The following is a 461373-nucleotide window of genomic DNA, read 5'->3' on the forward strand; positions in this document are numbered from 1 at the left end:
CACCAATAAGTATAGGCTATGATTTCATCACTGGCGACACCTGTTATACCAAATGCACCAATGGCCACAAAAATCAAATGGGGCGGCAATTCAAAATGAAGCCCTGAAAGAATATCTCCCAAAGAAAAGCTATAGGGGCTGAAGTTGACAGCGATCACTGAGGCAAGAGTGAAGAGTGTAAACGCAAAAACCAACAAAATGGAAGTTCGCTCTACTACATAATAGTAGTTTTTAAAAATTAAAAGGCTGGTAATCAATCCTAAAATAAATACCAACAAGTAAGGAGAGAGGTAAGGAAAAAGCATATTGAGTGCGATGGCGGCTCCACCTATCATTCCTCCGACCTGAACAATTTTAAAAAGTGTCAATACAAAGGTGCCCCAGATAGCCCAGTTCTTAGGGCCTGGTAAGCTGGCAAATGAAACCATAAGCGGTTTACCTGTGATGATGGCATTTTTCCCAAATTCCAGTTGGATAGCAACTTTCACCAGACAACTCACTAGAATTACCCAAAAGGTGATGAAACCACCTTCTGCCCCAAGAACGGTAGTTGCTATTAGTTCTCCTGAGCCTACAATGGATGCGGAAAGTATAAATCCAGGGCCTAGAAATTTTATTTTTTCAAAAAGTAGGCTAGGTGGGTCTTTTATTTCGGGAGATGTCATCAACTAAAAATAGGAAAATTATTCCTAGAAAGTTTCCTGGTCAAAGTCCTCGCTTTTCGTGATCAACTCCTCAAAGAAATTCGAATCAGAAAAGACGAAATGGAAGATGATTTAGCTCCCCATAGGTTGTACCGGATGATTGTGAAAAAAGTATATATACTACAAATTCATTCATGAGATAAAAATAAAAAAGGCTTCCATTTCTGAAAGCCTTTGTAGTCCCGAATGTTCGGGAGGAGTTGAACCTGCCTGCGGCAGGCAGGCCCGTGTCCGCCGCGCCTGTGCGCCTTGGCGTAGCGGATATGAAACCTTTGCTCATATTATGTGATGAGGAAGAAGAAACTGTTTTATCCAGTCTCTACCTTTTCCTGTTTTTAATTCTTTCTCTCTCAGCATTGCTTCTTTTTTGGATTTGAAAAACTCAACATGAATTACTATCCAAGGTCTGTATCTAGTTGTAAATCCTTTGGTAGATTTAGTGTTGTGATAATGGAATCTAGTAATCAAATCGGAGCTCATCCCAGTGTATGTTTTGCCAGAGGATTTTGAAAAAAGTATATATACTACAAATTCATTCATGAGATAAAAATAAAAAAGCCTTCCATTTCTGAAAGCCTTTGTAGTCCCGAATTTTCGGGAGGAGTTGAACCTGCCTGCGGCAGGCAGGCCCGTGTCCGCCGCGCCTGTGCGCCTTGGCGTAGCGGATATGAATCCTTTGCTCATATTATGTGATGCGGAAGAAGAAACTGTTTTATCCAGTCTCTACCTTTTCCTGTTTTTAATTCTTTCTCTCTCAGCATTGCTTCTTTTTTGGATTTGAAAAACTCAACATGAATTACTATCCAAGGTCTGTATCTAGTTGTAAATCCTTTGGTAGATTTAGTGTTGTGATAATGGAATCTAGGAATTAAAACGGAGCTCATCCCAGTGTATGTTTTGCCAGAGGATTTTGAAAAAAGTATATATACTACAAATTCATTCATGAGATAAAAATAAAAAAGGCTTCCATTTCTGAAAGCCTTTGTAGTCCCGAATGTTCGGGAGGAGTTGAACCTGCCTGCGGCAGGCAGGTCCCCGCGCCTGTGCCCTTGGCGTAGCGGATATGAATCCTTTGCTCATATTATGTGATGCGGAAGAAGAAACTGTTTTATCCAGTCTCTACCTTTTCCTGTTTTTAATTCTTTCTCTCTCAGCATTGCTTCTTTTTTGGCCCCTGTCCGCCGCGCCTGTGCGCCTTGGCGTAGCGGATATGAATCCTTTGCTCATATTATGTGATGCGGAAGAAGAAACTGTTTTATCCAGTCTCTACCTTTTCCTATTTTTAATTCTTTCTCTCTCAGCATTGCTTCTTTTTTGGATTTGAAAAACTCAACATGAATTACTATCCAAGGTCTGTATCTAGTTGTAAATCCTTTGGTAGATTTAGTGTTGTGATAATGGAATCTAGTAATCAAATCGGAGCTCATCCCAGTGTATGTTTTGCCAGAGGATTTTAAAAAGTATATATACTACAAATTCATTCATGAGATAAAAATAAAAAAGGCTTCCATTTCTGAAAGCCTTTGTAGCGAGGACGGGAGTTGAACCCGTGTCCGCCGCGGCGGATATGAATCCTTTGCTCATATTATGTGATGCGGAAGAAGAAACTGTTTTATCCAGTCTCTACCTTTTCCTGTTTTTAATTCTTTCTCTCTCAGCATTGCTTCTTTTTTGGATTTGAAAAACTCAACATGAATTACTATCCAAGGTCTGTATCTAGTTGTAAATCCTTTGGTAGATTTAGTGTTGTGATAATGGAATCTAGTAATCAAATCGGAGCTCATCCCAGTGTATGTTTTGCCAGAGGATTTTGAAAAAGTATATATACTACAAATTCATTCATGAGATAAAAATAAAAAAGGCTTCCATTTCTGAAAGCCTTTGTAGCGAGGACGGGAGTTGAACCCGTGTCCGCCGCGGCGGATATGAATCCTTTGCTCATATTATGTGATGCGGAAGAAGAAACTGTTTTATCCAGTCTCTACCTTTTCCTGTTTTTAATTCTTTCTCTCTCAGCATTGCTTCTTTTTTGGATTTGAAAAACTCAACATGAATTACTATCCAAGGTCTGTATCTAGTTGTAAATCCTTTGGTAGATTTAGTGTTGTGATAATGGAATCTAGTAATCAAATCGGAGCTCATCCCAGTGTATGTTTTGCCAGAGGATTTTGAAAAAAGTATATATACTACAAATTCATTCATGAGATAAAAATAAAAAAGGCTTCCATTTCTGAAAGCCTTTGTAGCGAGGACGGGAGTTGAACCCGTGACCTCAGGGTTATGAATCCTGCGCTCTAACCAACTGAGCTACCTCGCCAGGTATTTTTTAATTGGTCTAATTTCAATATTTAGGTTTTTTAAATACCTGATAAACTTTTTCAGGCATTGATATTTGAAATTAATGGCTATATTAAACCGCCGACGAAGATCAAATATCCGAGGCTTAAATGTGAATTTTATTTAAACCCGAAAACCTCCCTTCCGAATGGGAATGCAAATATGAGGTCTTGTACTGTGAAATGCAAGTTAAAGTTCTTTAAAAAAGTAAATTTTTCGCAAAGAAAAAGAAGATGTCATGGTCAAAAATAAGTTTGTTGCTGATTATCAAATCAATGCCTCCAAAAAAATAGTTTTCCAATATTTAAGTACTGCTAGTGGTTTAGAAGAGTGGTTTGCTGATGATGTCCGGATTAATGAGGATAAAAATTATATTTTCAATTTCGATAACGAGGATCACTATGCTAAACTTGCTTCCATTCGGACCAATTCCCATGTGAAATTTGAATTCTATGACCCCAATGCTCCTGAAAGTTCGGACCATTCTTACATTGAATTTAAATTAGAAGAGAATGAATTGACCCAAACGTTGTTTTTGAAAGTGATCGATTATTCCGATGGATATGATGATGAGGAACTCACTGCAATCTGGGAAGGTTTAATTGGCACATTGAAAGAAATAATTGGTGGGTAATGTGAATACAAATCACCATTTTTGAACTTCATTTCTAAAAGGACGTAAATCCACTTGGAAGTAAGTTGTCGCATGAAAAAACTTGATAAGCTAATTCTGGGGTCTTTTATAGGCCCATTTTTATTAACATTTTTAGTAGTGGATTTCATCCTGTTGACTGTCAACATGTTGAAATACTTCGATGAGATCTTTGGGAAAGGTCTGGGTTTTTTGATCTATATGGAGCTGATCTCCTATTTCTTGATTAGTATTTCTCCCATGGCGCTGCCACTTGCGGTACTTCTTTCCAGTTTAATGACTTTTGGAAACCTTGGGGAACATTTTGAGTTAACGGCTATCAAAAGTAGTGGGATCTCACTGGTCCGGGCATTGAGGCCAATCGGTGTATTTGTAGTGGTCCTGGCATTTGCAGCCTACTTATCCAATAACCACCTGGTTCCTAAAGTAAACTTAAAAACCTTTAGCCTTTTATACGATATCCGAATGAAGTCTCCTGCATTGGATATCAAAGAGGGGGTATTCTATGATGGGATACCAGGGTATAGTATCAAAGTGAATAGAAAGCTGGATGATGTACGGTTAAGGGACATTATCATTTACAATCATAACCAAGGACAAGGAAACTTGAGTGTTACATTGGCCGATTCTGGAAGGATGGAGCCTTTTTTCAATGATAACTACATGAGGTTGACCCTGTATAATGGGACAAACTATAAAGAAGACCGGGCAACCAGGGGAATTTCTGAAAAACCTGTAGGCTTTAACAGGGCAACTTTTCAAGAGAATGTGATCATTTTCAACCTGGATGCTTTTCAAATGAGTAGAACTCCGGAAGATCTTTGGTCTACCAATAGAGCCATTAAAGACATTTCAGGAATCAAAAAGGATTGGATTCCATCAATACATTGGTGAATGATAAAGTGTATCAGAATTACCAATCCGCAGAGGCTACTTTTCCTTTTTTTACCAGGGATAGAAAACTGGAACCTTTACCTCACATCAAAGAACGAAGGGCATTGGATGATTCTCTTCGTCAAATTAAAATGAAGAAGGAACAGGCAATTGCAGATTCTTTGGGAAGGTTAAAGGAAAAACAAGATAGCTTAAAAAGGGCTGAGGTATTGGACAGTAGGGAAGATGATTCTGTGGAAGATGGAAGGCAATTGAGGGGAGGGGTTACGAATTCTACCAGTAAATCTTTGCCGAATGACTCTTTGTTTTTACAAAAAAGATTGATCAACAGGGAAAGTTTAGAAGAGAAAGAGGAATCTGATACCTCATCCATTCCTATTAACCCGATCGTGATTAGCCCCCAAAAAAGAACGCATAGCTCCATTAACCGAGGAGGAAAAGGCTAGAATTGATTCCCTTATTTATGGAAAAGGGTATATCACCAATGCCATGACCATGGCCATGAACAATTCCAGGAACCTTAAGAATTCTTTCAATATTAAGAAGGCTCAAATTGATACGGATGAGCGTGAGTTTAGGAGGTACGAAATTGCTTGGTACCAAAAATATACCCAGGCCTTTGCATGCTTTGTGATGTTCCTAATTGGAGCTCCTTTAGGAGCCATTATAAAAAAAGGAGGATTGGGAATGCCTGTGTTGCTTTCCATCATCTTCTTTATTTTATATTACATGCTGACGATCTCAGGAGAAAAATGGGCCAAAGAAGGAATCGTAGATCCTTTGTTTGGAACCTGGTTTTCTAATTTATGCCTGCTGCCATTTGGTTTGTTCTTTTTGAAGCAGGCTAGAAAAGATGCTCGATTATTTGAGCCGGATTTTTATCAGAATAGTTGGAAAAAGCTCAAAGAACGGTTGAAAGTTCTTCGTGCAAAATCTGTCTGACCTTTTATTATTTGAATATTAGCCTTACCTTTGTGGTTGTTTTATAAAATTTAGCTAAACATGTATTTAAATTCAGAGAAGAAACAAGAGTTGTTTAAGAATCATGGACGGTTAAAATCTGAAAAAGACACAGGATCTCCTGAGTCTCAGATTGCCCTCTTTACACACAGAATCAAGCATTTGACAGAGCATTTGAAGTCAAATAAGAAGGATCACTCTTCCAGACTTGGTCTATTGAAGTTAGTAGGTAAGAGAAGATCTCTTCTTGACTATCTTCATAAAAAAGAAATCGAGCGTTACAGAGCTATCATCGCCGATTTAGGAATTAGAAAATAACCCTTTTGTAAGGTTCTCTAGATGGAGAACCTTACTTTTTCTTTTTTAGGGTAGTACACTTTTATTTTTATATTTTGACGCTTTCATACTAACACGCATTTATGTTACCAAACTTGATCACCAAATCCATCAAACTAGAAGATGGAAGAGAAATAATTATTGAGACAGGTGCATTAGCTAAACAAGCTGATGGTTCTGTTGTAGTGAAGATGGGAAAAGCTATGCTTTTGGCTACTGTAGTATCCAAGAAAGAAGCAGGCGAAGGGGTGGATTTTTTACCTATGTCCGTAGACTACCAAGAGAAATTTGCTTCCTCAGGAAAGATTCCAGGAGGATTTTTGAAGAGAGAAGGAAGACTTTCCGATTACGAAATTTTGATTAGCCGAATCGTAGATAGAGCTATTCGTCCGATTTTTCCAGATGATTACCATGCTGATACTCAGATTGCCATCACGTTAGTCAGTGGGGATGAAGAGGTACTTCCAGATGCTTTGGCTGGATTGGCAGCGTCTGCTGCTTTAGCAGTATCTGACATTCCATTCAATGGTCCAATTTCTGAAGTTCGAGTGGCTAAAATCGATGGGAAATTAAAAATTAACTCCCAACTCCAACTGAGTTGGAATCAGCTTCTTTAGAATTTATTGTAGCAGGTTCTTTGGATTACATCCTGATGGTGGAAGGAGAAGCCAATGAAATTCAAGAGGAGGAAATGCTTGAAGCCATGCAATTCGCCCATGAAGAAATCAAGAGACATTGCCAGGCACAGATTGAACTGACCAAGATGGTTGGTAAAGAAGTAAAAGAGAATACAACCACGAAAAATCTGATCCAGCCCTTTTCGATAAGATGAAGGCTGAATTATATGATAAATTATATGCTTCTGTAAGCAAGCAAATTGCCAATAAGTCTGAGCGTTCTGCTTTGATCAAAGAAATCAAAGATGAGTTCGTCGCAAGTCTAGGCGAGGAGCATGAATATGAAGCGAGTCTGATCGGCCCTTATTTCAGCAAAATTCATAAAGAAGCGGCAAGAAATTTGACCTTGGACGAGAAGAAAAGATTGGATGGTAGAAAATTGAACGAAGTGAGACCTATTTGGTCTGTTGTGGATTATTTACCTTCTGCTCATGGATCCGCGGTATTTACCAGAGGTGAAACTCAGTCTCTTACTACCTGTACCTTAGGTACTAAGATGGATGAGATGATGGTTGATGGGGCCACTATTTCAGGATATAACAAATTCTACCTTCATTATAACTTCCCAGGATTCTCTACAGGTGAGGTAAAACCGAATAGGGGACCAGGTAGAAGAGAGGTAGGCCATGGTAACCTGGCTATGAGAGCTTTGAAAAAGTACTTCCTCCTGAAGATAAGAACCCATACACGATTAGAATCGTATCTGATATATTGGAGTCCAATGGTTCTTCATCCATGGCAACTGTATGTGCAGGATCCTTGGCTTTGATGGATGCAGGTATTCAAATTAAATCAGCTGTTACCGGGATAGCAATGGGGATGATCTCTGATGCAAAAACAGGTAAATATTCTATCTTATCTGATATTTTGGGAGATGAGGATCACCTAGGCGATATGGATTTCAAAGTAACTGGAACTTCCAAGGGAATTACTGCTTGTCAGATGGACTTGAAAGTAGAAGGTCTTGATTATTCTGTATTGAAAGAAGCCTTATTGCAGGCCAAAGAAGGAAGACTTCATATTTTGGATGAAATCACCAAAACATTGGCTGAACCTAAAGCTGAATTGAAGCCACATACTCCTAGATCATTTATGATGATGATTCCTAAAGAATTGATCGGTGCTGTCATTGGTCCAGGTGGTAAAGTGATTCAGGAAATCCAAAAAGATACTTCTACTACTATTGTAATTGAGGAAGTGGATAACCAAGGGAAAATCAGTATTTACTCGGCTAATCAGAATAACATGGATGCTGCAATCAGCAGAATCAAATCCATCGTTGCTCAACCGGAAATCGGAGAGACCTATACAGGAAAAGTAAAAAATATTCAACCATTTGGAGCATTTGTGGAATTTATGCCGGGTAAAGATGGTTTACTACATATCTCCGAGATTAAATGGGAACGTGTAGAGAATATGGATGGTGTTCTTGAGCCAGGAGAAGAAATAATGGTTAAATTGATCGATATCGATAAAAAGACGGGTAAATTCAAGCTTTCGAGAAAGGCTTTATTGCCAAAACCGGAAAAACCTTCTTCAAAAGAACAAGGTTAATCGAGTAATTGATTATTTTGACAATATATATTAAATATAAATTCACAAATCATAATTCTGAATGAGGCAGCTAAAAATTAGCAAACAGATTACCAACAGAGAAAGCCAGTCACTGGATAAATATCTTCAGGAGATCGGTAAGGTAGACCTGTTAACAGCAGATGAAGAGGTAGTTCTGGCCAAAAGAATCAGAGAAGGTGACCAATTGGCATTGGAGAAATTGACGAAAGCCAACCTTCGATTTGTCGTTTCAGTAGCTAAGCAATACCAAAATCAAGGTCTTTCCCTAGGTGATTTGATCAATGAAGGAAACTTAGGTTTGATTAAAGCTGCTCAGAGATTCGATGAAACCCGTGGTTTTAAGTTTATTTCCTACGCTGTTTGGTGGATTAGACAATCAATCCTTCAAGCATTGGCAGAACAGTCTAGAATTGTTCGTTTGCCTTTGAACAGAGTTGGTTCTTTGAATAAAATCAGCAAGACCTTTAGCGAATTAGAACAGAGGTTTGAAAGAGAGCCTTCTCCAGAAGAATTAGCTGAAGTACTTGAAGTAACTGCTAGTGAAGTAGTGGATACGATGAAAATCTCTGGCCGTCACGTTTCAATGGATGCTCCATTTGTCCAAGGGGAAGAAAACAGCCTGTTGGATGTATTGGAAAATGATGGGGACGAAAAGCCGGATGATGGATTGATGAATGACTCTCTTAGAAAAGAGGTTCAAAGAGCACTTTCTACTTTAACCCAACGTGAGGCCGATGTGATCACCCTTTATTTTGGACTCAATGGGGAACATGCAATGACCTTGGAAGAAATTGGTGAAAAATTCAATCTAACCAGGGAAAGAGTAAGGCAGATTAAAGAGAAAGCCATCAGAAGATTGAGACATACTTCTAGAAGTAAGACGTTGAAGCCCTACTTGGGATAAAAGTCAAGCATATCAAGAGGGGCTTTTAAGCCCCTTTTTTGTTATAAAGATGTGAGGTTTTTTTGCTGTTTTTGAACGTAAAACTCCTCAGACAATCTTTTTCCTTTTAAGGAATTTTAAGAGGTGCTGTTATTGTTTACCTAAGAATATTGATAAAATTTAACCGATTTAATACAAGCTATTAATGAGTCAAGAAATTGAAAAGGTTCGTGTTTTGATCATTGGATCCGGACCAGCAGGTTATACTGCGGCGATTTATGCTTCTAGAGCAGGTCTTTCTCCAGTTCTTTATACTGGAGGACAACCAGGTGGTCAATTAACTATTACAAATGATGTGGAAAATTACCCAGGCTATCCTGATGGGGTAATGGGCCCACAAATGATGGAAGATTTCCGTAAACAGGCTGAAAGATTTGGTACTAGTGTTCGTTATGGCTTAGTAACCAACGTGGATTTCTCGGTAAGCCCAAAAGTAGTTACCGTTGATGAACAAGTAACGATCCATGCTGAAACTGTCATCATTTCCACAGGTGCTTCAGCGAAGTGGTTGGGCTTGGAAAGCGAAACAAGATTGAATGGAAAAGGTGTTTCTGCTTGTGCCGTTTGTGTGGGTTCTTCTTTAGAAATCAAGAAGTTGCCATAGTAGGAGCAGGGGACACCGCCTGTGAAGAAGCCACTTATTTGGCCAATATTTGTAGTAAAGTGTACATGTTGGTAAGAAAAGATGAAATGAGGGCATCTCAAATCATGCAAAAACGTGTAATGAATAACCCTAAGATTGAGGTGTTGTGGAATACCGAGACTGATGAGATTTTAGGGGAAGAAGAAGTAAATGGAGTAAGAATTTTTAACAATAAAACCGGAGAAAAATCTGAAATAGCGATTTCTGGCTTCTTTGTTGCTATTGGACATCAACCAAACACCGAGATTTTCAAGGAGTTTATCCATATGGATAATTCAGGTTATATAACCACCATTCCGGGCAGTTCTAAGACGAACATTGAAGGTGTATTCGCTTGCGGTGATGCACAGGACAATGTGTATAGACAAGCTGTAACAGCAGCAGGAACTGGATGTATGGCAGCCTTGGATGCGGAGCGGTATTTGGCCGAAATCGAGAATCCATAAACCCAATACATGAGGTCTTTCATTCTAAAAATAGTTTTAGGAATTTGTTTGAGCATTGGTTTCTTTGAAGCTAATGCTCAAGTTTTTCCTAAGATTATTAAGAAAAACAATAATACAACTACCAATGCTTCAGGTTCTCAAGAGCGTAGAAATATCGAACTTAGAAGTTTTGACCAGGATTCCTACCTGAGGACCCTTTCTTCCTTGACTGACTCGATTATATTCGAAAATAATGTCAACCTTGGAAAAGTACGGTCCATCGTAAGCGAGGATCCTAATGTAATGATTTGGGCACCCACCAATCAATTGGTAAAGATCTCAGAGCAAATTCAAATTGACAGTATTTGGATCACTGCCTATGAATACTATTCCAATTGGGATAGTAAGAAAATTGATATTTATAATTTCGATCCGAAGACTTTTCAGGATTCAGTCAATATTAGGTTGTATGACCCTTTCTTTGGCTATGAATGGAAAATGCCTCTAAGCAAAACTCCTGTGACCTCTACCTTTGGCTCCAGATGGGGTAGATGGCACTATGGTACTGACTTGGACTTAGTAACAGGAGATCCTGTTTATAGTGGTTTTGATGGAATCGTAAGGGTTCGGTCCTATGATCGCTATGGATATGGTTATTATCTGGTGATTCGACATAAAAACGGACTGGAAACTTTATATGGTCATTTGTCCAAATTCTTGGTGGATGTAGGACAAGAAGTAAAAGCCGGGGATATCATTGCCAAAGGAGGAAGTACCGGAAGAAGTACTGGTTCCCATTTACATTATGAATTGAGGTATCGAGGACTGCCCTTCGATCCTCAGGATGTATATGAATTTGATGAGGAGAAAATCATAGGACCCAATTATTTAATCACCCCCAATACCTTTTCCCATGTGGTAAAAGCCAGAACTGCTGCCTATCATAGAGTAAGAAAAGGAGAAACCTTAGGAGCTATCGCCAGAAGATACGGGGTTTCAATCAATACATTAACCAGACTAAACGGAATTTCTACCCGAAGTATTCTCCGTATTGGACAAAACCTTAGGGTTAGATAATAATGAAGTAAACCATGACAAAACTTGATGTTTTAGTGATTGCAGCTCATCCCGATGATGCTGAATTGGGCTGTTCAGGAACCATTTTATCTCAAGTAGCAAAAGGATATAAGGTAGGAATAGTAGACTTGACCCAAGGTGAAATGGGAACCAGAGGTACGCCCGAACTTCGTCTACAGGAAGCAGAAGCCGCTGGCAAAATACTGAAATTATCCGCTCGTGAAAATTTGGGCTTCAAGGATATTTACTTTACCAACGATGAAGCACATCAACATCGTTTGATTGAAGTCATCCGAAAATATCAACCTGAAATAGTTTTGGCTAACGCCATTTCGGATAGACATCCAGACCATGGGAAAGGGGCGGATTTAGCTACCAAAGCTTGCTTTATGAGCGGCCTAAGAAAAATAGAAACCAGTTTTGAAGGGAAAAGCCAAGAAGCTTGGAGACCAAAATTTGTTTACCATTACATTCAGAATAATTATATCAAGCCAGACTTTATAGTGAATATCACTCCTTATTGGGAGGACAAAGTGGCGAGTATCAAAGCATATAAGTCTCAGTTTTTTGATCCCAATAGCCAGGAGCCGGCAAGTTTTATTTCCGATCCTGAATTTCTTCCATTCATAGAATCTAGGGCAAGAGAATTTGGCCATAGGATTTTAAAGACCTATGGAGAAGGTTTTACGGTAGAAAGATTTATTGGAGTGGATGATTTATTTGATTTGAAATAAGAATTAGGGAGCTAATATAGATAGCTCCCATGCTCCATTTTTCTCCTCGTAACAAACCCTGTCATGTAACCTGCTAGGTCTGCCTTGCCAAAATTCCACGTAAGAAGGTATAAGTCTATAACCTCCCCAATGCAAAGGCCTTGAAATTGGGGTGTTTTCAAATTTTTGCTCCATCTCTTTTAACCTTTGCTCTAATTCCTCTTTCGACTTTAATTTCTGACTTTGAGGAGAAGTCCATGCCCCGATTTGCGAACCTTTTGGCCTGGAAAAGAAATATTCATCAGACAATTTTGAGGAAACCTTTTCTATTTCCCCTTTTATTCTAACTTGCCTTTCAAGTTCAGGCCAAAAGAATGTGAGGGAAGCAACTGGGTTTTTTGCAAGCTCTCTTCCTTTTTGGCTTTGGTAATTTGTAAAGAAGACAAAACCTGAATCAACTTCCTTTAAAAGTACAATTCTACCATTTGGAAAGCCATCTTCCCCAATAGTAGATAAGGTCATGGCATTAATTTCTATAACTTTTGATGCCAGCGCTTCTTGAAACCATATATTAAATTGGTCTATAGGATTAGCGCATAAATCATTGATATTCAATGTTTTTAAGCTGTAGTCCTTACGTATTGCTGAAATATTCATCTTAATTTTAATTTCAATAAAAATTTTGCGATAAATGTACTATGGCTATTGATTTTAAAAAATTATGATCTATATTTTTCTTTTAATTATACCAACTAGTAAATGAATCAAAATGAGAAAATAACACCAAAGGCAGGAGATTTACTACTTTCTGAGCCATTTTTGCAAGATGAGAATTTTGTCAGATCAGTTGTGTTGCTTTGTGAACACAATGAGGAAGGGAGCTTTGGATTGGTAATAAACAAGGTTTCTATACTTAAACTGGCAGAATTGGTTGAGGATCTGGATTTTTTGGATTCTGATGTATTTGTTGGGGGGCCGGTAGAACAAAATACACTTCATTACATATACCTTGGAGAAAAGGAGTTAGATAGGAGTATACAGATTGGAAAGGATCTATGGTGGGGAGGAGATTATGGTCAATTAGTAGAAAAATTGAAAACAGGATTGATTGATCCTGAAAGAGTTAGGTTTTTTATTGGTTACAGTGGTTGGGGCTTGAATCAATTAGAAGAAGAATTAGAAGATAAAACTTGGATTGTCTGTAAGGAAGAAGTCGATTATCAGACATTTGAATATACTCCAGATGAGCTTTGGAGAAAGCTTTTGAAAAATATGGGAGGAGAGTTTAAGGTAATCGCAAATTATCCGCTGGACCCAAGATTAAATTAGGCAAAATCCTTACTTTTGCCCATATTGCCTTGAAATAGTAGCGTTTTTATGACTGAGAAAAGTAACGATTTGTCCGGCAAGGACAAGGTGACCCAAACCTCCAAAAATGAAGAGGTAAAGGGTATTGAAAAAGAAACAAAAGTAGAATCTACAGAAGAGACTTCTGAAGAGCCAGTTGCTGCTGAAGAAGAGACTGGCGAAGAGGTGAAAGCTGAAGAAAAACTACAGAAACTATCCCCTCCGCTACGGCTGAGCCAGTAAGTGAACCAGCTTCTGAAACCACGGATGCCGAAGAGAAAGTGGAAGAGACTACAAAAGTAGAGGATGCTGCCTCAGAAGACGAGGACGAAGAGGACCAGGAGGAAGAAGAACATGAAGAGGAAATAGACCTTTCTTCACTTTCCAAAATTCAATTAGTTAAGCTAATCAAAGAAAAGTCTCAACAAGGTAATGTGTTGAAACTGGATAAATTGGTGCATGAGATCAAAGCTGCCTTTGATGAATTTATCCATAAGGAAAGAGATGAGGCCTTGGCAAAATTTAAAGAGGAGGGAGGAACTGAGGATGATTTTGACTTTAGACCAAGCGAGGAAGAAAAGGAATTCAATAAATATTATTATGAGTTTAAAAAGCAGGTAAATACCATCCGAAAAGATGCTGAAAAGCAAAAAGAGGAAAATTTAGCTGCTAAAAATGAATTGCTGAATAAGTTGAGAGAGCATGTAGATGGAGAGGAGACTACTCTAAGCATGGCCTCTATCAAAGCGATCCAAGAAGAATGGAAGTCTATTGGCCCTGTTCCAGCTTCTCAAAATAGAAGTCTATGGGCAAGCTATAATGCCTTGATGGATCGTTTTTACGATAACCGAAGCATTTATTTTGAATTAAAAGAGCTTGACCGTAAAAAGAACCTGGAAAGTAAGATTGAACTTTGCGAAAAAGCGGAAGCTCTGAAGGATGTGAAGGACTTGAAAGATGCCATCAAATCCTTAAATGAACTGCATGAGGAATTCAAGCATATAGGTCCTGTTCCGAGAGATGAACAAGAAGATCTTTGGCAACGTTTCAAGGCCGCATCTGATGCAGTCTATGACAGAAGAAAGGAATATTACGAAGGTCAAAAAGAAGTTTTCCAAAAGAATCAAGTCGAGAAAGAAGCCTTAATAAAGAAATTGGAGGCATTCACTGATTTCAAAGCGGAGCGAATTAAGGATTGGAATACCAAGACAAAAGAGATTTTGGAAATTCAGAAATCCTGGGAAAAAATCGGTCCGGTTCCCAAAGAATCAGGAAAAGAAATCAATAAGTCTTTCTGGAGTTCATTTAAGCAATTCTTTCATAACAAGAACCTTTTCTTTAAGGAACTTGATGAAATCAGAGCAACCAATCAAGCCAAAGCGGAGGAGTTAATTACAAAAGCTGAGGCATTGATGAATAATACAGATTGGCAAAATACAGCCAATCAATTGGTCAAATTACAGCAAGATTGGAAGAAGTTGGGACCTACTCCTGAGAAGAGCAGAGATGCCCTGTATAAGAAGTTTAAGACGGCTTGTGATACCTTCTTTGATAATAGAAGAAATGCCAATAAACAGAATAATGCGGAGTTTGAAGCCAATTTGCTGAAGAAGCAAGAAGTGATCAAGGAAATTGAAGCTGCAAAAGATGCTTCTGAAGATAATCTGACTGCCCTAGTTGGTAAGTTCAACGAACTTGGATTTGTTCCTAGAAAAAACATGAAGGAAATTCAAGCACAATTCAAAGCCGCAGTTGATGTGTATTTGGAGAAGTTGGATCCAGATTTTGACAGGGAAGATTTCTTATTCAGATTAAACTTGAACAAGATTCAATCCGATCCTAATGCTTCAAAGACCCTCAATAAAAAGGAACACGGAATTCGTAAGCAGATTGCCGATCTTGAAAACAACATTGTTTTATGGAAAAATAATCTTGAGTTTTTCGCGGCTTCTAAAACTGCGGATAAGTTGAAAGATCAATTTGACGTGAAGATCCAAAAAGCGGAAGAAGAAATCGACAAATTAAAGAAAAAGCTTTCCATCATTAGGGAGTTTTAAATTTTTCTCTCTCATAATTAAGGAGATAGAAAAAATCTTTTAACAGGGTTTGGAGCGAAATATAGCATGGCCTATATTTGCAGCACGTTAAAGGAACAAGCCTCCTTAGCTCAGCTGGTAGAGCAACTGACTTGTAATCAGTAGGTCATTGGTTCGATCCCGATAGGAGGCTCTGAAACGACAAAAACCACTCGATAATCCGAGTGGTTTTTTGTTTTATATTGGCCAAATGACTGCATTATTTTTTGTTTATATCCTATATTCAGGTTCTAAGGATCGTTATTACATTGGGCAGACTGAAAATTTAGAAGAGCGACTTTTTCAACAAAATTCTGGTTATTTCAAAAAATCACATACTCATGGAATAAAGGATTGGAAAGTAGTCCATAAAATTTCTAGTTTATCAAGGAAACAAGCAGTGAACATCGAATTGCATATTAAAAGAGCAAGAAAAAGGAAATATTTAGAAGACCATCAAAAGTATCCGGAAATCAGCCAAAAGTTGGTAGAGTATTATTCTGATTCAACTCAGTAGGTCATTGCCCCGATAGCTATCGCGGGCGATCCCGATAGGAGGCTCTGAAGCGACAAAAACCACTCGATAATCCGAGTGGTTTTTTTGTTTTATATTGGCCAAATGACTGCATTTTTTTTTGTTTATATCCTATATTCAGATTCAAAGGATCGTTATTACATTGGGCAGACTGAAAATTTAGAAGAGCGACTTTTTCAACACAATTCTGGTTATTTCAAAAATCACATACTCATGGAATAAAGGATTGGAAAGTAGTCCATAAAATTTCTTGTTCATCAAGGAAACAAGCAGTGAACATTGAATTGCATATTAAAAGAGCAAGAAAAAGGAAATATTTAGAAGACCTTCAAAAGTATCCGGAAATCAGCCAAAAGTTGGTAGAGTATTATTCTGATTCAACTCAGTAGGTCATTGCCCCGATAGCTATCGCGGGCGATCCCGATAGTAGGCTCTGAAACGACAAAAACCACTCGATAACTCGAGTGGTTTTTTTGTTTTAAGGGTCGGGGGGGGGAGATAAGGGAACAGGGCAGGGGATTGGCAATGCATTTATTTTTCTATCTATCTCCATCAATAAATTCCAGAAGGCTTAATGGAACCTATTTCTAAGTATTTTTCCTTCCATTGGATGATTTTATTTTTTCGGTAGTCGCATTCATGCAATAATCCTATAATTTGTACACGCATTAAGAGTTTGTATATTTCGATGTCTTACATACCCCTTTACAGTTGATGAATTTCTTTACCAAATCGGCTTTATTTGCCATTTCTTCCATCCTAGTTTTTTCAGCTTGTGAACCCGAGAGATCTCCATTTGATGTTTCTCCGTCTGAATCCATGGATCCAAAACGTCTGGAGCCTCCATTTCCTGAAGTAGCGCTTCCTGAAGGAATAGATTTAGAGTCCCCTACTTGGAAAGGGATAGATCTTACACCTACTGCTCCTGTTGTCCCGGTGTCTGCCAATGAGGAGAAGAAATCATTTGTGCTGAAACCGGGATTTCATATGGACCCGGTTTTATCAGAGCCACAAATCAGGGAACCTGCCGCGATCCAATTTGATGGAAACGGAAGAATGTATGTGCTGGAACTTCGCACGTATATGCAGGACATCGATGCCAATGGTGAATTGATGCCTACTTCCCGAATTTCCAGATGGGAGGACAAGGACAATGATGGAGTATATGAAACAGGTGTGGTATTCTTGGATAGCTTGGTTTTCCCAAGATATGTGGTTCCATTCGGTCCCAATGCAATCTTATCCATGGAGTCCAATGAAGATCATGTATACAAGTTTACAGATGTAGACGGAGACGGTAAGGCGGATAAGAAAGAGCTTTTGCCTCAGGATTGGGCCGATCAGGGAATGTAGAGCATCAAACCAGCTTTCTTACCTGGGCATTGGACAATTGGATGTACAGTACCTATAATTCAAAAAGAATTCGATGGACACCTGATGGGGTGATCCAGGAACCAAGCGGAAATCCTTGGGGACAATGGGGGGTGACCCAGGATAACTATGGGAAACTATGGTTTCAAGATGGAGCAGGAGGAGTACCGCAAGGTTTTCAGTTTCCTATTGCCTATGGAAACTTTAGTGTGAAAGGCCAGTGGAAAGACGGATTTCGTATTCCTTATAGCCTAATCAAGTTGGCTGACTTCCAACCAGGAATGAAAGAGGCAAATCCTGACGGGTCTTTGAACAATGTGACTGGAGCCGCAGGCAGTGATGTTTACAGAGGCGATAGACTCCCAAAAGAATTGGTGGGACAATATTTCTATGGAGAGCCAGTAGGTAGGATTGTCAGACAGGTGAATTCTGAAAATGTAGAGGGCTTGACTTATATTCAAAATAGTTACATAGATTCAAAATCAGAGTTTATCCAATCTACTGATCCTTTATTCAGACCAGTGGATATGGCCACGGCACCTGATGGGACCTTGTACATTGTTGACATGTACAGGGGGATTATTCAAGAAGGAAACTGGACGCAGGAAGGAAGCTACCTGAGGACTAAAATCCAACAGTATCAAATGGATGATGTGATTGGAAATGGTAGAATCTGGCGTTTATCCTATGAGGGCATGCCTAGAAATACGGAAAAGCCAAGAATGTATGAAGAAACCTCTGCGGAATTGGTAAGACACCTGGAAAATCCAAATGGATGGTGGAGAGATCAGGCCCAACAAATCATGATTTTGAACCAGGATAAATCCATTGTGGGAGATTTGGAGAATATGGCCAAAACATCCGATAGTGAATTGGCTAGGATCCATGCACTTTGGACCTTAGAAGGTCTTAATTCCTTGGACTTAAGTTTGGTAAGAGCACTGATGAAGGACCCGAACCCAAACATCCAGATTCAAGCATTGAAAGCCAGTGAGACGCTCTATAAGTATGGAGAAAAGAGTTTGGCTTCTGATTACAAAGAAATGGCAAAATCATCTGATCCAAATGTGGTGATTCAAGCCTTGTTTAGTGCTTATATTTTGAAAATTGACCAAGTGGAAGACTTGATGAAGTCTACCTTAGCTTCTAATCAAGCTCAAGGGGTGCAATTGGTTTCTACCCAAATTCTTGAAAAAATAGAAGAAGCTAAAAAGGCTGCATCAATAAAATATGCTCCGGAGGAATTGGCCTTGTTTACAAAAGGAAAATCCATATTTGATAGTTATTGCTCCACTTGCCATGGCCCCAAAGGGTTAGGGTCTCCTGCTGGAGATGGATTGATTGCTCCTGCATTTTCTGGTTCACAGCGAATCCAAGGTCATCCTGAATATGCGGTTAAGACTCTTTTGCATGGCCTCACAGGTGATTTGGAAGGAAAAGAATATGAAGGGGTCATGATTGCCATGAATATGAATGATGACGAGTACATCGCATCTGTGTTATCTTATATTAGAAATGATTTCGGTAATGAAGGTAGTTTTATTACCCCTGAATATGTGGCTCAAATTCGAGAGGAGACCAAAGACAGAGATGCTAATTACAGTTTTGACGAATTGATCCATGAGGTACCAAAAGCGCTGGCTCCGCAGGATAATTGGATAGCTACGGCAAGTAGCACGGCACTACAAGGCGTAGGTTCTACCAGAGACCCATCTTATGCATTTGGTTATAAAGGTTGGAAAACAGAAGAATCCCAAAAACCAGGAATGTGGTACCAAGTCGAGTTACCGGATGAGCATCAGCTTGCTGAAATTCAATTTAGTGCGGGTAAAGAAGAGTTTCCGATTGGATATACGGTTTCTATTTCAAAAGATGGGAATAGCTGGACTGAAGTTGCCAAAGAAAGCGGTCAGCCTGGTTTGAACAATGCGAGATGGAAATCTTCAGAAAACGTAAGGTTTGTAAAAATTGAAAGCACTGAAACTGGAGAGAAACCTTGGTCTATGCGAAGATTGATTTTATATGCCAGATAATTTTATAGAGAGGCTTCAACAAAAGCCTCTCTTTTTTTGTCCACAAAACTTAATTTGGGAAAGCCAGAAAGGCTACTTGCAAAGCCCCTAATTTTTCATATCCAGCTTCATTCATATGAATGGGATCCCGGTAAAATTGATCCTGATTATAAAGGTTGTATCCCCCAAGGTAAACTGATCCAGATAGGGAATCCCATGCAATTCACAGATTTGCTTTTGAATTTCTACATACTTAACCATTCCGTTTTCATCAAAAGGATCATAGCCACCTCGATTGTTAAATGCTTTGCTTGATGTGAAAGAATAAATCGTGGCATTCGGATTCAATTCATAGATTTTTTGGATGCAATAATTGATGCCTCCAGCCTGTGTGACAAGTTTTTCCTCATCGAAATCATCAAATTCTGTATAGTCTGTGTAGCTTCCAATTGCTCTGTTATTCTTATAATCATTGGTTGATGCCCATAGAATATAGATGTCAAAAACGCCTGCTTCATCAATTTGTTGCTTAAGTGATTTCCCTTGTAAAGATGAAAAACCAGCTCCTCCTACACCATAATTGGTCACAGACATACCTAAACGTTCTTTCCAAAGGTCTTTTGCAACTTCACTTGGAGGGATTACAGAAACTGATCCGCCAAAAACAGCAACAGACTTTCCGTAATTGAGGGAATTCTTGATGGGAAGATCTTCTTGGTATTGTTGGGCTGAGAGATGAAGAGAGATTAATAGAAAAAGAAAAACTAGGGGAGATGCTACAGTTTTCATGAGTTAAGTTTTGTGTTATCCAAAAGAAAAAGATAAACCAAACTAAAATAATTTTATCTACTATATGATGAATCAAGTATTTTTTTCTTATTGTATTAATTATAAACAATAACCCATACAACCATGAAAATTAGAGTTACTTTATTAAGCAGTTTGGTAATTCTGCTAATGATGAGTTTCGCTTTTGCACCTTCCATGTTAAGTCCCAAGTATTACGAAGGGAAATGGGAAGTATTAATTAAAGATACTCCTCAAGGGAGTGCAACTATTCCCATGCGATTTGAAACTGTAGATGATGTCACTTCTGGATATTTTACTGAGGAAGGTGTAGCTGAAGAGAAAAAGATGTCTTCTGTAAAAATTACAGATGATGCGTTGTATGCTGCCTTCAATATAAGTGGCTATGATGTAACACTAAGCTTGAAAAAGTCGATGAAGAAACCGCCAAAGGGGATTTGATGGGGATGTTTGATGCCATCGGAACGAAAGTAAAGTAATCAGCAAAAAAAGTGGCAATACTCATTGCCACCCTTTCATTAATCTTGTTACCCAATTTAAATCTATCTAAGATTTAACTCTTGAAGGTGAAGTCAGGCATTTGCATGATCTTTCCACCTTGCATAGCGGATTCATGCGCCAAAATTCCAACGCAAGTAATATTTGCTGATTCACGGGCATCTGGATAAGGTGCCCGTTTTTCTGTTAATGCGTTTAAGAATTCATTTACTAAATGGGGGTGAGATCCACCATGTCCTGATCCTTGGATAAATGACAAGTGTTGATTATCATCACTATCATAAACTCCAGCAGTTGTAAATGGAGCGATTTCTTCAGGAAGTAGATGCGCATAATCAGGGATTTTCACTCTTTCAGGACTTTCTCCAGTGTGAATAACGGAGTCCTCATGTTCGATTAAGGTCCATTCAAATGACTTTTCAGAACCATATACATCAAAGCTTTCTCTGTATTGTCTTGCAGTATTGAATAGGGATCTAGTTACCTCTGCGGCTAAATCTGAATCTTTAAACTTAATATGACAGGTTTCAATAGCGAAAGGAGAACCATATTTTGGAATCAAGTTTTCATCAATTCTACCTGAACCCAAACAAGAAACATACTCAGCCTGAGCTTTTGGTAACGCCAATACTGGTCCCACACAGTGCGTCGCATAGTGCATAGGAGGGAGGCCTTCCCAATAGCCTGGCCAACCTGCCATTTCCTGTTGGTGAGAAGCTCTAAGGAATTGAATTCTCCCTAATTCTCCTTTTTCATACATTTCTTTGACAAAAAGGAATTCACGGCTATAAATCACCGTCTCCATCATCATATAAGTCAAGCCTGTTCTTTCTGTTTCTTCAACAATAGCTTTACAATCCTCAACTGAAGTGGCCATAGGAACAGTACAAGCGACATGCTTTCCTGCTCTAAGTGCCTTTAGGGATTGTTCCGCATGATTTTGAATTGGAGTATTTATATGTACTGCATCGATCTCAGGGTCTTTGAGTAGTTCATCATAGTCCGTATACACCTTCTCTATACCGAAAGCTTTCCCGATTTCTTCGGCCTTTTCTTTATTTCGTTGGCAGATGGCATACATATTTGCTAATGGATGCTTTTGGTAAATAGGTATGAATTCAGCTCCGAATCCTAGCCCTATGATGGCAATATTGATAGGTTTCTTACTCATGTTTTTTACTGTTAATTAAAAAGGTTAATTGATATTTGGATTTTGTCAATGACTATAAAATCTTAAAGTCGTTTATTTGGCCCACTCTTTAAGGAATTTCAATCCCTCGCTAGCAAAACTGTCTTGACTAGGAGCCAAGGGCTTCCAGATACACACCGCACCAGCGAGTTCTTTTACTTCAGGAGTAAAACTTTCTATAGAAATCACACCTTGGTAATTGACTGCTTCCAAACCACGTTTATAGGCTGCCCATGGGGTTTGGCCTGTTCCAGGGGTTCCACGATAATTCTCAGAAACCTGGAAATGGATCAATTTGTCACCTGCCAATTTGATAGCTGCTTCAGGATCAGGTTCCTCTATATTCATGTGAAACCCATCAAGAATTACTTTTGCTTCAGGTTCATTGATATCAGTAATCAACTGCATCAATTCATCACATGTATTGATTAAATCGGTTTCAAATCGATTTAAAGTTTCCAAGGCTATTTCTAATCCAAATTTTCGTGCATTGGCACAAACAATTCTCAAATTAGTCACCGCTCGTTCCCATTCGATTTTTTTCTGTTCAGGTGAAACCAATCGGGCTTTTCCTACCGCAGAATACATGGGGCCTGCCACAAATTTGCAGTTTAAGTCTGCGGCAATTTCAAAACAGCTGTTTAAGTAATCAAAACTGGTTTTGTGGAAGCTGGGATTTTCATTTGTCAGATCCCGGCTTGTTCCGAATGCTCCACAAATCACGGCTTCTAATCCTGTATCTTGAAGAGCCTCTTTTACTTCTTGTACATCAATCAAAGTTGGATCTTCTACAGGTATCTCTACTGCATCGTACCCAAACTCCTTGATCTTAGGAAAGAGTTTTAAAGTCTCTTTATTAAAAGGGGAGGTCCAGAGCCAAGTGCTCACCCCAAATTTTACGTTTAAACTCATGTTCCTATTCTACTTTAATTATTCCGTTCATAAGTCTCCAGTGACCTGGTACTGTACATACAAATGGATATTCTCCTGGTTCATTTGGAACATTGAATACGATGTATTCCTTGCCATTTGGATCCACTAGTTTAGAAGCAACAATGATATCTGGAGAATCTGGAATAAAGTCTTTTTCAATGCCATTTGGATCTCTCGCCAATTGATCTGCAGCAGCTCCAATTGCGTCCATGGTACCTGGCTTGCCTATTACCAAATTGTGTTGCATAAAATCAGGGTTTTCAAATTCGATGGTGACTTGTGTTCCCGCTTTCACAGTAATCAAGGTTTTGTCAAACTTCATTTCATGAGGAACTACAGAAACTTTGACTACGTTACCATTTGCAGCAACCGCAGGTTTTGAAGCTACCTCTTCAGCTTCCATTTGTACTCCGGAACCAGGAACAGTTAAGGCCAAACTAGACTTGTTACTCAATCTACCTGCAAACCACCAGTTTCCTTCATACTTTCCGACTCTGTTTCTGCTATCATCCTGGCCCACACGAACTCTTGAAGGAGTTAAGGAAGTAGTGAATAACCCCTTGGTTTTACCTTTAGCTACTTCTTCTCCATCTACTTTTAAATTCATACTTCCATCCTCAACCAATGTGGCATCTACAGTAAATTGCTCTTCAGGAAGGTTCTTTCTACTGCTAATAATTTCAACCTTTCCTTCTTGGGCTACAGCAAAGTGTAAGCGGTCTTTGTAGATATACAAGCTATATCCATTTTCACCATTTCCTTGAGCTACCAAAATGCCATTTAATGGAACATCTCCTTTGGAAAGAATCATTCGGATGGCGATCTCTTTACCTTTTGGATCTGGTGGGAATAAAATAGCATTGCGTTGATCCAATGTATATTGTTCGCTTACCAAACTTCTGGAAATTCGATCTGCTAAACTCATTTCCTCATCAGGCATATCATGCATGGCCATTCCTGGATCACGATCTGCAAAAGCAGTAGGATGTGAAAGAACTGCCGCAAATAATGCTTGGGGAATGTAATCATCTTCCTGATTCTCCATATTGTCTGCAGCTGTCAATAATTTACCAGCGGCCTCTTCAGAAAAAGGCATATCTGCTATGGCCAAGAAAGCATATTTTCTGGTATGTAAATCCGGATCATTGATCAAGTCTGAAGCTAGAATGGAAGACAGTGCGTCTGGGTTTCTTGGAATGACACGAAGTGCATTTTTTCTAACTGCAGCTGAAGGATGTCTTAAAGCTTTTTCTACTATTTTTTGAGCGTCTGCATTGGTGCCTTCTAATTCCCCAAGTCCTTTCAAAGCCCATAGAGCATTAATTGCAGCCCCATTGATTCCAATAGCATCTACTTCTTGTGAATTAATCAGCTTGTATAAACCTGGAATAACTTCTTTGTTTTGAGATTCAACGATCAATCGTTGTGCAGTTAATCTCCAGAAAAGGTTTTCACTTTCTAGTGCCTCCAACAATTCATCTGCACTAGCATCTTTCAAATCGAAAGTTTTAGAAGGCTCTCCTCCTTTGTAAGTAACTCGATAAATCCGACCATGCTGTCTATCCCTAAGTGGGTTGATATAGGCATTACCTTCTCCATTTTCAAATCCACGAGGGGTAGGGTTGTGCTGGATGATGAAGTTATACCAATCGGCTACCCAAAGCGATCCATCAGGACCTACTTCCGCATGAACAGGGCTAAACCATTCATCTGAACTAGCCAAGATATTGAAACCGTTTTTCTCTTTGTAACCTGAACCATCTGAATTGATCAAAGCTCTGTGGAGTACACGTCCTGTTGGTTCAGCAACGAAAGCTAAACTATTCCAATAATCTCTAGGGAAACTACGTGCCGTATAGAAATTATGTCCTGCTGCTGCAGTATATCCTCCATGATAATCAACCTGTCTTAAAAATGGCTCAAGGTTTGGCATATCATAGTGGGAGTCAATTCCATGAACAGTATTGGCAGAACCTTGATAAATCGGTCTTTTCAAATAGTTGTTGGCCATGGAGAAATACACGGAGTGCTGGCCATTGGCTGTGGAAATAAAGGTTTCAAAATCTTCCGTGAAACCAAGTCCCCAAGTGTTATTGGAAGTATGTCCTAAATATTCCAGGTTTTCACCGTCGAAATCGAATCGATATACGCCTTGACTAAAGGAATGAGAAACGCCACTTACCTCACCACGGAATCCAGAGTATCCTAATACTCCCCAAACTTTATTGTCAAACCCATATTTTAAATTGGAAGGTCCAGCATGGGTATCACTTTTTCCCCAACCAGTAATGATGGTTTCTCTCACATCAGCCACATCATCACCATCCGTATCTTTCAAGAAAACAAAGTCAGGAGCCATGGATATCAACATGCCTCCATTTACAGCAGTAATTGAAGTTGGAATATTCAATCCTTCTGCAAAAACAGTTACTTTATCAGCTTTGCCATCACCATCAGTATCTTCTAAAATTTTGATTTTATCGTCTCCACCCTCTTTTCTGATTTCATTGGGGTAATCGGTGGTTTCAATGACAAATAATCTACCTCTTTCATCCCAAGTGAATGCAATAGGATTGATGATCATAGGTTCGGAAGCAAAAAGCTCCAATTCAAATCCAACAGGTACCTGCACCAATTTCATGGATTCTTCTGGAGATAAAGGCAATTGGAACCTTGGGGCGGGATCTCTTCTTTCATAATTAGGAATCTCCGCGTCCTCAAACTGTGGGGTAGGAATATTATAAGCTGTTAAAAGCTCGTTTACTTTATCTCCTACAGCCCAAAGGATTCCATTGGCAACAAGTTGCTGAAACTCTTCTTTCTCCCAAGTCTTTTCATTATGACCATAGGCAGTATAAAAAACTCTACCTTTTCCTTCTTCTCGAGTCCAAGTATAAGGTTCTTTGTGATCTCCTTCTACTCGTTCCATTAGTACATGCATATCAGGGTTCAACTGACTATGAACATAAGTTTCATCCCATGTTTCAAATTCATTGATGCCATCCATAATTGGATGATCCTTATCAATGATATCTACCGTAAAATCTCCAGTACCATGGGTACTAAACTGACCTCCTACTGCAGAAATGTACCAGGGCGAATTTTGGAAGCAGAAAGATGCCGAGTGAATCGGAATCAAAGCTTTGCCACCTTGAACAAAGTCCTTTAAGGCAGTTTCCTGCTCCGTAGTAATTTCATTATGATTGGCATAAATCAACAAACCATCGTAATTACTCAACTTGGTTTCATTCAAGTCGTTTACATCAGTGGTGTACGTCAGATTTATACCTTTTTGAAAGAGAGGTGTTTCAATATACATCATCAGCTTTTCAGAGTTGTGATGTTCGCTCTCATGGCCTAATACGAGAATTTCAACACGTCTAGGCTCAGTGGAAGACAAGAATGTCTCGCCAGATTTTTGTCCGCAACTTATAAGAAGCGAAACGACCAAAGTGGTCACTAACCAAGAAAGTTTCATGGGGGGGATTTTAATGGATATTCTCATAAAATGGGTTTATGTATCAATTGCAAACCAATATTCTATATAAATTTCCCAAATTTCTCACTGTATTGATTTGATTTATGACTGAATTTTGCCCTATTTGTAAATAAATCACTTCAAAATACAGCATAACTCAGCTAAAATTTATGAAGAATCCACTCAAAAAATCGCGTATTCCAGACTCAAAAGTCTTTGTAGTCCAAGAATTAATTGCGCCTTATTTTGATAAAAACTGGCATTTTCATCCTGAGTACCAGTTGGTAGTCATATTGAAAGGAAGAGGTACTCGATACATAGGAGATCATATTAAACCGTTTAAAGAAGGAGATATGGTCATGACAGGACCAAATCTTCCGCATGTTTGGCGCTCGGACAACGCTTATTTTGACCCGGCAAACGAGTTGGATACTCATTTGATTGTGGCCTATTTTCCTGAAAACTTTCTGGGTGAAGGGATTTTTGAAAAGGAGGAATTTGAGGATATAGGTAGGTTAATGAAAGCTTCCGCAAGAGGTTTGGAAATCACTGGGAAAACTAACCAAGAAATTACTTCCAAAATGAAGAAACTGGTTCAGTTGAAAGGTTCGAGCCAATTGATTCAATTGTTGGAAATATTGAATCATCTCTCACATTCTAAAGATATCAGTCCCATTACCAATGCGGAGTATATCAATTTGAATAAGGAGTCCGAAAAGGATCGGATGGGAGAGGTGTACGAGTATGTCATGAAAAACTACAAAGAGAAAATCATGTTGGAAGAAGTAGCTGCTCTGGCCAATTTATCAGTGAGTGCATTCAGTAGGTTTTTAAATCCCGAGCCAATAAATCCTTCTCAGATTTTATCAGTGACGTACGAATCAGCCATGCCTGCAAACTCCTTCATGAAGAAGGAATCAATATTTCTGAAGTCTGCTATGAAAGTGGATTCAATACCCTTTCCAATTTCAATAAACAGTTCAAGGAAAGAATTGGCAAAACTCCTCTTGCATACCGAAAGGAATATTTGGATAGTTTTGAATAGAAGTCAATATGTTATTTGGAGTGATCATAGTTCAGTTGGCCGTGTTCTTAAAAGTTAGAAATCTAAAATCATAAATCTGAAATACTGTGGAAAGTATTCAGTTAACTCACTGAAGAAATGTTAATTAATAGGTAAACAGTTCCCCTCTAAAATGGGGTTGGTAGGGGATTATAGAATAAGTTATTGAACCGTTTCAATAATCAGTAATTTTAAATCCTATTTCCTAAATCATAAATCACAATTTATTACTTCTATTGATTAAAAAATTCCAAGACCTGATCCATGTAGGATAAACTGACAGGTACGGACTTTTCCCCAAAATGCAATACATGTTTTTCCACTTTATCGACCTTCTTGCTGTTGACCAAAAATGAACGGTGGGAACGAATAAAAAAGGAGGGAAGCAGATGCTCTACCTCTGCCAAAGTCATTCTACTCATGGCTTTTTCGTTTTCCAGCTGGAAAGTCACATAGTTGCCATTCGCTTCACAAAACAATAGTTCCTCAAATACCAACCGAATTTGGCCTTCTCCGGTTTTGATGAAGGTAAACTCGGGTTCTTTTCCAGGCTGTAATTCCAGCCATTCCTGTGCTTTTTGACAGGCTTTGATAAAGCGTGAAAGGTTGAAGGGTTTTAATAAATAATCCAATGCGTCCAACTCAAACCCTTTCACTGCAAAATCTGAATAGGCGGTAGTAAATACCACCAGGGTTTCCTTGGGAAGTAATTCGGCAAAATCTATCCCGGATATATCCGGCATGTTGATGTCCAGAAAAATCAAATCAATGGAATTGGTTTTCATATATTCCAATGCCTGAATTGCATCCAAAAAGACTTCTTCCAAATGAAGAAAAGGGACTTTGGAAGCATGTGCTTTTATCACTTCCAAAGCCATCTTTTCATCATCTATCGCAATTGCTTTAATCATATTATAATAGTTGAACAGATAAGTGAACGAAATGCTCTGTGTCGTTCGCTACGATGGTCAAGTTATGTTTTTGTGGGTAAAAATGTTCTAAACGGCTTTTGACATTCTCCAAACCAATGCCTGATTCGTCCTTGGGATCTTCTGTGGCTTTTTTGGGATGCATACTGTTGACCACATCCAGATGAACAGACCCCTGAAGGCAACGCAAGTTAATTTTGATCCAAGATTTGCTTTTGGTACTGATGCCATGTTTAAAGGCGTTTTCCACAAAAGGAATCAACAGCATGGGAGAGATGTCCCCGTGACAATGCTCCTCATTGATCTGAATGGTTACATCCAAGTGATCCTCTTTGGCAAAACGTAGCATTTGCAGGTCCAAGTAGTTTCTTAAGTAATCTATTTCTCTGGAAAGAGGGATTCTGTCCATTTGATTTTCATGCAGCATGAAGCGCATCATATCTCCCAGCTTCTGAATCCCATCGGAAGTTTTCTCTGCATTTTCCATCAATGCGGATCCATAGAGTGTATTCAAGGCATTGAATAGAAAATGTGGGTTGATTTGGGAGCGTAGGAAACTCAAGTTGGCGGAACTTTGATTGACCTGTACTGAAAGAGTATCTATTTTACCGATATAATCCTCATATTTTCTGAAAACCAAATTGGAAAGCGGAAAGACAACAAAGAATAGTAGGAGTACCATCCCAACTCCCAAAAGCATGATTTCTGGAACGTTCTCATCCACGGAAATCAAAAAGAACACAAAAGCGATGATGCTGATCAGTCCCCAAAGAAACCAACGATAGGCCTTGATCTTGCCTGCTTCTTTGTTTCGGTAAAGCAGAAAATAATTGTAGAAGATGAAAAAGCTAATCCCAGGAATAATCACCATGGTAATGATCAAGATGACTTCATTTACAAAAATCCGTGCAACGAATAAAAATATGCCTACAAAGAGAAAGATCATAAACAAGCGTACTCCATTGTACAATTGAAAATCTTTGAACACCGGTGGCAAGAACATCTTTTTCAGGAGATTCGAGGTGACTAGGTAAACAATATATAACAGTAGGGTACTGAAATAGAAGCGGAAGTAACCTTCAGCACCCACATGGTTAATCCCGGCACATGCTCCCGATAATGCTCCCATGACTGCCGCAGTCAGCAGACTGTAAAGAATAAATTGAAGGATATTTTTATCCTTTAAATACTTGGGAATAATCACTAAATGCATCACATAGAAACCGATGTAAATGATGATAGGCTGAATGACAATCCCAAAAATTTCTCCATGGGGTAATGATTGGAGGATACTGCAATCATTAAGTTGGTCAGTACAATAATCAAAAACACCAAGGTGGTAATCCACCATTCTATGGAGCGAAAGTCAAATTGTTTTGATTTCATAAGGTATTGTAAATAAATAGGTTGAACTACTTTGTTTTAACTGGATTTGAATTAGAACTTACGATAGTCTCTTGCCTATTTTCTGAAATGCCGGTACATGATTTAATCATCAGCAAATTGTAAATAAATGCCAGAATAATCAGCAAATAAAAGACTTTCTTGGTGTTCATGAATTCTCTTTCTAATTGATAGTTCAAGAATACATGGACTAAAAAGCCTTTACAAAAGAATGTGACGGAATGGGGATAATGAGGGACGGAAATGGAAAAAGTGATCAGGAAGCAGTGGTCAGTGTTCAGTTGACAGAATGAACTCTTTTAACGTCTTTGCCAGGAGGAACGACAAAGCAATCTCGTAAAATTGTAGAGCCTATAGTTTTCCGAAAAAGTGATTAAGGCTCCCTAGCCGGTAAGAAGGCAAGTTTAAATGAAATGGAAGCAACTCCCCCTTGTCAAGGGGGCTAGGGGGATTCCAGTAGTAGGTTTGTGATCTGTCTTTAGTAACCAAATTCTTCCAATTTATCGTCATTGCGAGCAAAACGAAGCAATCCCGACATTCAATTATCAGTGGGCATAATTTTTTTAATAGGTAATGAAAATAAATTGAGATTTCCACGTCGGCTTGATGCCTCCCTGCCTACCGGAAGGCAGGCTCGCAATGACATCAAAACGGGTTTCCAATCAAGTCAATTCCCCACATCCAAGGCAATACAAAGTAGACCATCAAGGTGACCAAAACAATGGAGATGATGTTCAGCCAAAAACCAGCACTCGCCATATCTTTCATCTGTAAATAACCCGAACCGAACACTACCGCATTAGGAGGGGTGGCAACAGGTAACATAAAGGCGCAGGAAGCAGCCAGAGTGGCGCCCACCATTAATCCAAAGGGATGTAAATCGAGCTTGAAAGCCACAGAAGCTAATATTGGCAGCAACATGGAGGCAGTGGCTACATTGGAGGTGACTTCGGTGAGGAAGTTGACCGAAGCAATGATGATGAATAATAAGAAGAAGAAAGAAATTCCTTCAATTAAAGTAAATCGTTGACCGATCCATTCTGCTAATCCTGTTTCTTTGAATCCGGCCGCCAAAGCCAATCCACCACCAAATAAGATCAAGACGCCCCATGGAATACGTTCGGCGGTTTTCCAGTCCAAAATTCGATCTTCTCCAGAGGAGGAAGGAAGGATAAACAATAAAACCACCCCTATCAAAACAATGATGGTATCGTCTATGCCTGGAAGCAACTTGACTAACACAAAACTTCTTAAAATCCAGGCCAAACAGACCGTTCCAAATACGATCATCACGGATTTTTCTTCATAACTGATCTTTCTCAAAGCTTTTAGTTGAGAGCCGATGATGTTTTTGCCATCAGGAAGGCTGAAACTTTTAGGGAGGGGATTGGCGGAACTTACCAGGTAATACCAGCAAATCATCAATAAAACAGCTACCAAAGGCAATCCAAATGCCATCCATTCATTGAATCCGATGGAATAGCCGTATAAATCATTGATTACCGCAGCCATAATGGCATTGGTTGGGGTCCCGATAAGGGTTGCCAAACCACCAATTGAAGCACTATAGGCGATTCCCAGCATGATGTTTTTCCCAATCGATCTGCGATGGAGGTGTTGGATTCACCCAATTGACTTTTAAACTGATTGACCACGGCCAAACCAATGGGAAGCATCATCAAAGAAGTTGCAGAATTGGAAATCCACATGGATAAAATACCCGTGGCCAGGATAAATCCCAAAACAATGCGGCGTAAATCAGTACCTAATAAATGGATGATATTCAATGCAATCCTGCGGTGCAAATTCCATTTTTCGATTCCAGTGGCCAACAAAAATCCTCCCATATATAACAGGACTGTGGGATGCATGTAATTTTCGGATACGTCTGCTATCGGAAGTATTTTCAACAATGGCATCAAGATCAAAGGTAGAAAGGCAGTAGCTGCAATAGGCAAAGCTTCCGAAATCCACCAAATGGCCATCCATGCAGCGAGGGCCAACATGGATTGAGCAGCAGGATTTAAGCCATTAAAAACTGCCAAAAAATTAATTAAAACGAAAGCTAAAGGCCCCAAGTACAGCCCCAATGATTTGATCTTGATTTCCATAAAGCTTCAAAGCTAAAACTTTTCAACACATATTTTTTGACAGGGTAAAAAATGAAATCTCAAAATTCCGAATTAGTCGCTTAAGCAACACCCATTCGTTTCTTGATTTCCGCTTCTATTAATGCAGAAAGTTTACGAATGGTATCCTGTTCAAAAAGTCTTGAATGGATACTTCCAGGTTGAGTCTTTTGCTCAAAAGAGAAACGATCCGTATCGCAGATAGGGAATTTCCACCCAATGGAATAAAGGAATCTGTCACATCAATACTGTCCAATTTTAATACCGAACACCAAGTTCCATGCACAAGCTCCTCAATTTTATTTTTGGGTTTTGTAATAGCTTTGTTCTTTGTAGGAGTACTTTTAGTCTGACTTCTTAATAATGCCTGTTTATCTACTTTTCCATTGGAGGTGAGAGGGAAGGAGTCAACTTGGATAAAAGTAGATGGAATCATGTTCGTTGGAAGAAAAGACTTTAGGTAATCCATCAATTCAGTTTTGTCTACCTGAGAAGAAGCTTTGAAGTAGGCCCTGATTTCTTTTGAATGAAATGTCTGTTCCTGCATGCCGATTTCATGCATGAGTTTTGCAATCTCCTCGGTACTGAGCTCATCATTTAACTCATCTATGGTCTCCTCTCGCTTTTTATGACCAACACGCACATCCCAGCTATAAGGAAATGCATAGTTGTGGTATCCTTTTTTCCGCTTGTGAACAAAAATCCCCAAATCATTTATGATGCAATTGGTGCTTCGGCCAGTATCCTTTGGTCTTCTCCACCCAATTTTCTCTTCCAGATAAGCATACATTTCCGAAAGGCTTACATCACTGAATCTATAAAAATCAACAAAGGAGACCTTGGTAAATACTTCGTCTGTTTCAAACATCGATACATCCAAATACTCACTCACAGCATCTTTGCTTCGGTGATAGGATTTTCGAGTCTCTAGGATGATTTGATCTATATCCGCTGGATCAAAGTGATCTTTTAAGAAAAGTTCTTCAGTCAACCTTGTTTCAAAAAACTGTCCTCTTGAAAGACCTGTCACAATCACTGGAATATTTTTTTCGAGGGCCAGTTTAGTGCTGAGGGTGTAAACGGTTTTAAAACAGCCATTACACACGTTTTGATGTCTTTCTAAACTGTCTCTGAAAATGGCGTTCATGGCATCTGTACTACCATATAGATGATCAACCCCGAGTTTATTTACTGTATTATTGATATTCTCTTTGGCATTTTCAGAGATAAACCCATTGTCAAGTGTCCAAGCCAGCACATGAAGTCCAAGTTCTACCAATTTAGCCAACGCATAACTACTGTCTTTTCCTCCACTTAATAGCATCAGACAATCGTATTCTTTTTCTTTGTTTTCTCCCAAACTTAAAATCTCCGATTTCAGGTTATCCATGGATTTAAAGTAGGAGGCCACATTTTTCTGATATTCTTCAAAGGATTCACACAAATTGCAGACTCCTTCTTCATTAAAGGAAGCATCTGGATAATTAGATGGAATCCCACAATTCTTACAGTAAAAATCAGGTGCCTGGTATAAATTCTCATTTGAATCAGCGACGACGATATGTGCTTCCTCTATTTTTGGGAATTTGGAAATCAATATCTCCAATTCAGCTGATTCTATCCTAACACCATTCAATTTTATCTGTTCATCTATCCTACCATCATATTCGAGTATACCCGAGGCATTCAAACGAACCAAATCACCGGTCTTATAGATCATTTCATCTAATTGAAATGGATTCTTTATAAAGGATTCGGCTGTGCGATGGGGATTGTTAAAATATCCTAGGGCAAGTACTTCACCTCCTAGAAATAAGGTTCCCTGAACGCCCTGCGGAACCGGGTTTAATTTCTCATCCAAAATGTAATAGTTACATCCCGGGATAGGTTTTCCTATGGGAACTGAAGGTGCTGTTTCTTTCGGATTATATTTGTGGACAATACAGCCTACTGTTGCTTCTGTAGGACCATATTCATTAAATATTTCTGCTCCTACAGGTAGTAGTTTTTGGAAGCTGGAAGCGAGTTTAGTTTCAAGATTCTCTCCTCCAAAAATCACCGTATTGAGCGTCGAACCTTTTAAGAAAGTTTCCTGGATTATTCTCGCATGGGAGGGGGTAAGTTTAATGGTGTTTAGATTTCGTTCTTAATAACCTCCAAAATAGATACGTCAGGACCAATTTTCTTTTCTGGATAAATATGAATGGATCCTCCAGAAATCAATGGTAGAAATAGGGATGTAATGGTCAAATCAAAACCTATGGAAGTAAAGAAAGGCATATGTACTTCCTGACCTCTGCTGTATAATTTTTTTGCCTCTGTTAAATAATTTGCCAAAGAACTGACCGAGACTTCAACACCTTTTGGTTTTCCTGTAGATCCGGAAGTGAAAAGAATATACCCGGTTCGATTTGGATCATGTGATAAGTCTATAACTTGATTCTTAAGTTCATAAGAAAGAAGATCATCTAGCTTGATATCCATTACTGAATAGGATTCAAATTCTAGCGAAGTACTAATTAGCAACCTAGGTTTCAAATCTGCCAAAATTCCTTCCATTCTTCTTTGCGGAAGATCCACGGGCATAGGGACAAATGTGGCTCCAAGCTTTAAAATAGAAAGGACAGAGATGATATATTCGAAGGATCTTTCTTTGTGTACAACCACTATATCCTGTTTTTTAACTCCTTGGATATTAAGTATTTCTACCTCCTTATTTACCAATGATCTTAGTTCTTGGTAAGAAAGGGTTTTATCTCCCAATAGTAAGGCTGGGGCATTTGAATTCCATTCAAAAACAGGTTTAATAAGCTCATCAAAAGTGATGGAATTGCCCTTTTGGCTTATACTCTTTTGGATAAGCTCCTTTTCCTCCTTATCTGAAACAAGTTTTACCTCTGCGATTTTTGATTGGTCATCTGTGACAAAAGCCCGAATCATTTTTCCAAAGTGGAAGGGGAGAAGTTCTATTTGTTTTGGGGTAAAATAGGCTTCATTGATATCGAAGTAATAATCAAGGTTTGATTGATCATTAAAATCAAATGCCTGAAAACGAATTCGATGACCTGCGTCCATATGCCCTGGAAAATGCCATTTTGTGCTGGTCGGAATTTCTCCAAAATCACCAAAATAAAGGGGGATATAATTTACTACTGTTTGAATTCCTCTAATGCTTTCTAAAGTTTGGGCACCAGGATAGCCATTTTTAAAAAAGTCGAATTGCTCTTGCCTCACTTTCCCAAAAAGGCTTAGGAAGGATTCTTCCATGTCTACCTGAATATCAAGGGGCAATACCTCAATGAGCAGGCCTGTGGTGTTTTTGAATTTACCGAGGTTGCGGTTGGGGAAAGGACTTCCCAGCCGTAAGGCAGATTCACCTGAAATCCTGGAGATAAAGGCTGCAAAAATTGTAGACCAAATCGTGAATTTTGTCAGGTCAGGATTGAAGGATCTATAGGCTTCTGTAGTTAGCTTTTCCTCTAAAAGCCCTTTTATTTCTGTACTTATTGGGATTTTTACCCTTCTCGCCTTGGTTCGGGTTTCAGATTTAAGATTTCCATAGAGGGATAACTCCTTAACAGGAATTTGTCCCTTTGACTTCCAATATTCAGCAGCTGGGGTATTTTTGTTTTCTCGTTTTTGCTGCTCAAACTCCCTATATTCTTTAAAGCTGACTTGATTTCCGGAATCATTTTCAATGTTCTTTATTTCCGAATCATAGCCCTTCCCTAATGCCTCAAACAAAACTTTAAAGGTCGTTGCATCAGCTAGTATGTGGTGAATATTCAAATACCAAATAAAAATTCCCTCTTCAACTTTTAGTAGGATGGAATCGAAGCATTTCTCAGTAAGGTCTATTGGAGTATGAATCCGAGATTCGATGAAAGCATCAAGCGACGCATTGGGAATTTTCTCAAACGGAAGATTAAATTCTAATTGGGGTAATACAATTTGTTCAACAACTGAATCCTTATTTTCATGAAAAACTGTTCTCAGACAATCATGATTTGCAATTAGGCGTTTAAATGCTAATTGAAAAGTAGAGGGATCTATTTCACCATTTATTTCAAATGTATGGGGAAGGTAGTTTGAATTGGAGCTAGGATCGAGCTTCTGACTAGCCCAAATACTTTGCTGACTTCCAGTTAGGCTGGAAATAGAGTTTGTTGATACTTGCAATCTTTATCTATTTTTCTGCTGCTGGGCAATATATTCTGTAATGGAAAGGACTGAATTAAAATTTTCAATCACCATATCCTGAGGGGGTACTTTAATTTCATACCTCTCTTCCAAATGAGCAATGAGTTTCATAATCGTAATGCTATCAATCAAACCACTGCTCAATAGTTCTTCTTCTTGGTTGACAAGGACATCGATTTCCTCATGTATATAATTTGTAATTTCTTCTACCATTACTTTGGATTTAAGGCTGTGAGGTTCCTTTTGACCATATATTCAGGTCTTGGATCTGAAACTTCTTTTATATTATCAGTTGGGTTGAACGTGAACATTAATAGCTTTCTGTCAATTACTCCCATGTTTTGATAAGAGCTATGGAGTAAATTACAATGGAAAATATGAATGTCTCCTGCATTTCCGGTAAATGGAATTATGGGACTGTATTTTTTAACCATTTCCGATAAGGTACTTTGAGTAATCATATATTTCAAATTCTCATCATGTACTCCATCTGGATTATTTAGGTACGATTCCACTTCTCCTTCTTTTTGAGAAGAGGGTATCGCTAATATGGGGCCATTCGCTACCTCTACGTCGGATAGCAAAATTGCAACGGTCAGAGCATTAGGAGCAATCATTCCATCCTCTTTCCAAAATTTAAAATCTTGATGCCAGCTCCAAACACCTGATTCTAGGCTACTTTTAGTGTTAAGTTTTGACTGAAATAAGTAAAAATCTGTATTCAAAAGCTGCTCAATGATTTTTGGTAATGAGGAATTCTCAAGTAGTGCAAGAATAGAAGAATCGAACTTTTCAGGCGCAAAAATGGTACGGATTTTTCCAGAGGATTTTTCTCTGAAAAATTCAGGTCCGTCCAGTTGTTCAATTTTTTCAATTGCCTGTATGATCTGATCCAATTCTTTTCCCTTCAGCCAATTACTTATCTGTAAATAGCCTTGTTGATGATATGTATTGATTTGCTCTTGACTAAGCATAATTTCTATCACTTCTCTGTTTTAATTAGAAAACTGTTTTTCCAATTTCCGATAATGAACTTTTCCGTTGACTGAGTGGGGTAGGGATTGTACTTCAAAGAAGTGTTTTGGAATACTTGTCTTCGGGAGAAGTTTTATTAATCTCTTTCTCAATAAATTATGGTCAAACGGCTTCTCCTTTGGTACGATTGCCGCACATAATTCTCTCATGCCATTTGATTTACATGTGAAAACAGCTACATCCTTTACTTCAGGGCATTGAATTAAAACCTGTTCAATAGCTCCAAGTTCAATCCTATAGCCACTAATCTTCACCTGACGATCCATTCTCCCTACAAATACCAACTCTTTATTTTGGTTTAAATAAACATAGTCGCCAGTTCGATAATAGTTAACTTCTCTTCCTTGATTTCTGTCGATATAAAAAGACTTTTGGGTTAAAGCATCATTATTCCAATAGCCTGACATCATGGTAACAGAATGAACTAGAAATTCTCCTTGTTCACCGGGAGCAACTTGCTGGTCTTCCGAATTCAAAATGAGATAGCTGGTATTCTCCCAAACCTGACCTATAGGTACTTCTTTATCAATTTCTATAGGCTTTGAAATAGTAAAATATGTACATTGATTTACTTCGGCAGGCCCATAAACATTTGAAATCTTCGAGTTTGGAACTTTTTTAGTAGTAACTCGTTTAATTTGATGGACGGAAAGGATTCTCCTCCATATTTTATCCATCTCACCGAAGGAAAATCTAAATCAAATCCTCCCTCAATCAATGAAATGAAGAGGGAAGGGACAGAATACAAAATGGTAATTCCATTTGCTCTAACCGCCTCACAAAAACTCCCAAGCATGACTAATTCGCTGGTATTGAAAAGATAGGTAGTACAACCGGCAAACATGGCTGAAAAGTATCCAAAGGTACTTTGATCAAAATGTAAAGAAGCGACATTTCCAATGATATCATTTTCAGAAACTTCATATAGCAAGGTAGATTGCCTGGCATAAGCCATTCCGCTTGCATGGGTATGGACAATTCCTTTAGGTTCTCCGGTAGAGCCCGAAGTGTACAGGATATATGCAAGGTCGCTAGGTTCTATATCTAAATCCAGAGGGGAATTACTTACTTGTTGAAAGATGGTATCCCAAGAAACGCCTTGATTTGACCCTACCACTAGTAAATTTTGGGTATCAATCTGATCTATGATGCGTTGGTGAGAGGGGATGGTGAGAACTATTTTGATATCACAATCTGCAATAATTGCATTAAGCCTTTCGCTAGGTTGGCTTGGGTCCAAAGCCACTAAAACAGCTCCCGCTTTTAAGATGCCATAGATTGCATAGGCCGTAAACACATTTTTCTCAATAAGAATCCCAACACGGTCTCCTTTTTTTACATGGTTTTCTACAAGCCAATTTGCTAGTTGGTTGCTTCTCGATTCTAATTCCTGATAGGTGATCTGGGATTCAGCGCTTTTAAAAGCTATTTTGTTTGGAGTCTCTTTTGCTCCAATTGCGATGAGTTCACTTAACAATTGACTAGTAGAATTCATAGTAATCCATCCAATTTAGCAATAATATTCCTTTGAATATCTGATGTACCAGAGTATATCAATCCTCCCAATCCATCTCGAAGATCACGTTCTACTTCATATTCTGTAACCACTCCTTTCGCCCCAAAAATTTAATGAAATCCAGACTGGATTCTACAAAAGCTTCACTGATGTATAGTTTTGCCATGGCAGCTTCTCGAATTAATGGCAAATCATTTTTATCCAAATAAGCGACCTTGTAAAGATGCATTTTTGAGGTTTCAAGTCTGAGCCTCATATTGGCAATTCGGTTGGAAATGGATTGATATTTACCAATGCTTTGCCCAAACGATTTGCGTTCGTTGGCGTAGGCAATTGATAATTCTAATTGCTTTTCCATTCTTCCTATCTGACTTGCAAAAATATAGCCCCGTTCTGATTCCATTGCTGAACTAAAGAGGCTTAAACCTGAGCCTTCTCTTCCCAATCGGTTTTCATCCGGAACAAAACAGTTTTTTAAATAGAGATTCCCCATCGGTGTGGTTCTCATTCCTACCTTATCCCGAACCTCACTACTAGTGAAGCCCTCCATGGTTTTGTCCACAATGAAAGCCGTAATACCCCACTTGCCTAACTTACCATTGGTGGTAGCAAAAACAACTGCTATTTCACAAATAGGGGCCAAGGTGATGTAATGCTTTTCCCCATTAAGGATATATCCGCCCTCCACTTTCTCAGCAGTCATTTCCAGGGCATAGGTATCGGAACCAGAGCCCTCTTCGGTTATTCCAAAAGCTCCAATCGTACCTAAGATCAATCTCGTCAAATACTTTTGCTTTTGTTCCTCTGTTCCAAAAGCATTGATTGCTACCTGGGTGCTCCAAATTTGGGAATTGAGAGAAAAGGGTAAACCATTGTCTTTACTCCCATAGCCTAGTCCTTCGAGCATCAACACCGTGGTAAGAGGATCAAAACCACCTCCTCCGTATTCCTTTTTAAAAGGCCAACCCAACACTCCGAAATCGGCACATTTCTTCCACTCTTCCTCCGGAAATATATTATTACGATCTTTTTGAGAAATATCTTTATTCAGATTTTTCTCTGAGAAAGCCTTGGCTTTCTCCCGTAATTCTATTTGTTCTTTGCTCCAGTTAAAATCCATTTAATTAAAATGTGAATTTCACAAAACCTCTAAAATTGAATGGAGTACCAGGAGTAAAATGAATTTCACTAACCGGACTTGGTTCGAGGTTTCCATTTGCAAGTCTTATTCTAGATTCTGTATCAAATTGAGTTTCTTTCCAATCTGTATTAAGCAGGTTTTCTATGAAAAAACCAAAAGTGATGGCATTAAAAGTATAGCTGGCATTCATATCCAATACGGTATACCCTTCTGCGACAACACTATTGTCTTCATTAGCAGGGCGATCCTGTAAATACCTGGCTCGTAAGGCACCTGCAAAACCATCCTTTTCAAAACTCAATCCTCCTGTGGTAGTAATTCTTGGTGCCAATGGGATGAAATTATTTCCTTCAGGGTCATCTATGCTTCTCGCATAAGAGTAGGTAAAATCCCCATCTAAGTAGATCCACTTGTTTGCTTGCCAACGTAATCCCAAGTCTATTCCCCTTCTTGCGGTTCTTCCACTTGCTTCCACTATGCCGGCATCACCTACATAAACAAATTCCTGTTCAAGCCTTAAATACCAAAGAGCCCCATTTACGATCAATCTTGGCCATAACTTAAAGTTACCTCCTAAATCAGCCCCAAATGCTCTGGGAAGTATGGATTCATTATTAGGCCTTTCCAATACCAAACGAGTGTCGTTTGAGTGAAAGCCAATGCCAGATTTTAAAAATACTTGTACGTCTTCATTGACGGTGTAAATGAAGTTAAGTTTCGGACTTACTACGGCAGCTGATAAAGATTGTGGATCATATTCAGGGGTGAGATCATCTTGGTATAAATAATTAAAATAATCAACTCTAACTCCTGGATTGATCCGTAGCTTTTTCAAGTAAAGATCAAAATTTACATAACTGTAATAATTCGACTCAGTGATGTCACCTCTTTGAGTGACAAACCGAACACTATCTCTGTTTTTTGTTCCGGCTAATTCATTATCACGGATATCATCATTTCTAAGTCCTACACCAACTTGAAGTGCATATTCACCCCCATTGAATGTATTGCTATAAGTAAGCTGACTTTCTGCTCCAAAAATCGCCCGGTTTTCGCGCTGTCGGATTTGATCACCATTTACAGAATCTTCCAAGAAGAATGTAAAGTTTGAAAATAGCTCAAAATCATAAGTAGAATAGTAGGCGTTGTTCTTAATAAATAATCGGTCATTAATTAGCTTGGTATGATTGAGAGCAATGTTTGTTCTACTCGTATAACCTCCCTCTGTATCATCTAAAGCTCCAAAATTGGTGATCTGTCCACTTTGTACCGCACGAACCGGTATCTGACCTGAAGCATCCCACTTACTGGTAAAATGTGATGCAATTAAGCTGATATCACTTCCGTCTTCCAATGTTAGACCATATCGCCCCATTAGGTTTAATCGGTTGAAATTCTGACTGGACTCAAATGGACCATCACTTGCCAAGTATTCTGCCGCGACATAGGCATTGTTTTTTTTGTCATTGATTAGGTTAAAAAGCCCAACCGTACGGACACTATTGAAGCTTCCTCCTTGTACCGAAACAGAACTTTTATCCAAACCTCTTTTGGTTTGGAAGTTTACATAGCCTGCAGTAGCAAAATTCCCTTTATCGGCATTATAGGGGCCTTTGTCAAAATCTACTCGCTCCACTGTTTCCGGTATTAAGAAGTGTAGATCTGAATATCCTTGCCCGTGCGCATGAGAAACCATGTTGACCGGCATTCCATCGACCGTGATATTTATATCAGTTCCATGGTCAATATCAAATCCACGCAAGAAAATTTGTTCAGCTTTACCACCTCCGGCATGTTGTCCTATAAATAACCCAGGTACTTTTCTCAATATATCCTGAGATGTGTTTACCGGATTTGTTTTAAGATCAATTCGGGAAAGGGTATTAACTGGATTCACTTCTTGACTAAAGACTACCTCTCCAAGTTCAATAGCTGTTTCATCCATCCGCACAGTAACCTCTCTTGAAAGATTACTTACTACTATTATCTGAGGTTCGTATCCTATATGACTTACTTGGAGGGAATCTCCATCTTTAACTCCCGGGAGCACAAAATAACCAGACTCGTTGGTGTGAGCGTGATGTTCAGAAGAAATATGGATAATATAGGCTCCGATTATTGGGGAACTTGCTCGGTCTAAAACTCGGCCCTTTAGTGCTTGTGCATTTACAATAGTTTCTGTAAAAATGAATAGAACGATGGAGGAGAGTACTGTTTTAAACATAGATATACTTTTAGGGTTAACTCAAAAAAACCTTTCGAAAGGGGTTAAGAAATAGTTTCTGAAACCTTACTTCATTATTGGAGATTTTGTTTTAAAAAAATTAATAATTAGTTCAACAAAATTGAAAACCTATTGAGAAACATTGATTAGATGTGGAATCATTCCATAGGGATTTTTTTCATCAGAACTGTATGACTCAATATTCATTTTGGTTCCTAGGTTTAATTCATTGGCATATTTGGCAAATAAATTTGCCACTACCTGATCCTCCAATGCCCATCCGGTAGAATCAAAAACACTAATCCCTGACTGATACTTTTCTTTTAATGCTTCGTTATGGATTAGTTCAATCCACGAAGGACCAATTTCAGTTGGATTCAATTGCTGGCATTCACCTTCCACAATGGCTTGATCAAGAAAATCCGGACAAACAAAAGATTTCTCCAACAGTGACTTGGGGAGTTCAAACTTTCCTGGAAAATCTGCTCCCACAGCATTAATATGAAGGTGAGGCTTAGAATTAAACTCTGTAAAAAGTGGCCCTTTTTCTGGAGCTATGGAAGTAGCAGTACACAGAATATCCGATTTTTCCAAGATTTCAGATAGATTAGAGAGTTTAGGTGAGATTTGGAGATTGATAGGAGCCAATCGATCTTCTAAGCTATCCATACAGTTTTGATCGGTATCATAAACTAAAATTTCTTCGATAGGGAACAATCTAGATATCGCGTGAATCTGTGTTATTGACTGAGCTCCACATCCAATAATGCCAAGGATCTTTGAATTTTGCTTTGCCATCATTTTACTGGCAACTGCACTGGAGGCACCAGTACGTAAGGCGGTAAGTAATACACCATCTACTAAAAAATTCAAATGACCCGTGTGAGCATCATAGGAAGAAATGGTAGATAATATTGTAGGCAGTTTAAAAATATCTGGATTTTCAGGATGATAGCCCACTACTTTAATCAGTACTTCTTCACCTTTCTTCATGATCGGCATCCATTCTACTAAACCTAAAAAGGGTTTTTTATAGTTAAACCCTGAGCGGATGGGTACCTCAGTTTCTTCTTTACTAAAATTTATAAGCGCTTTTTCTAATTCTGAAATTAGGTCATCCATTACCCGGTCTAACCCAATTTTTGTAATAATCTTATTGACAGCATTACTGTCCAGGATGATACTTTCTTGATTTTTCTTCATTATTTAAATTAACCAATACCCAATATACTATTTTGAAATAAGGTGTCAATTCATTTTTTTGTCTATCAAAGTATAAGTTTCATAACTTTTGAATTAATAATTTGTTTAACCCAAATAATCCTTAATTCTCTTCGATACATGTCCACAACCAAATTAATCAGAACAAGTTTTTTATTCTTTCTATTATTTACACTTGCTGCTAGAGTAGAGGCCCATAAACCCAATCAAAATTTTATTTATCTCAGTATTTATGAAGGTAAAATGGATTGTAGGGTTGAGCTGAGGAAAAGTGATATCGCAAAAGTATTTGGTTTTGACATAGGACCAGGAGTAGTTCCTGATGAGAATGACCCAAAAGTTCAAAGAATGCGGGAATACATTCAAAGTCACCTAAGGTTTACATCTTCTCAAGGGAACCATGCTATGGTTTTCACAGACTTAGGTCTGTTGGAATTAAATGATGGGGATGACTACCTATTGTTTAATTTTTCGATGGAAAATATGAATCCTGTTCCTTCTCACCTAGAGGTTTATGATCAGATTTTTGTAGAAGAGTTGAGCAACCATGAATCATTGCTTCATATTGAGCGAAACTGGAAAACGGGTGTGTTGGCCAATGAATCCTTGCCTTCATTAATCTTCGGCACTTCCTCCCCGAATCAAACTCTTGACATTGAGGAAGGATCAGTGCTAACTGGTTTTTTGGCAATGGTGAAATCCGGGATTTACCATATTTGGATCGGATTGGACCATATTCTGTTTTTGATAGCCCTACTGATTCCCTCGGTGATTGTATATAGACCAAAAAATGCTCCTAAAAAGAAATGGTTTGGGATCACTTACAATGATTTTGATCCTCAGCCAAGTTTTAAGACTGCTTTTATATCGGTAGTAAAAATCATTACAATTTTTACTCTTGCCCATTCTGTGACATTAAGTTTAGCAGCTCTAGAATTGATCAACCTACCTTCAAGGTTAGTGGAATCCATTATTGCCATTTCCATTGCCATGGCGGCTTTTCATAATATCGTCCCGTTTTTAAATAAAAGGGAGTGGCTTATTATTTTAGTATTTGGTCTCTTTCATGGATTTGGATTTGCTTCGGTTTTGGCGGAGCAATCTAGAGGAGGGAGTACCTAGTCTATTCATTGGTTGGATTCAACCTGGGTGTAGAGATTGGTCAGTTGGGGATTATTGTGATTGCATTTCCTCTGCTTTTCTTACTTAGTAGATTGAAACAATACTATATCATCGTTGTCGGTTTCTCCCTACTATTGATGGCCATATCGGCTTATTGGATCATCGAAAGAGCCTTTGGATATGATTTGAAACTTCATACCTGGTTGCTCGAAAAAGGAATCCTTTAGTAGATTAGAGTATGGAAGGAAATTCGGATGATCTTCTTGATCAGTGGCTTAATTTTAACAATCAGGAGCAGGGATCTGAAAATTTAGCAGAGGAACAAATTCCAAAAGCTAGCCCATCAGATCACTATCCACTTTCTGTAGCTCAACAGCGCCTTTGGTTCGTCTATCAAAAGAATCCTGAAAGTCCTGTATATAATTATTCAGAGATCTGGAATTTTCATGGACCCTCTTTTGATCAGGGAGTTTTTAATAAAGCCTTGGAATGTTTAGTTGCCAAGCATCAGATTTTAGCAAGCAATTATGTTGTATTCCAAGAGGAGCCTGTGATGGTTTTTCGACGGGAAAAAAGTTTTGATCTTCATTTAGCAAAGGATAATCAAGAGGAATCGGATGCCAGAAACTGGCTTACAAATCTGGCTAGTGAAGCTTTTAGGCTAGAAACAGATCCTTTGATTCGAGTGGGAGTTTGTCATCTCAATGAACAATATTTGATAGGCATTACCTTCCATCACATTATTATAGATGCCTGGTCCATGGGCATATTGAGGGAAGATTTTGCTGATTTCTATGTTGAGATTTCCAATAATAATCAACAATCAAACTTCTCGTTACCTGAAAATGATCTTCAATACCAGGATTATACGTCCTGGCAAAAAGATTTGCCTGAATCAGCGTCCAAATCCAAGTCAATTCCTACGCCTTCGGACTCATTTTTAGATCTGCCGCTTGACTTTCCTAGGCCGGCCAGTCCAAGTTATCAAGGCAGTATCATCCGGTTTTCACTGCCAAAAAATTTCACTGATAAAGTAGGGAAGCTTATCAAAGATTTTCAAACCACAGACTTTAATCTTTTCCTTGCATGTTTTCAGATTTTGCTTGGTAGGTATGCAAAAAGTGAAGAGGTAACTGTTGGAATCCCTGTTTTCAATCGAGATAAAGAAGAGTTTAAATCCATGGTTGGGTACTTTGTAGATACCCAGGTTATTGAAGCAAATCTGGAAAAAAAGAAATTGTTTTCCGAGCTGCTTAAAGAAATCAAGAATGATGTTTTAGAGGCCATATCTTGCCAAAAACCGAACTATGAGGAACTGGTCAGTAATTCACAAACAGCAAAAGATCAAAGCTATAATCCTTTATTTCAAGCCATGTTTGTGGGACATTCCCCAGGAGAGAATCCATTTCAAAACCATGGGCTTCCGGTAGATTTTGAAGTGTTGGATTTAGAGGTCTCCAAATTTGATCTGACGCTACATCATTTTGGTCAAAAAGCTGGTGCATATCAAATTGGAATAGAAATTAGTAAGGATTTATTCAGTCCTGTTTTTGCAGAGCGCTTGTGCCAACATTTTACTACGCTATTGGAGGGGTTTGCAAGAATCCTAATCTGGAGATTGAATCTTATTCCCTTATTTCTGAAGAAGAGAACCAATTTCTGGTTTCTGGACTAAGTCATGGTTTTTTGCCAGAAGCTAATGGAACTGTGCTCACTGAGATCCTTGATAATTTAATCCAAAAAAGGATCAGATTGCCGTGGTTTGCGGCTCTGAACGACTAAGTTATGGAGCGCTTGACCAAAGAAGCCAGCTAATTGTTAATGAGCTTAAGGAGAAATCCGCTGATCCAAACTATCCCATAGGAATCTTTATGGAAAGGTCGGTAGATTTCTTGGTCTCTATTCTTGCCATTGTAAGATTTGGTGGGGTCTATTTGCCTTTGGATCCGGATTACCCAGACCAAAGAACGCTCCAATACCTAAAGGAATCCGGAGCAAATTTTGTCCTGACTCACCGTAATTGTATTGATTCAAAAGAGTCTGTCAAAGACAATTTTAAAATAATAAATATAGATTTAATTGAATGTAATCAAGAAGCTGAAAATCAGTTAAATAAAAATTTTAAATCTAATAAGAATGCCTACCTGATATTCACTTCCGGGAGTACCAATAAACCCAAAGGTGTTTTGGTAAGCCATAGCAATTTATATTCTTCTGTGGCGGCTAGAAAGTCGTATTACCAGGAATCGCCCACCTCATTTTTGTTGGCCTCCTCTTTTTCTTTTGACAGCTCAGTTGCCGGAATATTTTGGTCTTTATGCACAGGAGGTAAACTCATCATTACGCAACAAAATGAGACCTTGGACACTGCTGCACTTTCTGCAATCATAACTCGAGAAGATGTAAGCCATACCTTGATGCTGCCGTCGCTGTATCAAGCCTTGCTGCAGGGAAATGACAGAACTTGGTACGCCCTGAAGGGAGTGATTCTGGCTGGAGAGGAGTTTCCAAATGAATTGATAAAAACGCACTTTGATAAGCATCCTTCAACGCGGCTTTTTAATGAATATGGTCCAACGGAGGGAACGGTTTGGTGTTCAGTCCAGGAACTACATGCTGGAGATTCTTTCCATAGGGTTCCTATAGGTTTGGCAACATCGAATACCCTGGCTTATGTACTGGATTCAAATCAGAAATTAAGTCCCATCGGTATCCCGGGAGAGCTTTGCATTGCAGGGGCGGGGCTTACGAATGGGTATTTATCCGAGGAAGATACTGCAGCTAAGTTTCTGAAAAACCCATATTCCGAGGAATGGAATAGGATTTATAGGACTGGAGACTTGGTTCGAATACAGAAGGATGGATTATTGGAATATCTTGGAAGAGAGGATAATCAAGTTAAAATCCGAGGACATCGAGTGGAATTGACTGAGATTCAAGATTTAGCTCTTCGTGACCCAAAGGTTAAATCTGCATTAGCAATTGTTGGGGAGCATCTGATACCCAAATAATCGTGGCCATTAAATCGGATGCCAATATAAATGAGGGGGAATTGGATGCTTTTTCCGTCAAAATTTGCCACGATACATGGTGCCCGATATAATTCTCATTTTGAAGGAATTTCCTTTGCTTCCAAATGGAAAAGTGGATTCGAATGCATTAAAGGACATTGCCCTAGCTAAACCAAAAGCGTCAACTGTTTCTTCAAAAGTGCCATCTACGTATTTGGAACGGCAGGTTGCTGGAATTTGGGCTGATGTCATGGGAGAGGAGGAAGTTCCTGTCAATAAAGATTTTTACGAGATGGGTGGAAATTCACTCCAAAGTATTCGAATCATCGCAAGATGCAGGGACATTGGGATAAAGGTTACTCCAGCTCAATTTTTACGCTATTCCACAGTGGAATCGCTGGTTAAGTCTATCCATCATGAAGCCTATCAGAGACCCGAAAACACGCTTGAACTGGAGGTTTTAAAGGTTTGGGAATCCTATCTCAAACAAAAATTGATTGGGGTGAAGGACAGTTTCCAAAAAAATGGAGGATCCGATTTTGAGTGGAAGCAGGTGGAAAATGAGTTAAATTCCGTTTTTACATTTAAGGATCAATCCAGATTAATGACTCAATTCAAGATATTTCAAAGAAAATTCTTGCTAATTATCATTTAGTTGAATTTGAGTCAAAAAATATTAGAAGGGTCATTCCTATTAAAACAACCGGTCAAGAATCGCCTCTTTTCTGTATTCATAGCGAATTCTATTATGAAACAGTGTATAGCCAATTGACTAGACATATGCCTGCCGAGTATCCGGTTTACGGTATATTATCGGTTAGTCCTGAATTGATCAAGAATTCTGTCCCAAGGAATATTGAAGAGATCGCCAGTTTGTGTTTAGAAGAAATTCGACTGATTCAACCCATAGGTCCTTACCGAATTTTATCCTATTCTATCGGGAATGTAGTTGCCTTCGAGATTGCTAAACAAATGCTAGAGGCAGGGGAGCGGATAAATCTGATCATGATTGATCCACCGCTGTTTTTTGATAAATCCAGAACATTTGGAAAAGGAGGTTATAAAAAGCTTTTTACCTATTTGGACTACTGGAAGAATCCGGGGCAATTGCTGGAAAAAGTTCGTAAAAAGGTAAGAAAAGATCCTAAACCACCTGTATTGATTCAAGATACAGGCTTATTGAAAAAGTATTTACGCTCTTATAAGCCTGAAAAAATAGCCTGTGATACCTTACTTATAACTACACCCAGGGAATTTAAACATACGTATGAATGGGATCCCTTATTGAATATCGTGGATCGTGAGAAAATTCAAGGGCCACATCTTAAGTTAATGCGAGAACCTTATGCGGGTCAACTAAATGAGGCAATTGTAAGGAATCTCAAAAAATGGGATGAAGAAAAGAAAACGATGGGTTCATGAAAGTTGATTTATGGCTTGCCAAACTGGATGAGGTGCCCGAAGAGGATGGGAGGGATCTTGCAAGAGAAGAACTGGAACGTGCAGATCGTTTTGTTCGGCCAGAGTTAAAAGTGCGGTTCCTGAAACGAAGAATTATTTTGAGAAAATTACTATCCGAATATCTTGAAATAAAGCCTAATGAAATAGTTATAAAGCAAACGATTCTTGGAAAGCCATATGTAGAAAACCCTAAAACTCAGCTCTTTTTTAATATATCGCATTCCAAAGACTGCGTGTTGTATGGTTTCTCGCATGAATCAGAAATTGGTGTAGATATAGAATTTTTAGATGAGGAGATTGAAGCTGAAGAGCTCATCTCTAACATCTTTTTTGCTCTTCTGAGGAAATCTCATTGATTCAAAATTCCAAAGGCAAATTAAAATCGGAAGCTTTTTTCAGGTTATGGTGTATCAAGGAGGCATACATCAAACTAGTTGGGAAAGGGCTGACTTTTCCACTGGATCAAGTGTTGGTAAAAGATACCATGGAGAAACCAATGCTGGAGATTCGGGCAGTTATGAATGATCAAACATTCGAATCGTTGAGCTGTATTTATAGCAATTGGCTTCCCAATTTTGGAATTGGGGTGGTGGTACAGGGAAATTCCCTGGAATTAGAATATAAGCAGTATAGAGGCTAATGGAATAGGTCTTTCAATTGCTATTTAACATAATATAAATTATATAACTTAAGTCAAGAATTGCTCTAGTTAAGTACTATTAGGAATCGCAAATTATATCAGATCTGGTTCCAGATAATTTTAATGAACTATTAAAACGCTCTATTTTTCAATATTCCGTACCATATAGCCTAATGTTTTTCAAATATGCGATTCTCAGGTCTTTTATTGTTGTCTTATTTAGGTATTTAAATATCAGTAGATGAAAAGATGAAAAATTCTTTGACTCTTATGGGCGTATTATAATTAAAACTTATTAGTCTGACTTTTATCTACGTTCACTCTGAAAATACCTAGCTGTTAGGCGAAAAAACTTAATGACTAATTGGATTCTAAAATTTATTCAAAATAAAGAAACCACGAACTCTTTAAACCCCTCTTAGTATTTTAAACTTCTATGGCTTAAGAAATTCTACTTAACATAATATTGATCTATTGAATAAAAGCAGATTTAATATTCAATTCCAACCTGCAGCGAGTATTAAGCCGTTCTCAATTCCAATTCCTGAAAGCAAGGTGTTACCATCACTGTTTTTCCAGGCAAGTTCATAATTGGCCTCTTCAAAGCTTATCTCTAACGAATAGGAGTTTTGCTTACTGTTTTGATCTGTATAAGTAATTTCAAAATTGCCTACAAAAGGTTTGTCCACATCGTAGGTTGATACCCTTTTCCCATATCCCCTACCAAAAGTTTTAACCCCATTCTTGGTAAAGTTCCAAACTGCACGAATTTCACTTTCTGTTACGCTATAAATGACAGACCCTATTTGCTTGTTTAAATTTTCTATCAACTTCATATGATTTATGTGAATAATTTTAAAGTAAGAAGATAAAGTCCTAAATATCTAAGAATCAGTGTTTATTATTTCATATTCATAGTTTCCAAATGGTTTTTCAAATCACTTTTCTTCCAGATTCCTACTCAATTCCTTTGGAATCAAGCCAGCTCTGAGCATCACCCCGGAACTGTAAAATATTACAACGAATACCAGCCATTTAAGAACATCCAATGGCGAGGATTTGACCATTAATGCTACGATTATAACAATTATGATTCTCGGTATTGCCATGGCAATGGCTGCTTTTTGGATGCGGGAGGCATCAGTAATGCACAGGAGCCCATTTTTATGGTATTAGTAAGATAAGGTAACATCCCCAAGGAAAAACCAATGCCTTGCAAGGACCATACAAAACCTATCCCATCATTATCTTATCTTGCGAAAATTTTCAAAGTAAGATCATTTATCATGAGGCGAAAAATCCCAGAATCAACGCTACCAAAACTCAATCGTTCACAATTAATTACTCCTGAAGGCTTTCAAAAATTAAAGGAAGAACATGATCATTTGTGGCGAGTTGAACGTCCAGACGTTACCGCTAAGGTAGCATGGGCCGCAAGTTTGGGAGATCGTTCAGAAAATGCCGATTACCATTACAACAAGAAACGGCTTCGAGAAATTGATAATCGCCTACGTTACTTGCGTAAGTGTATTGATGACTTTAAAGTCATTGACTACCACCCTAACCAAGAAGGAAAAGTGAATTTTGGTGCTTGGGTAGAAATTAAAAACGAAAAGAAAGGTCTTCAAAATCGTTTCCGTATTGTAGGTTACGAAGAGTTAATAGGTAATAAAAATTATATTTCTATGGACTCCCCAATGGCAAAATCGCTTCTTGGTAAAACTGTTGGAGATGAGGTGATAGTTCAAACCAAAATGGGTGATTTTGTGTGGAAAATTCTTAAAATAGAGTACCAAAAGTAGTAAGACCTAAATAGATCTCAGGTACATACCTTGAGCACTTGTTGCTTAATAATCAATTGGTTAACTTAAATAAAAATCAATTGGTTATGAATACGCTGATTTTCACTCAACCGGCTGATGACATCATTGACTTTTACCCAAGATTTAAAGAGGTATATGAGTCCAGATTGTTATCAATCGGTAAACGCATTACTTACGACTTGCAATTCAATAGTGCTTTTGGTACAAGGATGTTAGGAACAGCTATTACCTTAATTACCTCCTCGAATCGAATTGTCAAACGTATCATTGAATTTGCTGAGCATCTTGCAACACATGAGGAAGAGTTCATTCGGTTTAATGTCCTCTTTATGTACCATCAATCTGGAGAGCAGTCTATCCGCATATTTACTCGAGCGATGAAACTCCTTGATCATCATAGTCATTGGCGTAGCATGCCTAGGAGAACCGGGAAAATGGTATTAGTTGACCGTATAGTTTTGATGTCTTGTGAAAGTGCAATAAACTTCGTAGATGATCCTCCAAAACTGGCACTTCAACGATATCACCAAGAAGCCCGTCAACTTCGGACTTCGGCAGCCAAGGCATTCCACTTTGATTATGAGCATTTCTCCAATAATCACCCCCATACCTGGTCTTTCTCTACGGGTGATCCTCTAAGAGGCGGAATAATTATGAATCCATTTGAAGTTTCATTCAGAGATCTGGCATATCAACTTTCTCCTGAAGGAGTAATTAAAAAATTCCAGGCAGACCACCTGAAGAGTATGGACCTGGTGTTCCAATAGAAGGAACCATTCATATTTATGACTATCAAGATAATCGGTTGAATCCAATAACCATTCCAGTAGGTGCCTTTCGAAATGTGATTGAACCATAGAATTAATAAATCTAAATAAGCCTTATTTGATAATCATAACTAGATGTAATTGCTTTGCATTAGGTAATAGTTAAAATACACCTATTTTTCTTCGTTTTAGTAAACTGGCTTACTACTCATTCCTTTTTTCTGATTGTTAGTTCAGAATTATTCCAAATCACTTTTTCTCTAAATCTATACTCAATTCCTTTTGAACCAATCCAGCTCTTAGCATTACTGCTGAAGTATACAGGATTACCACAATTACCACCCATTTGAGAATATCTAAAGGCAAGGACTTTACGACTAAGGCAGCAATCAGCACTGCTAGGATCCCCGGAATCGCCATGGCAATGGCTGCTTTTTTATTGTAAGCGTCTTCACGGATAAATCGGATGGAAGCAGGTGGCATCAGAAATGCGCAGGAACCCATCATAATGGGAAAGGCAACTTGGGGAGACATCCCCAAAGCAAAAACCAAAGCCATACAGGGGGCATACAACCCAATTCCCGCGGTCATCAAAGCACCCAAGAAAAAGTTACCGATAATTGCGATCGCTAATTTGCCTCCCCGAAGACCAATGGCATCTCCCCCACCCTGAATCCAATCCAAGTTTCTTGCAATCATAAACACTGCTGTAATCAACAAAGCAATCCCCATAGTCAATCGAATCTTACGTTCCGAAAGTTTGGAGACCACACCTGCTCCAATAATGGCTCCTAAGGCTGCAGATACTAGCATGAATATGAGCGTCCAAGCATCTACTTCTATAATAGTAATGAAGATCAAGGCCTGAAAGAGCACAGGAAGGGTATTGGCCACATTCAAAGTCCCTGGCATTACCTTATCTTCTGTTTGTTTGGTGAATTTCAACAAGGCTGTCTGTGGGGCAAAAGCACCTATGCCCAGCACATCAAAAAAGTTAACCACAAATCCAATAATGGAAGTCTTGGTCCAGCTTACGGGTTCTAACTGATTTTTATGTTTTAAAAAATCCCTTACCAATGCAATGCAAAACCAGCAAGTTAATATGGCAAGGGCAATCCAAATGAATGTGATCATTGTCAGTAAGTTAGAAGTGATTTCATACGGCAGCAATAGTTTAATTCAAACTATGAGATTTGAAAAAGATACTACATTTTCCTCTAATTCAGGGATATAGATTTATGATGTTCAATAAAAAAAGTTAATATTCCTCTTACAAAGAGTTTTGGTATTCTAACAACCCAAAGAATTTTCCTATGCCCTATTTTGACTATTTAAGCCATAAAATGAGGATCCTACCTGTGAAATTCATTCTCATGCTTTTTATGATGCTTTATTCCTCTGGAATTTTTGCTCAACAGCCCTCTTCTCCTTTGGTAGCTTCTTTTGAAACCTACCGGAAAATGAAGGAGGAAACGACCTTTAAGTTAGATTGGATTTCCTTAGGCCCCACAGTTAATTCGGCTCGGGCAGATATCGTTCAGGTAGATGAAACGAATCCAGGTACCATGTACGTGGGCTTTGGTTCGGGTGGTATATGGAAAACCACCAATCACGGAGTTACATGGAATTCCATTTTTGATGAGCAATCCTCTATTGGTATTGGGGATATGGAATTAGCTCCCTCGGATCCCAATATCATCTATTTGGGTACAGGAGAAAATCTTAAAAAGCCAAGAAACTTCACCCTGCCCGGAACGGGGATGTTTCGTTCGGATGATGCCGGCGAGACCTGGGAACATATCGGTTTGGAGGATTCTTGGGCCATTTCTGAGATAGAAATTCATCCTACCAATCCGGACATCGTATTTGTTGCAGTCTTGGGACATCTATGGACCAAGAATGAAAACCGGGGGCTCTACCGGACCATGGATGGAGGGAAATCTTGGGAGCAAGTGCTGTACAAGGATGAGTTGACCGGAGCCAATGAGGTGCAATTCTCCCCTTCTGATCCTCAAATCATGTATGCATCCCTGTGGGAAGTGTATCCGGGAATTAGTGGAGAAAATAGTGGGGTGTATCGTAGTAAGGACGGTGGTACCACTTGGGAGCTTTGTACCAATGGATTACCCAGAGGTCCAAAAATTGGTCGTATCGGTCTTACAGTTTCCAATTCCAATCCTGATAAAGCCTATGCACTGATTGACAATTTGAACAATGCACGGAATGAAGCCGCAGAATTATATAAGACTATTGATGGAGGGCTAACATGGACGAAAACCCATTCAGGACCTTTCAAAATCTTTCCTGGAATCGGTTGGTATTTCACCGATGTGTATGTGAATCCTGAAAATGACGAAGAAGTTTTTTGCTTGGGAGTGCGTCTGGCGCATAGTATGGATGGCGGTAAGACGTTTTCCTACATCGGAGGTCAAGTAAGCAGGATGAATCCAAGTTTGGCTCAAGGACTCCACTTGGATCAATGTGAATTATGGATTAACCCAACGAATCCCAATCATCTGGCCTTGGGAAATGATGGAGGGTTTTATGTGAGCTATGACAAGGGATTGACTTGGGTTCATTATAACAATATTCCAACGGGTGAATTTTATGATATTACGATTGATCAGGCCAATTATACCATTTTTGGAGGTACTCAGGATGACGCCACAGTGTATGGTCCTGCAAAAGAACTTAACAGTCGATTCCCTGACCCTTGGAAGTATGTTTGGATTGATCCTTGGGATGGAGGGGATGGCTGTGTAACTCAAATTGACCCGGTAGATCCTTCCATTATCTATTATAGCAGGCAACATGGTGATGCCATGCGTTTGGATAAATCAATTGATGAAGCAGTATCCATCATGCCTAGGCTTCCTGAGGATATAAATGATACCTTGGTATTTAATTATATGACCCCTTATTTTCTATCGAAATATGATCATCAAACCTTGTATCATGGTGGAAATTATTTGATGAAAAGCACAGATCGTGGAGATACTTGGGATGCGATAAGCCCGAACTTTGCTGTTTCTTCCGATCCTGGAAAACAATCTTTTGCTACAGGTGATATTGCCCAATCACCTATCAAAAAAGAAGTGCTGTATGCTGGTACTGACCATGGGGCTTTTTGGGTATCAAAAGATGAAGGTGCCACTTGGGAAGAAAATTCCGTCGGAATTGCCAATAACTACATTCGAAGCATCTCCCCTTCCCATCATCAAGTTTCTCGGGTTTATATGGCGATGACCGGAATCAATTACGATGATTTGAAAGCCTATGTTTATACTTCTGAAGATGATGGAAAAACCTGGAAAAGTATCGCATCTGGTCTTCCGGATGAGCCAGTTAATGTGATCAAAGAAGACCCTAAAAATGAAAATATTCTGTATTTGGGTGGATTGCGAGGAGTCTATGTTTCTATTGACCACGGACAAAACTGGTCTTATTTGGGAGAAGGGATGCCTGCGGCAGCAGTGGCAGATTTGGAATTTCATGAGCCAACTATGGATTTGGTTGTGGCCACACATGGACGAGGTATTTATAAAACCAACCTTCAAGCCATACATGAAATGCTCAGTCAAAATCTTTCAACTTCTACGGACCATTTCTTTGAGATCCATCCTACTCCTAGACCTTGGTTCAATTCCTCCAGTGGAGATCCTGATTATCGAACAGTTGAAAAAGCTACTTTTTCTTTCTGGCTCAATCAACCAAAACAGGTGACTATTTCAATTTTCGATGAGTCAAATAATCAAATATGGGAGGAAGATTTGACTGGAAGTAAAGGATTTAACCAATTTAGATGGGATTTGGTCGTGAAAAAGCAAACTAGTGATGCTCCTTACTTTGTTCACTACGAAAGGTTTATTCAAGCTGGAAAATATACGGTGAAGCTTTCTTCAGGAGATCAAATTTTAGAACAGACATTTGAGGTGGTAGAGCCAACATCCCCTTACTTGGTACAAGAGATTATTCAAAAATGATCGTATTACTATAAGGTATAATCAATCAATAGGTTCAAATTCAATAAACCTTGGCAAAACTAATTGCCAGGGTTTATGAATCTTTCAAAATTAAAACCTTTCTTTCCAACGAATAGGTTCGAAATTTAGGTAAATGGGTTTAAGAGAATGGAGAAAATCGCCATTTGAACCCTCGAAACCAACCATTATATCCCCAGGATTTGCTTCCCAAGTAAATTTTACATGTTGCTCGTTATAATTAGAAGTTTCAAATGCATTATTCTTATTCGTTTCAATACGAAATTCTCCTACAAATAAATTCGCCAAGAACTCTCCTAACCATCCTTTAAAAGACGTGATATATTCTGTAGGACTTAATTCAAATTTTGTTTGCTCATGTCCCTCATTCCCGCCATGTTTGAATACTTGTATTGATTCCTCTTGACTATCTATTTTGGGACTTTTTTTCTATAAAAGGTAGTTATGCAATTTACTATGTTCCCTTTTCGAATTTGAAAAGCAATTAATCTCATATTTCTAGGAATATCACTACGATTAACATCTTGAAAAATAGTTCCGCCAGCTGCTCCAGACATAAAATTTCCTGGTACTTTTCTTAATATATATTGCATTTCAGGAATCCCATAGTCATAACTTTCAAGAATAAGTTCTTCATACTTTAAGTTGGGATTGCTGGCTACTTCATTAATAAAATCCTTTAAACTAGAAATGTCTGCTCTAAGTTGTTTATGTTTCCTATCAAGATCTTTATCTGAATAATTATAATTATCAAATGTTCTTTTAAAATCAAGGGTTGTATTTAATACTTCTTGTAATTCCTTTAATTTTTCAGCCCAGCCTGGATTTGGATAGCTTTTTAAGAATTTTGATGTATTATTTTTTACATTTTCAAATTGTTGTTTAAACTGAGTAAGAAGACCGCTATCATGATAGGATTTTAGTTCAAAATCCAATGTGGTTGGAATAGTGGGTTCTCTACTTGAGAAACTTAAAGCAAAGTCTACAATTTCTTTTGAAAACTGTTCTGGGTTAATGAACTTAGGCAAAGTTAAATCACTCCCAAACCCGTTTATTGAGGAGTTAATACTATATTGAACATTAGAATTTTTTAAAGCATTACTTATTTTCATAGAAAAAGACCCATCAATTTCCACTCCTCCAGCAACTCCGCTTGCATCTAAAGATGCTTCTACTTCTTCTTTTTCTTCTTGGCTTTGAGCATAAAAAGTGAATGTGACAAAAAACTCTCCACCTTTGGTTACACTGCTTACATAAGAGTCCCCATATTTAGCAATAAAATTATTTGCCTCATTTCCTTTTTCTAGGTTTATAAGTTTTTCCTCCGGTATAATTAAGTTACCATTACTTACATACTTTTTGGCATTTTTACCATATATCAAAACAGTCACCGTATTTGTTGTTAATTTCAACGAATGTACATATCGCGATTTTGCCTCTGCAGAATACACTGAATAGCCCACCTTAAGAGATGCATCTATTTCGAGGGAAGTTTGTAAGTCTTCCATTGTAGTAACTACTTCTATTTTTGAAGTACTGCTTCCATTTGCCTCTTTTGGCGTGCTATCTGACTCAACAATTTTATCATCTGATTTTGTATAATTGAATCGATTAAATCCTGAATATATTTCTATTTCCATAATGTTTTATTTATTTTTTTTGAGGGGCATTAGATTTAAATTTTAAAGTCATTTTGGTTTTATCTAATTCATTTAATCTCATATATACACTTCTAAATAAATTATTATTTGTGTACCCATGAAGTTGAAACACATGCTCGGCCCTAGAATCATAGTTTGTTTGATCAAATTCCCTTTTAATTCGGCCCAATTTGGATTTTCAAAACTGTCTATTTGACCATTTAAGGCTCTGTCTAATTCTTCTGTGCCGTAAATTATTTTAACCTGTTTGAAATCATTCATACTGTTTTTTGTTTAAAATTTATAAAAATTGAATTCATGTAATGAAATGGACAAAATGCTTGGATATAAAGCAGAGAGATAGGATAAAGGGGATATTTGGAAGTGAAATTTTTAAAAAATAAAATCCATTGTAAAAAAATATCTTCAGATCTATCTGATTTTAAGATACGGATTTATTTTAAATGAACCCTTATTTCTATTGTTTCAGTTGTAAAAAAATGTCTTTTGTGTAGTTTTTTTTACTTTTTGACTTAGTTTGAGTTGAATGCTCGTAGGATTTAAAAAAAACAGTTGTCCATTGAAAGGACTGTTTTTAAATGAAAAATTACTTTATCCAAGGATTTCAAGCCCTACCATGGTAAAATCATCTTTGAATGTTTCCTGGCCACTATATTTGAGTCCAAATGATTTTATTTTACCCAATAAATCGTCAATGGGACTATGGGAGTTGTTAATCAAAAATGTAATAAAATCCTCCTTGTCCAACATGATATCTTCACTATTCCATACTTCAAGAATTGCATCTGTATATAAAATCAACTTATCTCCTATTTCCAGCTGAATTTCTGATTCTTTATAGTTTACTGAATCACTGCTAAATGCTCCCACGAGTGGGCTTTCAGAAATTAAAGGAAACAATTGTCGGGTAGCAGGTCTAAGAACGTAACCTTCCGGATGACCAGCTTGGGTGAAGGTTAACTTTTTCGTGTTAGAATCATAGACAGCGTAAAACATGGTAATAAAGGAGCCTCTGGGCATTTTATTATATAATTTCTTATTGGTAGCTGCTACCACTTTTGATGATGAGGAAGTTTGAATAGCCGCATTTTTAAAAGCAAATGAGGTCATAAAGGTCAATAAGGCTGCCTGAATTCCATGGCCGGTAACATCTGCAATCAAAATACCATAGACACCCTTTTCAATTTCAATGATATCATAAAAGTCACCGCCAATCTGGTCCATGGGTTCAAAAACAGAAGCAAATTTTAGTGTTTCATTCTCCGGTAATGTTGCAGGAAGAATAAAGTTCTGTACTCTCCTAGCCTCCTCCAATTCAAAGTTGATTCTTTCCTGAAATAGGGCTAAATCCTTATTTGCTGCTTTAAGGTTTTTTTGTGTTTCCCTCAGTTCAGTAATATCTGACTGTACTCCTACATAGTGAGTCGTTACACCCTTTTTATCTTTAAGTGGGGTGATAGACAGTCGGTTCCAAAAAGGTGTTCCATCCTTTTTATAGTTGAGTAATTCTACGGTAGTCCGTTCCCCTTTTTTGATTGCATGTCGAATGGCTTCAACTGGTGCTTGGTCTGTATCTTTTCCTTGCAGGAATCGGCAATTCTTCCCAATAACATCTTTTTTTGAATATCCTGTTAATCGTTCAAATCCTTCATTTACAAAGACCAAAGGTCTGTCAGGTTGGTCCATAGAGCTAATGGTAATTCCTTCATTTGCCGTATTTGTTGCTTTGATCAGCAAATCTTCAAATTCCTTAAAAGAATCTATTTCTTTAGCACTCTTTCCCATTTATAAACCTAGATATATCTATTTTCTTTATTGATCAACTTCCTAATTCTAAACTAGTAATCCCTTTGTTCAAACCAAAACTGTCTTAGTTTAAGGTCAAACTATTTTGAATAAACTGTTTAGAGTTTGATAATTAGTTAGTGATTGCTTTTTGCTTATTAAATAAGGGACTATCCCCTAGAAATCCACCTAACTTATCCAGAGCTCTATTAAGAAACCTTCTTTAACTTAATTTTCCCTTCTTCTGTCCAAACAATCAACATGGCATCGCCTTGATCTGTGCTGATGGTTTTTGAGTAGGCCCCCTTTGCCAAGACTTTCGCACTGGTACTTTTAGGGCCAAGAAACATGATGTTTTCCCCTTCAGACCAAGTGATGTAATCCCCTTTATTTCCAGCGTCAATACTAGGGGATCTTCCCGTACCAATCTTCATTTCTTTTTCCTTTGGTTTGGCTATAAATATCTGCCCATCACGCTGCCAAACAGTCGCAATATTGTCCTGATTGGTCACTCGAAAACCTCCCCCATCCATGGGGCAGCCATTTAGTTTCCAAGTATCTTGACCTAGTTTTATTGGACTGTCAAAACTATTTCCATGATCTTTTGAAATGGCTAAATGTAAGTCTCTTGAACCCTTTAGGTTATTGCGAAACATGATATACAATTGATCATTTTTATCCGCCTGAATAGTGGGCATACAACATTCACAAACGGATCCATCGGGCGAGGAATAAACCAATTGGCTATTACTCCAGCTTTTTCCTCCATCTGTGGATTTCGCTATATATATTTTTCCTTCTGGTGCCTTTCTTTTGGAATTCTTGGCCCTAAACGCCTGGTAAGATTCCATGTCTTTTGCTTTGATGGCTTTTCCATCCTTATCCAAAACTACCCAATACATGTTTCCATCTTCTCCAGGATATTGCCTAATGGATTCTCCTCCTTCAGGCATTTCCCCTAGCTCAGCCATGATTTCTTTTTACTGAGCTGTTTTGGGATGCTGTTATTTTAGGAGGCTTCAAGTTCTGTTTTGCCTTTGCTGTGATCCATTTCAGGCATAACCGATCTAGTGTCTATCCAGGTAGCAAAAGATTTCCTTGAGTATCTGCGGTGATATCTGCAAGGCTTTCTCCCGCAGATCCCTTGATATTATTGACTTGGAAGGGACCTTCCCAAGTACCATTCCCCTTATTTTTTCTATAGGCAACCAAATCTCCTTTTTTCGTCGGTGCTACAATTGAATAATAGTCAGTACCCATCGCCAACTTAGGTCCACATGACATACCAAGAAACATATTTTCCAAGGTTCCTACTTTGTCTGTGCTAAAAGTGTTGCCCTCATCCGAAGAAAATGCAAAATAGATGTCTTTTCCATTTCCATAAGTGATTCCAAGATTTCCATCAGGGTCTTTAGACATAGCGGGTTGATCTCCTTCTTCAGCTAGCGTAACAATGGGTTCGTCTTCTGGGCTCTTGCAAGAAATCAATAGACAGAATAATATAAATGGTAATGTAAGTTTGTAGTGATTCCAATTCATGGGAATTAAGTTATCAATATTTATTAATTATTGGATGTCGGAGCGACAAATACCTCTATTTGTGAATTCCTTTTTTCGAACTTAAGTGATGTCTTGAATTCCTTTCGGACCTCAGGAATGTGGAGTAGCTTTTGGGGCCCTGATAAAACGGATTAAGTCCTTATTTCTAAGACTGAATCATGTTGACCATCCATTGATTTTTATAAGTTTGAAAAATAGAAATATCTTAGCCCCTGCTTTTGCCCCCAACCTATGCTACAAGCCGTTCTTTCTGAGATTAGTACTACTTCGTGGATACTTAGTTTTTTAGCCGCTTTTGTAATTGGAATGTCTAAAGCCGGCATCAAAGGAATTGCCATTATCAATGTGACTTTTATGGCCATTGCCTTTGAAACCAAACAATCCACGGGGATTGTATTGCCTCTCCTGGTAGTTGCGGATGTCTTTGCTGTCATCTATTACAATCGGCATACGCAATGGAGCTACATAGCTAAGTTCCTTCCTTGGATGATTTTAGGAATATTTCTAGGAAGCTGGGTGGGAATGGATCTCCCTGAGAAGGCTTTTAAATATGGGATGGTACTACTCATTTTCCTGATCTTGGCTATTATTATTTGGTGGGATCAAAAAAGAGAAAACAGTGCCTACCCACTGGGCTTTTGCGAGTGGAATAGGGACTTTAGCAGGATTTACCACGATGGTGGGTAATTTGGCTGGACCAATTTCCAATATCTACTTCCTAGCCATGAGACTGCCTAAAAACCACTTTATTGGTACGGCTGCCTGGTTGTTCCTGATTATTAATGTATTCAAATTACCCTTTCACTTTTTCGTTTGGGAAACCATTTCCAAAGAAACCCTGGTACTGGATTTAAAGTTGATTCCAGGCATTATCCTGGGTTTTATTCTTGGAATCAACATCGTCAAAAGGATCAATGAGGCATTTTTTGGAAAATGATCCTAGTATTGACTGCTTTAGGGGCAATAATCATCCTATTTAAATAGATAGCCGATCAAACTCTTTTTTAAATGGAATTACCTCTGAATTAAAGGAGTTGGTTGGTAGCTATTTTTCAAAGCGCTTAAAAAACGAATGTTCATTCCAAGTTGGCCTGGCTTCCGAAGTATTAATAAGATAACTATTCATAAACTGAAGTTCTACATAGGTTTTGGCTCCCTCGAAATTAAAACTTTCTCCAAGTTCGTCAGAAGGTTTATGATAAATCTGGCTCATCATATGGGAGATAGCTGAGTCCAATCCAGTCGGAGAATCTTCCGTCTGAATACCGAATTTCATCCGTAAAGCTGGAATTCCTGCTTTTACAAAACTGTAATTATCACTTCGTACGAAACGAACTTCCTCAGGCAAATGATCCTCATCTATTTTTAAACCCAACAAACTTGTAGATCGCTCCACTATTTTCATGATGCTGCTTTGTTCCGCCCCTAACGGTTCTACCGAAACCAAGGGACCGACCATCGTCGGCATATCAGTATTAACATTGGCGACAATACTTTCTGAAGGGACTACCGGATTTTCTGCCAGGTACATTGATCCCAACAAGCCCATTTCTTCTGCAGTTACTGCAGCGAATATGACAGATCGCTTAGGTTTAGAAGGTAACTCGCTGTAAAGTCGAGCAATCTCCAACATTGCGCTGATCCCAGATGCATTATCATGTGCTCCATTGTAAATCGAATCACCATTTACTGGTGTTCCAACTCCTACATGGTCCAAGTGTGCAGTATGAATGACATATTCATTTTTTAATTCAGTTCCTTCCAAAACTCCAACAACATTGGAACTTTCAAATTCTGAAAAATTATTCACTACTTTTCCTTTTAAGGAAATGTTGTTTTTAGGCTGAGTGACTTCACCTTGAAGGTATTTTTCCAAAATAAGATCTACATCATTAGCTGTGATTTTTCGGATAAACTCCCAATCAAAATAACCTCCGAATTTCATGTTTCCATAATTAGATCTTCCTGCATATTCCCCATCAGGCATTTTTACACTGACAATACCACCTTTTGAATAGCGATCATAATTTCCCTTAAAACTACCTCTCCCTTCTGGGAAAGTGGTAAAAATGATTCCTAAAGCGCCCTTCTCACTTAAGGTCTGAATTTTAGTGTTGGAATTGCTGAAATGTGCTCTTTCTGTTGCTGGTAATGCATCAGGTCCTCCATTATACACAAGGACTATTTTATCTTTTACTTCTAGGTTTTCAAAATCATTATAACCAAACTGTGTCGCATCTATTCCATACCCAGCTATCACCAATTCTCCTTCAAATTCTATTTCGGGTGAACTTGAGTTTCCAAGGAAAAAGTACTCCACTCCTACTTGGGCAGTATCCTGATTATTCAGGATAAGGTATGAGGAGCTTTCATCAATGATGGATTTTCTGAAAGTCATAGGTTGCAAATAGCTATTACCATCTTTGTTTCCCAATGGCTTGATGCCCATGGATTGATATTGATCTTCCACATACATCATGGCTATGTCATACTCCGGGGTTCCTGGTAATCTTCCTCGCAAACTATCATCTGCCAGGATAGCGATATGGCGTTTGATCAAGTCTGGATCTGCATTATCTGCATATGAAAGCAATGCCTGGTCATCTAGGATAGCAGGTTTACAATGAACAAGTATTGTAATTAGTAAAAGAAAAATAAGGGAGTTTTTCATAGTAAGAGGATATACAGCTAATCTTCAATTTTACAGTCTCTTAAGATAATGCAAAAAGTCAAATGATTTCATAAGGTGAGGTATTGGAAACCCTTAAAAAGAAAGGCGTAATTTGAAATTACGCCTACCCTACATTCTTTTTGATCATGGAAGATATTTATAAAATATCCTAAAAATGAAACTCTTTGTCCATCACAAAAATTTTAACTGTATCCTTGATCACTCCATCATTGGCCATCGCAGCTGGACCCTCAGTTTCAAGGATTTTCATGTAGGTATCCAAATTTTCAACATCACTAAACAATGCTACTTGATTTCCCTCTTGGATAGAGATATGAATGGGACTTACACAGGTTAGGCGCTTAAACAATTCGCCATGAGTTCGAAAACCTTCTTTCCACTTTGCGGAATCTTCCACTTTTGCGGTAATAATTACTTATTTCATGATTTTGTAGTTTGATCCTATGTTAAGTTATCAAAAAACATTCATTACAGAGTATGTTTTATTCTGATAACCAGTAATTTATATTATTGTGGCTAGTCGCCCTCTTCGGAATGGCTCTATTGTTTAGATTTATTTTTTGAAAGGACTCAATTCAAATCAAAGATCGAGAAATCTATATTTTGAGATTTCATTTAAAATACATTGCTAATCCTTGATTTTAGCGAGTAGGAATCTTTAAAATTTTATTATTTTAAATTCACATTGTTCTCTATTTCAACCCATATTCTTTATCTACTCCCATGAAACAAAAGTTTCCTATTTCTATTCAGTATTTAATTTTAGCCTTTTGTTTTCTCTTTTCCTGTAAGGAGGATTTAGTGCTGAAGGAGTTTCAAATTGAACCTGGATTTTCCTTAGATAGAGTTGCTGCTGAACCTTTAATTAAGGACCCAGTAGATTTGGAGTTTAATGAATTAGGAGATGCTTTGGTACTAGAAATGCCGGGATATCCTTTTGAAGATCAGCAAAGTAGAATCTTGGTCTTAAAAGATAGGAACAAAGATGGAGTTTATGATGATAGAATTGTTTTCATAGAAAACTTGCAGCTAGCCAACTCATTTATGCCCTATAAAAAAGGCGTTTTAGTGGCAGCTCCCCCTATTTATTATTTGTACGTGATGAAAATCAAGATTATATCCCTGAAAAAGTGGATACCTTGATGGGTGGATTTTCTACTGGAAATTTACAACACAATTACAATGCCCTGACTTTTGGGCTAGATAACTGGATTTATGCAGCCAATGGTGGAAATGATGGAAAGCCATTTTGGTGGGGTGAACCAGAAAGTCAGTTGGATTTACGAGGTCAGGATTTCCGATTTAATCTGGAAACAAAAACCTTGGAACGCTTGGGTGAATCTTCTGGCGGATTCGGACTCGCAATGGATGATTTTGGACGGGTATTTGAAACGCATAACCTGGAACATATCTCTCAGCTTGTCTTTCCAGACCGATATAAAAATGGTCATCAAATCTTGAAAAATCATACCCTTCAAAATATTTCAAATCATGAAGAAAATGGCTTAGCTCGTATTTTTCCAATTGGAGAGCAAGAATCCCGTGTGAATCACCCTGAGCAATCTGGTTATTTTTCTGGAGCTTGTGGGATAACCTATTATGGAGGAGGCTCTCTAGGGATTGAATACGAAAATACCATATGGGTCGCAGATGTTGTTTTAAATCTAATTCATGTAGATAAAATACAATCCAATGGTTCTGCTTTTTTAGCTTCTAGAGTCTTGGAAAATCGTGATTTCCTTGCAAGTTCCGACCGTTCCTTTCGTCCTGTAAATATGAATTTAGGGCCGGATGGCAGCATGTATGTGGTTGATATGTATCGTAAAGTGATAGAACATCCTGAATGGATTCCAGATGAAATTGAAAAAACATTGGATCTGGAGGCTGGAAAAGATCAGGGTCGAATTTATAAAATCACTAAAAAAGGCGTAAATAATCCTTTTGATTTGGATCAATTTAAGAGCCAAAAAGGATTAGTAAATAGTTTAAATCATTCCAATCAATGGGTTAGAAAAACTGCACACCGTCTATTGATCGATCAAGTCCTCACAGATGAAACAATTAAGGAATTAACCAGGAACTTGGTAACTGGAAATGATTTCGCCAAACTTCATGCTTTATGGATTTTAGGTACAAAGAAAAAATTAAAAGAAGAAGCTTTGCTGCGGGCACTTCAGGATCCGTCTCGAGATATCCGAGAAAATGCTTTACTAATTGCAGAACAAGAGTTAGATGCTCATCCAGATATCCTTGCAACAGTCTTAGCTAGTCTAAGTGATCCTGATAACCGTGTTCGCATGCAAGCAGCGCTCTCTATTTCTACCTTGGGTAATGAAAGATTATCTGAGCTCAAACAGGAGGTTTTGGTTGGAATTCAAAAGGCCATTACTTTACCTTATGACGACTGGAATATTGCAGCATATACTTTAGCTACCGGACCATTGGCACCAGAATTACTTTCTAATCTTTTAGTAAATACATCTATACAAATTCCTGAGCAGTTTCTTAGTTCACTTGCTTTAAATGCTGGAAAAGACGGGAATGATGCCAAATCTATTCTTCAAGCTTTGAATAATTCGGATGTCCAAATGAGTGTCAAACAACAAATAATCAGACAGTTTTCCTTTGGTCTGGATGAGAAAAGTGGAAGCGCTCTTGAACCCTATATTTTGGCATTAGAACAATCTGGTGACCCAGGTTTGATTTCAGAATTAGCCCAATTGCGAAGTAAACTTCATTTGAACACTTCTCCTGAATTCTTACAATTAAGCCAAGCGGCATTGAGGAAAGTAAATGATAAATCCATGTCTGAAAGTTTTAGGCTCCAACAATTGTCTTTAATAGAACTACTTCCCTATGAAGTCAAATCAGATGTGCTATTTCAATGTTTAAGTAATACTGAACCCCTCAAACTTCAGGAGAATGCATTACGCCAATTATCTAAATACAATGAACAGGAAATCGGGAAGAAAATCGTAGATATTTGGAACGAGTTAAGCCCCCAAACCAGAAGGTATGCCAGTGACCTTCTGCTCTATGTTGAAACCCATCATGATGCTTTATTGACTGGATTGGAAAATGGACAAATTAATATAGGCGAAATGAATTTTGATTTAGAGCGGAGAAGAACATTGCTTTGGTGGACAGACAATGAAGAAACAAAGCGTAGGGCTGAAAAATTATTTACTGATTCTGGTGTTACAAATCGGAAAGAGGCAATTGATCAAATGAAGCCTGCTTTGGCGCTAAATGGGTCTGTTTTAGATGGAGCAAACGTGTTTGAAAATATCTGTTCAAACTGCCATATCTTTGGAAAAACCGGTAATGAAGTAGGTCCTACACTGACTGAGATAGGACGAAAAAGCAAAGAAACCAACCTGCATGATATACTTGATCCCAATGCGGGTGTGGATACCAAATATATCAACCATAGGCTTGAGACTAATGATGGTGTGGTTCACCTTGGAATAGTTTCTAATGAAACTGATGAGAATATCACTATCAAAAAGCCAGGGGGAGAAAGTGTTACTATTTACAAATCGAATATTAAAGAATTTCGTTCTTTGGGAACTTCTCTGATGATGGAAGGTCTTGAAAATAGCATCACCCACCAAGAAATGGCTGACTTGTTAGCGTTTTTACAAAGTGGAGTTGAATGAAGTTTAAGGGACTCCTTTACAAAAGGAGGAAATTAATCTAGCAGTGGCAAAGGTCAACTTTTTGAAAGTGCTCAAATTATGAAACTGCTCTTTGGTCATTTCCACACTTTCTTGTAGGTCCTTGAAAAACATATTTTCCATTTTAAGCCCAAATTCTGAACCGTAGATCACAGACATCAATTCGAAATTCAAATCAAAACTTCTAATATCCATATTTGCAGTTCCGATGATACTAATCTTTTGATCTGCTACGACTGTCTTTGCATGAATGAACCCTTTTTTATAATGAAAGATTCGAACTCCTGCCTCTAATAATTCAGCAAAGTAGAATTTGGAAGCTGCTCCAACGATTGCAGAATCTGATTTTTCAGGTAACAATATCCTGACATCTACTCCGCTTAAAGCTGCTTGTTTTAGGGAGTTTAGAATTCCTTCATTTGGAATAAAATAGGGGTTTGTAATATACAGACTTCTGCGAGCTATGGTAAATGACTTAAAATAAGTCATCATAATATTTGATTGGGGATACACGGGACCTCCAGACATGAGTTGTGCGAGACCCTTGGTTCCTACCCCATCGATTTGTTCACTTTCAGGAAATAATTCCTTTTGAAACTCGATCTTTTTTTCTTGAGCCATATTCCAACTCACGATAAAATGCCTTTGCAAGCTGTGAACAAGAGGTCCAGAAAATTTCACATGAGTGTCCCGCCAATAAAGACCCGTATCTATGGAGTTATCATATCGATCTGAAATATTAATTCCTCCTAGAAAGCCAATCTTCCCATCGATGATAATCACTTTTCTATGATCTCGATGATTTAATCTATTCGCAAATTGCCGCAATTTTACTTTGATATTGGGGTAAATTGCAACCCCGTTTTCCTTTAATTCTTTTACTATATTTTTATGAATTCCTCTACTGGCATAATCATCATAGAGTACTTTGATTGACAATCCTGCCTTTGATTTATTAATTAAAATTTCTTTGATTTGATTACCTCGAATATCATTTTCCCAGGCATAATATTCCATATGGATAAAATGCTCTGCCTGCTCTAAAGACTTTAATACTTCTGGAAATTTTTCCTCTCCATTTACCAATAATTCAAATGAATTTTCGCTGAGGAACTCTCCCATCATATTAAGTTGAAACTTGACTAATCCCTTATAATGGCCAAATTCCTCCTTATACTTTTCTAACAAATGATTTGTGTTATTGGGAATCACTTGAAAATAATCTCGATCTAAATCTTTTTGTACAGAAACTGCACGATGGTTATGCCGCTTATGTCTATAATTGATGCCCACAGAATAATAAAAAATCATTCCCAGTATGGGTAACACGATAACCAGCAACAAATAAGCTAGTGTTTTTGAGGTTGAATGGGTGTCAAGTAAAATTCTGAAAATTGTAAAGATCAATGCGAATAAGTATACCAAAGAAAAAATATGATTGATCGTAAAAAACTGGCTTATATTCATTGAACTTTAGATTTATAATGAAAATCGGGAAACTGCATGCAGCTTTATTAATGTACTTCTATTAGAGAGTTTTTCATTTTAAATACTAATCATCTCATTTTGCCGACTCAGGGTCATTTTCAGAGTTTATAATATCCTTGGGAATGGATACAAATAGTGCGACTAAAGGTTTTGTTCTGTCATTGTATTGTATCATTACTTTGAGGATTCCAGCAAATGGCATAAATAGAATCATTCCAGAAATACCCCAAATTAATCCACCCAAAATCACGGATAGAAATATTACGAATGCATTTAGATTAATTTTATTTCCAATGATAATAGGCTTAAAAACATAACTTTTTAATGCGTTCCCTACTAAGATACTGCCTAAAGCCAAAGCTGGAAGTGTCAAATCATCACTGGAAATAATCGCGAAGATCACTACGATAATCATCCCTATGGGATTTCCGATATAAGGAATTAGAGTTAATAGCGAAACAAGGAGTGCAAAAAACAATGCATACTTTAATCCAATTGCAAGGAATAAAATCAGTAACAGAATGGTCAAAATGAAGGTGATGGAGAATAGACCAAATAGAAAATTACTTATCACATCTGAAATTTCAGTTACTTGCTTTTTCTTAACACTAAACGTTTCACTTCCTTTTGTCTTTAGCTTCAAATAATAAAGGTAATTGTCTCGATAATAGAGTATAAAGAATAGATAAAGCCCTACAAGAAAAATTTCTCCAAATGACTTACCCAAGGATTTCAACACATTAGAAATGGTTTCGGAATGATTAGAGATCCAAATATGTATCAGATTTTGGTCTATGAGCGGTAAATGAATCCCATAGTCCTCAAGTAAGAGGATGCTTTGTTGAATGGATTCAATCAGAAGTATGTTGAAATCAGGGATTCCTTTGATAATAGAGACGATCTCTATATAAAAGAAATAGAAAAGCATTAAAATAATCAGAAGTATGAGGATCACATAAACGAGGGAAGAAATCATCCTATTGATCCTATATCTATTTTCGATTTTGTTCAACATGCGGAAGGAAGCCAGTGCAATCAACAAACTCCAAGCAAGTGGAATCAAAAATGATTTTGCTAGGATGAGAATTAAAACAATTAATACAAAACAGATTAATAGAGCCGTGACACCAAAAAGTCTTGAATTATTAATCGAGCTAGATTGCATTTATTGAATTTTAAAATCAAAATAACATTTTGTTTCAATATTTCATATTTAGCAAGAACCCTATCTTCCTTTGGTTTATATAGGATTATAGTTAACTAATTTTAGTAGAAAGCTCCAGTCCTCCCCATTTTTATCTTCAGTTTTCAACTTTAAGTCTTCTAACTTGGCTGAATACCGATCCCTAACCACTGAATACTGGTTTAACATTTACTCAACACCTTAATTCTGTTCCCATTTCGCATCCATCAACACCCAGGTATTAGGGTCAAGAATAACTTCTTCGGGAGCGGTTTCCAATGGAATTTCAATGGTATTTTTCATCTCTTTGATCCAAATGGTTTTCAACTCAGTTTTGTCTTTCGACTTTATAGCCAGTTCAATAGGCATTTCGAACTTACTTCCATCGTTTTGAACTTGGTTTAAAGTGATTTGCACTAGTTTTTTACCTGTATCATATGACCAATTACCTTCCACACTTAAAGCTCCAGGTTGATATAACCATTGCTCAAAAAAGCAGTCCAGATCTTTTCCAGAGGCCTTTTCCATTTCCCTCCTGAAATCTGAAGTTGTTGCGTTTCCATTTTGATACTTGGCATAATAAGCTTGGATGCCTTTCCAGAAGTTCTCCGTTCCGATGACTCCCCTTAGCATGTGTAATATCCAACTTCCTTTTTGGTAGGTATGGGAACTCACCACCTTGCTCATATCACTCAGGTTATCATGGACGATTCTATAATCAGGATTTTTTCATGAAAAGCGTCAACCGTCTTTTTACTATTGGCCAGTCCTTCCAAAAAATCATCTCTTCCATACGCATGCTCTCTGAACAACAAAGTAAAATAAGTAGCAAAACCCTCACTCAACCAAACATCGTCCCAGTCGTATTCCGTTACTGCATTTCCAAACCATTGGTGAGCAATCTCATGAATGATCACATTTCTCCAGCGAGTATTTCTATCCCCTACTACCGAATTTTCGCTATATAAAATGGCTGATGCTGCTTCCATTCCACCGCTGACACTGTTGGATTGGATATTGGCAAGTTTCTCATAGGAAAAGGGACCTATATAATCGCTATAGAATTCAAGTACTTGTTTTGTGGGAACCGCGAAGTCATAAAAGCCCTTTTCCCGATCTTGATAGTAAACCCAAGTCTGAATTGACTTGTGGTCAAATTGCTCTACTTCCTGCATAGCAAAACGGGCAACTCCCAAAACATACAACCAAGAAGCGATCGGAACAGATTGTTTCCAATGGGTCAATCGGTTTCCGTTACCCAGATCTGTTTCTTCTATCTTTAATCCATTTGATACCACCTGGTAATGTGAGGGAGCAGTAACAATAAATTCACAAGTAGCTTTGTCATAGGGATGGTCTACCATAGCTAGCCAATTTCTTCCTTTATCGGGCCAATTGTCACTGAAAAAGGTTCGATCGCCATATTTGTTTTTGGCAATTTTTAACCCGGAAGCTGGTATTCCTGAATAAACAATTTGGTATTGCTTTTCTTGATCTTTTTTGGAGCTAGATGGAAGTTTGATTTTTAATTCTTCTCCATTGTGTGTAAATGCAAGTTCCTGTCCTTCAGATTGAATGGATGAAACGGTCATTCCTTTATTTTCCAATGCGATGGAAGCTTTAACCAAGTCTAAACGAAGGCTATCCACCCCTTCTCCCAGATATCGAACATCAAGGATCAATTCACAGGTAATTTCATCGGTATCATCAGATAATTTGATGTTAAACTGGTAGTTCAGGACATCTACTTTAGGATTCTTGGGATATGAGTCCGTCCTGGCGAATAAGTTGTTAGAAAATAAAATTAATAACAGGATTAAGTGATTCTTCATGGTAGTGGATATAGGTAAAAAAGAAGTTCATTATTTTAGAGTAGAGAGGTCTATTTCAGGCCTGAATTCTATCAATCCTTTTTCTCGGATGGTGTACTCCACATCTTCCAATTTGGATGGGACGAAACTACTCAGGTTTTCTACGCCATCTTCGGTTACCAGGGCCACATCTTCAATGCGTATATATAAACGCTCTTCATGTAACCAGATCATGGGATCTATAGTGAATACCATTCCGGCTTCCAGCGGTCTTCCTCGTACCCTGCCTACATCATGTACTGCCATTCCCACCGGATGCTGGAAATGCCCCCTGAATTTCAACCCCTCTTGTACAGCTTTCAAATGACTTTCCTTGACAAAGGTCTTATCCTCTAAATAGGCTTTCATATCAGAAGCAGCATGATCCAATACCTCATCAGCCGTTACACCAGGCTTGATGTACCGGAATAAGGCATCCCGATAGGCGACAATGAAATTATATAGTTCTTTTTGCTCCTCATCGAAGGTTCCATTCACAGGCCAGATTCTGGTGACATCACTGGTATAAAATTCATAATCCGGAGCATAGTCCATTAAAACCAAATCCCCATCTTTCAATTGATCAGTTTTATGGAAATAGTGTCCCATATAGGCATTGGTTCCTCCTCCTATGATGGAAGGATAACCATCTCCTTGGGAGCCATAGAGGTAAAAAATATACTTGGCAGCTGCATCTAACTGGTATTCATAAACGCCTGGATTAGTAGATCTCATGGCTTCCATGATTGCCAAGCCTGCGATATGAGTCGCTTTTTTGATGACGGCAATTTCCTCTTCACTTTTAATTAATCGCATCTCATCCAGAATCGGTGTCAGATCCTGGATTTCATATTGAGGATATCGGTCTTTGAGTTTGGAAATAAATCTTGCTTCTCGGGTAGGCGCACCATCCCAAGGATCGGAAGCATTTCTTGCCTGCCCGAAAAGGATCTCATCCCTACTGTCATTTCCTGTTTCTGCCGGACTAAACTCCGTAAATAGAATGGGGCCCGGAGGTTTGATTAGGCCTGCACCTACCAGGTCAGCGGCTAAAAATTCGATACCTTTTACTTGGTCAATCCCTGTGAGTTCCTTTACTAATTCTGCATCTTCGGCAGAAAGGACTTTTCCCTGACTTCTTTCCATTCCCTCATCTCTATGAGGGAGGTACAGAATAGCTCTTTTACTTCTTCCATTGAGTAGTAAATAAGAACGTGCAGTTTCCACTCCTGTGAGGTAAAAAAAGGTATTGGATTCTCGAAAGACGCTGAAGCCAGGAATTCCGCTGGCACCCTGGATAACTGCTATCGCATTGTTTCCAATCTTCTCATACACCGTATTTCTTCTTTTGCAAATTCCCCCTTGGAGAATTCAGCTTGAAAATGTGGATCATCTTGGGGGTATGTGGAGAATGAAATAGAAAAAAGTAAAAGTAGAATGGCTTGAAATTTTTTCATATGGTTGGTGGTTTAAATAGGAATATAGTAAGAATCTATCATTTCAATTCTGAGATAGGCTTAGTTCGTTCCCCCTATTGAATGAAGAAGTATTCGAATGCAAGCTCACAGGCAAGAGGTAGAATTTAGGATGTGTGATTTAAGGTTTCTGATTTACCAATTGCCGACATCTGAATATTTATTCAAAAAAGTAATTGCTTAATGTTTCAGATTTCTGATTTTAGAATTCATCCTTTCCAAAACACTAGACACACCCAACTGATCACTATTTACAGCTCACTTCTTTCAGATTTCAGTTGCAAATACATCCAATTGACTTAATTTTGAAATTCAATTTCGATCTATGACTGAAGAATCCGCATCACTCAATTTTCTAGAACAACTCATTGAAGACGATTTAGCTGCTGGCTTTCCAAAGGAGAAGCTTCGTTTTCGTTTCCCTCCTGAGCCTAACGGTTATTTACATATTGGTCATGCCGCTTCCATTTGCCTGAATTTTGGGCTCGGTGAACTGCATAATGCACCTGTAAATCTTCGTTTTGACGATACCAACCCTGCCAAAGAAGAGCAGGAATACGTGGATGCCATCAAATACGATATTCAATGGTTGGGCTTCAAATGGGCAACAGAATGCTATTCTTCGGATTATTTTCAGCAATTATATGATTGGGCTGTCCAATTAATCAAAGAAGGTAAAGCCTATGTAGATGGTCAGTCTGCGGAAGCCATGGCTGAGCAAAAGGGCACACCAACAACGCCTGGAGTGGCAGGTCCTTATCGAGACAATTCGGTGGAAGAAAACCTAGCCATGTTCGAACGGATGAAAGCCGGAGAATTTGAGCAAGGTAGTTATGTGCTCCGTGCAAAAATTGATATGGCTTCTCCTAATATGCTCATGCGGGATCCGATCTTGTATAGAATTGTGAAAAAAGCGCACCATAGGACCGGATCAGATTGGTGTATCTACCCTATGTATGATTGGACTCATGGTGAATCTGATTACATAGAACAGATATCGCATTCTTTATGTACCCTGGAGTTTAAAATGCACCGGGAATTATACGATTGGTTTTTAGATCAAATTGTAGATCCGAAAAAGTTAAGGCCAAAGCAACGGGAATTTGCCAGAAGAAACCTGAGTTACACGGTAATGAGCAAGCGGAAATTGCTCGAACTGGTTCAGTCCAAAACTGTTTCTGGATGGGATGATCCTCGTATGCCTACCATTTCTGGATTGAGAAGAAGGGGCTATACCCCAGAATCCATCACACATTTCAGTGAACTTTCTGGTATATCAAAGCGTGATTCTGTAACGGATGTTTCTTTATTGGAATATTGTATCCGAGAACATCTAAATAAAACGGCTACACGTGTGATGGCGGTGTTGGATCCAATAAAACTGGTTATAACTAACTATCCTGAAGGGCAAACAGAAATGCTCCAGGCAGAAAACAATCCAGAAGATCCAAATTCTGGAACTCACCAAGTGCCTTTTTCAAGAGAACTGTATATAGAACGCGAAGATTTTAAGGAAAATGCTGGAAGTAAGTATTTCCGTTTAACATTGGGAAATGAGGTTCGTCTTAAAAGTGCGTACATCATTAAAGGCGAGTCTGTGGTAAAAGATGCTGCTGGAACTATTACGGAAATCCACTGTACTGCTGATTTGGATTCTCGATCTGGAAGTGGTACCGAAGCGAGCACCAGAAAGGTAAAAGGAACCTTGCATTGGGTATCGATTCAACATGCCATTAAAGCAGAAGTTCGTGAATACGATCGTTTGTTTTTGGATGAAGCCCCAGATAGTCATGAAGACAAGAATTTTATGGAGTTTGTCAATCCTAACTCCTTAAACGTAATCAAAGAAGCTTATCTGGAACCGTACTTGCAAGATGCCAGCTTAAGTGATAAGTTCCAATTCCAACGTTTGGGCTATTTTACACTTGATAAAGACAGTACGGAAGAGCAATTGGTATTTAATAAAACAGTGGGGTTGAGAGATTCTTGGGCCAAGCAAAATGCTGTTCCGTCATCTCAACCAACCCAACCGGCCAAACAACCTAACCCCAATGCTGGTCAAGGACAAGGTCAACGTTCGGCCATTAATGAAATTCAGAAAATTGCGAAAAAATACACCAATCTCTCCGGCGATAAACTGGCTGCTGCCAGAGCAGATATCGCTAAACTTGCTGAGCAGGTAACATATGAAGAATTGGAACCTTTGTTTGGGACTGCCGCAAAAAAAGTGGGAACCCGCATCGGAGCGATGATTACATTAGGAGTTCTGCTCAACAAAGGTCAAGAAAGAAATAAGGAAATTGATGCCTTTATTGCTGCGGGGCTTGCAGATGGAAATGAGCAATTGGTAGAGGAAGCTAAGGCTATAGGCAATGGAAGCAATCAGTAATCCGTCTACAAAACTTCATTAGAAAATGCTCGCTGTTTTTTTCAGCGAGCATTTTTATTGAAAAGCAGTTGAATGGATACCCTCCTCCATCGAACTACTTATTGAATATCAATTCTTCTAATTATGGGACTTAAGTAAAAAGTCTTTTCAATTCATCCCGCTTCATCCGGGCAATGGGTACCTGGCTCCCATCATCCATCAAAAAATACCCACCTTCGGTCTTCACATATTTTCGAACATGTTTCATATTGACCAAATGTGATTGGTGCGTACGATAAAAACGTTGGTCTTTCAATAACTTTTCAAAATGCCCCAGATTTCCAGAAAGTAATACCGGGGGTTCGTTTTCCATGAAAACTTTGGTATAGTTTGCCTCTGCTTGTAAACGGATAATGTCACTCACCCTGGCAAAAATTACTTCCTCCTGAGTAGCTAGTGCAATTCTCCGGTCTTGGTCATGACTTAAGTTATAGGATAACAGGTCAATTTTTTCTTGTTGCCCTATTTGTTCCTCCAACTTCTCTACTGCATGGATCAATTCCTTCGGGTCAACTGGTTTCAGCAAATAATCCAGTGCGCTATACTTGATGGCTCTTAGGGCATAGGAATCATAAGCCGTAACAAAGATGATTTTAAAGTCAATACCTCCTGCTTCATTTAGAAAATCAAACCCACTTCCCCCTGGCATTTCAATATCCAAGAACACCACGTCTGGTTTCGTTAACTGGATTTTATCCAAAGCCTCTTTTGCAGAAGCTGCTTGATCTATAAACCCTATTCCTGGACAATGCTGTTCCAGCAAGCGTGTTAGTAATTCACGATTGCCTTCCTCATCATCGATCAATAATGCATGGTATTTCATTATTCAAGAGGTAGCTTTATTCGAACTTGGACTCCAACCCCGTCTTCTCTGTTTTTGATATCGACAGATGCCTCGCCCGCGTATAATTTATTTAGATTTCGGATTCTTTCCTCACTTAAATGCAATCCTGAAGAACCAGTAGTTGGTTTTGATAAGCCTGGTCCATTATCCAAAATATCTATAAGGAGCAATTGATCTTTTTGCTGAATATCGATTTGAATAACTCCATTTTTACCCATTCCCGCAACTCCATGTTTTACTGCATTTTCTACATAGGGTTGAAGTAGCATCACAGGGACCAATTGATGGAGTGATACCTGTTCAGAAATTTGGATTCGACTTGTAAATGAGAAGCGAAGTTGCTCCAGTTCCAGGTAGAGTTGAATAAGGTTTAATTCCTGCTCCAATTCATGAAACTGGCTGTTTGAAGCAGATAAGACTTCCCGTAAGAGCCTGGACAATTTTGTGATGTAAGTATTCGCAGCTTCATTTTTTTGCTGACTCACTAAGTTTTGAATGGAACTCAAAGCATTAAACAGAAAATGTGGATTCAGTTGCGCCCGAATTGCTTTTAATTCTGCTTCCGTCAATTGCTTAGCCCATTCGAGTTGCTTTTTTGTTTCTCTTGTTTGTTTCTGTAGGCAATGAATAAAATACCTCCTATCAAGATTACAACTAGGATTGAACCACCGATTAGTGTAGGAGTCTCCAGCCACCATGGCTTTAGGATCGTAAATGGATAGCTAAGTGATAGTTCTTCAGGCGCACCTTCAAATGGTTGGACATAAAAGGTATAATCACCGGGAGAAAGATCTTCATATAGAAAAAGGGCAAATGGATTTTCAGGGTCATATCCTTGTAGACTTTCATGAAAACCAATTAGCTGGACCTTTGCATCTTCAGTTAATTGATCTACCACAAAGTAAAGACCATTATCCTTATAGGGGAAGGATGGATTAACCGGTAACCCCCTCTCATTCAGCTCATCCACATACTCTACATCTGACCAATTGTATTGGGAAGAATCGGGATAAGATGAAAAGATGTTTTGAAACTGATAGGCGACAAAGTTGCTAAAGTATTCAGCAGGATAAAGATCAGATAGTTCCAAAGAGGAATACCCGACTTTCCATGTGATGGCCAGCGTATCTCCCGCTTGTTCATCAATGAATACATAGCTCTGCTCAGATCCTGGAGAAGAACTCATACTGAACCCATTCATTTTTACTTCTGGCCTATTGATGTACTGAAGTTTATTATTGACGACTAAAGCGATGTCGGTGGATTGTATAGAATCCGTATTGATGCCAAGTGAACTACCTTCAGGAATAATCAAATTGATGGGTAAGTGGGTTTCAGGCTCAAAGCCTTCACATAGGCTATCAATTGGATAGTTTATTTGATCCTTGTAAACCCGGATTCCTACTTTAAGTTTTCCTTTTTCTACAAAGTGTACCTGTGCTTGTAAACTGAAAGCATGGAGTAATAAATAGATGCTAAAGAGTAATTTTTTCATTTTTGGATAGTGTTTTATCCACATAGACAACTTCTTGGAAGCTGAACTTCTGTGAAAATATGGTTTTTATTTTAATTTGGATTTGAGTAATAATTCCTGCCCGTAGATGGATTGCTGGATAGGAATTGAAAGGGAAGCATATAGATCTAAATAATCATCAGGAGTCAATTGATCAGAGAGTAGGCAAAAATTCGGGAGTAAGGCGGCTATCATTTGCTCTTTATGCCTTTCTACATACGCTTTTAAAAGTGCTTTCCGGTCAACTTCCGTGATCTGATTTAATTTTTTAGCAATAATTCCAGCGGTAGAATGGTCTCCTGATTCCTTCGATTGATCATAGATCTCTTTTAATTCATCCCAATGTTTCAGGAGCACTTTGTCCTCTTCCAGGTAAGATTTGAGGATAATATCGGATGAGGAACCGACCACCCGTATGCTATCAAAATGAGCTGTTTCTCCTACAATCAAGAGGTTAGAATTCTCCAGCATAAATTCAGTCAGCTTTCTATTCGTACCATCTTCTGTCAGGTAAATTATCTGAACAAAATAGGGGAACTCAGCTTTTCCAGAGAAATGAAAATCACCGTTAAAGGCAGGGATTTTTTCAAATCTTGGTGCAGAAGGTGTATCAAAATGCAGCACTGACAATGAATCTGCCTGAAGGCCCTTAACCTTCCCATTCACCTGAAATCCAGATTGTCCATAGCTGATAGCTCCGATTAATAGAAGTAGGATTGTTGCCAACAATAATTTGAAAGACTTCATCTTTTTTTCTTCAAATCTGGCTGATCCCATCGGCACATGTATTAATGAATGTAGATTACTCTGGTGTGGATGTATATTCGGACATACGCTTTAGGATTGGTAATAGAATGGGGCTAGATCTTAGGGTTTTCTTATATTTAACTGAACATCAGTAATTTGTGGTGAATTAATCCAAAGGATGAAATCGAATTCACATTTTCAGGGAAAAGTAATTTGGATTACCGGAGCATCCTCTGGGATTGGGGAAGAGATGTGTTATCAATTTTCGAAGCTGGGGGCCCAATTGATTATTTCAGCTAGAAATGTGGGGAAATTAAAGAGGGTCAATGCCCAACTGCCTAGAAATCCTGGTTCGGCAAAAGTTCTTCCTCTTGATTTAGAAAACCTGTCTGAACTCCCAGAAAAGGTTCAAAAGGCTCTGTCCTATTTTGGACGAGTGGATATTCTTGTGAACAATGCTGGTATAGCAGTCCGGGATTTTGTAAGAAATACTGCTTTGGAAATTGATCAAAAACTAATGAATATCAATTATTTGGGTCCTATTACCTTAAGTAAATTATTATTACCCCAATTTAAAGAACAAGGCCATGGACAGATAGTGGTAATCAGTAGTTTATCCGGGAAATATGGCGTTCCAAAATTAGCTGCATATGCTGCACCAAAACATGCGTTACATGGATTTTATGAATCCTTAAGAAGTGAGTTAGTAGATTCTGGTATTGGAATTACGTTGATTATTCCTGGAATTATTCAGACAGATATCACGGCTCATGCTGTATTAGGGCAAGGTGAAAATTATGGAAAAGTGGAAACAGCTTTTAAAAATGCCTATCCAGTAGAAAAGGCAGTCAAAAAAATGATTACTGCAATTCAACAAGGCAAGGAGGAATTTTATGTGGGAGGTGCAGAAGGTTTTACGCTTTGGCTTAATCGCTTTTCACCTTGGTTGCTACGTAGGTTTATTAGAAATCATCCGTTGAAAAAATTAAGGACTTTCAAAAGGAAGTTAGGGATAGGAAAATGATTTCATGAAAATCAATTCAAAAGCATCGTGATTCTTGTTCATTCAGAACCACGATGCTAATTGATAAGCTTATTTTATAAAAGAGGTTTCAAGAACATTTTTATATCCATATGGCCTAAAAATATATGGGATATAAAAACATTGGGTGATAGCCAATAGGACGCCGATTTGGTCGCTGGTACCGCTAGTCGTGCCCGTAGCAAGCAATATAAATAGGATAGGTAACATTCCTAAAAACAAATAAAGCAAGGTTCTGTTCTTTTTAGTCCATGGAATAAATGTTTCTTTTCCCTCTGTCCTAAAAACCATGATGATCAATAAAAGGGCAAGGATGGCAAGAGGTAATACAATGGTAGTGATGGATACATGAACATTCATGGTGTCCCCATGAAACATCGTGTCTCCATTTTTTAGGATGTCGAATAGCAAGTTGCCAAATACATTGAGCCACCAAATACCCAGCAAGCCTCCATATAGTTTTCTGTTTTTCATGCGATAAAGTCCAAAAATGACCGCGGCATATAGACTCATTTGGAGAATGAGGAAAATGAAGGATGGAGTGACTCCTGCCCCATTTATTGTTAGACCGAAATAATTTGTCCCCCAAGCATAGGATGTTCCATCAAATAGTGATCTGATAAAAGGAAGCCACACGATCATAAACGTGAGAGAAATAAACAAAGACAGGACATTCGTCCAAATGTTAGGTGTTCGAAATGCTGGTAGATTTTTCATAAGAGATATGTTTTTTCTCTTGGACCGGAAAAAATCCTTCCTCGTTACAGTATTTGACACCTTTGGGGTGAAATTCTGGTATTTGGGTTCAATGACTTATTTTAATTGTAACAATAAGTTGGAAGCATAGGATCGTGATACTGGAATCGACTTTGCAACATGGTCCAACTTGATCATCCCTTGCTGATTATTCCCTTCATAATTTGCTAAATGGAAAAGATTAATGGTATAGGAACGATGACATCGAACCAATGCAGGATGAAGGTTTAGGTCTTCAATTTTTTCAATGTAGTTCTTACCAATGTTTTCTCTTCTTTTCCCTGATGTAAATAATGTATTGCCACATAATTGTCTTCGGGTTCCAGATAAAGTAGGCTTTCCAAAGCAAAGGACTTAATCTCACTTTGGTTTTCTGAAGGAATTTGAATGATTTTTATTCCCTCTTTTTCATGATCGATGGAAGTCTCTGAGCGATGTTGGACCTGCTGTATTTTTGCATAGAAATAAATGGCTACTAAAGGGATGATGCTAACAGTGGTGAAGTTTCCAATAAATTCAAACCAGCTTTTCCAATGGAAGTCATGCCAATTTCCTAAATAGTTGTAGGCTAAAAAAATAAAGGTAGCTGTGTATACATTTGTCCAGAGTAACCAAAGAAGGATGTGCCATTTATAAACTTCATTTTTAAAAATTATAGGGTAAAGCACAAACTCGTTTATTAACAATATGATACAAACCAATACTCCCAGGCCGAACATGGTGATGGTAAAAAGTGGTGTTACCTCCTCCTTAGGGTCATAGTTATTAACGCCAAAGGGTTGAAAAAACAGCATAAACAAGCTGAAAAATAGGCTTGTGGCTAGAATAGCGTAAAATTTTTCACGCTTACTCAATTGGAAAAACTGCTCGTTCAAAAAGGATGTCATAGAAATACTATTCCCATGAAAATATCAAATTTTGATCGAATAGTATTTAAATAGTTGAGAAACAGTATTTTCAATAGATACTGATTTTCGTTGGCTATCCTGCGATTTTCTAAGGCTTATCCCTATATTCCATAAACCATCAACTTTACAAGCAATCCACCATCTATGAAAATTGTAAAAAAGCTGTTTTTGGCCGTATTTGTTTTGGCCATTATTGTAATTGCTATTCTTCTCTTTAACACCTTTCGTTTAAGTTCTAAACAAGTAGCACCTCAGCCTATTCAAGAAGTAGCCATTTCTGAGGATGTTTTTGATCATCTTTCCGGAGCCATCCAATTTCAAACCATTTCTTTCAGCGAAGATGCCATTCCTGATTCTGCTGCATTCAATGGTTTTCACGCTTATTTAGCGGAAACCTTTCCTCAAGTTCATGGAACCATGGATCTGACCAAAATCAATCAATACAGTCTGTTGTATAAATGGGAAGGTTCAGACGCTACTAAAAAACCAATTATTCTGATGTCCCATCAAGACGTGGTTCCAGTAGACGTACCAACTATGGAAATGTGGGAAGCCCCTCCATTTGAAGGAAGAATTACAGCAGATCATATTATTGGTCGAGGTACCTTAGATGATAAATCTTCTTTGGTTGCGTTATTGGAAAGTGCAGAGATGCTTATCAAGGAAGGATTTAAGCCTTCCCAGACGATCTATTTTGCATTCGGTCATGATGAGGAAGTAGGAGGTGGAAAAGGTGCTGCAAAAATTGCTGAATACTTTGAACAACAAGGAATCTCAGCTGCATTTACGTTGGATGAAGGAGGAATGATTACCGAAGGAATGGTTCCCGGTGTGGATCAGCCCGTATCCATGATCAATGTGGCAGAAAAAGGGTTCGCTTCTTTTCGGTTGATTGTGGAGACGACAGGAGGACACAGCTCTGCTCCTCCTCGAGAAAACACCATTGGTATTTTGGCTCAGTCTATTGTGGATTTGGAAAATAACCAATTGCCTTACCGAATGGTGGAACCGGTTCAATACCAATTGGACTATTTAGGTCCAGAATTGCCCTTCATGCAAAAGCTTGCTTTTGCCAATCCTTGGTTATTGCAAGGTCCTATTTTACGAGGACTTAATTCCCATACTACGACAGCACCGACCATCATTGATGGAGGAGTAAAAAACAACGTGATACCTACTGTGGCTGAGGCGACTATTAATTTTAGGATATTACCAGGAGAGACCATTGAATCTGTTCAAGCTCATATTGAATCTATCGTAAGCGATAAAGTACGGGTGGAGCCTGTAGGTTTTTGACCAACCCCTCTCCTTCTTCCAGCATTGATTCGGAAGCCTATAAGTTCTTGGAAGCCACTATTCGTTCGGTATTTCCTGAAACAGTAGTTGTTCCTGGATTAATTGGCGGAGGTACCGATGCCCGTTATTTTTATGGAATTTCTGAAGGAGTTTATAGATTCTACCCTATTCGTATTTCACCGGATGGGATGAAAAGATTTCATGGAATTGATGAGAAAATCTCTAAAGAGAATTACAAAGAAATTGTTCAGTTTACTTACCAGCTGATGAAGAAGTTCGGTTGATCGTAAGCTTGAAAAAAGCGCAGATACGATTTAAAGAGATAGGTGTTAACCGATGGTACTAGCATCTAGAATTAGTGCCTAGAGTCTCTTTAAATCGTATTCTATTTTCTATTGAAACAAAACCCAAGAATCACCATTTCCTGGAACAGTCACTTCAATTTCCACAGAAAAATCACGGTTAAGACGGAGATTAGTAGATTCTCCGGACTTAGTAGTCACTTTAGTTTGATCAGTAAGTCCTGCATAATAGAGAGGAACTTTTATCTTTTTGGTAATCTCATGATTGGTAGGGTTATAAACCATCAGCATGCCTTTCTCTTCTCCTGAAGGATTAACATTCAACCAATAATCCAGATCGTTCCCAGTAGCTCTTTTTAAATGGATGATATCTCCTTCCAACACCTGACGATGCTCCTTGTACCAATCCACCATGCCTTTCACCATGTTTTTGGTTTCTTCTGTGTCAAAAAGTCGAGGTCCTCGATAACAGGCCTGAACACCTGCACCTAAATTACTGGCCATCATCATTTCGTAATGTGCCAAATGTTCGTTTAATGGTTCGATGGTAGCAGCTTCTCCACCTCCGTGATATTCGGTTAAGGGAACAAACATCCAACCCATGGTGGAAGTCTTCTCCCAGGTACCATCATAAATATTTTGACGGGCATGAACCAATTGCTCATTTCTTGGCAGACTCCAGTTTACCTCCCGGTATCCCATCGCAATTTTACTTCCTCCAGTCATGAAATAGTAATCAGGAATATTCAGATATATGCCTTTTGATCGGCTCCATTTGTAGAAATTGGAAATGGTACGATATTGATTCCAGCGACTATCATTTAATCCCTTGTGTCCGGGATGATCTTCTGAAGCACATACATCTCCAGGATAAGAACCATCATGTTCCAATAAGGTAAAACCCGATTTCTCATAAAAATTATATAGCTTCCGGAAGTAGGCTTGTCCCCATTCACTTTCAATACAAGGAGAGTTTCCAAAAGTAGGCCTCATCCCCTCTGGCATGACCACATCAATTGAAGCATCGATACTTCTGGAAGCGAGCAAGGAATAGCCTCCTATTTCTACTCCCATACTTTTGGCATAATCCGCGTATCGCTTCATTTCTGCAAGATACTCCTCGCTATCGTCTTCTATGTTAAATCCACTTCCAAAAGTCAAAATGACCATTTCAAATCCCACTTCTGCAGCTTGATCAATGGCTGTTTTCACACGTTCCCAATCTGCAAATCGAGCATGCATCATCAAGGGATTTTCTGTAGTCCAAGGGGCAAGAGTTTTATACATCCTCCTCATCGCAAGACCTTTCCTTTCCCGATCATAACTATCATGAGGTAACACAAATGTTCGGAAAGAAGTAAATTCCTCTCCTGGGCTAATGGTTTGATCTGGACCATATTCAGGGCTGACCTTCAATAAGCTAGGGGTCTGTCTTAGGTAGTTTACTTGAGTAGAATAGTCAGGATCCGGTAACCATTTTACCAAATGTGCATTTGCATCATCGGCTGACATACTAGCAAACGCCATATCCGTTTCTACATGAATATTGGGTTTTTAAAAACTGTATTTTCTCTTACTTCAACTTTGGATTCATATTCTACTGCAGCGATGATCTCACTGGTAAATTCATCTAGATTGATATCCTTTGCACTTTGATTTTTGACAGTGATCCACTTTCCGAATACGGGGATACCATCATACAATTCGTAATGCACGGATACCGTTACATCTCCAGGTTGTAAGCTGTTTTTTACAGATTGATCTATTGAACCATATAGTGCAAAATCAAGGACTTGTAGCCGAACCAATTCTCCTAATTCATCCGCATCCTGTGCATTTCCTTTTCCATCACTTTTTCCAATCCTAACATGGGTTGGCATACTTGAAAAAGCAGGTAGGGTTTCAATGGTCATCCAGACACCATTTTTTGGTTTGGCTTCACAATACACTGCTTCCTCAGTGATTCGAAATCTCAAAGACCAAGGGGTAGAAAGGTCCAATTTTTGTCTTCCACCAGCAGCCCTGATTTGTTCTTTGCCGTTCCAAAGTCCAAACATAGGAATTCCATCATCAAAGTTATTTCCGCCCGGTTTTAAGAAAAATTTGATAGTTTGATCAGGCCATACCAAGGTGATCCCAGGACCATATTCTTTGGATTGATCGGTACCAGTACTAAATGTGGCTTCAATGATTTTGGTATCCTCTTCCAATTTCCGCTCTACATATACTGCGGTGTTTTGAAGGGTGTAGATCTCACCCATTTTTCCCTCATTTTCAAATGAGGATCTTGGATGTGAAATAGATTCATGAGTGCTCCAAGTTGGGTCTAGTTCATTGAATTCAGTGGAATAGATTTTTTCCTTGCCAAGAAAACTTGGAAGAGGGTCATCAGATTCTAACAACTTGTTTTGTTCAGGTAGTTTGAAATCCAATCGAAGGTGAACCCCTTTTGGAGGCCAAGGTCTATCCGAATCCCCATAGCGCACTTTAGCCCATTCAAATGGAGTTTCTGTTACCAGGATTTCGTAGCCATCAAATTGCATAGCTGCGTTGGAATTATGGAGATTCTTAATCCATTCCTCCTTTAAAAAGGCATAGTTAGGCTGTCCTTTCAAACCTCCTACTTCATAATTAACCCCGTTGATCTGAATTTCTGCCTCTGGTTTTACTCCTCTTAGATAAGATTCCCCACTTGTTAAATTATCCAGTCGAATGGTTGCTGCATTTGGAGAGATTTTAATCACTCGTGTTACCAAACCATTCGTAAGTTCCAATTCTCCTGATCCCTCAATAATTTTTGCTTTGTAAGATGAATTATCCAAAAGCCAATCCGTTTGGGAATGCGCGGATTGAAAAATAAAGAAGGTTCCTATTAAGAAAAGGCTAGGTAGTATTTTAAGGCTAATTTTCATTTGATGAAAAATGGGTTTTAACAAAGAAAGCTATGTCTAGTTAATTCCAAAAGAATTTTCAAAAAGAATGCATTCGAAAATCGAAAAAATAAGAAAAGTTACCAGGCAAATTCTTGCTATTTACCCCCATAATTTTGGGTGAATCCAAAAAAAGCGAACTCATAATTAATAGGAGTTCGCTTAAAGACAATAAATCTATTTTTCGACTTACCAGATTTTAATCCTTTCCTCCATTGGTTTAAAGTTTTTGTCACCAGGTTGAATATCAAAAGCTTGATAGAAAGGTTCAAAATTCATAAGTGGACCGTTGACTCTCCACATTGCAGGTGAATGGGAATTGGTATTGACATAAGTCCTCATATACTCATCCCGCACTTTTACTCTCCAAATATTGGCAATAGATAAACAGAATCGTTGATCCGGGGTATACCCATCTATCCTGGTGGTGTCCTGCCCTTGTTCTGTGAGTTTAAATGCATCATAAGCAATATATATTCCTCCATTGTCTGCTGTATTTTCTCCAATGGTCATGGCTCCTTTAATGTGAACAGAATCCAATACTGTAAATGAATCATAGCGGTCGATCAATTGCTGCGTTTTGGCTTTGAATTTTTCATAGTCTTCTGTAGTCCACCAATTTTTCACATTTCCATCTTTATCAAATTGGGAACCTTGGTCATCAAAAGCATGAGTCAATTCGTGTCCAATCACCATCCCTATTCCTCCGTAGTTCACGGCATCATCTGCATAAAAGTCAAAATAAGGGTATTGAAGAATCCCTGCCGGAAAGACGATCTCGTTTAAAGAAGGATTGTAATAAGCTGTAACAGTGCTAGGTGTAGTGCCCCATTCTGCCCTATTAGGGGCTTTTCCGAATTTTGCCAACTGGTATTGACTTTCATCTTTTCTAAGGGCTATTACATTTTCGAAGTATTTGGTTTTATCAATAGAGACGTTGTATTCTCTCCATTCATCAGGGTAACCGATCTTTTTGGTAATGGAATACAATTTTTCTTTTGCTTGGGTTTTGGTACTATCACTCATCCAATCCAGCTTGTTGATTCTATTCTCAAAAGCCTTTTGCAAGTTATTGACCAATGTTAATACACGTTGTTTTGCATCTTCATTGAAGTATCTTTTGACATATAATTGTCCCAAGTCAAAACCCAACTGTCTGTCCACTTTCTGTACCATTTGTTGTGCTCGAGTCAATTGAGTGGATTGTCCAGAAACAACCTTCGAATATTCAAAAGCTGCATTTTCGAAAGGAGTACTTAAGATATCTGCATAGTTAACCAAGGTGCTTGCTTTTAAATAGGTTTTCCAATCCTCCAATGGAACTGATGCAAGCAAGCTGTTCAACCGTTCGTAATAGGCTGGTTGCCTAACGTCTACAGAATCTGCAGGAAGACCTAACTCCGTTAGAATTGCTGGTAGACCAATTTTTGGATTTTCTTTTTCAATAGCATCCACAGACAACTTATGGTAGTTTTCTTTTACAACTCTGCGCTGGATTCTAGTTTTATGGGATTCTGCCAAGGATTTCTCCAGCTCATAAGTCTTTTCAGCGGAATTAGTAGCCTCTGTTTCTGTACTACCAGTCAATTGGAATAGGGTGGCCAGGTAATGTTGATATGCCTTTTGAATACCAATGGTGGAGGAATCAGTATTGAAGTAGTAATCCCTGTCAGGTAAGCCTATACCTGTTTGGCTAAGATGAACAATGTTGATGCTACTGTTCTCATCATCTGGCGATATTCTTAACCCAATTAGGGTTTGATTATTTGACTTCAATTCAGAAGATACAAATTGGTGTAAGTCGGAAAGGCTGCTGATGGCCTCAATTTGTTCTAAAATTGGAATAATGGGTTCATAGCCTCTCGTATTAATGGCAGCTGTATCCATTCCAGAGGCGTAAAAATCCCCTACTTTTTGTTCAATACTCCCCTTGGGATGCTCTTCTTTTGATACTTCAGTTAAAATATTTTCCAATAACTGTTTTTGGGGAATATTTAAAAAGGAATAGGAACCTACTCCTACTTGATCATCAGCTATCTTGACGGTATCATACCAAGTTCCATTGACATGCATGAAGAAATTATCCCCTGGACGAATGGCAGGATTGATTTCATCTACTTTGATAAAATGCTCCCGAACTTGCTCTTCTTTCATGTCAGGACCAGTGGTACAAGCTGCCAGAAGAGCCAGAGAAGCGTAAAAGATTTTTTTCATAAGGATGGTGGTCTTTTTAAGTCAAGAAATTTAGCTGAAAATGAGCAGGATGCAATTCCCTTTTACATAAAGAAAAATAACTTTTGAATGGAGGATCTATTTGGAAATCTTTTAAAATAAAAAAGGCCCCAACAATATAATACTGAAGAGGCCTTAGATCGAAATTGATTCATATTATTTGAAGTCTTTTTCTTTACTTCCAATACCCTACTAACTTCTTGAACCGTGGCTGGAGCATCAAATTTAAAATACCCAGACAGACCTCGTTCCAATCTAGAAGCTCGAATGGCTGATTTGATTGCAAAGAATACACTGGTGGCCAACACCAAAGGAGGCTCCCCTACTTCTTTAGATGAAAAAGCCCATTAGGATTTTCAGGCACTTCTGAAGAGTTGGATCTTGGATACAAATAAGTATTCATTTCCAATGGGATGGTGGTGATCGCCGGTGGCTTATAGGTCCAGGTGTTTAGGGTATTTAACCTTCCTTTTTCCTCTCCTTTAGGTTCAAAGACCAATTTTTCTGTCAATACATATCCCACTCCTTGTACAAATGCTCCTTCTACCTGACCTATGTCAATGGCAGGGTTTAAACTCCATCCCATATCAAAAACAATATCAGATTTTAAAATCTTTACCTCTCCAGTGAGAATATCTACCTCTACCTCCGAGCAGGCGGCAGAAAATGTAAACCCTACAAAGGAGTCCACCACCCCAGCTGTACTTGGGACCTTGGCTAAATCAATTCCTGGGATCGCCTTGTTTTCACCGTTTGGTTTGAAGGTCATGGCAGGAATTGGAGTGGTTCCTCCGGGAATCGGTGCTGTAAATGATGCTATTAAGTCTATCCGATATTGATAGGCCAAAGCCACCAGATTTTGCCAAATTAATTTAGGATGTTGATCGATGGGTCTTTTTATGGAAGCAGACCAACCTGCTTTGCCATGATTCCAAAAGTCAATTCCCTGTTCTTTACACCAATCTTCTCCATGGTCTTTTAAGAGCTTGTAGCCAAATTCGGTAATTCTACTTCGCATTTTCTCACAAGCTTGCTTCACTGCTTCTCCATTATAGGCAGTTCCGGTAGAACCTCCGGTACTTGTGGGATTGGGAATGCTTTTGGTAGTTGGACTGTGTATTTGAATTAACTCCATAGGAATATTCAGCACGTATGCGGCTACTTGTTCAACTTTGGTCATCATACCCTGCCCCATATCTACTCCTCCTTGATTGATAGAAACACTTCCATCTCCAGAATACACCGAAACAATTGCTGCTGCCTGCTCGATCATGACCAAATTATAACCGGAACCGTATTTTACCGGAATCATATACACGCCTCTTTTCTTCCATTTATTGGCTTTATTGAATGCATTGACCTCTTTGAGCTTTTTCCGGTAATTGCTTTTTTCTTCCACATATTTCCAGACATCCCGCATGTAGCAATAGGAAAGGGCCTGTCCAAATGGTGTGACATCCCCTCTTACATACATGTTTTTCCTTCTAAATTCCACAGGATCCATTCCGATAGAGAATGCACCATCATCAATCGCATTTTCTAAAATGAGTTTGCCTTGAATATCTCCAAAGGCTCTCATGGCCGTATTAGGAGCTTTATTGGTTCTACATACATCTAATTGACTTTCGAAATTTTTGACCTTGTAGGCATTGTCAATTCGTAATTGAACACAGTTGGATACGATATAGGAACAATCATAAAATGCTCCTCCGTCTGCCCAGATCTTTAGATGCAAGCCTCTGATGATCCCCCGGTCCTCTTCCCGTAAATTGCCCTGATCTACAGCAATTTGGTACTGACCATAATATCCATGACGCTTTCCAATCATCGCAGTATCATGTTCCCGCTTCATTGCCAGTCGGATTGGTCTATTCAGTACATGGGCCGCTACTGCCACTGGAGCTGCAACAAATTTTGCTTGCTCAGTCTTTCCTCCATACCCTCCTCCTAATTGTCTGATGTCCACATTCACTTTATTATGCTCTGCAGCCAAGGTACTTGCGACTGTTTGGTGCATTTCCATGGGACTTTGGGAAGAGGGATGAACTAAGATTTGGTCATCATCTTCTGGAAAAGCTACGCAGGCTTGAGTTTCCATATAAAAATGGACTTGTTCTCCCGAAATCTGGGTGTTTTCTACTACTAGGCAGGAAGCCCCATCTATTTTCTCTTTTCTTAAATTTGGGGATTTATCCAAAGGGTCCTTGCTCAAATTTACCCAGTAAAGCTCCGTACCGGGTCTGGTGATTTTCCATATATGAGAAACGAAGGAGGCTGTACTTGGACAGTCTGGAAAAATGCTGCCTTTTTTAATGGCGTCCTCAATAGAAACAATGGGCTCTTCCCAACTTTTATCCCATTGATCTTTTCCTTCATTTTGCCAGGTGATAGGAGAATAACCTACGCATTTACAAGAGGCATATTCTGCGATTTCAATAGCATCTTGCTCTGTTTGTGCGATGACCATGGCAATGACTTGTCCAGGATAAAGAATGTTTTCTGTCGCAAAAATAGGTTGATCAAAAGCCATCCCCTGTAGGTTCATTCCCCAACAGGGATATCCTTTGAATTGATCAGTTTAAAAAAGGAAGGAAATTTATTCCTGAGAATACGTTCCAAAACTTCTTCATTAATATTCTCTTTCGAGTAAGGATTTATAAAATGATAGTTGCCAAGGGATTTTTAGATTGAATAAATGCAGCATTCTTACCCACGGGAGGAAGTGAGATCTCATGCGTATAATGTACTTGTCCCATGGCTTGATGAAAGGCCATTAACTTGATGTATGGTTGAGAAATAGGTTTCTTAAAGTCCTGAATTTGATAGGATTGAATCCCATTACTTAAACCCCAGTTTCCCCAATTAATCTTTCCTGCTGATGAAAGGTCAGTTGGCACCCCTTGGGTTGATTTTTCTAAAAGGGTCCTGATTACTGCTTTATATAGAAATGAAATTGCCAAGTTGGTTTTGTACTCATCGGTAAAGCCCTCGGATGGAATGGACTCATATCTTCCATGATTTTCCCATTGATTCAACTCCTTTTGAACTTCTCTTCTTAGGATTACAGTCAATTTGGGTAACAGGTCTAAGTCTAAGGTCTTGCCCTTTAACCATTGTTCTGAACTAGAAGCTTTCCAAGCAACAGGGGCAATTCCAGCATATACGATGGAAACTTCTTTTACTTTTAAATTCTGGTCAAGTTCTATCCTGGTACAATTGTTAACAATAGAATGGGAATTCACTTCTCTCAGCGCCACTTTCTGAGATAAGGTTACCTCATTTGCATTTCCAAAAGGAATAAAATATCCCAAAATGATTAGATCGTGTACCATTTCAGGTGCTTTTAATACTTGCTGAATCAAAGCTGAAATCTTGATAAGGGATTCTTTGCCTGACTTCACCTTTAGAATCCTGATGTCAGAATCCGTTCCAAAGAGCGCCGTAAATAAATCCGATGGAAAAGGTGGGCCACTTTGAATATGTTTTAATTCAAGCATGGTATTGCCTGCAATAGATGCCGCATTTCTAACGATCATTCCAGCTGTTCTATGGACCATATATTGAATAGCTCCTATTCTAGAAGTTGGAACTAATTTTTCTTTTTTAATGAGCAGGTCTAAATAGGTTAATAGTTCAGAGTATGTGGTGGAAGCACCTACTTCAATTCCTTTCTCACTTTTGGAAATCCCATATAGTTCAGGAATTAATTTGATATCCACGAATAATTTGAACTTGGGGAACTCTTCAGCATATACCCCAAAGGAGGTATTTCCAAAAACGATTCGGGTGGTATCAGGCGGGTTTTTTCTCAAAATATCTTTCAACTCATCCAAAGTCTCTGGGCTAAGCCATTTCTGGGTGGAGTTTAGGATAGAAATAGGTGGCAATGCCATCCTTGCAGCTCTTGGAAATGGGATATTGATGGACTCATGAACAAGTACTTGGTGACATTTCTCCTCCGTTAAGCACTTCATTCGTTGGGCCTCATCTTCTGCACTCCAATCAGAGGCAAAAGTTTTCATTCCAGTAAGGATAGATCTGTATCCCGTACATCGGCAAATATTCCCATCGAAAATTGATTCAATTTCCTTTTTTGTAGGCGAAGGGTTTTCTGCTAAAAATGCCGACATATTCATGACAAATCCCACCGTGCAATACCCACATTGAGTTCCATTGTTGATTGCCAAGCGGTGGGCGACTGGGTTTATCCCCTCATGCAAATCTTGATTTTCCTGCTCAGATAAACATTTGGATGAGATGGATTTCGTTGAAATTGATGCTAGCTGCTGCCTAACTTTTTCCTTTCTACTTGTACTAGAGTCAAGTAGCTCCGCTTTGTTTTTATTCCAGGTTGGAGGGGTGTGACAGCTAAATTGGAGGCTCCCCTTGAGGAAGAAGGTGTAAAAGTCAAATGTTTGTTTTCTGGTCTTTTAATACCTCCTGTACCTTCAATAGTGGTGATAGCCATCCCTCCCAAGGCACAAACCGGCCTTAGACAGGAATTAATTGACTTGTGTTCGGCTGCCTGCTTTTTTTCATTCCAGGTAGATAAAATGACAGTACAAGCACCACACCCCCCTTGGCCACATCCTTTTTGGCTCCAGTTAGTCCTACTTCATTGGATCGTAAATAATCCAATAAGAGCAAGTCAGGTTTTGGGTTGTTAATGGTAACTTCTTCTCCATTGAGGAAAAATGAAACGCTATTGTTCATGGTATTGAATGTTAAAAAGGAAGCTCTAGCGGTTTAAGAACTTGCCGGTCTTGTGATAAAAAGTTTCTTGAAATTCTTCTGAAGGTAAGTGAGGGTACTTTCCTGTTCTTTTGGAGGAATACCACTCAGGTCCTTCACTATTTTGGCCATGGTTCTATGTAAATCATTTACATGAGATACATCGACTTTTGTATCCCAAGCCAAAGGAGTTACCTCAGGAAAATCAGTTCTTGCCTTTGAAAGTGTCAAGACTCCTGATAAGCTTGGTGCTGCTTTATCGCGTTCTGTTAAGTTTCCTTCTAATTGAAAGCATTCCTGAACGGTCTTGATAATGGAGGTATGGTCATAAGGAACGTAGCCACTGGGTCTGGCAATAAGCCCTTCTGAAATGTAAGGGTTGATTAATACACAGGGAACCCTCACACCAAATCGATTAAAAAGGAAGCCATCTTGTCCTGGAGTATTCGTTGGATCAGGGTTTTTGGCTTCTCCGGGAGGTGCTACATGATCATAACATCCTCCATGTTCATCATAGGTAATGATCAGTAAGGTGGAATCAAATACCTTCGAGTTTTTGATTGCCTGGTAGACCTCAGCAATTAATTGCTCCCCAGGTCTGATATCATTTGGTGGGTGTTGATCATTTTGATTATCTCCCCATAGGTTGGCTCTAAAAATGAATAACTTGGTATATTTCCTTCCTGACATTTCTGAATAAATTGATCCAATGTTCCAAAATTGGAATCGTATTTTGAATCATGTAATTCAGTCATGCAGAGTCTGGTTAGGGAGAAGTAATCATTTTCAAACTCTCCTGCCGCATCTGACTCTTTCTTTCGCTCAGAGGTTGGCATTAAATTGTTTCCAAAAATCCCCCAGCTTAAATCGGTTCGCTTTTGATTATCAATGGCCTCTTGGATCTGATTATAAATGGTTTTCTGATCACAAAAAGCATTGGGAGAATTGTTGACATTTCCCCCAGAGGTAGCTGCATGGACAAAACTTCGATTTGGCAAGGTTTGACTTGGGACTGAACAATGATATTGATCACAAACTGCAAAACCTTTAGCCAATCCAGATAGCACTGGAGTCTGTGCAGGTGTGTAACACTTCATGATATCCCGCGGATTAGTAGGGTTGTCACCAAAGCTATATGTTCCATACAACATGGCATTTTGGTAATTTTGAACAAAGCCCATATTGACGGGAGCTGGGGTATAGTTCTCAGCTACCTGGTAGAAGCTAAATAGTTGGTAATTGGTGTCTTTAAAGCCTTCTCCTGGATCTGGATCTGGAAGGCAAAAATTCACGGGATTATCTACCTCTTTTCCGTATTTATACTTTTTCTCCCCATTCTGCTCTACTCCCACTTTTTCGATAAATGGAATACCATCTGAATCGATGTTATCTAATGGGTTCCAAAGACCATCATTTAACCCTTCAAATTCCTGGTTATTACAAGGCTTTTCGTCATAGTACAACCAACCCAATAAGTTGTCAAAAGATCTATTTTCCAGCATCAAAACCACGATATGATTGATGTTATTTTGTAATCTTTCTTTTTGTTCTTCTAAATATTGGCTCATGGTTGTTGGGGGTCATTTGGTTCTACTTTTGGGGATCCGTCACGGTTCATCATTACCGGTAATCGTTCGTATTCACTGGTCCAATAACCTGCTACATCTTCGTCTTTCCATTCCGTAAAATATCCAAGGGCAAGTGAAACCTGCAGAGAGAAATCACAGGATGTGGCATTGTCAGTGTAAGGGGTGGCACATCTTAAATTTTGGAAATATTTTCTGAATGCCTCTGCTTGTGTTTCCGTCAGTTTTGTCAATTGTCCCATGGCATTGGTGTCTCCAATAAAGGCTTCTTTTGGAACCAACGGAGCTACTTGTGGAAATTCAGCAGTAGCATGACAAGACATGCAGGAAGATGTGTTTAAATCCACAGGGCCATCTAATCTTCCCCCCAGCCTAAATGCTGTGGTGGCAACTGGGTAGAATCAGGATTGATCTTGGTTTGCTTTAAATTAGGATTGATAATGGTTCTTTTGACAGGATATGGGTTGATGAAATTGGTGGTATCCTGAGGGTCATTTCCAAACTGAATTCCAACAGGAACCAAATTTTCAGCTCGCATAGAGCCTTCTTTTCCATTATTTAGCTTTCCGTTGTAGCAAAAGGTGCCAAAGACCCAACCAGTGCCATATTGGTCTGCTCTTGGATCTCTGACCATTACATCCATTTGTATTAAATGCATGGGCTTCACAATTCTTCCAGTGTCTAACCCATTATTCCAGGTTGGGGTAATGTATGCATTCCATGTCATGGGGTTCACCAAATAATCTGCATCTGTTTCATCTGCATCTGTAAAAAGTAGTTTAAAAATGACTGTCCCCACAGGGAAGCCATTGGGAGCTTGTGTGGCATATGCGTTTGGATTGTCTCCATCTTTCCACATCTGGGCTAACGTGTACCCTGCAAATTCATTGTAAAAACCCAAGGCGTAGGTTTGATGGGATTCGGTTTGATTCGGGCCCAATTGATAGGGACCAACTTCAGCTTCCTTTGCCAAACCATGAAAACCTTCCGAACCTTGTGGCCCCCAATGCATCCAAGGCATATGGTACCAACTTCTCACTTTACTCTTTTGAGCAACAAAATCCACCTCGATCATTCCTTCAAAAGAATAGTCCCTTACTGCATTGATGTATTCCATCCAATGTTCGTCTTCATCAAAAGGAATATTCAAAAACTCGGGAAGTTGAGATTCATCGGGCATGGTTAAAGGATAATTCTGACTCAACTCAAATACTTTTTCTCCCGGGTATTGCGTGAAAATTCCTCGGGACTAAGCATCTTTCCAAAGTCAGGAAAATTGTTGTTGACAAATTTGACGGCGTCATTTCCTTCCGTATTTGAACTAGTCGAGACCGAACAAGATTGCATGATAAATAGCATCAAGGAAAAGCCAATCCAGACTTTTCCCTGTTTCATAAAATTGATGGTATGCATTTTAAAATTGGGTTAAGGGGTAAAAAAAAATTGAAAAGTATAAATCAATATAAAATTTTAAATCCTTAAATCTTAGGGTTTTAAACAATTACTCCTGAATCAAATTCTAGATTATGACATGGGAAAATGGTTTTTTACTGAACTTTAAAAATGCTCCTCTGATCCAACTTCTTTTTCATTGATATGAACAGGTTTTTGGTGTTCTTGAAAGTAAGATCAGTTGTTTTGGAAGGAGTTTAAAAGGCCAATTATTCTTTGAAAAAATAGGTTAAATAATTCCTCATTTTTTTGAATGAAGATTCAAACTTCTATAAAATCACAGGTTTGATTTATTCATGCCCCTTACTAAATCCAACGTGTACCATTCTTTTCAATAAAAAACCAGACCTAATCTAGATCTGGTTTTCACGAATTTCTATTAACTCATTTATTTCATAATCATCATATTGCAGGTGATTACAATTAGATAACAAGATAAACTTTGTAATGGTTTAACTTTAATAATTAGCTGGTTTATTTACGTTGGTTTTAAGTGGAGAATCAAACGTTGACTAAACGGAGAGGCTTGTTTTCACTTTTTTCGTGGTTTTTTCGCCGATCAATTTTTTTATGACTTCCCCAACTTTTTAGAATGCCATATCAACCGTCCAAAAAAGTCTATTCAGAGCTTTCTTGAACTTTTTGTACTTTAATTTTTGACAAAACCATCAACCTTTATGAAATACAATTACCAATCAATCCGGGTATTCATGATATGCCTTGGATTAGCGTTTACTGATCATGAAGTATTCGCGCAAGATCAATCTACTCCAGTAGATCCCTCATTTTATAGTAGTTATAGTTGGCGGAATATTGGCCCAGATCGTGGAGGAAGATCTTTAGGGGCCTCTGGAAGTCCAGGGAGAAAGAATGAATATTATTTTGGAGCTACCGGTGGAGGATTATGGAAAACCGTAGATGGTGGAAATGAATGGTTTCCTGTCACTGATGGAAAAATTTCTTCTTCTAGTATTGGGGCAGTTGCCGTGGCTGAAACTAACCCTGACGTTGTATACATTGGAGGAGGAGAAACCCAGTTGAGAGGAAGTATCACCCAAGGAGATGGGGTTTATAAAACCACTGATGGAGGCGAAACTTGGAGACATTTAGGCCTAAAAGAAACGCAAGCGATTTCACGAATTAGAGTCCATCCCACCAATCCTGATATTGTATATGTAGCTGCATTGGGACATCCCTATGGAGAAAATGAGGAAAGAGGTGTTTTTCGTTCCACGGATGGAGGAAACAATTGGGAGAAAGTCCTATATGTAAGTGATAAAGCAGGAGCAGCTGATTTAATAATAGATCGGACCAATCCTGATGTCTTGTACGCCTCTACATGGCAGGTGTACCGAAAAGCCTGGAAAATGTGGGGAGGTGGACCAGACTCCAAACTATGGAAATCAACGGATGGAGGAGATACTTGGACAGATTTGACTTCGGAACCGGATGCCCGAAGGTCCAATTGGAAAAATTGGAGTTACTGTCTCCCCCGCTGATCCCAATCGTGTTTGGGCAATTGTGGAAGCGAATGAAGGAGGAGTATTCCGGTCAGATGATGCCGGTCAGACTTGGAAAAAGGTAAACGATGAAAGAAAGCTAAGACAAAGGGCTTTTTACTATTCTAGAATCTATGCAGACCCTATTGACAGGAATACAGTTTATGGATTGAATGTTGATTTTTGGAAATCCACTGATGGAGGTGAAACGTTTGATGTGGAAATTACGGTTCCACATGGTGATAATCATGACTTATGGATCGATCCAAATGATCCCATGCGTATGATCAGCTCCAATGATGGTGGAGGGGTAGTGAGTATCAATGGAGGTAAAACTTGGACAGAGGAAGATTATCCGACTTCCCAATTTTACCATGTTATGACCACTTCCGATGTTCCTTATCATGTAGCTGGTGCACAGCAGGACAACAGTACTTTGGCAATGCCTTCGGAAGGATGGAATCATATGTTAGGCAGAGGTCCTGGACACGGCTATCATTATGCCGTTGGTGGAGGAGAAAGTGGATGGATTACTCAAAGCCCAACTGATCCGGATGTTTTTTATGCTGGTTCCCAGGGAGCACTATTGACGCGCTATAATAGAAAAACCGGACAATACAGAGATATTCAGGTGTATCCAAGATTCTTCTCGGGCGAACCGGCTTCTGCCCTGCCTGAAAGATGGCAGTGGACATTCCCGATCATGTTTTCTCCATTGGATCCATCGATTATGTATACCACCTCTCAACATGTATGGAAAACCACCAATGACGGTCAAACTTGGGAAAAGATCAGTCCGGATTTAACGTATGCTGACCCTGAAACTTTAGGTAAAACAGGAGGCGTAATTACCATGGATATGAATGGTCCGGAGATCTATGCAACAGTCTTTGCTTTAGCCCCATCCATGCATGATGTCAATACGATTTGGGCAGGATCTGATGATGGGAAAGTTCATATCACTCAAGATGCAGGGAAAAACTGGGTGGATATTACCCCTTCGGATTTACCAAAGTTTTCCAGAATCAGCATCATTGATGAAGGTAAGTTCCAGCCGGGCACCTTGTATTTGGCGGCAAATAGGTATCAGGTAGATGATCGACAGCCCTATGTGTTCAAAACCAAGGATTATGGAAAGACTTGGACTAAAATCATCGATGGAATTGAAGATGGTCATTTCGCCAGAGCCATTCGCGAGGATTTAGAAAAGCCTGGGCTTTTGTATTTGGCTACGGAGCATGGCGTGTATGTATCATTTAATGATGGAGCAAATTGGCAGTCTCTTCAGTTGAATTTGCCCGATACCCCTATTAGAGATCTGGTTTTGAAAAATGACGATGTGGTGTTGGGTTCTCATGGCCGTGGGTTCTGGATCTTGGATGATATTAGACCTTTAAGGGAAGCAGTTGAAGTAAGCGCTAAAAATGAAGTGGCTTTATTTAAACCTGCCAATCCAATAAGAGGTGTTTACGATGCTGCAATTCAATATTATTTACCAGAAGAGGCAGAATCAGTGACCATTGAAATTAAAGATGCGGAGGGAATTTGATCAATACCTATACTGGAACCAAAGGAAAAGAAGGTAGAAGTAATCCAGGCTTAAAAGAAGGATTAAATACTTTTACGTGGAATATGCGGTATCCAGGGGCAACCGTATTTGATGGAATGATCATTTGGTCTGCACGCCCACAAAGAGGTCCTATGGCCCCTATCGGAGAGTATAATGTCACCTTGAAAACTGGAGATGTAGAAAAAAACACCTCCTTTAAACTGGAAATGGACCCAAATCTCGAGGGGGTAACAGCTGCAGATATCCAAGAACAGTTTGACTTGGCAATGGCGATCAGAGATAAAGTGTCTGAGGCCAATGAGGCTGTTATTTTGATCCGGGACATTAGAGCTCAGGCCAAGGAGGTGAAAGCAAATGCCAAATTAAAAGCTCAAATAGAAGATGTACTTTCGAAAATGAGAGTGATTGAAGAAGACCTTTATCAAGTACAAAATCAATCTGGGCAGGATCCTTTAAACTTCCCAATCAAATTGAATAACCGTTTGGCTTCATTACAAAGAAGTGTGGAATCTGGTCAGGCTAAACCTACCGATGCATCCTATGTGGTTTTTGAGGAGCTTTCTGGTGAATTGGAAGGGCATTTATCTAAATTGAATGACATCCTAAATGGGGAGTTTAAAAAATTAAATGAAGTCTTACCTGAAAAAATCAGTTTAGATAAAAAGTAACACATGATTTATTGCCTTAAAAATAGGGCATCTAGAAAAATGTCACATGGAAGATCTTGACTTTTGTTCGGGATTAAAATGTGGCATTTTTTAGTTTGTAAACGTCCTACGATTTGATTTAATCCAAAATCTATTGAGGCAAGCTCTTATTTTATTTTTGAAAGAGTAAAACTAAGTGATACCTATTTTAAAATGGTCAGAACTCAATACCTTGAATTTGAGTTTGAATAAGTATCACGAAATAAAATGTACCTGCAAGTAATTTATCCAAATGAGAAAGCAATTCGGAGGTAAAATCAGTAAAAGAGATATTGAAGAATATAAAAAGATCAGCAATTGGGATGGAGAGAAATTCGTGAATCTAGAACCTACCAGTATGGATTTCAGTTTTCAGGCTCTTCCAAAGTTTCTTTACAAACAGTTTTGCGAAAAAGAAGGCAGGGAACCCAAAAAGCCCTTACCTATTGTACCTTTTCATGTAGGGAATTTTTAGCTCCTTCCGAAAAATCAAAGTTTATATGGTATGGGCATTCAGCAATTCTCCTTCGGATGAAAAGTAAAACCATATTGATTGACCCCATGCTGGGAACCAATGCCTCTCCCATTGCACCATTTACTACTAAACGATTTAGCACCAATACATTAGCACTTATAGATGATTTTCCAGAGATTGATTTGCTATTAATGACACATGATCATTATGACCATCTTGATCTGGATAGTATTAGGAAGCTTCAACCAAAAGTGAAGCAATATTTTACAGGGTTGGGAGTTGGAAGACATTTAAAAAATGGGGGATTGAGGAGGATAAGATTATTGAATTTGATTGGTGGAGATCGGAGGTGTTTCAGGATATTCAAATAACCTATACACCTACCAGGCATTTTTCGGGAAGAGGGTTAACAGATCGAGCTAAATCCCTCTGGGGTGGTTGGGCTTTTCAAACGGAGCAAGAGCGACTTTGGTTTAGTGGTGATAGTGGATATGGAAATCACTTTGAGGAAGTAGGTGAAAGACTTGGTCCCTTTGACTTTGCATGGATGGAGTGTGGGCAATACAATGAGAATTGGAGCTTAATCCATATGTTTCCTGAAGAAAGTATTCAAGCTGCAATGGATGTAAAGGCGAGGAAAGTGATGCCGGTTCATTGGGCAGGTTTTTCATTAGCTCAACATCATTGGACGGATCCCGTTGAAAAATTTGTTGCATCTGCCCAACGCAAAAGCATTCCTTTCCATACTCCTGAACTAGGGGAATTGGTGGACTTGAATCAAGAACGACAAAACCAATTTTGGTGGAGATAATACCTTCATTTAGGAAGTTGAATTTTTTGGGATTAATTAAAAATTAGGTGGAATGTCTTCATCCCCTTTTATATAAGTGGATCGATTTAAAAGGAAATATTTCCTAACTTAAAGAGATTCAGATTACTATAAATTTATAACCATGAAAAATACATACATTTTATTCCTATTTGGATTCCTGATGGCAGTAATCATGGCATTTTCCTTTAAGCCTATAGAATTGCCTTATGGAATGGCGAAAGGAACCCCTGAAATTAAATCCATCACCTCTTTAGCTTTTGGACCAGAGGGAGTTCTTTTTATCGGAGACTCTAAAAGTGCGGCTGTCTTTGCTATTAATACCAAGGATAATGAATTTACCAATGAAATTACCTCGGTAAATATCCAAAGTATCGATAAGAAGCTTGCAAGTAAATTGGGGACTACTGTAGATCACCTATCAATTTTGGATATAGCAGTCAACCCCACCTCCAAAAAGGTATATATGGCTATCCAATCAGCAGATGGAACCCCTTTATTGATGACGCTTGAAGGAGATGAATTTGCTCCGGTAACACTGGAAAATATTGAATACGCTTCAGTTGAGCTCAATAATTCTCCTGCTGAAGATGCCAAAGATGGAAGAGGTCGATCATTAAGAATTTCCTCGATTTCAGATTTGGGATATGCAGATGGGAAGTTGTTGGTAAGTGGACTGTCAAATCAGGAGTTCAGTTCCACTTTCAGGAGCATTCCTTTCCCATTTACAGATATTCAAGATCATGCTTCACTTGAGATTTTTCATGCAGCCCATGGAAGATATGAAACCACCTCTCCCATTAAAACATTTACCACTGCCGAGATCAATGGAAAAGATTATTTGGTAGCTAGTTACACCTGTACTCCTTTGGTATTATTTCCATTGGATGAGTTAAAAGCAGGAAAACATATTAAGGGAAGAACGATTGCTGAAATGGGAAGTGGCAATCAACCATTGGATATTTTAAGTGTCAATAAGAATGGTAAATCCTACTTGGTCATGGCGAATTCCAACCGGCCAGTGTTCCGGGTAAATTATGAAGACATTGAGAGTTTTGAAGGTTCTTTAACTGAACCTGTCCCTGATAATTTTGCAACTGATGGGGTTGATTTTGTATCCATGCCTTTAACAAACGTTCAACAGTTGGATAAGATGGACGATGGCACCCTTATTATGCTTCAAAGAAGGTCCAATGGATCTTTAGACTTATGGTCAACAGATAAAGCAGATTACTTGCTTAGATAATGAATCGACGCTTACTCAAAGTCAGGTTATATTTTTTGTATAACCTGATTTTTTTGGAACACTCATCTTTTCATCCTGCACTCAGGAGATGGACACAGATGTGATGATACATTGGGAAAATAACAAAGCCATCGCATTTCAAATTTCAGGTTCAGAGTTGAGTGAGGAATTGGAAGTTCGACTAATCCAAAACGGTGAGCGCTTATCTATTTTGGGGAAGACTGAGCAAAGCCCAAATGGAATAATTTTTACACCATTAATTCCATTTACCAGAGGCTTAAGTTATGAGGTGGTTTCTCAAGATCGAGTCTTGCAGACAGTTTTTATTCCTTTTGAAGAAGAGGAAGAACAAATTCCTAAACTTTTATCTATTTATCCAAGCCAGGATACCTTACCTGAGAATTTATTAAAGATTTATTTAAAATTTTCTCTATCCATGAAAGAGGGCATATCCCAAGAACATATTGCCCTAATGGATGCTAATCAGGATACCGTACCGTCCGTATTTCTAAACCTCCAACCAGAATTATGGAATGAGGATCAAACCATTTTGACCATTTGGTTAGATCCGGGAAGAATTAAAAGGGACTTAATTCCCAATCTGGAAATGGGTGCACCTTTGGAGCAATCCCAATCTTATGAATTATTAGTTTCTTCCAATTGGGAGGCAAAAAATGAAAATGCGTTGGATCAAGATTATTCAAAGCGATTTTGGGTCAACCACAGAGATAGCATTTCTCCCAATCCAAACACATGGATAATTGAATCACCTACATCCAACACGTTTGAACCTTTGACCATTAGATTCAATGAGCCTTTGGATTATTCCTTGTTAAATGAAGTATTTAGTATTAAGGGAGTGAATGATTCACTTATTCTTGGTGAATTTGAACTAGGAATCCATGAAAAATCCATTCGATTTGTTCCCAATATCAGTTGGAAGCCTGGAAAATATAGGATCCAAATAGAAAGTAGATTGGAAGATTTGGCGGGTAATAATTTAAATAGATTGTTTGAAAGAGATCTGGCAAAATTTAATGGTATTCCAACAGATAATACAATTTTGAAATTTATCAATTTTCAGATTTACTAAAACATAATTGTTTGATTATGGTTTAACTTTTCTATTCAAGATTTTTTAGAAGTTTGATTAACTATATTTTCAATATGATTATTTTATGATTAATATTTTCAACTAAACTATATTTTATGAAAAACAGTAAAATTTTAATTGGGTTATGTTCTGGACTTATTCTTTTTAGTTGCCAGAATTTAGATGAGACCAATGATCTGGGTCAGCAAAAATTGGCAGATGAAATTATTTACAGCGATTTAAAAGTGCCAACAATAAAAGTAAATGTTAAGTCCGAAAATGCGAGAATTGCTGGAGAGGAGCTGGAAGTTAAATTAGTGAAGGCAGAGTTTATTACCGCACCTGGAAGTGAACAAATGGGAAGAACTGTCATTTTTGACGATAAAGGAAGTAAGCAGTTGGATTTTCATTTTAATCCAGATCGGAAAATCTTCGGAACCTCTGATATGTCTTATTATATCGATGAGGCTAGGCCTTCTTCTACCATTGGTACAAGTGAAGCCACCGGTGCAATAGAAAATGCAGCCCAGACTTGGGAAGAAGTTTCCTGCTCTGAAATGGGGCTGTATCGTACTCCAACAGAGGCTGACCCCTATGGTATTGTTGCTGCTATATTGGGATTCCCAAGTATTCCTGATGTCCTTGCTGATGTTTCAAATTTAGGGTTTATGCCAGCTGAATTTTTTGATCTTTTAGCTCCGGGAGGCTCTAATTTTATATTGGCAGTAACTTTTACTTTTTCTTTTACAGGTGAACCAGATTTGAACGGTGATGGTAAAATTGATTCCGCCTTGAAGGAGATTTATTACAATGACAATTTCCCTTGGGCAGCGGATGGTGGACAGATCGATTTAGAAACTGTGGCACTTCATGAAATGGGCCATGGGTTTGACCAAGCACATTTCGGAACAGGATTTATCAAGAAAAATGGCGAATTCCAATTTTCTCCTAGAGCAGTTATGAATGCTTCTTATTCAGGTATTCAGCATGAAATTTACAGAACTGATAATGCTGGACATTGTGGGATTTGGGCAACATGGCCACGTAAATAAGGAAGATCAAATCCATTGAAGCCCCTGATTTTTCAGGGGCTTTTTTATCCTAATTCCTCTATCCTATTTTGGTAGTCAAACTGTAAATCTTCGTGTAAGCCAGCAAGGATTTTTTCAGCTTTAGAAAGTTGAGACCGGTACAAATTCTCGATTACCGTATTGGAATGTCTTAAAAAGCCATATTTCTTCATTCGTTCACAGAAAAATAAAAGCACCTCTAACTGATCTGCTTTGTCTTTGCTGAGCTTTAAAAGCTTATTCATTTTCCTTCGAATCTTCTGAGCTGATTTCTTTGCATAATAAGCGTGTTCTCCCCTTGCATTTTGAAATTCCAATTCCAAGTCTTCCTGAACCATTTGTACATAAAGTCCCGGTTGGTCCCTTCCATAAAGTTTGAAGAACAAGTAGGCCTTATTATCTCTACTGAACTTGCTTAATTCAATGATATATTCTCTAAGCTCTTTTTCATTCAAATAGCTTAACTCTCTCTTTATTTCTGCTAGACTTGGTATTTGCATTGAAAATTTAATTTAAAAGCTCAAATAGGTATATCGTCAACATCCCCCATCCTGTTCCGGTGACCATACTTAGGATCGCAAGCAAAATTGCATGTGGCATCAAATCCTTTCGATATGCCGCAGTGACTGCAGGAGCGGTGGAAATTCCTCCTAGGTTTGCCATTGAAGCTATGGGAACCCAAACCAAATTTAACTTGAGGATTTTAGCACAAATCAACATACCTATAAAATGGAGGGTTAACCAAATCACTACCAATAATATAAATAGGAAGGGTAAGCTTAAATTGCTGAAGTCTAGTCTTAAGCCCAAAATAGCCATTACTAGCACAATACAGATTCCTCCTAATTGAAGAGAAAACCTGGTGTTCCGAATTTTGATTAGGTTTCCCAAAGCCAATCCAATTACCGATAAAATAATGACCATTCCCAAGAAGGAAATGTTTAGGAAAAAAATGATGGATGAAATCCCAAAGAATAATAGGATCGTGACGAAGGGAAAAATTTTCCTGCCACTGTTTTTCAGATGAAGCTCAGATTGATCGGGGATTGGGTCATTGATGCCAAAAAAGAGATTGAAAACCTCTCCTTTTTTGATGAATTGAAACATGAGAATGGTCCAGATATTGACCAAAATATTATCGAGAACCAACACAGAAAGAAATAGCGATTCAGGAGTTTTTGCGAGTTCTTTTAAAATCAATTGACTGGTACTTCCCCCAATCCATCCCCCGACAATAGGGACCAGACCTTTCCAAAAACCCTGTACTATAAACAGCTCTGAAGAATTTGGATCAAGCCCCGAAAACAGTGAAACCAGGATAATAGGTAGTGTGGCAATTATTGCCGAACCGATAAAAAACAGGAGCAATGGACGGACACCTACGATTGCCAATTGGCGAAACGGGAGTGCACTCATTACGGCTAATAATGTAATGGGAATTATCCAGTTACGACTTAAACTATGTAAGTAAACCTCAGAGAGGTCCCATCCGAAAAGATGAGTAAAACCTGCTGGAATCACATAAGCGAAAAGAATTGCCGGAAACCAGTCGAGTATTTTTTGATGATCCGATGTTGCACTCTACTAATTTTAAGAACAAAGACTACGGTGAGTAGGACCACACCAAATGCGATTAAATCTAGATTACCCATTTATTGAAAAGGTTGGGTAAGGATACCTAGACAGGTTTGAATGCCTTCCAAGTAATTTCCAATTCTGATATTCTCATTGGGAGCATGAATGCTATTGTCCGGGTTTGGAATTCGAACAGACACAGCTGGTATTCCTAAAATATTGATAAAAGGAGCCATGGGTTGAGACCCACCAGTAGTTCTGGTATTGATGTACTCATCACCAAATACATAATTCATCCCCGACTTCAACCAATTGGCAAAAGGAGAATCCATCTCTGCTCTAAATGGATCAGAACCTAATCTATACTCAAAGGAAGCTAGTTTAGGATAGCTGTTTCTTTCCTCAATAGTAGGTTCATCTTCTACTAGATGAAACCCCTGATCGATCACAAATTGCTTTAGTAAATCAATTTGCCGTTGTCCAGGAGTTTCTTTGACCAATCGCATATCTATTTCTGCTATCGCTTCAGATGGGATCAAGGTTCTTACCTCTACTCCTACCCAACCTGCTCGAAGTCCCCGGACGTTCAAGGTTGGAAATTGAAGCGCTTCCTGAAGTGAATTACCTACTTTCTCTGCTTCTGCAAACCCTAGATCTCTCTCAATTTCTTCCAGATCTTCAGGGACTTTTTTCATACTGTTGATTTCTTCATCAGAAAACTGAATTCCAGCATAAAAGTTAGGGATCAACACTCTTCCTTCTTCATCCTTCATGGCTGCCAATAATCTACTTAATGAGAATACAGGGTTAGGAGCAAAATTTCCATATTGACCTGAATGTAGGTCATTAGAAGCCCCAAAAACTCGAATGGTAGCTGTGGCAATTCCTCTGGCTCCAAAAGTTAAATTGGGTAAATTGGAAATATGCCGGGTACCATCCATGATCAAAATTCCATCTGCCTCAAAGAGTTCTTTGTTTTGGGAAACTACATCAGCTAATTCTGGGGAACTCATTTCTTCTTGAAAATCCAAAATAAATTTTAAGTTGACAGAGGGCTGATTTCCAGTTTTTTTAAGAATATCCAAAGCTGTAAAAAATGCCATAGTAGGTCCCTTCGAATCGGAAGCAGACCGCGCAAATATTTTCCATTCTGGGTTAATTGGGCCCTCAAGAAAGTTCCAGTTAATCTCTTCCCACTCCTCTCCTTCTTTCATTTTTAGAGCAGGAATGTAGGGACTCTCCTGGTTCCAGGAAGAAGAATCAACAGGTTGTCCGTCTATTTGCATGTAAACCAAAATAGTTTTCTTCTTTGGGTCAAATGTGCCTTCCGCAAAAAGATGTGGAACGGAGCCTGATTTCAGCTCTTTGGTATTAAATCCACGGCTTTCCAACGCATCCTTACACCATTCTAGGTTTGCTTGAATGTCTTCATCCACTTTTCCATTATTTGGAATGGAAAGATATTCTCGAAAAGTCTTTAAGGAAGACCTTAACTCTTTGGAGGATTCTTCTTTTATTTCATTGCTGGTCAACTGAGCAAATACATTTTGAAACGTGAGAGGAAATAGGAAAAGTGGGAGAATGAATTGCTTAAATTTCATAGTCTTAGGTAAGAAAAAGAAAGATAACATTTTTAGAAAAATGCCTATACTAAAAGCCTCTGTTTACCCCATACTTTTTAAGGTTTATTCAGTATGAAACAATAAAATGGAATTCTAGTAGATGGTAAATCCCCATTCCCGACTAATAAGAAGCTACTTGAAGGGCCATATTTCAAATAAAATATTACAGTTTTCAAATCTTTTTATCCAATCCCAAGTTAAATTTTGAAATAGAGGTTCAGGTAAGTTATCTTGAAACAATTCCCCCATGATTAGCTAATTTATTTATGAAAGAACTTCAGGCCATAATTCAGGCGTATGAACATTACCAGACATTGGATAAGAAGATTGCTTTGGCTACAGTAGTCCATGTGGATGGATCTGCCTACCGTAGACCGGGAGCAAGAATGTTGGTTTCTGAAGATGGTGAATTAACTGGAGCGATCAGTGGTGGATGTTTAGAAGGTGATGCACTTAGAAAAGCACAATCCGTGATCTTCCAACAAAAATCCATGTTGGTCACTTATGATACCACAGATGAGGATGATCAAAAATTTGGAGTAGGCTTAGGTTGTAATGGTATTATTCATGTGTTGATTGAACCGATTGATTATCAAGATGCTTCCAACTCTGTCAACTTGTTGAAAACGGCACTTTCAGATAGGAACGTAGGCACTTTAATTACCTTATTCTCCATAAAAAATTCCAAGTCTGAACAGGTTGGGACTATTCTTCTTTATAAAAATGGGCAGGAAATAGGTAAGCTAGAACAAGTAGCGCCCAATTTGTTAAATCAGATTAGTAGCCAAGCAAATGATACATCCCAGTTAAGTAGCTTGATAAAAAGTTATCCTGAACATGATTCAATTCAGATCTTTTTTGAAAAAATTAAACCGGCCACACGCTTATTACTTTTTGGAGCAGGGAATGATACCATTCCATTAGTACAGTTAGCAGATATTTTAGGGTTTGAAGTGATTTTGATTGATGGGAGAGCCAATCAAGCTACCCAAGGCCGATTTCCAAAAGCCAAAGAAATTGTGGTAGCCCCTGCGAATGAAGCAGTTGAGAAATTAAGTATAGACTCCCAAACTGTTGCCTTGTTAATGACGCATAATTTTGAATATGAATGCGTAGTATTGCAACAGCTATTGAATTTCGATATCCCTTATATCGGTATTTTGGGACCAAAGAAAAAATCCGAAAAAATGATCCAAAGATTAGAAATCAAGGGAGGGGCGGTAAGGAAAGATCACCTTTTTCTCCCATGGGCTTAGATATAGGTGCTGAAGGGTCAGAAGAAATTGCATTAGCTGTATTGGCTGAAATCAAAGCGGTTTTGGCAGGAAAAACAGGGTCTTTTCTGAAAGAAAAAGAAGGACCTATTCATCAGGAACTTTTATAAAAATGAAAACAGGGATTATCATATTGGCAGCAGGAGAATCTTCACGATTAGGTTATCCTAAACAAATAGCCCGGTACAAGGATAAAACCCTGCTTCAATATGCAATAGATGCCGCAAATGGATCGAAGGCTGATAAAAAGGTTTTGGTGCTTGGAGCTTTTAAGGATGAAATTAAAAGACTTTTCCTGGAGCCAGTATTCCTAATATTCCAAATCCAAATTGGAAAGAGGGAATGTCCAGTACACTGATTAAAGGGTTGGAATATCTTCAAAAGATCAATCCCGTAGATCAAGTAATCATCATGCTTTGCGATCAACCCTTTGTGGATGCGAAGCTTATTAATAAACTGATCGCCACGCAAGCAAAAACAGGGAAAGGAATTATTGCCAGTGGCTATTCCAAAACCTTTGGTGTCCCAATTCTTTTTGGGAAAGCATATTTTGAAGAATTGATGTCTTTAACGGGTGATGAAGGCGCAAAAAAAATAGCAGCAGTGCATGAGGATGACTTAGAAATTGTCCCCTTCCCAAAAGGAAAGACAGATGTTGACACGGAAGCGGATTTAAGGGATTTGAATTTGTAGGACAGGATTGATTAAATCGCTAGTGGGTATGTACCTAGTACGTCAAGGGTATCAATCTATTCCATTCTTAAGTCCTTCATTGATTTCCTCACCCAAGCTATTGAATCCAAGATATCTTGTTCGGTGGTTGGTCTACCCAGACTAAATCGTAAAGAAGCCCTGCCTAGAAAGTCATCCAACCCCATTGCTTTCAATACATGTGAAGGTTTTGGTGAAATACTGGTGCAGGCAGAACCAGAACTGACAGCTACTTTCATGCATACCTTCCGAAGTAAATCCTCCCCTTCTACTCCTTCAAAAGAAATGTTGGTCACATGGGGCAATCTATGTTCTTGACTTCCGTTCAAATAAGTTTTAGGGATTTGTAATAATCCTTCTTCCAATTGGTTACGAAGGAGTGAAAGTCTGGAAAATTCTGATTCCAACATTCCTTGCTTTACTTCTGCTGCTTTCCCCATCCCTACAATACCGGGTACATTCAATGTTCCACTTCTAAATCCTTTTTCATGACCCCCGCCAGAAATCTGGCCTATCGGTTTAGGAAGCTTGTGATTATGCCTTATAAATAATGCTCCTACTCCCTTGGGTCCATCAAATTTATGAGCCGAGATGGCCATTAAGTGGATGCCTTTTACGGACACTTGAATCTTCCCAGCAGCTTGGACTGCATCGGTAAAAAAATGATGCCTCTTTCCTCTGCGATTTGAGCGATCTCTGAAATTGGATGAATGACCCCAGTTTCATTATTCGCCCACATAAGGGCAATCATTTTTGTTTCTGGTCGAATGGAGGATAGTAGTGTATCCAAATCAATGCTTCCATCTCTTTGAACAGGTAGATAAGTCACACTTGCCCCTTTGTCCTCCAGTTCCTCAAAACAGTCCAATACGGCTTTATGCTCCGTCTGGCAAGTGATATAATGTTGTTTTTCGCCTGTATATACCTCAAAAATCCCTTTGATAGCCAAGTTGATTGCCTCGGTAGCTCCAGAAGTAAATATGATTTCTTTGGACCTTGCTCCTATCAAATTAGCTATTTGTTCTCTGGCTTTTTCCACAGCTTCTTCTGCCACCCATCCATAAGGATGGCTTTTGCTGGCGGCATTTCCAAAGTGCTGAGAAAACCATGGCAACATCTCATCTAAAACCTCCGGAGCACAAGGTGTAGTGGCATTGTAATCCAAATAGATTGGGTAATTCATAGTTTCAAAATAGAAGTTTCGACTGAGCTTTAAAAGGTTTAATTGATGAGGAACTAAATTCGTTAACTATTCGCTTTATTGCTTATAGTTTTCAAATAATTTTGAAATGCAAGAAACATGGAGTTTACAGCTTAAAGAGAAAGATGGTGAAGCCCTATCTTCTTCTATTCCCTCTGCTTTGAAGGAAAATCAAAAGGAGCTAGGAATTTTTCTTTCCTATTACTTCAAACGTGAAGGAGCTGTAGTCGAGCAGGTTCTTTTGAAAGAGGATCCAGAATTTTACACCGAAAATTCAGGACAATTGATTCTGGAATTTGATTTGGTGCATTTTAATGCCTGTTTGGCCATTCATGAACAAAAGAAGGAAGAATTGAAAGTGGATTTTTTAATAAATCCATTAACCATGAAATTAATACTAAAAGGACCCTATTGGCCTGAAAGGGGAATGGATGATATTTAAGCTTATATAGAATCCTATAAAAAAAGGTGTCAAGTAATTTTGACACCTTTTTTGTAGTAAACCAATAGTCAATTTAAGCACGTTTGATTTCCAGATTAAGATCAGAGAACTCCTCTTGCTCTATAAATGGTTGCCGTCTTAATCTTCTTTTTGTCGCTTTGTAAATGGCATTGGCAACCGCTCCTCCAGTCGGTGGTAATGCAGGTTCCCCTAATCCAGTCGGATCATACCCACTGTCCACGTAATGCACATCTATTTGTGGAACTTCCTTCATTCTGATCAATCGATACTTATCAAAGTTCTTTTGTGTAGGAAGACCGTTTTCAAAGGTCAGATTACCATACATCGCATGTCCCATTCCGTCCACAATTCCACCTCTTACCTGATGGTTGGCTCCGGTTGGGTTAATTACCATCCCACAATCCGTTGCTGCGGTGATCTTCTTGAGTACAGGAGATCCATTTTCCATTTCAATATCCGCTACCTGCGCAACATAGGTCCTATGGGAGAAGTAAACTGAAAAACCTTGACTGACATTTGGGTTTTTCCCCCAATTGGATTTCTCAGCAGCAGTTTTAATCACTCCAATCATTCGATCCGCATCGTATCCCAATTCTCCTCCAACCGGATTTGCTTTGGCCTTTTCTAGAAGAGAAAGCCTGAATTCCACAGGATCCCGGTTGGCTTCTAAAGCCACCTCATCAAGAAAAGATTGTTCCGCATAAGCCAAGAAGTTGGTAATTGGAGCTCTCCAAGGATTGGTGGTAATTGGCGAATTATGATCAATACTTTCAATCAACACATTGTCTACTGCTCCTGAAGGAAAATTATTCTGGCGTGTGCTGTTTCCAGCATTGATTCCAGCTCCTTTTAATTTATATCCAATCATGTTTCCATCGGCATCCAAGGCAGCTTCAAATCGATACCTAACGGCAGGTCTATATGCCCCACCTGTAATATCATCTTCTCTACTCCATGTCACTTTAACAGGTGCATTGATTGCTTTAGAAACTTTTACTGCTTCTTCCACATAGTCTGCTCGAAGTCTTCTACCAAATCCCCTCCCAAGCGTGTGATTTCCACAGTAATATTCTCCTTGGGAATGCCAAGTATTTCTGCTGCAGCAGAAGCAGCTCTATCTGGTGTTTGCGTGGGTCCAATTAGTTCCGCAGAATTCTCCTTCACATGCGCGAAGAAGTTCATGGGTTCCATTGGAGAATGCGATAGGAATGGACATTGGTATTCAGCTGTAACCACCTTGGCGGCGTTTTTAAAGGCCATGGCTACGTTACCATCTCTCCTTCTTTCTTCTGCTTTGTTAGAATCTAACATCTCACGGAAAAGACGGTCGTGATCACTGGAACTTTCCACAAGCCCGTCTGCCTCATAATCTATTTTCAAAAGCTTTTTAGCTTTCATCAATGGCCAAGTGGAATCCCCGATTAGGACTACATTATTTTCCATGACCATGACATCAGAAATGCCTTTTACATTTTTGGCTGCAGCATCATCTACTGATTTGATTTTCATTCCAAAAGGAGGCCTTTGAATCATCGCATGCTTCATTCCTTCCCTGTAGAAATCTAATCCATATAATGGTTTTCCAGTAAAAATGGCCTGGTTGTCTACATTTTTAACTGGGGTACCAATGATTTTGAAATCCTTTGGATCTTTTAGGGTTACCTCTTCTGGTGCTTCTAAAACAGAGGCAGCAATTGCCATATCTCCATAGCTAGCTTTTTTACCACTTCCCTTATGGTAGATCATACTAGCCTCAGTTGTTATTTCAGAAGCCGGAACGTCCCATTCTTTGGCTGCAGCAGCTACTAATAAATACCGTGCTGTAGCACCTGCTTTTCTCAATCTTTCCCAGGAATGTGGCATGGCACCTGACCCACCAGTTAACTGGCGATCATACTTTTCCTGATCCAGATTTGCTTGCATGACCCGAACATTTTTCCAGTCGGCATCCAGTTCTTCAGCCACTACCATAGGAAAAGATGTTTTGATGTTTTGCCCTAACTCTGGGTTAGGTGAATAAATCACGATATCTCCACTTGGTGCAATTGAAAGGTAGGCATTAAAGCCTTTGGCTTGAGAAAGAACCTGTTCATCGGTTAGGACTTCCATTTTTGGTGAATCGCATCCTAGCCAGTTAAAGCCTATAAATAAGCCACCAGCTGTCGTACCTGCTATCTTTAGAAAATCCCGTCTAGTTGTTTTTGTTAGTGTAGCCATGATTTTTAGATTTTAGCAGCTTTTGCAACAGCTTCTCTGATTTTATGATAGGTTCCGCATCTACATATATTTCTATTCATTGCATTTTCTATCTCCTCCATGCTTGGAGCAGGATTTTTATCTAGAAATGCTGCTGCGTTCATAATTTGCCCTGCCTGGCAATACCCACATTGGGCCACATCAATTTCATCCCATGCCTTTTGGACTGGATGATCTCCATCTTTGGATAGGCCTTCTATGGTGGTTATTTCATCTGAACCTACACTTGAAACAGGCATGCTACATGAAAATATAGCCTCACCGTTTAAATGAACAGTACAGGCCCCGCATTGGGCAATTCCACAAGAATATTTGGTACCCACTAAGCCAAGGTGATCCCGAAGAACCCATAATAAAGGGGAGTCCTCTTCGACATCAACAGTATGGGTACTACCGTTAATTTTAAGATTTAATGTTGCCATGGATTTATGTCTTTTGAACCTTAAGTTAAAGAAATTCAATAGGTAAATAAAGCCGTCTATGGAAATGCATTTAGAAGTATTGGCTTTAAAGCATGGATGAATTCATAGAGAGGAAAGATTTTTATAGTATTTTTCAGGAATTGGACATCTTTTTATAAGGATTTGAGTATATCCTTGTGCGATATTTTTGAAAACATCCTAATCATTACATGCTTAAATCTTCCATAAAGGCCATTAAAAGATTACTGATTGTGATCTTCTCCATTTGCCTTATATTCCTAATCATAGGATTTCTATTCGTAAGTCTAAGTCCCCAGTTTGGAAGCAATCCCAGTTTTGAGCAGAAAGCCGAATTTGAAAAACTGGAGCATTATTCCAATGGAGAGTTTCAAAACTTGATCGAAACCAACATGGATATGGATTTTGGAAAAGCAATAAAAATGCTACCTGAATTCTTTAAAAACGATCCCTCCAGAGCCCCTGATTTTGATATTCCCATAGTGAAAATTGATTCCGTAGATCTTACTTTGCCAAACCAGGGTACGAGGTTGATATGGTTTGGACACTCCGCATTTCTCTTACAAATAGATGGTAAAAACATCCTATTAGATCCCATGCTTGGGGAAGTACCTGCTCCCCACCCCATGTTGGGAAAGAAACGGTTCAGCAAAGAGCTTCCTATAGAAATTGAACAATTACCATCCATTGATATGATTTTGTTCTCACATGATCATTACGATCATCTGGATTATGGTTCAGTTCAAAAACTGATGGGTAAGACTGAAGCCTATTATGTCCCTTTGGGACTGGGATCCCATTTAAAAGCATGGGGAATTCATCCTGAGAAAATTCATGAGATGGACTGGTGGGATGAATTGGAGGTAGATGGTCTAAAGTTGGCATTTGCTCCTTCTAGACATTTTTCAGGAAGAGGACTAACTAATCGATTTTCTACGTTGTGGGGATCTTGGGTGATCCATGGAAAGTCCGACCGAATCTATTTTAGTGGGGATGGTGGATATGGCCCTCATTTCAAAGATATCGGAGACCGCTTTGGTCCTTTTGATTTTGCCATGATGGAATGTGGTCAATACAATGAGCGGTGGAAGGAGATTCATATGATGCCAGAAGAAACCGCACAAGCAGGTTTGGATATTCAAGCCAAGGTCATCATGCCCATCCATTGGGCGGCTTTTTCCCTGCCATGCATTCTTGGACTGATCCAATTGAACGTGTTCTAAAGTCAGCTGAGGGGCTTAAAATACCTGTATATGTTCCAAAAATCGGGTCATATATTAATTTGGATCAAAATCTTGAAACAAGAGAAGAATGGTGGATTAAGCCTTAAAAAAGGATAGATAGTGCTGATTTTCAGAGAATAGAGCGGAGTTTTTGAAAATTAACTTATGAAATGGGCTAATTCGACATGCTTTTTTAAGAAAATGACATTTTATAAATGGCTAGTTTTTGAAGCATTTTTCCTAATTTGACATTTTAAATATCTATTTAATTCAACCTAAAAAAACCTATGTCCCAGACGATCAATGCTGCAATTGTAGGAACCGGCTTTATCGGTCCCGCACATTTAGAGGCACTAAGAAGAATTCCTAATATCCATGTTTCAGGTCTTGTTGAAGTAAACCAAGAAGTAGCTGAAGCCAAAGCCAAGGAGCTTGGTATTCCAAATGCATATACTTTTGAAAATATGTTGAAGGATGACAGCATTCAAGTGGTACATGTTTGTACCCCTAACTTCCTGCATTTCCCACAAACGAAAGCTTGTTTATTGGCAGGTAAACATGTGGTATGTGAAAAACCTTTAGCGAATACCATTGCGGAAGCAGAAGAATTGGTTGCCATTGCAGAAGAGAAAGGATTGGTCAATGCAGTACATTTCAATCTTCGCTATTACCCAATGGTAAGACAGATGAAAGTGATGCGTGAAAGTGGAGAATTGGGTGAAGTAAATTCTGTCATGGGTTCTTATTTGCAAGATTGGTTATTCCATCGAACAGACTATAACTGGAGATTAGAACCTGAACAATCAGGCGGATCAAGAGCAGTAGCTGATATTGGATCCCATTTATTGGATATGACAGAATACGTGACAGGTTTGAAAATTACTGCAGTGATGGCTGATTTTTCTACTGTTTACAAAACCAGATTGAAACCTTTGAAAGCAATTGAGACTTTCTCTGGAAAAGCCTTGGATCCTTCTGATTATAAAGAGTATCCAGTGAATTCTGAAGATTATGCAACCGTATTATTACGTTTTGATAATGGTAGAACGGGATCAATCACCGTCAGTCAAATCAATGCTGGCCGTAAAAACAGATTGAATATTGAAATCTCCGGTTCTAAGGCAAACTTTGAATTTAATGCAGAAAAACCAAATGAACTTTGGATAGGTAAGCGAGATGAACCAAATTCTGTAATGATGAAAGACCCTGCTTTGGTAAGTGCAGGAGCACGTTCTTTGGTAAGTTTCCCAGGTGGACACCAAGAAGGCTTCCCAGACACCTCAAAACAACTATTCAAAGAGGTTTATGCTGCTGTTCGTGAGGGTAAAATGCCTGAATCTCCTAGCTTCCCAACCTTTGCAGATGGTTTGAGAGAATTGATAATTGGTGAGGCAATTGTTGAAAGTAATGCCAAGGAAGCTTGGGTTAAGATTCCTTCTTAATAGCTACTTTGAATAATTCAGGGCAAAAGGAATTCTAAACCTATTTGCTTTAATAAACCTAAAAACAGGGGGTTGAATACTTTTCAACTCCCTGTTTCTTTTTATGTAATTTAAAAAATGCTTTAGGAAAACCTCTTTCATTAGCATCCCGTTATTTTTCTTTAAAATGTCAGTTTGATGACATTCTATTTTGAATAAATTCTGTATTTTCCAGTCTAAATACCTAAAAATAACATGACAATGAATTTGAAAAAGAGTTTTTTTGCAATGATCCTAATGGCATTTGTAGGATTTGCTGCAACTGCACAAGAAAAACCAAGTCCTGCTAGGACAGCTGAAGGAACTGTAGGTGATGCTAAAATCACCATCAATTATAGTAGTCCTGCAGTAAAAGGTAGAGTGATTTGGGGAGATTTGGTTCCTTTGGGTGAGGTTTGGAGAGCGGGAGCAAATGAAGCAACTACTTTTACCACTACCAAGGATATCATGGTTGAAGGTAAAAAGTTACCTGCTGGAACGTATGGATTCTTTGTAATCCCTGGGGAAAACACATCTACATTCATTTTCAATGAAGTTGCCAAGCAGTGGGGAGCATTTGATTATGATTCAAGCAAAGATGTGCTTAGAGTAAGTGTTCCTTCCCAACAAACTTCTTCCATGGAAGAGCGATTGGTTTATGAAGTGAAACCATCTAGCTTTGAAATTAGATGGGAATATGGAAAAGCATCTGCGAAATTGGGTTCTTAAGCATATAACCTAAAAGAAAAATGAAACTACGGGAATTTTCCCGTGGTTTTTTTATTGTTTAAAATTCAAGAATAGAAAGCTTATAACTGTTTGACTGTTTGGTAGGTATTTCTATCTTCTCTTTATAAATAATTGACCAAGGGTCTTCCCATTCCCTCCCAAGCCACAGTCATTTGATCACCTGCTTTGAGTAGTATATTATTTCCAAAGCTAAAAGCCTCTGCATCGTAAAAGTGGACATGCGTTTGTAAAAGAATGGGGTGAGAATCATACTTGAAATGGTGATACTCCAAGTTTTTCAAAAGTTCCAAGAATAATTCCTGAAAAACTAAACACCTTCCAAAAACATCTAAACCCATATGAAATTTGAATTCGGAGATTTATTCATCTTTAAAACTACTAGTTTGTATGCAGTGGAAGGTTTGGGTTTAACTTAAAGGGTTGAAACCAGTTAATGTTTTTTGTTTTCTCCAACAGAATTGGGAGCCCAAAATGCGTCTCCTACTTTTTAATCTTTTATTTTTGCATCCCATGCTTCAAAATTTCGATTTTCATTCTTTTGACCTACCAGTAGCAGACATCATCCCTGAGGTAAGTCAACACCTTTCCGATTCTAATTCTCTGATCATTCAAGCTCCTCCTGGGGCAGGTAAAAGTACCTTACTTCCATTGTCGTTATTGGGGGAACCTTGGTTAAAAGGGAAAAAATAATGATGTTGGAGCCAAGACGTTTGGCAACTAAATCCATTGCCCAACGGATGGCTGATATGTCAGGAACCCGAATTGGAGATTTAATCGGCTATAGAATCCGTTTTGAATCGGTGGTATCCAAAAACACCCAACTTGAAGTGATCACCGAAGGAATTTTAACTCGGATGATGCACTCTGATAATAGCTTAGAAGATGTTGGTATGGTAATTTTTGATGAATTCCATGAGCGAAACCTTCATTCTGAAGTTGCATTGGCGCTTTGTAGAGAAATTCAGGAGGTATTAAGGCCTGATTTGCGGATTTTATTGATGTCCGCGACCATCGACACCCCTACTCTTTCAGAATTGCTGAATGCCCAAGTCATTCAAAGCAGCGGTAGACAATACCCTGTTGAAGTAGCCCATTTAGGGAAATCGATGAATACAATATCGGGGAAGATACTGCACGAAAACTGATCCCATTAACGAAACAGCATCAAGGAGATTTTTTGGTGTTTTTACCAGGGCAAGGAGATATAAAAAAAGCGGAATCCATTTTAAGAAATGCCTTACCAGATGATTTGGTTTTGCCTTTGTATGGTCAACTTTCTCCTAGTGCACAAAATAGAGCTATACTTCCCGACCCTTCCGGAAAAAGGAAAATTGTGTTGTCGACAGATATCGCGGAAACCTCGCTTACCATAGAAGGCATCCAAGTGGTTCTTGATTCCGGGTATGCAAAGTCTTCCAAGTTTGACCCTAGGACTGGTCTATCTAGGTTGGTCTTGCATAGGATTAGCAAGGACTCTGCTGATCAACGCTCAGGCCGTGCAGGAAGGTTAACAGCAGGTCATTCTTATAGACTCTGGACAAAAGCCATCGAAAATCAAATGGCTGAATTTAGAACACCAGAATTATTGGAAGCAGACCTAGCTCCCATGGTGTTGGATATGAAAGCATGGGGACAGGAAGATATTCGAACCATGACTTGGCTCACCCTCCTCCTTCCGGGACTTTATCATTGGCAGAAAAGACTTTGGAGGCTATTGAGGCATTGGAGGATGGAAATCTGACCGCTCATGGGAAAGAAATACACGCTGTTCCTACACATCCAAGGATCGCCCATATGTTATTGAATGCGAAGAACCATGATGAACTTGGATTAGGAACAGATATCGCGGCTATTTTAGATGAAAGAGATCCCTTAGGTCCTGAAGCTGGTGTGGATCTAAACTTGAGGATTGAGGCCTTAAGAAGATATAGGGATCGAGGAGTGACCGTTCCCCGAATCAAAAAGATTGAAAAATTAGCAGCTTCTTATAGATCCATGTTTAAGGTTGCTCCAGAGAACAAAGCAGTGGACCCTTGGATGACTGGTTTATTATTGGCTTATGCATATCCAGAAAGGATTGCAGCCGCTCGACCAGGTAACAATGCCCAATTTCAGCTGGCCAATGGAAAAATTGCCCAAATTGGTCACCGTGATGATTTAGCCCATGAATCGTGGCTTGCAGTGGCACATATGGATGCAAGAGAAGGTATGGGGAAAATTTGGATGGCTGCACCTATTAATCCAAAGGACTTGGCTCCCATGCTTAAAACAAAGGAAGTATTAAAGTGGGATCGGAAGAAAGGTGGTTTACAGGCTCATTCTGAAATAAGGATTGGCTCTATTATACTTGGCACCAGACCTTTGGCGAATTATTCAGAAGGGAATGTCAAAGAAGCTATTTTAGAAGCAATCAGGGAAGAGGGAGAATATTTGTTGGATTTTAATGAAGCAGTAGAACAATTGATTTTAAGAGTTCAATCGTTGAAAATTTGGAATCCAGAACAGGAATGGCCGAATTGGTCTGTGGCTGAGCTATGCGAAACTCCCGAAAAATGGCTGGAGGTTTACTTACAGAATATCAAAAAGAATGAAGATTTAAAGCAATTGAATCTAGTTGAGATTCTGAAGAGAAGCCTTTCATTTGAATTACAGCAGCTTTTGGATGAATTAGCTCCTGCCACTTTAGCAGCTCCATCTGGCAGCAAAATCAAATTGGAATATCGTTCAGAGGGTGAAATTCCTATTCTTTCAGTAAGACTACAGGAACTATTCGGATTGTTGGAAACACCCAAGATCAATGCTGGAAAAATCCCTGTATTAATAGAAATGCTATCGCCTGGCTTCAAGCCTGTACAATTAACCCAGGATTTGAAAAGCTTTTGGCAACATGGGTATTTTGAAGTGAAAAAAGAATTAAAGAGAAGATACCCCAAACATGAATGGCCAGAAGATCCAATTTCAGCCGAAGCTGTTAGAGGTGTAAAAAGAAGGTCTTAATCTAGTTTATCCAAGTAATCCAAAAACTTTAAGAATGAAGCAATTGTAAAAGGTGTCATTTGCTTTTCCTCTATATGTTCCAAAAACAACTGTCTTAAATAAGGATAGTCTTTGGGATTAAATAATTTGCTTAACGCAGTAGCTCGAAATGCGTTGTAAACAAAATTATGCGATTTGAAAAAGTTTGACTTTCTCTCAAAAAATGCAATTTCCAGGTTCAGTGGGTCTATCATTTTGTCCAGCCAAGGAATCCCATCAGTAAGTAAAAAATTTTCACCCCGGTGAAGGACATCCGTTAGCTCCTCTTCCCCATGAATAATAAATGATCGTGGGATATTCTTACTGATTTTCTCTTGAGATTGAACCAAGGTAATGGACCGTTCTGAAAAACCACTTAAGGTGGGAAGAAATTCATGGATTAATTCTTCCACTTGATGGATTCGGATACCTAAATTATATTCCAGACATGTGCCTCTAGAATCTTCGTGGTGATGAACAAAGATCACTTGGCTTCCAATTGGGAAACTTTTTTGAAACAACATATAGTTTTGATTGATCTCGAAGCCATGATCGAGAAAAAACTGGGTATGAAGTCCAAAAAAGTCAATGTTTTTCATGTTTATTTAAACATGCGAACAGTAATTTTGTTGCCGATTATTCAGAAAATAATTCCTTCATTTCTAGCAACATAGGTTCGACTTCTGACTTTTTTATGGCCAAACTTCCTTCGTCTTCTGGATTATGCAAGTAATGGTTCCAATGTTTTTCAGCTTTTCGAATCGTTTTTGGGGTAATTTCGAATTCCACACTATCTAAATATTCTTTTGCTAGTGTTTCGGCCTTAAAGTTTCCAAAAAATACACTCTAAAAATATCGACGAAGCTTTCACTCAAATCAAATTCCTCCAAGACTTGTACAAATGCACCTTGGTGCTTTTGATTTTTCTTATCTCTAATTGCAGTAAAAATAGCTTCCAAAGCCTTGTTGTTGAAACTCGTTTTCGCCAATGCTTTACATGCTAAATAAGCAATCTCCCAATTATCTCCTTTAACGAGTTCAATCAGTTTGTCCTTGACTTCCTCCGTATTGATCTTTCCTAGCTTTTCGGCAAAATAGAAAGCTTCTTTTTCATTGGGATCACAAATTTTGTCAAAAAGTTTTTGAGTTTCCTCCTGCATAAATTTTCAGTTTATTTGCACAAAGATAATTGAATTGTCATCCAAATCATGTCTACAGGAAATTACCAAGAGATCAATTCCACCATTTTTTCAAATCTTCAGAATAAAGCCATTGATATGGGTTTGCAGCAAACTTATTTACCCGAATCACATCAATTGGAGTTTAGCGAGAATAATGATTGGTTACTAAAAGTTTCCTTGCCTTGGTCGATGGAGTTTAGTAGAACAGCGGGGTTACTAAAGAGAGAGGATTACCATTTGGCATTGGTGATGATCCGGGCCGGCATAGCATGTACGGGTCACTTTCATAATGGAGAAATGGTCAACCATAAAGTTTTCAGGGCTTATATGGTGCGGCAAAAGCAAGGAAAAAGTCAAATTAAATATTTGAAAACCAAAGGGAAATCTAGAGCAGGTTCAAGAATAAGATTAGGAGAATCGGAACAGTTTTTTGTGGATATAAATGAACGCCTTCAAAGCTATTCCGATCAATATCCAATTACTCATTGGGGCATTTCTTGTAGCAAGACTTTATGGCCTTATTTTTTGGAGCAAACCCTACTCCTCCATTTGAAAAAAAGCAGGAAAATTTAATGAGTATTCCTTTTCACGTACAGCAGCCTGATTTTGAAACCTTACAGGAAATACATAGAAAGTTGAATAATTTTCAACTATTATTTTCTGAAATAGGTAGAAGAAAGCTAGGCTCGATAGAGCAAATGGCAAAGTCACAACAAGGGAACCAGGACTTGGAGGATTGGTAGAATCTGGGTTAAAAAACACCTAATAAAAAAAGACCTGAATCTCTTCAGGTCTTTCCGTTAGTGGTTAAGGTGATTTTATTCTTTATGATCTTGTCCCATATCAAAGGAGGTAGATAACATGTTAATGGTTTCGTGAGCTACTTTAATGTTATACTCATAAGCCAAACTTTTATAATTGACTAAGTCAACGATGGTACCGATAAAGCAAAGACCTACAGTCAAAATATAGAGAATACCCAGTCCTATTTGTCCTAGGATAAATCGATGCAAACCAGCGAAGCCAAAGAAGCCTAGCAAAGTAAGGATTAAGATCATTTGAGCATCTTTTCGTCTTGCTCTATAAACTTGCGCAAATAGAGATGCTTGGTCTTCGTCCATGTTTTTCATCAATCCCTGGATATACCCCAGTTCCATTCCTTCCAATTCAGGAAGATGTCTCAATACATTAGCCATAATTGTGTGTTGTTTTAAGGTTTTTAATTAGTTGCCAAATTCTAGAGAAAATCACTACGTAAGCAAGCATCGCCAAAGGATGCATGGACCATGAAGCTTGAAAATCGCCTCTTGCAAGGAGATTCATAGATCTTCCCAATCCACATCCAGGACACCAGCTAAATCCAAGTTGATCCAAAGGGCAAAGACTCATATGAGGCTCAGCTCCTGGTTCAAGCATCAGGATTGCTATCAAACTACCAGTCCAGAAGAATAGCTCTAGAGGGAATCGTTGTAGCCGTTGTGTTATTTCCTTCATGTCTGTTATGATACGAAAAAGGTGCCATTACCTAAACATAGCCTAAATAGCCCAATTTCGAAGGTTACAAAAAATTTATGAGTGGTAAACGTACAAATTTATGTACGATTATGAACGCTTTCGTTCAGGTAAATGAATCTGTACTGCCTCTCCGAATTGATTGGTATAGCTCAATTCGAATTCTTTCATGAATCTAGCATGAGATTGGTTACCTGCATAATTTTTCCAGCCTAATAATTTAAAAATTGAGCCGACTACTTCTTTGATAAAAATGGGTTCAGATTTTATACCTAATGCTTGAGACGCCTCTTTTCCGACCAAAAATGAAACTAACGCTTCTGATTTTCCCTTAAGTAAGGTTTCTTTTTGGTTTTGTTCAAAATAACTCAATAAAGATTGGATCAACTTCTCACCTGCCGCGGAATTTCTTAAATGTCTTTTTCTAATCAATTGCTCTAAAACAAATGCTTCTTTGGTGGTCTCTGGCCAGAACTCAGTCTGTATACCCAGTAATTTCCCCAAATATTTCCAATAGGCTAATAGATGCTCACTTTCTTCTTTGGTGACAGAAGCTCCAATTTTTCTCATTCCTCTCACGACCAATAAACTAAAAGCGAGATTGGTACCAATCAAGTCCTCTTGATTAATAGGTTGACCAAATTCAGGCTTCCAATCATGGGCATAATGATGAATGAAATATCTACTGTAGGCATGGATTAAGCGAATTTTAGCGCAGGTCAAAAAGGCCTGATTTGAATCAATAAAAGCACCGGGTTTAAATACATCCAAAAGAAATTTGGCAGTTTCTCCTAATCGTTTACCCGATTCCTCTAAAATTCTCTTAGATCTAACAAGTACCTCTGCTCCATTGGCAAAAGCATAACAATAAGGCAAAGAATAAAATCCCAACATGGCTAGATAACGATCACCTCGCCTATTAAAAAACGCTTGCCCTTGACTCAAGGATTTTCTTTCTTGAATAGTAGCGGGATTATTATAATCTTCGAAAAATGAATGAAGTGAGGCAGGGAAATGAGCAGGGGTCTTAGAAGGAATTTCTTCCCATCGGTTGATTTCCGAACTTAACCCAGGAAAATTGATTAGATCCATCACAGCTTGGTAAGCCAGTGGATCTTCTTGTTTTCTCAGTTCATCGAACTGTTGAGGATGGTACAATTTTAGTTTACTCACAGCTTTCTAACATTCATTTTGTACTTTGGTTGATCAATTTTAGAAAAAAATGAAAATTCTATATACCCTATTACTAGTTAGTCTTTCCAGTTTTTCCGGAATTGTTCTAGCTCAAGGGGATTTGACCTTTGGGTAGTTGAAACATCAGGGAAATCCGGTAACCTCAAAATACATCCTGAAACGGCTTATGCCTTGACTGATAGGCCTGAATATGATAATCAGCCCAGCTTTATCAACGAATACCAGATGGTTTTTTCAGCGGCAGATGAAAATGATAATTTTGATATTATTGTATACAACTTCAATTCCAAGAAGTTTACCAATATGAGCCGTACTTCCGATAGGAATGAAAACTCACCCACCATTACAGATTGTGGAATGTATATTTCTGCGGTAGTATCAGAACCGGATAAAAAACAACGGATATGGTTATATCCAATTAATTTTGAACCTGCAGAGCTTTTGTATGACGACATTGAACCGGTGGGTTATTACGACTGGTATGATAATAAAGCAGCGATGTTTGTTTTGGGAGATCCTAATACCTTGGTTTATGCCAGAGGGAGAAATGATTTGATAGAAATTGATTCAAATGTGGCTCGATCAATTAAAAAACGTCCAAAAACCAGTGAAATAACTTATTTATCTACTGCTGATTTTCGTAATGTTGCGGATCAACAAGCTTACCTTTTAAAAAGTTATGATATTGAGACCGGGGAAAGGGCCGAATATGGTTTCGGATTGGAAGGCTCTCAGGATTTCATTTGGCTGGATAAAAAGTATTTATTGATGGCAAAAGGAAATAACATTTATAAAAGAAAATACACGGATAATAACTGGGAACTGATGGGAACCATCCAATCTGATACCCACCAAAACATATCAAGAATGGCATACAGCGAAGATTTAGATCTTTTAGTTGTAGCCATGGAAAGAAAATAATAACTAAACTTTATGAATCCAATCAAACACACGCTCATTTTAGCCGCGCTTTTAGCCTCCAATACTTTAATGGCCCAAATTGAGGATAGAGGTGGTGTAGTAGCAAGAAATGCTGAATTAGTAAAAGTGAAGGATGGTTTTACCTTTACAGAAGGCCCTGCCGTAAACCGAATGGGAGATATCTTTTTCACTGATCAACCCAATAATAAGATTTATAAATGGTCTGCCGGTAGCAATGAAATCACCCTATTCAAGGAAAATGCAGGTCGGTCAAATGGAATGTATTTCTTACTGAACAATACATTGATTACCTGTGCTGATGAAAAAATGAACTTTGGTCAATAGATCAAGATGGAAATGAAGAGGTGATTTTATCAGGGTTTAAAGGAAATAAATTAAATGGACCAAACGACCTTTGGGTTCGTCCAAAAGGTGGATTGTTCTTTACTGACCCACTTTATCCTAGAGAATATTGGGAAGGAAATCGAAGTCCAGAAATGGAACAAGATGGCCAGCATGTATATTTTGTTTCCGAAGACCGGTCAGAGTTTTTCCAAGTGACTGATGATTTGGTTAAACCCAATGGAATCGTAGGGACACCTGACGGCAAATATTTATTTGTATCCGATATCGGAGCCAACAAAACCTACAAATATGAAATCCGGGAAGATGGATACCTTACAAATAAAACCCTCTTCTGTGAAAAAGGCTCTGATGGGATGACTATAGATTTTAAAGGGAATTTGTATTTGACCGGCGATGGAGTAACAGTATTCAACAGGAATGGAGATCAAATTGCTCATATTCCTGTTCCAGCCAAATGGACAGCCAATGTAGTATTTGGTGCCTTGGATAGAAAGACGTTATTTATTACCGCCATGGATGCGGTTTATACACTTCAAATGAAAACTAGAGGAGTTTGGTAAAAAGAATGGGGATTAACAATCCCCATCTAGTTCACAAGTATTTTCATCTGAGCCCTGAACAAATTGTAGTTCAGGGTTTTCTTTTATAAAATCGGCCCAAGCTTTTTCTAAAGTTTGATCAAATACCTGATCTGCTTGAGCTCCAGATATACCAAACTTTCTATCCAAAACAAAGAAAGGAACTCCTTGAACCCCTATAAGTCTGGACTCATAAATATCTTTTTCTACTTCTTCATGAAACTTTTCGGACTCTAGCATTGCCTTGATTTCTCCGGCATCCAATCCCACTTCCGTACCTAATTTCTGTAAGGTTTCGAAATCATCCACATTTTCTCCTTGTGTAAAATAAGCGGTCAATAACCGCTCCTTCATATCAGCCCCTTTTCCAGCAGCTTCCGCAAAGTGAATGAGTCGATGGGCATTTTTTGTATTGGCCACCACTGTTTGTTCCATGTTGAATTCCAGTCCCTCTGATTTAGCCATTTCTACCACTTGTGAAGTAATCTGAAGGGTTTGTGGCATTGACCAACCTTTAGATTTGGAAAGGTATTCCAAAGAATTTAAAGAAGGATCTGTCACTTGATCTGGATTCAATTGGAAACTCTTCCATTCGATCTCCACCTGGTTTTTATAAGGAAATTTAGCTAGAGCTTTTTCCAGTTTTCTTTTTCCGATGTAGCAAAATGGACAAACTACATCAGACCAAATTTCAATTTTCATAAGATTTTAAGTTACTTATGTTCAAATAGAATTTTAATCAAAAGAGTTCACTGAGCATATTGAAAACCAAAGAATGCCCTTCCTGTGCAATGGAAGTAGATGTAAATGCGAAAGTTTGTAAGATCTGTCAATTTGAATTTCCCAAAAATCCTCCCCTTGGATCATGTGGATGGCAATTTTCCTTTTAATCGTTTGGATAGTATCTTACATACTTTAAGACTTTGCCCCGATGAATAAAAGATCCTTTATTAAATCCCTAGCCCTATTAGGTTTTAGTTCAAGTTCCATTTTTAACTCAAAAGCGAAAGCTAAAAGCATTTATGAGCTAAATTTTGAGGCGCCTGATATTTGGGATCAGATTCGTGCTGGCTATAAGTTGAAGCCAGACTATATCAATTTAGAAAATGGATATTATTGTTTCTTACCAGAGGAAACACTGGAAAGGTATATTCAACATCTGAGGGATGTGAATTACCATGCCTCTAGCTATATGAGAACTGTTCAATGGGATAATAAAGCAAAGTCTGCTGCCAAAGTTGCGGAATTAATCGGGGCTGATCCTGAAGAAGTGGTTTTGACTAGAAATACCACAGAATCAATTGATTTGATTATTTCTGGATATCCCTGGAAAAAGGAGACGAAGCCATCGTTTCCAATCAGGATTATGGCAGTTTGCTGAATATGTTTGAACTGGCCGAAAGAAGATACGGAATCAAAGTAAAGCGTATCGACATTCCCATGCATCCTGAGAATGATGAAGAAATAGTAGACGTTTACGAAAAAGCCATTACTCCAAAAACGAAATTAATGATGGTGCCTCATATCGTGAATATCACAGGACATATTCTTCCTGTTCGAAAAATTGCGGATATGGCACATAGTCATGGAGTTGAAATTATGCTGGATGGAGCGCATGCAGTAGGTCATTTTGATTTTAATATTTCAGAATTGAATTGTGATTATTATGGCTCAAGTCTACATAAATGGCTAAGTGTACCACTAGGTTGTGGGATGCTTTATGTTAAAAAAGGGAAAAGCCAACAAATAAGACCTTTGCTTGCACCTTACGAATTAGATCAAAAGACCCTCTTGAATTTAAATCATACAGGTACACATGCCGTCTCTACCGATTTGGCGGTTCTTGATGCAATTGATTTTCACAATAAGATGGGTAGTAAGCGAAAAGAAGAACGCTTAAGGTACATTCAAAAATATTGGTCGGATCAGGTCAGGGATTTGCCAGGGGTCAATGTCAATACTCCAAAGGAACCCCAAAGGTCTTGTGGGATCGCGAATGTGGGCATAGATGCAGTGGAACCTGCAGAGATGGCTAAGATGTTGATGGAAAAGTATAAGATTTATACAGTTGGCATTAATGGTTCAGGTGTGCGTGGATGTAGAATATCCCCCAATGTGTACACATCTGAAAATGACATGGATCAGTTTGTGAGAGCAATTAAAGAAATGTCAGGAAATGCATAACAGAATTTTATTTGGTTAAAACTCCCAAGCAGGAATTATAGGTGGATATGAGTGTTATGGCAAAACTTTTGCAGTGAACCTTAAAAAAATAAAGAATTACTTGCAATTAGTTTTCAAAGAGTCCAAATTTGCTCCCCGAATCGAATGAACACCCTTTCACACATAACACCAGCTTTCATCCATGCACTTCCTGTAGCAATAGTGAAGCCTGTTATGTTATTTTTCACTCCTTTGAGGAGGTATAGGTTCTTTTTTAGGGTTTAACCCTTTTATTATACATCGTTTTCCTACGTGGAGAACATTCTCGCCTAATTCTTTCTGTTCTATCAATTTCTCCGAAGTTTTTCGGGATTTCCTTCATGCATTCAAACATGGAAAACATATCATTTAAAATCATTATGGCTGAGCCATACCACAAAAAATACGCAACCATCATTACTGATGAGATGGAAAATTCTGCGAAAGCACGTGGTACAGGTATCGCTAAAAGAAGCCCCGTATACATCGAAACCAAGATGGATGAGGGGAAGGCAGTCATTGCGTTAACCCAAGATGGAACCTGGGCTGGATTCTGCTATATAGAAGCTTGGGGGCATGGAAAATATGTTGCCAATTCAGGTCTGATTGTAGCTCCGGAATTTAGAAAATACGGACTTGCTAGAATGATCAAGCAAGAAATTTTCAAATTGAGTAGAAAGAAATATCCTGACTCCAAGATTTTCGGATTGACTACGGGTGCAGCAGTGATGAAAATCAACTCAGGTTTGGGCTATATTCCAGTTTCCTATGCCGATTTGACAGATGACAATGAATTTTGGAAAGGATGTCAAAGTTGTGTCAATTATGAGATTTTGATGAGTAAAAATCGTCAAAATTGCCTTTGTACCGCCATGTTGTATGATCCTGAAGCGAAAAAGAACCATGTAGAAGAACTCGCTTTAAGAAAGGATTTCAAGAAAGAGATCAAATTGTTTGACCGATGGGTTAGATTAAAAAATATGTGATGTTGAAAATCAATAAGTCCAAAGCTTCTGTGTTCAGCATCTTTTAATAAAATTACCAGACCAATTGCCTAATTAAAAACTGATGAAAAAAATTGTTTTAGCCTACAGTGGTGGATTAGACACCACCTTTTGTGCCCTTCACCTTTCCAAAGAGTTAGGGTATGAAGTTCATGCCGTATTAGTTAATACAGGCGGATTTTCAACTGATGAATTGAAAACGATTGAAGAAAGGGCTGGAAGTCTGGGTATTGCTTCTTTTAAGGTGTTGGATGTGGTAGAAACTTATTACCAAGAAGTCATTAAGTATTTAATTTTTGGGAATGTCTTAAAAAATCAAACCTACCCCTATCTGTATCAGCTGAAAGAATCCTTCAGGCAAAATCCCTTGCAGAATATGCCAAATCAATCGGTGCTAAGTCTGTGGCACATGGATCCACTGGCGCTGGAAATGATCAGGTTCGATTTGATATGATCTTCCAGACCATTGTTCCGGATATAGAAATCATTACGCCTATCCGTGACCTGAAATTAAGTAGACAGGAAGAGATTGATTATCTGAAAAAGCATGGAGTTTCCATGAACTTTGAAAAAGCAGCGTATTCCATCAATAAAGGGATTTGGGGCACTTCTGTGGGAGGTAAAGAAACCTTGACCTCTTCAGATTATTTGCCTGAATCTGCTTGGCCAACACAAGTAACCGAAACGGAGGCCAAAGAAATTACTTTAACCTTTGAAAAAGGTGAGTTAGTTGGTGTCAATAACAAGACTTACGAGCATGCTACAGATGCCATTCTTGAGGTTCAGGCATTAGCGGCTCCTTACGGAATCGGTAGAGATATCCACGTAGGTGATACCATTATCGGAATAAAAGGAAGAGTAGGATTTGAAGCAGCTGCCCCTTTGGTCATTATCAAAGGACACCAATTGTTAGAGAAGCACACGCTTACCAAGTGGCAAATGTTCTGGAAAAACCAACAGGCTGAATTTTATGGGAATCACCTTCATGAAGGTCATTACCTGGATCCTGTGATGAGAAATTTGGAGGCATTCCTACAAAGCACACAGGAATATGTTTCAGGCACAGTTAGAGTACTTCTACAACCCTACCGATTTACCCTATTGGGAATTATTTCCGACCATGATTTGATGTCCAATAAATTTGGAAGCTATGGGGAAATGAATAAAGGATATACTGCTGATGATGTAAAAGGATTTACCAGAATATTAGGGAATCAAACTGCCATCTTCCACAAGGTAAACGGAGAATATGAATAAGATAAAAACAGCCATCATAGGCGCTGCGGGATATACCGGAGGAGAATTATTGCGGATCCTAGTAAATCATCCAGCATGCGAATTGATGTATGTGCACAGTAATAGCCAAAAAGGGAAAAAGTCACGGAAGTTCATCCTGATTTAATCGGGGATTGTGACTTGGTATTTACGGATGAAGTGGATACCAATGGAATTCAAGCTGTATTTCTAGGTCTTCCCCATGGTCAGACCAAATCATTCTTAGAGGAGAATCCTTTTCCTGAAGAGACGGTAATCATTGATTTATCTACTGATTTTAGAGATGAGTCCCATGGCTTTATTTACGGTCTTCCAGAAGTAAATACAGTTAAAATCAAAGAGGCTAGAAGAATCGCAAATCCAGGTTGTTTTGCCACAGGTATCCAATTGGCTTTGGCTCCAGCGGTTGCTGCAGGCTGGGCTACTGATACGGTTCATATAACTGGTGTCACAGGTAGTACTGGTGCCGGGAAAAAATTGGCAGAGACTTCTCACTTCAGCTATAGATCTTCCAATATGTCGGTGTACAAATTATTTACTCACCAGCATTTAAAAGAAATCAGACAGACATTCAATCAACTGAATCCTGGTTTTGACGCAGAATTGCTTTTTGTTCCTTACCGTGGGAATTTCCCGAGAGGGATTTGGGTAACTACCTATTTACCTTTTGAGGGAACGGAAGAAGAAGCTAGAAAAGTGTACCGGGATTTTTATAAAGATGCTGCGTTTACGCATGTTTCTGATCAGGATATGGATATGAAACAAGCAGTAAATACCAATAAGTGCATCATCTATGTTCAAAAAGAGGCGGGTCAATTAGTGATTTATTCTGCTATTGACAACTTGTTGAAGGGGCTTCTGGTCAAGCAGTACAAAATTTCAACTTGGCTTTTGAATTAGATGAAAAAACAGGTTTAAACCTGAAAAGTATCGCTTTTTAGAAAATGGAATTTGTTCCTACTCATTTATTTCTTTACAACTGTTCAACATGAATTTATTTGATGTATACCCTTTGATCCCGGTCACTCCGGTCAAGGCTCAAGGCGCAAAGCTTTGGGATGATCAAGGTCAAGAATATTTAGACTTGTATGGAGGTCACGCGGTAATTTCCATCGGTCATACCCATCCCCATTTTGTAAAAAGAATAGAAGATCAATTGAACAAAATTGCCTTTTATTCCAATTCTGTTCAAATCCCAATTCAAAAAGAATACGCTGAAAAACTAGGGAACATTTCCGGGTATCCTGAATACAGCTTATTTCTATGTAACTCCGGTGCTGAAGCAAATGAAAATGCCATTAAATTGGCCTCTTTTGAAACTGGAAAGTCAGGATTTATCGCATTTTCAGGGGGTTCCATGGTAGAACATCCGGAGCAGTTGCACTAACAGACAATCCTAAAATCATTGCGCCTTGCAATGCGAGAGATGATTTTCAGATTCTTCCTTGGGGAGATTTGCAAGCGGTGGAATTAAGGGTCAAAGAAGGCAATATCGCAGGGATAATCATTGAGGGGATCCAAGGCGTGGGAGGTATCCAAGTTCCTTCCCCAGAGTTTTTGACTGGATTAGCCCATATTGCGAAGGATTTTGGTGTCAAACTGATTTTGGATGAGGTGCAATCTGGTTTTGGTAGAACAGGGAAGTTCTTTGCCCATCAATGGGTTAAAGACATCAAGCCAGATATCATCAGTATGGCCAAAGGCATGGGAAATGGTTTTCCGATAGGAGGAATTCTGATTTCCCCTGAATTTAAGGCCAGTTATGGATTATTGGGAACAACCTTCGGTGGCAATCACTTGGCCTGTGCTGCCGGATTGGGAGTGGTCGAAGTGTTGGAGCAGGAAGACTTGATCCAGAAATCTGCTGATTTAGGTGTGCAGCTCAAAGAAGCCCTTCAGGAAATACCTGGAATAGTTGAAGTTCGTGGTCATGGTCTGATGATCGGTATTGACTTAGATAGAGAAGCAGCCTCTGTAAGATCTGAATTGGTCAAAAAGTATCACATGTTCACAGGAAGTGCAGCCACAAAAAATACCATTAGATTACTTCCTCCTTTAAATATCAATGGAATCAGCTAAATTCGTTTATAACAGCATTAAAGGAAGTTCTCGCACAATCCCCTATTCTTAAGTAAATGGACTCTAGTTCACCCCTCATTCAACAATTTAGAAAATTTGAATCAAAGGAAATTGGTCAGCAATTAATTGACCAAGCACTCCTATATAAAGCCGACCCAAGGATACATATCCATAAAGGAATGGGAAAAAGGATTGGATGTATTTTCCTTAATCCTTCCCTTCGTACCAGAGTGTCTACCCAACTGGCTGCTTCTAATTTAGGAGTGGAACCCATTGTATTGAATATGGATAAGGAAGGATGGGCATTGGAAATGAAAGAGGGAGCGGTCATGAATAAAGGAACAGTAGAGCACATCAAGGATGCTGCAGGAGTACTGGGTACTTACTTTGATATTTTGGCTATCAGAGCTTTCCCTTCCCTGACGAATAAAGAGGAAGATATGAGTGATTTCGTTTTTAGCCAATTTGTTAAGTATTCTGGGGTTCCAGTGATCAGCTTGGAATCTGCCATTCGCCATCCATTACAAAGCCTGGCAGATCAGATTACCATTCAAGAGCATTCCAAAGAAATCAAGAAACCAAAAGTCGTCCTTACCTGGGCTCCGCATATCAAAGCGATTCCCCATGCTGTGGCGAATAGTTTTGCGGAATGGACCTTGGGTATGGAGCATGATTTGACTATCACCCATCCACAAGGTTATGAGTTGGATGAGAAGTTTACAGGTGGTGCCACGATAGAATATAATCAAAGTAAAGCATTGGAAGATGCTGATTTTGTGTATGTTAAAAACTGGTCGGGCTTTAATGATTATGGCAAGATAATAACAACAGACCATTCTTGGATGTTAACAGAAAAGCATCTTAAGAATGCGCCAAACGCCAAAGTAATGCATTGTCTTCCAGTAAGGAGAAATGTTGAATTGTCAGATGAAATTTTGGACGGACCTAGATCTCTTGTCCAAAAACAAGCTGAAAATAGAATTTATGCTGCTCAATCTGTGATCAGCCATTTGATATAAGCCTAATTGCCCTTTTATAAAAGCCTCGACCTATGAAAATCAGTATTATTAAAATCGGTGGTAATGTCATCGACTTTCCTGAAAAATTAGATGAATTTCTGGCCCTTTTTTAAAAATTCCCTGGGCATAAAATATTGGTGCACGGGGGTGGCGTAATGGCATCCCGATTTGGAGAATCCCTTGGAGTAATGCCCGAGATGGTAGATGGTAGAAGAATCACCGATAAAGACACCTTAGACGTAGTTACGATGGTCTATGCGGGATTGATTAATAAACAAATTGTAGCCAAGCTTCAGGCCTTAAAAGTCAATGCGATTGGAATGACTGGCGCGGATGGTAATTTGATTCGATCCATCAAAAGGCCTGTTAAAGAAATTGATTATGGATTTGTGGGAGATATCAAAGAGGTGAACACAAAGCTCATTGATCATTTATTACAAGGAGGTCTTCTACCTGTGGTTAACGCAATTACCCATGATAAAAAAGGTCAGCTTTTGAATACGAATGCGGATAGCATTGCCTCTGCCCTAGCTACCTCATTAGCGGCCGAGCATCAAGTGAATTTGTATTTCTGCTTCAATAAAAGCGGTGTTTTAATAGATGAGAAAAATGAAAATTCAATCATACCTCTCATCAATGAGGACATCTATCAGGAACTGAAAAAAGAAAATGTGATCCATTCCGGAATGATTCCAAAATTGGATAATGCATTTGAAGCTTTAATGAAAGGGGTCAATCATGTTTGGATTGGAAAAGCCGAAAACCTGTTATTGGCTACAAAGGGAAACTTTCTGGAACTACCATCGAACGCCATCGATACGATTTGTATTGATCGAAATACCACATCGTGAAAGAATTAAAATTATTGTTTGAAGATGCGGTTCAGTTATTAAAAGAACTGATCTCCACACCATCTTTTTCAAAGGAGGAAAATGATACGGCAGCAATTCTAGGTCGTTTTTTTTCAAAAAGTCTATTCCTTTTGAAAAATCAGGAAACAATCTTTGGGCATTTGCCAATGCATATAATCCTGATCTTCCAACGATTTGGTTGAATAGCCATCATGATACGGTAAAACCCAATGCTGGATATACATTGATCCCTTTACTCCGGTTGAAAAGGATGGTAAACTGTTTGGCTTAGGAAGTAATGATGCTGGAGGCCCTTTAGTCAGCCTGATTGCTGCTTTTTGTTATTTTTATGGCCAGGATTTGCCCTTTAATCTGATCATTATAGCTTCAGCTGAAGAGGAGATTTCTGGTCCTAATGGAATTGCATCAATCATCAATAAGTTGCCGGGTTGTGAGCTGGCTATTGTGGGTGAACCTACCCTATTGGATATGGCAGTCGCTGAAAAAGGATTGATGGTAATTGATGCAAGTTCCCATGGGAAGGCAGGCCATGCAGCACGGGAAGAAGGTGTGAACGCCCTGTATTTGGCTTTGGATGATTTGATAAAAATCCGGGATTTTCAATTCAAAAAGTTTCTCCTTTCCTGGGCAAAACAAAAGTATCGGCTACGGTAATCCAGGCAGGAAAACATCATAATGTGGTACCAGACCTTTGTGAATTCACTTTGGATGTTCGGGTAACTGACGCCTATACCCTGGAGGAAGCTTTGGAGGAATTGGCTTCCAATTTGAATTGTGAATTAAAACCTAGATCGTTGAGGCTTCAATCCTCTCATGTACCGGATGGTCACCAGATATGGGACATCGTAAAAGGTATGGGGATCAAAACCTATGGTAGCCCTACCCTTTCGGATCAAGCCTTGATTCCCTATCCATCTGTAAAAATTGGCCCTGGCGATTCTGCTAGATCACATACAGCAGATGAATTTATTTATTTGAACGAAATTCAAAAAGGGATTTCCAAATACATCGCAATACTGGAATCCTACTCAAAATCAATTAAGAGCGCCCTCTAATAATACATTATGAAACTTTGGCAGAAAGAAGCAGGAAATAAAAAAGAAGTGGAAAACTTTACCATTGGAAGAGATCCTGAATTTGACATTATTTTGGCTCCTTTTGATGTGTTGGGGTCCATGGCACATGCCCATATGTTAACTAAAGTGGGCCTATTGACTAAAGAGGATAATGAAATCCTTCAAAAAGGATTGAAAGAAATCTATTTTGAAATTGAGAAAGGTCAATTTACCATCGCTCCCGGAGTAGAGGATGTTCATTCTCAAGTAGAATTCCTTCTTACGGAGCGCTATGGTGAAGTAGGAAAAAAACTACACAGTGGAAGAAGTAGGAATGACCAAGTATTGGTGGATTTGAAGTTATATTACCGAGCTGCAATTCGAAGTTTAGTGGAAGAAGCCACCTCTCTTTTTGATTTATTGCTTCAGCTTTCTGAAAAACATAAAGAAGATTTAATGCCAGGGTATACCCATACGCAATTAGCCATGCCATCTTCTTTTGGTTTATGGTTTGGATCATTTGCTGAAAGCATTACCGAAGACATGGGATTGCTTCAGGCTTCCTTTGATTTAGCGAATAAGAATCCTTTGGGTTCCGCTGCTGGTTACGGATCAAGCTTCCCTCTCGATCGAACTTATACCACTTCATTATTAGGATTTGCCGATCTCCATCATAATGTAATCAATGCACAAAACAGCAGGGGAAAAACGGAAAGAACCATTGCTTTTGGTCTTGCAGGATTGGCAGGTACCTTGAATAAATTGGCAAGTGATATCTGTTTGTTTATGAATCAGCATTTTGGGTTTATTTCATTTCCGGATGAATTGACTACGGGAAGTAGTATCATGCCTCATAAGAAAAACCCGGATGTATTTGAGTTGATGCGGGCCAAAACCAATCAGATTCAAGCTGTTCCCAATGCAATCAACCTATTATTGACGAATACGACTACAGGTTATCATCGGGATTTGCAATTGTTGAAAGAAGAAATTTTTCCTGCAATTGAAACGATGAAAGATTGTTTGGAAATGTGCACGTTTATGTTGAAGTCAATTAAAATCAAAAAGAAATTCTTCAAGATCCATTTTATAAGCATGTTTTTTCAGTGGAAGTAGTGAATGAGTTGGTTTTGAAAGGAGTTCCATTCAGAGATGCTTATAAACAAGTAGGCCTGGATATTGAATCAGATAATTTTTCACCGGATCAGAGTAAAATTTCCCATACCCATGAAGGCAGTATTGGAAACCTTTGTTTGAACGAGATTCAAGCAAAAATGAATAGGGCTGTTGAAGGCTTTAACTTTAATAAAATAGATCAATCATTTCAGGATTTACTGAGTTAATCTTCTTTATTAATTCGAAAAAGCGAAATAATATTGTATAATATTAATACTTTAGAGTAGGTTTTACGTATACCTAGAGTTGAATTTTAGACAATCATTATTTTACTTATGCTTTTTGGAGAAAATCTTAAATATGATCTAAAGTCTAGTCTAGTTGTATTTTTAGTTGCCTTGCCGCTTTGCTTGGGAATTGCCATTGCAAGTGGAGCTCCTCCTATGTCTGGTTTGATTGCTGGGATTGTAGGGGGAATTGTTGTAGGGTCTATTTCGGGTTCTCATGTAAGTGTAAGTGGACCCGCAGCTGGATTAACTGTTGTCGTTTTAGATTCTATTTCCACATTAGGTACTTTTCCCCTCTTTTTGGCATGTTTGGTGATAGCTGGTCTCATTCAATTGGGTTTAGGCTTAGTTAAAGCTGGTGTATTAGGGTATTATTTCCCGCATTCTGTCATTAAAGGAATGCTGACAGCTATTGGATTAATATTGATTTTAAAGCAGATTCCTCACGCATTGGGCTATGATAAAGATACCATGGGCGATGAGGCTTTTTACAAAGTGATGACCACAATACGTTTTCAGAAATATGGTATGCATTTGAATTCAATAGCCCAGGAGCCATCGTCATTGTACTTGTAGCTTTGGGAATATTGATTGCGTTTGAGCAACCTCAAATCAAGAACCATCGAATACTTGGATTGGTACCAGGCGCGCTTTGGGCGGTGGTTTCCGAATTTTGATTAATACGAGTTATTCTTTTTGGAAGCCAGAGTGGACTTTGGATGGGGAACATTTAGTGACCATTCCTACCGTATCTAATTTCGGGGATTTAGGAAACCTTCTTACTTTTCCTGATTTTTCTTTGATCGCAGAAAGCTCCTTTTGGGTCATTGCTGTCACCTTAGCAGTGATTGGTTCAATTGAGACATTGTTAAGTGTGGATGCTGCAGATAAGATGGATTCTCAAAAAGGATAACACCTTCATCTAGAGAACTGGTTGCTCAAGGAATAGGAAATTCTGTATCTGGATTGATAGGTGGGCTTCCAGTAACTGCTGTAATTGTCAGAAGTACCGCAAATATCTCTAGTGGTGCTAAAACAAAAATGTCTGCGATTTTTCATGGAATCCTCCTCATGGTTTTGATTTTGGCAATTCCAGGAGTATTGAATAAGATTCCCTTAAGCTGCTTAGCTGCAATCCTTTTTTTAGTGGGGTATAAACTAGCCAAACCTGCCATCTTCGTTTCAGTGTATGAAAAAGGATGGTCTCAATTTATCCCATTTGCAGTGACGGTGTTAGCCATTTTATTTACAGATCTATTGATAGGAATAGGAATAGGAATGGCTTTTGGATTATTCTTTGTCATAAAGACCAACTTCCAAAAATCCATCAGATTTACAGAAATGAATGGCAACTACTTAGTTCAATTACAAAAAGATGTAAGCTTTTTGAATAAAGCACCTTTGATGAAAGAGCTTTCGAAAATCCCTAACGGTTGTCAGGTTATTATCAATGCTGAGAAAGCCCGTTTCATAGACCATGATATTCAAGAGGTATTGAATGATTTTATTCTGACCTCAATGGATAAAAATATTGAAGTTACTACGGAAGGCTTCCGTTATAAATTAACCCAAACTGTATGAACCCTTACGAAAAACTATTGCTTCAGAATAAGGCGTGGTCAGAAGAAATGACTGAATCTGACAGCTCATTTTTGAGCGATTGTCAAAGCAGCAAAAGCCAAAATTCTTGTGGATTGGGTGTTCAGACAGTCGTGTTCCTGCTAATGAGATCACAGGGACAGATCCGGGAGAGATTTTTGTACACAGGAACATTGCCAATATGGTGGTTCATACTGACTTGAATTTGTTAAGTGTGTTACAATATGCAGTAGAGGTATTGGAAGTTGAATACATCATCGTTTGTGGGCATTATGGGTGTGGGGGTGTAAGTGCTGCGCTAGGGCATAATCATCTTGGATTAATCAATAAGTGGCTTCGCAATATCAAAGAAGTTTATAAAACCTATAGCGAAGAATTGGACGCTATTGAAGATGAGGCAAGTAAAGTGAATAAACTTGTAGAATACAATGTCATTGAACAATGCCAGGATCTCATTAAAACATCTATTATCCAAAAAGCATGGAAAACAAGAAAGGCTCCTCACATTTATGGATGGGTATATGGAATAGACAATGGGAAGGTATCTGAATTGATAAAAATTGAGCCTGATTTTGAAAATATTCATCCAATTTTTAGATACGACCCGAACCAGTTAGATAAGATCTTTTAGAAATATTTAGTCACAAAAACAGATTTTGTTTTGAAAATCAAAATTAGGGCTATTTATTTGCATCGTCCTTCACTTTTTAAGTGCTAGGATTTATAAAGAAGAGGCGAGAGACAGGCTCATTGACCCTCTGGCAACCTGGAAAGTCCAAGGTGCCAATTCCTGCCATTTGAGAAGGTCTTAAATGGAACTATAAATTCTTTGCGGCATGAACGTTGGATTTTATCTCTTCCCTTTATCGGTACTAACAGGTATTAATTTCCGCTTTTGGAATAAGAACATCTTTTGCGCTCAAGGGACGGTTTTGTCGCATGCTTCATTTTGTATCAATCTTTTCATATTTAAGGGTACCCACTACCCTATGTTTTCATTAAATCCCTAATAACTATGTCAAACTTAAAATTTGAAACCCTTCAACTACATGCTGGTCACCAGCCTGATACGGCTACCAATGCCAGGGCTGTCCCAATTTATCAAACCACTTCCTATGTGTTTAATAGTGCAGAGCATGGCGCTAACCTATTTGGGCTAAAAGAATTCGGAAACATCTACACCAGGATCATGAATCCTACAACAGAGGTGTTTGAAAACAGGATGGCAGCCCTTGAAGGAGGAGTGGCAGCCGTAGCGACTGCTTCAGGTCAAGCAGCACAGTTTTTGGCTTTAAACAATATCATGAGTGCAGGAGACAATTTTGTTTCTACTTCTTTTTTATATGGTGGTACCTACAATCAGTTCAAGGTCGCTTTTAAAAGAATAGGCATAGAAGCAAGATTTGCCAAAGGTAATGATGCGGCTTCTTTTGAATCTCTAATTGATGGGAAAACGAAAGCCATTTACCTGGAAACCATTGGAAACCCAGAATTTAATATTCCTGATTTCGATTCCATTTCTGCTTTGGCAAAGAAACATGATATTCCTTTGGTAGTAGATAATACATTTGGTGCCGGTGGTTATTTATTTCAACCTATTAAGCATGGAGCAAATATTGTCACCTCCTCTGCCACCAAATGGATTGGTGGCCACGGTACTTCGATCGGAGGGATTATCATTGATGCAGGAAATTACAATTGGGGGAATGGAAAATACCCACAGTTTTCTGAACCTTCAGAGGGATATCATGGATTAAACTTCTGGGAAGTATTTGGTGAAAATAATCCCCTAGGCCTTCCTAACATTGCCTTTGCAATACGCGCAAGAGTAGAGGGACTTCGAGATTTTGGGCCGGCTATTTCTCCTTTCAACTCCTTCTTACTGCTTCAGGGAATTGAAACACTTTCTTTAAGAGTTCAAAGAACTGTAGACAATGCCTTGGCTTTGGCTACCTGGCTTGAAGCTCATCCAAAAGTTCAAAAGGTAAACTACCCTGGTCTTCCTTCTTCTCCTTATCATGCCTTGGCTAAAAAATATTTAAGAAATGGATTTGGTGGAGTATTAAGCTTTGAAATAAAAGGGGATAAAGAAGAAGCTTCCACCTTTATCAATAGCCTTGAACTGGTATCACACCTTGCCAATGTAGGGGATGCCAAAACCTTAATTATTCAACCTTCTGCTACTACTCACCAACAATTATCCGATGAGGAACAATTAGCGGCAGGTGTCACCCCTACCCAATTGCGAGTTTCTGTTGGTATCGAGCACATTGATGATATCAAGGCAGATTTGCAACAAGCATTTGAAAAATTATAAGTATTAATGAATTTAAAAAGTCAATTCGCAACGATTACCATGTCCCAGGAATTGTTTCATTCGAGTACCCCTTTAGAACTAGAGTCAGGTGAAATCCTCACGGAGTTTGATTTGAGCTATACTACCTATGGGGAATTAAATGAGGACGGTTCAAATGTAATCTGGGTCATTCATGCCTTGACGGGAGATTCCAATGCAGCAGATTGGTGGAATGGGTTAATTGGTGAAGATAAATTCTTTGACCCATCCCGACATTTCATCGTCTGCGCAAATTTATTAGGCTCTTGCTATGGCTCTACTAGTCCACTAAGTGTAAATCCAGCAACTGGAAACACTTTTTATTACGATTTCCCTGAATTGACTACACGTGATTTGGCTGCTAGTCTAGAGCGGTTAAGAGAACATTTATCCATTGAAAAAATCCACACCCTTATCGGAGGATCTTTAGGTGGACAAGTTGGATTGGAATGGGCCTATTTGTTGGGAAAAAGGCTTTCAAATGCCGTAATACTAGCATCCACTTCAAAAAGTAGCCCTTGGGTAATCGGTTTGAATGAGGCGCAAAGGATGGCAATAGAAGCAGACCAATCATGGGGGAAAAAAAGGAAGATGCGGGAATTAAGGGATTGGAAGCTGCCAGAGCCGTGGCCATGTTGAGTTATAGACATCCGGATGATTTCCAGAATAAGCAACTGGATTCGGAGGAAAAACTGGACGGGTTCAGAGCCTCTTCCTATGTGAGGTATCAAGGCAATAAGATCACCAAAAGATTTAATGCCTTATCTTATTGGATTTTGAGTAAAACTATGGATAGTCATGATCTTGGGAGGAAAAGAGGTGGTCATCAAAAAGCTCTCAGTGAAATTCAAGCAAGAATTTTGGCAATTGGAGTTAATTCTGACTTACTGTTTTTGCCCGAAGAATCCAGGTTGATTTCACAACATGCGAAAAAAGGGACTTACAAGGAAATTAATTCTACCGCAGGACATGATGCCTTCTTGATTGAATTCGAACAACTCTCCTATTTCTTACATTCATTTTATCTGGAAAATAAATAAGGCGGTGATTTCACCGCCTTTATTTTTCTACTTTGGTCCATTCTACCGTTTTGCCTAGCCAGGAAAAACCCAGGTAGCCTTTCACTTCTAATTTTTCTTTTCCTTTGAGCTTTACTTCACAGGAATAGGTTTTTCCTGAATTTGGATCATAGATTTTTCCATTTTTCCATATTCCGTCCTCATACTTTAACCCCTCTAAGATTGTCAAGCCCATAATTGGACGACTTCTTAATTCTTTCTTTTCATTTGCATTATCTAAGACTGGAGTCCCATCTTTGTTAGGATTATCCAACCAAATGATTTTCCCAAGGTATTGGTCCCCCGTATTCATAATTTGAATCTGAGCTGTTTTTTCAGTGTTGTACCAAACTCCAAGAATTGGGGATTCAGATTGCGCATAGCTATTAAATGAAGAAACGACCAACACCAAAAATAAAACTGAAGCTAGTTGACATTTTTTCATAAAATCGACCTGATTGATAATCTAATATTAAATAGATTGGTTACTAATTACATGACTAATAAAGATATCCCCTGAAAATAGTGATTTCACAGATAAACTTCCAGAAAACTAAACTTATTTTATTAAAAGAAAAAGCAGTATGGGTACCTACTTTGAACTCAGTTTTCATAGCTGACTTACATTTTGGGAAAGCAAGTCATTTTAGAAAATTAGGAATTCCTATCCCAGAACCTATACACTTTGAAGATCTCGCAAATCTTCAATCCATCATAGAAAGCTATCATCCACAACATGTGTATTTTTTGGGTGATTTATTTCATAGTGATTGGAATGGACAATGGGAAGTGTTAAATCAATTTTTGGGAAGGTTCTCTCAGGTGAGCTTTCATTTGGTTTTAGGTAATCACGATATATTAGATTCGAGTTTCTATACCCAATCGGCTTTTACGGTTTATAAAAGTCCTATTGAGTTAGGAGACCTGATATTATCCCATGAACCCATGGATGTAATTTCTGAACAGAAAATAAATTTATGCGGTCATATTCATCCGGGCATAAGACTTGTGGGGAAAGCAAGGCAGTCTATTCGACTATCTTGTTTTTATTATAAGCCAAATCAGTTAATTCTTCCCGCTTTTGGAAGGTTTACTGGTTTAGCATTGATAAAACCTAAATCCACGGATCAGGTTTTTGGAATTACAAATGAAAAAGTGATTCCAATCCTTTCCTGATTTTCGATTGGTTATAAGGGATAGGCTGATTATTTTTGACGAGAAAACTAAATCTATGGCAAACCAACCTAGGAAGAAAAAATACTTGGACATTTCAAATTTGGAAGTGTCTTATTTAGTACTACACTTTCACTTTTTATTGTTGGTCTGTTTGGAGTGATCCTGATACAGGCGAAGTCACTGACTAGCATGATTCGAGAGAATATTGAGGTTCAAGTGTTTTTAGATAAGAATTTAGAAGAGGATGAAATTGCTTCGATTAAAGAGAATTTAGAAAACCGTCCCTTTTTACTCAAAAAAGTGATACCACAGGATTACGGTTTATATCTGATGAGGAAGCAGCAGCTACTTTTATAGAAAGTACCGGAGAAGACTTTACCAAATTTCTAGAAGACAATCCTTTAAGAGATAGTTTTGTCATCACCATTGCGGAGGAATTCCAAACATCCGAACAACTGGATGCAATCGTTTCTGAACTCCAATCCATCGATGGGATCTTTGAGGTTTCCTATATGACGGATTTGGTGGATTCCATCAACAAGAATCTTTTGAAAGTCAGCTTAGTACTTGGAGGATTCATCCTGATTTTGATAATCACAGTGATTATGCTGATCAACAATACCATTCGTTTGGCATTGTTTTCCCAACGATTTTTGATTAGATCCATGCAATTGGTAGGTGCCACCCGAGCATTTATCAGAAAACCATTTCTTGCAAGGGCATGGTTTTTTGGAATGTTGGCAGGAGCTATTGCATCGATGATTTTATTTGGTTTAGTGAAATATACTCAAGCGAATATTGAAGGATTTGGACTATTACACAATGAACAAATGCTGTTTATGCTCTTTGCAGTATTAGTTGGTGTAGGAGGAGTTTTATCTGCATTGAGTACCTTAAGAGCAGTAAATAAGTATTTAAACATGTCGTTGGACGAATTATATTAACATGAGCAAATCACATTTTCCTTTCTCTAAAAAAATTATCAGCTCATGGCCATAGGCTTTGCGTTGATAGTAGTGGGTTTTATCATTATTGGATTAGACAATGAACCCCATGGAAATGGCTTTCTTGGTTTGACTCTAGGTCCTATCGTGACACTCTCAGGTTTTATTTTTGAATTCTACGCCATTTTCGCTAAAACCGAGAAAAATTAACAATGGAGATTATTGATGCGATCATCCTTGGAATCATTCAAGGATTGACGGAGTTTTTACCGGTTTCATCTAGTGGACACTTGGAACTAGGCAAAGCTATTTTGGGTGAGAGTAAAATGCCCGCAGAAGGTTTGATGTTTACCATTGTAGTTCATTTTGCCACTGCACTCAGTACCATTATAGTATATAGAAGAGACATCGCAGAGATTCTTATTGGTTTGTTCAAATTCAAATGGAATGAAGAAACTCAATTTGTGGTCAAGATCATTCTATCCATGATCCCAGCAGCCGTGGTAGGCCTAGCTTTTGAAGAACAATTGGAAACCTTATTTGGTGGTAGTGTCGTCTTTGTAGGATTTATGCTTGTCTTGACTGCGCTCCTACTCTATTTAGCAGACAAGGCCAAAAACACGAATCAACCTGTTACCTATTTTAAAGCATTTCAGATAGGTATAGCACAAGCAATTGCAATTCTCCCAGGAATCTCAAGATCTGGAGCAACAATTTCAGCATCCGTTATTTTAGGTGTAGATAAATCTAAAGCTGCAAGATTCTCCTTTTTGATGGTGGTTCCTTTGATTTTAGGAAAAATCGCAAAGGATATTTTGGACGGAGGTTTATCCATGGAAACGGAAGGAATTGGATATTTGAGCGCAGGTTTTTTGCTGCGTTTATTTCTGGAATCCTCGCTTGTACTTGGATGGTTTCTTTGGTTAGAAAAAGCAAACTCAGCTATTTTGCGGTGTACTGTTTAATTGCAGGTATCATTGCAATTGTAAGTGGTTTATATTTGTAGCATGCAAGAGCAACCCTACGGAGAGGTTTTTTTGATTAATAAGCCATTGGAATGGACTTCCTTTGATGTAGTCAAGAAAGTCAGAAATGCACTCAAAATTAAAAAAGTGGGACATGCGGGCACCTTGGATCCCTTGGCCACAGGTCTTTTGATTGTTTGCGCTGGTAAAATGACCAAACAAATTGAAGGATTTATGGGGCAAGAAAAGGAGTACACGGGAACCTTTGTACTTGGCTCCACCACGGAATCCTTTGATCTGGAGAAACCTGTAATTCCTGTAGCAGACGCTGCACACATTACTTTAGAGGAGGTAAAGTCTGCAGTGAAGCAATTGACTGGAGATATCCTTCAGGTCCCTCCTATGCATTCTGCCATCAAAGTAGATGGAAAAAGAGTTTATGAATCTGCCAGAAAAGGGATAGATGTCAAAATGGAACCTCGATCGGTGCAGGTTCGAGAATTTGAGATCACACGGTTTGAAGCTGGAGAAATAGATTTTAGGATCTCCTGCTCAAAAGGCACCTATATTAGAAGTTTGGCACGGGATCTTGGAGAAATCTTAGAAGTGGGTGCATATATGAGTGCATTATGTAGGACTAGAATTGGGGGTTTTAAACTGTCTGAAGCAAAGGAACTTCCCCATTTGATTGAAGAAATCAAGTCTCGGCAAATCGCTGAATAATTCAACAATAAAACGATGAAAATCTACGAAGGACTAAGTGATATACCTCATATTCCCAATCCGGTAGTGACGAGTGGGACCTTTGATGGAGTACATTTAGGACATCAAAAGATTTTGAAACGCATCCGTGAAATCGCAAGGAATATACAGGGGGAAACTGTATTAATTACTTTTTGGCCTCATCCAAGGTTGGTCCTTTATCCCGATGAACATAATTTGAGGCTGTTAAGCACCTTTGAGGAGAAGACCAAATTATTGAGGTACTTTGGAATCGACCACTTGATTACCATACCATTTACCAAGGAATTCTCTCAATTGAGCTCCCGGGAATTTATTGAGAAAGTATTGGTGGAGAAAATCCATACCAAAAAGCTGGTAATTGGATACGATCACCGATTTGGTAAAAACAGGGAAGGTAGTTTTGAGTATTTAAAAGAGCACCATCAGGAATTTGGCTTTGAACTAGAGGAAATTTCCCGTCAAGATGTAGATGAAATAGGTGTTTCCAGTACCAAAATCCGGACCGCCCTGGAAACTGGAAATGTAAAAAGAGCGACCAGTTCCCTTGGCCGTCCGTATGAATTGAATGGGATTGTTATTAAAGGACAGCAAATAGGTAGGTCCATTGGCTTTCCTACTGCAAATATCCACATTCCGAACGACTACAAATTGATTCCCAAAGATGGGGTCTATGCGGTGGAAGCTTTGGTGAATGGTTCTTTGTTCAAAGCCATGTTGAATATTGGCAATAGGCCCACAGTGGGTGGAACCAAAAAAACCGTAGAAGCGCATTTATTTGATTTCATTGGGGATCTCTATGATAAACAGATCACGATATATTTAAAGGAGTTTTTACGAGAAGAGCGGAAATTTGACAATCTTGAAGATTTGAAAAATCAACTGGCCATGGATCAGAAATTGGCCAAGTCTTTACTATAAACCCAACGTTATGATCAATAAAACAGTAAAAGATGCAAAGGCGGCAGTAGCTGATATTCCTTCTGGCGCTATGCTGATGATGGGAGGTTTCGGACTTTCCGAAATTTCGGAAAATTGTATTTCGGCATTACTGGACCTGGATATAAATGGTTTGACCATAGTCTCCAATAATGCGGGAGTGGATGATTTTGGAATAGGACTCCTTCTCAAGAAGCATATGGTCAAAAAATGATTTCCAGCTATGTAGGTGAAAATGCAGAATTTGAACGACAATTACTGCAGGGAGAATTAGAAGTTGACCTGATTCCTCAAGGAACACTTGCGGAAAGAGTCCGTGCTGGAGGAGCAGGGATTCCAGCCTTTTTACGCCCGCGGGAGTAGGTACGGAAGTGGCTGAAGGGAAAGAAACCAGGGAATTCGATGGGAAGTTATACCTAATGGAACGTGCACTTAAAGCTGACTTCTCAATTATTAAGGCTTGGAAGGGGGATACTGCAGGAAACCTTATTTTTAAAGGAACCGCCAGGAATTTTAATCCTATCATGGCTACAGCAGGTAAAATCTGTATTGCAGAAGTAGAAGAATTAGTAGAAATAGGTGAATTAGACCCCAATGAGATTCATTGTCCTGGAATCTATGTACAACGGATATTCCAAGGCAAGAATTACGAAAAGCGAATTGAAAAAAGAACTGTTTCCAATTAAACCCAAAATCCATGTTAAGTAAAGATCAAATCGCTCAACGGATTGCCAAAGAGGTGAAAAATGGGCAGTATATCAATTTAGGAATTGGGATTCCTACCCTAGTGGCCAATTATATTCCAGACGATATGGAGGTTGTACTCCAATCAGAAAATGGTCTCTTGGGGATAGGCCCCTTTCCAAAGGAAGAAGAGGTGGACCCGGATTTAATCAATGCAGGAAAGCAAACCATCAGTATGCTCAAAGGATCTGTACTCTTTGATTCAGCTGAATCTTTTGCGATGATTCGAGGAGGACATGTGCATTTGACCATTCTTGGAGCCATGGAGGTTTCTGAAAATGGTGACATCGCCAACTGGAAAATTCCCGGTAAGATGGTGAAAGGAATGGGAGGTGCTATGGATCTGGTTGCCTCTGCTGAAAATATTATAGTGGCGATGCAGCACTGCTCAAAAAGTGGGGAGTCCAAACTACTTCCAACATGTAGCCTTCCTATTACAGGGGTACACTGTGTTAAGAAAATAGTCACAGATTTAGCGGTCTTGGAAGTGGATCCTAAAGGAGGATTTATTCTGAAAGAAAGAGCTCCTGGAGTGAGTGTCGAAGAGATCAAATCTAAAACCGCGGGAAAACTAATAATTAATGGAGGGGTGCCAGAAATGATACTCTAAATAAATACATCAGCAATTGAACTCTATGAAAGATCTAAGGGTTTACCAGAAAAATTTCCAAGAATGAAAAAGTCAGATATTAAATTTCAAATTGAACTAGACGAGAAAAGCCTTCCAAAAGCCATTACCTGGGATGCTTCAGATAAAGAAAATGAGGGGCTGGAATCTACCAAAAGTATCAGTTTGAATATTTGGGACAACCTGAATCAAAGTACACTAAGAATTGATCTTTGGACTGAAGATATGTCCGTGGTAGAAATGAAGAGATTTTATATTGATATTCTCGGGGGAATGGGGCAAACAATCTTGAACAGTACCGGTGATGAATACATGTCTGAAGAAATAAAAGATCTTTGTGACCGGTTGGTTAGACATGTCAACGAGGAAAATAAAAATTCCAAATAAAGGATTCTTATAAATAAATGAGTAAGCCCGTTTTTTAACGGGCTTTTTTTGTTGATGTAGATCAATAAAAAAAATATTTTTTTTTTTTTTAACAAAATGAATTTCCCAAAATAGGATTGTTAATGAATATCCCAATTTTTTTAAATTTTCTTTAAAAATAGCCTCAGTTTCCACTAAAGCCACTTTTCTTCAAGTAAACTATTTAATTAAATAAGTTACTAATTCGATTTTTTTTTTGCTATTTGAGCTAAATTTCAGGTGAAATTTACCCTTAATCCCCTTATCTAATTCATTATTAACATTTAAACCTAGACACTATATGATAAACTCTACTCCAAAAATTAAGCGGGTAGTATTAATGCTGTTCCTTCTAGTTTCCATGGCCTCGGCTCAGGTTTTTGCCCAAACGATGGTTTCTGGTGTGGTGACAGATGCTGACACAAAAGAAACATTAGTGGGTGTCAACATTCTTGTCAAAGGAAAAGTTATTGGTACTATATCTGATCTTTCTGGTAATTTTTCCCTAAGCGTAGACCAAGAGCCTCCATTTACTCTTGTATTTTCTATGGTAGGTTACAATTCTCAGGAAGTAGAAGTTACGGGTGGTGTCAGTAATTTAGACATCCAAATGACAGAAACATCCATCCTTGGTCAGGAAGTGGTGGTTTCTGCTTCCAGAATGGAAGAAAGTGTGTTGCAATCTCCGGTATCTGTTGAGAAAATGGACATCATTGCTATTAGAGATGCACCGCAAGCTAGTTTTTACGATGCCATCAATAACATGAAGGGAGTAGAAATGAGTACTCAGTCTCTCCTATTCAAATCTTTCAATACCCGTGGTTTCAATGCCAACGGGAATGTAAGACCGTACAATTGATCGATGGAATGGATAACCAAGCTCCAGGTTTGAATTTCTCTGTGGGAAACATTGTAGGAATTTCCGAACTGGATCTGGAAAGCGTAGAATTACTTCCAGGTGCATCATCAGCACTTTATGGTCCTAATGCCATCAATGGAATATTGTTGATGAATTCCAAAAGCCCATTCTTATACCAGGGACTTTCTGCAAACCTGAAAACTGGTATTATGAATGAAAGCAACAGGTCCAATCCAACCACAGGTTTTTATAATTTCAGCGCACGTTATGCAAAAGCCTTCAGTAATAAGTTTGCTTTCAAAGTAAACTTTGAATATTTGACTGCTGACGATTGGCAGGCCAATGATTTTAGAGATCAATCATTATTGAATGGATCTACAATAGAAACAGGAACTCCTGAAAACAACCCTGCCTATAATGGGGTGAATATTTATGGAGATGATAACAATGTGAATATGCAGTCAGTAGCACAAGCAATGGCAGCAGCGGGCTTCTTACCGGAAGCTGCGCTTCCATTGATTCCCAACACCTTTGTATCCAGAACTGGATATTTGGAACGTGATATAGCTGATTACGGCACCAAATCGATCAAATTGAATGCAGCGCTTCATTATCGAATCAATGATAATATTGAAGCCGTTTTACAAGGAAACCTAGGCTTCGGAACCACAGTTTATACTGGAGCAGATAGATATTCTCTCAAAGATTTTACCATGGGACAATACAAAGCTGAATTAAGAGCTTCCAACTGGTATTTGAGAGCTTATACTACCCAAGAACGCTCTGGAGATGCCTTTGCAGTTGGTACTGCCGCCCAAGGAATCAATGAAGCCTGGAAACCCAGTACTCAATGGTTCCCAGAATATGTTGGTGCTTATGCTCAGGCAGTAGGTGCTGGTCTACCTGCCGATCAAGCTCATTTGGCTGCAAGAGCTTTTGCCGATCAAGGGAGATTCGTTCCAGGAACAGCAGAAGTTGAAAATGCTTTAAGAGTAGTTTCCTCAAAGCCAATTCCAGGTGATCAAAACGGTGTTGGGGCAAGGTTTGTTGATAGTAGTAACTTATACCACTTTGAAGGTTCCTATAACTTCTCTGAACAAATCAAGTTTGCCGAATTTGTAGTAGGTGCTAATTATAGAATTTATAGCTTAAACTCCAATGGAACCATCTTCGCATTGGATGAAAACGGGGATGAATTCAACATCAATGAATATGGTGGATACATTCAAGGATCCAAAAGATTCTTCAATGACCATTTCAAATTGACTGCTTCTGCCAGATACGATAAAAATGAAAATTTCGCAGGACAATGGTCTCCTAGGGTTTCGGGAGTCTATACGGTAGGAAACCATAATTTCAGAGCTTCCTATCAAACAGGTTTCAGAATTCCTCATAATCAAGATCAATACATAGACTTGAACACTCCGCAAGCTAGATTGATCGGTGGGTTACCCTTCTTCGCAAACCGTTACAATTTGAATGCGAACCCAGGTTATACCTTAGCGAATGTGAGTAGCTATGGAGCAGCTGTTTTAGTTGATACACAGCCTGGATCTCCCGTATATAATCAGAGTATTCAAGAAGCTACAGATGCTGCGATTAAAGACGCAACTGAACGTGTGATGCAGCAAGTTCAGCAGGGAATTATTCCTCCTAGTGAGGCTCCTGCTGCAATTGCAGCATTGGTTCCCACTTTAGTTCCAGTATATGCTGCTCAAATTGTACCTGTAAATGCCGCAGGTGCAAATGTGGATCAATTGCAACCTTATGAGATCAAAGAATTTAAACCCGAAAGAGTCAAGTCTTTTGAGGTGGGCTATAAAGGGATTGTGGGTAATAATTTGTTGGTGGATGCCTATGCGTATTTCAATCGATTCGAAAACTTCAATGGAAATCAGGTGTTAATCCAAGATGCTTCTGATGCAGGGTTAGGTGGCCCTAATCCAATAACCGGATTGAACCTAATTGGTGCTGGCCCTGGTGGAAGAAATGTCTATTCAATCCCTGTAAACCGAACTGAAATCATTGAATCATGGGGATGGGCAGCAAGTTTGGACTACAAACTGCCTAAAGGCTACACCATTGGTGGAAACGTGTCCTATAATACCCTATCCAATTTAGAGGAATTGGCAGAGACTGGTTTCCAACCTAGCTTCAATACACCGGAATATAGATATGTGCTTAATTTTGGAAACAGAGAGGTAGTTGAGAATTTGGGATTTGCTGTTTCTTATAGATGGCAAGGTGAATTTGCTTGGCAATCATCATTTGTAAATGCTCCTGTTTCTAGCCAACAACTCTCTGTGGTGCCTGCCTATGGTGCTTTGGATGCTCAAATAAGTTATAAGCTGAAAAGCATCAAATCAATCCTTAAAGTAGGTGGTTCCAACTTGTTTAGTAATGGATATACACAAGCTTGGGAAATCCAACCATTGGAACCATGTATTTCGTAAGCTTGACATTTGATGAATTCTTGAATTAATAAAGACACAAATCAACTAAGGGGGTTGGTTCAAAATAAAAGTAGAAAGAGCCTATTCGAGTAATACTCCAAGCTCTGATTTTGAGGTGTTCCTAATCTCATATTGAGCAAAGTTGATATATGATAATATACAATGAGCTATGTAAAGAACAGGGCCATTTAGGCGTACAAAAAAGAAAAGGAGGCAGATTCTGCCTCCTTTTCTATTACCATAAATTCAATCGAAAGGATTACTCCCACTCTTTTGTCATCGTACTCACAAAACTTACTAAATCCCTGATTTCTCTTTTGCTCAAAATGGCTTTCATATCCGGCATACTGGAAGGGGAATTCTTTCGCTCTGAAATTTCAGCATTGGGAATTAATCGCTCTGGTTTTGAGGCTTCTTTAATTACCAATCCTTCTTCTGTTTCTTCCATCAGTGTACCATTTACCGCGGTACCATCTTTCAAGGTAAGCTGAACAAAACCATAGCCGGGGGCGAGTCTCTTACTTGGTTCAATCAAAGCTTCCAGGATTTGTGTTCTGGAAAGTCTATTGGCAACTCCATTTAGATGTGGACCTGCAGTTCCTCCCATGTCATCGTATCCATGACATCGAATACACTGAGCAGTTTGATTTTGGAAGAAAATCCTACGTCCAGCCCGTACACTACCTCCTTCTAGGGCACCGCTGTAAAGTGCGACAAGATCTCCTCCAGTTCTTTCTTGTTGAATTTGATCATACTTGGATTTAAGTTCTTCTGACCCTGTTTCTGAAATGGCCTCTTCTAACTCAATCATCACTTCATTAGGAAGTTTGTTGGCTTTCAAATCCTCTAATAAAGAATTCCAGATTTCAAGATTGGCCGAATTTGGAAGATTTCCCAAACTGAGTAATGCAGCTTGTCTTTCCTCAATGGTCCTATTTTGAATGACGTCTTTTAATAGGTTTTCCATTAAATCCTCAGAGATATCTGTTTTAGTCAATAAGTCCAATCCTACAACCCTTACTGCCTTTGATTTATCATTCATCGCCATTTCAATAGGACCAGATATATTGTCTGGGGTCACTTTGGCAAGTGCCAATATGGCTTCAACACGAACAGGATCTACCGGATCATTTTTTAGAATTGTGATAAGATTTGGCTCAGCTTCCGAAATTTTCAATTTCCCAATTGACCTTACAGCTTCTATTCTGATAAGATCACTTCGGTCAGAAAGTAATTTAATTAATGAGTTACCTACTGAGGCTTGAATAGGTGCTAAATCTCTCTCAACCGCTCCACGGTTTCTTCCATCAACTCTATCCAAAACGGATGGCTTTGCCCAAGTACCAATGGTAGCAATAGCCTCAGCTTTCAATACCGGATTGATTCCAGGCTTAGCGATATACGTTTTTAAATTTTCAAGGGATTTCTCAGTTCCCACACGAAGGTTTGCCCCAATGGCCCTTCTGATCAATGGCTCATTTTGAAAGGAAGTAGTCATTAATAAATCGCCCAAGGCAGGAAGTGCTGGTTCAATAGAAAAATCATCATTGATGGCTCTGGCAACTTCTGTAACGATGTATTCATCAGAATCCGAAAGGAAAGCCGTGATGCCTGGATCGGCCATTCTTCTCAATGCCAAAACTGCTCCCAAACGAACAGCGGGAGATGGATTGGAGGCCAAAGCGATCAATGGCTCTTTCTTATTGATTCTTGCCAAAGCCAAACTCGCAGCATGCCTTAAAAAGGCATCCTCGTCATTATTTTCCTTTAATACATTGATCAAACCTTCAATTGCAGGTTCATAGGATATTCTTCCCAAAGCCTCTGAAGCAAAGAACCGAACCCTGATTTCTGAATCACTCAACAAAGGCATCAAGGCATTTCCAGCCTCTTTATACTTAATATCTCCTATCCATTTTGCTGCCTGGGCTCTGATTTCAGGATCTGAATCCTGTAATAAAGCAACTAAAGACGCTGCGTAATCCATTTTATCCATTCTAGCCAACTGGCTGATGCCTACAATGGCATGGATTCTGGCAAGCTGATTGTTTTTTTGATTGATAGTGGCCTCAAAGATTTGGTAGCCCTTCTCCCCTCTTTTAGCTAATTCAAACTGGGCTTTTCTCCTTATTCTCATGTCCTTATCACCCAAATATTCTCCTAATGCTTCATCGGTAAGGGTTTTAAAATCAGTATTGATTACTTGGGCAGTGATCTTTCTAGCTTCCCAATTTTTTCCAGATGGATCATCCAGTTTCCAAACTCTCCCATAATTCTTGGTGTTCCAACCTTGAATCCAATCCGCAAAGTATAAGGATCCGTCGGGACCAAAATCAAGCCCCGTGGCCAATACTCCCCCATTACTTTTTCAGTTTGGGACATTTTAAATGAGGCACCATCTGGTTCCAGTTTAAATGCGTGAATTCCTGATGCTGTCGGGTTTCCAACGAAAGAAGCTACAAAAAATGTGTTCTTCCATTTATCTGCCAAAGCAGTACCTGGATTAAATACCATCCCGGTTGGTCCGTTGATATAATTTTGAATCGGTGGAGTGATATATGCTGCTTGGCCTTCGTGTCTAGGTAAATACAACTTTTCATCCATCCAAACCTTATAGGTATTGTTTTCAGGGTCCCTGTACTTTCCAAATTGCCAGTTGGTTCTCCAACCAGTGTCTGATCCATTTACCAAGTAAACCAAGCGTTCACTTTCTCCACCATGATCCCCGTCATTGTCCACGGAAATCAAGTTATTGTATTGGTCAAATGTAAATTCATGAGTGTTTCTCACTCCCATGGCGAAGATTTCAAAATCACTTCCATCAGGATTGGCTCTAGCAATCACCCCCTGTTAGGGTATTTCCACTCTTTCCCATCTGGACCTTTCCCATTGAATCCAATATCTCCGATTCCCCAATAAATTCTTCCATCAGGACCTAATTCTAGTCCTGACATCCCATGTCCTCCAAATCCGATATGGATTCCGTATCCATGGGAAATAGACTCTTTCTCATCCATGATGCCATCGTTATTGGTATCGGAAAGTCTCCATAAGTCTGGTCCTACCCCAATAAACAAGTTGTCTTCCAATTTCAATAAAGCACCTGCAACATCTGTCGTTACATCGTTGAAATCCTGGACCATCATTTGAGAATAATCGGCGAAACCATCTCCATCCTTATCTTCTAACCTATAAAGCTCTTCGCGCTCCACTGTCATGTCTCGCCAGTCATGGGATCCGTCCCCATTGACATCAGCAAGCCAGGTGTTTTTATCCGACATCTCTGGGGACAAGGTCTTTTGCAAGAAGGATCTTTTCTCCTCTATAGTTTGTAGGCTGATCGATTCGATTTCCCAGTCTTGGTGCCCTCTAATGTCAAATTCGGAGTTTTTCTGACGGTTGGTTCGAGTGTAGTACAAACTACCATCATCTGTGACTTGAATGGAAATAGGGTCATACACCAGTGAATCTACAGCCCATAGTTTGAGCTCCAGACCCTCTGCAAGGATGGGACTAATTTGTGTTTCAGCCGCTTGGGCCATGTTTGCTATTTCTTCTTTCGTAAGTGTTTTTTCGCGCAAGTCTATTTTTTCTCCTTGACATGCAAAAAAACCAGGAATAGCAGCCGCCAATAGGTATTTGGCATAGGTATTTTTCATCTTGGGTTGAGGCATTAAAATTTGAACAATGCCACAAAATAAGGAAAATCAATGAGCTAGCATCTCCGTTCAAAAAATGATCCTTATAAAAACAAAAATCCCGATCATAGACCGGGATTTTGGTTCACTTTAACCACTAACAACCATAAAACAAAAATGGGATTAGACCATGCGGGGATTGAGCTTTTGGTCTTAGTAGTCCGTACGGGAATCGAACCCGTGTTTCATCCGTGAAAGGGATGCGTCCTAACCCCTAGACGAACGGACCATTCAGCAAGGTATTTCAAGAACAGTTTCTAACCCATTGATTTTCAACTGTTTGTAGTCCGTACGGGAATCGAACCCGTGTTTCATCCGTGAAAGGGATGCGTCCTAACCCCTAGACGAACGGACCATTTTTGACTGCTGAAATACCTGCCTTCCGAAATGGTTTTGCAAATATAGAAGGTTCATTTTATAATCCCAATTCCCCCTCCAAAATTTCTTTGGTTTTTTGCTAAAATCCTGAGTTAAAAGGAATAAAATTTTTCTTCGAGGGGATTACAGTCTTTTGACTAATTTTAGGTTTAATTTCAAATCAGATCCATGAACCCATCTTCTGGAAAAAAATTGCCATCAATGGTTTTGGCAGAATAGGCAGATACACGGCCAAATTAATTTTAGAAAATAAATCCCTCCAACTAGTCGCGATCAATGATTTAGCAGATCCACAAGCAATTGCGCATTTGTTGAAATATGACTCAGTTCATGGGAAATTAAATGCTTCCATATCTTTAGATCAAGATCATTTACTAGTGAATGGCAACCCTATCCAATTGTTTGGTCAATCTGACCCAGCAAAACTTCCTTGGAAAGAATTGGGTATTGATTTGGTCCTGGAATGTACTGGTAGGTTCACAGATCGAGTTGGAGCGGAAAAACATTTAAAAGCAGGAGCGGAAAAAGTAATTATCTCAGCACCATCTCAAGACCCAAGTATTAAAATGGTGGTTTTGGGAGTGAATGACGAGATTCTTACTGGGGAGGAACGCATCATTTCCAATGCTTCTTGTACTACCAATTGCCTAGCTCCTATGGTGAAGGTTTTGGACGAGCAATTTGGATTGGTGAAGGGTTTTGCTTCCACTGTGCACTCTTACACCAATGATCAAAATCTACATGATGCTCCACACCGTGATTTAAGACGGGCTAGGGCCGCAGCCTACTCCATTATTCCTACTACCACTAATGCGGGTAAAGCTTTGGATATTGTGCTACCCAAACTTGCCGGAAAAGTAGAAGCTTCAGCGATGCGGGTTCCTGTCCCAGATGGCTCTTTGACAGATCTTATCGTGGAATTGCAGCAGGAAGTAACGGAAGCCCAAGTCAACCAGGCATTCAAAACAGCTAGTAATTCTTACCTAAAAGGATTTTTGGAAGTAGAGGATAGCCCGATTGTCTCAATGGATATCATAGGAAATCCCCATTCCTGCATCATTGACTCTGAATTAACCTCAGTCAAAGGAACCATGGTCAAAGTGGTAGGTTGGTATGACAATGAAGCAGGATATGCCAATAGGCTACTCAACTTGACGATGAAAATCACAAAATCTTAATCAGGATTTGACTCTATTTAGGGAAAGCATTTTCACAATAAAATTAGGAAGTGTTTTCCCTTGCTTTCGCTTTTTAAGATCGAGGTACCATCCCCATTTTTCCATAATTGGGATTTTATGGGTTTCTACCATCTCTACCAATGTTCCGTCAGGATCTTCTATGTAAGCAAAATGTCCTGCAGCTTTACCCATATCAAAGCCATTATTACTATCTACCGTAAAAGGAAATCCTGAATCTGTAAGGTTAGCACGGAGGGTTTTCATTCCGTTGACGTCAAAACAAACATGAATGAAACCCAGATCTCCCCATAACCTACCTTTATAGATCTTTTCTCGAGCTGAATTATTGACAGAAATCAGTTCAACAGTAGTTTGACAAAGTAATTTCCCAAAGGCCCCCGTTCTATTCTCTGAGCTCCTTAAAATCACCCTGGAAAAAGACTCTTGTTCTTCTGTCAAAGGAGCAAAATCTTCCCACTCTTTTGTTCCATTAAACAACACCTCAGAATGTTGGTAAATGCACTGATATAGTGGGACAGACTTTTCTATATCAGTTACTCCGATTACCACTCCGGAAACGCCTCCGGTTAAGTCTTTATTTTTGCTAAACCAGGACTGGTTTTCTTCTATCTCAAAAACATTGTCATAAGGATCTTTTAAATAAAAATGCCAAACTCCAATGGGATTTTTGCTAGGAGTTCCAAGTAAGTTGACCCCTTCGGATTTCATAAAGTCATAGGTTTCTTGGATGTCTTTACACCTGATTTTTACGGCAAGAATCCCTAAATCGCCCCAGGAAATTTTCTTAGCTGGACCAGTAGGAGTCCTGGATGTAAATTGCCAGATTTCAAAACCGCCACCCCCTTGCATATTCATAGCAAGAATGGCATGTCTTTTTTCAACTTTCCCTGCCGTATAACGAGTCATTAAAGCTGCTTCGGCACTGTCTTGGAAAATCGGAACATCCATTTTAAAAATTTTTCTATACCACTTCCATGCTTCATTAGCATCCTTTACTCCTATTCCTACTTGCTGAATGCCATTAATGGTTGCTTTGCTCATTCCGATCTAATTACTAAGTATTCTGTTTTTTAATAAAATACAATATAGACTTTTGATTGATTTTGGATTTGAATTCAATAAAAAAGTGTGAATACTAGTGAATTTGCAAGTTGAACTCTCAACCAGCCATTCACCTCATATTTCCTCGCAGAAACGATTATTTCTTTTGGGATAATATGGAAACTGGAGATTTTTCTGATCCTTCTAATGAGGTCAAAATCCTCCATAATGGTATATTTTTCATTGAATCCTTCCAATTTCTCAAAAAGACTGCGTGTAATATAAAGGGTTTGATCTCCACCTCCAGCAAAAATTCCATTAAAACGAGTAAACCATGCATTAATTTTTAGTAAAAAATGAGGACTATCGAAACTATATCGGTAACAACCAGCAAGTTTACTCTTTAAAACATTTTCATTGATATCTCTGGCAAATCCTTTGACCGGACGTGTGTCAGCATGTACAAAATAAAAAATAGAACCTTTAGCATGTTTCGCGCCTAAATTCATTTGATGCGCTCTTGATCGATTTTTTGAGGAGAAAAATTTTACTCCAAAATTCTCAGCCACTTTTTTTGTCTGATCTGAACTCTGAGCATCTACTACAATAATTTCTAAAATCTTTGGATTCTTTTCGGCCTTGATCAATGGAATGAGTGCTTTTAAGTTACCTGCCTCATTGTATGTTGGGATAATGACCGAAATGCTTTCCTCCCTAATCATCAGATCTTCTGATCACGTAATTTTTAATGGAGTTTTCCAATACCACTTTTTGTAATACACCCTCTTCATAATAGAAGGTATTGGTGTTCCCATTTACTTCTATGGAATAGACGCCTGGTTCATCCTCGACTACAGTAGTTACTAATCCAAAATTCTCTGATAAAAGAATATCTCCATGTTTGGGTTCCTCAAAATAAAGCCTGGCAGGGCTTGAATAGATAGGCTGGTTGATTGGCTCATTATTCTCGTATTTATAAGTATTCGCATCTACCTCATAATGATCCCCGTTCCAAGTAACATTTGTTTGGAAATTACCTCGATTCGAATTAGAAACTGTTGAAGCTTCATTTAATTGACCATTCAAGTAATCGGCTTTTTGAAGGAAATCAACATGAACTCTCCCAAAAAACCAAAAATCTACTAAGCTGTTGATTTCAAATTTGGTCTCCTCAAGGCTTTCAATTTTTGGGCAGTCATACCTCCAATTCGAAAACCTGCGACCACAATGTCATAGTTTTGACTAATGGTCGATTCTTGTCCCCATACAGAAGATGAAATGAATAGAAATAAAAGCAGCGATACATATGCTTTAGAAAATGAGCGGTTGAATGGCATTCTTAAGAACAAAAGGGGTTAAGTGGTTATTTGGATTGAGTTTGCAATAGTCTTTCTTTTACTTCCATCCAATCTTCTAAATAATCTACGTCAGAAAGCGTAGGCAATAAATCAAAAGGTATCTGATGAGTGCTTAGGTAGTCAGACGTCTGATTGAAGACCTCTGCACTACTCCAAGGGATATCATAAAAAAGTCCCGAGATAAAGCGATTCATTCCTAAAAGGTAATACCCCCGTCTTTAGCAGGGCCTATCACAACTTCCGAGGTTTTTAGCTTATCAAAGGCTTCTTCCAATATTTCCTGAGTAATTTCAGCACAATCCGTTCCAATAATTAATAATTGGTCAAATCCATCTTCAAATTGATCTTTAAAAGCATCTCCCATTTTTTGCCCTAAGTCCCCGGAAGACTGGATAAAAAACTGATAATCTTTATTATTCTCGTAAGTGTTTTCAGTATACTCCGAGTAATACAATAACTTTTTGCATTCCAACCCTTCTACCTGTTGATGAGTATAATCCACTAAAACCTGGTAAATTTCCAGTGCTTTTTGATCCCCCACCAGGGCTCCAATTCGGGATTTTACCTTACCGGGTATTAAATTCTTTTGAAATATTATTATTCCTTTTTTCATCAAATAAAATAAATTCAATCAGTGTTTTCAAACTTATGTAAAAGTCAAACAAGCTCTAGAAAGATATGTTCTATTTTTTAATTCTTAACAGTCTTAACCTGTATAGACTATGGGTTTCCTTATTAGAAACCTAGCCTATTAACGTATTGAATGGTTAAAATGGATGTATAATAATTGATTTGCAAAGAAAAATTGATTTAGGTGAACGGAACTATTCAGAGGGACGTTTTAAGAATAAATCAATTTTCAATAGCTTAAATTATTTTCAAAATGGCATTACGACTAGGAGATGTTGCACCAAATTTTACTGCGGAAACATCTGAAGGAACAATCGATTTTTATGAGTATCTAGGAGATGGTTGGGGAATTTTATTTTCTCACCCAGCTGATTATACTCCAGTATGTACGACTGAATTAGGCACAGTTGCAAAGCTTAAAAAAGAGTTTGAAAAGAGAAATACTAAGGTGATGGCTTTAAGTGTCGATGGGTTAGAAAGCCATAAAGGATGGATCTCTGATATCAACGAGACCCAACATACGGAAGTCAATTTTCCTATCATCGCAGATGAAGACAAAAAGATTTCTACCCTATACGATATGATTCACCCAAATTCCAATGAAAATTTCACGGTGAGATCTGTTTTTGTGATTGGGAACGATAAAAAAATCAAATTGATCATCACCTACCCTGCTAGTACAGGAAGGAATTTTGATGAACTCTTGCGGGTGATCGATTCCCTCCAATTAACGGCAAACTATTCCGTGGCTACACCAGCTAACTGGAAGCAAGGAGAAGATGTAGTAATCGCACCGGCAATCAAAAATGAGGATATCCCTGCTAAATTCCCTAAAGGACATAAAGTGATAAAACCTTATTTGAGAACAACACCTCAACCAGATTTATAAGCAAAAAAAGGGGGATTTAACATCCCCCTTTTTTATGATCTAATGGTATCAATTAATCCCGTGGTAAATTGAATCATTTTTTTGATCTGATCAAAATCTCCTTTTTGAACCAAATCTTTTCTAAACAATTGAGACCCCATTCCTACACAGCAGACCCCAGCATCAAACCAGGACTTTAAGCTTTCGGCAGTAGGTTCCACTCCCCTGTAGGTATTAATTCAATTTTTGGCAACACTGCATGAACTGCTTTCACAAAATCGGTCCCTAGTATATTTGCGGGATATATTTTCACCAACTCTGCTCCTAGCTCCTGAGCAAAATACACTTCGGAAACTGTACCACATCCCGGAATCCATGGGATATCCAAATTCTTACAAAACTCCCCCAGTTTAGGGTTCATTACCGGGGCGACAATAAATTCAGCTCCCATATCGAGAAATACTTCAGCTTGTTTTGGCTCGTAGATAGTTCCTACACCTAAACTTAGTCCAGGCATTTGATCCGCAGCTTTTCTAAGAGCAGGGAAAATTGATTTTGCCTCAGCTCCACGGTCCACCATTTCAATTACTCTGATTCCACCTTCATAGGCTACTTCCAGCATTTGAAGGCATTTTGTTTCATCAGGTGTGAAAAATATCGGCATGACACCTGCAGCATACATTCTTTTAATAAAAGGACTCGGGTTTCTCATATTATCGTTTAATTTTTCCAATGGACTCACCAACTACTAATTCCTGAATTTCAGCTTCTGAACATAAAAGCACATCACCCGGCACACTGTGTTTCAATGCGCCAGCAGCCATTCCAAATTCTATGGCTTGCATTGGATCATGGGTTAATAATCCGTGTATTAACCCTCCTGCAAATGCATCACCTGTACCTACTCTGTCCACAATCTGAGGTAAATCATATTCTTTAGAAGAAAAGGTTTGATCATGCGAATAGATTTTAGCTGAAATTCTATTGTGGGAAGAACTCAAAGACTCTCTTTTGGTATTCGCAATATATTTCAGGTTTTCAAATTTTTTGAACTGATCAGATTTTGCTGCTTCAAATCCTCCATAATTTTCATCGAGACAATTATTGAAGTCACGAGTTCCTGCAATCATCACATGGGTATATGCCATCAATTCAGGCATAATTTCATGAGGCTTTTTCCCATAATTCCAGAGATTGCTTCTATAGTTCAAATCTCCAAATACCGTGATGTTTCGCTTATTTGCCTCTTCTAGAGCTTTTACAGTAAAATCCGCACATTCTTGTGATAAGGCTGGAGTTATTCCAGACCAATGCAATGCATCCGCATCTTTCAGGATGTTATCCCAATCAAATTTATTTGAATCAACTTTGGTAAAGACAGAGTCTGCTCGATCATAGATTATTTTAGAGCTTCGCTGCATGGCTCCCTGTTCCAAAAAGTAAACTCCTATCCTGCCCTCAGTAAATTGGATAAATGAAGTATCAATCCCACAACGCCTTAGATTAGCAGCTGCAGCTAAACCTATTTCATGCTCTGGAAACGCAGTAAGATGAATGACATGATGTCCCCAGAATGCTAAAGCAGCTCCAACATTTGCCTCTGAACCTCCAAATTCCAGGTCTAATTGGTGTGCCTGAAAAAACCGCTGACTAGAGGGCGGCGAAAGACGAAGCATTACTTCGCCTAGAGAAACAATTTTTTCATTGAAGAATTAATTTTCTATAATTTCATTGTTGGAAACTAAGTTAATGAAATAAAAATATGATAAACAAAGCACTTTGTTTAGACCCTACGGATAATGTTGGAGTGGCATTAGCCGACTTGAAAATAGGTGATACATTTGATCTAAACGGGTATAAGGGAAACATTATCAGCGAAGTAGCTGCAAAACATAAATTTGCTTTAAAGGAATTTGATTCTGGTGAAGAGGTATACATGTATGGAACCATTGTGGGTGAAACAACAAAGTCCATACAGGTAGGAGAAGCGATTACTTTAGAAAATATTAAACATAAAATTCGTGAATTCCGGGATCAAGGAGCCACTTATAATTGGAATAAGCCAAACATAGAAAATATCAAGGAAAAGACTTTTTTAGGGTATCAAAGATCTGATGGTCAGGTAGGTACAGCTAATTATTGGCTCGTTCTACCGATGGTGTTTTGTGAAAACCAATGTGAAATTACTACAAGATGCCTTTGAAAAAGCCCTGGGTTTTGCCGTAATAAATCCCTATGAAAACCAAGTAAGAAACCTGGTTGCAGCTTATCAAAATGAAAAATTTACGGAATCGCTTTCGGAACCAAAAATAGATACCAATTCAAAGGTTTTTGAAAACATCGATGGCATCCGATTTTTAACTCATGACGGGGGCTGTGGTGGAACCAGAGGAGATTCAGACACACTTTGTGCCTTGCTGGCTGGATATATCAATCACCCAAATGTAGCGGGTGCTACCATTTTGAGTTTGGGCTGTCAACATGCCCAAGTTGCTATCCTTCAGGACCGGTTGAACAATATTCAAAAAGGATCTCAGAAACCATTGGTGATATGTGAGCAACAAACCGAAGGAACTACAGATCAATTGCTTCAGAAAGCAATCAATGAAACATTTAAAGGCTTGATCGAAGCCAACAAAATCAAGAGAACTCCTTCCCCTATTTCAAAATTGGTCATTGGATTAGAGTGCGGCGGTTCAGATGGTTTTTCTGGAATATCTGCCAACCCAACTTTAGGTCGTGTTTCAGATTTGGTGGTGGCTTCAGGAGGTTCGGCAATTTTATCAGAATTTCCGGAGTTATGTGGTGCCGAACAACCTATCATCGATCGATGTGTCAATCCTACTGTTGCAGAAAAATTCATCAGATTAATGGATGAATATGCCAATGCTGCCGAACGTGTCGGTAGCGGATTTGATATGAATCCAAGTCCAGGAAACATCAAAGATGGATTACTGACTGATGCCATCAAATCTTGTGGAGCTGCTAAAAAAGGAGGAACAGCGCCAGTTTCTGATGTATTGGATTATACAGAATATGTCAAAGTCCCTGGTTTGAATCTATTATGTACACCAGGCAATGATGTTGAAAGCACTACTGGGTTGGCTGGTAGTGGTGCTAACATCATCCTATTCTCTACTGGGTTGGGAACCCCAACAGGAAATCCAGTTTGTCCAGTAATAAAAGTGGCTACCAATGATCAATTGACCGCTAGAATGCCGGATATCATTGATTTTAATACGGGGGGAATAATTTCCGGAGCGGAAACCATTGAAAGCTGTGGGGAGAAGCTGTTGGATTTGATTATTGAAGTAGCTTCAGGTAGGATCAAAACCAAAGCAGAACAAAAGAAAAACTTCGATTTTATCCCTTGGAAACGAGGGGTTTCCTTATAAACAAAAAGGGCGGCCACTGGCCGCCCTTTTAAATAAACTAAAGGTGATTAAAATGCTATTCTACCTTGAATCGTACTTGAACCTGCACCAGTCTTTGGGTTGAAATTTCCTACTACAGTACCTTCTCCGGTAGCACCTTCGAATTTACCTGTTCCGCCAATAATCGCTACTTCAGCTATAAATTCACTTCTATCTTCGTTGATAACAGTTACCACATTATTGATGTTTTTAAACCATACGGAGTTGCCTTTTCCATCAGTAGTAATGGAGCTTACTTCATCATTGTCAACAAAAATCCCCATTGCTTCCAATTCTTCAGCATAAAACTGAGTAACTGGAGCTCCTACTGTTTGTAAACCAGCTGCACCAATAGAGGCATATTGGTTTAAAAAGGTGTAGGCTTTGCCCATATGGCTGGAGTTACCTACCCCTGTCCCAGGAAAATAGGCAGGAATAGCAGTAGTGAATTCTCCATTTTCATCTACGGAGCTTAGTTGATTGGTAAACCTCTCAAAGTAATTTCTTTCTGCTGTTTTTCTAGCATTTCCATCCGTTAGGGTTTCTGGAGATGTCAATACTTCCGTTTGGGAAGCTGGTTGAACTAATGCTGGCTCTTCTACAGAAGTACAAGCACTCACGAACATGGAGCCTGCAAGGCTCATTAGGCCTAGTTTAGACCACATTAATTTTTTCATATTTTTAAGAATTGGTAGTGGGTAATAACTTATTTAAGTATCAAAATTTATTAGCTAAAATTTGGGCGAAAATTGTATAAATTTTAGATAATGAATAATAATATGTATTTCATACCAATAAAAATGCCAAACATTACGTTTCTACAATAAAAAAGTTTGCTGAGGCTGCATTTTCTCTAATTTTTCTGGCTTTTGTGTACTTCTCAGAATAGTACCATTTTTCTGCCGTTTCCTTGTCTTTAAACTCCAACATCACAAATCGGTCATGGTTCCACTGACCTTCTAATACATGAATCGGATTACCTCTTATCACGAATTTTCCTTCAAACTCTTTGACTGATTCTGGGGTCAATTTTTTATACTCTTCATATTTTTCAGGATCGTGTATATCTACTTCCACTAAAACAAAAGCTGTCATATTATTCTAATTATCAACTAGTTATAATTCAAATCCTAAGCCTGCTGCGTACCTTGTTTTCGCATAGGCTATTTTTCTTTACTGATTAATTCATTTAAGGTCAAAATTGAATTAAAAACAGATACTTCTCTGGCATTCACTAAAAACAAGCTACTCTCCCCTATTTCAAAACGTCTCATTTCTCCTTGAAGTAAGGTTTCCAGATTAATGACATTTTGCTGATAAGTCGAGATTTGCCTGTTCAAATTAGAAAAATTATTTATTTCACTTTCTAGTTTTGTTCTCAGTTGAATTTCTTTTAAATCCCTCGAATTTTCCTTTGAATAAATCTTTGCCTTTGCCAAACCCACAGCTCCTCTAGACTTTCTCCAAAGTAAGGGTGTATAAACGGAAAGCCCCCATTTATAATTATTTTCAAAAATCCAGCTCCTTCAAAATCATTTAGATTTTCTGTGAGGAAATTATATTTCAATTTGACCACAGGAATAATCTGTTGAGCTTTTAACCTTTTTTCTACATCCAAACTGGCTAGTTCGAAGTCTACTAATTGCAGTTCAGGATGATTGGCGACAAAGGTCCTGAGCTCTTCTACATTCAACACTCCTAGGTTAGTTGTTTCCAAAGATTCAGGAACAATCCCTTCATTTAAATTGATAGGATTGCCTTCCTCATCCCATAAATAGGTGTTTAATTCTTGGGTAACAGAAAACAGGGTGTTTTCAGCTTCCTGTAATTTATATTGTCTGTTCAGAACTTGAGAAAAGGCTTCTACGGTATCAATTGCTGGCAGATCACCATATTTAAAACTTGATTTTACTGCTTCATACCGAAATTCAGCGAGTTCCACTCCTTCCTTTAACACTTCTAGATTTGTATGAGCCAAGGACCACCTCCAATACATGTCAGTGGCTTGAAGGTAAAGATTGTTGAGTAGTTTTTGCTTTTGTGATTCTGTGGATTCCTGGTAAATCTGTGCTTGTCTTAACGTAGCCCTTCTCTGATCCAAAATTAAACCTTGGCCCAAATTTACTGAAGCACCTGCTGCAAATAACCCATCAGAAGGCACCGTGTATTCAGGATTTAAATATTTCCCATTGTTCCTTTCAAAAGATCCATTTAATTCAATTCCTGCCCAAGTGGGTATACTGATTCCAGCTTCTTGCTTATTATAATATAAGGTTTCGCTGTAGGACTTCTTATCTAAATTTCCATATACCAAGGGATCGAATCCTCCTCTGGCAGATCTCACTTCCATTTCACCCATGAGTAATTGAAGTTCAGCCTGAGTAGCTATTGGGTGATATTCAATTACCCATGCTAAAAAGGAATCATAGTTTAAGGTATCCGTGGTTTGCGAATAAGCACGGAAAAAACAAGTACTGAAAAGGAAGGTGAAAAGTATAACTCTCATCATTTCTTCTTTCCTTCTGAAGCTACTGCTTCTTTTTCGTCTCTCGTATAATAATCTGCTGGGAAACCATTTAATTGTCTCCATAATTCATACCATACAGGAACATCATTCAATAACGCAATACCATCTGCACCTGATCCCATTCTCAACATTTCTGGCCAAGGCTCTTCCTCAGGATCCTGAGCTACCAAAACCCTGTATTGATTATTGGATCCGGCATATTGGTCCATTGCAACTACTACACCTCCAAAGGTACCATTTGATATTCTAGGCCAGCCAGAAAATACAATAGCAGGCCACCCATCAAAAATAAATCGAACTTTATTTCCTACCTTAATCAAAGGCAAATCAACAGGCTGTACATACATTTCCACAGCTAATTCAGCTTCAGAGGGGATAATGTTTAATATTTGATCTCCTTCTTTTATTGTTTCACCTATTCCGACTTGAATTGCCTTCGCCAGATAACCATTCTGGGGAGCAAGAATGTATCTAAACCCCGTTCTAGCTTCATAATTAGAATATTGGTTCTCCAGTTTTGTAGTAGTTGCCTCAGCATCATATTGTGAGGACATGGCCGTGTAAATCTCAGATCGGGTTTTTGCTATTTTATCTCTAAACTCGTTATCTATGGTATTCAGCTCAATTTTAGCGGATATCATTTCATTTTGACTGATTAAATAATCATTCTCCACAGACAATAATTTGGCTTGCACGTCTTGGAATTTTAGCCTTCTGGATTCCAAATCAGTTAAAGACCTCAATCCTTCAGCATACAGTTGTTCTGCTCTATCTAACTGTTGCTTTCCAATATCAAAATTCACCTTCGCTTGCTGGAACTTAATGCTGTCTGACTGTACTTTCAACTCCGCCATTTTGAGCTTATTCTCCGCTTGCTGAATTTTCAGAACATTATTTTCCTGCAATGCTAGCAATTGAGCCTGAAGTGCTCCTACTTTCTCTTTGTAAGCTTCTGCTGAAAGAGTCTTTGCATCTACCTGCATCTGAGTTCTTGGTAAAAGCATGGAATCAAAATATTCGTCTTTTATCTCAGAAATTCTCAGAATGGTATCTCCCTTATTCACAAATGCTCCTTCAGTCACATACCACTTTTCTATTCTACCTGCAATGATTGAATGAATGGTTTGCGCTCGCTGCTCTGGTCTTAAAGCGGTGACATATCCTTTGGATCGAATACTTTGAGTCCAGGGAAGAAATAGGCATATAAATACGACAGCAATCAACCACGCTAGTAATCGTATCCTCTTTTGACTTTCCTTTTCTGGCAAAGTCATGATCAAACTTTTAGCCCCGCTAAAAGGAATCCGATCTTTGATTTTACTGCTGGAAATATTCAGCATAATAGTTTAATTATTTCTCGTGTATTGTATATAATCTTCATAGGATCCCTGTTTTAGGATTTTCCCGGAATCCAAAATAATTATCTCATCCAATTTCTGTAAGATGTAAGGATCCTCGGTTACCATTAATAGGGTCCAGCTTCCTGATATTAAGTAATCTACAATCTTAGGCTTGATTTCAGGATTTACATGTCGAAGGGCATTCTCCATAATGATTGCCTTTGGATTTCCTACCAAACTTCTAGCGATCAAAATACTTTGAGCGACAGACCTCGATAAGCCTCTTCCTTCTGGAAGCAATTCGGTGTTCAGGTCGTCTGGTAATTGGTAGATGTATTCTTTGAGACCTACCAATTCGATGATTTCTTCAAATTGTTTCGGGTCTACATCCCTTCCGACCAAGATATTTTCTTTGATTGTGCCATGGAACAATTCTCCAAATTGAAGACAATCACCAATCATTGCCCTGAATTTATCCAATTGAATCATATCCATAGAAAGATCATTAATCGAAACCGTTCCTTGATATTCTTCATACAAACCATTCAATAAAGCCAGCAGCGCACTTTTCCCACTTCCGCTTCTTCCGGTAATAGCTATTTTCTTTCCGGGATGAATGGTTAAAGAAATATCATTAATAATAGGCTTAATGGCATCATAAGGTTGAAATACCACATGTTCCATCGCAAACTTTAAACCTTCTGGTTTGGACACTATCAATTTGTCCGTTCCTTCACTTCGCTCTAAATCAAGATCCATCACTACTCCTAGCTTTTCAACAGCTACAAGGGTATCATAAACCGTCTCTAAAGAAAGAATCACTTTTTCTACTGAGTTGACAACTAAAATGATGATCACTTCTGCTGCTACAAATTGACCGATACTTATTTGTTCGTTGATCAATAAAAGACTCCCTGCCACCAATAAACTGGCAATTATGAGCACTTTGAAGCCTATCATGATTTTGTATTGAAGTATCAATACCGAAAAATGCTTGCTTCTAAAATCCACATATTTTTGAATCAACTTATCTGCTCTCAAAATAGGGAGTCTGGTATTCCCCGTTAATTTAAAGGTGTTGAGAGTTCTCCCAATTTCCTGGAGCCAAAAGGCAGTTTGATATTTATAGGAAGATTCCTTGAGCGCTGTAGCCATTCCTTTGGGACTAGTGAAATAGAAAATCAATAGTAGAATTCCTATCAATATGACTCCAAATAGAATAAAGGTGGGATGATAAAAGGACAATAGTAAGAGTCCAAAGATCATTTGCAACACCGCTGTCGTAAAGTCAACTAATAGTTTTGAGATCCCCTTCTGAAGGTTTACTGTATCAAAAAACCGATTGACTATTTCAGGGCCATATTCCCCATGCAGAACTTCAGTTTTTACCCTTGGTAGTCTATAGGCCAAAGAAAGTCCTGATTTGGAAAAAATTCTCTGTTGAAGTTTCTCCGTGATTTGCAGTTGAGAGATTTGCAAAAATCCTCCAAAAGCAACTCCTATGGCAACGACAATTACCAACAGAACCCATGAAGTGGTGATTCTACCTCCTAATATAAAATTCAAAATAGCTTGAATACCTAAAGGAAGAGATAAAGCTACTATCCCATTTAAAATGGCGTAAAAGTAGATCCCATAAACTTGGTTCTTTTCTTCTTGAAGAAGACTAAAAAACCTCTTGAGGGGAGTCATTGTTCCTGTACTATTCATGGATGATGGTTTTAGCTACCAAATGATGAAAGAATTGAAATCTCCCTTCTTTATCTAAATTTGATTCTGTCATTCCTGGAAGATGTTTTGCATGGAAAGATTGTAGTAGGCTAGCTTCCATAACGATATTAACCAAAGTTATAGGAAATTTGTAGGCAGGATTGATTTCTCTAATAATTTGTGCGATTCGTTCCCCTAGTGTATACAATTGTGCATAAATTCCATTTTCATGCTCTGAATCCACACTTTTAGTCAAATACCCTTTAAGAGACTCGTTGGTAACAATTTTTCGAATTTCAATCGGGTTCAAAAATTCATTTTCTACGAACATAGGCCCCTCAACCAACAACTTAATCGCAATTTCTAAGCGTTCTTTCGGATCCTTCAAGTTGGCTGTAACATATACTAGATTATGTTCCGTCCATGCCCAATGCCAAGCGGTCAAATACAATAAAAAGTTATGCTTGTTTTCAAAGTACCGATAGATTGCAGGTTCTGATACCCCGATTTCTGTAGCTAATTTTTTAAATGTAAAATGCTCCATTCCTAGTTCAAGCATCAGTTTAGAACCTACTCGAATAATAGCATTTCCTAACTCCGAACTATAGGGATCCTTCACGAATAAATTTTCGTTTACCTCAACTTTTAATTTTCGTAAAATGTTTTCCATTTTCCTTGTTAATAAAGTGGAATAACGGATGATCGCTAATGAATGTTTAGTAAAACATCTATTCTTGTTAGTAATATTCACAAAAAAAATTTATTTGCCTCTAAAATAATATTATAAATAGCTTATTATCAATAAAATAATATACTTTATTTCAATTTTTAATTCAGACATAATCATAGACTAAAAAAATCTTCTTATACCTTAAACTGGATTATCCTCTCGTGTAAAAACATTTCTATTGAAATTCTACTACCTTAAGAGTCTATGAAGAAATCGAACCAATTTTTTCAATTTAACATCCGTTTTTGGGTGTTTTGGCCTTCATTCATATTACTGATCCTTGCCGTTTTATTCAGCATTCTCTTTCCTGATTTCTTCATTACCTCTATTGAACAGTTTCAGAAAGCCTTATTGACTAATTTTAGTTTAGGCTTTAGCTGGGTTTCATTTGCAATGACGATCATGGTCCTAATAACCTTCTTTTCTCCCATTGGCAAAGTAAGAATTGGTGGAAAGCATGCACAGCCAAGGTTACCTAGATTAAGTTGGTTTGCGATTGTTTTATGTACTACCATAGCTGTTGGGATTTTGTTTTGGGGAAGCGCTGAACCATTATCCCATTTTTTATTCCCCCGGAATTTAAAAACCTGAACAGCAAGTCGGTAGAAGCGGCAGACTTTTCTCTTGGTGCATTATTCTTTCACTGGGGATTTACACCGTATGCCATATACATTGTCCCGGCCTTGACCTTTAGTCTATTCTTTTATCAGGATAGAAACAAACCTTCTATTAGTTTAGCTGCAAAGCCTTTACTAGGGTCAAACCTAAACAAACGGATGGAAAATATCATTGATGGAATTAGCTTGTTTTCTTTGGTTACTGGAATGGCTGGAGCTTTAGGAGCAGGAATCTTAAGCTTATCTGGAGGATTTCTTAAACTATTTCCTGACTGGAATATGGGGATTTTGTCAGGAGTTATTACGCTGGTAATAGTATTGACCTTTGTAATCTCCTCTTCTACAGGGATTGAAAGAGGGATCAAAAACCTTTCCTTAATCAACCTATTTTTCTTTTTCCTAATTGCAATACTCTTTGTTTTACTCGGTGAAGGAGGAAAAATATTGAGTTCCATAAAAATCGGATTTATAGAATATGGCAAGAATTTTTTGGACTTGAGCCTTCAGTGGAATGGAGCAGGTTCTACCTGGACCTATGATTGGTCTGTTTTCAATTTTGCCATGTGGATGGCTTGGGCACCTGTTACCGCTATTTTTCTAGGTAAAATCGCGTATGGACGAACTATTCGAGAATTTTTACTCTTTAATTGGTTTCTTCCAGCTCTTTTTTGTTTGATATGGATGGGTGTTTTTGGAGGTACAACATTGGATTTGGCCATACTCCATCCTGAATTTTATCAAAACCTCTTTCAAACATCAGGTCCTGAATCTATTATTTACCAGGTCTTTGAGGATTTGGGTTATTTCAAGCTGTTTTCCTACCTGTTTATTGTGGCAATTTTTATTTCTTACGTTACCGCAGCGGATTCCAGCACAGATGCTTTGGCAAGTTTGAGCATGAAAAAATCAGTGAGGATCCTTTCCAGTCTGATACCAATTTAAAAATCATTTGGGGAACATTGATCGCATTCCTTGCTTGGATCATGATCTTATTCTCAGGCATAGATGGTGTCAGAATCTTATCTGTTATCGCAGGTGTACCTGCCCTGTTTTTCTTGTTGGTCGTTACGGTAAGCCTTTTACTATTGGTGATAGATCCAAAAAAATACCTCCGGGATTAATCTCCTTTGTATTTTAATTTTCCCATACCATAGAGGTATAATACTTTGGAATAGCGCAGCATCGCTGGAAACAGTAACAGGTTTCCAATCACCACTGTCGCCAGATACATCCATAGTTCTGGTTCTTCTACAAGTACATTGATAGCTGTAAGTGCGGTTATTACCAAGGCCACTGAAAATGCATAACTGATATACATTGCCCCATAATAGAAATCTGGCTCTGGATTGAGATTCGCATGACAATGGGGGCAAGTATGATGGATGGAGGAAATCTTCCTGAAACTAAACGGGGAAACGGGAAATATATTTCCAGTTCTACATTGAGGACATTTTGCTCCAAGCATTGCCTGGAAACCACTTTTATTACTCATGTTATTAATTTTGCTTAAAGGTACCCCTTCGTCTAAAAAATATCTGTGTTGAAAATCACATATTGAAACTGGAGTCAAGGATTAGCGGAGCTCATCCAGGTCGTAGTCTTTTCCTTTTCCCCATTGGAGTAATTCAAATATGGTATAGTATTCCAAGGTATCCAGATCCTTTACTTTGAAGTTTTGGTCACTCAATCGATCAATAATCTCGAGTTTTCTTACCTCTCCCAAATTGACCATTTTATATACCCTACCTACTCGTAGATTGTCTAATGCTATTGCCATCTTAGGCTTTATCTTTAATTTTTACTCCTACCGCCTCAAAGGAAATCTCCAATTTGGGCTCAGTTATTTTTGCTATTTCTTCTTCTGACTTGCCGGCATCTTTTGCATAATGCTGTAAAGTCTTTACACTGGTTTCTGTAAGTGTTGCCACTCCCTCCAAGATCATGGGAAATCCTTGTGAATTTTTAGGAACAAAAAACTCATAATTCTTGAAGGTTACCCTCATACTGTTACCATTTGGCAAATCCATTTTAAGCCAACAGCCCTTTTCACTACAGACTTCAGTTATCTCACCCGCTATTTTCCCTTCAAATGTTCCTTCCTTTTCCACAATCTCAACCATTTCAGCAGCACTGGTAATATTACTTTCCAATACTTCTGCTCCATAGGTTCCTGCTACAGTTTCCTCTGGCGTCAACTGAGATGGATCAGCAGTTGGTGAGGAACAAGAAAATCCAACACATATGGCTAATATGGCAATAATGGCAACAGGTATTTTCATAATATCAAGAGTTTGAATTGATCAAAAATAAAGGATTCAGTGCTATCGAAAAAGAATTAAATGATGAATTCAATGAATTTAACCCTCTCCAAATAGCCTTTTGTAAATAAAAATTATTGCCATACTATTTATAAGTGAAACTTATAGAAACAATTTTTCCAATAAAGCTTCTAAAATTTTAACAATACTGTAATTTTACTGCCTGATTCAAAAATCGACCCTGCTCATGCCTAAAACCAAAAAATTTATCATTGATTTTGACAGTACTTTCACGCAAGTGGAAGCGCTGGATATTCTAGGTGAGATAAGCTTAGAAAATGATCCAGAAAGAGATCGTAAACTCCAGGCCATTAAAGATATCACGGACAAAGGAATGGATGGTTCCTTGACCTTTCGTGATAGTTTAATTCAACGACTTGAAATCTTAAATGCAACACAATCCCAGATAGATGATCTAATTGATGCTTTAAAGAAAAAAGTGTCCAAATCATTTGAAAGGAATAAAGAGTTTCTTCAAGAAAATGCGGAAGATATTTTTATTATCTCCAATGGATTCAAAGATTTTATCATCCCTATCGTAGGGGATTATGGCATTAAGAAGGAAAATGTATTTGCCAATGAATTTGTCTATGACGATTCTGGAAATATCATTGATTTCAATCGGGAAAATCCTCTTTCTTCTAATAAAGGAAAGGCAGAAACCATCAAAAGAATTAATTTAGAAGGTGATATCTATGTGATTGGTGATGGTTACACAGATTACGAAATCAAAGCTTCTGGACTGGCAAATAAGTTTTATGCCTTTACAGAAAATGTGTCCAGGCCAAAAGTAACCAGCCAAGCGGATCATATTGCACCAAGTTTAGATGAAATCCTATATATCAATAAATTGAACACGAAGTTTTCATACCCAAAAAGTAGGATCAAAGTGCTCCTTTTGGAAAATGTGCACCCAATCGGTGTGGACCTATTGAAAGAAGAAGGCTATGATGTAGAAGTCATCAGTTCTGCCTTGAGCGAAGATGAGCTCTGCGAAAAAATCAAGAATGTATCCATCATAGGCATTCGATCCAAAACCAACATCACCAAGAAGGTGTTGGAGAATGCCAATCGATTGATCGCCATTGGTGCTTTCTGTATTGGGACCAATCAAATCGATTTGGAAACCTGTCAGGAAAAAGGGATTGCTGTATTCAATGCCCCTTTTAGCAATACCAGATCCGTTGTAGAAATGGCTATTGCAGAAATTATCTTTTTGATGAGGAATTTTGCGGACAAAACCGCTGCTATGCATCAAGGAAAATGGGATAAATCTGCCAGTGGAAGTTTTGAAATAAGAGGAAAAAATTAGGTATTGTTGGCTATGGTAATATTGGTGCCCAACTCTCTGTCCTTGCTGAAAGCATGGGTATGAATGTGTTTTATTACGATGTAATTGAAAGATTAGCATTGGGTAACGCAACCAAATTAGACTCTTTAGATGAGCTTTTGAGTACTTGTGATATGATTTCCCTGCATGTGGACGGACGCAAAAGCAATAAAAATATCATCAATAAGGAGAAAATCGCCAAAATGAAAAAAGGAGCGATCCTTGTAAACCTTAGTAGAGGTCATGTGGTAGAAATTGCAGCCTTGAAAGAGGCCATTCTTTCCGGTCATTTAGCAGGTTGTGCTGTAGACGTATTCCCTGAAGAACCTAAAAATAATTCAGAACCCTTCGTTTCTGAATTGATTGGCTTACCCAATACCATACTCACTCCACATATTGGAGGTAGTACGTTGGAAGCACAGGAAAATATCGCACGATTTGTTCCTGGGAAAATTATGGAATACATCAACACGGGCAACACCTATAATTCGGTGAATTTTCCAAATATCCAACTTCCATTTTTACAAGATGCCCACAGGCTTATTCACATCCATATGAATGAACCTGGAGTATTGGCAAAAATCAACCAAGTGTTGGCTAATTATGAGATCAATATCGTGGGACAATACTTAAAGACCAATGAGAAAATAGGATATGTAATTACAGATATCGACAAGGCCTATTCTCCAGACGCGATAGATGCCCTGAAAACAATTCCGGGTACAATCAGATTTAGAACCTTATATTAAAAATTATTTCCACTACCGATCAAAAGCCCCGAATGTATGTTTGGGGCTTTTTTTAGGGTTGCAAAATCCTTCTATGGTAATTTATCTGGCCCAAATGGTAATTAAAATGTCCATACAGATGGATCAAAAAGTATTCGTTAGTCATGGGTCTACCAAAGACCTCAATAGGATAATTCTTATCCATTAAGTCTTCATCCATTCCTTCCAAACTACTCACCATGATTCGTTTCAATTTGGTGATCTCACTTAATAATTTTGACTTAGGGACATCCTTTCCAGCGAATTCAAACTCACGGTCCCTCTGGTAGTCGAAACCGCCCAATTCATGTCCTACAAAAGCCTGAAGGTTACCTAACAAATGAAGGCAGAGGTTACCTCCCGAATTGCTTATTTGATTTTCGATCTCCCATAGAACTTTCTCATCAGTATAAGCATCTATTTCCTTGTAAAGTCTATCTAAATCACGTTCAAAAAGTTTAATTAATTCATTCAATAACATTTATTTGGATTTTGGTTAAGAATATTTTTCGTAGGCAGCTGCCAATTTTATATCGTATTTATTTGCCGCAAACCCTGATCCATTATAGCATTTAGCAAAACCAGCCCAGTTCTTTTCTTTGAGAAATTGTAAGCAACCATAGGTCTTTAAGTATCTCCCGAATGCTTCCAAATGATTCCTTTCATGTATTTGCATTTCATCTACAAATACCTCTACACTTGGATAACCCAGCTTAGTGGCATGATAACCCATGATTTGGAAACTTCCCCAGGAAGCTGAAGATAAAGCAGCAGATTTAATTCTTGGATCCGCACCTAAGTTGATTGCTTTTTCTAAACGGTCATATTCACGGGTACCAGATAAATAGAATTTTTTTGTCCATTTTTTATACAAAATGTCCTGATTATCAATCTTGGAAAGCTCTGAAGGATCTATCCCTCTAGCTTCTAATTGTCTCCAAAAAACATGACCCTCAAAAAGAATTTTAGCCATTCCATTAATCAGAAAGCCTCTCCCACTACTTTCGACCTCATTCACTGCTTTGACACAGCCTAATTCTAAATCGTATTGATTTGCAAAATTTATTATGTCCTGTTCACCAAGAAATTTATTTCCAAATGCATGATTTGGATTGGCTTTGGCCAATAGCAAAGTCCAAGTTTTGACGCCTACTTTCCCGTCCACTACCAAGTTGTTTTTAGACTGAAACTCTTTAACACCTTGATCGGTCTGTAAACCAAAATATCCGGTTATTGGAAGTTGAAACCCAAGTTTTCCAAGAATCTCTTGTAAAAATAAAACCGTGGCGCCCCTAGACTTGTATTTAACAGATTGCATGATCGTGCTTTTAAAAATAAAAAGTACTTCAATTTACCTGAAGTACTTTAGAAATACAATCTGGATTCAAGAACTTAGGGATCAATGACATTTCTTCGATTACCAAATTTACCCTTATTCGTTTTTTCTGGAGAAGGCTTCGTTCCGGAAGGTTCTTTGGTCTTTGGTGATTCCACTTGCTGTCCAGAAGTGGGTTTTACTTGTGAAGATTCCTGATTTGACTTTTGTCGAGGAGGGAATTTCTTTTTTTGACCAGATTTTTTCTTGAAAGGCGGTTTACTTGTCTTATCAAACTTCCTATTGGATTTAAAAGAGTCACCATGATATTCAGGGCCCTTTTCAAAGCCCTCCGGCAAAGGATTTTGAGTAATGGACATTCCAATTAACTTCTCAATTCTAGCAAATTTTTGCTGATCCTTAGGGTTAACAAAGGTGATGGCCTCTCCTTCTTTATCTGCTCTGGCAGTTCTTCCTACCCGGTGAACGTAATCCTCTGGGTCACTTGGCGTATCAAAGTTGATGACTAACTCTATTCCAACAACGTCAATCCCCGGGAAATAATATCTGTTCCGATCAAGATCTTAACCGCTTTATTTTTAAATGCGGACATGATCTTCTCCCGATCTACCTGTTCCAAGTCAGAATGAAATGCTTCCACATCAAAATGCTTTCGTAAGGCTTTATACAATCCTTTGACTTTTTCTTTCGTAGAAGCAAAAATGATTACTGCCTCAAAAGCTTTTTGAGAAAGTATATGTTTAACGAGTTCCTCTTTTTGCGTATCATAAACAGAATACATGGATTGAGAAACTCCCTCTGCTGTTTTACCTAATGCAATGGAAATTTCTTCAGGTTGCTTCAGTATTTTCATACTGAATTGACGGATTTTGGATGGCATAGTAGCAGAGAAAAGAATAGTCTGCCGGTCTTTTGGGAGATAATTGACTATTTTAAGGATATCATCCGAAAAGCCCATATCCATCATACGGTCTGCCTCATCCAAGATCAAATGTTGCAGTGAACTTAAATCCATCTTACCACCTGCAAGAAGTGCAATTAATCTACCAGGCGTAGCACAACTATTTCAGCACCTGTTTCCAGAGCTTTCTTTTGCTGCTCCCAAACAATTCCATCTCCACCTCCATAAATGGGAATAGAACTAATTCCAAGGAAATAAGAAAAGCCTTGAATTTGTTGGTCGATTTGAATTGCAAGTTCACGGGTGGGAGCTAATACAAGTGTATTAAGCTTTTCTGAACCTGATTTAGAAATTTTATTAAGCACAGGTAAAATAAATGCTGCAGTTTTTCCTGTTCCTGTTTGTGCACAAGCTATCAGGTCTTTATTTTCTAAAATAACAGGTATTGCTTTTTCTTGTATCGGTGTCGGGTTTTCAAAACCCATGGCATCTAGACCTTCCTGCAAGGAAGGTTCAAAATTAAAAGAAGAGAAATCCAATGGTTGGTATGATTTTCAAAGTGTAAAAAACTGGTAAACAATCAGTTTAATTGGTGTAAATATAAGCCAATATTACGTATAAAGGCAAAATAGGCTTTTTACTTTAGAATCTTCTTGAATTCACAAAATATAAATTGTATCCAGTGAAAAACTGGAATCATTACATCATTTTGAGTTATATTTCTAATAAATCTCTAAAAAGATAAATCATGAATAGCTACCTATTTAAGCTGTTACCTAAGCTCTTGTTTGTTCTCCTATCCTTCTTTCATGTCATCCTTGCGACTGGTCAGACATTTCAGATCAAAGGAAGGATATTGGATGCAGATACCAAAGAGTTTTTAGATGGAGTAAGTGTGACACTTCGTGGGACAGCATTTGGAGAGATTTCAACTAAAGGTGGGAATTTTATGCTCGAACAGGTAGTGGGAGATAAATACACCTTAGCCTTAAATCTACCAGGCTATAACAAATTTGAGCAGAACGTTAACCTAAAAGAGGATCTGGATTTAGGTGATCTTTACATGGTTAAGTTTGGAGCTGAAGGTTCAGGAGCTGCTCTGCAAAACGATTCGAGCCAACAATATCACCAACTTGTTTAATGACCGCCCCAATATGATTGGAGGGAATATGGTTTATGGAATTCCTCCTGAACCCAAAAAGCTGGAAGGGAATAACTACTTAGACTTGAAATGGAATAGCGCTTCTCTCCTGCTCTACAGGGATCAACAGGTATTGGAAGGATTTAGAGTTCGCTATAATATCGTGTCCAATATGTTTGAATTGATGGAGCCTGAGAACAATCTTGTATCTGTCATGCCTGGACTCCGTATCCAAAATTTCGTCTGGGTGGATTCTACTTATAAAGTACCCCGATATTTTGTCAATGGAATGGACTTCAAAGATGAAGGTGCCCCAATTGCTGGCTTTTTTGAAGTTTTAGTGGATGGAGAATTACCGCTCATGAGAAGAACGATGGCAGTTTTCAAAGAATCTAATTATAATTCAGCTTTGATGGTTGGAAATAGAAATGACCAAATCATTAAAAGGAATGTGTACTATTTCTTGAAAGGTCAAGATGTAATAGAAGTCCCAAAAGGACGTAAAAAAATATTTGCCTTATTTGGAGATCATGCGGAGGAGATGGCAAATTATACCAATGAAAACAGCATTGACTTGAAAGAACCCAGTGGATTATTTCAATTGTTCACCTATTACAATTCTAAATTCCCCGGATTTAGGCCTATTATGACGCAATTGTTAGATGATACAGATACCAATTAATCAACCACCATATACCTTGTTTCATGAAAAAAATATACTTGATTGCCCTTATTTTCACCGCTTTGAACGTGAAGGGACAGGGACTTCCCGGTTTAGGAGCCGGAACTACACCCAATAACAAACCTATTCTGCATGGTAAAAACTGGGTAGCCATCACGGGTAAACCATTAGGTGCAACCGCTGGAGCCAGCATTTTCCAACAAGGTGGAAATGCCGTGGATGCAGCATGTGCCATGATTGCGGCAACTTCCACCATGTGGGACGTCTTGTCTTGGGGCGGAGAAACTCAAGCGCTGATCTATCATCCTATTGAAAAGAAAGTTATTGCTATCAATGCACTGGGATATGCTCCTACGGGAGCAACTGTGGATTTTTATAAATCTCAAGGAATGGATTATCCTCCTCAATTTGGTCCTTTGGCTGCTACTACACCAGGAACACCCGGTGGAATTATGACCATGTTAGCAGAGTATGGTACTATGAGTTTAGAACAAATCTTAAAACCATCCATGGAATTGGCAAAGGGTTATCCCATAGAGGCACAAACAGCGAATGCGATGGAGGCACAAAAGGCTAGAATTAAAGGATGGCCTTATTCAAAAAAGATTTTCTTACCTCATTTAGGAGAAGAAAGAGAGGCTCCTTCCCCAGGAGAAATTTTTGTGCAAGAAGATTTATACCAGACCCTTTCCAAACTGGTTGAAGCTGAAAAAGAAGCTTTAGCTGCAGGAAAATCTAGAAAAGAGGCTATATATGTTGCCTATGATCGATTTTATAAGGGTGATATTGCCAAAGAAATTGTAAGAGGAACTCGGGAGCAAGGAGGACTTTTTACCGAGGAGGATTTGGCTAACTGGACTGTAAAGATTGAAGAACCTCTTCATGTCAATTACAAGGGAATCGATGTGTATAAATTACAGGAATGGACTCAAGGTCCGGCCTTGCTTCAATCATTGAATATCCTGGAAAACTTTGACCTGAAGTCCATGGGGTATAATTCGGCTAATTACATTCATACGGTTTATCAAGCAATGAATTTGGCGTTTGCTGACAGGGATTTCTATTATGGTGACCCGGCATTTGTAGATTCTCCCATGGAAGGATTATTATCAAAGGAGTATGCCAAAGAAAGAGCCAAGCTAATCGGAGATGTAAACGATCCAACCATCACTGCTGGAGACCCTTATCCTTTTCAGGGAGAAACCAATCCCTATTTAGATATTTTGAATAAAAACAAAGCTTCCATTGCTGCACTTGATCCTTCCCAATTCAATAGTACCTTGGATGAGCAATTTTTAGCAGACTTTCAAAGTGGTACTACCTCTGTGGAAACTGCTGATGTAGAGGGCTGGGTAGTTTCTGTTACTCCAAGTGGTGGATGGGTTCCTGCGGTCGTGGCTGGAAATACGGGTGTTGGGCTATCCCAAAGAATGCAGAGTTTTGTTTTGGATGAAAACCTGAACCCATATAACCTACCTGAACCAGGAAAAAGACCAAGAGTAACCTTGACTCCTAGTTTAGCGATGAAAGATGGAAAGCCATTGTTGGCCTTCGCTGTACAAGGAGGCGACTCCCAGGATCAAAATCTATTGCAGTTATTCTTGAACATCGTAGAGTTCAATATGGATGTACAAGAAGCTACAGAAGCAGCTAATTTCAACTCTTATCAAATGCAAAGCTCTTTTGGAGATCATGAGGTAAGACCAGGAGCTATGGTATTGAGAAAAGACACCCCAGATTGGATCAGTAAAGAACTTTCAAGAAAAGGATATAAACTGGAATTATGGAATAAAACTTCAGGCCCATTAAATGCCATCTGGTTTGACTGGAAACATGGTAGTTTCTGGGGAGGTTCCAGTGACTACGGAGATGATTATGGCATCGCTTGGTAATAGAAAACCCATTATAGCCTTTCAAATCTTATCAACCAATCAATCTTAAAACAGTGAAAAAACACTATTTAAACCTCCTACTCCTTCCAGCTATGTTGGTAGGAGGTATTGCCTTTGGGCAGAAAAAATCAAAACCAAATCCCTTAAAACAAGAGGTAATCCATTCTGTAGATGAGCGATATGTAGATCTTACAGATTTAAGTGATAAAATCTGGTCTTTTGAGGAAATCGCATTTAGAGAAACCCAGTCAGCAGCAGCACTTTCGGATTATGCCGAAAGTTTAGGATTCAAAGTCACTAGAGGAGTGGCAGAAATCCCTACCGCATTTGTGGCTGAATATGGTTCGGGGTCTCCTGTTATTGGAATCCTTGGAGAATTTGATGCCTTACCAGGACTTTCCCAAAACAAAGTACCCTATAAAAGTCCATTGCATGAAGATGCTCCAGGTCATGGGTGTGGGCATAACTTGTTTGGTGTCGCCTCACTCGGAGCTGCCGCTGCCATTAAAGATTTGATAGCAGATGGTAAAATACAGGGTACCGTTAGATTCTATGGTACTCCTGCAGAAGAGAAATTCTTTGGTAAATTATGGATGATCAGAGCAGGGTTATTTGAAGATGTAGATGTGGTGATGGATTGGCATCCAGCTGCTGAAACCAAAACAGCAGTTCAAAAAGGCTTGGCATTAGTGGATTTCCAAGTTGAATTTACCGGCCAAGCTGCGCATGCGGCTGCAGATCCATGGAATGGGAGAAGCGCTTCTGATGCGTTGGAATTATACACCACTGGAATAAACTATTACCGGGAGCATATTAAACCTACGGTTCGGATTCATTACCATATCCAGGATGCAGGTCAGGTTGTCAATGTAGTTCCAGATTATAGCAGAATTTGGGTAAGGGTAAGAGACAGTAGCCGTGATGGATTGATGCCAGTGTACGAACAAGTCCAGAAAATGGCTGAAGGTGCCGCTATCATGGCAAATGTGGATTACAAGGTCAGTTTAATCTCTGGGATCCATGAGGTCTTGGTGAATAGAACAGGATCTGCTGCTCTCCAAAAGAATTTGGAGACTTTAGGACCAATAACTTATACAGAAGAAGAACAGGAATTTGCTAAGAAGATCCAAGAAGCTACAGGTAAACCCCAAATCGGATTGGTTTCAACCATTGAACCCATGGAAGAAACTGCTGAACATAGCATGGGCGGAAGTACTGATGTTGGGGACGTAAGCTATGTAGTACCTACCATTCGATTGTCAGCAACTACCGCTCCCAATGGAACTCCTTGGCATTCTTGGGCTGTCGTAGCAGCAGGAGGAATGTCCATAGGGCATAAAGGAATGGCCTATGCTGCTAAAGCTTTATCGATGACTATGGTGGATTTATTCCAAAATCCTGAACTAGTTGAAGCAGTAAAAGCGGATTTTAAGGAGCATTTAGGAGATTATGTCTATGAAGGAATGATTCCAGATGGACCTCCTCCCATTAATTCAAACTTGCAATAAAATCTAAAAGAGGTTGTCTATTTACTACTTTGGATTTCTCCTAGTTGGACTTTGCTCCAAATGAAAACTCAAAACGTATTAGACAACCTTTTTTTATACTTCAATAAAACCTAAATCAATCATTTTTGAGCTGAATTGAGCTGGAACTTCTACATAAATTCGAACTCCGGTGATACAGGTACATGCCAAACAAACAGCCATGGGAGACTCAGATGTAAACTTGAGCACTCGGGCATTCTTAATTCCCTCAGTTTGCAAATAATTGACCACGTCTTTACTAATTTGATTTTCAGAACCACCTTCTGGATTGATTGCCAGCCATGGATCCGAACATCCTGTTTGGTTCCAGTAAAACTCCTTTCTATTTTCATTGCCCTCAAGACAACTTTGAAAAACAAAAACAAGAGTGAAAAGAAGTAGTAAGATTTTGAGTTTACCCATTGCTTATCCGATCAGTTTACGCGATACGTCCAAGACGAAAATCGCAAGGGACTGTTAACTTGATGATTGGAATTAGCCGAAAAGTTTTTCTAAGATCTTATAAGTAATCAAATAAGTTGGCCTTACCCCTTCCATTCCAAGAGCTCCGGAAGCTAAGGTGCTTCCTGTTTCCAAAGGATTGTCAGAAGCATAGTAGGCATACAGTACTTTTACATTGGATTTGATACTCCTCCTGATTTTAGAGGCAGATTGTATGGCTTTTTGATAATGGGCGCCTTCCATTTCCAGTCCCACCGCACTCCAACTTGACTTCATGAAGTAGGTCAAAATATCCCTGTTCTGAAGAGAAGTGCCCAATACTGTAATCATAGATCCTTGGTACACACCCAAACCATAGCCTTCAAAATCAGACTTCTTTAATTCATTTTTAAAAGGGTAATTATCTGCTGTCCCCTCAAAAATATGTGAATTTGGTATCATTAAATCACCTTTTCCTCCATAAAGAATTCCTGCTTTCCCCATAATACTGGTAGACTCCACGTTCAAAGGAATAGCTTTTTCACCTTTATTAAATGGTTTTAAGAGTTCGTCAAAACATTCATAAGCCTGTTCTCCAAAAGCATAATCCATGACCACAAAAACTGGCTTCTTCCCCTCTTCTTTGGGCAGTTTAACTCCAGGAATCAACTCATCCTTTTCCAATAATGCTGTATCGATAATTTGAACGCCAATGTTGGTTCCTGATTCATCTGGTAAATCAATGAAACCATGCTTTTTAGCATAGTCATAGATGGCTTTTCCTTTATTGGATTTGGCATTCACACTGATGTCCATCACCACTTTCTCTATTTCCTCATAGCTCTTTAAGCTTAATAGTTGGTGTCCATAAATGGTATTCAATACCGAATGAAGGTTAGCGGAAATCACATGTAAAGGTCTTTTAAGGAGCTCATGCTTATCCAGGGCAAGTTTTATTCTTCTAGCCCAAAGTTCACCATAGACATGATGTCCTACACGTTCTCTTAATGTGGCCGAAAATGAAATCTCCCGATCCAAATTTTTAGTCTTTTCCTCTAATGCAAGCCTACCCATGTGGTAAACAATGCTAAATAGACTATTTGAATTAGAGGATTTTTCAAATTTATCCACAGCACTTTTGGTCTCCTCGAATGTCCTTCCTATTAAATGGCTCAAATAAGCACTTGCTGCTTCTTTTTCAAAAGGCTCGCCAGCGTCTTCTTTTTTGACCAATTCTTCTAACATGATCCAGTTTTGGGAGATTTTTCCTTTTGGATCCGTGCTATTATTTAGAATCTTTTTCGACTCAATAAATAAGAAAGTAAGGTGGGTTAAAATATCATAGATATCTGATCTTCCTCTTGTCATTTCCACATACATCACATGATCATCCAATCGATAGCAATTTCTTTTCCTTTTTGGAGGCACAATTGGAGTCAAATGAGAAGTTTCATATCCCTCTCTACTGATTAGGCGAACGTAGCGACATTCTTCAATTCCTCTGGGAAGCCTTTCCATTACGTAAAGTAGCCCATCCAATTCAATTTTTTCAGTGTCTGTAATGGTTCCATAGATTTCAGGACTCAGTACCATCAACGCATTGACAAGGCTCTCACCGGAAATACCCATAGGCTTATAACTACCTCTAGTGAAAAGGTGCCTCATGGTGATATACATCTTTTCAATGGCGGATCTAGATTCCTGAGCTCTTGTTCGCTTCATTGTAAGCATATTTACACATTAAAATTATTTCAAACTTTCCTTAAAGAATTTCTCCAATTTGTTCACTTTAGGTTTGATCACAAATTGGCAATAGGGCTGATGTCCATTTCGGTTATAAAAATCCTGATGATAGTTTTCAGCAGGATAAAAGCTCAGCAGAGGAGCTATTTCTGTCACAATAGGAGTATCAAAAACATTAGACTCATTCAATTGTGATTTGAGATCACTAGCAATGGCCTTTTGAGTTTCATTGGTAAAATAGATCGCAGAACGATATTGGGGGCCGGAATCGGCCCCTTGTCTATTTAATGTAGTTGGATCATGTGTCGCAAAAAACACTTCCAAAATCTTATGGAGGCTGATGATTTTAGGATCAAAATATACCTGCACTACCTCAGCATGCCCTGTGGTACCTGTACAGATTTGATCATAGGTAGGTTGTGCGATGAGGCCATTTGAATATCCAGACACCACCGACTCTACTCCTTCTAATCGCTGAAATACTGCTTCTGTACACCAAAAGCAACCTGCACCTAAGGTGATTAATTCCAAACCTTCTGGGATGGATATTTCTGTTTCCGGTAATTTCAAATCCTTATCCATGATTCATTTTTGTTTGAAATAGAACAGATGATTTAGGATTTAGGTTTGCCCAAACATCTTATTTTAATTGCCCGGTTAACAATGTCCTGATATAAGTCCTCTGATCCTTGACCTTCTAGTTCAATTGTACTTTTCTGAAGTAAAGATCGGATGAGCGAAACTAATTCTGGATAAAAATGCCTCCAGTCTTCTGGGTACATTTCCTGAATGATCAAATCTGGGTAAAAGAAGGACCTTTTCTTTTTCCTGCACATTTCCAAAAGGGCTGTCTTCAGGATATCCATTTTATTAATTACAAATCATTACAAATGCCGGAGGCAAATTCTTTAAAGTAAAACTTGACTTCACAGAACTGAAATGTTTTTTGAATAGACCTTTCAATAAATAAGAATAACATATCTGAATAAAATATCCGCTGCTGCTTAGTGCACTTCTGCTTTGTCTTAAAATTTCATCTCTAATTTCAGGTGAGATAAAACTAAAAGGCAAGGAAGAAAAAATATAATCCACCTTTTTCCCCTCTAAATACAAGTGAATATTCTCAGCAGAATCATTGATGATTTTCACATTTTCTTGAGGAAATTGCTTTTTCATGGCATCACAAAAAGAAGTGCTGATTTCAAATACCAATAATTCAGCATCGGGTGCCAACCGGTCCACAATTCCTTGTGTAATGCTTCCGTCTCCACCTCCCATTTCAACAATGAGTTTTGCATCTGAAAGATCAGAATAAGAAAGCATTTTATTTACTAGCGATTTTGAACTAAAAGTCAACGCACCAGTAGTGCTCAAATTGCTGTAAAGTTCAAATAGAAGATCTGTTTTACTCATATAATTGATTTGACAGGTTGAAGATACCCGATTTTGCCCTATCTTTTCAGTCTTCACTCAAAAAGTTATAGATCAATTATGGCCCAAAAAGCCGAAATCAGGTCCAATTTACCCCTGAAAATTCAAACCACCCTAAGATTCTTCTGGGGGATGGGAATTGTCTTTTTATTTCTAATGCTGATTATCAGGATTTTAGAATTAAAATTAGTATTTGACAACCACCTGTTAAATTTCGAAATATCTGATGTTATCCTAGGAAGCTTATTGGAGGATGTAGGTTGGTACCTCTATTTTATGGGCTTACTGTTGATGGTGCATCTAGTAGTTAGTTTGTTTTCACCAAAGCTTGGAAGAGGATTAACTCTATTGATTTTTGTATTGACCATTATTATCCATGTGGCACTAATAAGTTACTTTCTAAAAACGCTATTGCCACTAGGAAGTGATGTTTATGCCTACAGTATGGATGACCTACTAGCTACCGTGCAGGCCTCAGGACAATTAAACTTCCTTACTGTTTTCCTAGGCATAGTTGGAGCCATCCTACTAGGACTGATCCTGTCCTTGGGTTACCGATTCATCAAACTATCGCTTAAATCTTATTTGGTTGTCAGTGGGCTTACGTATGTATTTATTTTCTTTTATGTGTTCTTCCCGATCACAGATACCAGCTCCGCAAATGAGAATAAAAGCAATGTGCAGGTAAACAAAACTCATTTCTTAACGCAAGCTTCATTCAATTACTTCATGTTTGATGACAATTATTACTTTGATTTTTACCTAAGGCCTTCTGGCAATGATCTAGTGGTCAAAAAAGATTATTTTGATGATATCTATCCCTTTTTGCATCGTGCAGAATATCCAGATGTATTAAGTCCTTATTTTGATAGCTTGGAGTCCAAACCGGATATCGTGTTCATTTTATTCGAAAGTTTAGGAAGAGCCTATTCGGGTAGGGATGCCTATTTGGGAAGCTTCACTCCTTTCTTAGACTCTTTGGCCGAATCCAGTTTAGTATGGGAAAATGCCATTTCATCTACAGGTAGAACATTTGGAATACTCCCTGGGACCATGGCCGGTTTGCCTTTTGGGAAAAATGGGTTTTTGGAGTTTTCTCCCAACTATCCTCATCATGAGACCATTCTTAGTATTTTAAAAGAGAATGGCTACGAATTGAATTTCTTTATTGGAGCAGATCAAAACTTCGATAATGAAGGGAGTTTCCTGAATTATCAAGAAGTGGATTTAATAGTGGATCAACAAAGTTATGGTCCTGAATATGAAAAAACACCTTCTGAATCTGGCTTTTCATGGGGATACCCCGATAAGGCCATGTTTTCTAATGGGCTAAGCAAATTACCCCCATCCGATGAATCTCCTCAATTGCGTATTTTTCAGACCCAGACCTCTCATGACCCTTATATCGTTCCCAATCCAGAAATCTATCAACCTAAACTGCGAAATTACTTATCGAATGAACTAGGTTTTAGCGATTCCAAAGTCAGTGACTATCTATCCTACGAGAATATTTATATGACTTTGCTATATGCGGATGATGCAGTTCGGGATTTCTTCCATGAATATAAAAAAAGGCCCGAGTTTGAGAATACCATCTTCATCATCACAGGTGACCACCGGCTACCTGAAATCCCAATGGCTACTCGTCTGGATCGCTTCAGAGTACCTTTGATTATCTATTCACCAAAACTCAAGGGGCCAGAATCATTTAAAGGTGTGGTTTCCCACTGGGAAATTACCCCTTCTATTTTATCCTTCCTCGAAAAACAGGTGAATGTAACCCTACCTGAAGAACTGATCTGGCAAGGCCAGGTATTGGACACGGCTACCACATTCCAGTCCAATATTGCCATGCCTTTGATGAGAAATAAAAACCAATTACTCGATTACATTCATGGAGAATATTTCTTGTCAGATGGTCAATTATTCATCGTAACAGATGGATTGAATATTGATCCTATAGTAGATACTCAAAATCTCAATAGGATGACGGGAGAATTTGAAGAGTTTAAAAACAGGAATAATTACCTAATCCAAACCAATAAGTTGCTTCCCGAAGATCTTCCTGAAAATTAATTTTTGGAAGTATAGGCATCTTCCAGAATTTTCGAAGTAAGAGGATAATAATAGTTCCAGAAAAAGCTCTCTCGGTCGGTATAGTCAGTTACCAAGTGCAGTCCTTTCCAAAAAAATGGAAGTCCTGTAAATTTAGAGGAACCTAAATCTACCCGTAAATCGGAATAATCACCTGCTAGGTAATACAATTTTCCTTTGCCATTATCCTTGACTACAGATGCGGGAAAAAAACGAGGCAATCCCATACTTCTCAATTTTTCCAACCCTTCGGACGTAGGATTGATATCGTAATAGGAAATAACTTTGTAATCCCGCTCGATCAAAACCACATCAAACCAATCCGGATAGGGCACTACTTCAGGTAGCAATTCACTTAATGGATTGATCCTTTGGGAACGTATTAACGGTATTTTATTTTGGTAATCTTCCTCAAAGGAAAGGCCCTCTATCCTACCATCTTCATGAATGAAAACCAAACCTGGCCCAGAAGGCAACCAATTCCCATCATGTTGTTTTTTGTATTGAAATTTAATCCAATTGGGCACATCGGTATTCAATAATGTGTCCATTTCATCAAAATACCTACCAATCCAGCCTGTCCACTGAATGCCCATTATGTTTTCAAATTCGGTCCTATTTTCCTTGGATGTAGGGCTTGCCATGGTATTGAATTCAGCTACAAGGGTTTTCTCCTTATTTTTTGCCTCACGTATCAATTCAATATCTTTCTCATCCAACCCTCCATAGATTTTCTTGGGAACTAACGTGATCGAATTATTTTCCTCTTGTTCAGTCGCCTCCATTACCCCATAGGTATCCGTTATGAAAACCAAATCCAGGTTTGATACTTTATCCTGAATCATTTGGGATGAATAGTTGGAAAGATCTTTAACTTCTGGTTTGGGCTTCTCTCCAGCAGGATAATAACCCAAATAATCCACCTTCCTATCGTAAAAAGTCTGATCCCTTTTTGTGTATTTCTGATGGTTTAAAACCCAAAACAAACTGCTATGTTCTACCAAGCCAGGCCCTAAAACTGTCTTATCAATGATCAATAAATTCAGGTTTCTTTTAGGATAAAATTCCCAAATCCCATAACTAATCAATGGAAACAACACAAAGATGCCAATAATAGGCAATGCGCGCTTGAGATAGATTTTTAATTCTTCTGAGATCATATGAGAGTTCCTTAAAATCTATATTCCAAACCTAAAGTGAAATTGAGGTCATTCCGAAATTATCCGTACTGATTTCATCCTTGCTATATCCTGTGTAAGCAGAAATCAGAAATCGAGGACTGATCAATTGTTGGTACCCTAACCTAGCACGATAAGAGTTCAATAATTGACTCTGATCTCTATTTTCCTCATCTGGAGATACTCCAGAACTTAATTGAATACTGAAGAAGTCCTCAGCAGTTTTGAAATAATACCTAGCTTGAAAATTAGCCGATGTACTCACCTTTCCATCATAAGGAATGACGTTCGCGCGTAAGTTCAACCACCAGTTTCCTACATATTTACCCAATGATCCTGTGATGATATGGGTCGCTTCTGAGAATCCCAGGTAACGATAGCCACCTTCTAGCTCCCAGGCTTTGTTCAAATTGAAATAGATGGAAGTTCCAAATCGAAATTTGGGAAAGAAACTTGCCCCTGATCCTCCAATATTGATATAGGCATAAGCTTTTTCGCCTAATGAAGGGTAAGCATCCAGTTCAAATAGCGTTCCTTGAGAATCAAATCTTGAAGATTGAGTTACTCTTGTTATCAAGGATCCCGTCAATTTGGTTCGTGTTCTTCCATAAAATGAAAAGGTATTCCATGGAGAAATGGCACCATTGAAATTATCGTAATCATAAGTGACACCCACAGCATTGGTCCTTCTCAGTCGCTGCAGGTTATTCATATATCCCAGTAATCCCTCTTGATTATAATCCTTTTCAAAAGCTCCTCTGCAATTTCATATGCTTCATCATAAGACTCCCTGAAATAATATAGGCGAGACTCTTTGTACTTCAAATTATCAGGTAACCCTTCATTGAAGTTGGATTTAGCTTTAGCAAGAACTTCATCAGCTTGATCATAGTCTCCTGCCCACATCAAATTATCCAAATACGCTGAATATCCATCAGAATAAATGGGTGATGCAATGATGGCACGTTCTAAGTAAATAGAGGCAGAATCATTTTTTCCCTCCCAAGCATAACTTCTTCCTACTAGAATCAAAATATCTGCGTAGTCAGGATATTTTTCTAAAGCCCTAAAAGCAATTTTTCTTCCCTCCTGGTATTTTTTGTCAAATATGAGTGTTCTTGCTTCTTTCAGTAGCTCATCAGGGTCGAATGAATCCTGGGCCATCAGTGAACCAAAACTTAAAAATGCAAGAAGAAGTAGGGATACATTTTTTTTCATGGATTAAACATTCGTTTCTGGTTCAAATTTCTTTCGATCTTCAGATTTTTTAAATCCAGTCCGGATCATCTGGCCCCATCCTCCTTTACCTTTGATAAAGTCAATATGGCCCCTCAATCCCCATAAGACTACCTTTGGATGAATGATAAATGGTTCAATTAATACGGTGAATATTAATTTATTGAGGTCCTTTCTATCCTTGTAATTGTGAAATGCGATTTGTTCATATAAAATGCTGAACGAGGAAACCAATAAGGAAAGCAGGTACAGCATGGAATACAATGCGATGAAATAGAAGGCGCTGAAATCACCAATAACGATCAAAGTCAAGGTATAGAGTACACCCAAAAGCTCCACAATAGGTGCAAATTTTTCAAATGCACTCCAATAGGGATAAGAAAGTACCCCCAACACTCCATACCTTGGATTCAGTTTTACCACCTTATGAAGTTGTAAGGTTTCAATGGTTCCTCGAATCCATCGGTTTCTCTGACGGGACAAAACAGACACATCTTCAGGCACTTCTGTCCAACATAATGGATCAGGTACAAAACCCACTTTATAAGGGATTTTACGTTCTTCCATGTACCGACGCATCCTTACCACTAATTCCATGTCCTCTCCCACAGTTTTGGGGAAATAACCTCCTACGGCTAATACCAAATCTCTTTTAAAAAATCCAAAAGCACCAGAAATCAGCATAAGACCATTAATTCTGGTCCATGCCATCCTTCCCATCAAAAATGCCCTGAAATATTCTATCACCTGAAATCTTCCTAGGAGGGTATTTGGTATTCGATAGTTGGTTACGGTGCCATCTTGAACATCACAGTTATTTGCAATACCGATGGCGCCCCCTACTGCAATTACTTTTCTGTTGGTCTCCTCCATAAATGGTCTGACCATTCTGGTAAGTGACTCATGGGAAAGAATACAATCCACATCGATACAGGAAATGATTTCCATGGAAGCCAAATTGATTCCAGAATTTAATGCATCGGCCTTTCCCCCATTTTCCTTATCGATGACCAACAGTTTGCTAAAAGATTCATTTTTAGATTTATAAACACCTTTTACAGGTTTACATTCAATTTGGTAATTGTATGCGTAATTGGTTTTAACCAACTCGAATGCATCAATCAACTTTTGAAGGGTATCGTCTTTCGAACCATCGTTGATGATGATCACTTCAAATTTCCCATAGTGCAAGGACATTAAACTCTTTGCATTCTGTACGATATTTTGGGCTTCATTATAAGCCGGTGCCACGATGGAAACTCCTGGAGCTATAGGGGAAGTAATAATATCTTGATAATCAGCAAAGCGATTTCTACGTAAATGATCCCTTAACTCCAAGGCACTCAAAAACATGGTAGTCAGGTAAATAATGATTACCGAAAAACTCACTACTAGGAAAAAAACTCCTAATACCTCCAATAGAAAATAAAATAGGAAACTATACATGCTGTAAAAGTGGGTCTACAAGGTGAGCATGTATTTGGTTCAATTCCAAGTCATTTGATTTGGAGATATAATCCTGATACATGGATTGATCCAGCTTCATTAGATTTTCTAAGAATAGCATCTTCAATTGAAAATTGGGTTGTTCATTTAATAGCTCAATTAAAATGTGGGCCGACACTTGATCCCCAATCACCCCAGAAGCTTTTGCTGCGGCTACGACAAGATCTGGGTTTTCCGACCTCAGACATTGATTGACGAAAGTTGCCTCCGTATGAATCCCAATGATTTGATAGGTTTTTAAAATCTCTATTTTTTCTACATCATCTACATTTGGGGCAAGCTCTGCTAATTGTCCTACCAATTCAACCCGACCAAGCATTCTTACCAACTTGTATCCAAATAGTCTGATAGTTTGATTTTCACCATAAAATAGGGTGTCTATTTTCAAAGACTTTTGAATATGTAAGTATTTAATTATCCGCAAATAATTCATCTGCTGCCACCTGGATAATGGGTAGGACTGTTTTTTAATCGTGGATAAATCAACTTTTTCAGACAAATTTAACAGCGTTGCGATGGATTGAGAACGGATGTAAAAGTTGGAAGCATTAGTCAACTCCCTCACCTGCGGCAAGGCTTCCACCAGGTCCATTTCATTGATTTCCACCAAACCTCTAGTCACTATATCCCATCTTTTACTGTTAAGGTTTTGAATGGAAATAACATCCAATTTAAATTTCTTGTAAAGTGATTTTAGCTTATCCTTAAAATCCCCTTTCATCTTTTTATTCAAAGAGATGATTTTTTCAATCAATACTTCTTTAAATAGTTTTTCTTAAAATCCTTTTCTGGGAAAATGGTGTAAATATCAGCATCACTCATTGATTCGATCTCCTCTTCCGATTTTTCAAAAAGGACTTCCGATAATGGACCGATGATCTGAGCTTCATATTTATCTTTTAAAGCTTCGATTTTGGAATGTCTGGTTTTGATCACCACCATGAAAAGAATCATTCCAATGGCCATGATTAAAAAGAATACGATTAAACTTACTACGATCACTAATTTGTAATCAGAGAAAAAGTGAAATCTATATTTTACCATGGGTTCATAGGGAATCAAATTGGCCAACATCACCAACTCATCCCCTACTTCAGGGCTTGATTCAGGAATAAAAATATCCTGATTTCTCCAAAGGTTACTTACATAATCTTGGGTAGCTTGGAAGTCCGAAATTTCTTCATAAACCAAAAACTCTGGTTGAAGCATGGGGGGATCAGCCGAAAGGTATCCTGCCCCAGCAGCATACCAAGAAGAGAAATTAGGATAGGCTTTTGAAACCCAGGTTGTATTATCAAGTTGACTGAATTGAAAGGTAGAATCTGCCAATAAGGCTTCATAACCTTCTTTCAATTCCAATTTAAACCTGTATTCCAAAGAAGGAATTTCTTCTTGTTGTTCTAAAAACTTAAAAAAGCTGGTGGAATCCCTATAGGGTAAACTGTCTTGGGCATAAGACTCTCCAAGACTGATCGTATATACAAGAACAATACATAAACCTAGCGTAAAGAGTTTTCCCATATATTACCTAATAATACGTTTTACCCGAATTGCTAATTCATTGGGATTAAAAGGCTTTGGAATAAAATCAGCCACGCCGAGGTTAAATGCTTCCAATACAATTTTTTCCTCTTCACCTAAAGAACTCAATACAATGATGGGAGTGTCTGGTTTATTTTTTCTTGCATAGTGAATGATTTCAATGCCACTCTTAAAGGGCATCATCACATCTGTAATGATTAAATCTGGATCAAAACTTTCAATAGCTTTGGTCCCTTCATTACCGTCTTGAACAAGATGAGTGATATACCCATCTTTTTAATCAATCAACCCACTAAGCTAGAAATCAATAAATCATCCTCAATAATCAGGATTTTTTTCATAATAATCAGGGTGAACTGGTGCTTAAAGATAACATACTACAACTAATTACAATAAGGATTTACCATTCAAATATTTTTTTCAAACGGTGAATGTATTTAGAGTTTAAGAAATAGTATTTCAAACACCTTGAATAGCCATTAATCAAAAAAATAGCTACAAAAAATAATTAACAAAGGATTCTGTGAAGCCTTTTGTTAGCTTGCTAGATATGTTTAACCATCAATCAATATGAAAAAAACACTACTAAAAGCAGGTGTTCTAGGTTTATTGGTCGCTGGATGGTTTTCTACCAACTCTCTTTATGCACAAAGTGATCCTACAGGTAAAAAACCCGTCACCAGCACCTATGCAATTACAAACGCAACAGTAATCACGGCACCTGGCTCATCTGGAACGAAAGCTACGGTTCTGATTAAGGACGGAGTCATTCAAGGAGTAGGCTCCAACTTGAACATACCCTCAGAAGCCCAAGTTATCGCAGGAGATTCACTATTCATTTACCCTGGATTTATCGATGGAGGAAGTGATGCAGGAATTACTGCACCTAAAGATCCGGAAAGACCTAAAGATTTTGTATCATCAAATCCTCCAGATGAAATTGCAGGGATAACTCCCTGGAGATCTGCCGTGGATCAGTTTGCCGCAGATGATAAAAGTGTAGAAGATTTCAGAAAAGCTGGTTTTACAGTGGCTCAGATTTTACCGGATGGTGGAATGATAGCCGGAAAAGCTGCAGTGGTGGTTTTCGGTTCTGAATATTCTACCAACATCTTGAAAACAAATACTGCCTTGGTCTCTAGTTTTAGAGGCGCCAGAGGAATGTACCCTGGCACTGCTGTAGGTGTCATGGCCAAATTTAGAGACATCTTTCAAAACACAAAGTTATCTCAAGGCAGAAGCAATCAATACCAGACAGCTTCTGGAGTAGTAAGACCTGAATTCAATCCTACGTACCAGGCGATGATGGAAGTAATCAATGGGCAAATCCCAGTGATGTATACTGCACCCTCTGAGTTGGAAGTAAGAAGAGCATTGAGCTTACAAAAAGAATTGGGCTTTAAATTGATCCTAACTGGTTTAAATGATTATGCCAATGTGATCGATGTGATTAAAGCCGCAAACGTTCCTGTGTTAATCAGTTTGGAAATTCCAGATGATAAAGCGATCAAAGCTCAAAAAGAAGAGGTAGATGAAGCTACCAAAGCGCAATATTCCAGAGTTCAGGAAGCATATGATAACGCGATCAAGCAAGCTGGCTTATTGGAAGAAGCAGGAGTTCCATTTGCATTCACTACCAAAGGCACCAAATCCGGAGATGTGATGAAGGCTCTTAGCTCAATGATTGAGCATGGACTTAGCGAAGAAGGTGCGTTAGCTGCTTTAACAACTAACGCAGCCAGCGTCTTGGGAATGAGCAGAGTAGCAGGTACCATAGAAAAAGGTAAAATGGCCAATTTGGTAATTACTACTGATCAACTATTTGCAGAAGACAGCCAAATCAAGCATGTGGTGGTTGATGGGTATATTTTTGATTTTGATACCAAACCAAAGAAAAAAGCTAGCAACGGAGATGCTGAAGGTGCTGCCAAAGTTGCAGGCAACTGGAATTACGAGACTGAATCACCTGCTGGAAGTTCTGGAGGTACTTTTGAAATTGTTCAAGATGGATCCAGTTATACGGGTACCATTACCTTGGACAACCCTGCTGGAGCGGGTAAAATAAACACTGATTTAGAAGATATCAATGTCAATGGAAAGAACCTGACATTCTCCTTTAATATCGATGCAGGTGGAAATGAAATTACCATCAATGTATCTGGAGAAGTAGAAGGAGAAAGTTACGATGGCACCATGTCGGTTGCTCAATTCGGTTCATTCCCTTTTACAGCAACACTTAACCCAACCTTAATCGCAATCAAGTAAAGACATGAAAAAATTCAATTATTTTCTTGCTGCTTTGTTGGGACTGAGTATTACTTATGCTTCAGCTCAAACCAAAAAAGGTAGCGTACTGATAAAAAATGCAACCGTATTGACCGTAACTGAAGGAACTCTGGAAAATTCCGATGTTTTGGTTCAAGACGGGATCATCAAACAAGTGGGTCAAAACCTTTCAGCTCCTTCCGGAGTGGAGACGGTGGATGCCACTGGTAAATACCTGATGCCGGGTATCATCGATGCACACTCCCATGTGGCATTAGATGTAGTCAATGAAGCCACTGCTCCAATTGTTGCAGAGGTAAGAATGAGAGATGTAGTGAACCCATTCGAAGTAGGAATCTACAGAGCTTTGGCAGGTGGTGTAACCATCTCCCATGCCATGCATGGTTCTGCCAATGTAGTGGGTGGACAAAACGTTACCTTAAAGCATCGTTGGGGTTCGGAAGATCCGGCTGATATCATCATGCAAGATGCACCAAGAACGATCAAATTTGCATTAGGTGAAAATCCCACTAGAGTGCATGGTAGAGGAAGAGGAATCCAACCAAGAACCAGAATGGGTGTGGAAGCTATCTTAAGAAATGGATTCAACGAAGCGTTACAGTACAAGAAAGCTTGGGAAGATTACAATCAAGCATCCTCTCAAAAAGGAAATACGCAAGTTGCTCCAGAGTACGATGAGCGTCTCCAGACTTTAGTTGATATCCTAGATGGAAAAATCATCATTCACTGTCACTCTTATAGAGCGGATGAAATTTACATGTTGATCAATGTGGCAAGGGACTTTGGTATTGACAAACTGGTTTTCCAGCATACCAATGAAGGCTTTAAAGTAGCCCCTGAAATTGCAGAATATACCATGGGCGCTTCTGTATTTGCAGACTGGTGGGCTTACAAGTTTGAGGTGTACTACTCTACTGCATTCAACGCAGCAATTCTAACTGAGAACGGTGCGATTACTTCCATCAACTCTGATTCCGCTGAATTGATCCGTCACCTATACCATGAAGCTGCAAAAACCCAGCGCTATGGGGGTATGACGGATGAACAGGCGCTTTCTATGATTACGATCAACCCAGCAAGACAATTGGGAATTGCTGACAAAGTAGGTTCTATTGAAGTAGGTAAGCAAGCTGATCTGGTCTTATTTGAAGGTCATCCTTTATCCGTATATGCAGTACCTCAGCAAACCTATGTTGACGGAGTAAAATACTTTGATATCGAAACAGACGAAGATGATCAGCGATTAAGAGTAAGTCCTACTGAAATGGTAGAACCGATCTATATGATTGAGGAAGATCATCAATGTATGCAGGGAACAGAGTTGTATTTCTCTGACATTTCCAAAACTTTATTTAACATCAATTATTAATTCTCCAAAATCAATAGAAGACATGAAAAGAATGACTAAAGCCTTTTTCGCCTTCCTGATGGCCTTTTTGCCACTAATGGCAATGGCTCAGATTGATGGGGAATTTGTAAAACCTCGTACAGGAAAGTTCTTGTTGCAGAATGCAACCGTGGTGACCATCACCAAAGGCACATTATCCAATACTTCGGTATTGGTAGAAGATGGAAAAATTGCCCAAGTGGGAACAAATATCTCCGCAGATGGAGCAGAAGTGATCGATTGCACTGGAATGTTTATCTATCCAGGTATGATTGACAGTGGCACCAGACTAGGTTTGGTGGAAGTAAGCTCGGTAGCAGAAACCAATGATTATTCTGAAGTGGGGAATGTATCTCCTAATATGCAGGCCTTGACCGCAGTCAACCCTAATTCTGAAGCCATCCCGGTTACCCGAGTTTCTGGAGTTACCACAACATTAACGGTTCCTTCAGGCGGATTATTCCCTGGTACTGCTGCATTGATCAATTTAGTAGGATATACTCCGGATCAAATGTATGCTGGTTTCAAGGCTGTTGTGATGAACTTCCCTTCTTCAGCTAGAAGAGGAAGATTTGATAGAAGATCAGACGATGACATCAAAAAGGATAATGAAAAAGCTCTAAAAGAAGCCAATGAGGTTTGGGAAAAAGCAAAGACCTATCATCAGCTTAAAAGTTCAGGCGCTACTTTAGAATACTATCCAGAAATGGATCAGATGGCAAAAGTAATTTCTGGTGAATTACCTATGATGATCGAAGTAAATGCAGCTGGCGACATCCAAAATGCTTTGAAGTGGATTGAAGGTAAAGATGCAAAATTCATCTTCTCGGGTGTAGCGGAAGGATGGAGAGTAGCAGATGAAATTGCCGAAGCAGGAATACCGGTTTTGGCAGGTCCAGTACAAGAACTTCCTACCCGTCAGTCAGATCGTTATGATGCTGCTTACACCAATCCTGGTAAAATGGCGAAGGCTGGTGTGAAAGTCGCGATTAGAACCAACGAAGAAGAAAATGTAAGAAATCTTCCTTTCCATGCTGCTTTTGCAGCTGCTTATGGAATGGGAAAAGAGGAAGCCTGGAAAGCAGTAACCATCTATCCTGCTGAAATCTTCGGTTTATCGGATATGTATGGTTCCGTGGAAGCGGGCAAAGTGGCCAACTTGATCGTTTCTACCGATGATCCATTTGAGACAAAAGCTCAAATTATGCATGTATTCATCAATGGATATAGAATTCCATTATCTAATAGACATATCAGATTATACCAAGAGTTTTTGGAGCGTTCTCCAGGACTTAAGGCAAATTAAGATCTATTATTTCCAATAAAACTATAGTAAGCCCCAACTGTCAGGTTGGGGTTTCTTGTAGTTTTTTTTTGCTTTATATTCCCGCATGAAGAAAAGCTATTCTTTACTGATCCCCCTACTCTCTCTTGCTTTTGCCTGTCAACAAAACCATGACAAAGAAGTACAAGATTTAATTGAATCTTATCGCTCAGAATTGGCTCCAGACAAACGTGTGGCACTCTGGAACATTCAATTCGAAAATGATTCGTTGAAAGGTGAAACAGACCAAATAGCAGGTTTGGGAAACTTTCTTGCCGAATTGAATCAGCAGGAAATCAAATTTGTAAATGCGGTCAATCAATTGCCTGATGAAGGCCTAGGTGATAACACCAAAGCATTGGTGACCATCTCAGTTGCCAATATCAGGAGCAGCCCCAAGCATTCAGCAGAATTGGCTACCCAAGCATTGATGGGTACTCCATTGAATGTATTGAAAGAGTCAGATGGATGGTTTTTGGTGCAAACTCCAGATGGATACTTATCATGGGTAGATCGTGCTGGGATCCAATTGATGAGCCCTGAAGAGTTAGATGAATGGCATGTTCAACCGAAAGTGGTTTATACCAAATTAACTGGCCATGTTTGGACCAGTCCTATGCAAGAAGAAATGGTTTCTGATGTAGTAGCTGGAGATATTTTGACTTTGGAAGGAGAAAATCATAATTACTTGGAAGTTAGCTTACCGGATGGTAGATTAGGCTATATTCCGTCCAGTGAAAGTATGTTGATGGAAGATTGGCTGGCTACCAGAAGTACTAATCCGGATCAATTGATTTCTACCGCCAAGCAAATGCTAGGCGTACCTTATTTGTGGGGAGGCACTTCCATCAAAGGAGTGGATTGTAGTGGGTTCACCAAAACCATTTATTACCTCAATGGACAAGTGATTCCAAGAGATGCATCTCAACAAGTCCATGAAGGAGAAGAAGTAGATACTGATAAAAACTGGGGAAATTTAGAAGTAGGTGACCTCCTATTCTTTGGAGAGAAAGCCACCGAAGATAAAAAAGAGCGAGTGGTCCATGTCGGAATGTGGATTGGAAACAATGAATTCATCCATTCCAGAGGCAGAGTAAGAATCTCAAGTTTTGACCCAAATAGCCCCAATTTCGATGAGTATGAACTCAATCGATACTTAAGAACCAAACGAATTATCAACCAAAAATCTGACGGGGTTATTTCCGTCTCCGAACTTTTAACCAATGAGTAAATTTAAATTCAGCCCCAAGAAATCCTTGGTAGTAGGAACCTTGGCTTTAGCACTTTCTGCTCAAGCTCAAGATGGTTTTTTTCAAAGTCATTTGGAGAAGCAGAAGGCGATTGAAAAAGAGTACCTGGATGCAGTGGATTTTAGCAGTTTCAAGGTACACTTGAAAGAAATTACGAAGAACCCACATATTGCGGGAACTCCAGAAAATGAACTGGTTCAGCAATACATGGCTAAGGTAATGACGGATGCTGGCATGGATACAAAATTGTATCCTTATGACGTATACTTACCCAATCATCCGGGAGAATCCCATTTAGAAATCGTATCTCCAGTGAAAATGACGCTTTCCCAACAAGAAGCGATTTTGGATGAAGATCCCTTTTCTTCGGATAAGCGATTGTACTTAGGGTTCAATGCCTTCTCTGGTTCAGGAGATGTGACCGCAGAAGTGGTATATGTCAATTATGGAACTAGAGAGGACTTTGCGAAACTCAAAGAAATGGGGGTTGACTTGACAGGAAAAGTGGTGATCGCTAGATACGGGGGCAACTTCCGTGGATATAAAGCCAAGTATGCGGAAGAAGCTGGAGCCATTGGGTTAGTGGTCTATACAGATCCGAAAGATAATGGGTATGTGAGAGGAGATGTTTATCCAGATGGTCCTTATTATAATGAAACCACGATCCAAAGAGGTTCTATGTTGACCTTGGACTGGACCGGAGATCCATTGACTCCCAACGAGCCAGCCTTGCCTTTAGACGGGGATAAAAAAGTTAAAAGATTGGATCCCAAAGAGGTGGATTTCCATACCATCCCAGTAACACCTATAGGATATGGTGCTGCCAAAGAAATTTTGTCAAGAATGAAGGGGCAGGCTGTTCCTGAAGCTTGGCAAGGAGGTTTACCATTTGATTATAAAATCGAAGGTGGCTCTGATTTGAAAGTTCGTGTTATGGTAGATCAACCAGTTGATTTTATTCGTGCGAATAATGTGGTTGGTACCTTCAAAGGTTCTAAATATCCTGACGAATGGATCATCTTGGGTGCCCATTTTGATGCATGGAGTTTTGGTGCCACTGATCCTAATTCAGGTACTGCGATGCTACTTACCCTAGCGGAGGCCATCGGCAAATTGGTGAAAGAAGGAAAAGCACCGGAAAGATCTATTATGATTGGACATTGGGATGCAGAAGAGCAAGGAGTGATCGGTTCTACAGAATGGGTAGAGCATATGAGAGATGAATTAAAAGCAAATGCCGTAGCCTATATGAACTTTGATGGCGGAGTGAATGGAAGGAACTTTGGTGCATCTGCTGCTCCTACCTTAAAGAAAATCATCATGGATGCGGCCAAAGATGTAGCTTATCCAGGTTCTTCCAAAACAGTTTATGAAGTTTGGGCAGGAAAAAACAAGGAACCAAGAATGGGTAACTTAGGTGGTGGTTCAGACCATATTGCCTTTTATATGCATGTGGGCGTACCAAGTCTAGGTGGTGGTACTGGAGGAATGACTCCATACCATTCTAACTATGATAATTTCTACTACTACAGCAAATTCGTGGATCCTAGCTTTAAAATGGGTGGAACTGTTGCTCAAGTATTTGGTTTGGTAGCTTTAAGGCTTGCCAATGGAGATGTAATTCCTTATGATGTGCCTCGCTATGCACAGGATCTGAAAGGTCATTTCGAGAACGCTGTGAAGAATGTTCAAACCATTGCTCCGGATTTCCAAGAATTTGATCAGGCAAATGCTGCCTTAGCTCAATTGGAAGCAAGTTCTAAATCCTACCAAAAAGCTTTAGATGCCGCTTTGGCGAAGGGGACAATATCTGATAAAGAATTAAAGAAAATCAATGAGGAATTGATCGGATTAGAGAAAAGCTGGATTGATCCAAAAGGGATGTACTATGGGGAATGGTACAAATCCTTATATGTATGTAACGATCCGTTTTCCGGTTATGCTTCTTGGATCTTACCGGGAATCCAGTATGAGGTAGCGATCAACCGGACCGAAAAATTGGAGGAATGGGATAGCCGATATGCAAAAGCAATATCGAATTTGAGCAAGAAAATAGATAATATTACTAAAGCTCTATAAGATCCGGAACTAATAAGAAAGCCCTGAATAACCAGATTATTCAGGGCTTTTTGCTGTTAATGTAAGTCTTAGAAATTAATTTATTGAAATACGCTATGCTGAAATATAGCTTCCTTCGGTCACTGAAATACGCCTTCGGCGAAATAGTTAATATCTTGGCTTTAGCCATATCTTTATCTCATCTGCGCAGCTATCTTTTACCAATCATATATACTAAGCGAGATACAACTTCCTTTGGTCGCTGAGATACACCCTCAGCTAGATATAATCCCAATGTCAGTTCGAACCTAGTCTAAAACATATCAATAAATACCTAAAGCTGCTCCAGCATTTAAATTTCCCCATCCATATTGTGAACTTCTAGAAGGATATAAATCTGATGTAACTGTCAATTGGTTCAGGATTTGGTCCCTGTTCCAATTTGGATTTTTCGCCCATAATAAGGCTGCAATCCCAGAAGCAGTGGCAGTGGCAACCGATGAACCTCCTACCGTAGAAGGGATATTACCTGACATGGCCAGAGACAAGGGTTTGTTTTCCGAGGTGGAGCGTTCCATGATCACCGTGAAATCTACTTGGGAACCTGAGTGACAGGTATTGCATCGTTGATAGCTTGCCCCTTCTTTGATTCCTGTAACTGCTACAGTTTCAGCCATGGTTGCAGGAAAAATCACTCCATACCAATTGGTAAAGGAAGTGGAAGTGCCTGCTGCTGCAAAAATCAATTTTCCTCGGTTATAAGCATAACGTACCGCATCAGCCACTTTGGAATTAGAGAAAATATCACCAATGGACATACTGATAATTTTCACATCAGCCCTCTTCCCTAACAGTACCAAGGCCTCAGCTACTCCATCTTTTTCATTTCCTGAATTCACGATCACATCGCTGGTTCCTCTGACAGAAATCAAATTGGCATTATAAGCCACTCCCACTGTATTCCCTACCCCATTTCTAGGAGAGGCAATCACCCCTGCCATGGATGTCCCATGCCCGCACTGGTCATTTGGACCATCGTATTTCTTCCACCACCAATACCCCGTTTTATAGGTTCCATATTTTTCAATGCTTCTGCTAACTGATGCCCCGCTTTGAAATGCTGATCCCAGTAAAGGTTGATTTGGTGAAACCCCTGTATCGATCAACCCAATGGTAATATTATCTCCAGTACTTTGAGACCAGGCCTGAGAAACTCCCATTTGAGGGTAATTCCAGGATGCTTTGGCATTTGGTGAAATCGAAGTGTAATCACCAGTAGGTAAGTTGATGGCAGGATCATTCGAACAACCAGAGTCTGAAAAATACCTTGCATCTTGACCCTGATTCAAGAGATTGTAATTGAATTCATAACTCAAAGGCTCAAAATATCTTACCTCTCCCATTTGCCTTAAATTTCGAAGTACTTCTAAACTGGAGACTTTTAATTCCAGATAAGGTAAGTCCTCATGAATGACGGCAATCTCATTTCCCAATCTGAGTTGGGGTGCTCCCTTTTGTTCAAGGGTTTCTGAAATCATTTGTAGAATCTTTTGGGCGGACTCTTGCCAAGCTGGGATTTGAACGGATTCGATACCGATTTTAGCATTGGGAGACTTGATAGACACCGGACTATACCCAATTGTTAAAACCGAATCACTTTGTACCAAGGCACTCCAAATCAACTGATCAGTTTGATTCATCCAGAGAAAGTCGCCCGTCTCTCGTAAAGATTGTAGGATGAGTTGATCGATTTCTGGACTAGTGATAAGTTTCTGCTGCTCTTCCTCAGCCAATTGCTGAGTTAAGTCTGGAGACGAATTTTCCTGTACACAGGAAAAAGTAAAAAGGGCTAAAAAAAGTAGCCCTAAACTGAGTTTTGGCTTATTAATCATCTTTAAAAAGTTTAATTGTTAACTGATAATCAATAAGTTAAAAAATAAAATTAGTTTATTCCAACTACAGGCTCCTTAATTACAGAACTTTATAAATTAATTAATAGGTAACTCGCTCCAACTGTTCTTGTAAATAAGCTTTCAACTCTTCTCCTTCTTCCACTTTAATTTCACCAGGTAATCCCAAAATAAACCGTGCTAAACCAGGTAACTGGGGTACTTCACCTTCAAAATAATATTGATTTCTATTCTTGACATCCATAAATGGGCGTGCATTTGGATGTTCCTCCATCATTAACTGATAGGCCTTTTTGGAGAGTTTCAATCTGACCTTAAACCTGCTTTTCCCAGAAAAACCAAATAGCTGTGCGCCCGGTACCTGATGTTTATTCTCGAATTTCCAGGGCATGGTAGATATCACTACTTCTCCTATTCGTTCGATTTTAAACACTTTCATGGTTTTACTTTCAGGCTCAAAGGCATGGATGCTTTCGTAGGTAGAAGAAAAAGCAACTGGTTCTACCAATCGATCACTGGTGGTATCGCTGCTCAAGGAATAGTAGTCTTTAAGCCATACCTGCGTTTTACTTTGAATTCCCTTACCCAACTCATCCACAAAGCGTCCCAAATTTGCTTTAAATAGCTGTTCTGATCCTTTTTTTATCTCAGATCGCACCTGAAGCTTTTGTAGAATTGAATCGTGCAACAAGTTTCCTTTTCCTTGACTTTCGATCATGGACTTCAGCCATTGGCTCTCCTCCTGGGAGAAGGTACCATAGTTTAGAGTTTGATCAATGCCGGGTCTTTGTTGGATTTTATATTTACTAAACTCTTTGACAACCTCAAAGCCCAAAGCTTCCAACAATTTAAAGTACCGATAGATGGTGCGTTCATCTGTCTCCAGTAACTCGGCTAGTCTGTGAACTGGTTTTCCAATATTCCCTTGAAGGAGGTTAATCAGCTTAAATACCCGTAAGATCTTTTGTTGTTCTATTTTTCCCGCTTGAGCCATTGTTTCAAAATTAAATTTAAAACTAAAGAAAGGACGCTAAGCGAAAAAGTTTTTGACGGTTATTGTCGAAAGAAAACAATCCCCCTAGCCCCCTTGCTAAGGGGGAGTCGTTCCTACAAAAACAATAAGAAAGGATTCATTCAAAGAGTTTACAAAATTCGAATTTTAAATAAGTATTTTGAATTCTATTCAAGGTCTTTAGACATAAAGTCTTATAAGTTAAACATTTAAATATTTCCTAAAATTGATTTTGGAATTCTTAACTAACTTCCCTTTGCTAAGGAAGAGTCGTTCCTACAAAAACATAGAGATAGCTTTCATTCAAAGAGTTTACTGAAGCCATATCATTGAAAAAGTATTTTGAACCCTAATCATAAACTTTAACATGAAGACTTAAATTGTTAGACTTTTAAATATTCCATAAAATTGAATTTGGAATTCTTGACCAACTCCCCTTTGTAAAGGGAGTAAGGGGGATTTTAGAAATCAAAAGAAATAAGTCCGATCAAGCCCTTTTTCCAATTCCAAATCATCTATCAAATTATTCAAAGAATTCAGGACATGTGGCATATGCCTTTTGATCTCTGCATCAGATATCCTAAAAAAACTAAGTCCGTACTCTTCAAGTACTTTTTGCCTTATATTATCTTCCAAAACTGCGTCTTGGTGAACATGGGAATCCCCATCCACTTCAATTACCAAGTCTAATTTCTTACAATAAAAATCAACAATATAGTTTCCTAAAGGCTTCTGTCTATTAAAACTGTACCCTCGAAATTTATTCGTTCTTAATTCCTTCCAAAGCAAAATTTCAGCTAAAGTGGAATGATTTCGTAATTCCCTGGAAAAGTCTTTAAGAGATCTATTATAAGGCAAAAAACATGATTTTAAGATATGAAATTTTATACAATCCCCCTACCCCCTTGCTAAGGGGGAGTTAATTCTGCCCAAAAATTAAAAACTAGCAGACCACTATAATTATTGAATTATAAATCTATATCTATCAAATAGTCTATAAAAGGATAAATTTCAATACTTCAATACCTAGAAGCTTTGGTATACAAAATTCCCTATTTTTAGCCCTACATGAGAACAGACACCTTACTAGATAACAGACAACAAAACCTTCCACTACTCGTAGGAACCTTGTTCTTGGTTGGATTCTGGTGGATAGGGTTTGATGGGATTACCTTTAGTGATGATGTATACTACATCTTGGCGGGAAAGAGCTTTTGGGAAGGAACCATGGAGGTCAATTCTTACCATTTTTCCAGTCGATGGGGAGCATATATCCCCGCTGGTTTGTTGGGACACTTCTTTGGATTGGATCCCCATATCATCTCTGGATTTTCTCTCCTTTGCTACCTGATTACTTTATTGGTTTTGTATAAGGTTTTACCTGATAAAAAATGGGCTTGGATCCTCACGATATGGTTTTGCACGCACGTTTATTTTTTGCATTTTATCACCAAAGTATATCCTGATTCTTCCTTAGTACTCTGGGTCACTAGTATTCCAGTGGTAGCCTGCTACAGAAAAGAACAGCCAATCCTAGCAGGAATTATTCTTGTGCTCGCTCTTTTTGTAGGATTTCTGACAAAAGAAACCATTATTTTCTTTGTTCCATTTGTGGCCCTATTATTTCTCTTTGACCTGAAAAACAAATCCATTCAGTCATCTTTTTATAGCAGCGTAGCTGCCTCTGGACTTCTTTTGGCTAGTCTTTACCTCACCTACTTTTGGATTCAATTTGGAGATCCCTTCTATAGAATTACTTCGATCAATGCAGGACATTATATTTCTGAATACACCTATGCCGATAAAGGTGTAGGGGCAATTATAGAGCGCTTAACCATTACCCCCTTCTCTACTTTTGTAGAGCGTGCCTATTGGCCTTGGTTGGTATTTGCGATTCCAGGAATCTACCAAGGAATGAAGTTCCAGAAATCTTTCAATTTTGAGTTTGCGCTTGCTTTTATTTGCCTTCTTTTGGGGTTCTGGCTGATGAGCTCAACACTGGAATTTTATAACCCTATTTATCTCAATCCAAGGCATTTGATCATTCTTATTCCGATACTTTCCTTCCTCATTACTTTGGGCTGGAATTATTGGCAAAACTCCAGGGTATGGAAAATGGCATTGTTCAGCTTGATGGTTTTGGGAATCATCATTTCGGCCATTCAGGGAGATGCTAAACAAGCCTTATTTTTATGCGCATTGATCCCTGTAATTTGGATTAAAAAAAGAACGGTACAGCTTGCGATTTTGGGAATCGTTTTGGCCTTACCTGCTATATTTTCTATTTATTATCAAAAGCAATTAAAACAATATCAAAATTTAACTGATACTCTAACTGAATTATCCCAATCTACTGATAAAGAGCATATTATTCTTACCAATAACTTCATCTATTTTTCCCGTGAGATTTTATTGCCTGAAAGTAGAGTGAGCCCTATGAAACTCTTCCCTATAGAGTCTTTACAGGAACTGAATAGAGATCTCCCTAAAGGAATTCAGGTCGTCATTTATGAGTACTACAAACATGCATACCCCAAAGAGCAGGCTGATGTGGATCTTCTAGAGAGTTGGCTGAAAATGAAAAACTACCAGTTAGAATCTGAAGAGAAAATCGCAAACCTTTGGATCAGGAAATTTCAATTAGCTACCCAATAGCCTACTTGGTTATCGTCAATATATTCCCGGAAACTGCCGTGTCATACACTTTTAAAGGTTGAGTTGCAGGACCTGAAACTACATTCCCTTGTGTATCAAACTTGGATCCGTGACAAGCACAATTGTAGGTAGCGTTGGAAAAACTCCAATTGGTATCGCAGCCTGAATGAGTACAAACCGAAGTAAGAGCGATAAATTCACTTCCCACCTTAGAAACCAACGTTTTCCCATTAGTAATCAAAAGCCATCCTCCATCGGCATTCAGATCTTTTTGAATACTTAAATCTACCGTAATCTTATTTCCAGATACCGAAATGCCTGTTCCACTTCCAGTCCCTGGATTCATGGGTGTACCGGTGCTTCCAGTGGGCTCCATATCATCAGAATTTGAGCAGGATGTAAAAATCCTATTCCAAACATTGTAAGAGCTGCTGTCAAGCCTGATTTCTCAATAAATTCCCTTCTTGATTTGGTAAGTTTTCCCGATTGGTTGGTTGATAATGGATCCATAGCTTTCTGATTTTGTTTAGATGTAAACACTTACGAAAGCCAGATGTTTTTGGATCACAGGAATTAAAAAAATTTAAACACCTGATTCACAAACTTGTAATCAAGCCAATGGATCTAACTCTTAATAAAATCCCATTCCTTTGATCGATAAACTCTTAAAAATGCTTTCTATTTAAAATCTCTGAAAGGACTACAGCATCTTTGACAGACTGAGGGTCTTTCATTAATTGAGCATAGCGATTTACTTTCTGCTCTGGTTTTTTATAAGCCTGCTTTCCAATTTCTGAAAACTCTAATTGGGATATTGGAATTGCCTTTTCAGCTGCAGTCTTTGCTTTTTCATAAGCCCCATCGTAATAAGAAATTTCATCATCGGCCTCTTCATACCATTTCTTTTTAATAGGCTCTGGCTTGATTTCCTCAACTTCCACTTGTTGGGCTATGGGTTTAGGCGCAGGTTTAGGGCGGTTTGGGTTTTGTGCTTCCCGGATTTCGCGCATCAAATCCTCAAAAGTAGTGGGAGCTTTGGGACTTTCTTTAGGCGTTCCCTGCTCCTCCATTGGCTCTCCGGATTTTTTGTTTTTGCTGATCTGGTAAATAAAATATACAATGACCGCAACGAGATAGATGATGTTTCCTAAATCCATAAGGGAAGATAGTATTTTTTTTGGAGATCGCTGTTCTTGTGTCGTACCTACGGCACTTTTGATCCGGTTACATTTACTTTTTACCAAACCTTCGTGCCTATGGCACTTTTTGATTCGGGGCAACTCCCCTTGAAGAAGGATCAAAAATGGAAGCAAATGTAAAATACAAAGGGGGCAAGGGGGATTTTTGGTAAATCTATATTAGGACAAGGCTAACAGTGGTCAGAAAAATCAGAAAGCTTAAGTCAGAAAGCTGAAAAGGGTCTAGAGGTCAGTGGTCAGTAACCGGTGGTCAGTGTTCAGTTTTCAGTGATCAGTCTTAACTATCAGCAGGAAGTTATGGGAGTTCATTTAGCAGGAACATCTATGGGTCATTTCGAAGGAGGAACAACTGAGAAATCTTTTAATTTCTATCAAAATGGTTTACTGTGTTCATTCGCAGTTTGCAATAAAAAGACCCCACCGGGGTCTAAGCTGATTAGCCAGGTATGAAATCCTGAGGAACGAAGGATGGAATGCCTGGTTTATTAGATCAAAAAACCAATTCCCTCCAGCGCAGCAACGTTTTTTGGAATTCTCTAGGTATTGCTGGAGGACGGAGACGGGTTGATTTAGGATTTCTGATTTCTGATATATAGTGTATGACACAGAGATCAGTGATCAGTATTCAGTGATCAGAAAAATCAGAAGTATAAAATTAGAAAGCTGAAAAGGGTCTAGAGGTCAGTGGTCAGTAACCGGTGGTCAGTGGTCAGTAACCGGTGGTCAGTGTTCAGTATTCAGTGGTCAGAAAAATCAGAATGCTAAAGTCAGAAAGCTGAAAAGGGTTCAGTGGTCAGTGGTCAGTTTTCAGTGATCAGTCTTAACTATCAGCAGTAAGTTATAGGAGTCCATTTAGCAGGAACATCTATGGGTCATTTCGAAGGAGGAACAACTGAGAAATCTTTTAATTTCTATCAAAATGGTTTACTGTGTTCATTCGCAGTTTGCAGTAAAAAGACCCCAGCGGGGTCTTAGCTGATTAGCCAGGTATGAAATCCTGAGGAACGAAGGATGGAATGCCTGGTATAAAAGATCAAAAACCATTTCCCTCCAGCGCAGCAACGTTTTTTGGAATTCTCTAGGTATTGCTGGAGGACGGAGACGGGTTGATTTAGGATTTCTGATTTATGGTGTATGACACAGTGGTCAGGGGTCAGTGTTCAGTGTTCAGAAAAATCAGAAGGCTAAAGTCAGAAAGCTGAAAAGGATTTAGAGGTCAGTGGTTAGTAACCAGTGGTCAGTGTTCAGTGGTCAGAAAAGTCAGAAAGCTGAAATGGGTCTAGGATTATATGATTGTTAGCAGCTTCTAGACCCTGTAGGGGTCAAATTTCTGTAGCCAGGCATGAAATCCTGAGGAACGAAGGATGGAATGCCTGGTATAAAAGATCAAAAACCATTTCCCTCCAGCGCAGCAACGTTTTTTGGAATTCTCTAGGTATTGCTGGAGGACGGAGACGGGTTGATTTAGGATGTATGATTTATGATGTATCAGGTAGTTATCGTGCCGATGGCACTTTAAATTCCTTTGCACTTATTTGTTACCTGGCTTTCGTCCCGATGGGACTGATATCGTTATCGCAATGTTTACCAAACCTTCGAGCCGATGGCACTTTTTGGGAGTAGACAATTATCAGCTTGCCAACTGTGACTGCCTACTACACAAAAACATCCTGCAAGATTCCTTAAATCCTTGGACAATCTGCCAAATGATCTTATTTTGTTCCTTATTTCAGATTAACAAAAAAGGATGCTGCTCAGTAAGCTGGAGATCAAGGGATTTAAGAGTTTTGGCGATAAAATGGTGATTCATTTTGATAAGGGAATCACAGGCGTAGTAGGACCAAATGGCTGTGGAAAGTCAAATGTAGTTGATGCCATCCGTTGGGTGTTGGGGGAACAAAAAACCCGAATGCTCCGCTCTGACAAAATGGAAAATGTCATTTTCAATGGCACCAAAAACCGTAAGCCTTCCAATCTGGCCGAAGTTTCCCTCACCTTTGAAAATACCAAAAACCTTCTTCCTACCGAATATACCCATGTGACGATCACCCGTCGTTACTACCGCTCCGGGAAAGTGAATACCAAATCAACGGCGTTACCTGCCGTCTGAAGGATATCACCAACCTGTTTATGGATACAGGGATTAATTCTAACTCCTACGCCATCATCGAACTCAAGATGATCGATGAGTTGCTGAATGATAAAAACAACTCCAGAAGGGATCTATTCGAAGAAGCAGCTGGAATTTCAAAATTCAAAAACCGTAAAAAGGAAACCCTCCGAAAACTGGACGATACCGATGGGGATCTGGATCGTGTAGAAGATCTTTTATATGAAATTGAAAAGAACTTAAAGAGTTTGGAGAAGCAGGCGAAACAAGCCGCCAAGTACTTTGAGATCAAAAAAGACTATAAAACAGCCAGTATCAATCTGGCCAAAAAAAGTATTGAAAAATACACCAATTCCCTCCTTTCCACTACCAAGGACATCGAGCGTGAAAGTGACAAAAAGCTTCAGCTGCAAACTCAAATTGCGGATCAAGAGGCCCTGTTGAATCAGTTAAAATCGGATTTGATCAACAAGGAAAAATTACTGGCTTCCCGTCAGAAAACCTTGAATGATCATGTCAACAAAATCCGAACTTTTGAGTCAGAGAAAAAGATCAAAAATGAGCGTCTACGCTTTTTGGAGGATCGTTCCCAGAAACTCCGGGAACAGATCGAAGTAGATCGAAAATCCAATGATCGGGCAGGTTTTTCCATTCGTTCCCTGAAACACGAACAGGAGTCCGCAGCTAAAATGTTGGCAGAAAAGGAACTGATTGTGGGAGAACTTCGAGAAGCTTATGAGAACCAGAAGCGAGTCCATACGGAGCATCAAACAAAACAAAAAACCTTAAACGCCACTTTTGAACGTTTAAAGGAGCGAGTATACCAACTCACCAAAGAACTGGAAATAAAGCAGATTCAACTATCCACCTTAAAGCAGGAACTGGAACGAACTTCCTCCGATGATTCCTCTCAAGAGGCAAATTTGGTAGATTTCGAGGAAAAATTGATATCCTTGAAAGGTGAACTGGATGCTGCAACCCAAGAATACGAAGGAAAGAAAGCCAAGCAGGAAGACCTAGATCAAAAGATAGAAGATACCAATAAGGTCATCGAAATGATTCGGGAGGAATTGACCACTTCTTCCAGAAAGCTGGATTCCAAACAAAACGAATACAACCTCACCAAATCTTTGGTGGAAAATCTGGAAGGTTTTCCAGAGGCGATCAAATTCTTGAAGAAAAACAACTCCTGGGGCAAGGATACCCCACTCCTCTCCGATCTACTCACCACGGATGAAAAATACCGGGTGACCATCGAGAATTACCTGGAGGGCTATATGAACTACTATGTAGTGGAAACCGAAGCCCAGGCAATTACTGCCATACATTTGTTAAGTGATGCAGCTAGAGGAAAAGCCAATTTCTTTGTTTTGGAGCATTTTGAACGCTTTAAGCCAAGTCAAACCAAACTCTTTTCCAATGCCATTGCTGCAACCGAGATCATTGAGTTTGATGTCAAATACAGTAGATTGATCAACTTCATTTTGGACAATGTCTACATTGTGGAAGGGGATCACAAGGATTTTCCTCTGGATAATGATTCAGTCTTTATCTCTGAAAATGGAAAGTTCACCAAACGTAAATTCAGCCTTTCTGGAGGATCAGTTGGCTTATTTGAAGGAAAGAGAATCGGTAGAGCCAAAAACCTTGAAAAACTGGACAAAGAAATCAAGGATCTAAACAAAAAGGTTTCTGCTACCCGTAACAACCTGGATCAAAAGCTTTCGGACCTGATGAAGCTGAAAGAAGTCAGCTACAAAAAGGTGTTGGAAGAAAGTCAACAACAGATCAATGAGATCAACCAGAATTACGTTTCCGTTCGCACTAAAAAGGAACAGCTTGCTGAGCTCCTAAGCTCCAATGCGAATAAGAGGGAGGATATTTTAGACCGTATTGCCAGCTTGGAAGAAAGTTTGACCGAGATTCAACCCCAATTGTTTGAGGAGAAAGCTGAATACGAATCTGCTCATGAAGACCTGGAAATCCTGAATGAAAACCTGGAGGAAGAGTCTGCTCGATTGACGGAGAAATCCCAAGCTTTTAACCAGGAGAACATTCTCTATCACCAGCAACTCAATCGGGTAAATTCCTTGGATCAGGAAATTGAATTCAAGCAGAATGCTTATGAAAGCAGCAAGGAACGAATTGAAAAGTCACAGGCGGAATTGAGTTCCCTTGATTCTGAAATCAAAGGTTTACTTCAAAACAACGAAGTCAAAGACGATGAGTTGATTGAATTGTATTCCGAAAAGAAGGGATAGAACAAGGTGTTCAGGAAGCCGAAAAAGACTATTATGCCCACCGAGGGCTGATCGATGAGACCGATCAAAAAATCCGAAGTTTGCAAAAGAGCAAGGAGATGCATGATGAACTCCTGCATGAACTCCAAAATTCGATCAATGAAACGAAGCTCAAAATGAGTGGAATGAAAGAACGTCTTTCTGTGGAGTTTGATCTGGACTTGGATCAGCTGATGGAGGAGAATCCCAATTTGGATGAGGAGTTTTTGGAGTTCAAAGAAGATGATTTACGAGAGCTAGTACGCAAGAAAAGAGAAGTTGGAGAAAATCGGACCGATCAACCCGATGGCCATGGAGGCTTATGATGAAATTAAGGTCCGTCATGACTTTATCACCACTCAGAAGGAAGATCTGATCAAAGCCAAGGAATCACTATTGAATACCATCAAGGAAATCGATCAGGTAGCCAAGGATACATTCTTAGATGCCTTTGGCAAGATCAAGGAGAACTTTATCAAGGTCTTCCGTTCCCTTTTTACCGAGCAGGATGATTGCGATCTTACTTTAGTAGACCCAGATAATCCTTTGGAATCTGCCATTGAAATCATGGCCAAGCCGAAGGGCAAGCGCCCATTGACCATCAATCAGCTTTCAGGAGGAGAAAAGACCCTCACTGCCACTTCCCTACTCTTCTCCATCTACCTTTTGAAACCAGCCCCATTCTGTATTTTTGATGAGGTGGATGCGCCATTGGATGATGCCAATATTGACAAGTTCAACCAGATTATCCAACGTTTTAGTGGAGAGTCACAGTTTATCATCGTGACCCATAACAAGCGCACCATGGCCAGCACGGATATTATCTATGGCATTACCATGATCGAAGCAGGGGTTTCTAGGGTAGTACCTGTGGATTTAAGGGAGTTGGCTTAATGGATATGACGAATACTGCCTCATTTAAACTAAAATACCCAGTACTGGGTATCAATTATTATTAAAAATTGCCTTTTTTGAATAATTATAAGCAACTGTTACCAAAACAAGTTAATTCAAAACTGTTTTAGAGGAGATTTTTTCCTTGGCGTAAACTTTGTACCAAAAGTTGTAATAGCTGTTTTTAAAGTTATTTATTATTATATGAAAGAATTAAAAGCTGTAGATTTCTTCTGTTCAGGCGGAGGAATGAGCTATGGAATTCAACAATCAGGAATTAAAGTTCTGGCTGGAATTGATTTTGATGAATCATGCAAAGAAACGTATGAGGCTAATATTAATGGGGCTGAATTTATTCATGCAGACGTATTTGAATTATCTGAAACAGAACTTGAAACCCGGCTTTCATTAAAAACAAATGATGATAATTTGGTTCTTATTGGATGTAGTCCTTGCCAGTTTTGGAGTATTATTAATACAGATAAAAAAAAATCGGAAAAATCTAAAAATCTATTAATTGAGTTCAAAAGGTTTGTTCAATACTTTAATCCTGGCTATGTGGTTGTAGAAAATGTTCCTGGAGTCCTTAGAAAAAAAGAAGAAAGTGGACTAGAAGGATTTATTGAATGGCTTAATACTAGTGGCTATACAGTTCACTTCAATGTTCATGAGGTAAGTAATTATGGGGTACCTCAGCATAGGAAAAGATTTACCCTTATTGCAAATAGAGTGAGTTCAATAGAAATATCGCCAATTTCATCTACTAAAAAGAAAGTAACAGTTAGAGAGGTTCTTGGGGAGAAGAATGGATTCCCAAAAGTTGCTCCCGGACATAAAGATGATTCTGATTTTTTACATTCAGTTGCTGGGCTAAATGAATTAAATTTAAAAAGGTTGGCTATAACACCTAAGGATGGTGGAGATAGATTATCTTATGTATATAATAGTGAACTAGCCCCACCTTGTCATTTTGGAAAAACTGATAGTTTCCGAGACATATATGGTCGTATGTGGTGGGATCGACCTTCCCCAACAATCACTACAAAATTTTTCAGTATCTCAAATGGAAGGTTTGCACATCCAGAAGAAGACAGAGCTATATCCTTACGCGAAGGAGCTGTCTTACAATCTTTTCCTATAGATTTTAAATTCAGTGGTTCAAGTACTGCAAAAATTGCAAGGATGATAGGGAATGCAGTTCCTCCTAAATATGCATCTGCAATTGGGGAGGCAATAATTCAAAATCATAGTAATGCAATTTAGAACGAAAGCCAGAGCGGTTGAATTATTAGGAAAAGGGCAAATTGCAGATTTGCCAACCGCCATAACTGAGTTATGGAAAAATGGCTATGATGCCTATGCAGATGATTTAAGTTTAGTCTATTACACAGAAGGATATGAAGACGTAAATACTGATTTTGTGGTACTGTCTGATGACGGGAAAGGAATGAATCGGAAGGACATTGAAGATAAATGGCTCATATTGGGTACAGATTCTAAAAGTAGAAATAAAAAACCGGAGAAAGGAGTAGAGACTTTATGGAAAGAAACCAGACCTATTATGGGAGAAAAGGGAATTGGTCGTTTATCAGTTTCTTATTTAGGTTCACCAATGTTAATGCTCTCAAAGAAAATTGGCAGTCCAATTCAAGCTTTGTTTTTTGACTGGAGAATATTAGAAAACTACAATTTGTTTTTAAGTGAGGTTACAATTCCTATTACTCACATTGATTCAATTGACTCTTTCAGAAATTCATTTAAAATTTTGCAACAAGATTTTTTGGCAAATTTAATTTCAAAAGACGCTGATGCTCAGAAAGAAATTGATATAAAATGGTCTGATCAAATCGAACTTAAGGAGAGTATTATTGAAGATGTTAAAAGTATAAAACTCAACGGTTTTTTGAAGATGAGATTGTTCAAAGTCTGTTAGGAGACTCTGATAATATTCATGGGACTAAATTCATAATTTTTAATCCAAATGAGCAATTTGGGTTAGTAAAAAAGTGGAATACCCGACATAATAATTCAGATGACCAGGATATTGAAACCGTTAATGAAATCAGAACCGGATTAGTTGGCTTTTATAACGAATTCAAGTTTAATGCGGATGAAGCACCAGTAAACACTTCATTTTTCATAAAAGATAAAACAGGTGAAAGAGATTTTATTGGCAGTAATTCATTTTTTCAAAAACTGATTTTGAAAACCCTGATCATTTGATTGATGGGAGTTTTGACGAATATGGTACTTTTTCTGGAAACATTCGTGTCTATGGTCAGCTTATTGAAAATTATACATATCGACCTAACAGACCGGCTAATGAAAAAACTCTTTATGGGAAATTTGATATTAGGCTGGGTATTGTTCCAGGTAAAAGTGAGTCTTCTTTAGATGATAATGTATTTAGGTACTATGATGAAAAATTAAGTGCATTTGGCGGATTATACATATATCGTGACAACTTAAGAGTTTTGCCATACGGAAGACCCAGAACTGATTTTCTGAATTTTGAGGAGAGAAGAACAAAACATGCAGGTAATTATTTTTTCAGTTACAGAAGAATGTTTGGTTATATTGCCCTAAACCGTGAAAATAATTCCGCGCTAAGAGATAAAGCAGGTAGAGAAGGCTTTATTAACAATCAGGCATTCCGAGATTTCAGAGTTAATTTAGAAGGTCTGTTCTTAGATCTGGCGAAAGAATATTTTGGAACTAATGCAAAGCAGGATATAAAGCAAAGCCAGTTAGATAAAATAAAAACTGCTAAAGCTTCAGCTAAAGAAGAAAAGGAAAAAGAAAAAGAAGAAAGAAAATCATTTAAAGATAACCTTAAAACGCTTCCAAATAGATTAGAAAAACTAAATAAAGAATTTCTTAAATTATATGATAAATTAGAAAGTAAACTGTCTGATAGAGAGGTTATCTATCAGGAGATTGAATCTACATTAAGAGAGATTGAGAAAAATAAATCTGAATTTGACACGCTCAAACCTAAGAGGCCAAAACGTTTCGAGCTAAATTCAAGAGAAGAAGCCTCATTTGAAAAAATTGAAGATGCTTATTTGGAATATCAATCAAAGTTAAAAGAACTTGAAAATATTCGAAAACAGGCTTTAGCTAAAGTAGAAGAAAAGCAATTGTTAAATGAATATAGGAACAAATATAATAACTACATTGAACTATTGAATGTAATTACGGAAAACAGCGAAACCGCTATTCAACAAGCTTTTTCTAATATAAAAGAGGAATTCAAAAAGACAGAAAATGAATTCAAGGCAAAACTGGATGGTATTTATGACGAAAATATACCTGCACCGCTATCAAGAGAAAATTTAGAAAAAAGTATAGAGTTATTAGAGTCTGGATTTACTATTATTAAAAGTAAATACCAGAATATTTTAGATGCCAAATCTGATCACTTATTGAAACTAAATTTTGAAGTTGATGATGACGCATTAGTTGGCTATTATAAAAACAGGTATGAAACGGCTCTTCAAGAATTAGATGATTTTAAAAGTCTTGCACAATTAGGTATTTCAGTTGAAATCATTAATCATGAACTCAATAGTATGTATAGCCAGTTGAATACTTCTATTAATAGTATTAATAGCTATTTGAAAGGCTCTAAAGAATCTGAAAAGCACTACAAGTATATGAAGAATGCTTTTGAGCATTTGAATACTAAATATCAGTCTTTAAATCCGCTTTACAGAAGATCAAGAAGAACAAAAAGCACAAATCACCGGACATGATGTTGAAGAGTATTTACTAAACTTTTTCAGTGAATCTTTTAAGGATGAAAATATTAAATTCCATTCAACCGAAACTTTTAAAAAATCAAGTGTTTATACTTTTGAGTCTGTAATTCTTCCTGCATATATTAATATTATTAACAATGCTATTTATTGGCTTCGCTCTGTAGAAAAACCCGAAATAATTTTAGATTTTGACACAGATAATGATTTTTTCATAATTGCTAATAACGGACCTCAAATTAGAGATAAAGCATTGGAAGATATTTTTAAAATATTCTATACACGAAGACCCAAAGGAAGAGGTTTGGGATTGTATTTATCAAAAGATAATTTACAATCTGTTGGGCTTGATATTTGGGCAACAAACGATGAAGAATATAATATTCTAAAAGGAGCAGCCTTTATAATTGGCAACAAAATATAATTTTTAGAAAAATGGCTGAAACACTTACATATAAAATTGTATCCGAAAAAATATTGGAGGATTCTATTTCATCTGCTCTTTTTATAGATGATAAAGCATTAGAAAGTTTTAAATCAAAAAATTATAATCCTGCGTTTATTGATGATCACAATCGTACTTTAAAACTTTATGAAGATTTCAAATCAAAAAATTGTTTACTTCATTCTTTCAAATTTACAAAGTCCGGATGGAAAAAGAACATGGAATTTTATCTAAAGAATAAAGACTTACTGATTCTTGATTGGCAATTAGAAAAAATCACCATGATCAAGCTTTACAAATACTGGATGAAGCGATCAAAAGAAAAAGTTTACACTTCACATGTATTTATAGTCAAGAAAATGCAGAGGATATAAAAAGAGAACTCAATCGTTTTTTTTGGGGAAAAGTTAGCAATGATATTAAAGCTCAATATAGAAAAGACTTAGAAGAAACCGAATTAGAGAGCTATTGGGAGATCGATCAAAACCATGATGATTGGGTTGAATTAGAAAGTTTTCTTGATAATATAATTAATGCTGATAGTGAGAATATTGTAAATGAGGAAAAAACATTTAATAAAAAATATAATATATCACAAGAGCTTTCAGAAAAAATCAATCAACTGGATATTTTAATTAAGAATGCTGCATATCAAAAATTAAAAACTATTCTAACTCAAGACAATGAATTATTACGATATTCGTCATTTGAAGATTCTAAAACTTATCAGCATTCATTGGATTCCGTGACTTTGTATATAAACCATACCATAGTAAAAATATTTGGGAAGGAAATTGAAGGAAATCAATTATATAATAAATTCCTAGAATCACTTCTGAAAGAACATAATATATTTTTGACTTTAATGGGCTTGGAAATGCGAAATCGTTTTAGAGAAAATTCAGCATTTATCGGCAAAGACTTTGATAATCTGACTGAAGAAGCTTTCTTTTATCATAAAGATAAAAATGAAACAAATCGTTTTATTTTTGTTGAATTTTTGCGTGATATTCTTAAAGATCAGGTCGCATCATTTTTATATGAAAGAAAATTAGACCTATTCGAAGTTTTAGATGATTATTTTGATCAAAATGATGGTAGTACAAAACTTAATGAGTTTAAAAAAGATACAAATAAAGCTAAACGTTTTGATGAAGTTTACAAACTAAATTATTTTTATAACAGATTAAATATTGAAGAACGAAGTAAGAATGATTTCCTACGCTTTGGTGATATTTTTATTTCTGAAGAAGATATTATAAAGGAGGAGAATAAAGAAGTTGTAGGAAAAAAGAAGCGTTATTTTTTATGTTTGACCCCGCATTGCGATTGTTTGAATCCTGGTAAAATTAATAATCAATTTTGGTTTGTAGAAGGGGTATTAGTTGAGGATACGCAAAATGCCAAAAAGAAAGTGTTAGATGGTACGGATGGTAAATTTTTATCTTTTATAAAAATAGAAAATAAAATTGAGGCTATTTATTGGGAAAATAGTGCATTAGAATGTAAGCCTAAAACTTTTTCATAGAAAACAATAAATTCAACAATAATTCCTTGTTAGCTTATTTCAATAATACAAAAATGAGATTTGAACTTTTGGGTAGTTTAAAAGAAAATTATGCTCAAAGATTAGCGAATAAAGCATTTGGATATCCGCTTAGAGTAGGAATTGATTTTGTTAAAAATTAGAAATTTTTGAAGGAAAAGTGGTTGTATATAAAGCGGTTTGTTAATAAATATTTATTTGGTCAAAACCAACCCTTAAACTGCACAGGCTCTTTTCTACAAAAAGAGTCAAAATCACCTTTAACAGAAAAAAATCTAGGTGACTTGGCAAAGTCAAATACCCTATAGAGATGGTACTTGTCTTGATTTTCTTTAGAAAACTTGTATTCGTTAGTTGTGAAGAAAATAGGGGTTTCTTTAGCCAATTTTGTCGTCTTTACTTCAATGTATTTGTCAGTACCATTTGGATTTAGGGATAAAATATCGAAGCCTGCTCCATCGTTGTAAGCTGAGATCAACTCTACCCTCTCAGATAAGTTATATAGTCCAAGCTTATTTAGTTTCCATTTCTCATATTGCATTATTAGGGATTCTCCCCTATTGCCAAGCTCCTGATTCTGCTGTTCCCGTTGCAGGTAATTGATTTTATTTGGACGACTGATGTAGCTATATTTTGGTTCTGCCACTACCTCCATTTTGGGCGGCGTGACTTGCATAGACTCGAAATTCGTTTTAGACTTTACTATTTCTGGAACTAAGTCGGCAAATTGCTCGAAGTCAATCTCAAATTCCAATAAGTTCTTTTGAAGGAATTCAGAAATTTTATAATCCAGCATTGATTTTTGATAATTCCTCCGTGGTTTATAACCTCTGATAAATGGAATACCAAAGTTTGCTAACGCAGCACTTATATTCTGATGTTTAAATTCAATGGAGCTTTCCGTTCTTTTATTCAGGAGTTGAATCAATCGTTTTCGATGGAAAGACTTATTATAAGGTCTGCCATTAAGCTCCTCTTTGAGCATATGGAAGTAATCAGCTATGGCTATTTCTACCTCTTGTTCAGACCAATCTTTGGGCATTAGTAGTATTAAAAATTTTGAAACTGATTAATATAATTTGGTAAGCTAAACTAATACATTCTTGAAAATTATTTAGCGAAAACTATTCATTATTTGGATTATCGTTCCTCCTTATTTGCATTACATAATTTATTATTAGTTTAACATACAAGTCAACAGAATAATTAAATTATGGAAAATGTATTTTCAGAAAAGCAGAGGCTTTTTCTTCGTTATGCCTTTATAGAGAGGAAAAGATATGATGAAGTTGCACTTTTGATACAATTGCCAAGAAATGAGTTTAAAGGTTGGTGGGAGGATCTAAAAGAGGAAAGGGAAAGGCTGAAGCCTATACGCGATCTGTGGATCAAGAAGTGTGGTGATATATCCTATGATGAATTTGAAGCTGCTTACTTGAATACAATACCTCAATGTCACTACTGTGGAATTACTACTGAACAGATTGAATTATTATGGCAGAAAGATCCTGAGTTGACCAAGCGTGGAAGAGGCAGAAAGTTAGAGCTGGAGCGTCTGGCTCCTAATGAGGAATATAGTAACCTTAGTAATCTTGTTTTCTCTTGCTACTGGTGCAACAATGCCAAGACGGATACTTTTACCGAGGAAGAGTTTATGAAGGTTGGGGAAGTGATTAAAGGGATTTGGGAAGAGAGGTTAGAAAAACTCTAATTTATCGATTAGTAAAAGACTAAATACTTTTCCTATTCTCGACAGCTTCTTTATAACTTAATAATTGTATTCTTCAAAATGCTTTAAAACCTTATTTAAAATAGTACCCAACTCCCCTTTCACCTCAAATTCCCAGAACCTCAAGACAGTCCAGCCTTTGGATTTGTAGTAATCATTGACCTCTTGGTCACGTTGCATATTTCGCTCGATTTTGGCGATCCAGAATTCACGATTGGATTTAATAGCATGTTTACGGTTTTCCCAATCATATCCATGCCAAAAGGTGCCATCTACAAATATGACGAGCTTGTATTTTTTGAGACAGATATCTGGTTTACCCGGAAGTTTATGTTTTGGAGTTTTATACCGTACTCCAGCTTGCCATAAGGCTTTCTTTAATAGCTTCTCTGGCTTAGTGTCCTTGCCTCTTATTTTGGACATATTATAAGACCTAGCTTCTGTAGTATAGAAGCCGTTTTCCTCCGAGAATCTCGGAACCGCAACTTTGGGTCGTATGTAGGGTTTTGATTTCACTAAGACCCAAATTACAAAAAGATCTGAAAGATGCATTTAATCAGACTGAGGTACCTCCGAGGTACCCCACCCCACCTCCGAGGTACCCCTAGGGGTCAAAGGATAACTGGTTAACCATTTTGAATAATTGGTTCGCTGATTTGGTTAACTGCTTACTCTCATAGCCTAGTTGAGTATTCTTACAGCATACTGGTTGAACCTTTTTGAATAGCTAGTTACTCCTTCAAGTAAACTAGGTTATCTTTTTGAATAGATAGTTTACCTATTTAGCAAACGGCCTATTCTCAATATCCTACTCGTTGTTCGTTGGAAGTATCGGATTGGTAGGTTTGTTTAGTAGCCGTAATGATCCCTGTTGTTATGCTTTCTCCAAGAAGAGTTGATTTCTTAAATTTGTGATTGATTTTTAATTGAATGGACCAAGGGTATTCTAACAAATGACAACAGAATAATTATTTTAAAAAAAGGTTTGATTCGGTTTTAAATTTTCCAATCCACCCTTTTATTTGGAATCCAGCCTTACTGTTATTTAACTTCTTCGTCCTTTTTCCTGTAGGTGAAAAAGGACCAAAAAACCCACCGCTGTCCATTTTTGGGTTAAAATCAATTTCCTCCCCACACGTCGGCAAACTCCTCAATTTTGCATTAAATTTTGCCAAATTATAAAGTTTAGAATAGCAAAATTATCGTCAAACAAGCCTCCTAATTACCACCCTCACAATTGATTTCTTAACACCCAAAATTGAAAGGCGGATTTAGATTGTATTCTGTTTTCTGATCTCATTTTTTAAGATTTCAACCAATCCTTCATTCTAAAATCTTCATATTTTTCATCAAATAGTAACTGAAAGATTTGCTTTGAAGTGGCTGGTGACAGATTGGAGTCAATAAGCGTTAAGAAAATCGGCTAGTTCCGAACTTGTTCGGAAATCCGCTGATTTTTAGCGCTTGACCCAATCTGGCAGAAAATGTCCTAAGGCATTTTCAAGCCAATTCAGGCAAAAGACTTTGGGGGACTTTTGCCTGCCTGCCGGTAGGCAGGGTCTTTCAAAAGTGCCAAAGATAGAAATACCTGTCATTCCCTTTTTGTGTTTCCGATGAATATTTAACCCAAAGGCAGAAAAGTATTGGACTTTTGAGACAGCCTCTACCGTAAAATTGGAGGATTTGATTTTAATTGAATCAACCTGGATCAACCTAAAAAGGAAGCTTTGGTTCTAAGACATAAAAAAACCGGATCTAATGACCCGGTACCGTTAATTGGAGCAAGAAAAATTGCTTAAGCCTACTCTACTTCTTTTTCTTTCCTTGTCCTTCAAATCGAACTTTTAGGTCTTCGTAGATTCCTTTGGCATTTGGGGCCTGCATTCTGGCGGCAATTTTGACTGAATTGTAATAGGCCAAGGATGCTTCATACACCTCCGAACCCGCAAGCATCATTGTGTCATTCAAATCATTACACAGCAACATGGCAGACTTATAAACGCTATCAATCTCCTTGTTTGATTTCCAGTCCTTTTGCATTTCTTCCACCGGAACAAATCGAGGCAAAAAGGAAGGTTCGGTTTGTACATAATCCATGACCTTCTCCACAAAAGGTCGGGAACCATCTGACATCTTCGGAATAGTCATCCGTTCCTCAGGTGTCAACGCAATTAAGTAGGGAGCTAAAATTTCCCTTGCTGATTTGACATGTTCCATTGCAGCTGTCAATTCTGCTTCTGGAATCTCAATCGATAGTCTATTTTCGATCGCCATAAGTAAAAGTATTTTAAGAGTGAAATAAAAATTAACTAAAAGTAATTTAATAGATTCTGATTATTAACCAAAGGCTTAGTATTAAAATTTTAATTAATCACCTAATAAATTTTCCATGATTTAGCTAGTTTATCTCTCTTTGCAAAAAATTGAGGAATTGAAATTGAAGAAATAGTTTTTGAGCTAACAAACGTGTCCTATTTCAACCTCCGGCAAATTCAAAAACAATCCAATCAAGAACCTTCGCCGGAGTGATTATTTAGGAGAGCATCATAGCCCAGGGTTTAGCCACGATAACTTTCGGGCCCTGGGCTAAAAAAGAATAAAATCTCCCCCAGCGCTGGCCCGAAAACATTATTTGGAACCAAAAAGCAATTGCCAGCAAGAGGAAAACGATAAGTTTCAGTAATCAGAAGACAGTGTTCAGTGATCAGTGTTCAGCTTACCTTCCAAAGGCTGGTCGCAGAAATGAGGAAATTCAGAAAGCTTAAATCAGAAATTTAAAACCATAGACTAGTTCAAATCAGATTTGAAGGAATGACCCCAGCGGGGTCTAAGCTTTTTAGCCAAGGGTAAGGAGGAACGACGCCACCCTTGGTTAATGGATCTACATCTCCCCCAGCGCTGGCCCGGAATCATTATTTGAAGTTAAAAAGCATTTGCCAGCAAGATGAAAACAATACGTTTCAGTAATCAGAAGACAGTAATCAGTGATCAGTGTTCAGCTTACCTACTGAAGAAAGGTCGCAGAAATGAGGAAATTCAGAAAGCTTAAGTCAGAAATCTAAACCCTAGTTGGCAGTGATCAGTAATCAGTGATCAGTGATCAGCTTGCCTACCGAAGGTAGGTCGCAGAAAAGAAGAAAATCTAAAAGCTTAAATCAGAAATTTAAAACCATAGACTAGTTAAAATCAGATTTGGAGCAATGACCCCAGCGGGGTATAAGCTTTTTAGCCAAGGGTAAGGAGGAACGACGCCACCCTTGGTTAAAGGATATACCCCCCCCAGCGCTGGCCCGAAAACATTATTTGGAACCAAAAAGCAATTGCCAGCAAGATGAAAACGATAAGTTTCAGTAATTAGTGTTCAGCTTACCTTTCAAAGGCAGGTCGAAGAAAGGAGGAAATTCAGAAAGCTTAAGTCAGAAATCTAAACCTTAGTTGGGAGTGATCAGTAATCAGTGATCAGTGTTCAGCTTACCTACCGAAGGTAGGTCGCAGTTGACAGAATTTGAATCTCAAAACAACTCCCCCTTGGAACAGGAAAGGAAATTGGAGAAAAACGGAGCATAAAGGGGGCAAGGGGGATTTTTAATAAACCTATTCAAGGACAAGACAATACTTTCCCTTAGCACGGCATTTGAATCCTTTGTAAGAAACTTGACATGAAACTTTCTGAAAACAAATTCGAAATTCTCTCAGTGTTACTTTCCTTGGGAGTGGCGACACTGGCAAAATCAGCCGTAGATAACCGCTATGAAGCCATTACCGGCAAAGAAGCCCCAAAAAATCCGGAATCTGAGGATGCATCTTTGGGGAATGTGATCCTATATACCGCTTTAACCGCAGCCATAGGTGTCACTGCAAAAATTATCGTGCGGAAATATTTTACCAAACAGTGGAAAAAAATGGACGGCAAAGTACCCAACCATCTCAATTAGAATGGAGCTGATATGAGAAATATGATTTTTTCCTGAAATTTTTAAGAATAGTAAATCCCAGTGAATGAGTGTTTCATTGCTCATTAAATAGGATTATTAATTCTACTTATTCAGGATTTAGGCTTGGGAATTTTAATATTCATTCCTTTGACAAACCCCCAATCTTTGACCGTCGGCTTTTTGATTTTAATGGGATCCACTGGTTTCTTTTGAGAGGGTTTGGCCGTTCCCAAATCGGTGTATACTTGCTCCATATAGAATAACACCTTCTTATCTTGAGAAAGGATCACTGCCTCACGAGAGGAAATATCTCCTTTGTTATCAGGTAAAGATGCTTGGTAATAGGAAAAATTACTGGGGTTTTGGGATTTTTGATCCACTACATCCCAGTGTTTCCCATCGCTGGATCGGAAAACTCCTCCATTGGCATTTACCATCCATAAATTCCCTCCTCTTCCCACAATTTTTTTGATATCTGAAGTATCTCTTCTGAATACTTCTGAAAACACTTTGGTTTCATCCAAAGAATACACGCTGACCCTACCTTTCATCAACACCATCAACAACGTACCCTGATGATTTTTAATCAGCTTATGGTCTAGATAGGCTCCTTTCAATGCAATATTCCCTCTTTTTTGAAAGGCCTTCATTCCTACCATAAATCTTGGATCCTTTCCATGTTTTGGTTGATCTAGCCCCTTCGTAGCCAAAAATAATTCCTGTTCAAAACCTTTTTCCGATTGCCAAAAATCAAGCCTTCCACTCCCCGAATTGGATAATTTTAGAGCATCCAAGGTGACCAGCTTATTGGACATTTTCGTTTGCAATGCGATCGCACTTCTTTTGTCAAAATCAATGAAATTAATGGTCCACCAAATGGCGTCGATCAGATCCCTTCCCGGAATAAATCGAGGCCCATTGAGGATATCTCTTAAGTGCCCAATCCTATCTTCAAACATATTGATCAAATCCTGATTGGCATTGCATCGCTCATTGATCTCATTCAGCAATTCGGAATAAGCAGCGTCATTCAACCTTTCAGGCATCGATAGGGTAAAGATCCTTGCCCCGAAATTTGTTTGAAACAAGATTTGCAAAGACGGATTTGAACTCCCTGCATCTAATCGTAAGGCATTGACTTCAAATCTTTCAAAATGATAGCGATACACCAAGGTATCGGCAGTTCTCGTGATCAATGGGTCTCCCCACCCGGAATCGGGAGTAGCGTTGAGAATTTCAACATTCCACTCCACCAATGGGATATTAGCGGGGTGTGCAGATCGGTAAAACCCATATCCTAGTTCAGCAACAATATGAGGAGCAGCCCCATCTTCTGGACAAGAAGACCTACCAGGTTGCCTCCAGCGAGGAAAACCAAATTACCAGCAGGTAATCGCTCAGCAATACCCGGATTTTCACGTAATAAACCACCTGCAAAAATACCATTATGACAAGGAGTGACCGAAGTGATTGCTACCTCCCCTAAAATCGAATTGGTAATCGGTTCAATTTCAATCTCTGCAAAATAGGCATTGTCCTCTCCTTCTATTCGGGTCAACATGGGACTGCTCAGAGATGGAATAGGTTGGGATAAGATGACACCCAAGGTCCCAAAACCTCCCAATAAACCTCCTATCACTCCTCCGACTACTGCACCTACCCAACCACCGAATGCGCCACCGATCACCACTCCGGCACTGGAAATTAAAAAAGCGTTCAAGGAACCACAGACAAATACATCTCCGGGATCCACCTCATGGGAGAATCTTAACTCTAAGCGGATTTTTCCCGGTTCATCAATTAAGATCGAGGTATTCAAGCTAATGTTCACATCCATATCGTAGCCCCAAGGAATACATGCCCCCGGCAATTGGACCGCAATAGAAGTTCTTAAAAGGCCACTTTCACCAGGAAAACAACCCACTTCACCCCGAACTACATTAGATACTTCCCAATTGGACTCTGGAGCCCTTGTAAGGATAACATCCGTTCTAGGAGCTAAAGCTGTGGTAACCGTGTCTTTGATTCGTTGATCAAATAAGTCCACCGGAAAAAATATTCCCCAGTCCAAACTCCCAGTTTTATCCATTAAGGTGTTGGAATAATAATCAGTCCAGTCTGTCTCCCATTGGTTAAAGCTATTCATCCCAGCCCTGAAGGTACTGTTCAGGTCAGAGGCATCTACTTGCAACTGAATATCCACCACATTGGATCCCATTCGGATCCCTGCATTCCAAAACTGTAAACCTCCCAATGCTTCTTCCAGATCTGATACCGGGAATCTCACTACGGGAAACCATTCTTCCGAATTTTCCTGCATGATTTCTAAAAGCTCCTCTCCTAATTCTCGAAGGACCGGGTTATCTATATCTTCCATATCTGCAAACAAGCCTCCCAATCCAAATCGGATTCCTGTGGGACTAAACTGCAGGAGCAGGAAATTAGAATTCAATTGGGGCTGATTGACTTTAAAAACCACCTGAATTCGAAATTGAACAAATTTTGATTCATGAACGCCCTCAATCCCTGCTTCTATTAAATCACTTTTTCGAACCACATAAATGCTGATGGTACACAGCGCTTGTAACACTGCAATATCGATCGTGGAGCTGATGGGAAATTCTCGACCTCCGCTGAGTAATAGTGGCGGAAGGTTTACCACTTTATCATCCCGTGGCGCATCTGCTCCTCGGGCATATTCCAATTCCACCTGATCTAAATTGATCCGATCGATCACCCCCTCTTCAGGGCGTGCGTCAAAATCCAATGGGTCAAAAGGAATGATTCTGATCCCTCCTAAACCTAGGTTTTCATTGGCGAGGACTCTCTTTTGGGCGTATTGTAAAACTAATCGTTCAAATTTTGCTTTACTGAATTGAATATTAAAAAACATAATCTTTAAAAATTTGATACTGTGTTCCTTAATATACTGAAATTCATTCTTTTATCTGTCCTCAACTAATGGATTAAACTTAGAGATACACAAAAAAGTCCAGCATTTGCCAGACTTTCACTATTTATTTTAGAGAATGGAGAGTAACTCTCCAATCGTTTTATTCAAATTTTAGTTCTTTTTCCTTTACTTCTTAAAATTCACCGTTGCCACTACCGGCAAGTGATCAGAGGGATAGCGTTGATTTAATGCATCAGTCAACACCCCATACTTGGATACCTCAAAATCATCGCTGACAAACACATAATCGATTCTGTTTTTCATAGGGGCGGTAAACACAAATTGATTGGTCGTCCCCACAGGTCCATAAGGTGGTAATTTGGATACCTGATAGGAGTCCTGCAGCAATGCTGATAGGGAAATGATTTGCTCCGTATCGGGAGTGGAATTAAAATCTCCAGTACAGATCACCGGCTTCCCTTGGGCTATCTCCTGGATTTTTTACCATCAACTTCCCGGATTCTTTTCTGGCAATGACTCCTTGATGATCAAAATGGGCATTGAACACATAAAATTCTTTTCCACTTTCCAAGTCTTTGAACAATCCCCAGGAAGCGATTCGATTGCAGCAGGTGGCATCCCAACCCAATCCAGGTTCATCTGGATTTTCCCGCAACCAAAAATCTCCTGATTCCAACACTTCAAATCGGTCAGTTTTATATAAAATAGCAGAATGCTCCCCTCCTTGCTTCCCATCATCTCGACCTGCACCGATAAAGGCAAAACCTGGCATTTCCAATAAGTCATTCAATTGATGGATAAATCCCTCCTGAGTCCCTATGATGTCAAAGTCATGGTATTGGATCAATTCCTTGACCATTTCTTTTCGATTTGGCCAAGCATTGACTCCGTCGTTAGGTGTGTCCATTCTTAAATTAAAACTAGACACCTTGATGTCTTTGACTTCTTGTCCAAAAGTGCAGGTGCACAAGAAAAATGCGAATAAAGCAATGAGCTGTTTTTTCATTCTAATTTTTTTAAAAGTTCTCTTGAAGTGCCAATTAAACAAATCTGGAGTAAACCATTGGTAAATTAGTTTAGAAATCCTACCTCAATTGTCTTTCTCCATTATCCTAACTAGCTTTAAGTAAACCAGAAAACCCAATGAGCCTAAAAATCATTATTCCTACAGATCCGGTCGTTCGTGTTGAAATTCCCAGCGACTACCCTATTCCTCCTATTGGAGAGGAATTTTATATTCGTTTCGAAACCTTTGTGACCGACCCCAAAGAATGGGAGCTGGTTAAACGCATACTTGAAAAGGATGCCTTGACCGTGGAAAAAGTTGAGGACAATAAGGTTTATCTGTACATAGGTCAAAAAGCAGATTTACAAGGGACCATTGAAAGCGATGAATACATGCCTTCCATTGTACAGTATTGGGAAAAACACCCGGAAACGAAGCCTGATCCTTTATAACAGATTCAAACAATATGCAATCCTACCTACAGGATCGTTTCAAAATTTTATTCTCCTAGTGAGTTACAATTCCTTTTTACTTTGAGTCTGCATGTAAAAAGAAAAGGGAGCAATCCACTTAAGTGAAATTACTCCCTTGTCAGAAGGAACTTTAATCTATGATCTTTCTTCTTGTAGTGCTTTCAGATTATTCGAGGTATAAAACTGATCTCGATGTTCCTGAAATTTTTCTTCCAGCTCAGTAACCAGACCTAGATTGGTATCTACCGCGAAAAATATATCTGATAATTTTTCTTCCAAAACCTTCACTCCCAGATTAATATTATCCGCTTCAATTTTGGATATTTTCTTCAAGACTGACGTTTGACTATTTCTCAAATCCTCAAATTCCCTCAGAATTTTATCCATCATTTCCAGTTTCTCTAATTTATCCATGGTACGTTTATTTTGGGTTTAGTTAATTCGCTTTTTCTTTAAAATACGAATTTTTGGTGGGGCTGACAAAAATATAGCCTCCAGCTACATCAGAAGACTATTCATAAATTTTATGAAACGACTGCAACTCAAACCATTTAAATCGGAATCAGGCTTTCTTCAATCCCTATTAAAACTCCCGTTCTTTTACCGAGCTTTGGCCAAATTTCCCAGTCCTTTTATACCTCATAATAAGTCCCGATTCAAGAACCAGTTACTTATGAATCCTGATTTTTAGTAATTTCTGCAAAAACACAACCTACACTTTTCCGGCTTCGTAACGTTATTATAAGTATATTAAGTATCTATTTTAGAGATAATTGCTGTATTGGATTTTTAAAAATCTACCAATTACTACACATTCTTTTTTATTTTTTTTCAAACTAAAATTCTTCTTATCATGACCTCTATAGAGCCAAACCAGCTTTCTCAAGCTAGTAACATTATCACTATTACGGTTCAAGTTGCCGAATTATTTACTTCCCCTTATCCCCCAAAAAACAACGATGCCATAGACGATCATACCAAGTTGAGCAGTGGGGGAAATACCCTTGGATATGGAGAGCCAAAAGACTCATTTATTACCGACGTCGTAAAAAATGGGGCCTTACTTTGGAATATCAAATTCGAGGACAATACCCAACGACGAGATTATAGCTTAGATCTTGTTTGTATTGCAGAAAAGAAATCCAGCGATTACGATTTTTTTGACTTTGATCCACTATTACCGGTTGGCAATGTCATCTTGGCCACTCCTACAAAAGGAAACATCGATAACATCTATCAATACAATATCATATTTAGTATCACTGATATTTATGGGGATCTACAAACGTACGTAATAGACCCTCAATTACGAATGACCTAATAACCATGTTCAAAGTTTGGTGCTACTTTTTTATTTCTTTCTTATTCCTTTTCCAGAAAGGGATAACAGCCTATGCCCAAGATCAAGCAATGGCAGATAGTTTGGTAAAGGTTTATGAAAGTGGAGTGTTTCAGGATGAACTATCCTTGCTATATGAGATAACCATATCACAAGCCAATCCAGAGGATGTACTTTATTATGCTAATTTATTGATTGATAAAGCATCCAGTATAGACACAGTTAAAACTTACCTGGTAAATGGGTATTTACAAAAAGGTAATGGATATAAGCTACAGGGGAAATACTCTGAAGCTTTGGAGGCTTATTTTCATGCGGTCGAATTAGCTCAGCAGTTTAAATTAGAAGATCGAGTAGGTGTACTTTTTATTAGTATAGGTGACACCTATTCTGTTTTGGAAAACTTTGAGACTGCTGACAGCTATTATGAACAGGGGACACAGGCAATTCGGAATCGAATGATTCGTTACGCTTAGCTACAGCTTTATTAAATGATGGGGATAGATATTTTTACGCAGAGGAATTTCCTAAAGCAATACTCCGTCTGGAAGAGGCTAAGACTATTTTCAGCAACTTGAATAATGAAATAGGATTAGCCTACGCTCTTGGAAACTTGGGAATGGTCTTTTCTCAACTTCAGAAATACCAACAAGCAAGAGAGAATTTAAATCAAGCCATCCAAACGTTAGATGCAAAAGAAGACTACTATGCTTTATCGGTATACCATCTGTATCTAGCAAAAATAGACTTGAAAATAGATGATTTTGAAAATGCATTAATAAATGCCCATCAAAGCCTAAATCTTGCCGAGAATTACAGTCTCATGAAGGAAACTGCTGATGCAAGCCAGATGCTTTTTGAACTTCATAATCAATATGGTGACCGGGATTCTGCGCTATTTTATCATTTAAAATACATTGCAGCTAGAGATAGTGTCAGAAACCTTCAAGCTGTTGAAGAAATCGCAGAAAAAGCCAAAGATTTTGAAGTCAATCAAAAACAGATGGAAATAGATCTTGCAAATCAAAAGAACCGAAATCAGAGGATCCTGATTTTCACAACTGCAATAGCACTTATTTTTATTGGAATCCTAGCAGCCGTACTTTATAGAAACAATTCTTTTATCAGTAAAGCCAATCGAATAATTGAAAATGAGCGGAGTAAATCGGATCATTTACTTAAAAATATTCTGCCAGAGGAAACTGTCAATGAATTAAAAGAATTTGGAAGAGTAAATGCAAAGCGCTTTGATGCCGTTTCGGTGATGTTTACAGATTTTAAAAACTTTACCAGTAACGCGGAACATTTAGCCCCAGAGGATTTGGTGAAGAGTCTGGATTATTATTTTTCGTATTTCGACCAAATTGTAGATAAATATAAGCTAGAGAAAATCAAAACCTTAGGTGATTCCTATATGTGTGCTTCAGGACTTCCCTTTCCTCAAGAAGACCATGCAGAACGAATTGTTTTAGCGGCCATGGAAATGTTCAAGTTTGTTGAAAAAGCAAAAAAAATTGAGGAGGATAAGCGGATCCGATTTGATATGAGAATTGGTATCAGCTCTGGCCCAGTCGTGGCGGGGATAGTGGGAAGCAAGAAATTTGCATATGATATTTGGGGAGACACCGTGAATTGTGCCTCAAGAATGGAATATTACTCAGGAATAGGTAAGATTAATATCACAGAATATACCCATGAATTGATCAAGGATAAATTTCTCTTCTCAGATCGAGGAGAGATTTATGTCAAGAATAAAGGCAAAATGAAAATGTATTTTGTTGAAGGAATCGTGGATAGTGAGCAATCAGAAGTCGAATTAAGCAGCCGGGAGTCTGATTGAGCAGTTTTTAGTAGAAAGAGGTCAGTATTCAGTGTTCAGTAATCAGTGGTCAGTGGTCAGTCGCGGTAAGAAGTTTTAATGTAAAATTTAAAATGATTAGTTATCTGTAACCATAATTCAATATCGAAACAACTCTCCCTTGGAGTAGATTTTTTTTAGTTGAATAGAACATATTCATAAAAGGGGGTTAGGGGGATTTGGTGTAGTTTTTTAACAGATGGTAGTCTCTGGACAGTCGCAGGAAGAAGTAGGAAAGAAATTCAAAAGTCTCAAATCTGAAAGCTGAAATGGATTTAGTGTTCAGTAATCAGTTATCAGTTTTCAGTAATCAGTGGTCAGTGGTCAGTCGCGGTAGGAAGAAGGAAAGAAATTCTAAAGTCTCAAATCTGAAAGCTGAAATAGGTTTAGTGTTCAGTAATCAGTAATCAGTGGTCGGGGTCAGTGGTCAGTAATCAGTGGTCAATGGTCAGTCGCGGTAAGAAGTTTTAATGTAAAATTTAAAATGATTAGTTATCTGTAACCATAATTCAATATCGAAACAACTCCCCCTTGGAGTAGATTTTATATTGAATAGAAAATATTCATAAAAGGGGGTTAGGGGGATTTGGTGTAGTTTATTAAAAGATGGTAGTCTGTGGACAGTCGCGGTAAGAAGTAGGAAAGAAATTCTAAAGTCTCAAATCTGAAAGCTGAAATAGATTTAGTGTTCAGTAATCAGTGGTCGGTAGTCAGTCGTGGTAAGAAGTTTTAATGTTAAATTTAAAATGATTAGTTATATGTAACCATAATTCAATATCGAAACAACTCCCCCTTGGAGTAGAATTTTTTTTAGTTGAATAGAACATATTCATAAAAGGGGGTTAAGGGGATTTGGTGTAGTTTTTTAACAGATGGTATTCAGTGTTCAGTAATCAGTGGTCAGTTGACAGTAAGCAGAAGGAAAGAAATTCTAAAGTCTCAAATCTGAAAGCTGAAATAGATTTAGTGTTCAGTAATCAGTGGTCAGTGGTCAGAGAGATTTATTTCATACTGTAAAACCCAAATACTTATAGGTTTTAGGGCTTATTTTCAATAACTTATACTAACCCAAACATCAAAGCACTATGAAAAAAATTCAGTTTCACGCCCAGTTTAAAATTCATCCTGGAAAAGAAGATGAGTTTAAGGATTTAATCCCGCAATGTATTGAACAAGTCAAAGCCAATGAGACCGGTGCTGAGCAATATGAATGGTATTTTAATTCTACAGGTACAGTTTGTCATGTACTAGAGACATATACCAATTCCAAGGCACTATTAGCCCATGTTGCAAATATGAATAAGCTACTTGAAAAGGCATTTTCAATGGCTGATTTTGAAGGAAATATTTATGGAAACTTGTCTTCCGAGCTTCAGGAAATGATCAGCAAATTGCCCATCACAAATTATTGTTTATATCAATCCTTGTAAAAAACAGTATTACAAAGATTCTAGCCTCATAAGAAAGTCGATTGTTGGCTTTTCTATCAGAATTCCTTGCCTGAACCTTTCCTTAGCATTTCAACATGTTCTATTCCATCCTCATCATAGACCTCTCCATCAGACACAAAGCCCAGGGAAGAATAAAAGCCAAGTGCATACGTTTGGGCACCGATACGGATAGGGCCATCCCCTAAAATTTGGTGACAATATTGGATGGACAAGCCCATTAATATCCTTCCATAACCTTTCCCTCTACCTGCGGGTGAAGTGACCACTCTTCCTATTGACATTTCTGAATAAGACAATCCGGGAGGAACTAATCTACTATAGCCCACCAATTGTTTCCCCTCATACAACATCAAATGATGGCATTTCTGATCTTTATCATCTTGATCCAGAAACACACAGTTTTGCTCCACCACGAATACCTCACTCCTTAATTTTAAGAGATCATAGAGTTCGTAGATGGTCAATTCATCAAATGCTTTGACGGAATGGCTAAGGTTCATGAAGCTAACTTTTGAATAGGTTAAATATCTTGCAAGTTTATTAATCTTGACCAACTATCCCTAAGAAATCTAAAACTAGAATATGTTAAAGAATTGAAGGAACATTAATTTTAAGAATTTTGACTGATTCCAATTGTTTGGTTGGAATCTGCAGTTAACTTTAATCCATGACTTCCGCACCTGAATTTTGGCTAAGAGGGCCCATTGATGGTTTCCCTGATTTGTTTCAACCAATCGTGCATGCACTACTGCAAGCTCAGGATGAAATTCATGCTCTTATGAAGGAATTTCCCTCTGAGCTGCTATGGAAAAGGCCTGCAGGTATGCCTAGCCCTGCTTTTCATTTACAACACATCGCTGGGGTCATTGACAGGATGGGAGCCTATTCAAAAGCTGAACCTTTAAGTCAAAACCAGTTTGACTACCTAAAAAAGAAGGAATAGAAAATAACAATCTCACGTCTCAAGAGCTGTTGGTTCAATTGGACTTACAAATCGCTAAATTTTTAAAGCTATTATCCACCACAGATCCAAAATCCTTTTCTGAATTTAGAACTGTTGGAAGAGCCCAATTACCCTCGACAGTAGGTGGATTATTATTTCACGCAGCTGAACATACCCAACGGCATTTTGGTCAGCTACTCGTCACAGTGAAGGTGATTCTAGCTGAATAACGGCAAGCTTTGATTGGGGTATTTTCTTTTTACGCGTGGTCCAATTCAGAATCTCATTTATCAATAATTCAAATATTGGGGATTTAGATTTTGCACCATATTGATCACCTTTTCCTCATTGTTTTTGGTATAGGTAATCTTGAGAGAGGGTTCAATTTCCGCAGCTCTTCCGATAATTCTTCCAAAATGGAATAACAAAAAGCCCAAGACTTTTACCCGGTAGATGTTGTTATGAAATTTATTGAAGCCTTTAATAATCTTTTTCACAGAATCTTCGGAGAAACTTTCCCCTCCCTGTTGATGATAATGTCTATGGCATTGTTTAATTGCCCTATTTGTGATTGATTGATATAACCTGCATAAGACCTTAAACTGTCATCCAACCGATAGGATGGTATAGTTAGATAGGCTAGGAAATTTTTACCATGTTTTTCTATCCGATCTCGAATGGGCTCATTTTTATTAAAAATACAGGCAGACAAAGCATAGGAAAGGTTTGAATAATAATTATTCAAATTTGCTTTTTTACTTCATAAATGGCCCGGATTATTTCCTTAAATGTATCTTCCGGTATCTCTATATTCAGGGATACAGTAATGTTTTTAGCATTTTTTGACTTCAATTCAGAACTCAAATTCAGGTAGGCTTCTTCTCGATCATACCCATTGATCAATCCCCAAAGAACAGCAGTATCTATGATTTTATAGATTTCTTTTTTCTCCAATTTCTTTTTTCACTCCATTCAAAACCCAGGTGTTGTTTAATCCCCAAGTCACTGATTTTTGGATCTTTAACAAAATCTCTTGTGGCTATTTCCAGACCCGCTAACCATTTAAACTTATCTCCAAATAATTCCCCTTCATAGGATTTTGCAGATTTGGTACTTACGTATAGGTATCCTGGTTTTTCATTTTTCCGGGTTATCACTTCAATACTGGAATCAAAATCTATCCCAAGACCCTTTTGATTCACTTTTAGATCAAAACCAAATCCTGATTTTCTTTGGTAGCTCTTGTCTTCCAAATACTTTTTGATTTTCACATCATCGGTTTGATCTTCCAAAATGCCATCCAGTCTAAGCCTAATTAAATCAGAATGGTATTGCACTAAGGCATCCGATGAAAGCTCTCCAAGTAAAAAACAATCCTCCGTTTTGATTTGACTGTATTCAAAATTTACTCCTGCCTCTATTTTTGCGGTGGCAACCTTGGTAATGGTATCCTTAATTTTACCTAAAAACGTTTCCCATGCAGCCTTCATTTCCGCAATTTTATCCAAAGGCCCAGTATAGCCGATGGTATTCATGATCATGGTAATGGTGGCTTGTTCCTCCTGAATCAAGTCAGCTACCTTTGATTTACTTAAAATAGCATCAATTTCTGCCTTCCCTTTATTAAGAATATTTTCTAATAAACCTTGCAGGATCGTTTCCAAAGCAGCTTGGCTTTTCTCCGAAAAAGTAGCGTTAATGCCAATTTTGGCTCCGGCCCCGAGAGATTGGGTTTTATTCTTTTTTACTCCAACTTCATAAGTCTTCCCTGTTACTTTTTTGATACCAAAACAAAATCATCTTGGATACCAAAATCAAACTGAACACTGGCTCCAGCATCCACTTCAATGGTCAGAGGAGCAGGAACGCTCAACAATTTTGAAATTCCAAGTAGGCTTCCAGAATATAAATCACTCCATTTTACCTCTAACGAAGATTTCAACACACCTGCAAACTGCAAGGTGCAGGCCTCATTGTTCTTCAAATTTTTGAGTTCCTCGATACTAAAAATCCAGGGAAAATTCTTCAAATCCTGAGAAGCAGCCTTTAGTAAAGAATTGGTCCTAGGGTGTTGTTTATAGGTATTCACCCTCACATTGGCACTTCCTGAAAACAAAAATCCCAATTTCTCATTCGAAGAACTTGCTTTGATGGAAACCCCTAATCCATATTGAATAATCGCATTAGTATCATAATTCGGAACAATCAGAACTTCGTCTTGGGAGCTTTGACTTTTTACAAGTTCATGCTCATCTTCTTCCAACTCCCGATTATTATCGTCAGGATCATTGAACACAAAAAGTCTGGGTCCAAAATTCAAACTGCCAATAAACTGTATTGGAGCAGCAGCTATTGGCAAAGTTTCATTGATATCCACTACATCCAATTTATAGTCCTCATTGGGAATGTCAGATAATTGCTTTTGAAATGGAGGTAATAACTCTAGCTTTTTAAGGTATTTATCCAGGTTCTTAATATTGGGCATAGCAGGTAAAAATTTGGTTATTTATATATTTAAAACAATAAGCATAAAACTCTATTTTTCAATTACTTATAATTACCTGTCACCCTATTTAAAAATATCAAATAAAGACGTAACAGTAACTTTAGACTGGAAGAAATCATCCTACAAAAGTAAAATGATCAACTCTCTTTTAATATAAAATTTTATTTTACTAAAGTTATCAATTACAAAATGAATCCACTACTACTTGGGTAAAATATTGATCTTGAAGAAATATTAGTGATTTAGCCATTTTTGGGCCTTACAAATACAACTAGAAAGGGTTAGAATTTAATGATTTGATCTTTATCTTTCGTCCTTATTTCAATTATAGATATGCTTTTTACCATAGAATCTGATCAACTTATCGTTCAGATAAATTCCAAAGGAATGGAGCTCAATTCCATTCGTTCCAAAACATCCAACCTTGAATACCTTTGGCAAGGAGACCCTCAATATTGGACAGGCCAAGCTCCTATCCTATTCCCCATTATAGGTGCTTTAAAGGATGGTAAAACGATGTTTCAAGGAAAGGAATATGCACTCCCAAAACATGGCTTTATACGAAATTCAGAGTTAGGAAAATTGGTAGAACAAGAAAAAGACAGATTAGTATTTCAAGTCACCTCTTCTCCAGAAACCTTAGCCCTATACCCTTTCCAATTTGTCTTAGAGATTACTTTTCAACTCCATGGAAATTGTCTGGAAGTAAAGCACGATGTAAAAAATACAGGAGAGCAGGACATGTACTATTCATTGGGAGGCCATCCTGCTTTTGTTTGCCCTATCCACGCAGAAGCAAAATATGATGAGTATGCAATTGAATTTCCAGAGGTTGAACAAGACCATACTTGGCTCATCCAACCAAATGGTCTAATAGGAAGTGAAGGAGATCAAATCCTGAATAAGACCAATTTAATTCCTCTGCATGAACATATTTTTGATGCAGATGCCTTGATTTTTAAGCATTTAAAGTCAAGAAAAGCCAGTTTGGTCCATCAAATTCATGGACCCGTTGTGCAGGTTGACTTTGAAGATTTTGATTATCTGGGTATCTGGGCAAAACCAGGCGCTCCATTTGTTTGCATTGAACCATGGCTCGGAATAGCGGACTCAGTGAATGCATCTGGAAATCTGGAAGATAAAGAGGGAATTCGAAAACTAAGCCCCCAAAAATCAGAAATAAAATCCTACCAGATTCGTGTTTTGGGAGAATAATATTTTATTTAAGAGACTGCCTAAAATCTATAAGCAGTCTCTATTTGAACCCTATTCAAATGGAAATAGTTTGCATAATAAAGGAGTCTAATCCATTTTTTAAAGACTGTTTCTCCTTCCTTAATTGTCTCCATCACCATAATATCTTTAATGTCTTCTACGTCAACTTTTAAAGGATTTTTGTCTAAAATCACCAAATCAGCCAATTTCCCATTTTCTAAAGTTCCTTTGGTTTTTCTTCAAAGTGTTGATAAGCACTCCAAGACGTAATGGCCTGTAATGCCTCATAAGGACTAAGTCGTTCTTCCTCTCCAATTATATCTCCTGATCTGGAAACCCTACTTACTGCCGTCCAAACCACTCTCATCAAATTAGGCAAGGCAACCGGTGCATCCGTGTGAATGGTAATATTCAACCCTTTGTTAAGGGCGGTTCTCGTAGGACTTATTCTATTTCCCAAAGAATCCCCGATAAGTTGCTTATGCCAATCTCCCCAGTAAAATGTATGTAGTGGAAATAAAGAGGCAATGATTTTCATTTTGGCTAATTCGTCCAATTGATCAAACCGTACATATTGGCCATGGATCATCACAAACCTCCGATCTTCATTTCCATATTCTTCAAATAAGGGTTTAAGTGTTCGGATCATTTGATCAACTGCTGCATCCCCATTCGTATGAGTAATCGTTTGCCAGTTATTTTCAAGAGCTTTTTTGTAATACTCACTTAACACAGTGTCACTAGGAATTGCAGGATACCCTGCGTAATCTTTATCAGCTCCGTCTGGTGGAATAAGGTAGGGATCTGTTCTCCAGGCTGTTCTTCCTTGAGGTGATCCATCCAGGGTTACTTTCATTCCCCCGATTCTATAATGGTTCGAATAGGATTTACTATTCCATTTAGAACCCATGTATTGATCTACATATAGGTAATCAATGTAACTGACTACATCTAATTTCAATTTGTTTTCCTCAGCCATTTTTGCGAGCATTTCATGGTTTCCCATGGCTCTTCCCTCCTGTGCAGTGGTATACCCATAGGAAAGTGCCATATCCTGACCTGCATCAAAAAATTTCTGATTGGCCTCCTCGGTCTTGGGAGCCATGGCCTTCAACATATGGGGAATAGCGGCCAATTCTTCCAATACGCCATTAGGCTCTTGAGAATTCGATTCCCTCCGGATGATTCCGCCTACCGGGTCCTTGCTGTCTGCATTGATTCCCAACAATTCCAAACCTTTGGAATTTACCACGGCAAAATGCCCAGAGATATGCATGATCATGATGGGAAATTCTGTAGTTACCTGATCCAAATCATGTTTGGTAGGAAAACGTTTTTCTTCCAACACAGAATCATCAAACCCTGTCCCAAAAATCCATCCTGTCAAAGCCCTGTTTTCAGGGGTATTCCAAGCTTTTAATTTCTCAATCAAGGCTGGAATATTGTCCACATCAGCATCTGGAGAAGGTAACAATAAAGCTCCTATCGCTTGGACAGAAAAATTGGCAAAATGGGCATGCCCATCAATAAAGCCGGGAATTAATGTCTTTCCTTCTAAATTAACCATTTGATGCCCCGTACCGGCAGCTTTCATCGCTTCATCTGCATTTCCGGAAAAACTGATGATGCCGTCTTTAACAACCAACGCTTCCACGTAGGAAGGCTCATTTCCTACCATGGTCAGGATATCCCCACCAAAGTAAACTGTAGCAGGTACTCCAGCATCCTCTTGAGAATTGCCACAACCCCACATAATGGCGAGTGTCATTATTGTCAAAAAAATCCTTTTCATAAAATAGCAGTTTGGTTTTCCTTTAATTTCGAGGTTTTTAACCAGAAACTTAGCTTTCATTCTTATTACTTATTCAAAATAGTCTTTTAGACCTATCTCCTGCTTAAAGGTTTTTCCAATCCTTTTTTATCTTCATGCTTAATTAAGAGAATTCAAAACCCATCACAATCAACTGAATTTAAATACCTTATAAATATTATTGTAGATTTTTTAGTAACTTAAGGTACTACTTGAGGGAGAAACTTTTACCTCGGAATGTTATCGGGAACTTTGCCCTCAGCAGGTTATTTTTTTATCGTTTTTTTCAGAAAATCCTGATCCAATGTTACAGCTCATAAAACGATTAATTTTTCATTCTTTGATTTTAATGACCTTCCTGGTACATGTCTTCCAATCCTTTGCACAAAGACCACCAACAGGAGGAGCAGCACCATTAAATGAAAAAGACGATTCTTCAATCAATCCTATTGTCTTTGTTATTGGAGGAGCAGTGGTAATAGGAGCTGCATCAGTCTTCATTGTTAAATCAAAAGGGCCTAAAATTCCCGTGGCTGAGCATTTACCCAGTTATCTTCTTGCACATAACATACTCCCAAATGAGGATGCGTTGGAATTGATGTATGAAATCAATACCTCATTGAAGGATGTACCTGAAATTAGAAGTAAGAAAAAACTGGACTTGCCTGAATTTCCAGAGTTAAATCAAAGTCTTGCATCTAATTTACCGGGAAAGGTGCAGGTTACTGCCTCAAGCCAGTTAATGAATCAAATTAGTGTATTCAAAAATGGAAAAGAGAACTTCAATGATTTAACCAATGAAAATTCAAGTCCTCAAATTCAAGCGGGCCTTCAAAAAGTAAATTCTTTTATCAACCAGATGGAAAGAAGTCTGAGTTCATTTGATTTTGAAAAACAACGGAACGCCTCAGTCAACAATGAATTGGTTTTTGACCTTTTAGATGTATTTAATCAAACCTTAGATCGGATTATTGAGGCTAAAGCGATTAGCCCTGAACAGGAAAACTTGCTTCAATCCATCACCGATAGCATGGAGGAATTGATTTCAAATATCACCACTTTCAGTCAGCTTCAAGAAGAAATACAAAAGATTGGTTCTTTGGATAAGCCTTCAAAAAATACATTGACTGCCTCCCGACTGGATAAAAACGGTGCTTTTCCTGTAGTTGTATCAGATGACCCTAATCCATCGATTACCCAATCATATTTAACAGTTGCTGGAAATACTTTGAACTTTGCTTTGGCTGTATACAAATACAGTGAGGAGGGTGAATTAATAACTGAAGGACCTGAGGTAGAAGGAAAGTACCTCATCCGATATGTTTTGCCGGCATTAAAAGATTATGAAAATGCTTACCATACCATCCGAAATCCTGCCACTTATGCGATAGGGGCATTTCCCCTGCCAAAATTTACATGGCGGTGGAAGATGAGGATGGGAATAAAGTAGAAATCCAACATCCGGTGGTGGATTTTAAAGTGGCATTTGACAGTCGGCAATTGGTCAATGAAAATAACATGATTGTGGTGCCTCTGAAGATAAAACCATGATCATATTACTGAAATACCGAGCCCTATTCATAGGCCTGTTATTTGGGCTTTTTGGAGGGGCCTTAACCAAACTTTTAGCCATCGATGAACTGGCCTTTTATTATACTGCATTGGCCAGCATCATTGCTATTGTAGTCAATTTAATGGTCTCTTTTATGCTCAAAGGAAAATGGAATACCCATGTCAAATACTCTGTGAAAGCGGTTTGTATCTTCCTGTTTTTAGCTTTGATAATCGCTCTTTATAGCCATACCAACTACTTTCTGAGAGGAACTTTCCCATATAGAGATTTTGAAGATCAAGTCAGTTATTATATCAAAGGGAATGAATATACCCCCATCGCTAAAAAATTCATAGAGGAGAATCCTTATATACAATCGGATGAAGATTTGATCCGGGAAGGATTTGGGTCTCCTGATGAGAAAGATAAAGTTTGGACCCAAACTTCTATTAACAGCAATTGGATGAAACTGTTGACTTCTTACTCGTTGGTCATCATGTTTTTTGTGGCATTGGTATCCGTCTTATTGGAAATCCTGATTAGCAAGTATGGAAAATCCACAAAAAAAATCATGTATTAAGTAACCAGGCAATATTCATTTTCTGGTAAACTAGTTCAAAACTTTTAAACCTAAGATCATGAAATTTAAATCAATTTTTATAGGTCATTGGACCTTAATTATCGTAAGTTCCTTTTTTTGGTTAGCATGTAATGTCGATGAAGAACCTTCAATAATAGAAAAACCAAGTAATGATTTGGGGGATTATAATTTACCTGTTTCGGTTCAAGGATTGTTTGATACCGAAGTTTTAAAAGTGACGGGAAGCTTGGTTCCATTTATTGATAGAATTCAAAAAAATGGTATGAAAATATATCAAGGAGATGCCCCTCCAGAAATTTTCAAAGGAACTTATGATGATAATCGAGTGATCATAAAAAAGGAATCCATATCATTTCGTATCAATCATGATTGTGTCTACGATGAATACTACCCCTCCTATAAAGATTCCACTTTTGGAGGGTATATAGATCAATTCTTTTTTTCAAATGAAGAACCAGCTATAAGCTTGATTTCATACTCTTCAATGGAAGGAAATCCTACCAGTTTGTTTCCGGCAGGGATGGATCAAGCTGAAACTGAAGGAATATTCAGTGGAGATAAAAATAACTTCACTCTATTTTTTAAAGTAGATAATGGCCTATATAACCGAATAAGATATACCGCACTTTGGATTTATTCTGGAACCATTAGAGAAGAATTTAGAGATACAAGTCCACTCACCTCAATTTCAATTTTATCAAATGTCACCAAATGTTTTGTACTAGTTAATAAAGGCAGTGATCCCAACAGGGAAATGGCTAATAAAGGAACCATTCGTATTTTCAGAGATGATGGTTCAAAAGAAGGATTCTGATTGAACAAATCAAATTTTATATGTAACTTAATGTAGATTTTTAAAACTGAGACTACTTTTAAGTACTAATTTTTTAGAGCAAAGGTCTATTTCAATAATTGATAATTCTATTCGAAAAGACCGGAATTTTTAATTGAATGAATCCAGGGAAGCCGAAAACTGTAAAGAGTAGGCAAACGCAATAAACCTATTTACTATGAAAAACTTAACTGTCTTGAGTTTGGTGTTGTTGTTTACATGCACTATTCTAAGTCTACCTCTCCAAGCACAAAATCTTGAGAAGGAAGCGAAAGCACTCACCAAAAAGTATGTAAAGGCATACAACAAAAAAGATGTAGCCACCTTGGCATCCATGTACACAAATGATGCAGTAAGAACTTTTAGCGATGGAAGAAAATACAGTGGTATAGCAGAAATCACTGCGGCAATGGAAGAAGAATTTGCCGTCAATGACTTAACCGTATCCATTGAACATGGCTCCTCAGAAATGAATGCAGATGGTACTGCCACAATCAAAGGTACTTACCAGCTTGTTGGAACTGCCAATGGCCAACCTGTCACTTTATCTGGAAGTTATAATAACACATTGACCATGGTGGGCAAAAAATGGTTAATGACCAATTCATCGATAATGGTTGATAACTAATTGGAAATGAAACAACAAACAAAAGCACCTAATTATGGAATTTAGGTGCTTTTGTTAATCATTCATTTTCTATATGCTGACTGCCTTTCGACCATCCATCCTGGATATTGCTTTGGAAGTGGGCTTATTTTATCAATCTGATCCAAATCAGCTTCCGTCAACTGGACTTCTGTGGAAGCTATATTTGCATGCAACTGATCCAAAGTTTTAGCTCCAATGATGGTACTGGTAATTCCGGGTTGTTGTCTCACCCATGCCAAAGCAACCTGTGCAATGCTCACCCCATGTGCCTCTGCGATTCCTCCCATCACATCTACCAAGTCATAGGCCTTCTCTTTATCAATCGGTGGAAAATCAAAATTAGCCCTTCTAGCTCCAGAATCAGCCCCTTCCCGTGTAAACTTACCTGTTAAGAACCCTCCTGCTAATGGACTCCATGGAAAAATCGCCAAATTATGGTCTTGAGCCATTGGAACTAATTCATGCTCAATATCCCTACTTATCGCTGCATAATAATATTGTAGACCGATGAATTTATGATAGCCATTATACTGAGCAATTGCCTGAGCTTTTGCAACCATCCAGGCGGGCCAATTACATATGGAGATGTACCTAACTTTCCCTGTTTCCACTATATCATTCAGTGCACGAACCGTGTCCTCCAATGAAGTAGCTGGATCAACTCCATGCACATATAATATGTCCACATAATCCAACTGCAAACGTTTTAAACTTGCCTCTACCGAATTAAAAATATGATAGCGAGATAATCCGGTACTATTCGGCTTGTCATTCATTCTTGCCAATACCTTGGTAGCAATCACTATCTCATCTCTTGGAATTTTCAGATCCATTAATCCCTGACCTAATAGTTGTTCGGATTGTCCATAGGAATACACATTTGCTGTGTCAATAAAATTAATGCCCGAATCCACTACCGCCGAAAGCATGTCATTTACTTCCTTTTGCTGAAGTTTTCCAATTTGATCCCACATCCCTGCATCCTGTCCTCCAAAAGTCATGGTTCCAAAACATAATTCAGAAACTAATAAACCTGTATTACCAATTAAATTGTATTTCATAAGTATTGGTGTTTTTAATTAAAAATAGATAGAATAGATAGATAAATAAAGAACAGGCTACCTCTTAAAACAGTTTCTTGGGCTTGGAGGAAATTCTAATTTCTTTATCCCATTTTCTTACTTAATTTATTAAGATTAACATATCAATTAATATAAAGCCCATTTCAATTTTTTGCGAAACTTATTTCCTTTCATTTATTTCAATAGTAGAACCTTCTAGCCCAATTTTATCCAATGTCAAAAACTGACGTAACCAAAAGCCTACAGGCTCCCCACCCTTCTTTGCAAGGAAGAAGAGGATTCTTGAGAAAAAGTATCCTTGCTTCTATAGCAGCAACCTTAGGAGCGGAAATCGTGCATGCTTCGAAGTTGCCTGATGGGTATATTCCCATAGGAGTATCCATGCAAACCAATCCCATGGAAGGTAAAAATGAAGAAATGGTTATTCGGAATGAACTTCCCTGGAATGTAGAAGCAAAACCGCATTTATTGGACGATTCCATTACTCCATTTGATAAAATTTTCATTAGAAATAATGGGATCATGCCTGAGGAAGTGGATGCCGCCAATTGGACCTTGACTATTGGTGGAGAATCGGCTGAACAAGAAAAAACATATACGATTGCAGAACTTAAAAAGAACTTCAAATCTTATACGTACCAACTGGTTTTGGAATGTGGAGGAAATGGTCGAGCAGGCTTCTATCCCCCTGCTTCTGGCAACCAATGGGAAGAGGGCGCGGTATATTGTTCAGAATGGACGGGAGTTCGCCTTAAGGATGTCCTGCAAGACGTGGGCATCAAATCAGACGCTGTTTATATTGGGTACTATGGAGCTGACAAACATTTAAATGGAAAACCAGACGAAGTGGTAATTTCTCGAGGTGTTCCTCTTGCCAAAGCATTGCAGGATGAGACGTTAATCGCTTGGGAATTGAATGGGAAAGATATTCCACTGCCACATGGGTATCCGCTGAGGTTAGTATGTGGAGGTTGGCCCGCTTCCGCTTCGGGCAAATGGCTTCATAAATTGGTGGTAAGAAATCAAGTTCATGATGGACCAAAGATGATGGGAGATGCTTATAGAGTACCCGCATATCCTGTCGCACCTGGTCAAAAAGTTCCGGATGAGGATATGAGAATCATTGAATCCATGCCTGTCAAATCCTTAATCACCTATCCGAAATCAGGGGCCATGTTTGGATTGGAAAAACTTTACAGGTAAGAGGTAAAGCTTGGGCAGGTGAACTGCAAGTAACTTCGATGGAAGTATCTACGGATTTTGGTGCTACTTGGAAAAAATGTGCCTTGAAAGCTCCTGCCAATCGACTCGCATGGCAGGAATGGACAGTGGAACTATCCTTTCCCAAAAAAGGATATTATGAAATTTGGGCAAAGGCTACGGATAGGCAAGGAACTGCCCAACCGATGGTAATCCCCGGGTGGAACCCAAAAGGTTATTTAAATAATGCTTGCCATAGAATTGCCGTAAAAGTTAGCTAAGTAAGATGAAAGATCATTCCACAAAATCTTCGCAAGATCAAAGACATTTGTATAAGGGCATTATCAGAGGAGTCATCGCACTTATTTTCTTGATCCTAATCATAACAGGGGGAATTTTATATTTGACGTTATCCAATGGTCCAACTCCTACTTTACAAACTATAGATACCAATAATGAATCTCCTATTCTAGCTTCTGGCATTGGCCAATTTGTCGAGGGTAAGGATGTAGAATCCGGTTTAGTGGAAGGTGATGGTTTTGAACTTGTCAAAGCCAACTGTACTTCCTGCCATTCCAGTGCTCTGATTCTTCAAAATCGGTTTACCCGGGAAGGATGGAAAGTCAAAATTGAGTGGATGCAAGCAACACAAGGATTATGGGATCTGGGAAATAATGAATCAATGATCTTAGATTATTTAGCCGCAAACTATGCTCCCGAAGCGTATGTGGGACGAAGAGCTCCTTTAAAGGATATAGAATGGTATGAATTAAAGGAGTAAGAAATTATTAGATGAAATTTTAAATGACTTTTTGATTCAAAGATTTAGTTATAATATAACTTTTTTAATATTAGTAAAATACAATTTTTTATAATTAGATTAGAGGTAATACATTTTACATTATACCACCTACCTTATTCTAGTTATGAAAAACATTCAACCAAAAATTCTCTCAATCCTTTTTCTACTTGTTATATGTTTTAGTGCCTGCGAAGGACCCGAGGGTCCCCAGGGTATAAAAGGCGACACTGGTGAAACAGGAGCCATAGGACCACAAGGAGCGACAGGGGCCGCCGGTCAGCAAGGTCCTCAAGGTGAACAGGGACCTCAGGGCGAGCAAGGTCCACAAGGGGAACCGGGAACACCCGCACAAGTAATTTATTCAGACTGGATTACTGTCAAGAAAACTGATTGGACCTTCATTCCGGCTGGTACCTTTCCATTTTTGACTCCAGCAAAACCAGGACGATATGTAAATATCCTATCCTCAAATTTTACTTCTGACATCGTAAATAATGGGATCGTGCTTGTTTACGCAAAGTTTTGTCAAAACTCCTGGATGCCAGATGAAATAACGGCATTACCATTTGATATGTATTACGATGCAGGTACCTGGGATTACTTATTCCATACCATGGATACTGGCTTATTAAGATTGTATATCCTACATAAGGGAACTAGACCTGCTCCTGATAACCAAATAATTTCACTTTGTGACAATCAATTCCGATATGTCATCATCCCAGGCGTGATTCCAGGTGGAAGGCTAAACCCTGAAGTGGACTATAGCAATTATGAGGAAACCATGAAGCATTTCAATATTCCTTTGTAATCTCCTTTGCCTTTTTCCTAAACAAAACAAACCTCCCAACCTGTATAAAAACAGATTGGGAGGTTGTTCAATTAGCAAATTGGATATACATTTTATCCTATCAAATTACCGGCTTCATCCCATTGAGCCACTACTCCACGCTCTTCAGGTTTGAGGTAAATAGGAATGTATTTTTCATCCAGTTTGAAGCCATGCTTGTCCATGACTTCCTGTGGTACCCCATCCCAGACATTGGGCTGATTTCCTTTGTATCCAATATAATCCCAACCAGCCTTTGTGGAGAAATAACCGGAACAGGTCAGGTTTCTCAATAGGTTGAACCACCTTACTCCTCCTTGGTATTCCTCTGAAGCCCTATCTGGCCAAGCCACCAGATCCACGATTTCCAGTACTTGACTTTCGGTCAGTTCATTGAACGGTTTGCCAAATTTTTCGTCAGACTCAAAATCCAACCACATCAATCCTCCTCGCATCCTAGTCTGATTTCCCGGTTGATCCTTCATCATAAACTCCATAAAATCCACTACCCCTACTTCTGTTGCCGATGGAGATTCGGAATCTTTGGGCAAAATGATATCCACTAAGGTGTTTAATTTCCTGCGTTCATCCTCGGTGAAAAAGTCTCCGATAACAATTCCTGATCCCGCTGAATTTCTTCTTCCGTTCTTCCTCCAATGGTTCCTCCCTCCAGTAAATGCACCTGAGGCATTGCCTGCTCTTCCGGTGAGCATCCAGTCAAGATCAGACCAGTACCAATAGAACCGGTAAAAAGTAGCTTTAAGTTTTCTCTTCTGTTCATGGCCTAGATATTTTTCTTTTTTAACTGATCAATAATATAATCGGAGGTTCTCCAGCTCAAGGCAAGAATCGTCCAAGTCGGGTTTTTATCTGCCTGGGAAACAAATGGTCCTGCATCCACGACAAACAGATTATCACAGTCATGTGACTGGCAGTTGGAATTGAGCACAGAAGTCTTAGGATCATTGCCCATTCTTACCGTACCTACTTCATGAATAATCCTTCCAGGAGCTGCCAGGCCATACTGTGTTTCAGGGCCTTGTTTCTTGCCCAACAGGATGGCCCCTGCATTGGTCAAAATCTCTTCAAATGTATCTTGCATATGTTTGGCCTGCTTGATTTCCTGATCTGTCCAATTGTAATGAAAGCGAAGCACAGGGATGCCATATTTATCTACAGTATCTGGGTCAATCTCACAGTAATTGTCATACCGAGGAACGCTCTCCCCTCTTCCTGCCATCCCAATTCTTGCTCCATAGAGTGTCCGAACGTCTTTTTTCAAACCTTCACCATAGCCTCCTCCTTCTTTGGGGTTTCCGAATTCATCCTTCAGATATTTGCGCATGGAATCCATACCTGAACCTTCTCCATACCCAGGTTGACTCATTCCTCCTCCATATTCGATATGGTACCCCCTGGCAAAGTCCAGTTTCTTGTTATCCAACCACCAAGGAGTATACATATGCATTCCTCCAACTCCATCTTCATTGTAGCGATCTCTACCAAATAGGGCAGGTAAAATCCCGGACCTACTGGCACCGGTAGAATCATGCAGGTATCTTCCCAAAACCCCAGAGTCACCTCCAATCCCGTTGGGGTAAGTCTTGGATTTGGAATTCATCATGATTCTGGCGGATTCGCAAGCAGAGGCACCCAAGACCACTACTCTGGATCTCAATTTGTATTCTTTCATGTCCTGTTTGCTCACAAAAGAAACCCCGGTAGCTTTTCCTTCCTCATTGGTGGTAACCTTCCGAACCATAGAATGGGTATACAAATCCACCTTCCCTTTTTTCATAGCTGGATGGATCAGACAGGTTCCAGCCGAGAAATCTGCATAGACCTGACAGGCACGGTTACATTGACGGCAGAAAAAACATACTCCCCGCTCATTATTGATCGGACGGGTCAGCATGGAAAGCCTCCCTGGAATCATCGGGATGTTGGCCTTGTCAGTCCCCCTTTTAATGAATAGTTCGTGTAACCTGGGTTTGGGAGGAGGAAGAAAAAAACCATCAGGTTCATTATATATTCCCTCTTTTGAACCAAATACCCCGATGAGCTGATCCACTTTATCGTAATAGGGCTTCAAGTCATCATAACCGATCGGCCAATCATCCCCCAATCCATCAATACTCGCTCTTTTAAAATCATTGGGACCAAATCGAAGCGAAATCCTCCCCCAGTGATTGGTTCTTCCCCCACCATTCTAGACCGGAACCAGTCAAATTGAGTTCCGTTTTTTCGGGTATATGGTTCCCCTTCCATTTCCCATCCACCGATCGCAGCATCAAAATCCCCAAAAGGCCTAATCTGCGTCCCTGCCCCTCTTCTTGGGGATTCCCAAGGTGGTCGCAATTGGGTTCTATCTTCTTCCTTGGCAGGATCAAAATCCCCTCCGGCCTCAACCACAGCTACCGTAAGCCCGGCTTCTGATAAAATTTTGGAGGCCATTCCACCTCCGGCTCCAGATCCAACAATGATCACATCATAGGCCTCCGAAGTTGATTTGATTTGTAAACTCATACTATTTTTAGTCTTATCGTTGGGTGTATGTTAAAAAACTGATACAAAACCCTTTCTTATTCCTTTTCAAAGCATTAGAAAAGATTCCTTCTAGTAATATGACTATAATTTAGCTGAGTTTTGAATTTTTTGCCTGTTTGGTTTTATAATTAGCTAAACGGTTAGGTGTGCATGTTTTGGTGCCCTATAATCCATTATTCAATTTGAAATTGAAAAATTGAGGGGGAGATTTATGGATGTAAATACTGTTCAATTTCCTCCCAGTCGCCAGCCAAAGCCTTCTTAATTCTTTTTCCCATTCCGCCTGTTTAATTTTATCCAATCCATGCCGGGTTTGCCCATCGTAAAGCTCTTGAAGCTTTGAAAGCTCCCTCATTGCGTCCAGGTATTCTGTATTCAATGTAGCCTGAAAAATTCTGGATCCAGTTCAAGGTTTTGTAAACGGTGGATCAAGCGATCTACAGCGATCCGTACTACATCAAAATGTAGCTGTTCATGCATGATTCCATAATCACTTGCATGCTTGACCCAAGACTGCTTTGGAAGCATGTAAACTTTAAAATCCAATTCCTGTACGATGGTGCCGTTATCCATCACAGAGGTTCCTGCCATGGAAAAGCTGGAGAAAATAGTGGCGTTGAATTTACTGGTGGGCTGAGGTGAATCCCTAAAATCACCCCAATTTAAAGGTCGATCAGGATGATAAAACACCGTGTCTTTTGAACTCTCTCTCAGGTGATCTGTAATTTTAAGTCTTACTTTTTTGCCAAACTTGGATTTCCAAGGTTTTGTGCCTTTTCCCATGAATCAAAGAACTCAAGGGATTTATGGAAGATGCTATTCACAACATACCTTACCTGATCTCCTCGATTGGCAGTTCTTCTATAATTCAAACTTCCTGAATAATCCACTAAAGGATTGGGTCAGCTTTTCCAATCAGGAAGTAACTCAGCTTCATTTGAACTCCACCTTCATAAAGTTTGGTAGCCGTATTGAGTTGCTCATTCAGTTCCAATTCCATAACATGAACCTGAATTCTATGGAAGGTATTGGAGGTTGTTGTTACTTTTCCCTGAAATAAATCCAATGCTTCCTTTTCCAAGGACCCTTTGAATTTGACATGATGTTTCTTTCCATTGGAATCAAACATTACCCCGATGTCTGACTTGTTTTTTCTTCGGTCAATCACCTCAATATATTGGTATTCACTAGCGGAGAAATACTCTCCATTTGACCGGAGCTCAAAAACTACATCCTGGCCAAATGAAATACTAGCAAAAAGCATTACCATAGGAAAAAGAAATATCAGGATTCTCATAAAAGTTAATACAAGGGTTTTGATAAAAAGGTTTGGAATCGTTAATCAAACTCTTTTAACCCAAAATCTAAGTTTCCCTCGATTACTGGATTTAACCAAACTATAGCTTTCAGGGATTTCTCTGCAGTCCCCACAATAAGTCACTATTTTTGTTCCTTTTGGCGCATCATCAAACTTCTGATTGATCCAGTCAATCATGGATTGAAAATATTCAGGATCAATCATTATTTCTTTATCCAGTTGATCTTTCAGGTTCACATATTCTTCAAATGCATTAAAAAAGTAAAAATGATCAAATTGGGAAAAGTCAAGTTCCTTGATGTCTCCATGGATAAAATTCACATTTTTTAGGCCGAATTCAACCTTGAGTTTTTGGGATAATTTGAACAAGCTTTCTTTCTTCTCAATCCCTACTATTTTGGAGTTTCCAAGGGAACCCGCAATTAAACAGAATTTACCTGCACCTGAACCAATATCTAAAATGGATTGCCCGTCAACCCCTAAATAAGCAATTGCTTTCTTTACCACCGAAATTGGGGTCCATTGGGTACCTGAGACCTTTTGTACTCTTAGAGGATTAAGAGAATCAAATTCTTCATCTGAAATATGCGCTAATTCCATTTATCAAAGATTTCCAGTATGGGACAGCCCATTACATAAGGGGATAGACTCCAACATATTTTCTGTTTTCACCTGTGCTTTTTTGATTGGATAGCAGCATTACTTCAAACTGAAACTCTCCAATTTCATTGTTTTTAAAATGATCAGAAAGCCATCCATTAAGATGGGACTTAATATCCAAAACCAATTTATTCAACGCTTCTTCAATAGATTCTTTTTGGGCATTAAACTTAAAATTCGGGACCAATAGAACTGGAGTTTCTACCGGATTAAGATTAGGAACAAGTGTAAAAATATAAGTACAGGTAATTCTTAATTCTATCTCCTGCCCTGTAGAAAATCCAGGAATTTGATAAATGAATTCTTTCAAGAATTCCTGTATTCCTATTGCGCGAATGGGACTCTTTAAACCTTTTTTATAGGACATCATCTAGCTCATTTAAACTTCTCCTAATCAATAAATTTTGGTGGATGTTTTTCTTCAAAATCAGTTGCATCCTGAAACGCCTTGGCCAATGCCAGAATACTACCTTCATCGTATAAATTACCAATCAACGTAAAACTGGTGGGACGCTCTTTCTTATCAAATCCATTGGGAACAGATATTACCGGATGCCCGGTAAGATTGGTGATCAGCAACTGCCTTCCACCAAAGCTAGGAGCAATGATCACATCGTATTCCTGGAACAACTGATTGACCTCTTCAATCAATTGCCTTCGCTGACGATTAGCCTGAAGATATTCTACTGCTGGAATAAAACGGGACTGTCTCAAGGAATTGGCTCTTGAACCCCCATGCTGTTCTACCATCAAATCCACTTCTCCCGATCGAACCAACTCGTCAAAGAAAGCTCCCGCCTCCGCTCTGAGGATAATGTCAAAACCTGAATAAGGAAAATTTTCTGGCAAGGCGATGGAGTCAGGTTTTACCCCCATTGCTTTAAAAACTTCCAAAGAAGCCCGGAGATTATTCCCCATTGCAGTGGTATCCTTGTCCAAATCTTTCTTCAGATAGGCTACTTTTAATTCTTTTGGGCTTTTAGAAACATGGTTGAACGGAACTTCATTGGTACTTGGGTCTTTTTCATCTTTTCCATAAATCGCACTGAAAATGATTTCGCAATCCTCAGCGGTCCTCGCCAAAGGCCCAATTTTATCCATTGACCAACTCAAGCTCATCACTCCAGCCCTACTGACTCTCCCATAAGTTGGACGTAAACCCGTAACCCCATTTCTGGTAGCCGGAGAAGTAATGGATCCCAAGGTTTCTGTTCCTAAGGCAAAGGGGACCAAACCTGCAGAAGTGGCAGATCCAGATCCTGCAGATGAACCGCTAGCTCCTTGGGTTGTATCCCAAGGATTTTTGGTTTTCCCTCCAAACCATACATCACCTCTTGCAAGGGAACCGGAAACTAATTTGGCAACTAAGACTGCTCCTTGGTCTTCCAATTTTTTGACCACTGTGGCGGTATAATCAATCATTTGATCTTTGTAAGGTGCTGCCCCCCAAGTGGTGGGATATCCTTCTACTGCCATTAGGTCTTTTACTCCATAAGGGATACCATGTAGAATCCCTCTGTAGTTACCGGCAGCTAGTTCTTTGTCTGCCTGTTTGGCCTGCTTCATTGCCAAATCCTCAGTAAGGGTAATGACCGATTCTAACTGATCATCATAGCGTTTGATTCGATCAATAAAAAGACGGGTAAGTTCCTCTGAAGTCACTTTCTTGTTCTTGATCAATGAAGCTAGCTGGGGTATGGTGTAAAATGCAAGCTCTTCAAAGTTTTCGGGGACTTCTACCTGTTCAGGAATAATGAATTCAGGATTTTCAACTTTCTCTGGAAAAACAAAACCCAAGGGATGTGGATCAAAAGTTATTGCAGGAAAAGTTTCATTGGAAATTTCATAGCTTCTCAAGCTATCATACCCTGACTTATTCCTCCCTAAATACCCGCTCATGGTTTCTCTTGCAGGCTTTTCAAAATTCAGACCTATCAGCTTTTGACTACTTTTTATGACCTTGTCTGTAAACCCATATTCGTTGGATTTACAACTTAACATCACTCCTAGACAAAGCAGCGTGTAAATAGCATGATAATTTTTCTTCATAAAAATAATAATAGGTGGTGGTTTGGATGAAGGTAGCATTAATTAAACCCCTAATGCCAAGCACTTAATTTAAACTAATACTTCCAAAGCAGAAAGGCGATCCCCACTGGAAGGGTTTCTTTCTTTCATTTTTTGATGAATGGAGAATAAAATTGAAAAAGAAAAAGTGTCAAAATAAATTAGAAGATTTTAAGCGAGATACTCCACAATTATTGTACTTTTCATAGAAGTATAGCTCCATTGAAGAAGAATAGTTTTACCACCCAAAGCCTATCCAAATGAAATTTCAGTTTTTTATTATTCTATTCTTTCTATGCTTTAACATTGCTACAGTTGACACAAAGGCACAAACAATAGGTAATCAACCAGAATTCTATAAAAACTCTTTACAAGGTAGTTTGGGATTTGCGGGTTTATATGCTGCAGCCACATCCAATTACGAACGAATTATTTCCCTGCCAAAAGAGAAATGGGTTACCGCTACCTACCTAAGATTTGGAATTGGAGCTTATGGAGTATGGGGAGGGAAAGGCAATTTCACGTACCTCCAATACGGCGTATTTACAGGTAAAAAGGCCAACCATTTTGAAATCAGTGCAGGTCCAAACATCGGATTTAAAGAAGTGGATTCGGAGATTCCAGTCGTCTCCTTTTCCACAGGATATAGGCTTCAAAAACCAGGAAAACACTTTATGCTCAGAACAGGAGTAGGATTGCCTGAGTCCATTTATTTAGGTTTGGGTTGGAGTTTTTAGGGGCTATAAACTTCTTTTTCAAACTGGATTCAATTTTCCATTTAAGAACTTCCCTATAAAAACCATCCATTTTGCTGGCTTTGATGATATATTTGGCATCCAAACCACTAGCACATGAAATTTTATTGCTTTTTATTCCTGCTTCTTGCATTCCAAGCTACGTTTGCCTGCACTTTAAACGAAGAGGGTCTTCCATTTCATATGATCATTATATCCAAATACCATTAGGAGGAAATACCTACCAAACAGCAGGGAATTCCAAGAAAAGATTGGGGAAAATGGAATAGAAACATGGGCCGATGATCAATCAGAATTTAGCATTTATGTAAAGTCAGAACGGAACCAAACAATTTTTCTAGCCCTGGATCTACTTCCTCAAGAAGCAGATTCAGAATTATCTATTTCATTAGATCAAAGCTACCAAGTAAGACTGGAAGCTGGACAATCTGGTTCTAGGGAGGTAGGAAAATTTCAACTCAAAGAAGGATATAATCAGTTTCGATTAAATGGATTGACAAAATCCGGTAAACACTTTGCCAACATCAAGAATTTAATCTTTGCTTCCAAGGAGGATCTCATGCTGGAATTTATCAAAGACAATGAAAACAACCGCTTTTATTGGGGCCGCAGAGGACCTTCTGTTCACCTAACTTATTCCTTGCCCGATAGCCAGAATTTTAAATGGTTTTACAATGAAGTCCGGGTTCCTGAGGGACAAGATCCTATCGGTTCCTATTATATGGCTAATGGATTTGGGGAGGGGTATTTTGGAATTCAAGTGAACGGCCCAGATGAAAGAAGAATTTTATTTTCAGTCTGGAGCCCTTTCCAAACAGATGACCCGACTACTATCCCTAAAGAGGAAAAAATCTTACTCCTGAAAAAAGGGGATGGGGTATACACGGGTGAATTCGGTAACGAAGGTTCTGGAGGTCAAAGCTATTTGGTCTATCCTTGGAAAGCCGGCGACACCTATAAATTCTTGAATTCAGTTGAACCAGATGGCAAAGGCAATACGATTTACACTGCATATTTCATGGATCCAGAAGTTGGAAAATGGATGTTGATCGCCAGCTTTTTAAGACCCAAAACGGATACCTGGTACCAAAGACCACATTCCTTTTTGGAAAACTTTATCCCTGAATCCGGAAACATTCAACGTTCTGCTCACTATTCCAATCAATGGGCAAGAAATACTAATGGAGAATGGATGGAGCTTACGGACGCAAAATTCACCGGGGACGATATCGCAAAAAGAGGATATAGAAAAGATTTTGCTGGGGGAGAAATCAATGGTGAATTCTTCTTACAAAACGGTGGCTTTTTTAATCAGAACACAGAGCTAAACAGTATGCATCAAAGAGCTAAAAAGAACCATAACCCACAAATCAATTGGGAGGACCTACCTTAACCAAGACCTGTTCCTTTATAACACGATTCATAAGCACGTATAGCGCCCCCATTAAATCAATAATTCCTCTTCCAAATTCGTCACATCCACACTCACTTTCATTTCTTGCTCACTACCGCTGTAAACGATCCCTTTTAGGGGTGTAACATCTGCAAAATCCCGGCCTACCGCTACCCGGATATGTTTGTCATTGACCAGCAAATTATTGGTTGCATCAAATTCTACCCAACCATGTTCAGGAATATAAATCGCGATCCAGGCATGGGATGCATCAGATCCTATCAGCTTGGGTTTTCCCGGAGGAGGCAAGGTTTCTATGTACCCACTGACATACCTGGCCGAAAGCCCCAGAGATCGCAGACAAGCCAATGAAAAATGGGCAAAATCCTGACAAACGCCTTTCTTATGATCAAACACTTTTTGAAGTGGTGTACTGATATCCGTAAAACCCGGAGTAAAGGCAAAATCCTTGAAAATTCGAGTGTTTAAATCCAGCATGGCTTCCATGATCGGCCGCTTCGAAGTAAATGACTTTAATGCATACTCCTTGATTCCTTCAATAAATTCCACATGGTTTGACTCCAAGTAATATTGCCTGATATCATTAGGGGCCTCTGTTGTATGTAACCATTCCACCACCTCTTCCCAAGGTTGGGTTGATTTAGGATCCACATATATCCAATTCGGTGTACTCAATTCCAGCAAACTCTGCGAAGTAACGGTAAGTTTCTTATGGGATCGCTCCACGGAGAAATACAGATATTTATTTCCAAAAAAATCTTCTCTTCCTACTTCGGAGCTTGGCTTGGGACTGATTTCACAGACATATTTATTTACCTTTTGAAATTCCAAGTCCTGCGGAATTTGAAACATCAAATTATGGCAAAGTGTGGCAGGAAATTCATAGATATAATCCGTGATATGTATTACTTGGTATTTCATATCTCAGGAATGACAGAAGTTTGAATCATGCTATATCCAGATCCGGTATGGCTGAAATATTTCTCATAAATCCTATCAGAAGTGTCGTGAAGCAATTCAACCACCTGATCTAATAAGGTGGTCAAGTTTTCAAAGCTTCCAGTATCAGGATTTGGTGTTGAAATTAAATCTATATCGCATAACCTTATTTTGGTAATTGCCTCCAACAACTTTTTTCGATCCACCCCAAACATTTCATGGTCATCCTGATTCGGCAAGGATTTTAAATGCTGGTCAATTTCCAACAATTGATAGATCAAGGATCTTGGGTTATCCTCATGTAAGATCAAAAGACTCAATACCCCATGCATTTCCAAGTTGGATCTATAGCGATACCTATAAGTCACCAAGCTCTCATTACAGCGTAAGGTATCTTCCATCAATTCTTTATTGGACTCTGCATCAAAAGACTGACAAAGCATCCCTCTTAAAATGGTGCAATTGTTTGCAGCAGATTCAATAAAACGGCCAATGTTTAACAAGTGCCAAGTTGGTTCCCGAGTCATATTGTCAATATTCAACCCATAGAAAGCCATTAATTTGACTACCATATTATCCAAACTATGATAGGCTTGCATCAAGGAAGTATTGCTTTGCCGCATTTTATTCAGTTCTTCTGAAATGCTGTCAAGAATCCTCCATGTATCCAAACTCAATCGATCCCGAACTGCATAGGCATTGGTAAGGAAAGATTGGATCGAATAAGCTAAACTTCCAGGCTTGTCAATTTTATGTACCAAATCCAACAATTCATCCTCCGGATTCATTAAAGTGGCCTTTTCCATAAAACCTGGACCAGTTCCTGTTAATATGGTTAAAGTCCTCAATAAGGTACTTAAAACAGGAGTCTCATGAATATGGATATCCTCGTCAGCCTCATTATAAGACAACAAAGTCATCCGCATTAACCGAACCGCATAAGAGGATCTTTCTAAATAACGACCTAGCCAAAATAGCCTTTCTCCTGTACGACTAGGCAAGACATTTCTTACCAAAGGTTGAGCTTTGATACTCTTTGAAACAACGGTGATGGGCTCTTTTGATTTACCCAACACCCAAGTATCCTTACTGATTCCACCAGTTTGATTTGAAACCAAAAAGGCTCCCTTTTCAGGAGAGCTTCTCGAAAGCCCACCAGGCATTACTTTATAATTATTATTCTCAGAATCGGCAATCACATAACTTCTGAATACTGCATTCCTGGCTTCCAGTTTATTGTTGATCCAAGAGGGAGATGTGGAGAAGTCCACCATTTCCTGTCCCACATACATATAGGGATTCTTTTCAATCTGCTTCTTTAAAGTTTGAATTTGTTCCTTACTGAGATCCCCTCCAAATATTGATTTATGGTTGGTACCTCTATAAATATTTCTGATCACCAAGGTTTCAATATGATCAAAAACAAATTTTTTCTCTTTCGGCTGTCCACACCACCAAGTAGCTACTGAAGGCAATACTAAATCCTGACCCAATAAATGTTTGGATATTTTTGGAAGAAAAGCCATTAGACCTGGGTTCTCCATTACCCGACAACCCAAGGGATTAATGACCAATACTTTTTCTGACGGACTGCCTCCATTAAACCAACTACCCCTAAATGCGAATCATTTTTATATTCCAAGGGATCACAAAAAACATCATCCACCCTACGGATAATCACGTCTACTTTTTCTAGCCCCTTAATGGTCTTAAGCCAAACATATCCTCCGCTGACTGTTAAATCCTCTCCAAAGGCCAAGGTAAATCCCATAAAAGAGGAAATATAGGCATGCTCAAAGAAGGTTTCATTGGTAGGACCAGGAGAAAGCAACACCACTCTTGGGTTTTCCTTATTGTTGGTAAGATGTCCAAGAGTATTTTTGAAGGTTTGGTAATAAGAAGTGATTTTGCGAACATGATTTTCGCGAATTAGCTCGGGAAAAACCCGAGTCATTGCTGCCCTATTCTCAAAGGTATATCCAGCTCCAGAAGGAGCATCGGTTCGGTCATGAAGAACCCACATCATTCCATTGGGACCTCTGGCCAAATCCGAAGAATATTGAATCAGTTGTTGTTCCCCATCTATCTTGATATTATGGGCTTGTCTTAAAAAGCCTCGATGATTAAAGATCAACTCAAAAGGAATTAGCCCCTCTTTGATCAATTTCTGATCACCATATAAATCACTGAGGATCAGATTTAATAACTGAGTCCTTTGAACCAATCCTTTTTCAATTCCTTCCCATTCCTCTGTATTGAAAACCATGGGTACAGGATCCAAAATCCAGGGACGATTCATCCCATCCGGATCTCCATATACATTGTAGGTGACCCCATTTTCCCGAAGTTGACGGCTTACTTCCTCTTGAAATTGCCGCATTTTCTCCGAGCCAATTTGTTCGTAATATTTGGCTATCCGCTCCCAATGGGAATGTATTTTACCTTGGTCGGTGGCCATTTCATCAAGAAACGGCGCATTATTGAACATCTTTTCAATAAGATATGACTCAATCATTCCTCTTGCTTGAACTAATTGCACATTCTATAATTTTACCCTCATCGTTTTTTATAACGACGAAGGTCCATTGTATACGGAAATTCGGGGTTTACGATTTCCGAAGTATCCTCGTATTCGATAGGACCCTCTAACTTGGTAATATACCTTCCGGTTTGATGGTCGTCTTTTGCTGTGAAATTAATAGGATTCTCTTTGGTAATTGTATGTCCAAAGTCGAAAAACCTGGAAATTCTTCGAGCCTCTGCCTCATTGCTATTAATTGGAAAGTTATCATAGCTCCTTCCGCCTGGATGCACCACATGGTATTGACATGCAGCGACAGATTTCTTGGTCCAGGTATCATAAAGATCAATGACCAAAGGGGTATCAATTCCTATCGTTGGATGTAATGCCGAATAAGGTTGCCATGCTCGATACCGGATCCCAGCCACATATTCTCCATGTACTCCAGTGTTTTTCAAAGGAATCTTAAACCCATTGCAAAGCAATTCATATCTGGAATCTGTCAATCCCGTAATTTTCACCTGTAAACGTTCCAAGGAAGAATCCACATACCTGGCTGTACCAGAACTTGAAATCTCCTCGCCCAATACATGCCAAGGTTCAATGGCCATCGTCAAATCAATATGGATTTCATCTGCCTGCAGCTCTCCGATAAATGGAAATCTAAAACTGAAGAATGGATCAAACCAAGAAATATCAAAATCGTAACCCGCTCTTTTTAGATCATTAACTACTTCCAACATATCTTTTTGGCAGTAATGCGGAAGTAAAAATTTGTCATGGAGGGAAGTCCCCCATCGCACGAGCTTGTGCTTGTAAGGTTCTTTCCAAAACCAACTCATCAAGGCTCTGATCAAAAGCAATTGTACCATACTCATCCTATAATGAGGAGGCATGTCAAATCCTCTAAATTCAAGGATTCCCAATCGACCACTACTCGAATCAGGTGAATACAATTTATCAATACAGAACTCAGCCCTGTGGGTATTCCCTGTAATGTCTACCAAAAGGTTTCTAAAAATTCGATCTACCATCCAGAATGGGATCTCATTTTCTTTTCCATCAGGAACTTGTTGAAAAGCCAACTCTAGTTCGTACAACATATCATCTCTTCCTTCATCCACCCTTGGTGCTTGACTTGTAGGACCAATAAATTGGGTAGAAAACAAATAAGATAATGCAGGATGGTGTTGCCAATAGGTAATAAAACTTCGCAATACATCTGGCCTTCTAAGCAGAGGACTATTTTCTGGGGAAGTTCCTCCAAGTGTAATATGGTTTCCTCCTCCTGTCCCAGTATGCTTTCCATCCACATTAAATTTCTCGCTGATCAACCTCGACTCCCGTGCTTTTTCATACAGTATCCTGTAATTATGCAGCACCTCTTTCCAGGATTTGGCTGGTTGAATATTTACTTCAATTACTCCTGGATCTGGAGTAATCATCATTTTTTCTATCCTTTTGTCTGAAGGTGGATCGTAACCTTCAATCAACACAGGCAATTTCATCTTTTTGGCAGTTCGTTCCACTGCACTGACCAGATCCAAATAATGCTCGATATGGGTGGTTGGGGGGAAAAACACAAATAGTTTTCCTTCTCTGACTTCCACCACTAGAGTGGTTTTAAAAATCCTTTTTGAATTAATAGGGGACTTTTTGAGCTTAATTTTTAGAGGACTTTGGAAGCTTTTTTACTGGGGCGAACAAGTCTTGAACAGGTGTTATTGGTTCGTCTTTCTCGGCAGTATGCTCTATGGAATCCAATGGAAGTCTTAAGCCTGCTGGAGAATTTCCGGGTATTAAATACAAATCATCTCTCCTAAATTTCCATCTACAACTCTGCCATCTTTGTTCATTTAACTCCCATTCCAATGGAACAGCAAAACCCACTGGTTTACCCAAACCTTTATTTAATAATTCAGCAAGTTTTTGTCTTTCTAGAGAGGACTTTAAGTTGAATTTTTTGGGGTCAATATTCACAGGAACTCTCCCCTCCTGCCAAATAAAATAAAAGGGGTCCTCGTATAATGGAGAAATGTTGTTTTTATCCACATGTAGCTGCGTCACCAAATTATTCATGAAGCTTTTGGCATGACGACTATGGAGTTTATAATCCTTGGAAATATCTGCCATTAAAGAATCATCATGCCAGATTGGGTGGCCATCTTTTCTCCAAAAACAAGCCAATTTCCACCTAGGAAGCGGTTCTCCTGGATACCATTTGCCCTGACCATATTGCATTAATGCTCCCTTACCAAACTCCCCTTTTAATTTATGGAAAAGTATATTGGATAAACTCCTTTTATGCTCACCATCGGCATCAGTATTCCATTCTGGTGCATCTTGGTTATCTACTGAAACAAAAGTGGGCTCCCCACCCATTGTTAAGCGCACATCATTCGCAACTAAATCTTTATCCACCCGATCACCTACCTGAACGATTTTTTCCCAAACCTCTTCAGAATAAGGTTTGGTTACCCTTGGAGTTTCTTCAATTCTGGTTACTTGATTTTCAAAATGGAAGGTAGTTTCAGCCGGTTCAGCCATTCCAGAAATTGGAGCTGCATCTTGAGGGCTAGGAGTACATGCCAAAGGAATATGCCCTTCTCCTGCGAATAAACCGGAAGTTGAATCTAATCCAATCCATCCTGCCCCAGGGACAAACACTTCTGTCCAAGCATGTAAATCCGTAAAATCTTCTTCTGGTCCGGAAGGTCCATCCAAGGATTTTTCATCAGATTTCAATTGGACTAAATATCCTGATGCAAATCTTGAGGCCAATCCTAAATGCCTAAGCACCATTACCATTAGCCAAGCAAAATCACGACAAGAACCGGATTTTATAAACATGGATTCTTCACAAGTTTGGACACCCGGTTCCATTCTTACATTGTATTTCAGTTCATGGCAGATTAGTTGGTTGATAGCCACCAAATAATCTACTGTAATCATATCTTTTTTAAGTAAGCTTTTGGCTTTTGCTACCAGCTCCATCAATAAAGGTCCTGATTCCTTTTTCTCTAAATAAGGTCCTAGTTGCGCACTTAACCCTTCTTCGTAGGTAAATGGAAATGTGTGAGCATAGTCTTCTACAAAAAAATCAAAAGGGTTGATGACCACCATATCGGCAATCACCTCTACATCTATTTCAAAAAACTTGACTTTTTCAGGAAATACAATTCTTGCCAGGTAATTTCCAAAAGGATCCTGTTGCCAATTAATAAAATGGTTCTCAGGCTTTACATTTAGAGAATATCCTTTGATAAATGTTCGGGAATGTGGGGCAGGTCTTAACCGAATGACCTGAGGCCCTAAAGAAATATGACGATTGTAATCGTATCTGGTAAAATGCCTAATAGCAACCTTAATGGACATGGACAGGTTTTAAAATGGATGAAAAATGAAAGTCTTACCTTCTTGAATAATTAGACTAGGGTTACTTTGGCGATTCCTCCTAAAGTAAATTAAATTAAGGACAACACTGAATAAAATTTATAAAAGATATTAAATAATAAAAAGCTATTTCTTCTGCAATTGCGTTATAAAGCCACATAAAGATTGGTTCGTATTGGAATTGCAGGCATTCTAAATCATAAAAAAAGCACCAATCCAACTTACCAGTGGTAATTAGATTGATGCTTTCAATAATCAATTAACCTTATGTCGAAAAGATTTACTTGTCTTTGAACTTTCCGTTTTTCATTTCAAGCGCACTTTCAATGTTTGAAACGATTTCATCATAGGCTTGGCCATTACCATCCACATTGTCTGGACCAACTTCAATTAATCCATCGCCATTTCCATCAGATACTAATGCTGGGTTAACACCTTCCAAGAATTTATCCATATACATGGTCAACAACATATCTTGAGCACCTGCCACTTCGATACCTTGATTGAACTGTACTAGCATCTCATCTTCGATATCTATAGAAACCTCAGCAGGGACACCGAACCAGGTTACTTTAGCAAAGATGGATAATCCATACATTTCGTCATCTTCAGGAACATCAGCATGAACAAAATCCAAGTTTAACTTGCCATATACTCCATCTGCAGCCATTACTGAACCGATTTGTACAATCTGAACCTCTCCATCTTCCACTAAATTTAAAATCTGAGGCTCATTATTTCTTATTTGTACAATACTTGGCTTCTTCTTATCCTCACTAGTAGCTCTTAAAATTAGCTTTACGTTATCGATGGATACTTTTACAGATTCAATCGAAAAATTTCCATAATCTAAATCAGTAGTTCTAGCACCGGCATCCTCCAAACTACTAATTCCAAGGGTTGCAGAAATAGTGACTTCACTTTCTGTGATTGCTGGAGTTTCATCTGATTCCTCCGTACAAGATGTGATAAATGCAGTAGCTGCTACGGCAATCATCAAATTTCTAAATCTTGTTGTTTTGATCATAATCTAGGTTTTTTAGATTGGTTATAGTTTATTTCTTTTTAGTGGTTTTTTACGTTAAAAAACTTATTTGATACTCATTAATTAAATTAAATCCATTCCCATTTAATACTGTCAAAGGTCCCATTCTCTACTTCAATAAGAGTCCCATTTTCATCATCTAAGGCAGAAAAACTGAATTTTCCTGAAATCAATTTCTTATTGACATCAATTTCTGTAATAAGTAACTCCATTTCTCCAGTATGGTTGGAACTTGCCTGATAGAGATGGTCCTTAGATTTGACAGAATTTCTCATTTCAACTGCTCCCATAGCCCCTTCAAAATTCACTTCAGAATTTTCAATCAGATTCCATTCGGTGAATTCAGATCCACTAGACAGCTCTTCCAGATTCTTTCCGCCTATCTTAAATCCGAGCGCCAGAGCTTTCCCTCCATCTTTAACACGAATTCCATAGACCGTTAGTAGAAATGAATCATCACGGTGCTTCATCTCTGCAATTACATGTTCAGAGGCAAAAATTCCTTTCCCACTTTCAACTTCAAATTGGTCTCCATTTAATATAGCAGAAATAACACCATCATCTTTCCTATTTGGAAATATATTTACTCCATTTATATCAATACAAGAAACCAAACTAAAAAGCACTAAAAGAATGAAAGTACGTTTTAGAATAGATAAAATCATATGTACAAATAATTTAAGAAGTTTAAATAGAAACTAAAAAACATTGATTGAATATTATTCCCACAAATTGAGGATAAAAATCACACATAATCCCTTATAATTAATTGATTATTAAGGTTTTTTAGTTTACCAAACACCCTTATGGTGAGTTCTCCTATATTGGTTCATACATGATGCCAGAATATAATATTGATGCTTATGATATCATTTTCGAAAAGTAATTTGAATAAATATGCTATTGATACATAAAAAAAGCACTATAAACAAATAGTGCTTTTGTAATGAATTATATATATACTGGTTAATTTGTCTTCCAACTGTTAAAATATTCAACAATTTGACCTTCTTTTATACTCTTTCCAGAAACTACATCCACTTTAAATTTAAAGGTCATAGATTCTCCATCTTTTAATTGATAATTTAATTCCTCTTTCCCCTCACTCATCGCTTTTTGGCCAAGAGGGTTTGCTGCAAATAGGCCATAGCCCCTGGCATGCCAATAGGTCGGGTATCCTACATTCTCTGGGTGGTCATATAAAATTACCGAAATAGGCTCTCCCTCAATAGTTCCTGCTAACTCCACCCAATCTCCTCTTGTTCCCCACACATCATCTCCTTTTTTCCGTTACTACTAGTGTACATTCCCGTAATTCCTTCATTATTCATCGTAGGTACATCCGTAATTTTTCCAGATGCATCGGTAAAGAGTTCAGGTTTTGTTGAAGGATGTTCTAATTGCCTAGCAACTCTAATTGCAATCATTCCTTCTTTATTGTCGGTAAATGAAACGGGTCCATTTTTCGCAGTTAGGGTGGCAATTCGCTCAATTGTCCTTGTATCATCCGTTGCCTCAAAAATAAAGGTGGTCTTTTCTTCCAATAAAGTTTGCCCAGCTTCATTTTTCCATTCTTGGGTCACTTCCAATTTTCCAGTATTTCCTGAGGAGGAAATAGAGTTTATTTTCTCCAATGTGATGTGCCCATAATCAGATTTCTTCTCTGCTGGAATCGCATAAGAATTATTCCAGAAATCCAGACCATTGACATCTCCATAATTAAACCATAGGCCAATATGATGAGGATGATCAAAACGCTCTCCTGGTCTTGGAGCTAAAGGCCATCCACGTGTGATGGTAGTTCCTTTCGAGGTGTTGATAGGAAACAATACAGGTTTGTCCAAGGTGTCTGGGTAAATAAATGAAGTGAAAAGGGCTCCATCTACCAATACATCTACTTTTTGAGCAGCTTCATCTTGAACCAATTGGACTGTATTGGATGACTTTTCCATTTCATCAGATGTTTCTTGATTTTGAGAATTTCCAGAGTTGCAGGCATTCAGTATCAAAAAACCAGATACCAGTCCTGCGAATTGAATTGACTTTTTTAATTGCATGGGTTGTTTGGGGTTTATATTTCAACGCTTAGACTATTCCTAAAGCATTTGATTTTAATGTATTAAATAAGTTCAGTTGTTCCTTCAGGGCAGCTATCCGATCATTCGGTTCAGTTCTGGCTTCCATCAAAATCCAACCTTGATAATCCATTTTTGCGAACAGATAAAACAGTTCCTGATAGGGATAATCTCCTTCATTGAACTCCCGGACATGGACAGTATCTCCGAACCATTGTTTAACTGAATTGAAATTCGCTTCTAGGCCAGGACTCAATAAATCTTCTGGATTACAATTCCAGCAAATTTTCACATTAGGATCACTGACCTGATCAAATATGGCTTTCATATTTGGTAATTCCTGAGTCAAATTCCCATGTACTTCTACCCGAACCAATTGCCCATAATCACCTGCAAAAGCACCTATTTTATTAAATGAATCTGCGATTTGAGCAATGGTTTTTTCTTTTGGAACATCGGAAGGGAGATTATTGGGCTTTACTTTTATCCCGCTTGCACCAATATCTTTACAAAGTTTGATGTACTCTTTGGTTTGTTGGATATTATCCTGGACTACCTTAGGATCGGGGCTATGATATTCAAAATTACTTCCATACCCAAGGCAGGTAACTGGACTATCTTCAAATCTCTTTTTCACTTCTAGCCTCTGGGAAGAACTTAAAGATGTTTCCACTCCGTGTGCATGTTGGGTTCGAAGTTCCACCCCAAGTACACCTGTTTTTTCACAATTTGATATCAAGGTTTCAAGATCCCAATCTCTTCCCCATTGATAGGTCACTAACCCAAATTGCATTCCTTTTCTTGCATTTCCGGCAAGAAGTGAAAACGGTAAATTTCCTGCAGCCAAGCCTAGCCCAGCTGCAATCCCTGTTTTCAAAAAACTTCTTCTTGAATTTAATTCAAACATAATTAGTCAATAACAATTAAACTTGATTAGGAACCTCAAAGCCTTTTCGATAATCTCTAGTCAAGAGTTTATCCGCCTCTTTATCTTTGATGAATTTTTCTGTTTTTCCATCAAAATGCAATTGTCGTCCAGTTAAATAACTGACATTGGCAATCAATGGTAAAGTAGAGGAAATAAATCCCTCTTCTATATCGCAATGCAAGGTTTCATTTTTTCCAGATCGAATTGCATCCAAAAAATTAGCATAATGCTCTGCCCCACCAGGAGCAGCCAGTACCTGATTACTAGGACCAGCTTCTTGGGTCTTTTTACTCATAGCAAAAGTTCTTTTGTCATCTTGTTTGTAAGCTTTCCACGAACTTCCATTTACTTCAAGGTATCCATCCGTACCATAAAATACGTTGCCGATTTTAATACCTAAACTGGCTTCCCCATTGGTATACCTTCCTCTTGTTTCAAACTCCAAAGTCTTTCCATCGGCATATTTAAAAATAGAAGTTTGAGTATTCGGTGTTTCTTGAGAACATTCCGCTTTCGTCACTCCATAAATATCACCAGAGGAATAAACTGATACGGGATGTTCATTTGCATTTAATCCCCAACGTGCCACATCAAATTGATGGGGACCTTGATTACCAGTATCTCCATTTCCAGTAGCCCAATGCCAGTGCCAATTATAGTGGACTTTTTTCCATTATACGGTTGATAAGGTGCAGGACCTAACCATTGATCATAATGTAAAGATGCTGGTGGGTTGCTATCAGCCACCCTTCCAAATGAATTTCTTGGCTTGTAGCAAAGACCTCTGGCCATGTAAACTTCACCAATTCCTCCGGCGTGCAGAAACTCCATGGCTTCCATTACATTGGCAATGGATCGATTTTGAAAACCAACTTGGACCCTTCGATCATACTTTCTTGCTGCTTCCACCATTTTTCTTCCTTCAAAGACATTATGGCTTGCTGGCTTTTCGACGTACACATGTTTACCGGCTTGACAAGCCCATATGGTTCCCAATGCATGCCAGTGATTAGGCACAGCAAATGAAACCCCATCAATTTCCGGATCATCAAAAACAGCACGCATATCCCATTCTGTTAATGGTGTCACACCCGTTTTTTCTATTACTATTTTCGATTTTTCAGAAAAATATTGTTCATCCACATCACAGAGCGTTTTCAGACGAACATTTCGATTATCTTTCAATGCACACCATTGATTGATATGGTTGCTTCCCTGTCCCCTAATACCAATTACGGCCATGTTGATTCGATCATTGGCTCCTAAGATCGAAGCATAGGATTTAGCAGACATACTCATACCTGCCATGGCAATTCCGGCAGTACCTAACACACTTTTTTTAATAAACTCTCTTCGCTGGGTCATGGGTATCACTTTTTTGGGTTATTTATCATCAGTTTTGGTATCATCAAGAACTTGTATGCTCAAGCTTCTACCATAAATTTCTTTAATCTAACCATTTCGTCTCTTTGGGTCAATGCCTATTCTATGAATGAACTAGATACCTACGCAATCGATTGCACTATTTATGTTCGAAAAGGGAAAAAATAGGCCTTAAATGAATAGATACATGTTTTCATCTCCAAATTGCTTATAATTGGTATTCTCTTTATACAATAATCAAAGAGGGAAGACACCCATTCTTATGAATTAAGGCTTCATGCAAGCATATAACGAGTTAGATTCCATACAATTAAACTTTAGCCCCCAAGACCTACTTTTACTCAACCTTGCCTTGGCGCTGATCATGTATGGAGTGGCTTTAGATTTAAGGTTCGAAGATTTTAAGTATTTGGTAAAAAATCCCAAAAGTTTTTTTCTGGGCGTTTTTTCGCAATTCCTTTTATTGCCTTTCTTAACCTGGGAATTAGTCAACATAATTAATCCCCCTCCAAGTGTCGCATTGGGGATGTTTTTGGTGGCAGCTTGTCCCGGAGGAAACATTTCAAATTTTCTGTCCAATTTGGCAAAAGGAAATACGGCATTGTCCATCAGTTTAACAGGTTTTTCAAGTCTCCTTTCCATCATTAGTACTCCAGTCAATTTTGCAATCTGGGCAAGTCTATATGGACCTACCTCCAGCCTTCTCAAAGAAATTAGCCTGGATTTCAAAGATGCCTTTTTTACCGTTGCTTTAATATTAGGGATACCCCTGTTATTGGGTATTTTAACGCATCAGAATGCACCAAAATTTGCAGAGAAAGCATCCAAAATCCTAAAACCCCTAAGCCTTCTTATTTTCGCTGCATTTATTGTAATTGCCTTTATGGGAAACTTAGACCTTTTTTTAAGCTACATTTCCTTGATTTTTTTATGGGTTTTAGCACACAATTTCATTGCTTTGGGAGCTGGTTTTTTAACCGGAAAAGCATTCAAACTTCCCTTAGCTGATATCAAAACATTAACTATTGAAACAGGAATTCAAAACTCAGGGTTGGGGTTGGTTCTTATCTTTACCTATTTTAATGGACTTGGAGGAATGGCCTTTATTACTGCCTTTTGGGGCATTTGGCATTTGATTTCAGGAATTACGATAGCCACCCTATGGAAATATAAAGAATGAAAGATTTTGTAAATTATTGGTTGAGGCTCATGGTCAAGGCCTGCCTTCATCTCTATTTCAAAAACATCAAAGTGGATGGGAAGGAAAATATTCCCAAAAAAAGGCCGGTTATTCTGGTTGCTAATCACCAAAATGCACTTATTGACCCTCTCCTTTTAGCGACTCATACTAAATTAAATCCCTTCTTTTTAACTAGGGCTTCTGTGTTTAAAAGTCCATTGGTAGCTAAGTTATTGGATTTTATACGCATGCTTCCTGTCTATCGTGTTCGCGATGGATTTTCAACCATTCAACAGAATCAGCAAATATTTGATAAAACATATGAGATTCTAAAAAAGAATGGAACGGTGATCATTTTTGCCGAAGGCAGTCATAGCTTAATCCGAAACCTAAGACCTTTGAGTAAAGGGTTCACTAGAATGGCATTTGGGTTAAAAGAAAAATACCCTCAAACTGAGCCCGTTATTTTACCTGTAGGGATTAATTATTCTGCGCATAGAAAATCAGGGAGTAGGGTTCATATGATTTTTGGAAATCCCATAGAGGTGGACATGCCAAACTCCCAATCCGGAAAATTGACCAAGTCTGTGGAAAAGGCACTTCATGAATTAGTAGTAGAAATACCCAATGAAAATTATGAGGTTAATTTACAAAGGCTCATTGAGGCAGGTGTAGACCTCAATGACCAAGAGGCGGTGAAAGAGTTTCTGGAATCAGGATTCGTAAAAGACCCTGTCCTCCCCTTTTCAGGATTGAAAAACAAACTTATGAAGATCTTTCATTTCCCATTGTATGGGGTTTGGCTTTGGAGAAGTCCTAAGATCAAGGATAAAGTATTTGACTCCACCATTAAATTTCTAATAGGGTTTACAATGGGGCCTATTTACTACCTAGCCTTGCTTCTCCTGTCTTTTGAGCCTGGAATAGGACAATGGGCCTTGACTATTTTGATCATGGCAGTGATTACTTTGTGGGCTAATAAAAACCCTCAAGAATAATTGCTAATCACAAAATTTTCTTTGGTTACTTTTTTATAACTTTGGGATAGATATAAAACCCAAAAAATGACTGAATCATGACTGAAGATTTTCTCCCAATCAACGGGACCGATTACATAGAGCTTTATGTAGGCAATGCCAAGCAATCTTCCCTGTTCTATCAATATGCTTTTGGATTTGAATTGATAGCCTATGCAGGACCTGAAACAGGGATTAAAGATCGGGCTTCCTATGTGTTAAAACAGGATAAAATCCGATTGGTATTGACTTCACCTTTACAATCTGAATCCCCAATTTCCCAACATATCAATCGTCACGGAGATGGAGTCAAGGTACTTGCCCTATGGGTAGATGATGTGGAAAAATCTTGGTATGAAACCACTTCAAGGGGAGCTGAATCTGTAGAAGAGCCTGCTACCTTCAAAGATGAACATGGTGAAGTAAAAACCGCTTCTATCAAAACTTATGGAGATACCATTCATACCTTCGTAGAACGTAAAAATTACAAGGGGGTATTTCTTCCGGGTTTTATCCCAAGAAAAAGCACTTATCATGCTACTCCAATAGGATTGAAATACATCGACCATTGTGTAGGGAATGTTGAGCTAGGTGAAATGAACCGCTGGGTTTCATTTTATGAAGATGTGATGGGATTTAAATTGTTGATCACATTTGACGACAAAGATATTTCTACGGAATATTCAGCCCTGATGTCAAAAGTAGTTTCCAATGGAAATGGCTATATCAAATTCCCTATCAACGAACCGGCAGAAGGAAAGAAAAAATCTCAGATAGAAGAGTATCTAGATTTTTATAACGGACCTGGAGTGCAGCATATGGCGATTGCCACCGATAATATCATCCATACAGTATCCGAACTAAGAAAAAGAGGAATTGAATTTTTGGAAGTTCCTCAATCTTATTATGATGATCTCTTGGATCGCGTAGGGAAAATAGATGAGGATCTCCGGCCTCTAAAGGAGTTAAATATTTTGGTTGACCGGGATGAGGAAGGGTACCTACTTCAGATTTTCACAAAACCTGTTCAAGATAGACCCACTTTATTCTTCGAAATAATCCAAAGAAAAGGAGCTAAATCCTTTGGAAAAGGCAATTTCAAAGCCTTGTTCGAGGCAATTGAACGAGAGCAGGAATTAAGAGGAAACTTATAATAAAAAGCCGGTCTTGTACCGGCATTTTTTTCCATAGGAAAATGTTCTAATTTTTTCATTCAAATCGGAATCCATGAAAAAATTGATCGGTCTATTTAATGAACTCCTGAAGGGTGGAATATTTTTTATTTCCTATCATCCTGGTAATTATCTTTTTAGAAAAAGCCATCAGTTTGCTAAGCCCCTTAGCTACCTCAATTACTGAACATTTTGGAGATAAATACTTTATTACGAATAGTCCTTACCTTCTAAGCATTATCATTCTGGTTTTTATTTGTTTGTTAGCCGGGTATATAGCCAGTAAAGGAGTGGGACTAAAAATGGTCAATTGGATAGAAAACAATATTTTGACACTTTTCCCAGGTTATCACCTGATGAAGAACACGCTTCAAGATACAGCAGGTTTAAGTGCGGAGACGAACTTCCCTGTAGTATTAGCTCCTATTGATGGATGGATGTTGGGATTCGAGGTAGATAAATTAGACAATGGTGACTTGGTGATTTTTGTGCCTGGTGCCCCAAATATTTGGGAAGGCAATGTGATTATCTTTGAAGAAAAGAGAATCAAAAGGACGAACCTCCATCAAAAAGATGTTCAAAAAATCATGAGACAATTAGGAGTCAATTCCCAAACTATCCTGAATCAATTGGAAAAAAACCAAAAGTTGCCAAGGAATTAATTCCCCAAATCGGGCAAAATCAAGATTTTTAATTCCGGTAAAACACCTCTTATTGTTCTATTTTTTTGTAGAGAGGAATCCGTACAAGTTCCTTTTCCTTCAAAAACCTGATTATCAGCCCCAAATCACACTATCTAGGATATTATTTAATTCCCCTATCCCCACATATCTCCCCTTATGCAATTCATACTAAACGTGGCATGATGATTTCATTTTAGAATGGGAATCAAAAAAAAGGACATGAGATTAGCAGAAATATTTGGATACGACACACAAAAAGTTTTTGAAAAAATAACCGAAAAGTTGCAAGGTTGGGGAGAAGCTGCAATCAGCAGCTTACCCAATTTGGCATTGGCCATCATCATCATGACCATTGCAATTTTCATGGCGAGAAAACTAAAGTTGTATTCAAATAAATACCTTACTAAAATTCATATTAACCCGACCATAAGTAGGTTTTTAAGCCAGATCATATTTATGGGAATGTTGGTTCTGGGAATCATGCTTTCCCTCTCTGCAATGGAATTAAGCAAAACAGTTTCATCCATATTAGCAGGATTAGGAATCATGGGTTTGGCCTTGGGTTTTGCTTTCCAAGATACAGCAGCCAATTTTATGTCAGGTGTTTTTATCACTTTCAACCAACCTTATAAAATTGGTGATGTCATTCAGACCAAAGACGGACATGAAGGTAAAGTGATTGACGTAAATCTGCGAGTGACTAAAATTCGAACCTATAATGGACCTATTGTACATGTTCCTAACCGAATGTTGTTCCAAGAATTTTTCATCAATTATACAGAGGAAGGCAAAAGAAGAGTACAGATAGAATGTGGGGTCAGCTATGGGGAAGATTTAGAAACAGTACAAAAAATTGCCTTAGCGGCGATGGAAGATTTACCCAGTAGATTGTCAACTGAAGAGCCCAGTATTTTTTGGACCGGATTTGGAGACAGCTCCATCAATTTCATTTTGAATATTTGGGTTAAATTCTCCACTGAAGAAATTAACTTCATCCCTGCAAGAAACGAAGCTATCATTGCTTTAAAGAAAGCTTTTGACCAAGAAGGTATTACCATTCCATTCCCAATCAGAACTTTGGACTTTGGAATCAAAGGAGGAGTCCCTATGAAGGAAGAATTAGGGGCACTAACCTTACAAAAGGCAAAAGAAAACGCTAATTAAGCATGGAAAAGAGTCCAAAAGAAGATTTGATAACCCCAAGTAGATTTCACATTCGTGATTTGCCCAAACTAATCGTCATGGCTTATCATCGATGGATGGCCTCCGACCCGGCAAGGCTAAGTGCCGTAGTTGCCTATTATGCAGTTTTGTCTTTGCCTGCATTATTGGTGATTGTAGTCAATTCTGTGGGAGCTATTTGGGGGCCTGATATTGTTGCGGGTAATCTGTCTGCTCAATTTCAAAATATATTAGGTCCAGATAACGCCAAAATCATTCAGGAAATGATTTTAAGTACCGAGTTAAGTGATAAAAATATCTTGGCTACTGTCGTTGGTGTAGGGACATTATTATTCGGAGCAACAGGCGTTTTTTATCACTTAAAAGTCTCACTAAACCAAATCTGGGAATTGAAACTTACAGATGAAATCACTTGGTATAAATTGGCCAAGGATCGTCTAGTCAGCTTTGGTTTTGTTTTGGTTTTGGGATTTCTTCTTTTGGTAAGTTTTATTCTCACAGCATTGATTTCCATTTTAAGTGATTTCTTATCTGGGAAATTACCTGAATTTGTGATTTACTTGGCGTTTACTTTAGATTGGGTACTTTCCATTTCTGTCATCACATTTTTATTTGCCTTGATATTCAAGTATTTACCTGATGCCAAAATCAGATGGAAAACAGTTTGGGTGGGAGCATTTTTAACTGCTATTTTATTTGTAGCAGGTAAATTTCTACTCGCCTTATATTTTGGTGCTACCAATCCAGGGTCCACATACGGAGCAGCAGGTTCTTTGATCTTAATCCTGCTTTGGGTCTCCTATTCTTGTTTAATTTTCTTCTTTGGAGCAGAGTTTACCAAGGTGTTTTCCATAAAATATGGGTATGGAATTATTCCCTATGAGCATTTTTCAAGAGTTAAAAAAAGAAGTAATTATCGATAAAGAGTCCCAATCAGCGAAAATTAAACCATAATATGAGTGGTTTTATAGTTTTATCATGTGATTCATTTTGAACAGGCCCCATTTCAGCCCCTAAATGAAATTTGGTACCCATAGCTGGAATATCATAAACAAAGCTAAGATCAGATTCTGTTTGGGTCGGCATTACTCCCAAAGTAGATTCAGGTGGATACTTAGGCTTGAACAAACTTAAAAATATCCCTGGTGTCTCGGTCTTTATCTCGATCTCTCCATCGTGTGTGATCAATTTGGCAGCATGGAAATTTGAGTAGTATCCTTTAAACTCAGGATATTGTAAATCTTCGAAACTATAGCCTGTCTGAGTATCGTTATATTTTTTTCCCAAAGCCCGAAACCAACTCCTTCCCTCCTGTTTTTCCATACTCGATATGGACCATCTGTGATCAAATCCGCCTTTTCAATCAAAGAGTCAGGGAAGTGAAAACCTACACCAAGCAATTCCTTACTTGGTGTAGGTATTTGTGAAATAGATGCTTCCATTTTCAATTGGGCATTTGGTAATACTGTCCAAGTAATGTCCCCCCATTGATTTTGAAAAGAGGAATGAATCTCGATTGAACCATCTTGTAATTTTTTCCAAGAGACTTTAGTAGGCTCAAGCCTCACTCCCTCTAGTTTGGGATTTTGGGATAAATAAAAAAATCTTCTCCCCACTTTTACCAACTCTAAATTGCCAGACTTCTTTCCGAAAAAGAAGAGTTTCCCATCTACCTCTACTTGGACATCAGTAGTGGATTCCCGGACTTTAATGGGATATATTTCAATTTCATTGGAATTAAAATACCTTCTGATTCCCTCTTTGGGTTCACGCAAAGGTTTTGCCCAAGTCGTAAGTGTCTCCCCATGGATACCAACAGCTGTTATTTTTAATATATCTCCTTCTTTCCATTGATCAGGCAATTGTAAATCAACTAGTGCCGATTGTCCAGGTCGAAGTGCTGGAAGAGAAATTGAATTACTGCTCAAAACAGAGGTTCCTTTCCAACCTTTTATTTTCAATACTTCTATCCGTAACTGACAGGTATTAAGATCAGAAAATAAGTATCGATTCGTAACGTTTACCTTTCCTCCAACAGGAATTCCCTCTTCTAAAAAGTCTAGTTGGATAGGAGAAAAACAGATTGAATAGTATAAAAACTTCCTTCTTTTTCTCTAAAAGGACCTAGTATTCCATTTGGAGCATGGTTTCCATCAGAATCTAAGCTATCCGATCGGTCTGTTTTTTTTACTGCTTCATCCGAAAATGCCCATAAAAAACCTCCTGCAAACAAAGGGTTTCCAGAGTACTTTGTCCAAAAATCACCCAGCCCTGCCCCGGCCCCACCGTCATACAAACCATGTAATAGTTCTGTAGGTATAAACACATCCACTCCCCGATCCAATCTTCCTTCCTTGGAAGTATAGGTAGGGTAATGAAAGGTATCGATGTAATTTCGCAAAAGCCAGGGGTAAATAACAGGTCTTTTTTGAATATCAACTTGATAAAAAGCGGGCTCATTATCAAAATTCCAACCTCCTTCATTTCCATGATTCCAAAAGATCACCGAAGGATGATTCGCATCCCTTATCACAGTTTCTTGAATTAACTTTGGTCCATTCATATCATCATAAGCATCCTGCCAGCCAGTCACCTCATCTAATACAAATAACCCTAATGAATCCGCTACTTCTAAGAATCTCTCATCCGGGGGATAATGAGACATTCTTACGGCATTCATATTCATTTCCTTCATCAAAAGAATATCCTCCAAATGGTTTGAGTCGCTCAGAGCCCTCCCAGTAGTGGGATAAAAAGAATGTCGATTCACTCCTTTAAGGATAACTTTTACCCCATTGATATATAATCCATCTTTCTCTTTCAATTCCACAGACCTAAATCCTATTGTTTCACTTTTCTCAAAGAGGACTCCTTCCCCATCCATCCATTTGAAAATGGCATGGTACAGGGTGGGAGATTCTGGATTCCAAGCTTTGATAGTTGAAAATTGATGAGAAAAACTTACCGAATCAGCGACAATAGATTGCTGGAATTTATCTACAGTTTGGCCAGTATTCGGATCAATCAGTTCAATATCCAACCAACTGGACTTTGGAACTTTGTTCAATAATACCAATCCACTAAAATTCCCATCATGCCTGGGGTCAACTGCAATTCTAGTAAAATGAAAACTAGGTAAAACCTCTAAAAATACTGGTCTGAATATTCCACCAAAAATCCAAAAATCCGCTTCTCGTTCTGCTTTATTAATTGACTCATTTTCAGACACTTTTCTTACAGTCACTTCAAGTAAATTAGTATCCCCGTAGGATAACAATTTGCTGATATCAAATTGAAATCTGTAAAACCCTCCTTGGTGAATGGGCCCAGCACTTTTACCATTCACCCAAACTTCTGTATCCGTCATAGAACCATCAAAGACCAAATTGACAGTTTGCCCCTTCCATTCCTTCTCAGCAAAGAATTCTAAACCATATTCTCCATATTCTTTTCCAAGTAATTTGTTTGTATCACGATGATCATGACCATAGTTAAGTGTTCCAAAACCATGCATTTCCCAAATGGATGGAACCGGTAGTTGAGTCCAAATCCCAGCATTTTTTCCGTCAGATATTTTAAAATCCCAGTGAACAGCATTGGCAGCATCTTTTCCGCTTAGGTATATTCTTTGATTAGGCTGGAAATCTTGGGCATTGCCCATGCTTATCATAAAAACAAAAAAGAAAAGCTGTGGTATACCTAGTCGAAAAGGGAATTCCATTAATTTAAGTAGGTGATAGATCTCCCTAAAAATAGTTTTATTCTACGCTTAAAAAAATCCCCTCCCAGGTCAAAAATCAATAAACATCTTATAGTAAGGTGGTTTAAAAAATATTCAATTAAAAAAGAGAAGGATTTGTGGCGATAAAATGGCTTTATTTCACATTTTCTATAAATTAGATTTCAAAGAAATTTTTAACATATGAGCGCACTAGATCCTGCCATACTCGAAAAAGCCCAAAGTTGGCTGAATGGAAACATCGATGAAAAAACTAAAACCCAGATCAAGAAGCTGATCAATGATAATCCAACGGAGTTGGTTGATTCATTTTATCAAGATCTTGAATTCGGAACGGGAGGATTGAGGGGTTTAATGGGAGTTGGAACCAACCGAATGAATATTTACACCATCGGAATGGCCACCCAAGGACTGGCTAACTATTTATTGAAGTGCTTTGAAGGCGAAGAAATCAAAGTAGCGATTACACATGACAGTAGAATCAATAATACCTTGTTTGCCACCACTACCGCAAATGTCTTAACCGCTAACGGAATTAAAGTATTATACTTCAAAGACATGAGACCTACGCCCATGCTTTCATTTGCTGTGAGGCATTATGGATGTAAAAGTGGGGTCATGATCACTGCATCCCATAACCCAAAGGAATACAATGGATATAAAGCTTATTGGGATGATGGAGCGCAAGTAGTTGCTCCCCATGATACCAACATCATTAAAGAAGTTCAGAAAATCACTTCTTTTGATCAGGTAAATTGGAATAAACAAGATGATTTATTCAGTTATATAGAGGAGGATTTTGATGCCATTTACTTGGAGAAGGTAAAAGGTCTCAGCTTATCCCCTGAGGAAATCAAACAACAAAAAAACTTACCAATTGTCTTCTCTCCTATTCATGGAGCTTCTGGCAAAATGGTTCCTGCTGCTATCAAGGCATTTGGCTTTGAAAATGTGCATATCGTCAAGGAGCAAGCCGAACCTGACGGAACCTTTCCAACAGTAGTGTACCCTAATCCTGAAGAAGCAGAAGCATTAACGCTGTCTGTTAAACTAGGAAAAGAAGTAGGTGCAGAGCTGATTTTGGCCTGTGATCCTGATGGAGATCGCTATGCAGCAGCTGTACCCAATGAATTTGGGGAATATGAACTTCTCAATGGAAATCAAACCGGATCATTGTTGACCTATTACTTATTGAGTAAGTGGAAAGAAGCAGGAAAACTCGATGGAAATCAGTTTATGGTCAATACCATTGTGACCACAGAATTGATTGACAAAATCTGCGCAGGATTTGGTGTGGAATGCTTTTCTGTTTTGACAGGCTTTAAAAATATTGCAGCAATCATCAGAGAGTTAGAAGGCATCAAGAAATTTATTGGAGGTGGAGAAGAGTCCTATGGCTATTTAGTGGGGGATTTTGTCAGAGACAAGGACGGAGTCAGTGCCTGTGCTATGGTGGCTGAAGTCGTTGCTTACTATAAATCAAAAGGAAAAACGGTATTTGATGTGCTCGCAGAAATCTATGAACAATTTGGTTTCTATAAGGAAAATCTGATTTCTGTGACCAAAAAAGGGAAAGATGGTGCAGAACAAATTCAGGCTTTAATGAATGGATTTAGACAAAAGCCACCAAAAGAAATGAATTCCCAGAAAGTGGAGCGTATAGTGGATGTGAAGGCCAGTACCGTTACTTATGTAGACTCAGGTAAGGTCATTCCTCTTGAATTGGACAAGTCCAATGTCATGCAGTTTTATCTAGCAGATGGTAGTAAAATTTCAGCAAGACCATCAGGAACAGAACCTAAGATAAAATATTATTTTTCAGTCAACACTGAATTATCAAACAGGTCTGCCTATCGAAGCACAGAAAAGGAATTGATCGAACGATTAGAAGGATTAAAGCAGTACTTCAGTTAAAATCTATTTTTACTCAAAAAAAAGGCATCCATATTAACCGGATGCCTTTTTTGATTTAGATTCTTTGCCACAGGATATTCGCAAAGTATTGTTCCTTATCCGTAAAACTTTGTACAGTTCGGAATCCTCCTTTTTCTGCCAAAACCTCAATCTCGGTTAGACTGTACTTCTTACTTATTTCAGTAAATATGGGTTCAAATGCCTCAAAATGAAAAGATTGATCCAGAGCTTTTAAATTAATCGTTTGTTCAACCATGGAAACCAAATAACTCCTACACTCTCCAGTTACAGGTTCATAGGTTGGCCAATGAGTGAAATTCTCTGTATTGATATCCCCTTGAAGCTCTCTATTAACCCGATCCAAAAGATTCAAATTAAAAGCTTTCGTCACCCCTTTGGAATCATGATAGGCATCCAAAATGGTTTGAGGATTCTTTTTAAATCCAATCCTAACAAAACGAAATCTTGGTGATTGGCTCCAATTCGTAAATGATTTAATACATCATATGCTTCCTCTAAACTAAAATTTCCGAGATTAGAACCTAAAAATAAGATCAAATTAGGCTTCCCATTGTCCCAATCCCGCTTAATCAAAGAACCCCTATAAGTATCTTTAATAGTGGAAACGGTTAATCCAGGAAATTCAGTTTTCAGGGTTACTTTCAACTCCTCTAAGACAGTGGCCGAAAAATCAATTGGAAAATACTCGAAATCAGCTTTTTCTTTGATTAAATATTGAAGGAAGATTTTTGTTTTAAGCCCATCTCCGGCCCCTAATTCTACCAGGTTAAAGGATTGACCTAAGTTCAAAACTGGCTTCAGGATTTCTTCATGCTGATTTTCAAAAATCTCAAATTCTTTTCTTGTAAGATAATATTCAGGAAGCTCCATAATCTCCTGAAACAACTTATCTCCTTTCTCATCATAAAAATATTTGGAGGGAAGGGTTTTTGGATGGGAACTCAAACCCAACATGACATCTTGGGCAAAGGACCCGAAATCTAAATTTTTTGAACTCATATTATATTGATTCGGCTAGTCTGATCCCCATAAATTGCCAACGGAAATGCGGATGAAAAAGTTTCTATAAGAGGGTCTTGAATGATTCTCAGGAGTCGCAATAGAGGCTCCTCTAAGCACCATTTGATTAACCATAAATTTACCATTGTATTCTCCTAAAGCTCCCGGAGCAATTTTAAATCCAGGATAGGGCAAATAGGCCGAATTGGTCCATTCCCATCTAGAACCCCAATGAAAATCCTGTTGTGCTACTTCCCATTCAAATTCAGTAGGCAACCTTTTCCCTTTCCAATTTGCAAATGCAGCAGCCTCATAGAAACTCACATGGGCCACAGGAGCCTTTAATTCAATTGACTGTTTACCATTCAGGGTATAGTAATTCCAAGTATCCTTTGAATACTCCCAATACAATGGCTTTTTTATTTTTTGTTGTTGCACCCAAGCCCAACCTTCATCGTGCCAGTAAATAGGATTTTCATACCCACCCACATGGATAAACTCCAAGTATTCTTCATTGCTGACCAGATTCCCCGAAATTCTAAATGCATTTAGGTATACTTTATGTGCATTCAATTCATTATCAAAACAGAACCCATTCCCCTTATAGCCCACTTCATATATTCCTTCTTCTTTTTCTACCCATGGACTGGAATTTGGAATGACATATTCACCAATGTCCATCAATGAGATATCCAGGGGGTTAAACCAAAGGCTGAACTTTAAATCTGTAACCAAAAGCTCTTGATGTTGTTGCTCGTGGTTGAGCCCCAGAGCCACTAAGGAAAGCACTTCCTCATTTCCCTGTGCAATTAATTCCAGCATCGCTTGATCTACATATTCTCTGTATTCAAACACTTCAGAAACAGCGGGCCTGGTCATCAATCCTCTTTGATTTCTCGCGGTTCTCTCACCCAAAGAATTATAATACGAATTGAATAAAAAATTAAATTGAGGATGCTTCACATGATATGTTTCCGCAAAAGGTATCAAAATAAATTGTTCAAAAACCAGGTAGTATGTGCTAAATGCCACTTTGGTGGACTTACTTCTTCTGAAGCCTGAAGGCTAAAGTCTTCAGTAATCAAATCCCTACAAAGGAATAATGAATGATTTCTAATGTGTTTGAATTGATCATCAACACGCATAAAAGTAATGGGGTTAACAGTTTAAAGTTTCAAATTATTCTTTTCCTACATGAATTAAGGCATCCCCTACATTGATTACTGGCATATTGTTTATTCCAATGACAAAGCCGTTTGAAGGTGCTTTGACAGGAATTTTAACTTGCCCATATGGGTCAGATATTTTGGCCAGTACCTGTCCTTTCTTCACTGCCTCTCCTAACTGGATATTCGAATTAAAAATTCCCGAGGCCTTGGCCCTAATCCAATCACTTCCGTTTAGGAAAATGGTATGAGAAGGTTCTGATAAGTTATCAATCATTCCCAAACTAGCAAGAAGTCTCTTAGTTCCTTGTACCCCTTCATCAATGGCAAACTCATCCAAACGCATGGACTCACCTCCCTCATACACTAAAATACGTTTATTGGATTTATATGCTGATTTTCGAAAGGATTTTTCAATATATTTTGAGTTGACCACAAAGCGGGAACCAAAGGATTTCGCTAAATCCAAAGCTTCTTGATCGCTATAATCTACCCTGATTTGGGGGTAATTGGTCAACATTCTACCTCCAGTATGAAAATCCACTCCATAATCAATTAATGGAATGATTTCATTGCTTAAAATATATGCGATCTGGGAAGCCAACGATCCTTTCTTACTTCCTGGAAAACTCCGGTTTAAATCCCTACCATCGGGAAAAGTTCGACTGTTTGATAAGAATCCGTAAATATTCACCAACGGTATAATAATCAAGGTTCCCTTTCTCAAATCTAAATTTTCATCTACTTCCTCGAGTATCTTTTTGGCTGTGGCTATCCCATTGATTTCGTCTCCATGAATCCCTCCTGATATTAACACCACGGGTCCAGGTTTCTTGGCCGATCGAATGAAAATCGGTAAATCAATCAGCGTATGAGTGGGAAGCTTTGCGATTGGCAACTCCAAATTTAAGTTTTGCCCAGGCCTAATTCTGACCCCGTTTAGTATTAATTCTTTCATGAAATATGTGAAAGGAATGAAAATTTCATTTCTTATCTGGCTAAATCTTGTTTATTTCGCAATACAAGATTTCCTTCATGAATATACAAGAAAACATTTCCCTTAAGCCCTTTAATACGTTTGGCTTAGATAAAAAAGCCAGATTTTTTACCAGTGTCAATTCAAGAGAACAATTAATCGAGTCTTTAATATGGTCCAGAAACAGGGGACTTGAGGTTTTTATTTTAGGAGGGGGAAGCAATATTCTTTTAACACAGGATATCAACTCCTTGGTTATCAAAATCGAGATCGCTGGTATTGAGGTTGTGGACGAAAATGACGATCATGTGTGGGTCAAAGTCGGTGCCGGAGAAAACTGGGATTCATTTGTAACCCATGCTATTGCCCAAGGATGGGCTGGCATAGAGAACCTATCTCTTATTCCAGGTACAGTTGGAGCCTCACCCATGCAAAACATTGGCGCTTATGGCGTAGAAATTAAAGATGTTTTTCATAGTCTTAGGGCTTTAAACCGAGCTAACCTGGAACAAAAAGAGTTTACCAAAGAGGAATGTAAATTCGGGTACAGAGAAAGTGTTTTTAAGAATGAATTACTAGGTCAATACATCATCACTTCTGTCACCTTTCAATTGAATAAAAAGCCTGAATTCAATATTGAGTATGGCACAATTCAAGAAACACTCCAAGAAAGCGGAAATGAAGAATTGTCCATTCAAGCAATCAGTGATGCGGTGATAAAAATACGGCAGTCCAAGCTTCCAGATCCAAAAGAAATTGGGAATGCAGGTTCCTTCTTCAAAAACCCAACGATTTCAATAGAAGATTGGGAGGCACTGAAAGAATCATTTCCCAATATCCCTGGGTACGATGTGCCAGAGGGAAAAAAGGTCCCTGCTGCCTGGTTAATTGAACAAAGTGGTTGGAAAGGCAAGCGCTTTGGTGAAACAGGAGTACATGCCAAGCAACCTTTAGTTTTGGTAAACTATGGAAATAGTAAAGGGAATGATATCAAGGAGTTGGCAGAAAATATTCAGGCTTCAGTGTTCGAAAAATTCGGAATCCCGCTTAAAGCTGAAGTAAACTTTATTTAAATTAGATCATCCTGAACCAACAATTCCTCAGGATATTTCTCTACTTGAACCCCAAATTTCCTCAAGAAATCAACTCCTTCATCAGAACCAATGCCTTTGTATTCTGCATAGGAATAGAGAAAAACTACTTTCGAAATTCCCATAGAAAAAATAATTCTTGCGCAGGCTAAGCATGGAGAAAGTGTTACGTATAAAGTAGAACCTTCTACGGAAGTATTGTTTTTCACTGCATAAAGAATTGCATTTTGCTCTGCATGAAGCGCCAATGAGCAGCTTCCTTTGCTATCTCTGGCACATCCATGATCTGGAAATTCTACATCACAATTATGGGTACCCGCCGGTGGACCATTATATCCTATTGAAATAATTCTTGTCTCCTTTGTCAAAACGGCACCCACATGCTTTTTAATACAATGGGACCTTTTGGCTAAGTTCACAGCCAACTCCATAAAAATATCGTCAAATTCCGGTTTTTGCATGGTTGAAAATTTTGTCAAAAATAACAATGATTCCTAGGCAAGAACAAGTTTGTGGAATAATCCTTTCATTATATTCGTTTATATACTGCTCGCTAACTTTGCTTTGAGCATTACGTATCAAGTAAGACAAAATATTACCCAACATGCTTTCGATTAAACCCATTTACTTAATAGGACTCCTGGCATTCATCCTATCATCCTGTAGTTCCATAGATATTTTCAAAGAAAACACAGAAATGCCAGTCAGAAGGCCTTACTCCTCCTTTGTGATTATCAATCAGGAAGTAGGAATGAAAGAATTTAAATCTGAATTTATTGACCATCAAGTTCAGATTCATTTACAAGAAGCCTTAGAAGCTCAAGGTTTTGTCTATGATAGAGAGAAACCAGACTTAGTAATCCGATATACTTCTAATGAGGATCCCAGAAAAAGGACCACCAGTAACTACTCCACACCCTACCCTTATTGGGGGTACAGAGTTTGGGATCCTTGGGCAGCTTCTAGGTATATGAATCCTAATTATGGTACAAAAACTACAAGCTATGAGCTTTTGCAGGTGATTGTTGATTTTATAGATCCTACAGAAGATAAATTTTTAATGACATTGACAGGAGTTACTGAAGTATCTAGTCCAAAAGGAAAGGATAAAAAAGTTCTAAAAACTGTGGATAAAATAATTGAAAGCTTTTTAGCGGATCTACCACAAACCCCAAATTCAGAAGAGAACTCCTAATATCACCAAGGCACAGCTATTGCATACCAATATGTAAAAAGTAACACATCCAACCACTTTTTAAGAAGATTCATACTGGTAAAATCTATCCATAGATACTTTGGGTTGTCAGAAAATTCGTGGTTGGAAAAATAAAAGATATTTTGGATAAAGATAATTTGGCAAAATATTTGTCTTTTTCCAGCATCATGTTACTTTTGTAACATATTAATTGTTGTTCAGTTGCACATTTTTGCATTTTGATGTTAACCATAGTTCTCATAGATGATGATCCTATCAGTACATTTGTTACTGAAAAATTGATATCTAAGAATGTAAATGAGCCTTGTCAATTTTATAAATATCAAAGCGCAAAAGCTGCTTTAAATGAAATTTATAATATCAAGCCCAATTACCTTTTCTTGGATTTGAACATGCCAGAGATGACTGGATGGGATTTCTTAGACACATTTGACACTGCTCAAAATGAGGCACAAGTATACATCTTGAGTAGTTCTGTGGATGAAAGGGACATCAATAAAGCTAGTAAATATCAAATCGTAAAAGATTATTTATCTAAACCCCTGATAAAAAAATACATTAAAAGTATATTTAATTAACCTCCTTTTTCGGGAGGTTTTTTTAAATGCTTGAAAGCAGTTTCATTTTTTTTTAACTTCTCTAAGCATTAAAAATGAGTGGCCTAACTACTTTGAACTAATTATTATTTATTAGTACTCAGGACGTTAAAAATTTACCTAACCTTTTTTCCAAATATGAAGAGATTGTGAAAGCCAAACTTAAAATTTTCAATTGAAAATTGGATTGGAATATCTTGAAAAAAAATAGTTGGGAACGCATTGTCTAAAATGAAATTTTATTTTAATTCGCAGCATTAATTCATTCACACAACCATTTAATTAACTGATATGGAGGACATTGATGACGATTTCGACGATTTCGATGATTTTGATGACACAGATGAATTCGGAGCAGATTTCGAAGACGAATACGATCTAGACGAAGAAAACGAATTCCTTGATGACAACATTGTTGATTTCGATGATGAGGAGGATTTTGAAGATGACTTCGACGATTTAGAAGACGACCTAGATTAAAGATTAGTTGCTTTATACTAGTTCAGCTTTGGTAATTTCAATGTTTGAAATTATCTTCGGGCATTGTTAAGTTCAATGAAAAAGAAATTATGATACTACTTGATGTTTTCAGTTCACCAATTGCATTTGGAGCACAGACTTTCCTATTGATAGTTTGCGTATTAATCGGTCTAGGGGCAGGAATATCTGCAATTGACGTGAAAGGTACTTTTTCAAAAAAGAAGTAATCTAAACATAGCATATATTTATAAAGGAGGTTTTTGACCTCCTTTTTTTATGTCATCACCATTTATTTCAATGCTATTGTCCCTGAAACTTCCTCTAAATGTTTTTTAGCTGATTCTCTAAAATCACTTTTTTGAAAATCTAAATCTGGAAGTTGATAAACCCTGGTAAATCCTGCATTCTTTGCTTCCTGGCCAGATGTAATTAGGAAAATAGGTTTGTTATATTTTTGAGCCAATTGCATTAATTCAAAACAGGCCTTTCCGGATTTTGACTGTTCGTCATATCTTCCCTCACCCGTGATCACGCAATCAGCTTTTTCCAGCTTGTTTTCTAAACCAATTTGATGAAAGAAATAGGTGGCTCCAGTTTCAATCTTGGTTTCAAAAATCCAGAAAGTCCAGCTGCAATTCCACCTGCTGCACCAAAGCCAGGTTTGTCCTGAAAAGAAAGATTTGATTTGCGGTACATCATTTCCAACAATACGGCACATTGATTTTCATAGTGGGATATATCTTCGCTTTTAAGGCCTTTTTGAGGTCCAAATACGGGAATTGCTCCATCAGGCCCCCCAAATGTATTCTTTACATCACAAAGACAAGTAAAAGCCACCTTTGGGATTTTGAGGCTCTTTTGAAGGTGCTTAACCTTAAATAAAAAGTCTTTAGAAAATGGAATAAGGCTCCTTCCATTGGCATCCAAAAACTGAATACCCAAAGCTTGCAATATCCCAATTCCCAAATCAATGGTTGCACTCCCCTAATCCTAAAATGATCTCTTTGGCCCCATTGGAAATTGCATGTTGAATAACTTGCCCCGTACCATAGGTTGAACTCACTTTTATATCCAATTCATGTGCTGGAAGTTGTCCTAAACCAGAATAGGTAGAAACATCTATATAAGCTTTGACTCCCTCTTGGTAATAGGTTCCAATTACCGGCTTTCCTACTGCATTAAGACAAAAACAGGAAACTGGCCTCAAGCCTAGAGAATAACCCAATAACTGACAAGTACCATCTCCCCCATCTCCAATAGGGACCATCTGAACTGAAGCATTTGGATGATGAGAACGAATAGAAGATGCAATTATTTCTCCTGCTTCAATCGCAGAAAGGGTTCCTTTGAAAGCGTTTGGAGCAATGAGAATATTCACCTTTTATACATTTTTCATCCTCTTAAAATAATCCTTGGATGCCTCTTTTACTTTTGGAGCCAAATAAATGGTTGAAATCATAGTTGGTATCGCCATGATCGCATACATACCATCAACCAGACTAATCACCACATCTAAAGACGCCACCGCACCCATGACAATGGTTGCTAAATAAAAATAATTGTAATAATCAGCCTTGTCAGCTCCAAATAAATAATTGAAACATTTATGCCCGTAATAGGAATAAGTAAACATGGTCGATAAGGCAAAAATCAACACTGCAACCATGAGCAAATATTTTCCTATCCCAGGTAACGCCATTTCGAATGCATTTAAGGTCAACCTTACACCATCATGCTCTGTTGTTTCCCATACCCCTGTCAGCATGATCACCAATGCTGTTAAAGTACAAACCACTATCGTATCAATAAATGGCCCCAACATAGCAATCAAACCCTCTCGAATCGGCTCGTTATTTTTAGAGGCCCCATGAACCATGGGAGCTGTCCCAATTCCTGCTTCATTGGAAAAAGCTGCTCTTCTAGCACCAGTGATAATTACTGAACCCACTGCTCCACCTGCAATTGCATTTCCGGTAAAAGCATCTTCAATGATTTTCCAAAGCATGGAAGGGACTTCATCTATATAGTTGAATACTATCAACAAAACTGTCACAAAATATAAGGCAACCATAAAGGGAACCATACGAGAAGCTACAGCGGCAATTCTTTTGATACCTCCTAAAATTACTATCGCTACCAAAAGCATCATGGTAACTCCTAATATCCAACGTGTACTTTGCCCAAGATCTATCCCTCCTACTATAAATCTAGAAGTTTCTCCACCATCCAAACCAGCAGGCATAAATATCACAGCTCTTAATACTGCAGTCAGTTGATTAGCCTGGAAAATTGCTAATAACCCCAACACACCAGCGGTACAGAAAATAATAGAAAGGAATTTCCACTTCTTTCCCATTCCCTCTTCAATCACATACATAGGGCCACCCTGGACTTCCCCAGACGAATCTTTTCCTCGAAACATAATGGCTAAGCTACAGGTGTAATATTTGGTGGCCATGCCTACAAATGCAGAAACCCACATCCAAAAGATCGCTCCCGGACCACCCATATTGATCGCAATGGCAACGCCACTGATATTCCCTAACCCCACCGTGGCTGCAATAGCAGAAGACAAAGCCTGAAAAGAAGTAATCTGTCCCGGAGCTAATTCATTGTCATACTTCCCACTGAGTAAGCGAATTGCATGTCCGATCTTTCTAAAAGGAATAAACCCAGAATGAAAAAATAGGATCACTCCTCCTCCTAGCAACATGATTAACATTGGAGTGCCCCAAATCCAATTGCTGAAGGATATAATAAGATCGCCCATAGCGTATATTTTTTGTGGTTTAGTAGGTTTCGAACATCAATTTAATCCCGATAATAGCCCCATTTTGAGCAATATCAAAGGTATTTGATAAAGAATGGTAATAAAAAACCCGAGTGTATTTAAACAACACCCGGGTTTTGAGAATCAAGAAATCTTACCAATTGACTTTTGGTGATTTGTAAAATTCAATGCCATTGATATCCCATCTTTTTCCCATCACAGCAATCCGGCGTTGGAAATCCGACCAATCTCTTTTTGGAGTTGGAGTCCATGCTACCTCGGCTATGGCAGCCAATCTTGGGAATACCATGTACTCAATATCTGCTCTACTCATAATTGTTTCAGTCCACAAAGGCGCTTCCACCCCCAAAACATCTGATTTATTAATTCCATCCGCATAAGTCGCAGGGTCCCACATATAGGCAGAATCCAACTCTATATAGGCAGCCCAATGTAATCCCAATCTACTGGTAGAGTCATATTGCATATCTAAATAGGCTTTTTGGCAGGAGACATCAGCACTTGGTTTCCTTGATCCTTGGCCAATTTTGCATTTTCTGCTAATGCCCAAAATTGAGCGATATTCCCTTCCTTCAATTGGGTGGTGGCGATTTCATCCCATCCAATGCTAGTCTTCCCATATTTCGCGGTAATCTCCTGCACTTTTTCAACGAAATAGATATAATCATCTTTTTCCGTAACATGAGACTCATCTCCTCCTATATGGAAGTATGGACCAGGAGTAATCTCAGAGATTTCTCTAATTACATCCTCAATAAATTGATAGGTGATTTCTTTATTGGTGGCCAATGTACTAAAGCCTACTTCTATCCCTGTATATAATTCCGCTGGTTGAGGGTTTTTATCCAAAATATCAAAATCGATTTTTCCTTCACTCATGGTACTAAAATCCCCATCTGGCAAATTCACACCTGGGTTTAATTCACCATAAGAAGCTAAAGCGGCATTGGTATGCCCAGGCATGTCTATTTCAGGAACGACTGTAATATAGTTTTGAGCTGCATAGGCAACTATTTCTTTGTAATCCTCTTGGGTATAGAATCCACCTTCTCCTCCTCCGACTTCGGTTTTTCCTCCTATAGCAGTTAAGTTTGGCCAGGATTTAATTTCAATTCTCCATCCCTGATCATCAGTTAAATGCAAGTGCAGGTAATTTAATTTTAAAGTAGCCATCTGGTCGATGTAATGCTTCACATCTTCTACTCCAAAAAAGTGCCTAGCAACATCCAGCATAGAACCTCTATAGGCATAGTCCGGCTCATCCTCAATTTTTCCTGTTGGAATTCTCCATGACTCTTCGACAACGGAAGAGTTCTCAATGGAAACAGGGAATAACTGAACCAAGGTTTGAATTCCATAGAAAATACCAGCTTCTGAGCTCGCGGAAATTTTTACAGAGGAATCCCCAATCTCAATGGTATACTTTTCTGAATCATCATTTCCATTAAGAATCAATTGAATATCTCCACCTTCTGTTCCCACTGGAATTTCATATCCGGTTGCAGGTTTTAATTTAGAAGACAGGAATGATCCCAAATAGGAAAGTTTAGATGAATTTCCTACCAGCTGAATAGAGGAAGAAGAGGTTAATTCAAATGCTCCCGAAGAAGTTTGAATGGTGGTAGGTAATGGAATAATGGCAGACTCGTCTAAACTGTGAATAGGCTCTTGACAACTGAAAACAACAGCTGACATGAGTGATAACAAGCCGAAGATAGATTTTTTCATGGGTTATTAATTTGCTTAAACTTACTCTAAATTTTTAAATATCTTAAAGCCACAAATCAAATTTATTCGAATAAGGGTTTTGATAATAGCGCCTCGAAGATTAACATTGGCACACCATTTAAAGGAAAATATACCTACTAGCAAAAACAACTATTAAATGAGATAAGCATTTTATATTTTAAGTGCTTGTTATCAATAACCTAAAATTCCATGAAAAAGAAGGATCAGATCTCTGCCAACTCCCGCCGAGATTTTATGAAAACTACCACCGCAGCCTTAGCGGGATTCTATATTGTACCCAGACATGTGTTGGGGGGCCCGGATTTATAGCTCCTAGCGATAAATTGAGGGTTGCCAGCGTAGGTGTTGGTGGAATGGGAGGCGGAGACGTGAGAGGTATTTATTCTACAGGTAAAGTAGACATGATTGCGCTATGTGATGTGGATGACTCCAGAGCAAAAGGAAGTAGAGAAGCACATCCAAAGGCAGCCTACTACAAGGATTACCGTGAAATGTTGGAAAAAGAAGGCAATAATATTGATGCAGTTTCGGTCTCCACCCCTGACCATATGCATGCGGTAATCGCCATGATGGCCATGAAAATGGGAAAACATGTTTATGTACAGAAACCTTTGTCCCATGATATCTATGAAGCTAGAATGCTCACTGAGGCTGCTGAAAAATACAAAGTAGTTACTCAAATGGGTAATCAAGGATCTTCAGGGGATGGTGTCAGAAAAATGGTGGAATGGTATAATGCTGGATTAATAGGCGAAGCAACTAAAGTTTACTCCTGGACAAACCGTCCTGTTTGGCCTCAGGGAATTCAATGGCCAGACAAACCCATTACACCTCCTTCCGATTTGGATTGGGATTTATGGCTGGGAACTGCTCCTTATAAGGATTATGTCGGCAACTTGGTGCCATTCAACTGGAGAGGTTGGTGGGATTATGGTACAGGCGCCTTAGGGGACATGGCTTGCCATATTATGGAACCTCCTTTCAGAGTTTTAGGTCTTGGATATCCAAAATCAGCTGAAGCATCCGTAGGTTCAGTTTATGTAGGAGAGTTTCAGCGGGGTTATTTCCCGGAAAGTTGCCCTCCTTCCTCTCATATTACCCTTCGATTTGATAGACCAGGCAAGGAAGATCTGGAATTCCATTGGATGGATGGAGGTATTCAACCTACCAGACCAGAGGAATTAGAAGCCAATGAGCAAATGGGAGATGGAGGAAATGGAGTCATAATCGAAGGTACAGAAGGAAAAATGATGTGTTCAACCTATGGGATAAACCCACAGTTACTTCCAACCTCAACAACCAAAGACATCAAGGTACCAGAAACGCTATATCGGGTACCCAATGGAGACCGTGGTCATTATGCCAACTGGGTAGATGCTTGTATCGCAGGTCATGGTTCTAAAGAATTTGATCAATTAAGCTCTCCTTTCTCTATTGCCGGTCCATTGACTGAATCTGTATTAATGGGTAATCTTGCAATCAGAAGTTATGATTATCGAGTGGCGAGAGAAGGAGAAGACAATCAATATGATTACCCAGGTAGAGGGATCAAATTACTTTGGGATGGTGAGAATATGAAGATTACAAATTTTGAACCAGCCAACCAATTTGTTAGGCGAAACTATCGAGGAGATTATTCCTTATAATACATAGAATGATTAAAAATGGCTTTGAGTGAATCCCTCAAAGCCATTTTTTTATTGGATTACTTCTAGTTCAACTCTTCGATTTTTAGATCGTCCTGCTTCTGTTGCATTGGAAGCAATGGGTCTAGTACCTCCCCAACCTGAAATCCTTAAATTTTCAAATTCAACTCCTTTTTCTACCAAAAATCTCTCACACTACCGGCTCGCTCTAACGATAAACCCTTATTTAAGCCTGGATCACCCACACTATCCGTATGCCCATTGATCCTGATTTTGACGGAGGGGTTTTCTACAAGAAAGTTAGCCAGCTCGGTCAGTGAGGAAATTGTTTCTACTCCTTCCAATTCAGAAGTACCCCTTTTAAAGTTCACTTTATCTAATAACAAGACGCTTCCTGGCTCTACTTTTGTCATTAAAACAACGGTCTTATCATTAGACTTTATATCATTTATATTCAAATACTTGGGAAAGAATCCTTCAGACATCACTTTCACTTCATTCACTCCGTTAGATTGGAGGTTTGAGATGTACAGGGAATCTCTATTATTGATCGGCTTTTCTATTTCTCCTTCTTTCAAATGAATAGAAAAGTCCAGTCGTTTGTTATTCTTAGCATCAATTACTAACCAGGCTATTGGGCTTTCTTTATCCTCAGCGGTAGGCTTGTTGTTTTCCAGTTGACTCAGTTGTATTTCAGCTTTTCCAATAGCTGTTCTAGGGAAAATAGGACTGATGGAATCAGAAGTATTAGCAACAGGCATGGCTTTGGAAATTGGCTGTTTAGGAGGTAAGATAGCAGGTGGAGCAGGAGAAAATTCTAGAGGTGTTTCCAAAGGAACTATCGTCTCAAAGGTCATCAAATCAGCAAAGCCATCACTATTGGTGGTACTGGACCAAACAACTTCTGCATCAGAAATAAAGGTAACGGATACTTCAGAACCTCTAGAACTGATTTGTTCCCACTTGATAGGTTTGCTCCAGTCTTTCCAACCCTCTCCAGTCTTTTTAGCAATAAAAATATCTTTCCCTTCCGCGCCTTCATGCATATTTGAAGAAAAATACAACAATTGCTTTTCCGGGTTGTAATACGGGCTCATCTCCTGCCCTTTAGTATTGATGGCAGACCCTAAGTTGACCGGCATGGACCAATCTATTACCCCAGTTTTTTCACTCACGAAAATATCTTCGTTACCATAGCTATCAGTCTTTTTTCCTGATAAAAAATTAATTTCCCTCCTTGGGCAACCCTTCCCAATAGCTGTCCCTGAAGTTCTTCTAATCCCGGAAAATTTACCTGTCGTAAAAAATTCCAATCCGTTCCAAACTTGGAATATTGGTACATTCCGCTCCTACCTGACCCTTTATGATAGACCAATAAGGTCAAGGCATCTTCCAAACCCAATGCAAAATCGTAGCCATCTGTGCTTAAATCAGCTCTGTGAATCGCTTCTTCCCACTCACCTTCATTATTTTTTTGGTCATCCAAATATCTCCGGGATCAGTCACTCCTCCGAGGTTATTTGGATGAAAAGCTCTACTAAACAATAGCACATTATCTCCAATCCACACTGGATTTTGATCATCCTGTGGACTGTTGGCACCAGAAAGAGATTTCAACTCCTGAGCTAAACCAGTAGTTACATTAAAACAAAAAGCAAGTAGCATCATGCCACTTGCTTTTAGGTATGTGATTATTTTTCTATTCATTACTATTGACCCAAAACGATGGCAAATACCAGCGGGGCCACAATGGTTGCATCTGACTCAATGATGTACTTTGGTGTCTCCATCCCCAATTTGCCCCAAGTGATTTTTTCATTTGGAACAGCTCCTGAATAAGAACCATAAGAAGTGGTAGAATCGGAAATCTGACAGAAATATCCCCAAAGTGGAACATTCTCTCTTTGCAAATCCTGATGCAACATTGGTACCACGCAGATAGGGAAATCTCCTGCAATTCCCCCGCCAATTTGGAAAAATCCAATGGTGCTTTCATCAGTTGCAGTATTTGTATACCAATCAGCTAGGTAAATCATATACTGAATTCCGGTTTTAACGGTATGGACATTTTTAATGTCACCGGAAATCACATGGCCGGCAAACATGTTGCCCAAAGTAGAATCTTCCCATCCCGGAACAATGATCGGCAAGTTTTTCTTAGCTGCTTCCAACAACCAGCTATCCTTTGGATCAATTTGATAATACTGTTCCAGTTTTCCAGAAAGTAGTATTTTATAGAAAAACTCATGAGGAAAATAAGCCTCTCCTGCTTGGTCAGCCTTTTCCCACTCCTCCAAAATCACGTTTTCAATTCTCCGCATGGCTTCCATTTCAGGAATACACGTGTCAGTGACACGGTTCATATGACGCTCTACCAAATCCTGTTCTTGAGCAGGTGTCAATTCCCGGTAATTTGGAATCCTCTCGTAATAATCATGGGCAACCAGGTTAAAAACATCTTCTTCCAAGTTGGCTCCTGTGCAGGTGATAATTTGGACTTTATCCTGACGGATCATTTCCGCAAGGGAAATCCCCAATTCAGCAGTAGACATCGCACCGGCAAGCGTAATCATCATTTTACCACCGTTATCAAGATGGGATTTGTATCCTTCCGCTGCATCAATTAAGGATGCAGCATTAAAATGACGGTAATTGTGTTTTAAAAATTCCGTGATTTTCATTCGTTCATAGTTTCATTAGAGCCCTAAAATTACCTAAAATTTCAGCACAAAAAAACCCGGACTTTGCCGGGTTTTTCCATATCAATAGGTGCCAGTTATTATTTTGCTGAATCAGTAGAAGTACTGTTGTACTTTTTATTCAAACCTTCAATAACAGCATTAGTAACATCCATTGCATCACTTGCATACCATACAGCACCACCTCTAGTGTAAGATAAGATTACATCCAAAGAATTTTCCTTTGCATAGTTGTCTAAATATTCCTGAACCTGAGTATAAACTTCATTGTAAAGATTTGCCTCATCAACAGAAAGCTCCTGCATCAAGTTATCTCTGTATGTCATTAGATTTTGCTGCTTCTTTCCAAGTTCATCTTGTTTAGCCAAAGCTTGATTTTGTGTCATACTATTTGCAGACTGCTGAAAGTTAGCCACTTCTCGCTCAAATCCTTGAGCTCTACTTTGAAGCTCCCCTTCAAATTTTTTGCCCTTCTCTGTGATCTCTTCAGACTTTTTTACAAAGTACTCATATTTGTTAATCACAGAATCCGTATAGACAAATGCTACTTTCAAATCACCGCTGGCTGTAGTCGTCGCTGGAGTAGAACCCTCAGATGATGTAGCAGCAGGTTGGTTACATCCGTAGAATAGTACTGTGGCTAATCCTAGGATACCGAACAGTTTTAATCCTTTTTTCACTTTTTATTCGTTATAGTTGACAAGGGCGCAAATATAAAGAAAGTATTGATTTTGCAAGGGGCTCAAGTGGAAGCTCGCGTTAAAATCAGTTAAAGAATCAAAAAAATATTTCCTGGGCTAATCGATAGACTTGCGCATGGGCATCTATAATATCCTTGATCTGAGGAGAATAGCCTCCGCCCATGCAACACATGATTGGAATCCCGTTTTGGTGAGCTAGTTTTAAAACAATTTGATCTCTGGCCTTTACCCCATCTAAGGATAATGCAAGTTTTCCTAATTTATCTGTTTTAAGAACATCCACCCCTGATTGATAAAGTATGAAATCCGCCTCAAACCCTTCTAAAATTTGATTTAGATGGGTATTTAGTAGGTAGAGATATTCCTCGTCCTCGATGTTATCCGGTAAGCCCACATCCAAATCTGATTTTTCTTTATGCATCGGGTAATTGGACTGTCCATGCATACTGAAGGTAAATACCTCCTTGATATTTTGAAAAATCTCAGCCGTCCCATTCCCTTGGTGTACATCGAGATCAATAATCAAAACCCTCGAAGCATGTTGGTGACGGATCAAGTAATTGGCAGTAACAGCCAAATCATTCAATAAGCAAAAACCCTCTCCCCGATCAGAGTAAGCATGGTGTGTTCCACCGGCAATATTCATCCCTATACCATGTTCTTTGGCGAAAAGAGCCGATTGAATAGAACCAGAAAGAATCTTCACTTCTCTATCCACCAATTCCTTACTCAAGGGAAAACCTGTTTTCCGGATCTCGGATTTACTCAATTCCAATTTTTTCAGCTTTTCCCAATAAGCAGGTTGATGTGTGGATAAAATCACCTCCTCTCCAAACTCTGTTGGATCAAAGAAATTTTCTTCAGTAACAGTTCCTTCATACATCAATTGTTGTGGTAGGAGCGCATATTTCTCCATAGGAAATCGATGTCCAGCGGGAAGATGGTGAGCATATATGGTTGAATAGGCAATTTTTAACATAAAAAAAACGCTTGCATTGAAACAAGCGTAAATAGAAAGTGTTTTTTCTAAGTTTGATTAATCCCCTTCAATATCCTCTTCTTCTGATTGAAAAGCATACATGGTTTCGTCAAGCGTTATGGTATCGTCATTAAATTCTTTTATGAACTTTCTGATTACTTTATCATCAATGAATTCCACATTCAAAGCTGCGTCTAGACCGATTCCAAAATCATGGTGGGTATCAATGTCCACAAATTCCTGAACTTTCACGGCCTCTTCCTCTTCCATCTCCATGATCATTTCTGTGATAAACCATCCCACTTCTTCTTGCTCACTCGTCAATGGCAGCATATTTCCATTTTCATCTTCTTCATAGGAAATTCCATTGAAATTCGGGAATTTTTTTGCTGCCTCATGCTCCGCGATTTCATAAACTTCACTTGCATGGTGCAACCTTAACGTATACAAAGCGGCATCATAAATCACCTCTTTCCCTTCATACATTCCTATGAAATAAAAATTCACAAATTCATCAGAATTTTCTTCATCGGGGATAATCTTGTAGGGTCTGTTTGCCTTCTTTAACTCAGACTTGAGCTTATCAATATTTTCTGGATCAAATCCTGCATTTATTATGGACATCGTATAAAAATTTTATCGACTAATAAGTTTTATCAAATTTTGACTCAATAGTACTAAATAGATGTTTAATATACGTTCAAAATCTAAACGAATAAAATGAAATCTACATTCTTTAGCGAAGAATTTGTAAAAAATCTAATCAATTCTACAGAAAATAAAACTTTGGATTTCAAGCTAAAAGTTACCTCAACTTCTAAAATTGCTAGAAGTCTAGCTGCCATGGCCAACTCTGAAGGAGGAATTTTGATAATTGGCATTAATGATCAAAAGAAAGTAATCGGAATAGATTTGAATGAAGAGAGGTTTATGATCGATCAGGCAAATGAAAAATATTGTACTCCCAAAGTATCTATCTCCATGCATGATTTTCAATGGAAAGATGAGGAAAGCAAGAAGACCAATGCTGAAAAGTGGATCTTACTAGTAGAAGTGAAAAAATCTGAAGGTCCAACCATTTATTGTGAAGACAAATCTGGAATCAAGAGAAAATACGTCAGAGTAGAAGACCAAAATAGATTAGTTTCTTGAATCCAAAGTATTTCCGAAAAGGGAATTGATGATACTGAGTACTATGGCAAAAAACAATGCCCACCAGAAGCCATCTACCGAAAATCCCGGAATAATCTCAGCAGCTAAAAGCAGCATGGCTGCATTAATTACCAGTAAAAAAATCCCTAAAGTCACTATTGTAATAGGCAAAGTAAGAATGATCAATATGGGTTTAATCGTCAAATTAATCAAAATGATGACGGCCGCCAGGATAAATCCTGTCATTACCGAATCCACATGAATGCCCGGCAATAAGAATTCTGCGATTAAAACTGAGATTCCACCTATGATGATTTTTACTAAAAAATTCCCTGCTTTTGATGAGTTTTCCATATCCTAATTTTACATATTTTATTTCAAAAAAATCAAAAACTGATTTTTATCATATGCCCAATTCCAACTCTAGTGAGAAAAAATAACTTTTTTACCCACGAGAGGTTTATATTTGCAAGTCAATTAATAAAACATACAACTAGTGATTATAATTATTTTCTTTCTATTACACTGGTATTTCTCTTTATTCTGCCAGAGTTTCTTTCTTCATAGATATGCCGCTCACCAAATGTTTGTCATGAATAAGTATTGGGAGCGATTCTTCTATTTATTCACTTGGATTTGGCAAGGAAGCTCCTATTTGTCTCCTAGAGCCTATGCGATTCTACATAGAATGCATCATGCTTACTCAGACACTCCAAAAGACCCTCATAGTCCACATCACACCGAAAACCTATTCACGATGATGTGGAAGACTAAAAATATTTATAATGATTATTTCAGCTTTAAGCTGACTCCTGAAGAGCGTTTTTCAAAGGACATCCCTGATTGGTATAAGTTTGACAAGTTTGCAGACACGATGTATATCCGTGTAGCATGGGGATTATTGTACGTACTTATCTATGTGCTCTGTATCTCTGTTTTTGAACTCCCAGGTACTCATTGGTGGATGTATTTCTTATTACCTATACATTTTTTGATGGGACCTGTCCATGGTGCTATTGTCAACTGGAGTGGTCATAAATATGGCTATGCCAACTTTGACAATAATGATAAATCCAAAAACAGCTTGTTATTAGACGTTCTAATGTTAGGTGAATTATTTCAAAACAATCATCACAAATTACCAAATAGACCTAATTTTGCCGTCAAATGGTATGAATTTGATCCTACTTACCCGATTGTAAAACTGCTTCATGCAACCAAGATCATAAAATTAAGAACCTCGTAAAATAAAGAGCCTCCAACTGGAGGCTCTTTTGTTTCTTGGACTTTTTAAAGCGTTTTTTTGCACTAAAAAGCTTTATTTTGTAGTAAAAATAGAATTAAACTAAAATTTTGTTTGCTTTTACGGAACTAAACGAATAATTTTCTCTACGATTTAAAACTTAACGCCTAAAATTTTATGAAACCATTAACTAGAGCAGAAGAGGAGATTATGCAGATCCTCTGGGACATTGAGAGGGGGTTTGTTAAAGACATCCTAGCAGCAATGACAGAGCCAAAACCGGCATACAATACGGTATCCACCATTGTTAGGATTTTGGAAAGAAAAGGTTTTGTAAGTCACAAGTCCTACGGAAAAAGTCACGAATATTTTCCAATTGTTTCAAAAGACGAATACAGAACATTTATCATCAAAAAAATGCTCGAAGGATATTTCGAAAACTCCTTCGGTAAACTCACTGACTTCTTTAAAAATGACGAAACATTGAATACCAAAGAATATCAATAATTCTAACTAAGGAAGAATCAAAAAAACCTGGCAAATGCCAGGTTTTTTTATGTTCAAGTACTATTATCTACTCTACTTCTTTTAATAATTCTTCGATCGCCTTTTCTAATTGTTGATCGATACCTTGATCAATTTTTCCAGGCATATTTTTCACTTCAAATTGAGGCCGCGTTTCATTGTTTTCCAACCACTCACCCGCTTTGTTCTTGGCCGAAATTGGTACTGCTCCCCATCTGCCTCCATCAGGTAAACTCTCCCAGCCTGCAAACGAACAAGTACCCGGTGTAGGCATTCCTACTGTTTTTCCAATTCCTAAATCGGTATATCCACAAGCAAAGCAATGACCATCTGAGTAGTTTGCCTCATTAAACATGGCCAAGGTAGGTTTTGTCCATCTTGCAGTAGGCTCATATCCTACATCCCGGTCTTCTGTAGCATAAGTAAGAAACTTTTCACCTGTGAAAAACATCGCCAAATCTGCTACTAAATCTCCTCCCCCATTAAACCTCGTATCCACAATCACAGCATCAGTATCATGGTATTTCCCCATCATTTCTTCATACACATTTCTATATGGGCCATCACTCATTCCTGGTATATGTACATACCCAAGTTTCCCATTGCTCGCCTCAGCGACCTCCTCCTGATTTTTCTTCACCCATCGCTTGTATAACAACTGATTCTCTTCCCGTAGGGAAATAGGCTTAATGGTAATTTGTTGACTGCTTCCAGTAGAAGGATCAACAATTTCCAAAAGGGTGAATTTATCTGCCTTTCTATTTAAGAATTTAGCATAATCCTGATCTGCAGATAGTGTTACCCCATCGATTTTTTGAATTACCATCCCGGGCTGAATGCTCAAATCCGCTTTATCTAAGGGACCACCTACAATTACTTCTTCAATTTTCACTCCATCCCCATCGAATTCGTAATCCCAAAATATTCCTAAGGAAGCTGTTTCGTCTGCCATTGGAATACTTCTGGAATATCTAGCACCTGCATGGGAAACATTCAATTCCCCGATCATTTCAGAAATCATTTCTGCAAATTCATAACTGTTCCCAATGCTAGGAAGGTACTTTTCATAGGCCACCTTTGCAGCATCCCAATCCACTCCATGCATATCCGGAGTATAAAAAATCCCCTTCGTTCTAAGCCAAATATGCTCAAACATATATGCTCGTTCGGCATTGGAATCATAGGTCATCTCCCCTGCAATCTTCACATTTTCCTTTTTCATTGATTCAGGGTTAATCTTTGAAATGCTTCCATTGGCTAACAAAAACAAATTCTTCTGGTCCTGATCCCACATCAAGCTTCCATAACTTGCATCCAAGGCGATCTCTTGTTTGGTTTCTTTGGTGCGAAGATTGGTGCTCCATAAATTCATTCCCTTTTCGAAACTGGTCAAATAAAACAGCTTCTCTTCATCTTTGGACAACACGGCATCCCCAAGATTGGATGAATGAATGGTCAACCTTGCTTTCCGCTCTTCCAAACCTTCCCAGTCAAACGTGATGTCTTCCACTTTTTATCATCCTTCTGATCAGATTTCGATTTATCTCCTTCCTCCTCTTTTTTGTTTGACTTTTCGATCTCTTTCATCAAATCAAAGTCTTCCTTGGACATCGTGAATTTATCCCAGGCCTCTTGATCAAAAAACAAGGAATAAACATCATCTTGGCTTCTACCACTAGTGGCATAACTTCTCATCCCATCCCTATTTGAAAACCAGAGCATCTGTTTTCCTCCATTGACCCAAGTGGCAGAATTATCCCCATACCCACTCTTGGTTAGATTCTTCATTTTCTGAGCTCCAGTAACATCTAACAGAACCACCTCTGAGTTGGCCATGGTAGGCCTATAAGTAGCCAATAACCATTTGCTATCTGGAGACCAAGTATAATATTGATCCCCGTCCCTCATATGGAAGAGTTCTTCCGGTGTCATTAAAGTCACTGTTTCTTTAGAAGCAAGATCCATTACTTTCAAGGTTCTTCTTCCTTCTACATAAGCAATTTTCTTTCCATCAGGAGAGAATTTACCCTCATAGGCATCTTGGTCAAGACTGATTAAAGGTTCTTCAGCTAAGAGTGTGGATGCATAGAAAAATGGTTCTTCATCTCTTACCTTTTTACTTTGGTAGATGCTCCATTTTCCATTTCGTTCACTTGAATAAATGACAGATTTCCCATCAGGAGAAAATTCCAAGAAACTTTCTTGTTCTGGAGTATTCGTGATTCTTTTTGTCAGAGAACCATCTACTGAAGTGACAAACACTTCACCTCTGGCAATAAATGCGATTTCTTTACCATTAGGAGAAATGACCATTTCTCGTACTCCTCCATTGATGGCAATAAAATTATCGGGATTACTAATAGCTTGAGTCTGAATACTCACTTCCAATTTTTTAGGACTTTCCCCTTGGTCATGGTAAAGAGCTCACCATCATAACTGAAACTCATTAACCCCGAATTGGATATAGTTAAGAAACGAACTGGGAAGCCTTCAAAATTGGTAAGGGCGGTGGATTTGGATGGATCCGATATAGGCATAGAAAAAACATTGAAACTTCCATTGGCCTCGCTCAAATAATAGATTTCAGATTCATCTGGTGAGAAAACAGGATTTCTATCCTCTCCATAAAATGAAGTCAGCATGGAATGGGAATTGGAAGCACGATCATACATCCAAATATCTCTGGCAATGCCAGATTGATGATGCTTCCTCCATTCATTCTCCCCCTTTTTTATCATGATAAATCAACTTGCTACCATCTTTATTGCTCTGGACATATTCCGCAGGAATCGTCCAGATTTGATCAACTCTACCTGATTTTCTTGGAACTTGATACAGTTCAGGCTGTGAGCCTGTAGGATATTGGCGATGTGCAGCAATATCCATTCTAGCAGCACCAAAAATTACATACTGGTCATCGGCACTAAAGTCATAAGGTTGTTCATCATTGGAATGATATGTCAAGCGGGTTGCTGGACCTCCCGCGGCATCCATAAGGAAAACATCAAAATTGCCGTATCGATCAGATGCAAAAGCAATTTGTTTTCCATCCTTGCTCCAAACAGGTTTGTAATCATGAGCCTCATGAAAGGTGATTTGTTGCGCTTTACCACCAGCACTGGACACTAAGTACAGATCACCTTTAAAGGTAAATGCAATCTGGGTACCGTCTGGAGAAATGGCTGGATAGCGCATCCATTGAGGGGTAGATTGAGCGTAAGAAAGATTTCCTATCAGAATGAATAATAAGGAAACAAAAGAACTAACTAGCGATCTCATAAATAAAGTATTGTTTGCCTGAAAGTAAGGAAAAATAAGGTCTAATTTCAGAAGGATATTCTGATTGGGGGAAGATTTATATAAAATTCAACAAATTCAATTTTTCCAAAATTGGGTAAACAATAGATCTTTGCTTCCATGCTTCCATTTGGAAAGCTATATTTGCGACTCGAAAAAATCACAAGACATCGATGAATTCATTTATAGAAGAATTGCGTTGGAGAGGAATGCTTCAGGATATGACTCCTGAAATTGAAGAACATCTTTCAAAAGGGATGGCTTCTGCCTATCTTGGCTTCGACCCAACTGCTGATTCATTACATATTGGGCACTTGGTTGGGGTGATGACCCTACTTCATTTCCAAAGAGCTGGGCATAAACCATTTGCATTGGTTGGTGGTGCCACTGGAATGATCGGAGACCCCTCCTTTAAATCTGCAGAACGAAACCTCTTGAATAAAGAAACTTTAGACCATAATGTTTCTTGCATCAAGGCCCAACTTTCAAAATTTTTGGATTTTTCCGGGGCAACAGAAAACAAAGCTGAATTGGTTAACAACTACGACTGGATGTCCCAATTTAGCTTTTTGGAGTTTATCAGGGATGTAGGAAAACACATCACGGTAAATTACATGATGTCCAAAGACTCTGTAAAAAGAAGATTGGAAGACGGCAATGGGCTTTCCTTTACTGAATTCAGCTACCAATTAATCCAAGGTTACGACTTCTACCATCTTTGGAAAAACAGAAATTGCTCCATCCAATTAGGTGGTTCTGATCAATGGGGAAATATTGTAACTGGTACAGAACTGATCAGAAGAATGGGGGAGGAGGAAGTGCTTATGCATTGACTGTTCCATTGATTACCAAAGCAGATGGGACAAAATTTGGTAAAACTGAAGGAGGATCTGTTTGGTTAGATCCTGAGAAAACATCTCCATATGCTTTCTACCAATTCTGGCTGAATGTCTCGGATGAAGATGCATCCAAATACATTCGAATCTTTACCACTTTGGACCAAGCAAGTATTGAAGATTTGGAAAAAGAGCATCAAGAAGCCCCACATTTGAGAATTCTCCAGAAGGAAATCGCTAAGAATGTTACCATTATGGTACATAGTGAAGAGGATTTTGAAATGGCAGTGAAAGCATCGGCTATCCTTTTCGGAAAATCATCCACAGAAGATTTGGCTTCCTTAGATGAACGAACTTTCCTTCAAGTTTTTGATGGCGTGCCTCAGGTACAGATTAGCAAAAGTGAATTTGAAGGATTTGAATCTGTTTTAGACCTTTTTGGAGAACCAAGTCAAGGGGTAATTTTCGGCTCTAAAGGAGAAGCAAGAAAAATGATTCAAGGAGGGGAGTAAGTATCAATAAAGAAAAAATTACTGATCCTAATGGTGGGATTTCTTTCGAATTATTACAAGGAAAATATTTGCTTGTACAAAAAGGAAAGAAAAATTATTACATCGTGGAAATCAAGTAATTGACCCTTAGTCAGATACAAGAAAAGGCCTTAAAATTAATTTTAAGGCCTTTTTTGTATGAATTCATCCTAAAATATATTCAATCATAACAGCATTTTTGACCGGAGTTTAATACCTTTGATTACGTGTAAAGAACTCTAATAATATACCCATGGCCGGAGAAAAACCAATAAGGAAAAACTAATCTTAGACGCTGCTGTATCCCTTTTTACTACGAAAGGCTTCCAAGCCACTCGAATGGAGGATGTGGCAAGGACTGCAGGGATCAGCAAAGGATTAACCTATTTTTATTACAAAAACAAAGAAGACCTTTTTATGGCCTTGACCAAAAAGGCCTTTGATCAATTTAAAGATGAATTCCGGGAAGTATATCGAACCAAAGGCAAAAATGGCCTAGAGATGTTAAGTGAATTAGTGGTTAGGATTCCAGCCTTTGCCAGAGCCAACCAAGTGTATTACGATTCGATATTGAATTTTCTGGATTTGATGAAAAAATATAATAATCCTGAAACCAAAGCTCAGATCAATCCATTGATTTTGGATTCAGTTCATTTCCAAAAACTACTTGAAATCCACCATGAACCAGCCAAAATTGGTGTTATGATGGTGAGTCAGGGAATCAAAGATGGCAGCATCAGACCAGAGCTACAGCCAGAGATCACTTTTTACACCGTTTGGAGCATGATCATTGGATATGAAAAGATGATGGGACCCATTGAATATGAGGGAAAAGAAATCAAAATCAGTCCTTCCAATTGGCAACCTGGATTTCAAAAATTATTACAAGATATGCTGAGAGGTACCATTCAGGCAGTTAAGCCAGTCACCGTTCAAGGATCCTTATTCTAACCCATGAAGTTTAATTATTTTCTATTCGCAGCACTTACTTTCGCAGCTTGCGAAAGCAAAAAAGAAACAGACCTCTTGATCCATAATATCTCCATGATTGATGTGAAAAATGGAGAAACGATTCCCAACCAATTTGTAGCGATCCAGGGCGATTCTATTTTGGAAGTAGGAGGTGTTGAATTATCTCAAAAATACCAAAGCAAAACCCAGGTTGATGGAGCAGGTAAGTATCTTTTGCCTGGACTTTGGGATAACCATGTCCACTTTGGAGGTGCTGAATACAAGGATGAAAACGAACAGCTATTACCTCTTTATTTAACTTTTGGGGTTACTACCGTAAGAGATGCAGCAGGAGATATCAGTTTAGAGGTTTTAAAATGGAGGGATGAAATCAACAATGGCCAACGAATTGGCCCTAAAATTCTCACATCAGGTCCCAAACTAGAAGGAATTGAATCCATTTGGCCAGGAGATCTGGAAATTGGAACTGAAGAAGAATTAGAACTTGCCTTGGACTCCTTGGAAAAGTTGAAGGTAGATTTTATAAAGATTACGGATAACACCTTAAAACCAGCGCTATTTCTGGAAGCGGTCAAAAAAGCGACTGAAAGAGGCTGGAGTGTATCAGGTCATATTCCTACCGCCTTGACGATTGACCAGGTGTCAAAAGCAGGACAAAAGACGGTAGAACATTTGGGCTATTTGATGCGAATGACTACTCCATTTGAAGAAGAAATCAGCAAAGCCCGTGGAAATGGAACCATGAGTGCCATAGATGCTGCCAAACTACAAGCAGAAAGTAGAGATGACTCCATCACCTTGGAAAAATTTAAGCAATTGGCCCAGCAAGGAACAGGGGTGGTCCCTACCCTTTTGATCAGTTCCAATATTGCTTATTTGGATGAAAACAATTTTGCAGAAGATACCATCCTCCAATATTTAGGCCCCAAATTGAAAGAGAGTTATCAATGGCGTATTGACCGGATGGCAAATGATACTCCTGAAGACAAACAGAATCGGAAGGATAATTTTGAAGCTACAGCAAATTTAATCCCTTTAGTCAAACAATCAGGAATGAAAATCTATGCAGGAACAGATGCAGGGTATTTGAATACCTATGATTTCCCTGGGTTGGCCATTCATCTGGAACTCCAACAACTTGTCAAATATGGACTAAACCCTAGAGAAGCATTAGAAGCTTCTATCATCAATGGTCCAGAATACTTTGGTTTAGAAAAGGAGTTTGGGAGCGTTGAAGTTGGCAAAAAAGCGAATTTAATTCTATTACGTGAAAACCCCTTGGAAGACATTACAGCTACCCTATCCATTCAGGATGTTATAAAAGATGGTAAGCTGCTAGATAGAAATCGATTGGATCAACTGTTGAAGGAAATCAAGACTTGGGTCGCAGAGAAAGAGAAATAAAGAAAGGGAAGTCTTGATGGACTTCCCTTTTTTATGAAATGAGGTATGGAATCAATGGACCTCCCCCATCATTTTTCTAATGACTGGTTTCAGCAAAAACAAGAGTACTGCTGATCCTACCACCGTATATACAATCAATAAATATTGATCCGGCATGTTGGCCAGGGCTTCTTCGGAACCACCACTGGCTTCTCCTGCGATTAGACCAGCAATCAGGTTCCCCAATGCAACAGAAAGGAACCAAATTCCCATCATCTGACCTCCATATCCATTTGGAGCAAGCTTGGTCACCAAACTCAAGCCAACAGGAGATAAACTCAATTCCCCAAAAGTATGAAGCATATAGGTCATGATTAACCAAGTAGGAGCCGCTAAATCTCCTGAGGCAGCAATTTTAGCTGCAAAATACATGACAAAGAATCCCAAGCCCAACAACAATAATCCAAAGGTGAATTTCAAAGGAGAGCTAGGCTCTAAATTTCTTCTTCCAAGCCAAACCCAAAGGGCCCCAAAAAACGGTGCAAAAATGATAATGAAAAGTGAGTTAATTGACTGGAAATAACTCGCCGGGATTTCCCATCCCAACACAGTTCTGTCGGTGAATCGCTCTCCAAATAAATTCAAGGTTGATCCTGCTTGTTCAAAGCCAGACCAGAACATGGCTGAAAACAAAAACAAGATGGCAATTACTCCCACTTTATTCTTATCTGACTTACTCAATCCTCCAAATGCAATCACGTAACCTAAATAACCAAAGGCAACCAAGGCTATGACGGTTCCCGATGCTCCGGCGATTGCAGAAACATTAATTGGAATCACCCCCATAAACAGTACGGCCAAAATAGCCACTAAACCTACTCCAATCCAAGTGACAGAAGATTTCAGCTTCTTTTGACGTTCGACTTCTGAAGGTATTTCCACCACGGGAGCTTCTCCATACCCTTCAATATTTTTAGCAGTTAACTTATATTGGATTAAGCCTAAAACCATTCCAAAACCTGCTAATCCAAAACCCAGGTGCATGTCATAGGTTGCCAAGGTTCCGCAAGCAATCGGTGCAATAAAGCCTCCTAAGTTAATTCCCATGTAGAAAATGGAAAATCCAGCATCCCTTTTGGTACTTCCTTTTGGATACAATTGACCCACAATAGAACTGATATTTGGTTTGAGGAGGCCAGTACCCAATACAATCAGGATCAATCCAAGAAAGAAGGTAGAGGTATCCAAGGTGGTTAATTCGGTTTTGGCTTCATGGGCTCCATTGATCCAAGCTGCCACTCCAGGCACTGCCATCATAAAATGTCCAATGGCAATGATAATCCCACCATACCAGACAGACTTTTTCAGTCCAAAGAGACGATCTGCCAACCAACCTCCTGGAAGAGCCAATAAATAGACCCCCATGGTGTACAAACCATAAATTGCTCCGGATGTGGTATCATCAAATCCTAACCCCCATCTGCGATTGTTTTGGTCATGAATAAAATGAGCAATGCTCTCATGCCGTAATAGCTAAATCGCTCCCACATTTCAGTAAAGAAAAGAGTCATCAGACCTTTAGGATGACCAAAAACTGTTGGCCCTTCAAATTCGGAGTTAGTTGTTTTTCCAAGAGTTAATTATTTGGGTGAATATTTAATTTACAATGATAACCGATTTTATGTCTTTTTACCAAGAATCTTTATACAATGGGTGATTCAAAACCAGGGCATTAAGAAAAAAAAGAGCTATTCTTACCAAAATAAACGAGTATCCATTCTACACCAAATTTAGTACTGTTTTTTCTTCGTAATCGATTGAAAAGCCAAATTTCGCGGTTTTTATTGCTTTTATTAAAAGCCTTTTGCTTAATTTTGGGCAGACTTATTTCAGTTTGTAAACCCAAATTTCTATGCAGGACACCGTTCTGGAAAATCACAGTAAATCCAAAGTACTTATGGAAATAAATACTTCTGGAAATGTTTATTTAAACCTTCCTCCAGCCACTTTAGTTGAAATGGCTCTTGCACGGCAAGAAGGATTTCTTACCTCTACCGGAGCCTTGATGGCAGATACAGGTGAATTCACCGGTAGATCTCCCAAAGACCGTTTTATTGTTTTGGATGAAAAAACAAAAGACAGTGTTTGGTGGGGAGACATCAACATTCCTTTTGAACCAGCTAAATTTGATTTACTGGAGCAGAAAATGAAGTATTTTCTCAGTGAGAAGGATCTTTTGTGAGAGACGCCTATGTGGGAGCTGACCCTCAGCACCGTTTAAATCTAAGGATATTCAACACGATGGCTTGGCATAACTTGTTCTGCCATAATATGTTTTTAAGGCCTGAAAAAGAGGAATTGGAACACTTTGAGCCAGACTTCACCATCATTTGTGCCCCCGATTTTGAAGCTAATCCAGCTATTGATGGGACGAAGAGCCCCAATTTTGCAATTCTGAATTTAACCAAGCGGATGATTCTAATTGGAGGAACGGGGTATGCAGGGGAAATGAAGAAAGGAATATTTTCAGTTCTCAATTTTATCCTTCCGCATGAAAAGGGAATCTTATCCATGCATTGTTCCGCAAACATTGGCAAACAAGAGGATACTGCTATTTTCTTTGGATTATCTGGGACAGGAAAAACGACCCTTTCTGCAGACCCAAACCGGAAGTTAATTGGAGACGATGAACATGGTTGGACAGATACTACTGTATTTAATTTCGAAGGGGGCTGCTATGCCAAAGTAGTGGACTTGAGTAGGGAAAAAAGACTGAAATTTGGGATGCTATAAAATTTGGAGCCATCGTAGAAAACACCCGGTTCAAACCTGGTACAAGGGAGGTAGACTACCGAAATATTGAAGTCACACAAAACACAAGAACGGCCTACCCCATTTATCATATTCAAAATGCGCAAACCCCTTCCATCGGAGGAATTCCAAAAAACATCTTCTTTCTGACCGCGGATGCATTTGGAGTGATCCCTCCTATCTCAAGACTCAGCAAAAGTCAAGCAATGTATCATTTCATTTCAGGGTATACTGCGAAAGTAGCAGGTACAGAAATGGGAGTTATAGAGCCAAAATTGACCTTCTCAGCCTGTTTTGGAGCTGCATTTCTACCCCTACATCCTACCGAATATGCTTCTTTATTTGGGGAGAAAATGGAAAGACATGATGTGAATGTTTGGTTAATTAATACGGGGTGGACCGGTGGACCTTACGGAGTTGGGTCTAGAATGAAATTGGCCTATACAAGAGCTATGATTACTGCTGCTTTGGAGGGAAACTTAGATCAGATGGAATACAAAAAGCATCCAACTTTTGGTTTTAAAGTACCCCAAGAATGTTTGAATGTTCCAAAAGAAGTCCTTAACCCAAAAAACACCTGGGAAGATCCACATGCATATGATCGCCAAGCAAAGAAACTTGCCGAAGCATTTATAGAAAATTTTAGACAATTTGAAAGTTTTGCCTCACAAGAAATCAAAGAGGGAGCTCCTACTCCACTTGATTTCTAAAACCAATTCCTCTTAAATTTCTAAAGGTTTTATCCAGTTTATCTGTTTATTTTGCATTCTGATTTTTAATAAACAGAAAGAATTATCTTTCAATTCATCTTAAAGAAATGAGAACAGCTGAAATTATTACTGAAAAAGGAACCATGAAGGTGGAGTTTTATGAGGATGATGCTCCTATTGCAGTCCAAAATTTTATTGATTTATCAAATAAAGGGTTTTACGATGGACTCACTTTCCACCGGGTAATTCCAAATTTCGTGATCCAAGGTGGTTGTCCTATTGGAAATGGCGCTGGAGGCCCAGGATATAAAATCAAATGTGAACTGGATGGGGAAAACCAATACCATGACCGAGGCGTGCTTTCTATGGCTCATGCAGGTAGAAATACCGGAGGTTCCCAGTTCTTCATTTGTCATAGCAGAGACAACACCGCTCACCTGGATAGAAACCATACTTGTTTTGGTAAAGTGGTAGAAGGGTTGGACGTAATTGACGACATAAGAGCAGGAGACAAAATTGAAAAAATTGTCATAAGCGAATAATGATCAAAGCCTTCCAACATGTTGGAAGGCTTTTTTCTTCATCCATTTTTCATCGTTTAATAAGAATTGGAATAGTTATTGGACAAATGGCCTTCCTAATAACAAGGCCCTTTATGAACAAAAAGCTTTTTCAGTATTCCTACATTGTTTTAGCTCTGCTCCTATCATCCAATCTATATGCCCAACGCTATGGAAATGCCGTTGGCATTCGGTTAGGAAATAATCAGATCAGCAGGCAACTGGGAATTTCTTTCCAACAGCGTTTGATGGATAGAACTAGCCTGGAAGCCATATTGCAAACTGATTTTGCACGAAATTCCAGCCTAAGCTTATTACTGGAGAAACACAGACCGATTATTTCCAAGCGATTCAATTATTACTTGGGCGCAGGTGTCTCTTTTGGAAATGAGGAAAGCTTCAAAAAGAATGAAATTGAAAAGGAGATCGTTCAAACATATGGAAATAAAACCATGGGAATTGAAGGTATTGGAGGGATAGAGTTCACGATTGCCAAAACAGTTTTATCTATAGACTATAAGCCCAATTTTAATCTAACAGGAAGAGAGGAATTTTATAGAGGACAGGTCGGCTTTTCCGCCAGGACCGTGTTGACCAAAAGCAAAGAACAAAAGCGAAAACAACGAAGAAGAAAAAAGCTAAGAAACAGGGGCAGCAAGAACCTTTTGGAGAAAAAGTGAAATCCTTTTTCTCTAATAACTAATGGAAATCACCTTTTTAAAGAATCCAGAAACACTTTTTCATGAATATCAGAATTCTTCACCACAGACTTATACCATTGCAATCGAAGCTCCACTTGCTCTGTATCATTTAAATAAAAACCAGCCAGATTTTTAGAATCAGCATGTTGAATTAAATGATGTAAAAATGGAGGCTGCAACTGAAATATTGAAGCTTTCAGTGAACCCCAACATGGGAATATGTACCAACGCATCTGCATTTTGGATTACCTCTTCACTTACTCCTTCATGTTCATTGCCAAACACCAGGGCTAATTTTTCATTGGGATTGATTTCCTCAATGGTTTTTGAATTCGCTTCAGGACTTGTCGCATAAATCTTATATCCATTTTTTCGAAGATGCGAAAAGCAGTCTTTCACCCCAGATCCATCCGGATTATAATACTTTTTTAGATCCACCCATTGGGAGGCACCACGGGTAACAAATGGGTTTATCTTGTATTCTTTGGTTTTCTCTATGACATGAACATCTTGAATTCCAAAGCAGTCACAAGTCCTTAATACTGCACTGGCATTATGTGGCTTAAAAATATCCTCCAATACCACCGTGAAAAAGCGGGTTCGTTTGGACAGCACATCTTCCATCACTTTCTTTTTATGATCGGTAATGTACTGTCCTAAATACTCAATTAAACCTTGATCAATATTTTCCTGAGGATTTGAACCCATAAATAGAGACCTTAAAAAAGACCTAATTGTTCCTCATCATCTTTTTTCACTGAAAGATCAATGGTCTTTCCCACTTCGATTTCATCATCCTCTGAGTCAGTGTCCTCAGCGGAAGTATTTTCTGTTGATGATTTTTTGGTTTCAATAAGTTTAATCTCTTTTACCTGATGGGAGCTCAATTTATTTCCGATCGCTTTCCAGCCCTTCACATCAATCAACATATCCAAATCATAATCCTTCACTTCCTCTTCTTTACCTTTCACCAGGGTGACAGTAGCCTGAGGTTGTTTTTCGGTGGACACCACCTTCAGGTAGGATTGTTTGTGATCTGTAATGAAATTGAATTTTTTATTGACGGTGGTCGTCTCAATCTGGAATCTTTTTACAAAATACGTTTTGGAACTTCCATCGTAATAGATGGCTGAAATAATGGCCTCAGGGTCAAACTTCTCGATCAATAATACATTGGAGGGTTCGTAGCGGTTGGTGAGTTCAAAAGAAGTCAATTCATAATCTCCAGATTTGTAGCAAACGAGGACCTTGTCATCTCCCAAGAAATTGCCGATCAGGTTACCTCTTTGATCAGTATTTAATCTACCTACTATAGGATCATAATAAATATCCAAACCTCCCAAAGTAGAAACCCCTTCCATTTTTAATTGGATCTTTCTCACTGGGTATTTGGTCAAAATATTTCCTCCCGCACCTCTTCCTTTGATTTCTATGGTGGCAAAATCAAAGTCAAATACTTTGACCCTTGCTTTGGCACCCTGGGTCAGGTAAACAGTCACAATTTCTGCCTCTCCGTTCGAATTGGCCGTCAAATACAAGACTTTAGAGCCTTTGGTACCTTTGGTTAGGTCATATTCCTTATCTCTGGTCACTGCCAGCACCTGAAACCTTTTGACCATCGCCCTTCCGGACCCCCCATCCAAATAGATGAGATTATAAACCATCCTTTCATCTCCTTTTCGGAAGACTCCTACATAAAGGATATCCTTCCCCATAAAATTCTTTTCCTGGATTTTGGAAACCATGCATTTCCCATCCTTTCTAATGACGATAATGTCATCTAGATCAGAACAGTCACATACAAATTCATCTTTCTTTAAGGCAGAACCCACAAATCCATCTGCTCTGTTCACATACAACTTGGCATTATTTGCTGCCACCACAGATGCTTCAATGGTATCAAATGCTCTGATCTCTGTTTTACGCTCTCTACCTTTTCCATATTTGGTCAATAGGTTTTGGTAATACTTGATCGCATAATCCGTCAAATGACGAAGGTTGTAATTCACCTCTTTCAGTTCCTCTTGAAGCTTTCTCATCAATTCATCTGCCTTGAAAGCATCGAATTTTGAGATTCGCTTGATCCTGATTTCAGTCAATTTGACCAAATCATCCTGGACAATTTCCCTATAAAAATCAGGTTTGTAGGGTTCCAATCCTTGATCAATCGCTTCCAGCACCCCTTCCCAAGTGGTACACTCCTCTATATCACGGTAAATTCGATTTTCGATGAAAATCTTTTCCAAAGAAGAGAACAATACCTTCTCCATCAACTCCGCCTTTCTAATTTCTAACTCCCTCTTTAGAAGTGCTTTTGTTTGCTTGGTATTGTAAGCAAGAATTTCATTGACATTTAAAAAGACCGGCTTTTCATCAATAATCACACAGGCATTTGGAGAGATGGAGACCTGACAGTCTGTAAATGCATACAGGGCATCAATGGTCACATCCGGAGAAACCCCTGAAGCCAGTTGGATGGCAATCTCTACATCTTTGGCAGTATTATCTACTACCTTTTTGATTTTTATTTTCCCCTTATCGTTTGCTTTCAGGATAGAATCAATCAAAGAATCCGTGGTAGTCCCATAAGGTATTTCCTTGATTAATATGGTCTTACTATCTTCCTCCTCAATTCTTGCTCTAACTTTAACCTTACCTCCTCTTTCTCCACCATTGTATTCCGAAAAGTCCGCTAAGCCACCCGTAATAAAATCCGGTAAGACATTGGTAGGATTTCCTTTCAATATTTCAATCGACCCTTCAATCAATTCACAAAAGTTATGGGGAAGGATCTTCGTAGATAAACCTACGGCAATCCCTTCCACTCCCTGAGCCAATAGCAAAGGAAATTTCACGGGAAGGGTAACCGGTTCTCTTTTCCTTCCATCGTAAGACAATTGCCATTCGGTAGTCTGTGGATTAAAGACTACATCCAATGCAAATTTGGACAGTCTGGCTTCAATGTATCTTGCTGCCGCAGCTCGGTCACCAGTCCTTACATCTCCCCAGTTACCCTGAGTTTCAATCAAAAGGTCTTTTTGCCCGATGTTGACAATGGCATCTCCAATGGAAGCATCCCCGTGAGGGTGATATTGCATGGATTGGCCGATGATATTGGCCACCTTATTGAATCTCCCATCATCCATTTCCTTCATGGCATGAAGGATTCTACGTTGAACGGGTTTTAAGCCATCTTCAATCGCAGGTACTGCACGCTCAAGAATTACATAAGATGCATAATCCAGAAACCATTCCTTATACATCCCAGTAACTGGAACGGAATCGTGCAGGCTTCCGTCATTTGACAAATTGTTTTCTTCACTCATGAAATAATTCCGGTTATTAGTGGAATTTCAAACTCAAAATTGATCTGAAATTCACTTTTTCTTTTCAGAAAATACGTTTAATGTTCTTTAAAACTCCGAATTTGGATCAAGCAGCTTCCTCCTCATTCACTGCTTCAGCCTTCGGATCATCCAATGCTAAATCCTTCTCAATTTTGAGATTATCAATTATGAATGTCTGTCGGCTCGGGGTATTTTTCCCCATATAAAACCCTAATAAATCCGCTATTTTCGTTTCCTTGTTCAATATGATGGGTTCAAGACGAATGTCTTCTCCAATGAAGGTCCCAAATTCCTCAGGGGAAATTTCTCCCAATCCTTTGAACCTGGTGATTTCTGGCTTGGAACCGAGCTTATGAATGGCTTTTGCCTTTCCTCATCGGTGTAACAATAGATCGTCTCTTTCTTATTTCTTACCCGGAACAATGGGGTATCCAGGATAAATAAGTGACCATTTTTTACCAAATCAGGAAAAAATTGCAAGAAGTAAGTCATGATCAATAACCGAATGTGCATTCCATCCACATCGGCATCTGTAGCGATGACTATTTTCCTATACCGCAGGTTTTCGATACCATCCTCAATATTCAAGGCATGTTGTAAGAGGTTAAATTCCTCATTTTCATACACGACCTTTTTGGTCATCCCGTAACAATTCAGGGGCTTTCCTCTTAGGGAGAAAACTGCTTGGGTCTGAACGTCTCTGGATTTGGTGATAGATCCTGAAGCTGAATCCCCCTCCGTAATGAAAAGCATGGTATTGTTTTTCTGATCTTCATCAGCTTTGGCATCATCATAATGAACCCGGCAATCACGAAGCTTTTTGTTATGGAGGTTTGCTTTTTCGCCCGCTCATTGGCCAGCTTTTTAATACCTGAAATCTCTTTTCGCTCCCGTTCGGACTGAAGGATTCTTTTAATAACGCATCCGCAACTGCCGGATTTTTATGTAAATAATTATCCAGTTCAGTTTTTATGAAGTCATTGACAAAGGTCCTCAACGTAGGTCCATCAGGTCCAACAGATTGGGAACCTAACTTGGTTTTTGTCTGGGATTCGAACACTGGCTCCTGTACCCTTACGGCAATGGATGCCAACACGCTTTGTCGGATATCAGCAGCATCGTAATCTTTTTGAAAAACTCTCTCACTGTTTTGACAATGGCCTCCCTAAAAGCGGCCAAGTGAGTTCCACCTTGTGTAGTATATTGACCATTGACAAAAGAATAATATTCCTCACCATACTGAGAAGTATGGGTGATGGCCACTTCTATATCATTCCCTTTTAGGTGAATGATCGGATATCGGATACTCTCTTCGTCAACTTTATTGGACAATAAATCATAGAGCCCTTTATCAGAAAAATACTTTTTGCCATTGTAATTAATGGTCAATCCTGCATTTAAATAGGCATAATTCCAGATTTGGTTTTCTAAGTACTCTGGAATGAAGTGGTAATTCTTGAAAATGCTGGCATCCGGGGAAAATACCACCTTGGTGCCATTTCTATCTGAAGATTTAGAAATAGGTGCATCATTGGTCAAAATACCTTTTTCGAACTCAGCTACTTTGGTTTCTCCATCTCTATATGCCTGAACCTTAAAAAAATCAGATAAGGCATTCACCGCTTTGGTACCTACCCCATTCAATCCAACTGATTTTTGAAATGCACCAGAATCATATTTACCACCAGTATTAATTTTGGAAACACAATCAATGACTTTACCCAAAGGGATGCCCCGCCCATAATCTCTCACCTCTACCTTATGCTCTGAAATCTTCACATCGATGGTTCGTCCATATCCCATCATATGCTCATCGATAGAGTTATCCAGCACTTCCTTTACTAATACATAAATCCCATCATCTTGTGCACTACCATCCCCCAATTTACCAATGTACATCCCTGGTCTGAGTCGAATGTGCTCTCTCCAATCCAGGGACTTAATACTATCTTCTGTATATTTTACTGGTTCTGCCATAGTTTAATTTTGAAATTCCGATCAAGATTTATTTTGAACTTCCTTGAATTTACCTGCCATAATAACAAATAATCCAATTACCCAAATGACAAACAATGTCGGGATGATGTAAAATATAAAATCAAATTGCTCCGGGCAGCGTCATCTTGATTATTTATCGCATGGGTATAAAATATCAAAAGCCCAAGGCTGACATTCAAAATCCCTCCAAAGGAATAAAACCAACCTAAATAATAATCCCTAAACCGATCACCCACGGGGAAGATCCTTACCAAACCACGGTGACTTTTTGTTTCCAATAATTTAGGAGGTAGTAAGACGATTGCATTCATCACTACAAAAACAGCAATCATGCCATAGAAGAAGGTACCTCTACTTAAATCTCTCGCCATATTCCCTGCTTCACCTTTACTTAAACTGAGTTGTTCAGGTAAAGCCGAGTAGAAATACAATAAATAGAAAATAAAGAATAGGATACTTAGGAAATAAAAGGCCTTGCCAAACCGATAGTACATATTATTGAGTAATTGAAGGTGCTAATATAAAGGATTTGATCAAACAGATTCGGACTATTTAGAGTTGGTTTTATGATTATATTTGACAAGTACAGTCAATAATAAGCCCAAATTAATGAACCTCAGTCCAGTAGTTATCGCAATCCCCATCTATTTCTTATTGATGGCAATTGAAATGATCGTGCTTCGATTCCAAAAACACCCTGGTTATCGCATGAATGACGCCATTACCAACATCAATTGTGGGGTCATGTCACAAGTAACAGGTGTATTTTTCAAAATAATTTCCATTGGTATTTATACCCTGATCTTTGAGCATTATGGCTTCTTTCAAATCCCAAATAACGTGTGGACCTTTTTCTTGTTATTCTTTTTATATGATTTCTGTTACTATTGGGCCCACCGAATGAGCCATGAAGTTAATTTATTCTGGGGAGGACATGTTGTCCATCATTCCAGTGAAGAATATAACCTTTCTGTAGCCCTAAGACAAAGTAGTACCCAGACTTTCTGGACCTTCTTTTTTATTTCCCACTAGCCATTTTAGGATTTGACCCCGTGATGCTCATTTTGGTATCAGGCTTGAACCTGTTGTACCAATTTTGGATTCATACCGAAGTAATCGGGAAAATGGGATTTCTGGAACATTTCATGAATACACCTTCCCATCATCGGGTTCATCATGGAAGAAACCCAAAGTATATTGACAAAAACCATGGCGGCACGTTCATCATCTTTGACAAATGGTTTGGGACATTTCAGGAAGAAGAAGAAACACCTACCTATGGAATCACTACACCGGTGAAAAGCTGGAATCCCTTTTGGGTCAACATTGCTCATTATGTCACCATGAAGGAGGAGCTGAAACAGATAAAAGGACTTCGGGATAAATTAAAATACCTGTTCAATAAACCAGGGTGGCTTCCCCCTATTTAGGAGGGTATCGTGCACCCAAAGAGGTGGAATCCAATTACTCCAAATACGACACGGTGGTCCCCCCAACCATGAATTGGTACATTTTCACGCAATACGTTTTGCTATTATTACTTACCGGTTTTTTCTTGTTCCAAGTAAACGATCTTGATCTAGTTGCAAAAGTGGGGGTAAGTGTGCTGATCATCTGACTACCGTCAGTTTCTCTGGGATTTTTGAAAAAGGAAATGGTATTTCCCTCAGGAATACCTACGAGTCCTGACCTTTGATTTATCAGTTTTCTATTTATTTCAAGGTATTATTCCTGAAATAGTACTGCTTTCTATGCTGGGAGTTTATACTTTTGCATCCTTTCTATGGCTATGGAAAAACCATCAGCTTACTTCTGAAATTTCTTCTGCATCCCTTTGATACATGCTTAAAAACATAAAATTAGTGTTGCCTTTTATTGCGTTCTTGATTGCCTCCTGTGGGGGTAAACTTGATGCAGGAAATATAAATTTAGACAACTGGAAATCGGATCGATATGGTTGCAAGGGTCTACGGATCCAGGATGTAGAGGAATTGCAAAAAATCAAGCAAAACTTCTTAGGAGAGAATAACCAGTCTATCATCAAGACCTTTGGAAGACCTGACCGGGTAGAATTAGTAGACAAAAGCCAAAGTTTTTTCTTCTATTTCTTAGAACCAAGTGGCGATTGTGAAGGGGTGGAAACAGAAAAGAACCCCTTCGGGTTCTTTTTCGAATGAATGCGATAAGTAAGGTTTCAGAGGTTACTATTACAAACCTGAACCCATAAAACAAAGTGCTGCGGCACCTAAAGTACCAGCGTTATTTTCCAAGGTAGCTTTTTTAAGCTTCAAGTCTTTTACATAATAATGGGTAAGGTATTGTCGAATGGTATGGTCCAATGAAGGCATCATAAATTCAAGACCTGCAGAAATCCCTCCGCCAAAGTAGACTTCCGTCACATCCAAAACCCTGATCGTGGAAACAATGGCTTCCCCTAAAATGGTACCTACTTCTTCAAATACCATAAGGGCTACCTCATTTCCAGCTTTGGCCGAGTCTACCAATAGGTGCGTGCCTAATTCTTTCCCTTCCAATCCTTTCGCTTTTTCTGGGTAGGCAGCAATCATTTTCTCCATGATTTTAAGAATACCATTTCTTCCGATCAGGGTTTCCAATCTGGCATTCCCTCGGGAAAGCATATGTCCCATTTCCATGGCATTTCCACGTGAACCTTTAAAAACTTCTCCATCCAACACCAATGCACTTCCGATTCCTGTACCCATGGTCACAAAAAGGAAGTTTGCACTCGGATTATCCTTTCCAAAATAAAATTCACCGATCCCAGCAGCTGCAGCATCATTTTCCAGGAAAAATTCACAACCTGGGTATGCTTCTTCTAATCCACCCCTCAAATTAAAATCATCCAAGCCTGGAATAGCGGGTATTTCTAAGGTGGTGGTTCTATCTTTTGAAATTAGACCAGGTAGCCCAATCCCGACTTTCTTCACTTGCGGATATTTTGCTAAATATTTTCCGATCCCTTTGATAAAACAGGGCCCAAAACCTTCAGGATCATCACGAAATGGCGTGGTATCTTCTTTTTGAAATTCAACGATTGTACCTTCTTTATCTACAAGTCCAATTTTTAAATGGGTTCCTCCCACGTCCACTCCTAAAAAGTGTATATCCTGATTTTGCATGTTTATTGTTATAGGTTTGTTATTCAAAAAAAGCAAAAAGAATGGATTACTTCCTATATTCTTTGCCAATCTCTGAGAAAATTTTGAAAACTGCAGGGCAAACTAGTGTATTTCTTAAACTTAGATTTAAGATCCCGTGCATATTTTTTCTATTGGTATGTGGGTATTCCCTACAAGCTTTGGGTCTCTCATCATAGACTAAACATTTATTATCCTTATTCAAAAAAGGACAGGGTGATGAATTCAATACAAAATCCCCTTCTTCGTCCCTATGTAAATATTCCTCTATAAAATTACTGCTTTTCATCCTAAAAACCTTTGCGAGTCGATCGATGTCAGTTTGGATGAAAATAGGGCTAGTAGTCTTACAACAATTTGCACAATCAAGACAATCTATCTCTTCAAATGCCAATTCGTGTTGCTCAGAAAATCGCTGATCCAATTCTTTCGGCTTTACTTTCCTCAGCTTTGCTTTCAATTTAGTATTAGAAGGAAACTCAGATTGGCTTTCTTTCTGAAATTTTTCGAGATCCATACCCTAAAATTATTTTATTTTATATTGAATAAAAACCCGATAATATATTTGCTTAAAACGCAGGTTATCAGTATATTCTGTACACATTTAACCCAAAACACCATGAAGATGCATCCCTCTGAACTCTATTTTTATCATAGTCCCGGGCAGGTCATTGATAAACAAACATTGGCCTATGCACATTCCATTGCCAATTTCATCAATCAGATAGATGTGGTTAAAGAAAGAATAACCACTACCCAGTGGAATAGCATGCTGATGAAACTAAACCTCCGGGCGAAAGACTTGCTGAACAAGGCTCATCCAGATTATCAGTCTAAAATAGCCGGCAATGATTGGGACGATGAAAGCTGGTTAAATATTTTAGTGAGAAATCCACACCTTATTAAATCTCCGATAGCAGTATTGAGAAACAAAGCTATTCTTTGCAGAACCCCCAGTGATATTCTAAAACTTAATTAGAAGAATTGATTGAAATCCCATTTTCTAAAATTTGGATTTTACCAGCTTTATATAATTGTCCTATACACTGCTTAAAATGTTTCTTACTCATCCCTAACTCCTTTTGAATTTCTTCTGGAGCGGATTTGTCATGCAATGGCATAAAGCCTTTTTCTTCCAACATCTCTAAAATCATTTCTGCACCTTCTTCATATTTCACTCTTCCTGGAGGTAATAGCTGCAAGTCCACTTTTCCATCATCTCTCCTCTTCTTCACAAAAAACTTCCTCAAATCTCCAATCTCAAGTGGCTGAAAAACTTCATTGGAAAATACCAATCCCTCGTATTGGTCTTCGATCAACACTTTGTATCCTAAATCAGTTTTGTCAAATACCAATCCCGAAACTTCGGTTCCTGGCACATAATCCATTGGAGCCTCTGAAATGAAGTCCCGGTATTTATTCACTCCGATCAAGCGATTGGTCTGGAAATCCACACAGACTTTGACCAGGTATTTCTTTCCAACTACCATGTTTTGGCCTAATTCAGCTTTGGGAACCAATAAATCTTTTGGCAAACCCCAATCCATAAACACTCCAAATGGTGCAATTTCTTTGGCTTCCAATACAGCAAACTCATCCAATAATGCTTTGGGACTTTCAGTTACAGCAACCGGTCTATCCTCACTATCCGTATACACAAAGACAGCGATCTCCTCTCCTTCCTTCTCATCACCTAATAAATAACCTTTAGGCAATAAAACTTCTTCACCTGAGCTAAGCGCCAGATAGGCTCCAAAATCTGTAAATCGATTAATAGGAAGTGTGCTAATCAAACCAAGTTCTTTCATACCACAAAGGTAGACATTAATCCTATTTAGGAAGGGAAGAATTTCTGACATTCAAAGTCAGATTAGAAGAATCAAAAAATTGGAATTAGAAGGTGATCGAATTAGTTTTGGATAAAACACAGCATAGCAACAAATAAAACCCAACATATAACACCTTAAATTTTAACATTCATGAAGAATATATCAGTGATCGGTTCAGGTACTATGGGAAATGGAATTGCACATGTTTTTGCACAACATGGATACCAAGTCTCCTTGATTGATCTTAAACAGGAATTTTTGGAAAAAGCTTTAGCAACCATCACCAAAAATTTGGATAGACAAGTAGCAAAGGAAGTACTCACTGAAGAACAAAAGACAAAAGCTTTGTCCAACATATCTACTTATACTGATTTAAAGGAAGGCGTTCAAAAGGCAGAACTGGTAATTGAAGCAGCTACTGAAAACCTAGCTATTAAACTGGATTTATTCCGACAGATAGATCAAGCAAGTCCCGAGAATGCCATTCTTGCTACCAATACTTCTTCCATTTCCATTACTAAAATCGCAGCTGCCACTAACAGACCTGCTCAGGTAATTGGAATGCACTTTATGAATCCCGTTCCAGTAATGAAGTTGGTGGAAGTAATACGAGGATATGCCACCTCCGATGAGACTACCCAACAAATCATGGGACTCTCAGAAAAGCTTTCCAAAGTTCCGGTAGAAGTAAATGATTATCCTGGCTTTGTGGCCAATAGGATTCTAATGCCTATGATCAATGAAGGGATCTATTCTTTATATGAAGGGGTAGCAGGTGTATATGAAATAGACACGGTGATGAAACTTGGAATGGCTCACCCCATGGGGCCCCTTCAATTGGCAGATTTCATAGGCTTGGACGTTTGTCTTTCTATCTTAAAAGTATTGCATGATGGTTTTGGCAACCCAAAATACGCTCCTTGCCCTTTGCTTGTGAACATGGTAGAAGCTGGTTTTAAAGGCGTCAAGTCAGGAGAAGGGTTTTATACCTATATCAAGGGAAGCAAGGATTTAGTAGTCTCTCCAAGATTCTCCAACTAACAAAAAAAACAGACCATGCATATTGCTGTTGCTGGAAATATTGGAAGTGGAAAAACCACCTTGACCGAAAAATTAGCGAAACACTATGGTTGGAAAGCGGAGTTTGAGGCCGTGGACAACAATCCATATCTTCCGGATTTCTATGAAGACATGAAAAGATGGGCTTTTCATCTTCAAGTTTATTTTCTGAATTCAAGATTTAATCAGATCTCAAAAATTCAGGAGCAAAAATCCCATTTTATCCAGGATAGAACCATTTACGAGGATGCCTATATATTCGCAGCCAACCTACATACAAGTGGGTTAATGACAAGCAGGGACTATGAAAACTATCAAAGTCTTTTTAACAGCATGATTACCCATGTCAAAGCTCCAGACTTATTGATTTACCTAAGGGCAGATATCCCGAAACTGGTAGATCAAATAGAAAAAAGAGGTCGGGACTATGAAACGACCATGTCCATTGACTACTTAAAGAACCTCAATCGACACTATGAGGATTGGATCAAAAATTACCAAGAAGGGAAACTCTTGATTATAGATGTAAACCAGTTGGATTTTGTCTCTAATCCCGAAGATTTTTCTTTTGTTGTAGAAAAAATTGACCGAGAGATTTTTGGATTATTCAGCTAGGATCATTCAAATTTTCGCATGAACCAATTGAGGAGGATCGTACGCTGCTCCTCTTTTGGATTCATCAATAAATGATCCAGTCTTTTCAATGATCCCCCTGTCATCAAAGTCTCGTAAGGTGTAATCCGAATCAATTTATATCCATGGATTCTTGTTTGGATATCGGTTTGGGCATCATTATATGCCAACAGTTTCCAACCACTTGAGCCATTCCCGTAGAAATCACCCGGCTCGCTTGTTACACCAAAACTATGTGTAGCGATTGGAGGGCCAGACCAAACCCTACCTTGCAAACCCGCTTTCAAACAGTCTTTTTCATACGTTCTACACAAACGCTTCTGGGCTTCGTAAAAAGGCAAATTAAACTCTTTATAAAAATCTGATCTATAGGAAATTAACCGATATCTATTAAAGTGTAGCTCGTCGTCATACAACACAAGACTCCGGTTGATTTTAAAATCAAATTTCAACTTCTTCAACAAGGGAGCCTCTCCTATACCACCTAAATCTTCATAGATTTCATCCAACCATTCTTTTCCTTTTTGATCCAAAAATTTGGGGTTGACCTCCAATTCGAAATCCCTTTCAAACTCTACTTCGCCTTCTTTCAATATACCTTGTAGTTGGCGCGTAATCAGGTTATCCATTGTCTTTATTATTTTCCTTTACGATCTCCCAGGTATGATCCGCTAATAATTTTACTTCCGCTAAAAAATGAGAGAAGCTTTTTTCTTCCCCACTCATCCGGGGCAATCATGCTTAAAAAATCATTCCCATCCTCTTTCTGATACAAATAATAATGGTGATTAATCAAAGGCTCAAAAGAAGTCTGAGCATGGTATATTCTTTCTGAATAGGATACTCTTGCCTGAATGGCTTTTGCTTGATCAGCCAATAATTGCATTTGCCTATAGATCTGAGACATCTGCATATCTGTTTGACTTTGCATGGCAGCAATGGCCCTCCCATTGATCTTCCCTAGATCTTCAGGACGCACAATTGCACTCCCGGCATGGTGTGGATAAGGTAAACTACCAGGGTTTTCTGCCGTCTTTTCCTTCATCTCACTCAAATCCAATTTAGTGATGTCTATTTTTTTCTTAGTCATTACTTTTTAGTTTCCTCTCCTGAGCTTATCCTTTCTTTCAAATTCCCTTTTGAACCGGGAAAGGTAGTTCTTGTGGATATGTCATAGCCGATCCAGGCCATGATTAACATAAAGATCAAAAACAAAATCAGAAAGATTTTTTTGTTACGCTGCATAATCTGAATAATCTGTCTTTATAAGAATCCAAAATTAGGAAAGGATGTTTAAGAACCCATCAAATAATTTAGATCTCTTGTTTCAGGTCAATCAATGAATAAGATAACTTATATAAAAAAATTACAAATTTTCTTCAAATCATTTGTTCCTTGATTACACAATTGGAAAATTGTTTTTAATTTTAACGGTAGTCTACCAAACACAGGTTTTTTCACTCCATACTCTTTTCAGTCCGACCATGTATCAAATTATAAGTGAGCAATCTATTTATCAGTATTTTGGTGATGATGATCCGGATATGACGAAGGAGATGATCCAAATAATCCTTGATACCAATATCAAAGATTTGAAAGAGCTCAATGAATTTTATAAGACGAAGGATTTTGACACAATTAAAAGACGGTGCCATAAAGCCAAGCCAACAATGAGTTACATTGGAGCTTTAAAAACCCGTAAGTTATTGGAAGAAATCGACGCCAATCTTAAAGATTCTTTTGAAATCAACTATACCCTCCAGAAACATTTAGACGTGATTATCGAGGAACTAAATGAGTTCCTTGAGACGATAAACTAACACTCATTCAACTAACTGATTCTTGACTATGCAGCGAAAACTCCTTTTTCTGCCATTGCTATTTATTGCCATTTTAGAACTTCATGCGCAAAGCAGTTTATCTGTGGAGTACATTATGAGGGATCCAAAATGGATGGGAACCTTCCCTTCTTCTGTTAGTTGGGACGACTCCAGTCAGCAAATTTACTTCAAATATAATGCTGAAAATGACCCTGCAGATTCCCTTTATAAAATCAACTTATCATCTCCTTCCCTCATCTCAAAAGTTCATTGGGATGAAGAAAAGTCCTTACAAAGGAGATTTTCCTCATTGAATCAAGACCATTCCAAAAGACTTTTCTTAGAGGATAATAAGATCATGATCGAAGATCTGAAGAAAGGAGAGAAAACAGCTGTTCTTGAATGGTTCCAAATTATTTCTAACCCAACGTATTTGGCTGATGAGAATTTAATCGCATTCAATTCTGAGGGGAATATTTTTGTTTTAAACCAGTCCACCGGTCAGGTTGAAAAAGTGACTAACATCAGTTCAGGATCCAAACCTTCTCCTAAAAACAACGGCGCAAAGGAAGAAGAACTGGATTTTCTAGAAAAAGATAACCTGGCATTATTGCAGGTGGTGAATGAAAGAAAAGAAAAGCAAAAAGAAAGTCGAGCTTACCGCGAATCAATTTCTAATGGGGATTCCGAGGAGTTCACCTATTATACCGAGGAAAAAACCCTGTGAATTTAACACTCTCCCCTGATGGCAACTATGCAACTTTTTCTTACTATGACAGAGGATCAGGAAAAAACACCGTCGTTCCAGACTATGTAGATGCTTCCGGATATACCACTGATTTGAATGCACGGTCCAAGGTAGGTACCACTCCTACCACTGTAGAAATTGGGATTTATGACTTAACAAGGGACACGGTTTATTTTATAGGGACCTCCAATCTTCCAGGAATTAAGGATTTACCGGATTATGTTCAGGATTATACTGAGAAAACATGGGAAGAAAAGGAACGAACAGTGATCCTTTCTCAGCCTTATTTTTCACATGACGGATCAAAAGCTGTGATCAATATCCGGTCTGCAGACAACAAAGACCGATGGATTTCCTTAATAGACCTTACCACCGGAGAATTAAAAACATTGGATAGACAGAGAGATGAGGCATGGATTGCCGGCCCAGGTATTGGCTGGTCATTTTCTGGAGGAACAATGGGATGGCTTCCAGATAATCAACACATCTATTTCCAGTCAGAAGAATCCGGGTATTCTCATCTATACCTACTTGATGTGGAATCAGGAGAGAAAACTGCCTTAACATCTGGTGCTTATGAGGTATTTGATCCATTTATCTCTAAGGACAAAAATCTTGGTACCTCACTACCTCCGAAGTAGATCCCGGAGAAAGACATTTTTATAGAATGCCTTTAATGGGTGGAAAAATGGAAAAGCTAACCTCCATGACAGGGAATAATGAGGTGACTCTTTCCCCAGATGAAAAGAAATTAGCTATCCTTTATTCCTATAGTAATAAGCCTACTGAATTATATGTTCAAGACAATAAAGTTGGGGCTAATCCCACCCAATTGACTTCTGGGCAATCGGATGAATTCAAAGCCTACAATTGGAGGGATCCTGAAATTATCCGATTTACTGCTGAAGATGGAGCACAAGTTCCTGCAAGATTGTATACTCCTGACCCTGCTAAAAAGAATGGGGCAGCGGTAATTTTCGTCCATGGGGCCGGTTATCTTCAAAACGTTCATAAATGGTGGAGCAGCTATTTCAGAGAATACATGTTCCATAATTTATTGACGGACCTAGGGTACACGGTGCTTGACATCGATTATAGAGCTAGTGCCGGCTATGGTAGGGATTGGAGAACAGGGATTTATAGACATATGGGAGGTAAAGATTTATCTGATCAAGTGGATGGCGCAAAATACCTGGTAGCTTCCCAAGGAGTAGATGCTGATAGAATCGGGATTTATGGTGGAAGTTATGGAGGGTTTATTACACTGATGGCACTATTTAATGCGCCTGATGTTTTCAAATCAGGAGCTGCCTTGAGATCTGTAACAGATTGGGCACATTACAATCATGGCTATACATCGAATATCCTAAATACGCCTGAAGAAGATCCGATAGCTTATAGAAGATCCGGTCCTATTTACTTTGCTGAAGGTTTAAAAGGAAATCTCTTGATGGCCCATGGCATGGTAGATGTCAATGTTCATTTCCAGGACGTAGTCAGACTTTCTCAGCGATTAATTGAATTGGGAAAAGATAACTGGGAAATGGCTATTTACCCTGTAGAGGATCATGGCTTTGTAGAGCCCAGCTCATGGACCGATGAATACAAACGCATTTTAAAATTGTTTAACACCACGCTTATAGAAAATTGATGAGTTTATTTTCTCGGGTCACTGGCGGAATACTGGCAGTGACTACTCTTTCTATTTCCATTTACTCCTGCGGAGAAAAAATAAGGCAGTCCAAGCCAAAAGAGGAACAATAGCAGAAAAGGCCATGGTCGTGTCTGCTCGTGAAGAAGCTTCACAGATAGGGTTGGATATCATCAAACATGGAGGAAATGCCTTTGATGCGATGATGGCCACTGAAATGGCATTGGCAGTGATCTATCCTTTTGCAGGGAATCTAGGAGGTGGTGGATTTATGGTATATCGAATGGCAGATGGATCCGTTGGTTCCCTGGATTACCGTGAAAAGGCCCCTTCTGCTGCTTTCGCAGACATGTATTTAGATGAGGAAGGAAATGTAATCCCCGGTTTGAGTACGAAAGGAGCAATGGCATCCGGAGTACCGGGCACCATCTCAGGAATATTCACCGCCCAGGAAAAATTTGGGAAACTTACTCCTCAAAAGGTATTGGCCCCAGTAATTGAACTAGCCGAAAAAGGCTATGTCACCACCCCCAATCAAGCAGCTAGGCTACAGAGATTACGGGAAACATTCATAGAGGTCAATGGACCTGATACGTATTTCGCAAAGGAGATCAAGGAAGGTGATACGCTTAAATTCCCCGTATTAGCTGAGACCTTAAAGCGGATTGCAAAAAACGGAAAAGAGGAATTCTATCAGGGGGAAACTGCCAAAATACTGGTAAGGCATTTACAGGAAATGGGCGGAATCATTTCAGAGCAGGATTTAGCGGATTACGAAGCAGCTTGGAGAGATCCAATCGTTTTTGATTACAAAGAGTTAAAGATCATCTCCATGGCCCCTCCAAGTTCTGGAGGCATCACCTTGGCACAGATTTTTGGAATGATTGAGCCTTACGACTTGAAAAATTTTGGCCACCACAGCCCAGCGCATATACAACTGCTGGTAGAAGCTGAAAGAAGGGCTTATGCAGATAGAAATTATTATTTAGGAGATCCTGATTTTGTCCATATCCCTAAAACAGAATTGATGTCAGCTGATTACCTCAAATCCAGAATGGAAAGCTTCACTTTTGAACAAGCCACCAAATCAGAGGACATTGCCGAAGGTAAAATTGCGTTTTCAGAAAGTATGGAAACTACCCATTATTCCATTATTGATTCGGAGGGAAATGCCGTTTCGGTGACTACGACTTTAAATGGTGCCTATGGTTCCAAAGTGTACATCGATGAATTAGGCTTCTTCATGAATAATGAAATGGACGATTTCAGTTCCAAGCCCGGAGTGCCTAATATGTTTGGATTAATTGGGGCTGAAGCAAATAGAATTCAACCTGGAAAACGAATGCTAAGCAGCATGACTCCTACGCTAGTAGAAAAAGGGGGCAAACTTTGGATGGTGGTCGGAACTCCGGGTGGATCTACCATTATCACCTCTGTACTTCAAACTATACTCAATGTTTATGAATTTGAGATGGGCATGCAAGAAGCGGTAGAATCAGCAAGGTTTCACCATCAATGGCTTCCTGATCGGGTTAGTTTTGAACCCAACTCCTTTGACTCCACCTTATTGAACCATTTGAAATCCAAAGGGTACATCATTTTAGAAAACAATAACCCCATCATCGGAAAAGTAGATGCTATTTTAGTGATGCCTGACGGAAAGTTAGAAGGTGGCGCAGACCCAAGAGGGGATGACAAGGCATTGGGTTTTTAAAAGAATTCTTCACGAATAGAAAGGGAAAATGGAGTGCTCTCAACGAGAGGAAAACATTTTCCCTTTTTCATTTTTCAAATTTGTAACTTTGCCCCAGAGAACTAATTCCAAGCCTTTGGAGTTCTTAACTCATCTGTAACCTAATGGACCTTGAATCCATTAATTATTACAACCCATGAAGACAAAACCTAGAGTAGTTGTTGGCCTTTCCGGAGGTGTCGACAGTTCCGTAGCCGCCCATCTTTTAATTGAACAAGGCTATGAAGTCATCGGAATGTTTATGAAAAACTGGCACGATGAATCCGTTACCATTTCCAATGAATGCCCTTGGATGGAAGATTCCACCGATGCCATGCTGGTCGCTGAAAAATTAGGAATCCCCTTCCAGGCAATTGACCTGAGTGAGGAATACCGAGAGCGAATTGTGGATTACATGTTTGGAGAATACGAAGCGGGACGTACTCCCAACCCGGACATTCTCTGCAATAGAGAAATCAAATTTGATATTTTCCTGAAAGCTGCACAAAAGTTGAAAGCTGATTTTGTGGCTACAGGGCATTATTGTCAAAAAGGAGAAATAGAGGTAAATGGAAAACCTGTTTCTCAATTGTTGGCTGGGGCCGATCCAAATAAAGATCAAAGTTATTTCCTATGCCAACTCAATCAGGAGCAATTGAGTAAAGCACTTTTTCCAATTGGACATTTACAAAAGCCTGAGGTAAGAAAAATCGCCAAAGAATTGGACTTGATCACAGCCGATAAAAAGGATTCCCAAGGGCTTTGCTTTATAGGAAAAGTGAGATTGCCGGATTTCTTGCAGCAACAATTAAAACCCAAAAAAGGGAAGATCATTCAAATCCCTGAAGATTTACCCGTCTACCAAACTCAGCAAATCCCTGCGGGTGTTCCTGCTGAAGATTGGGACCAGGAAACCTTAGATGCTATTTCTTTGCCAATCCATTATGCTGCAGCACAAGGAAAGGTATTGGGGGAACATAATGGAGCACATTATTTTACTGTCGGACAAAGAAAAGGCCTACATGTAGGTGGAACCGGGAAACCTTTATTTGTCATTGCTACAGATACAAAAGAAAACATTATTTACACGGGACTCGGTGAAACCCATCCTGGCTTATTGAAGAATGGGTTATTTGTCAAAGCGGACCAAATCCATTGGATCCGGGAAGACCTGGAACTTGCCATCGGAGAAAGTGCCCGATATAAAGCTAGAATTCGCTACCGTCAACCCTTGACATGGGCAACCTTAGTTCGAAAGGAAAATGGACTCTATGTCATTTTCGATGAACCACAAAAAGGCGTTGCCTCAGGGCAGTTTGTAGCCTGGTATAATGAGGAAGAATCGATAGGGTCCGGAACCATATTTTAATGAGAGTATAGTATTTAGGAGTCAGCTTGAAGCTGGCTCTTCTTCCTTTCCCTCCTTTCCCTATGATTTTAAAAATACTTTTTGAAGATGAACACTTGATCGCCATCAATAAACCTTCTGGTTTACTGGTTCATAGAACTGCCATCGCTGCTCATGAAACTGTCTTCGCTTTACAGTTATTACGGGATCAGATTGGCCAACATGTACACCCTGTTCATAGACTGGACAGACCCACCAGTGGCATCTTGCTATTTGCTAAAAGTGAAGCGATTCTCCCCTCTTTAAAACTACTTTTTTCAGAAAGGTCCATAGACAAAAAGTACCTGACCATGGTAAGAGGAATTCCTGAAATACAGGTAGGATCCATAGACCATCCCCTAAAAAGTGAACGTTCTGGAAGGTTACAAGAAGCCCGGACTTCCTTTAGAGTATTGGCGACCTCTGAAATGCCATTTAATAGTACAGGAAGATACCCCACCAGTAGATACAGTTTGTTGGAGGTTGAACCGGAAACAGGAAGAACCCACCAAATACGAAGGCATATGGCACATATTCGCCATTATATCTTAGGCGATAAAAAGCACGGCGACAACAAGCAAAATATCTTTTTAGAAAAGCAATTTGGGGTTAAAAACCTGATGCTTCATGCCCAATACCTATCATTTATACATCCTAAAACTTCAGAAAAAGTAGAATTATCCTGTACTCCTCCCCTCACTTTTTAAAACTTCTACAAGAATTGGAGTTGGATACTATCCAATATCAGTACTAATTGAATTCATTTGGGGAATTTCAGTTACTTTAGAAGAGTAAAAATAAACCCCATGAGAAAATTACTAGGAACTTTCACCCTCCTTATCGCAATTTCCACCATTGCCTTTTCCCAGGTTGAGGACATTAATCAAAAATTTAATAGGGAGGATGCAATCTCTCACTTTCGCTATTTGGCTTCTGATGAGCTAAAAGGAAGAGATCCATTACGGCCAGAGATAGAGCTAGCCGCCAATTACATCGCGAAAGAATTTGAAAAATATGGTGCCAAAGAATTGCCAGGGGCGACTGGTTATTTTCAAATCATCCCATTTATGATGTCCAGTCCACCTAAGACTGGCGAAATTGTCATTTCTGGGGAGCGGTTCACACAAGGAGAAACCTTATTGGTTCTCAGCGGAAATGACCTGGAAGGATCGTATGAACTTGTGGATGTAGGCTATGGGATGGAAGAAGATTATGAAGGATTGGATGTAGCTGGTAAGATTGCCGTAACCAGTGTGGGAGCACCTGACCAAATGAGTCCCGGAGCCTTATTTTCATTAGGTGCTCAAAAGGCAAAAATTGCCCAAGAAAATGGTGCAGTTGGTATAGTAGAAATGTTTAACATTCCTTCCGTTCCATGGCAATTAGTATCCCGGTATTTGAATAGGACCCAATTAAGCATTAATCAGGGAGAGGCTAATGAACTTCCCTACATCTGGATCAAGGATCCAAAAAACAAGATCAAGTCCGACATGGCTAAAGGTAAGGCAGAAGAGGCAAGGTTTATGATCGAAAAAAAGATCAATAAACCTGTAGAGGGTAAGAATGTTGTAGCCTGGATTGAAGGAACAGATCCTCAACTTAAAAATGAATTTGTATTGCTTTCAGCTCATTATGATCATGTGGGAGTGGGAGAAGCAGATGCAAATGGAGATTCCATATTTAATGGTGCCAGAGACAATGCGGTAGGAACAGTAGCAGTAATCAATGCAGCTCGTTATTTTGCAGAAAACCCACCAAAAAGATCGATTCTATTGGCTGCTTGGACCGCAGAAGAAAAAGGCCTTTTAGGAAGTGCCTACTTTGCCTCCCACCCCCTAGTCCCCATCAAAGACATTGTCTTTAATCTAAACATTGATAATGCTGGATATAACAATACCTCTATCATCACTGTGATAGGTTTAGGTAGAACCTCAGGAGATCAATTAATTACAGATGCAGCCAATGAAGTGGGGTTAAAAGCGATTTCAGATCCATCTCCTGAACAAGGGCTTTATGACAGGTCCGATAATGTGAATTTTGCAAAATTAGGAGTTCCTTCCCCTACATTCAGCTTAGGCTTTACCGCTTTTGATGACGATATCAATCAATATTATCATAAGCAAGCGGATGATGTAGAGTCCTTCGATTTGGATTATGCCGTAAACTATTGGAAAGCCTATATCCTCTCTGCTCAAAAAATTGCCAACATGAACGAGAAACCATTTTGGTTTGAGGGAGATAAATATGAACAAGTTGGAAAAGAACTTTATGGTATAAATTAGCAGTCATTTCTTTCCATTAAAAAGCCCTTCGAAAGGTATTCGAAGGGCTTTTATTTTTATTTTTTTCAATTGATTCGGCTTTCTCTCATCCATATACTTCCTCTCCAGCCAATTCATTAACCCAAGTAGACCCAACTTATAAAAGACAGCATGTATTGATCACCCAAATAGCATCCCTGCAATAGTAGCAGTCATCAAACAGGCCAAGGATGCTGCTAAAAGAGATCGTAGTCCTAAACGGCTCAAGTTCCCTTGTTGATTGGGAGCGATAATACTGATCCCTCCCAATTGAATGGCAATGGAACTGAAATTTGAAAACCCACATAATGCATAGGTTGCTATGACAATGGATTTGGGATTTAATGAACCTATTTCTTTCATTTCTGACAAGCTTAGGTAGGCTACAAATTCATTGATCACTGTTTTCTGACCTAAAAGGCTACCTACTTGCAGGCTATCCACCCAATCCACACCAATTACCCAGGCAAAAACCCGGAAGACCTGACCAAAAAGGTATTCTAAGGAAAAGCCCTGAAACTGTCCCCCTGTGCTTGAAGCTACGAATGAATTCAGTCCTGTATATTCTCCTATCAGTCCACTCAATAAATAGTTAATTGCTGCAATCACTGCTATAAAAGCCAGTAACATCGCCCCAACATTAAGTGCTAGCTTCAAACCTTCCGAAGCGCCAATGGACATGGCATCTATTAAATTAACCCCCATAGCTTCTTCGTTGACTTCCAATTTATCCTGTTTGGTTTCTTTTTCCACTTCAGGAACAAACATTTTGGACATCACGATGGCTGCAGGTGCGTTCATGATACTTGCCCCTAACAGATAGGCAGCAAACTTACTTTGCTCTTCTAAACTATCTCCTCCTAAAAACGCTACATACCCAGCCAGAACACCTCCTGCAATAGTAGCCATTCCACCTGTCATCAAACACATCAGTTCAGATTTACTCATTTGTGGGATAAAAGGACGTACAAGCAATGGAGCTTCCGTTTGTCCCAGGAAAATATTTCCAGCTGCAGAAAGGCTTTCAGGACCTGATAGTCTCATGGTTCTTGCCATCACCCAAGCGATCCCAAAAACGACCTTTTGTAGGATTCCTAAATAGTATAAACCAGCAGATACGGTTGAAAAGAAAATAATGGTCGGCAATACCTGAAAGGCAAATATAAACCCATAACTGTCGCCTGCTAAGTCTCCAAATATAAAGGCGGCTCCATCTCTGCTAAAACTCAAAAATTTGACAAATGCTTCACTTAACACAGCAAAACCCTGAGCTACAATAGGAACCTTTGTAATTAAAAAACCAAAAACCAGCTGTAAGACGATGCCTATTCCTACCAATCTCCAATCAATTTTTCTTCTTTCATTTGAGAAAAGAAATGCAATCAAAACTATAACTGAAAGTCCTAAGACACCTCTTAAGTAATCCATGAATTGATATTAAATGAGAAAAGCTAAAAATAGCCAAGTAGTCGTCAATAAAAAAGCCTGAATTACTTCAGGCCTTGAAAGATTTAGTTTCTTTTGTTTATTTCATCCCTTATTCGGGCAGCTTTTTCATAATCTTCATTATTGATGGCTTTATCTAGCATCTGGTTCAATTTGTCCAAGCTAAAGTCTTTCAAAGAGCTTTCCTTTTGGAACTCACTTTTTGAGAAGTTGACTTCGAAGAAGCTTTCTCTTCCTTCTTCTCCTCCTCAGAAAATTCTATGGAGGCCTCAGACATCACTTTTTCTGAACAAAAAACTGGAGAATCAAATCTTACCGCAATTGCAATCGCATCTGAAGGTCTGGAATCAATTTCTATTTCTGAAGATTCATTATGACAATGGATCTTTGCATAGAATACTCCTTCCTTCATATCTGAAATGACAATTTTATCAATTTCATAATTGAAGCTATTGGCGAATGACTTGAACAAATCATGAGTCATGGGTCGATTTGGAATGATCTTTTCGATTTCAATTGCAATTGCCTGAGCTTCAAACATTCCAATGACTATCGGTAATCTTCTACTTCCTTCAACCTCTCCCATTACCAAAGTAAAAGACCCTGATTGAGAATGGTTTGACGATAAACCTAAAATTTCCAGTTCTACTAGTTTTTCCACAAAAATTATAATTCAGCTTTTAATGCTTCAGTAAGTTTTGGTACCACTTCAAATGCATCCCCAACAATTCCATAGTCAGCTGCTTTAAAGAATGGAGCTTCAGGATCTTTGTTAATAACCACAATGCATTTGGATGAATTAACTCCTGCAAGATGTTGAATAGCTCCTGAAATTCCTATTGCTATATACAAACTAGGAGCTACTTTTACCCCTGTTTGGCCCACGTGTTCATGATGTGGTCTCCATCCAATATCGGAAACAGGCTTGGAACAACCAGTAGCAGCACCTAAGGTTTTTGCTAAATCTTCCAACATTCCCCAATTTTCAGGTCCCTTCATTCCTCTACCGCCAGAAACAACTATATCTGCTTCAGGCAATAATACTTCACCTGTAGCTCTTTCAGTAGAAGTGATTTTTGAAGCAAAATCTGAATCAGAAAGTGATACTTCAAAAGGTTCTACTGTTGCTTGAGCTCCATCTGTTTTAAGATCAACAGAATTTTTCTTGATCGCAAGAATTTTATTCTCTGTTTTTAATTCAGTTTCTGCAAATGCCTTTCCTGTGAAAATACTTCTCTTCACCACATACCCCTGATCCGTGGATGGTAAAGAAACCACATTTGATACCAGGCCTGCATCCAATTTGATAGCTAACCTAGCCGCAACCGCATCACCTAAAGAAGATTTGGCTAATATTAACGTCTTCGCACTCACAGAATTGAACGCCTGGGCGATGGCAGAAGCATGAGCCTGAATGACACCAGCATCAAGTTTTGAGTCCGAAGCATGAAGTACTTTGGAAGCACCTGCTGTTCCGATACCAGCTAATTCATCATCTGAAATGGTACCTAAAGCAATTGCCACAACATCCCCTTCACCAGTTTTAGCTGCAAGAGCCTCTGCAAATGAAACTGCCTCCAAACTCGTTTTTTACTTTCCCTTCTGCCTGTTCTATATATACTAAAATTGACATAAATTCTTGATTTATAAATGATTAATGATAATTAATTAAAGCACTTTTGCTTCATTCTTGAGGAGTTTAACCAACTCTCCCACATTATCCTTATCGATTAATTTTACAGCTCCTTTGGCAGGAGGAAGTTCATAAGTAGTCGCTTCAGCTTGTGTGGCCACATCTACAGCATCCACTACATTCAATGGCTTTGTTCTAGCGGACATAATTCCTCTCATATTAGGAATTTTCCATTCAGCAATGGGCTCTTGGCATCCAGCAATCAGTGGAAGACTTGCTTCCAACGTCTCTTTTCCACCCTCAATTTCTCTAGCCATGGTCACCGAATTCCCATCCAGATCTAACTTCATAACCGGAGAGAAGGAAGGCATACCTAATAGTTCACCCACCATACCGTGGACCATTCCCCCATTAAAATCTATGGATTCTCTACCCATTAAAATGAGGTCATAATTTCCTTCAGCAGCATAATGCGCTATTTGTTTGGCTACGTAAAAGGAATCTTTGGGAGGAGTATTCACACGAATCGCTTCATCTGCACCGATTGCCAGAGCTTTTCTTAAAGTAGGCTCCGTTTCGGCTTCTCCAACATTTAGTACTGTAAGTTTACCTCCAGTTTGATCTCGCAATTCAACAGCTCTTGCCAAAGCATAGTCATCATAAGGACCTATGATAAATTGTACTCCTGTAGTATCAAATTTTGTATTATCGGCAGTAAACTGAATCTTAGAGGTCGTATCTGGAACATGTGTGATACAAACAAGAATCTTCATTGGTTTAGAATTAGATTATTTTCGATTTATTTCGTGTGAAATTAACAGTCTACAGCTAATTAAAAAAACAAATCATGGGCAATTTAGATCGGGTGGAGTTATTGAAAGAGTACGCCAAGGAGGAACCGGAAAACCCGTTCAACTGGTATGCGCTTGCGATGGAATACCTTTCTATTAATCCAAATGAATCGGAAAAGTACTTTAATAAACTTTTAAGTTCCTTTGAAGCCTATTTACCAACGTATTACACGGCAGCTTCCTTTTTCTCAGAACAGCAGAATCTTGAAAAGGCCAAGGAAACTTTCGAAAAAGGAATAACACTGGCACAGGAAAAGCAAGAATTTAAAACCCTGCAAGAATTAAGGAATGCATATCAAAATTTTCTATTCGAAAATGACTTGGATTAACCTTAATCTCCAAGTCCTGTTTAAATAATGGCACTTCTTCAAGCCTATTTGATTATTTTATCTTTTCCGGAGTTGAAATTCTTATCCTATATTTTTAAAGCCAAATGATTAAATTCAGACTGTAAAGTTTTTAATCAAACGATTTTCACCATGATCACACAACAGGATATGCTCCATTTTTTTACCCATCATTGAAAGTGATGGGAAGAGTTTTAAAAAGAAAACATTAATCAAAGCGAAAAAGGCAGTTCCTGGCACATTAATCATTACAAGAACCAATGACGGTGACGAAACCAAAAATACGGCAGAACAAGGAGATTGGTTGGTAGAAAATCAAACCTCTTCTTCTGAGCAGTATTTGATCAAACCCAAGGTTTTTGAAAAAAAGTACAGCTTTATTCAATCTTTGGAAAATGGTTGGGGATGCTATCAACCCAAAGGCACCATTTTGGCAATAAAAATAACTCCAGATCATCTTTCCAAATTGGGTGGTACGGACATCATGAAATTTGAAGCCCCTTGGAAGGAGTTGACTGTTTTAAGGGTAGGAGATTATTTGGTTACCCCTCCGGAAAAAGATGAAATCTATAGGATTGCTCAAAAGGAATTTGGAGAAACCTATGAAGAAAACTAAGGAGTTAAAACGATTTTCCCCATTTGCCCTCCTACCTTCATCCTATCAAATGCCTGAATAGCTTCCTGAAACGAGAATACCTGATCAATAATGGGTTTGATTTTATTTTCCTTAATAAATTGAACCATATTTTCGAAATCCTGATCAGACCCCATCGTAGTGCCTATCAGTTTAAGTTGGTTCCAGAAAATCTTTCTTGCAGTAAGTTCAGAGGGATTTCCTTTGGTAGCTCCATAAAAAACTATCTTCCCTCCCGGCTTGGCAACATCGATCAGGTGATTTAATGTATCTCCTGCAGCACTATCAATAATCAAATCGAAACCTCCAGAGGATGCCAATGCTTTTTCAGTCCAATTATCCTCGGTATAATTAAAAACATCTTTTGCTCCTAACTCTTTGGCTAGATCCAGTTTATTTTCTTTGCTACTACTGGCATATACCTTTGTTCCGGCTTTTAGCGCAAACTGAAATGCAAACTGAGCTACTCCCCTCCAAAACCGGTTATAAGGACTGAATCTCCTTTTTTCAATTGCCCCTGGTAAAATAATGCCCTATATGCGGTAAGACCTGCCAATGGCAATGCTGCTGCTTCCTCAAAACTTAAATGCTCTGGCTTTAATTTTATTCGATCAGCGGGTACGATGACCTGCTCTGATAAAGTCCCATTTCTAGGCATTCCCAGAATTTCAAAATTCTTGGATTGAACTTCTTGCCGATCTCCCCAATTAATTGCAGGATTGATAATTACTTCTTTTCCAACCAGATTAAGGTTAACACTATCCCCTACTTCCAATACAATCCCTGCTCCATCTGAACCCAATACAATACCATCTTGGATATTGGGATAGAGCCCCTTTCTGCACCATTCATCCCGATGGTTCAACGCAGCTGCTTTAATGCCTACTTTCACTTCTCCTGATTCACAGGGCCTGTCTTGAACGTCAGTCAACAACAGTTTTCCCAATGTTTTACTATTCAGTGTAATTGCTTTCATGGCATCTTTTAAAAATCGATTGGAGAATTTGGTCGGTTCAATAGATCATCCGTATCATCAAAATCATTGTTCGCTTTACTTTGCATTTTGATGGTTTGTCCTGCATCAAAAGAAGAAACACCAGATGATTCTTTCGAGAAATTCGATGCATAAACGGGTTGATTCATGGCTGGAGCACCTCCAAAATAATCCAAATCCTGGAATTTGGTATATCTGCCAATGAACCTGAGCCTCACTGTATCCAAGGAACCATTTCTATGTTTTGCGATAATGACTTCCCTACCCCTTGAGTGGAGTTATGGTCCTCATCTTCGGTAATTCCATAATACTCTGGCCTATATAAGAACATTACCATATCCGCATCTTGCTCAATCGCTCCAGATTCCCTCAAATCTGAAAGTTGAGGTCTTTTATCTCCTCCACGAGTCTCTACCGCTCTTGACAACTGAGACAAAGCGATTACAGGCACACTTAACTCCTTGGCAATTTTTTCAATGCCCTTGAAATACTGGCAATTTCCTGTTCACGGTTACCTCCGCCTCCACTTTTTGAATCTCCAGACATCAGCTGTAAATAATCAATCACAATCATTTGAATATCATGCTGGGCTTTCAATTTTCTACACTTGGCACGAAGCTCCAAAATTGATAAGGCAGGCGTATCATCCACAAAAAGAGGCGCTTTGGATAATTTGGCCGTTTTATGCACTAATTGAGCCCATTCATGCTCTTCCAATGAACCCTTTTTAATTTTCTCTGAATCCAATTCCGCTTCCGAACTGATCAAACGATTCACCAACTGAACAGAGGACATTTCAAGTGAGAAAATTGCAACTGGCCTATTATGGTCTACTGCGGCATTTCTTAATACCGAAAGTACAAATGCGGTTTTCCCCATGGCTGGACGGGCAGCAATAATTACCAAATCAGATTTTTGCCAACCTGAGGTAACTCGGTCCAAGGCAGTTAACCCTGATGGGACCCCTGTCAAACCATCTTTTTGATCTCTTCGTGATTCCAGTTCTGTGATTGCTTCCCGCATGATAGATTTCATGTCAGAATAATTCTTTCGAATATTCTTCTCTGAAATCTCAAAGAGGATTGCTCCATCTTATCCAACAACTCAAAAACATCCGTGGTATCCTCATAAGCATCTTTTTGGATCTCTGAAGAAATCTGAATCATCTCACGCTTGATGGATTGTTCGGTGATGATCCTGGCATGATATTCAATATTTGCCGCAGACGCTACTTTGGATGTTAGTTCTGTCACATAAAATGCTCCTCCAGCAATTTCCAAGGCACCATTCCTTCTTAGTTGATTGGTTACCGTAAGTAAATCAATGGGTTGGCTATCAGTGAACAAATCCAAGATTGCCTGGAAGATCACTTTATGGGCATCTTTATAAAAACTCTCCACCTTGAGAATATCGATTACATTCGTCAAGGCGTCCTTTTCGAGCATCAAAGCACCTAATACGGCTTCTTCAAGATCTACCGCTTGAGGAGGTACTTTTCCCAACATATTGGGAGCACTGGAATTTGGGTTTTTTCGGGAATATCTAGGGTTGGAACTTTTCTCAGTCATAATTACAAAGGTAGGGTCTTCTGACCATGAGTTTTAAACAAGTTTTACAAAACTTATCAACATGGACCCCAAATTCTAGAAACAGGGTCAATATATTTTCAAAGGTGCAAAACGATTTGCCATTCATCCTGAAAATCCATACGGAATCTAATATAAATCTGCCTCTTGCTAAATTAAATTTAAAGTTTAAAGTAATTAACTAAATTTAAAAGACATTTATGTATATATTTAATGCATTAATAATTATTTAAATGAAAAAATCAATTTTTCGGGAAAGATTGCTCTAGGAGCAGTGGCCCTTGGACTAATGTATGGTTGCCAAAATCTGGAAGAAGAGCAACCCTTGACCCAAAATGATTTGGGAGGCGGTGGATCAGACGAAGTTTTATCCTCAGTACTAGCTGTTGAGTATGATCTAGCTAACAACAATTATTATGCAGTTGGAGAAAGTGAATCCGGAGATTTAGATGTTTATTTTGGCAGTCAAGGTTCCGGCTGGACTAAACTCCAAGAAAACAGAGACATTGATAATCGCTATTCACCCTCGGAATTTAAAGGAATTGCATTTGGAGCAAATACTGGAAAATTCGGAAATAACATTGCTCTTGCCTATGGAAACCAAAACGGTGAGGGTACTTCAATTAATGGACGCCTATTTTCTGAAAAGCCCTATTTTGGAGATGGATCACCTAGGCAGATTGGTACATTAGTAGAGGTTTTAACCATAGAATATGATGCGGACAATGATAATTACATTGCTGTAGGAGTTGGTCCAGAAGGACAAATTGACGTTTATGTTGGCTATCACAATAACTGGAGCAAACTTCAAGAAAACCGGGACATTGATAATCGATTCAATCCAAGTCAATTTGTAGGAGTTGCCTTTGGTGGGCAAGGTGGTAATTTTGGAATAGGCATAGGCAATATTGAAAATTATACCATTGGATTTCGACAAACAGCTCCACGTGCCACTTCAATAAACTGTCGGGAATTTTACAATAAACCATATTTTGGAGATGGTAAGCCATCGGCTATAGAAGATGCAAATGGTAATTATTTACAAGAAGCTTATGCAGTACAGTACAATGCTTCAAGTGATAATTATGTAGTAGTTGGTTTAGGAATGAATGGTGATATCGATGTTTTTGTAGGAACTCACAAAAATTGGTCAAAATTAGCAGAAAACAGAGATATTGATAATCGGTATTCCCCATCAGAATTCGTGGATTTTTCCATTGGAGGAGAGGGTACGCTTCAATATGGAGTAGCAGTAGGAAATAAGATTTTAGATGTCAACCCAATAAATGGATCTTCCAATGTTGATTTGAGACAAAGAGGAACTGTAATTAATGCGAGGTTATTTTCTGGCAATCCCTATTTCGGTGACGGAGCACCTAGGGTTATTGGATTAGAGTAATCATTTCTAAAGATTAAATTCCCATCAATTTATAAACCTGGTCTTTACAATGGCCAGGTTTTATTTTGTCTGAAAGGAAAAAACAATAAACTCTTTATCTCTTTCAGAATATTCAGGAGTACATGTAAACTGCTGTAAGAAAATGCTTTCATCTTGAGTATCGATATCATTTACCATACCTAGAGCTTGAGTGAGTTCTTCCCGGATCAAGTGCTTGTAACAACCGGGACTCAATCCTGCTTTCGTATCAATCCAGCAGGAAGCATTAATTATTTCAAATGAATTTAATTCATATTCAATTGAAAAAAGTCCTCTGTTCGTTCCAATAAACTCTTCAGCAGAAGGATTATACTTTTGCACATAATCTTCACCATCTCCAAAAAGAAAATAAGATTTGCACCTTTTTGCTCTGTAATTAAACTCTTAAAAAAAAGCTTTCACTGTAAGAATTAAGCTCCTCAATTACTACCTCTAGTTCATTAATCAAATCCTGATCTGCACCACTTGGAACATAAATTTTTACATCTGTATTCCATTTTCTGATTCTATCTACACCATTTCCAAATTCTGAGCCGAAAACGATATCAAAAAAATCAGTTTGATCAGAATCAAGTATTGAAGAATCGAAATTTTCACAGGTAGGAAGGTCTGGAACCTCTTCATTGATACAAGAGGAAAAAAGAATGGCAATTATTAAAAATTTAATTAAGCTCTTCATGATTTGATATAATATACACCATTTCTGTATCCTCGAAACATGCTACACAGCATTGCCCAGGAAAAGTGCCATAGCATTTCTGAAAGGGGAATATTAAACACTTTAACACCTAATATTGGAGCATCTAGCATCCCATAAGTATCCCAAAAATGTGGGAACAATACGTTGAAATTGATGTAATAGATGAGTAGGGTGATTCCCAAAGTAGCAAAAGCCGAGATCAAGGATAATTCAATCAAATCTGGTCTTTGTATCCAAATATAAATTGAAAGGATGAAAAAGGTCAAAAATGTAACATACCCAGAATGAATTCCAAACCCAATACTAAAAACAGTCAAACTGGCACAGGCAATTAAAAACATGTAGAAGAATTCCCTGTTTTTGGCCTTGGTTTGCCTGGAATAATCGATTTCTTTCTTGGTAAATGAAGAATGTATATATCCACCTACACCAAAAAGAGCAAAACCAATGATATAATCCTCAATCCCTACAATCCCTTCCCCAAAAAGAGTGGGTGGTCTCCAATAATCCCGGAAATACCAGACTTCAGCCACGATTCCCATCAAACCGCCTACGGCTCCCACTTTTATCATTCCCTTTTTCCATGGGTTTTTCAAATAAACGATGACCCAAGCAATCATATACATGAGCGCAAGGCAGAGGTAGGCGTACTTATCTTCTAGCATAAAAAACTCAAATAGTGCCCGAAATTAATTAAAAAGAACCGCCCTCAAAAAATTGTTTCAATTAAGAATCGTTATGGTCTGAGCACCCGACTTTTATTTTTAAGTTTGAATAATAAATGAAAAACTGAAACCAACGTTTATGAAAAAATATCATTTCATTGCTATAGGAGGAGCGGTGATGCATAATCTCGCCCTGGCATTGGTAGAAAAGGGATACCAGGTCACTGGATCCGATGATGAAATTTATGAACCTTCCAAAACAAGGTTGCAACAAGCAGGTATCCATCCCGAGCAGTATGGTTGGTTTCCAAAAATAACAACCCCAGAATTAGACGGCATAATTTTAGGAATGCACGCCCGAATTGACAACCCCGAATTGATCAAAGCTCAGGAGTTGGGAATTCCAGTGTATTCATTTCCAGAATTCATTTTTAATCAAAGTAAAGAGAAAAAGCGCGTGGTCGTCGCAGGCTCCCATGGAAAAACCTCAATTACTTCCATCATACTCCATGTGTTGAAAGACCAAAAGGTAGATTTCGACTATTTAGTGGGAGCACAAATTGAAGGCTTTGACCTAATGGTACGGCTTTCGGATGCCCCTATCATTATTATTGAAGGGGATGAATATCTCACCTCGCCTTTGGATAGAACACCCAAGTTTTTCCATTACAAACACGATATCGTATTGGTCAGTGGCATAGCTTGGGATCATTTTAATGTCTTTCCTGATTTTGGGGAATACAAAGATCAGTTTAGCCAATTGATGGAAAAAACTCCAGAATCCGGAGAATTGATTTATTGCGACTCCGACCTCTTGGTCAAAGAGGCAGCCGAAAAAGTTGAAATCAAATCTTTGAAAACACCATATAAGGCTCATCCGGCCACCATTGAAGGAGGGAAAACCTTCTTAAAGACTGAAAATGACCTGATCCCTATTCAAATTTTCGGAGAACATAATCTTCAAAATCTACAGGGAGCAATGAATATTTGTTTGTCGCTGGGATTATCCAAAGAGCAATTTTATACCTCTATCCAGAGCTTCAAAGGAGCTGCAAAAAGGCAAGAACAAATTGCTGGAAATAAGCAATCCACGATGTTTAGGGATTTTGCCCATGCGCCTTCGAAATTAAAAGCTACCTCCAATGCTGTAAAGACTCAGTTTCCAGAAAGGACTTTAATCGCAGTACAAGAGCTTCATACTTACTCTTCCCTGAATAAGGATTTTCTTCCTAATTATGCCGGTTCCATGGATGCCGCTGATATAGCGGTAATTTACCTAAACCCCCACGCAGCTGCTTTAAAAAAGCTGGAATTAATGGATGAGGAAACCTTAAGAAAAGGCTTTGAGCGTGAAGATTTAAAGCTTTTTACAGATAGTAATCAGTTAAAAGAATTCTTATTGAGTCAGGATTATTCTAACACCAATTTACTACTCATGTCTTCAGGAAATTATGACAATATGGATTTAACTGAATTAAAAGCTAAATTCAATTAATGAAGATAGATTAATTGACCGCTTCAATTAAAAAGCGAGCATAAATAATTAAACATAAAATGAAATTAAATCTAAGAAACTCCATTGCATTTTTTGATTTGGAGGCAACAGGTACCAATATTTCCACCGATAGAATTGTGGAAATTTCCATTGTCAAATTAAACCCGGATGGAGGTCAGGAAATCTATACCAGAAGAGTAAACCCGGGAATTCCAATTCCATTGGAGGCCTCCTTAATTCACGGACTTTATGACAAGGATGTCAAGAATGAGCCTTCTTTTAAAGATATTTCGAAGGAAGTGCATCAGTTTATTGGTCAATCAGATTTATCAGGATTCAATGTATTGAAATACGATATTCCATTGTTGGTTGAAGAATTTCTAAGAGCAGGGATTGAATTTGATTTGGACAAAAGAAATCTACTGGATGCCCAGAAGATATTCCACTTGATGGAAAAGCGTAATTTGGCTGCTGCCTATAAATTCTACTGTGGCAAGACGTTGGAAAATGCCCATAGTGCTGAAGCAGACACCTTGGCCACCATGGACGTCTTCAAATCACAAGTGGAAAGATATGTCGGAGAAGAGGCAATTGACCTTCAAGGTAATAAGTTAGGGGTATTTGAAAACGACATGAAAAAAATCCATGATTTGGTGAACGAAAAAATGGTGGATTTAGCTGGAAGGTTCGTTTTCAATTCCCAAGGTGAAGAAGTCTTCAATTTTGGGAAACACAAGGGAAAACCCATTGAACAAGTGTTTAAAGAAGAACCAGGATATTATGACTGGATGATGAGAGGCGATTTTCCTCTAGATACCAAAAGAAAATTAACTCAGGTGAAACTGAGAGGATTTACAAACCGATAAAAAGTAAACCCGGAGTCTCCTCCGGGTTTACTTTTTTTATTTGTTATAATATTCCAATGCTTCAGGCATCCATTCATTCAACTTTTTAATTCGGTTGCTTGGATCCGGGTGGGTGGATAAAAATTCCGGTGGTGCCTCACCCCCACTTTGGGCTTGCATACGTTCCCAGAAAATGGGCGCTTCTCTTGGATCATATCCAGCGATTGCCATAAATGTCAAGCCTAGTTGATCTGCTTCCGTCTCATGCTTTCTGGAAAAACTCAACATTCCTAACTCACTTCCAATACCTACAGATTGTAGAAATATGGCTTGAGTCAAGGTTGGGTTTTGTCCAATCGCTGAAGAAAGTAGGCCTACTCCGAAATTGGCTACTAATCCGTTAGACATCCTTTCTCTGGAGTGTGCAGCTACAGCATGGGCAATTTCATGCCCCATAACTACTGCAATACCAGTTTCCGATTCAGTGATCGGCATGATCCCAGTATAAAATGCAACTTTTCCTCCAGGCATACACCAAGCATTGACCTGATCACTTTCTATCAGGTTAAACTCCCAGCTAAAATCATCTGCTAATTCTGCGTATCCTGAAGAACGTAAATATTCCTCTACCGCCTTCGCCATTCTGTTCCCCACTTTGAGCACTTTTTGCCCATCAGCAGTTGAGGTTACCACCTTATTTTCTTTCAAAACTTGGTCGTACTGCTCGTTTACTAATGGCTGAATTTCTTCGCTTGACACCAAAGCAAGCTGGGAACGACCTGTTAAAGGTACTTTTGCACAGGCATAGGTAATGAGCCCGATTCCAACTATTAATGCTATTTTTTTCATTTTGATGGTTGTTTTACACTTTCTATTTTCAAATAGAATACCAGAATCAATACTAAATATTTTTTGACTATTTTAAATAAAAATTTACACTTCATGAGTAATAAAAGCTCCACACTCAAGTTAAATGCTGCTGGTAAAGCCTATATAGGCAAAATGGGAAATCCGATTATTTTTTGGTGGGGAATGCTTTTAAAATTGCCCTCTGCAGTCTTTTGGAAGCTAAAAGTCAAAACCTTGACCTTAGAAAAATGCGAAGTAACCATTCCCTATTTTTGGAGAACTCAAAATCCCTTTAAATCCATCTATTTTGCGGCCCTTGCAGGAGCTGGTGAATTGAGCACTGGTCTTTTATGCCAACTTGCATTAGCTGGCAAAGGAAAGTTCAGTATGCTGGTGGTAGATTTTAAAGCAGAATACAGCAAAAAGGCAGACCAAAAAATCACATTTACCTGCGAACAAGGCTTAGAATTAAATCAATTGATTGAGCATTTAGAAGTCGGCCAAACTGACCAATTGTGCATGGTTACCAAAGGCAGAAATGAAGATGGTGACTTAGTAGCCCAATTTTTTATTACCTGGTCTTTCAAAAGAAAAAGTTAATTAGACCAATCTTTTTCCCACTCTATAAATTCTTTTAATCTGGCATAAACCCGTTCCCGAGACCAATCCAAAAACTCATGATGGGCATGCATTTGATTGAATTTTATAATCAAAGGGTCCCATTCTTCATTGGCCAAATTATAATCCTCTTTTAATCTAGTTTTGACAGAATCAGAATCGACTACTTGTAAGTATCCCTCTCGGCGTTTAAGGTATTCCAGCTTTTTAGCATATTCCCTCGCATTCCTGGATTTTTTGGTGAAATAGGAAATCGCGCCTCCAATAGCAATTCCTCCCTCGGGAGAATCCCGATATCCAGCTGTTACCTGACCTTTATTGGAAGGTGAAGGTTCTTCATTGGGATCCACCAAAACCAGTTTACCGTCTTTGAACCTAAAAGAATAAGGCTCTGCTTTCACCTCAAATGTGGGCAATAGTCTTGCTCTATCCTGAATTTGAACCTGTAAAAATCGTTCTGAAGACAATACCAGATGTTGTTCTATAAAGCCTGGGAAAGTAATTCTAAGGGTATCACCTACCTGTGCCTGAACGTTAAAATAACCTCTAACATTGGTAGAGTCACGATCTTCCTTACCTACTACTTCGACCAATACACCTTCCACATAGTTTTTATCATTGGCATCCAATACATTTCCCGAATAGGAAACTTGTGCCATAGCCACTTTTACGAGCAGCAATAAAAAACTTGTTACTAAAATGGATTTCATGTTGGCCCAAAGATATTTTAGATTGTGGAGCCATGAAAATGAATCCCGTTAATTAACCTAAAACGGGTTATTTTATTTCCTGAAGCATATCTACCCCTAGAAATTCCGGTTTCTCAGTTCTATACCAAGTTCGGTTGGCTGGAATTTTTATTCCTTTAAACTCCTTCTCCCCTTTAAATAGATTATTTCACCTACCTGATTGGGCTCATCCTTATAAAATTTATAGGCAGCCATTCTGTAAGTCTCAGGTTCAAAATAAAAGTACCATTGATCCTTTTCATAGGGTACTCTGGCAACCAAGTATTCTTTGCCCTCTATTTCTTCTTTTCGAATTTCCTTCTCGATAATAGTCCCTGGATCATTCAATTTCATTGGCAAACCCCATAGGTAAGTATAGTAATTCCTCATTCTCAAAGCTCGTTCTTCGGTGATTTCACCTGTTAAAATCTTGAGGGAGTCATTTATTACTTGATATTCTAAACCTTCAATGGAATAAGTCATCTTTGAATGAGAGTTATCCAAAGAAAACTCATAAACCCTTGAATCCCGACCTGGAGGCAAGCTGTCTTTCATATAAAAAGTGCCTTTTAAATCTTCCCAATTCCCATTAGGATCATGGTAGGCAATAGATTGTTGAATGAGCTCTTCACCAGTTGTTGGAACCCCTTTTTCACAAGAAAAAGTAATAGTTGACAGAGAAATGAAAAAAAGTGATTTTACGAGATTATTCATTGATGATTTTTTTAGCAATCTAGCTAATTTGGTGGAATGCACACAAAGCTTACCCGACTAGCCCCTACGCCAAGTGGTTTTCTACATTTAGGCAACCTCTATTCGTTTTTGATCACCAAAGCCCTTTCAGAAAAGCACGGTAGCAAAGTATTATTACGAATAGACGATTTGGATAGGGACCGATATAGGCAAGAATATGTTCAAGACATATTTGACAGCTTGGATTTCATGGAAATCTCCTATGACATTGGGCCTAAAAATCTGAAAGAATTTGAATCGGATTGGTCCCAGATCCATCGAATGAACTCTTATCTGGATACCTTGGAAACCTTGCGAAACCAAAAGGTACTCTTCGCATGTGACTGTACTAGGAAAAGAATCCAGCAATTAGATTCTTCAGGTTATTATTTAGGGTATTGCCTGGACAGAAGAATTCCCCTCGACAAAATGGATACATCCTGGAGGTATAATACGTTCAATACGGATTTTATCAAAATCAAAGAATATCCAAATTTAGAAGGAACCTATACCTTGCCAGAAGATGGCGCATTTTTCATGGTTCGAAAAAAAGACCGCCTACCTGCCTATCAACTTACCTCAGTGGTGGATGACATTCACTTTGGTGTAGATTTTATCATTCGGGGAAAGGATTTGCTTAGTTCCTCTTTAGATCAAAAAGTACTTGCTGAATCTTTAGGCAACAATTCATTCAATGAGATCACTTTCTTTCACCACTCCTTAATCAAAGGACCAAAAAATGTGAAACTATCCAAATCAGAAGGAGCCACCTCCATTCAATATCTTAGGAAAGAAGGAAAAAGCCCAGCGATTTATACCAGATGCTTGGGGAATTAATGAAAACAGCATCTCCACTATCCAACTTTGAAGACTTCAAAAATTCGCTTGGATTTATTGAATAGTCATAAAAAAGGGTCTGAAATTTTTCAGACCCTTCCTTTTCAGATGATAAGTTATTCGTACTTAGCTGGCATATTCGGAACCACCTTAGACTTTTCGATAAATTGTCTGATGTCCTCATTGGACGTTTCTAAATCTTCCGCTCTCAAATACATCATGTGGCCGCTTCTATATCCAATCCAGGATAACCTATCTGCCAACTCTCCGGTAGGGTCCATTTGCCACATACTATATTTTGCATTGAAAAAGTCGGTACCACCATCATATAAACCAGATTGCACCATCACATGCAAATATGGATTTTGACGCATAGCAGTTGCTAAATCGTATCCAGTATTCTCATTGGATCTGTCCCATGGATGTACCGGACCGAAAAGATTATAGGTAAGATCTGTATTATACTTCAGTGTTTCCTTGGCATAAATATTAAACGCTGGAGCAAAAGCATGATTCCAGGCGGTCAAGGCAGGATCAAAATCAGGTCTGGATCCAGTTCCTGCTCTATCAATTCCTTTGTATCTACTATCCAAACGACCAATGGTCATTCCTTGATCTCTTAACAATTCCTTCCAGAAGAAATTGGTAGGAACCATTAAATTATGTTCCAAAATCACCTTTTTACTCAAACCTGAATAATGAGCCATTTTGGTTGCAATAGCGTCTCTTTCTGAAGCTGTCAATTTTCCACCTTTCACCATGGCAGGCAATAATTCATCTATTGCAAATGCTTCCACTTCTGGTAAAATATCATCCAGGTCCTTGCTCTGAAGGTCTGAATCCAACGCTTTGTGATACCATGCAGTTGCCGCATAATAAGGAAGGTAATTCGCCATTTTAACTGGCCCCCCTCTTTCAATTCCCATATCTGTTGGAGAAACCAAAATCACTCCGTTGAAATACATCCAATGAGAGTTTTGTAATTGGGAAACCAGACCTGCTACTCTAGTAGTACCATAGCTTTCACCGATCAAATATTTAGGAGAAGCCCATCTTCCTTGTCGGGTGACAAAAGTATTTACCCAATCTGCCAAGTATTTGATATCTGAATTGATTCCGAAGAAAGTAGATCTTGGAGTCTCTAGGTCCACGATTCTGGAATACCCTGTATTGACTGGGTCTACGTAAACAATGTCCGCCACGTCCAAAATTGAATTTGGATTGGATTTGGTACCATAGGGCTGGATCGGATACCCTTCATCGTCAATTTTCAAAATAACTGGACCTGTATAAGCCAAATGCATCCAAATAGAAGCAGAACCTGGACCTCCATTGAAAGAGATCACCAGAGGTCTTGTCGTCTTATCTGAAATGTCAGTTCTCTCGTAATAAGTATAAAATAAAGAGGCAATTGGTTCTCCTTTTTCGTTCCACACCGGTTGCGTTCCAGCGGTAGCTTTGTAAGGTACTTTTTTCCCTTTAATAGTCGTCTCGTGGGTGCTTTCTACCTTTGATTCGATTTCAATATGGCGCTCTGTTTGAGCCCATGTGAAACTGATGCAGCACATCAATAGGTAGGATAAAACTAGTTTTCTCATAAGGTAAGTGGTGTAAATATTTACTTTAAAAGTACCATTACTTCCCAGAAATTAACTATAAAATTACACCAATGGACGAGAGAAATGAATTAGTTCTTACTGGCTCCTACCAGTCGAGCAATGACTACTGCTGGATATAATATACCTACAGTAGATAGAAAAACTGACAACATTTTAGTGAGGACATGATTTGGATAAAGATCTCCAAAACCCACTGTGGTAAGTGATACAAGACTAAAATAGATGTATTCTGCATAATCCTCGTCTACCCCTTTCAAAACAGGTAAACCTTCAATACCCTGTCCTGTAATTAAATGCACAATTTCGAAAACAAAAGCCCCTAGTATGGCTACTAGCAAATAAACATTGATGGCCCCTATCACTCGATATATATTCACTTCCCTATCCCTAAATAAGAGCCTGATATTCAAAAATATAAACACCAGCATATTAAGAATACCTACAATCCTTTCTGATAAATAAAACTCAAATTCCAAGTCACTGAATCGTAGCAACCTCAACCCCAATTGGGTGAAAAATAAAAGGGAGGTCAATAAGATCATACCTTTATTCCTAGAGGACCAAATCCCTGTGAAAAACAAAAACAAGAAGACGGTATTCACGAAAATGAAATGCACCCTCCCATATTCTATGAGTATGGGCAGGATAAAGACAGAAAACACCAGAATTAACAGCAACAACCCAAAACTAGCATCAGTGAGCCAGTATTCAGTAAAGTTCTTAAAGGCCTTTCTTACGGACTTTTTACCAACTAGTGCTGTGGGATTCATATTATAAATCTAACATTCCTACTAATACTTGAACAGCCTGCCCATTAATAATTACCCGATCATCCTGTTTTTCTAATCGGAGTTCCCCTCCTCTTTTAGAGGCTTGAAAAGCATGTAATGTAAACTTTCCTGTTTTTTGATACCAATAATCCATTAATGCACAATGAGCAAAACCTGTCACCGGGTCCTCCTCTATTCCTACATTGGGCCCAAAAAATCTACTGCAAATGTCAAATGGTGGGTTTCCTTTTGCAGTGATAATTATTCCTTCTTCTGAATTTTCAGATACAATCCGCATTTCAGGTTTTACACTTTCCACGGCCGCTGCATCCTCTAATTCAATAATCCAATTCTTTCTTAACTCTGAAATCCCTACAATTCGTTTTCCAAAAAACACTTCTTTGAAGTAAGGGTGTTGCTCAGAAAAAGTGGGGATCAAAGGAAAATTCATTTCAATCCATTCCCCTTTAACAGTTACTTTCAACTCTCCACTTTTGGTATTAAAATGAATCACTTCCTCAGGAAGCGCCCATCCAGCATGTGTCATGTGAAAGGCGGAAGCCAAGGTGGCATGTCCGCATAGATCTATTTCTAAGGTAGGAGTAAACCAACGTAAATTAAAATGACCTTCATCTTCTGTCTTTTCTACAAAGGCAGTTTCACTTAAATTCATCTCCATGGCAATATTCTGCATATCCTCTGAAGAAATTCTTTCTTCAAGCAAACATACAGCTGCCGGATTTCCACCAAATGGTTTGTTTGTAAACGCATCGACGATTGCAACAGGAATTTTCATGGCTTAATATTTTGTCTGAAGGATAGTAAAGTGATGCATAAAATGACCTGGAATGATCCAAAAAAGGGCTCTTGGTGAAATAGGATTTCCGCTGGCTTTACCCCTCGTATCTAAACTGTCCTCCGGTATTGTTTTCAGCAAGGAAAGCATCGCCATTCGTTGAACTTTAAAATCTTCCAATAAATCTACTAACGAAACAGATCCAAACTTTGCATTTAACACATATGGATCTTGATCAAAACCCGGTAATTCGGATTGTTCTCCTCTTGCAAAACACAAGGCCCTGAATGTCATAATCCGTTCCGTATCGATGATATGTCCAAGCACTTCTTTTGGAGTCCATTTTCCCTCATCATAAGCCGTTTCAGCCCAAACCCCATCTTTAGATAAAAACAATTCATGGATCAATTTGATTTGATCCAAAATCAACACTTCAAAATTTTCACCAGCTACTAAATTTAAATAGGTGGAAAAAAATCAGAATAATCACCTTTATTCGGTTGGTTTATTGTCTTCATGTAAAAGTTGATTTGTTTCACAATTATATAGGATAAATTTAGACGAACCCTAAAACATATACCAAACATGAATAAAATATTACTTGGAATAGGACTGATTTTTATCAGTTCCACAGTTTTTTCACAAACCCTCATCCATAGAGATCCTGAAATTGCAAAAATGGTCTCTGAAGTTTCCTCTGACTCATTGGAGAGTTATGTCAGAAAACTGGCTTCCTTTGACACGAGACACACATTAAATACAGATCCTGAAAATGGGATGCCTGCTGCACAGAATTATGTGCTCTCTAAGTTTAATTCTTTTGCTCAGCAATCAGGAGGAAGAATGACTGCAGAAATTGAAAATTTTGTAATTCCTGCAGATGACAGAAGAATCAAGGAAGATGCTCCTGCAGCCAATGTCATCGCTACCCTAAAAGGTACAGATCCAAATGATCCACGTGTATTCATTATTTCTGGACATATGGACTCTAGAAATAAAGATGTCATGGACAAAGAAGGAATTGCACCAGGTGCAAATGACGATGGAAGTGGAACAGCAGCAGTAATTGAATTAGCACGTGTGATGGCCTCCCGAGAGTTTCCTGCTACGATCCTTTTTGTAGCTTTTACCGGAGAAGAAGAAGGATTAAAAGGTGCTACTTATCTGGCTGACAAAGCAGCAGAACAAGAATGGAATATCGGAGCAGTCTTAAACAATGATATTATTGGAAACAGTAGTTCCTCCGGCACTTTGATCAAAGACAATCTTAAAATGCGGGTTTTTTCTGAAACCATCCCAGCGAATGAAACAGAGGAGATGGCAAGAATTAGACGATATACTGGAGCAGAGAATGATAGTAAGTCGAGACAATTGGCACGATATGTCAAAGAGATTGGAGAGCGATATGTGGACCAATTTGAAGTAAAATTGATTTATAGAGCAGATAGATTTTTAAGAGGTGGGGATCAAACTGCCTTTGCAAGAAATGGATTTACTGCGATCAGGATTTCCGAAATGAATGAAAATTTCTACCACCAACATGAAAATGTAAGAGTAGAAAATGGAATCCAATATGGTGACTTACCTGAGTTCATGGATTTTGAATACCTACGTAAAGTTTCTGCAGTCAATGTAGCAAGTCTTGCCACTTTGGCATCTGCACCATCACAACCCGAAGAGGTTCAAATCAGTGTGAGAGGCTTGAGTAATTCTTCGACATTGCTCTGGGAGAAACCTGCGATAGGAAAGGCTAAAGGATATTATGTGTTGATGAGAGAGACCTCCTCTCCCATGTGGGAAAAGAAGTTTTTCACCACAGAAACTACAATGACTCTTCCTTACTCCAAAGACAATTATTTCTTTGCAGTACAAGCTGTAGGAGAAGATGGAGCTGAGTCACTTGCGGTTTTCCCAACCCCATCGAACAGGTAGGCTATTTTAAATTGAAACAATTCCAAATTGCTTCAAAAGGTTGGTTTCCGGAAACTGAATGTTGTAAATTTAGTTTAAACACATAGACAAAATTCGAAACAATGAAAGCAAAAGAAATAGTTACCCTACAACGCTCATTATTGGTTGATACTGAAAAACTATTAAATAAACAGGTGGAAATGGAAGGTAAATCCTCTGCTTACTACCTGTCCATGGCTTCATGGTGCCACATGATGGGCTATGAAAATGCAGCAAAATACCTGTATACCCATGCAGATGAAGAGCGGATGCATATGATGAAAATATTTCATTACATCAATGAGGCTGGCGGTCATGCTATTCAGCCAGAAATCACAGATATTCGCCACAATTTCAACTCATTAAGAGAAGTTTTTGAATTGATTTTGGAGCATGAAATAAAAGTCACAAAGTCAATCAATACGATTGTAGATCATGCATTTACGGCCAAAGATTTTGCTACATTTAGTTTCATGCAATGGTTTGTGACAGAACAAAGAGAAGAAGAAACTATGTCTAGAAGGGCTCTTGAACTTTTCGATATTATTGGAGAAGAAGGTGTCGGATTATGGACAATAGATCAGGAACTTGGAAAACTTCATGACCAGGCAAGTAATCCTGGTGCTTAAGTAAAGAAAGCGGCCAAATGGTCGCTTTTCTCTTTTTCTAAAAATCAAGTCTTTATTCTTTAATGATTCCAAATATAGCCTTGTTAAAAGACTAAATACAACCCAAAATAATTTTCATCAACTAAAATTTCAATTTTAAATTCAAAAAATATCATTTGAAATAATTCTTATAATTATCCATTTTTTATTAACTTATTCATATTCTAGGCAGTATAAGAACTATTTTTAATTGGTTGGAACATGAAATTAGGATTAGAATCACAAGTTCAATTTTTTCAAGCCTTAAAAAATGCAATTCCATCCTATTCTTCCTTAGTGGATGAAGTGGCAGAAACGATAGATATCAGCGTTGATAGTGCCTACAGGAGAATTAGAGGAGAAAAACTACTAAACTACCACGAACTCTTTCTTTTGAGCCAAAAGTTTAATGTTTCCATTGATAAAATTTTCAGTAATGGAACAAGCTCCATTCTATTCCAAACCAACCAAAATAATTTAGAGAAAAACAATTTCCTTTCCTGGATGCAAGATGTGCTGTACCAGCTTGAAATGGTCAACTCATTTTCAAAAAGCATATTTATTTTCTATTAAAAGACATGCCGCCTTGGTACCATTATTACCATAAGGAATTAGCAGCTTTTAAATTCTTCTTTTGGAAAAAGTCCATTTTGTTCAGTCCAGACGTTGCCGACTCCACTTTTTCCCTTGAAGAACATTCCTATCCGGAATTTGAGGAGATAACAAGAAAGATTTTAAAAGCCTACAACAATATAAATTCCACAGAAATCTGGAATATTGAAGGCATCAACACTACCATCCGCCAAATCAATCTTTACCATGAGATGGGGATTATCACTGATCCATCTCTGACCATTCGACTTTACGAATGTCTTTTAGAAGTAATTAACCATTTGGAGAAAATGGCGGAATTCGGAAAGAAATTTCCTTTTGGAGGTCAACCTAAAGATGAAAGCGCGAACTACTTTTTTTATGTCAATGAATTTGTATTAGGTGATAATACATTTTTTGCTGAATTAGATGACAACAAAATCACTTATTTGAATTACAATGTGATTTATTTTATGGGTACATCAGATGTGGCATTTAACAAATCCATGTTTCAAAATTTGGAAAACCTCATCAAGAAATCGACACAAATCAGTAAGGTGGGTGAAAAAGAAAGAAGGCAGTTTTTCAACAAATTAAGAAGGAAGGTTCGTTTAAATATGGAATCTATTTCAACCCAAGAAGAATAAATGAATCCTCTAATCCCCTGCAATTTTATTTGATTATTCTTACTTTTCCTGTGTCAAAGAAATACATATGAATTATTATCAAAAATGTTTGCCACTTCTTGCCGGCATCGTTTTCTCCTTTTCCTCATGTGAGCAAAAAGAAACTGCCGTTCAAGATGAAGAAATGCTGGTAGTTTCAGAAGCACCGGTTCCAACCGAAAAGATCGAGGGAATGGTTTGGATTCCAGGAGGTGAGTTTGTGATGGGAACCAATGAAGCGGATGCCTATGCAGCCGAAAAACCGGCTGTGAATTTAAAAGTTGACGGTTATTGGATGGACACCCATGAAGTGACCAATGCAGAATATAAAAAGTTTGTGGATGAAACTGGCTATGTAACAGTAGCAGAGAGAAAGCCAGATTGGGAAGAGTTAAAAAAACAATTGCCTCCAGGTACGCCAAAACCAGATGAATCAGTTTTGGTAGCTGGATCCATGGTGTTCTCCCCTCCTCCTTACCCAGTCCCTTTGCAGGATATATCACTTTGGTGGGTCTGGGTGAATGGAGCCAACTGGAAGCATCCGGAAGGTCCTGACTCGGATATCATTGGAAAAGAGAATCATCCTGTAGTCCATATTTCTTATGAAGATGCTGTAGCATATGCAGAATGGGCCGGCAAAAGATTGCCCACAGAAATAGAATGGGAATTTGCTGCTAGAGGAGGAATGAATGGAAAGAGGTTTGCCTGGGGAGATGAATTAACTCCAAATGGTCAACATCTTGCAAATACATTTCAAGGGAATTTCCCTAATGAGAATCTAGGTCATGATGGGTTCATTGGTACATCACCAGTAAAATCATTTGCACCAAATACATTTGGCCTTTACGATATGATCGGAAATGTATGGGAACTTACTGATGATTGGTATGATGCGTTGAAATATGCTAGACTGGCTGGTCAAGCTCCTAAATTGGATAAGGACATGAACCCTTGTTATAATCCCGATAATCCATTTGCAATGGAACGAGTAATAAAAGGAGGATCTTTCCTTTGTGCAGCTAATTATTGTGTCAATTATAGGCCTTCCGCTAGACAGGGACAAGCCTTTGATTCTGGAACATCAAATGTCGGTTTTAGATGTGTAAAAGATCCCGAAACCAAGACGTTAAGTTTGAATTGATCAACATAAAAAAATATAGGGCTACAATCACTCATGATTTTAGCCCTTTTTTATTCCTAGCCTCGATCAAGAATTAGGATAACCCCTCACAATTCTTGCGATATACTTTCCTATAATGTCAAATTCCAGGTTTACAACATCACCAATCTGAAGCTGATGGAAATTGGTGAACTCATAGGTATAAGGAATAATCGCTACTGAAAACTTGCCTGGTTTTGAATTGAAGCAGGTTAAACTGGTACCATTGATGGTAATAGATCCTTTTTCTACGGTGATATTACCTAGATCAGCATCATACTCAATATCAAACAACCAGCTTCCATCTTGATCAGAAATATTCTTAACTACTCCTATTTGATCCACATGTCCTTGTACAATATGACCGTCAAAACGTCCATTTGCAGGCATACAACGCTCCAAATTAACCTTTTTCCCCTCAGTCCATTGGGATAAATTGGTCTTTCGAATGGTTTCATCTATTGCCGTTACCCGATAGGAATCTGGACTGGTTTCCACTACTGTCAGACAAACTCCATCGTGGGCAAGGGATTGATCTATCTTCAATTCAGAACTTAAAGTCGATTCCAAATCGAAATGAACATTGGTCCCATCTTTAGTTATTTTCTTAATGGTTCCGAAAGATTCTACGATTCCTGTAAACATGTTTTTTTAAACTTCGGGCTTTCAATGAGTAAGCAAAAATTGCAATTTAAGAGTTCAAATTAAGCCAATTATTCTTTTATCTTCGATCACAGAATTTAAAATAACACATTCAAAAATGCTGAAACTAGAAGATACCTACCTCCACAAAGGCAAACGAAAAGCGTTAGTTGCTTTGCTAAGGGAAAAGGGAATCAAAAGCGAAAGTGTTTTGGAAGCCATCAATAATTTACCTCGCCATTTTTTCTTTGACTCCGCATTGATCTCTCATGCCTATGAGGATAAGGCATTTCCTATTGGAGAAGGTCAAACCATCTCTCAACCCTATACTGTGGCATTTCAAACAGAGTTATTGGAAATTCAACAGGGAGACAAAGTTCTTGAAATCGGTACCGGATCAGGATATCAAGCAAGTATCCTGCACCTTTTGGGAGCAGAAGTATATACGATTGAATATCATAAAAAGCTTTATGAGGGCACCAAACGATTTTTAGGAAGACTAGGTATTCATATGCATCTTTTCTATGGTGATGGTTCAGAAGGATTAGCACAATATGCCCCATACGATAAAATATTAGTCACTGCAGGAGCACCCATCGTACCAAATGCCTTATTAAAACAATTGAAAGTAGGTGGTGTTTTAGTTATTCCTGTTGGAGATAGAAGAAGGCAAACCATGCTCAGATTGACCAAAAAATCCGAAAAACAAATAGTTCGTGAAGAATTTGATTGGTTTGCCTTTGTCCCTTTATTGGGAAAAGACGGTTGGAAGAGGTAGCTCTATCCAATGAAATTAAAATCAGAATTTTATTCTGTTTTATTGACTAAAATTACTTTTTCAAAATTTTATATATATTTTTAAGGCAAAATTAATCCTATGGCTAAGAAAAAATTTGCAAAAGAGTCTGCAACCATCATGACTGAGATGGTTCTTCCAAACGACACCAACACCCTGAATAACTTAATGGGAGGTAAATTGATGCATTGGTTGGATGTAGTTGCTGCCATAGCTGCCCAAAAACACTCCAATAGAATTGTCGTGACTGCTTCTGCAGATAGTATCTCCTTTAAAGAGCCTATCGCACTAGGGAATGTGGTCACGTTAAAATCAAAAGTGACCAGGGCATTTAATTCTTCTATGGAAGTATTTATAGAAGTGGTTGCTGAAGATATTCCAGCCAATAAAAAAATCATGACTCACCGTGCATTTTTTACCTTCGTAGCAGTGGATCAAAATGGCAAACCTATTGAAGTACCCGAGGTGGTTCCCGAAACGGAAGAAGAAATAGAGCACTATGAAGGAGCACTGAGAAGACGACAACTTCGTCTAGTACTTTCCCAAAGAATGAAACCTGAAGATGCAGTAGAATTGAAATCCATCTTCAATTTGCCAGGAGCCAAATAAAAAATTAAGAAAGGACAGAAGTATTTGTCCTTTCTTTTTTTGCTAACAGCCGATTTTTGACCAATTTCCCATATGGAAAATTTAAGTCTCCAAGAACTTCAGTTTTTCTGGAAGAAGACCTTTTCTTATTGCCAGAAGATGCCAAAAAGTTGAAAGATCAACAACCAATTTCAGATCAGACTTCCAGTCTGGAAGCTCCAAACCATTCGGTCAAAGAGGCTGAGGAAACATTCGAACCAACCACTGGCAATCCTGAACTTACCAAAGAGGACCTGCCTCCTATTCAAGTAAAAGGTAATTTTACAAAAGGTCTGTTAATTGTACATGAAGAGGATGATTTATCCGAGGAAGTCATGAACATGCTGGTCAAAATGATCAATGCCGTAGGCCATTCCATGAATGAAGTGGGCTTGGTCTCTTCCTCCATTCTAGAGAACAGAACTTTAGAGGAATTTGAAGCATTGAATGCGCATATTATTCTGAAATTCGGTAAAATTAAACACCCTGTTAATTCCGTTCCTGCCATTCCATATGAAGTTTTCACCGACCAAGAAACCCAATATCTATTTGCAGATGCCTTAGGACAAATCTCCGAAGATAATACCATGAAGCGCAAACTTTGGAATGCACTTCAAATCCTTTTTAACATCAAAAAATAAAATGAGCTTAACTCCAGAACAGCATACTTGGGCCAGAAGATTTAAATGGATCAGCCTTATTGAAGGTATTTCTTTTCTAATTCTTTTATTGATCGCCATGCCATTAAAATACCTATTTGAAATGCCTATGGCCGTGAAAGTAGTAGGTTGGGCTCATGGCTTATTATTCATTGTTTATATCTACACAGTTTTCCCTACTGCCCATAAATTGAAATGGGGGTTCAGTAGAACCTTTTTCGCTTTAATCGCCTCAGTTTTACCATTTGGACCTTTTATTTTCGACAGAAATCTAAAGAAAAGTCAACACGTAGATTTATAGCCTATGGCTTTAATCAGTAAAAAGAAGAAGATATTCCCCATCAGTCCTGGCTTAAGAAGGTATTTGATCAAATACTCCAGAGAAGTGGATATTCCTATCCATTACCATGAACTTCTCCGATACTCCAGTTCTATCGCTTTGTATGATTCCAAGGACCAAGATACCTTATGGGAAACCGTTTTTTATGATCAGTCTGACAGGGAGGAAATTCATTTAAATGTCAAGAAGATCTACGCATTGTTGAAGGCAGGTGGCGACATGTCAGTCATGGAGCACTTATATGTTGACAGGATTGATTTATGTATTTATGGGAATACCCAGCCATTTCGGGTGAGGATAGTCAATAGAATCAATGACAACTTTGACTATTTTTACATTAAAAATGCAGACGCTTCCCGGGTATATGGATTAGAACTGGAGCACTTACTCTCTCCTAATAGGATTAGCTATTTGGTTCATAAAAACACGTTGATAGAGGAACATATTGCGGGTATTCCAGGAGATAAATTCATGCGAATTCACATGGAAGATTCGCATTTGAACCCTATTCGACTTGCCAAGGAATTTGTCAAATTTAATGAGCGATGTTTTGTGAGATTATTGGGAGATATGCATTCCGCTAATTTCGTGATTGACGTCACACCTGATTTTGAGGAAACCCATTATAGAATCCGGGCCATTGATTTTGACCAGCAATCATACGAAGGGAAAAAATCCATCTACCTACCCCAGTATTTTAAAGAAAACAACATGTTGATCCAGCTAGGGATGAAATACATCACCCCTGAGTCCATGCATCAATATCAAAAAGAAGAGAGGGCTCTGATTGCACACCGACTAAGATCCTCTCAAAAAGGAATTGATGATATCCTGAGGGCAATGGAGCATGACAAGATTTCATTGCCAGAAAACATCGATTCCTTGAAGAAGGATCTGGCGAAGCATTATTCCAACGAAAAGTTTTTAAGCTGCACTAACATGGGACAGATCTTAAGAATTAGCTTGGAACAACTGATCAAGAAATAGTCCCTTGTCAACATTTTTTATTTTTTACATGAGGAACCTATTCATCCACTGGAAAAAGCTTAACTTTTTATGAATAGATTTATCCACCACCAATTTTAAAAACCCATGAAGACACGTTTTTTTCGGGTCTGCTTCTTGGTTTATTGGCATGTCAAGCTCTTTTCGCTCAAAAAATTGACGAGGAGTATGGTGCTAAAATCCAAGAGTATACCACGGACCCAAGGTTTTTACCTTCCTCCGTTTTAGAAATTATCGATCATCCAGAAATCCCCTCGCCCAAAAAGCATTTTGGGCAAATCATTGGTTCACCAGGCATCATGCATGGGACAAAGGAAATATATGGCTATTACCAGTTATTGGCAGAAAAATCCCCGTATCTACGCATTGAGCAAGTTGAAACCACTGAGGAAGGCAGGCCTATTTATATGGTCATTATTGGTGGAGATGACAGCATGAATCGCCTGGATCATTATAAAAGCCAACTATCCAAACTGTCTGATCCAAGGATCACATCTTCCGAAGAAGCAAAAACCATTATTGCTGATTCCAAACCTGTTTATTATTTGAATGGAGGATGCATTCCACAGAAATGGGGTCTCCTGAAATGTTGATGGAATTGGCTTATCGATTAATTACCAGTGAGGATGAGGCCATCAAAAATATCAGAGAAAACCTCATATTATTGATCAACCCAGTTTCAGAACCAGACGGTAGAGACAAACAGGTAGATTGGTACCATAGATATACCAAAGCAAGAACGGAATGGGATGATGGTTTTCCTCGCTCTACTCCTTATTGGGGAAAATACGTGTTTCATGACAATAACCGAGATGGTCTACAAGTTTCACAGGGAATAACCAAAGGGATTTTTAAGATCTTCTTTGAATGGCATCCTTTAGTCATGCTTGACTTACATGAATCAGTCCCATTATTATACATTTCTACTGGCACAGGACCCTATAATGAACAAGTGGATCCGATTACCATCAGTGAATGGCAAATCATGGCAAATAGTGATATAGCCAGTCTTGCAAGTCAAGGCATGCCTGGAGCATTCACTTGGGCGTTTTATGATGGTTGGTGGCCTGGTTATGGCATATGGGTGGCAAATAATCATAATTCCAATGGCAGGTTCTATGAAACGTTTGGTAATGCTGGAGCCAACACGTATATGAGAGACCTCTCCAATGCCAGATATGCTGGAGATCCCGCTACCAGCAGAGAGTGGTATAGACCAGATCCACCAACCGAAAAAGTATATTGGTCAGCCAGAAACAATGTCAATTACATGCAGGCAGGGGTATTGGCCTCTTTGACCTATGCTGCTCATAATGGGGAACAGCTTTTAAAGAATTTTTACCAAAAAGGGGTGAATTCCATCCAAAAAGGGAAAACAGAAGGACCAAAAGCCTTTATTATTCCCAAGGAGCAGAAAGATCCAGCCATGGCTGCTTATTTGGCAAATCAACTACGTGCTCAGCATATTGAAGTTCATCAGGCTGTTTCAGGTGAAAATGAAGGCGATTACGTGGTGTTGATGAATCAACCCTATAGAAACCTTGCTTACAATTTATTAACTGAACAGAAATACCCTAAAGAGGCGAAGTTCCCTCCATATGACGACATTGCATGGACGTTGGGGTACCTCTATGGGGTGGATGTTGAAAAATCTGATAGCATTTCTTATGAGGACCAAGACCTTCAATTACTGACTGAGGAGGCGGTTTACCAAGGAGCAATTTCAGGCAATGGAAAAAATTATTTTATACCTTACCAAGCTCAAAACACCGTCTTACCTGCTTTGTATTGGTTGAAAAAAGAAAACCAAAACGCAAGCATTCAAATCATTGAAAAGGAATTTGTTGTAGATGCTGACACTCTTCCAAAGGGGTCGGTCTTCTTGGAAGGGATTTCTAACAAACAAGCAGATCAAATTGCCTCTGAATTTGGACTAGACTTAATCCAAGGAAGTCAAACACCTGATTCTGACAAGGTACATGAAGTGACTTTACCTAAAGTAGCGATATACCATACCTGGTTCAACACCCAAGATGAGGGTTGGTCCAGGTATACTTTTGAGCAAAGAGGAATTCCTTATACCTCCATCGACAAGGATGATTTAAAAGCAGGAGGATTAAAAGATAAATTTGATGTGATTTTAGTCCCTAGGGCTCGCGGAAATGGATCAAATTTTATTCATGGGGTAACTACAGAGTTTGGTCCCTTACCATTTACAAAGACCGCTGAGTATCCTTCTCACGGATACCCTGATTCCTCTCCAGATATCACGGGTGGACCTGGATTTGCCGGAATGGACAATTTGAAAAAATTTGTGGAAGAAGGCGGAGTGATCATCACTTTGGACAATTCTACCAATATGGTAGCAGAAACGGGAATTGTAAGAAACTTGGATTCTTATTCCGCTTCTGGTTTGTTTCATCCTGGCTCGGTCGTAACGGTAAAAATAAAACAATCAGAAAGTCCTGTTTTATATGGCTTCCCGGAAACCTTTCCAATTTTCAGAGGTAATGGTCCCCTCTACAGAGTAGATCTAAAGGATAGGGATATGATGCTTCTGCAATATGGAACCAAGCCCCTGAAAGACGAGATTGCCTACCAAGGACCTATCATGGGCAAACCTGACCAAGAGAACGTAGAGAAAAAGAAGGAAGAGAGTGGAAAAGATGTTCCGTATGTAAGATCGGGTATGGTAAGAAATGAACAAACCATTATTGGTCACGGGTCCATTTTCAATATACCTGTGGGAAAAGGAACTGTATTGGCATTCACTTTTGACCCATTACACCGGTATTTAAACCACCATGACGCCCCACTGGTTTGGAACGCCTTGATCAATTGGAATCATTTGAAATAGTTTAAACGACAGAGGGCATCGAGTCTTTTTCCCCAAAAAAAGGGATTGAATCTTATTTGATTCAATCCCTTTTTTTATAGAGCTACTAACTTCCTCAAATAAGCTCCGTATCCACTTTTACCAAGTTTATCGGCTTCTTTGAGCAATTGCTCCTTATCGATGAAACCATTTCGATAGGCGATCTCTTCAATGCACCCAATCTTAAGTCCCTGCCGTTCTTCAATAACTTCCACAAACTGAGCTGCTTGTAATAAGGATTGATGGGTACCGGTATCCAGCCAAGCAGTTCCCCTATTTAATATGGCAACCTGAAGCTGACCATTTTTTAAATATTCATTGTTGATATCTGTAATTTCCAATTCACCTCTAGGGCTTGGTTTAATGCTTTTTGCGATTTCAACCACTCTATTATCATAAAAATACAGTCCTGGTACCGCGTAATTCGATTTAGGCTCAGCCGGCTTTTCTTCTATACTGATGGCCTTCTGGTTCTCATCAAAAGCTACCACGCCATAACGGTGTGGATCATTCACGTGGTAGGCAAATACTACCCCACCTTGAGGGTCTGTATTTTCTTGAAGGGTTTTATGCAAACCAGACCCGTAAAAAATATTATCTCCAAGGATCAAGGCTACTTTGTCATTCCCAATAAATTCCTCTCCAATGATAAATGCCTGTGCCAATCCATCCGGACTTGGCTGCACCGCGTATTGAAAGTTACAACCCACTTGTGAACCATCTCCTAGGAGCTTTTCAAAGGCTGCATTATCATCAGGAGTAGTGATAATTAAAATATCTTTTATCCCTGCCATCATTAGGACAGAAAGTGGATAATAAATCATCGGTTTGTCGTAAACTGGCATGAGTTGCTTACTTACCGATATAGTCAGAGGGTATAACCTGGTTCCAGACCCTCCTGCTAAAATGATTCCTTTCATATAGAAATTATAAAAATCAAAAGTAGATTGAGGTGACAAAACTACAGATTGCATTACATTTTAAAAAATGACATGAAAATTCTACTAGTTTCCATTGGAACCAGAGGAGATATAGAACCATTTTTAGCCCAAGCTGAACTTTTAAAACATGCTGGTCATGAAATAATATGTCAATTCCCAGAGCAATTTCGAGAGATGACCGAAGCACTGGGATACTCTTTTTTAGGCTTTGACAAACGCTTTCTCGAAATGCTGGAAAGTCAAAGCGGAAAAGCGGTTATGGGAGGCGGAGGTGCTTTTAAACAGCTAAAGGGATATATTAATTTGATAATGAATTCTCTGAAAATCCAGAAACTGATTGTTCAGCAACAAAAAGAAGCATTGAATGACCTAAATCCTGATAAAGTTTTATTTCATGCCAAAGCCTTGTATCATTATTTGGCAGCAATGGAAAACCCTAGGAAGTTTATACTACTTTCTCCGCTCCCCTGCTTGATTCACCCTGTCAAAGAATTTCCACATATAGGATTAGCAAAATGGAAACCTTTCTCCGAAAAATGGAACATAAAATCCTATAGATTTGTCAATGGAGCCAGATATGGAGTAATGAAACGTTTACTTAAACCTTATTACGGCGATTTCTCCAAACTAACCATCAATTCAAAAACATTAAACGAATTCGAGTCCAATCATTTAAAAACACTTTATACAATTTCTCCAAGTCTATTCCCCTATCCAGATTATTGGCCTAAGTCAGCTAAAATCACGGGATATTTCTTCAGAAACCAAATGAAGAACTACCAAATCGACCCGAAATTAAATGATTGGATTAAGAAACACCCCAAGGCTGCTCTTCTGACTTTCGGCTCTATGACGAACCCAAACCCAAAGAAATATTCAGAACTTCTTATACAATTGTTGATTAAACATCAGATCCCAACCATCGTAAACCTTTCTTGGGGTGGACTTGAGAAAATAGAGGTGGATTCAGATTTAATATTTTATGTAAATCAGATACCTTATGATTGGGTATTGCCAAAAATGTACGGGATGATCCACCATGGTGGCTCAGGCACTACTCATCACGCAGCGATCAATGGCTGCGTTCAGCTGATTGTTCCTCATATCGTCGACCAATATTTTTGGAACAGAATTATTTTAAAAAGAGGTTTAGGGCCAGAAGGCCCAAGCATTCATAAAATCACTTCCAATAATTTTGAAAAGGCTTTATTGGAATTTTGGAATCAAAAAGACTTTAAAACTCAAGCTGATGCAATAGCCAAGGGTATGATCAATGAAGCATCTATAGAAAAAGTCATTAATGAAATTACTCACGATTAATTCTCCATGAAATACCTTCAATCCTATCTCTTCCTACTCAGCATGCTAATTTTTAGTTCATGCCAACAGGAAAAACCAATTGTTTTTCAGCCTTCATCAGGAGAACAATTTCGCCCGGTATATCATTTTACCCCCGAATCCTCATGGATGAACGATCCCAATGGCATGTTTTACCTGGACGGGGAATACCATTTGTTTTATCAATATTATCCTGATAGTACTGTATGGGGGCCTATGCATTGGGGACATGCAGTTTCCCGAGACCTCACTCATTGGGAGCATCTTAATGTCGCCTTGGAACCAGATAGCCTTGGATATATATTTTCAGGTTCGGCAGTGGTAGATTCTATGAATAGCTCTGGTTTAGGAACTGAGGAAACCCCTCCTATTGTAGCAATATTCACCTATCATGACCCTAAAAAAGAAAAAAGTGGAACGGTAGAGATAGAAAGCCAAGGAATAGCCTTCTCTTTAGACAAGGGTAGAACCTGGGAAAAATATTCGGGAAACCCTGTACTTCCCAATCCCGGGGCAAGGGATTTCAGAGATCCTAAAGTTCAGTTATTCCAAGGCAAGGATGGAGAGGAGTTTTGGTTAATGACTTTGGCAGTTTCAGATCATATTGAATTTTATTCATCCGAGAATTTGAAGGATTGGGAAAAGATTGGGGAATTTGGAAAAAGGATCGGTGCACATGGAGGTGTTTGGGAATGTCCCGACTTAATTCCTATGAAAACGCCTTCTGGAGAACTTAAATACGTTTTATTGGTCAGCATCAATCCCGGAGGTCCACAAAAGGGTTCAGCAACACAATACTTCATTGGAGATTTCGAAGATGGTGTTTTTACTCCAGATGATACGATGATCAGATGGATGGATTATGGACCCGATCATTATGCAGGAGTAACCTGGAGTAATATTCCAACTGATCAAGAACGAGTGGTTTTAATTGGTTGGATGAGTAACTGGTTATACGCACAGGAAGTACCTACCAAAACCTGGAGGTCTGCTATGACTATTCCAAGAAGCTTGAGTTTAATTGACATAAAAGGGACATTACTACTAAAATCTGAACCTGTCGCAGAATTAAGCCAGCTTAGAAAAAGCAGTGATGAAATAGAGGGGCAATCTGCCTTGCCTTCCGTAGCTACAGAACTTACTGTGGATATAGACAATGAGAAACCATTCCTTATCCACTTTAGGAATGAATTGGGAGAACAGTTTCGTTTCACAAGGGAAAACGGCTTGCTCTCAATTGATCGAACCAATGCTGGAATATCAGATTTCGACCCTGATTTTGCCGACATTCACTCCGCTCCCATGAGTTGGCCAGCCAAGAATTTAAGAATCTTTCTGGATGCCCACTCCGTTGAAGTATTTGTGAATCAGGGTGAGCTCGTGATGACTTCTACCTTATTTCCTAATAGTCCTTGGAAAGAAGTAATATTATCCGAAAACCTAAAAATGCTAAATTATTCTCATTAGAGAAATAGATAGGGTAAGCACCTTGATATTTTGGTTTTTATTGATGACATTTTGGAAGGATTAGACCCTAGAAATGAGCTTAAAGAACTTTTATAGCAACTTATTCAGTTCAGTTTTAGTGCTGACCTTGATGGCTATGTTAGCGCTAGGTACTTCAAGTGCTTCATTTCAGGATCTAAGAAGGAATGAGGATGGCTGGAAGAAGTCTTCCATTTCGAATTATCCATTCGCATCAAATTCTATACTAGAGGAATCAGTTGAAATCCCAAGTTTCGAAATTGACCCTAAAATTCTTGGTTCCTTCCACTCACATTGGATTCCTTCGCATTTAGACACTCGAAGTAGTCATACACTTTCCACAGCTTTCAAGAAGTCCTTACCACTTTTTGATGTGAAAACTACCTTCCTACACTTTTTCTACACTTGGTAAAGATCAGGGATACACAATAAGTCAATCGACTGTATTTCTTTTATTTAAATCTTTATCAATATCATCGTGGTACATTCAGAATCAGTGAACCTTATGGTTTCATTTTTCCTGGTAGCAGGAATAGTCATCCCTTTTGCATACACCCAATTAGATTTCAAAAACCGCTCTTTTGCCATCAATTTTCAGGAGTTTATCAATCAAAATCATCTTCACCCTTCCATCACCGAAAAATGGAAAAACCATCAAATTGGGGTTGATCAGGAACAAAATAAACTCCTGTATTATCGAAATGGACATTATCCACTTCAAACCATCATAGATCTCAATCAAGTAAAAAACATCAGTCTTCATGAACATAGCCATCTTAAAAAAATGGGGAGATCAAAACTAGAGGTGGTAGACTATGTTGGGGTAAAAATTCAATTCACAGACTCCAAACTACCCGCAAAAATGCTGGAGATTTATGATGAGAAATTAGCATCTGCATTAACAGCAGAAAGGTCTATTGCAAATAAATGGCTCCAAATTTTACAGAGTAGAATTCATAACTAGTCTACTTTCATTCCTATGAATGGTTCCCTAAAAAGGAATTGGTACTATTAAAAAATGCTTCATGGTTTATGTCGAAAATGCTCTCTGCCTTTGGCGTGAGCATTTTTTATACCTAAACTTTTCTCAAAATTTTCATTCATACTAGGTAGCTAAAAAGTTTGCCATACGTGATAAATGTTACCTTTTACTTCTTTTAACAACAATTAATTTTGAAAATGTAATCCACAAGACCCAATTCTTCGTATTAAATGTCAATTAAAAAGACTTTTACCTTCTACCTTTAATTTAAGTACTATGAACCAACAATTTACTCTACTAAAAAAAGCAGTTGAAGTTTTTCATTCCTATGGTATAAATCTCTCTGGCCAACAAAAAAATGCTCACTTTATTCAACAACTAGAAATGGATCCGATTTTTATCAACGGCCTCATTTTCGAATTGGAATATCAGCTGCATATCATTCTTCAAGACGAACTACTAGGCCAGGTGAACACTCCCAAAGACCTGATCAATTTATTGTTGAATATTCCTCAGGACAATTAAAGACCATCAATTACTCATCATGAGCTTGAATTCCTGTTAGTAAACAACAGATTTGGTTGGCTAAAAACTGCTAGTAGTAACGTATAGGGCTAAATTTGTTTAGTCAACTCGTTTGAAGATTCGGTCTTCCAAACAAATAGAATTGGGAGGGCAAATGAAATGTAGTTCCGTGAAATTTGACTTGATGCTATAATCTGAGCTCGCAGACCTTGTCTGCACCAAAACTAGCATTTCCTTGGAATCATATTGTTTACCGGCTTCCCCAACTTGGAAATAGGACTCTTGAAAAATTGAAACCACACCGTCCTCCAAGGTATATGTTCCAGAGAAATAATAATTGTATCCTAAATCCTTTGAATCTCCGGCATTCTTAATAATTCCCCAACCCAGCACATTTCCACTTGGTTTTAATTCAATGGTATGGGTCAGATCAAATGTATTTCCTTTTAATTCCATTTGGTATTTCCCTAACTCAGGTTGGCTAGGAAGTACTCCTTCTCTTTGCTCATTACATGCAAAAACAACAAAAGAACCTATTAATAATATCGCAACTAGCTGAATCCTCATTTTGGAAAAACTTTGATTAAAAGCTACGTTAATTTACTGAAAATTAGAAGTCCTGAAAAATAAAGGCTGCCTTTCCATATAAATGCAGCCTTTAACCCCTCATTACTGGAGTTTAATTAATCCTCTCAAAAGGTATAGGTGGCATGCACAAGGCATTGGGGGGACAGATAAAGGTTAACTCCTGATAATCCTCCGACACGGAATACCTATCCTCAAAGAAGTATTCTCTAATTATTTCTGTAAGCTCGTCTTTTGATACATATGAAATGTCAGGATCAGTCAATTGAAAGGTCTCTGTAAAATTGATAACCACTACGTTATCTTCCAACTTGTAGGTCCCTTCATAATAATATTGAAAACCCAAATCTTCGGACTGCCCTTTTTTCCTAGCAGTACTTTGGGCGACGACTTTCTGCCCCTGCTTCAATTCTATGATTCTTACAAAGTCCAACTCATCACTTATTTCTCTATCCGTCTTTTGGTAGATTCCCAGTATTGCTTGGCCAGGATTAAATTCATCATCCTCCCTATTACAGCCAACTGAAATAACTAGGAGGGACATTATTAAAACAAGAGTTCTTTTCATGATTGACAATTAGTAACTTTTATTAAATATAATATTCAAACAATTGGCATTGGGAGGACATATACTATGAAGTTTCTGGAAATTATCTTCAATAGAAAATTGATCCCAAACCTGCCTCCCATCTTTATAAACAAGATTATCCTTGGAGTCAAAAAAGGATCCTTCATCCTGCGTTTGGAATGTTTCAGACCCAGTGATACTCACGATACCCTCCTCTATTTTATAAGAACCATGAAAGTAGTAACGGTACCCCAAAATCTGATTCGTCCCTGATAAACTAGCCACCCCTTCCCCATAGACTAGCCCATCTGGGTTGAATTGTAACCTGTCTACAAAGTCCAGCTCATAATTATTCCCCACATTTTTCATATTGAATTCATAGGAACCAACTAACTCGTTTATTGGACCTATCTCATTTTCTTGGTTACAACCGCAACATGATAACGCGATTATTCCTAAAAAAAGTAATTGTTGTTTCATCCTGAATGATTAAAAATTTAACAAAACCTATTTTTACATGGTATATGCTCCACATGGTATAATTACTAACGCAGTCCTGCCTAACAACGCAACACATTTCAAGAAAAAACTAATTTTTATTTCGTTGGTACTTGTATTTTTGAGGATGGAAAAAAGATCTCTACCGGGCAGCATTCGAAAAAACATCCATATTGGAGACGAAGTGAGCATTGTACAGAAGCATCACCAAAGAACCGGTGAAATTACGGAAGGTTTTGTCAAGAGAATTCTAACAAGCTCCCCAACCCATCCCCATGGGATAAAAGTACTGCTAGATACTGGAGAAGTAGGACGGGTAAAGGAAGTATTCCCAGAGGAAGATTAACTGGGGCGATAGGTTACCTGAAGTCCCTTCAAAAAATTCCTTAACACCTGATCCTTGCAATCTCTATATTGGCTTTGAGTAGGGTTTCTGAAAAATGCGCTCAGTTCGTGCTTTGAAAGTCGAAAGTTTACAGACTTCAACATGTTCAACATATCCTCATCAATTAAACTCAACGCAATTTTCAATTTCCGAAGAACCTGATTATTACTTAGACTTTTTTCAATAACAGGATCTTTACCTTCCTGTTTCCCTCTTTTTAGGATAATGAATCCATTTAAAAAAGCAGCGAGATCCTTATCATACAAAGGCTTAAAATCCTCGTCATCCTCCTTTTTCAACCAATTTGAAACAGTAGGTCTGTCTACTTCATGCCCTGCCATACCAAAGATTTCAATCATCAAAAAATCATTGATGTCAAAGGTATAGCGAAGACTTCGAAAGATATCGTTATTACTCATAAGCTTAAATCTGATTCAAAATAAGGGAATAAAAACGACCTATCATAGTTTTAGGATAAGTTGAAATTCGAATAAAAAGCAAGTTAAAATGCTTCTTTAATAAAATGCTTCATTTGGATTTTGCGGAATGGCCAACGCTTATGAAAGGATCAACACCATTAATTTATCCTTTTCGGTTTCTAGTCTTGAATTTTCCATTTCTCTGTATTTCACAGAAATTACACCAGCAATTTCTAGTTCAAATCCTGCTCTAACTGTTCCAATGTTTTCCCCTTGGTTTCCGGTAAAACCAAATACACCACTACAAATCCAAATGCACAGATCAGTCCATATAGCCAAAAGTTATTTGCCCAACCGAGATTTTCCTTGATGGCTGGGAAAAAGTAGGTAAGGGTAAAATTTCCTAACCAATGAGCCAATGCCCCAATAGAAATTGCAGCACCACGAATTCTTGTAGGGAAAATTTCTGACAACACCACCCATAAAAGTGGAGCTAAGGTAAAAGAGTAAAACATCACATTGGTCAACACTAAAAGTACGATTACCAATCCTCCCTGATCTACTGAAAACGAGTATCCAATTAAGCCATATAGGATAGACATGGCGCCGGTCCCAATTAATAGTAGCTTCTTCCTTCCGAATCGATCCACCGTAAAAATGGTAATGAACACAGACAAAACCATGACTCCACCTATTACCACAATATTTAACATCATCTGCTTTAGGTTATACCCAGCTGCCTGAAATATATCTGCTGCATAATAGATGACTACATTCACTCCAGACCATTGCTGAAGAAAAGCCAAGAAAATCCCTATTCCAATCAACTTGGGAAGTGGTTTTTTTAACAAATCCTTAAAATGAACTTTCCCCAAATCCCCTTGATGAAGAGTGTTTTTGATATCCGCTATGGAGACTTCGCTATAGTACTTTCCTCCTATCTTTTCCAATACCTTTTTTGCATTGTTCACCTGGTTATTTTTAACCAACCAACGCGCACTTTCAGGTACCAAAAACATCAATAAAAAAAACAGGAGTGCAGGAATGATCTCTGCACCAAACATCCACCTCCAAGCCATCTGACCACTCCAACTTGCAGCAATGACTTCGAAACTTGCGTTCTCAGGTAAACTGGTATCTATCAAGGATATTTGCCAATTACATAACTGGGCTAACAATACTCCAACCATCACCAGCAATTGATTAATGGTTACAAACATCCCTCGCTTTTCAGGAGGTGAAATTTCTGCAATGTAAAGCGGTGAAAGATTCAGGGCGATACCCATCGCTACCCCACCTACGATCCGATAAGCATTAAACCACCAGAAGGTCTCCGATAATGCGGTTCCTAATGCAGAAAGTGAAAATAAAAACCCAGAAAATATCAGTAATCTTTTCCTTCCTAATTTATCGCTTAGGATAATACAAAGAATGGCTCCAACCATACAGCCCACCAAAGCCGAACTTTGTCCCCAGCCTTGGTCACTGGTAGAAGTAATATTGAAATACGGCTCATAAAAAGGTTTAGCACCGCCTATCACTACCCAGTCATAACCAAACAAAAAACCACCTAGGGCAGCAGTCAGACTGATTAACCAAATATAGCGTTGGTTGTATTGGAATTCTGTTGAGTTATTCTGTTCTAGCCCCATTTCAAATCATATGTTTCTAAATCTTCCTTTTGCAAAGGGTGAAATTTAGGTAAAATTTCACATGACCATCCTTGACTGTCTGTAGTTCAAAAAAACCTGGAAGTAATTACACCTTCACGTTCTTCCAATTTCCTTTTTTAAAGAAATACAAGGCAACTAGCGCATGAAATGAATGGGCAAATGAAATGGCAATGAAAATCCCTAAATACCCTAAACCAAATGGAAATGCAAGAAAATAAGCCAAGGGTACTTCTAGGAACCATAGCACTCCTATGTTGATGTAGGCGGGAGTTTTGGTGTCACCTGCCCCATTAAAAGCTTGAGTCAGCACCATGCCCACTGCAAAAAACACATAGCCCAATACAATGACCCAAAGTCCCTGTGCAGCAATATCCCTAACTTCTGGAATATCCGTAAAAAAACCAGCCAGTTGTTGATGGAACAAGAGATAAATTCCAGTTACAGACCCCATAAAAATCACAGTATATCTTGTAGTAAGCCAAACCGATTTCTCAGCTCGTTCCACTTCTTTCGCTCCAAGATTTTGTCCCACCAATGTAGCAGCTGCCCCAGATAATCCCCAAGCTGGCATGAGGGTAAACATTAACACACGAAATGCAATGGTATATCCAGCCAAGGAAGCAGAGCCAAACTCTGCATTCATTCTGGTCAAGGCAATCCAAGAAACTGAGTCGATCAAAAATTGCCCCATCCCTCCAATGGCAATATCCATGATCTTTTTGATGATCGCCCAGGAAACCTTAATATTCTCTTTTAAAATGGTCAACTTATGCTTTCCATTAAAAAGATGATACAATTGATATAATACCCCCAAAGACCTTCCTAAAGTAGTAGCGATGGCCGCCCCTTCCAATCCCCAACCTTGCCAGCTCCCAATACCAAAAATAAAAAGTGGGTCCAGAATTATATTGAAACCATTGGAAATCCAAAGTGATCTCATGGCATGATGAGCTTGACCAGCCCCTCTAAATGCCCCATTCAAAAGAAATAAAAGCATGATGGCTATATTCCCGGCAAAAATCACTCTGGTAAAACCAACGCCCGATTCAATCACATCAGTTTCGGCCCCCATCAATCCCAATATATCCGGTGCAAATACCCATCCTACCAGCCCCAGAAATACTGCGATTGTTCCTCCTACTAATAACAGTTGAAACGCAGCCGCTCCAGCTTCCCGGTATTCTTTCTCACCAAATCTTCTGGCAATCAAAGCGGTGGCTGCCATGCTGATACCAAAGCCCATCGCATAGACGATAATAATGACGGATTCAGTGAGACCAACCGTTGCGATGGCATTTTCACCCAATTTGGCAACAAAAAATATATCCACGATGGCAAACAAAGATTCCATCATCATCTCCAAAATCATGGGGATGGCTAAAACAAAAATGGCTGTTTTAAGTGAAAGTTTGGTGAAATCCTGTTCTTTCCCTTGTATTGCCTCTTTGATGAGATTCCAACTACTCATTAGAAAAGATTTAAAAATTTGATTGCGCAAGAAAACTAAAATTTTGCTAGTTAAAAAGAGGACAGTCGTTTTGAAATCGTTGAATTTGCCTGTAATTCTAAAAGTCTATTAAAAGCATAGGAAGGAAAAACGGAGGATCAAAACACTGTCTTAGACAGAAAAATCTTCAGATAGTCATATTTATTTGTCTAATATCAAGACAAATAGAAAAAATCTCAAAAATCAATTGAAAAAGGCTTCATAAAGGGCTTTAAAGTTGCTATTATTACTCTATGGCAGCATTTGCCCGTCAACCTAATATTACAATTTTAAACAAAAAGCTATTATGAGCAGATTTAAAGAAATGCAAGACCTGGTTAATTCTCTTGAATCAGATTTTGAAAAATTCTATGAGGGAGGTAACAAAGCTGCAGGTACCAGAGTAAGAAACGGTATGCAGGCTATTAAAAATCTTGCACAGGAAATCAGAGCAGAAATTACTGCAATGAAGAACGCTGCAAAGTAAACCCAATAAAAAGCCCCGTGATTTAATTACCACGGGGCTTTTTCTATCTATGGAAGATTTTTATAAACTATCTATGAAACTTTTCACTTCTTCCTTGGCCTTGCCAGTCTTTTTGAATAATTCCAATCAATTGGTCTTCTTGAGCCTCTTCGAATAAAAGATCGTCTTCGGTAACTTCAGCATATTCTTCCTTGATTTTACCTTTGATCTCGTTCCAGTTTCCTTTTGCTTTATCTTTAAATGAACTCATAATTTCTGTTTTTAAGTAAACTAATTTATTTGCTATGAGTAGTTCACAAGTCATGCCTAAATCCTTGAGCAATCAAATCAAATCATACACCCCTGATTTTCAGGGGATAAACAGTGTTTAACTAATTTTCAACCAAAGTTCTACGTACCGCTTCTTAGAATTAAAGTAACAAATTGGGGAATTTCATTCTTCATTTATTCTATTCAACATGAAGTTTGAAGTGGATAAAGTCAGAGGGAATAGGTTCTAACCCTAGCTCGCGCATGAGCATGGCAATTTGCCCCCTATGATAAGTGGAATGATTCACAATATGAGTAAGCACATCTCTCACAAAGCTTTCAAAAGAGGCACCAGTAGAATTCTTATACTTAAACTTATTATCCAGATCAGTGTCTCGTAGAATTTCCAAGGTCGATACAAGATTGAATTGATCCTTTTTGGCAAATTCTTGTATTGGAAATAAATCCCAGGATTTACAAGGATCTGGAATCCCTTTAATTCTTGCATTCCAAATATGATGGGCATTCACTATATGGCATGTTAATTTCATAATTTTTGGACTTAACTGACTTGTTATTGTTTCAAAAGAAGTCGCCAATTTCAAATTGATCTGGTGATTGTAATTGAAAAAATCACGATAGAAGGCAGAATTATCCATTGATTTCATACTTGGTAAATAATTAATGGGATATAAATTTGATGATTCTTTTAAGAATTCAAGCCCCTCCAAAAAATATTATTGATTATCTTTAATTATGAAAGAAAGTGCTCCTTTTCGTAAAGCAAACTTTTTTCACCCATATACCATTGGTTTTAAATCATTTAAATAAAGAGATCACCAAAAGTAAAACCCAATTCTCACTAGGAGAATTCATAATTTAAGCATGAATATTTTAGTTATAGACATCGGAGGCTCCAATATTAAGATCTTAGCAACCGGTCAGCCTGAAAGAATTAAAATACCTTCAGGGAACAATTTTTCTCCGGAGGAAATGATTCCTCTTATAAAAGAAAATGCATCCAATTGGAAATATGATGTGGTATCAATAGGTTTTCCAGGTATCGTAAAGAACAATAAAGTAATCACAGAGCCAGTCAATTTGGGAGACGGTTGGAAAAGGTTTGATTTTGAAGCTGCTTTTGATTGTCCCGTAAAACTAATAAATGACGCTGCCATGCAAGCCCTAGGGGGTATGAAAACAAAAAGATGTTATTCCTGGGACTCGGTACCGGATTAGGAACTGCCATGGTAGTCAATAAGACAATTATTCCTTTGGAAGCTGGTCACTTACCTTATAAAAAGGGGACTTTTGAAAATTATGTAGGAAAAGAGTTTTTAAATAAGAGTGGCTCAAAAAAATGGGAAAAACATGTTTATAACTGTATTGAAAAGTTCTCACATGTATTCCAACCTGATGATATATTACTAGGAGGAGGAAATTCTAAATTATTGTCTTATGTTCCTGAAGGATGTAGATTAGGTACAAATCAAAATGCATTTAAAGGTGGTTTCCGTCTTTGGGAAGAGGATTTTAATATCTAATACTAAGCTAATTTGATTCGGCCAACTCCCTATTTATTACCTTATTTATGATTTATTTAAATTCTAACTATTTTTTTATGTAACTCTATATGAATATCAAACTATAACAATTGCATTTCATATTTAGAATAGTATTTTTCGGAATAAAATTTTGATTATTCCAATTTTACTCTTAGATTTTAAACTTTCCTATTGAAATCTTATAGCAAATCTTTAATTCTATGAGTTAATAATTACTTTGATTTCAAAGGCTATCATAATTCACCCATATTGTAAGCCAATTATGAAATTAGGAATTTTAGGAGGAACTAACCTGTCTAGAACTTTAGGTAAAAAGTATATTGATGCAGGGATCCAGGTAGTTTTTGGAGTTAGAAGTGATTTTGATACTGAAATTACTGAATGGAAAATATTAAATAAATTTTTTGATCGGATTTGTCCTTATGAATCAGCAATTATTCAATCTGATATAATTCTTATTTGTTGTGAGAATGACTATCTAAATGAAATATGTGTTGCATTAGAGAAAGTGGATTTGGAAGATAAATTGATTATAGATTGTACTAATAATAAGCATTGTTTAGACACTAATAATCAATCAAATACTGCTATCATTAAAAAATCGGCTCCCAGTAATCTGGTTTTTAAAGCATTTAATAATCTAGGATTAGATTACCCTCAATCCGATATCCTTGGAATAATAAAGGAAACGTATTTTTGTGGGGAAGGAACTATTGAAAAATTGCGTGTTAAAAGGCTTATCGAACTGATAGGGTATAAAGCAATTGATGCAGGTCAGATTGATAATGCTTATTTATTAGAGGCATTTTATCAATTAAGTAAAGAAATAACCTGGCAAAAAAAGGAACAATCTAATTATCATTTTAAGCTGATTTCAGTCTAGAAATATACGTAAATCAAATTAGATAAGATTTTTATAAATTATCTATTCTACCCTTAACAACATCTTATGAATAATTTTTTAAAAAAGGGATATTTACCCTATCTAATTTCAGGAATCTTAATACTATTATCCTTCTTTAACCCTTTTTATAATAGTGCCATCTCGTTTGAAGATAAAGCTTCTAAAGAAATCTCCGAAAGCATCCTATTATTAGAAGAAATTGAAACATTGACCATTCCATTAGCTGAAACCATCCCTTTCCTAAAATCATGGGCACATACGTATGAAAACGATTTTGACAAATTGTTGAGTTATTTAAATTTTGCTGATTTATTAATGCTCTTACAATTAGGAATATTAAAATTAAGCGAATGGTGGGTATTTAAATTAGTTTTGGTTATAAGCTTTTTAGGCTTATTTACCAACTATACAAAAAGCATCTGTAAAAACTTATTAATTATTGGGCTATTAATAACACCAGGTTTAGGGATATACACCCAATTGTTATCGAGTTTGTCTAATCAAATGGAAATTGATTTAGGTGCTGACTTAAAGTCAAATTTATTAGCTACAAAAGACTCAATCAATACAAAAAAGAACTTCATAAATCCTCTTTAGAGGCATTGAAAGCTCATCAAAAATCCAAAAACAAAGGAAGGTTAAACCTTTTTGATAAGGTGGAAGATGAAGCCATCAATATAGGGGATTCCATTGTAGACGATATTGATCAAGCAGGAAAAGACCTACTGGATGTCTTGAGATTTGCTGGCCACCACGGCTTAGAGCTAGCAGTTTCTTTAATGAGTAACATTCTCATTATTTTTGGAATATTACCAGTGCTTTTTTGGTACCTCATGTCCCTGGCTCTCCAACGTTTGTTTCAATTTGATAAGCCACTCCAAGAAATTGATAAGAAGCTTGAATCCATTCAAAGTATTACCAAATCATGAATTATCGCAATACAACCACTTCATTGGTTATCATTTCACTATTGATATGGTCTTGTTCAAAAAAACAGGCTACCGTTCAAGAAAGCGTTCCAAAGCCAACTCCGGTTACAGACAGTGTAGAAGTGAAAAAAACTTCCCAGATATTAGGCATAGACGTTTCCCATTTCCAAGGCGATGTCAACTGGCCAAAAGTAAAAGATGCCAAGATCACATTTGTTTATGATAAAGCTTCTGAAGGGAAATCCTTTAAAGATCCTGATTATGCCGAAAATAAAATTGGAGCCCATCAAAATGGAATAGCACATGGGTCTTATCATTTTTTCACTTCAGATGCAGACGCTATTGAACAAGCAAATTTATTTATCAGCATCATCGATTATGGACCTGGAGATATGCCTCCGGTTTTGGATTTAGAGCAGGGAGGAATAAAAGGTGAAATCAATCCAACAACTTTTCAATCTGAAGTGTTAAAATGGCTAAATCATGTAGAATCTAAACTTGGAGTAAAACCCATTATTTATACCAATCACGTATTTGGAGATCGATATCTGACTCATGAAGACTTTTCAAATTATCATTTATGGATTGCAGAATACGGAGTTCAACAACCAACCATTCCTAAAACTTGGAGCGATAGGGGTTGGTTAATCTGGCAAAGATCTGAAAGGGGCACCATTGAAGGAGCCATTGGTCAGGTAGACCATGATTTATACAATCCTACCAAACCATTTGAAGTCATAAAAAAATAGGCTCAATACATATTGAGCCTATTTTTTTTGGATGTATTTGAATTTCTACCAAATCAGGACTTGATTATTTGATCTTCTATAGTTGTCTCGGAACAGGTTAAATACGGCAGTGAACTCATGTGTGTTGCCCGGTAAATTATACCCACCACCTGTAGAAAACTCATATAGGTATCCGATTCTTAGCCTGTTGGTCAAGATCCCTAATTGTGCATTGGTTGCATAGTTTATCCTATGGCCCATTCCAACCCATACCCGATCCATCAAAAGGGCTTTCAAATTAAATTCCAGGTTGTCTTTCATGTCTTTTTGACTCCTGTAAAATGCATTGAAAATCACCCCTAAATTTTCACTTATAGATTCTCTATAACCTGCCTGAACCATAATGGCTGTAGGGTAGCCATCCATAAACTCATCTCCAGAAGTAATCTTCCCACCTGCTACTCTATGCATTCCATAGGAAACATAATATTTGGCATGGGTCAACGCAATACCTAGATTAAAGTCTACCACATTCATATTAGAAAATTGGCCAATATATTGACCTAAGGTGGGGTCATTTTGCTCTTCAGTACTCAAAGAATTCCCATCTAATCTAATACTCTGGTAGTTTAACCCCACACCCAAACGTAAGTTATGATGTTCAGTCAATCTCACTCTTGAAGCGTAAGAAAGCAATAATTCGGTTTCTCTAAATGCTCCATAAGTATCATACAACATATTTGCAGACACCGCATTCTTACCCATCAATGCTGGGTCTTCCTCACCTCCAAGTTCTCCAAAATCCAATTCTGCGGATATAAAATAAGTCTTTGGAGCTCCCTCAAATCCTGACCATTGATTTCTTACGAAGCCTCGGATTGTACTCCCTTCATATCCTGTCAACGCAGGGTTGAAGTAACTTTGAAAATGGCTGAAATTGGAGATGTGTTTTCTCGACTGAGCCTCTGCAGTAAATGCTACTGAAAGGACTAAAAAAACCATTGCGATATTTCTGATATTCTTTTTCATTGCAAAATTGAAATGTTTAAAAATTGGGCAACCGGGTTTTTTACGCCCCGGTCACCCAGATTCAGTCTTATTCTATTGTTTTAACAGGTTCAATACACCTCTTCTCACCTCACCTGTTTCTGCTACTTCTATGATCCAGAAGTAAGCCCCAACAGGTAACGATTTACCATCGAAGGTACCATCCCAACGGATATCTGGGTTCTCTGTATAGAACACCCTGTTACCTCCTACTTCCATGATCGAGATCCTTACTCCTTGGTAATACCTCAAGGCAGGAACTCCCCATGTATCATTGACTCCGTCATTATTCGGTGTAAATGTGTTTGGAACATCCAGCTGGCCAAGAGGAGTTCTCTGTCTAGTGATCTGGAAGGATTTCTCAAATACGTTTCCTCCTCGGTCGATCACTTGAAGAGTGATAGTAAATTGGGTCTTACCCTGTGCTCTACCTGCACTGCTCCAGAACAATATACCATCGATCACTTCGAAGTAGTCATTGTCTTGAACTCCTTCAGGTAAACTTAAAGTATGTACATCATCCGTAGGATCTATTACGGTAAATACCCCTATCTCTTGGAAGAATACCGCTGGAAGTCCAATGAAGGTATTTTCACTTAAGGTTACATCAGTTGGAGCAGGCTTGGCCAATACTGTAAGCTCCAAGACTGGCTGAAGTCCCTGAGGGTTAAATACCCCGTCTGGTAATTCCACCGTTCCCAAATAATTCACGGTACCTGATACCAATGGATCATATCCATTGAGATCCCAGATCACAGGGAAGTTGACCACCATTCCTTCTGAAGTGATTCCTACCACTTCTGTTGGAACTTTTAGATCTCCTACTTCTGTGCCCCACAACGCTTCCAACGTCTGATCTACAAATTCAACTACGGCTTTGTCATCCACATAATCAGGAATACCATTTCCATCTTCATCTGGGAAGTCCTCTGCATCATCCGGATCTGTTCCTTGCTGCTCTTCTATATAATCAGGAACTTTATCTCCATCAGTATCCAAGTAATCTCCGGAATTTGAAGGATCTGTTCCCTGCTCATCTTCGACAAAGTCTGGAACTCCATCCCCGTCCAAATCTTGATAATCCATTGGATCTTCTGGATCCGTTCCTTGTTCTTCCTCTACTTCATCTGGAACTCCGTCACCATCGGTATCACCACTGATAATCTCGAATTCTGCACCTGTAAAGTCAATGAGGTAATTGGTACCTGCATTGAGAGATCCTAAAAGAATATCGTACATACCTACACTTTCACCTGCAGTTCTTTCAAGAGTACCTGTCAAGATACTTTCATCATCACCTTCTCCAAATCCAGTAGCAGAATAGGTCAACTCAGGATCAGATTCGCCATACAGTTTGCTTTGTCCTGAATCTGCCACTATTTCCAGCGTTGCAGGAGTAATCGACAATTCAGCGGTCAAGTTAAATGAAGTGAAGTTTGAACCAATGATGGTAGCCGTCACTTCCTGGCTTCCCACTTCTGTTCTACTATTGTTGGTATAGGTCACATCGGATCCAGCTGGAAGTTCTCCACTTATTGCTAGGGACTTGGAAGTACCATCATACACGAAACTACCATCGTTGAACGTGATTCCAGTTATCGTAGCAGGTGTAATGGTTAAATCTGCTGTCAACACCAGCGAATTGTAATTTGAACCGGAAATGGTAGCTGTCACTTCCTGACTTCCTACATCCGTTCTGCTGTTATTGGTATAAGTAACATTTGTTCCAGTTGGCAGAGCTCCGCTAATTGATAGGGACTTGGAAGTACCATCATACACGAAGCTACCATCGTCAAAGGTCACCCCTACGATCATCGCTTTGCTTATCGTAAAGTCGGCACCTGTAAAGTTGATGGCATAGTTGCTTCCTGCATCCAGGGTGCCAAGACTAATTGCATAGCTTCCCACATTCTCACCAGAGGCTCTTACAAGTGCACCCGTTAGAATACTTGTATCATCTCCGTTTTCAAAACCAGAAACCTGATAGGTCAATACCGGATCAGCAGTGCCAAAAACTTTACCTTGTCCAGCATCTGCCACCACATCTAGTACTTTCTCAGCAATCTCAAAGTCTGCTGAAGTAAAGTCAATGATATAGTTGCTGCCTGCATCCAAACTACCCAAGGTAATTGCATACAATCCAACATCCTCCCCTGCTACTCTGCTCAAGGCACCGGTCAATACAGAGGTATTGTCCCCATTACCAAAGTTAGAGGCAGTATAGCCCAGTACTGGATCAGGTGATCCATACACCTTAGCCTGATTCGGATTAGCTACAATACTCAACGTTCGAGGTGTAATAGTGAAATCAGCACCAGTGAAGTTGATCGTATAATTTGAGCCAGCATCCAGCGTACCCAAATTGATCGCATAAGCTCCAACATTTTCTCCCACTGCTCTGGCCAATACTCCACTAAGGACTGCCTCGGTGTCGCCATTTTGTAAACCGGATACCTGGTAAGTGAATATTGGATCTGCATTTCCGTACACCTTGGTCTGACCGGCATCGGCAGTAATACCCAAGGTAGCAGGAGTAATTTCAAAGTCTGCAGAGTTGAAGTTAATGGTGTAATTAGATCCTGCATCAATTGTTCCTGGCTGAATCGCATACATTCCCACATCTTCACCCGCTATTCTGATCAAAGACCCTGAGATAACCGATTCTGTATCCCCATTCTTCAATCCACCCACTGAATACGTGAATACTGGATCAGCCGCACCATATACCTTGGTCTGGCCTGCATCCGCAGTGATATCCAAAGTAGCAGTTGTGATTTCAAAATCTGAAGAGTTAAAGTTGACCGTATAGTTTGAACCTGCGTCTATGGTGCCTGGTTGGATCGCATAATTTCCTACGTCCTCTCCGGCGGTTCTTATCAGAGCACCGGTAACTACAGCTTCGGTATCTCCGTTTTTAAGTCCATTTACGGTATAAGTGAATACTGGATCAGCATCTCCATATACTTTGGACTGGCCTGCATCCGCTGAAATATCAAGTGAAGCAGGGGTGATCTCAAAATTCGCAGGAGTAAAGTTGATGGAATAGTTTGGACCCGCATCTAGGGTTCCTAGTTGAATAGCATATGTTCCGACATTCTCCCCAGCCAGCCTGGTTAAAGCACCGGTGAGAATCGTCTCATCATCCCCACCCTCAAATCCGGTAGCAGTAAAGGTATATACAGGATCTGCATCTCCATATACTTTGCTTTGACCCGGATCTGCAGTAATACTCAATACCTTTGGAACCACCACAATAGTCACTTCTACGTTTACTTGAGATGGATTGCCATTGACATCAGTAACGGTGTAGGTAATAGTATTTATTCCTTCATCATTTCTATCAAAAATAGTTTGACTTAATACCTGTGACTGGATTCCACATGCATCAGTGGAACCTTCATCAATCATGGCAGGCGTCAAATTAACTGTGCCAAATGCATCCACATTCAAGGTAATAGCAGCTTTAGCCAGAATTGTTGGTCCGATCAAATCTTGAACCAAAACATTTGTGACTGCGAAATCAGAATTCCCTGCTTGATCCGTTGCAGTTACCGTAACATTGTTAATTCCAACATCGGAACAGTTAAAATCAGTTTTATCTAATGCTAATTGGATATTTCCGGATGAAGAGTAATCATCCGTAACCGGGGTGGCCAAAAGATCAGCAGCTGTGATCGTTGGTGCATTACCATTCACATCCAATTGAAGTGCTAAACCATTGATCAAAATTGGAGTTGGAGCCAAGATATCAATAGTCACTTGTATGCCTGCTGATGCAGCACTTGTATTGCCAGCGAGGTCAGTAGCAGTAGCCGAAATGCTATGGATTCCAGAAGACAAGGTCGAAGAGGTAATTGACCAGTCGCCAGATCCATTAGCCGTCGTGGAACCTACATTGCCATCTATATTACTGGTCAGCGTGACAGTGGAATTTGGTATTGCAGTCCCCTCGAATGTAGGAGTTACATCATTGGTAATATCATCAGAATCACTGATACCTGAATCACTAGCTGCACTCAAATCAGGTACGCTTGGAGCTGCAGGTGGGGTTTGATCTAATAAAGCTGAGTTATCAGAGACAGTTGCCCCATTGTTACCTGATCCATCTTTAAGGTACACAGATACTGTCAAGGTTCCATCCACCAAGGAAGAAACATTCACGGAAATTGCTTGTGAATTATTAGTTACCAAGGTAGTGCCGGAAACTGTTGCAGTGTTTCCATCACCTGAACTTGAAATGGAATAGAAAGCGGTAGCGCCAATTTCACCATTTGACAAAGTAAATGAAGTATTACTTGCCTCAGATGCATTGATAAGCGCATCATCCCATGCTACGGAGTACCCGGTCGGCGCCCCCACATCTTTATTGGCTGTATTCGAAGCATTTCCTCCTTGATTTCCTGCTGGATCTGTCAAGTAGACCGTCAGGGTTACTAAACCATCCGATAAGCCAGATAAATCATAGCCCGCTCCCCCATTACTAAAGGTTTGGTTTGCAGAGGTCACCAATTCGGAACCTGAAACAGGAGTACCTCCTCCATCACTTGTAAATGAGTAACTCAACGTCGCCCCTGTTTCCAATCCTGTTCCAGTGAACTCAATAATAGTCTGATTAATGGAATTGATCTGAGTTTCTCCTAATAAGTCAATGCTTACAGCATACCCCGAAGGATCCACAGTATCCTTATTTTTTGTATCAGTGGCAGGGGAACCAACATTTCCAAATGCATCTTCCAACGTGGCTGACAACGTGATAATTCCATCTCCCAATCCACTTAAATCAATTCCAGTAATTTGGTCTGATGCGGTTGCAATGGTGCCTGAACCAGATACGGTTCCTCCTCCACCGGAACTGTTGAATTGATAATTATAGATAGCTCCCAATTCTGCACTCGCAAAAGTGAAACTAGCGGCGGTTTGATTGGAATTATTAATTGCGCTCTGATCGATTGCAACTGAGTATCCAGCTGGTGGACTTGCATCTTCATCGATGATGGTAATGGTCACTTGATTTGGAGTTCCCTCAATCGCATTCGTTGGAGTTTCCATATCGATGATTATTGTCTCACTATTTTCCTCAATACCATCAAATTGAGAAGTTACACGGATACTATCCATGATTTCTCCAGGTGAAATCGTGATGGTAGAGCCGGTAATGCTATAATCCGTACCACCTCCAGATGCGGTTCCACTAAAGGATAGAGGTACTGTTACAGTCGTCCCTGCAACTACATCCAAAATTGCCCTCACATAAGCTTGACCACCACTCTCGTCTATTATTGGATTATAAATATTCAATACCTCCAACGTTGCCGTTGGCAGAGGGTCATCATCAACTATGGTATAAGTCAATTGTTGAACTCCATCTTCATTTCCATTGGTAACACTTGTAATATCAATGATTACTGTTTCATTTCCTTCGTAAAGAGCATCTGGAACATTGGTCAAACTAATAGAACCTGTGGTATTACCTGGAGTTATTGTAATTGAGGTACCAGTAGAAGCATAATCTACTCCACCTCCTGTGGCAGTTCCAGAGAATCCCAAGTTAACTGTTACATCTGAGCCGAAGCTGTTTGACAGGGTTGCAGTAATCACAACAGGATCGGCAACTGACTCAGCTTGTGCAATAGTCACACTTGAAAGGGTTACACTAGGTATTGGGGTTACTACATCAATATTGATCGTTCCAAAATTAACGGGAACACCTCCACCAGTTCCTGTATTTCCGTTATCATTTGCCGAAATACTAAGCGTGGCCGCATTATCCCCTGTGGATCCTGGCGCATTGGTGTATTGAATGCTGGAAGCACTGTTTAGGAAGTTTTCTATAGCAGCAGCTGTACCCACCAAGTTCATTGCTCCTGGAATTGGGAAGCTTACCGCGACATCCGCTGTACTTGTTGCAGACAACGTTCCTCCTGAAACTAAGAAGGATAACGTGACATTGCCTGAGCCTGAATCTACGTCTCCAAAAGTAGCTGAGGAAAGATCCAAATTACTTGCAACCCCGTTTTGAACCGAAATATCGGTAGGTAACCCAACAAAGGTAGGATCATCATTGACTGGGGTTATATTGATATTGAAAGAACCAATTTCAACTCTTGTTCCTCCGCCTGTTCCGGTATTTCCATTATCATTTGCTTCCAATGTAACCAATGCCGCATTTACACCTGCCACATTTGAAGCTGGATTATAAACAATGTTTGAGTTAATGCTAATATAGGCTTCTATAGCAGCTTGAGAACCAGTTATAGATATGGTAGGAAATGCATTGCCTGCAAGAGTTACTGGAATTCCTCCTGGGGCAGCTAAAGAGAATGTCCCACTTGAAGTAGTGACAAATAACACTACCTCACTGGAACCCGCATCAATATCAGAAAAAGTACCATTGGATAGTGCCCCAATTAAGGAACTTCCACTTGCATCTTCCAGAACAGTAATGGATGCAGGTAAACCAGAAAATGTCGGATCATCATTGACTGCTTGGATATCAAAGGTTACTGAAGCAACATTTGAATCAACAGAACCATCATTTGAGATAAAGGCGATAGTTCCTGCATTTGTTCCAAACAAATTCGGAGTTGGGGTAAATGTCGCTGCATCCAATGGCAGAATTGATAGCTGCCAAAGTACCTGATGCGGTGAAATTTGCAGAACCATTTCCTGAGCCACCAAATGTGATGCCTGTCGTACCAATGGTAACTGTTCCTCCAGTAATGTTGAACGAGACTGTTTGGTCATCGCCATCCACATCAGCTACTTGAATGTCATCTGCCAAGGAAACCGTTACATCCTCACTAACTGTAGGTGCAGTTGGCGTGGTGGCTGTTGGTGCATTATTGATCAACTTCGTTGAGGTATCAGTTACTTCCGCTCCCTCATTTCCAGATGGGTCTGTTAAGGTAGCCGTAAGGGTGACTGTTCCAGCGCCTAAGCCACTTAAGTCAATTCCGGTAATCTGATCGATGGCAGTGACCAATGTACCACTACCAACTACAGGAGTACCTCCTCCATCACTTGTAAATTCATAATCATAGGTAGCTCCAATTTCGCCCCCACCAAATGTAAAGCTAACATTTCCAGCATTGGCAGCTGTGATTGGATCTTGATCTATCGTAACAGTATATCCTGTAGGGGCATCAAAATCCTTACAGAACTGAAGATTATCTACTGCCATGTAACTAAAACTACCTCCAATTTCAATTTCTAACCCATCCACAAAAGTTCCAGAATTATCTGAACCTCCCTCGGAAGAAAAGTCAACGTAGAAGAAGCCATTGTTAGAAGAGAAATCCGTAGGGAATCCGGTAGACTTGGTAATGGTGTAGACGGTCCCACCATCTTTGATTCCTCTGATGGTTAAGGTTCCATCATCAGTAGGGTTTGGACTTGAACCAGCCTCAGAAGATAAGAAGAATGCGATTTGACTAAAAGTAACAGGTATATTATTAGATAAAGTATAAGTACCTACACCTGTATTTTCGATATAGGTATCTGAACTATTAATACCGAAGCCATTTCTGACATTTACAGCCCAGTTTCCACCTAGGGTAAAGTCTACACCGTTAGAGGTAAAAGATGTGATGCCATCCAAGAAGGTTTCAAAATTTTCTATGTAACAAGCACCTACTAAATGAATTTCCCCATTGACATATTCAAATGGAGGTGTATTGTTTAGATCATCGGCGATATCAGTTCCTGCCAACAGTTTTACCTGAATAGAACCTTCCCCAGAAATACCTGTTACGTTCAAGGTATAAATAGAGCCTGAACCACTAATACCAGTGATGGCACCTGTAGCCGTTCCTGTTCGTATTAATTCAAAATCGTCAGTGGTTACATTATTTGCGTTCTCATCAAATGTCACCTGGAAATCTACAGTTGATGCAGTAGAAATTGGATTGCCTACCTTTAAAATACTGTTCACAGCAGGCGCATCTGAATCAACATCAGGAGCGGCCTCACAGAAATTCATGTTGTCTATGGCCAATTCAATAAATCCACCACTGATGGTAAACACCAATTCATCCACATTCGTATCCCTATAATTTGCGGGTCCCTCGGTAGCAAAATCAAGGGTGAAAAATCCGTTATTGATCGCAGTATTAGTTGGGAAACCAGTTGTTTTGGTAATGGTAAATTGATCTATTCCACCTTTTTTACCGGTGATGACCAAAGTCCCCGTTCCAGTGGGGTTGTTCCCATTGGTCATATCAGAAAGAAACAAATCAATGGTTTTCATGGTAAACTCCGTCCCACTGGAAACTGAAAAAGTACCCGCCGTAAAATTATTGGCAATATACCCACTGGAAGGACCTGCACCGAAACCTAATCTTTTCTCAATCTTCAGTCCTGCGCCCAAAGTAAAGGTTAAACCATTACCACTAAATGTAGTAGACTCATCGGTTTCAGTTTCAAAAGTTTCAACAAAACACTCTCCGACGTTATGAATTTGGCCTAAAGTAAAGGCAGGAGTTCCTGTGACATCATCATCATTCGCGATATCCGTTCCTGCTTTTAGATCTAAACGAATAGTTCCTTCTCCATCAATTCCATTTACGGTCACCGTATAGGTGGTTCCTGAACCTGATACAGCACCTACTGTTCCGGTGGTACCAACTGTAGTCAATTCAAAGTCATCAGACGTGACATTTTTTGCATTTTTTGAAAAAGTAACGGTGTAATCTACCGTGGTTGCAGTGGTCACAGGAGTGCCAACAAGTGCAATGCTTGAAACCACTGGAGGGTTTCCGTCCACTGGGGTGTATGGACTTCCATAAGTAAAATTATCAATTAGTACATAAAGATCTACCCCTTCAATTCTAATTTCATCGACATCATAAAAATCTGGGTTAGCCACGAAATTTTTAGCTCCATTTGCCCTACTGTCAAAATCTAAGTTTACTGTAGATCCAACTTGACTTCCACTTTTAAAAGCTTTTACAGTTCCTGATGAAGACGAACAGCCGCAACCTTCTTGCAACCAAATACTAATCAGTTGAAAAGCTGAGCCATCTACTTTACTGATTTTCCATCCAGTTACACCCCTGAGGATAAATTGGTATCATCTAATGCCCTAGTATCATTAAAACCTTGATCAAATGAACTGACATTTGCATCATTATTTGAACCTGAAAAAATTTGAAACCTTACACCTGAATTATCATAAGTATTAGTTCCATTCAAAGAATTTCCCGTTGATCCAGTGATTTCATCAAAATTTACTGTGGTTTGGGCTTGACTAAAAATATGAATCCCTATCAAGAAAGGGAGTAAAAGTAAAAATCGAGCAGTAAAAGTATTCATAGTATAGAGGTGTTAACTTTTCATTAAAATAAATACCGGGTAAACATCCCTGTCTACCCGGCAGCTATTTAATTTCTTGAAGGAAATATTCCTTGAAGGCAAATAATATAATATATTCCTAAGTAGGGGTTCCGAGTGTTCACAGGAATACTTCCTCCTGAATTCCCAATTGCATTACTTCCCATGACCCCAGTTGGTGTAGGCCCATATGACATTACATCATAAGTCTGACCTCCTCTCTCTATTTGGACTTGAGAATTTGCCAGATATGTGTTCGCAGGTGAAGAGGTTGTTCCAGCAGCATTACTTACATTTAAAGCATGTGAATGGCTTGGCATATTTTGAGTCGAAAGAGTCACTGTCTCAGTTCCACCTCTTGCTCCAAGTCGAGCATCAGATAGTCCCGGTCCGGCACCGGGTCCAATTACCGTTCTACCTCTCAAATCCGGCAAGGCAAAAGTCGTTCTTCCGTCTCCGCCATAAATGGTTCCTATGATTGAAAATAATGCTGTATTTTGAGAGATAGGCAAGAGTTGGCCATTGCAAAACGCCCAAGTTCTAGGGGCAAAATTCCCACCAAACATCCTGATTTCTCCTATTGTACCTTCCATGTTCTAAAAATTTAAGTTTATTGATTAAAATGATTTTAAGAGTTTTAATTTCTTGAAGGGTAAAGCCCCTGTAGGCAAATAATGTAATTTGCTGCCAAATAGGGATTTCTGATATTGAATGGAATACTTCCTCCTGAATTTCCTATCGCATTTGAAGCCATAGTGGATGTGGGACTTGCTCCATAGGCATTGACATCTTTTGGAGTACCGCCACGTTCTACCACCACAGAAGATGCCGCGGGATAATTTCCTACTGGGGTAGAGCTTGTACCTGCCGCATTACTGACATTCAATTGGTGGTTGTGGCTTGGTAGGTTTTGAACCGTTAACGTAACTTGCTCAGATCCAGATCTTGAACCTTGGGGGATATTTGGAAGCCCTGGACCTGTTCCAGGACTAATTGCTGCTCTTCCTCTCAAGTCCGGCAAAGCAAAAGTTGTTCTTCCGTCACCACCGTAAATAGTGCCTAAAATTGAAAATAGTGCGGAATTTTGAGCAATAGCTAATAATTGACCATTGCAAAAAGCCCAAGATCTCGGAGCAAAATTTCCTGCGAAAATTCTTACCTCTCCTATCATGCCTTCCATATTCTAAAAATTTAAGTTTGTGTTTATTTATTTTAAAGTTGTTATTCAAGTTTAATTCCTTGAAGGGAATATGCCATATAAACAAATTATATAGTTAATACCTAAATAAGGATTTTGTACAGAAACAGGAATGCTCCCTCCTGTAGATCCTACTGAACTGGCTACCATTATAGCATTGGGTGTAGGGCCATATGAATTTACATTATATATTTCCCCGCCTCTTTCAAGTTGTACCTGTGCATTGGCGGGTACATTATTGGTTGGGGAGGCACTTGTACCAGCAGCATTTTCTGCATTTAAGGTATGGTTATGATTCGGCAGATTTTGTATGGTCAGATTCACCGTATTCACACCAGCCCTTTGTCCCTGATTGATCGAAGATAAACCAGGTCCCTGTCCTGGGCTAATTGGTGCTCTCCCCTCAAATCAGGTAATGCAAAAGTGGTTCTGCCATCTCCTCCATAGATAGTTCCTAAAATTGAAAATAAGGCCGAGTTCTGTGCTATTGCCAACAATTGACCGTTACAAAAGGCCCATGATCTCGGAGCAAAATTCCCAGCAAATAGTCTGATTTCCCCAATAGTCGGTTCCATATTAAAAATTGTTTAATGAATGAAAATTTATACTTATATATTTTGGACCGGAAAAAAATTTCCAAATCTTTAATCTCTCTTAAAACTATTGATCACACTTTCTTTCAATTCTATTTCAGAGTTATTTTCTTCTTTTTCTGATTGAATACTTAATAAAGTCTGTTTTCCTTGCTGATTGGGCAAAACCCACAAATTATTGGTCTTCGATGAAACACAAGTAGCAAAGAAAACATCCACATGATCACTACTTGAAATCACATCTGCCCATGAACTTTTTGAATCCTTTAACTTTGGATCTGTCAGCAAACAAAAGACTTGCTCACAATCTAGGTTCTGCTTTAAAAAGTCCGCCTTTTTATTTACAAATAGCATGGCCTGATCTACCGAATTGAAAGATTGGTCAAAATCAATCCCCAAAATCCCTACTCTTTTTCCAAGTCTTTTTGTAATCAGATAGTCCTTTACATACTCGGGCTTTTCCTTTAAACTAGAATTTACCCAAGGCAGACCGGAAGAATTAGGGTCACTGGCAATCATTTTAGCATTACCTCCATACAACAAAGCATCTATGGTCTCTTTTGACTCAAATTCTGAAAAATTAAAATCCCTTACATGAGTCAATACTGTAAACCCTGACTTCAATGTTTGGAAAGGCTCCAAATCTCGCCCTTCAAAAAACTTCAAAGTCTTTAATCCAACATGAATAATAGACTTTGCTTTTTTGACAACTTTTTCGGATTCTATGCCCCAACTCATTCCCGGAATAGAAAAAGCTCCAACTACTAATGAAATCTTCTGAACAAATTTCCTTCTCCTAACATCCATTTATTAAAAATATTAACTTCAAATCTTTAGAAAAATCAGAAAAAAAACTGGCAATCCCAAAATTATTCAATAACGTAAAAGTTAATATTTTAGCTAATATCTTATTTATTGTGTTACGTTTCAACTAATAAATAAAAAAATATACCTCAACTCCTCATTTTAAAGTCTAAACACCTAGCTTTTCATGAGAATTGACCCCCATTGCGGCTAGTTTTTGTCCAGAAATTATCGTGCCTTCCAGCTGTAAAATATTTATTCTTAAATACTTCATATCTGCACAAAGAACAAAAATCCCGTAATTGGGATCGGCATAAACAATGGAGCCTGGCACAAAAATCCCGGTAATATTTACATCAGCTGGACTCACTTCCAAGATTTTGATTGGATTACCTCTAAAAGTAGTGATTGCTCCTCCATATTTAGGATTTGATGCATTGACCAAAGCTTCCACCTCATCAGCTCGCTGCTTTTTCCAATCTATCCTTAATATCTCGTCAGTAGGCTTAGATTTAGGTTTCAGGTTTTCTTCGATGGGTTTTCGATCAAATTGAATTTGACCGGAAAAGTAGGATTCCAATTTACCCGGAAAAGAGACAGAAAGCCGAGATGCCAATAACCCATAAGGTTCTCCCGGAAAAACTGGAATAGGAAACTCAACTATTAATTCTCCTGAATCCCATTCCTCGTTTATTTTATGAACACTGATCGTCACTACTTTCTCCTCATTCCTGATCGCCCAAAACAACGGATCCGGTCCAGCGAATTCCGGTAGTTTACCAAAATGCACATTATATACCCCCTCTTTTATAGTCTCAAATACCGTGGCGGGTATTTTATAAGAGAAACCAAAACTGATCCCCACTTCTACCTGAAGTTCCGAGAGCTTGGAGCTTAAGGATTCCAAATCAGAACTTTGCCAATTAAAAACGGGGATATTCTCTTCTTTCAAGTATTCAAGCAAAAAGTCATTTGAATTAGGCTGTTTAGTTCTTGAAACTACTCCTACCACTTCGTGAATATTTTTGAAATGTTGAATGGTAGGAATGCACCAATTACTTTGGGTAAAAAATATAATTTTCATGAAAGGACAATTTTCTAAACCTGAAACTAATTGTATTAATCCAGCATACAAACTTAAATTTTCTCTAAAAAAAAAAAACCCGATATAAATTCTAGAAACTTCTAGGATCCTCCTTAATTTCAAGTTCTATTAGTTAAAATAATTACATGCGCATTCAACCATTATTCTTCGCCCATCGCACCAAAGCTTTGTCTGTTCTAGCTTTTATATTTCTGCAGACCATGGAAGTAAAAGCACAAATTTTTAGGTCTCCCCAAGAATTCACCCATCAAGACACGCTACGAGGAAGCAATACCAAAGACCGCGCTTGGTGGAATTTGGAACAGTATCATTTGGACATCAAAGTTGATCCCGAAACCAAGACGATCAAAGGTTCTAATACAGTCACCTATCAGGTCATTTCTGAATCCAAAAAGCTTCAAATTGAGCTTCAAGAGCCTATGACCTTGTTAAAAGCCATTCAAAATGGAGATGAATTGGAATTTGAAAAAGATGGTTATTCTTATTTGATCACTTTGCAAGATCCTCAGAACATCGGTGAAAGCTACCAGGTGGAACTTCAATTTGAAGGTTCACCAGTGATCGCGGTTCGACCTCCCTGGGATGGTGGGTTGACCTGGAGTCAGGACAGTAATGGACTTCCGTTTATTGCAAATTCCAATCAAGGAATCGGGGCTAGTATATGGTGGCCCAATAAAGACTACCCTGCAGATGAACCGGATCAAGGAGTATTGATATCAGTGGAAGTTCCAGAAAATTTAATGGATGTTTCCAATGGGAGGTTGATCAAGACCGAGCATAATAAAAAGGCTAAAACCAAGACTTACCATTGGGAAGTAAAAAATCCGATCAACAATTACGGGGTCAATATCAATATTGGGGATTATGTCCATTTCTCTGAAAAATACGAAGGAGAGAAAGGCATATTGGATATGGACTATTATGTACTAAGAGAAAACCTTGAAAAGGCAAAAAGTCAATTCAAAGATGCCCCAAAAATGATGGAAGCCTTTGAACATTGGTTTGGACCCTACCCTTTCTATGAGGATAGTTACAAATTAGTGGAAACTCCCTACCTGGGGATGGAGCATCAGAGTTCAGTGACTTATGGTAATAATTATGCGAATGGTTATTTAGGAAGGGACCTAAGCGGAACTGGTTGGGGATTGAAATTCGATTTTATCATTATCCATGAATCAGGACATGAATGGTTTGCCAATAACATCACTTACAAGGATGTTGCGGACATGTGGATTCATGAAAGCTTTACTGCTTACTCTGAAAACCTTTTCCTGGACTATTATTATGGAAAAGAAGCCAGTCGGGATTATGTATTGGGAACCCGTAAAAATATTAATAACGACAACCCCATAATAGGCCCTTATGGTGTCAATCAAGAAGGGTCAGGAGATATGTATTACAAAGGAGCCAATATGCTTCATACTATAAGGCAACTAGTGAATGACGATGAAAAATGGAGGGAGATCCTGAGAGGATTAAATAAAGAGTTTTATCACCAGACTGTTACCACTGAACAGGTAGAAACTTACATTAGTACTCAATCAAATATCAATTTATCATCTGTGTTTGACCAATATTTAAGAGATGTAAGGATCCCAATTTTCAGTTACTACATAGAAGGAAATAAATTGAATTTCAGATGGGAGAATTCCTTAATGACTTTTGACATGCCTGTTAAAATAAAATTGGGAATAGGTAAAGAACTTTGGCTAAAACCCACCACCCGATGGGCAAGTGTAGAATTAGATACTGATGTTGAAAGATTGTCTGTTGATTCGAATTTTTATGTTGGAATGATGAATATTTCTGGTAAGTAAAAACCTTAGTCTAAAGGAAATATGATTTAATACATTCTGATAAAAATTCACACGTCATAGGAATTCCCATGACGTGTTTTTTTATTATTAATGCTTTTGCTTCTATATTTCATTTTGAAACAATAACAATACTCCTCATTCCATATGCTTCAACTCTTTGAAAAAGCAAAACAAACTCCCCACAAAACAGCCATTGTGGCAGGGGGAAATCATTATTCCTATCAAACTTTATTAGAAAAGAGCGAGCAGATTTCCAGCTTTTTATTGGATGAAAAAAAGGACCTACTTCAGGAACGGGTTGCATTTATGGTGGCTCCTGGATTTGATTACGTGGCAGTCCAATGGGGAATCTGGAGAGCCGGGGGATTGCAGTTCCGCTATGCATCAGCTATCCTTTTCCTTCATTGCAGTATGTGATCGAGGATACGCAATCTAAATTTCTGATCGTAGGGCCTGAATATGAGTCCATCCTTCAACCCTACCGAAATCATTCAGAAACCCAATTCATAGCCTTGGGAGAAATGCAGAACAGGAAGGAAAAACCGCTTCCTGAAATTGGGAAAGGTCGGGGGGCAATGATTCTTTATACTTCCGGCACCACCTCTCTGCCCAAAGGGGTCTTAACCACCCATGCCAACTTGGAATCTCAAATCAGTACCCTGGTGAAGGCTTGGGCCTGGACTTCGGAAGATTACATTTTGGAGCTTTTACCCCTGCACCATGTACATGGAATCATCAATGTGCTATGCTGCGCCCTTTGGTCCGGTGCTACTGTTGAGTTTTTAAATCCATTTGATGCCAAACAGGTTTTTGAAATTTTCGAAGGGGCAAACTCAATGTCTTCATGGCCGTCCCTACCATATATTATAAACTCATCTCAGCATTTGAAAGCTATAGTCTTGAACGACAAGCCGAATTAAAAAATGCATGGAATCCTTCCGTTTGATGATTTCAGGTTCTGCTGCTTTGCCGGTATCCGTCATGGAAAAATGGAAAGAGATTTCTGGGCATTATTTATTGGAGCGCTATGGCATGACAGAAATCGGAATGGCTGTCAGCAATCCCTATGATGGAGAACGAAGAGCAGGCCATATCGGTCAGCCTTTATCTGGAGTAGAACTCTGCCTTTTGGATGAGGATGGAAAACTGGTCAATCCGGGTGAGCCAGGAGAAATTCACATCAAGGGTCCTTCTGTATTCAAGGAATATTGGGGCAAACCTGAAGCAACCCAAAAAAGCTTTACTTCGGATGGTTGGTTCAAGACCGGAGACATCGCAGTACTGGATGATGGGTATTACCGAATCCTGGGAAGAGACTCTATCGACATCATTAAATCCGGAGGATACAAAATTTCTGCCTTAGAAATTGAAGAAGTCTTGAGAAAGCATCCTTCCATAAAGGACTGTGGAGTAATCGGGATTCCCAATGAGGAATGGGGAGAATTGGTCGTTGCGGCTTTGGTAACTTCCGAAAAAATCGACTTGGAACAATTAACTATTTGGATGAGAGAACGGATGCCAACCTATAAAACACCAAGGAGATACCTGGTCCTGGAAGAACTTCCAAGAAATGCCATGGGCAAAGTGACTAAAAATGAATTGAAGAAATTATTCTAACACCTATGATCATTTACGGACTTGCCATTCTTTCATTTTCATTTGTTGTCGGCCAATGGTTAGGGGAACTCCTCGGAAAACTTATGGGGATTAATTCCAATGTGGGCGGGGTTGGTTTTGCCATGTTGATCCTGATGCTTTTAAAAGAGGTTTTTGAACGAAAGGGCTGGTGGAAAGATGAAATGATTTTGGGCATAGATTTCTGGAATAAAATGTACATCCCGGTAGTCATCGCGATGGCCGCCAGCCTGAATGTTAAATCTGCGATTTCCAGTGGAAACCTTGCCATTTTAGTAGGAATCCTTCCTGTTATTTTAGGTTTTGCCTTTTTCCCTTTTTTGATGAAAGCATTCAAGCAATAATACGATGGAGGAGCTTTTAAAAGTAATAGACAAAAACGCGTTGATCTTTGGTTTCTTAATGGTCGGAATTCTGGCTTTCTTTTCAGACCAATTTTCGAAGAAAGTCCTCCGTTCAAGAATCCCAGGTTCTGCAATAGCCATATTTTTAGGTTTGGTCCTAGGCTATGTAGGCGGGGTGTTTTCCGATGGATCCAAAGGCATTTCTGATATTGAACTTTTCAAGGGCGTGGGGATTTTAGGAGGCTCCATGTTTCGTGATTTTGCAATTGTTGCCACAGCCATGGGAGCAAGTTTCCTTTTGGTAAAAAAATCAGGGGTTCTGGGCTTGGTTTCTTTGCTTTTCGGAATACTGATCTTTTTTGTATCCGGAGTAGCCATCGCTTGGATTTGGGGTTACAGGGATGCCGTCAGTCTATGTACCATAGGTGCCGGAGCCTGCACCTACATTGTAGGGCCTGTGACTGGAGCAGCCTTGGGAGCAAGTTCAGAGGTGATCGCCCTGAGTATTGCAGCTGGAGTGGTAAAAACGATCGCAGTAACTGTTTTTACCCCCGTATTGGCCAAAAAAATAGGACTGGAGTCTCCAGGATCAGCGATGGCCTATGGTGGGATCATGGGTACTTCCAGTGGGGTGGCTGCTGGGCTTGCAGCTACTGACCCGAAGTTAGTGCCTTATGGAGCCGTTACAGCTACCTTCTATACAGGGGTAGGTTGCTTACTTTGCCCTTCTCTATTCTATTATATCCTGACGATGTTCAGTGAATCAATGGGATGAATTGATTTTTCTTCCTCTTTTTCATGGTTGAAGATCTTTTTTCGATGATTGCTCCCCCAATCATAAAGTGCAGCTATCACATCCTTGAGCGTTTCACCGTATTCGGTCATGGTATATTCCACCGTTACCGGAAAAGTATCATAGACCGTTCTTTTGACCAGGTGATTCAATTCAAGATCTCTTAATTCTTTGGAAAGCATACGATCTGTAATTCCTGTTATTTCTCTCGAGATTTCAGAAAATCGCTTGACACCATGCAGAAGGGCTATGATGATAGGCAGTTTCCATTTACCATTCAAAATCTCCAATGCATCCTGAACAGGACGTATTCTCATCTTACACTCCCTTTTTCCAACCGTTCTTGTTTTTTTATCATGGTACAAATCTGGGGAAATAGCCTTAACTATACAAGAGTATAGCACTATACTTTGGTATAGTACTTACAGATGTATAGCAACTCCCCTACCTTTGAAGAAGAAAAAAACAAACTAAACCATGCAAAACAAAATTATTTATTGGACGACCACAGGATTAATTTCAGTAATGATGCTTTTGAGCGCATTTGCCTATTTCAATGATCCAACGGTATCCGAAGGATTTACTTCCATGGGATTTCCTGATTATTTCAGAGTGGAATTGGGCCTTGCGAAAATCCTTGGAGTTTTGGTTTTACTTCTCCCCTTTTCTCCAAAATTCCTAAAGGAATGGGCTTACGCAGGTTTTGGAATCACTTTCGTTTCTGCATTCATTGCGCATTTTGTCAATGGCCATCCTTTTTCAGCGACCATCATGCCTGTGATTGCGGCAGTCTTATTGATTACTTCCAGAATCTATCTCAGCAAACAATCTGCTTAAATACAGACTAAACCGACTAAGACCAGAGCCCAAACTCTGGTTTTTTTCTTACTGATAACCAACTTCTTACACAATTTCCTATTTGGAAAAAGGGGGCTCTACCAAATATTCAAATGAATTTTAAACCGCTCACCAAATAAAAAATAAAAAATGAATGGGCCACAGCGTAATTTTGATCTATGTCAAGATTAGGCCTTCCCTGTTTTTTAGTATTTCTGAACCTGTTTTTTGCGCTCTCATTTCCAATGCCCAGTCCAGTATTGCTGGAATTGTCCATGATGCAAAAACCAATATTCCTTTAGAGTTTAGTAGTATTTCCGTTTATTCAGTTCCCGATAGTAGTTTGATCAATGGGAGTATTTCTGATGCAGGGGATTATTCGAACTGGATAAACTCAAACCTGGACCCTATTTTTAAAAGTCAGCTTTATCGGGTACCATACCAAAGAATTACCTGTTTTTGAACTGGGCAAAAATGAAAACAGAAATTTTGGAATCATTAGATTGGAACCAGATGAAACCACCTTGGAAGGAATCGAAGTTCAGGGGCAAAAACTCAGCACCAATTTCCAACTGGAGAAGCAGAGTTATGCGGCCGATAATTTTCAAGCGGCGCAAGGGGGAACTGCCAGTGACATTTTAAAAAACTTACCAGGGGTAGCCATCGATGCCATGGGTACCATTACCATCCGGGGAACAAGCGGTTTTGTAGTCATGCTCAACGGAAAACCCATCCAATCAGATCCTATTTCTTTTTTAAGCCAATTGCCTGCGAATAGTATTGAAAAAATAGACTGGATTTCCTCACCTTCTGCCCAGTATGATTCGGAAGGCAAAGCTGGAATGATCAATGTCATTACCAAATCAGGGACCGCAGATGGTCTTTATGTCCAATTCAATTCCAGATTGGGTCTTCCTCCCATAGAAAATTATGGCAATGCGGAACGAGCAAAAAGATATGGAGCAGATTTCAATTTGAATTACCTCAAAGGAAAATGGGACATTTCTTTGGGAGCCAGCTATCAAAGAAATGATGTTGCCGGAAGGCGTGTAGGAGATGTATATACCATTTCAGGTGATACCACTACCAGATTCCCTTCCCAGGGAGAAAGAAGTATAGATGAAAAAAATTATTCTGGGAGGTTTACCATAGGCTTCAATCCCAATCCAGTAAATAGTTTCTCTCTAGGGTTTTATGGGGCGGTCAGAGACAAGCTCCGGACTGCAGACATTTTATATGATGACAATCATGCTACAGTCAATGGTGAAAGGATTTACACGTTCCAATATTTCAATGCCAATGATCAAAGCCGACGGGGGGATGTGGCTTTGGGCAGCTTGGATTATGACCATACTTTCGGAAATGAATCCAAAATCAGTAGTTCAATCCTTTATGAATATAGTAGGTTGGGAGGTCCTACAAGTAACTTGAACCTGGGGTATCCCGACCTCAGTAAGGTGTACCAAGAAGATTTCAACACCAATGACAACCCACTTCATGGGGTGAGAGTTAATGTTGACTACAGCTTTAAACCATTGAATTTGGGACAGTTATTAGCGGGGTACCAATTCAGAAGTCTGGACCATACCGGTGATTTCCTCTACGAAAGAAAAAATATTGAAACTGGTGAATTTGAGGTTATCCCTGAATTTTCCAGTACGGTGAATCTTACAAGAGCAATTCATGCAGGATATGTACAGTTGGATAAAAAAACAGAAAAATACAGTTATGGATTCGGGGTCCGGGTAGAACATATGGATAGATCTTTTGATTTGGAGGATCAAGCAGGAATCATCGACACTGTTTATCAGTATAATTTTATCAGGCCTTTTTTCAGTGGGAACATAGGGATTCCATTGAGTGAAAGTGTACAAGTCAAAGCAAATTTCAGCCAACGGGTAGAAAGAACCACTACCTTCAAAATGAATCCCTTTCCGGAAAGAGAGCATAGCGAAACACTGGAACAAGGAGACCCTAATTTACTTCCTGAGTTCATCAATCAGGTAGAATTGGGGATTGTAAAAACCTGGGATGCCCATAGCTTTTATGCTACAGCCTATCATGCTCGAGTAAAGAACCTGGTAAATCGGGTAAATACAGTCTACAATGACAGTATTTTGAATCGAATTTACTCCAATGTGGGAACCGGAAAATCTACTGGAGTTGACTTGGGAACCGAACTTTTTCCCACTGAATGGTGGAAACTCTTTGCTGGACTGAACCTGTACTATTATACCATTGAGGGTAGTTTTGATAACAAACCGGTCAATACCAGTAGTTGGGTTCATTCCTTTTCCATCAATACAACGTTTACACTTCAGAAAAACTGGAGTATTCAAGGGAACCTGAATTACCTATCCAAAAGAGTCACTGCCCAAGGAATAGACGCTAGATTCTACTTACCAAGCATAAACATCAAGAAGTCTTGGCTGGATAACCGCTTATCTGCCAATTTAATATGGCAAAATATAGATATGGGGCTGCTCAAAACCAATGAACAGCGAATCACCACTTTCCGGCCAGGAGAATTTTATTCCACCACCAATTATATACAGGAGGTAGACATGCTGATTTTGAACCTTTCTTACACATTGAACCGTTCCAAAAACAAAGCTAAATTTGTGAAAAGTGAATTTGGAGAAAAGGAATTTTAATCGGCAATCTAAGTGAGTTCAATAGAGATAATGATCAAAAACATGGTCTGTCCAAGATGCATTGAGGCAGTAAAAGCCATTTTGGTTGAAACTGATATCCCCTTTCAATACGTGGAGTTAGGAAAGGTATCTCTCCATACTCCCCTGGATTCTGAACAGGAACTCATCCTTTCCCAAGCCTTAACCCATCATGGATTTGAATTATTAAAAGGAGAAAAATCAGCGATGATTTCCAAGATAAAATCGCTTTTGATCGAACAAATCCATCATTCGAAACAAATCCTCACAACAAATTATTCTGAGTTCTTGGCCAATCAACTCCATCACGAATATTCCTATCTCAGTAGACTTTTTTCTTCGGTGGAAGGAATGACGATTGAGAAATATATTACGAGATTAAAAACAGAAAAAATCAAGGAATATTTAATATATGATGAATTAACCTTATCTGAAATCGCCTTTAAAATGGACTATTCCAGCGTCGCCTACCTATCCACTCAATTCAAAAAAGAGACTGGTAAGACCCCGTCTGAATTCAAAAAAGTAAAAGCAGGGTTAGAAAAAGTCTGGATAAGGTTTAATTTCTCCAAGACACTTTTCCTACATTTAATCATGGAGTTCCTTTTAGCAATCCGAACACTTTTCACGTATTTCAAAAGCATCCATGTGATTTCCCCTGAAGCAGAACAGGCCTTACATGGAATATCATTTGAAATTGAAACTCCGAAAAACAAATACCTCCATGAAATCGGTCAAACGTGTAGAACCTATTACTTTGTCAGTGATGGCTTGGCTAGAATCTATTATTTGAAGGACGGAACGGATGTGACGGAATATTTTGCCCATCCAAATGACATGATCATTCGGGCAGAAAGCTTATTCACTGGAAGGCCCAGCAAAAAAGCCATCCAAGCCTTGGAAAATACCTTATTCATCGGAATACCTGCTTCAAAATTGGAAGACTTATTTGACAGCCACCCTGATTTAGAAAGGCTCTTTAGGAAAATTCTGGAAGCTTCCTTTGTAGCCTATGTCAATCGTATGGAAAGCCTGCAATTTCATACCGCCGAAGAGCGCTACAAGCAACTGGTCAGGGACTATCCTCGCCTCTTGGAGAATGTCTCCTTGAAACATATTGCAAGCTACCTAGGCATTACACAGGTCAGTCTGAGTAGAATCAGATCAAGTATCCGGTGATTTTTTAACAATTGTAAAAGGATCAAGTATCCGGAAAGTTGAAATTTGCATCAAAATAAATTTCAATTGTCAGCTACAATCCTCGGTCTCAAGCATAACTGGAAACAGTTTACCTTATTGGTACTCGTCAATGGGCTAGTAGGCGCGATGCTGGGTATGGAACGCTCTATCTTTCCTCAGTTTGCCTCCGGAACTTTTCAGATAGATTCTAATTTTGCCCTCCTTTCCTTCATCACCGCATTTGGCTTTTCAAAAGCAGGCACCAACTATATTACCGGAAAATTTGCAAACAGGGTAGGCCGGAAAAAGCTACTCGTTCTGGGTTGGATCATCGCCCTTCCGGTACCTCTGATGTTGATTTTCGCTCCAAATTGGACATTCATCATCTTGGCCAACATCCTTTTAGGAATAAGCCAGGGACTTACTTGGGGAAGTACGGTGCTGATGAAAATTGACTTGGTGGGAGAAAAAGACGGGGATTGGCCATGGGTATGAATGAATTTGCGGGCTATTTAATGTTGGGAGTTTCCGCTTATTTCTCAGCGTACATCGCAGAAAACTATGGGGTGAGCCCCTACCCCTTTTACCTGGGGATTGCCGTGGCGATTACGGGATTGATCCTGTCTCTTTGTCTCGTGAATGATACCCATTCATATGTCAAAAAAGAATCCAAAACAGTCACCAAAAAAGAATCAAGAATGTTTTTGTACAAACCTCTTTCAAAAACCCTACACTGAGCAGTATATCTCAAGCAGGCTTGGTCAATAATCTAAACGATGGAATGGTATGGGGGCTGTTACCCGTTTTTTTGATCAGTCATCAACTAGCGCTTGAAAAAGTTGGAATTGTTGCGGCAGTCTATCCTCTTGTTTGGGGAATTGGCCAACTCTTTACCGGAAAGATGGCAGACCATTTCTCGAAAAAAAGATGATCGTTTTTGGGATGTTGCTCCAAGGTCTGACTCTTTTGGTTTTGCCTGAATTTGTGGGTTACTATTTCCAAATTGGATTGATGGTTCTTTTGGGACTTGGAACCGCCTTGGTATACCCCACTTTTTTGGCCTCTATCGCAGCTTTCACCCATCCCATGCAAAGAGCTGAAAGCATCGGCACCTTCAGGCTTTGGCGGGATTTGGGCTATGCGATCGGTGCAATTTTTTCAGGAATTCTTGCAGATCAATGGGGCATAGAAGTCAGTATTTATTTTATAGGTATTTTGACCATCCTATCCTCCCTAATCGTACAACTAAGAATGAAGCATTACTAAGCCCAAAACAGGAACACGCAAAATCTTATAACATAAGATCAAAATTTCATAATAGACCGGCTTTCATTTTTACCGAAGTTTGTATCGTTCATCAATCTTGATTCATCATGACACAAACAGCCACATCAGAACATTTGACAAAAAAGACATTTCCGGTTACAGGAATGACTTGTGCAGCCTGTGCAAACAGTGTCGAGACCATTTTATCCTATACGGACGGAGTAAAATCAGCTTCTGTGAATTTTGCTTCCAATACCGTTTTGGTGGAATATGATCAAGATCAAATACAAGCCGAAGGCTTAAATAAAGCCTTGACAGAAATTGGCTATGGACTCATCATTGGGGAAGAAAATTTAGAAGAGGCTGGAGAAAAAGCACAACATGAGCATTACCAACAAGTAAAAAAACAGACCATTGGTGCCGCATTATTGACTCTTCCTATTTTCATTTTAGGGATGTTTTTCATGCATTGGGAACCCGGAAAATGGATTTCCCTGGCATTAAGTATTCCAGTAATGTTCCTATTTGGTCGTCATTTTTTTATTAACGCCTTTAAGCAAGCCAAACATAGAAAAGCGAACATGGACACCTTGGTGGCCCTTAGTACAGGAATCGCATTTTTATTCAGTTTGCTAAATACCCTTTTCCCGGAGTTTTGGTTGGAACGTGGAATTACTCCTCACGTTTATTACGAGGCAGCCACAGTAATTATCACCTTTATCAGTTTTGGAAAACTCCTGGAAGAAAAAGCAAAATCCGGGACTACCACCGCATTGAAAAAACTGATGGGGCTTCAAGCAAAATCCCTAAAAGCCATCATTGATGGCAAAGAACAAGAAATCCCGATCGCTGAAGTAGCAGTGGGCTATGAAATTGTGGTAAGACCCGGTGAGAAGATACCGGTAGATGGCACGGTCCTTTCCGGAAATTCCTATGTAGACGAAAGTATGATCAGTGGTGAACCCATTCCCGTGGAAAAAAGGAAAACGATCTGGTGTATGCAGGAACAGTCAATCAAAAAGGAGTTTTCATTTCAAAGCCGAAAAAGTAGGCAGCGAAACCCTACTTTCACAAATCATCAAACGGGTCCAGGAAGCTCAGGGAAGCAAAGCTCCTGTACAAAAACTGGCAGATAAAATCGCAAGTATCTTCGTTCCTACCGTCATTGGTATCGCCGTCATCACCTTTGCGACATGGATGATCCTGGGAGGAGACGACGCATTTACCCATGCCTTGTTAACCTCGGTAGCAGTGTTGGTAATTGCCTGTCCCTGCGCCTTAGGTTTGGCCACCCCTACCGCGATTATGGTAGGTGTAGGAAAAGGGGCAGAAAACAATATCCTGATCAAGGATGCCAAAAGTCTGGAATTGGCACATCATGTCAATGCGATTGTACTGGATAAAACAGGAACCATTACTGCCGGTAAACCCTCTGTATCAAATGCAAAATGGATTTCCAGTCAAACTGAACAGGATTTTGGTCCCATGTTATTGGCGATAGAATCAAAATCAGAGCATCCATTGGCAGATCCTGTTTCAAAAAGCCTCAAAGAAAATAATCTGGAACCCGCTAAACTCCTTGACTTCCAAAGCATCACCGGAAAAGGAGCAACGGCAAAAAATGAGAATGGAATCAGGTTCTATGTTGGAAATGAAAGCTTACTCCATTCCCATCGGATCAACATACCCGAGGAGTTCAACAACTTATCTTTTAAATGGAAATCTGAAGCCAAGACCGTCATTTTCTTTGCAAATGATCAGGAATTCTTGGCCATACTAGCCATTACAGACGAAATCAAGCCTAGTTCCAAATCTGCTATTTCCCAATTAGTCCAGCAGGGAATTGAGGTCTTCATGCTTACGGGAGACAATCATCAAACTGCTGCTGCCGTAGCGAAACAGGTGGGTTTAACGGACTTCAAAGCAGAAGTGATGCCTTCTGATAAATCAGACTTTATCAAAGAACTCCAAAGTCAGGGGAAAAAGGTGGCCATGGTCGGTGATGGGATCAACGATTCAGAAGCCCTGGCACAGGCAGATGTCAGCATTGCAATGGGACATGGTTCTGACATTGCCATGGACGTGGCGAAAATGACGATTATTTCATCTGATTTAGAAGCCATACCCAAGGCATTAAAACTTTCAAAAATGACGGTTAATGGAATCCGACAAAACTTATTTTGGGCCTTTATTTACAATTTGATCGGAATTCCCATTGCGGCCGGCTTACTTTATCCTTTCAATGGATTCTTGCTCGATCCTATGATCGCTGGTGGTGCAATGGCATTTAGTTCTGTCTCTGTTGTATTGAATAGCTTAAGACTCAAGGGTAAGAAATTGTAAATTCATTTTTAAAATTTGATAGAAAGTTGGTCAAAATAGTGCGAGTTCGAGCGGAATCGAGGATATTTTGAATCAAGTTAAAATATAGAAGTTGTCTGTCCGAGCGGAGTCGAGGACTTGGCTTCGACTTCGCTCAGCCTGACAATACTTAATTTCAATAGAAAGGGATTGAAAAAACTCAAGTTTAATATTTATAAAATCAACAACAGATCAATCATGAAAACTCAAAAATTCAAAACCAACATCAATTGCGGTAACTGCCTGGCCAAAGTTACCCCTGTCCTCAATGCGAATCCAAAAATCGAGTCTTGGGCTGTAGATTTAGAAAGTGAGGATCGGATTCTGACAGTAGAATCTGAAAACATCACGCCAGAAGAGGTCTTTAAAACTGTCATCAAAGCAGGATTTATCGCCAAACCTGAATAAATTGGCCACAAATTCTTAGAATTCACATGAGAAACTTATTCTTAGCGCTGATTTTGTTCGGTGCGATCCTGAGGGTGAATGCACAAACCAACCTCGCTTTGCCTGTGGTAAAATCCAGTATCGGAGGCATCAATATCTATGGAAAACCCATAGACCAGCAAACTAGATGTCAGCACTGGCATTCTGAATTGGATGTGATTGCGATTAAATTTAAATGCTGTGAAAAGTATTATCCATGTTTTTCTTGCCATGAAGAAGAAGCTGATCATGATCCTGAAGTTTGGCCAAAATCAGAATTTGATTCCAAAGCCATATTATGTGGCGTCTGTGGAACAGAGTTAAGTATTACTGAATATCAAAACAGCAATAATACCTGTCCAAAATGCAAGGCTGCTTTCAATCCGGGCTGCAGCAAACACTATCATTTGTATTTTGAAACAGAAGATCAAAAAATAGAAGAACCCATTTGACAATAATTTCGTATTTTTACAGCGTTGAAAAAGACCATTTCCATAGTGCTATCTCTCATCCTGCTCTTTTCGAGTATAGGAATGGCTAAATCCACCCACTTCTGTGGGGGATTGGAAATGCTTTCTGAAATGTCTTTGAATGCTTCCCACATCAATTGTGGCATGGAGCAAAAACTCCCAGATTGCGAACCAAATGATGGAAAAGCCCATGTTCAAGATTCTGGCTGCTGTGATAATGAATTCGAAATTCTTCATTTAGACGAAGATTTTAGCATTAGCAAAGCTTCTCTCCACCTCAATTTGGACTTCGCATTTGCGCTGGTTCACACTTTTGTCTTAAGGTTTCTTTAGAAGAAGCTACCGTTACTACTTATTCAGATTACTCCCCTCCTATTCTAGAACAGGACCATCAAGTCCTGTATCAGGCTTTCCTTATATAATACATTGATGAATTGAGTGTTAGCCCCCTAACACTTGTTTTGCCTGGATATAATTCTGGCAATGCAGATTTACTATTCTGGTCACTTATCAGATTCATCACATGTTAAATTCAATCATCAAGTATTTTCTTGAAAATAAACTGGTAACAGTCCTTCTACTGATCGCATTGATCGGTTGGGGAATCATTACGGCACCTTTTGGATGGAAAGTAGGTTCTTTACCTTCTGATCCAGTTCCTGTGGATGCCATACCAGATATTGGGGAAAATCAACAAATCGTATTCACCCCATGGGCAGGAAGATCTCCTCAGGACATTGAGGATCAAATCTCCTATCCATTGACCACCTATCTACTTGGAATTCCTGGAGTAAAATCCATACGTAGTTCCTCCATTTTCGGATTTTCCAGTATCTATATCATCTTCAATGAAGACATAGAATTCTACTGGTCCAGATCCAGAATATTAGAAAAACTCAATTCCTTACCATCCAGCTTATTGCCAGAAGGAGTCCAACCTGCCCTAGGTCCTGATGCCACCGCATTAGGACAAGTATTTTGGTACACCTTGGAAGGTCGCGATTCCAATGGAAATCCGACTGGAGGTTGGGACCTGCACGAAATTCGATCTGTACAGGATTTCTATGTCAAATATGCCTTAAATTCCGTAGAAGGGGTTTCCGAAGTGGCTTCAATCGGGGGATATGTCCAGGAATATCAAATTGATGTAAACCCTGATGCATTAAAAGCCTACAAGATCCCATTGGCCAAAGTCATGGATGCGGTGAAGAAATCAAACCGTGATGTAGGAGCCAAAACCATTGAAATCAATCAAGCGGAATACCTGGTCAGAGGCTTGGGATACGTCAAAAATATTTCGGATCTGGAAATGGCGGTAGTGGCCGTACAGGATAACGTTCCTATCCGAATTAAAGACATAGCCGTTGTGGGATTGGGTCCGGCTACCCGTCGAGGTGCTTTGGACAAAGACGGAGCCGAAGTGGTCGGTGGGGTGGTCGTTGCCCGCTATGGAGCCAACCCCTTGGCAGTGATTCAAGATGTCAAGTCAAAAATCACAGAAATCAGCTCTGGATTACCGAAGAAAACCCTTGCCAATGGAACGGAAAGTCAATTGACCCTGGTTCCGTTTTACGATCGATCTACCTTGATCTCGGAGACACTGGGTACTTTGGAGGAAGCCTTAACCTTGGAGCTATTGATCACGATTTTGGTAGTGATAGTAATGGTGTACAATCTTCGTGCTTCCTTATTGATTTCCAGCTTATTACCCATAGCGATATTAATGGTGTTTATCGCCATGAGGTACGTTGGAGTGGATGCCAATATTGTAGCCCTTTCTGGAATTGCCATTGCGATCGGAACGATGGTAGACCTGGGAATTATCCTCTCGGAAAATATACTCAAGCATCTGGATGAAGCTCCAGAAGATCAAAAATTAATTGACACCATTTTTAAAGGTTCCTCGGAAGTAGCCACAGCTATATTGACCGCCGTTTCTACCACGATCGTTTCCTTTATCCCGGTGTTTACGCTGGAGGCAGCAGAAGGAAAACTATTTGGTCCTTTGGCCTTTACGAAGACGTTTGCGCTAATAGCTGCTTTGATCGTCTCTTTGTTAATCTTACCGACGCTTGCCCATTGGTTTTTTGGGTTCAAAATCAAGGGAGATAAAACAAAAAAGTTCTTCCCTTATGCCTTACTACTTCTTGGCATCATCGCCCTGATTCTGGGTTATTCCTGGGCAGGAATCATGCTTCTCCTGTTTGGAGGTTTGGCTATTGGAAAACAGTATTTGGACACCTCCAAAATAGTGCTGGATAAGCGCTCATCTAAGCTATTGAACAATGCCGAACTATTCTTAGTAGTGGTTGGCGTAGTCTGGCTATTGGCAAAATACTGGCTTCCCCTGGGGCCTTCAAAAAGTTTGGTTACGAATTTCTTCTTTGTAGCCTTGATGGTAAGTCTGATTTTAGGCGCTTTTGCGGTTTTGGAATACTATTACAAACACATCCTTACCTGGTGTTTGAACCATAAAAAGCATTTCTGTGCATCCCAACTGTACTTATTCTTCTTGCAGGAAGCATTTGGTTGGGATTCAACAGTGTATTTGGATTTATCCCCAAAGGTTTTGATGTAATCGGAGTTAACATTCGAACTACCCACATATGGGCCTCCTTGACTCACACTTTCCCTGGAATCGGAAAGGAGTTTATGCCTTCACTGGATGAAGGAAGCTTTTTGTTGATGCCTACTTCCATGCCCCATTCTGGTATTGAGTTTAACGGAAATGTCGTTTCCCAACTTGACATGATGCTAACAAATATTCCAGAAGTGGAGTTGACCGTAGGCAAATTGGGAAGAGTGGAATCAGCCCTGGACCCTGCGCCCATCTCCATGTATGAAAACGTCATCAACTATAAACCGGAGTACATCCTAGATGAAGATGGATATAGGGTACGTTTCATGACCGATGAAAACAATCGGTTCATTCTCTCCTCTGGCGATACCTTAAGTAATGAGGAAGCGATTGCACAAGGAGTGAAAAATACGGAATTGATTCCGGATGAGGATGGACTATATTTCCGAAACTGGAGAAGCCAGATTAATTCCCCAGATGACATTTGGAATGAAATCGTCAAAGTCACCAAGATTCCAGGAATAACTTCTGCCCCAAAACTCCAACCAATTGAAACAAGGTTGGTGATGCTCCAAACTGGGATGAGAGCTCCGATGGGTATAAAAGTATATGGACCTGATCTACAGACCATTGAAACATTTGGCTTAACGTTAGAAAGCATCTTAAAAGAGGTGCCATCTGTGAAAGCTGAAGCCGCGTTTGCAGATCGTATTGTAGGTAAACCTTACTTGCTTTTAAACATCAAACGGGAAGAAATTGCCCGCTATGGATTAAATATTGAAGACGTTCAGCAAACGATAGAAACAGCTATTGGCGGAATGAATATCACAAACACGGTGGAAGGCCGAGAGCGCTTTCCTGTACGGGTTCGTTATCCAAGAGAGCTTAGAGATGATCCTGAATCATTGGGTAAAATCTTGATCTCCACACCTACTGGAGCCCAGATTCCCTTGGTACAAATTGTGGATTTTGAATACCAACGAGGACCTCAAGCCATCAAAAGTGAAAATACGTTTTTGGTAGGCTATGTATTATTTGATAAGCGAGAGGGTTTCTCCGAAGTGACCGTAGTCAATGATGCCCAACGAATGATTCAGGAAAGAATCGATTCTGGTGAACTACTGGTCCCAGCTGGAGTAAGCTTTAAGTTTTCAGGAAGTTACGAGAACCAGGTGCGTGCTGAAAAAAGACTAGCTATCATCGTACCCGTAGTACTGGGATTGGTTTTCTTGATCCTGTATTTCCAGTTCAAATCAGTAAGCACTTCGCTTATGGTATTCACGGGTATAGCCATGGCTTTTAGCGGTGGATTCATGATGCTTTGGTTCTATGGACAAGATTGGTTTGCCAATTTCAGCCTTTTCGATACCAATATCAGAGAGTTATTCCAAATGCAAACCATCAATCTAAGCGTGGCAGTTTGGGTGGGTTTCATTGCTCTTTTCGGAATTGCGACAGATGATGGGGTATTGATGGCTACCTATTTGGATCAAAGCTTTGATCGAAATAAGACCAACACCCTAAAAGGAATCCGGGCTGCGGTAGTCGAAGCCGGACAGCGAAGAATCAAACCGGCTGTCATGACTTCAGCAACCACCATCATTGCCTTGTTACCTATCTTAACCTCTTCAGGCAGGGGGTCCGATATCATGATTCCTATGGCAATCCCTGCTTTCGGTGGAATGTTAGTGGCAGCCATTACTTATTTCATTGCCGGTGTTATACAGCATCCGAGAGGAATATAGACTCAAAAAGATCAACAAATGAAATCGAGCTATAAAAAAATAGAGAATGATAGGAACCGATTGAATGCAAGGTTCAATTCGGCCAAAAACAGCAGTTTTAATCCTATTAGAAACTGGACAATCACAGTTCTTCTGGTCATCTTCACTGGTTTTCATTCATTTGGTCAAAGGTTAGATGACTATTTGAAACTAGCGGCCGAGAATAATCCAGGGTTAAAAGGTAGCTATAAAGAGTTTGAAGCAGCACTTCAGAAAGCCGCACAGATCAGAAGTTTACCGGATCCAACCCTGTCATTTGGGTACTTTATCTCCCCTGTTGAAACCCGGGTTGGACCACAACGGGCAAGATTATCCCTCAACCAGATGTTTCCTTGGTTTGGTACGTTAAAATACTATGGGACTGGCTCGGAGGCTATGGCAGAGGCGAAATTCCAAGCGTTTACCGATGCCAAAAACAAGTTGTACTTCAAGGTGATTTCTGCTTTCTACCCCTTGTATGAGCTGAATAAGTTCATTGAAATTGAGGAACAAAACATTGAAATCCTCAAAAATTATAAAACGCTGGCAACCAGTCAATTTTCGAATGGAAACGGGGCCATGGTAGATGTCCTGAGAGTGGATATTATGCTGAAAGATGCGGAAACCAACCTGGGTATTTTGGAAAAGCAACGAAGCCCTTTGGTGACGCGATTCAACAATTTGCTTAATCGGGAAGAAGAGGAGCCGGTGGAAGTAGCCAATGAATTGGAGGAAGTCATGGTGCAAGAAAACTACCGAAGGGATTCATTATTGGAGAACAACCCTACCCTCCAAGAATTTGACTTTAAAATCATGGCAAGCCAGGCCAACGAAATGACCGCTGCCAGCCAGGGAAAACCCAAGATTGGGGTTGGATTGGATTATGTCATCATAGGAAAAAGAGAAGATATGATGGTCGATGATAATGGCAAAAATGCATTGATGCCCATGGTTTCCATGAGTTTGCCCATCTTTTCAGGAAAATACCAGGCTGCAAAAAAAGAGGCAAAATTGATGCAGGAAGCCTACCAGTATCAAAAGGAAGAATTTGAGAATGAATTACTCAGCAGCTATGAACAACTGGACTTTCAAGTCTCTAAACAACAAGATTTGATTCGATTGTATGAAGCACAAATCAAGCAGACTCAACAGTCTCTGGACTTGCTTTATACAGCTTATTCCAATTCAGGAAAATCATTTGAGGATGTACTTCAAATGCAACAGCAGCTATTGAAATATCAAAAACTGAAAGTGTCTGCTGAAACAGCACTAAAAATAAACATTGCGGAAATAGATTATATCACTGCAAAAACATTAGACCAATGAAAAAGCTACAAATAAACGTTTTGGTCATTGCTATCGGCATGTTATTCATCGGAATACTTGCAGGATACCTCATCTTCAGAAATGACAGTCCTTCTCAAGATGAACACCAACATGATATTACTGAAGTAAATGGGGTATGGACCTGTTCCATGCACCCACAGATCCGTCAGAATGAACCGGGGTCCTGTCCAATCTGCGGAATGGACCTGATTCCCGTAGAGAATGAGGAAGAAAATCTGGATCCCATGGCCATCAGCATGTCTCCTACTGCCATGCAATTAGCCAATGTGCAAACTGCGATAGTCGGAGGATCAGATGCTTCAAAATCAGTAAAACTGACCGGGAAAATCCAGTCTGATGAACGGAGGATCTTTACCCAGACCACCCATATTCCTGGTAGGATTGAGCAATTAACCGTCAATTTTACCGGAGAATACATCTCCAAGGGACAGGTCATTGCCTATGTTTATTCTCCTGAGTTGGTCACCGCCCAGCAGGAACTATTGCAGGCAGCAAAAATCAAAGACTCCCAACCACAATTATTTCAGGCTGCAAAAGAGAAGCTGAGAAACTGGAAATTATCAAACAGCCAAATTGATCAGATTATTGAATCAGGAAACCTCCTTCACAACTTTCCAATCAGCGCTAACAGTTCAGGATATGTAACTGAAAAATTGGCGAATGCCGGAGACTATGTGTCTCTTGGACAGCCTCTATATACCGTATCCGATCTTTCCAAAGTATGGGTTTTATTTGATGTGTATGAATCCGATCTAAGTTGGATCAACAAAGGCGATGAGGTCGAATATTCAGTCCAATCCATTCCTGGCAAGACTTTTTCCGCAAAATCAGTTATATCGATCCTTTGATTGATCCTTCGACAAGAGTTGCCCAGGCACGGGTTGAAGTAAGCAATTCCGATCTAAGCCTGAAACCAGAAATGTTTGTTTCTGGTACGATTAAGAGCGAGTCTAAAAGCAGTAACAATTCGATGACCGTTCCCAAATCCGCGGTATTATGGACAGGTAAACGATCTGTAGTATATGTAAAATCAAGTTCTGAACGAGGGATAAGCTTTAACCTTCGGGAAGTGACCTTGGGACCTGCTTTAGGAGAAAGTTATGTCATTGAGAGTGGGTTGAATGAGGGGAGGAAATCGCCATCAATGGTACTTTCAGTATAGATGCAGCTGCGCAATTAGCGGGTAAGCCCAGCATGATGAGTCCCGATGGCAGTGCACCGATGACAGGCCATGACCATGGAAATATGGAAGGAAGGAGCATGCCTTCCAGTACCAACCTATCCATCAGTGAAAATGCAAAAAAGGCCTTGAAACCAGTGTATGATCAATATTTACTGCTGAAAGACAAATTAACACAAGATGATCTGATTGCAGCCAAAGAGGCAGCAGCAAAGATGGATGCATCTTTGAAACAAGTAAACATGGCTTTATTCACTGGAGAATCTCACAACCTATGGATGGGCTTTGACGATAATTTGAAAAAGCCTTACAAACTGCTCAATCTGCAAAATCAATAGAGGAGTTGAGAAAGAGCTTTCAACATCTTTCTATGGAAATGGTAACCATGACTGAACTGTTTCATGCCTATTCGGGCACTTTATATGTGCAGCATTGCCCAATGGCAGATAGTAATAAAGGAGCAGATTGGTTGAGCCTAGACCAAAATATTGTCAACCCCTATTTTGGACAATCCATGCTAACCTGTGGAGAGGTTACCAAAACATTGAACTAATCACCCAATCCATACAAGCAAATTATGCGTAAAAACAATCAGTATTTTGCCAGAAAAATCCACCGATTTCTAGGGGTCTTCATTGGAATCCAGTTTTTCCTTTGGACCATCAGTGGATTATATTTCAGCTGGACAGATATTGATGAAATCCATGGAGATCATTTTCACAATGAGCACATGATGCATCAATCAGCAGAAAATCTAATTGAACCTGGAAAGTTGGATTCCACCCTCCAGATTTCAACTCTTGAACTGCGATTTGTCAACCACCAACCTTATTACTGGGTTAATTCCAAATTGCTTTACAATGCTCAGACAGGTGAACTCAAACCCGAAGTAACAGAAGAAGAAGCAAAGGAAATTGCCCAGATTTATGTAAAGGGAGATTTGGGAATCAAATCGGTAGAATATCTGACTGAAACCGGAGCTCACCATGAATTTCGGGGAAGACCATTGCCCGCTTGGGCCGTACACTTCGACCACCCAGATAACCTAGTAGCCTACATAGATGCTAAAAATGGAAGCTTTGAACGAGTGCGACATAGAAGCTGGAGATGGTTTGATTTTCTCTGGATGTTCCATACCATGGATTATGCAGGAAGAGACGATTTCAACAACCTGCTACTTAGAGCATTTTCATTATTCGGCTTAGCCACGGTGGCTTCTGGGTTCACTTTGTTCTTTATGACGCAGAAAAAGAAAAGAAAACATACGAAATAAATAATAAATCAATTAAACATGAAAAATCTAACTAAAACTCTATTAATTGCAATGACAATCAGTTTGGCGTTTGCCTGTAAGCAAAACGATCAACATGAAGGGAATGAAGAGCACATGAACCAAACAGAAGAAATGGATCATGAGAATCATGACGCAATGGACCATAGCTCCAATTCAGGATCCATGGCATCTGTTTCATTTGAAGACAAGCAGGTTTCTGAAGCTGTAAATGCTTATTTGGCTTTAAAGGATGTCTTGGTGGAAACAAATGGTGAAAAAGCTAAAGACGCTGCAAATGAACTGCTAGCTATTTTAGAAAACTCCGGTATTGAAGGAAAATCTGAAATGGAAATTGAGGTAAAGAAAATTGCCGAGACTACGGATACAGATGCTCAGAGAGTATCATTTGATGTGGTTTCAAACCAAATGATTCAATTGGTGAAGAGTTCTGTATTGATCGAAGGAAAATTATATAAGCAATATTGCCCAATGGCAAAAAACAATGAAGGTGCATTTTGGTTAAGTGTTTCCAATGAAATAAGAAACCCTTATTTCGGAGATAAAATGCTAAAGTGCGGTTCAGTTGAAGAGGAAATTTAAATCTTACCCTTTTTTAACTTAACGCCTGAGCCCCAGATTTTTCTGGGGCTTTTTTATAAGGTAAACCTGAATCCCAAAAACCCTCTGATTCCCTGGTTAGGGGCAAAAACATAAGTTGGATCAAAGGTCAAGGCATTTGGGTTCTCAGGAGTAGGCATGACTGTACCATCGGGATTAAATACCACATTCTTATCAAATGGATCAAATGACCTGGCTATACTATTAGCCGGTGGTGTAAAATTCAGCAGGTTTTTAACACCAGCATAAACTTCCCACTGCGCTCCAATTCCTTTGGTGAGCTGTATGTTTTGGATACTCCACCAAGAAGAAAATTCATCTCTATCATCTAATTCCCCAAGCAAAGGTAATCGCATCGGGCTATACACATTACCGGTATAATCAATGGTCAAACCGAGTCTCGGGATATCATATCCAATCGACCACACGCCAGAAAACCTCTCGGTTAACAATTGTCTTCTCTTGACTCCTTCTTCTTCTATGGATACATCCATTAAAGTAGCCCCAGCGGTAATGGATAGTCCATTTGCCCAAGCCACATCCAAGTTGGTAGAAACTCCTTTTGAAACAGCAGAACCATCTAAATTTGCATAAATGATCTGATTGGCATTTGTTTCATAATCCGGGACGATTCTATTGGTAAAATAGGTGTAAAACACGGTAGCATCAATCCCCACGAAAGTACCCCTATTGGAATAGATTTTCTTCACAAAATTAATGTTGGTATTCCAACTCTGTTCAGGCTTTAGTTCTCCTTCAAAAACCACTTCCCTAGCTCCAGTTAAAGCGGCATGATCTTCTGTAAAGACATTAGCAACTCTAAACCCATTGCCCACCGAAACCCTGAGCGCTGTTGATTTATCATGGGAGGATAATTTATAATTCAACCTAGGGGAGAAAATGGAACCATGGACCGAATTATAATCATAGCGAGCTCCAAGCAAAAGACTTTGTGTTTCCTGAAATTTGATCTCATCCTGAATAAAAACCCCAGGTAAATGGATGACAGAAGGCATATTCCGTTCACCATCCCCAGTAGAAGTGACCGGAGTATCATCATCGTAATAGGTATAGCGATAAGCCAAACCCGACAAGAAATGATGAGAGGAGATCGTTTTTTTCCATGTCAACTGCCCAAAACCTATGTATTGGTCCGCATTGTAAATGGTCGTCCCATACACTGAGTTTTGACGATGTCCGTTTGCAGAAAACATCAGACTTAAAGCTTCTGAATTCGGTAATTGGTAGGTACCAAAGGTTTCCCATCGACTAGTGTAAATACTTTCCCCATATATATCATCTCCTCCTCTATTGCTTTTCTCCCAATTCATTTCTCCTCCCCATCGATCTTCATATACATACCTGGCTGCAATATTGAAAATTCTGTTCTCAGGTCTTTTCACATTGAATTTTTGAAAAATTGAAATCCGCTTCGAAAGGGTTAGGTCGGTGAAACCATCCTGATTGTTATCAATGGGGTGATCATAATAAAAACCATTGATACCGGTGAGTGACTGGACATTGGATCCAAATTCACTTCGAAAGCCCAAATCCATGTTAAACTCACCCCAACCTGTCCCATATATGTCCGCGGATACTAAAGGAGCTGCGTCGGGACTTTTGGTAATCACATTGATTAAACCACCTACTGCTTCGGATCCATACAAGGTGGAAGCAGGCCCTTTCACCACTTCTACCCTATTGATCAATGATTGCGGGATGCCTGTAAGTCCGTAGACAGTTGCCAGACCAGATACAATGGGCATTCCATCGATCAATACCATGGTATATGGACCTTCTAACCCATTGATATGAATATCTCCGGTATTACAAACATTGCAATTGATTTGTGGTCTGACTCCATTTACATTTTGCAATGATTCGAATACAGAGGGAGTAGGATTGGCTCTAAAGAACTTTGCAGAATACACTTCCACTGGAACAGGACTATCCAATTTAGAAACTTCCTGCATGGTCCCACTAACTACTACCTCATCTAAACCAGCATCCATTTCTTCCAGTTCAAAAACCAATTGAGTGGCTTCTTCTGATGGGACAATTACAGCCAATGAAATAGTTTTAAACCCTATTCTTGAAACTTGCAGAACATAGGTATCGGAGGTAATTACCTTGATATTGAATTCTCCATTTTCATCGGTGACCGCCCCAACTGAAGTTCCTTTTAGGATTACATTGGCAAATTCCACTACCTCCCCTTGGGATAAAACTTTGCCTTTCACGCGGAAGTCCTGTCCGAAGGAATCCATATAAATCCCTGATATAAAAAGAAATACTAGTACTAGTCGAAGCATATATAATAGACTAATTTAATTCATTAGAATACCCAAAAGTAATTTGTTAGATTCTTCTAACAAAATTGTTTTCTAAATATTTTATTTAATATTTGAATACTAAATCATTATTCATGGCCTCTCAAACAGAAGAAAACTACCTAAAATCATTATTCAACTTGTCAAATGAAGCTGGAGAAGTAAACATCTCAGAATTAGCCCAACAAATGCAGGTAAGTATGCCTACCGTGAATAGCATGGTAAAAACCCTTCAAAAAAACGGTTGGTTGATCTATGAGAAATACAAACCTGTTACCCTTACCTCAGAAGGAAAAAAGAAGCCGCATTGGTCATCAGGAAACATCGATTGACAGAAATGTTTTTGGTAAAAAAGATGGGATTCGGCTGGGAAGAAGTTCATGAAATTGCAGAACAAATCGAGCATATTCATTCTCCAAAATTTTTCGAAAGAATGGATGAAATGATGGGACATCCTACTGTTGATCCCCATGGCTCTCCCATTCCCGATAAGATGGGTAGAATTCAAGAGGTCAGTTATTTCACATTATCTAAATGCAAAACAGGCCAGATTGTAAACTTAGCAGCTTTGACCAACTCGTCCATGGAATTTTTGGAGTTTTTAAATAGCAGGGATCTGAGATTGGGAATTGAACTTCAAGTGATATCTATTGAACCATATGATCAAAGCATGGTAGTCAGTTTTGAAGGACACCCCTCAGAAACCTTAAGTGAAAAAGTCTGTGATCGGTTATTGGTAAGATTAGTAGGTTAAACAAGCTTCCGGAGCCAAGAATTATCAATACTTCCAGGATCGGTTTGCTTTTTTCTCCGCTTGGGATTTTTTTGATTTCAAACGTTTCTCCACGGCTCCTTTTCCTGGCTTCGTGGGTTTTCTTGCTTTCTTTTTCGCTAGGCTCTTTTGAATGAGTTTATAAAATTTCCGAATGGCGATCTCTTTATTTTGTAACTGGGAACGTTTTTCCTGCGCTTGAATCTGCAGCAGACCTTCATCCGTAATTTTATTTTTCAGTTTTTCCCGGATCAAGGTTTTCTCCTCCTCTGTCAAGAACATGGTGTTATCCAGATCAAAGAACAACTGCACTTTGGACTCCACTTTATTGACATGTTGACCTCCTGCTCCACCACTTCTGGATGTCTGAAATTTCATTTCGGACATAAAATCACCTTTCTCAATTCTTTCTCTTAGTGTTTGCATTGGATCGCTACTCTTTTATGGACCTTGAATTTCTTCTGGAGGCAAGTTAAGGGCTTTCATTTAAATGAAATAATTCCCTACTATCCATTCATTTGGATGAACGGATGATTTTAAAACTAATTCTTAAAAAAAATGCTAATTTGATTTTCATTAATCCACCTCATCCTATTGACTAACCCAAAATACTATGAAAAATAGAAGAGAATTTCTCATCAAATCTGCCCTCGGTGCAGCTGGGCTTGTAGTGGCTCCCGCCTGGTTACAAGGTGCGCCATCCATTATCAAATCCTATAACAAACCCAATTCATTGATCAATGGTGTGCAGATAGGTTGCATTACCTATTCTTTCCGTTCCATGCCTGATCAAAGCGCAGAAGCTACCTTGAAGTATGTAACCGATTCTGGGTTGAGTGCGATAGAACTGATGGGTGATCCTGCTGAAAGTTTTGCTGGGATGCCTTCCTCTCCTGTAAATCGGATGCGGATGTTCCAGCTCATGAGAAAACAAAGAGATGGCGGAGAATTGAGCAGCGCAGAAAAATCCGAATTGGATGAAATGCGTGCTGCCGGAGAAGCTTACAGCAAAGAAGTAGCTGAATGGAGAGCAAAAGCTGACATGAAAAAGTTCGAGGATCTGCGCAAAATGTACAAAGCGGCAGGTGTTAGTATTTATGCCTTCAAGCCAAGTGCATTTGGCAAAAACAATACCGATGCCGAGATTAATTATGGTATGAAAGCAGCCAAAGCATTGGGAGCAAGCCACGTTACTTTAGAACATCCTTCTGATGATGCACACACGTTAAAGCTTGGAAAAATGGCAGAGAAAAACGGAATTTCTGTGGGCTATCATGGCCATGAACAGGAAACATTTACCTTCTGGGATACCGCCATTAGTCAAAGTCCTAAAAATGGACTGAACCTTGATGCCGGGCATTACATCGCTGCTGGAAATACAGACCTGATTCCACTGATAGAAAAACAACACAAGCATATTCTAAGTATGCATACGAAGGATAGACAGACTCCTGCCAATGGGAAAGGTAATTTGGCTTGGGGCTCTGGTGATACCCCTATCCCTGAATTATTAAACTTGATGAAAACCAATAACTATAAATTCCCAGCTACCATTGAATTGGAATATCAAGTCCCTGAGGGTTCTGATGCGGTCAAGGAAGTTCAGAAATGTGTAGAATTTTGTGAAAAGGCTCTTAGCTGATCCATACTGGACTTAAAAAAACAAAAACCGCAGCAATGCTGCGGTTTTTTAATTTGGTTGTGTTTGGTAATTATTTTACAAACATAGTAAACATCCACATTCTTTTTTCCAAATCTCCTACAAATGCTGTCAACATGTCTTCTGTAGCAATATCTCCAGCTTCTCCAGCTTCTTCAGCTACTTTTCTATGGGACTTGGCAAGAATTCCTAATCCATCAATGACATGCTTCACACACTCTTCTCCATTGGACACATCGGTGATTTCTTTATGGATGCTGTTTTTGAGATAATCAGAATAGGCATGCTTAGGTTTAAACCCAATGGTGACGACACGCTCTGCTAAATCATCAATGTTTTGATACAGTTTCGTATAGAGTTCCTCAAACTTTTCATGTAATTCAAAGAAGTTTTCTCCTTTTACATTCCAATGGAATCCTCTAACGTTCTGGTAAAAAATATGATAGTCTGATAATAAATCATTCATATTACCAGCCAAATTGGTCATGGCTTTATTATCTAGTTTTAAATGATTTTCGAGTGTTGCTTTATTCGTGTTCATTGTATTAGTGTTAGTTAAGTTATCCATGCCATATATAGTGCAAGGTCCTCTCCACTATTCTGCATTCCATAGATTCCATGGTTAACTAGTAGATTTCATACCAATCTTTTGAGTCTTTCATAAGATCCAATACATCATTTGGAATCCTAAAATCCAAGTAGGATTCCTCGTAAAATCAGCATGAAAATACTTCCCCAAACTGTTGCCCAGATTGCACACAAAAAAAGGCCCTCAACCAATTGAGAGCCTTTTTTGAATTCCAATTCCCGATTTTATAAATCGTATTGTTTCATCTTATTGAATAATGTTTTCCGATCAATCCCCAATTGCTTGGCAGCTTTGGTTCGATTGTATTTTACTTCTTCCAACACCTTCCTTAACACCTCTGCTTCGGCTTCTGCAGCTGCATCTTTCAAATTGACAGGGGTATGATTAGAAGATGTTTTGCTACTTTTTGATTCAGAGCCTGAGTCTGTAAAGTTAAATTTCCGAGCATAGACTACTTCTGGAGGTAATGCTGATACGGTCATTTTTTCCCCATCGGTCAGGAGCGTTGCCCTTCGGATCACATTTCTCATTTCACGAAGGTTACCTGGCCAAACATATTCTTTGAACACTTCCATTACCTCATCATCAAACTCTTTCACGGATTTCTTCAACTCTTCATTGGATAAATGGAGGAAGTGTAATGCAAATGCTTCAATATCGTCTTTTCTTTCTCTTAGAGGAGGAACAGTAATACTAAATTCGTTGAATCTGAAATACAGATCCTCTCGGAATTTATTCTCCTGAACGGCCTTACGAAGGTCCTCATTGGAGGCCACAATAATTCGGACATCAATGGATTTATCTTTAGTCCCTCCTATTCTTCTCAATTTCCTTTCTTGGACCAATCGTAACAAACCGACTTGAACTTCATAAGATAAATTGGAAATTTCATCTAGGAATATGGTTCCTCCATTCGCCAGTTCAAATTGACCTGGCTTTTCAGAATGGGCACCTGTAAAAGCTCCTTTCTCATGCCCCCAAAGCTCACTTCCTGCCAATTCCTTTGTTAAGGCTCCACAATCCACTGCAATAAAGGGTTTCCCTGCTCGCTCACTCTGATCATGAATTAAGCGGGCAATATTTTCTTTACCAGCTCCACTTTCACCGTAGATAACTACACTTAGATTGGTAGGGGCTACCAATTTTACTTCCTTATAAAGTTTCTTGGATTCCTTTCCTGTCCCTTTCAAAAAATTAGAATTTGCCTCTGACTTTTGGCTCTTCTTATTGGCTTTTGTATCAGCCTTATCCAGCGTGATCGTGTTTACTTTTGTCTCTTTTTGAATCGCAAGTGCCCTTTCAATTAAACTAATGATTTCATCAGGAATCAAAGGTTTCGTGATGTAGTCAAAAGCTCCTTTTTTGATGACTTCTACTGCAATTTTCACATCCGCATATCCGGTAATAATCGCTACCTGTGTTCCAGGAGAAATGATTCGTACTCTTGCCAGCACATCTCTCCCCTCCATATCCCGCAATTTAAAATCACAAAAAATTAGGTCATAGTACGTATTTTTAACCATTTCAAGACCGTTTTTACCTGAAATAGTGGTTTCGACATCGTAGCCTTTTTTAGTTAAAAAACGCTCTAATAATTGGCAAATGTCAATATTGTCATCGATTACAAGAATCTTTGCCATGGTGATAAATATTAATTGTTGAAAATATCTTTTTGAATAACCTGCTCTAATCTTGCTAGGTTGAAAGGCTTACTCAAGAAATGTAGGGCTCCTGATTTGATTGCTTCTTCTCGGGCTTCTAAATGATCAAAAGCGCTCATCATGATCACATTTAGTGAATCAAAATCTTGAGCCCACTTTTTCAATTCCTTCAAACCATTGCCATCAGGCAAGTTAACATCCAAGAAAATTAGGTTGGGGTTCCTTTCGTTTACGAGCCGCCTTCCTTCAGAAAGGGTGCCTGCGGAAAATACTTCGTATCCTTTTCTAGCTAAGAATCGAGATAATAGTGCTCTGATTTCTAATTCATCATCCACTACAAGGATCACATTATTCTTCATCACGTTTCGGCATTTGAAATGGTTATTCAGAGTACTAAACTCAATTAATAGATTAATTTTTTTTAATTATAGGGTCTAATTTGGATTAAAAGAAAAGGTACACTCATTAATTGTACCTTTTCCTATTCAAATAAACCTTACTTCACTTTTTCTTTCGCGTTTTTAGCGGTTTCTTTTGCGGTCTCTTTGGCTGTTTGAAGCGCTGATTTGGTAGCATTCAATCCTTCCTGACTCGCAGAAAGCAATTTTGATTTAAGGTCCGTTGCAATGTTTTGAAAATCTGACAACAGGCTGTTTAACTTCTCTTTTTGTGGTTCGTATTGGTCTTTGTTCTTATAAAGAAAAGCACCAATCATTGCACCTGTTATTAATCCGCCTACCCAAATGGTTGTAGTTTTTAACTGTTTGTTCATGTTCTTATAGTTTAAATGTTAGCTTATTAGATTTAACGTAAGTCTTTTAAGCCTGATTCGATTTTAAAAAGATTTCTTAGAAACTTTTAAAGAGGTTAAATCCCCCTGCCACTGATTAGTCTAAACAAGACTGCAATAACAGCCAATACTAAAAGGACGTGAATCAATCCTGATGCACTGTAAGCAAATACTCCGATCAGCCATCCAATCAGGAGAATTACTGCGATAAAATATAATAGAGAACTCATGGTTTTGTGGTTATGGTGTTAGTTTTATTTGATTCTTTAGGTTCAATGCTCATGCCCTTATGTCAACAATTCAAAAAAGGGGCTTAATTTGGTAAAAAAGCAGGTTTTAGACCTGTATAGACGTCATCTTAACCCGGCAAACTCCGAGATATGAGAAATAAATTCCCCAATTCTGGGAATTCCCAGCTATTTGAAAGCACCAACCTTTCTATGAATCGAATAAAATTTTACTCGATCATTTCCCTTTTTTTAATTATTGTGGGAAGTGGCGTTTCTTATTGGACTTCTGAACGAATCGGATACTATACTTCCGCGTTAATGGAAACCCAAGATATCCTTCAGAGAACAAGTGAACTTTATGCAAGTATATTAGAAAGGGAAACCAATATTCGAGGTTTTGTGATTACAGGGGAAGACGCCTTTCTTACTAACTACAGGCAGTCTTTGATAGATGCTCAAATGCTTTTGGATAAATTAAAAGATCTCACTGACGAAAATCCGACACAGCAACAAAACTTAGAAGTACTAGAAGATCTAATTAAGCAAAGGGTAACGGTCTTTGAGGCAACAATTGCATATCACCAAGAACATGGAAATTTAGAGGGTTTTTTAAGCTCGGGCAAAGTAAATAATGCACTAAGTGGTTATAGGACAATCAAACAACTTGTCACTGCCATCAATGATGAGGAAAACAGGTTATTTGTAGAGCGTAATAGGTCCTTACTAAATAATATCAATGCCCTGCCTTTTATCGTCGGTTTAATATCCCTGTTCTCAATTTCTGTGGGCTTTGTCACCTTATCTTCAATATTTCATTACAATAAGGTTCAAAAAATTGCTTCAAAAAGAATCAAAAATTACCAGGAACAACTTCAGGAACATCTCTATTTATTAGATGACTCCAATAAGGAATTAGAGCAGTTTGCCTATGTGGCTTCACATGACTTACAGGAGCCACTGCGTAAAATAACTGCCTTCTCAGATTTACTAGTTGAACAATATTCCGACACGCTTGAGGGTGATGGTGAACTTTATCTGAGTAGAATCACGGTTGCGGCAAATCGAATGAGAAGACTCATCACGGATCTATTGGAATATAGCCGGGCAGGAAGGATTACCAGTGAGGAGGAAAAAGAAATTGATCTTCAAAATGTCATTGAGATGGTTTTGGATGACCTGGAGATCGCTATTCTTGAGAAAAAGGCAAAAGTTGAAGTGGGTACTTTTCCAAAAGTCATGGGAAAAGAGACCGAGTTTAGACAAGTGTTTCAAAATTTGATTTCTAATGCTTTGAAATTTTCAGATCCAAAGAAGATTCCAGAGATCAAAATAAACTGCCAAGAGGCACCCCGGGAAGAAATAAAACGTATTACTCAATTAGAACCTGATCTTTCTTATTACAAGATCACAGTGGAGGATAATGGAATTGGCTTTGATGAAGAATATTCAGAGAAAATTTTCGCTATTTTCCAGCGTCTGCACGGAAAAGAGGCGTTTGAAGGAACCGGAATAGGTCTTTCTATATCCAAGAAAATTATAGAAAAATCAGATGGCACCATTCAAGCAAAAAGCAAACCTGGAGTAGGATCGGTATTTACAATCTACTTGCCGGTCATTTCATCTTAAAAAGTTAATGTACTAAATGGTTTATGAGCCATATATCAAGAATTAACCCACACAATTATTTTATTCACAAAAAACGATATCTTTTTGTGCTTAAAAAACACCTATGTTCGTGAAAAAGCCAATTAACATTCTTGTCGCAGAAGACGATGATGATGACAAATTATTGATTATTAAAGCGTTTCAAAAAACGCTACCCAAAGAAAATGTCACCTGCGTCGAAGATGGAGAGGCACTACTTCAGTACCTGAATCGTTCTGCTCCTTTTGATGATTTGACTAATTATCCTGTTCCTGATATCATCTTACTTGATCTGAATATGCCCAGAAAAGATGGGAGAACTGCACTTGCTGAAATCAAAAGCCATGAGGATTTTAAAAAAATTCCAGTGATCATTTTCACTACCTCCAATTTGAAAGACGATATAGAAATCACTTATAAAATGGGAAGCAATAGCTACATCACTAAACCAGGTTCTTTTGAAGGACTGGTAAAAGTAGCTAAAGAAATCGAAAATTATTGGTCCAAAACGGTCATGTTACCGATTTAAAAAAATAGTAAGCATGAGTTCTGAAACCATTCGCATTTTATATGTCGATGATGATCCGGATGATTTATTCCTCTTTTCTACCATTTTAAAAAAATAAAAGAAACCAATTACCAGATTGAGTCTGCAGCATCCTATGAGGAGGCATTGGAGAAATCCCAAGAGCGCTTTGATGTATATTTGGTGGATTATAAACTTGGAAAAGAAACCGGATTAGAGCTGATCCAAGAAATAAAGTCGATTCAAAAACATGCACCAGTGATCATGCTGACAGGTATGAATACGGGTTCAATAGATCAAGAGGCTCTTCAATTAGGTGCCTCTGATTATTTAATCAAAGGGGAATTTGATGCCAGAACGCTAGACCGAACTTTGCGATATGCCATCCGGGATTCCCAGTTAATGGAATCACTGGACAGTGCCGCCATTAAATTCAGGTCCATTTTTGAAAGGGCCGGAGATCCCTTCTTGTTAATGGATGGAACAAGCAAAATTTTAGAAGCAAACCCAATATTTATCTCAAAATTCGGGATTGAACCGCATTCCGAGGAATCCGGATTAGGATATTTTTTTACAGACTTGATAGAGGACCAAGTATCCAGGTTGATTTTAATGGACGTTTTGGGCAAAAAATCTGAATTGTATGATTTAGAAACGGTCCTGAAAATAGATAAGGATACCCATATCAATGCATTGATCAGTATTGCCAAACAGGATGCCAACCTTTTCCAAGTGCTGATCAAGGATTTGACTGCCATGAAAGCAAAAGAAGAGGAAGATTTAAACCTGGAAAAATTCTCTTCCACAGGTAGGATTGCCAGACTGCTTGCCCATGAAGTAAAAATCCTCTGACTACCATTGTCTTATCTGCTGATCAACTCCAAATGGAACTTCCCGAGAATATCCTGGAGGAAAGCGGAGATCTGATTGAGGTCATCCAGCGAAACTGTAACCGAATCAACCAATTGGTCACCCAATTATTGGAAAGTACCAGATTTACGGAGTTAGACATTGCCAATCATTCCATCAATGATCTGCTAGATGAATCTTTGGAACAGGTAATAGACCGAGTCCAAATGAAAAATCTGGAGGTCAAAAAAGATTATCAAGATGAGATTTGCAATATTGATGTAGATGCCGAAAAGGTAAAAATTGCGCTTATTAACCTCCTTGTAAATGCCATTGAAGCGATGCCCGAATCAGGAGGAAAACTTTTTTTAAAAACTTACATTAAGGGAAAACAATGCAGAGTGGAGTTAAAAGATAATGGAGTGGGTATTCCAAAGGAAAATTTGGAAAGATTATTTGAGCCTTTTTTCACAAGCAAAGAATCCGGTTCAGGTTTGGGATTAACCAATACACAAAACATTATCTTAAGCCATGGAGGCTCCATACGGGTAAAAAGTGAAGAGGGAGTAGGGACCACATTTTTGCTAAGCTTCAATTTGAGTTCTTAAATCCATCCTGTGGTAGTGAAAAAATAATTCCCATGGATTTTCAAGGAAAATTAGAAAACTTCGAATTCAATCATTGGAGCTACCATGTACCTGTTCCTGATGATCTGGCTACTCAATTACTGGATAAGAGTGAAAGAAGGGTTCTGGTTAAAATCAATCAACTAGGGCCCTATCATATGGCTTTGATGAAAGCCAAAGCGTATTGGTATATTTTAATCAACCAAGAGATCCGATCCAAATTAAAATTAGCGTCTGGGGATTCACTTTCCATCTCCATAGAGAGTGATTTCAGTGAATTTGGGCATGTATTACCTGAAGAGTTTCAAGTATTAATGGACCAGGATGAAGAAGGAACTAAGTATTTCAAATCATTGACGCCTGGTAAACAAAGAAGCTTGGTATACCTGGTCACCAAAGTGAAAAATCCTGAAAGCAGGATGAAGAAGTCACTGGCCATTATGCATCATCTCAGGTTATCCAAAGGAAAAATAGACTTCAAACAATTAAACGAACTGATAAAGTATTACAATAATTTGTAAGGGAGCTGTTTCGGATCCACCAAATGCTCCGTTTGGTTTCTAACAAATTATTTCAAATACCTATGAAGAAATCATTCCTTTACTACCTCCTTTTTTCCCTTGTTTTTACCCTTGCAGCCTGCCAGGATAAAGATGATCAAGAAGCCGATTTTAGTAAATTCAGAGAAATTGCCTACAACTACTTGGACGATTCAACCCAGGAGACCATCGTAGGAAATTGGAAGAAGGCTTTTGTACGAAAAAATGGAAATGGCAATTATGAAGTGCTTTTTAACACTACTTATGATGCACTTTTAGGCCCAATCGTGGTAGAAATTGAAGGAAAAACCAGAGAAGTAATTGGAATCTACCCAAGAGATTAGAAAGGTGTTCAATTCAATAAAAAGAGGGCAAATGCCCCCTTTTGTTAATCGTCCTTTATTTTAAATTTTTCCCTTTTGCAGCTTTGTTCGACTTTTTCTTAGGTCTACTAGCGCCAAAAGTCCCTCTGTTGGTTTTACCTTTTTTAGTTTTCATATCTCCTTTTCCCATACTTATTTTGGTTTAATTTGATTCAAACCAAGGTAAAAAACTGACAAAAAAATGTCAAGCCTTGCGATGCCGGGACAATGGGGATTCATGAATTAAACCTATCTTTCCTTCCTAATTAGTAATTTTATTTTGGGATGACTAATAAACAATTACCGGAAATAAATTGTGATTTAGGGGAAGGAATACCCTCTGAAGAAAATATTTTTCCGTGGATTGATGCCGCTAGTATTGCCTGCGGAGGACATTATGGAGACCGATCCAGTATTTACCAATCTCTGCTGTTGGCAAAAAAATTCGGAAAGAAAGTCGGGGCCCATCCCTCCTACCCAGATCGGGAAAACTTTGGTAGGCAATCCATTCCGATCTCCAATGAAGATTTGATTCAAAGTATTCAAACGCAACTCCACTTATTTCTTGAGGTTGCCAATGACTTGGACTTCACATTGGATCATATTAAGTTCCATGGCGCCCTGTATAATGATGCTGCCAAAAGAGTAGATCTTGCAGCATCCTTGACCAACTTCCTCTTAAAGACCTTTCCTCAAACTCCTGTGTTTACTCCTCCCAATTCGGAAATGGAAAGACTGTGCATTGAAAAAGGGCTGCCAATCAGAAGAGAGGTGTTTGCAGATAGAGCCTATTATTCGGATTATTCATTGGTATCAAGAAACATCAAAGGGTCCTTACTAAGTGATTTCGAGAGCATCAATCGCCAATTGGATCCATTATTTACCAAAGGTGAATTGATCTCTATTGAGGGTGTACAATTACCGGTTCAAGCGGATACTTTATGCTTTCATGGAGACAACCCAGGCTTGGATTCTTTTCTTTCAGCAATTAGACAAACCTGGTGGACATGAAACCTATTCACTCCATCATAACCCCCTACCTTTCTGAGATAAAATGGAGTCTGGAAATTTCCGACCTGCTTTTACAAAAACAGTTAGCGCTAAAAAGTATTCTTGAAAGCCATTTTCAAAAAACATCCTAGAGATACGGGTTGGATTCAAGACTTTGGGAATCTCCTGGAAATCCAAACTTCCTTACAAGGAGGTTCAAGCCCTTATGGATCAATTTGAGGAAATGGAAGAATATTCTCCCCTTTCCAACAAGGTCTGGCAAATTCCTGCCTGCTATGATGTAGAACTTGGAAGGGATTTAGAAAATTTAGCTATTGCCAAAGGTTTAGAAGTGAAAGCCTTGATTGACCTTCATTCAAAAAATAACTACCGGTTACATTTCTATGGTTTTTTACCTGGCTTTATGTACTTGCAAGGTCTTCCCAATGTACTTTTTACCCCTAGAAAATCTGTCCCAGATGCCAATGTACCAGCTGGATCTATTGCTATTGGAGGAAATCAAACAGGAATATATCCAAGTGATAGTCCTGGTGGATGGCATTTAATCGGCCAAACTCCGATTATTCTTTTTGATCCCTCAAACAATCCACCTGTTTGGGCCAGTCCTGGTGATCTAATTAAATTCAACCCTATCACTTTAGAGGAATTCAAATCCATTCAACAGGATCCTCAACAACCGGTTTGGAAAGAATGAAGGAAAATCCATCTATGTCGATTTTGCGTACTGGTCCGGGTACCAGTGTTCAAGACCTTGGCAGAGAGGGTTTTGGACAATACGGAATTCCAGTGTCAGGGGCAATGGATCGCATTTCTATGCGTTGGGTAAATCACTTATTACAAAACCCCGAGGAAGAAGCTGTATTGGAAATTTCTCAGCCAGGCCTGAAGTTACACTTTGGATCCCCTACCACCATATGCATGGCAGGGGCGAAAGCAAACCTCAAGTTAAACGACCTCCCTATTAAATCTGAAGGTTTACTTCTCATCGAGGAAGGGGATGAACTTAGTTTTGGTTCCTTCATCTTGGGAGCTAGGGTGTATTTAGGAGTAACAAAAGGATTCAAGGTTCCTACCTTACTGACTAGCAAAAGCACCTACTCCGGTATTACTGAACTGGGAATGTTAAAAAAAGGGGACCTCTTGGAATATGCATCCATTCAAGAACATCCAAACCCCACCTGGTCCAGGGTAAAATTTGATAGAAATTGGATGAATTCCAACACCATAGAAGCATATCCTGGTCCCGAATGGAAGGAGTTATCAGATACCACCAAGACCGAAATTCAACATACCACATTTACCATTTCCCATCTTCAAAATCGAATGGCCTTCCAATTGGAAGAGCTTATTCCTAACTCCTTAAGTGAAATGGCTACTGCTGCGGTATATCCTGGCACCGTCCAGTTAACCTCGGGTGGAAAACTGATCATTTTAATGAAGGATGCACAAGTGACCGGGGGCTATCCCAGGATTCTCCAGCTACCAGAAAAATCAATTGCCCAGCTTTCCCAAAAATCACCCTACCAACAATTTACTTTTAAAATAAAAAGGCCCTGATTTCTCAGAGCCTATATTAAAAAGTTCCCCCTAGTTTATCTACCTGAAGTCGGTGAAGACTGGCTGTTTTCCCAGAATCTAGACCAAAGGAAGAACATTTCGACCTCGAATTTCTTCCTGTTCAGTTGAATGGTTGCCCAATCTACATCCCCTGATGCATCATACTTTTCACTAGCAAGCATTCCAATGGATCCCATCCCTCCAATTTTGTACATATTGCTAAGATCATCTTCTAAATCAAGGCCATAAAAGCCTAAAGATTCAATTAAAATATCGGCCTTTCCCCGGGCATTGGATTTTCTTGCAGCCTCTCTGGCGCTTTGAACTGCTGGAAGTAACAAGCCTACTGCCACAGGATCTACTCCATAGCCAATCTCTAATTCAGTCATTGCCTGGTCCAAGCTAATAGGATCAATGTTTCTAGCATTCAATCCCAAAACAAATTCAGCAGTTTCTTCCAACTCGGGCTTTTTGATCGGAGGGATACTATCTTCCCAAGGGCTTCGGGATGGAGCACTGGTAGCTCCATTTCCACTGAAAATTTTAGCGAAAGGATATTCCTTATCTGTGGATTCTCCTTTGATATCACCTATTTTCAAGTATCCTGAAATAGCAGCCAATGGTCCTTTGGCAATATCATATTCAATTTCATGCTCGTCTCCGGCAGTTGCTGAATGGTTTCTTTTTGCTGCATCACTGAAAGTGGCTCCTCTTTTAATCAAGGTAGAATCAAAAATTGTCATGGATTTCCTAATCATGGATGCTAGGAAGAATTCTCGGGACCTACTACTTCTTACCATTTCCTCTACTTTGGAAGGGGGCAGTGTGGTCATCACTCCTTGATAGGCATTTTCAGCTATTCCATAATTAAAATTGGCTTTACCTGATCCTATTCCTCCAGAGGATGATCCCATTCTGGCATTGGGGTCACTTAATTCTACGGCTTGGTCTACATCCGCAAATAACGCTTCTTCATTTGTTCTTGAATCGCATGAAGTGTTTAAAATAATGGCGCTTAAAAAAATGATAAAAAGATAATTTTTCATGATTATTTAAAGTTTGATTGATTTCGTTTTGGAAGAGCTTTTCTCTTCCGACGATTCAAACATAGATACCTTTCGCACAGGTATTTGGACAAAATAGATGAAACAGTCTATCCAATTGATGAAAAAGCCATATCAATTGATAGTTGAATTTTACGCTTATCTACTTGATTTTAAGGGCACAAATAGGCAACTTCTACAGCTATCAATCAAAAAAGGTCATCCATCAATTGAAAAGGTCCAACCATTAAAGTTCAGGATTCTGAATCGGGTTTAGAGGTATATTGGAACATTATACAAGCCCAAAAACAGCTTAGAATTTATATTTTAGGAATTGAACAATCTACAATCACATATTTCCGCATCCCATATTGAAGATATACTACTTCATTTTTCCAACTCCATGGGAGACTTGGAGACGGAGGAAGAAATTCTGTGGGATATGACCAGAAACTGTATCTCAATACTCGGCTTTGAGGATGCAGTGGTTTATTTGGTGGATGAAAACAAAGAATACCTGGAGCAAAAAGCTGCATTTGGACCTAAAAACCCTGAGGGAAATGAAATCATTAACGCCCTAAAGGTGAAAATCGGAGAAGGGGTAACCGGAGAAGTGGCCAGCACAGGACTTCCATTGATCATTAAAGATACCAGGACGTATAAAAAGTATATCAAAGATGACGAATTCCGTCTTTCTGAAATTGCGGTACCCATTATGCTTGAAGGAAAAGTGATTGGTGTTATTGACAGTGAACACTCCCAAGCAAATTATTTTACGGACCAACACCTAAAAATCCTGTTGGCTGTTGCCTCCATTTATGCCGGACAAATAGCTAGAATCAGAGCTTTAAAATCCATCAAAGAATCGGAATTCGAGCGATGGAAAATCCAACAAAAGGCTTCTAGGCTAAAAATGGAAGCCCTTTCTGCTCAACTTAGTCCCCACTTTGTGTTCAATTCCTTAAATGCGATCCAACATTATATCTTATTAGAAGACAAACGTAAATCCCTGAGATTTCTAAGCATTTTCGGGAAGCTTCTTCGCTATTTTATGAGTCAACTTTCAGAAGAATCCGTCAGTGTGAAGGATGAATTACAAATGTTGGATTGGTATTTACAATTACAAAAATTACGGTATGGAGAAAAGCTGAATTATTCCCTATCTGAAGGTAATTTAAAGGAATTCCCCCATGCAAGAATCTCGTCCATCATTGTCCAAAGTCTGATTGAAAACTTACTTGAAGAACAGATCTCTCAATCAGATGGTCATTCAGAAATAGAATTGGGTTTTCATATTTCAACTTCTGAGATTAAATTCAATGTGTTGATAAACAACAAAAAGAAACTGAGCGGCCCTAATGAAAATCCGAGCTACTTTAACAGTCTAACCCCTTGGGAAGAGTACATCAGAATATTGAATGAAATCAGACCTTTTGAAATAAAATCTAAGGTATTTGAGGAGGTTAACCCTGGTAATGGCAGTTACCTAAAATCTGTTCAAATTATCTTTCCCAATTTAGCCAATCCATGAAAGAGCTTCCCCTTTCTTTATTTTTTATTTTATTTTTCACCTTTCAACTTTCGGCACAGGAAAGGAGCCCCACCTACCGAGTTCTGGTCTATCCCACTGTTTTCAAAATAGACTCTGCCATATCCATCAATCAGGCCATGGATTATTCAACCCAAGGACTTTTTCAAACCACAGAAAATCTTGGGATTGCGAAGCAGGGGTATCACTATTGGTTTGAAATTGATTTGGCAGAGGCAATCTCTAAAAACAACATTCAAGACTCGATTTATTTTTATCCCTATGGAGTGGAAAAAGGGAATCTTTTCATTGTCAGAAATAGTAGGCTAACTCCTTTGGTTTTCAATATCATGGGGGAAAATGATTTAAAAAGAACAAACCTTGAAAGTCCATTTTTCATCAGTATTTCTAAGAATGAATTGATAAATGGATCCAAAATATACCTGGTCACTCATTATTTAAGGGCCACTCCTGACCTTTCCAATAAAACATTTTCGATCAGCTCACCGGAGGCACACCAGCTGTTTTCCGGATATATAAGCCACAATTCCTTCAAAAGTCAGGTTCTTGCTTTCTTCTTTTTAGGAGTGGCAGCCGTATTGATGGTTTTTAATCTGATTTTATTTTTTAACATGAAAGAACGCCAATACATTTATTATGGCTTATTTCTCTTATTTCAACTGATCTATTATTCGAGGATCAGTCCCTTGCTGGCAGTCAATTTCGGATATGGTCATTACCACTTTTTCTTTTGGCTCACTTCCATTTCTCAGATTTTAATCAATACTTTTTACATGCTCTTTATCAGGCATTTTTTAGATTTCCCTAAATACCTCCCAAAATTTGATCGGATAGTAAAAGGAATCGTGCTTTTGTTAGCCAGCCTGATTGTTCTTGTCAGTGTTTTGATTTATCATGATCCTTACGATGCCTTCCAAGCCAACCTAATGAACTGGCAAAGGTATTTTATGGCAACATTTGCATTTGTAGGCGTAGCCTATCTGTGGAAGGTGTACCAAGGCAAATTGGTCTATTTCGTCATTGCGGGAACCCTTATTTTTACCACTGGAGCTTTATTGACCATGTTTTTGCTGGATCTGGATTACATGATCACAGGTTCGGCAATAGAAAGCACCATTTTCGCCTTAGGCCTTTCTTATAAAATCAAAGTAATCAGTCAGGAAAAACATGCGGCAGAATCGGAAGCATTTCAGACCAGATTAGGCGCACTTCGAGCTCAAATTAATCCCCATTTTATTTTCAATAGTCTCAGTTCCATTCAGCATCTGATAAGTAGTGAACAAAAAGTACCCGCTTTAAAATACCTGGCAAAATTCAGCAAATTTGTTCGGCAGGTTCTGGAAAATTCATTGGATGTACATGTAAGCCTAGAAAAGGAAATTGAGCTCTTAAAGGTATACCTGGACTTGGAGTCCCTCCGCTTTGAACACGCATTTACCTATGAGGTCATCTTACCTGAAGATTCCAATATCTGCTATGAGGAGGTTCCCATGTTGATCATTCAACCCTTTGTAGAGAATGCAATCAAACACGGCCTGCTCGCCAAGAAATCGGAGGACAGAAAGCTAACCATCCGATTTTTTGATAAGGGTGACTATATCTTATGCGAGGTGGAAGACAATGGAATAGGAAGAGTGGCAGCTGAAAAAATGAAAGGAACCAATTACCGACCATCTAGAGGCATGGGCTTAACCTATGAGCGTCTTCAATTAGAAACGAAATGGTCATCTAAAGAAGACCTAATAGTTTTTGAAGATTTAGAGCAAGGAACAAAAGTGACCATTAAAATTCCCAAACAATGAAACCATTGCAAGTGATTATTGTAGAGGATGAATTCCATAGTAGGGAAACCCTCAAAACTTTTTAGAAGAATACTGTCCGGAGGTAGAGGTTCTTGATACTGCTTCCAATGTTGAGGAGGCTATAACTAAGATTTCCAACTACCAACCGAACCTGGTTTTTATGGACATTGAATTGCAGACAGGGACTGGATTTGACGTGATACAAAAATTAAACATTTAAACTTTCACTTAATCTTCACGACAGCATTTGAACATTATGCCATCAAAGCCATCAAATTCAGTTCAATAGATTATCTGTTAAAACCGATTGATCTGGAAGAATTATTGGAGGCGGTACAGAAGGCCAAAAGCCTGGTTCAGGAAGAATCAAGGCAACATCTGTTAGAGAACCTATTATCCAACTTTCAAACTCCCACTTTGGAGAACCGAAAAATCTGTTTGGCTACCTCGGAAGGAATAGAATTTATCCCAACCAATCAGATCAGCTATTGTGAGGCCAATGGTTCTTACACCGATTTTCACTTAACTGATGGCCGAAAACTGGTGGTCAGTAAAAACCTGAAAGAGTATGAAAACCTGTTGGGAGAGATGAATTTCATGAGAGTCCATAATAGTTTTTTAATCAATCTGGGGGAAGTGAAGAAGTTTGTAAAATCTGAGGGTGGATACATCGTAATGAATAATGACAGACAAGTGAGTATTTCCAACTCAAAAAGAGATGCCTTTATGAAAAGGATGGGGATCTAGATAAATTTTGAAATATTGCTTAAAAAACCTGCTTCAAATTTGAGCAAAGTAAAATAGCCTGCTATCTTAACATATCATTATTTCAACCCAAATACCATGGACGCAGGCTTAGAATCAAAGATTTTGTCTCAGGGAATGAATCCTGAAGTTGTTCAACAACAAATTAGCCATTTTGAAAATGGCTTTCCTTTTTTACAAATAGTAGCACCTGCCACTCCTGAGAACGGCATCAAAGTATTAAGTGAAAAGGAATTATCCCATTTTAAAAACACTTACCCCGAAAAGGCTTCCCAAATAGAAGTGGTCAAATTTGTTCCAGCAAGTGGCGCAGCTTCGAGGATGTTTAAAGATCTTTTTGCATTTCTGGAAGGAGATGGAGATATAAGCAAATCTGCCTTTGTTCAGAAATTCATGAACAACATCGAAAAGTTTGCCTTTTATGATGATTTGAATGAGGCCTTACAATCCCAGGGAAGTAGTATCAACCAAAAACTGGACAGCAAGGATTATAAAGGAATTTTAGCCGCATTGCTAGACGCTGATGGTTTGGCTTATGGAAGCCTTCCAAAAGGCTTATTGAGATTCCATACCTACCCTGATGAGCGCAGAACTCCGGCACATGAACATCTGATCGAAGGGGTTCAGTATGCAACCGGAGCTGGGAATACGGTGAAGATTCATTTTACAGTATCGCCTGAGCATGAATCAAAATTCAAGGCGGAGATCGCATCGATCTTACCTAAACTGGAAAAAGAATACGGAATCAATTTCGACATCAGTTACTCCCAACAAAAAAAGTCTACGGATACCATTGCTGTCAATATGGACAATACGCCGTTTATGGAAGAGGATGGTAGTATTCTGTTTAGACCTGCAGGACATGGGGCTTTGTTGGAAAACCTAAACGATATATCTGCTGACCTCATTTTCATAAAAAACATTGATAATGTGGTGCCTGATCGATTGAAAGGAGATACCAAAGATTACAAAATGGCCATCGGAGGACTCTTGCTGGAAATTCAGGAACGGGTTTTCGAAGCCTTGTTGAGATTAAAGAACCAACAGGATGATGCCGCTGTCAGCCATGCTGAACATGTGCTAAAACACCATTTAGGAGTTAAATTCCCAACCTCCTATGATGGCAAATCTTTAACAGAAAAAGCAGCTTATTTAGAGTCTAAATTGAACAGACCACTGAGGGTATGTGGAATGGTGAAAAACACTGGGGAACCAGGAGGAGGACCATTTTGGGTGAAAGAGGGGGATGGATCACTTTCTTTACAGATTGCAGAAACTGCTCAGATAGACTTAAATGATCCTGAAGCTAAGAAGCATTTCCAGGGATCTACCCACTTTAACCCGGTAGATTTAGTCTGTGGTACCAAGGACTTTGAAGGCAATGATTTTGATTTATTAAAATACCGGGATATGATGACCGGATTTATTACCGAAAAGTCAAAAAGTGGAAAAGAGCTAAAAGCATTGGAATTACCGGGACTTTGGAATGGAGCCATGGCCGGATGGAATACCTTGTTCGTAGAGGTTCCAATCATCACCTTCAATCCGGTAAAAACTGTCAATGATTTACTAAGAGACGAACACCAATAAAAATAATGAAGTCAGAAGTCAGAAGTATGAAAAATTCATACTTCTGACTTCTGATTTTAGATTTATGCTTTTTTACCTGCGTACAGATCATATTTCAGAAGTCGGCAATCAATGGTTCCATTCCAGAACTCAATCCTTCTACTGGCCTTCAACCCTACTTTTTAGCCAACTCCATATTACCTGTAAAAATATAACCTCTGTATCCTGCACATTTCTGCTTCATATAGTCCCCCATCCTTTTATAAGTCTCTTCCAGTTCCAACGACTCTCCAAGTCTTTGCCCATATTCAGGATTGAAAATCACCACTCCCCTGGGTCGTTCTGGGATCTCTGTCTCTGCAAAATCACAAACCTGAAACTCAATCATATGATCCACTCCGGCCACGATGGCATTTTCCTTGGCAAAAGCAATTGCCTGTAATGAAATATCAGAAGCGATGATTTTCACTTCAGGGACTTCCATGATTTTGTTTTCCAATTTTCTCTTTTTGGCCAAAAATGCTTCTTCTTGATACCCTAAAATATATTGGAAAGAATAATGGTCACGATACAAACCAGGGTATCTTTTGGTGGCCATCAAGGCTGCCTCAATGGCCAAGGTCCCTGAACCGCACATGGGGTTGACAAATGGTACGCGGGTATTCCATTCCGTCGCATAAATAGTAGCCGCTGCCAAGGCTTCCAACATAGGGGCTTTGCCTGGGATTTTCCGGTATCCGTGTTTGGCGATCGTTTCTCCAGAGGTATTGATATACATGGAAGCCTGCCTGTCTTTCCAGTATAGTTGTAAAACCAATCCTTGAAAATCAGATCCTGAATCGGGTCTTCTTCCTGTTTTTCCCTGAACCGATCCACGATGGCATCCTTCACCCGAACATTCACAAACATAGGATTATTGATACTCTCGTTGTCCACAACCGAATTCACGGAGAAATATCCATCTACATCTAAAAACTCTTCCCAAGGAATTGCTTTAATCTTTCGATAGATATCGTCTGCATCTTGCAGGTAAAAGGATTTAATCTCAAAAAGTACTTGGGAGGCCGTTCTTAAATGGAGATTCAGATCCATACACTCTTCCAAACTGGCCTTAAGTTCTATCCCTGTCCTGGATATGGATTCAGGAACAAAGCCCAGTTCACGAACTTCCTTCTCGAGGTAGGAGGCAAAACGATCTTTACAAGTAATAAATACTTTTCCTCTTTGGTCAAAATCAAGCATGCGCAAAAGTAAGAAAGTTCATCCGATTCTTAATCCATTCAAAAAACTGAACTTTCATTCATCTTATTTTTCAACAAATACTCGCAAACGTTTGCGTAAATTGGACACTATCGAAGTTGTTCGGAATGCTTGAAATAAGGAATTTTAACCAATCCCAAAAATTAAAATTTATGAAAAAAATAAAAACCCTTTTCATCTTGTTGCTATCTGGTGTCACTTTAATTAGTTGTGCAACGGAGCCAAAAGTAGAAGATGATTGGAGAGACCTGTTCAATGGTAAGGATCTTACTGGTTGGAAACCGGTGGCTGGAACGGCCACATTTGAGGTGGTTGATGGTGTTATAGAAGGTTCCGCTGTAGCAGGTTCGCCGAATACTTTTCTAATCACTGAAGAGACATTTGGAGATTTTATTTTGGAGTTGGATCTAAAAGTAGAGCATATGACCAGTAATTCAGGGATCATGGCCCGTGGCCAATTTGATCCAGCAGGAAGAGATGGGAAAGGATTGGTATATGGGTATCAGATAGAGGCAGACCCAAGCGAGCGAGCATGGTCTGCCGGAGTGTATGATGAGGCTAGAAGAGGTTGGTTATATCCTTTGGATCTGAACCCCGCAGCCAAATCTGCTTTCAAAATGGGGGAATTCAACCATTATAGAATTGAGGTCATCGGAGATGAAATCAAGACTTGGTTAAATGGCCAAGAAGTAGCTTACGTGGTAGATGACACCGATAAAACAGGATTCATTGGATTACAAGTACATAGCATCAGAAATCCTGAGGACGAAGGAAATAAATCCTATTTCAAAAATGTGAGAATCAAAACCACCAACCTTGATCCTCAACCATTTGACAAATCTATTTATGTGGTGAACAACCGATTGAATGAACTGACAGAATATGAAAAGAATACCGGTTGGAAATTACTTTTCAATGGACAAAACTCTGAAGGATGGAAAGGTGCTTACAAAGAAACGTTCCCTGATTTTGGCTGGTCCGTCAATGATGGGATTTTAACCATAGCAGCTTCTGACGGAGGTGAATCCACCAATGCTGGAGATATTGTCACGACGGAGGAATATTCTGCTTTCGACCTTGGTTTTGAATTCAAACTTACAGAAGGTGCAAATAGTGGATTGAAATATTTTGTTACCTTATCTGAAGGAAACTCTGGTTCTGCTATCGGATTGGAATACCAGATATTAGATGATGAAAAACATCCAGATGCTAAAATGGGAATTGCAGGTAATAGAACACTTTCCAGCCTGTATGACCTAATAACTGCTGAAAAACAACCTCGTTTCATCAAACCTATTGGAGAATGGAACAAAGGACGTGTGGTAGTAGAACCAAACAATCATGTCACTCATTATCTGAACGGGGTAAAAGTATTGGAATATGACAGAGGTTCCCAGGAATACAGAGATTTGGTTGCTAAAAGTAAGTATGCCAAATGGGACAATTTCGGTGAAGCAGATCAAGGTCACATTTTATTACAAGACCATGGGAATGAAGTTAGCTTCAAGAATATCAAGATTAAAACGTTAAAATAAGCCCAAAACGAACATGAAAAACAATAGAAGAGAATTTATCAAAAAATCTGCCGCGGCAACTGTGGGCCTTTCTGCTTTGGGAAGTCTAGGTTTTTCAGCCAAAAGTTATGGAAATATTATTGGCGCAAACGAGCGAATCAATGTTGCTATTGCGGGTTTAGGAAGGAGATTAGGAGCCTATTATGAGCCGATTAAACTTCCAAAAACCAATGTGAATTTGATGTATTTATGCGATGTCATGGAATCTCAAATGACCAAAGCAGCGCAGAACTTCTCCAAGCATATTGATTATCAACCCAAACTGGAAGGGAATATCATGAAGGTTTTGGAGGACAAAGAAGTGGATGCCTTAATCAATGCAACTCCAGACCATTGGCATGCGCCTGGCACTTGGTTGGCATCTGAGCGGGGTAAACATGTATATGTAGAAAAACCCTGTAGCCACAACCCCAAAGAAGGTGAGATTCTTATTGCGATCCAGAAAAAATACGGCAATGTCATTCAGATGGGAAATCAGCAACGGTCTGCACCCGAAAGTATTGAGATTATCAAAGCCATTCATGCAGGGGCCATAGGTAAAGTTTCCATGGCAAAAGCATTCTATAGTAATAATAGAGGTGCAGTAGTGAACCCCACTCCTACAGCTCCACCGGAAGGGTTGGATTGGGAAATGTTCCAGGGTCCCGCTCCTAGACGTGCCTACACCCATAATACCTGGGATTACAATTGGCATTGGTATGGTTGGGATTACGGAACTGCAGAAACTGGTAACAATGCCACCCATGAATTGGATGTAGCCAGATGGGCACTTCAGGTAAATTACCCAAGTAAAGTTTCAACCGTGGGCGGAAAATTCCATTTTCCGGAAGACGGATGGACCATGTATGACACATTGGAGTCTACCTATGAGTTTGAAAATGGAAGCGTAATTCAATGGGATGGAAAAAGTAGAAACGGATATAGCACCTATGGCTCAGATAGAGGAACCATCATTTACGGTTCAGAAGGATCGGTTTATGTAGATCGAGGTGGATACAAACAATTCGATCGATCAGGAAAACTGGTGAAGGAAAATTTATCTGCCAATAATGAGGGAGGTACCCAGTTAGGTGGTGGGGGTGATATGAGTACCATTCATGTGGCCAATTTCTTTGAAGCGATTCGAGGAACCGAAAAGCAGAATTCTACCATAGAAGAAGGTGCTGTGAGCACATTATTATGCCACTTAGCGAATATTTCTTATCGAACCGGTGAATCGTTGACTTGTGATCCATCGAATGGGCACATCACCAATTCTTCCAAAGCCCAAGCCCTTTGGTCAAGGGAATATGAAAAAGGTTGGGAGCCGCCAAAATTATAATTTCTCTAGTTTATTATTACTTAACACCTGTTATACTTTATATAATTTATAACAGGTGTTTTTTATTGTATAAACTACATTAAATCAATAAGTCAATAAAACATACTTTTTATTTTTATTTAAGCATCTACTAAACTCATTATTTGTAAAAAACACAAATAATTGAGCTAATTTTTAAAATTCATACCCTACCTCCAATCCTCTGATTTTTTGCCATTTATAATTGCGCAATCGATTGCGTAAATGTATCACTATACATGCTTGAATACATTCCTTTTTTACCATAATTTGATAATTAATTAATTCTAATAACCACGGATATTTTTTCTAACGGTTACTAGATATTATTCCTAAACCCTTTTTAACAACTTAAACCCCAAAACTATGAGGCCTAAATTTTACACTTACCTAATGGTAGTGCTGCTTTTGCTCTCGGGTGTAACACACACTTTTGCGCAACAAGCTCAAGTAACAGGTACCGTTCTAGATGAGACTGGTTTTCCCCTACCGGGAGTTACCATCTTGGTGAAAGGTACCACTAGAGGTGCAACCACCGATTTAGATGGAAAGTATTCGATCGCTGCATCTAGTAACGAAACCTTGGTTTTTTCCTTTATAGGATACACTCCAACAGAAGTATCTGTTGGAAACCAGTCAGTGATCGATGTTACACTGGATCCTGATCTAGCAGATCTGGAAGAAGTAGTAGTCGTTGGTTACGGTACTGCTAAGAAAAGTCAATTGACAGGAGCAATTTCATCTGTGGGATCCAAAGAGATCCAGGAATTACCAATTACAGATGCTAGACAAGCTTTACAAGGTAGAGCTGCAGGTGTGGATGTCACTCAACCAGGATCTAAGCCCGGATCAGCACCACAGGTTAGAATTAGAGGTAGAAGATCCTTCAACGCCTCCAATGAACCTTTATACGTGATTGATGGAATTCCAGTAGTGGGCGGATTAAATGATATCAACCCTCAGGATATCACATCTATGGAAGTTTTAAAAGATGCATCTGCAACAGCTATCTATGGTTCTAGGGGATCAAATGGGGTTGTTTTGATCACCACAAAAAGAGGGAATAAAGGCAAAACAATCGTTTCCGTTGATTCTTATTATGGTGTAAACAAAGAATTGGGAAGAATCGATGTATTCAATGGACCTGAATTCGCAGAATATAAAAGAGAATCCAGAAGAGCCAGTGGTGAATATCCTGATGGACCTGCCACTCCACAGGCCGATGAGTCCTTGTTTGAGCCTGTTGAATTAGAAGGCATTGCCTTAGGAAGAAGTACTGATTATGTAGGCGGTTTATTAAGAAATGGCGCTATTCAAAGCCATCAAGTGGGTGTAAGTGGGGGTTCAGATAAAACCACTTTCTTCGTTTCTGCTAACTACTTTAATGATAAAGGTGTTATTAAAAATCAAGATTATACCCGTTATACCTTCAGAGCAAATATTGACCACACTATCAACAAGAAAATCAAATTTGGTACCTCTACTTTGGTTTCCTTTAGTGAAAGAAATGGAGAAAACTTTAACCCACTAGGTGGTGCTTTGGCAGAAAACCCATTGGGTAAACCTTTTGATGACGAAGGAAACATCATCTTCTTACCTACTTCGGATGGTCTAAGAACCAACCCATTTGCTGAAATTGTACCGGGAGCTCAACAAGATTTGACCAAAAATTACAGAATCTTCAATAGCATCTTTGCCAATTATGAAATCATTCCTGGCTTGAATTACCGATTGGTATTTGGTCCAGATATCACCATTAGTAGAGCTGGAAGATTCACTGGATCCCAAACAAATGCAAGACGTGGTGGTGATGCTACTGGTAGCGTAAATGATGAATTCACATTCAACTATACGTTGGAGAACATCCTTACCTATACCAAGAGCTTTAATGAAAAGCATAACTTGAATATTACTGCTCTACAGTCTATTCAGAAAGACCGTTATGAGCAAACTACGGTAAGTGTTCAAGGTATTCCTGCAGAATCTCAATTATTCCATAGACTTGGGGACGCCTCTTTAATTACAGGTGCGAATACCAACTTGAGAGAATGGGCTCTTATGTCCTTCATGGGAAGGGTAAATTATGATTTCAAAAACAAGTACCTTTTGACTGCGACGTTGAGAGCGGATGGTAGCTCTAGATTTGGTGAAAACAACAAGTTCGGTTATTTCCCTTCTGTTGCTTTGGGTTGGAATATCCACTCAGAAAGCTTTATGCAAAATTCTTCCACTGTGGATCAGTTGAAGTTTAGAGTATCTTATGGATCCATCGGTAACCAAGCGATCAATCCATATCAAACTCAGGCATTGTTAGGTAGAACTTCTTATGCTTATGACAACACAGCGGCATATGGATACAGACCAAATACGATCGGTAATCCAGACTTACGTTGGGAATCTTCAACGACTTTCAACTTGGGATTGGATTTCGCACTATGGAAAAGCAGAATATTTGGTTCATTGGAATATTACATTACCAATACCTCTGACTTGCTGGCTCCACAACCACTACCAAATTCCACTGGATTCGGAGGATTTACCACAAACATTGGTGAAACTCAAAACCGGGGTCTAGAATTAACCCTATCTACCTTGAACATTGAAAAAGGTGATTTCATGTGGTCTACAGACTTCATCTTTAATAGAAACAGGGAAGAAATCATTTCCTTGCCTAATGGAGATGATATTTCAGCAGGAAGATTCATCGGTCAACCTTTGACCATCTTCTATGACTGGAATAAAATCGGTATTTGGCAAACATCCGAGACTGATCTAGCTACTTCATTTGGTGACAAACCAGGAGAAATCAAGATTGAAGACTTCAATGGAGATGGCAAAATCAATGCGGATGACAGACAATTCCTAGGTTCTGTGGTTCCTGATTTTGCATTGGGTATGACCAACCGATTCACGTACAAAGGTTTTGATCTTTCTTTCTTCTTGTATGGTAGATTCGGATTTATGATCCGTTCTCAGTTCCACACCAGCAACAACAGTTTGGCAGGAAGATATAACAACTTAGACATTGATTATTGGACTCCTGATAATCCGACCAATGAGTTCCCTCGTCCAAACGTGAACCAAGAAAGCGCCAAATACGCGAGCTCTATGCAGTATTTTGACGGATCATTCATCAAAGTGAGAAACATCAATTTCGGTTACAATTTCACTCCTGAAATGGTGAACAAAATCGGTTTTCAAAGCCTTAGAATCTACACTAGTATTCAACAACCATTCATTTTTGCAGAATATAGATCCAAGTACAAAGGGATAGATCCTGAAGTGTTTATGGATGGAGAACAAGGCGTTGCGGCAGGAACAGTCAATTCCAACGTATCTCCTGCGGTTACTTCTTTCACATTTGGTATTAATGCAAAATTCTAATCGATAATGAAAAAATTAGCAATAAAAATAAACACATGGGCTAAATCAACAGCCCTCCTAATTGGGATTTCAGCCATGTCCGCTTGTAGCGGATTCCTAGATGAGGATGTGGTATCACAAATTGGAAATGACTACCTCACCACGCCTAAAGGGCTCAATGATGGGGTAAATGCAGCGTACAGTACGATGAGAGCTTGGTACGGAACTGAAAGAGGTAATAACTTCACCATTTTCGGTACAGACACCTATACGAATGGTGCAGATGGTTCCTGGAAATTCATGAACACGTACACGAACCAGTTTGACTCTCAGAATGGTCATGTACGGCAATTGTGGGATGAGTTTTACGCAGGAATCAACACCTGTAATGCAGTAATTGATAGATCTGCAGAAGTAACAGGAGTACCTCAAGAAGTGTTGTTACAAAGAATTTCCGAGGCGAAGTTCATTAGAGCCCATCATTACTTCATCTTGGTTCAATTATTTGGTGGAGTGGACTTACAACTTTCCGAAACATCTGTTCCTACCAAAGAGGTGACAAGAGCATCGGTTTCTGCAGTATATGCTGCGATCATCCAGGATTTAGAAGAAGCTATTCCAAATCTGGAAGCAAAAGCAAAATCAACGGATTATGGTAGAGCAACAAGACCTGCAGCTGAGCACTTACTAGGTAGAGTCTATCTTACCAGAGCTACTTCGGAAGCTGGAGAAGCCTCAGATTTTTCCAAAGCAGAAACGTTATTTCAAAGTGTCATCGACAATTACGGATTCTCTTTATTACCGGACTTTGGAGATGTTCATGCATTTGGTAATGAAATCAATGATGAAGTAATCTGGTCTACTCAATATACCTATGATCCTTTGACAACTGGAGGAGGAAATAATGCACACGTATTCTTCTTGATGGAATATGATGTTCAGCCAGGGATGATTAGAGATACTGAAAATGGTCGACCTTTCAAAAGATATAGACCAACCGATTATACGTTGAATGTGATTTTTGCTGATCGTGAAAATGATTCTCGTTACTATAAATCCTATAGAGATGTGTTCCTTTCCAACAGACCAGGAACTTACAATACCACATTTGACAAGTCCAAAGAGACCGTAACTTTTGCTGCTGGTGATACCACGATGTGGCTACCAGGCTATAATATGCCTGAGTCAGAAAGAGCTAAATACCCTTATCAGGTTTTGACTCCGGAATTGTATACAGAGCGATTGTTTCCAGCACTTAGAAAACACATGGATCCAGGAAGAGCGGATAGAACTCAATTTGCAGGAGGTAGAGATTATATCGCCTTTAGATTGGCGGACACCTATCTTATGTTAGCTGAAGCTCAATTCCGTCAAGGTAAAATGGCTGCTGCTACTGAAAACATCAATATGGTCCGAAGAAGAGCTGCTTACCCAGGAAAAGAAGCTGCGATGGAAATCTCTGAATCTGAATTGACCTTTGAGTTTATCACCGAGGAAAGAGAAAGAGAATTAATCGGTGAACAAAGCAGATGGTTGGATCTTAAAAGATGGGGGATTTTGGTTGAAAGAGTGCGAGCTTATAATCCTCAAGGTGCCGACAACATCCAGGATTTCCACGTGTTGAGACCGATTCCTCAAAACCAAATAGATAGAGCTGAAGGCAATGCAAGTGCATTCCCTCAAAACCCTGGTTATTAATTGTTGATAGGGTTGTTAATGCAAAAAGCTGTTTCGAATTCGAAACAGCTTTTTTTATGGGTTTTTAGTAACAACTAAAACTATTCTGCCATCGTGGATGCACGAATCGTAAGCTTGGAAGGAAAGGTAATCACCTCATTTGGCAAATCAGGTTGATTGACTTTGGTCAACTTTTTCATCAGGATTTTAGCGCATTCCTCTCCTATACAACAAGCTGGTTGGGAAATGGTAGTCAACGAAGGATTTAACAAACCCGCAATCCCCATATTTGAAAAACTGATTACTTTCAAATCTTCTGGGATTCTCACATTAGCCTTTTTTGCCGCCTGATAGGTGGCCAAGGCTAATTTTTCTACGGAAGCCAAGATGCCATCTGGCCTGTTTTCTTGAGACAAAAGTTCTTTAAGAATCTCAATATTCCGTTCCTCTTTTTGACAGCAAACTTTGCTGAATTCAGGATTATGTTCAATCCCCGCCTCTTTCAAGGCAGCTAGAAAACCCCGATGTCTCTCTTTGGTAATCGATATATCCTCAGAAAGCATTAAAAAAGCAGGACGTTTACACCCCTGTTGAATCAGGTGTCTCGTCGCTTCTAAAGTACTCTGATAATCGTTTGTGATAAATTTAGTGGTAGGTATTTCACTACAGATTCTATCAAAAAACAAGATGGGCAAACCTCTGTCGTACAATTTCCTGAGATGTGAAATATCGCTCGTTTGACTTGAAACAGACATGACAATGGCATCTGCTCTTCCATTCAATAAAACCGAGACAATCTTTTTTCCCTCTCCACATCTTCGTGGGTACAATAAACCAGTAGATGGTATCCATGTTCCTGGGTGATCGACTCAATTCCATCAATCACTTGAGCAAAGAAATTGTTGATTCTCTCAGGAATAATTACGGCTATGGTTTTGCTTTTATTTTCCCTTAGACTCCTTGCAAAAGGATTGGGATGATAGTTCAGCTTTTCAGCCATACTTAAGACCTTTTTCTTGGTCTGCTCACTGATTTCGTAGCTATCATTCAAAGCTCTCGAAACCGTAGAGGGCGCTAGATTAAGCTCAGCAGCCAGCTCCTTTAGACTTATACCGGAAACCATCCTATAGAATTTATTTTGGGTTAATAGAAATTGGGCAATAAATTACAAAGGTTCCTTGGTATTCCCCTATCCCGCTTATATAAAATCGAAAACGATTGCGTATTTTCTTCCGAAATTGGTCATAAATCAAGGTAAATTGAAGTCTTTTAAACCCCTTAGGACCGAGCACCCCAGTTTATGCAAACAATAGAAACTCAACAAGCATTCTTGTCAGAAGATTTTCTTTTACAAAATAAGTATGCCAGTATACTTTATCACACGTATGCTAAAAATCAACCCATCATAGATTATCATAATCACCTCCCTCCTAGCCAAATTAATTCTAATCAAACCTTTGAAAATATTTCAAAAATATGGTTAGCCGGAGACCATTATAAATGGCGGGCAATGAGGACCCTTGGGATTTCTGAAAAATATATCACGGGAGATGCTACTGACCGGGAAAAATTTCAAAAATGGGCTGAAACTGTACCCTACACCCTAAGGAATCCTTTGTACCATTGGACTCATTTGGAGCTAAAGCGATATTTTGGAATTGAGGAATTGCTTACTGGTGAAAATGCGAATAGGATCTATGATCAAACCACAGAAATGCTGCAAGGTCAGGATTTCTCTACTTGTTCCCTTCTGAAGAAAATGAATGTGGAAACAGTGTGTTCAACGGATGATCCTACTGATACGCTGGAAGAACATGTACAATTCAGCAAAAAGAAAGCGATTTGGATTTGTATCCTGCATTTCGCCCAGATAAAGCCTATGCAGTAGAAAATTTAGAAACCTACAATCAATACCTGCTCAAACTCGGTGAATTAACCATTGGAAAGTTGATTCATACTTTTGAAGAATTGATTCAGGCCCTGGAAATGAGGGTACAATATTTTCATGAAAGAGGATGTAGGGTGTCTGACCATGGGCTAGAGCATTTGTCTTATTTCGAAAATGATCTTTCCTATGATATGGATGGATTATTGGAAATGCTTCGCTATGGAAACTCCTTGCTACCAGAGCAGGTAAGTTTCTTTAAATACCGAGTATTAAAAGAGCTTTCCAAAATGTACCATGCCAAAGGCTGGGTACAGCAATTTCACTTGGGTGCATTGAGAAACACCAATACCAGAATGCTTGGGGTACTAGGCCCTGACACCGGTTTTGATTCAATTGGTGACTTTGATCAGGCAAAAGCCTTGGCTCAATACCTCAATGCATTGGACTCCACCGATCAACTTTCAAGAACAATTCTGTATAACCTCAATCCGAGAGATAACGAAGTCTTGGCAACGATGATTGGTAACTTCAACGATGGATCTATCAAAGGAAAGATTCAATTCGGTTCAGGTTGGTGGTACATGGATCAGAAAGATGGGATGGAAAAACAAATCAATACCCTTTCCAACATGGGCTTGGTCAGTTGCTTTATTGGCATGTTGACTGATTCAAGAAGTTTCCTATCTTTTCCTAGACATGAATACTTCAGAAGAATATTATGTAATCTATTTGGGAAGGATGTAGAGAACGGAGAATTACCATGGGATGAAGCATGGCTTGGTAAAATCATTGAAGATATTTGTTATAAAAATGCCAAGAATTACTTTGACTTCCATCCAACTAACATCAAGTTTTAATTATGAGTAACACCATCTTTTCCCTAAAAGGAAAAAAAATAGCTTTCTCTGGAGCAACCGGAGTATTAGGCAAAACCATGAGTATTCACTTGGCCAAAGAAGGGGCTGACCTCTTAGTAATTGGCAGGACTCCGGCTAAAGTAGAAGAATTGGTAGCTGAAGTGATAAGCGAAGGAGGAAAAGCCTGGGGCTATATTGCGGATGTAACCAATGAAACTGACCTTGCGGGTATCGTAGCCCAAATTGAAGCAGATCATGGTTACATAGACATTTTAATCAATGCCGCAGGAGGTAATATGCCTGGAGCAGTCATCACTCCTGATCAAAGCTTTTTGGATTTAGACACCAATTCTTTGAAAAAAGTAGTGGATTTAAATTATTTAGGAACCGTACTACCCACCAAGGCATTGTTGCCACTAATGCTTCAAAAAAACAAAGGGAACATCCTAAATATCAGCTCTATGGCTGCAACGAGACCCATGACCCGAGTGTTGGGATATGCCTCTGCAAAAGCAGCTATTGACAATTTTACAAAATTTATGGCTGTAGAACTCTGCTCCAAGCATGGTCCGGGTTTTAGGGTCAATGCGATTGCTCCAGGATTCTTCTTGACTGAACAAAACAGGACCTTGTTAACGGAAACTGACAGAAGCCTTACGCAGCGAGGAAACCAAATAAAAACGCATACTCCGATGGCAAGATTTGGAAAGCCGGAAGATTTATTAGGAGCACTTCAATGGCTTTGCAGTGATGCCTCTGAATTTGTAACCGGAACCATTATCCCAGTAGATGGGGGATTCAGTGCCTATTCAGGCGTATAAGAAATTGTAAAAGCATCGGCAATTGCGCAAATTGTCCAACTCGAAATACCAAGTATTAACCTATAACCCTCAGCTTTATGGCCTATAAAATGGAGCAAACCATGCGTTGGTATGGCCCAAATGACCCAGTAAGTCTTCAAGATATCCTCCAATCGGGAGCATCTGGAATTGTCACTGCCTTGCATCATATTCCCAATGGCGAAGTTTGGACCATTGAGGAGATTCAAAAAAGAAAAGACATTATTGAAAAAGCAGGATTAACCTGGTCAGTAGTAGAATCCGTTCCAGTTCATGAGTTAATCAAAACCAGAACAGGGAATTTTAAAGAGCTCATTGAAAACTATAAGCAAAGCATTCGAAACCTTGCTACGGTAGGAATTCATACGGTATGTTATAACTTCATGCCTATTCTGGATTGGACCAGAACCGACTTATTTCATACCCTTCCGAATGGGGCGAAGGCTTTATTGTTTGAGAAAAAGCGGTTCAGGCATTTGACCTGTTCATTTTGAAAAGAGAAGGTGCAGAAGCGGAATATTCCCCAGAGGAGATACAAGAGATCAAGGCTTATTATGATGCCTTGAATCCCGAAAAGCACCAATTGATCATCGACAATATCTTAAAAGGACTTCCGGGTTCAGAGATCGGCTATACCCTCGAAGAATTTAAGGCTATGTTGGAAACCTATGCCGGAATTGATGCGCCTAAATTAGCCGAACACCTCAAGTTATTCCTGGATGAAATTGTACCGGTGGCTGAAGAAAACAAAGTCTATTTGGCAATTCACCCGGATGATCCCCCATTCCCTCTTTTTGGACTTCCTAGAGTGGTGTCTGTTGCAGCAGATGCTAGAAGGTTGATCACTGACCAGCCTAGCCCTTACAATGGTTTAACATTTTGTACCGGTTCTTATGGAGTCAGAGCGGACAATGACCTTCCAGCAATGGTCGCTGAATTCGGGGATCATATCCATTTTATTCATTTGAGAAGTACCAGAAGAAAAGAAAACGGGGATTTCTTTGAGGATAATCATTTGGACGGAAATGTTCCTATGGTGGCAGTCATAGATGAAATCCTTAAGGTTCAGGAAAAAGAGGAAAATCCCTTCCCATGAGACCTGACCACGGACATCAAATGTTGGATGACCTGAACAAAAAGACCAACGCGGGGTATTCTGCCATCGGAAGACTCAAAGGTCTGGCAGAAATCAGAGGAGTTGAAGCTGCACTACTTTACAGTAAATCAAAATGACAGAAAAGGAGAAAATGCTTGCAGGAGAATGGTACCTCGCCGCTGATCCAGAATTAACTGGTGACAGAATGCATGCCCGAAAACTTCTTAAAAAACTGAACGATTCTGCACCCGAAGACCCTGAGCTTCGGGTGCAGTTGGTTAGAGAGTTATTGGGAAAAGCCGGAAAAAATGTTTGGATAGAGCCTCCTTTCTTCTGCGATTATGGATACAATATTGAAGTGGGAGATGATTGTTACTTCAACTTCAACTGTGTCGTGCTGGATGTCACTCCAGTGAAAATGGGAGATCGGGTCCTGGTGGCTCCCCATGTTCAATTTTATGCCGCTACCCACCCTACACAAGCAAAGGCAAGAGGTGAACTTTGGGAATTCGGCAAGCCCATTACCATTGGCTCTGATGTATGGATTGGTGGTGGTTCAATTATCTGTCCTGGCGTGACTATTGGGGATAATTCCATTGTTGCTGCAGGGTCAGTGGTTACCAAAGATGTCCCACCGGGGGTGATCGTCGGAGGAAATCCTGCCAAGTTCATCAAAGAAGTTCCTTCCTCAAATGAATAGCCTATCTGCTATTTTCTGTCCTTATATCAGGTGAGGGTTTAAAATGAAAAACATTTCCCTATTTTTGGCTTGCAATAGTTATATCTTTTGAATTAAATAAATGAAAAGAGTTTTAGTAACAGGCGGAGGAGGATTCCTTGGAAGCCACCTTTGTGACCGACTTTTAAAGGAAGGAAATGAAGTTTTGTGTGTTGATAATTTTTTCACAGGAAACCGAAGAAACATCCACCACCTTCTTGATAACAAAAATTTCGAATTACTTCGTCATGATGTCACCCATCCTTTATATGTGGAGGTAGATGAAATTTATAACCTAGCTTGTCCTGCCTCCCCAATTCACTATCAATTTGATCCGGTTCAAACTACCAAAACCTCAGTGATTGGTGCCATGAATATGTTAGGATTGGCCAAAAGACTCAAAATCAAAATTTTACAAGCTAGTACCTCGGAAATTTATGGAGATCCTGAGATTCACCCACAACCTGAATCTTATAGAGGTAATGTGAATACCTTAGGACCAAGGGCTTGCTATGATGAAGGGAAGAGGTGTGCAGAAACCTTGTTTTTCGATTACTTCAGACAGCACCAAGTACCGATCAAGGTCATGCGTATTTTCAATACTTATGGGCCAAGAATGCATCCAAATGACGGTAGAGTGGTTTCAAATTTTATCGTTCAGGCTTTAAAAAATCAAGACATCACCATTTATGGTGATGGAAAACAAACCAGGTCATTCTGCTATGTAGATGATAATATCGAAGGAATGTACCGATTGATGAACAGCAGGGATGGCTTTACTGGACCGGTAAATATTGGTAACCCTGGAGAGTTTACCATGTTGGAATTGGCTCAAGAAATTATTGACTTGACCAATAGCAAAAGTAAATTGGTATTTATGCCTTTGCCTCAGGACGATCCCATGCAACGAAAGCCAGTCATCGATTTGGCAAAAGAAGAGTTGGGTTGGGAGCCAAAAGTCGCATTGAAAGATGGGTTGATCAAGACCATCAACTATTTTGAAGAAATCATTTAGATTGGATTCCAATCCAAAAAGCCATCTCCAAAGGATGGCTTTTTTTAATCTTTTCAAAAATATACCCAGGTCCATCACAAGGAGTGGCAGAAAAATTATTCAATTGATTATTGAAGCGTAATACCAATAGTTCTTTATCTGGTTGACCACAGTTATTGGTGATCACATCTCCTTCTTTAAATTCCAAGTTGACATACAATTTGGCATCACTGGAGCTGTAGGCAGGCACTTGTCTTAAAGTATAATCACCTGAAGCAGTTTTCAAGTCCTCTCCTCCACTAATTCTGGTTTTTTCAAAAGTCCCATTGGAGTAAAACCGATAGGTCTGAAAATTTTCCTTGACAAACTCTGAGCTGCTTTCACCAATCCAGGGATTGTAGATTTCAACCAGTTCCCATTTTCCCACAATACTATCTGGATCAGAATCTTCATTGTCACATGAAATGAATAAAATGGAAATCAAAGAAAGTAAAAACAGTTTTTTCATGGGAATAAATGAGTTTAAAGCAATAACGGGTAAAGTTTCCAAAACGCTACAGGGCCAAAAAAAGCCCATTCTTTGAGAAATGGGCTCTATAAATTCTATGAATAAAACTCGTTAAAACTTCAATTTTCTATGCCCAATTTCTCTAAATGAGCCTCCTTGATTTTCCTCCGCAGAATTTTTCCCACGTTGGATTTCGGAAGTTCATCAGTGAAATACACTTCTTTTGGGCATTTGTAATTGGTCAAGGATTCAAGACAATGGGCTTTTACCGCTTCCTCGGTTAAGGATTTATCATTAGGAACAATGAAAGCAACCACTTTTTCAGTAGACTTCGGATCAGGCATACCGATCACTCCTACTTCCAACACACCAGGGCATGAAGCAATCACATCTTCCACTTCATTGGGATAGACATTGAAGCCAGAGACCAAAATCATTTCTTTCTTCCGGTCCACAATTTTAAAAAAGCCATCTTCATCCATGATTCCGATATCGCCTGATTTAAACCACTCTCCTCTCATGACCTCAGCCGTTTCCTTGGGTCTATTCCAGTATCCCTTCATCACTTGAGGGCCTTTGATGCAGATTTCTCCTCGCTCCCCTACTTTCAATTCTTTCCCATCATCATCCATCACTATTAATTCTGTATTTGGAAGAGGAATACCAATCGTCCCATTACGCTCCGTCCCATCAATGGGGTTACAAGAGGCTACTGGGGAAGTTTCCGTCAGTCCATACCCCTCTGCCAATGGTGTTCCAGTCACTTCTTTCCATCGTTCGGCGGTTGACTTTTGAACAGCCATCCCTCCTCCTACGGCGATTTTCAGGTGGGAAAAATCAAGATTTCTAAATGATTCTTGGTTCAATAAGCCATTGAATAAGGTATTAACCCCAGTGAAGACGGAGAATTTGTGGTTAGAAAGTTCCTTACAAAATGCAGGCATATCCCTTGGATTCGTAATCAACACATTGTGTGCTCCGATCTTCAGCATTGCCAAACAATTTACCGTCAGCGCAAAAATATGATACAACGGAAGTGCGGTGATTACTACCTCCTCTCTAGGTTTCAATTTAGGCTTCATCCAAGCTGAAATCTGCTGCATGTTTGCAATGATGTTCCCATGGGTCAATTCTGCTCCTTTGGAAACGCCGGTCGTTCCTCCAGTGTACTGTAAAAATGCAGTTTCTTTTAGAGTGATTTTGGAGCTTCTAAACTCATACTCAGCTCCCTGGTCCAAGGCAGATTTTAGAGAGTCAGCCCCAGGCAAAGAATAACTAGGCACCATTTTTTTTACGTGCTTGACCACTAGATTGACCAGGGTACCCTTGAGCAGCCCAAGCATATCTCCAAGTTCTGTTATTATAATTCTCTTTGCATGTATTTCATTCCTGATTTTCTCCAGGTTAAAAGCAAAATTGGCTAAGATCACCACGACATCTGCTCCAGCATCATTGAATTGATGCTTCATCTCCGCGGAAGTATACAATGGGTTGGTATTGACAACAATCATCCCAGCTCTTAAGGCTCCAAACATGACTACGGGATATTGGAGGCAATTGGGCATCTGAATGGCTATCCTAGCTCCTTTTTCCAACTTCAATACGTGAATCAGGTAATTGGCGAAATAGGAAGAATACTTATCTAAATCATTAAATGAAAGTGTTTTCCCCATACATTCATAAGCGATGGTTGGGCCATATAATTTTACACATTCCTCAAATAGCTCAGGAACACTTTGATAGGCTTCACAGTCTACAATTTTATCTACCGATTCAGGGTAATGTTTAAACCAGGGAAAATCCTTCATTTCAATGTATTTTGGGTATTTAAATTTTTCTGAATTACTAAAATTTATTGTCTTTCAACAATTAAATCCTATTACTATTTTAAAATTTTTCTTGCAATCAATTCTTTCATGATCTCATTGGTGCCTGCATATATTCTTTGAACCCTGGCATCTGCATAGGCTCTAGCCACTCCATATTCCCACATATATCCATACCCTCCGTGTAATTGCACGCATTCGTCTGCCACCTTACATTGCAGTTCGGTCATATTGTATTTTGCAGCAGAAGCCATGGCTGAATCAAGCTTTCCCTCATTATGCAACTGAACCAAATAATCGCAATAAATTCTCCCCTGCTCCAAAGCGGCAGTCATCTCCGCCAATTTGAATCTTGTGTTTTGAAACTCAGAAATTGATTTGTTGAATGCTTTTCTAGCCTTGACATACTCAATCGTAGAAGTCAGCATATACTCTCCCAAGGCCACCGCTGCCAAGGCGACCACAAGGCGTTCCTGGGCAAGTTCGATCATCAGGTATTTAAAGCCTTCTCCTTCTTTTCCTAGCAAATTTTCCTTGGGCACTTTCACATCTTCAAAGAATAATTCGCAGGTATCTTGGGCATGTAAACCCACCTTGTCAAATGGCTTTCCTTTTGTAAAACCTGGCATATCCTTATCGATCACCATAAGGCTAATCCCCTTTGCGCCCTTGGTGGGGTCCGTTTTTACAGCTACCACGACTACATCACACAAGAACCCATTAGTGATAAACGTTTTGGATCCATTGACTAAATAATAATCCCCTTTATCTTCTGCTCTTGTCTGAATTCCCTGAAGATCACTTCCTGCTCCAGGTTCTGTCATGGCTACCGCCCCGATGTAATCCCCAGAAATCATCTTTGGAATATATTTATTCATCACCTCCTCAGTCCCAAAATGTAAAATATAGGGCATCACTATATCACTATGTAAAGGATAACCAATGGCAGGACCCGAACATCCGCTGAGACCAAGCTCTTCCACCAAAATGGCATTAAATCTAAAATCCTGAATATTCATTCCTCCCAAGGACTCGGGGGCTTGAATTCCTAGAAATCCATTTTCTCCAAACTTCTTCCAGGACTCTCTTGATACCATTTTATTTTTCTCCCATTCCATATTATGGGGAGTTACTTCTTTCGCTATAAAATCTCGAACACTTTGGCGAAAAAGTTCGTGTTCTTCCGTAAATAAGGTTCTTGGCAATCCAAACATATAGGGTTTATATTTTTATCTCGTTATCAAAAATAAGGATTTTTGGATGTGGGCAAGTCCAAAATTGTATGGGATGCGACACAATGCTGAATCTTTCCTAATTTGTACTCATTATCCATCATCTAAACTTATGTTTGAAGGCGTATGTTTATTCCTTGACAATCATTAAAAACTGTAGCATGAATCTGGAAGAAAATACCAGGTTGGAAGAAATTTCAACCATCCCATTTTGGAAAGCGGATGAAAGAATCCTAAAGTCTGAATCGGCCGGGGAGAGCAATATGAATGTGGTGGTAAGAGTAACCACCAACCTACGCTCGGTGATCATCAAACAATCAAAACCCTATGTCAACAAATTCCCTCAGATTCCTGCCCCGATTGAAAGAATAGATGTGGAACATGAATTTTTTAAGGCCATAGGCAAGAGTTCTACCCTAAGAAATTATTCACCCCAGGTTTTAAAATTTATTCCAGAACAACATTTGTTGATTACCGAAGATTTGGGAAAAGGAAGTGATTTTGCAGGAATATATCGCGGAGATTTCAAGTTAGGCAAAACGGATGTAAATGACCTCTGTGACTACCTGATTGCACTTCATGGTCTAGAACCCAAAGCATTCCCAGATAACACCTTGATGAAGAAACTGAATCATGAGCATATTTTTAGCTTCCCTTTTCAAGTTGAAAATGGGTTTGATTTAGATTCGATACAGTATGGACTTCAAGATCTCAGTCTGAAATACAAAACCAACATCCCTTTAAAGAGGAAAATAGAGGAACTTGGAAAAAGATACTTAAAACAAGGAGAAACCCTTTTACATGGGGATTTTTACCCTGAAAGCTGGTTAAAAACAGGAGCCGGTTTAAAAGTCATTGATCCAGAATTTGCATTTTTGGGAGATCCTGAATTTGATTTAGGAGTACTATTTGCCCATTTGGATCTTGGGCAGCAGCCAGAGGAGGTCAAAACCAAAATTCTTCAGACTTATGCCCTACCGCTTTCTCCAGAATTATTAAATCAATATCAGGGTGTGGAGCTATTGAGGCGTTTAATAGGGATTGCGCAGCTGCCTCTCAACATGACACTACCGCAAAAAGAACGCTTACTAGAAAAAGCAGAACAATTGATTCTATCTTAGTATGAAACACCTTCTGATTTCATGTCTTTTCCTCCTATTGTTCATTGCCTGTAAATCAGACAAAAAAGAAGAAATAGTGAAGGAAGAAGAATACCATTACGTTGATCCAGGGCTTTCTCCAGAGGAATTAGAAGATAAAATTCTTGGAATGCTCGTGGGATCAGCCATAGGCGATGCCATGGGGGCTCCTACAGAAATGTGGTCAAGAGAAGACATTGATCTGCAATATGGCTTTGTGGAACAGCTGGACTCTATGGTCAGAGAAGTTTCTCCAGAAGGGATTTGGTTACCGAATTTACCTGCCGGAGGAACCACCGATGACACCCGATGGAAAGAACTGACGGTAAATTACCTGCTCAGTCAAGATCCGCATTCCTTAAATTCTGCTGCCTTTGCTCGGTACATATGGGACCAATACTCTGAGTATGTGCAGGAGTTGAAATCCATCAAAGGAGTAAACCCTTCCGAAATCGAAGGGGCTA

431 protein-coding genes, 4 tRNA genes, 53 pseudogenes and 1 riboswitch (2 of these 489 only partly in view) are annotated in these 461373 nt (G+C 38.8%); of the genes and pseudogenes, 254 read left to right on the forward strand and 234 right to left on the reverse strand.

The genetic code is table 11. From position 1 onward, the window contains the following. From V8V91_RS01240 to V8V91_RS01250, 3 genes are all read right to left on the reverse strand, one after another. Positions 1-665, reverse strand: partial view of an Nramp family divalent metal transporter gene (locus V8V91_RS01240; protein ID WP_373398409.1) — the 5' portion only. It extends 652 nt beyond the left edge of the window; 665 of the gene's 1317 nt are visible here — the first part of the coding sequence; it begins with the start codon at positions 663-665; its stop codon lies off the left edge, out of view. A gap of 315 nt (positions 666-980) precedes the next feature. After that, positions 981-1388, reverse strand: a complete 408-nt coding sequence (locus V8V91_RS01245; RefSeq protein WP_373398410.1) for a GIY-YIG nuclease family protein — start codon at positions 1386-1388, stop codon at positions 981-983. Further along, positions 1385-1648, reverse strand: coding sequence for a GIY-YIG nuclease family protein (locus tag V8V91_RS01250; RefSeq protein ID WP_373398411.1), 264 nt, complete (start codon positions 1646-1648; stop codon positions 1385-1387). Before V8V91_RS01250 ends, V8V91_RS01245 begins: the two co-directional genes overlap by 4 nt. 119 nt (positions 1649-1767) lie before the next feature. Between V8V91_RS01250 and V8V91_RS01255 the strand changes: the two genes are divergently transcribed. Then, entirely contained in the window at positions 1768-2028 is a 261-nt protein-coding gene (locus tag V8V91_RS01255) for a hypothetical protein (RefSeq protein ID WP_373400869.1), read from the forward strand. Between the two features lie 16 nt (positions 2029-2044). On the opposite strand, the pseudogene V8V91_RS01260 reads toward V8V91_RS01255, so the two are convergent. From V8V91_RS01260 to V8V91_RS01275, 4 genes and pseudogenes are all read right to left on the reverse strand, one after another. Continuing rightward, positions 2045-2131: pseudogene (locus V8V91_RS01260) on the reverse strand (GIY-YIG nuclease family protein); the annotation flags it as partial. A 153-nt stretch (positions 2132-2284) separates the two neighbouring features. Next, complete coding sequence (locus tag V8V91_RS01265) at positions 2285-2488, reverse strand: GIY-YIG nuclease family protein (protein ID WP_373398412.1); 204 nt, start codon at positions 2486-2488, stop codon at positions 2285-2287. 154 nt (positions 2489-2642) lie between these two features. Further along, a complete protein-coding gene (locus V8V91_RS01270) occupies positions 2643-2906 on the reverse strand; it encodes a GIY-YIG nuclease family protein (protein WP_373398413.1) in 264 nt (87 codons plus the stop codon). 41 nt (positions 2907-2947) lie between these two features. Then, positions 2948-3021 (reverse strand) — tRNA-Met (locus V8V91_RS01275). A gap of 258 nt (positions 3022-3279) precedes the next feature. On the opposite strand from V8V91_RS01275, the gene V8V91_RS01280 reads away from it, so the two are divergent. The 10 genes and pseudogenes from V8V91_RS01280 to bshB1 all read left to right on the forward strand — a co-directional run bounded on the left by V8V91_RS01280 (position 3280) and on the right by bshB1 (position 11957). After that, positions 3280-3675, forward strand: coding sequence for an START-like domain-containing protein (locus V8V91_RS01280; RefSeq protein ID WP_373398414.1), 396 nt, complete (start codon positions 3280-3282; stop codon positions 3673-3675). Positions 3676-3747: 72 nt separating this feature from the next. Next, positions 3748-4587: an LptF/LptG family permease gene (locus V8V91_RS01285; RefSeq protein ID WP_373398415.1), complete on the forward strand. Its 840-nt coding sequence runs from the start codon at positions 3748-3750 to the stop codon at positions 4585-4587. After that, on the forward strand, positions 4584-5033 hold the full coding sequence (locus V8V91_RS01290; protein ID WP_373398416.1) for a hypothetical protein: 450 nt from the start codon (positions 4584-4586) through the stop codon (positions 5031-5033). The genes V8V91_RS01285 and V8V91_RS01290 overlap by 4 nt, the downstream gene beginning before the upstream one ends. Positions 5034-5088: 55 nt before the next feature. After that, positions 5089-5529, forward strand: a complete 441-nt coding sequence (locus V8V91_RS01295; RefSeq protein WP_373398417.1) for an LptF/LptG family permease — start codon at positions 5089-5091, stop codon at positions 5527-5529. 60 nt (positions 5530-5589) lie between these two features. Further along, positions 5590-5865 carry a 30S ribosomal protein S15 gene (gene rpsO / locus V8V91_RS01300; protein ID WP_074224019.1) on the forward strand — a complete coding sequence of 92 codons (276 nt, stop codon included), beginning with the start codon at positions 5590-5592 and terminating at the stop codon, positions 5863-5865. A 101-nt stretch (positions 5866-5966) separates the two neighbouring features. Beyond that, positions 5967-8114: pseudogene (pnp, locus tag V8V91_RS01305) on the forward strand (polyribonucleotide nucleotidyltransferase). Positions 8115-8175: 61 nt separating this feature from the next. Continuing rightward, positions 8176-9039 carry an RNA polymerase sigma factor RpoD/SigA gene (locus V8V91_RS01310; RefSeq protein ID WP_074224021.1) on the forward strand — a complete coding sequence of 288 codons (864 nt, stop codon included), beginning with the start codon at positions 8176-8178 and terminating at the stop codon, positions 9037-9039. Positions 9040-9223: 184 nt separating this feature from the next. Then, positions 9224-10167, forward strand: a pseudogene (trxB, locus tag V8V91_RS01315) (thioredoxin-disulfide reductase). A gap of 9 nt (positions 10168-10176) precedes the next feature. Next, positions 10177-11223, forward strand: a complete 1047-nt coding sequence (locus V8V91_RS01320) for a peptidoglycan DD-metalloendopeptidase family protein (protein ID WP_373398418.1) — start codon at positions 10177-10179, stop codon at positions 11221-11223. Positions 11224-11237: 14 nt separating this feature from the next. Next, positions 11238-11957, forward strand: a complete 720-nt coding sequence (bshB1, locus tag V8V91_RS01325; RefSeq protein WP_373398419.1) for a bacillithiol biosynthesis deacetylase BshB1 — start codon at positions 11238-11240, stop codon at positions 11955-11957. A 3-nt stretch (positions 11958-11960) separates the two neighbouring features. On the opposite strand, the gene pdxH is transcribed toward bshB1, so the two are convergent. Continuing rightward, complete coding sequence (gene pdxH, locus V8V91_RS01330; protein ID WP_373398420.1) at positions 11961-12593, reverse strand: pyridoxamine 5'-phosphate oxidase; 633 nt, start codon at positions 12591-12593, stop codon at positions 11961-11963. 102 nt (positions 12594-12695) lie between these two features. Here pdxH and V8V91_RS01335 point away from each other — a divergent pair, with 102 nt between their 5' ends. The 8 genes from V8V91_RS01335 (at position 12696) to V8V91_RS01370 (ending at position 19297) form a co-directional block, all read left to right on the forward strand. Continuing rightward, on the forward strand, positions 12696-13265 hold the full coding sequence (locus V8V91_RS01335) for a YqgE/AlgH family protein (protein WP_074224028.1): 570 nt from the start codon (positions 12696-12698) through the stop codon (positions 13263-13265). Between the two features lie 48 nt (positions 13266-13313). Next, the gene (locus V8V91_RS01340) at positions 13314-13526 is read left to right on the forward strand and encodes a hypothetical protein (protein ID WP_373398421.1); all 213 of its coding nucleotides are present in this window, start codon (positions 13314-13316) and stop codon (positions 13524-13526) included. Between the two features lie 38 nt (positions 13527-13564). Beyond that, a complete protein-coding gene (locus V8V91_RS01345; RefSeq protein ID WP_373398422.1) occupies positions 13565-15340 on the forward strand; it encodes a DUF349 domain-containing protein in 1776 nt (591 codons plus the stop codon). Positions 15341-15439: 99 nt separating this feature from the next. Further along, positions 15440-15512 (forward strand) — tRNA-Thr (locus V8V91_RS01350). Between the two features lie 57 nt (positions 15513-15569). Next, the gene (locus V8V91_RS01355; protein ID WP_373398423.1) at positions 15570-15875 is read left to right on the forward strand and encodes a GIY-YIG nuclease family protein; all 306 of its coding nucleotides are present in this window, start codon (positions 15570-15572) and stop codon (positions 15873-15875) included. A 102-nt stretch (positions 15876-15977) separates the two neighbouring features. Further along, positions 15978-16115 carry a GIY-YIG nuclease family protein gene (locus V8V91_RS01360; protein WP_373398424.1) on the forward strand — a complete coding sequence of 46 codons (138 nt, stop codon included), beginning with the start codon at positions 15978-15980 and terminating at the stop codon, positions 16113-16115. Between the two features lie 492 nt (positions 16116-16607). Further along, complete coding sequence (locus V8V91_RS01365; RefSeq protein ID WP_373398425.1) at positions 16608-17246, forward strand: hypothetical protein; 639 nt, start codon at positions 16608-16610, stop codon at positions 17244-17246. Further along, positions 17225-19297 (forward strand): discoidin domain-containing protein, encoded by a 2073-nt coding sequence (locus V8V91_RS01370; protein WP_373398426.1) that lies wholly within the window; start codon positions 17225-17227, stop codon positions 19295-19297. Before V8V91_RS01365 ends, V8V91_RS01370 begins: the two co-directional genes overlap by 22 nt. Before the next feature lie 111 nt (positions 19298-19408). Here V8V91_RS01370 and V8V91_RS01375 read toward each other — a convergent pair whose 3' ends face one another. After that, complete coding sequence (locus tag V8V91_RS01375) at positions 19409-20065, reverse strand: SGNH/GDSL hydrolase family protein (RefSeq protein WP_373398427.1); 657 nt, start codon at positions 20063-20065, stop codon at positions 19409-19411. 123 nt (positions 20066-20188) lie between these two features. Here V8V91_RS01375 and V8V91_RS01380 point away from each other — a divergent pair, with 123 nt between their 5' ends. Next, positions 20189-20524, forward strand: coding sequence for a hypothetical protein (locus V8V91_RS01380; protein WP_373398428.1), 336 nt, complete (start codon positions 20189-20191; stop codon positions 20522-20524). A 112-nt stretch (positions 20525-20636) separates the two neighbouring features. Here V8V91_RS01380 and V8V91_RS01385 read toward each other — a convergent pair whose 3' ends face one another. From V8V91_RS01385 to V8V91_RS01395, 3 genes are all read right to left on the reverse strand, one after another. Further along, on the reverse strand, positions 20637-21752 hold the full coding sequence (locus V8V91_RS01385; protein WP_373398429.1) for a Gfo/Idh/MocA family protein: 1116 nt from the start codon (positions 21750-21752) through the stop codon (positions 20637-20639). A gap of 72 nt (positions 21753-21824) precedes the next feature. After that, positions 21825-22682 carry a sugar phosphate isomerase/epimerase family protein gene (locus V8V91_RS01390; RefSeq protein WP_373398430.1) on the reverse strand — a complete coding sequence of 286 codons (858 nt, stop codon included), beginning with the start codon at positions 22680-22682 and terminating at the stop codon, positions 21825-21827. 4 nt (positions 22683-22686) lie between these two features. Continuing rightward, the gene (locus V8V91_RS01395; protein WP_373398431.1) at positions 22687-26181 is read right to left on the reverse strand and encodes a PVC-type heme-binding CxxCH protein; all 3495 of its coding nucleotides are present in this window, start codon (positions 26179-26181) and stop codon (positions 22687-22689) included. 170 nt (positions 26182-26351) lie between these two features. On the opposite strand from V8V91_RS01395, the pseudogene V8V91_RS01400 reads away from it, so the two are divergent. Further along, positions 26352-26516: pseudogene (locus V8V91_RS01400) on the forward strand (AraC family transcriptional regulator); the annotation flags it as partial. Positions 26517-27061: 545 nt separating this feature from the next. After that, positions 27062-27226, forward strand: a complete 165-nt coding sequence (locus tag V8V91_RS01405) for a helix-turn-helix domain-containing protein (protein ID WP_373400841.1) — start codon at positions 27062-27064, stop codon at positions 27224-27226. A 251-nt stretch (positions 27227-27477) separates the two neighbouring features. Here V8V91_RS01405 and V8V91_RS01410 read toward each other — a convergent pair whose 3' ends face one another. From V8V91_RS01410 to V8V91_RS01465, 12 genes and pseudogenes are all read right to left on the reverse strand, one after another. After that, positions 27478-28155, reverse strand: a complete 678-nt coding sequence (locus tag V8V91_RS01410; RefSeq protein ID WP_373398432.1) for a LytR/AlgR family response regulator transcription factor — start codon at positions 28153-28155, stop codon at positions 27478-27480. Position 28156: 1 nt separating this feature from the next. Next, a complete protein-coding gene (locus V8V91_RS01415; RefSeq protein WP_373398433.1) occupies positions 28157-29524 on the reverse strand; it encodes a sensor histidine kinase in 1368 nt (455 codons plus the stop codon). Positions 29525-30222: 698 nt separating this feature from the next. Beyond that, positions 30223-31688, reverse strand: a pseudogene (locus tag V8V91_RS01420) (DASS family sodium-coupled anion symporter). A gap of 118 nt (positions 31689-31806) precedes the next feature. Beyond that, a complete protein-coding gene (locus V8V91_RS01425) occupies positions 31807-33834 on the reverse strand; it encodes an AMP-binding protein (RefSeq protein WP_373400842.1) in 2028 nt (675 codons plus the stop codon). 5 nt (positions 33835-33839) lie between these two features. Beyond that, entirely contained in the window at positions 33840-35885 is a 2046-nt protein-coding gene (locus tag V8V91_RS01430) for a condensation domain-containing protein (RefSeq protein ID WP_373398434.1), read from the reverse strand. A 3-nt stretch (positions 35886-35888) separates the two neighbouring features. Beyond that, positions 35889-36119, reverse strand: coding sequence for an acyl carrier protein (locus V8V91_RS01435; RefSeq protein ID WP_373398435.1), 231 nt, complete (start codon positions 36117-36119; stop codon positions 35889-35891). Then, positions 36119-36880 carry a phytanoyl-CoA dioxygenase family protein gene (locus tag V8V91_RS01440; protein WP_373398436.1) on the reverse strand — a complete coding sequence of 254 codons (762 nt, stop codon included), beginning with the start codon at positions 36878-36880 and terminating at the stop codon, positions 36119-36121. The genes V8V91_RS01435 and V8V91_RS01440 overlap by 1 nt, the downstream gene beginning before the upstream one ends. A 21-nt stretch (positions 36881-36901) precedes the next feature. Next, positions 36902-37618: an AMP-binding protein gene (locus V8V91_RS01445; RefSeq protein WP_373398437.1), complete on the reverse strand. Its 717-nt coding sequence runs from the start codon at positions 37616-37618 to the stop codon at positions 36902-36904. Further along, positions 37510-38436, reverse strand: a complete 927-nt coding sequence (locus tag V8V91_RS01450) for an AMP-binding protein (protein WP_373398438.1) — start codon at positions 38434-38436, stop codon at positions 37510-37512. The genes V8V91_RS01445 and V8V91_RS01450 overlap by 109 nt, the downstream gene beginning before the upstream one ends. Then, a pseudogene (locus V8V91_RS01455) lies at positions 38433-39577 on the reverse strand (acyl-CoA dehydrogenase family protein). The gene V8V91_RS01450 and the pseudogene V8V91_RS01455 overlap by 4 nt, the downstream one beginning before the upstream one ends. A 4-nt stretch (positions 39578-39581) precedes the next feature. Next, positions 39582-41822 carry a TonB-dependent receptor gene (locus V8V91_RS01460; protein ID WP_373398439.1) on the reverse strand — a complete coding sequence of 747 codons (2241 nt, stop codon included), beginning with the start codon at positions 41820-41822 and terminating at the stop codon, positions 39582-39584. 129 nt (positions 41823-41951) lie between these two features. Continuing rightward, positions 41952-43025 (reverse strand): ornithine cyclodeaminase family protein, encoded by a 1074-nt coding sequence (locus V8V91_RS01465; protein ID WP_373398440.1) that lies wholly within the window; start codon positions 43023-43025, stop codon positions 41952-41954. A 138-nt stretch (positions 43026-43163) separates the two neighbouring features. Here V8V91_RS01465 and V8V91_RS01470 point away from each other — a divergent pair, with 138 nt between their 5' ends. From V8V91_RS01470 to V8V91_RS01505, 8 genes are all read left to right on the forward strand, one after another. Further along, positions 43164-44165, forward strand: coding sequence for a HupE/UreJ family protein (locus V8V91_RS01470; protein WP_373398441.1), 1002 nt, complete (start codon positions 43164-43166; stop codon positions 44163-44165). An 8-nt stretch (positions 44166-44173) separates the two neighbouring features. Further along, complete coding sequence (locus V8V91_RS01475; protein ID WP_373398442.1) at positions 44174-44392, forward strand: hypothetical protein; 219 nt, start codon at positions 44174-44176, stop codon at positions 44390-44392. 11 nt (positions 44393-44403) lie between these two features. Continuing rightward, positions 44404-45840 (forward strand): condensation domain-containing protein, encoded by a 1437-nt coding sequence (locus V8V91_RS01480; protein WP_373398443.1) that lies wholly within the window; start codon positions 44404-44406, stop codon positions 45838-45840. Positions 45841-45916: 76 nt separating this feature from the next. Next, positions 45917-47176, forward strand: a complete 1260-nt coding sequence (locus V8V91_RS01485) for an amino acid adenylation domain-containing protein (protein ID WP_373400843.1) — start codon at positions 45917-45919, stop codon at positions 47174-47176. A gap of 100 nt (positions 47177-47276) precedes the next feature. After that, a complete protein-coding gene (locus V8V91_RS01490; RefSeq protein WP_373398444.1) occupies positions 47277-47831 on the forward strand; it encodes a phosphopantetheine-binding protein in 555 nt (184 codons plus the stop codon). Positions 47832-47905: 74 nt separating this feature from the next. Continuing rightward, the gene (locus tag V8V91_RS01495; RefSeq protein ID WP_373400844.1) at positions 47906-48598 is read left to right on the forward strand and encodes a thioesterase domain-containing protein; all 693 of its coding nucleotides are present in this window, start codon (positions 47906-47908) and stop codon (positions 48596-48598) included. Then, positions 48595-48993, forward strand: coding sequence for a 4'-phosphopantetheinyl transferase superfamily protein (locus V8V91_RS01500; protein ID WP_373398445.1), 399 nt, complete (start codon positions 48595-48597; stop codon positions 48991-48993). Before V8V91_RS01495 ends, V8V91_RS01500 begins: the two co-directional genes overlap by 4 nt. Further along, a complete protein-coding gene (locus V8V91_RS01505; protein ID WP_373398446.1) occupies positions 48990-49277 on the forward strand; it encodes a 4'-phosphopantetheinyl transferase superfamily protein in 288 nt (95 codons plus the stop codon). Before V8V91_RS01500 ends, V8V91_RS01505 begins: the two co-directional genes overlap by 4 nt. A 497-nt stretch (positions 49278-49774) precedes the next feature. On the opposite strand, the gene V8V91_RS01510 is transcribed toward V8V91_RS01505, so the two are convergent. Then, positions 49775-50113, reverse strand: coding sequence for a hypothetical protein (locus V8V91_RS01510; protein WP_373398447.1), 339 nt, complete (start codon positions 50111-50113; stop codon positions 49775-49777). Positions 50114-50563: 450 nt separating this feature from the next. On the opposite strand from V8V91_RS01510, the gene greB reads away from it, so the two are divergent. Next, entirely contained in the window at positions 50564-51079 is a 516-nt protein-coding gene (gene greB, locus V8V91_RS01515) for a transcription elongation factor GreB (RefSeq protein ID WP_373398448.1), read from the forward strand. Positions 51080-51165: 86 nt separating this feature from the next. After that, positions 51166-51867 (forward strand): hypothetical protein, encoded by a 702-nt coding sequence (locus V8V91_RS01520; RefSeq protein ID WP_373398449.1) that lies wholly within the window; start codon positions 51166-51168, stop codon positions 51865-51867. A 249-nt stretch (positions 51868-52116) separates the two neighbouring features. Here V8V91_RS01520 and V8V91_RS01525 read toward each other — a convergent pair whose 3' ends face one another. Beyond that, on the reverse strand, positions 52117-53001 hold the full coding sequence (locus V8V91_RS01525; protein WP_373398450.1) for a sulfite exporter TauE/SafE family protein: 885 nt from the start codon (positions 52999-53001) through the stop codon (positions 52117-52119). Between the two features lie 179 nt (positions 53002-53180). On the opposite strand from V8V91_RS01525, the gene V8V91_RS01530 reads away from it, so the two are divergent. Further along, positions 53181-55850: a hypothetical protein gene (locus V8V91_RS01530; RefSeq protein WP_373398451.1), complete on the forward strand. Its 2670-nt coding sequence runs from the start codon at positions 53181-53183 to the stop codon at positions 55848-55850. Between the two features lie 90 nt (positions 55851-55940). Here V8V91_RS01530 and V8V91_RS01535 read toward each other — a convergent pair whose 3' ends face one another. The 5 genes from V8V91_RS01535 to V8V91_RS01555 all read right to left on the reverse strand — a co-directional run bounded on the left by V8V91_RS01535 (position 55941) and on the right by V8V91_RS01555 (position 60853). Beyond that, positions 55941-56282 (reverse strand): jacalin-like lectin, encoded by a 342-nt coding sequence (locus V8V91_RS01535; RefSeq protein ID WP_373400845.1) that lies wholly within the window; start codon positions 56280-56282, stop codon positions 55941-55943. Then, a complete protein-coding gene (locus tag V8V91_RS01540; RefSeq protein WP_373398452.1) occupies positions 56279-57508 on the reverse strand; it encodes a hypothetical protein in 1230 nt (409 codons plus the stop codon). Before V8V91_RS01540 ends, V8V91_RS01535 begins: the two co-directional genes overlap by 4 nt. Positions 57509-58120: 612 nt before the next feature. Next, complete coding sequence (locus tag V8V91_RS01545) at positions 58121-59314, reverse strand: SpoIIE family protein phosphatase (RefSeq protein WP_373398453.1); 1194 nt, start codon at positions 59312-59314, stop codon at positions 58121-58123. A 209-nt stretch (positions 59315-59523) separates the two neighbouring features. Further along, positions 59524-60285, reverse strand: a complete 762-nt coding sequence (locus V8V91_RS01550) for a sialidase family protein (RefSeq protein WP_373398454.1) — start codon at positions 60283-60285, stop codon at positions 59524-59526. 103 nt (positions 60286-60388) lie between these two features. Beyond that, on the reverse strand, positions 60389-60853 hold the full coding sequence (locus tag V8V91_RS01555; RefSeq protein WP_373398455.1) for a hypothetical protein: 465 nt from the start codon (positions 60851-60853) through the stop codon (positions 60389-60391). Between the two features lie 252 nt (positions 60854-61105). On the opposite strand from V8V91_RS01555, the gene V8V91_RS01560 reads away from it, so the two are divergent. After that, positions 61106-61561 carry a sulfite exporter TauE/SafE family protein gene (locus V8V91_RS01560; protein WP_373398456.1) on the forward strand — a complete coding sequence of 152 codons (456 nt, stop codon included), beginning with the start codon at positions 61106-61108 and terminating at the stop codon, positions 61559-61561. Next, positions 61494-61811, forward strand: a complete 318-nt coding sequence (locus V8V91_RS01565) for a TSUP family transporter (RefSeq protein WP_373398457.1) — start codon at positions 61494-61496, stop codon at positions 61809-61811. Before V8V91_RS01560 ends, V8V91_RS01565 begins: the two co-directional genes overlap by 68 nt. A 108-nt stretch (positions 61812-61919) precedes the next feature. On the opposite strand, the gene V8V91_RS01570 is transcribed toward V8V91_RS01565, so the two are convergent. Next, entirely contained in the window at positions 61920-63545 is a 1626-nt protein-coding gene (locus tag V8V91_RS01570; protein ID WP_373398458.1) for a M28 family peptidase, read from the reverse strand. Positions 63546-63714: 169 nt separating this feature from the next. Further along, entirely contained in the window at positions 63715-63963 is a 249-nt protein-coding gene (locus V8V91_RS01575) for a hypothetical protein (RefSeq protein ID WP_373398459.1), read from the reverse strand. Positions 63964-64289: 326 nt separating this feature from the next. On the opposite strand from V8V91_RS01575, the gene V8V91_RS01580 reads away from it, so the two are divergent. Further along, complete coding sequence (locus V8V91_RS01580) at positions 64290-64709, forward strand: hypothetical protein (protein WP_373398460.1); 420 nt, start codon at positions 64290-64292, stop codon at positions 64707-64709. Continuing rightward, positions 64697-67225, forward strand: coding sequence for a PVC-type heme-binding CxxCH protein (locus tag V8V91_RS01585; protein ID WP_373398461.1), 2529 nt, complete (start codon positions 64697-64699; stop codon positions 67223-67225). Before V8V91_RS01580 ends, V8V91_RS01585 begins: the two co-directional genes overlap by 13 nt. Before the next feature lie 3 nt (positions 67226-67228). Here the strand turns inward: V8V91_RS01585 and cls are convergent, their stop codons facing one another. From cls to V8V91_RS01610, 5 genes are all read right to left on the reverse strand, one after another. After that, a complete protein-coding gene (cls, locus tag V8V91_RS01590; RefSeq protein ID WP_373398462.1) occupies positions 67229-68710 on the reverse strand; it encodes a cardiolipin synthase in 1482 nt (493 codons plus the stop codon). Positions 68711-68804: 94 nt separating this feature from the next. Beyond that, on the reverse strand, positions 68805-69896 hold the full coding sequence (locus V8V91_RS01595; protein ID WP_373398463.1) for an AI-2E family transporter: 1092 nt from the start codon (positions 69894-69896) through the stop codon (positions 68805-68807). A 219-nt stretch (positions 69897-70115) separates the two neighbouring features. Further along, a complete protein-coding gene (locus V8V91_RS01600) occupies positions 70116-70601 on the reverse strand; it encodes a M1 family metallopeptidase (RefSeq protein ID WP_373398464.1) in 486 nt (161 codons plus the stop codon). Positions 70602-70606: 5 nt separating this feature from the next. Then, positions 70607-71746, reverse strand: coding sequence for a M1 family metallopeptidase (locus V8V91_RS01605; protein WP_373398465.1), 1140 nt, complete (start codon positions 71744-71746; stop codon positions 70607-70609). 30 nt (positions 71747-71776) lie between these two features. After that, a complete protein-coding gene (locus tag V8V91_RS01610) occupies positions 71777-73135 on the reverse strand; it encodes an aminopeptidase P N-terminal domain-containing protein (protein ID WP_373400846.1) in 1359 nt (452 codons plus the stop codon). 429 nt (positions 73136-73564) lie between these two features. Here V8V91_RS01610 and V8V91_RS01615 point away from each other — a divergent pair, with 429 nt between their 5' ends. Continuing rightward, entirely contained in the window at positions 73565-75628 is a 2064-nt protein-coding gene (locus V8V91_RS01615) for a glutamine--tRNA ligase/YqeY domain fusion protein (RefSeq protein ID WP_373398466.1), read from the forward strand. A gap of 130 nt (positions 75629-75758) precedes the next feature. Here the strand turns inward: V8V91_RS01615 and V8V91_RS01620 are convergent, their stop codons facing one another. The 4 genes from V8V91_RS01620 to V8V91_RS01635 form a co-directional block, all read right to left on the reverse strand. After that, a complete protein-coding gene (locus tag V8V91_RS01620) occupies positions 75759-76490 on the reverse strand; it encodes a LytR/AlgR family response regulator transcription factor (RefSeq protein WP_373398467.1) in 732 nt (243 codons plus the stop codon). After that, positions 76490-77080, reverse strand: a complete 591-nt coding sequence (locus tag V8V91_RS01625; protein ID WP_373398468.1) for a sensor histidine kinase — start codon at positions 77078-77080, stop codon at positions 76490-76492. The genes V8V91_RS01620 and V8V91_RS01625 overlap by 1 nt, the downstream gene beginning before the upstream one ends. Continuing rightward, positions 77077-78006, reverse strand: a complete 930-nt coding sequence (locus V8V91_RS01630) for a hypothetical protein (protein ID WP_373398469.1) — start codon at positions 78004-78006, stop codon at positions 77077-77079. The genes V8V91_RS01625 and V8V91_RS01630 overlap by 4 nt, the downstream gene beginning before the upstream one ends. A 66-nt stretch (positions 78007-78072) precedes the next feature. Next, on the reverse strand, positions 78073-78771 hold the full coding sequence (locus tag V8V91_RS01635) for a DUF4369 domain-containing protein (RefSeq protein WP_373398470.1): 699 nt from the start codon (positions 78769-78771) through the stop codon (positions 78073-78075). A gap of 178 nt (positions 78772-78949) precedes the next feature. On the opposite strand from V8V91_RS01635, the gene V8V91_RS01640 reads away from it, so the two are divergent. Further along, positions 78950-79795, forward strand: coding sequence for an SDR family oxidoreductase (locus V8V91_RS01640; RefSeq protein WP_373398471.1), 846 nt, complete (start codon positions 78950-78952; stop codon positions 79793-79795). Positions 79796-79864: 69 nt separating this feature from the next. Here the strand turns inward: V8V91_RS01640 and V8V91_RS01645 are convergent, their stop codons facing one another. The 3 genes from V8V91_RS01645 to V8V91_RS01655 all read right to left on the reverse strand — a co-directional run bounded on the left by V8V91_RS01645 (position 79865) and on the right by V8V91_RS01655 (position 81456). Continuing rightward, positions 79865-80530, reverse strand: a complete 666-nt coding sequence (locus V8V91_RS01645) for a ubiquinol cytochrome C oxidoreductase (protein ID WP_373398472.1) — start codon at positions 80528-80530, stop codon at positions 79865-79867. Positions 80531-80626: 96 nt separating this feature from the next. Continuing rightward, complete coding sequence (locus V8V91_RS01650) at positions 80627-80782, reverse strand: LytTR family transcriptional regulator DNA-binding domain-containing protein (RefSeq protein ID WP_373398473.1); 156 nt, start codon at positions 80780-80782, stop codon at positions 80627-80629. 14 nt (positions 80783-80796) lie between these two features. Then, positions 80797-81456, reverse strand: a complete 660-nt coding sequence (locus tag V8V91_RS01655) for a hypothetical protein (protein WP_373398474.1) — start codon at positions 81454-81456, stop codon at positions 80797-80799. Positions 81457-81621: 165 nt separating this feature from the next. Between V8V91_RS01655 and V8V91_RS01660 the strand changes: the two genes are divergently transcribed. Next, positions 81622-82773, forward strand: a complete 1152-nt coding sequence (locus V8V91_RS01660) for a M20/M25/M40 family metallo-hydrolase (protein WP_373398475.1) — start codon at positions 81622-81624, stop codon at positions 82771-82773. Then, complete coding sequence (locus V8V91_RS01665; protein WP_373398476.1) at positions 82770-83057, forward strand: M20/M25/M40 family metallo-hydrolase; 288 nt, start codon at positions 82770-82772, stop codon at positions 83055-83057. The genes V8V91_RS01660 and V8V91_RS01665 overlap by 4 nt, the downstream gene beginning before the upstream one ends. Before the next feature lie 108 nt (positions 83058-83165). Here the strand turns inward: V8V91_RS01665 and V8V91_RS01670 are convergent, their stop codons facing one another. The 3 genes from V8V91_RS01670 to V8V91_RS01680 all read right to left on the reverse strand — a co-directional run bounded on the left by V8V91_RS01670 (position 83166) and on the right by V8V91_RS01680 (position 88219). After that, positions 83166-84602, reverse strand: a complete 1437-nt coding sequence (locus V8V91_RS01670) for a hypothetical protein (RefSeq protein WP_373398477.1) — start codon at positions 84600-84602, stop codon at positions 83166-83168. 8 nt (positions 84603-84610) lie between these two features. Continuing rightward, on the reverse strand, positions 84611-85987 hold the full coding sequence (locus tag V8V91_RS01675) for a hypothetical protein (RefSeq protein WP_373398478.1): 1377 nt from the start codon (positions 85985-85987) through the stop codon (positions 84611-84613). 207 nt (positions 85988-86194) lie between these two features. Then, positions 86195-88219, reverse strand: coding sequence for a M13 family metallopeptidase (locus V8V91_RS01680; protein WP_373398479.1), 2025 nt, complete (start codon positions 88217-88219; stop codon positions 86195-86197). Between the two features lie 225 nt (positions 88220-88444). Between V8V91_RS01680 and V8V91_RS01685 the strand changes: the two genes are divergently transcribed. Further along, positions 88445-88588: a hypothetical protein gene (locus V8V91_RS01685; protein ID WP_373398480.1), complete on the forward strand. Its 144-nt coding sequence runs from the start codon at positions 88445-88447 to the stop codon at positions 88586-88588. On the opposite strand, the gene V8V91_RS01690 is transcribed toward V8V91_RS01685, so the two are convergent. The 9 genes from V8V91_RS01690 to V8V91_RS01730 form a co-directional block, all read right to left on the reverse strand. Then, positions 88560-90782 (reverse strand): molybdopterin cofactor-binding domain-containing protein, encoded by a 2223-nt coding sequence (locus V8V91_RS01690; protein ID WP_373398481.1) that lies wholly within the window; start codon positions 90780-90782, stop codon positions 88560-88562. The genes V8V91_RS01685 and V8V91_RS01690 overlap by 29 nt on opposite strands. A 109-nt stretch (positions 90783-90891) precedes the next feature. Further along, entirely contained in the window at positions 90892-92457 is a 1566-nt protein-coding gene (locus V8V91_RS01695) for a 2Fe-2S iron-sulfur cluster-binding protein (protein WP_373398482.1), read from the reverse strand. Between the two features lie 59 nt (positions 92458-92516). Continuing rightward, positions 92517-92792, reverse strand: a complete 276-nt coding sequence (locus V8V91_RS01700; RefSeq protein WP_373400847.1) for a hypothetical protein — start codon at positions 92790-92792, stop codon at positions 92517-92519. Further along, positions 92729-92950: a hypothetical protein gene (locus V8V91_RS01705; RefSeq protein WP_373398483.1), complete on the reverse strand. Its 222-nt coding sequence runs from the start codon at positions 92948-92950 to the stop codon at positions 92729-92731. Before V8V91_RS01705 ends, V8V91_RS01700 begins: the two co-directional genes overlap by 64 nt. A gap of 33 nt (positions 92951-92983) precedes the next feature. Further along, positions 92984-93658, reverse strand: a complete 675-nt coding sequence (locus V8V91_RS01710) for an alkaline phosphatase family protein (RefSeq protein WP_373398484.1) — start codon at positions 93656-93658, stop codon at positions 92984-92986. Further along, entirely contained in the window at positions 93550-94536 is a 987-nt protein-coding gene (locus V8V91_RS01715; protein ID WP_373398485.1) for an alkaline phosphatase family protein, read from the reverse strand. The genes V8V91_RS01710 and V8V91_RS01715 overlap by 109 nt, the downstream gene beginning before the upstream one ends. Further along, positions 94533-94901, reverse strand: a complete 369-nt coding sequence (locus V8V91_RS01720; RefSeq protein WP_373398486.1) for a hypothetical protein — start codon at positions 94899-94901, stop codon at positions 94533-94535. The genes V8V91_RS01715 and V8V91_RS01720 overlap by 4 nt, the downstream gene beginning before the upstream one ends. An 8-nt stretch (positions 94902-94909) precedes the next feature. After that, complete coding sequence (locus tag V8V91_RS01725) at positions 94910-95734, reverse strand: hypothetical protein (protein ID WP_373398487.1); 825 nt, start codon at positions 95732-95734, stop codon at positions 94910-94912. Between the two features lie 20 nt (positions 95735-95754). After that, on the reverse strand, positions 95755-95967 hold the full coding sequence (locus V8V91_RS01730) for a hypothetical protein (protein ID WP_373398488.1): 213 nt from the start codon (positions 95965-95967) through the stop codon (positions 95755-95757). Positions 95968-96683: 716 nt separating this feature from the next. On the opposite strand from V8V91_RS01730, the gene V8V91_RS01735 reads away from it, so the two are divergent. From V8V91_RS01735 to V8V91_RS01775, 9 genes are all read left to right on the forward strand, one after another. Continuing rightward, positions 96684-97505, forward strand: a complete 822-nt coding sequence (locus tag V8V91_RS01735; RefSeq protein WP_373398489.1) for a WD40/YVTN/BNR-like repeat-containing protein — start codon at positions 96684-96686, stop codon at positions 97503-97505. Next, positions 97456-99054, forward strand: coding sequence for a WD40/YVTN/BNR-like repeat-containing protein (locus tag V8V91_RS01740; RefSeq protein WP_373398490.1), 1599 nt, complete (start codon positions 97456-97458; stop codon positions 99052-99054). The genes V8V91_RS01735 and V8V91_RS01740 overlap by 50 nt, the downstream gene beginning before the upstream one ends. Further along, positions 99051-99743 (forward strand): hypothetical protein, encoded by a 693-nt coding sequence (locus V8V91_RS01745; RefSeq protein ID WP_373398491.1) that lies wholly within the window; start codon positions 99051-99053, stop codon positions 99741-99743. The genes V8V91_RS01740 and V8V91_RS01745 overlap by 4 nt, the downstream gene beginning before the upstream one ends. 271 nt (positions 99744-100014) lie before the next feature. Beyond that, on the forward strand, positions 100015-100236 hold the full coding sequence (locus V8V91_RS01750) for a hypothetical protein (protein WP_373398492.1): 222 nt from the start codon (positions 100015-100017) through the stop codon (positions 100234-100236). Positions 100237-100292: 56 nt separating this feature from the next. Beyond that, positions 100293-100607 (forward strand): MBL fold metallo-hydrolase, encoded by a 315-nt coding sequence (locus V8V91_RS01755; protein ID WP_373398493.1) that lies wholly within the window; start codon positions 100293-100295, stop codon positions 100605-100607. Further along, positions 100586-101047, forward strand: coding sequence for an MBL fold metallo-hydrolase (locus V8V91_RS01760; protein WP_373398494.1), 462 nt, complete (start codon positions 100586-100588; stop codon positions 101045-101047). The genes V8V91_RS01755 and V8V91_RS01760 overlap by 22 nt, the downstream gene beginning before the upstream one ends. A 142-nt stretch (positions 101048-101189) precedes the next feature. Further along, complete coding sequence (locus tag V8V91_RS01765; RefSeq protein ID WP_373398495.1) at positions 101190-102311, forward strand: hypothetical protein; 1122 nt, start codon at positions 101190-101192, stop codon at positions 102309-102311. A gap of 88 nt (positions 102312-102399) precedes the next feature. Next, the gene (locus V8V91_RS01770; protein WP_373398496.1) at positions 102400-103404 is read left to right on the forward strand and encodes an Ig-like domain-containing protein; all 1005 of its coding nucleotides are present in this window, start codon (positions 102400-102402) and stop codon (positions 103402-103404) included. A gap of 116 nt (positions 103405-103520) precedes the next feature. Further along, the gene (locus V8V91_RS01775) at positions 103521-104456 is read left to right on the forward strand and encodes a hypothetical protein (protein ID WP_373398497.1); all 936 of its coding nucleotides are present in this window, start codon (positions 103521-103523) and stop codon (positions 104454-104456) included. A 44-nt stretch (positions 104457-104500) separates the two neighbouring features. On the opposite strand, the gene V8V91_RS01780 is transcribed toward V8V91_RS01775, so the two are convergent. The 3 genes from V8V91_RS01780 to V8V91_RS01790 form a co-directional block, all read right to left on the reverse strand. Continuing rightward, positions 104501-104974: a hypothetical protein gene (locus V8V91_RS01780; protein ID WP_373398498.1), complete on the reverse strand. Its 474-nt coding sequence runs from the start codon at positions 104972-104974 to the stop codon at positions 104501-104503. 7 nt (positions 104975-104981) lie between these two features. Then, positions 104982-106031, reverse strand: a complete 1050-nt coding sequence (locus tag V8V91_RS01785; RefSeq protein WP_373400848.1) for a DUF819 family protein — start codon at positions 106029-106031, stop codon at positions 104982-104984. A gap of 95 nt (positions 106032-106126) precedes the next feature. Next, positions 106127-107650 carry a M20/M25/M40 family metallo-hydrolase gene (locus V8V91_RS01790; protein ID WP_373398499.1) on the reverse strand — a complete coding sequence of 508 codons (1524 nt, stop codon included), beginning with the start codon at positions 107648-107650 and terminating at the stop codon, positions 106127-106129. Between the two features lie 287 nt (positions 107651-107937). On the opposite strand from V8V91_RS01790, the gene V8V91_RS01795 reads away from it, so the two are divergent. Genes V8V91_RS01795 through V8V91_RS01810 form a run of 4 tightly spaced genes read left to right on the forward strand, consistent with a single transcriptional unit; the run spans position 107938 to position 109638 of the window. Further along, complete coding sequence (locus tag V8V91_RS01795; RefSeq protein WP_373398500.1) at positions 107938-108927, forward strand: XdhC family protein; 990 nt, start codon at positions 107938-107940, stop codon at positions 108925-108927. Next, the gene (locus V8V91_RS01800; protein ID WP_373398501.1) at positions 108918-109055 is read left to right on the forward strand and encodes a hypothetical protein; all 138 of its coding nucleotides are present in this window, start codon (positions 108918-108920) and stop codon (positions 109053-109055) included. The genes V8V91_RS01795 and V8V91_RS01800 overlap by 10 nt, the downstream gene beginning before the upstream one ends. A gap of 2 nt (positions 109056-109057) precedes the next feature. Continuing rightward, positions 109058-109303, forward strand: a complete 246-nt coding sequence (locus V8V91_RS01805) for an NTP transferase domain-containing protein (RefSeq protein WP_373398502.1) — start codon at positions 109058-109060, stop codon at positions 109301-109303. After that, positions 109288-109638 (forward strand): nucleotidyltransferase family protein, encoded by a 351-nt coding sequence (locus tag V8V91_RS01810; RefSeq protein ID WP_373398503.1) that lies wholly within the window; start codon positions 109288-109290, stop codon positions 109636-109638. Before V8V91_RS01805 ends, V8V91_RS01810 begins: the two co-directional genes overlap by 16 nt. Before the next feature lie 56 nt (positions 109639-109694). Here the strand turns inward: V8V91_RS01810 and V8V91_RS01815 are convergent. Then, a pseudogene (locus tag V8V91_RS01815) lies at positions 109695-110839 on the reverse strand (cysteine desulfurase family protein). A 106-nt stretch (positions 110840-110945) separates the two neighbouring features. On the opposite strand from V8V91_RS01815, the gene V8V91_RS01820 reads away from it, so the two are divergent. Beyond that, positions 110946-111299: a hypothetical protein gene (locus V8V91_RS01820; RefSeq protein ID WP_373398504.1), complete on the forward strand. Its 354-nt coding sequence runs from the start codon at positions 110946-110948 to the stop codon at positions 111297-111299. Positions 111300-111372: 73 nt separating this feature from the next. Here the strand turns inward: V8V91_RS01820 and V8V91_RS01825 are convergent. Further along, positions 111373-113537 (reverse strand): annotated as a pseudogene (locus V8V91_RS01825) (molybdopterin cofactor-binding domain-containing protein). Positions 113538-113542: 5 nt separating this feature from the next. Then, positions 113543-113998 carry a (2Fe-2S)-binding protein gene (locus tag V8V91_RS01830; protein WP_373398505.1) on the reverse strand — a complete coding sequence of 152 codons (456 nt, stop codon included), beginning with the start codon at positions 113996-113998 and terminating at the stop codon, positions 113543-113545. Between the two features lie 209 nt (positions 113999-114207). Here V8V91_RS01830 and V8V91_RS01835 point away from each other — a divergent pair, with 209 nt between their 5' ends. The 3 genes from V8V91_RS01835 to V8V91_RS01845 all read left to right on the forward strand — a co-directional run bounded on the left by V8V91_RS01835 (position 114208) and on the right by V8V91_RS01845 (position 117428). Continuing rightward, entirely contained in the window at positions 114208-115239 is a 1032-nt protein-coding gene (locus V8V91_RS01835) for an MBL fold metallo-hydrolase (RefSeq protein ID WP_373398506.1), read from the forward strand. Positions 115240-115526: 287 nt separating this feature from the next. Next, positions 115527-116681: a Gfo/Idh/MocA family protein gene (locus tag V8V91_RS01840; RefSeq protein ID WP_373398507.1), complete on the forward strand. Its 1155-nt coding sequence runs from the start codon at positions 115527-115529 to the stop codon at positions 116679-116681. A 240-nt stretch (positions 116682-116921) separates the two neighbouring features. Further along, positions 116922-117428 carry a DUF2911 domain-containing protein gene (locus tag V8V91_RS01845; RefSeq protein ID WP_373398508.1) on the forward strand — a complete coding sequence of 169 codons (507 nt, stop codon included), beginning with the start codon at positions 116922-116924 and terminating at the stop codon, positions 117426-117428. Positions 117429-117550: 122 nt separating this feature from the next. Here the strand turns inward: V8V91_RS01845 and V8V91_RS01850 are convergent, their stop codons facing one another. Then, positions 117551-117787 carry a hypothetical protein gene (locus tag V8V91_RS01850; RefSeq protein ID WP_373398509.1) on the reverse strand — a complete coding sequence of 79 codons (237 nt, stop codon included), beginning with the start codon at positions 117785-117787 and terminating at the stop codon, positions 117551-117553. A gap of 172 nt (positions 117788-117959) precedes the next feature. Between V8V91_RS01850 and V8V91_RS01855 the strand changes: the two genes are divergently transcribed. From V8V91_RS01855 to V8V91_RS01870, 4 genes are read left to right on the forward strand one after another with little or no spacing between them, the layout of a single operon-like run. Then, on the forward strand, positions 117960-118139 hold the full coding sequence (locus V8V91_RS01855) for a hypothetical protein (protein ID WP_373398510.1): 180 nt from the start codon (positions 117960-117962) through the stop codon (positions 118137-118139). Beyond that, positions 118139-118594 carry a DEAD/DEAH box helicase gene (locus V8V91_RS01860; protein ID WP_373398511.1) on the forward strand — a complete coding sequence of 152 codons (456 nt, stop codon included), beginning with the start codon at positions 118139-118141 and terminating at the stop codon, positions 118592-118594. The genes V8V91_RS01855 and V8V91_RS01860 overlap by 1 nt, the downstream gene beginning before the upstream one ends. Positions 118595-118629: 35 nt before the next feature. Beyond that, the gene (locus V8V91_RS01865) at positions 118630-119190 is read left to right on the forward strand and encodes a helicase-related protein (protein ID WP_373398512.1); all 561 of its coding nucleotides are present in this window, start codon (positions 118630-118632) and stop codon (positions 119188-119190) included. Beyond that, positions 119076-120446 (forward strand): ATP-dependent helicase C-terminal domain-containing protein, encoded by a 1371-nt coding sequence (locus V8V91_RS01870; protein ID WP_373398513.1) that lies wholly within the window; start codon positions 119076-119078, stop codon positions 120444-120446. The genes V8V91_RS01865 and V8V91_RS01870 overlap by 115 nt, the downstream gene beginning before the upstream one ends. On the opposite strand, the gene V8V91_RS01875 is transcribed toward V8V91_RS01870, so the two are convergent. The 3 genes from V8V91_RS01875 to V8V91_RS01885 are packed head-to-tail and all read right to left on the reverse strand — an operon-like array spanning position 120443 to position 121624. Beyond that, on the reverse strand, positions 120443-121063 hold the full coding sequence (locus V8V91_RS01875) for a hypothetical protein (RefSeq protein ID WP_373398514.1): 621 nt from the start codon (positions 121061-121063) through the stop codon (positions 120443-120445). The genes V8V91_RS01870 and V8V91_RS01875 overlap by 4 nt on opposite strands. A gap of 37 nt (positions 121064-121100) precedes the next feature. After that, a complete protein-coding gene (locus tag V8V91_RS01880; RefSeq protein WP_373398515.1) occupies positions 121101-121253 on the reverse strand; it encodes a hypothetical protein in 153 nt (50 codons plus the stop codon). Positions 121254-121273: 20 nt separating this feature from the next. Continuing rightward, entirely contained in the window at positions 121274-121624 is a 351-nt protein-coding gene (locus tag V8V91_RS01885; protein WP_373398516.1) for a HEAT repeat domain-containing protein, read from the reverse strand. A 48-nt stretch (positions 121625-121672) separates the two neighbouring features. On the opposite strand from V8V91_RS01885, the gene V8V91_RS01890 reads away from it, so the two are divergent. Together V8V91_RS01890 and V8V91_RS01895 are read left to right on the forward strand one after the other, a co-directional pair. Beyond that, a complete protein-coding gene (locus V8V91_RS01890; RefSeq protein ID WP_373398517.1) occupies positions 121673-122218 on the forward strand; it encodes a hypothetical protein in 546 nt (181 codons plus the stop codon). Further along, positions 122218-122388 carry a hypothetical protein gene (locus V8V91_RS01895; protein ID WP_373398518.1) on the forward strand — a complete coding sequence of 57 codons (171 nt, stop codon included), beginning with the start codon at positions 122218-122220 and terminating at the stop codon, positions 122386-122388. The genes V8V91_RS01890 and V8V91_RS01895 overlap by 1 nt, the downstream gene beginning before the upstream one ends. Before the next feature lie 75 nt (positions 122389-122463). On the opposite strand, the gene V8V91_RS01900 is transcribed toward V8V91_RS01895, so the two are convergent. The 3 genes from V8V91_RS01900 to V8V91_RS01910 form a co-directional block, all read right to left on the reverse strand. Beyond that, entirely contained in the window at positions 122464-122841 is a 378-nt protein-coding gene (locus V8V91_RS01900; protein ID WP_373398519.1) for a TM2 domain-containing protein, read from the reverse strand. Beyond that, positions 122834-123139 carry a DUF2752 domain-containing protein gene (locus tag V8V91_RS01905; RefSeq protein WP_373398520.1) on the reverse strand — a complete coding sequence of 102 codons (306 nt, stop codon included), beginning with the start codon at positions 123137-123139 and terminating at the stop codon, positions 122834-122836. Before V8V91_RS01905 ends, V8V91_RS01900 begins: the two co-directional genes overlap by 8 nt. 108 nt (positions 123140-123247) lie before the next feature. After that, positions 123248-124330, reverse strand: a complete 1083-nt coding sequence (locus V8V91_RS01910; RefSeq protein ID WP_373398521.1) for an oxygenase MpaB family protein — start codon at positions 124328-124330, stop codon at positions 123248-123250. A 192-nt stretch (positions 124331-124522) separates the two neighbouring features. Here V8V91_RS01910 and V8V91_RS01915 point away from each other — a divergent pair, with 192 nt between their 5' ends. From V8V91_RS01915 to V8V91_RS01925, 3 genes are read left to right on the forward strand one after another with little or no spacing between them, the layout of a single operon-like run. Next, the gene (locus V8V91_RS01915; RefSeq protein ID WP_373398522.1) at positions 124523-125272 is read left to right on the forward strand and encodes a hypothetical protein; all 750 of its coding nucleotides are present in this window, start codon (positions 124523-124525) and stop codon (positions 125270-125272) included. A 12-nt stretch (positions 125273-125284) separates the two neighbouring features. Beyond that, entirely contained in the window at positions 125285-125617 is a 333-nt protein-coding gene (locus V8V91_RS01920) for an SMP-30/gluconolactonase/LRE family protein (protein WP_373398523.1), read from the forward strand. Between the two features lie 20 nt (positions 125618-125637). Then, positions 125638-126198 (forward strand): SMP-30/gluconolactonase/LRE family protein, encoded by a 561-nt coding sequence (locus V8V91_RS01925; protein WP_373398524.1) that lies wholly within the window; start codon positions 125638-125640, stop codon positions 126196-126198. Between the two features lie 12 nt (positions 126199-126210). Here the strand turns inward: V8V91_RS01925 and V8V91_RS01930 are convergent, their stop codons facing one another. Beyond that, positions 126211-126918, reverse strand: coding sequence for a DsbA family protein (locus tag V8V91_RS01930; protein WP_373398525.1), 708 nt, complete (start codon positions 126916-126918; stop codon positions 126211-126213). A gap of 229 nt (positions 126919-127147) precedes the next feature. Between V8V91_RS01930 and V8V91_RS01935 the strand changes: the two are divergent. The 16 genes and pseudogenes from V8V91_RS01935 (at position 127148) to V8V91_RS02010 (ending at position 142099) form a co-directional block, all read left to right on the forward strand. Then, positions 127148-128400, forward strand: a pseudogene (locus tag V8V91_RS01935) (aminotransferase class V-fold PLP-dependent enzyme). A gap of 371 nt (positions 128401-128771) precedes the next feature. Further along, a pseudogene (locus tag V8V91_RS01940) lies at positions 128772-129451 on the forward strand (GNAT family N-acetyltransferase). Between the two features lie 35 nt (positions 129452-129486). Next, a pseudogene (locus V8V91_RS01945) lies at positions 129487-130679 on the forward strand (argininosuccinate synthase). Then, positions 130672-131638, forward strand: a pseudogene (argC, locus tag V8V91_RS01950) (N-acetyl-gamma-glutamyl-phosphate reductase). Before V8V91_RS01945 ends, argC begins: the two co-directional pseudogenes overlap by 8 nt. A 47-nt stretch (positions 131639-131685) precedes the next feature. Further along, positions 131686-132832 (forward strand): annotated as a pseudogene (locus tag V8V91_RS01955) (aspartate aminotransferase family protein). Further along, positions 132833-133795 carry an acetylornithine carbamoyltransferase gene (locus V8V91_RS01960; RefSeq protein WP_373398526.1) on the forward strand — a complete coding sequence of 321 codons (963 nt, stop codon included), beginning with the start codon at positions 132833-132835 and terminating at the stop codon, positions 133793-133795. 32 nt (positions 133796-133827) lie between these two features. Beyond that, positions 133828-134627: pseudogene (gene argB, locus V8V91_RS01965) on the forward strand (acetylglutamate kinase). A 15-nt stretch (positions 134628-134642) separates the two neighbouring features. After that, positions 134643-135722 (forward strand): annotated as a pseudogene (locus tag V8V91_RS01970) (M20 family metallo-hydrolase). A gap of 9 nt (positions 135723-135731) precedes the next feature. After that, positions 135732-137065, forward strand: a pseudogene (gene argH, locus V8V91_RS01975) (argininosuccinate lyase). A 108-nt stretch (positions 137066-137173) separates the two neighbouring features. Continuing rightward, complete coding sequence (locus V8V91_RS01980) at positions 137174-137701, forward strand: SulP family inorganic anion transporter (protein ID WP_373398527.1); 528 nt, start codon at positions 137174-137176, stop codon at positions 137699-137701. 97 nt (positions 137702-137798) lie between these two features. Next, positions 137799-138038, forward strand: a complete 240-nt coding sequence (locus V8V91_RS01985) for a hypothetical protein (protein WP_373398528.1) — start codon at positions 137799-137801, stop codon at positions 138036-138038. Positions 138039-138055: 17 nt separating this feature from the next. Continuing rightward, positions 138056-138706 carry a SulP family inorganic anion transporter gene (locus V8V91_RS01990; protein WP_373400849.1) on the forward strand — a complete coding sequence of 217 codons (651 nt, stop codon included), beginning with the start codon at positions 138056-138058 and terminating at the stop codon, positions 138704-138706. Between the two features lie 79 nt (positions 138707-138785). Next, entirely contained in the window at positions 138786-139355 is a 570-nt protein-coding gene (locus tag V8V91_RS01995; RefSeq protein WP_373398529.1) for a carbonic anhydrase, read from the forward strand. Between the two features lie 87 nt (positions 139356-139442). Further along, positions 139443-139551, forward strand: a riboswitch (SAM riboswitch). 188 nt (positions 139552-139739) lie between these two features. Beyond that, positions 139740-141041: an O-acetylhomoserine aminocarboxypropyltransferase/cysteine synthase family protein gene (locus V8V91_RS02000; RefSeq protein WP_373398530.1), complete on the forward strand. Its 1302-nt coding sequence runs from the start codon at positions 139740-139742 to the stop codon at positions 141039-141041. A gap of 6 nt (positions 141042-141047) precedes the next feature. Next, on the forward strand, positions 141048-141698 hold the full coding sequence (locus tag V8V91_RS02005; RefSeq protein ID WP_373398531.1) for an alpha/beta fold hydrolase: 651 nt from the start codon (positions 141048-141050) through the stop codon (positions 141696-141698). After that, a complete protein-coding gene (locus tag V8V91_RS02010) occupies positions 141632-142099 on the forward strand; it encodes a hypothetical protein (RefSeq protein WP_373398532.1) in 468 nt (155 codons plus the stop codon). Before V8V91_RS02005 ends, V8V91_RS02010 begins: the two co-directional genes overlap by 67 nt. A 19-nt stretch (positions 142100-142118) precedes the next feature. Here V8V91_RS02010 and V8V91_RS02015 read toward each other — a convergent pair whose 3' ends face one another. Beyond that, positions 142119-142562, reverse strand: a complete 444-nt coding sequence (locus V8V91_RS02015) for a DUF2147 domain-containing protein (RefSeq protein WP_373398533.1) — start codon at positions 142560-142562, stop codon at positions 142119-142121. A gap of 80 nt (positions 142563-142642) precedes the next feature. On the opposite strand from V8V91_RS02015, the gene pdeM reads away from it, so the two are divergent. The 11 genes and pseudogenes from pdeM to V8V91_RS02070 all read left to right on the forward strand — a co-directional run bounded on the left by pdeM (position 142643) and on the right by V8V91_RS02070 (position 152000). After that, complete coding sequence (pdeM, locus tag V8V91_RS02020) at positions 142643-143293, forward strand: ligase-associated DNA damage response endonuclease PdeM (protein ID WP_373398534.1); 651 nt, start codon at positions 142643-142645, stop codon at positions 143291-143293. 353 nt (positions 143294-143646) lie between these two features. Beyond that, positions 143647-143739 (forward strand): annotated as a pseudogene (locus V8V91_RS02025) (ABC transporter permease); the annotation flags it as partial. Between the two features lie 66 nt (positions 143740-143805). Continuing rightward, positions 143806-144237, forward strand: coding sequence for a cell division protein FtsX (locus tag V8V91_RS02030; protein ID WP_373398535.1), 432 nt, complete (start codon positions 143806-143808; stop codon positions 144235-144237). Between the two features lie 45 nt (positions 144238-144282). After that, positions 144283-144447 carry a hypothetical protein gene (locus tag V8V91_RS02035; RefSeq protein ID WP_373398536.1) on the forward strand — a complete coding sequence of 55 codons (165 nt, stop codon included), beginning with the start codon at positions 144283-144285 and terminating at the stop codon, positions 144445-144447. Between the two features lie 2 nt (positions 144448-144449). Then, a pseudogene (locus V8V91_RS02040) lies at positions 144450-145243 on the forward strand (undecaprenyl-diphosphate phosphatase). Between the two features lies 1 nt (position 145244). Then, on the forward strand, positions 145245-145925 hold the full coding sequence (truB, locus tag V8V91_RS02045; RefSeq protein WP_373398537.1) for a tRNA pseudouridine(55) synthase TruB: 681 nt from the start codon (positions 145245-145247) through the stop codon (positions 145923-145925). Positions 145926-145940: 15 nt separating this feature from the next. Then, positions 145941-146864, forward strand: coding sequence for a bifunctional riboflavin kinase/FAD synthetase (locus V8V91_RS02050; RefSeq protein ID WP_373398538.1), 924 nt, complete (start codon positions 145941-145943; stop codon positions 146862-146864). A 10-nt stretch (positions 146865-146874) separates the two neighbouring features. Beyond that, positions 146875-147568, forward strand: a pseudogene (locus V8V91_RS02055) (CoA transferase subunit A). Positions 147569-147579: 11 nt separating this feature from the next. Continuing rightward, positions 147580-148236 carry a 3-oxoacid CoA-transferase subunit B gene (locus tag V8V91_RS02060; protein WP_373398539.1) on the forward strand — a complete coding sequence of 219 codons (657 nt, stop codon included), beginning with the start codon at positions 147580-147582 and terminating at the stop codon, positions 148234-148236. A 63-nt stretch (positions 148237-148299) separates the two neighbouring features. Beyond that, positions 148300-148641, forward strand: coding sequence for a gliding motility protein GldC (gldC, locus tag V8V91_RS02065; protein ID WP_373398540.1), 342 nt, complete (start codon positions 148300-148302; stop codon positions 148639-148641). Between the two features lie 319 nt (positions 148642-148960). Continuing rightward, positions 148961-152000 (forward strand): annotated as a pseudogene (locus V8V91_RS02070) (carboxypeptidase-like regulatory domain-containing protein). A gap of 230 nt (positions 152001-152230) precedes the next feature. Here the strand turns inward: V8V91_RS02070 and V8V91_RS02075 are convergent. The 5 genes from V8V91_RS02075 to V8V91_RS02095 all read right to left on the reverse strand — a co-directional run bounded on the left by V8V91_RS02075 (position 152231) and on the right by V8V91_RS02095 (position 156024). Beyond that, on the reverse strand, positions 152231-154108 hold the full coding sequence (locus V8V91_RS02075) for a HEAT repeat domain-containing protein (RefSeq protein WP_373400592.1): 1878 nt from the start codon (positions 154106-154108) through the stop codon (positions 152231-152233). A gap of 62 nt (positions 154109-154170) precedes the next feature. Further along, positions 154171-154815: a hypothetical protein gene (locus V8V91_RS02080; RefSeq protein ID WP_373398541.1), complete on the reverse strand. Its 645-nt coding sequence runs from the start codon at positions 154813-154815 to the stop codon at positions 154171-154173. After that, a complete protein-coding gene (locus tag V8V91_RS02085; RefSeq protein WP_373398542.1) occupies positions 154812-155630 on the reverse strand; it encodes a hypothetical protein in 819 nt (272 codons plus the stop codon). The genes V8V91_RS02080 and V8V91_RS02085 overlap by 4 nt, the downstream gene beginning before the upstream one ends. Before the next feature lie 196 nt (positions 155631-155826). Continuing rightward, a tRNA-Glu gene (locus tag V8V91_RS02090) sits at positions 155827-155898 on the reverse strand. 54 nt (positions 155899-155952) lie between these two features. Beyond that, positions 155953-156024, reverse strand: a tRNA-Glu gene (locus V8V91_RS02095). 199 nt (positions 156025-156223) lie between these two features. Here V8V91_RS02095 and gap point away from each other — a divergent pair. Then, positions 156224-157225: a type I glyceraldehyde-3-phosphate dehydrogenase gene (gene gap / locus V8V91_RS02100; protein ID WP_373400594.1), complete on the forward strand. Its 1002-nt coding sequence runs from the start codon at positions 156224-156226 to the stop codon at positions 157223-157225. Here gap and V8V91_RS02105 read toward each other — a convergent pair whose 3' ends face one another. The 5 genes from V8V91_RS02105 to V8V91_RS02125 all read right to left on the reverse strand — a co-directional run bounded on the left by V8V91_RS02105 (position 157226) and on the right by V8V91_RS02125 (position 160258). Beyond that, entirely contained in the window at positions 157226-158287 is a 1062-nt protein-coding gene (locus V8V91_RS02105) for a VOC family protein (protein ID WP_373398543.1), read from the reverse strand. A gap of 74 nt (positions 158288-158361) precedes the next feature. Further along, on the reverse strand, positions 158362-159009 hold the full coding sequence (locus V8V91_RS02110) for a TIGR04283 family arsenosugar biosynthesis glycosyltransferase (RefSeq protein ID WP_373398544.1): 648 nt from the start codon (positions 159007-159009) through the stop codon (positions 158362-158364). After that, positions 159002-159472: a DUF6134 family protein gene (locus V8V91_RS02115; RefSeq protein ID WP_373400595.1), complete on the reverse strand. Its 471-nt coding sequence runs from the start codon at positions 159470-159472 to the stop codon at positions 159002-159004. Before V8V91_RS02115 ends, V8V91_RS02110 begins: the two co-directional genes overlap by 8 nt. Before the next feature lie 178 nt (positions 159473-159650). Continuing rightward, on the reverse strand, positions 159651-159839 hold the full coding sequence (locus V8V91_RS02120) for a hypothetical protein (protein ID WP_373398545.1): 189 nt from the start codon (positions 159837-159839) through the stop codon (positions 159651-159653). A 2-nt stretch (positions 159840-159841) separates the two neighbouring features. Next, on the reverse strand, positions 159842-160258 hold the full coding sequence (locus V8V91_RS02125) for a TIGR04282 family arsenosugar biosynthesis glycosyltransferase (RefSeq protein WP_373398546.1): 417 nt from the start codon (positions 160256-160258) through the stop codon (positions 159842-159844). Between the two features lie 270 nt (positions 160259-160528). Between V8V91_RS02125 and V8V91_RS02130 the strand changes: the two genes are divergently transcribed. Then, on the forward strand, positions 160529-161164 hold the full coding sequence (locus V8V91_RS02130; RefSeq protein WP_373398547.1) for a peroxiredoxin: 636 nt from the start codon (positions 160529-160531) through the stop codon (positions 161162-161164). Between the two features lie 32 nt (positions 161165-161196). Here the strand turns inward: V8V91_RS02130 and V8V91_RS02135 are convergent, their stop codons facing one another. Genes V8V91_RS02135 through V8V91_RS02145 form a run of 3 tightly spaced genes read right to left on the reverse strand, consistent with a single transcriptional unit; the run spans position 161197 to position 162840 of the window. Next, the gene (locus tag V8V91_RS02135; RefSeq protein WP_373398548.1) at positions 161197-161364 is read right to left on the reverse strand and encodes a hypothetical protein; all 168 of its coding nucleotides are present in this window, start codon (positions 161362-161364) and stop codon (positions 161197-161199) included. After that, the gene (locus V8V91_RS02140) at positions 161340-161855 is read right to left on the reverse strand and encodes a bifunctional 4-hydroxy-2-oxoglutarate aldolase/2-dehydro-3-deoxy-phosphogluconate aldolase (RefSeq protein ID WP_373398549.1); all 516 of its coding nucleotides are present in this window, start codon (positions 161853-161855) and stop codon (positions 161340-161342) included. Before V8V91_RS02140 ends, V8V91_RS02135 begins: the two co-directional genes overlap by 25 nt. A 1-nt stretch (position 161856) precedes the next feature. Continuing rightward, positions 161857-162840 (reverse strand): PfkB family carbohydrate kinase, encoded by a 984-nt coding sequence (locus tag V8V91_RS02145; protein WP_373400596.1) that lies wholly within the window; start codon positions 162838-162840, stop codon positions 161857-161859. A gap of 65 nt (positions 162841-162905) precedes the next feature. Between V8V91_RS02145 and V8V91_RS02150 the strand changes: the two are divergent. Next, positions 162906-164538, forward strand: a pseudogene (locus V8V91_RS02150) (UxaA family hydrolase). 47 nt (positions 164539-164585) lie between these two features. Here the strand turns inward: V8V91_RS02150 and V8V91_RS02155 are convergent. The 7 genes from V8V91_RS02155 to V8V91_RS02185 form a co-directional block, all read right to left on the reverse strand. Beyond that, positions 164586-165233 (reverse strand): hypothetical protein, encoded by a 648-nt coding sequence (locus tag V8V91_RS02155; RefSeq protein ID WP_373398550.1) that lies wholly within the window; start codon positions 165231-165233, stop codon positions 164586-164588. Between the two features lie 133 nt (positions 165234-165366). Next, entirely contained in the window at positions 165367-165651 is a 285-nt protein-coding gene (locus V8V91_RS02160) for a DUF1330 domain-containing protein (protein ID WP_373398551.1), read from the reverse strand. 68 nt (positions 165652-165719) lie between these two features. Beyond that, a complete protein-coding gene (locus V8V91_RS02165; protein WP_373398552.1) occupies positions 165720-166001 on the reverse strand; it encodes a TolC family protein in 282 nt (93 codons plus the stop codon). Then, the gene (locus V8V91_RS02170) at positions 165950-167065 is read right to left on the reverse strand and encodes a TolC family protein (protein WP_373398553.1); all 1116 of its coding nucleotides are present in this window, start codon (positions 167063-167065) and stop codon (positions 165950-165952) included. The genes V8V91_RS02165 and V8V91_RS02170 overlap by 52 nt, the downstream gene beginning before the upstream one ends. Continuing rightward, entirely contained in the window at positions 167062-168423 is a 1362-nt protein-coding gene (locus V8V91_RS02175) for an HlyD family secretion protein (protein WP_373398554.1), read from the reverse strand. The genes V8V91_RS02170 and V8V91_RS02175 overlap by 4 nt, the downstream gene beginning before the upstream one ends. Positions 168424-168429: 6 nt before the next feature. Next, positions 168430-170133, reverse strand: a complete 1704-nt coding sequence (locus tag V8V91_RS02180; RefSeq protein WP_373398555.1) for a peptidase domain-containing ABC transporter — start codon at positions 170131-170133, stop codon at positions 168430-168432. Further along, positions 170126-170803, reverse strand: a complete 678-nt coding sequence (locus tag V8V91_RS02185) for a TetR/AcrR family transcriptional regulator (protein ID WP_373398556.1) — start codon at positions 170801-170803, stop codon at positions 170126-170128. Before V8V91_RS02185 ends, V8V91_RS02180 begins: the two co-directional genes overlap by 8 nt. Positions 170804-171067: 264 nt before the next feature. Here V8V91_RS02185 and V8V91_RS02190 point away from each other — a divergent pair, with 264 nt between their 5' ends. The 3 genes from V8V91_RS02190 to V8V91_RS02200 are packed head-to-tail and all read left to right on the forward strand — an operon-like array spanning position 171068 to position 172601. Continuing rightward, positions 171068-171454 carry a BCCT family transporter gene (locus tag V8V91_RS02190; RefSeq protein ID WP_373398557.1) on the forward strand — a complete coding sequence of 129 codons (387 nt, stop codon included), beginning with the start codon at positions 171068-171070 and terminating at the stop codon, positions 171452-171454. Next, positions 171451-172422 (forward strand): BCCT family transporter, encoded by a 972-nt coding sequence (locus tag V8V91_RS02195; RefSeq protein ID WP_373400597.1) that lies wholly within the window; start codon positions 171451-171453, stop codon positions 172420-172422. Before V8V91_RS02190 ends, V8V91_RS02195 begins: the two co-directional genes overlap by 4 nt. Before the next feature lie 17 nt (positions 172423-172439). Further along, entirely contained in the window at positions 172440-172601 is a 162-nt protein-coding gene (locus V8V91_RS02200; RefSeq protein ID WP_373398558.1) for a hypothetical protein, read from the forward strand. Here V8V91_RS02200 and V8V91_RS02205 read toward each other — a convergent pair. From V8V91_RS02205 to V8V91_RS02215, 3 genes are all read right to left on the reverse strand, one after another. Further along, entirely contained in the window at positions 172598-172972 is a 375-nt protein-coding gene (locus V8V91_RS02205; RefSeq protein ID WP_373398559.1) for a DUF983 domain-containing protein, read from the reverse strand. The genes V8V91_RS02200 and V8V91_RS02205 overlap by 4 nt on opposite strands. 81 nt (positions 172973-173053) lie before the next feature. Then, positions 173054-173257, reverse strand: a complete 204-nt coding sequence (locus V8V91_RS02210; RefSeq protein WP_074224189.1) for a hypothetical protein — start codon at positions 173255-173257, stop codon at positions 173054-173056. A gap of 1 nt (position 173258) precedes the next feature. Next, on the reverse strand, positions 173259-173759 hold the full coding sequence (locus V8V91_RS02215) for a DUF4920 domain-containing protein (RefSeq protein ID WP_373398560.1): 501 nt from the start codon (positions 173757-173759) through the stop codon (positions 173259-173261). 226 nt (positions 173760-173985) lie between these two features. Between V8V91_RS02215 and serA the strand changes: the two are divergent. Beyond that, a pseudogene (gene serA / locus V8V91_RS02220) lies at positions 173986-175877 on the forward strand (phosphoglycerate dehydrogenase). Positions 175878-175929: 52 nt separating this feature from the next. Here the strand turns inward: serA and V8V91_RS02225 are convergent. The 3 genes and pseudogenes from V8V91_RS02225 to V8V91_RS02235 all read right to left on the reverse strand — a co-directional run bounded on the left by V8V91_RS02225 (position 175930) and on the right by V8V91_RS02235 (position 178671). Beyond that, entirely contained in the window at positions 175930-176376 is a 447-nt protein-coding gene (locus V8V91_RS02225; RefSeq protein WP_373398561.1) for a DUF1572 family protein, read from the reverse strand. Positions 176377-176391: 15 nt separating this feature from the next. Next, positions 176392-177213, reverse strand: coding sequence for an N-acetylmuramidase domain-containing protein (locus tag V8V91_RS02230; protein WP_373398562.1), 822 nt, complete (start codon positions 177211-177213; stop codon positions 176392-176394). A gap of 74 nt (positions 177214-177287) precedes the next feature. After that, positions 177288-178671, reverse strand: a pseudogene (locus V8V91_RS02235) (DEAD/DEAH box helicase). A 209-nt stretch (positions 178672-178880) separates the two neighbouring features. Here V8V91_RS02235 and V8V91_RS02240 point away from each other — a divergent pair. The 4 genes from V8V91_RS02240 to V8V91_RS02255 are packed head-to-tail and all read left to right on the forward strand — an operon-like array spanning position 178881 to position 183355. After that, positions 178881-179273, forward strand: a complete 393-nt coding sequence (locus V8V91_RS02240) for a carboxypeptidase-like regulatory domain-containing protein (protein ID WP_373398563.1) — start codon at positions 178881-178883, stop codon at positions 179271-179273. Beyond that, the gene (locus V8V91_RS02245; protein ID WP_373398564.1) at positions 179266-179955 is read left to right on the forward strand and encodes a hypothetical protein; all 690 of its coding nucleotides are present in this window, start codon (positions 179266-179268) and stop codon (positions 179953-179955) included. The genes V8V91_RS02240 and V8V91_RS02245 overlap by 8 nt, the downstream gene beginning before the upstream one ends. 23 nt (positions 179956-179978) lie before the next feature. Further along, positions 179979-181847 carry a gamma-glutamyltransferase family protein gene (locus V8V91_RS02250; protein ID WP_373398565.1) on the forward strand — a complete coding sequence of 623 codons (1869 nt, stop codon included), beginning with the start codon at positions 179979-179981 and terminating at the stop codon, positions 181845-181847. A gap of 53 nt (positions 181848-181900) precedes the next feature. Further along, positions 181901-183355: an amidohydrolase gene (locus V8V91_RS02255; RefSeq protein WP_373398566.1), complete on the forward strand. Its 1455-nt coding sequence runs from the start codon at positions 181901-181903 to the stop codon at positions 183353-183355. Positions 183356-183448: 93 nt separating this feature from the next. On the opposite strand, the gene V8V91_RS02260 is transcribed toward V8V91_RS02255, so the two are convergent. The 4 genes from V8V91_RS02260 to V8V91_RS02275 all read right to left on the reverse strand — a co-directional run bounded on the left by V8V91_RS02260 (position 183449) and on the right by V8V91_RS02275 (position 186970). Then, entirely contained in the window at positions 183449-183796 is a 348-nt protein-coding gene (locus V8V91_RS02260; protein WP_373398567.1) for a hypothetical protein, read from the reverse strand. A gap of 72 nt (positions 183797-183868) precedes the next feature. After that, entirely contained in the window at positions 183869-185536 is a 1668-nt protein-coding gene (locus V8V91_RS02265) for a hypothetical protein (RefSeq protein WP_373398568.1), read from the reverse strand. 24 nt (positions 185537-185560) lie between these two features. Further along, on the reverse strand, positions 185561-186139 hold the full coding sequence (gene msrA, locus V8V91_RS02270) for a peptide-methionine (S)-S-oxide reductase MsrA (protein ID WP_373398569.1): 579 nt from the start codon (positions 186137-186139) through the stop codon (positions 185561-185563). 288 nt (positions 186140-186427) lie between these two features. Then, complete coding sequence (locus V8V91_RS02275; protein WP_373398570.1) at positions 186428-186970, reverse strand: class I SAM-dependent methyltransferase; 543 nt, start codon at positions 186968-186970, stop codon at positions 186428-186430. Positions 186971-187048: 78 nt separating this feature from the next. Between V8V91_RS02275 and V8V91_RS02280 the strand changes: the two genes are divergently transcribed. Beyond that, positions 187049-189064, forward strand: coding sequence for an LTA synthase family protein (locus V8V91_RS02280; RefSeq protein ID WP_373398571.1), 2016 nt, complete (start codon positions 187049-187051; stop codon positions 189062-189064). Here the strand turns inward: V8V91_RS02280 and V8V91_RS02285 are convergent. The 7 genes from V8V91_RS02285 to V8V91_RS02315 are packed head-to-tail and all read right to left on the reverse strand — an operon-like array spanning position 189061 to position 194808. Continuing rightward, positions 189061-190242, reverse strand: a complete 1182-nt coding sequence (locus V8V91_RS02285) for a hypothetical protein (protein WP_373398572.1) — start codon at positions 190240-190242, stop codon at positions 189061-189063. The genes V8V91_RS02280 and V8V91_RS02285 overlap by 4 nt on opposite strands. Before the next feature lie 31 nt (positions 190243-190273). Then, positions 190274-190972: a YaiO family outer membrane beta-barrel protein gene (locus V8V91_RS02290; protein ID WP_373398573.1), complete on the reverse strand. Its 699-nt coding sequence runs from the start codon at positions 190970-190972 to the stop codon at positions 190274-190276. Then, entirely contained in the window at positions 190969-191478 is a 510-nt protein-coding gene (locus V8V91_RS02295) for a tetratricopeptide repeat protein (protein WP_373398574.1), read from the reverse strand. Before V8V91_RS02295 ends, V8V91_RS02290 begins: the two co-directional genes overlap by 4 nt. A gap of 3 nt (positions 191479-191481) precedes the next feature. Further along, positions 191482-192942 (reverse strand): glycosyltransferase family 2 protein, encoded by a 1461-nt coding sequence (locus V8V91_RS02300; protein ID WP_373398575.1) that lies wholly within the window; start codon positions 192940-192942, stop codon positions 191482-191484. Then, positions 192935-193756 carry a hypothetical protein gene (locus tag V8V91_RS02305; RefSeq protein ID WP_373398576.1) on the reverse strand — a complete coding sequence of 274 codons (822 nt, stop codon included), beginning with the start codon at positions 193754-193756 and terminating at the stop codon, positions 192935-192937. The genes V8V91_RS02300 and V8V91_RS02305 overlap by 8 nt, the downstream gene beginning before the upstream one ends. Further along, positions 193753-194523 carry a hypothetical protein gene (locus V8V91_RS02310; protein WP_373398577.1) on the reverse strand — a complete coding sequence of 257 codons (771 nt, stop codon included), beginning with the start codon at positions 194521-194523 and terminating at the stop codon, positions 193753-193755. The genes V8V91_RS02305 and V8V91_RS02310 overlap by 4 nt, the downstream gene beginning before the upstream one ends. A gap of 3 nt (positions 194524-194526) precedes the next feature. Continuing rightward, entirely contained in the window at positions 194527-194808 is a 282-nt protein-coding gene (locus tag V8V91_RS02315) for a response regulator transcription factor (protein ID WP_373400598.1), read from the reverse strand. Between the two features lie 306 nt (positions 194809-195114). On the opposite strand from V8V91_RS02315, the gene V8V91_RS02320 reads away from it, so the two are divergent. From V8V91_RS02320 to V8V91_RS02340, 5 genes are all read left to right on the forward strand, one after another. After that, positions 195115-196809 carry an amidohydrolase family protein gene (locus V8V91_RS02320; protein ID WP_373398578.1) on the forward strand — a complete coding sequence of 565 codons (1695 nt, stop codon included), beginning with the start codon at positions 195115-195117 and terminating at the stop codon, positions 196807-196809. Between the two features lie 4 nt (positions 196810-196813). Next, positions 196814-198199: an amidohydrolase family protein gene (locus V8V91_RS02325; protein WP_373398579.1), complete on the forward strand. Its 1386-nt coding sequence runs from the start codon at positions 196814-196816 to the stop codon at positions 198197-198199. A 22-nt stretch (positions 198200-198221) separates the two neighbouring features. Next, positions 198222-199523, forward strand: a complete 1302-nt coding sequence (locus tag V8V91_RS02330) for an amidohydrolase family protein (protein WP_373398580.1) — start codon at positions 198222-198224, stop codon at positions 199521-199523. An 85-nt stretch (positions 199524-199608) separates the two neighbouring features. After that, complete coding sequence (locus V8V91_RS02335) at positions 199609-200772, forward strand: NlpC/P60 family protein (protein WP_373398581.1); 1164 nt, start codon at positions 199609-199611, stop codon at positions 200770-200772. After that, positions 200765-202870: a M28 family peptidase gene (locus tag V8V91_RS02340; protein WP_373398582.1), complete on the forward strand. Its 2106-nt coding sequence runs from the start codon at positions 200765-200767 to the stop codon at positions 202868-202870. Before V8V91_RS02335 ends, V8V91_RS02340 begins: the two co-directional genes overlap by 8 nt. A gap of 302 nt (positions 202871-203172) precedes the next feature. On the opposite strand, the gene V8V91_RS02345 is transcribed toward V8V91_RS02340, so the two are convergent. The 3 genes from V8V91_RS02345 to V8V91_RS02355 form a co-directional block, all read right to left on the reverse strand. Next, positions 203173-204741, reverse strand: coding sequence for a S8 family serine peptidase (locus V8V91_RS02345; protein WP_373398583.1), 1569 nt, complete (start codon positions 204739-204741; stop codon positions 203173-203175). 100 nt (positions 204742-204841) lie between these two features. Next, on the reverse strand, positions 204842-205753 hold the full coding sequence (locus tag V8V91_RS02350) for a helix-turn-helix transcriptional regulator (protein WP_373398584.1): 912 nt from the start codon (positions 205751-205753) through the stop codon (positions 204842-204844). Positions 205754-206239: 486 nt separating this feature from the next. Next, a complete protein-coding gene (locus V8V91_RS02355) occupies positions 206240-206629 on the reverse strand; it encodes an endonuclease domain-containing protein (RefSeq protein ID WP_373398585.1) in 390 nt (129 codons plus the stop codon). 210 nt (positions 206630-206839) lie between these two features. On the opposite strand from V8V91_RS02355, the gene V8V91_RS02360 reads away from it, so the two are divergent. Next, positions 206840-208426, forward strand: coding sequence for an ArnT family glycosyltransferase (locus V8V91_RS02360; protein ID WP_373398586.1), 1587 nt, complete (start codon positions 206840-206842; stop codon positions 208424-208426). A 1-nt stretch (position 208427) separates the two neighbouring features. Here the strand turns inward: V8V91_RS02360 and V8V91_RS02365 are convergent, their stop codons facing one another. From V8V91_RS02365 to V8V91_RS02375, 3 genes are all read right to left on the reverse strand, one after another. Next, the gene (locus tag V8V91_RS02365; protein WP_373398587.1) at positions 208428-208772 is read right to left on the reverse strand and encodes a ubiquinol-cytochrome c reductase iron-sulfur subunit; all 345 of its coding nucleotides are present in this window, start codon (positions 208770-208772) and stop codon (positions 208428-208430) included. Then, positions 208769-208936, reverse strand: coding sequence for a hypothetical protein (locus V8V91_RS02370; protein ID WP_373398588.1), 168 nt, complete (start codon positions 208934-208936; stop codon positions 208769-208771). Before V8V91_RS02370 ends, V8V91_RS02365 begins: the two co-directional genes overlap by 4 nt. 155 nt (positions 208937-209091) lie before the next feature. Continuing rightward, positions 209092-209583, reverse strand: a complete 492-nt coding sequence (locus V8V91_RS02375) for a hypothetical protein (RefSeq protein ID WP_373398589.1) — start codon at positions 209581-209583, stop codon at positions 209092-209094. Positions 209584-211372: 1789 nt separating this feature from the next. Between V8V91_RS02375 and smc the strand changes: the two are divergent. From smc to V8V91_RS02410, 7 genes and pseudogenes are all read left to right on the forward strand, one after another. Continuing rightward, a pseudogene (gene smc, locus V8V91_RS02380) lies at positions 211373-214908 on the forward strand (chromosome segregation protein SMC). A 204-nt stretch (positions 214909-215112) separates the two neighbouring features. Further along, positions 215113-216171 (forward strand): DNA cytosine methyltransferase, encoded by a 1059-nt coding sequence (locus V8V91_RS02385; RefSeq protein WP_373398590.1) that lies wholly within the window; start codon positions 215113-215115, stop codon positions 216169-216171. Further along, entirely contained in the window at positions 216161-216841 is a 681-nt protein-coding gene (locus tag V8V91_RS02390; protein WP_373398591.1) for an ATP-binding protein, read from the forward strand. Before V8V91_RS02385 ends, V8V91_RS02390 begins: the two co-directional genes overlap by 11 nt. Positions 216842-217127: 286 nt before the next feature. After that, on the forward strand, positions 217128-218663 hold the full coding sequence (locus tag V8V91_RS02395; protein WP_373398592.1) for a hypothetical protein: 1536 nt from the start codon (positions 217128-217130) through the stop codon (positions 218661-218663). A 136-nt stretch (positions 218664-218799) separates the two neighbouring features. Further along, positions 218800-219090, forward strand: coding sequence for an ATP-binding protein (locus V8V91_RS02400; protein WP_373400599.1), 291 nt, complete (start codon positions 218800-218802; stop codon positions 219088-219090). 11 nt (positions 219091-219101) lie between these two features. Continuing rightward, entirely contained in the window at positions 219102-219485 is a 384-nt protein-coding gene (locus V8V91_RS02405; protein ID WP_373398593.1) for a response regulator receiver domain, read from the forward strand. Then, the gene (locus V8V91_RS02410; protein WP_373398594.1) at positions 219371-220639 is read left to right on the forward strand and encodes a hypothetical protein; all 1269 of its coding nucleotides are present in this window, start codon (positions 219371-219373) and stop codon (positions 220637-220639) included. Before V8V91_RS02405 ends, V8V91_RS02410 begins: the two co-directional genes overlap by 115 nt. A 220-nt stretch (positions 220640-220859) precedes the next feature. Here the strand turns inward: V8V91_RS02410 and V8V91_RS02415 are convergent, their stop codons facing one another. Next, positions 220860-221699, reverse strand: a complete 840-nt coding sequence (locus V8V91_RS02415) for a DUF3883 domain-containing protein (protein WP_373398595.1) — start codon at positions 221697-221699, stop codon at positions 220860-220862. A 171-nt stretch (positions 221700-221870) separates the two neighbouring features. Between V8V91_RS02415 and V8V91_RS02420 the strand changes: the two genes are divergently transcribed. Then, the gene (locus V8V91_RS02420; RefSeq protein ID WP_373398596.1) at positions 221871-222368 is read left to right on the forward strand and encodes a hypothetical protein; all 498 of its coding nucleotides are present in this window, start codon (positions 221871-221873) and stop codon (positions 222366-222368) included. A gap of 57 nt (positions 222369-222425) precedes the next feature. Here the strand turns inward: V8V91_RS02420 and V8V91_RS02425 are convergent, their stop codons facing one another. Continuing rightward, entirely contained in the window at positions 222426-222938 is a 513-nt protein-coding gene (locus tag V8V91_RS02425; RefSeq protein ID WP_373398597.1) for a very short patch repair endonuclease, read from the reverse strand. Positions 222939-224192: 1254 nt separating this feature from the next. Next, positions 224193-224660: a hypothetical protein gene (locus V8V91_RS02430; RefSeq protein ID WP_373398598.1), complete on the reverse strand. Its 468-nt coding sequence runs from the start codon at positions 224658-224660 to the stop codon at positions 224193-224195. 1385 nt (positions 224661-226045) lie between these two features. Between V8V91_RS02430 and V8V91_RS02435 the strand changes: the two genes are divergently transcribed. Then, the gene (locus tag V8V91_RS02435; protein ID WP_373398599.1) at positions 226046-226321 is read left to right on the forward strand and encodes a DUF4235 domain-containing protein; all 276 of its coding nucleotides are present in this window, start codon (positions 226046-226048) and stop codon (positions 226319-226321) included. A gap of 110 nt (positions 226322-226431) precedes the next feature. On the opposite strand, the gene V8V91_RS02440 is transcribed toward V8V91_RS02435, so the two are convergent. From V8V91_RS02440 to V8V91_RS02455, 4 genes are all read right to left on the reverse strand, one after another. Beyond that, the gene (locus V8V91_RS02440; RefSeq protein ID WP_373398600.1) at positions 226432-227574 is read right to left on the reverse strand and encodes a hypothetical protein; all 1143 of its coding nucleotides are present in this window, start codon (positions 227572-227574) and stop codon (positions 226432-226434) included. A gap of 44 nt (positions 227575-227618) precedes the next feature. Then, positions 227619-229214 (reverse strand): hypothetical protein, encoded by a 1596-nt coding sequence (locus V8V91_RS02445; protein ID WP_373398601.1) that lies wholly within the window; start codon positions 229212-229214, stop codon positions 227619-227621. A 186-nt stretch (positions 229215-229400) separates the two neighbouring features. After that, a complete protein-coding gene (locus V8V91_RS02450) occupies positions 229401-229685 on the reverse strand; it encodes an endonuclease/exonuclease/phosphatase family protein (protein WP_373398602.1) in 285 nt (94 codons plus the stop codon). Then, positions 229663-230241, reverse strand: a complete 579-nt coding sequence (locus V8V91_RS02455; RefSeq protein WP_373398603.1) for an endonuclease/exonuclease/phosphatase family protein — start codon at positions 230239-230241, stop codon at positions 229663-229665. The genes V8V91_RS02450 and V8V91_RS02455 overlap by 23 nt, the downstream gene beginning before the upstream one ends. Before the next feature lie 137 nt (positions 230242-230378). Here V8V91_RS02455 and V8V91_RS02460 point away from each other — a divergent pair, with 137 nt between their 5' ends. After that, on the forward strand, positions 230379-230693 hold the full coding sequence (locus V8V91_RS02460; protein WP_373398604.1) for a hypothetical protein: 315 nt from the start codon (positions 230379-230381) through the stop codon (positions 230691-230693). A 156-nt stretch (positions 230694-230849) separates the two neighbouring features. On the opposite strand, the gene V8V91_RS02465 is transcribed toward V8V91_RS02460, so the two are convergent. Then, on the reverse strand, positions 230850-231128 hold the full coding sequence (locus V8V91_RS02465) for a hypothetical protein (RefSeq protein ID WP_373398605.1): 279 nt from the start codon (positions 231126-231128) through the stop codon (positions 230850-230852). A gap of 439 nt (positions 231129-231567) precedes the next feature. Here V8V91_RS02465 and V8V91_RS02470 point away from each other — a divergent pair, with 439 nt between their 5' ends. The 4 genes from V8V91_RS02470 (at position 231568) to V8V91_RS02485 (ending at position 235341) form a co-directional block, all read left to right on the forward strand. Then, a complete protein-coding gene (locus V8V91_RS02470) occupies positions 231568-232035 on the forward strand; it encodes a hypothetical protein (protein ID WP_373398606.1) in 468 nt (155 codons plus the stop codon). Positions 232036-232040: 5 nt separating this feature from the next. After that, entirely contained in the window at positions 232041-232529 is a 489-nt protein-coding gene (locus V8V91_RS02475; protein ID WP_373398607.1) for a tetratricopeptide repeat protein, read from the forward strand. A gap of 98 nt (positions 232530-232627) precedes the next feature. Then, positions 232628-233893, forward strand: a complete 1266-nt coding sequence (locus tag V8V91_RS02480; RefSeq protein WP_373398608.1) for an adenylate/guanylate cyclase domain-containing protein — start codon at positions 232628-232630, stop codon at positions 233891-233893. A 1103-nt stretch (positions 233894-234996) separates the two neighbouring features. Continuing rightward, the gene (locus V8V91_RS02485) at positions 234997-235341 is read left to right on the forward strand and encodes a putative quinol monooxygenase (RefSeq protein ID WP_373398609.1); all 345 of its coding nucleotides are present in this window, start codon (positions 234997-234999) and stop codon (positions 235339-235341) included. Positions 235342-235397: 56 nt separating this feature from the next. On the opposite strand, the gene V8V91_RS02490 is transcribed toward V8V91_RS02485, so the two are convergent. Then, a complete protein-coding gene (locus V8V91_RS02490) occupies positions 235398-235862 on the reverse strand; it encodes a GNAT family N-acetyltransferase (RefSeq protein WP_373398610.1) in 465 nt (154 codons plus the stop codon). A gap of 167 nt (positions 235863-236029) precedes the next feature. On the opposite strand from V8V91_RS02490, the gene V8V91_RS02495 reads away from it, so the two are divergent. Continuing rightward, entirely contained in the window at positions 236030-236305 is a 276-nt protein-coding gene (locus V8V91_RS02495) for a DinB family protein (protein WP_373398611.1), read from the forward strand. 29 nt (positions 236306-236334) lie between these two features. Beyond that, positions 236335-236535 (forward strand): hypothetical protein, encoded by a 201-nt coding sequence (locus V8V91_RS02500; protein WP_373398612.1) that lies wholly within the window; start codon positions 236335-236337, stop codon positions 236533-236535. Positions 236536-236595: 60 nt separating this feature from the next. Here V8V91_RS02500 and V8V91_RS02505 read toward each other — a convergent pair whose 3' ends face one another. From V8V91_RS02505 to V8V91_RS02525, 5 genes are all read right to left on the reverse strand, one after another. Further along, positions 236596-236802: a hypothetical protein gene (locus V8V91_RS02505; protein ID WP_373398613.1), complete on the reverse strand. Its 207-nt coding sequence runs from the start codon at positions 236800-236802 to the stop codon at positions 236596-236598. Further along, positions 236799-237050: a hypothetical protein gene (locus V8V91_RS02510; RefSeq protein WP_373398614.1), complete on the reverse strand. Its 252-nt coding sequence runs from the start codon at positions 237048-237050 to the stop codon at positions 236799-236801. The genes V8V91_RS02505 and V8V91_RS02510 overlap by 4 nt, the downstream gene beginning before the upstream one ends. Then, positions 237047-237259, reverse strand: a complete 213-nt coding sequence (locus tag V8V91_RS02515) for a hypothetical protein (RefSeq protein WP_373398615.1) — start codon at positions 237257-237259, stop codon at positions 237047-237049. The genes V8V91_RS02510 and V8V91_RS02515 overlap by 4 nt, the downstream gene beginning before the upstream one ends. Then, positions 237229-237969 carry a hypothetical protein gene (locus V8V91_RS02520; protein ID WP_373398616.1) on the reverse strand — a complete coding sequence of 247 codons (741 nt, stop codon included), beginning with the start codon at positions 237967-237969 and terminating at the stop codon, positions 237229-237231. Before V8V91_RS02520 ends, V8V91_RS02515 begins: the two co-directional genes overlap by 31 nt. Positions 237970-238076: 107 nt before the next feature. Continuing rightward, entirely contained in the window at positions 238077-238790 is a 714-nt protein-coding gene (locus V8V91_RS02525; protein ID WP_373398617.1) for a hypothetical protein, read from the reverse strand. Between the two features lie 354 nt (positions 238791-239144). On the opposite strand from V8V91_RS02525, the gene V8V91_RS02530 reads away from it, so the two are divergent. Continuing rightward, the gene (locus tag V8V91_RS02530) at positions 239145-240026 is read left to right on the forward strand and encodes an aldose 1-epimerase family protein (protein WP_373398618.1); all 882 of its coding nucleotides are present in this window, start codon (positions 239145-239147) and stop codon (positions 240024-240026) included. Positions 240027-240046: 20 nt separating this feature from the next. Here V8V91_RS02530 and V8V91_RS02535 read toward each other — a convergent pair. Next, a pseudogene (locus tag V8V91_RS02535) lies at positions 240047-241878 on the reverse strand (amidohydrolase). A 262-nt stretch (positions 241879-242140) separates the two neighbouring features. Between V8V91_RS02535 and V8V91_RS02540 the strand changes: the two are divergent. The 5 genes from V8V91_RS02540 to V8V91_RS02560 all read left to right on the forward strand — a co-directional run bounded on the left by V8V91_RS02540 (position 242141) and on the right by V8V91_RS02560 (position 245449). Further along, entirely contained in the window at positions 242141-243286 is a 1146-nt protein-coding gene (locus V8V91_RS02540; protein WP_373398619.1) for a hypothetical protein, read from the forward strand. After that, positions 243253-243387 (forward strand): hypothetical protein, encoded by a 135-nt coding sequence (locus tag V8V91_RS02545; RefSeq protein WP_373398620.1) that lies wholly within the window; start codon positions 243253-243255, stop codon positions 243385-243387. Before V8V91_RS02540 ends, V8V91_RS02545 begins: the two co-directional genes overlap by 34 nt. Next, the gene (locus V8V91_RS02550) at positions 243384-243968 is read left to right on the forward strand and encodes a hypothetical protein (protein ID WP_373398621.1); all 585 of its coding nucleotides are present in this window, start codon (positions 243384-243386) and stop codon (positions 243966-243968) included. The genes V8V91_RS02545 and V8V91_RS02550 overlap by 4 nt, the downstream gene beginning before the upstream one ends. 58 nt (positions 243969-244026) lie before the next feature. Beyond that, entirely contained in the window at positions 244027-244803 is a 777-nt protein-coding gene (locus tag V8V91_RS02555) for a hypothetical protein (RefSeq protein WP_373398622.1), read from the forward strand. 196 nt (positions 244804-244999) lie between these two features. Further along, positions 245000-245449 (forward strand): DUF4440 domain-containing protein, encoded by a 450-nt coding sequence (locus V8V91_RS02560; RefSeq protein ID WP_373398623.1) that lies wholly within the window; start codon positions 245000-245002, stop codon positions 245447-245449. Between the two features lie 62 nt (positions 245450-245511). Here V8V91_RS02560 and V8V91_RS02565 read toward each other — a convergent pair whose 3' ends face one another. Then, complete coding sequence (locus V8V91_RS02565) at positions 245512-246531, reverse strand: aldo/keto reductase (RefSeq protein WP_373398624.1); 1020 nt, start codon at positions 246529-246531, stop codon at positions 245512-245514. 234 nt (positions 246532-246765) lie between these two features. Here V8V91_RS02565 and V8V91_RS02570 point away from each other — a divergent pair. The 3 genes and pseudogenes from V8V91_RS02570 to V8V91_RS02580 all read left to right on the forward strand — a co-directional run bounded on the left by V8V91_RS02570 (position 246766) and on the right by V8V91_RS02580 (position 249365). Then, positions 246766-248033 (forward strand): annotated as a pseudogene (locus tag V8V91_RS02570) (sulfite oxidase). 5 nt (positions 248034-248038) lie between these two features. Continuing rightward, positions 248039-248533 carry a hypothetical protein gene (locus V8V91_RS02575; RefSeq protein WP_373398625.1) on the forward strand — a complete coding sequence of 165 codons (495 nt, stop codon included), beginning with the start codon at positions 248039-248041 and terminating at the stop codon, positions 248531-248533. 145 nt (positions 248534-248678) lie between these two features. Next, positions 248679-249365, forward strand: a complete 687-nt coding sequence (locus V8V91_RS02580; protein WP_373398626.1) for a collagen-like protein — start codon at positions 248679-248681, stop codon at positions 249363-249365. Between the two features lie 92 nt (positions 249366-249457). Here the strand turns inward: V8V91_RS02580 and V8V91_RS02585 are convergent, their stop codons facing one another. From V8V91_RS02585 to V8V91_RS02625, 9 genes and pseudogenes are all read right to left on the reverse strand, one after another. After that, a complete protein-coding gene (locus tag V8V91_RS02585) occupies positions 249458-249934 on the reverse strand; it encodes a gluconate 2-dehydrogenase subunit 3 family protein (protein WP_373398627.1) in 477 nt (158 codons plus the stop codon). A 20-nt stretch (positions 249935-249954) separates the two neighbouring features. Beyond that, on the reverse strand, positions 249955-250164 hold the full coding sequence (locus V8V91_RS02590) for a hypothetical protein (protein WP_373398628.1): 210 nt from the start codon (positions 250162-250164) through the stop codon (positions 249955-249957). 3 nt (positions 250165-250167) lie between these two features. Then, a pseudogene (locus V8V91_RS02595) lies at positions 250168-251909 on the reverse strand (GMC oxidoreductase). A gap of 184 nt (positions 251910-252093) precedes the next feature. After that, a complete protein-coding gene (locus V8V91_RS02600) occupies positions 252094-252285 on the reverse strand; it encodes a hypothetical protein (RefSeq protein WP_373398629.1) in 192 nt (63 codons plus the stop codon). A 20-nt stretch (positions 252286-252305) separates the two neighbouring features. Beyond that, positions 252306-252713 carry a hypothetical protein gene (locus V8V91_RS02605; RefSeq protein ID WP_373398630.1) on the reverse strand — a complete coding sequence of 136 codons (408 nt, stop codon included), beginning with the start codon at positions 252711-252713 and terminating at the stop codon, positions 252306-252308. A 106-nt stretch (positions 252714-252819) separates the two neighbouring features. After that, complete coding sequence (locus V8V91_RS02610) at positions 252820-253227, reverse strand: hypothetical protein (protein WP_373398631.1); 408 nt, start codon at positions 253225-253227, stop codon at positions 252820-252822. 45 nt (positions 253228-253272) lie between these two features. Further along, entirely contained in the window at positions 253273-253848 is a 576-nt protein-coding gene (locus V8V91_RS02615; protein WP_373398632.1) for a class I SAM-dependent methyltransferase, read from the reverse strand. Between the two features lie 31 nt (positions 253849-253879). Then, a complete protein-coding gene (locus V8V91_RS02620; RefSeq protein WP_373398633.1) occupies positions 253880-254218 on the reverse strand; it encodes a hypothetical protein in 339 nt (112 codons plus the stop codon). Positions 254219-254298: 80 nt separating this feature from the next. Beyond that, a complete protein-coding gene (locus V8V91_RS02625; protein ID WP_373398634.1) occupies positions 254299-255957 on the reverse strand; it encodes an amidase in 1659 nt (552 codons plus the stop codon). A 278-nt stretch (positions 255958-256235) separates the two neighbouring features. On the opposite strand from V8V91_RS02625, the gene V8V91_RS02630 reads away from it, so the two are divergent. The 3 genes and pseudogenes from V8V91_RS02630 (at position 256236) to V8V91_RS02640 (ending at position 258123) form a co-directional block, all read left to right on the forward strand. Continuing rightward, positions 256236-256712: a hypothetical protein gene (locus V8V91_RS02630; protein WP_373398635.1), complete on the forward strand. Its 477-nt coding sequence runs from the start codon at positions 256236-256238 to the stop codon at positions 256710-256712. Positions 256713-256995: 283 nt separating this feature from the next. After that, a pseudogene (locus tag V8V91_RS02635) lies at positions 256996-257220 on the forward strand (DUF5077 domain-containing protein); the annotation flags it as partial. A gap of 3 nt (positions 257221-257223) precedes the next feature. Then, a complete protein-coding gene (locus V8V91_RS02640; RefSeq protein ID WP_373398636.1) occupies positions 257224-258123 on the forward strand; it encodes a DUF3472 domain-containing protein in 900 nt (299 codons plus the stop codon). 51 nt (positions 258124-258174) lie between these two features. Here V8V91_RS02640 and V8V91_RS02645 read toward each other — a convergent pair whose 3' ends face one another. The 12 genes and pseudogenes from V8V91_RS02645 to V8V91_RS02700 form a co-directional block, all read right to left on the reverse strand. Continuing rightward, positions 258175-259065, reverse strand: a complete 891-nt coding sequence (locus V8V91_RS02645; protein ID WP_373398637.1) for a transglutaminase N-terminal domain-containing protein — start codon at positions 259063-259065, stop codon at positions 258175-258177. Beyond that, entirely contained in the window at positions 259062-260246 is a 1185-nt protein-coding gene (locus tag V8V91_RS02650) for an alpha-E domain-containing protein (protein ID WP_373400600.1), read from the reverse strand. The genes V8V91_RS02645 and V8V91_RS02650 overlap by 4 nt, the downstream gene beginning before the upstream one ends. A gap of 36 nt (positions 260247-260282) precedes the next feature. Next, positions 260283-261598: pseudogene (locus V8V91_RS02655) on the reverse strand (circularly permuted type 2 ATP-grasp protein); the annotation flags it as partial. Positions 261599-261639: 41 nt separating this feature from the next. Further along, positions 261640-263214, reverse strand: a complete 1575-nt coding sequence (locus V8V91_RS02660; RefSeq protein WP_373398638.1) for a transglutaminase family protein — start codon at positions 263212-263214, stop codon at positions 261640-261642. Between the two features lie 52 nt (positions 263215-263266). After that, complete coding sequence (locus V8V91_RS02665; RefSeq protein ID WP_373398639.1) at positions 263267-264979, reverse strand: transglutaminase family protein; 1713 nt, start codon at positions 264977-264979, stop codon at positions 263267-263269. Positions 264980-265277: 298 nt separating this feature from the next. Next, positions 265278-266024: a hypothetical protein gene (locus V8V91_RS02670; protein ID WP_373398640.1), complete on the reverse strand. Its 747-nt coding sequence runs from the start codon at positions 266022-266024 to the stop codon at positions 265278-265280. A gap of 86 nt (positions 266025-266110) precedes the next feature. Beyond that, positions 266111-266707 (reverse strand): hypothetical protein, encoded by a 597-nt coding sequence (locus tag V8V91_RS02675; RefSeq protein ID WP_373398641.1) that lies wholly within the window; start codon positions 266705-266707, stop codon positions 266111-266113. A gap of 301 nt (positions 266708-267008) precedes the next feature. Then, positions 267009-268099, reverse strand: a pseudogene (locus tag V8V91_RS02680) (PmoA family protein). Between the two features lie 28 nt (positions 268100-268127). Next, the gene (locus tag V8V91_RS02685) at positions 268128-268994 is read right to left on the reverse strand and encodes a sugar phosphate isomerase/epimerase family protein (protein WP_373398642.1); all 867 of its coding nucleotides are present in this window, start codon (positions 268992-268994) and stop codon (positions 268128-268130) included. A gap of 46 nt (positions 268995-269040) precedes the next feature. Next, entirely contained in the window at positions 269041-269259 is a 219-nt protein-coding gene (locus tag V8V91_RS02690; RefSeq protein WP_373400601.1) for a hypothetical protein, read from the reverse strand. Then, positions 269254-269643, reverse strand: a pseudogene (locus V8V91_RS02695) (gfo/Idh/MocA family oxidoreductase); the annotation flags it as partial. The gene V8V91_RS02690 and the pseudogene V8V91_RS02695, both read right to left, overlap by 6 nt. Continuing rightward, the gene (locus V8V91_RS02700) at positions 269616-270410 is read right to left on the reverse strand and encodes a Gfo/Idh/MocA family oxidoreductase (RefSeq protein ID WP_373398643.1); all 795 of its coding nucleotides are present in this window, start codon (positions 270408-270410) and stop codon (positions 269616-269618) included. The pseudogene V8V91_RS02695 and the gene V8V91_RS02700, both read right to left, overlap by 28 nt. A gap of 295 nt (positions 270411-270705) precedes the next feature. Between V8V91_RS02700 and V8V91_RS02705 the strand changes: the two genes are divergently transcribed. The 6 genes from V8V91_RS02705 (at position 270706) to V8V91_RS02730 (ending at position 276584) form a co-directional block, all read left to right on the forward strand. Then, complete coding sequence (locus tag V8V91_RS02705; RefSeq protein WP_373398644.1) at positions 270706-271608, forward strand: bile acid:sodium symporter family protein; 903 nt, start codon at positions 270706-270708, stop codon at positions 271606-271608. Continuing rightward, positions 271605-272606 carry a lysophospholipid acyltransferase family protein gene (locus tag V8V91_RS02710; RefSeq protein WP_373398645.1) on the forward strand — a complete coding sequence of 334 codons (1002 nt, stop codon included), beginning with the start codon at positions 271605-271607 and terminating at the stop codon, positions 272604-272606. Before V8V91_RS02705 ends, V8V91_RS02710 begins: the two co-directional genes overlap by 4 nt. 77 nt (positions 272607-272683) lie before the next feature. Continuing rightward, a complete protein-coding gene (gene hppD, locus V8V91_RS02715) occupies positions 272684-273778 on the forward strand; it encodes a 4-hydroxyphenylpyruvate dioxygenase (RefSeq protein WP_373398646.1) in 1095 nt (364 codons plus the stop codon). Positions 273779-273891: 113 nt separating this feature from the next. Further along, positions 273892-274458: a hypothetical protein gene (locus V8V91_RS02720; protein WP_373398647.1), complete on the forward strand. Its 567-nt coding sequence runs from the start codon at positions 273892-273894 to the stop codon at positions 274456-274458. A gap of 240 nt (positions 274459-274698) precedes the next feature. Next, the gene (locus V8V91_RS02725; protein ID WP_373398648.1) at positions 274699-275643 is read left to right on the forward strand and encodes a mechanosensitive ion channel family protein; all 945 of its coding nucleotides are present in this window, start codon (positions 274699-274701) and stop codon (positions 275641-275643) included. Positions 275644-275645: 2 nt separating this feature from the next. Then, complete coding sequence (locus V8V91_RS02730) at positions 275646-276584, forward strand: YihY/virulence factor BrkB family protein (protein ID WP_373398649.1); 939 nt, start codon at positions 275646-275648, stop codon at positions 276582-276584. A 261-nt stretch (positions 276585-276845) separates the two neighbouring features. On the opposite strand, the gene V8V91_RS02735 is transcribed toward V8V91_RS02730, so the two are convergent. Together V8V91_RS02735 and V8V91_RS02740 are read right to left on the reverse strand one after the other, a co-directional pair. Then, positions 276846-277745, reverse strand: a complete 900-nt coding sequence (locus V8V91_RS02735; protein ID WP_373400602.1) for a beta-galactosidase domain 4-containing protein — start codon at positions 277743-277745, stop codon at positions 276846-276848. Beyond that, positions 277721-279322 carry a glycoside hydrolase family 2 protein gene (locus V8V91_RS02740; RefSeq protein WP_373398650.1) on the reverse strand — a complete coding sequence of 534 codons (1602 nt, stop codon included), beginning with the start codon at positions 279320-279322 and terminating at the stop codon, positions 277721-277723. The genes V8V91_RS02735 and V8V91_RS02740 overlap by 25 nt, the downstream gene beginning before the upstream one ends. A gap of 261 nt (positions 279323-279583) precedes the next feature. Between V8V91_RS02740 and V8V91_RS02745 the strand changes: the two genes are divergently transcribed. After that, positions 279584-281314 (forward strand): phospho-sugar mutase, encoded by a 1731-nt coding sequence (locus V8V91_RS02745; RefSeq protein WP_373398651.1) that lies wholly within the window; start codon positions 279584-279586, stop codon positions 281312-281314. Positions 281315-281369: 55 nt separating this feature from the next. Here the strand turns inward: V8V91_RS02745 and V8V91_RS02750 are convergent. From V8V91_RS02750 to V8V91_RS02760, 3 genes and pseudogenes are all read right to left on the reverse strand, one after another. After that, positions 281370-282334 (reverse strand): annotated as a pseudogene (locus tag V8V91_RS02750) (L-histidine N(alpha)-methyltransferase). Between the two features lie 15 nt (positions 282335-282349). Continuing rightward, the gene (locus V8V91_RS02755) at positions 282350-283366 is read right to left on the reverse strand and encodes an ergothioneine biosynthesis protein EgtB (RefSeq protein WP_373398652.1); all 1017 of its coding nucleotides are present in this window, start codon (positions 283364-283366) and stop codon (positions 282350-282352) included. A gap of 147 nt (positions 283367-283513) precedes the next feature. Beyond that, complete coding sequence (locus tag V8V91_RS02760) at positions 283514-284458, reverse strand: succinylglutamate desuccinylase/aspartoacylase family protein (RefSeq protein WP_373398653.1); 945 nt, start codon at positions 284456-284458, stop codon at positions 283514-283516. 77 nt (positions 284459-284535) lie between these two features. On the opposite strand from V8V91_RS02760, the gene murB reads away from it, so the two are divergent. Continuing rightward, positions 284536-285549, forward strand: coding sequence for a UDP-N-acetylmuramate dehydrogenase (gene murB, locus V8V91_RS02765; protein ID WP_373398654.1), 1014 nt, complete (start codon positions 284536-284538; stop codon positions 285547-285549). Here murB and V8V91_RS02770 read toward each other — a convergent pair. Beyond that, on the reverse strand, positions 285546-286028 hold the full coding sequence (locus tag V8V91_RS02770) for a dCMP deaminase family protein (RefSeq protein ID WP_074224299.1): 483 nt from the start codon (positions 286026-286028) through the stop codon (positions 285546-285548). The two genes, murB and V8V91_RS02770, sit on opposite strands and share 4 nt — an antisense overlap. A 143-nt stretch (positions 286029-286171) precedes the next feature. Here V8V91_RS02770 and V8V91_RS02775 point away from each other — a divergent pair, with 143 nt between their 5' ends. From V8V91_RS02775 to V8V91_RS02785, 3 genes are all read left to right on the forward strand, one after another. Beyond that, complete coding sequence (locus V8V91_RS02775) at positions 286172-286762, forward strand: DUF4136 domain-containing protein (RefSeq protein WP_373398655.1); 591 nt, start codon at positions 286172-286174, stop codon at positions 286760-286762. A 242-nt stretch (positions 286763-287004) separates the two neighbouring features. Beyond that, positions 287005-287361, forward strand: coding sequence for a response regulator (locus V8V91_RS02780; RefSeq protein WP_074224301.1), 357 nt, complete (start codon positions 287005-287007; stop codon positions 287359-287361). A 309-nt stretch (positions 287362-287670) separates the two neighbouring features. Next, positions 287671-287859 (forward strand): hypothetical protein, encoded by a 189-nt coding sequence (locus V8V91_RS02785; RefSeq protein WP_373398656.1) that lies wholly within the window; start codon positions 287671-287673, stop codon positions 287857-287859. 289 nt (positions 287860-288148) lie between these two features. Here the strand turns inward: V8V91_RS02785 and V8V91_RS02790 are convergent. The 3 genes and pseudogenes from V8V91_RS02790 to V8V91_RS02800 form a co-directional block, all read right to left on the reverse strand. Further along, positions 288149-289237 (reverse strand): annotated as a pseudogene (locus V8V91_RS02790) (glycerate kinase). Between the two features lie 3 nt (positions 289238-289240). Continuing rightward, on the reverse strand, positions 289241-290629 hold the full coding sequence (locus V8V91_RS02795) for an alanine/glycine:cation symporter family protein (RefSeq protein ID WP_373398657.1): 1389 nt from the start codon (positions 290627-290629) through the stop codon (positions 289241-289243). Between the two features lie 154 nt (positions 290630-290783). Then, positions 290784-292378, reverse strand: a pseudogene (locus V8V91_RS02800) (beta-N-acetylhexosaminidase). A gap of 210 nt (positions 292379-292588) precedes the next feature. Here V8V91_RS02800 and V8V91_RS02805 point away from each other — a divergent pair. Continuing rightward, a pseudogene (locus tag V8V91_RS02805) lies at positions 292589-294045 on the forward strand (Gfo/Idh/MocA family protein). 51 nt (positions 294046-294096) lie between these two features. Here the strand turns inward: V8V91_RS02805 and V8V91_RS02810 are convergent. The 8 genes from V8V91_RS02810 to V8V91_RS02845 form a co-directional block, all read right to left on the reverse strand. Beyond that, a complete protein-coding gene (locus V8V91_RS02810; RefSeq protein ID WP_373398658.1) occupies positions 294097-294228 on the reverse strand; it encodes a hypothetical protein in 132 nt (43 codons plus the stop codon). Beyond that, a complete protein-coding gene (locus tag V8V91_RS02815) occupies positions 294222-295220 on the reverse strand; it encodes an OmpA family protein (RefSeq protein ID WP_373398659.1) in 999 nt (332 codons plus the stop codon). Before V8V91_RS02815 ends, V8V91_RS02810 begins: the two co-directional genes overlap by 7 nt. Next, on the reverse strand, positions 295217-295531 hold the full coding sequence (locus V8V91_RS02820) for a hypothetical protein (protein WP_373398660.1): 315 nt from the start codon (positions 295529-295531) through the stop codon (positions 295217-295219). Before V8V91_RS02820 ends, V8V91_RS02815 begins: the two co-directional genes overlap by 4 nt. Further along, positions 295471-295752, reverse strand: coding sequence for a hypothetical protein (locus V8V91_RS02825; protein ID WP_373398661.1), 282 nt, complete (start codon positions 295750-295752; stop codon positions 295471-295473). Before V8V91_RS02825 ends, V8V91_RS02820 begins: the two co-directional genes overlap by 61 nt. A 2-nt stretch (positions 295753-295754) precedes the next feature. Next, positions 295755-296726 carry a deoxyhypusine synthase family protein gene (locus V8V91_RS02830; RefSeq protein WP_373398662.1) on the reverse strand — a complete coding sequence of 324 codons (972 nt, stop codon included), beginning with the start codon at positions 296724-296726 and terminating at the stop codon, positions 295755-295757. Positions 296727-296824: 98 nt separating this feature from the next. Then, entirely contained in the window at positions 296825-297424 is a 600-nt protein-coding gene (locus V8V91_RS02835) for an OmpH family outer membrane protein (protein WP_317194623.1), read from the reverse strand. A gap of 97 nt (positions 297425-297521) precedes the next feature. Continuing rightward, positions 297522-298424 carry a histone deacetylase gene (locus V8V91_RS02840; RefSeq protein ID WP_373398663.1) on the reverse strand — a complete coding sequence of 301 codons (903 nt, stop codon included), beginning with the start codon at positions 298422-298424 and terminating at the stop codon, positions 297522-297524. Between the two features lie 57 nt (positions 298425-298481). Continuing rightward, positions 298482-299048 carry a hypothetical protein gene (locus V8V91_RS02845; protein WP_373398664.1) on the reverse strand — a complete coding sequence of 189 codons (567 nt, stop codon included), beginning with the start codon at positions 299046-299048 and terminating at the stop codon, positions 298482-298484. 96 nt (positions 299049-299144) lie between these two features. On the opposite strand from V8V91_RS02845, the gene V8V91_RS02850 reads away from it, so the two are divergent. Further along, positions 299145-299576 (forward strand): helix-turn-helix domain-containing protein, encoded by a 432-nt coding sequence (locus V8V91_RS02850; protein WP_373398665.1) that lies wholly within the window; start codon positions 299145-299147, stop codon positions 299574-299576. On the opposite strand, the gene V8V91_RS02855 is transcribed toward V8V91_RS02850, so the two are convergent. Then, complete coding sequence (locus tag V8V91_RS02855; protein ID WP_373398666.1) at positions 299565-299930, reverse strand: phage holin family protein; 366 nt, start codon at positions 299928-299930, stop codon at positions 299565-299567. The genes V8V91_RS02850 and V8V91_RS02855 overlap by 12 nt on opposite strands. A 142-nt stretch (positions 299931-300072) precedes the next feature. Between V8V91_RS02855 and V8V91_RS02860 the strand changes: the two genes are divergently transcribed. Continuing rightward, the gene (locus tag V8V91_RS02860; RefSeq protein ID WP_373398667.1) at positions 300073-300822 is read left to right on the forward strand and encodes an acyl-CoA desaturase; all 750 of its coding nucleotides are present in this window, start codon (positions 300073-300075) and stop codon (positions 300820-300822) included. 174 nt (positions 300823-300996) lie between these two features. Further along, complete coding sequence (locus V8V91_RS02865) at positions 300997-301326, forward strand: BlaI/MecI/CopY family transcriptional regulator (protein WP_074224316.1); 330 nt, start codon at positions 300997-300999, stop codon at positions 301324-301326. A 67-nt stretch (positions 301327-301393) separates the two neighbouring features. On the opposite strand, the pseudogene V8V91_RS02870 reads toward V8V91_RS02865, so the two are convergent. After that, positions 301394-304623: pseudogene (locus V8V91_RS02870) on the reverse strand (S41 family peptidase). Between the two features lie 191 nt (positions 304624-304814). Between V8V91_RS02870 and tyrS the strand changes: the two are divergent. The 3 genes and pseudogenes from tyrS to V8V91_RS02885 all read left to right on the forward strand — a co-directional run bounded on the left by tyrS (position 304815) and on the right by V8V91_RS02885 (position 308383). Then, positions 304815-306108 (forward strand): annotated as a pseudogene (gene tyrS / locus V8V91_RS02875) (tyrosine--tRNA ligase). A gap of 184 nt (positions 306109-306292) precedes the next feature. Further along, entirely contained in the window at positions 306293-306958 is a 666-nt protein-coding gene (locus tag V8V91_RS02880; RefSeq protein WP_373400604.1) for a TetR/AcrR family transcriptional regulator, read from the forward strand. A gap of 3 nt (positions 306959-306961) precedes the next feature. Continuing rightward, positions 306962-308383: an amidohydrolase family protein gene (locus V8V91_RS02885; RefSeq protein WP_373398668.1), complete on the forward strand. Its 1422-nt coding sequence runs from the start codon at positions 306962-306964 to the stop codon at positions 308381-308383. Between the two features lie 51 nt (positions 308384-308434). Here V8V91_RS02885 and V8V91_RS02890 read toward each other — a convergent pair whose 3' ends face one another. Continuing rightward, complete coding sequence (locus V8V91_RS02890; RefSeq protein ID WP_373398669.1) at positions 308435-309787, reverse strand: peptide MFS transporter; 1353 nt, start codon at positions 309785-309787, stop codon at positions 308435-308437. A 532-nt stretch (positions 309788-310319) separates the two neighbouring features. Here V8V91_RS02890 and pckA point away from each other — a divergent pair. The 3 genes and pseudogenes from pckA (at position 310320) to V8V91_RS02905 (ending at position 313123) form a co-directional block, all read left to right on the forward strand. Further along, positions 310320-311883, forward strand: a pseudogene (pckA, locus tag V8V91_RS02895) (phosphoenolpyruvate carboxykinase (ATP)). 107 nt (positions 311884-311990) lie between these two features. Beyond that, on the forward strand, positions 311991-312425 hold the full coding sequence (locus tag V8V91_RS02900) for a peptidylprolyl isomerase (protein ID WP_373398670.1): 435 nt from the start codon (positions 311991-311993) through the stop codon (positions 312423-312425). Between the two features lie 113 nt (positions 312426-312538). Continuing rightward, entirely contained in the window at positions 312539-313123 is a 585-nt protein-coding gene (locus V8V91_RS02905) for a hypothetical protein (protein ID WP_373398671.1), read from the forward strand. A 159-nt stretch (positions 313124-313282) separates the two neighbouring features. On the opposite strand, the gene V8V91_RS02910 is transcribed toward V8V91_RS02905, so the two are convergent. The 4 genes and pseudogenes from V8V91_RS02910 to V8V91_RS02925 all read right to left on the reverse strand — a co-directional run bounded on the left by V8V91_RS02910 (position 313283) and on the right by V8V91_RS02925 (position 318983). Further along, positions 313283-313852 carry a TrmH family RNA methyltransferase gene (locus V8V91_RS02910; protein ID WP_373398672.1) on the reverse strand — a complete coding sequence of 190 codons (570 nt, stop codon included), beginning with the start codon at positions 313850-313852 and terminating at the stop codon, positions 313283-313285. 11 nt (positions 313853-313863) lie between these two features. Next, positions 313864-316470: a DNA gyrase/topoisomerase IV subunit A gene (locus tag V8V91_RS02915; RefSeq protein ID WP_373398673.1), complete on the reverse strand. Its 2607-nt coding sequence runs from the start codon at positions 316468-316470 to the stop codon at positions 313864-313866. Positions 316471-316576: 106 nt separating this feature from the next. Continuing rightward, positions 316577-318468 (reverse strand): annotated as a pseudogene (locus V8V91_RS02920) (DNA topoisomerase IV subunit B). Positions 318469-318545: 77 nt separating this feature from the next. Then, complete coding sequence (locus tag V8V91_RS02925) at positions 318546-318983, reverse strand: DNA topoisomerase IV (RefSeq protein ID WP_373398674.1); 438 nt, start codon at positions 318981-318983, stop codon at positions 318546-318548. A gap of 406 nt (positions 318984-319389) precedes the next feature. Between V8V91_RS02925 and V8V91_RS02930 the strand changes: the two are divergent. From V8V91_RS02930 to V8V91_RS02940, 3 genes and pseudogenes are all read left to right on the forward strand, one after another. Continuing rightward, positions 319390-319919 (forward strand): annotated as a pseudogene (locus V8V91_RS02930) (sterol desaturase family protein). Beyond that, on the forward strand, positions 319901-320107 hold the full coding sequence (locus V8V91_RS02935; protein ID WP_373398675.1) for a hypothetical protein: 207 nt from the start codon (positions 319901-319903) through the stop codon (positions 320105-320107). Before V8V91_RS02930 ends, V8V91_RS02935 begins: the two are co-directional and overlap by 19 nt. Before the next feature lie 223 nt (positions 320108-320330). Beyond that, positions 320331-320666 (forward strand): hypothetical protein, encoded by a 336-nt coding sequence (locus tag V8V91_RS02940; protein ID WP_373398676.1) that lies wholly within the window; start codon positions 320331-320333, stop codon positions 320664-320666. 30 nt (positions 320667-320696) lie between these two features. On the opposite strand, the gene V8V91_RS02945 is transcribed toward V8V91_RS02940, so the two are convergent. Both V8V91_RS02945 and V8V91_RS02950 read right to left on the reverse strand, forming a co-directional pair. Beyond that, positions 320697-321629 (reverse strand): ROK family protein, encoded by a 933-nt coding sequence (locus V8V91_RS02945; protein ID WP_373398677.1) that lies wholly within the window; start codon positions 321627-321629, stop codon positions 320697-320699. Between the two features lie 46 nt (positions 321630-321675). Beyond that, positions 321676-322164: a YkgJ family cysteine cluster protein gene (locus V8V91_RS02950; RefSeq protein ID WP_373398678.1), complete on the reverse strand. Its 489-nt coding sequence runs from the start codon at positions 322162-322164 to the stop codon at positions 321676-321678. A gap of 102 nt (positions 322165-322266) precedes the next feature. Here V8V91_RS02950 and V8V91_RS02955 point away from each other — a divergent pair, with 102 nt between their 5' ends. Further along, complete coding sequence (locus V8V91_RS02955; protein ID WP_373398679.1) at positions 322267-322626, forward strand: arsenate reductase family protein; 360 nt, start codon at positions 322267-322269, stop codon at positions 322624-322626. Here the strand turns inward: V8V91_RS02955 and V8V91_RS02960 are convergent. After that, positions 322619-323455, reverse strand: a complete 837-nt coding sequence (locus V8V91_RS02960) for a S1 RNA-binding domain-containing protein (RefSeq protein WP_373398680.1) — start codon at positions 323453-323455, stop codon at positions 322619-322621. The genes V8V91_RS02955 and V8V91_RS02960 overlap by 8 nt on opposite strands. Before the next feature lie 171 nt (positions 323456-323626). On the opposite strand from V8V91_RS02960, the gene V8V91_RS02965 reads away from it, so the two are divergent. Then, the gene (locus tag V8V91_RS02965; RefSeq protein WP_373398681.1) at positions 323627-324517 is read left to right on the forward strand and encodes a 3-hydroxyacyl-CoA dehydrogenase family protein; all 891 of its coding nucleotides are present in this window, start codon (positions 323627-323629) and stop codon (positions 324515-324517) included. 15 nt (positions 324518-324532) lie between these two features. Beyond that, positions 324533-325150, forward strand: a complete 618-nt coding sequence (locus tag V8V91_RS02970; protein WP_373398682.1) for a deoxynucleoside kinase — start codon at positions 324533-324535, stop codon at positions 325148-325150. A gap of 2 nt (positions 325151-325152) precedes the next feature. Here V8V91_RS02970 and V8V91_RS02975 read toward each other — a convergent pair whose 3' ends face one another. Together V8V91_RS02975 and V8V91_RS02980 are read right to left on the reverse strand one after the other, a co-directional pair. Beyond that, positions 325153-325797, reverse strand: coding sequence for a hypothetical protein (locus V8V91_RS02975; protein WP_373398683.1), 645 nt, complete (start codon positions 325795-325797; stop codon positions 325153-325155). After that, positions 325790-326258: pseudogene (locus V8V91_RS02980) on the reverse strand (DUF2452 domain-containing protein). The gene V8V91_RS02975 and the pseudogene V8V91_RS02980 overlap by 8 nt, the downstream one beginning before the upstream one ends. A 394-nt stretch (positions 326259-326652) precedes the next feature. Here V8V91_RS02980 and V8V91_RS02985 point away from each other — a divergent pair. The 6 genes and pseudogenes from V8V91_RS02985 to V8V91_RS03010 all read left to right on the forward strand — a co-directional run bounded on the left by V8V91_RS02985 (position 326653) and on the right by V8V91_RS03010 (position 334788). Beyond that, positions 326653-326988, forward strand: a complete 336-nt coding sequence (locus tag V8V91_RS02985; protein WP_373398684.1) for an Hpt domain-containing protein — start codon at positions 326653-326655, stop codon at positions 326986-326988. 28 nt (positions 326989-327016) lie between these two features. Further along, positions 327017-329387, forward strand: a pseudogene (locus V8V91_RS02990) (prolyl oligopeptidase family serine peptidase). A gap of 124 nt (positions 329388-329511) precedes the next feature. Next, positions 329512-331101 (forward strand): gamma-glutamyltransferase, encoded by a 1590-nt coding sequence (ggt, locus tag V8V91_RS02995; RefSeq protein ID WP_373398685.1) that lies wholly within the window; start codon positions 329512-329514, stop codon positions 331099-331101. Positions 331102-331276: 175 nt separating this feature from the next. Further along, positions 331277-332488, forward strand: a complete 1212-nt coding sequence (mnmA, locus tag V8V91_RS03000; protein ID WP_373398686.1) for a tRNA 2-thiouridine(34) synthase MnmA — start codon at positions 331277-331279, stop codon at positions 332486-332488. A gap of 62 nt (positions 332489-332550) precedes the next feature. After that, positions 332551-333213 (forward strand): pseudouridine synthase, encoded by a 663-nt coding sequence (locus V8V91_RS03005; protein WP_373398687.1) that lies wholly within the window; start codon positions 332551-332553, stop codon positions 333211-333213. 99 nt (positions 333214-333312) lie between these two features. After that, positions 333313-334788, forward strand: a complete 1476-nt coding sequence (locus tag V8V91_RS03010; protein WP_373398688.1) for a M28 family peptidase — start codon at positions 333313-333315, stop codon at positions 334786-334788. Between the two features lie 159 nt (positions 334789-334947). Here the strand turns inward: V8V91_RS03010 and V8V91_RS03015 are convergent, their stop codons facing one another. The 4 genes and pseudogenes from V8V91_RS03015 to V8V91_RS03030 form a co-directional block, all read right to left on the reverse strand. Continuing rightward, positions 334948-336234, reverse strand: a complete 1287-nt coding sequence (locus V8V91_RS03015; protein ID WP_373398689.1) for a NupC/NupG family nucleoside CNT transporter — start codon at positions 336232-336234, stop codon at positions 334948-334950. Between the two features lie 83 nt (positions 336235-336317). Further along, a pseudogene (locus V8V91_RS03020) lies at positions 336318-336913 on the reverse strand (bifunctional nuclease domain-containing protein). A 5-nt stretch (positions 336914-336918) separates the two neighbouring features. Beyond that, positions 336919-337885 (reverse strand): annotated as a pseudogene (locus tag V8V91_RS03025) (electron transfer flavoprotein subunit alpha/FixB family protein). A 35-nt stretch (positions 337886-337920) separates the two neighbouring features. After that, complete coding sequence (locus V8V91_RS03030) at positions 337921-338658, reverse strand: electron transfer flavoprotein beta subunit/FixA family protein (protein ID WP_373398690.1); 738 nt, start codon at positions 338656-338658, stop codon at positions 337921-337923. 74 nt (positions 338659-338732) lie between these two features. On the opposite strand from V8V91_RS03030, the gene V8V91_RS03035 reads away from it, so the two are divergent. Both V8V91_RS03035 and V8V91_RS03040 read left to right on the forward strand, forming a co-directional pair. Next, positions 338733-339065 (forward strand): tetratricopeptide repeat protein, encoded by a 333-nt coding sequence (locus V8V91_RS03035; RefSeq protein WP_373398691.1) that lies wholly within the window; start codon positions 338733-338735, stop codon positions 339063-339065. A 322-nt stretch (positions 339066-339387) separates the two neighbouring features. Then, positions 339388-339699, forward strand: a complete 312-nt coding sequence (locus tag V8V91_RS03040; protein ID WP_373398692.1) for a hypothetical protein — start codon at positions 339388-339390, stop codon at positions 339697-339699. On the opposite strand, the gene V8V91_RS03045 is transcribed toward V8V91_RS03040, so the two are convergent. The 3 genes and pseudogenes from V8V91_RS03045 to dnaB all read right to left on the reverse strand — a co-directional run bounded on the left by V8V91_RS03045 (position 339696) and on the right by dnaB (position 342279). Further along, on the reverse strand, positions 339696-340247 hold the full coding sequence (locus tag V8V91_RS03045) for a zinc-binding alcohol dehydrogenase family protein (RefSeq protein WP_373400605.1): 552 nt from the start codon (positions 340245-340247) through the stop codon (positions 339696-339698). The two genes, V8V91_RS03040 and V8V91_RS03045, sit on opposite strands and share 4 nt — an antisense overlap. Further along, on the reverse strand, positions 340181-340693 hold the full coding sequence (locus V8V91_RS03050; RefSeq protein ID WP_373398693.1) for a zinc-binding alcohol dehydrogenase family protein: 513 nt from the start codon (positions 340691-340693) through the stop codon (positions 340181-340183). The genes V8V91_RS03045 and V8V91_RS03050 overlap by 67 nt, the downstream gene beginning before the upstream one ends. Before the next feature lie 8 nt (positions 340694-340701). Beyond that, positions 340702-342279, reverse strand: a pseudogene (dnaB, locus tag V8V91_RS03055) (replicative DNA helicase). Between the two features lie 292 nt (positions 342280-342571). On the opposite strand from dnaB, the gene V8V91_RS03060 reads away from it, so the two are divergent. Beyond that, positions 342572-343696 carry a hypothetical protein gene (locus V8V91_RS03060; protein WP_373398694.1) on the forward strand — a complete coding sequence of 375 codons (1125 nt, stop codon included), beginning with the start codon at positions 342572-342574 and terminating at the stop codon, positions 343694-343696. Positions 343697-343756: 60 nt separating this feature from the next. On the opposite strand, the gene V8V91_RS03065 is transcribed toward V8V91_RS03060, so the two are convergent. The 3 genes from V8V91_RS03065 to V8V91_RS03075 are packed head-to-tail and all read right to left on the reverse strand — an operon-like array spanning position 343757 to position 345100. Next, a complete protein-coding gene (locus V8V91_RS03065) occupies positions 343757-344056 on the reverse strand; it encodes a DUF2927 domain-containing protein (RefSeq protein ID WP_373398695.1) in 300 nt (99 codons plus the stop codon). A 55-nt stretch (positions 344057-344111) separates the two neighbouring features. Then, positions 344112-344414, reverse strand: coding sequence for a DUF2927 domain-containing protein (locus V8V91_RS03070; RefSeq protein WP_373398696.1), 303 nt, complete (start codon positions 344412-344414; stop codon positions 344112-344114). After that, positions 344411-345100: a lycopene cyclase domain-containing protein gene (locus V8V91_RS03075; RefSeq protein ID WP_373398697.1), complete on the reverse strand. Its 690-nt coding sequence runs from the start codon at positions 345098-345100 to the stop codon at positions 344411-344413. Before V8V91_RS03075 ends, V8V91_RS03070 begins: the two co-directional genes overlap by 4 nt. 139 nt (positions 345101-345239) lie before the next feature. Between V8V91_RS03075 and murC the strand changes: the two genes are divergently transcribed. Both murC and V8V91_RS03085 read left to right on the forward strand, forming a co-directional pair. Beyond that, complete coding sequence (murC, locus tag V8V91_RS03080) at positions 345240-346595, forward strand: UDP-N-acetylmuramate--L-alanine ligase (RefSeq protein WP_373398698.1); 1356 nt, start codon at positions 345240-345242, stop codon at positions 346593-346595. Between the two features lie 59 nt (positions 346596-346654). Further along, entirely contained in the window at positions 346655-347461 is an 807-nt protein-coding gene (locus V8V91_RS03085) for an exonuclease domain-containing protein (protein ID WP_373398699.1), read from the forward strand. Between the two features lie 36 nt (positions 347462-347497). On the opposite strand, the gene V8V91_RS03090 is transcribed toward V8V91_RS03085, so the two are convergent. Next, positions 347498-348289 carry a M48 family metallopeptidase gene (locus V8V91_RS03090; protein ID WP_373398700.1) on the reverse strand — a complete coding sequence of 264 codons (792 nt, stop codon included), beginning with the start codon at positions 348287-348289 and terminating at the stop codon, positions 347498-347500. 93 nt (positions 348290-348382) lie between these two features. On the opposite strand from V8V91_RS03090, the gene V8V91_RS03095 reads away from it, so the two are divergent. Beyond that, entirely contained in the window at positions 348383-348889 is a 507-nt protein-coding gene (locus V8V91_RS03095; protein WP_373398701.1) for a DUF4442 domain-containing protein, read from the forward strand. On the opposite strand, the gene V8V91_RS03100 is transcribed toward V8V91_RS03095, so the two are convergent. Together V8V91_RS03100 and V8V91_RS03105 are read right to left on the reverse strand one after the other, a co-directional pair. Then, positions 348886-349617 carry a hypothetical protein gene (locus V8V91_RS03100; RefSeq protein WP_373398702.1) on the reverse strand — a complete coding sequence of 244 codons (732 nt, stop codon included), beginning with the start codon at positions 349615-349617 and terminating at the stop codon, positions 348886-348888. The genes V8V91_RS03095 and V8V91_RS03100 overlap by 4 nt on opposite strands. Before the next feature lie 147 nt (positions 349618-349764). Continuing rightward, entirely contained in the window at positions 349765-350349 is a 585-nt protein-coding gene (locus V8V91_RS03105; protein WP_373398703.1) for a DUF6503 family protein, read from the reverse strand. A 36-nt stretch (positions 350350-350385) separates the two neighbouring features. Here V8V91_RS03105 and V8V91_RS03110 point away from each other — a divergent pair, with 36 nt between their 5' ends. Continuing rightward, positions 350386-351204, forward strand: a complete 819-nt coding sequence (locus V8V91_RS03110; RefSeq protein ID WP_373398704.1) for a glutamate--tRNA ligase family protein — start codon at positions 350386-350388, stop codon at positions 351202-351204. A gap of 116 nt (positions 351205-351320) precedes the next feature. Here V8V91_RS03110 and V8V91_RS03115 read toward each other — a convergent pair whose 3' ends face one another. The 4 genes from V8V91_RS03115 to V8V91_RS03130 all read right to left on the reverse strand — a co-directional run bounded on the left by V8V91_RS03115 (position 351321) and on the right by V8V91_RS03130 (position 354818). After that, on the reverse strand, positions 351321-352802 hold the full coding sequence (locus V8V91_RS03115; protein ID WP_373398705.1) for a S10 family peptidase: 1482 nt from the start codon (positions 352800-352802) through the stop codon (positions 351321-351323). Positions 352803-352891: 89 nt separating this feature from the next. Beyond that, positions 352892-353593, reverse strand: a complete 702-nt coding sequence (locus V8V91_RS03120) for a potassium channel family protein (RefSeq protein WP_373398706.1) — start codon at positions 353591-353593, stop codon at positions 352892-352894. Between the two features lies 1 nt (position 353594). Then, positions 353595-354389, reverse strand: a complete 795-nt coding sequence (locus V8V91_RS03125) for a PhzF family phenazine biosynthesis protein (protein WP_373398707.1) — start codon at positions 354387-354389, stop codon at positions 353595-353597. A gap of 3 nt (positions 354390-354392) precedes the next feature. Further along, on the reverse strand, positions 354393-354818 hold the full coding sequence (locus tag V8V91_RS03130) for a DinB family protein (RefSeq protein ID WP_373398708.1): 426 nt from the start codon (positions 354816-354818) through the stop codon (positions 354393-354395). A 156-nt stretch (positions 354819-354974) separates the two neighbouring features. Between V8V91_RS03130 and V8V91_RS03135 the strand changes: the two genes are divergently transcribed. The 5 genes from V8V91_RS03135 to V8V91_RS03155 all read left to right on the forward strand — a co-directional run bounded on the left by V8V91_RS03135 (position 354975) and on the right by V8V91_RS03155 (position 359383). Then, positions 354975-356321: a M20/M25/M40 family metallo-hydrolase gene (locus V8V91_RS03135; RefSeq protein WP_373398709.1), complete on the forward strand. Its 1347-nt coding sequence runs from the start codon at positions 354975-354977 to the stop codon at positions 356319-356321. A gap of 101 nt (positions 356322-356422) precedes the next feature. After that, positions 356423-356968, forward strand: coding sequence for a ferritin (locus V8V91_RS03140; RefSeq protein ID WP_373398710.1), 546 nt, complete (start codon positions 356423-356425; stop codon positions 356966-356968). 240 nt (positions 356969-357208) lie between these two features. Further along, complete coding sequence (locus tag V8V91_RS03145; protein ID WP_373398711.1) at positions 357209-357559, forward strand: hypothetical protein; 351 nt, start codon at positions 357209-357211, stop codon at positions 357557-357559. Positions 357560-357564: 5 nt separating this feature from the next. Further along, positions 357565-358224 carry a hypothetical protein gene (locus V8V91_RS03150; protein WP_373398712.1) on the forward strand — a complete coding sequence of 220 codons (660 nt, stop codon included), beginning with the start codon at positions 357565-357567 and terminating at the stop codon, positions 358222-358224. Between the two features lie 67 nt (positions 358225-358291). Next, on the forward strand, positions 358292-359383 hold the full coding sequence (locus tag V8V91_RS03155) for a formylglycine-generating enzyme family protein (RefSeq protein ID WP_373398713.1): 1092 nt from the start codon (positions 358292-358294) through the stop codon (positions 359381-359383). 66 nt (positions 359384-359449) lie between these two features. On the opposite strand, the gene V8V91_RS03160 is transcribed toward V8V91_RS03155, so the two are convergent. Beyond that, positions 359450-360046: a riboflavin synthase gene (locus V8V91_RS03160; protein ID WP_373398714.1), complete on the reverse strand. Its 597-nt coding sequence runs from the start codon at positions 360044-360046 to the stop codon at positions 359450-359452. 115 nt (positions 360047-360161) lie between these two features. On the opposite strand from V8V91_RS03160, the gene V8V91_RS03165 reads away from it, so the two are divergent. From V8V91_RS03165 to V8V91_RS03195, 7 genes are all read left to right on the forward strand, one after another. Further along, positions 360162-360821: a protein-L-isoaspartate(D-aspartate) O-methyltransferase gene (locus V8V91_RS03165; protein ID WP_373398715.1), complete on the forward strand. Its 660-nt coding sequence runs from the start codon at positions 360162-360164 to the stop codon at positions 360819-360821. 99 nt (positions 360822-360920) lie between these two features. Next, complete coding sequence (locus V8V91_RS03170; protein ID WP_373398716.1) at positions 360921-361448, forward strand: acyl-CoA thioesterase; 528 nt, start codon at positions 360921-360923, stop codon at positions 361446-361448. Between the two features lie 56 nt (positions 361449-361504). Next, positions 361505-362107 (forward strand): hypothetical protein, encoded by a 603-nt coding sequence (locus V8V91_RS03175; RefSeq protein WP_373398717.1) that lies wholly within the window; start codon positions 361505-361507, stop codon positions 362105-362107. Between the two features lies 1 nt (position 362108). Next, complete coding sequence (locus V8V91_RS03180) at positions 362109-362426, forward strand: DUF3817 domain-containing protein (protein WP_373398718.1); 318 nt, start codon at positions 362109-362111, stop codon at positions 362424-362426. Between the two features lie 3 nt (positions 362427-362429). Beyond that, positions 362430-363452, forward strand: a complete 1023-nt coding sequence (locus tag V8V91_RS03185; protein WP_373398719.1) for a hypothetical protein — start codon at positions 362430-362432, stop codon at positions 363450-363452. Between the two features lie 143 nt (positions 363453-363595). Continuing rightward, the gene (locus V8V91_RS03190) at positions 363596-364063 is read left to right on the forward strand and encodes a hypothetical protein (RefSeq protein WP_373398720.1); all 468 of its coding nucleotides are present in this window, start codon (positions 363596-363598) and stop codon (positions 364061-364063) included. Next, positions 364027-366327 (forward strand): M14 family zinc carboxypeptidase, encoded by a 2301-nt coding sequence (locus V8V91_RS03195; RefSeq protein ID WP_373398721.1) that lies wholly within the window; start codon positions 364027-364029, stop codon positions 366325-366327. Before V8V91_RS03190 ends, V8V91_RS03195 begins: the two co-directional genes overlap by 37 nt. A gap of 74 nt (positions 366328-366401) precedes the next feature. Here the strand turns inward: V8V91_RS03195 and rfbA are convergent, their stop codons facing one another. Beyond that, the gene (rfbA, locus tag V8V91_RS03200; protein WP_373398722.1) at positions 366402-367265 is read right to left on the reverse strand and encodes a glucose-1-phosphate thymidylyltransferase RfbA; all 864 of its coding nucleotides are present in this window, start codon (positions 367263-367265) and stop codon (positions 366402-366404) included. Positions 367266-367337: 72 nt separating this feature from the next. Here rfbA and V8V91_RS03205 point away from each other — a divergent pair, with 72 nt between their 5' ends. The 5 genes from V8V91_RS03205 (at position 367338) to V8V91_RS03225 (ending at position 371616) form a co-directional block, all read left to right on the forward strand. Next, the gene (locus V8V91_RS03205) at positions 367338-368606 is read left to right on the forward strand and encodes a glycosyltransferase (protein ID WP_373398723.1); all 1269 of its coding nucleotides are present in this window, start codon (positions 367338-367340) and stop codon (positions 368604-368606) included. Positions 368607-368753: 147 nt separating this feature from the next. Beyond that, positions 368754-370091: a glycoside hydrolase family 32 protein gene (locus V8V91_RS03210; protein WP_373398724.1), complete on the forward strand. Its 1338-nt coding sequence runs from the start codon at positions 368754-368756 to the stop codon at positions 370089-370091. Positions 370092-370164: 73 nt separating this feature from the next. Further along, on the forward strand, positions 370165-370521 hold the full coding sequence (locus V8V91_RS03215; RefSeq protein WP_373398725.1) for a hypothetical protein: 357 nt from the start codon (positions 370165-370167) through the stop codon (positions 370519-370521). 93 nt (positions 370522-370614) lie between these two features. After that, positions 370615-371073, forward strand: a complete 459-nt coding sequence (locus V8V91_RS03220; protein ID WP_373398726.1) for a hypothetical protein — start codon at positions 370615-370617, stop codon at positions 371071-371073. 294 nt (positions 371074-371367) lie between these two features. Then, the gene (locus V8V91_RS03225) at positions 371368-371616 is read left to right on the forward strand and encodes an acyl carrier protein (RefSeq protein ID WP_074224376.1); all 249 of its coding nucleotides are present in this window, start codon (positions 371368-371370) and stop codon (positions 371614-371616) included. Between the two features lie 99 nt (positions 371617-371715). On the opposite strand, the gene V8V91_RS03230 is transcribed toward V8V91_RS03225, so the two are convergent. The 3 genes from V8V91_RS03230 to V8V91_RS03240 form a co-directional block, all read right to left on the reverse strand. After that, the gene (locus V8V91_RS03230; RefSeq protein WP_373398727.1) at positions 371716-372183 is read right to left on the reverse strand and encodes a hypothetical protein; all 468 of its coding nucleotides are present in this window, start codon (positions 372181-372183) and stop codon (positions 371716-371718) included. 112 nt (positions 372184-372295) lie between these two features. Then, entirely contained in the window at positions 372296-372745 is a 450-nt protein-coding gene (locus V8V91_RS03235; RefSeq protein ID WP_373398728.1) for a hypothetical protein, read from the reverse strand. Between the two features lie 33 nt (positions 372746-372778). After that, a complete protein-coding gene (locus V8V91_RS03240; protein ID WP_373398729.1) occupies positions 372779-373138 on the reverse strand; it encodes a hypothetical protein in 360 nt (119 codons plus the stop codon). Between the two features lie 256 nt (positions 373139-373394). Between V8V91_RS03240 and V8V91_RS03245 the strand changes: the two genes are divergently transcribed. Next, positions 373395-373613 carry a YwbE family protein gene (locus V8V91_RS03245; protein ID WP_373398730.1) on the forward strand — a complete coding sequence of 73 codons (219 nt, stop codon included), beginning with the start codon at positions 373395-373397 and terminating at the stop codon, positions 373611-373613. Here V8V91_RS03245 and V8V91_RS03250 read toward each other — a convergent pair. From V8V91_RS03250 to V8V91_RS03260, 3 genes are all read right to left on the reverse strand, one after another. Continuing rightward, positions 373610-374071 carry a DUF1456 family protein gene (locus tag V8V91_RS03250; protein ID WP_373398731.1) on the reverse strand — a complete coding sequence of 154 codons (462 nt, stop codon included), beginning with the start codon at positions 374069-374071 and terminating at the stop codon, positions 373610-373612. The two genes, V8V91_RS03245 and V8V91_RS03250, sit on opposite strands and share 4 nt — an antisense overlap. Positions 374072-374304: 233 nt before the next feature. Further along, entirely contained in the window at positions 374305-375723 is a 1419-nt protein-coding gene (locus tag V8V91_RS03255) for a sugar porter family MFS transporter (protein WP_373398732.1), read from the reverse strand. 106 nt (positions 375724-375829) lie between these two features. Continuing rightward, a complete protein-coding gene (locus V8V91_RS03260; RefSeq protein WP_373398733.1) occupies positions 375830-377212 on the reverse strand; it encodes an MATE family efflux transporter in 1383 nt (460 codons plus the stop codon). 325 nt (positions 377213-377537) lie between these two features. Between V8V91_RS03260 and V8V91_RS03265 the strand changes: the two genes are divergently transcribed. After that, positions 377538-377717: a histone H1 gene (locus V8V91_RS03265; RefSeq protein WP_074224384.1), complete on the forward strand. Its 180-nt coding sequence runs from the start codon at positions 377538-377540 to the stop codon at positions 377715-377717. 67 nt (positions 377718-377784) lie between these two features. On the opposite strand, the gene V8V91_RS03270 is transcribed toward V8V91_RS03265, so the two are convergent. Next, a complete protein-coding gene (locus V8V91_RS03270) occupies positions 377785-377967 on the reverse strand; it encodes a CsbD family protein (RefSeq protein ID WP_373398734.1) in 183 nt (60 codons plus the stop codon). Between the two features lie 199 nt (positions 377968-378166). Continuing rightward, a complete protein-coding gene (locus tag V8V91_RS03275) occupies positions 378167-378517 on the reverse strand; it encodes a DinB family protein (RefSeq protein ID WP_373398735.1) in 351 nt (116 codons plus the stop codon). 334 nt (positions 378518-378851) lie between these two features. On the opposite strand from V8V91_RS03275, the gene V8V91_RS03280 reads away from it, so the two are divergent. The 6 genes from V8V91_RS03280 (at position 378852) to V8V91_RS03305 (ending at position 382113) form a co-directional block, all read left to right on the forward strand. Continuing rightward, positions 378852-379205: an ROK family protein gene (locus V8V91_RS03280; protein WP_373398736.1), complete on the forward strand. Its 354-nt coding sequence runs from the start codon at positions 378852-378854 to the stop codon at positions 379203-379205. A gap of 8 nt (positions 379206-379213) precedes the next feature. Beyond that, positions 379214-379510, forward strand: coding sequence for a hypothetical protein (locus V8V91_RS03285; protein ID WP_373398737.1), 297 nt, complete (start codon positions 379214-379216; stop codon positions 379508-379510). A gap of 283 nt (positions 379511-379793) precedes the next feature. After that, complete coding sequence (locus V8V91_RS03290) at positions 379794-380414, forward strand: NADPH-dependent F420 reductase (protein ID WP_373398738.1); 621 nt, start codon at positions 379794-379796, stop codon at positions 380412-380414. A 66-nt stretch (positions 380415-380480) separates the two neighbouring features. Beyond that, positions 380481-381032: a hypothetical protein gene (locus V8V91_RS03295; protein WP_373398739.1), complete on the forward strand. Its 552-nt coding sequence runs from the start codon at positions 380481-380483 to the stop codon at positions 381030-381032. Between the two features lie 5 nt (positions 381033-381037). Continuing rightward, complete coding sequence (locus tag V8V91_RS03300; protein ID WP_373398740.1) at positions 381038-381364, forward strand: hypothetical protein; 327 nt, start codon at positions 381038-381040, stop codon at positions 381362-381364. Further along, a complete protein-coding gene (locus V8V91_RS03305; RefSeq protein WP_373398741.1) occupies positions 381361-382113 on the forward strand; it encodes a glycoside hydrolase family 25 protein in 753 nt (250 codons plus the stop codon). Before V8V91_RS03300 ends, V8V91_RS03305 begins: the two co-directional genes overlap by 4 nt. A gap of 45 nt (positions 382114-382158) precedes the next feature. On the opposite strand, the gene V8V91_RS03310 is transcribed toward V8V91_RS03305, so the two are convergent. The 10 genes from V8V91_RS03310 to V8V91_RS03355 all read right to left on the reverse strand — a co-directional run bounded on the left by V8V91_RS03310 (position 382159) and on the right by V8V91_RS03355 (position 396145). Continuing rightward, positions 382159-383121, reverse strand: a complete 963-nt coding sequence (locus tag V8V91_RS03310) for a type IX secretion system membrane protein PorP/SprF (protein WP_373398742.1) — start codon at positions 383119-383121, stop codon at positions 382159-382161. 72 nt (positions 383122-383193) lie between these two features. Next, entirely contained in the window at positions 383194-388998 is a 5805-nt protein-coding gene (locus tag V8V91_RS03315) for an MBG domain-containing protein (RefSeq protein WP_373400606.1), read from the reverse strand. Between the two features lie 673 nt (positions 388999-389671). After that, complete coding sequence (locus V8V91_RS03320; protein ID WP_373398743.1) at positions 389672-392125, reverse strand: hypothetical protein; 2454 nt, start codon at positions 392123-392125, stop codon at positions 389672-389674. 56 nt (positions 392126-392181) lie between these two features. After that, positions 392182-392448, reverse strand: coding sequence for a hypothetical protein (locus tag V8V91_RS03325; RefSeq protein ID WP_373398744.1), 267 nt, complete (start codon positions 392446-392448; stop codon positions 392182-392184). A gap of 68 nt (positions 392449-392516) precedes the next feature. Then, positions 392517-393059 carry a phage tail protein gene (locus V8V91_RS03330; protein WP_373398745.1) on the reverse strand — a complete coding sequence of 181 codons (543 nt, stop codon included), beginning with the start codon at positions 393057-393059 and terminating at the stop codon, positions 392517-392519. Between the two features lie 44 nt (positions 393060-393103). Further along, positions 393104-393646, reverse strand: a complete 543-nt coding sequence (locus V8V91_RS03335) for a phage tail protein (protein ID WP_373398746.1) — start codon at positions 393644-393646, stop codon at positions 393104-393106. A gap of 51 nt (positions 393647-393697) precedes the next feature. After that, positions 393698-393988, reverse strand: a complete 291-nt coding sequence (locus tag V8V91_RS03340) for a phage tail protein (protein WP_373398747.1) — start codon at positions 393986-393988, stop codon at positions 393698-393700. Positions 393989-393993: 5 nt separating this feature from the next. Further along, on the reverse strand, positions 393994-394239 hold the full coding sequence (locus V8V91_RS03345) for a phage tail protein (protein WP_373398748.1): 246 nt from the start codon (positions 394237-394239) through the stop codon (positions 393994-393996). A 69-nt stretch (positions 394240-394308) separates the two neighbouring features. After that, complete coding sequence (locus V8V91_RS03350) at positions 394309-395064, reverse strand: hypothetical protein (RefSeq protein ID WP_373398749.1); 756 nt, start codon at positions 395062-395064, stop codon at positions 394309-394311. 166 nt (positions 395065-395230) lie between these two features. Continuing rightward, positions 395231-396145 (reverse strand): methionyl-tRNA formyltransferase, encoded by a 915-nt coding sequence (locus tag V8V91_RS03355; protein WP_373398750.1) that lies wholly within the window; start codon positions 396143-396145, stop codon positions 395231-395233. Positions 396146-396366: 221 nt separating this feature from the next. Here V8V91_RS03355 and V8V91_RS03360 point away from each other — a divergent pair, with 221 nt between their 5' ends. The 4 genes and pseudogenes from V8V91_RS03360 (at position 396367) to madM (ending at position 400737) form a co-directional block, all read left to right on the forward strand. Beyond that, a complete protein-coding gene (locus V8V91_RS03360; protein WP_373400608.1) occupies positions 396367-397983 on the forward strand; it encodes a M1 family metallopeptidase in 1617 nt (538 codons plus the stop codon). 144 nt (positions 397984-398127) lie between these two features. Next, a pseudogene (locus V8V91_RS03365) lies at positions 398128-399600 on the forward strand (acyl-CoA synthetase). A 5-nt stretch (positions 399601-399605) separates the two neighbouring features. Beyond that, a complete protein-coding gene (locus V8V91_RS03370; RefSeq protein ID WP_373398751.1) occupies positions 399606-399962 on the forward strand; it encodes a malonate transporter subunit MadL in 357 nt (118 codons plus the stop codon). A gap of 4 nt (positions 399963-399966) precedes the next feature. After that, positions 399967-400737: a malonate transporter subunit MadM gene (gene madM / locus V8V91_RS03375; RefSeq protein WP_373398752.1), complete on the forward strand. Its 771-nt coding sequence runs from the start codon at positions 399967-399969 to the stop codon at positions 400735-400737. Here madM and V8V91_RS03380 read toward each other — a convergent pair. Next, the gene (locus V8V91_RS03380) at positions 400701-401072 is read right to left on the reverse strand and encodes a winged helix-turn-helix transcriptional regulator (RefSeq protein WP_373398753.1); all 372 of its coding nucleotides are present in this window, start codon (positions 401070-401072) and stop codon (positions 400701-400703) included. The genes madM and V8V91_RS03380 overlap by 37 nt on opposite strands. Before the next feature lie 160 nt (positions 401073-401232). On the opposite strand from V8V91_RS03380, the gene V8V91_RS03385 reads away from it, so the two are divergent. The 17 genes and pseudogenes from V8V91_RS03385 to V8V91_RS03465 all read left to right on the forward strand — a co-directional run bounded on the left by V8V91_RS03385 (position 401233) and on the right by V8V91_RS03465 (position 418707). Then, positions 401233-401592, forward strand: coding sequence for a DoxX family protein (locus tag V8V91_RS03385; RefSeq protein ID WP_373398754.1), 360 nt, complete (start codon positions 401233-401235; stop codon positions 401590-401592). Between the two features lie 154 nt (positions 401593-401746). Beyond that, positions 401747-402055: a hypothetical protein gene (locus V8V91_RS03390; RefSeq protein WP_373398755.1), complete on the forward strand. Its 309-nt coding sequence runs from the start codon at positions 401747-401749 to the stop codon at positions 402053-402055. A 40-nt stretch (positions 402056-402095) separates the two neighbouring features. After that, positions 402096-404246, forward strand: coding sequence for a TonB-dependent receptor domain-containing protein (locus tag V8V91_RS03395; RefSeq protein WP_373398756.1), 2151 nt, complete (start codon positions 402096-402098; stop codon positions 404244-404246). A gap of 30 nt (positions 404247-404276) precedes the next feature. After that, positions 404277-405443: a helix-turn-helix domain-containing protein gene (locus V8V91_RS03400; protein WP_373398757.1), complete on the forward strand. Its 1167-nt coding sequence runs from the start codon at positions 404277-404279 to the stop codon at positions 405441-405443. 66 nt (positions 405444-405509) lie between these two features. Then, positions 405510-405938, forward strand: coding sequence for an MFS transporter (locus tag V8V91_RS03405; protein WP_373398758.1), 429 nt, complete (start codon positions 405510-405512; stop codon positions 405936-405938). Beyond that, entirely contained in the window at positions 405935-406180 is a 246-nt protein-coding gene (locus V8V91_RS03410) for a hypothetical protein (RefSeq protein ID WP_373398759.1), read from the forward strand. The genes V8V91_RS03405 and V8V91_RS03410 overlap by 4 nt, the downstream gene beginning before the upstream one ends. Positions 406181-406370: 190 nt before the next feature. Then, positions 406371-406709: an MFS transporter gene (locus V8V91_RS03415; protein WP_373398761.1), complete on the forward strand. Its 339-nt coding sequence runs from the start codon at positions 406371-406373 to the stop codon at positions 406707-406709. A gap of 107 nt (positions 406710-406816) precedes the next feature. Beyond that, a pseudogene (locus V8V91_RS03420) lies at positions 406817-409052 on the forward strand (heavy metal translocating P-type ATPase). Positions 409053-409220: 168 nt separating this feature from the next. Further along, positions 409221-409478 carry a heavy-metal-associated domain-containing protein gene (locus V8V91_RS03425; protein WP_373398763.1) on the forward strand — a complete coding sequence of 86 codons (258 nt, stop codon included), beginning with the start codon at positions 409221-409223 and terminating at the stop codon, positions 409476-409478. Positions 409479-409504: 26 nt separating this feature from the next. Next, on the forward strand, positions 409505-409948 hold the full coding sequence (locus V8V91_RS03430; protein WP_373398764.1) for a CHY zinc finger protein: 444 nt from the start codon (positions 409505-409507) through the stop codon (positions 409946-409948). A gap of 24 nt (positions 409949-409972) precedes the next feature. Then, a complete protein-coding gene (locus tag V8V91_RS03435) occupies positions 409973-410299 on the forward strand; it encodes a hypothetical protein (RefSeq protein ID WP_373398765.1) in 327 nt (108 codons plus the stop codon). A 190-nt stretch (positions 410300-410489) separates the two neighbouring features. Then, positions 410490-414311, forward strand: a pseudogene (locus tag V8V91_RS03440) (efflux RND transporter permease subunit). Beyond that, the gene (locus tag V8V91_RS03445) at positions 414308-415633 is read left to right on the forward strand and encodes a TolC family protein (protein ID WP_373398766.1); all 1326 of its coding nucleotides are present in this window, start codon (positions 414308-414310) and stop codon (positions 415631-415633) included. The pseudogene V8V91_RS03440 and the gene V8V91_RS03445 overlap by 4 nt, the downstream one beginning before the upstream one ends. Before the next feature lie 38 nt (positions 415634-415671). Next, positions 415672-416816 (forward strand): annotated as a pseudogene (locus tag V8V91_RS03450) (efflux RND transporter periplasmic adaptor subunit). Positions 416817-416914: 98 nt separating this feature from the next. Continuing rightward, positions 416915-417387, forward strand: a pseudogene (locus V8V91_RS03455) (DUF3347 domain-containing protein). Between the two features lie 24 nt (positions 417388-417411). After that, entirely contained in the window at positions 417412-418107 is a 696-nt protein-coding gene (locus V8V91_RS03460; protein WP_373398768.1) for a PepSY domain-containing protein, read from the forward strand. Between the two features lie 18 nt (positions 418108-418125). Beyond that, on the forward strand, positions 418126-418707 hold the full coding sequence (locus tag V8V91_RS03465) for a DUF3347 domain-containing protein (protein WP_373398770.1): 582 nt from the start codon (positions 418126-418128) through the stop codon (positions 418705-418707). 53 nt (positions 418708-418760) lie between these two features. Here the strand turns inward: V8V91_RS03465 and V8V91_RS03470 are convergent, their stop codons facing one another. Next, positions 418761-421037 (reverse strand): TonB-dependent receptor domain-containing protein, encoded by a 2277-nt coding sequence (locus V8V91_RS03470; RefSeq protein ID WP_373398771.1) that lies wholly within the window; start codon positions 421035-421037, stop codon positions 418761-418763. A 113-nt stretch (positions 421038-421150) separates the two neighbouring features. On the opposite strand from V8V91_RS03470, the gene V8V91_RS03475 reads away from it, so the two are divergent. Continuing rightward, a complete protein-coding gene (locus tag V8V91_RS03475; protein WP_373398772.1) occupies positions 421151-421387 on the forward strand; it encodes a metal-dependent transcriptional regulator in 237 nt (78 codons plus the stop codon). Further along, positions 421363-421809 carry a metal-dependent transcriptional regulator gene (locus V8V91_RS03480; RefSeq protein WP_373398773.1) on the forward strand — a complete coding sequence of 149 codons (447 nt, stop codon included), beginning with the start codon at positions 421363-421365 and terminating at the stop codon, positions 421807-421809. The genes V8V91_RS03475 and V8V91_RS03480 overlap by 25 nt, the downstream gene beginning before the upstream one ends. Before the next feature lie 24 nt (positions 421810-421833). Here the strand turns inward: V8V91_RS03480 and arfB are convergent, their stop codons facing one another. Continuing rightward, positions 421834-422253, reverse strand: coding sequence for an alternative ribosome rescue aminoacyl-tRNA hydrolase ArfB (gene arfB, locus V8V91_RS03485; protein WP_373398775.1), 420 nt, complete (start codon positions 422251-422253; stop codon positions 421834-421836). A 187-nt stretch (positions 422254-422440) separates the two neighbouring features. Between arfB and V8V91_RS03490 the strand changes: the two genes are divergently transcribed. Then, positions 422441-423469 carry a sugar phosphate isomerase/epimerase family protein gene (locus V8V91_RS03490; RefSeq protein ID WP_373398777.1) on the forward strand — a complete coding sequence of 343 codons (1029 nt, stop codon included), beginning with the start codon at positions 422441-422443 and terminating at the stop codon, positions 423467-423469. 70 nt (positions 423470-423539) lie between these two features. On the opposite strand, the gene V8V91_RS03495 is transcribed toward V8V91_RS03490, so the two are convergent. From V8V91_RS03495 to V8V91_RS03515, 5 genes are all read right to left on the reverse strand, one after another. Next, positions 423540-424028, reverse strand: coding sequence for a Dps family protein (locus V8V91_RS03495; RefSeq protein WP_373398779.1), 489 nt, complete (start codon positions 424026-424028; stop codon positions 423540-423542). A gap of 272 nt (positions 424029-424300) precedes the next feature. Continuing rightward, positions 424301-425716, reverse strand: coding sequence for a sigma-54-dependent transcriptional regulator (locus V8V91_RS03500; protein ID WP_373398781.1), 1416 nt, complete (start codon positions 425714-425716; stop codon positions 424301-424303). An 11-nt stretch (positions 425717-425727) separates the two neighbouring features. Further along, entirely contained in the window at positions 425728-426096 is a 369-nt protein-coding gene (locus tag V8V91_RS03505; protein WP_373398783.1) for a response regulator, read from the reverse strand. A 137-nt stretch (positions 426097-426233) separates the two neighbouring features. Next, the gene (locus V8V91_RS03510; RefSeq protein ID WP_074224417.1) at positions 426234-426509 is read right to left on the reverse strand and encodes a hypothetical protein; all 276 of its coding nucleotides are present in this window, start codon (positions 426507-426509) and stop codon (positions 426234-426236) included. A 95-nt stretch (positions 426510-426604) separates the two neighbouring features. Then, entirely contained in the window at positions 426605-426757 is a 153-nt protein-coding gene (locus V8V91_RS03515; RefSeq protein ID WP_205643931.1) for a lmo0937 family membrane protein, read from the reverse strand. A gap of 150 nt (positions 426758-426907) precedes the next feature. Between V8V91_RS03515 and V8V91_RS03520 the strand changes: the two genes are divergently transcribed. The 6 genes from V8V91_RS03520 (at position 426908) to V8V91_RS03545 (ending at position 431285) form a co-directional block, all read left to right on the forward strand. Then, the gene (locus tag V8V91_RS03520) at positions 426908-428383 is read left to right on the forward strand and encodes a CHASE3 domain-containing protein (RefSeq protein ID WP_373398785.1); all 1476 of its coding nucleotides are present in this window, start codon (positions 426908-426910) and stop codon (positions 428381-428383) included. 103 nt (positions 428384-428486) lie between these two features. Continuing rightward, positions 428487-428930, forward strand: a complete 444-nt coding sequence (locus V8V91_RS03525; RefSeq protein ID WP_373398786.1) for a response regulator — start codon at positions 428487-428489, stop codon at positions 428928-428930. A 144-nt stretch (positions 428931-429074) separates the two neighbouring features. Then, positions 429075-429779 carry a response regulator gene (locus tag V8V91_RS03530; RefSeq protein WP_373398787.1) on the forward strand — a complete coding sequence of 235 codons (705 nt, stop codon included), beginning with the start codon at positions 429075-429077 and terminating at the stop codon, positions 429777-429779. 32 nt (positions 429780-429811) lie between these two features. After that, a complete protein-coding gene (locus V8V91_RS03535; RefSeq protein WP_373398789.1) occupies positions 429812-430384 on the forward strand; it encodes a nitrogen regulation protein NR(II) in 573 nt (190 codons plus the stop codon). Positions 430385-430416: 32 nt separating this feature from the next. Then, positions 430417-430923 carry a YdeI/OmpD-associated family protein gene (locus tag V8V91_RS03540; RefSeq protein WP_373398790.1) on the forward strand — a complete coding sequence of 169 codons (507 nt, stop codon included), beginning with the start codon at positions 430417-430419 and terminating at the stop codon, positions 430921-430923. Between the two features lie 62 nt (positions 430924-430985). Continuing rightward, on the forward strand, positions 430986-431285 hold the full coding sequence (locus V8V91_RS03545) for a hypothetical protein (RefSeq protein ID WP_373398792.1): 300 nt from the start codon (positions 430986-430988) through the stop codon (positions 431283-431285). 55 nt (positions 431286-431340) lie between these two features. On the opposite strand, the gene V8V91_RS03550 is transcribed toward V8V91_RS03545, so the two are convergent. Next, a complete protein-coding gene (locus tag V8V91_RS03550; RefSeq protein WP_373398793.1) occupies positions 431341-431454 on the reverse strand; it encodes a 30S ribosomal protein THX in 114 nt (37 codons plus the stop codon). A gap of 134 nt (positions 431455-431588) precedes the next feature. On the opposite strand from V8V91_RS03550, the gene V8V91_RS03555 reads away from it, so the two are divergent. The 3 genes from V8V91_RS03555 (at position 431589) to V8V91_RS03565 (ending at position 433871) form a co-directional block, all read left to right on the forward strand. After that, a complete protein-coding gene (locus tag V8V91_RS03555) occupies positions 431589-432314 on the forward strand; it encodes a LamB/YcsF family protein (RefSeq protein ID WP_373398794.1) in 726 nt (241 codons plus the stop codon). Positions 432315-432438: 124 nt separating this feature from the next. Beyond that, the gene (gene pxpB, locus V8V91_RS03560; protein WP_373400609.1) at positions 432439-433008 is read left to right on the forward strand and encodes a 5-oxoprolinase subunit PxpB; all 570 of its coding nucleotides are present in this window, start codon (positions 432439-432441) and stop codon (positions 433006-433008) included. Further along, positions 433005-433871: a biotin-dependent carboxyltransferase family protein gene (locus V8V91_RS03565; protein ID WP_373398795.1), complete on the forward strand. Its 867-nt coding sequence runs from the start codon at positions 433005-433007 to the stop codon at positions 433869-433871. Before pxpB ends, V8V91_RS03565 begins: the two co-directional genes overlap by 4 nt. A 35-nt stretch (positions 433872-433906) precedes the next feature. On the opposite strand, the gene V8V91_RS03570 is transcribed toward V8V91_RS03565, so the two are convergent. Continuing rightward, the gene (locus tag V8V91_RS03570; protein ID WP_373398796.1) at positions 433907-434917 is read right to left on the reverse strand and encodes a hypothetical protein; all 1011 of its coding nucleotides are present in this window, start codon (positions 434915-434917) and stop codon (positions 433907-433909) included. Between the two features lie 331 nt (positions 434918-435248). Between V8V91_RS03570 and V8V91_RS03575 the strand changes: the two genes are divergently transcribed. The 4 genes from V8V91_RS03575 to V8V91_RS03590 all read left to right on the forward strand — a co-directional run bounded on the left by V8V91_RS03575 (position 435249) and on the right by V8V91_RS03590 (position 440620). Further along, a complete protein-coding gene (locus V8V91_RS03575) occupies positions 435249-436445 on the forward strand; it encodes a histidine kinase (protein ID WP_373398797.1) in 1197 nt (398 codons plus the stop codon). After that, a complete protein-coding gene (locus V8V91_RS03580; protein WP_373398798.1) occupies positions 436442-438265 on the forward strand; it encodes a sensor histidine kinase in 1824 nt (607 codons plus the stop codon). The genes V8V91_RS03575 and V8V91_RS03580 overlap by 4 nt, the downstream gene beginning before the upstream one ends. Positions 438266-438589: 324 nt before the next feature. Next, positions 438590-439012, forward strand: coding sequence for a LytR/AlgR family response regulator transcription factor (locus V8V91_RS03585; RefSeq protein WP_373398799.1), 423 nt, complete (start codon positions 438590-438592; stop codon positions 439010-439012). 96 nt (positions 439013-439108) lie between these two features. Beyond that, on the forward strand, positions 439109-440620 hold the full coding sequence (locus V8V91_RS03590; protein ID WP_373398800.1) for a DUF4301 family protein: 1512 nt from the start codon (positions 439109-439111) through the stop codon (positions 440618-440620). Positions 440621-440682: 62 nt separating this feature from the next. Here V8V91_RS03590 and V8V91_RS03595 read toward each other — a convergent pair. Next, positions 440683-441841: pseudogene (locus V8V91_RS03595) on the reverse strand (class I SAM-dependent RNA methyltransferase). 170 nt (positions 441842-442011) lie between these two features. On the opposite strand from V8V91_RS03595, the gene V8V91_RS03600 reads away from it, so the two are divergent. From V8V91_RS03600 to V8V91_RS03615, 4 genes are all read left to right on the forward strand, one after another. Continuing rightward, entirely contained in the window at positions 442012-443394 is a 1383-nt protein-coding gene (locus V8V91_RS03600; RefSeq protein ID WP_373398802.1) for a DUF1080 domain-containing protein, read from the forward strand. Between the two features lie 13 nt (positions 443395-443407). Next, positions 443408-444754, forward strand: a complete 1347-nt coding sequence (locus V8V91_RS03605; RefSeq protein WP_373398804.1) for a Gfo/Idh/MocA family protein — start codon at positions 443408-443410, stop codon at positions 444752-444754. Positions 444755-445138: 384 nt separating this feature from the next. Beyond that, positions 445139-448156: a SusC/RagA family TonB-linked outer membrane protein gene (locus V8V91_RS03610; protein ID WP_373398805.1), complete on the forward strand. Its 3018-nt coding sequence runs from the start codon at positions 445139-445141 to the stop codon at positions 448154-448156. A 6-nt stretch (positions 448157-448162) separates the two neighbouring features. Next, on the forward strand, positions 448163-449833 hold the full coding sequence (locus V8V91_RS03615; RefSeq protein WP_373398806.1) for a RagB/SusD family nutrient uptake outer membrane protein: 1671 nt from the start codon (positions 448163-448165) through the stop codon (positions 449831-449833). A gap of 80 nt (positions 449834-449913) precedes the next feature. Here V8V91_RS03615 and V8V91_RS03620 read toward each other — a convergent pair whose 3' ends face one another. Then, positions 449914-450642: a LacI family DNA-binding transcriptional regulator gene (locus V8V91_RS03620; RefSeq protein WP_373398808.1), complete on the reverse strand. Its 729-nt coding sequence runs from the start codon at positions 450640-450642 to the stop codon at positions 449914-449916. After that, entirely contained in the window at positions 450591-450935 is a 345-nt protein-coding gene (locus tag V8V91_RS03625) for a LacI family DNA-binding transcriptional regulator (RefSeq protein ID WP_373398810.1), read from the reverse strand. The genes V8V91_RS03620 and V8V91_RS03625 overlap by 52 nt, the downstream gene beginning before the upstream one ends. 177 nt (positions 450936-451112) lie before the next feature. Here V8V91_RS03625 and uxaC point away from each other — a divergent pair. From uxaC to V8V91_RS03650, 5 genes and pseudogenes are all read left to right on the forward strand, one after another. Beyond that, positions 451113-452557, forward strand: a pseudogene (gene uxaC, locus V8V91_RS03630) (glucuronate isomerase). Between the two features lie 2 nt (positions 452558-452559). Next, positions 452560-453378, forward strand: coding sequence for an SDR family oxidoreductase (locus V8V91_RS03635; protein WP_373398811.1), 819 nt, complete (start codon positions 452560-452562; stop codon positions 453376-453378). A gap of 77 nt (positions 453379-453455) precedes the next feature. After that, positions 453456-454629 (forward strand): annotated as a pseudogene (gene uxuA / locus V8V91_RS03640) (mannonate dehydratase). Further along, on the forward strand, positions 454626-455192 hold the full coding sequence (locus V8V91_RS03645) for a sugar O-acetyltransferase (protein ID WP_373398812.1): 567 nt from the start codon (positions 454626-454628) through the stop codon (positions 455190-455192). The pseudogene uxuA and the gene V8V91_RS03645 overlap by 4 nt, the downstream one beginning before the upstream one ends. A 100-nt stretch (positions 455193-455292) precedes the next feature. After that, complete coding sequence (locus tag V8V91_RS03650) at positions 455293-456225, forward strand: UDP-glucuronic acid decarboxylase family protein (protein ID WP_373398814.1); 933 nt, start codon at positions 455293-455295, stop codon at positions 456223-456225. Here V8V91_RS03650 and V8V91_RS03655 read toward each other — a convergent pair. The 3 genes from V8V91_RS03655 to V8V91_RS03665 all read right to left on the reverse strand — a co-directional run bounded on the left by V8V91_RS03655 (position 456218) and on the right by V8V91_RS03665 (position 459752). Continuing rightward, positions 456218-456712, reverse strand: a complete 495-nt coding sequence (locus V8V91_RS03655) for a hypothetical protein (protein WP_373398815.1) — start codon at positions 456710-456712, stop codon at positions 456218-456220. The two genes, V8V91_RS03650 and V8V91_RS03655, sit on opposite strands and share 8 nt — an antisense overlap. Positions 456713-456831: 119 nt before the next feature. After that, a complete protein-coding gene (locus tag V8V91_RS03660; protein WP_373398817.1) occupies positions 456832-458520 on the reverse strand; it encodes an AMP-binding protein in 1689 nt (562 codons plus the stop codon). Positions 458521-458594: 74 nt separating this feature from the next. Continuing rightward, entirely contained in the window at positions 458595-459752 is a 1158-nt protein-coding gene (locus tag V8V91_RS03665) for an acyl-CoA dehydrogenase family protein (RefSeq protein ID WP_373398818.1), read from the reverse strand. 179 nt (positions 459753-459931) lie between these two features. On the opposite strand from V8V91_RS03665, the gene V8V91_RS03670 reads away from it, so the two are divergent. Together V8V91_RS03670 and V8V91_RS03675 are read left to right on the forward strand one after the other, a co-directional pair. After that, positions 459932-460891: a phosphotransferase gene (locus V8V91_RS03670; protein WP_373398820.1), complete on the forward strand. Its 960-nt coding sequence runs from the start codon at positions 459932-459934 to the stop codon at positions 460889-460891. A gap of 76 nt (positions 460892-460967) precedes the next feature. Continuing rightward, positions 460968-461373, forward strand: partial view of an ADP-ribosylglycohydrolase family protein gene (locus V8V91_RS03675; RefSeq protein WP_373398821.1) — the beginning only. The gene runs 779 nt beyond the window's last position; only the first 406 of its 1185 coding nucleotides appear in the window; the start codon lies at positions 460968-460970; its stop codon lies off the right edge, out of view.

The sequence above is a fragment of the Algoriphagus halophilus genome (assembly GCF_041729275.1).
GTDB lineage: Bacteria > Bacteroidota > Bacteroidia > Cytophagales > Cyclobacteriaceae > Algoriphagus > Algoriphagus halophilus_A.

Excerpts from the sequence above, each read along its gene's own strand:
- V8V91_RS01860 (WP_373398511.1), top strand. The coding sequence starts at position 118,139 with ATGATGTTGGAGCCAAGACGTTTGGCAACTAAATCCATTGCCCAACGG.
- V8V91_RS02550 (WP_373398621.1), top strand. The coding sequence starts at position 243,384 with ATGATCATATTACTGAAATACCGAGCCCTATTCATAGGCCTGTTATTT.
- V8V91_RS02075 (WP_373400592.1), bottom strand. The coding sequence starts at position 154,108 with ATGAGAATAAGGAGAAAAGCCCAGTTTGAATTAGCTAAAAGAGGGGAG.
- V8V91_RS03400 (WP_373398757.1), top strand. The coding sequence starts at position 404,277 with ATGATCAAAAACATGGTCTGTCCAAGATGCATTGAGGCAGTAAAAGCC.
- V8V91_RS02865 (WP_074224316.1), top strand. The coding sequence starts at position 300,997 with ATGAAACCATTAACTAGAGCAGAAGAGGAGATTATGCAGATCCTCTGG.
- V8V91_RS02965 (WP_373398681.1), top strand. The coding sequence starts at position 323,627 with ATGAAGAATATATCAGTGATCGGTTCAGGTACTATGGGAAATGGAATT.
- V8V91_RS03500 (WP_373398781.1), bottom strand. The coding sequence starts at position 425,716 with ATGGCAAAGATTCTTGTAATCGATGACAATATTGACATTTGCCAATTA.
- V8V91_RS01550 (WP_373398454.1), bottom strand. The coding sequence starts at position 60,285 with ATGGCTGAGCTAGGGGAAATGCCTGAAGGAGGAGAATCCATTAGGCAA.
- V8V91_RS02050 (WP_373398538.1), top strand. The coding sequence starts at position 145,941 with ATGAAAATCTACGAAGGACTAAGTGATATACCTCATATTCCCAATCCG.
- V8V91_RS01830 (WP_373398505.1), bottom strand. The coding sequence starts at position 113,998 with ATGGCAACATTAAATCTTAAAATTAACGGTAGTACCCATACTGTTGAT.
- V8V91_RS02345 (WP_373398583.1), bottom strand. The coding sequence starts at position 204,741 with ATGATTAATAAGCCAAAACTCAGTTTAGGGCTACTTTTTTTAGCCCTT.
- V8V91_RS02745 (WP_373398651.1), top strand. The coding sequence starts at position 279,584 with ATGAGCGCACTAGATCCTGCCATACTCGAAAAAGCCCAAAGTTGGCTG.
- pdxH (WP_373398420.1), bottom strand. The coding sequence starts at position 12,593 with ATGAATATTTCAGCAATACGTAAGGACTACAGCTTAAAAACATTGAAT.
- V8V91_RS03600 (WP_373398802.1), top strand. The coding sequence starts at position 442,012 with ATGAAAAAAATAAAAACCCTTTTCATCTTGTTGCTATCTGGTGTCACT.
- V8V91_RS02760 (WP_373398653.1), bottom strand. The coding sequence starts at position 284,458 with ATGAAAGAATTAATACTAAACGGGGTCAGAATTAGGCCTGGGCAAAAC.
- V8V91_RS02485 (WP_373398609.1), top strand. The coding sequence starts at position 234,997 with ATGAAAAAAATTCAGTTTCACGCCCAGTTTAAAATTCATCCTGGAAAA.
- V8V91_RS01855 (WP_373398510.1), top strand. The coding sequence starts at position 117,960 with ATGCTTCAAAATTTCGATTTTCATTCTTTTGACCTACCAGTAGCAGAC.
- V8V91_RS02325 (WP_373398579.1), top strand. The coding sequence starts at position 196,814 with ATGAAAAAATTCAATTATTTTCTTGCTGCTTTGTTGGGACTGAGTATT.
- V8V91_RS02285 (WP_373398572.1), bottom strand. The coding sequence starts at position 190,242 with ATGATCTCAGAAGAATTAAAAATCTATCTCAAGCGCGCATTGCCTATT.
- V8V91_RS03610 (WP_373398805.1), top strand. The coding sequence starts at position 445,139 with ATGAGGCCTAAATTTTACACTTACCTAATGGTAGTGCTGCTTTTGCTC.
- V8V91_RS03475 (WP_373398772.1), top strand. The coding sequence starts at position 421,151 with ATGGCCTCTCAAACAGAAGAAAACTACCTAAAATCATTATTCAACTTG.
- V8V91_RS01645 (WP_373398472.1), bottom strand. The coding sequence starts at position 80,530 with ATGAAAAATCTACCAGCATTTCGAACACCTAACATTTGGACGAATGTC.
- V8V91_RS02885 (WP_373398668.1), top strand. The coding sequence starts at position 306,962 with ATGAAGTTTAATTATTTTCTATTCGCAGCACTTACTTTCGCAGCTTGC.
- V8V91_RS01335 (WP_074224028.1), top strand. The coding sequence starts at position 12,696 with ATGAATCAAAATGAGAAAATAACACCAAAGGCAGGAGATTTACTACTT.
- V8V91_RS02010 (WP_373398532.1), top strand. The coding sequence starts at position 141,632 with ATGGGGGAAAAAAAGGAAGATGCGGGAATTAAGGGATTGGAAGCTGCC.
- V8V91_RS02405 (WP_373398593.1), top strand. The coding sequence starts at position 219,102 with ATGGCTGAAACACTTACATATAAAATTGTATCCGAAAAAATATTGGAG.
- V8V91_RS03380 (WP_373398753.1), bottom strand. The coding sequence starts at position 401,072 with ATGAGAATACGTCCTGTTCAGGATGCATTGGAGATTTTGAATGGTAAA.
- V8V91_RS03565 (WP_373398795.1), top strand. The coding sequence starts at position 433,005 with ATGAAGGAAAATCCATCTATGTCGATTTTGCGTACTGGTCCGGGTACC.
- V8V91_RS02280 (WP_373398571.1), top strand. The coding sequence starts at position 187,049 with ATGGCCCAAAAAGCCGAAATCAGGTCCAATTTACCCCTGAAAATTCAA.
- V8V91_RS01670 (WP_373398477.1), bottom strand. The coding sequence starts at position 84,602 with ATGGCGTTTGCTAGTATGTCAGCCGATGATGCAAATGCACATTTGGTA.
- V8V91_RS01540 (WP_373398452.1), bottom strand. The coding sequence starts at position 57,508 with ATGGAAATAGAAATATATTCAGGATTTAATCGATTCAATTATACAAAA.
- V8V91_RS03345 (WP_373398748.1), bottom strand. The coding sequence starts at position 394,239 with ATGGAACCGACTATTGGGGAAATCAGACTATTTGCTGGGAATTTTGCT.
- V8V91_RS03140 (WP_373398710.1), top strand. The coding sequence starts at position 356,423 with ATGAAAGCAAAAGAAATAGTTACCCTACAACGCTCATTATTGGTTGAT.
- V8V91_RS03030 (WP_373398690.1), bottom strand. The coding sequence starts at position 338,658 with ATGAAGATTCTTGTTTGTATCACACATGTTCCAGATACGACCTCTAAG.
- V8V91_RS02105 (WP_373398543.1), bottom strand. The coding sequence starts at position 158,287 with ATGAGCAAAGCAACCATTAATGGCATTCAGCAAGTAGGAATAGGAGTA.
- V8V91_RS01725 (WP_373398487.1), bottom strand. The coding sequence starts at position 95,734 with ATGCCCGATGAATCTCAACTTCCCGAGTTTTTGAATATTCCTTTTGAT.
- V8V91_RS01445 (WP_373398437.1), bottom strand. The coding sequence starts at position 37,618 with ATGGATAAAATATGGAGGAGAATCCTTTCCGTCCATCAAATTAAACGA.
- V8V91_RS03370 (WP_373398751.1), top strand. The coding sequence starts at position 399,606 with ATGATCATTTACGGACTTGCCATTCTTTCATTTTCATTTGTTGTCGGC.
- V8V91_RS02530 (WP_373398618.1), top strand. The coding sequence starts at position 239,145 with ATGCTTTTTACCATAGAATCTGATCAACTTATCGTTCAGATAAATTCC.
- V8V91_RS03105 (WP_373398703.1), bottom strand. The coding sequence starts at position 350,349 with ATGAATAATCTCGTAAAATCACTTTTTTTCATTTCTCTGTCAACTATT.
- V8V91_RS01655 (WP_373398474.1), bottom strand. The coding sequence starts at position 81,456 with ATGACATCCTTTTTGAACGAGCAGTTTTTCCAATTGAGTAAGCGTGAA.
- V8V91_RS02005 (WP_373398531.1), top strand. The coding sequence starts at position 141,048 with ATGAATTTAAAAAGTCAATTCGCAACGATTACCATGTCCCAGGAATTG.
- V8V91_RS03350 (WP_373398749.1), bottom strand. The coding sequence starts at position 395,064 with ATGGATGTTAGGAGAAGGAAATTTGTTCAGAAGATTTCATTAGTAGTT.
- V8V91_RS03125 (WP_373398707.1), bottom strand. The coding sequence starts at position 354,389 with ATGAAAATTCCTGTTGCAATCGTCGATGCGTTTACAAACAAACCATTT.
- V8V91_RS03285 (WP_373398737.1), top strand. The coding sequence starts at position 379,214 with ATGGTAGTCAATAAGACAATTATTCCTTTGGAAGCTGGTCACTTACCT.
- V8V91_RS03360 (WP_373400608.1), top strand. The coding sequence starts at position 396,367 with ATGGAAGTAAAAGCACAAATTTTTAGGTCTCCCCAAGAATTCACCCAT.
- V8V91_RS03545 (WP_373398792.1), top strand. The coding sequence starts at position 430,986 with ATGAAGAAATCATTCCTTTACTACCTCCTTTTTTCCCTTGTTTTTACC.
- V8V91_RS03590 (WP_373398800.1), top strand. The coding sequence starts at position 439,109 with ATGGACGCAGGCTTAGAATCAAAGATTTTGTCTCAGGGAATGAATCCT.
- V8V91_RS03280 (WP_373398736.1), top strand. The coding sequence starts at position 378,852 with ATGAATATTTTAGTTATAGACATCGGAGGCTCCAATATTAAGATCTTA.
- V8V91_RS01570 (WP_373398458.1), bottom strand. The coding sequence starts at position 63,545 with ATGAAAAACTCCCTTATTTTTCTTTTACTAATTACAATACTTGTTCAT.
- V8V91_RS01295 (WP_373398417.1), top strand. The coding sequence starts at position 5,089 with ATGAACAATTCCAGGAACCTTAAGAATTCTTTCAATATTAAGAAGGCT.
- V8V91_RS03155 (WP_373398713.1), top strand. The coding sequence starts at position 358,292 with ATGAATTATTATCAAAAATGTTTGCCACTTCTTGCCGGCATCGTTTTC.
- V8V91_RS03495 (WP_373398779.1), bottom strand. The coding sequence starts at position 424,028 with ATGAACACGAATAAAGCAACACTCGAAAATCATTTAAAACTAGATAAT.
- V8V91_RS02890 (WP_373398669.1), bottom strand. The coding sequence starts at position 309,787 with ATGGGGGTCTATTTATTGGCTCTTCCAGGAGGTTGGTTGGCAGATCGT.
- V8V91_RS02350 (WP_373398584.1), bottom strand. The coding sequence starts at position 205,753 with ATGGCTCAAGCGGGAAAAATAGAACAACAAAAGATCTTACGGGTATTT.
- mnmA (WP_373398686.1), top strand. The coding sequence starts at position 331,277 with ATGAAGACAAAACCTAGAGTAGTTGTTGGCCTTTCCGGAGGTGTCGAC.
- V8V91_RS02185 (WP_373398556.1), bottom strand. The coding sequence starts at position 170,803 with ATGGAAAACATTTTACGAAAATTAAAAGTTGAGGTAAACGAAAATTTA.
- V8V91_RS03245 (WP_373398730.1), top strand. The coding sequence starts at position 373,395 with ATGGAAAAAAGATCTCTACCGGGCAGCATTCGAAAAAACATCCATATT.
- V8V91_RS01890 (WP_373398517.1), top strand. The coding sequence starts at position 121,673 with ATGTCTACAGGAAATTACCAAGAGATCAATTCCACCATTTTTTCAAAT.
- V8V91_RS03625 (WP_373398810.1), bottom strand. The coding sequence starts at position 450,935 with ATGGTTTCCGGTATAAGTCTAAAGGAGCTGGCTGCTGAGCTTAATCTA.
- V8V91_RS02250 (WP_373398565.1), top strand. The coding sequence starts at position 179,979 with ATGAAAAAAATATACTTGATTGCCCTTATTTTCACCGCTTTGAACGTG.
- V8V91_RS03205 (WP_373398723.1), top strand. The coding sequence starts at position 367,338 with ATGAAAATTCTACTAGTTTCCATTGGAACCAGAGGAGATATAGAACCA.
- V8V91_RS03635 (WP_373398811.1), top strand. The coding sequence starts at position 452,560 with ATGAGTAACACCATCTTTTCCCTAAAAGGAAAAAAAATAGCTTTCTCT.
- V8V91_RS01690 (WP_373398481.1), bottom strand. The coding sequence starts at position 90,782 with ATGAACCTACAGGGGATGGCTTTTGATCAACCTATTTTTGCGACAGAA.
- V8V91_RS01525 (WP_373398450.1), bottom strand. The coding sequence starts at position 53,001 with ATGATCACATTCATTTGGATTGCCCTTGCCATATTAACTTGCTGGTTT.
- V8V91_RS03100 (WP_373398702.1), bottom strand. The coding sequence starts at position 349,617 with ATGAAATCCATTTTAGTAACAAGTTTTTTATTGCTGCTCGTAAAAGTG.
- V8V91_RS01810 (WP_373398503.1), top strand. The coding sequence starts at position 109,288 with ATGTCCAGTACACTGATTAAAGGGTTGGAATATCTTCAAAAGATCAAT.
- V8V91_RS01735 (WP_373398489.1), top strand. The coding sequence starts at position 96,684 with ATGAAATACAATTACCAATCAATCCGGGTATTCATGATATGCCTTGGA.
- V8V91_RS03655 (WP_373398815.1), bottom strand. The coding sequence starts at position 456,712 with ATGAAAAAACTGTTTTTACTTTCTTTGATTTCCATTTTATTCATTTCA.
- V8V91_RS01440 (WP_373398436.1), bottom strand. The coding sequence starts at position 36,880 with ATGCTTAGTCAAGAGCAAATCAATACATATCATCAACAAGGCTATTTA.
- V8V91_RS02605 (WP_373398630.1), bottom strand. The coding sequence starts at position 252,713 with ATGGGAAAAGGCACAAAACCTTGGAAATCCAAGTTTGGCAAAAAAGTA.
- V8V91_RS02645 (WP_373398637.1), bottom strand. The coding sequence starts at position 259,065 with ATGAAATACCAAGTAATACATATCACGGATTATATCTATGAATTTCCT.
- V8V91_RS01560 (WP_373398456.1), top strand. The coding sequence starts at position 61,106 with ATGCTACAAGCCGTTCTTTCTGAGATTAGTACTACTTCGTGGATACTT.
- V8V91_RS02775 (WP_373398655.1), top strand. The coding sequence starts at position 286,172 with ATGCTTTCGATTAAACCCATTTACTTAATAGGACTCCTGGCATTCATC.
- V8V91_RS02180 (WP_373398555.1), bottom strand. The coding sequence starts at position 170,133 with ATGAATAGTACAGGAACAATGACTCCCCTCAAGAGGTTTTTTAGTCTT.
- V8V91_RS03295 (WP_373398739.1), top strand. The coding sequence starts at position 380,481 with ATGAATAATTTTTTAAAAAAGGGATATTTACCCTATCTAATTTCAGGA.
- V8V91_RS01660 (WP_373398475.1), top strand. The coding sequence starts at position 81,622 with ATGAAAATTGTAAAAAAGCTGTTTTTGGCCGTATTTGTTTTGGCCATT.
- V8V91_RS03615 (WP_373398806.1), top strand. The coding sequence starts at position 448,163 with ATGAAAAAATTAGCAATAAAAATAAACACATGGGCTAAATCAACAGCC.
- V8V91_RS01555 (WP_373398455.1), bottom strand. The coding sequence starts at position 60,853 with ATGAATTGGAATCACTACAAACTTACATTACCATTTATATTATTCTGT.
- V8V91_RS03335 (WP_373398746.1), bottom strand. The coding sequence starts at position 393,646 with ATGGAAGGCATGATAGGAGAGGTAAGAATTTTCGCAGGAAATTTTGCT.
- V8V91_RS01750 (WP_373398492.1), top strand. The coding sequence starts at position 100,015 with ATGAGAAAGCAATTCGGAGGTAAAATCAGTAAAAGAGATATTGAAGAA.
- V8V91_RS03390 (WP_373398755.1), top strand. The coding sequence starts at position 401,747 with ATGGGCCACAGCGTAATTTTGATCTATGTCAAGATTAGGCCTTCCCTG.
- V8V91_RS01465 (WP_373398440.1), bottom strand. The coding sequence starts at position 43,025 with ATGAAGAAAAATCAAGAAAGTATCATCCTGGACAGTAATGCTGTCAAT.
- V8V91_RS02455 (WP_373398603.1), bottom strand. The coding sequence starts at position 230,241 with ATGAAAAAACAGCTCATTGCTTTATTCGCATTTTTCTTGTGCACCTGC.
- V8V91_RS02190 (WP_373398557.1), top strand. The coding sequence starts at position 171,068 with ATGAAGAAATCGAACCAATTTTTTCAATTTAACATCCGTTTTTGGGTG.
- V8V91_RS02120 (WP_373398545.1), bottom strand. The coding sequence starts at position 159,839 with ATGAATCGCTTTATCTCGGGACTTTTTTATGATATCCCTTGGAGTAGT.
- V8V91_RS01360 (WP_373398424.1), top strand. The coding sequence starts at position 15,978 with ATGACTGCATTTTTTTTTGTTTATATCCTATATTCAGATTCAAAGGAT.
- V8V91_RS02140 (WP_373398549.1), bottom strand. The coding sequence starts at position 161,855 with ATGAGAAACCCGAGTCCTTTTATTAAAAGAATGTATGCTGCAGGTGTC.
- V8V91_RS01795 (WP_373398500.1), top strand. The coding sequence starts at position 107,938 with ATGAAAGAACTTCAGGCCATAATTCAGGCGTATGAACATTACCAGACA.
- V8V91_RS01845 (WP_373398508.1), top strand. The coding sequence starts at position 116,922 with ATGAATTTGAAAAAGAGTTTTTTTGCAATGATCCTAATGGCATTTGTA.
- V8V91_RS02470 (WP_373398606.1), top strand. The coding sequence starts at position 231,568 with ATGACCTCTATAGAGCCAAACCAGCTTTCTCAAGCTAGTAACATTATC.
- V8V91_RS02340 (WP_373398582.1), top strand. The coding sequence starts at position 200,765 with ATGAGTAAATTTAAATTCAGCCCCAAGAAATCCTTGGTAGTAGGAACC.
- V8V91_RS02630 (WP_373398635.1), top strand. The coding sequence starts at position 256,236 with ATGAAATTTCAGTTTTTTATTATTCTATTCTTTCTATGCTTTAACATT.
- V8V91_RS02060 (WP_373398539.1), top strand. The coding sequence starts at position 147,580 with ATGTTAAGTAAAGATCAAATCGCTCAACGGATTGCCAAAGAGGTGAAA.
- V8V91_RS03465 (WP_373398770.1), top strand. The coding sequence starts at position 418,126 with ATGAAAAATCTAACTAAAACTCTATTAATTGCAATGACAATCAGTTTG.
- V8V91_RS03265 (WP_074224384.1), top strand. The coding sequence starts at position 377,538 with ATGAGCAGATTTAAAGAAATGCAAGACCTGGTTAATTCTCTTGAATCA.
- V8V91_RS01605 (WP_373398465.1), bottom strand. The coding sequence starts at position 71,746 with ATGAAGAATCACTTAATCCTGTTATTAATTTTATTTTCTAACAACTTA.
- V8V91_RS03115 (WP_373398705.1), bottom strand. The coding sequence starts at position 352,802 with ATGAGAAAACTAGTTTTATCCTACCTATTGATGTGCTGCATCAGTTTC.
- V8V91_RS03010 (WP_373398688.1), top strand. The coding sequence starts at position 333,313 with ATGAGAAAATTACTAGGAACTTTCACCCTCCTTATCGCAATTTCCACC.
- V8V91_RS03235 (WP_373398728.1), bottom strand. The coding sequence starts at position 372,745 with ATGTCCCTCCTAGTTATTTCAGTTGGCTGTAATAGGGAGGATGATGAA.
- V8V91_RS02335 (WP_373398581.1), top strand. The coding sequence starts at position 199,609 with ATGAAGAAAAGCTATTCTTTACTGATCCCCCTACTCTCTCTTGCTTTT.
- V8V91_RS02300 (WP_373398575.1), bottom strand. The coding sequence starts at position 192,942 with ATGTATAGTTTCCTATTTTATTTTCTATTGGAGGTATTAGGAGTTTTT.
- V8V91_RS03540 (WP_373398790.1), top strand. The coding sequence starts at position 430,417 with ATGGATTTTCAAGGAAAATTAGAAAACTTCGAATTCAATCATTGGAGC.
- V8V91_RS01415 (WP_373398433.1), bottom strand. The coding sequence starts at position 29,524 with ATGGTGGATTACCACCTTGGTGTTTTTGATTATTGTACTGACCAACTT.
- V8V91_RS02850 (WP_373398665.1), top strand. The coding sequence starts at position 299,145 with ATGAAATCTACATTCTTTAGCGAAGAATTTGTAAAAAATCTAATCAAT.
- V8V91_RS02840 (WP_373398663.1), bottom strand. The coding sequence starts at position 298,424 with ATGTTAAAAATTGCCTATTCAACCATATATGCTCACCATCTTCCCGCT.
- V8V91_RS02725 (WP_373398648.1), top strand. The coding sequence starts at position 274,699 with ATGAGATTAGCAGAAATATTTGGATACGACACACAAAAAGTTTTTGAA.
- V8V91_RS01715 (WP_373398485.1), bottom strand. The coding sequence starts at position 94,536 with ATGAGCCAATATTTAGAAGAACAAAAAGAAAGATTACAAAATAACATC.
- V8V91_RS02430 (WP_373398598.1), bottom strand. The coding sequence starts at position 224,660 with ATGGCGATCGAAAATAGACTATCGATTGAGATTCCAGAAGCAGAATTG.
- V8V91_RS03580 (WP_373398798.1), top strand. The coding sequence starts at position 436,442 with ATGAAAGAGCTTCCCCTTTCTTTATTTTTTATTTTATTTTTCACCTTT.
- V8V91_RS01380 (WP_373398428.1), top strand. The coding sequence starts at position 20,189 with ATGAAAATTAGAGTTACTTTATTAAGCAGTTTGGTAATTCTGCTAATG.
- V8V91_RS02240 (WP_373398563.1), top strand. The coding sequence starts at position 178,881 with ATGAATAGCTACCTATTTAAGCTGTTACCTAAGCTCTTGTTTGTTCTC.
- V8V91_RS03240 (WP_373398729.1), bottom strand. The coding sequence starts at position 373,138 with ATGAAAAATGTGGGGAATAATTATGAGCTGGACTTTGTAGACAGGTTA.
- V8V91_RS03160 (WP_373398714.1), bottom strand. The coding sequence starts at position 360,046 with ATGTTTACAGGAATCGTAGAATCTTTCGGAACCATTAAGAAAATAACT.
- V8V91_RS01790 (WP_373398499.1), bottom strand. The coding sequence starts at position 107,650 with ATGAAATTTAAGCAATTCATTCTCCCACTTTTCCTATTTCCTCTCACG.
- V8V91_RS01245 (WP_373398410.1), bottom strand. The coding sequence starts at position 1,388 with ATGAGCAAAGGATTCATATCCGCTACGCCAAGGCGCACAGGCGCGGCG.
- V8V91_RS02390 (WP_373398591.1), top strand. The coding sequence starts at position 216,161 with ATGCAATTTAGAACGAAAGCCAGAGCGGTTGAATTATTAGGAAAAGGG.
- V8V91_RS03225 (WP_074224376.1), top strand. The coding sequence starts at position 371,368 with ATGAACCAACAATTTACTCTACTAAAAAAAGCAGTTGAAGTTTTTCAT.
- V8V91_RS02705 (WP_373398644.1), top strand. The coding sequence starts at position 270,706 with ATGCAAGCATATAACGAGTTAGATTCCATACAATTAAACTTTAGCCCC.
- rpsO (WP_074224019.1), top strand. The coding sequence starts at position 5,590 with ATGTATTTAAATTCAGAGAAGAAACAAGAGTTGTTTAAGAATCATGGA.
- V8V91_RS01835 (WP_373398506.1), top strand. The coding sequence starts at position 114,208 with ATGCTTAAATCTTCCATAAAGGCCATTAAAAGATTACTGATTGTGATC.
- V8V91_RS03090 (WP_373398700.1), bottom strand. The coding sequence starts at position 348,289 with ATGAAAAAAATAGCATTAATAGTTGGAATCGGGCTCATTACCTATGCC.
- V8V91_RS02975 (WP_373398683.1), bottom strand. The coding sequence starts at position 325,797 with ATGGATAACCTGATTACGCGCCAACTACAAGGTATATTGAAAGAAGGC.
- hppD (WP_373398646.1), top strand. The coding sequence starts at position 272,684 with ATGACTGAAGATTTTCTCCCAATCAACGGGACCGATTACATAGAGCTT.
- V8V91_RS01680 (WP_373398479.1), bottom strand. The coding sequence starts at position 88,219 with ATGAAAAAAATCTTTTACGCTTCTCTGGCTCTTCTGGCAGCTTGTACC.
- madM (WP_373398752.1), top strand. The coding sequence starts at position 399,967 with ATGGAGGAGCTTTTAAAAGTAATAGACAAAAACGCGTTGATCTTTGGT.
- V8V91_RS03120 (WP_373398706.1), bottom strand. The coding sequence starts at position 353,593 with ATGAATCCCACAGCACTAGTTGGTAAAAAGTCCGTAAGAAAGGCCTTT.
- V8V91_RS03210 (WP_373398724.1), top strand. The coding sequence starts at position 368,754 with ATGAACGATCCCAATGGCATGTTTTACCTGGACGGGGAATACCATTTG.
- V8V91_RS03415 (WP_373398761.1), top strand. The coding sequence starts at position 406,371 with ATGATCGTTTTTGGGATGTTGCTCCAAGGTCTGACTCTTTTGGTTTTG.
- V8V91_RS02675 (WP_373398641.1), bottom strand. The coding sequence starts at position 266,707 with ATGATTTTATCTATTCTAAAACGTACTTTCATTCTTTTAGTGCTTTTT.
- V8V91_RS01270 (WP_373398413.1), bottom strand. The coding sequence starts at position 2,906 with ATGAATGAATTTGTAGTATATATACTTTTTTCAAAATCCTCTGGCAAA.
- murB (WP_373398654.1), top strand. The coding sequence starts at position 284,536 with ATGAATATACAAGAAAACATTTCCCTTAAGCCCTTTAATACGTTTGGC.
- V8V91_RS03460 (WP_373398768.1), top strand. The coding sequence starts at position 417,412 with ATGCGTAAAAACAATCAGTATTTTGCCAGAAAAATCCACCGATTTCTA.
- V8V91_RS02905 (WP_373398671.1), top strand. The coding sequence starts at position 312,539 with ATGAACAAAAAGCTTTTTCAGTATTCCTACATTGTTTTAGCTCTGCTC.
- V8V91_RS02360 (WP_373398586.1), top strand. The coding sequence starts at position 206,840 with ATGAGAACAGACACCTTACTAGATAACAGACAACAAAACCTTCCACTA.
- V8V91_RS02915 (WP_373398673.1), bottom strand. The coding sequence starts at position 316,470 with ATGAGTGAAGAAAACAATTTGTCAAATGACGGAAGCCTGCACGATTCC.
- V8V91_RS02275 (WP_373398570.1), bottom strand. The coding sequence starts at position 186,970 with ATGAGTAAAACAGATCTTCTATTTGAACTTTACAGCAATTTGAGCACT.
- V8V91_RS02700 (WP_373398643.1), bottom strand. The coding sequence starts at position 270,410 with ATGACCCAGCGAAGAGAGTTTATTAAAAAAAGTGTGTTAGGTACTGCC.
- V8V91_RS02545 (WP_373398620.1), top strand. The coding sequence starts at position 243,253 with ATGGCGGTGGAAGATGAGGATGGGAATAAAGTAGAAATCCAACATCCG.
- V8V91_RS03270 (WP_373398734.1), bottom strand. The coding sequence starts at position 377,967 with ATGAGTTCATTTAAAGATAAAGCAAAAGGAAACTGGAACGAGATCAAA.
- V8V91_RS02670 (WP_373398640.1), bottom strand. The coding sequence starts at position 266,024 with ATGATCAAAACAACAAGATTTAGAAATTTGATGATTGCCGTAGCAGCT.
- V8V91_RS03430 (WP_373398764.1), top strand. The coding sequence starts at position 409,505 with ATGAGAAACTTATTCTTAGCGCTGATTTTGTTCGGTGCGATCCTGAGG.
- V8V91_RS03325 (WP_373398744.1), bottom strand. The coding sequence starts at position 392,448 with ATGAATACTTTTACTGCTCGATTTTTACTTTTACTCCCTTTCTTGATA.
- V8V91_RS02575 (WP_373398625.1), top strand. The coding sequence starts at position 248,039 with ATGAAAGATCATTCCACAAAATCTTCGCAAGATCAAAGACATTTGTAT.
- V8V91_RS01960 (WP_373398526.1), top strand. The coding sequence starts at position 132,833 with ATGGACTCTAGTTCACCCCTCATTCAACAATTTAGAAAATTTGAATCA.
- V8V91_RS01620 (WP_373398467.1), bottom strand. The coding sequence starts at position 76,490 with ATGAAATACCATGCATTATTGATCGATGATGAGGAAGGCAATCGTGAA.
- V8V91_RS02160 (WP_373398551.1), bottom strand. The coding sequence starts at position 165,651 with ATGACAGCTTTTGTTTTAGTGGAAGTAGATATACACGATCCTGAAAAA.
- V8V91_RS02580 (WP_373398626.1), top strand. The coding sequence starts at position 248,679 with ATGAAAAACATTCAACCAAAAATTCTCTCAATCCTTTTTCTACTTGTT.
- V8V91_RS03570 (WP_373398796.1), bottom strand. The coding sequence starts at position 434,917 with ATGAAAAATTATCTTTTTATCATTTTTTTAAGCGCCATTATTTTAAAC.
- V8V91_RS01780 (WP_373398498.1), bottom strand. The coding sequence starts at position 104,974 with ATGCAAATACCAAGTCTAGCAGAAATAAAGAGAGAGTTAAGCTATTTG.
- V8V91_RS01640 (WP_373398471.1), top strand. The coding sequence starts at position 78,950 with ATGAAATCGAATTCACATTTTCAGGGAAAAGTAATTTGGATTACCGGA.
- V8V91_RS03550 (WP_373398793.1), bottom strand. The coding sequence starts at position 431,454 with ATGGGAAAAGGAGATATGAAAACTAAAAAAGGTAAAACCAACAGAGGG.
- V8V91_RS02175 (WP_373398554.1), bottom strand. The coding sequence starts at position 168,423 with ATGCTGAATATTTCCAGCAGTAAAATCAAAGATCGGATTCCTTTTAGC.
- V8V91_RS01520 (WP_373398449.1), top strand. The coding sequence starts at position 51,166 with ATGAATACGCTGATTTTCACTCAACCGGCTGATGACATCATTGACTTT.
- V8V91_RS01435 (WP_373398435.1), bottom strand. The coding sequence starts at position 36,119 with ATGGTAGAAGAAATTACAAATTATATACATGAGGAAATCGATGTCCTT.
- truB (WP_373398537.1), top strand. The coding sequence starts at position 145,245 with ATGCAAGAGCAACCCTACGGAGAGGTTTTTTTGATTAATAAGCCATTG.
- V8V91_RS02445 (WP_373398601.1), bottom strand. The coding sequence starts at position 229,214 with ATGTTTTTTAATATTCAATTCAGTAAAGCAAAATTTGAACGATTAGTT.
- V8V91_RS02555 (WP_373398622.1), top strand. The coding sequence starts at position 244,027 with ATGAAATTTAAATCAATTTTTATAGGTCATTGGACCTTAATTATCGTA.
- arfB (WP_373398775.1), bottom strand. The coding sequence starts at position 422,253 with ATGCAAACACTAAGAGAAAGAATTGAGAAAGGTGATTTTATGTCCGAA.
- V8V91_RS02625 (WP_373398634.1), bottom strand. The coding sequence starts at position 255,957 with ATGAAGAAAAATTATCATGCTATTTACACGCTGCTTTGTCTAGGAGTG.
- V8V91_RS02985 (WP_373398684.1), top strand. The coding sequence starts at position 326,653 with ATGTATCAAATTATAAGTGAGCAATCTATTTATCAGTATTTTGGTGAT.
- greB (WP_373398448.1), top strand. The coding sequence starts at position 50,564 with ATGAGGCGAAAAATCCCAGAATCAACGCTACCAAAACTCAATCGTTCA.
- V8V91_RS02830 (WP_373398662.1), bottom strand. The coding sequence starts at position 296,726 with ATGAAAATCACGGAATTTTTAAAACACAATTACCGTCATTTTAATGCT.
- V8V91_RS02970 (WP_373398682.1), top strand. The coding sequence starts at position 324,533 with ATGCATATTGCTGTTGCTGGAAATATTGGAAGTGGAAAAACCACCTTG.
- V8V91_RS02665 (WP_373398639.1), bottom strand. The coding sequence starts at position 264,979 with ATGTCCATTAAGGTTGCTATTAGGCATTTTACCAGATACGATTACAAT.
- V8V91_RS01730 (WP_373398488.1), bottom strand. The coding sequence starts at position 95,967 with ATGCATACCATCAATTTTATGAAACAGGGAAAAGTCTGGATTGGCTTT.
- V8V91_RS01250 (WP_373398411.1), bottom strand. The coding sequence starts at position 1,648 with ATGAATGAATTTGTAGTATATATACTTTTTTCAAAATCCTCTGGCAAA.
- V8V91_RS01930 (WP_373398525.1), bottom strand. The coding sequence starts at position 126,918 with ATGAAAATTGAAATTTGGTCTGATGTAGTTTGTCCATTTTGCTACATC.
- V8V91_RS02495 (WP_373398611.1), top strand. The coding sequence starts at position 236,030 with ATGACTTCCGCACCTGAATTTTGGCTAAGAGGGCCCATTGATGGTTTC.
- V8V91_RS02370 (WP_373398588.1), bottom strand. The coding sequence starts at position 208,936 with ATGGATCCATTATCAACCAACCAATCGGGAAAACTTACCAAATCAAGA.
- V8V91_RS01820 (WP_373398504.1), top strand. The coding sequence starts at position 110,946 with ATGCAAGAAACATGGAGTTTACAGCTTAAAGAGAAAGATGGTGAAGCC.
- V8V91_RS03150 (WP_373398712.1), top strand. The coding sequence starts at position 357,565 with ATGCCGCCTTGGTACCATTATTACCATAAGGAATTAGCAGCTTTTAAA.
- V8V91_RS02950 (WP_373398678.1), bottom strand. The coding sequence starts at position 322,164 with ATGGATCTCGAAAAATTTCAGAAAGAAAGCCAATCTGAGTTTCCTTCT.
- V8V91_RS02540 (WP_373398619.1), top strand. The coding sequence starts at position 242,141 with ATGTTACAGCTCATAAAACGATTAATTTTTCATTCTTTGATTTTAATG.
- V8V91_RS01595 (WP_373398463.1), bottom strand. The coding sequence starts at position 69,896 with ATGCAATCTAGCTCGATTAATAATTCAAGACTTTTTGGTGTCACGGCT.
- V8V91_RS02825 (WP_373398661.1), bottom strand. The coding sequence starts at position 295,752 with ATGAATAGAAAAATAATCACATACCTAAAAGCAAGTGGCATGATGCTA.
- V8V91_RS02565 (WP_373398624.1), bottom strand. The coding sequence starts at position 246,531 with ATGAAATACAATTTAATTGGTAATACAGGTTTATTAGTTTCTGAATTA.
- V8V91_RS03310 (WP_373398742.1), bottom strand. The coding sequence starts at position 383,121 with ATGAAAAAGAATATCAGAAATATCGCAATGGTTTTTTTAGTCCTTTCA.
- V8V91_RS01365 (WP_373398425.1), top strand. The coding sequence starts at position 16,608 with ATGAATTTCTTTACCAAATCGGCTTTATTTGCCATTTCTTCCATCCTA.
- V8V91_RS03290 (WP_373398738.1), top strand. The coding sequence starts at position 379,794 with ATGAAATTAGGAATTTTAGGAGGAACTAACCTGTCTAGAACTTTAGGT.
- V8V91_RS03315 (WP_373400606.1), bottom strand. The coding sequence starts at position 388,998 with ATGAACTTGGTGGGTACAGCTGCTGCTATAGAAAACTTCCTAAACAGT.
- V8V91_RS03195 (WP_373398721.1), top strand. The coding sequence starts at position 364,027 with ATGCATTCCACAGAAATGGGGTCTCCTGAAATGTTGATGGAATTGGCT.
- V8V91_RS02780 (WP_074224301.1), top strand. The coding sequence starts at position 287,005 with ATGTTAACCATAGTTCTCATAGATGATGATCCTATCAGTACATTTGTT.
- V8V91_RS02650 (WP_373400600.1), bottom strand. The coding sequence starts at position 260,246 with ATGCCTGGTGGGCTTTCGAGAAGCTCTCCTGAAAAGGGAGCCTTTTTG.
- V8V91_RS03035 (WP_373398691.1), top strand. The coding sequence starts at position 338,733 with ATGGGCAATTTAGATCGGGTGGAGTTATTGAAAGAGTACGCCAAGGAG.
- V8V91_RS01355 (WP_373398423.1), top strand. The coding sequence starts at position 15,570 with ATGACTGCATTATTTTTTGTTTATATCCTATATTCAGGTTCTAAGGAT.
- V8V91_RS03170 (WP_373398716.1), top strand. The coding sequence starts at position 360,921 with ATGGCTAAGAAAAAATTTGCAAAAGAGTCTGCAACCATCATGACTGAG.
- V8V91_RS02320 (WP_373398578.1), top strand. The coding sequence starts at position 195,115 with ATGAAAAAAACACTACTAAAAGCAGGTGTTCTAGGTTTATTGGTCGCT.
- V8V91_RS02125 (WP_373398546.1), bottom strand. The coding sequence starts at position 160,258 with ATGAAAAAAGGAATAATAATATTTCAAAAGAATTTAATACCCGGTAAG.
- V8V91_RS02375 (WP_373398589.1), bottom strand. The coding sequence starts at position 209,583 with ATGGATTTAGGAAACATCATCTATCTCGTTGCGGTCATTGTATATTTT.
- V8V91_RS02030 (WP_373398535.1), top strand. The coding sequence starts at position 143,806 with ATGACGGATTTGGTGGATTCCATCAACAAGAATCTTTTGAAAGTCAGC.
- V8V91_RS03520 (WP_373398785.1), top strand. The coding sequence starts at position 426,908 with ATGAGAAATAAATTCCCCAATTCTGGGAATTCCCAGCTATTTGAAAGC.
- V8V91_RS01740 (WP_373398490.1), top strand. The coding sequence starts at position 97,456 with ATGCCCGAAGGTCCAATTGGAAAAATTGGAGTTACTGTCTCCCCCGCT.
- V8V91_RS03605 (WP_373398804.1), top strand. The coding sequence starts at position 443,408 with ATGAAAAACAATAGAAGAGAATTTATCAAAAAATCTGCCGCGGCAACT.
- V8V91_RS03445 (WP_373398766.1), top strand. The coding sequence starts at position 414,308 with ATGAAATCGAGCTATAAAAAAATAGAGAATGATAGGAACCGATTGAAT.
- V8V91_RS01580 (WP_373398460.1), top strand. The coding sequence starts at position 64,290 with ATGAAACAAAAGTTTCCTATTTCTATTCAGTATTTAATTTTAGCCTTT.
- V8V91_RS01510 (WP_373398447.1), bottom strand. The coding sequence starts at position 50,113 with ATGAAGTTGATAGAAAATTTAAACAAGCAAATAGGGTCTGTCATTTAT.
- V8V91_RS02940 (WP_373398676.1), top strand. The coding sequence starts at position 320,331 with ATGCTTAAAAACATAAAATTAGTGTTGCCTTTTATTGCGTTCTTGATT.
- V8V91_RS02925 (WP_373398674.1), bottom strand. The coding sequence starts at position 318,983 with ATGTACTATCGGTTTGGCAAGGCCTTTTATTTCCTAAGTATCCTATTC.
- V8V91_RS02310 (WP_373398577.1), bottom strand. The coding sequence starts at position 194,523 with ATGGGAAAACTCTTTACGCTAGGTTTATGTATTGTTCTTGTATATACG.
- V8V91_RS03185 (WP_373398719.1), top strand. The coding sequence starts at position 362,430 with ATGGCTTTAATCAGTAAAAAGAAGAAGATATTCCCCATCAGTCCTGGC.
- V8V91_RS03255 (WP_373398732.1), bottom strand. The coding sequence starts at position 375,723 with ATGGGGCTAGAACAGAATAACTCAACAGAATTCCAATACAACCAACGC.
- V8V91_RS03650 (WP_373398814.1), top strand. The coding sequence starts at position 455,293 with ATGAAAAGAGTTTTAGTAACAGGCGGAGGAGGATTCCTTGGAAGCCAC.
- V8V91_RS02900 (WP_373398670.1), top strand. The coding sequence starts at position 311,991 with ATGAGAACAGCTGAAATTATTACTGAAAAAGGAACCATGAAGGTGGAG.
- V8V91_RS02590 (WP_373398628.1), bottom strand. The coding sequence starts at position 250,164 with ATGAACAGAAGAGAAAACTTAAAGCTACTTTTTACCGGTTCTATTGGT.
- V8V91_RS03660 (WP_373398817.1), bottom strand. The coding sequence starts at position 458,520 with ATGAAGGATTTTCCCTGGTTTAAACATTACCCTGAATCGGTAGATAAA.
- V8V91_RS02945 (WP_373398677.1), bottom strand. The coding sequence starts at position 321,629 with ATGCAAAATCAGGATATACACTTTTTAGGAGTGGACGTGGGAGGAACC.
- V8V91_RS03535 (WP_373398789.1), top strand. The coding sequence starts at position 429,812 with ATGGAACTTCCCGAGAATATCCTGGAGGAAAGCGGAGATCTGATTGAG.
- V8V91_RS02740 (WP_373398650.1), bottom strand. The coding sequence starts at position 279,322 with ATGGGCAATGCCCAAGATTTCCAGCCTAATCAAAGAATATACCTAAGC.
- V8V91_RS01710 (WP_373398484.1), bottom strand. The coding sequence starts at position 93,658 with ATGTCAGGAAGGAAATATACCAAGTTATTCATTTTTAGAGCCAACCTA.
- V8V91_RS03505 (WP_373398783.1), bottom strand. The coding sequence starts at position 426,096 with ATGAAGAATAATGTGATCCTTGTAGTGGATGATGAATTAGAAATCAGA.
- V8V91_RS03515 (WP_205643931.1), bottom strand. The coding sequence starts at position 426,757 with ATGAGTTCTCTATTATATTTTATCGCAGTAATTCTCCTGATTGGATGG.
- V8V91_RS01470 (WP_373398441.1), top strand. The coding sequence starts at position 43,164 with ATGTCCACAACCAAATTAATCAGAACAAGTTTTTTATTCTTTCTATTA.
- V8V91_RS02015 (WP_373398533.1), bottom strand. The coding sequence starts at position 142,562 with ATGAAAAAATGTCAACTAGCTTCAGTTTTATTTTTGGTGTTGGTCGTT.
- V8V91_RS03145 (WP_373398711.1), top strand. The coding sequence starts at position 357,209 with ATGAAATTAGGATTAGAATCACAAGTTCAATTTTTTCAAGCCTTAAAA.
- V8V91_RS01840 (WP_373398507.1), top strand. The coding sequence starts at position 115,527 with ATGTCCCAGACGATCAATGCTGCAATTGTAGGAACCGGCTTTATCGGT.
- V8V91_RS03510 (WP_074224417.1), bottom strand. The coding sequence starts at position 426,509 with ATGAACAAACAGTTAAAAACTACAACCATTTGGGTAGGCGGATTAATA.
- V8V91_RS02085 (WP_373398542.1), bottom strand. The coding sequence starts at position 155,630 with ATGAAAAATACCTATGCCAAATACCTATTGGCGGCTGCTATTCCTGGT.
- V8V91_RS03385 (WP_373398754.1), top strand. The coding sequence starts at position 401,233 with ATGCAAAACAAAATTATTTATTGGACGACCACAGGATTAATTTCAGTA.
- V8V91_RS02000 (WP_373398530.1), top strand. The coding sequence starts at position 139,740 with ATGTCAAACTTAAAATTTGAAACCCTTCAACTACATGCTGGTCACCAG.
- V8V91_RS01895 (WP_373398518.1), top strand. The coding sequence starts at position 122,218 with ATGAGTATTCCTTTTCACGTACAGCAGCCTGATTTTGAAACCTTACAG.
- V8V91_RS02525 (WP_373398617.1), bottom strand. The coding sequence starts at position 238,790 with ATGCCCAATATTAAGAACCTGGATAAATACCTTAAAAAGCTAGAGTTA.
- V8V91_RS02710 (WP_373398645.1), top strand. The coding sequence starts at position 271,605 with ATGAAAGATTTTGTAAATTATTGGTTGAGGCTCATGGTCAAGGCCTGC.
- V8V91_RS02730 (WP_373398649.1), top strand. The coding sequence starts at position 275,646 with ATGGAAAAGAGTCCAAAAGAAGATTTGATAACCCCAAGTAGATTTCAC.
- V8V91_RS02110 (WP_373398544.1), bottom strand. The coding sequence starts at position 159,009 with ATGATTAGGGAGGAAAGCATTTCGGTCATTATCCCAACATACAATGAG.
- V8V91_RS01675 (WP_373398478.1), bottom strand. The coding sequence starts at position 85,987 with ATGAAAATTAGCCTTAAAATACTACCTAGCCTTTTCTTAATAGGAACC.
- V8V91_RS03215 (WP_373398725.1), top strand. The coding sequence starts at position 370,165 with ATGAGCTTAAAGAACTTTTATAGCAACTTATTCAGTTCAGTTTTAGTG.
- murC (WP_373398698.1), top strand. The coding sequence starts at position 345,240 with ATGAAAAAATATCATTTCATTGCTATAGGAGGAGCGGTGATGCATAAT.
- V8V91_RS01395 (WP_373398431.1), bottom strand. The coding sequence starts at position 26,181 with ATGAAACTTTCTTGGTTAGTGACCACTTTGGTCGTTTCGCTTCTTATA.
- V8V91_RS03110 (WP_373398704.1), top strand. The coding sequence starts at position 350,386 with ATGCACACAAAGCTTACCCGACTAGCCCCTACGCCAAGTGGTTTTCTA.
- V8V91_RS02615 (WP_373398632.1), bottom strand. The coding sequence starts at position 253,848 with ATGGAATTAGCGCATATTTCAGATGAAGAATTTGATTCTCTTAATCCT.
- V8V91_RS02295 (WP_373398574.1), bottom strand. The coding sequence starts at position 191,478 with ATGAAAAAAAATGTATCCCTACTTCTTCTTGCATTTTTAAGTTTTGGT.
- cls (WP_373398462.1), bottom strand. The coding sequence starts at position 68,710 with ATGAATATAAGCCAGTTTTTTACGATCAATCATATTTTTTCTTTGGTA.
- V8V91_RS02205 (WP_373398559.1), bottom strand. The coding sequence starts at position 172,972 with ATGAGTAATAAAAGTGGTTTCCAGGCAATGCTTGGAGCAAAATGTCCT.
- ggt (WP_373398685.1), top strand. The coding sequence starts at position 329,512 with ATGGTCGTGTCTGCTCGTGAAGAAGCTTCACAGATAGGGTTGGATATC.
- V8V91_RS02490 (WP_373398610.1), bottom strand. The coding sequence starts at position 235,862 with ATGAACCTTAGCCATTCCGTCAAAGCATTTGATGAATTGACCATCTAC.
- V8V91_RS03525 (WP_373398786.1), top strand. The coding sequence starts at position 428,487 with ATGTTCGTGAAAAAGCCAATTAACATTCTTGTCGCAGAAGACGATGAT.
- V8V91_RS01285 (WP_373398415.1), top strand. The coding sequence starts at position 3,748 with ATGAAAAAACTTGATAAGCTAATTCTGGGGTCTTTTATAGGCCCATTT.
- V8V91_RS03085 (WP_373398699.1), top strand. The coding sequence starts at position 346,655 with ATGAAATTAAATCTAAGAAACTCCATTGCATTTTTTGATTTGGAGGCA.
- V8V91_RS02260 (WP_373398567.1), bottom strand. The coding sequence starts at position 183,796 with ATGGGTAAACTCAAAATCTTACTACTTCTTTTCACTCTTGTTTTTGTT.
- V8V91_RS01885 (WP_373398516.1), bottom strand. The coding sequence starts at position 121,624 with ATGCAGGAGGAAACTCAAAAACTTTTTGACAAAATTTGTGATCCCAAT.
- V8V91_RS01635 (WP_373398470.1), bottom strand. The coding sequence starts at position 78,771 with ATGAAGTCTTTCAAATTATTGTTGGCAACAATCCTACTTCTATTAATC.
- V8V91_RS01800 (WP_373398501.1), top strand. The coding sequence starts at position 108,918 with ATGGGCTTAGATATAGGTGCTGAAGGGTCAGAAGAAATTGCATTAGCT.
- V8V91_RS02215 (WP_373398560.1), bottom strand. The coding sequence starts at position 173,759 with ATGAAAATACCTGTTGCCATTATTGCCATATTAGCCATATGTGTTGGA.
- V8V91_RS03135 (WP_373398709.1), top strand. The coding sequence starts at position 354,975 with ATGAATAAAATATTACTTGGAATAGGACTGATTTTTATCAGTTCCACA.
- V8V91_RS03230 (WP_373398727.1), bottom strand. The coding sequence starts at position 372,183 with ATGAGGATTCAGCTAGTTGCGATATTATTAATAGGTTCTTTTGTTGTT.
- V8V91_RS02425 (WP_373398597.1), bottom strand. The coding sequence starts at position 222,938 with ATGCATCTTTCAGATCTTTTTGTAATTTGGGTCTTAGTGAAATCAAAA.
- V8V91_RS02785 (WP_373398656.1), top strand. The coding sequence starts at position 287,671 with ATGGAGGACATTGATGACGATTTCGACGATTTCGATGATTTTGATGAC.
- V8V91_RS01900 (WP_373398519.1), bottom strand. The coding sequence starts at position 122,841 with ATGGCTAATGTATTGAGACATCTTCCTGAATTGGAAGGAATGGAACTG.
- V8V91_RS01870 (WP_373398513.1), top strand. The coding sequence starts at position 119,076 with ATGGGGACAGGAAGATATTCGAACCATGACTTGGCTCACCCTCCTCCT.
- V8V91_RS02035 (WP_373398536.1), top strand. The coding sequence starts at position 144,283 with ATGGCCATAGGCTTTGCGTTGATAGTAGTGGGTTTTATCATTATTGGA.
- V8V91_RS01390 (WP_373398430.1), bottom strand. The coding sequence starts at position 22,682 with ATGAGTTTAAACGTAAAATTTGGGGTGAGCACTTGGCTCTGGACCTCC.
- V8V91_RS02600 (WP_373398629.1), bottom strand. The coding sequence starts at position 252,285 with ATGAGGGAGCTTTCAAAGCTTCAAGAGCTTTACGATGGGCAAACCCGG.
- V8V91_RS01755 (WP_373398493.1), top strand. The coding sequence starts at position 100,293 with ATGAAAAGTAAAACCATATTGATTGACCCCATGCTGGGAACCAATGCC.
- V8V91_RS03250 (WP_373398731.1), bottom strand. The coding sequence starts at position 374,071 with ATGAGTAATAACGATATCTTTCGAAGTCTTCGCTATACCTTTGACATC.
- V8V91_RS03665 (WP_373398818.1), bottom strand. The coding sequence starts at position 459,752 with ATGTTTGGATTGCCAAGAACCTTATTTACGGAAGAACACGAACTTTTT.
- V8V91_RS02330 (WP_373398580.1), top strand. The coding sequence starts at position 198,222 with ATGAAAAGAATGACTAAAGCCTTTTTCGCCTTCCTGATGGCCTTTTTG.
- V8V91_RS03645 (WP_373398812.1), top strand. The coding sequence starts at position 454,626 with ATGACAGAAAAGGAGAAAATGCTTGCAGGAGAATGGTACCTCGCCGCT.
- V8V91_RS02290 (WP_373398573.1), bottom strand. The coding sequence starts at position 190,972 with ATGAATAACCTGCAGCGACTGAGAAGGACCAATGCTGTGGGTGTCACT.
- V8V91_RS03070 (WP_373398696.1), bottom strand. The coding sequence starts at position 344,414 with ATGAAGAGCTTAATTAAATTTTTAATAATTGCCATTCTTTTTTCCTCT.
- V8V91_RS03075 (WP_373398697.1), bottom strand. The coding sequence starts at position 345,100 with ATGCTAGAAGATAAGTACGCCTACCTCTGCCTTGCGCTCATGTATATG.
- V8V91_RS02475 (WP_373398607.1), top strand. The coding sequence starts at position 232,041 with ATGTTCAAAGTTTGGTGCTACTTTTTTATTTCTTTCTTATTCCTTTTC.
- V8V91_RS03330 (WP_373398745.1), bottom strand. The coding sequence starts at position 393,059 with ATGGAAGGTACAATAGGAGAAATCAGGATGTTTGGTGGGAATTTTGCC.
- V8V91_RS01600 (WP_373398464.1), bottom strand. The coding sequence starts at position 70,601 with ATGAGCAAGGTGGTGAGTTCCCATACCTACCAAAAAGGAAGTTGGATA.
- V8V91_RS01280 (WP_373398414.1), top strand. The coding sequence starts at position 3,280 with ATGGTCAAAAATAAGTTTGTTGCTGATTATCAAATCAATGCCTCCAAA.
- V8V91_RS01705 (WP_373398483.1), bottom strand. The coding sequence starts at position 92,950 with ATGAACAATAGCGTTTCATTTTTCCTCAATGGAGAAGAAGTTACCATT.
- V8V91_RS01980 (WP_373398527.1), top strand. The coding sequence starts at position 137,174 with ATGCTTTTTGGAGAAAATCTTAAATATGATCTAAAGTCTAGTCTAGTT.
- V8V91_RS03220 (WP_373398726.1), top strand. The coding sequence starts at position 370,615 with ATGGTTTCATTTTTCCTGGTAGCAGGAATAGTCATCCCTTTTGCATAC.
- V8V91_RS02845 (WP_373398664.1), bottom strand. The coding sequence starts at position 299,048 with ATGTCCATAATAAATGCAGGATTTGATCCAGAAAATATTGATAAGCTC.
- V8V91_RS03555 (WP_373398794.1), top strand. The coding sequence starts at position 431,589 with ATGACTAATAAACAATTACCGGAAATAAATTGTGATTTAGGGGAAGGA.
- V8V91_RS01920 (WP_373398523.1), top strand. The coding sequence starts at position 125,285 with ATGAATCCAATCAAACACACGCTCATTTTAGCCGCGCTTTTAGCCTCC.
- V8V91_RS03305 (WP_373398741.1), top strand. The coding sequence starts at position 381,361 with ATGAATTATCGCAATACAACCACTTCATTGGTTATCATTTCACTATTG.
- V8V91_RS02170 (WP_373398553.1), bottom strand. The coding sequence starts at position 167,065 with ATGATGAGAGTTATACTTTTCACCTTCCTTTTCAGTACTTGTTTTTTC.
- V8V91_RS03670 (WP_373398820.1), top strand. The coding sequence starts at position 459,932 with ATGAATCTGGAAGAAAATACCAGGTTGGAAGAAATTTCAACCATCCCA.
- V8V91_RS01375 (WP_373398427.1), bottom strand. The coding sequence starts at position 20,065 with ATGAAAACTGTAGCATCTCCCCTAGTTTTTCTTTTTCTATTAATCTCT.
- V8V91_RS01500 (WP_373398445.1), top strand. The coding sequence starts at position 48,595 with ATGAAAGTTGATTTATGGCTTGCCAAACTGGATGAGGTGCCCGAAGAG.
- V8V91_RS02365 (WP_373398587.1), bottom strand. The coding sequence starts at position 208,772 with ATGAATCCAGGGACTGGAAGTGGAACAGGCATTTCGGTATCTGGAAAT.
- V8V91_RS02420 (WP_373398596.1), top strand. The coding sequence starts at position 221,871 with ATGGAAAATGTATTTTCAGAAAAGCAGAGGCTTTTTCTTCGTTATGCC.
- V8V91_RS02795 (WP_373398657.1), bottom strand. The coding sequence starts at position 290,629 with ATGGGCGATCTTATTATATCCTTCAGCAATTGGATTTGGGGCACTCCA.
- V8V91_RS03005 (WP_373398687.1), top strand. The coding sequence starts at position 332,551 with ATGATTTTAAAAATACTTTTTGAAGATGAACACTTGATCGCCATCAAT.
- V8V91_RS02960 (WP_373398680.1), bottom strand. The coding sequence starts at position 323,455 with ATGAAAGAACTTGGTTTGATTAGCACACTTCCTATTAATCGATTTACA.
- V8V91_RS02460 (WP_373398604.1), top strand. The coding sequence starts at position 230,379 with ATGAGCCTAAAAATCATTATTCCTACAGATCCGGTCGTTCGTGTTGAA.
- V8V91_RS03165 (WP_373398715.1), top strand. The coding sequence starts at position 360,162 with ATGCTGAAACTAGAAGATACCTACCTCCACAAAGGCAAACGAAAAGCG.
- V8V91_RS01255 (WP_373400869.1), top strand. The coding sequence starts at position 1,768 with ATGAATCCTTTGCTCATATTATGTGATGCGGAAGAAGAAACTGTTTTA.
- V8V91_RS02560 (WP_373398623.1), top strand. The coding sequence starts at position 245,000 with ATGAAAAACTTAACTGTCTTGAGTTTGGTGTTGTTGTTTACATGCACT.
- V8V91_RS01265 (WP_373398412.1), bottom strand. The coding sequence starts at position 2,488 with ATGAGCTCCGATTTGATTACTAGATTCCATTATCACAACACTAAATCT.
- V8V91_RS02955 (WP_373398679.1), top strand. The coding sequence starts at position 322,267 with ATGAAGATGCATCCCTCTGAACTCTATTTTTATCATAGTCCCGGGCAG.
- V8V91_RS01770 (WP_373398496.1), top strand. The coding sequence starts at position 102,400 with ATGGACACAGATGTGATGATACATTGGGAAAATAACAAAGCCATCGCA.
- V8V91_RS02130 (WP_373398547.1), top strand. The coding sequence starts at position 160,529 with ATGGCATTACGACTAGGAGATGTTGCACCAAATTTTACTGCGGAAACA.
- V8V91_RS01450 (WP_373398438.1), bottom strand. The coding sequence starts at position 38,436 with ATGAATTCTACTAGTCAATTGTTAAGTGAACTCATCGCAATTGGAGCA.
- V8V91_RS01340 (WP_373398421.1), top strand. The coding sequence starts at position 13,314 with ATGACTGAGAAAAGTAACGATTTGTCCGGCAAGGACAAGGTGACCCAA.
- V8V91_RS02855 (WP_373398666.1), bottom strand. The coding sequence starts at position 299,930 with ATGGAAAACTCATCAAAAGCAGGGAATTTTTTAGTAAAAATCATCATA.
- V8V91_RS03180 (WP_373398718.1), top strand. The coding sequence starts at position 362,109 with ATGAGCTTAACTCCAGAACAGCATACTTGGGCCAGAAGATTTAAATGG.
- V8V91_RS02465 (WP_373398605.1), bottom strand. The coding sequence starts at position 231,128 with ATGGATAAATTAGAGAAACTGGAAATGATGGATAAAATTCTGAGGGAA.
- V8V91_RS03050 (WP_373398693.1), bottom strand. The coding sequence starts at position 340,693 with ATGAAAGCAATTACACTGAATAGTAAAACATTGGGAAAACTGTTGTTG.
- V8V91_RS01905 (WP_373398520.1), bottom strand. The coding sequence starts at position 123,139 with ATGAAGGAAATAACACAACGGCTACAACGATTCCCTCTAGAGCTATTC.
- V8V91_RS01320 (WP_373398418.1), top strand. The coding sequence starts at position 10,177 with ATGAGGTCTTTCATTCTAAAAATAGTTTTAGGAATTTGTTTGAGCATT.
- V8V91_RS03260 (WP_373398733.1), bottom strand. The coding sequence starts at position 377,212 with ATGAGTAGTTGGAATCTCATCAAAGAGGCAATACAAGGGAAAGAACAG.
- V8V91_RS03015 (WP_373398689.1), bottom strand. The coding sequence starts at position 336,234 with ATGGATTACTTAAGAGGTGTCTTAGGACTTTCAGTTATAGTTTTGATT.
- V8V91_RS01850 (WP_373398509.1), bottom strand. The coding sequence starts at position 117,787 with ATGGGTTTAGATGTTTTTGGAAGGTGTTTAGTTTTTCAGGAATTATTC.
- rfbA (WP_373398722.1), bottom strand. The coding sequence starts at position 367,265 with ATGAAAGGAATCATTTTAGCAGGAGGGTCTGGAACCAGGTTATACCCT.
- V8V91_RS02155 (WP_373398550.1), bottom strand. The coding sequence starts at position 165,233 with ATGAAAAAATTAATGTGGTCTAAACTAGGCCTAATGAGCCTTGCAGGC.
- V8V91_RS03275 (WP_373398735.1), bottom strand. The coding sequence starts at position 378,517 with ATGAAATTAACATGCCATATAGTGAATGCCCATCATATTTGGAATGCA.
- V8V91_RS01460 (WP_373398439.1), bottom strand. The coding sequence starts at position 41,822 with ATGTTTAAAACAGTACTCTCCTCCATCGTTCTATTCATTTTTACAGAA.
- V8V91_RS02610 (WP_373398631.1), bottom strand. The coding sequence starts at position 253,227 with ATGAGAATCCTGATATTTCTTTTTCCTATGGTAATGCTTTTTGCTAGT.
- V8V91_RS01530 (WP_373398451.1), top strand. The coding sequence starts at position 53,181 with ATGCCCTATTTTGACTATTTAAGCCATAAAATGAGGATCCTACCTGTG.
- V8V91_RS01805 (WP_373398502.1), top strand. The coding sequence starts at position 109,058 with ATGAAAACAGGGATTATCATATTGGCAGCAGGAGAATCTTCACGATTA.
- V8V91_RS01410 (WP_373398432.1), bottom strand. The coding sequence starts at position 28,155 with ATGATTAAAGCAATTGCGATAGATGATGAAAAGATGGCTTTGGAAGTG.
- V8V91_RS01765 (WP_373398495.1), top strand. The coding sequence starts at position 101,190 with ATGAAAAATACATACATTTTATTCCTATTTGGATTCCTGATGGCAGTA.
- V8V91_RS03355 (WP_373398750.1), bottom strand. The coding sequence starts at position 396,145 with ATGAAAATTATATTTTTTACCCAAAGTAATTGGTGCATTCCTACCATT.
- V8V91_RS01385 (WP_373398429.1), bottom strand. The coding sequence starts at position 21,752 with ATGAGTAAGAAACCTATCAATATTGCCATCATAGGGCTAGGATTCGGA.
- V8V91_RS02910 (WP_373398672.1), bottom strand. The coding sequence starts at position 313,852 with ATGGGTTCAAATCCTCAGGAAAATATTGATCAAGGTTTAATTGAGTAT.
- V8V91_RS01630 (WP_373398469.1), bottom strand. The coding sequence starts at position 78,006 with ATGAAAAAATTACTCTTTAGCATCTATTTATTACTCCATGCTTTCAGT.
- V8V91_RS02435 (WP_373398599.1), top strand. The coding sequence starts at position 226,046 with ATGAAACTTTCTGAAAACAAATTCGAAATTCTCTCAGTGTTACTTTCC.
- V8V91_RS03410 (WP_373398759.1), top strand. The coding sequence starts at position 405,935 with ATGAATGAATTTGCGGGCTATTTAATGTTGGGAGTTTCCGCTTATTTC.
- V8V91_RS02225 (WP_373398561.1), bottom strand. The coding sequence starts at position 176,376 with ATGTTATTGAATGAATTAATTAAACTTTTTGAACGTGATTTAGATAGA.
- V8V91_RS01545 (WP_373398453.1), bottom strand. The coding sequence starts at position 59,314 with ATGGGAAAGAGTGCTAAAGAAATAGATTCTTTTAAGGAATTTGAAGAT.
- V8V91_RS01775 (WP_373398497.1), top strand. The coding sequence starts at position 103,521 with ATGAAAAACAGTAAAATTTTAATTGGGTTATGTTCTGGACTTATTCTT.
- V8V91_RS02770 (WP_074224299.1), bottom strand. The coding sequence starts at position 286,028 with ATGCAAAAACCGGAATTTGACGATATTTTTATGGAGTTGGCTGTGAAC.
- V8V91_RS03490 (WP_373398777.1), top strand. The coding sequence starts at position 422,441 with ATGAAAAATAGAAGAGAATTTCTCATCAAATCTGCCCTCGGTGCAGCT.
- V8V91_RS03095 (WP_373398701.1), top strand. The coding sequence starts at position 348,383 with ATGAGTAATAAAAGCTCCACACTCAAGTTAAATGCTGCTGGTAAAGCC.
- V8V91_RS02415 (WP_373398595.1), bottom strand. The coding sequence starts at position 221,699 with ATGCCCAAAGATTGGTCTGAACAAGAGGTAGAAATAGCCATAGCTGAT.
- bshB1 (WP_373398419.1), top strand. The coding sequence starts at position 11,238 with ATGACAAAACTTGATGTTTTAGTGATTGCAGCTCATCCCGATGATGCT.
- gldC (WP_373398540.1), top strand. The coding sequence starts at position 148,300 with ATGAAAAAGTCAGATATTAAATTTCAAATTGAACTAGACGAGAAAAGC.
- V8V91_RS01310 (WP_074224021.1), top strand. The coding sequence starts at position 8,176 with ATGAGGCAGCTAAAAATTAGCAAACAGATTACCAACAGAGAAAGCCAG.
- msrA (WP_373398569.1), bottom strand. The coding sequence starts at position 186,139 with ATGGATAAGGATTTGAAATTACCGGAAACAGAAATATCCATCCCAGAA.
- V8V91_RS02385 (WP_373398590.1), top strand. The coding sequence starts at position 215,113 with ATGAAAGAATTAAAAGCTGTAGATTTCTTCTGTTCAGGCGGAGGAATG.
- V8V91_RS02265 (WP_373398568.1), bottom strand. The coding sequence starts at position 185,536 with ATGAAGCGAACAAGAGCTCAGGAATCTAGATCCGCCATTGAAAAGATG.
- V8V91_RS03470 (WP_373398771.1), bottom strand. The coding sequence starts at position 421,037 with ATGCTTCGACTAGTACTAGTATTTCTTTTTATATCAGGGATTTATATG.
- V8V91_RS01480 (WP_373398443.1), top strand. The coding sequence starts at position 44,404 with ATGGAAGGAAATTCGGATGATCTTCTTGATCAGTGGCTTAATTTTAAC.
- V8V91_RS02230 (WP_373398562.1), bottom strand. The coding sequence starts at position 177,213 with ATGCAATCTGTTAAATACAAGTCTAGGGGCGCCACGGTTTTATTTTTA.
- V8V91_RS01875 (WP_373398514.1), bottom strand. The coding sequence starts at position 121,063 with ATGAAAAACATTGACTTTTTTGGACTTCATACCCAGTTTTTTCTCGAT.
- V8V91_RS01615 (WP_373398466.1), top strand. The coding sequence starts at position 73,565 with ATGACTGAAGAATCCGCATCACTCAATTTTCTAGAACAACTCATTGAA.
- V8V91_RS02210 (WP_074224189.1), bottom strand. The coding sequence starts at position 173,257 with ATGGCAATAGCATTAGACAATCTACGAGTAGGTAGGGTATATAAAATG.